The organism is Roseomonas indoligenes (genome assembly GCF_017813365.1).
Taxonomy (GTDB): Bacteria; Pseudomonadota; Alphaproteobacteria; order Acetobacterales; family Acetobacteraceae; genus Roseomonas; species Roseomonas indoligenes.
Genome location: NZ_JAGIZA010000001.1, coordinates 1 through 450233, shown reverse-complemented (window position 1 = coordinate 450233; position 450233 = coordinate 1). Strand labels below are relative to the sequence as shown.

At 72.1% G+C, this 450233-nt stretch carries 401 protein-coding genes, 1 tRNA gene, 2 pseudogenes and 2 riboswitches (1 of these 406 running past the window's edge); of the genes and pseudogenes, 187 read left to right on the top strand and 217 right to left on the bottom strand.

Features of this window, described 5'->3' with window-relative positions:
• Window positions 1–1117, bottom strand: partial view of a glycoside hydrolase family 17 protein gene (locus J5Y10_RS02015; protein WP_209370059.1) — the 5' portion only. 512 nt of this gene lie to the left of the window's left edge; the window shows 1117 of its 1629 coding nt (coding positions 1–1117); it begins with the start codon at window positions 1115–1117; the stop codon falls past the left edge of the window.
• Between the two features lie 111 nt (window positions 1118–1228).
• A complete protein-coding gene (locus J5Y10_RS02010) occupies window positions 1229–1876 on the bottom strand; it encodes a calcium-binding protein (RefSeq protein WP_209370057.1) in 648 nt (215 codons plus the stop codon).
• 189 nt (window positions 1877–2065) lie between these two features.
• Here J5Y10_RS02010 and J5Y10_RS02005 point away from each other — a divergent pair, with 189 nt between their 5' ends.
• From J5Y10_RS02005 to J5Y10_RS01985, 5 genes are all read left to right on the top strand, one after another.
• Complete coding sequence (locus tag J5Y10_RS02005) at window positions 2066–2512, top strand: CoA-binding protein (protein ID WP_209370055.1); 447 nt, start codon at window positions 2066–2068, stop codon at window positions 2510–2512.
• A gap of 94 nt (window positions 2513–2606) precedes the next feature.
• A complete protein-coding gene (locus J5Y10_RS02000) occupies window positions 2607–3428 on the top strand; it encodes a DUF2076 domain-containing protein (RefSeq protein WP_209370052.1) in 822 nt (273 codons plus the stop codon).
• Window positions 3429–3514: 86 nt separating this feature from the next.
• Complete coding sequence (locus J5Y10_RS01995; protein ID WP_209370050.1) at window positions 3515–4381, top strand: LysR family transcriptional regulator; 867 nt, start codon at window positions 3515–3517, stop codon at window positions 4379–4381.
• Window positions 4382–4440: 59 nt separating this feature from the next.
• Window positions 4441–5712, top strand: coding sequence for an MFS transporter (locus J5Y10_RS01990; RefSeq protein ID WP_209370048.1), 1272 nt, complete (start codon window positions 4441–4443; stop codon window positions 5710–5712).
• A 7-nt stretch (window positions 5713–5719) separates the two neighbouring features.
• On the top strand, window positions 5720–6421 hold the full coding sequence (locus tag J5Y10_RS01985; RefSeq protein ID WP_209370046.1) for a trimeric intracellular cation channel family protein: 702 nt from the start codon (window positions 5720–5722) through the stop codon (window positions 6419–6421).
• Here the strand turns inward: J5Y10_RS01985 and J5Y10_RS01980 are convergent.
• Window positions 6334–7425 (bottom strand): hypothetical protein, encoded by a 1092-nt coding sequence (locus tag J5Y10_RS01980; RefSeq protein ID WP_209370044.1) that lies wholly within the window; start codon window positions 7423–7425, stop codon window positions 6334–6336. The two genes, J5Y10_RS01985 and J5Y10_RS01980, sit on opposite strands and share 88 nt — an antisense overlap.
• A gap of 114 nt (window positions 7426–7539) precedes the next feature.
• Complete coding sequence (gene dctA / locus J5Y10_RS01975; protein ID WP_209370042.1) at window positions 7540–8865, bottom strand: C4-dicarboxylate transporter DctA; 1326 nt, start codon at window positions 8863–8865, stop codon at window positions 7540–7542.
• 449 nt (window positions 8866–9314) lie between these two features.
• Here dctA and J5Y10_RS01970 point away from each other — a divergent pair, with 449 nt between their 5' ends.
• A complete protein-coding gene (locus tag J5Y10_RS01970; RefSeq protein WP_209370040.1) occupies window positions 9315–10949 on the top strand; it encodes a glycerophosphodiester phosphodiesterase family protein in 1635 nt (544 codons plus the stop codon).
• A gap of 73 nt (window positions 10950–11022) precedes the next feature.
• Here the strand turns inward: J5Y10_RS01970 and J5Y10_RS01965 are convergent, their stop codons facing one another.
• Complete coding sequence (locus J5Y10_RS01965; protein ID WP_209370038.1) at window positions 11023–12156, bottom strand: threonine synthase; 1134 nt, start codon at window positions 12154–12156, stop codon at window positions 11023–11025.
• A 68-nt stretch (window positions 12157–12224) separates the two neighbouring features.
• On the opposite strand from J5Y10_RS01965, the gene J5Y10_RS01960 reads away from it, so the two are divergent.
• Together J5Y10_RS01960 and J5Y10_RS01955 are read left to right on the top strand one after the other, a co-directional pair.
• Window positions 12225–13340, top strand: a complete 1116-nt coding sequence (locus tag J5Y10_RS01960; RefSeq protein ID WP_209370036.1) for a M20/M25/M40 family metallo-hydrolase — start codon at window positions 12225–12227, stop codon at window positions 13338–13340.
• Window positions 13341–13669: 329 nt separating this feature from the next.
• A complete protein-coding gene (locus tag J5Y10_RS01955) occupies window positions 13670–14176 on the top strand; it encodes a DUF4142 domain-containing protein (RefSeq protein WP_209370034.1) in 507 nt (168 codons plus the stop codon).
• 19 nt (window positions 14177–14195) lie between these two features.
• Here the strand turns inward: J5Y10_RS01955 and J5Y10_RS28675 are convergent, their stop codons facing one another.
• The 5 genes from J5Y10_RS28675 to J5Y10_RS01935 form a co-directional block, all read right to left on the bottom strand.
• A complete protein-coding gene (locus J5Y10_RS28675; protein ID WP_342452808.1) occupies window positions 14196–14444 on the bottom strand; it encodes an ATP:cob(I)alamin adenosyltransferase in 249 nt (82 codons plus the stop codon).
• A 41-nt stretch (window positions 14445–14485) separates the two neighbouring features.
• Window positions 14486–14734: an ATP:cob(I)alamin adenosyltransferase gene (locus tag J5Y10_RS28670; RefSeq protein WP_342452807.1), complete on the bottom strand. Its 249-nt coding sequence runs from the start codon at window positions 14732–14734 to the stop codon at window positions 14486–14488.
• An 8-nt stretch (window positions 14735–14742) separates the two neighbouring features.
• On the bottom strand, window positions 14743–15012 hold the full coding sequence (locus J5Y10_RS01945; RefSeq protein ID WP_209370032.1) for an energy transducer TonB: 270 nt from the start codon (window positions 15010–15012) through the stop codon (window positions 14743–14745).
• A 733-nt stretch (window positions 15013–15745) separates the two neighbouring features.
• Window positions 15746–16633: a cation diffusion facilitator family transporter gene (locus J5Y10_RS01940; protein ID WP_209370030.1), complete on the bottom strand. Its 888-nt coding sequence runs from the start codon at window positions 16631–16633 to the stop codon at window positions 15746–15748.
• 159 nt (window positions 16634–16792) lie between these two features.
• Window positions 16793–17725 carry an ArsR/SmtB family transcription factor gene (locus tag J5Y10_RS01935; protein WP_209370028.1) on the bottom strand — a complete coding sequence of 311 codons (933 nt, stop codon included), beginning with the start codon at window positions 17723–17725 and terminating at the stop codon, window positions 16793–16795.
• Between the two features lie 56 nt (window positions 17726–17781).
• Between J5Y10_RS01935 and J5Y10_RS01930 the strand changes: the two genes are divergently transcribed.
• Window positions 17782–18150 (top strand): hypothetical protein, encoded by a 369-nt coding sequence (locus tag J5Y10_RS01930; protein ID WP_209370026.1) that lies wholly within the window; start codon window positions 17782–17784, stop codon window positions 18148–18150.
• Here J5Y10_RS01930 and J5Y10_RS01925 read toward each other — a convergent pair.
• The 5 genes from J5Y10_RS01925 to J5Y10_RS01905 form a co-directional block, all read right to left on the bottom strand.
• Window positions 18147–18665 (bottom strand): GNAT family N-acetyltransferase, encoded by a 519-nt coding sequence (locus J5Y10_RS01925; RefSeq protein ID WP_209370024.1) that lies wholly within the window; start codon window positions 18663–18665, stop codon window positions 18147–18149. The two genes, J5Y10_RS01930 and J5Y10_RS01925, sit on opposite strands and share 4 nt — an antisense overlap.
• A gap of 64 nt (window positions 18666–18729) precedes the next feature.
• Entirely contained in the window at window positions 18730–19920 is a 1191-nt protein-coding gene (locus J5Y10_RS01920; protein ID WP_209370022.1) for an amidase, read from the bottom strand.
• A 93-nt stretch (window positions 19921–20013) separates the two neighbouring features.
• Window positions 20014–21381, bottom strand: coding sequence for an esterase-like activity of phytase family protein (locus J5Y10_RS01915; protein WP_209370020.1), 1368 nt, complete (start codon window positions 21379–21381; stop codon window positions 20014–20016).
• A 102-nt stretch (window positions 21382–21483) separates the two neighbouring features.
• Window positions 21484–21924 carry a DUF3429 domain-containing protein gene (locus J5Y10_RS01910; protein WP_209370018.1) on the bottom strand — a complete coding sequence of 147 codons (441 nt, stop codon included), beginning with the start codon at window positions 21922–21924 and terminating at the stop codon, window positions 21484–21486.
• A 46-nt stretch (window positions 21925–21970) separates the two neighbouring features.
• A complete protein-coding gene (locus tag J5Y10_RS01905) occupies window positions 21971–22687 on the bottom strand; it encodes a GNAT family N-acetyltransferase (RefSeq protein WP_209370016.1) in 717 nt (238 codons plus the stop codon).
• Window positions 22688–22840: 153 nt separating this feature from the next.
• Here J5Y10_RS01905 and J5Y10_RS01900 point away from each other — a divergent pair, with 153 nt between their 5' ends.
• Complete coding sequence (locus tag J5Y10_RS01900) at window positions 22841–23614, top strand: ferredoxin--NADP reductase (protein ID WP_245214241.1); 774 nt, start codon at window positions 22841–22843, stop codon at window positions 23612–23614.
• A 6-nt stretch (window positions 23615–23620) separates the two neighbouring features.
• On the opposite strand, the gene J5Y10_RS01895 is transcribed toward J5Y10_RS01900, so the two are convergent.
• A complete protein-coding gene (locus J5Y10_RS01895) occupies window positions 23621–25576 on the bottom strand; it encodes an alpha/beta hydrolase domain-containing protein (RefSeq protein WP_209370014.1) in 1956 nt (651 codons plus the stop codon).
• A 264-nt stretch (window positions 25577–25840) separates the two neighbouring features.
• Between J5Y10_RS01895 and J5Y10_RS01890 the strand changes: the two genes are divergently transcribed.
• From J5Y10_RS01890 to J5Y10_RS01880, 3 genes are all read left to right on the top strand, one after another.
• Complete coding sequence (locus tag J5Y10_RS01890; RefSeq protein ID WP_245214190.1) at window positions 25841–27550, top strand: MFS transporter; 1710 nt, start codon at window positions 25841–25843, stop codon at window positions 27548–27550.
• Window positions 27551–27732: 182 nt separating this feature from the next.
• Window positions 27733–28488, top strand: coding sequence for an enoyl-CoA hydratase (locus tag J5Y10_RS01885; protein WP_408901568.1), 756 nt, complete (start codon window positions 27733–27735; stop codon window positions 28486–28488).
• Complete coding sequence (locus tag J5Y10_RS01880) at window positions 28488–30128, top strand: AMP-binding protein (protein WP_209370010.1); 1641 nt, start codon at window positions 28488–28490, stop codon at window positions 30126–30128. Before J5Y10_RS01885 ends, J5Y10_RS01880 begins: the two co-directional genes overlap by 1 nt.
• Before the next feature lie 9 nt (window positions 30129–30137).
• On the opposite strand, the gene J5Y10_RS01875 is transcribed toward J5Y10_RS01880, so the two are convergent.
• Window positions 30138–30401, bottom strand: a complete 264-nt coding sequence (locus J5Y10_RS01875) for a hypothetical protein (RefSeq protein WP_209370008.1) — start codon at window positions 30399–30401, stop codon at window positions 30138–30140.
• Between the two features lie 105 nt (window positions 30402–30506).
• On the opposite strand from J5Y10_RS01875, the gene J5Y10_RS01870 reads away from it, so the two are divergent.
• Both J5Y10_RS01870 and J5Y10_RS01865 read left to right on the top strand, forming a co-directional pair.
• The gene (locus J5Y10_RS01870) at window positions 30507–31037 is read left to right on the top strand and encodes a GNAT family N-acetyltransferase (protein ID WP_209370006.1); all 531 of its coding nucleotides are present in this window, start codon (window positions 30507–30509) and stop codon (window positions 31035–31037) included.
• Window positions 31038–31111: 74 nt separating this feature from the next.
• Complete coding sequence (locus tag J5Y10_RS01865; protein WP_209370005.1) at window positions 31112–32170, top strand: ROK family protein; 1059 nt, start codon at window positions 31112–31114, stop codon at window positions 32168–32170.
• A gap of 51 nt (window positions 32171–32221) precedes the next feature.
• On the opposite strand, the gene J5Y10_RS01860 is transcribed toward J5Y10_RS01865, so the two are convergent.
• The 5 genes from J5Y10_RS01860 to J5Y10_RS01840 all read right to left on the bottom strand — a co-directional run bounded on the left by J5Y10_RS01860 (window position 32222) and on the right by J5Y10_RS01840 (window position 39131).
• The gene (locus J5Y10_RS01860) at window positions 32222–33193 is read right to left on the bottom strand and encodes a Bug family tripartite tricarboxylate transporter substrate binding protein (RefSeq protein ID WP_209370003.1); all 972 of its coding nucleotides are present in this window, start codon (window positions 33191–33193) and stop codon (window positions 32222–32224) included.
• 87 nt (window positions 33194–33280) lie between these two features.
• On the bottom strand, window positions 33281–33859 hold the full coding sequence (locus J5Y10_RS01855) for a DUF1643 domain-containing protein (RefSeq protein WP_209370001.1): 579 nt from the start codon (window positions 33857–33859) through the stop codon (window positions 33281–33283).
• Between the two features lies 1 nt (window position 33860).
• On the bottom strand, window positions 33861–34991 hold the full coding sequence (gene prfB, locus J5Y10_RS01850; protein WP_209369999.1) for a peptide chain release factor 2: 1131 nt from the start codon (window positions 34989–34991) through the stop codon (window positions 33861–33863).
• A gap of 111 nt (window positions 34992–35102) precedes the next feature.
• Complete coding sequence (locus tag J5Y10_RS01845; protein ID WP_245214189.1) at window positions 35103–37748, bottom strand: penicillin-binding protein 1A; 2646 nt, start codon at window positions 37746–37748, stop codon at window positions 35103–35105.
• Between the two features lie 267 nt (window positions 37749–38015).
• A complete protein-coding gene (locus J5Y10_RS01840) occupies window positions 38016–39131 on the bottom strand; it encodes an N-acetylmuramoyl-L-alanine amidase family protein (protein WP_209369997.1) in 1116 nt (371 codons plus the stop codon).
• A gap of 651 nt (window positions 39132–39782) precedes the next feature.
• Here J5Y10_RS01840 and J5Y10_RS01835 point away from each other — a divergent pair.
• Genes J5Y10_RS01835 through J5Y10_RS01825 form a run of 3 tightly spaced genes read left to right on the top strand, consistent with a single transcriptional unit; the run spans window position 39783 to window position 44641 of the window.
• Window positions 39783–42782, top strand: coding sequence for an Rne/Rng family ribonuclease (locus J5Y10_RS01835; protein ID WP_209369995.1), 3000 nt, complete (start codon window positions 39783–39785; stop codon window positions 42780–42782).
• Window positions 42783–42815: 33 nt separating this feature from the next.
• Window positions 42816–43826 (top strand): bifunctional GNAT family N-acetyltransferase/(deoxy)nucleoside triphosphate pyrophosphohydrolase, encoded by a 1011-nt coding sequence (locus tag J5Y10_RS28280; protein WP_280854466.1) that lies wholly within the window; start codon window positions 42816–42818, stop codon window positions 43824–43826.
• 44 nt (window positions 43827–43870) lie between these two features.
• A complete protein-coding gene (locus tag J5Y10_RS01825; RefSeq protein ID WP_209369992.1) occupies window positions 43871–44641 on the top strand; it encodes a competence/damage-inducible protein A in 771 nt (256 codons plus the stop codon).
• 24 nt (window positions 44642–44665) lie between these two features.
• On the opposite strand, the gene J5Y10_RS01820 is transcribed toward J5Y10_RS01825, so the two are convergent.
• Window positions 44666–46252, bottom strand: coding sequence for a hypothetical protein (locus J5Y10_RS01820; RefSeq protein WP_209369990.1), 1587 nt, complete (start codon window positions 46250–46252; stop codon window positions 44666–44668).
• An 81-nt stretch (window positions 46253–46333) separates the two neighbouring features.
• Window positions 46334–47323, bottom strand: a complete 990-nt coding sequence (locus J5Y10_RS01815) for a M14 family metallopeptidase (RefSeq protein WP_209369988.1) — start codon at window positions 47321–47323, stop codon at window positions 46334–46336.
• Between the two features lie 133 nt (window positions 47324–47456).
• On the opposite strand from J5Y10_RS01815, the gene J5Y10_RS01810 reads away from it, so the two are divergent.
• Window positions 47457–48617 (top strand): aminotransferase class V-fold PLP-dependent enzyme, encoded by a 1161-nt coding sequence (locus J5Y10_RS01810; RefSeq protein WP_209369986.1) that lies wholly within the window; start codon window positions 47457–47459, stop codon window positions 48615–48617.
• Between the two features lie 151 nt (window positions 48618–48768).
• On the opposite strand, the gene kynA is transcribed toward J5Y10_RS01810, so the two are convergent.
• Complete coding sequence (gene kynA, locus J5Y10_RS01805) at window positions 48769–49650, bottom strand: tryptophan 2,3-dioxygenase (RefSeq protein ID WP_342452806.1); 882 nt, start codon at window positions 49648–49650, stop codon at window positions 48769–48771.
• Window positions 49643–50434, bottom strand: a complete 792-nt coding sequence (locus tag J5Y10_RS01800) for a DsbA family protein (protein WP_245214188.1) — start codon at window positions 50432–50434, stop codon at window positions 49643–49645. The genes kynA and J5Y10_RS01800 overlap by 8 nt, the downstream gene beginning before the upstream one ends.
• A 189-nt stretch (window positions 50435–50623) precedes the next feature.
• Here J5Y10_RS01800 and J5Y10_RS01795 point away from each other — a divergent pair, with 189 nt between their 5' ends.
• The 4 genes from J5Y10_RS01795 to J5Y10_RS01780 all read left to right on the top strand — a co-directional run bounded on the left by J5Y10_RS01795 (window position 50624) and on the right by J5Y10_RS01780 (window position 56327).
• On the top strand, window positions 50624–52027 hold the full coding sequence (locus J5Y10_RS01795; RefSeq protein WP_209369984.1) for a gamma-glutamyltransferase: 1404 nt from the start codon (window positions 50624–50626) through the stop codon (window positions 52025–52027).
• Between the two features lie 64 nt (window positions 52028–52091).
• The gene (locus tag J5Y10_RS01790; protein WP_245214239.1) at window positions 52092–53210 is read left to right on the top strand and encodes a pyridoxal phosphate-dependent aminotransferase; all 1119 of its coding nucleotides are present in this window, start codon (window positions 52092–52094) and stop codon (window positions 53208–53210) included.
• A 205-nt stretch (window positions 53211–53415) separates the two neighbouring features.
• The gene (locus J5Y10_RS01785; protein WP_209369980.1) at window positions 53416–55260 is read left to right on the top strand and encodes a hypothetical protein; all 1845 of its coding nucleotides are present in this window, start codon (window positions 53416–53418) and stop codon (window positions 55258–55260) included.
• A gap of 107 nt (window positions 55261–55367) precedes the next feature.
• Window positions 55368–56327 (top strand): Bug family tripartite tricarboxylate transporter substrate binding protein, encoded by a 960-nt coding sequence (locus J5Y10_RS01780; RefSeq protein WP_209369978.1) that lies wholly within the window; start codon window positions 55368–55370, stop codon window positions 56325–56327.
• Between the two features lie 63 nt (window positions 56328–56390).
• Here J5Y10_RS01780 and J5Y10_RS01775 read toward each other — a convergent pair whose 3' ends face one another.
• From J5Y10_RS01775 to J5Y10_RS01765, 3 genes are read right to left on the bottom strand one after another with little or no spacing between them, the layout of a single operon-like run.
• A complete protein-coding gene (locus J5Y10_RS01775; RefSeq protein ID WP_209369976.1) occupies window positions 56391–56927 on the bottom strand; it encodes a 3-hydroxyanthranilate 3,4-dioxygenase in 537 nt (178 codons plus the stop codon).
• Between the two features lie 4 nt (window positions 56928–56931).
• Complete coding sequence (locus J5Y10_RS01770) at window positions 56932–57933, bottom strand: dihydrodipicolinate synthase family protein (protein ID WP_209369974.1); 1002 nt, start codon at window positions 57931–57933, stop codon at window positions 56932–56934.
• A complete protein-coding gene (locus tag J5Y10_RS01765) occupies window positions 57930–60200 on the bottom strand; it encodes a xanthine dehydrogenase family protein molybdopterin-binding subunit (RefSeq protein ID WP_209369971.1) in 2271 nt (756 codons plus the stop codon). Before J5Y10_RS01765 ends, J5Y10_RS01770 begins: the two co-directional genes overlap by 4 nt.
• 88 nt (window positions 60201–60288) lie before the next feature.
• On the opposite strand from J5Y10_RS01765, the gene J5Y10_RS01760 reads away from it, so the two are divergent.
• Entirely contained in the window at window positions 60289–61239 is a 951-nt protein-coding gene (locus J5Y10_RS01760) for a LysR family transcriptional regulator (protein WP_209369969.1), read from the top strand.
• Here J5Y10_RS01760 and J5Y10_RS01755 read toward each other — a convergent pair.
• From J5Y10_RS01755 to J5Y10_RS01735, 5 genes are all read right to left on the bottom strand, one after another.
• On the bottom strand, window positions 61236–62828 hold the full coding sequence (locus J5Y10_RS01755; RefSeq protein ID WP_209369967.1) for an alpha-amylase family glycosyl hydrolase: 1593 nt from the start codon (window positions 62826–62828) through the stop codon (window positions 61236–61238). The genes J5Y10_RS01760 and J5Y10_RS01755 overlap by 4 nt on opposite strands.
• Window positions 62829–63000: 172 nt before the next feature.
• Window positions 63001–63528, bottom strand: a complete 528-nt coding sequence (locus J5Y10_RS01750) for a chromate transporter (RefSeq protein WP_209369965.1) — start codon at window positions 63526–63528, stop codon at window positions 63001–63003.
• Window positions 63529–64119, bottom strand: a complete 591-nt coding sequence (locus J5Y10_RS01745) for a chromate transporter (protein WP_209369963.1) — start codon at window positions 64117–64119, stop codon at window positions 63529–63531.
• Between the two features lie 70 nt (window positions 64120–64189).
• The gene (locus tag J5Y10_RS01740; RefSeq protein ID WP_209369961.1) at window positions 64190–65029 is read right to left on the bottom strand and encodes a creatininase family protein; all 840 of its coding nucleotides are present in this window, start codon (window positions 65027–65029) and stop codon (window positions 64190–64192) included.
• A 28-nt stretch (window positions 65030–65057) separates the two neighbouring features.
• The gene (locus J5Y10_RS01735) at window positions 65058–66647 is read right to left on the bottom strand and encodes an ABC transporter substrate-binding protein (RefSeq protein WP_209369959.1); all 1590 of its coding nucleotides are present in this window, start codon (window positions 66645–66647) and stop codon (window positions 65058–65060) included.
• A 229-nt stretch (window positions 66648–66876) separates the two neighbouring features.
• On the opposite strand from J5Y10_RS01735, the gene J5Y10_RS01730 reads away from it, so the two are divergent.
• The 4 genes from J5Y10_RS01730 (at window position 66877) to htpG (ending at window position 72839) form a co-directional block, all read left to right on the top strand.
• On the top strand, window positions 66877–67347 hold the full coding sequence (locus J5Y10_RS01730) for a (2Fe-2S)-binding protein (RefSeq protein ID WP_209369957.1): 471 nt from the start codon (window positions 66877–66879) through the stop codon (window positions 67345–67347).
• A 1-nt stretch (window position 67348) separates the two neighbouring features.
• Window positions 67349–68377, top strand: a complete 1029-nt coding sequence (locus J5Y10_RS01725; RefSeq protein ID WP_209369955.1) for an FAD binding domain-containing protein — start codon at window positions 67349–67351, stop codon at window positions 68375–68377.
• 4 nt (window positions 68378–68381) lie between these two features.
• A complete protein-coding gene (locus J5Y10_RS01720; protein ID WP_209369953.1) occupies window positions 68382–70643 on the top strand; it encodes a xanthine dehydrogenase family protein molybdopterin-binding subunit in 2262 nt (753 codons plus the stop codon).
• 360 nt (window positions 70644–71003) lie between these two features.
• Complete coding sequence (htpG, locus tag J5Y10_RS01715) at window positions 71004–72839, top strand: molecular chaperone HtpG (RefSeq protein ID WP_342452805.1); 1836 nt, start codon at window positions 71004–71006, stop codon at window positions 72837–72839.
• A 434-nt stretch (window positions 72840–73273) separates the two neighbouring features.
• Here htpG and argJ read toward each other — a convergent pair whose 3' ends face one another.
• Window positions 73274–74509, bottom strand: coding sequence for a bifunctional glutamate N-acetyltransferase/amino-acid acetyltransferase ArgJ (argJ, locus tag J5Y10_RS01710; protein WP_209369950.1), 1236 nt, complete (start codon window positions 74507–74509; stop codon window positions 73274–73276).
• A gap of 13 nt (window positions 74510–74522) precedes the next feature.
• A complete protein-coding gene (locus tag J5Y10_RS01705; RefSeq protein ID WP_209369948.1) occupies window positions 74523–75512 on the bottom strand; it encodes a peptidylprolyl isomerase in 990 nt (329 codons plus the stop codon).
• A 348-nt stretch (window positions 75513–75860) separates the two neighbouring features.
• On the opposite strand from J5Y10_RS01705, the gene secA reads away from it, so the two are divergent.
• Together secA and J5Y10_RS01695 are read left to right on the top strand one after the other, a co-directional pair.
• Complete coding sequence (secA, locus tag J5Y10_RS01700) at window positions 75861–78605, top strand: preprotein translocase subunit SecA (RefSeq protein ID WP_209369946.1); 2745 nt, start codon at window positions 75861–75863, stop codon at window positions 78603–78605.
• A 111-nt stretch (window positions 78606–78716) separates the two neighbouring features.
• A complete protein-coding gene (locus tag J5Y10_RS01695) occupies window positions 78717–79814 on the top strand; it encodes a hypothetical protein (RefSeq protein WP_209369945.1) in 1098 nt (365 codons plus the stop codon).
• A gap of 4 nt (window positions 79815–79818) precedes the next feature.
• Here J5Y10_RS01695 and J5Y10_RS01690 read toward each other — a convergent pair whose 3' ends face one another.
• Genes J5Y10_RS01690 through J5Y10_RS01675 form a run of 4 tightly spaced genes read right to left on the bottom strand, consistent with a single transcriptional unit; the run spans window position 79819 to window position 82849 of the window.
• Entirely contained in the window at window positions 79819–80568 is a 750-nt protein-coding gene (locus tag J5Y10_RS01690; RefSeq protein WP_209369943.1) for an ABC transporter permease, read from the bottom strand.
• The gene (locus J5Y10_RS01685) at window positions 80568–81356 is read right to left on the bottom strand and encodes an ABC transporter ATP-binding protein (RefSeq protein ID WP_209369941.1); all 789 of its coding nucleotides are present in this window, start codon (window positions 81354–81356) and stop codon (window positions 80568–80570) included. The genes J5Y10_RS01690 and J5Y10_RS01685 overlap by 1 nt, the downstream gene beginning before the upstream one ends.
• 9 nt (window positions 81357–81365) lie before the next feature.
• Entirely contained in the window at window positions 81366–82328 is a 963-nt protein-coding gene (locus tag J5Y10_RS01680; RefSeq protein ID WP_209369939.1) for an ABC transporter substrate-binding protein, read from the bottom strand.
• An 11-nt stretch (window positions 82329–82339) separates the two neighbouring features.
• Window positions 82340–82849: a VOC family protein gene (locus J5Y10_RS01675; protein WP_209369937.1), complete on the bottom strand. Its 510-nt coding sequence runs from the start codon at window positions 82847–82849 to the stop codon at window positions 82340–82342.
• Between the two features lie 209 nt (window positions 82850–83058).
• Between J5Y10_RS01675 and J5Y10_RS01670 the strand changes: the two genes are divergently transcribed.
• Entirely contained in the window at window positions 83059–84051 is a 993-nt protein-coding gene (locus J5Y10_RS01670) for a Bug family tripartite tricarboxylate transporter substrate binding protein (RefSeq protein ID WP_209369936.1), read from the top strand.
• A gap of 34 nt (window positions 84052–84085) precedes the next feature.
• Here the strand turns inward: J5Y10_RS01670 and J5Y10_RS01665 are convergent, their stop codons facing one another.
• The 6 genes from J5Y10_RS01665 to J5Y10_RS01640 form a co-directional block, all read right to left on the bottom strand.
• Complete coding sequence (locus tag J5Y10_RS01665; protein WP_209369934.1) at window positions 84086–85594, bottom strand: argininosuccinate lyase; 1509 nt, start codon at window positions 85592–85594, stop codon at window positions 84086–84088.
• Window positions 85595–85690: 96 nt separating this feature from the next.
• The gene (locus J5Y10_RS01660) at window positions 85691–86674 is read right to left on the bottom strand and encodes a Bug family tripartite tricarboxylate transporter substrate binding protein (RefSeq protein WP_209369932.1); all 984 of its coding nucleotides are present in this window, start codon (window positions 86672–86674) and stop codon (window positions 85691–85693) included.
• A 64-nt stretch (window positions 86675–86738) separates the two neighbouring features.
• Entirely contained in the window at window positions 86739–87869 is a 1131-nt protein-coding gene (locus tag J5Y10_RS01655; RefSeq protein ID WP_209369931.1) for an acyl-CoA dehydrogenase family protein, read from the bottom strand.
• A gap of 13 nt (window positions 87870–87882) precedes the next feature.
• Window positions 87883–89085 carry an acyl-CoA dehydrogenase family protein gene (locus J5Y10_RS01650; protein ID WP_209369930.1) on the bottom strand — a complete coding sequence of 401 codons (1203 nt, stop codon included), beginning with the start codon at window positions 89083–89085 and terminating at the stop codon, window positions 87883–87885.
• 11 nt (window positions 89086–89096) lie between these two features.
• On the bottom strand, window positions 89097–90275 hold the full coding sequence (locus J5Y10_RS01645) for an acetyl-CoA C-acyltransferase (protein ID WP_209369929.1): 1179 nt from the start codon (window positions 90273–90275) through the stop codon (window positions 89097–89099).
• Window positions 90272–91921 carry an AMP-binding protein gene (locus J5Y10_RS01640; RefSeq protein WP_342452804.1) on the bottom strand — a complete coding sequence of 550 codons (1650 nt, stop codon included), beginning with the start codon at window positions 91919–91921 and terminating at the stop codon, window positions 90272–90274. Before J5Y10_RS01640 ends, J5Y10_RS01645 begins: the two co-directional genes overlap by 4 nt.
• 177 nt (window positions 91922–92098) lie before the next feature.
• On the opposite strand from J5Y10_RS01640, the gene J5Y10_RS01635 reads away from it, so the two are divergent.
• The 3 genes from J5Y10_RS01635 to J5Y10_RS01625 all read left to right on the top strand — a co-directional run bounded on the left by J5Y10_RS01635 (window position 92099) and on the right by J5Y10_RS01625 (window position 94547).
• A complete protein-coding gene (locus J5Y10_RS01635; RefSeq protein ID WP_209369928.1) occupies window positions 92099–92914 on the top strand; it encodes an IclR family transcriptional regulator in 816 nt (271 codons plus the stop codon).
• Between the two features lie 180 nt (window positions 92915–93094).
• Window positions 93095–93286, top strand: a complete 192-nt coding sequence (locus J5Y10_RS01630) for a hypothetical protein (RefSeq protein ID WP_209369927.1) — start codon at window positions 93095–93097, stop codon at window positions 93284–93286.
• Between the two features lie 121 nt (window positions 93287–93407).
• The gene (locus J5Y10_RS01625) at window positions 93408–94547 is read left to right on the top strand and encodes an extracellular catalytic domain type 1 short-chain-length polyhydroxyalkanoate depolymerase (protein WP_209369926.1); all 1140 of its coding nucleotides are present in this window, start codon (window positions 93408–93410) and stop codon (window positions 94545–94547) included.
• Here J5Y10_RS01625 and J5Y10_RS01620 read toward each other — a convergent pair.
• The 8 genes from J5Y10_RS01620 to J5Y10_RS01585 form a co-directional block, all read right to left on the bottom strand.
• Window positions 94544–95530, bottom strand: coding sequence for a Gfo/Idh/MocA family protein (locus J5Y10_RS01620; RefSeq protein WP_209369925.1), 987 nt, complete (start codon window positions 95528–95530; stop codon window positions 94544–94546). The genes J5Y10_RS01625 and J5Y10_RS01620 overlap by 4 nt on opposite strands.
• Window positions 95527–96495, bottom strand: coding sequence for an MDR/zinc-dependent alcohol dehydrogenase-like family protein (locus J5Y10_RS01615; protein ID WP_209369924.1), 969 nt, complete (start codon window positions 96493–96495; stop codon window positions 95527–95529). The genes J5Y10_RS01620 and J5Y10_RS01615 overlap by 4 nt, the downstream gene beginning before the upstream one ends.
• A gap of 95 nt (window positions 96496–96590) precedes the next feature.
• Window positions 96591–97499 (bottom strand): glycoside hydrolase 5 family protein, encoded by a 909-nt coding sequence (locus J5Y10_RS01610; RefSeq protein ID WP_209369923.1) that lies wholly within the window; start codon window positions 97497–97499, stop codon window positions 96591–96593.
• The gene (locus J5Y10_RS01605; protein WP_342452803.1) at window positions 97496–98266 is read right to left on the bottom strand and encodes a TIGR04290 family methyltransferase; all 771 of its coding nucleotides are present in this window, start codon (window positions 98264–98266) and stop codon (window positions 97496–97498) included. The genes J5Y10_RS01610 and J5Y10_RS01605 overlap by 4 nt, the downstream gene beginning before the upstream one ends.
• A complete protein-coding gene (locus J5Y10_RS01600) occupies window positions 98263–99378 on the bottom strand; it encodes a CgeB family protein (protein WP_209369922.1) in 1116 nt (371 codons plus the stop codon). The genes J5Y10_RS01605 and J5Y10_RS01600 overlap by 4 nt, the downstream gene beginning before the upstream one ends.
• Window positions 99375–100484 (bottom strand): glycosyltransferase, encoded by a 1110-nt coding sequence (locus J5Y10_RS01595; RefSeq protein WP_245214233.1) that lies wholly within the window; start codon window positions 100482–100484, stop codon window positions 99375–99377. The genes J5Y10_RS01600 and J5Y10_RS01595 overlap by 4 nt, the downstream gene beginning before the upstream one ends.
• Complete coding sequence (locus J5Y10_RS01590) at window positions 100484–101566, bottom strand: SDR family NAD(P)-dependent oxidoreductase (protein ID WP_209369921.1); 1083 nt, start codon at window positions 101564–101566, stop codon at window positions 100484–100486. Before J5Y10_RS01590 ends, J5Y10_RS01595 begins: the two co-directional genes overlap by 1 nt.
• Entirely contained in the window at window positions 101563–102675 is a 1113-nt protein-coding gene (locus J5Y10_RS01585; protein WP_209369920.1) for an NAD-dependent epimerase/dehydratase family protein, read from the bottom strand. The genes J5Y10_RS01590 and J5Y10_RS01585 overlap by 4 nt, the downstream gene beginning before the upstream one ends.
• 335 nt (window positions 102676–103010) lie before the next feature.
• On the opposite strand from J5Y10_RS01585, the gene J5Y10_RS01580 reads away from it, so the two are divergent.
• The 6 genes from J5Y10_RS01580 (at window position 103011) to J5Y10_RS01555 (ending at window position 109248) form a co-directional block, all read left to right on the top strand.
• Window positions 103011–104090, top strand: a complete 1080-nt coding sequence (locus tag J5Y10_RS01580) for an inositol-3-phosphate synthase (RefSeq protein ID WP_209369919.1) — start codon at window positions 103011–103013, stop codon at window positions 104088–104090.
• Between the two features lie 8 nt (window positions 104091–104098).
• A complete protein-coding gene (locus J5Y10_RS01575) occupies window positions 104099–104698 on the top strand; it encodes a histidine phosphatase family protein (protein ID WP_209369918.1) in 600 nt (199 codons plus the stop codon).
• Window positions 104695–105783, top strand: a complete 1089-nt coding sequence (locus J5Y10_RS01570; RefSeq protein ID WP_209369917.1) for a CgeB family protein — start codon at window positions 104695–104697, stop codon at window positions 105781–105783. The genes J5Y10_RS01575 and J5Y10_RS01570 overlap by 4 nt, the downstream gene beginning before the upstream one ends.
• A complete protein-coding gene (locus J5Y10_RS01565) occupies window positions 105780–106877 on the top strand; it encodes a CgeB family protein (RefSeq protein ID WP_245214187.1) in 1098 nt (365 codons plus the stop codon). The genes J5Y10_RS01570 and J5Y10_RS01565 overlap by 4 nt, the downstream gene beginning before the upstream one ends.
• 10 nt (window positions 106878–106887) lie before the next feature.
• Entirely contained in the window at window positions 106888–108639 is a 1752-nt protein-coding gene (locus J5Y10_RS01560; protein ID WP_209369916.1) for a hypothetical protein, read from the top strand.
• Between the two features lie 228 nt (window positions 108640–108867).
• Window positions 108868–109248 (top strand): hypothetical protein, encoded by a 381-nt coding sequence (locus J5Y10_RS01555; protein ID WP_209369915.1) that lies wholly within the window; start codon window positions 108868–108870, stop codon window positions 109246–109248.
• A 9-nt stretch (window positions 109249–109257) separates the two neighbouring features.
• Here J5Y10_RS01555 and J5Y10_RS01550 read toward each other — a convergent pair whose 3' ends face one another.
• From J5Y10_RS01550 to J5Y10_RS01530, 5 genes are all read right to left on the bottom strand, one after another.
• The gene (locus J5Y10_RS01550) at window positions 109258–110214 is read right to left on the bottom strand and encodes an acetyl-CoA carboxylase carboxyltransferase subunit alpha (protein WP_209369914.1); all 957 of its coding nucleotides are present in this window, start codon (window positions 110212–110214) and stop codon (window positions 109258–109260) included.
• A gap of 86 nt (window positions 110215–110300) precedes the next feature.
• Window positions 110301–110711 carry a DUF2000 family protein gene (locus J5Y10_RS01545; protein ID WP_209369913.1) on the bottom strand — a complete coding sequence of 137 codons (411 nt, stop codon included), beginning with the start codon at window positions 110709–110711 and terminating at the stop codon, window positions 110301–110303.
• 29 nt (window positions 110712–110740) lie between these two features.
• Window positions 110741–111598, bottom strand: coding sequence for an AraC family transcriptional regulator (locus J5Y10_RS01540; RefSeq protein ID WP_209369912.1), 858 nt, complete (start codon window positions 111596–111598; stop codon window positions 110741–110743).
• A 35-nt stretch (window positions 111599–111633) separates the two neighbouring features.
• Window positions 111634–112521 (bottom strand): tyrosine recombinase, encoded by an 888-nt coding sequence (locus tag J5Y10_RS01535; RefSeq protein ID WP_209369911.1) that lies wholly within the window; start codon window positions 112519–112521, stop codon window positions 111634–111636.
• Between the two features lie 16 nt (window positions 112522–112537).
• A complete protein-coding gene (locus tag J5Y10_RS01530; protein WP_209369910.1) occupies window positions 112538–112684 on the bottom strand; it encodes a hypothetical protein in 147 nt (48 codons plus the stop codon).
• Window positions 112685–112831: 147 nt separating this feature from the next.
• Here J5Y10_RS01530 and aroB point away from each other — a divergent pair, with 147 nt between their 5' ends.
• Both aroB and J5Y10_RS01520 read left to right on the top strand, forming a co-directional pair.
• Window positions 112832–114502 carry a 3-dehydroquinate synthase gene (gene aroB, locus J5Y10_RS01525; RefSeq protein WP_245214186.1) on the top strand — a complete coding sequence of 557 codons (1671 nt, stop codon included), beginning with the start codon at window positions 112832–112834 and terminating at the stop codon, window positions 114500–114502.
• Window positions 114503–114534: 32 nt separating this feature from the next.
• Window positions 114535–115095 (top strand): DUF2889 domain-containing protein, encoded by a 561-nt coding sequence (locus J5Y10_RS01520; RefSeq protein ID WP_245214184.1) that lies wholly within the window; start codon window positions 114535–114537, stop codon window positions 115093–115095.
• A 1-nt stretch (window position 115096) separates the two neighbouring features.
• Here J5Y10_RS01520 and J5Y10_RS01515 read toward each other — a convergent pair whose 3' ends face one another.
• Together J5Y10_RS01515 and J5Y10_RS01510 are read right to left on the bottom strand one after the other, a co-directional pair.
• Window positions 115097–116083: an alpha/beta hydrolase gene (locus J5Y10_RS01515; RefSeq protein ID WP_209369909.1), complete on the bottom strand. Its 987-nt coding sequence runs from the start codon at window positions 116081–116083 to the stop codon at window positions 115097–115099.
• Window positions 116084–116239: 156 nt separating this feature from the next.
• Complete coding sequence (locus J5Y10_RS01510; protein WP_209369908.1) at window positions 116240–116512, bottom strand: BolA family protein; 273 nt, start codon at window positions 116510–116512, stop codon at window positions 116240–116242.
• Window positions 116513–116616: 104 nt separating this feature from the next.
• Here J5Y10_RS01510 and J5Y10_RS01505 point away from each other — a divergent pair, with 104 nt between their 5' ends.
• Genes J5Y10_RS01505 through J5Y10_RS01485 form a run of 5 tightly spaced genes read left to right on the top strand, consistent with a single transcriptional unit; the run spans window position 116617 to window position 121788 of the window.
• Complete coding sequence (locus tag J5Y10_RS01505; RefSeq protein ID WP_209369907.1) at window positions 116617–117207, top strand: J domain-containing protein; 591 nt, start codon at window positions 116617–116619, stop codon at window positions 117205–117207.
• 49 nt (window positions 117208–117256) lie between these two features.
• Window positions 117257–118261 (top strand): cobaltochelatase subunit CobS, encoded by a 1005-nt coding sequence (gene cobS, locus J5Y10_RS01500; protein WP_209369906.1) that lies wholly within the window; start codon window positions 117257–117259, stop codon window positions 118259–118261.
• Between the two features lie 7 nt (window positions 118262–118268).
• A complete protein-coding gene (locus tag J5Y10_RS01495; RefSeq protein WP_209369905.1) occupies window positions 118269–118916 on the top strand; it encodes a glutathione S-transferase family protein in 648 nt (215 codons plus the stop codon).
• Window positions 118913–120790 (top strand): cobaltochelatase subunit CobT, encoded by a 1878-nt coding sequence (gene cobT, locus J5Y10_RS01490; protein WP_209369904.1) that lies wholly within the window; start codon window positions 118913–118915, stop codon window positions 120788–120790. The genes J5Y10_RS01495 and cobT overlap by 4 nt, the downstream gene beginning before the upstream one ends.
• Window positions 120787–121788, top strand: coding sequence for an esterase-like activity of phytase family protein (locus tag J5Y10_RS01485; protein ID WP_209369903.1), 1002 nt, complete (start codon window positions 120787–120789; stop codon window positions 121786–121788). The genes cobT and J5Y10_RS01485 overlap by 4 nt, the downstream gene beginning before the upstream one ends.
• Here J5Y10_RS01485 and J5Y10_RS01480 read toward each other — a convergent pair.
• From J5Y10_RS01480 to J5Y10_RS01465, 4 genes are all read right to left on the bottom strand, one after another.
• A complete protein-coding gene (locus J5Y10_RS01480) occupies window positions 121773–122534 on the bottom strand; it encodes a sensor histidine kinase (RefSeq protein WP_209369902.1) in 762 nt (253 codons plus the stop codon). The two genes, J5Y10_RS01485 and J5Y10_RS01480, sit on opposite strands and share 16 nt — an antisense overlap.
• A 130-nt stretch (window positions 122535–122664) precedes the next feature.
• Window positions 122665–122961: a 50S ribosomal protein L28 gene (rpmB, locus tag J5Y10_RS01475; RefSeq protein WP_209369901.1), complete on the bottom strand. Its 297-nt coding sequence runs from the start codon at window positions 122959–122961 to the stop codon at window positions 122665–122667.
• A 113-nt stretch (window positions 122962–123074) separates the two neighbouring features.
• The gene (locus J5Y10_RS01470) at window positions 123075–123329 is read right to left on the bottom strand and encodes a hypothetical protein (RefSeq protein ID WP_209369900.1); all 255 of its coding nucleotides are present in this window, start codon (window positions 123327–123329) and stop codon (window positions 123075–123077) included.
• A gap of 121 nt (window positions 123330–123450) precedes the next feature.
• Window positions 123451–125340 (bottom strand): ABCB family ABC transporter ATP-binding protein/permease, encoded by a 1890-nt coding sequence (locus J5Y10_RS01465; protein WP_209370295.1) that lies wholly within the window; start codon window positions 125338–125340, stop codon window positions 123451–123453.
• A gap of 227 nt (window positions 125341–125567) precedes the next feature.
• On the opposite strand from J5Y10_RS01465, the gene J5Y10_RS01460 reads away from it, so the two are divergent.
• Window positions 125568–126413, top strand: a complete 846-nt coding sequence (locus tag J5Y10_RS01460) for an NUDIX hydrolase (protein WP_209369899.1) — start codon at window positions 125568–125570, stop codon at window positions 126411–126413.
• Window positions 126414–126416: 3 nt separating this feature from the next.
• Here J5Y10_RS01460 and J5Y10_RS01455 read toward each other — a convergent pair whose 3' ends face one another.
• Together J5Y10_RS01455 and J5Y10_RS01450 are read right to left on the bottom strand one after the other, a co-directional pair.
• Window positions 126417–127103 (bottom strand): haloacid dehalogenase type II, encoded by a 687-nt coding sequence (locus J5Y10_RS01455; RefSeq protein WP_209369898.1) that lies wholly within the window; start codon window positions 127101–127103, stop codon window positions 126417–126419.
• Window positions 127104–127159: 56 nt separating this feature from the next.
• Window positions 127160–127894 carry an SDR family NAD(P)-dependent oxidoreductase gene (locus tag J5Y10_RS01450; RefSeq protein WP_209369897.1) on the bottom strand — a complete coding sequence of 245 codons (735 nt, stop codon included), beginning with the start codon at window positions 127892–127894 and terminating at the stop codon, window positions 127160–127162.
• Window positions 127895–128013: 119 nt separating this feature from the next.
• Between J5Y10_RS01450 and J5Y10_RS01445 the strand changes: the two genes are divergently transcribed.
• Window positions 128014–129234: an MFS transporter gene (locus J5Y10_RS01445; protein WP_209369896.1), complete on the top strand. Its 1221-nt coding sequence runs from the start codon at window positions 128014–128016 to the stop codon at window positions 129232–129234.
• Here the strand turns inward: J5Y10_RS01445 and J5Y10_RS01440 are convergent.
• The 3 genes from J5Y10_RS01440 to J5Y10_RS01430 all read right to left on the bottom strand — a co-directional run bounded on the left by J5Y10_RS01440 (window position 129212) and on the right by J5Y10_RS01430 (window position 131578).
• On the bottom strand, window positions 129212–130018 hold the full coding sequence (locus tag J5Y10_RS01440) for a lipid-binding SYLF domain-containing protein (protein ID WP_209369895.1): 807 nt from the start codon (window positions 130016–130018) through the stop codon (window positions 129212–129214). The genes J5Y10_RS01445 and J5Y10_RS01440 overlap by 23 nt on opposite strands.
• 118 nt (window positions 130019–130136) lie before the next feature.
• Window positions 130137–130775 carry a histidine phosphatase family protein gene (locus J5Y10_RS01435; protein ID WP_209369894.1) on the bottom strand — a complete coding sequence of 213 codons (639 nt, stop codon included), beginning with the start codon at window positions 130773–130775 and terminating at the stop codon, window positions 130137–130139.
• A gap of 32 nt (window positions 130776–130807) precedes the next feature.
• Window positions 130808–131578 carry an ABC transporter permease gene (locus J5Y10_RS01430; protein WP_245214182.1) on the bottom strand — a complete coding sequence of 257 codons (771 nt, stop codon included), beginning with the start codon at window positions 131576–131578 and terminating at the stop codon, window positions 130808–130810.
• Between J5Y10_RS01430 and J5Y10_RS01425 the strand changes: the two genes are divergently transcribed.
• The 4 genes from J5Y10_RS01425 to radA all read left to right on the top strand — a co-directional run bounded on the left by J5Y10_RS01425 (window position 131577) and on the right by radA (window position 138070).
• Complete coding sequence (locus tag J5Y10_RS01425) at window positions 131577–132863, top strand: spore photoproduct lyase family protein (RefSeq protein ID WP_245214180.1); 1287 nt, start codon at window positions 131577–131579, stop codon at window positions 132861–132863. The genes J5Y10_RS01430 and J5Y10_RS01425 overlap by 2 nt on opposite strands.
• Complete coding sequence (locus J5Y10_RS01420; RefSeq protein ID WP_209369892.1) at window positions 132853–133929, top strand: SPL family radical SAM protein; 1077 nt, start codon at window positions 132853–132855, stop codon at window positions 133927–133929. The genes J5Y10_RS01425 and J5Y10_RS01420 overlap by 11 nt, the downstream gene beginning before the upstream one ends.
• Window positions 133930–134088: 159 nt before the next feature.
• Window positions 134089–136542 carry a bifunctional diguanylate cyclase/phosphodiesterase gene (locus J5Y10_RS01415; protein WP_209369891.1) on the top strand — a complete coding sequence of 818 codons (2454 nt, stop codon included), beginning with the start codon at window positions 134089–134091 and terminating at the stop codon, window positions 136540–136542.
• An 88-nt stretch (window positions 136543–136630) separates the two neighbouring features.
• Window positions 136631–138070, top strand: a complete 1440-nt coding sequence (radA, locus tag J5Y10_RS01410; RefSeq protein ID WP_209369890.1) for a DNA repair protein RadA — start codon at window positions 136631–136633, stop codon at window positions 138068–138070.
• Here radA and J5Y10_RS01405 read toward each other — a convergent pair.
• Window positions 138067–138612 carry a DUF2726 domain-containing protein gene (locus J5Y10_RS01405; RefSeq protein WP_209369889.1) on the bottom strand — a complete coding sequence of 182 codons (546 nt, stop codon included), beginning with the start codon at window positions 138610–138612 and terminating at the stop codon, window positions 138067–138069. The two genes, radA and J5Y10_RS01405, sit on opposite strands and share 4 nt — an antisense overlap.
• A 400-nt stretch (window positions 138613–139012) precedes the next feature.
• Between J5Y10_RS01405 and J5Y10_RS01400 the strand changes: the two genes are divergently transcribed.
• From J5Y10_RS01400 to J5Y10_RS01385, 4 genes are read left to right on the top strand one after another with little or no spacing between them, the layout of a single operon-like run.
• The gene (locus tag J5Y10_RS01400) at window positions 139013–139591 is read left to right on the top strand and encodes a CvpA family protein (protein ID WP_209369888.1); all 579 of its coding nucleotides are present in this window, start codon (window positions 139013–139015) and stop codon (window positions 139589–139591) included.
• Between the two features lie 5 nt (window positions 139592–139596).
• Complete coding sequence (gene purF, locus J5Y10_RS01395) at window positions 139597–141075, top strand: amidophosphoribosyltransferase (protein ID WP_209369887.1); 1479 nt, start codon at window positions 139597–139599, stop codon at window positions 141073–141075.
• Window positions 141072–141767, top strand: coding sequence for an SDR family NAD(P)-dependent oxidoreductase (locus J5Y10_RS01390; protein ID WP_209369886.1), 696 nt, complete (start codon window positions 141072–141074; stop codon window positions 141765–141767). Before purF ends, J5Y10_RS01390 begins: the two co-directional genes overlap by 4 nt.
• A 2-nt stretch (window positions 141768–141769) precedes the next feature.
• Window positions 141770–142741: an NAD-dependent epimerase/dehydratase family protein gene (locus J5Y10_RS01385; protein WP_209369885.1), complete on the top strand. Its 972-nt coding sequence runs from the start codon at window positions 141770–141772 to the stop codon at window positions 142739–142741.
• Here the strand turns inward: J5Y10_RS01385 and J5Y10_RS01380 are convergent.
• From J5Y10_RS01380 to J5Y10_RS01365, 4 genes are all read right to left on the bottom strand, one after another.
• Window positions 142738–143709, bottom strand: coding sequence for an FkbM family methyltransferase (locus J5Y10_RS01380; protein WP_209369884.1), 972 nt, complete (start codon window positions 143707–143709; stop codon window positions 142738–142740). The genes J5Y10_RS01385 and J5Y10_RS01380 overlap by 4 nt on opposite strands.
• Window positions 143710–143774: 65 nt before the next feature.
• A complete protein-coding gene (gene der, locus J5Y10_RS01375) occupies window positions 143775–145133 on the bottom strand; it encodes a ribosome biogenesis GTPase Der (RefSeq protein WP_209369883.1) in 1359 nt (452 codons plus the stop codon).
• A gap of 310 nt (window positions 145134–145443) precedes the next feature.
• On the bottom strand, window positions 145444–146790 hold the full coding sequence (locus tag J5Y10_RS01370) for an outer membrane protein assembly factor BamB family protein (RefSeq protein WP_209369882.1): 1347 nt from the start codon (window positions 146788–146790) through the stop codon (window positions 145444–145446).
• A gap of 16 nt (window positions 146791–146806) precedes the next feature.
• Window positions 146807–147460 (bottom strand): tetratricopeptide repeat protein, encoded by a 654-nt coding sequence (locus tag J5Y10_RS01365; protein ID WP_209369881.1) that lies wholly within the window; start codon window positions 147458–147460, stop codon window positions 146807–146809.
• 130 nt (window positions 147461–147590) lie between these two features.
• Between J5Y10_RS01365 and J5Y10_RS01360 the strand changes: the two genes are divergently transcribed.
• The 3 genes from J5Y10_RS01360 (at window position 147591) to J5Y10_RS01350 (ending at window position 149914) form a co-directional block, all read left to right on the top strand.
• The gene (locus J5Y10_RS01360; RefSeq protein WP_209369880.1) at window positions 147591–147956 is read left to right on the top strand and encodes a hypothetical protein; all 366 of its coding nucleotides are present in this window, start codon (window positions 147591–147593) and stop codon (window positions 147954–147956) included.
• A 118-nt stretch (window positions 147957–148074) separates the two neighbouring features.
• Entirely contained in the window at window positions 148075–148419 is a 345-nt protein-coding gene (locus tag J5Y10_RS01355; RefSeq protein WP_209369879.1) for a hypothetical protein, read from the top strand.
• Between the two features lie 49 nt (window positions 148420–148468).
• Entirely contained in the window at window positions 148469–149914 is a 1446-nt protein-coding gene (locus J5Y10_RS01350) for a glycoside hydrolase 5 family protein (RefSeq protein ID WP_209369878.1), read from the top strand.
• A gap of 3 nt (window positions 149915–149917) precedes the next feature.
• Here J5Y10_RS01350 and J5Y10_RS01345 read toward each other — a convergent pair whose 3' ends face one another.
• The 13 genes from J5Y10_RS01345 to J5Y10_RS01285 form a co-directional block, all read right to left on the bottom strand.
• Window positions 149918–150286 (bottom strand): cytochrome C oxidase subunit IV family protein, encoded by a 369-nt coding sequence (locus J5Y10_RS01345; protein ID WP_209369877.1) that lies wholly within the window; start codon window positions 150284–150286, stop codon window positions 149918–149920.
• Window positions 150283–150909: a cytochrome c oxidase subunit 3 gene (locus J5Y10_RS01340; protein ID WP_342452802.1), complete on the bottom strand. Its 627-nt coding sequence runs from the start codon at window positions 150907–150909 to the stop codon at window positions 150283–150285. Before J5Y10_RS01340 ends, J5Y10_RS01345 begins: the two co-directional genes overlap by 4 nt.
• Complete coding sequence (locus tag J5Y10_RS01335) at window positions 150906–152591, bottom strand: cytochrome c oxidase subunit I (protein WP_342452801.1); 1686 nt, start codon at window positions 152589–152591, stop codon at window positions 150906–150908. The genes J5Y10_RS01340 and J5Y10_RS01335 overlap by 4 nt, the downstream gene beginning before the upstream one ends.
• Window positions 152588–153529, bottom strand: a complete 942-nt coding sequence (coxB, locus tag J5Y10_RS01330; RefSeq protein ID WP_209369876.1) for a cytochrome c oxidase subunit II — start codon at window positions 153527–153529, stop codon at window positions 152588–152590. The genes J5Y10_RS01335 and coxB overlap by 4 nt, the downstream gene beginning before the upstream one ends.
• Entirely contained in the window at window positions 153526–154308 is a 783-nt protein-coding gene (locus J5Y10_RS01325) for an SCO family protein (RefSeq protein WP_209369875.1), read from the bottom strand. The genes coxB and J5Y10_RS01325 overlap by 4 nt, the downstream gene beginning before the upstream one ends.
• The gene (locus J5Y10_RS01320; protein ID WP_209369874.1) at window positions 154305–154769 is read right to left on the bottom strand and encodes a hypothetical protein; all 465 of its coding nucleotides are present in this window, start codon (window positions 154767–154769) and stop codon (window positions 154305–154307) included. The genes J5Y10_RS01325 and J5Y10_RS01320 overlap by 4 nt, the downstream gene beginning before the upstream one ends.
• Window positions 154756–155814 (bottom strand): hypothetical protein, encoded by a 1059-nt coding sequence (locus J5Y10_RS01315; RefSeq protein WP_209369873.1) that lies wholly within the window; start codon window positions 155812–155814, stop codon window positions 154756–154758. Before J5Y10_RS01315 ends, J5Y10_RS01320 begins: the two co-directional genes overlap by 14 nt.
• A complete protein-coding gene (locus J5Y10_RS01310; protein WP_342452800.1) occupies window positions 155811–156329 on the bottom strand; it encodes a c-type cytochrome in 519 nt (172 codons plus the stop codon). Before J5Y10_RS01310 ends, J5Y10_RS01315 begins: the two co-directional genes overlap by 4 nt.
• The gene (locus tag J5Y10_RS01305; protein WP_209369872.1) at window positions 156326–156847 is read right to left on the bottom strand and encodes a DUF3341 domain-containing protein; all 522 of its coding nucleotides are present in this window, start codon (window positions 156845–156847) and stop codon (window positions 156326–156328) included. Before J5Y10_RS01305 ends, J5Y10_RS01310 begins: the two co-directional genes overlap by 4 nt.
• The gene (gene nrfD / locus J5Y10_RS01300; protein WP_209369871.1) at window positions 156844–158193 is read right to left on the bottom strand and encodes an NrfD/PsrC family molybdoenzyme membrane anchor subunit; all 1350 of its coding nucleotides are present in this window, start codon (window positions 158191–158193) and stop codon (window positions 156844–156846) included. Before nrfD ends, J5Y10_RS01305 begins: the two co-directional genes overlap by 4 nt.
• Window positions 158190–160988, bottom strand: coding sequence for a 4Fe-4S dicluster domain-containing protein (locus tag J5Y10_RS01295; protein WP_209369870.1), 2799 nt, complete (start codon window positions 160986–160988; stop codon window positions 158190–158192). Before J5Y10_RS01295 ends, nrfD begins: the two co-directional genes overlap by 4 nt.
• 10 nt (window positions 160989–160998) lie before the next feature.
• Entirely contained in the window at window positions 160999–161652 is a 654-nt protein-coding gene (locus tag J5Y10_RS01290) for a cytochrome c3 family protein (RefSeq protein WP_209369869.1), read from the bottom strand.
• A gap of 193 nt (window positions 161653–161845) precedes the next feature.
• Window positions 161846–163180 carry a dihydroorotase gene (locus J5Y10_RS01285; protein ID WP_209369868.1) on the bottom strand — a complete coding sequence of 445 codons (1335 nt, stop codon included), beginning with the start codon at window positions 163178–163180 and terminating at the stop codon, window positions 161846–161848.
• A gap of 31 nt (window positions 163181–163211) precedes the next feature.
• Between J5Y10_RS01285 and J5Y10_RS01280 the strand changes: the two genes are divergently transcribed.
• Window positions 163212–164381 carry an AbrB family transcriptional regulator gene (locus tag J5Y10_RS01280; protein ID WP_342452799.1) on the top strand — a complete coding sequence of 390 codons (1170 nt, stop codon included), beginning with the start codon at window positions 163212–163214 and terminating at the stop codon, window positions 164379–164381.
• Entirely contained in the window at window positions 164378–164584 is a 207-nt protein-coding gene (locus J5Y10_RS01275) for a DUF1289 domain-containing protein (RefSeq protein ID WP_209370284.1), read from the top strand. The genes J5Y10_RS01280 and J5Y10_RS01275 overlap by 4 nt, the downstream gene beginning before the upstream one ends.
• Window positions 164585–164611: 27 nt before the next feature.
• On the opposite strand, the gene J5Y10_RS01270 is transcribed toward J5Y10_RS01275, so the two are convergent.
• On the bottom strand, window positions 164612–165967 hold the full coding sequence (locus J5Y10_RS01270; protein ID WP_245214176.1) for a hydrolase: 1356 nt from the start codon (window positions 165965–165967) through the stop codon (window positions 164612–164614).
• A 429-nt stretch (window positions 165968–166396) separates the two neighbouring features.
• Here J5Y10_RS01270 and J5Y10_RS01265 point away from each other — a divergent pair, with 429 nt between their 5' ends.
• Window positions 166397–167653 (top strand): O-antigen ligase family protein, encoded by a 1257-nt coding sequence (locus J5Y10_RS01265; RefSeq protein ID WP_209369867.1) that lies wholly within the window; start codon window positions 166397–166399, stop codon window positions 167651–167653.
• Here the strand turns inward: J5Y10_RS01265 and J5Y10_RS01260 are convergent.
• The 3 genes from J5Y10_RS01260 to J5Y10_RS01250 are packed head-to-tail and all read right to left on the bottom strand — an operon-like array spanning window position 167595 to window position 170418.
• Window positions 167595–168707, bottom strand: coding sequence for a glycosyltransferase family 4 protein (locus tag J5Y10_RS01260; protein WP_209369866.1), 1113 nt, complete (start codon window positions 168705–168707; stop codon window positions 167595–167597). The two genes, J5Y10_RS01265 and J5Y10_RS01260, sit on opposite strands and share 59 nt — an antisense overlap.
• Window positions 168704–169480: a glycosyltransferase gene (locus J5Y10_RS01255; RefSeq protein WP_209369865.1), complete on the bottom strand. Its 777-nt coding sequence runs from the start codon at window positions 169478–169480 to the stop codon at window positions 168704–168706. The genes J5Y10_RS01260 and J5Y10_RS01255 overlap by 4 nt, the downstream gene beginning before the upstream one ends.
• Before the next feature lie 32 nt (window positions 169481–169512).
• Entirely contained in the window at window positions 169513–170418 is a 906-nt protein-coding gene (locus tag J5Y10_RS01250; protein ID WP_209369864.1) for a glycosyltransferase family 9 protein, read from the bottom strand.
• Between the two features lie 95 nt (window positions 170419–170513).
• Here J5Y10_RS01250 and ygfZ point away from each other — a divergent pair, with 95 nt between their 5' ends.
• Together ygfZ and J5Y10_RS01240 are read left to right on the top strand one after the other, a co-directional pair.
• On the top strand, window positions 170514–171329 hold the full coding sequence (gene ygfZ / locus J5Y10_RS01245; RefSeq protein WP_209369863.1) for a CAF17-like 4Fe-4S cluster assembly/insertion protein YgfZ: 816 nt from the start codon (window positions 170514–170516) through the stop codon (window positions 171327–171329).
• Window positions 171330–171375: 46 nt separating this feature from the next.
• Window positions 171376–172170, top strand: coding sequence for a GntR family transcriptional regulator (locus J5Y10_RS01240; protein ID WP_209369862.1), 795 nt, complete (start codon window positions 171376–171378; stop codon window positions 172168–172170).
• A gap of 166 nt (window positions 172171–172336) precedes the next feature.
• On the opposite strand, the gene J5Y10_RS01235 is transcribed toward J5Y10_RS01240, so the two are convergent.
• From J5Y10_RS01235 to J5Y10_RS01195, 9 genes are all read right to left on the bottom strand, one after another.
• Window positions 172337–172588, bottom strand: a complete 252-nt coding sequence (locus J5Y10_RS01235; RefSeq protein ID WP_209369861.1) for a hypothetical protein — start codon at window positions 172586–172588, stop codon at window positions 172337–172339.
• Between the two features lie 49 nt (window positions 172589–172637).
• Window positions 172638–173408 (bottom strand): DUF1194 domain-containing protein, encoded by a 771-nt coding sequence (locus J5Y10_RS01230; RefSeq protein WP_209369860.1) that lies wholly within the window; start codon window positions 173406–173408, stop codon window positions 172638–172640.
• A gap of 263 nt (window positions 173409–173671) precedes the next feature.
• Window positions 173672–174397, bottom strand: a complete 726-nt coding sequence (locus tag J5Y10_RS01225; protein ID WP_209369859.1) for a maleate cis-trans isomerase family protein — start codon at window positions 174395–174397, stop codon at window positions 173672–173674.
• Complete coding sequence (locus J5Y10_RS01220; protein WP_209369858.1) at window positions 174394–175317, bottom strand: polysaccharide deacetylase family protein; 924 nt, start codon at window positions 175315–175317, stop codon at window positions 174394–174396. Before J5Y10_RS01220 ends, J5Y10_RS01225 begins: the two co-directional genes overlap by 4 nt.
• Window positions 175317–175781 carry an ureidoglycolate lyase gene (locus J5Y10_RS01215; protein WP_209369857.1) on the bottom strand — a complete coding sequence of 155 codons (465 nt, stop codon included), beginning with the start codon at window positions 175779–175781 and terminating at the stop codon, window positions 175317–175319. Before J5Y10_RS01215 ends, J5Y10_RS01220 begins: the two co-directional genes overlap by 1 nt.
• Window positions 175781–176602, bottom strand: coding sequence for an ABC transporter permease (locus J5Y10_RS01210; RefSeq protein ID WP_209369856.1), 822 nt, complete (start codon window positions 176600–176602; stop codon window positions 175781–175783). The genes J5Y10_RS01215 and J5Y10_RS01210 overlap by 1 nt, the downstream gene beginning before the upstream one ends.
• The gene (locus J5Y10_RS01205; protein ID WP_209369855.1) at window positions 176595–177425 is read right to left on the bottom strand and encodes an ABC transporter permease; all 831 of its coding nucleotides are present in this window, start codon (window positions 177423–177425) and stop codon (window positions 176595–176597) included. The genes J5Y10_RS01210 and J5Y10_RS01205 overlap by 8 nt, the downstream gene beginning before the upstream one ends.
• Window positions 177426–177429: 4 nt before the next feature.
• Window positions 177430–178455 (bottom strand): extracellular solute-binding protein, encoded by a 1026-nt coding sequence (locus tag J5Y10_RS01200; protein WP_209369854.1) that lies wholly within the window; start codon window positions 178453–178455, stop codon window positions 177430–177432.
• Window positions 178452–179585 carry an ABC transporter ATP-binding protein gene (locus tag J5Y10_RS01195; protein ID WP_209369853.1) on the bottom strand — a complete coding sequence of 378 codons (1134 nt, stop codon included), beginning with the start codon at window positions 179583–179585 and terminating at the stop codon, window positions 178452–178454. The genes J5Y10_RS01200 and J5Y10_RS01195 overlap by 4 nt, the downstream gene beginning before the upstream one ends.
• Window positions 179586–179663: 78 nt before the next feature.
• On the opposite strand from J5Y10_RS01195, the gene J5Y10_RS01190 reads away from it, so the two are divergent.
• Window positions 179664–180584, top strand: a complete 921-nt coding sequence (locus J5Y10_RS01190; RefSeq protein WP_245214175.1) for a polysaccharide deacetylase family protein — start codon at window positions 179664–179666, stop codon at window positions 180582–180584.
• Window positions 180585–180591: 7 nt separating this feature from the next.
• Here J5Y10_RS01190 and J5Y10_RS01185 read toward each other — a convergent pair whose 3' ends face one another.
• Window positions 180592–181629 carry an ABC transporter substrate-binding protein gene (locus J5Y10_RS01185; protein ID WP_209369852.1) on the bottom strand — a complete coding sequence of 346 codons (1038 nt, stop codon included), beginning with the start codon at window positions 181627–181629 and terminating at the stop codon, window positions 180592–180594.
• A gap of 62 nt (window positions 181630–181691) precedes the next feature.
• Here J5Y10_RS01185 and J5Y10_RS01180 point away from each other — a divergent pair, with 62 nt between their 5' ends.
• The 3 genes from J5Y10_RS01180 to J5Y10_RS01170 are packed head-to-tail and all read left to right on the top strand — an operon-like array spanning window position 181692 to window position 185386.
• Window positions 181692–183137: an amidase gene (locus J5Y10_RS01180; RefSeq protein WP_209369851.1), complete on the top strand. Its 1446-nt coding sequence runs from the start codon at window positions 181692–181694 to the stop codon at window positions 183135–183137.
• A 48-nt stretch (window positions 183138–183185) separates the two neighbouring features.
• Entirely contained in the window at window positions 183186–184226 is a 1041-nt protein-coding gene (locus J5Y10_RS01175) for a ring-opening amidohydrolase (protein WP_209369850.1), read from the top strand.
• Complete coding sequence (locus J5Y10_RS01170; RefSeq protein WP_209369849.1) at window positions 184226–185386, top strand: flavin-dependent monooxygenase; 1161 nt, start codon at window positions 184226–184228, stop codon at window positions 185384–185386. The genes J5Y10_RS01175 and J5Y10_RS01170 overlap by 1 nt, the downstream gene beginning before the upstream one ends.
• 268 nt (window positions 185387–185654) lie before the next feature.
• Here the strand turns inward: J5Y10_RS01170 and J5Y10_RS01165 are convergent, their stop codons facing one another.
• Entirely contained in the window at window positions 185655–187850 is a 2196-nt protein-coding gene (locus tag J5Y10_RS01165) for a glycosyltransferase (protein ID WP_209369848.1), read from the bottom strand.
• Between the two features lie 118 nt (window positions 187851–187968).
• On the opposite strand from J5Y10_RS01165, the gene J5Y10_RS01160 reads away from it, so the two are divergent.
• The gene (locus J5Y10_RS01160) at window positions 187969–189342 is read left to right on the top strand and encodes a glycosyltransferase family 4 protein (RefSeq protein WP_209369847.1); all 1374 of its coding nucleotides are present in this window, start codon (window positions 187969–187971) and stop codon (window positions 189340–189342) included.
• A gap of 87 nt (window positions 189343–189429) precedes the next feature.
• Window positions 189430–189702 (top strand): DUF3297 family protein, encoded by a 273-nt coding sequence (locus tag J5Y10_RS01155; RefSeq protein WP_209369846.1) that lies wholly within the window; start codon window positions 189430–189432, stop codon window positions 189700–189702.
• Here J5Y10_RS01155 and J5Y10_RS01150 read toward each other — a convergent pair whose 3' ends face one another.
• The gene (locus J5Y10_RS01150) at window positions 189703–191262 is read right to left on the bottom strand and encodes a cation:proton antiporter (protein WP_209369845.1); all 1560 of its coding nucleotides are present in this window, start codon (window positions 191260–191262) and stop codon (window positions 189703–189705) included.
• 127 nt (window positions 191263–191389) lie between these two features.
• On the opposite strand from J5Y10_RS01150, the gene J5Y10_RS01145 reads away from it, so the two are divergent.
• A complete protein-coding gene (locus tag J5Y10_RS01145; protein ID WP_209369844.1) occupies window positions 191390–192415 on the top strand; it encodes a tripartite tricarboxylate transporter substrate binding protein in 1026 nt (341 codons plus the stop codon).
• A gap of 6 nt (window positions 192416–192421) precedes the next feature.
• On the opposite strand, the gene J5Y10_RS01140 is transcribed toward J5Y10_RS01145, so the two are convergent.
• Window positions 192422–193567, bottom strand: a complete 1146-nt coding sequence (locus J5Y10_RS01140; protein WP_209369843.1) for a mandelate racemase/muconate lactonizing enzyme family protein — start codon at window positions 193565–193567, stop codon at window positions 192422–192424.
• A gap of 287 nt (window positions 193568–193854) precedes the next feature.
• Here J5Y10_RS01140 and ileS point away from each other — a divergent pair, with 287 nt between their 5' ends.
• From ileS to J5Y10_RS01115, 5 genes are all read left to right on the top strand, one after another.
• Window positions 193855–196698 (top strand): isoleucine--tRNA ligase, encoded by a 2844-nt coding sequence (gene ileS / locus J5Y10_RS01135; protein ID WP_209369842.1) that lies wholly within the window; start codon window positions 193855–193857, stop codon window positions 196696–196698.
• Window positions 196698–197201 (top strand): signal peptidase II, encoded by a 504-nt coding sequence (gene lspA, locus J5Y10_RS01130; RefSeq protein ID WP_209369841.1) that lies wholly within the window; start codon window positions 196698–196700, stop codon window positions 197199–197201. Before ileS ends, lspA begins: the two co-directional genes overlap by 1 nt.
• 66 nt (window positions 197202–197267) lie before the next feature.
• Window positions 197268–197846, top strand: a complete 579-nt coding sequence (locus tag J5Y10_RS28275; protein ID WP_209369840.1) for a DUF3035 domain-containing protein — start codon at window positions 197268–197270, stop codon at window positions 197844–197846.
• A gap of 81 nt (window positions 197847–197927) precedes the next feature.
• The gene (locus J5Y10_RS01120; protein ID WP_209369839.1) at window positions 197928–199358 is read left to right on the top strand and encodes a M16 family metallopeptidase; all 1431 of its coding nucleotides are present in this window, start codon (window positions 197928–197930) and stop codon (window positions 199356–199358) included.
• Window positions 199355–200617, top strand: coding sequence for a M16 family metallopeptidase (locus tag J5Y10_RS01115; protein ID WP_209369838.1), 1263 nt, complete (start codon window positions 199355–199357; stop codon window positions 200615–200617). Before J5Y10_RS01120 ends, J5Y10_RS01115 begins: the two co-directional genes overlap by 4 nt.
• Before the next feature lie 24 nt (window positions 200618–200641).
• Here the strand turns inward: J5Y10_RS01115 and J5Y10_RS01110 are convergent, their stop codons facing one another.
• The 5 genes from J5Y10_RS01110 to J5Y10_RS01090 all read right to left on the bottom strand — a co-directional run bounded on the left by J5Y10_RS01110 (window position 200642) and on the right by J5Y10_RS01090 (window position 205484).
• Window positions 200642–201361: a superoxide dismutase gene (locus tag J5Y10_RS01110; protein ID WP_209369837.1), complete on the bottom strand. Its 720-nt coding sequence runs from the start codon at window positions 201359–201361 to the stop codon at window positions 200642–200644.
• Window positions 201358–202059, bottom strand: coding sequence for an ABC transporter permease subunit (locus J5Y10_RS01105; RefSeq protein WP_209369836.1), 702 nt, complete (start codon window positions 202057–202059; stop codon window positions 201358–201360). The genes J5Y10_RS01110 and J5Y10_RS01105 overlap by 4 nt, the downstream gene beginning before the upstream one ends.
• Window positions 202056–203153, bottom strand: a complete 1098-nt coding sequence (locus J5Y10_RS01100; protein ID WP_209369835.1) for an ABC transporter permease — start codon at window positions 203151–203153, stop codon at window positions 202056–202058. Before J5Y10_RS01100 ends, J5Y10_RS01105 begins: the two co-directional genes overlap by 4 nt.
• 10 nt (window positions 203154–203163) lie before the next feature.
• The gene (locus J5Y10_RS01095) at window positions 203164–204240 is read right to left on the bottom strand and encodes an extracellular solute-binding protein (RefSeq protein ID WP_209369834.1); all 1077 of its coding nucleotides are present in this window, start codon (window positions 204238–204240) and stop codon (window positions 203164–203166) included.
• Window positions 204241–204347: 107 nt separating this feature from the next.
• Window positions 204348–205484 (bottom strand): ABC transporter ATP-binding protein, encoded by a 1137-nt coding sequence (locus tag J5Y10_RS01090; protein ID WP_209369833.1) that lies wholly within the window; start codon window positions 205482–205484, stop codon window positions 204348–204350.
• Window positions 205485–205589: 105 nt separating this feature from the next.
• On the opposite strand from J5Y10_RS01090, the gene J5Y10_RS01085 reads away from it, so the two are divergent.
• The gene (locus J5Y10_RS01085) at window positions 205590–206609 is read left to right on the top strand and encodes an enoyl-CoA hydratase/isomerase family protein (protein WP_209369832.1); all 1020 of its coding nucleotides are present in this window, start codon (window positions 205590–205592) and stop codon (window positions 206607–206609) included.
• Between the two features lie 3 nt (window positions 206610–206612).
• On the opposite strand, the gene J5Y10_RS01080 is transcribed toward J5Y10_RS01085, so the two are convergent.
• On the bottom strand, window positions 206613–207182 hold the full coding sequence (locus J5Y10_RS01080; RefSeq protein WP_209369831.1) for a chalcone isomerase family protein: 570 nt from the start codon (window positions 207180–207182) through the stop codon (window positions 206613–206615).
• Window positions 207183–207273: 91 nt separating this feature from the next.
• Window positions 207274–208161 (bottom strand): S-methyl-5'-thioadenosine phosphorylase, encoded by an 888-nt coding sequence (locus J5Y10_RS01075; RefSeq protein WP_209369830.1) that lies wholly within the window; start codon window positions 208159–208161, stop codon window positions 207274–207276.
• 184 nt (window positions 208162–208345) lie between these two features.
• On the opposite strand from J5Y10_RS01075, the gene J5Y10_RS01070 reads away from it, so the two are divergent.
• Window positions 208346–210172 carry a sensor domain-containing phosphodiesterase gene (locus J5Y10_RS01070; protein ID WP_209369829.1) on the top strand — a complete coding sequence of 609 codons (1827 nt, stop codon included), beginning with the start codon at window positions 208346–208348 and terminating at the stop codon, window positions 210170–210172.
• Window positions 210173–210257: 85 nt separating this feature from the next.
• Here the strand turns inward: J5Y10_RS01070 and J5Y10_RS01065 are convergent, their stop codons facing one another.
• Genes J5Y10_RS01065 through petA form a run of 3 tightly spaced genes read right to left on the bottom strand, consistent with a single transcriptional unit; the run spans window position 210258 to window position 212955 of the window.
• Window positions 210258–211055: a cytochrome c1 gene (locus tag J5Y10_RS01065; protein WP_209369828.1), complete on the bottom strand. Its 798-nt coding sequence runs from the start codon at window positions 211053–211055 to the stop codon at window positions 210258–210260.
• Window positions 211055–212332, bottom strand: coding sequence for a cytochrome b (locus tag J5Y10_RS01060; RefSeq protein WP_209369827.1), 1278 nt, complete (start codon window positions 212330–212332; stop codon window positions 211055–211057). Before J5Y10_RS01060 ends, J5Y10_RS01065 begins: the two co-directional genes overlap by 1 nt.
• An 11-nt stretch (window positions 212333–212343) precedes the next feature.
• Window positions 212344–212955 (bottom strand): ubiquinol-cytochrome c reductase iron-sulfur subunit, encoded by a 612-nt coding sequence (gene petA, locus J5Y10_RS01055; RefSeq protein ID WP_209369826.1) that lies wholly within the window; start codon window positions 212953–212955, stop codon window positions 212344–212346.
• A 207-nt stretch (window positions 212956–213162) separates the two neighbouring features.
• Here petA and hemF point away from each other — a divergent pair, with 207 nt between their 5' ends.
• Both hemF and J5Y10_RS01045 read left to right on the top strand, forming a co-directional pair.
• Window positions 213163–214083: an oxygen-dependent coproporphyrinogen oxidase gene (gene hemF / locus J5Y10_RS01050; protein WP_209369825.1), complete on the top strand. Its 921-nt coding sequence runs from the start codon at window positions 213163–213165 to the stop codon at window positions 214081–214083.
• A 68-nt stretch (window positions 214084–214151) separates the two neighbouring features.
• Window positions 214152–215129, top strand: a complete 978-nt coding sequence (locus J5Y10_RS01045; protein ID WP_209369824.1) for a Bug family tripartite tricarboxylate transporter substrate binding protein — start codon at window positions 214152–214154, stop codon at window positions 215127–215129.
• A 61-nt stretch (window positions 215130–215190) separates the two neighbouring features.
• Here the strand turns inward: J5Y10_RS01045 and J5Y10_RS01040 are convergent, their stop codons facing one another.
• On the bottom strand, window positions 215191–215406 hold the full coding sequence (locus J5Y10_RS01040) for a hypothetical protein (RefSeq protein ID WP_209369823.1): 216 nt from the start codon (window positions 215404–215406) through the stop codon (window positions 215191–215193).
• A gap of 3 nt (window positions 215407–215409) precedes the next feature.
• Window positions 215410–215616: a hypothetical protein gene (locus J5Y10_RS01035; protein WP_209369822.1), complete on the bottom strand. Its 207-nt coding sequence runs from the start codon at window positions 215614–215616 to the stop codon at window positions 215410–215412.
• A gap of 105 nt (window positions 215617–215721) precedes the next feature.
• Between J5Y10_RS01035 and J5Y10_RS01030 the strand changes: the two genes are divergently transcribed.
• The 3 genes from J5Y10_RS01030 (at window position 215722) to J5Y10_RS01020 (ending at window position 218881) form a co-directional block, all read left to right on the top strand.
• Window positions 215722–216396: a tyrosine-protein phosphatase gene (locus tag J5Y10_RS01030; protein ID WP_209369821.1), complete on the top strand. Its 675-nt coding sequence runs from the start codon at window positions 215722–215724 to the stop codon at window positions 216394–216396.
• Window positions 216397–216530: 134 nt separating this feature from the next.
• The gene (locus J5Y10_RS01025) at window positions 216531–217886 is read left to right on the top strand and encodes an LLM class flavin-dependent oxidoreductase (RefSeq protein ID WP_209369820.1); all 1356 of its coding nucleotides are present in this window, start codon (window positions 216531–216533) and stop codon (window positions 217884–217886) included.
• Between the two features lie 14 nt (window positions 217887–217900).
• Window positions 217901–218881, top strand: coding sequence for a Bug family tripartite tricarboxylate transporter substrate binding protein (locus tag J5Y10_RS01020; protein WP_209369819.1), 981 nt, complete (start codon window positions 217901–217903; stop codon window positions 218879–218881).
• A gap of 6 nt (window positions 218882–218887) precedes the next feature.
• Here the strand turns inward: J5Y10_RS01020 and J5Y10_RS01015 are convergent, their stop codons facing one another.
• The 8 genes from J5Y10_RS01015 to J5Y10_RS00980 form a co-directional block, all read right to left on the bottom strand.
• Window positions 218888–219415: a HutD/Ves family protein gene (locus tag J5Y10_RS01015; RefSeq protein ID WP_209369818.1), complete on the bottom strand. Its 528-nt coding sequence runs from the start codon at window positions 219413–219415 to the stop codon at window positions 218888–218890.
• Window positions 219416–219426: 11 nt separating this feature from the next.
• The gene (locus tag J5Y10_RS01010; RefSeq protein ID WP_209369817.1) at window positions 219427–221196 is read right to left on the bottom strand and encodes an ABC transporter ATP-binding protein; all 1770 of its coding nucleotides are present in this window, start codon (window positions 221194–221196) and stop codon (window positions 219427–219429) included.
• Between the two features lie 86 nt (window positions 221197–221282).
• Window positions 221283–221678, bottom strand: coding sequence for a DoxX family protein (locus tag J5Y10_RS01005; RefSeq protein ID WP_209369816.1), 396 nt, complete (start codon window positions 221676–221678; stop codon window positions 221283–221285).
• Window positions 221679–221723: 45 nt separating this feature from the next.
• On the bottom strand, window positions 221724–223019 hold the full coding sequence (locus tag J5Y10_RS01000; protein ID WP_209369815.1) for a CCA tRNA nucleotidyltransferase: 1296 nt from the start codon (window positions 223017–223019) through the stop codon (window positions 221724–221726).
• Window positions 223016–223267, bottom strand: coding sequence for a hypothetical protein (locus tag J5Y10_RS00995; protein ID WP_209369814.1), 252 nt, complete (start codon window positions 223265–223267; stop codon window positions 223016–223018). Before J5Y10_RS00995 ends, J5Y10_RS01000 begins: the two co-directional genes overlap by 4 nt.
• Window positions 223268–223313: 46 nt before the next feature.
• A complete protein-coding gene (locus tag J5Y10_RS00990; RefSeq protein WP_209369813.1) occupies window positions 223314–223841 on the bottom strand; it encodes a VOC family protein in 528 nt (175 codons plus the stop codon).
• 117 nt (window positions 223842–223958) lie between these two features.
• Entirely contained in the window at window positions 223959–224576 is a 618-nt protein-coding gene (locus J5Y10_RS00985; protein ID WP_209369812.1) for a CoA pyrophosphatase, read from the bottom strand.
• Entirely contained in the window at window positions 224573–225169 is a 597-nt protein-coding gene (locus tag J5Y10_RS00980) for a DUF1285 domain-containing protein (RefSeq protein WP_245214174.1), read from the bottom strand. Before J5Y10_RS00980 ends, J5Y10_RS00985 begins: the two co-directional genes overlap by 4 nt.
• A 161-nt stretch (window positions 225170–225330) precedes the next feature.
• On the opposite strand from J5Y10_RS00980, the gene J5Y10_RS00975 reads away from it, so the two are divergent.
• The 6 genes from J5Y10_RS00975 to J5Y10_RS00950 all read left to right on the top strand — a co-directional run bounded on the left by J5Y10_RS00975 (window position 225331) and on the right by J5Y10_RS00950 (window position 234718).
• Complete coding sequence (locus tag J5Y10_RS00975; protein ID WP_209369811.1) at window positions 225331–226347, top strand: AAA family ATPase; 1017 nt, start codon at window positions 225331–225333, stop codon at window positions 226345–226347.
• A complete protein-coding gene (locus J5Y10_RS00970; protein ID WP_245214173.1) occupies window positions 226340–227203 on the top strand; it encodes a DUF58 domain-containing protein in 864 nt (287 codons plus the stop codon). The genes J5Y10_RS00975 and J5Y10_RS00970 overlap by 8 nt, the downstream gene beginning before the upstream one ends.
• Before the next feature lie 40 nt (window positions 227204–227243).
• Window positions 227244–229970, top strand: coding sequence for a DUF4159 domain-containing protein (locus J5Y10_RS00965; RefSeq protein WP_209369810.1), 2727 nt, complete (start codon window positions 227244–227246; stop codon window positions 229968–229970).
• A complete protein-coding gene (locus J5Y10_RS00960; RefSeq protein WP_209369809.1) occupies window positions 229970–232051 on the top strand; it encodes a hypothetical protein in 2082 nt (693 codons plus the stop codon). Before J5Y10_RS00965 ends, J5Y10_RS00960 begins: the two co-directional genes overlap by 1 nt.
• Before the next feature lie 33 nt (window positions 232052–232084).
• Window positions 232085–233041, top strand: coding sequence for an NAD(P)H-dependent flavin oxidoreductase (locus J5Y10_RS00955; RefSeq protein WP_209369808.1), 957 nt, complete (start codon window positions 232085–232087; stop codon window positions 233039–233041).
• A 102-nt stretch (window positions 233042–233143) separates the two neighbouring features.
• Window positions 233144–234718, top strand: coding sequence for an ABC transporter substrate-binding protein (locus J5Y10_RS00950; protein WP_209369807.1), 1575 nt, complete (start codon window positions 233144–233146; stop codon window positions 234716–234718).
• 13 nt (window positions 234719–234731) lie between these two features.
• On the opposite strand, the gene J5Y10_RS00945 is transcribed toward J5Y10_RS00950, so the two are convergent.
• Together J5Y10_RS00945 and J5Y10_RS00940 are read right to left on the bottom strand one after the other, a co-directional pair.
• On the bottom strand, window positions 234732–235397 hold the full coding sequence (locus J5Y10_RS00945; protein ID WP_209369806.1) for an RraA family protein: 666 nt from the start codon (window positions 235395–235397) through the stop codon (window positions 234732–234734).
• Window positions 235398–235404: 7 nt separating this feature from the next.
• Window positions 235405–236682: an ArgE/DapE family deacylase gene (locus J5Y10_RS00940; RefSeq protein ID WP_209369805.1), complete on the bottom strand. Its 1278-nt coding sequence runs from the start codon at window positions 236680–236682 to the stop codon at window positions 235405–235407.
• Between the two features lie 163 nt (window positions 236683–236845).
• Here J5Y10_RS00940 and J5Y10_RS00935 point away from each other — a divergent pair, with 163 nt between their 5' ends.
• From J5Y10_RS00935 to J5Y10_RS00885, 11 genes are all read left to right on the top strand, one after another.
• Entirely contained in the window at window positions 236846–237856 is a 1011-nt protein-coding gene (locus tag J5Y10_RS00935; protein WP_209369804.1) for a Bug family tripartite tricarboxylate transporter substrate binding protein, read from the top strand.
• Between the two features lie 62 nt (window positions 237857–237918).
• Window positions 237919–238296, top strand: a complete 378-nt coding sequence (locus J5Y10_RS00930) for a hypothetical protein (protein WP_209369803.1) — start codon at window positions 237919–237921, stop codon at window positions 238294–238296.
• A gap of 59 nt (window positions 238297–238355) precedes the next feature.
• Window positions 238356–239123 carry an ankyrin repeat domain-containing protein gene (locus J5Y10_RS00925; RefSeq protein WP_209369802.1) on the top strand — a complete coding sequence of 256 codons (768 nt, stop codon included), beginning with the start codon at window positions 238356–238358 and terminating at the stop codon, window positions 239121–239123.
• A 67-nt stretch (window positions 239124–239190) separates the two neighbouring features.
• A complete protein-coding gene (locus J5Y10_RS00920) occupies window positions 239191–239748 on the top strand; it encodes a chemotaxis protein CheW (protein WP_209369801.1) in 558 nt (185 codons plus the stop codon).
• Window positions 239749–239755: 7 nt separating this feature from the next.
• Window positions 239756–241168: a CheR family methyltransferase gene (locus tag J5Y10_RS00915; RefSeq protein WP_209369800.1), complete on the top strand. Its 1413-nt coding sequence runs from the start codon at window positions 239756–239758 to the stop codon at window positions 241166–241168.
• On the top strand, window positions 241168–241764 hold the full coding sequence (locus tag J5Y10_RS00910; protein ID WP_209369799.1) for a chemotaxis protein CheW: 597 nt from the start codon (window positions 241168–241170) through the stop codon (window positions 241762–241764). The genes J5Y10_RS00915 and J5Y10_RS00910 overlap by 1 nt, the downstream gene beginning before the upstream one ends.
• A gap of 5 nt (window positions 241765–241769) precedes the next feature.
• A complete protein-coding gene (locus J5Y10_RS00905; RefSeq protein ID WP_209369798.1) occupies window positions 241770–243440 on the top strand; it encodes a methyl-accepting chemotaxis protein in 1671 nt (556 codons plus the stop codon).
• A gap of 16 nt (window positions 243441–243456) precedes the next feature.
• The gene (locus tag J5Y10_RS00900; protein WP_209369797.1) at window positions 243457–245691 is read left to right on the top strand and encodes an ATP-binding response regulator; all 2235 of its coding nucleotides are present in this window, start codon (window positions 243457–243459) and stop codon (window positions 245689–245691) included.
• A gap of 28 nt (window positions 245692–245719) precedes the next feature.
• Window positions 245720–246772 carry a chemotaxis-specific protein-glutamate methyltransferase CheB gene (cheB, locus tag J5Y10_RS00895; RefSeq protein ID WP_209370258.1) on the top strand — a complete coding sequence of 351 codons (1053 nt, stop codon included), beginning with the start codon at window positions 245720–245722 and terminating at the stop codon, window positions 246770–246772.
• Window positions 246769–248514 carry an ATP-binding protein gene (locus tag J5Y10_RS00890; protein ID WP_342452798.1) on the top strand — a complete coding sequence of 582 codons (1746 nt, stop codon included), beginning with the start codon at window positions 246769–246771 and terminating at the stop codon, window positions 248512–248514. The genes cheB and J5Y10_RS00890 overlap by 4 nt, the downstream gene beginning before the upstream one ends.
• Complete coding sequence (locus tag J5Y10_RS00885; RefSeq protein WP_209369796.1) at window positions 248511–250394, top strand: response regulator; 1884 nt, start codon at window positions 248511–248513, stop codon at window positions 250392–250394. The genes J5Y10_RS00890 and J5Y10_RS00885 overlap by 4 nt, the downstream gene beginning before the upstream one ends.
• Window positions 250395–250401: 7 nt before the next feature.
• Here the strand turns inward: J5Y10_RS00885 and J5Y10_RS00880 are convergent, their stop codons facing one another.
• Window positions 250402–250596, bottom strand: a complete 195-nt coding sequence (locus tag J5Y10_RS00880) for a hypothetical protein (protein ID WP_209369795.1) — start codon at window positions 250594–250596, stop codon at window positions 250402–250404.
• A 304-nt stretch (window positions 250597–250900) separates the two neighbouring features.
• On the opposite strand from J5Y10_RS00880, the gene J5Y10_RS00875 reads away from it, so the two are divergent.
• From J5Y10_RS00875 to J5Y10_RS27655, 5 genes are all read left to right on the top strand, one after another.
• On the top strand, window positions 250901–252019 hold the full coding sequence (locus tag J5Y10_RS00875; RefSeq protein WP_209369794.1) for a TRAP transporter substrate-binding protein: 1119 nt from the start codon (window positions 250901–250903) through the stop codon (window positions 252017–252019).
• Window positions 252020–252079: 60 nt separating this feature from the next.
• Complete coding sequence (locus tag J5Y10_RS00870; RefSeq protein WP_209369793.1) at window positions 252080–252628, top strand: TRAP transporter small permease subunit; 549 nt, start codon at window positions 252080–252082, stop codon at window positions 252626–252628.
• A gap of 43 nt (window positions 252629–252671) precedes the next feature.
• On the top strand, window positions 252672–254081 hold the full coding sequence (locus J5Y10_RS00865; RefSeq protein ID WP_209369792.1) for a TRAP transporter large permease: 1410 nt from the start codon (window positions 252672–252674) through the stop codon (window positions 254079–254081).
• Window positions 254082–254086: 5 nt separating this feature from the next.
• A complete protein-coding gene (locus J5Y10_RS00860; protein WP_209369791.1) occupies window positions 254087–254734 on the top strand; it encodes a GTPase in 648 nt (215 codons plus the stop codon).
• A 143-nt stretch (window positions 254735–254877) separates the two neighbouring features.
• Complete coding sequence (locus J5Y10_RS27655) at window positions 254878–255450, top strand: hypothetical protein (RefSeq protein ID WP_245214170.1); 573 nt, start codon at window positions 254878–254880, stop codon at window positions 255448–255450.
• A gap of 45 nt (window positions 255451–255495) precedes the next feature.
• Here the strand turns inward: J5Y10_RS27655 and J5Y10_RS00850 are convergent, their stop codons facing one another.
• Complete coding sequence (locus J5Y10_RS00850; protein ID WP_209369790.1) at window positions 255496–256212, bottom strand: hypothetical protein; 717 nt, start codon at window positions 256210–256212, stop codon at window positions 255496–255498.
• 19 nt (window positions 256213–256231) lie between these two features.
• On the opposite strand from J5Y10_RS00850, the gene J5Y10_RS00845 reads away from it, so the two are divergent.
• The 3 genes from J5Y10_RS00845 to J5Y10_RS00835 all read left to right on the top strand — a co-directional run bounded on the left by J5Y10_RS00845 (window position 256232) and on the right by J5Y10_RS00835 (window position 259673).
• Window positions 256232–257662, top strand: coding sequence for a GTPase (locus J5Y10_RS00845; RefSeq protein WP_209369789.1), 1431 nt, complete (start codon window positions 256232–256234; stop codon window positions 257660–257662).
• 56 nt (window positions 257663–257718) lie between these two features.
• On the top strand, window positions 257719–258654 hold the full coding sequence (locus J5Y10_RS00840; RefSeq protein ID WP_342452815.1) for a 2-hydroxyacid dehydrogenase: 936 nt from the start codon (window positions 257719–257721) through the stop codon (window positions 258652–258654).
• A 278-nt stretch (window positions 258655–258932) separates the two neighbouring features.
• Window positions 258933–259673 carry an alpha/beta hydrolase gene (locus tag J5Y10_RS00835; protein ID WP_209369787.1) on the top strand — a complete coding sequence of 247 codons (741 nt, stop codon included), beginning with the start codon at window positions 258933–258935 and terminating at the stop codon, window positions 259671–259673.
• Here the strand turns inward: J5Y10_RS00835 and J5Y10_RS00830 are convergent.
• Window positions 259670–260488, bottom strand: coding sequence for an aspartate dehydrogenase (locus J5Y10_RS00830; RefSeq protein ID WP_209369786.1), 819 nt, complete (start codon window positions 260486–260488; stop codon window positions 259670–259672). The genes J5Y10_RS00835 and J5Y10_RS00830 overlap by 4 nt on opposite strands.
• A gap of 112 nt (window positions 260489–260600) precedes the next feature.
• Here J5Y10_RS00830 and J5Y10_RS00825 point away from each other — a divergent pair, with 112 nt between their 5' ends.
• Window positions 260601–261398 carry an SDR family NAD(P)-dependent oxidoreductase gene (locus J5Y10_RS00825; protein ID WP_209369785.1) on the top strand — a complete coding sequence of 266 codons (798 nt, stop codon included), beginning with the start codon at window positions 260601–260603 and terminating at the stop codon, window positions 261396–261398.
• 80 nt (window positions 261399–261478) lie between these two features.
• Window positions 261479–261856: a response regulator gene (locus J5Y10_RS00820; protein WP_209369784.1), complete on the top strand. Its 378-nt coding sequence runs from the start codon at window positions 261479–261481 to the stop codon at window positions 261854–261856.
• Here J5Y10_RS00820 and J5Y10_RS00815 read toward each other — a convergent pair.
• Window positions 261853–262698, bottom strand: coding sequence for an aldo/keto reductase (locus tag J5Y10_RS00815; protein WP_209369783.1), 846 nt, complete (start codon window positions 262696–262698; stop codon window positions 261853–261855). The two genes, J5Y10_RS00820 and J5Y10_RS00815, sit on opposite strands and share 4 nt — an antisense overlap.
• Before the next feature lie 73 nt (window positions 262699–262771).
• Here J5Y10_RS00815 and J5Y10_RS00810 point away from each other — a divergent pair, with 73 nt between their 5' ends.
• From J5Y10_RS00810 to J5Y10_RS00800, 3 genes are read left to right on the top strand one after another with little or no spacing between them, the layout of a single operon-like run.
• On the top strand, window positions 262772–263428 hold the full coding sequence (locus tag J5Y10_RS00810) for a hypothetical protein (RefSeq protein WP_209369782.1): 657 nt from the start codon (window positions 262772–262774) through the stop codon (window positions 263426–263428).
• 29 nt (window positions 263429–263457) lie between these two features.
• Window positions 263458–264006 carry a hypothetical protein gene (locus J5Y10_RS00805; protein WP_209369781.1) on the top strand — a complete coding sequence of 183 codons (549 nt, stop codon included), beginning with the start codon at window positions 263458–263460 and terminating at the stop codon, window positions 264004–264006.
• Complete coding sequence (locus J5Y10_RS00800; protein ID WP_209369780.1) at window positions 264006–264506, top strand: hypothetical protein; 501 nt, start codon at window positions 264006–264008, stop codon at window positions 264504–264506. The genes J5Y10_RS00805 and J5Y10_RS00800 overlap by 1 nt, the downstream gene beginning before the upstream one ends.
• 32 nt (window positions 264507–264538) lie before the next feature.
• On the opposite strand, the gene J5Y10_RS00795 is transcribed toward J5Y10_RS00800, so the two are convergent.
• The 3 genes from J5Y10_RS00795 to J5Y10_RS00785 form a co-directional block, all read right to left on the bottom strand.
• Entirely contained in the window at window positions 264539–266191 is a 1653-nt protein-coding gene (locus J5Y10_RS00795; protein ID WP_209369779.1) for a caspase family protein, read from the bottom strand.
• A gap of 123 nt (window positions 266192–266314) precedes the next feature.
• Window positions 266315–267025 (bottom strand): TVP38/TMEM64 family protein, encoded by a 711-nt coding sequence (locus J5Y10_RS00790; protein ID WP_342452797.1) that lies wholly within the window; start codon window positions 267023–267025, stop codon window positions 266315–266317.
• Window positions 267026–267035: 10 nt separating this feature from the next.
• Window positions 267036–267791 carry a glycosyltransferase family 2 protein gene (locus J5Y10_RS00785; protein ID WP_209369778.1) on the bottom strand — a complete coding sequence of 252 codons (756 nt, stop codon included), beginning with the start codon at window positions 267789–267791 and terminating at the stop codon, window positions 267036–267038.
• Window positions 267792–267936: 145 nt separating this feature from the next.
• Between J5Y10_RS00785 and J5Y10_RS00780 the strand changes: the two genes are divergently transcribed.
• The 7 genes from J5Y10_RS00780 (at window position 267937) to J5Y10_RS28270 (ending at window position 275895) form a co-directional block, all read left to right on the top strand.
• Entirely contained in the window at window positions 267937–269028 is a 1092-nt protein-coding gene (locus J5Y10_RS00780) for a COX15/CtaA family protein (protein ID WP_209369777.1), read from the top strand.
• Window positions 269025–270518 (top strand): PAS domain-containing sensor histidine kinase, encoded by a 1494-nt coding sequence (locus J5Y10_RS00775; RefSeq protein WP_209369776.1) that lies wholly within the window; start codon window positions 269025–269027, stop codon window positions 270516–270518. The genes J5Y10_RS00780 and J5Y10_RS00775 overlap by 4 nt, the downstream gene beginning before the upstream one ends.
• A complete protein-coding gene (tldD, locus tag J5Y10_RS00770) occupies window positions 270515–271975 on the top strand; it encodes a metalloprotease TldD (protein WP_209369775.1) in 1461 nt (486 codons plus the stop codon). The genes J5Y10_RS00775 and tldD overlap by 4 nt, the downstream gene beginning before the upstream one ends.
• Before the next feature lies 1 nt (window position 271976).
• Entirely contained in the window at window positions 271977–272687 is a 711-nt protein-coding gene (locus J5Y10_RS00765; RefSeq protein WP_209369774.1) for a TSUP family transporter, read from the top strand.
• Window positions 272688–272691: 4 nt separating this feature from the next.
• Window positions 272692–273138, top strand: coding sequence for a GNAT family N-acetyltransferase (locus J5Y10_RS00760; protein ID WP_209369773.1), 447 nt, complete (start codon window positions 272692–272694; stop codon window positions 273136–273138).
• 104 nt (window positions 273139–273242) lie between these two features.
• Complete coding sequence (locus J5Y10_RS00755; RefSeq protein WP_245214169.1) at window positions 273243–274322, top strand: TRAP transporter substrate-binding protein; 1080 nt, start codon at window positions 273243–273245, stop codon at window positions 274320–274322.
• A complete protein-coding gene (locus J5Y10_RS28270; RefSeq protein ID WP_209369771.1) occupies window positions 274312–275895 on the top strand; it encodes a methyl-accepting chemotaxis protein in 1584 nt (527 codons plus the stop codon). The genes J5Y10_RS00755 and J5Y10_RS28270 overlap by 11 nt, the downstream gene beginning before the upstream one ends.
• 10 nt (window positions 275896–275905) lie before the next feature.
• Here J5Y10_RS28270 and J5Y10_RS00745 read toward each other — a convergent pair whose 3' ends face one another.
• Together J5Y10_RS00745 and J5Y10_RS00740 are read right to left on the bottom strand one after the other, a co-directional pair.
• A complete protein-coding gene (locus tag J5Y10_RS00745) occupies window positions 275906–277249 on the bottom strand; it encodes a glutamate--cysteine ligase (RefSeq protein ID WP_209369770.1) in 1344 nt (447 codons plus the stop codon).
• A gap of 8 nt (window positions 277250–277257) precedes the next feature.
• A complete protein-coding gene (locus J5Y10_RS00740) occupies window positions 277258–277986 on the bottom strand; it encodes a 16S rRNA (uracil(1498)-N(3))-methyltransferase (protein WP_209369769.1) in 729 nt (242 codons plus the stop codon).
• Here J5Y10_RS00740 and ubiA point away from each other — a divergent pair.
• The 3 genes from ubiA to J5Y10_RS00725 all read left to right on the top strand — a co-directional run bounded on the left by ubiA (window position 277979) and on the right by J5Y10_RS00725 (window position 280090).
• Complete coding sequence (gene ubiA / locus J5Y10_RS00735; RefSeq protein WP_209369768.1) at window positions 277979–278914, top strand: 4-hydroxybenzoate octaprenyltransferase; 936 nt, start codon at window positions 277979–277981, stop codon at window positions 278912–278914. The two genes, J5Y10_RS00740 and ubiA, sit on opposite strands and share 8 nt — an antisense overlap.
• Before the next feature lie 20 nt (window positions 278915–278934).
• Window positions 278935–279558 (top strand): class I SAM-dependent methyltransferase, encoded by a 624-nt coding sequence (locus tag J5Y10_RS00730; RefSeq protein WP_342452795.1) that lies wholly within the window; start codon window positions 278935–278937, stop codon window positions 279556–279558.
• Between the two features lie 97 nt (window positions 279559–279655).
• A complete protein-coding gene (locus J5Y10_RS00725) occupies window positions 279656–280090 on the top strand; it encodes a response regulator (RefSeq protein ID WP_209369766.1) in 435 nt (144 codons plus the stop codon).
• Here the strand turns inward: J5Y10_RS00725 and J5Y10_RS00720 are convergent.
• From J5Y10_RS00720 to J5Y10_RS27640, 14 genes are all read right to left on the bottom strand, one after another.
• On the bottom strand, window positions 280046–281488 hold the full coding sequence (locus tag J5Y10_RS00720) for a sensor histidine kinase (RefSeq protein WP_209369765.1): 1443 nt from the start codon (window positions 281486–281488) through the stop codon (window positions 280046–280048). The genes J5Y10_RS00725 and J5Y10_RS00720 overlap by 45 nt on opposite strands.
• Window positions 281489–281570: 82 nt before the next feature.
• A complete protein-coding gene (treY, locus tag J5Y10_RS00715) occupies window positions 281571–284375 on the bottom strand; it encodes a malto-oligosyltrehalose synthase (protein ID WP_209369764.1) in 2805 nt (934 codons plus the stop codon).
• Complete coding sequence (gene malQ, locus J5Y10_RS00710; protein WP_209369763.1) at window positions 284375–286408, bottom strand: 4-alpha-glucanotransferase; 2034 nt, start codon at window positions 286406–286408, stop codon at window positions 284375–284377. Before malQ ends, treY begins: the two co-directional genes overlap by 1 nt.
• Before the next feature lie 2 nt (window positions 286409–286410).
• A complete protein-coding gene (gene treZ / locus J5Y10_RS00705) occupies window positions 286411–288168 on the bottom strand; it encodes a malto-oligosyltrehalose trehalohydrolase (protein ID WP_209369762.1) in 1758 nt (585 codons plus the stop codon).
• Complete coding sequence (glgX, locus tag J5Y10_RS00700) at window positions 288165–290276, bottom strand: glycogen debranching protein GlgX (RefSeq protein WP_209369761.1); 2112 nt, start codon at window positions 290274–290276, stop codon at window positions 288165–288167. The genes treZ and glgX overlap by 4 nt, the downstream gene beginning before the upstream one ends.
• 19 nt (window positions 290277–290295) lie before the next feature.
• A complete protein-coding gene (glgB, locus tag J5Y10_RS00695) occupies window positions 290296–292434 on the bottom strand; it encodes a 1,4-alpha-glucan branching protein GlgB (RefSeq protein ID WP_209369760.1) in 2139 nt (712 codons plus the stop codon).
• A complete protein-coding gene (gene treS / locus J5Y10_RS00690; protein WP_209369759.1) occupies window positions 292431–295703 on the bottom strand; it encodes a maltose alpha-D-glucosyltransferase in 3273 nt (1090 codons plus the stop codon). The genes glgB and treS overlap by 4 nt, the downstream gene beginning before the upstream one ends.
• Window positions 295704–295717: 14 nt before the next feature.
• Complete coding sequence (locus tag J5Y10_RS00685) at window positions 295718–298978, bottom strand: alpha-1,4-glucan--maltose-1-phosphate maltosyltransferase (RefSeq protein WP_245214168.1); 3261 nt, start codon at window positions 298976–298978, stop codon at window positions 295718–295720.
• A 194-nt stretch (window positions 298979–299172) separates the two neighbouring features.
• Window positions 299173–300693: a Ppx/GppA family phosphatase gene (locus tag J5Y10_RS00680; protein ID WP_245214167.1), complete on the bottom strand. Its 1521-nt coding sequence runs from the start codon at window positions 300691–300693 to the stop codon at window positions 299173–299175.
• Between the two features lie 3 nt (window positions 300694–300696).
• Window positions 300697–303138, bottom strand: a complete 2442-nt coding sequence (locus tag J5Y10_RS00675; protein ID WP_245214166.1) for an RNA degradosome polyphosphate kinase — start codon at window positions 303136–303138, stop codon at window positions 300697–300699.
• A gap of 10 nt (window positions 303139–303148) precedes the next feature.
• Window positions 303149–303880 (bottom strand): P-loop NTPase family protein, encoded by a 732-nt coding sequence (locus J5Y10_RS00670; protein ID WP_209369758.1) that lies wholly within the window; start codon window positions 303878–303880, stop codon window positions 303149–303151.
• Window positions 303880–305049 (bottom strand): AI-2E family transporter, encoded by a 1170-nt coding sequence (locus J5Y10_RS00665; RefSeq protein ID WP_245214165.1) that lies wholly within the window; start codon window positions 305047–305049, stop codon window positions 303880–303882. Before J5Y10_RS00665 ends, J5Y10_RS00670 begins: the two co-directional genes overlap by 1 nt.
• Window positions 305046–305672: a CDP-alcohol phosphatidyltransferase family protein gene (locus J5Y10_RS00660; RefSeq protein WP_245214164.1), complete on the bottom strand. Its 627-nt coding sequence runs from the start codon at window positions 305670–305672 to the stop codon at window positions 305046–305048. The genes J5Y10_RS00665 and J5Y10_RS00660 overlap by 4 nt, the downstream gene beginning before the upstream one ends.
• Window positions 305656–306486 carry a hypothetical protein gene (locus J5Y10_RS27640; protein WP_245214163.1) on the bottom strand — a complete coding sequence of 277 codons (831 nt, stop codon included), beginning with the start codon at window positions 306484–306486 and terminating at the stop codon, window positions 305656–305658. Before J5Y10_RS27640 ends, J5Y10_RS00660 begins: the two co-directional genes overlap by 17 nt.
• A gap of 48 nt (window positions 306487–306534) precedes the next feature.
• Here J5Y10_RS27640 and purM point away from each other — a divergent pair, with 48 nt between their 5' ends.
• The 3 genes from purM to J5Y10_RS00645 are packed head-to-tail and all read left to right on the top strand — an operon-like array spanning window position 306535 to window position 308474.
• Window positions 306535–307599: a phosphoribosylformylglycinamidine cyclo-ligase gene (purM, locus tag J5Y10_RS00655; RefSeq protein ID WP_209369756.1), complete on the top strand. Its 1065-nt coding sequence runs from the start codon at window positions 306535–306537 to the stop codon at window positions 307597–307599.
• A complete protein-coding gene (purN, locus tag J5Y10_RS00650; protein WP_209369755.1) occupies window positions 307587–308303 on the top strand; it encodes a phosphoribosylglycinamide formyltransferase in 717 nt (238 codons plus the stop codon). Before purM ends, purN begins: the two co-directional genes overlap by 13 nt.
• Window positions 308304–308315: 12 nt before the next feature.
• The gene (locus J5Y10_RS00645; RefSeq protein WP_209369754.1) at window positions 308316–308474 is read left to right on the top strand and encodes an aa3-type cytochrome c oxidase subunit IV; all 159 of its coding nucleotides are present in this window, start codon (window positions 308316–308318) and stop codon (window positions 308472–308474) included.
• Window positions 308475–308478: 4 nt separating this feature from the next.
• Here J5Y10_RS00645 and J5Y10_RS00640 read toward each other — a convergent pair whose 3' ends face one another.
• The 4 genes from J5Y10_RS00640 to J5Y10_RS00625 form a co-directional block, all read right to left on the bottom strand.
• Entirely contained in the window at window positions 308479–309078 is a 600-nt protein-coding gene (locus J5Y10_RS00640; RefSeq protein WP_209369753.1) for a hypothetical protein, read from the bottom strand.
• Window positions 309079–309146: 68 nt separating this feature from the next.
• Window positions 309147–313295, bottom strand: coding sequence for an AAA family ATPase (locus J5Y10_RS00635; RefSeq protein WP_209369752.1), 4149 nt, complete (start codon window positions 313293–313295; stop codon window positions 309147–309149).
• Complete coding sequence (locus tag J5Y10_RS00630; protein WP_209369751.1) at window positions 313295–313927, bottom strand: DsbA family protein; 633 nt, start codon at window positions 313925–313927, stop codon at window positions 313295–313297. The genes J5Y10_RS00635 and J5Y10_RS00630 overlap by 1 nt, the downstream gene beginning before the upstream one ends.
• A gap of 38 nt (window positions 313928–313965) precedes the next feature.
• Window positions 313966–314445, bottom strand: a complete 480-nt coding sequence (locus J5Y10_RS00625; RefSeq protein WP_342452794.1) for a DUF721 domain-containing protein — start codon at window positions 314443–314445, stop codon at window positions 313966–313968.
• 115 nt (window positions 314446–314560) lie between these two features.
• On the opposite strand from J5Y10_RS00625, the gene J5Y10_RS00620 reads away from it, so the two are divergent.
• Window positions 314561–315679, top strand: a complete 1119-nt coding sequence (locus J5Y10_RS00620) for an A/G-specific adenine glycosylase (protein ID WP_245214162.1) — start codon at window positions 314561–314563, stop codon at window positions 315677–315679.
• A complete protein-coding gene (locus J5Y10_RS00615; RefSeq protein ID WP_209369749.1) occupies window positions 315676–316194 on the top strand; it encodes a biotin transporter BioY in 519 nt (172 codons plus the stop codon). The genes J5Y10_RS00620 and J5Y10_RS00615 overlap by 4 nt, the downstream gene beginning before the upstream one ends.
• A 79-nt stretch (window positions 316195–316273) precedes the next feature.
• Here J5Y10_RS00615 and J5Y10_RS00610 read toward each other — a convergent pair whose 3' ends face one another.
• Both J5Y10_RS00610 and J5Y10_RS00605 read right to left on the bottom strand, forming a co-directional pair.
• Window positions 316274–317329, bottom strand: coding sequence for an Ldh family oxidoreductase (locus tag J5Y10_RS00610; RefSeq protein ID WP_342452793.1), 1056 nt, complete (start codon window positions 317327–317329; stop codon window positions 316274–316276).
• Between the two features lie 5 nt (window positions 317330–317334).
• The gene (locus J5Y10_RS00605) at window positions 317335–318333 is read right to left on the bottom strand and encodes a Bug family tripartite tricarboxylate transporter substrate binding protein (RefSeq protein ID WP_209369748.1); all 999 of its coding nucleotides are present in this window, start codon (window positions 318331–318333) and stop codon (window positions 317335–317337) included.
• A gap of 121 nt (window positions 318334–318454) precedes the next feature.
• Here J5Y10_RS00605 and J5Y10_RS00600 point away from each other — a divergent pair, with 121 nt between their 5' ends.
• The gene (locus J5Y10_RS00600; protein WP_209369747.1) at window positions 318455–319390 is read left to right on the top strand and encodes a LysR family transcriptional regulator; all 936 of its coding nucleotides are present in this window, start codon (window positions 318455–318457) and stop codon (window positions 319388–319390) included.
• On the opposite strand, the gene J5Y10_RS00595 is transcribed toward J5Y10_RS00600, so the two are convergent.
• From J5Y10_RS00595 to J5Y10_RS00540, 12 genes are all read right to left on the bottom strand, one after another.
• Window positions 319387–320019, bottom strand: coding sequence for a hypothetical protein (locus tag J5Y10_RS00595; RefSeq protein ID WP_209369746.1), 633 nt, complete (start codon window positions 320017–320019; stop codon window positions 319387–319389). The genes J5Y10_RS00600 and J5Y10_RS00595 overlap by 4 nt on opposite strands.
• Window positions 320020–320069: 50 nt before the next feature.
• Window positions 320070–321164: a site-specific DNA-methyltransferase gene (locus tag J5Y10_RS00590; RefSeq protein WP_209369745.1), complete on the bottom strand. Its 1095-nt coding sequence runs from the start codon at window positions 321162–321164 to the stop codon at window positions 320070–320072.
• A 104-nt stretch (window positions 321165–321268) separates the two neighbouring features.
• On the bottom strand, window positions 321269–321919 hold the full coding sequence (rnhB, locus tag J5Y10_RS00585) for a ribonuclease HII (RefSeq protein ID WP_209369744.1): 651 nt from the start codon (window positions 321917–321919) through the stop codon (window positions 321269–321271).
• 9 nt (window positions 321920–321928) lie between these two features.
• A complete protein-coding gene (locus tag J5Y10_RS00580) occupies window positions 321929–322687 on the bottom strand; it encodes an SDR family NAD(P)-dependent oxidoreductase (RefSeq protein WP_209369743.1) in 759 nt (252 codons plus the stop codon).
• A gap of 59 nt (window positions 322688–322746) precedes the next feature.
• Window positions 322747–323940: a pyridoxal phosphate-dependent aminotransferase gene (locus tag J5Y10_RS00575; RefSeq protein WP_209369742.1), complete on the bottom strand. Its 1194-nt coding sequence runs from the start codon at window positions 323938–323940 to the stop codon at window positions 322747–322749.
• An 81-nt stretch (window positions 323941–324021) separates the two neighbouring features.
• Window positions 324022–324957: an alpha/beta hydrolase family protein gene (locus J5Y10_RS00570; protein ID WP_342452792.1), complete on the bottom strand. Its 936-nt coding sequence runs from the start codon at window positions 324955–324957 to the stop codon at window positions 324022–324024.
• The gene (locus J5Y10_RS00565) at window positions 324954–325403 is read right to left on the bottom strand and encodes a GNAT family N-acetyltransferase (RefSeq protein WP_209369741.1); all 450 of its coding nucleotides are present in this window, start codon (window positions 325401–325403) and stop codon (window positions 324954–324956) included. The genes J5Y10_RS00570 and J5Y10_RS00565 overlap by 4 nt, the downstream gene beginning before the upstream one ends.
• Complete coding sequence (locus J5Y10_RS00560; RefSeq protein WP_209369740.1) at window positions 325400–325975, bottom strand: NUDIX hydrolase; 576 nt, start codon at window positions 325973–325975, stop codon at window positions 325400–325402. The genes J5Y10_RS00565 and J5Y10_RS00560 overlap by 4 nt, the downstream gene beginning before the upstream one ends.
• Complete coding sequence (gene gcvP, locus J5Y10_RS00555) at window positions 325972–328866, bottom strand: aminomethyl-transferring glycine dehydrogenase (RefSeq protein WP_209369739.1); 2895 nt, start codon at window positions 328864–328866, stop codon at window positions 325972–325974. The genes J5Y10_RS00560 and gcvP overlap by 4 nt, the downstream gene beginning before the upstream one ends.
• Window positions 328863–329240 (bottom strand): glycine cleavage system protein GcvH, encoded by a 378-nt coding sequence (gene gcvH / locus J5Y10_RS00550; protein ID WP_209369738.1) that lies wholly within the window; start codon window positions 329238–329240, stop codon window positions 328863–328865. Before gcvH ends, gcvP begins: the two co-directional genes overlap by 4 nt.
• The gene (gene gcvT, locus J5Y10_RS00545) at window positions 329237–330367 is read right to left on the bottom strand and encodes a glycine cleavage system aminomethyltransferase GcvT (RefSeq protein WP_209369737.1); all 1131 of its coding nucleotides are present in this window, start codon (window positions 330365–330367) and stop codon (window positions 329237–329239) included. Before gcvT ends, gcvH begins: the two co-directional genes overlap by 4 nt.
• Before the next feature lie 48 nt (window positions 330368–330415).
• A riboswitch (glycine riboswitch) is annotated at window positions 330416–330513 on the bottom strand.
• 4 nt (window positions 330514–330517) lie between these two features.
• Window positions 330518–330609, bottom strand: a riboswitch (glycine riboswitch).
• Between the two features lie 45 nt (window positions 330610–330654).
• Window positions 330655–331206 (bottom strand): hypothetical protein, encoded by a 552-nt coding sequence (locus J5Y10_RS00540; protein WP_209369736.1) that lies wholly within the window; start codon window positions 331204–331206, stop codon window positions 330655–330657.
• Window positions 331207–331351: 145 nt separating this feature from the next.
• Between J5Y10_RS00540 and ispH the strand changes: the two genes are divergently transcribed.
• The 3 genes from ispH to rnhA are packed head-to-tail and all read left to right on the top strand — an operon-like array spanning window position 331352 to window position 333851.
• Window positions 331352–332371, top strand: a complete 1020-nt coding sequence (gene ispH / locus J5Y10_RS00535) for a 4-hydroxy-3-methylbut-2-enyl diphosphate reductase (protein ID WP_209369735.1) — start codon at window positions 331352–331354, stop codon at window positions 332369–332371.
• Window positions 332372–332419: 48 nt separating this feature from the next.
• The gene (locus J5Y10_RS00530) at window positions 332420–333394 is read left to right on the top strand and encodes a homoserine kinase (RefSeq protein ID WP_209369734.1); all 975 of its coding nucleotides are present in this window, start codon (window positions 332420–332422) and stop codon (window positions 333392–333394) included.
• Window positions 333384–333851: a ribonuclease HI gene (gene rnhA, locus J5Y10_RS00525; RefSeq protein ID WP_209369733.1), complete on the top strand. Its 468-nt coding sequence runs from the start codon at window positions 333384–333386 to the stop codon at window positions 333849–333851. The genes J5Y10_RS00530 and rnhA overlap by 11 nt, the downstream gene beginning before the upstream one ends.
• A 297-nt stretch (window positions 333852–334148) precedes the next feature.
• On the opposite strand, the pseudogene J5Y10_RS28855 reads toward rnhA, so the two are convergent.
• Both J5Y10_RS28855 and J5Y10_RS00515 read right to left on the bottom strand, forming a co-directional pair.
• A pseudogene (locus tag J5Y10_RS28855) lies at window positions 334149–334442 on the bottom strand (integrase core domain-containing protein); the annotation flags it as partial.
• Window positions 334443–335025: 583 nt separating this feature from the next.
• Entirely contained in the window at window positions 335026–336609 is a 1584-nt protein-coding gene (locus J5Y10_RS00515) for an ABC transporter substrate-binding protein (RefSeq protein WP_209369732.1), read from the bottom strand.
• A 189-nt stretch (window positions 336610–336798) separates the two neighbouring features.
• Between J5Y10_RS00515 and J5Y10_RS00510 the strand changes: the two genes are divergently transcribed.
• Window positions 336799–337842, top strand: a complete 1044-nt coding sequence (locus tag J5Y10_RS00510) for a LysR substrate-binding domain-containing protein (RefSeq protein WP_209369731.1) — start codon at window positions 336799–336801, stop codon at window positions 337840–337842.
• On the opposite strand, the gene J5Y10_RS00505 is transcribed toward J5Y10_RS00510, so the two are convergent.
• The 11 genes from J5Y10_RS00505 to cysG all read right to left on the bottom strand — a co-directional run bounded on the left by J5Y10_RS00505 (window position 337809) and on the right by cysG (window position 351776).
• A complete protein-coding gene (locus tag J5Y10_RS00505; RefSeq protein ID WP_209369730.1) occupies window positions 337809–339191 on the bottom strand; it encodes a M20/M25/M40 family metallo-hydrolase in 1383 nt (460 codons plus the stop codon). The genes J5Y10_RS00510 and J5Y10_RS00505 overlap by 34 nt on opposite strands.
• A complete protein-coding gene (locus J5Y10_RS00500; protein WP_209369729.1) occupies window positions 339188–340372 on the bottom strand; it encodes a trans-sulfuration enzyme family protein in 1185 nt (394 codons plus the stop codon). The genes J5Y10_RS00505 and J5Y10_RS00500 overlap by 4 nt, the downstream gene beginning before the upstream one ends.
• Before the next feature lie 52 nt (window positions 340373–340424).
• Window positions 340425–341441 (bottom strand): amino acid ABC transporter substrate-binding protein, encoded by a 1017-nt coding sequence (locus J5Y10_RS00495; RefSeq protein WP_209369728.1) that lies wholly within the window; start codon window positions 341439–341441, stop codon window positions 340425–340427.
• Window positions 341442–342068: 627 nt separating this feature from the next.
• Entirely contained in the window at window positions 342069–343652 is a 1584-nt protein-coding gene (locus J5Y10_RS00490) for a copper resistance CopC/CopD family protein (RefSeq protein ID WP_209369727.1), read from the bottom strand.
• Between the two features lie 70 nt (window positions 343653–343722).
• On the bottom strand, window positions 343723–344226 hold the full coding sequence (locus J5Y10_RS00485; RefSeq protein ID WP_209369726.1) for a YcnI family copper-binding membrane protein: 504 nt from the start codon (window positions 344224–344226) through the stop codon (window positions 343723–343725).
• Between the two features lie 111 nt (window positions 344227–344337).
• Window positions 344338–345192 (bottom strand): DJ-1/PfpI family protein, encoded by an 855-nt coding sequence (locus J5Y10_RS00480; protein WP_209369725.1) that lies wholly within the window; start codon window positions 345190–345192, stop codon window positions 344338–344340.
• A 10-nt stretch (window positions 345193–345202) separates the two neighbouring features.
• Window positions 345203–347368 (bottom strand): TonB-dependent siderophore receptor, encoded by a 2166-nt coding sequence (locus tag J5Y10_RS00475; protein WP_209369724.1) that lies wholly within the window; start codon window positions 347366–347368, stop codon window positions 345203–345205.
• 96 nt (window positions 347369–347464) lie between these two features.
• On the bottom strand, window positions 347465–347833 hold the full coding sequence (locus tag J5Y10_RS00470) for a DUF2946 family protein (RefSeq protein WP_342452791.1): 369 nt from the start codon (window positions 347831–347833) through the stop codon (window positions 347465–347467).
• Between the two features lie 977 nt (window positions 347834–348810).
• The gene (locus J5Y10_RS00460; RefSeq protein WP_209369721.1) at window positions 348811–349311 is read right to left on the bottom strand and encodes an NUDIX hydrolase; all 501 of its coding nucleotides are present in this window, start codon (window positions 349309–349311) and stop codon (window positions 348811–348813) included.
• 10 nt (window positions 349312–349321) lie between these two features.
• Window positions 349322–350326: a glycosyl transferase family protein gene (locus tag J5Y10_RS00455; RefSeq protein WP_209369720.1), complete on the bottom strand. Its 1005-nt coding sequence runs from the start codon at window positions 350324–350326 to the stop codon at window positions 349322–349324.
• Window positions 350316–351776: a siroheme synthase CysG gene (cysG, locus tag J5Y10_RS00450; protein ID WP_209369719.1), complete on the bottom strand. Its 1461-nt coding sequence runs from the start codon at window positions 351774–351776 to the stop codon at window positions 350316–350318. Before cysG ends, J5Y10_RS00455 begins: the two co-directional genes overlap by 11 nt.
• Window positions 351777–352351: 575 nt before the next feature.
• Here cysG and J5Y10_RS00445 point away from each other — a divergent pair.
• From J5Y10_RS00445 to J5Y10_RS00430, 4 genes are read left to right on the top strand one after another with little or no spacing between them, the layout of a single operon-like run.
• Window positions 352352–353056 carry a TetR/AcrR family transcriptional regulator gene (locus J5Y10_RS00445; protein ID WP_209369718.1) on the top strand — a complete coding sequence of 235 codons (705 nt, stop codon included), beginning with the start codon at window positions 352352–352354 and terminating at the stop codon, window positions 353054–353056.
• Window positions 353057–353072: 16 nt separating this feature from the next.
• Window positions 353073–353834 (top strand): phosphocholine cytidylyltransferase family protein, encoded by a 762-nt coding sequence (locus J5Y10_RS00440; protein ID WP_209369717.1) that lies wholly within the window; start codon window positions 353073–353075, stop codon window positions 353832–353834.
• Window position 353835: 1 nt separating this feature from the next.
• Window positions 353836–355611, top strand: coding sequence for a fatty acyl-AMP ligase (locus tag J5Y10_RS00435; RefSeq protein ID WP_209369716.1), 1776 nt, complete (start codon window positions 353836–353838; stop codon window positions 355609–355611).
• Window positions 355608–356564: an NAD-dependent epimerase/dehydratase family protein gene (locus J5Y10_RS00430; RefSeq protein ID WP_209369715.1), complete on the top strand. Its 957-nt coding sequence runs from the start codon at window positions 355608–355610 to the stop codon at window positions 356562–356564. The genes J5Y10_RS00435 and J5Y10_RS00430 overlap by 4 nt, the downstream gene beginning before the upstream one ends.
• A gap of 23 nt (window positions 356565–356587) precedes the next feature.
• Here the strand turns inward: J5Y10_RS00430 and J5Y10_RS00425 are convergent, their stop codons facing one another.
• Both J5Y10_RS00425 and J5Y10_RS00420 read right to left on the bottom strand, forming a co-directional pair.
• Window positions 356588–357019 (bottom strand): hypothetical protein, encoded by a 432-nt coding sequence (locus J5Y10_RS00425; RefSeq protein WP_209369714.1) that lies wholly within the window; start codon window positions 357017–357019, stop codon window positions 356588–356590.
• 874 nt (window positions 357020–357893) lie between these two features.
• Entirely contained in the window at window positions 357894–359105 is a 1212-nt protein-coding gene (locus J5Y10_RS00420) for an ELM1/GtrOC1 family putative glycosyltransferase (RefSeq protein ID WP_209369713.1), read from the bottom strand.
• A 47-nt stretch (window positions 359106–359152) separates the two neighbouring features.
• Between J5Y10_RS00420 and J5Y10_RS00415 the strand changes: the two genes are divergently transcribed.
• From J5Y10_RS00415 to J5Y10_RS00395, 5 genes are all read left to right on the top strand, one after another.
• Window positions 359153–360283, top strand: coding sequence for a glycosyltransferase family 4 protein (locus J5Y10_RS00415; protein ID WP_209369712.1), 1131 nt, complete (start codon window positions 359153–359155; stop codon window positions 360281–360283).
• Window positions 360280–361632, top strand: a complete 1353-nt coding sequence (locus tag J5Y10_RS00410) for a lipopolysaccharide biosynthesis protein (RefSeq protein ID WP_209369711.1) — start codon at window positions 360280–360282, stop codon at window positions 361630–361632. Before J5Y10_RS00415 ends, J5Y10_RS00410 begins: the two co-directional genes overlap by 4 nt.
• Before the next feature lie 81 nt (window positions 361633–361713).
• Window positions 361714–361965 carry an acyl carrier protein gene (locus tag J5Y10_RS00405; RefSeq protein ID WP_209369710.1) on the top strand — a complete coding sequence of 84 codons (252 nt, stop codon included), beginning with the start codon at window positions 361714–361716 and terminating at the stop codon, window positions 361963–361965.
• A complete protein-coding gene (gene spt, locus J5Y10_RS00400) occupies window positions 361962–363173 on the top strand; it encodes a serine palmitoyltransferase (RefSeq protein WP_209370237.1) in 1212 nt (403 codons plus the stop codon). Before J5Y10_RS00405 ends, spt begins: the two co-directional genes overlap by 4 nt.
• A gap of 13 nt (window positions 363174–363186) precedes the next feature.
• Window positions 363187–364698 (top strand): hypothetical protein, encoded by a 1512-nt coding sequence (locus J5Y10_RS00395; protein WP_209369709.1) that lies wholly within the window; start codon window positions 363187–363189, stop codon window positions 364696–364698.
• Between the two features lie 210 nt (window positions 364699–364908).
• Here the strand turns inward: J5Y10_RS00395 and J5Y10_RS00390 are convergent, their stop codons facing one another.
• The 3 genes from J5Y10_RS00390 to J5Y10_RS00380 are packed head-to-tail and all read right to left on the bottom strand — an operon-like array spanning window position 364909 to window position 367855.
• The gene (locus J5Y10_RS00390; protein WP_209369708.1) at window positions 364909–365811 is read right to left on the bottom strand and encodes a hypothetical protein; all 903 of its coding nucleotides are present in this window, start codon (window positions 365809–365811) and stop codon (window positions 364909–364911) included.
• Complete coding sequence (locus J5Y10_RS00385; RefSeq protein ID WP_209369707.1) at window positions 365808–366764, bottom strand: diacylglycerol/lipid kinase family protein; 957 nt, start codon at window positions 366762–366764, stop codon at window positions 365808–365810. Before J5Y10_RS00385 ends, J5Y10_RS00390 begins: the two co-directional genes overlap by 4 nt.
• Window positions 366761–367855: a CDP-alcohol phosphatidyltransferase family protein gene (locus J5Y10_RS00380; RefSeq protein ID WP_209369706.1), complete on the bottom strand. Its 1095-nt coding sequence runs from the start codon at window positions 367853–367855 to the stop codon at window positions 366761–366763. The genes J5Y10_RS00385 and J5Y10_RS00380 overlap by 4 nt, the downstream gene beginning before the upstream one ends.
• A gap of 66 nt (window positions 367856–367921) precedes the next feature.
• On the opposite strand from J5Y10_RS00380, the gene J5Y10_RS00375 reads away from it, so the two are divergent.
• Window positions 367922–368860, top strand: coding sequence for a metallophosphoesterase family protein (locus J5Y10_RS00375; RefSeq protein WP_209369705.1), 939 nt, complete (start codon window positions 367922–367924; stop codon window positions 368858–368860).
• Here J5Y10_RS00375 and J5Y10_RS00370 read toward each other — a convergent pair.
• A complete protein-coding gene (locus J5Y10_RS00370; RefSeq protein ID WP_209369704.1) occupies window positions 368811–369290 on the bottom strand; it encodes a DUF2141 domain-containing protein in 480 nt (159 codons plus the stop codon). The genes J5Y10_RS00375 and J5Y10_RS00370 overlap by 50 nt on opposite strands.
• Before the next feature lie 76 nt (window positions 369291–369366).
• On the opposite strand from J5Y10_RS00370, the gene J5Y10_RS00365 reads away from it, so the two are divergent.
• The 6 genes from J5Y10_RS00365 to J5Y10_RS00340 are packed head-to-tail and all read left to right on the top strand — an operon-like array spanning window position 369367 to window position 374903.
• On the top strand, window positions 369367–369822 hold the full coding sequence (locus J5Y10_RS00365) for an HIT family protein (protein WP_209369703.1): 456 nt from the start codon (window positions 369367–369369) through the stop codon (window positions 369820–369822).
• Between the two features lie 10 nt (window positions 369823–369832).
• Window positions 369833–371080 (top strand): LptF/LptG family permease, encoded by a 1248-nt coding sequence (locus J5Y10_RS00360; protein ID WP_209369702.1) that lies wholly within the window; start codon window positions 369833–369835, stop codon window positions 371078–371080.
• Between the two features lie 13 nt (window positions 371081–371093).
• Window positions 371094–372158, top strand: a complete 1065-nt coding sequence (locus tag J5Y10_RS00355) for an LptF/LptG family permease (protein WP_209369701.1) — start codon at window positions 371094–371096, stop codon at window positions 372156–372158.
• 38 nt (window positions 372159–372196) lie between these two features.
• Window positions 372197–372988: a sterol desaturase family protein gene (locus J5Y10_RS00350; RefSeq protein WP_209369700.1), complete on the top strand. Its 792-nt coding sequence runs from the start codon at window positions 372197–372199 to the stop codon at window positions 372986–372988.
• Window positions 372985–374136 carry a GNAT family N-acetyltransferase gene (locus tag J5Y10_RS00345; RefSeq protein ID WP_209369699.1) on the top strand — a complete coding sequence of 384 codons (1152 nt, stop codon included), beginning with the start codon at window positions 372985–372987 and terminating at the stop codon, window positions 374134–374136. Before J5Y10_RS00350 ends, J5Y10_RS00345 begins: the two co-directional genes overlap by 4 nt.
• Before the next feature lie 5 nt (window positions 374137–374141).
• Window positions 374142–374903, top strand: coding sequence for a nucleotidyltransferase family protein (locus J5Y10_RS00340; RefSeq protein WP_342452814.1), 762 nt, complete (start codon window positions 374142–374144; stop codon window positions 374901–374903).
• Between the two features lie 10 nt (window positions 374904–374913).
• On the opposite strand, the gene J5Y10_RS00335 is transcribed toward J5Y10_RS00340, so the two are convergent.
• Window positions 374914–375390, bottom strand: coding sequence for an NYN domain-containing protein (locus J5Y10_RS00335; protein WP_209369698.1), 477 nt, complete (start codon window positions 375388–375390; stop codon window positions 374914–374916).
• A gap of 84 nt (window positions 375391–375474) precedes the next feature.
• The gene (locus J5Y10_RS00330) at window positions 375475–376086 is read right to left on the bottom strand and encodes a chromosomal replication initiator protein DnaA (RefSeq protein ID WP_209369697.1); all 612 of its coding nucleotides are present in this window, start codon (window positions 376084–376086) and stop codon (window positions 375475–375477) included.
• 152 nt (window positions 376087–376238) lie between these two features.
• On the opposite strand from J5Y10_RS00330, the gene dctP reads away from it, so the two are divergent.
• From dctP to J5Y10_RS00280, 10 genes are all read left to right on the top strand, one after another.
• On the top strand, window positions 376239–377288 hold the full coding sequence (dctP, locus tag J5Y10_RS00325) for a TRAP transporter substrate-binding protein DctP (RefSeq protein WP_209369696.1): 1050 nt from the start codon (window positions 376239–376241) through the stop codon (window positions 377286–377288).
• A gap of 16 nt (window positions 377289–377304) precedes the next feature.
• Window positions 377305–377814 (top strand): TRAP transporter small permease, encoded by a 510-nt coding sequence (locus tag J5Y10_RS00320; RefSeq protein ID WP_209369695.1) that lies wholly within the window; start codon window positions 377305–377307, stop codon window positions 377812–377814.
• Complete coding sequence (locus tag J5Y10_RS00315) at window positions 377811–379118, top strand: TRAP transporter large permease (protein ID WP_342452790.1); 1308 nt, start codon at window positions 377811–377813, stop codon at window positions 379116–379118. Before J5Y10_RS00320 ends, J5Y10_RS00315 begins: the two co-directional genes overlap by 4 nt.
• Window positions 379119–379307: 189 nt before the next feature.
• Entirely contained in the window at window positions 379308–380543 is a 1236-nt protein-coding gene (gene urtA / locus J5Y10_RS00310) for an urea ABC transporter substrate-binding protein (protein WP_209369693.1), read from the top strand.
• Window positions 380543–382138, top strand: coding sequence for an urea ABC transporter permease subunit UrtB (urtB, locus tag J5Y10_RS00305; protein WP_245214159.1), 1596 nt, complete (start codon window positions 380543–380545; stop codon window positions 382136–382138). Before urtA ends, urtB begins: the two co-directional genes overlap by 1 nt.
• The gene (gene urtC, locus J5Y10_RS00300) at window positions 382135–383235 is read left to right on the top strand and encodes an urea ABC transporter permease subunit UrtC (RefSeq protein WP_209369692.1); all 1101 of its coding nucleotides are present in this window, start codon (window positions 382135–382137) and stop codon (window positions 383233–383235) included. Before urtB ends, urtC begins: the two co-directional genes overlap by 4 nt.
• Window positions 383236–383252: 17 nt before the next feature.
• Complete coding sequence (gene urtD / locus J5Y10_RS00295; RefSeq protein WP_209370232.1) at window positions 383253–383969, top strand: urea ABC transporter ATP-binding protein UrtD; 717 nt, start codon at window positions 383253–383255, stop codon at window positions 383967–383969.
• A gap of 3 nt (window positions 383970–383972) precedes the next feature.
• On the top strand, window positions 383973–384665 hold the full coding sequence (gene urtE / locus J5Y10_RS00290; protein WP_209369691.1) for an urea ABC transporter ATP-binding subunit UrtE: 693 nt from the start codon (window positions 383973–383975) through the stop codon (window positions 384663–384665).
• Between the two features lie 103 nt (window positions 384666–384768).
• Window positions 384769–386457: a methyl-accepting chemotaxis protein gene (locus J5Y10_RS00285; protein ID WP_209369690.1), complete on the top strand. Its 1689-nt coding sequence runs from the start codon at window positions 384769–384771 to the stop codon at window positions 386455–386457.
• A gap of 50 nt (window positions 386458–386507) precedes the next feature.
• Window positions 386508–387215 (top strand): SDR family oxidoreductase, encoded by a 708-nt coding sequence (locus tag J5Y10_RS00280; protein ID WP_209369689.1) that lies wholly within the window; start codon window positions 386508–386510, stop codon window positions 387213–387215.
• Here the strand turns inward: J5Y10_RS00280 and J5Y10_RS00275 are convergent.
• On the bottom strand, window positions 387203–388012 hold the full coding sequence (locus tag J5Y10_RS00275; protein ID WP_209369688.1) for an enoyl-CoA hydratase/isomerase family protein: 810 nt from the start codon (window positions 388010–388012) through the stop codon (window positions 387203–387205). The two genes, J5Y10_RS00280 and J5Y10_RS00275, sit on opposite strands and share 13 nt — an antisense overlap.
• A 135-nt stretch (window positions 388013–388147) precedes the next feature.
• On the opposite strand from J5Y10_RS00275, the gene J5Y10_RS00270 reads away from it, so the two are divergent.
• Window positions 388148–389341 (top strand): 4-hydroxybenzoate 3-monooxygenase, encoded by a 1194-nt coding sequence (locus J5Y10_RS00270; protein ID WP_209369687.1) that lies wholly within the window; start codon window positions 388148–388150, stop codon window positions 389339–389341.
• 240 nt (window positions 389342–389581) lie between these two features.
• Here J5Y10_RS00270 and J5Y10_RS00265 read toward each other — a convergent pair whose 3' ends face one another.
• Window positions 389582–390343, bottom strand: a complete 762-nt coding sequence (locus tag J5Y10_RS00265) for an SDR family NAD(P)-dependent oxidoreductase (RefSeq protein WP_209369686.1) — start codon at window positions 390341–390343, stop codon at window positions 389582–389584.
• 321 nt (window positions 390344–390664) lie between these two features.
• Here J5Y10_RS00265 and J5Y10_RS00260 point away from each other — a divergent pair, with 321 nt between their 5' ends.
• From J5Y10_RS00260 to J5Y10_RS00240, 5 genes are all read left to right on the top strand, one after another.
• Window positions 390665–392011 (top strand): glycosyltransferase family 4 protein, encoded by a 1347-nt coding sequence (locus J5Y10_RS00260; protein ID WP_245214158.1) that lies wholly within the window; start codon window positions 390665–390667, stop codon window positions 392009–392011.
• Window positions 392008–399459, top strand: coding sequence for a type I polyketide synthase (locus J5Y10_RS00255; RefSeq protein WP_209369684.1), 7452 nt, complete (start codon window positions 392008–392010; stop codon window positions 399457–399459). The genes J5Y10_RS00260 and J5Y10_RS00255 overlap by 4 nt, the downstream gene beginning before the upstream one ends.
• A 24-nt stretch (window positions 399460–399483) precedes the next feature.
• Window positions 399484–400800: an aminotransferase class I/II-fold pyridoxal phosphate-dependent enzyme gene (locus J5Y10_RS00250; protein ID WP_209369683.1), complete on the top strand. Its 1317-nt coding sequence runs from the start codon at window positions 399484–399486 to the stop codon at window positions 400798–400800.
• 56 nt (window positions 400801–400856) lie between these two features.
• Entirely contained in the window at window positions 400857–401612 is a 756-nt protein-coding gene (locus J5Y10_RS00245) for a formyltransferase family protein (protein WP_209369682.1), read from the top strand.
• Window positions 401613–401716: 104 nt separating this feature from the next.
• Window positions 401717–402979 (top strand): capsule polysaccharide biogenesis protein, encoded by a 1263-nt coding sequence (locus tag J5Y10_RS00240; protein ID WP_342452789.1) that lies wholly within the window; start codon window positions 401717–401719, stop codon window positions 402977–402979.
• A 251-nt stretch (window positions 402980–403230) separates the two neighbouring features.
• On the opposite strand, the gene J5Y10_RS00235 is transcribed toward J5Y10_RS00240, so the two are convergent.
• Window positions 403231–405081, bottom strand: a complete 1851-nt coding sequence (locus tag J5Y10_RS00235) for a capsular polysaccharide export protein, LipB/KpsS family (RefSeq protein WP_209369681.1) — start codon at window positions 405079–405081, stop codon at window positions 403231–403233.
• Window positions 405082–405127: 46 nt separating this feature from the next.
• Between J5Y10_RS00235 and J5Y10_RS00230 the strand changes: the two genes are divergently transcribed.
• The 5 genes from J5Y10_RS00230 to J5Y10_RS00210 are packed head-to-tail and all read left to right on the top strand — an operon-like array spanning window position 405128 to window position 410033.
• Window positions 405128–405622, top strand: a complete 495-nt coding sequence (locus tag J5Y10_RS00230; RefSeq protein ID WP_209369680.1) for a hypothetical protein — start codon at window positions 405128–405130, stop codon at window positions 405620–405622.
• On the top strand, window positions 405619–406446 hold the full coding sequence (locus tag J5Y10_RS00225; RefSeq protein WP_209369679.1) for an ABC transporter permease: 828 nt from the start codon (window positions 405619–405621) through the stop codon (window positions 406444–406446). The genes J5Y10_RS00230 and J5Y10_RS00225 overlap by 4 nt, the downstream gene beginning before the upstream one ends.
• 18 nt (window positions 406447–406464) lie before the next feature.
• Window positions 406465–407115: an ABC transporter ATP-binding protein gene (locus J5Y10_RS00220; protein WP_209369678.1), complete on the top strand. Its 651-nt coding sequence runs from the start codon at window positions 406465–406467 to the stop codon at window positions 407113–407115.
• A 25-nt stretch (window positions 407116–407140) separates the two neighbouring features.
• Entirely contained in the window at window positions 407141–408268 is a 1128-nt protein-coding gene (locus J5Y10_RS00215; protein ID WP_342452788.1) for a KpsE/RkpR family capsule polysaccharide export protein, read from the top strand.
• On the top strand, window positions 408258–410033 hold the full coding sequence (locus J5Y10_RS00210) for a polysaccharide biosynthesis/export family protein (RefSeq protein ID WP_245214157.1): 1776 nt from the start codon (window positions 408258–408260) through the stop codon (window positions 410031–410033). The genes J5Y10_RS00215 and J5Y10_RS00210 overlap by 11 nt, the downstream gene beginning before the upstream one ends.
• A 222-nt stretch (window positions 410034–410255) precedes the next feature.
• Here the strand turns inward: J5Y10_RS00210 and J5Y10_RS00205 are convergent, their stop codons facing one another.
• The 12 genes from J5Y10_RS00205 to andAc all read right to left on the bottom strand — a co-directional run bounded on the left by J5Y10_RS00205 (window position 410256) and on the right by andAc (window position 421542).
• Entirely contained in the window at window positions 410256–411605 is a 1350-nt protein-coding gene (locus J5Y10_RS00205; protein ID WP_209369676.1) for a DUF1800 domain-containing protein, read from the bottom strand.
• A gap of 101 nt (window positions 411606–411706) precedes the next feature.
• Window positions 411707–412534, bottom strand: a complete 828-nt coding sequence (locus J5Y10_RS00200; protein ID WP_342452787.1) for a CatB-related O-acetyltransferase — start codon at window positions 412532–412534, stop codon at window positions 411707–411709.
• Window positions 412531–413673 (bottom strand): UDP-galactopyranose mutase, encoded by a 1143-nt coding sequence (locus tag J5Y10_RS00195; RefSeq protein WP_209369675.1) that lies wholly within the window; start codon window positions 413671–413673, stop codon window positions 412531–412533. The genes J5Y10_RS00200 and J5Y10_RS00195 overlap by 4 nt, the downstream gene beginning before the upstream one ends.
• Before the next feature lie 40 nt (window positions 413674–413713).
• The gene (locus J5Y10_RS00190) at window positions 413714–414682 is read right to left on the bottom strand and encodes a hypothetical protein (protein ID WP_209369674.1); all 969 of its coding nucleotides are present in this window, start codon (window positions 414680–414682) and stop codon (window positions 413714–413716) included.
• Between the two features lie 61 nt (window positions 414683–414743).
• On the bottom strand, window positions 414744–415490 hold the full coding sequence (locus J5Y10_RS00185; protein WP_209369673.1) for a hypothetical protein: 747 nt from the start codon (window positions 415488–415490) through the stop codon (window positions 414744–414746).
• Window positions 415491–415495: 5 nt separating this feature from the next.
• Window positions 415496–416194 carry an acylneuraminate cytidylyltransferase family protein gene (locus tag J5Y10_RS00180; RefSeq protein WP_209369672.1) on the bottom strand — a complete coding sequence of 233 codons (699 nt, stop codon included), beginning with the start codon at window positions 416192–416194 and terminating at the stop codon, window positions 415496–415498.
• 11 nt (window positions 416195–416205) lie between these two features.
• Window positions 416206–416892: an HAD family hydrolase gene (locus J5Y10_RS00175; RefSeq protein ID WP_209369671.1), complete on the bottom strand. Its 687-nt coding sequence runs from the start codon at window positions 416890–416892 to the stop codon at window positions 416206–416208.
• A 19-nt stretch (window positions 416893–416911) separates the two neighbouring features.
• Window positions 416912–418471: an aldolase catalytic domain-containing protein gene (locus J5Y10_RS00170; protein ID WP_209369670.1), complete on the bottom strand. Its 1560-nt coding sequence runs from the start codon at window positions 418469–418471 to the stop codon at window positions 416912–416914.
• A gap of 179 nt (window positions 418472–418650) precedes the next feature.
• On the bottom strand, window positions 418651–419460 hold the full coding sequence (locus tag J5Y10_RS00165; protein ID WP_342452786.1) for an alpha/beta hydrolase: 810 nt from the start codon (window positions 419458–419460) through the stop codon (window positions 418651–418653).
• Entirely contained in the window at window positions 419457–419768 is a 312-nt protein-coding gene (gene andAb / locus J5Y10_RS00160; protein WP_209369669.1) for an anthranilate 1,2-dioxygenase ferredoxin subunit AndAb, read from the bottom strand. The genes J5Y10_RS00165 and andAb overlap by 4 nt, the downstream gene beginning before the upstream one ends.
• 8 nt (window positions 419769–419776) lie before the next feature.
• Entirely contained in the window at window positions 419777–420250 is a 474-nt protein-coding gene (gene andAd, locus J5Y10_RS00155) for an anthranilate 1,2-dioxygenase small subunit AndAd (protein WP_209369668.1), read from the bottom strand.
• A complete protein-coding gene (gene andAc / locus J5Y10_RS00150) occupies window positions 420247–421542 on the bottom strand; it encodes an anthranilate 1,2-dioxygenase large subunit AndAc (RefSeq protein ID WP_245214156.1) in 1296 nt (431 codons plus the stop codon). Before andAc ends, andAd begins: the two co-directional genes overlap by 4 nt.
• Before the next feature lie 122 nt (window positions 421543–421664).
• On the opposite strand from andAc, the gene J5Y10_RS00145 reads away from it, so the two are divergent.
• Entirely contained in the window at window positions 421665–422366 is a 702-nt protein-coding gene (locus tag J5Y10_RS00145; protein ID WP_209369667.1) for a PIG-L deacetylase family protein, read from the top strand.
• Here the strand turns inward: J5Y10_RS00145 and J5Y10_RS00140 are convergent, their stop codons facing one another.
• From J5Y10_RS00140 to J5Y10_RS00115, 6 genes are all read right to left on the bottom strand, one after another.
• On the bottom strand, window positions 422367–423323 hold the full coding sequence (locus J5Y10_RS00140) for an AraC family transcriptional regulator (protein ID WP_209369666.1): 957 nt from the start codon (window positions 423321–423323) through the stop codon (window positions 422367–422369).
• Window positions 423324–423363: 40 nt separating this feature from the next.
• The gene (locus J5Y10_RS00135) at window positions 423364–424035 is read right to left on the bottom strand and encodes a DUF6198 family protein (protein ID WP_245214155.1); all 672 of its coding nucleotides are present in this window, start codon (window positions 424033–424035) and stop codon (window positions 423364–423366) included.
• A gap of 70 nt (window positions 424036–424105) precedes the next feature.
• Window positions 424106–424864 (bottom strand): N-formylglutamate amidohydrolase, encoded by a 759-nt coding sequence (locus J5Y10_RS00130; RefSeq protein WP_209369665.1) that lies wholly within the window; start codon window positions 424862–424864, stop codon window positions 424106–424108.
• The gene (locus J5Y10_RS00125; RefSeq protein ID WP_209369664.1) at window positions 424861–425682 is read right to left on the bottom strand and encodes a transglutaminase-like domain-containing protein; all 822 of its coding nucleotides are present in this window, start codon (window positions 425680–425682) and stop codon (window positions 424861–424863) included. Before J5Y10_RS00125 ends, J5Y10_RS00130 begins: the two co-directional genes overlap by 4 nt.
• Window positions 425683–425739: 57 nt before the next feature.
• On the bottom strand, window positions 425740–426726 hold the full coding sequence (locus J5Y10_RS00120) for a transglutaminase family protein (protein ID WP_209369663.1): 987 nt from the start codon (window positions 426724–426726) through the stop codon (window positions 425740–425742).
• Between the two features lie 152 nt (window positions 426727–426878).
• Window positions 426879–428714: a glycoside hydrolase family 15 protein gene (locus J5Y10_RS00115; protein WP_209369662.1), complete on the bottom strand. Its 1836-nt coding sequence runs from the start codon at window positions 428712–428714 to the stop codon at window positions 426879–426881.
• 120 nt (window positions 428715–428834) lie between these two features.
• Between J5Y10_RS00115 and J5Y10_RS00110 the strand changes: the two genes are divergently transcribed.
• Entirely contained in the window at window positions 428835–429806 is a 972-nt protein-coding gene (locus J5Y10_RS00110) for a Bug family tripartite tricarboxylate transporter substrate binding protein (protein ID WP_209369661.1), read from the top strand.
• Here J5Y10_RS00110 and J5Y10_RS00105 read toward each other — a convergent pair.
• Window positions 429803–431473 (bottom strand): formate--tetrahydrofolate ligase, encoded by a 1671-nt coding sequence (locus J5Y10_RS00105; protein ID WP_209369660.1) that lies wholly within the window; start codon window positions 431471–431473, stop codon window positions 429803–429805. The genes J5Y10_RS00110 and J5Y10_RS00105 overlap by 4 nt on opposite strands.
• Window positions 431474–431635: 162 nt before the next feature.
• Here J5Y10_RS00105 and J5Y10_RS00100 point away from each other — a divergent pair, with 162 nt between their 5' ends.
• Together J5Y10_RS00100 and J5Y10_RS00095 are read left to right on the top strand one after the other, a co-directional pair.
• Window positions 431636–432625: a Bug family tripartite tricarboxylate transporter substrate binding protein gene (locus J5Y10_RS00100; protein ID WP_209369659.1), complete on the top strand. Its 990-nt coding sequence runs from the start codon at window positions 431636–431638 to the stop codon at window positions 432623–432625.
• Between the two features lie 175 nt (window positions 432626–432800).
• A complete protein-coding gene (locus J5Y10_RS00095) occupies window positions 432801–433817 on the top strand; it encodes a phytanoyl-CoA dioxygenase family protein (protein WP_209369658.1) in 1017 nt (338 codons plus the stop codon).
• 15 nt (window positions 433818–433832) lie between these two features.
• Here J5Y10_RS00095 and gtdA read toward each other — a convergent pair whose 3' ends face one another.
• Window positions 433833–434891, bottom strand: coding sequence for a gentisate 1,2-dioxygenase (gene gtdA / locus J5Y10_RS00090; protein ID WP_209369657.1), 1059 nt, complete (start codon window positions 434889–434891; stop codon window positions 433833–433835).
• A 155-nt stretch (window positions 434892–435046) separates the two neighbouring features.
• Between gtdA and J5Y10_RS00085 the strand changes: the two genes are divergently transcribed.
• A complete protein-coding gene (locus J5Y10_RS00085) occupies window positions 435047–436279 on the top strand; it encodes a 3-hydroxybenzoate 6-monooxygenase (RefSeq protein WP_209369656.1) in 1233 nt (410 codons plus the stop codon).
• A 14-nt stretch (window positions 436280–436293) separates the two neighbouring features.
• A complete protein-coding gene (locus J5Y10_RS00080) occupies window positions 436294–436632 on the top strand; it encodes a cupin domain-containing protein (RefSeq protein WP_342452785.1) in 339 nt (112 codons plus the stop codon).
• Between the two features lie 51 nt (window positions 436633–436683).
• On the opposite strand, the gene J5Y10_RS00075 is transcribed toward J5Y10_RS00080, so the two are convergent.
• On the bottom strand, window positions 436684–438108 hold the full coding sequence (locus J5Y10_RS00075; RefSeq protein WP_209369655.1) for a glycosyltransferase: 1425 nt from the start codon (window positions 438106–438108) through the stop codon (window positions 436684–436686).
• A gap of 468 nt (window positions 438109–438576) precedes the next feature.
• Window positions 438577–438652 (bottom strand) — tRNA-Ala (locus J5Y10_RS00070).
• Window positions 438653–438822: 170 nt separating this feature from the next.
• On the opposite strand from J5Y10_RS00070, the gene J5Y10_RS00065 reads away from it, so the two are divergent.
• The 6 genes and pseudogenes from J5Y10_RS00065 (at window position 438823) to J5Y10_RS00040 (ending at window position 443995) form a co-directional block, all read left to right on the top strand.
• Window positions 438823–439125: a YggT family protein gene (locus J5Y10_RS00065; RefSeq protein ID WP_209369654.1), complete on the top strand. Its 303-nt coding sequence runs from the start codon at window positions 438823–438825 to the stop codon at window positions 439123–439125.
• A 1-nt stretch (window position 439126) separates the two neighbouring features.
• Window positions 439127–439963, top strand: a pseudogene (gene folD / locus J5Y10_RS00060) (bifunctional methylenetetrahydrofolate dehydrogenase/methenyltetrahydrofolate cyclohydrolase FolD); the annotation flags it as partial.
• Window positions 439964–440108: 145 nt separating this feature from the next.
• Complete coding sequence (locus tag J5Y10_RS00055) at window positions 440109–441023, top strand: DMT family transporter (protein ID WP_209369652.1); 915 nt, start codon at window positions 440109–440111, stop codon at window positions 441021–441023.
• A gap of 114 nt (window positions 441024–441137) precedes the next feature.
• On the top strand, window positions 441138–442385 hold the full coding sequence (locus tag J5Y10_RS00050; RefSeq protein ID WP_245214154.1) for an RsmB/NOP family class I SAM-dependent RNA methyltransferase: 1248 nt from the start codon (window positions 441138–441140) through the stop codon (window positions 442383–442385).
• 155 nt (window positions 442386–442540) lie between these two features.
• Window positions 442541–442756 carry a hypothetical protein gene (locus J5Y10_RS00045; protein ID WP_209369650.1) on the top strand — a complete coding sequence of 72 codons (216 nt, stop codon included), beginning with the start codon at window positions 442541–442543 and terminating at the stop codon, window positions 442754–442756.
• A 129-nt stretch (window positions 442757–442885) separates the two neighbouring features.
• Window positions 442886–443995 carry a glycosyltransferase family 4 protein gene (locus tag J5Y10_RS00040; protein WP_209369649.1) on the top strand — a complete coding sequence of 370 codons (1110 nt, stop codon included), beginning with the start codon at window positions 442886–442888 and terminating at the stop codon, window positions 443993–443995.
• A 7-nt stretch (window positions 443996–444002) separates the two neighbouring features.
• Here the strand turns inward: J5Y10_RS00040 and J5Y10_RS00035 are convergent, their stop codons facing one another.
• Together J5Y10_RS00035 and J5Y10_RS00030 are read right to left on the bottom strand one after the other, a co-directional pair.
• Window positions 444003–444719 (bottom strand): GDSL-type esterase/lipase family protein, encoded by a 717-nt coding sequence (locus tag J5Y10_RS00035; RefSeq protein ID WP_209369648.1) that lies wholly within the window; start codon window positions 444717–444719, stop codon window positions 444003–444005.
• A gap of 50 nt (window positions 444720–444769) precedes the next feature.
• Entirely contained in the window at window positions 444770–444928 is a 159-nt protein-coding gene (locus J5Y10_RS00030; RefSeq protein ID WP_209369647.1) for a DUF1674 domain-containing protein, read from the bottom strand.
• 43 nt (window positions 444929–444971) lie between these two features.
• On the opposite strand from J5Y10_RS00030, the gene htpX reads away from it, so the two are divergent.
• Together htpX and J5Y10_RS00020 are read left to right on the top strand one after the other, a co-directional pair.
• A complete protein-coding gene (gene htpX, locus J5Y10_RS00025; RefSeq protein WP_209369646.1) occupies window positions 444972–445931 on the top strand; it encodes a zinc metalloprotease HtpX in 960 nt (319 codons plus the stop codon).
• A 46-nt stretch (window positions 445932–445977) separates the two neighbouring features.
• Complete coding sequence (locus J5Y10_RS00020) at window positions 445978–446697, top strand: haloacid dehalogenase type II (RefSeq protein WP_209369645.1); 720 nt, start codon at window positions 445978–445980, stop codon at window positions 446695–446697.
• Window positions 446698–446701: 4 nt separating this feature from the next.
• On the opposite strand, the gene J5Y10_RS00015 is transcribed toward J5Y10_RS00020, so the two are convergent.
• A complete protein-coding gene (locus J5Y10_RS00015; RefSeq protein WP_209369644.1) occupies window positions 446702–447217 on the bottom strand; it encodes a hypothetical protein in 516 nt (171 codons plus the stop codon).
• Between the two features lie 182 nt (window positions 447218–447399).
• On the opposite strand from J5Y10_RS00015, the gene J5Y10_RS00010 reads away from it, so the two are divergent.
• Window positions 447400–448491 carry an AI-2E family transporter gene (locus J5Y10_RS00010; protein WP_209369643.1) on the top strand — a complete coding sequence of 364 codons (1092 nt, stop codon included), beginning with the start codon at window positions 447400–447402 and terminating at the stop codon, window positions 448489–448491.
• Window positions 448492–448678: 187 nt separating this feature from the next.
• A complete protein-coding gene (locus tag J5Y10_RS00005; protein WP_209369642.1) occupies window positions 448679–449794 on the top strand; it encodes a Gfo/Idh/MocA family protein in 1116 nt (371 codons plus the stop codon).
• Window positions 449795–450233: the final 439 nt, after the last annotated feature.

Genomic DNA, 450233 nt, shown 5'->3' with positions numbered 1-450233 from the left:
GGTGCTCATCGAAGGCATAGGGCCAGCCGCCGCAAAAGGCATAGGCCAGCGCGTTGCCGAGGGCGGCGGAGAGCAGCGCCAGCTTCCATGCCGCGGCGTCCGGCCAGGCGCGCATCGCCAGCGCGAACATGACGCCCGCGGAGAGCAGCGCCGCGCCGGCGTACCAGTACCACCACGGATTCTCCCGCACCGGGCCGGAGAGCTCGAATTTCGGCTTCCGGTCGGCCGTCCACAGCCCCCATTCCGCGCCAACCGTTCCCTCGTTGCGGTACTTCCAGACCTGGTCGAAGGCCTCGATAAAGTTGTAGTCGAAGCCCTCCTCCCGGCTCAGCTGGATGAAGCGGCGCATGAACACCGCCTGCTCCACGCGGGAGGGGATGGCGCCTTCCCGCCAGCGGCCGGCGCTGGGCCAGCCGATCTCGCCGATCGCGATAGGCTTGCCGGGGAACATCGCCTTGATCTTCCGCACCACCTCCCGCGCGTGCTCCATGGAGCGGTCGACGCCGAGCGGCTCATCCTCCCAATACGGCAGGATGTGGATGGTGATGATGTCCACGTGATCCGCCAGTTCGGGGAACTGCGCCCAGAATTCCCACACGTCGGCATAGGTCACGGGCTGGCGCACGGCGGCCTTCACGCGGTCGATCTGGCGGGCCAGCTCCGCCACCGGCAGGTCGCGGCGCAGCAGCACCTCGTTGCCCACCACCACGCGCTCCACCGTGTCGGGGTAGGTGTTGGCGGCATGGATCAGCGCGGCGATCTCGCGGTCGTTCTGGCGGAGGTCGCGGCCGAGCCAGGCGCCCTTCCACATCTTCACGCCGTGCCGCTGCGCGATGGCGGCGGTCTCGTACTGGCCCTCGATGCTCGCGTAGCTGCGAATGGCGCGTACGCGCGGGGCGATCAGGGCGATGTCCTCCTCAACCTGTTCCGCGGTGGGGAAGATGTCGCGAAGCGGGCTCTGGCCCTCGCGGAAAGGCGCGAAGGAGACGGAGTTGAAGCGGTCCGCCAGCATCGGCACGTCGGCCGCCTGTTCCCGGTTCGGGAACCACCACACCAGGATCGTCACGAGCGCGGCGAGCAGCAGCGCAGGGGCGGTCAGGGAACGGGGCGTGGGCATGCGGAGGGTGTAGCGGCGCCTTACGGCTCACGAAAGGCGGCGCGGTCCCGGAACCGCCGCAATCGGTGCTCCATGGGAGCCCTGCGAAGGGGCCCCATGGAGCGGGCCGGGTCAGACCAGCGCGATCTTCTCGACCTCGGAGAAGCGCAGGCTCTCGCCGCCGATGTTGATCACGCCCTGGAAGGTGGCGGGCTGGCCGCTGGCGTTGGTGAAGGTCACCTCCTGCTGCCCCTGGGCGTTGTTGCCCACGTGCATCTGCAGGTTGGTGTTGCCCTCCAGGGTCAGCGAGGACTGCAGCTGGTGCAGGCTCACATTGTCCAGCTGCAGCGTGTCGTTGCCCGTGCCGCCCTGGAACTGGTCGCTGCCGTCGCCCGGCGCCCAGATGAAGCTGTCATTGCCCGCGCCGCCGAAGGCCAGGTCCGCGGCCCCGTCGCCCACGCCGCCGTCCAGCCGGTCATCCCCGTCTTCGCCGTAGAGCTGGTCCTGGCCGGCCCCACCGTTGATGACGTCGCTGCCAGTACCGCCGAAGGCCAGGTCGTTGCCGGCGCCGGTGGCGATGGTGTCGTTCCCGGCCTCACCATAGACCTGGTCATTGCCGGCCCCGGCACTGACCGTGTCGTTGCCGGCACCGGTGAAGATGACGTCGGCGTCACCAGTCCCGGTGACATAGTCGTTCCCGGCGCCGGTCTGCTGGAAAGCGCCCCCCACGACCTTGTCCAGCTCCTTGACATCCAGGAATTTCTTCTCGCTGCTCGACATGTCGCGCTCCTCTGTGCCTTCTCGACACGAAAAAGCTACCAACATTTTTGCATCGAGCGTGAGACGTTCATGCAACTTGCTGCAATAGAACCTGTCTATGGCCTCCAGGCCACTCGCCGGGATCAGGGACGTTGCCGCCGCCCCCTGGGCCTCCCCATGTGCGAGGGCGCGCCGAGCGAGGGATACGCCATGCCACTGGACGGCCTGACCGATGACGAGGTCCGCACGATTCTCCTCGGCACCCGACGAATCGCGGTCGTCGGAGCCTCCGACAAGCCGAATCGTCCCTCCTACGGCGTGTTCGGCTTCCTGCTGGACCGCGGCTATGGTGCCATTCCCGTGAATCCGGCGCTGGACGGGCGCTCGGTGCACGGCATGGCGGCCGTGGCCTCCCTGGAGGAGGCCGGGCCGCTGGACATGGTGGACGTGTTCCGCCGCAGTGAGGACACGGGGCCGGTGGTGGACGAAGCCATCCGCCTGGGCGCGAAGTCCATTTGGCTTCAGCTCGGCATCTGGAACGAGGACGCGGCGCGGCGGGCCCGGGCCGCCGGCATCCCGATCGTGATGGACCGCTGCCCCGTGATCGAGTGGAGCCGCCTGCGCCTGCCGCCACGGGTGCCCGCCGGGGTAGCCTGAGATAGCCGCACATTAAAATCTTGAAAGATTCCACCCGGCGGGCCATCTCGGGCCCGTCGCGGGCATTTGCCCGCAACATGGAGCTTTGAGGGACATGACCGAGGAAGAACGCCGCATCATCACGGGCTATGTGGAGCGCGTCGCAGGCGTCGCCCAGCAGCCCGTGGCGACGTCATCCGGCCCCTGGGGCGGCCGCAGCGTGCCCGCCACGCAGCCCGCCCCCAACCTGCCGCCGGTGGACCCGGAGGCCGACCGGCTGATCACCGACCTGTTCTCCCGCTACCCGGAGGCGCGCTACCGCATCACCCAGACCGCCTTCGTGCAGGAAGCGGCGCTGGTGCAGGCGCAGAACCGCATTCAGGAACTGGAGTGGCAGCTGGAGAACACCCAGCGCCAGGCGCAGGCCAACGCGCAGCCGCAGGGCGGTGGCGGCCTGTTCGGTGGCCTGTTCGGCGGTGGCAACCGCCAGCAGCGGCAGGTGCCGTTCACCCCGCGCCCGCAGCCGATCCAGCCGCCCATGGGCGCGATGAACCCGGCGATGATGCAGCAGCAGGGCGGCCGCGGCAGCGGCTTCCTCGGCACGGCGCTGACCACGGCGGCCGGCGTCGCCGGCGGCATGGTGCTGGGCAACGCACTGATGGGCATGTTCTCCGGTGGTGCGGCGCATGCGGCGACGGGCGCGGCCACCGCGGCGTCCGACGCGGCTTCCGGTGCCACCGGCGCCTTCGGCGAGCAGGCGGTGAACACCCCGGCCTCCTCGCCCTGGACCGACCCGGCTGGCACGGGGAACGATGCCACGCCGGTCTCCGACCAGGGTGGTTGGGGCGGCAACGACGCCGCGGGCTACAATGATGCCGGTGGCTACGACGACGCGGCCGGCTACGACGATGCCGGTGGCTTCGACGAGGACGTCTGAGGCATCAGCAAGGCTCATCGCTCCCGCGTTTGATCGTGGGAAACGTCATTGACCGTTCGGGGGTCCAGGGTCAGCCTGGGCCCCCGATGCGTATTCCGGACCTGGATCTCGATCTTCTCCGCTGCTTCGTGCAGGTGGCGGAGCGCGGCGGCTTCACCGCGGCGGGGCCGGCGCTCGGCCTCACGCAATCCGCCATCTCGCTCAAGATCCGGCGGCTCGAAGAACTCCTGGGACAGCGCGTGCTGGAGCGCACCAGCCGCGCCGTGGCGCTGACCCCGCAGGGAGAGACGTTGCTCGCCTATGCCCGCCGCATGCTGGCGCTGAACGAGGAGGCGGTGCTTCGCCTCGTCGCGCCGCCGGTGGCGGGGCGGCTGCGGCTGGGTGTGGCGGATCACTTCGTCCCGCGAAGTCTCGCCCCCCTCCTCGCCCGCTTCGCCCGCACCCATCCCGGCATCCGGCTGGAGGTGGAGGTCGGCCGTTCCCACGAGTTGCGCCGCGCCATGGAGGCGGGCTCGCTCGATCTCGTCCTCGGCAAGCGGCGGGACGGCGAGAGCGAGGGGACGCCCCTCTGGACGGAGCCGGTGATCTGGGCGGCCTGCCCGGGCTGGTCTCCGCCGGAAGGCCGCCCCTTGCCGCTGGCGATGCTGCCGGCCGGCTGCATGTTCCGGGACCGGGCCCTGGCCGCGCTGGCCCGCGCCGGCCTGGCCTTCGAGATCACCTACACCTCCGCCAGCCTTCTCGGCGTGGCGGCCGCGGCGCAGGCGGGGTTGGGGGCCACGGTGATCGGCGCCTCCGGCCTGCCGGAAGGGCTGGCCCCCCTGGCCGGCCTGCCTCCCCTGGAGGCGGCTGAGATGGCGGTGTTCGGCGACATGGCTGGGCTGGCGCCGCTTGCCGCGCCGCTGGTGCAGGCCATCCGGGACACGGTGGGCACGCCCGCGCCGCTGGCGGCCTGACCGCGCTGCAAGCCGTGTAAGATTGACCGGCGCGCGGCAGGGGGCGCAATTTCCGGCCCATGCAGAATGGAAACGTCCAGACGGCGGAAGCCGCGAACCCGCCCCTGGACCGGGCCCCGCTGAACAGAGATTGGCGGATCATTGGCCTGATCGGCACCGGCCACTTCCTCTCCCACTTCTACATGCTCTGCCTCGCTCCGCTTTTTCCGCTGTGGCGGGAGGAGTTCGGCGTCTCCTACGCCGTGCTCGGCCTCTCGGTCGCGCTGATGAGCGGTGTGACGGCCCTGCTGCAGACCCCCGTGGGCTTCCTGGTGGACCGGCACGGGGCGCGGCCCTTCCTGGTGGGCGGCACCCTCATCATGGCGCTCTCGATCTCCGCCATGGCGCTGGCGCCGAACTACTGGGTGATCCTCGGCCTCGCGATCCTCTCGGGGGTCGGCAATTCGGTGATCCACCCGGCGGACTACGCCATCCTCGGCAGCAGCATCGGGGAGAAGCGGATGGGCCGCGCCTTCGCCATGCACACCTTCACCGGCAATCTCGGCTTCGCCGCCGCGCCGCTGGTGCTGGGGATGATGACGCAGGGCCTCGGCCTGGGCTGGCGGCCCACCCTGCTGGCGCTCGGGCTGCTCGGCGTGCCGGTGGTGGCGGCCATCCTGCTGCAATCACGGATCCTGCAGGACCAGGCCCGCCCGAAGAAGGGCAAGACCCCGGTGGGGCGGGAGGTGCTGCTGTCCCGCACCATGCTGATGTTCTTCGCCTTTTTTCTCCTCTCCTCCATGGCGGGCGTCGGCATCCAGTCCTTCCTGATCGCCACGCTGGACCGGCTCTGGGGCACGCCGCTCGCCGTCGCCTCCCTCGCCCTCACGGGCTACGTGGCGGGGGCGACCAGCGGCGTGCTGCTGGGCGGCTGGTACGCGGACCGGCACAGCCGGCATTTCACCTTCGTCACGGGGCTGACGACGCTCTCCGTCATGCTGTTCCTGGCGATCGGGCTGGTGCCGCTGCCGGACGCAGTGCTGCCCTTCGTGGCCTTCGTCGCGGGCGGGGCGCTCGGCGCCTCCCGCACGCCGCGCGACGTCATGGTGAAGAACGCAGCCCCGCCGGGGCAGATGGGCAAGGTCTTCGGCTTCATCTCCTCGGGCCTGCCGCTGGGCGGCGCCATCACGCCCGTGCCCTTCGGGATGATGCTGGACCACGGCGTTCCCTGGCTGGTGCTGCCCACGGTGGCGGCGCTGCTCGTCGCCTCCCTCTTCTGCGCCGGCACCGCGCGGGGTGGGGCCCTGCGCGCGGCCGGGCGGGTCGCCCCCGCGCCGCTGCCCGCCGAATAGGCCGGACATGGCGGCCCCCTTCGACCTGGCGCTGGAGGCGCTGGGCTGGATCGGCACTGCCGCCTTCGCCACCGCCGGTGCGCTGACGGCCGCGCGCAAGCGCATGGACCCCGTGGGCTTCCTGCTGGTGGCGGGGGTCACCGCCTTCGGCGGCGGCGCGCTCCGCGACCTGCTGCTTGGCCTGCCCGTGGCCTGGCTGTCCCGCCCTGACCTCGCCCTGCTGGCCGCGATCTGCGCCCTGGCCGTGTTCTTCGCCGCCCCGCGGGTGGAGCGGCGGGTTGCGCTCCTGCTCTGGGCCGATGCGGCTGGCATGGCGGTCTTCGCCGTGCTGGGGGCCGAGGCCGCCTCCCGCGCGGGGGCCGCGACCTGGGTGGCCGTACTGATGGGCGTGATGACGGCGAGCTTCGGCGGGCTGATTCGCGACGTGATCTGCGGGGAAATCCCGCTGATTCTGCGGCGGGAGATCTACGCCACCGCCGCGGCGGCCGGGGCCGGGCTGTTCCTGGTGTTGCAGGCCCTGGGCGCCGAGCGCGCGGTCGCTATCGGGGCCGGGGCGCTGGCCGCCTTCGCCATTCGCGCGGCGGCACTGGGCGGGGGTTGGTCCCTGCCGGCCTATGGCGGTCAGGCCGCCAGCGGCGCGGCCGATCCGGTGCCGGAGACGGCGGCTTCGAGGACGGAGGCGACGCGCCGCATCTCCTCCCCGCCGTAGCGCTGGTCCAGCGGCAGGAGGAGCACGCGGTTCTTCAGCGCCCGGGACCGGGCGCAGGGTCCGGGATCGGCCGGGTCGGGCCACATCACCGGGCAGAACACCCCCTTCTCCGCCATGCGCGCGGAAAGGGCGGCGGCATCGGGCACGCGCAGCGGCAGGCCCTGCGGCACCCAGGCCGGGCGATCCGGGGCGGGTTCCAGCAGGAGGTCAGGCGGGATCAGCGGCCGTAGCACGGCGTGGTTGGCGCGACGGGCTGCGGCGATGGCGCGAAGGTCCTGCCGTGCAAGCAGGGCGTCCGTCAGCCGCGCGGGAGCACCGGGCGAGACGGCCATCCGTCCCTCCGCGGCGCGGTAGGCGGGGAACCAGGCGGCACTCCCCCCTTCGTGCTCGAAGCGGCGCAAGGCGGGGGGCGCTTCCGCAGGGCCAGGCCGGGCGGGCTGCTCCGGCAGGGGACGGGCGCGGGCCGAGCCGCGCGGCGTGAGCACGAGATAACCGCCATCCGACACGCCCAGCAGCTTGCGCGGGCTGTAGAGCAGCGCATCCCCCCAGGCCGGGCCGGGCCAGAGGGCACCCGCCCGGTCCTCGATCCAGGTGACATCCCGCCGCACCGCCGCCAGGCGCCGCAGGGAAGCCGAGGGGGGCCGGCCGAAATAGCTGATGACGAGCACGGCATCCCCGGGCTCCAGATGGGCGGCGAGGAAGCGGGGATCCGGGGAGAGGGCGCCTTCCAGCGCCAGGGGATAGGTGGCCAGGCGCCTTGCATGGCCCAGCCGCAGCGCCGCCTCCGCCGCATCCGCCAGGGCGCGGCAGGCATAGCCCGGCATCCAAAGCATACCGAACGGCCCGAGAGCGGCCCCGGCGCCCAAGGCCAGGGCGCTGCGGCCGTTGCGGAAGCCGTGGTGCCGCACCCCGCGGAACCAGCGCCGCGCCACGCTCTCCCGCCCGCCCTTCCCGAGGGGCGGCCCCGGATCGAGGGGCAGGAAACCACCGATCGCCCCTGTCATGGGCCCTTTCCTCTCCCGTCCCGCCCGCATCCTGCGCGGCCCGGACTAACGGGTGGTTGAGCGAGCAGAATGCAAAACGCCCCGGCCTCTCGACCGGGGCGCTTCAGCGGCGCTTCAGTTGCCCGCCCGCGGCTCAGGCAGCGGCACCACCGGCCCGGGCTGCGGCCCGGCCCCGGCGACCGGGGGCGTGCCGGCCAGGGCCATACGCAGCTGGGCCGGGTTCAGCTCGTTCTCCCAGCGAGAGATGGCGATGCAGGCCACGCCGTTGCCGACGAGGTTCGTCAGGGCGCGGCACTCACTCATGAACTTGTCGATGCCGATCAGCACGGCGAGCGAGGCGAGCGGGATGTCCGGGATCACGGAGAGGGTCGCGGCCAGCGTGATGAAGCCCGCGCCGGTGACGCCGGAAGCGCCCTTGGAGGTGAGCATCGCCACCAGCAGGATCGTCAGCTCCTGTCCCCAGGTAAGGTGGGTGTTCGTGGCATAGGCCAGGAACATGGTGGACAGCGTCATGTAGATGTTCGTGCCATCCAGGTTGAAGGAGTAGCCGAGCGGCACGGTGATGCCGACCACCTTCGGGGAGGCGCCGAGGGCCTCCATCTTGCGCATCAGCTGAGCCAGCACGGATTCGGAGGAGGAGGTGCCGAGGACGATCAGCAGCTCCTCGCGGATGTAGTTCACGAACCGGAAGATGGAGAAGCCGCAGAAGCGGGCGATGAGGCCGAGGACCACGACCACAAAGAAGATAGAGGTCAGATAGAAGGTCGCCACCAGCTCCGCCAGCCGCGCGAGCGAGCCGAAGCCGTAGGCGCCGATGGTGAAGGCCATGGCGCCGAAGGCACCCACGGGCGCGGCCTTCACCACGATGGAGACGATGCCGAAGAACACGGCGCCCGCCGCGTCGATGGCGTGGGAAATGGGCTCGCGCAGCTTGTCCGGCAGGGCGTTGATGGCGAAGCCCGTCAGTACGGCCAGCAGCAGCACCTGCAGCAGGTCGCCGCCGGCGAAGGCGCTCACGAAGGTGTCGGGGATGATGCCCAGCAGGTGGGCCGTCACGCTGTCATTCGCCGCCCGCTGCGCGAAGCCCTGGATGGCGCTCGCGTTCATCTGGCTGGCGTCGATGTTGAAGCCCTCGCCCGTGCGGAAAATCTTCGCGACGCCGAGGCCGATGATGAGGGCGAAGGTGGAGACCACCTCGAAGTAGAGCAGGGCCTTCACGCCCACGCGGCCAACGCTGCGGGCATCCCGCACGGAGGCGATGCCGTGGACGATGGTGAAGAACACCACTGGCGCGATCACCATGCGGATGAGCTTGACGAAGCCGTCGCCCAGCGGGCGCATCGCCGCCCCCGTCTCCGGCCAGATCACGCCCACAGCGATGCCGAGGACTATAGCGATGAGGACCTGCACGTAGAGCAGGGAGAGGGCGCGTCTGATCATAGGGAGTCCGTTCCGTGCCAGCAGGCGGCCGGAACGCCTTGGCCCAACCTGTCAGTCCCGCGGACATATGACAGACGACTTATACAGGACAATAGTCGAAGCATCGGGGCGCCACGCAGCCCAGTCATGGCTTGGACATTGCGGCACCAAGACCAGAGGCCGCAAAAAAATTACAAGTATTCCATATATTTCTGAGGTGACTCGGTCTGGATAGGTACTGGTTCAGGCATCCTCGGCAGGTAGGAAATGCTGCAACCATGGCGACCACCCGTCTCAAGACACGTCCTGCTCCGATCTAATTAACGAAGGAGTAATCTCGCGATCATCCGAACGTCATGTTGAAAAGTTAACCCCCCATAGGTCCGGCCGGAGAATTCGGGCTGCCCTCTGGCAATGGCGGGCGGACTCACCTGGCCGGTTCGGCAGAAGACCCGAGGGGAAGCACATTCGTGGCCAGCTATGACACTCTGGATGGGCAGGCGCCCATCGTCGTTTCGCACCGCGGCGCCAGCGCCGTGCGCCCCGAGCACACGATCGAATCCTACCGCAAAGCGATTGAGCTCGGCTCCAGGTTCATCGAGCCCGACCTCGTCACGACCAAGGACGGCGTGCTGGTGGCCCGCCACGAGCACACGCTGGCCGGCACCACGGACATCGCCGACCACCCCGAATTCGCCGACCGCGAGTGGGTGATCGAGAACTTCACCCTCGCCGAGCTGAAGACCCTGCGTGCCATCGAGCGCACGGGCGACCAGCGGCCGGAGAGCTCTTCCTACAACGGCCAGTTCGAGATCGCGACGCTCGACGAGATCATCGCGCTGGTGAAGGGGCATGAGGCCGCCACGGGCGAGAAGATCGCCATCGTGCCGGAGCTGAAGAGCCCGAGCCTGCTCCTCGCCAAGGGCTACGATACCGCGCAGATGCTGGTGGATGCGCTTGTCGCCCATGACTTCACGGACCGCGGCCGCGTCTTCGTCCAGTCCTTCGAATCCGGCAACCTGAAGGCGCTGCACGAGACGATCATGCCGGCCGCCGGCGTCGACTTCCAGCTCGTGCAGCTCGGCAACACCTCCTCGCCTGAAGGCTTGGCCGCGATCGCCGAGTACGCCGACATCGTCGGCCCCAGCCTCTCCGCCATCCTGCCGCGCACCCGCCTGGGGGCGCCTGTCGATGGCGATGGCGACGGCGTGGCCCAGATCACCACCCAGCTGACGGGGCAGGTCACGGCCCTGATCGCCAATGCCCATGCCGTCGGGCTGAAGGTCATCCCCTACACGGTCCGCGCCGAGGAGGCCTATCTGGCCCTGAACCCGGACGGGTCGGTGCAGACCGCCGCGCAGGAAATGCAGAAGCTGATCGATGCCGGCGTGGACGGCTTCTTCACCGACCACACCGATATCGGCCTGCGGGCCGTGAGGGACGACCGGACCGGCGATGTTACGCCCGAGGCCGACGACCTGCAGGGCACCGGCAGGACGGACTATCTGTACGGCGGCGCCGGTGAGGACACGATCAGCGGCGGCGCGGGCGACGACTTCCTCTACGGCGGCGCCGATGACGACGCGATCGACGGCGGCGCGGGCGATGACCGCCTGGTTGGCGATGCCGGCAGCGACCTGCTCTCGGGCGGCGAGGGGCATGACCGCCTGATCGGCGGTGCGGGCAACGACACGCTGGTCGGCGGCGCGGGCGACGACTCCCTGCTGGGCGACGCCGGCAGCGACGTTCTGATGGGCGGCGCGGGCTCCAACCGCCTGACCGGCGGCGAGGGCGCGGACACCTTCCGCTTCGACGCGCCTGGCGGAAAGGGCAACCTGACTCGCCTGATGGACTTCGTCTCCGGCGAGGACCGGATCGAGCTGGACGGCGCGGTGTTCACGGCGCTGGGCGATGATGGCCAGCTCTCGGCGGAGAGCTTCGGCCTGGGCCGCACGGCCACCACGGCCGAGCAGCACGTGCTCTACGACAAGGCCTCCGGCGATCTCTTCTACGACGCCGATGGCCAGGGCGGGACGGCCGCCATCCGCATCGGCACGCTCGTCGCCGGCACGGATCTCTCGGTCAGCGACGTCTGGGTGGCCTGACCGCAAGCCCGAAAATGGTGGGCCGCCACGCCGCCGGGCGTGGCGGCCCACCACCTTTTGCGGGAGACGGCCCCTAAACCGGGCCGAGCCCCAGGAACTCGGCGTAACGCGGGGTCGCCTTCAGCCCTGTCCCGGTCAGGACCACGACCACCTTTTCCCCTGCCCGGATACGGCCATCGGCCGCCAGCCGGCCCAGCGCGGCCACGGCCTGGGCGCAGGTCGGCTCGACGTAGAGACCCTGGCGAGCCAGCCCAAGCGCGGCCTCCCGGATCTCGGCCTCCTCCAGCAGCACCCCGCCCCCGCCGCTGCGCCGCAGGGCGCCGAGCACCTCCCGCGGGCGGATCGGTTGGGCGATGGCGGTGCCCTCCGCGATCGTCGGGCGGGGTTCCTCGGGCGGCAGGCCCTCGAACTCCCGGACCAAAGGGCCGCAATTCGCGGGCTGCGCGGCGTAGAGGCGCGGCAGGCGGGGAATGATCCCGGCGCGAAGCAACTCCCCGAAGCCGATATCGCAGCCCAGCACGTTCGATCCGGCACCGCAGGGGATCACCACCGCGTCCGGCACCTCAAAGCCCAGGTCCTCCCAAAGCTCATAGGCCAGGGTCTTGGTGCCCTGGAGGAAAAAAGGGTGCCAGTTGTGGCTGGCGTAGAAGAAGCCGGAGTCCGGGTCATTGCCCTGGCGCAGCGCCTCGTCCGCGCAGTCCTGGCGGGTGCCAGGGGTGAGCTGGATCTCCGCCCCAACCGCGCGGGACTGCACGGTCTTGGCGGGGGATGTGCTGTCGGGAACCAGGATGCGCGCCCGCATCCCGCCCGCGGCCGCGTAGGTGGCGATCGCCGCCCCGCCATTGCCGGAGGAGTCCTCCAGCACCGCCGCGATCCCCTGGTCCCGCAGCAGGGAGAGCATCACGGAGGCGCCGCGGTCCTTGAAGGAGCCGGTGGGCATCATCCACTCGCACTTGAACAGCGCCTCGAACCCCTCCCAGGCGCGGGGGACGAGCGGGGTGCGGCCCTCCCCCATCGTGATCGGCGCGCGGGGGCGGAAGGGCAGTGCGGCGGCGTAGCGCCAAAGGCCGGGGGCGGCGGGGTCGATCGCGTCACGCCCGATGCCCGGCAGCTCGGTCAGCAGAAGAGGCTGGCCGGCATCGCCGCGCCAGCGCGGGGCCTCGATCGGCCAGGTCTGTCCGGTGCGCGGGTCGAGATAGGCGGTCACGAAGGGTCCTCGTCCTGGGTTGCCGCACCCTGTCTTGCGGCGAAGGGGCCCGCAAGAGATACACCGGCATGACCGACCGCACCGATGCCGAGGCCGTCCGCGCCTTGGCCGCCGACCTCGTCCGCATCGACAGCCGTTCCTTCATCTCGAACCTGCCGGTGGCGGAGCGGGTGGAGGCGGAGCTGAAAGGCTTCGAAATCGAGCGCCTGGACTACAAGGACGCGAACGGTACGGCCAAGCGCGCCATCGTCGCGCATCGCGGCGGGCCGGGCGGGCTGGCGCTGTCCGGACACCTGGACACGGTGCCCGACACGGGCTGGCAGGAGGATCCCTTCTCCGCCCGCGTGGACGAGGCAGGGCTGATGCACGGGCTGGGCACGGCCGACATGAAGGGGCCTGTGGCCGCCTGCATCGTCGCGGCCCAGGGCCTGCCCGCCGACGTCCCAGTGACGCTGCTGATCACCACCGACGAGGAGACGACGAAGGCCGGCGCCCGGATCGTCGCGGAAACGTCGGAGCTGGCGCGCCGTGCGGCCCTGCGCGGCATCATCGTGGCCGAGCCGACGCGCCTAGCGCCCATCCGCGGCCATCGCGGCACGGTCAACTTCGAGGCGGTCGCGAGCGGCACGCAGGCGCACTCCTCCACCGGGATCGGGGTGAACGCCAATCTCGCTCTGATCCCCTTCCTCGCCGAGATGAAGGCCCTGCACGACCGGCTGCGGAGCGAACCGGCCTGGCGCGTGGCGGATTACGATCCCGCCTTTCCAGACTTCAACATCATCGTGGACAACCACGGCACGGCGATCAACGTGACGGTGGCGCGCGCCACGGCGCGGATGAAGTTCCGCTACTCCCGCGCGCTGGACCCGGCGCCCGTGATCGAGGCGGTGCGGGAAGCGGCGGCGCGCCACCACCTGGCGCTGAACTTCGTGGTGGACGGCTCCCCGCCCGAGTTGCCGCCGGAGCACCCGCTGGTGCGGCTGGCCGAGGCCGCGACGGGGCAGGCGGCGCGCACGGTTCCCTTCGGCACAGACGCTACGCGCCTGAACGCGCTGGCCCCCTGCGTGGTGCTCGGCCCGGGCGACATCGGCGTGGCGCATTCCCCCGGGGAGTACGTTCCGGTGGCGGAGCTGGCCGCGGCGGTGCCGCTGTTCCGCCGGCTGCTGCGCGAGCGCGTACAGTAACCACACCGGCAGATTAACCCATATTATAAAACATAGGTTAGTATAGATCCTCCTGCGTCGAGTATATTTCCCGACATGTTAGGTCAACTATTCGGAGCCGCCCTGCGTTCAGCCATCCGGTACTCAAGTGCCAGGGCCGGATGATCGGGGAGGCGCGTCGGAATGGCCGTAACGCCCTGTGGAAATGGCTCGGGCATGCGGTGGAGGGGCGACAGACCCGGCCCCTTCCCGGCGTGGAGCGACGCGATCCCGACCTATGGGGCGTGGCGACCCGGTCCCGAGTGCCTGGAAATAGAACCTTCCCCCCACTCCTCATGGAACCCAGTCCGATGATCGAACGTCGCGCCCTTGCCCTCGTCGTGGCCGGTGCCAGCCTCGCCGGATGCGCCGCCACCGCCCAGCCCGGCATGACCGGCGGTTCCCCCTCCGCCATGCGGATGCGTGCCGCCCAGGGCGGGGCGTTCCTGATGCAGACCGCCCAGCTCGGCGCCCAGAAGGCCGCGCGGCCGGAGCTGCGCCGCTTCGCGCCCTTCGAGGTGAGCGAGCAGCAGGGCCTGATGCAGGCGATGATGGAGGTGCACGGCGCCATGACCCCGCCGCCCCCGCCCGAGGACAAGGCGGCCATGGTCCGTGCGCTGCAATCCGCCAGCGGGACGGAATTCGATCGGATGTTCGTCACGGCCCAGGTCCAGGGCCACCAGGAGGCGCTGCAGCTCTATACCGCCATGTCCCAGGACACCTCCGCGCCCGCGCCCGACCGCGCCATCGCCCTGCTGGCGGCGGACCGCATCCGCGAGCACCTGGCCTTCCTGCAGGCCGTCTCGCCTCGCGCATGATCCGGCGCCCGGCCAGGACTTAGTCGTTGCCGCCGGGTTCCCACTGCGAGTCCTGGCCCATGTTCAGCGAACGGGCCAGGACGAACAGGTGGTCCGAGAGGCGATTGAGGTAGGGAACTGCCGCTGGGCCTATCGCTCCCGTCTCGGCGAGCGCCACCACGGCGCGCTCGGCGCGGCGGGCGAGCGTGCGCGCCAGATGGGCATGCGCCGCCGCCGGGGTGCCGCCCGGCAGAAGGGCGGCGCGAAGCGGGACGAGGTCCGCGTTCATCCCCGCCAGTTCGTGTTCCAGACGCAGGCACCTCGCGGCAGTCAGGCGAGATTCGAGGCCGGGTCCGAGAGGTCGGCGCCGAGGTCGAAGAGATCGTGCTGGATGCGGAGGAGCATCGCATCCTCCTCCTGCGCCGTGTGCAGGCGCAACAGGCCGATCGCGGCATTGACCTCCTCCACCGCACCCAGCGCCTCCACGCGCGGCGTGCTCTTCGACAATCCCGTGCCGTCGCGGAGCAGGGTCCTGCCGCCGTCGCCGTCGCGCAGGGTGATGACATCGGGCTCTGCCATGGGTCGCCTCAGTCCAGCTGGAAGACCACACGGTAGTCGCGGCTGCCCCAGACAGGCACCCCGTCCCGCAGGGCGGGGACGAAGCGACAGCGGCGGATGCCGCGCTGCGCCGCCTCGTCCAGCGCCGCATCGCCGCTGGTCTGGGCGATCCGCGCCTCCACCACCCGCCCGTCATCGGAGACGCGCAGGCGCAGCCCGACCGCGCCGGTGACGCCGCGCTGCCGCTCGGCGGCCGGGTAGCCGATCACGTCCGGGCAGCCGGGCCGGGGGGGCGCCAACCTCGTGGCTCTCGCCGGGGGCACCTGCCGCGCCGGCGCCGAGCCGCACCGCACCAGGGCCCACCGCCACCTCCACCGTCCGCATCGGCGCGCCGGTGGGCCGGGGGTTGGGCAAGGCCGCCGCAGCTGCAGGCGCCGGGGGCACGGGCGCCGGGCGGGCGGGGGCGGGCGGGGCCGCCGGCGGCGGCATGGGCATCGGGGCGGCTCCGGCCGCGCGGGGCGGGCTGGGCCGGGGCGTCGGGGTTGGCGGTGCGGCGAGCGGCGGCGCGGCCGGCGCCGGGGACGGGGTGACCACCGACGGCGCGGGTGCCTGGGACACGGCCGGCCCTGCCTCGGGCGCGGCGGCCGCCTCGGATGGCGGCAGGTCCGGTGCGGGCGGACGGGGCTCGGGCGGCACCTCGGCCTGCACGGGCGGAGCGGGCGGCGAGGCGGCGGGAGACACCGGGGCCTCCGGCGCGGGAAGTGCCGGCGACAGGTCCGGCGCGCCCCCCGATGCCCCCACCGGGCCTTCCCAGACCAGCGGGGTGCCCTCCACGATCTTCGGCTCCGGCAGCTGGCGAGGGCCTGGATCCAGCAGGACGGACGTCAGCACCGCCGCGTGCAGGGCGGCCGCGGCCCAGAGGGCCCATCGGACCGGCCGGTTCCGGCGCCCGCGCAGGCGCCAGGCCGGCGCGGCAGCGGGGGCGAAGGCCAGGGTGCCGCTCAGGGAACGTCCCTCAGGGACACCGGGGCGTCACAGCACCACCACCCCGCTGTGCTTCGCCTTCCCCTCCGGCTCGACATGGATGGTGATGACGGCGTTGCCGAGCCTTTCCTTCAGCGCGGTCTCGATCCGGTCGCAGATGTCATGCGCCTCGGAGACCGGCATGGCGCCGGGGACAACGAGGTGGAACTCAACAAAGGTGATCCGCCCGGCGTGGCGGGTCCGCAGGTCATGCGCCTCGATCGCCCCCTCGGCATGGGCGGAGACGGTGCCCCGGATGGCGGCCAGGTCCTCGGGCCCCACCGCCTCGTCCATCAGTCCGCCCACGCTCTCCCGCAGCAGCCGGGCGCCGGAGACGAGGATCATCACGGCCGTGACGCCCGCCATCAGGGGATCGAGCCAGAGCAGGCCCGTGGCTGCGACGAGGCCGACGCCGACGATCACCCCGGCGGAGGTGACCACGTCCGACATCAGGTACTTGGAATCCGCGACCAGCGCGGGGGAGCCCAGGCGGCGTCCCCGCCGCCGCAGGATCGTCGCCCAGCTGCCGTTGATAACCGTGGCCACCGTCGAGAGGGCGATGCCGACCACCGGCTGGTCCGGAACACGGGGGTTGAAGATCGCCCCGTAGACCTCCTGCAGGATCATGGAGGCGGCGACGAGGATCAGCGTCCCCTCCAGCACCGCGGAGAAATACTCCACCTTGGTGTGGCCATAGGGATGGTTCTCGTCGGCCGGCATGGCGGAGTAGCGCACGGCGGCCAGCGCGGCGGAGGCGGCGGCGACGTTCACCACCGTCTCCAGCATGTCCGCGAAAAGGGCTGTGCTGCCCGTCAGCCACCACGCCGCCCCCTTGAGGGAGAGCACGAGGAGGCCGACGCCGAGGCTGGTCCAGGCCGTGGATTCGGTCGGGGTCATCGACCCCGAATACCCCGCCCCGGGCCGGGCGGAGAAGGGCCACGCGCCGCTAGCACAGCAGGATCGGGTAGGTGAGTTGCCCGGGACGCAGTTGCCATCCGCCGGGGATCATGATCCCCGGCGCCCTGCCCGGAGGCAGGGGCGGACAGCCCGGTCAGCTCAGGCGGGCTGCGCCACGGCCGCGCGGTGCGCGGTCCAGAGCCGCACCCCGAGCGGACCGGGAATCTCCACCGGGGGAGACAGGGCGCAGCCGGCATCGCCGAGCCAGCCGGCCATCCCCGCGTCGTCGAAGCCGGGCCAGCGATGGGCATGGCGCTCCATCAGATCGGCGCGGTCATGGGCGGCAAGGTCCACCACCAGCAGCACGCCCTCCGGCGCCAACACGCGCGCGGCCTCGGCCAGGGCGGCCGCGGGGTCCTCGGCGTAGTGCAGCACCATCTGCAGCGTCACGGCGTCGAAGGATTCGTCGGGAAAGGGCAGGCGGTACATGTCGGCCTGGCGCACGGCACAGCGCGGGGCGAGACCCCGCTCGGCCAGGCGGCCGCGGGCCAGGGCCAGCATGTCGCGGCTGGCATCCACCCCCAGCGCCGCGTCGCAGCGCTCCGCCACCAGCTCCAGCAACTGCCCGGTGCCGGCGCCGATGTCCAGCAGCCGGCCGACATGCCCCGGCAGGGCGGCCAGGACCGCGCGCTCGATCCCGGCGGCGGGCAGGCCCAGGGCGCGCATCTCGTCCCAGTCGGCGCCGGCGCTGCGGAAGGCCTCGCTCGCGGCACGCACCCGCTCCGCCCCGAGGCGGGCGGCGAGGCGGCGGTCCGCGGCGAGGAGGGGCTCATCCTCCGGCAGCCGTGCCAGGATGGCGCGGGCCAGGTCGGCGCGCGGCGCGAGGGAGAAGTAGACGTTGGACCCCTCCGGCATCCGCTCCAGCAACCCGGCCTCCACCAGAAGCTTCAGGTGGCGGGAGAGGCGGGGCTGGGACTGGCCGAGGGCGGCGCAGAGGTCGGTGACGCAGAGCGCCCCGCGGGCGCAGAGCGCGAGCAGCCGCAGCCGCGTGGGCTCGGCGGCGGCACGAAGCTGGGCCAGGGTCTCTTCCATGTCTTGAAGATGACATAACGATATCTTTATGTCTATCGAAAAGGAGCAACCACCCCATGCCCGTCTTCGCCGATGGCCGCATCCCCGTCCTGATCGTGACGGATGAGGCCGCGCTGGCCGCCAGCCTTTCCGGCGGCGGGAAGGCCGCCCTGCTGGCGGAGGAACGGCCCGCCGCCCTGCCCACCGGCATCGTGGCCAGCGCCGGCTTCGAGCCGGGCGGGACCCATCCCGTCGCCTGCACCTGCTGCGCCGGGCGGGTGCCCATGGCGCAGGCGCTGGACGCGCTTTTCCTGGACCGGGTGAAGGGCCGCGCACCCTGGTTCGACCGCGTCGTCGCCCTGCTCCCCTCCCCCGACCGGCGAGCGGAACTGGACGTGATCCTTCACCTCGATGGCGTGGTTTCCGCGCGCTACCGGCCGGGCTAGGCCGGGACGCTGCGGTCTCCTTCGCCCAGTGCCTTCTGCATGTAGACCACGTCCACCCAGCGGCCGAACTTCAGCCCCACCGCCTTCAGCAGCCCCGCCTGCCGGAAGCCCAGCGAGAGGTGCAGGCCGACAGAGCCCACATTCTCCGAATCCCCGATCACCGCGACCATCTGGCGGAATCCCTCCGCCTCCGCCCGCGTGAGCAGCTCCGCGACAAGCGCCTTTCCAACGCCCTGGCCACGCACGTCGTCCCGCACGTAGATCGAATCCTCGGCGGTGTGGCGATAGGCGGAGCGGGCGTGGAAGTTGGCGTAGTAGCCATAACCCAGCACCCGGCCCTCCTCCTCCACCACAAGCCAGGCGTGGCCGGCACCCTGGACCTTGGCGATTCGCGCCGCCAGCTCGGCATCGGAGGGGGGAAATTCCTCGAAGGTGCCCGTGCCGTGCAGCACATGATGGGCGTAGATCGCCGCGATGGCGGAGGCGTCGTCGGGGGTCGCGTCGCGGATCGGCATGAACGATGCCTAGATCAGAAGGCGGGCCGGGGGGAACACCCTCTTACGTTAAAATCACACACGATCACACGGGCAGGCCGAGCCGTTCCGCCAAGCGCTCCGCCAATGCCAGCAGCGCCCGGTCCTGTCCCGGCGCCGCGACGAGGGAGAGGCCGACCGGCGCCCCCTCCGCCCGCCCTGCGGGGATCGAGACCTCGGGCAGGCCGCCCAGGCCGGCGATGGCAGTGACGCCGATTGTCACCTCCCGCGCCCAGAGCTGCTCCTCGGGCGAGGCGTCGAGCTTCGGGGCCGGAAGGGGGGAGGTCGGATAGACCAGCACCGCCCCGCCCCCCAGCAGTCCCAGCAGGCGCTGGCGGAAGCCCTGGCGGAAGGCGCGGCCTGCGGCGCCCTTCCCCGGTGCCAGGTCACGCGCCATGGCGAAGCGTTCCCCCACGCCCGGGCCGAAGGCCGGCTCCGTCGCCGCCACCCAGTCGCCGAGTGTCGCCCAGGCCTCTTCCGCCTGCGCGGAGCGAAAGTGTTCGTAGACCTCCGCGAGGGTTTCCGGGACGAGCGAGATTTGCAGGCAGCCGCCCAGCATGAAGGCCGCCATGTCCATCGCGGGCTTCAGCGCGTTGGCCACGGCGGGATGGGCGTTCATCCAGGCCTCCTGCACGCGCAGGCAGGGCCCGAGCGGCCCCTCCCCGCCCAGGGGCAGCAGAACTTCCCCCGCCCGGCGCAGGACGGAGGCGCGGGCCGCGAACCAGCCGGCCGTATCGAAGGAGGGCGCGAGACCCCGCGCCCCGGTGAGCGGCACCGCGCCCCAGCTCGGCCGGATGCCGAAGATGCCGCAATAGGAGGCGGGAATGCGAACCGACCCGCCCGTGTCGGAGCCAAGGGCGATATCCGCCCCCCCCGAGGCGACGACGGAGGCGCTGCCGCTGGAGGAGCCGCCGGGGAAGCGGTCCGGCGCGGCGGGGTTGACCGGCGTGCCGTACCAGATGTTCTCGCCGGTCAGCCCGTAGGCCAGCTCCACCGTTTTCGTCTTGCCGAGGAAGCGCGCACCCGCCTCGGCCAGCATCTTCACGATTGGCGCGGTGGAGGGCGGCACGGGATGGGTGCGCGCCCAGTCGGGGTTGCCGTAGGTGGTGGGGGAACCGGCGACGTCGTAGAGATCCTTGGCCGCGAAGGTCAGCCCGGCGAGCAGGCCGTGCGGCGCGTGCGCCAGCACCGCCCGCTCCCCTGGCATGAATCCGCTGCTGTTGGTCCCGTCCGCCATGTCGCCCCGAATCCCCTGGGATGCGGGGCCGGATGCTGCGGCAGCGTCACTGTCCTGTCCATCCACGACGTGCCGCAGCGATGCCCCGCCGCGTCAGCGCGCGCGAAGCAGTTCCGCCACGCGGAGCAGGATCAGCTCGTTGTCATCCGCGCGCGTCAGGTGGCGGCCGGCGCTGAAGGGCAGGTTGTTGTCGTTGCCGACGATGATGTGGTCGTCATCGACCCGCGCCACGTTCTCGATCGTGAAGAAGGGGAAGGAGAAGCGGTCGCGCGGCACGTCCGCGCCGAGGTCGCCGCGCTGCCGCGCCGCGCCCTCGGGATCGCGGATCGACAGCAGATCGATGTAGCCGATCTTCCTCACATAGCCCTGCGCGTCCAGCTCACCGAGGTCGATCAGGGACACGCGCTTCACCCGCGCCGGCGAGTGGAAGCAGGCGGGCGGCATCTGGCCGGCGGCGCAGACACGGGACGAATCGCCCTCGCCGTCGTCGCGCTCGATCACCAGGGCGCGGCGGTCGTCGATCATGTTGAAGTCGCCGATGGAGGTCGCGCCCTCCGCGAAGCGGAAGCGCATCGCGCGGCCCGTCCAGTTCCCGTTCGCCGTGTCCAGCTCCAGGATGCGGAGGGTGTTCTCCTCCGGCTTGCCGTCCGCACCGTAGAGGGGCTTCTCCAGCAGGGCGTAGAGGCGGGAGCCGTCCGGGCTCAGCGCCATGCCCTCATAGCCGCCGCTGCGCTGGGACTGCACGGAAACCGTCGCCGCCGGCGTGGCGGGGGAGACGAGGTCCGGATGGTCCGGGCTGCGGATGGCGCGGCCTTCCAGCGCCGTCTCCACCACGCGCCGCACGCGGCCCTCGGCATCGAGCTGGATCAGGAACGGGCCGAACTCCTCGCCGATCCAGAAGCCGTCGGCCACGGGCTGCAGGCTCTCCGGGTCGAAGTCGGCGCCGGTGAGGTAGCGGCGGTCGGTGCCCTCGTTCGTGATGCGGAAGGGCACCCGGCGCTCGGGGTCGGAGAGGAAGATCGTCTGCAGGACCTGCACCTGCCCCGTCCGGAAGTCCGGGCGGACCTTGTGGACCATCAGCAGCGCGTCCGCCGAGTTGCGCTTGTTGCCGAAGCCGTTGTCCGTCAGCACCCAGTAGGCGCCGGGCTCGCCCGCCACGGGCTTGATGCCGGAGAAGCCCTGAACGGCCTGGCCGTTGAACGGCAGGGAAAGCCCGGTAGGGCGGCCACTCGGGGCCGGCCCCGTGGTGCCGGGCAGGGTACCGTCCATCCGGCGGTTGTTGGGGCCGGTGTACTTGCCGGCCTGGCGCGCATCCGCCGGGGCGTCCGTCGGCGCGGGGATGATGGTGTTCGCGGGCAGGACCGCATGGCCCTCCAGCACCGCCTCGAAGCGCTGCTCCTGCGCGTGGGCGGTGGGGGAAAGGGCAAGAAGGGCGGCACTGGCCAGGAGGATGGCGCGCATGGAATCGGTCGGTCCCGTAGAGGTCGGGGCCGGGGATTAGGCGAGCGGAATGTCGCCCGCTTTGCAGACCGATGACGAAGCCGTGTCAGCCCCGCCGGGCGGTCAGGCGAGGGCGCCGAGCAGAAGGCAGGCGGCCGCGCCGAGGCTCAGCCCCCAGCGCAGCCAGAGATAGGGGGCGGGGATGAGGCCGCGCCGGGCGGCCAGGGTCTCGACGAGGGCGGTGACGACCAGGATGACGGCGATGGAGATCAGGCCCGGCCGGAAGCCCGGCATCATCAGCGCGACCCAGGCGGCCAGGGCGGGCAGGACACCCAGACCGATCCGGCCCCAGGCGGCCCTCTCCTCCCCCGGTGCCGGGTGCAGCGCCAGGCCCCAGTGAACGGCGCCGAGGAGGGAGGCGATGGTCGCCCCATAGGTCAGCAGTCCGCGCAGCGCGTCCGGGCGCCACTCCCGGGAGACGAGCGCCAGCACGGCAAGACCGGCGAAGGGGATCAGCCCGGCCGGGCCGAGGATGCGGGCGGGGGTGGGGAGGGTTCCGGCCATGCCACGCAGATCGGTGCGCCCGGTCATCCGGCAAGGCCCAGCCGGATCAGGCCGCCGTGTTCACCCAGGGCAGCGGCGGCGCATCGGAGCGGCCGAGCGGGGCACGGGGCCGGCCCTCCTCGTCCCAGTTGGAATCGTCGAGCCAGGCGGCGATGGCGTCCCGCCGCGCCGGCCACTCATCCGCGAGGATGGAGAACTGCGCCGTGTCCCGCAGGCGCCCCTTCACCACCTTGATGGCCCGCAGCGTGCCCTCGTACCGGAAGCCCAGCCGGGCGGCGGCGTTGCGGGAAGGTCCGTTCAGCGCATGGCACTTCCAGACCAGGCGCCGGTAGCCGAGATCGTCCATGGCGTGGCGCATCAGAAGGAACATGGCCTCCGTCGCCGCCCGGGTTCGCTGCAGGCGGGGGGAGAACCAGATGTGGCCGATCTCGATCGCAGAATCGGCGGGGAAGATCTCCATCAGGGTCAGCCAGCCATCGGCCGTGCCGGTGCGGTGCGGGCGCACGGCCCAGGCGATGGGATCGTGCTGGGCCGCGAAGGCGGCCACGTGGCGGCGCATCGCCCCCTCATCCGAGAAGGGGCCGTAGCCGAGATAGGCCCAGCCGGGCTCCGCCCCAGGCGCCTGGGATGCCGCCCAGAGTTCCGCGGCATGCCGGGTGTGCAGCGGCTCCAGGACCAGGCTGGCCCCCTGGTGAGGGACGCGGGCGGGCAGCGGGCGCGGGGTGGGATCGACCTCGGGGCCGAGTGGGGGTGAATCGGGCATGGCGGAATGCTGCGCCGGGCGGGCGCCGCCCTCAACCCGCCTTCCCCTTCCATCATCCCGCATTGCGAAAGCGGCGGGCCCATCCCATACCTGCCCGCCATGCCGAACGACGCCTCCCCCTCCAAGACCGGTCCGGACCCCAAGCGGCCCGCCATGTCCGCCTTCCATGAGGCGGAAGTGCTGGAGGTCCGCCACTGGACCGACCGGCTCTTCTCCTTCCGCTGCACGCGCGAGCCGGGCTTCCGCTTCCTGGCCGGCCAGTTCGCGATGATCGGGCTGATCGTGGAGGGCAAGCCGCTGCTGCGGGCCTATTCCGTCGCCTCCCCGCCCTGGGAGGAGACGCTGGAGTTCCTCTCCATCAAGGTGCAGGACGGTCCTCTCACCTCCCGCCTGCAGAACATCCAGGTGGGCGACACGGTGCTGGTGAACCGCAAGCCCGTGGGCACGCTGCTGCTGGACAACCTGCTGCCCGGCAAGAACCTGTGGTTCCTCTCCACCGGCACCGGCCTCGCTCCCTTCATGTCCTTGATCCGCGAGCCCGAGGCCTATGACCGCTTCGAGAAGGTGATCGTCACGCACACCGTGCGCGACGTGGAGGAGCTGGCCTATCGCGAGTACATCACCCAGGACCTGATGCAGCACGAGTTCCTGGGCGAGATGGTCCGGGAGAAGCTGATCTACTACCCCAGCGTGACGCGGCAGGAGTTCCAGACGCGCGGCCGCATCACGGAGCTGATGGACAGCGGCCGGATCTATGCCGATCTCGGCCTGCCGCCCCTCTCTCCGGAGAATGACCGCGTCATGCTCTGCGGCTCGCCGGAGATGCTGGCCGACACGAAGGCGCGGCTGGAGGCGCTGGGCATGAAGGAGGGCAGCGCGCACGAGCCCGGGCACTTCGTGGTCGAGCGCGCCTTCGTCGACAAGTAGCGCCCGCTACTGGCCGAGCCTCGCCAGCCGGCCTTCCCGCGCCGCCGAGATCGCAGCCTCGGCGTCGGCGGGGAGCAACACGCGCTCCGTGACCATCCGCGCGGTCGCGGCGCGCACGGCGGCCTCGTAGGCGCCCGGAGTCGGGTAGAGCGCCTCCAGAGATGGCCGGGAGTCGCGCGCCGCCTCGCGCTCCGCCTCCGTCGCGGCGAAGGGCAGAACGCTGCCGACCTGCGTGCAGATCTCCTGCGGCCCGTCCACGCCCTTCTGGGCGTTCCAGCCGACATAGGTGGCGCGCGGCGCCTCCAGCAGCGGCAGGCGCAGGCCGGCGACCGCGTTGCCGTCCAGACCCGCACGGGGAAGAAAGATCGGGTAGCTGCCGCGCACCGTCGGCAGCGGCGCGGTCCCCTCGATCAGCTCCGCCCGCACGTACTGCCCGCGATAGGCCAGACCGGGAATGGCGGGATAGACCTGGGAGGCCGGGACGAGCGTGCCCTGGCCGCGCATGGGGTAGCGGCTGGCCGGGGGCTCGGTGCCGTCCCGCAGCCAGGCTTCCATCGCGACCATCAGCGCGCGCAGCGCCGGGCCGCCGTTGATCGGGTTCAACGGCAGGGCGCAGGCCGGGCTGGGGCGCGCCACCGCATCGGCCGGATTGCCGTGCGGCGCGCCGGAGAGAAGAAACAGCCGCACGTCCGGCGGCATGTCGATGTGGTTCCCGCGCGTGTCCGTCACGAGAAGGCTGGCCTGGGATCCCCAGAACTCGAATTCGGAGTCCATATGGATGATCTTCGGGCAGGTGTTGTCCAGGCGGCAGCGTAGCAGGATGCCGTCGCGCCGCCCGCTCAGGCTGTCCTCCGTCACCGGGTAGGTGAAGGGGAACTGCAGCACGGGGAAGAGCCGGTCGTATTGCGGACCGGGGTTGCGGCCGGGCTGGGCGAAGCGGGCATTGGTGAAGCTGCGGCGGGCGCCGGGGATGATCGGCATCATTCCCTCGAAGACGATCCGCCCGGCCTCGTCCTCGTTCATGCCGAAGTAGAGCAGGTCGCGCAGCGCGCGGCCGGATTGCGAGATGCCGAGGCCGATGGCGCGATCGATGCCGCTGCGGCCCTCGCTCGCCAGCGGGTTTGCCGGGCCTGTCTCACGGCGCAGGAAGCTCGCCACGTCGCGCAGGGCGGCGAGGCCGATGCCGGAGAGCTTCGGATCGCGCGCCTCGTAGGTGATCTCGTAGAGCGCGCCGGGGGCGACGCCGGCGGGTCGGTCGATCTCGACCGTTGTATCGTCGATGAAGCGGAGCGCGAGGCCCTCCGGCCGGGCGCGCTCCTGATCCGTGCGGTCGCGGACGGTGATGCGGGCGGAGGCGCGGTCGGCAGCCGGGTAGGACAGGGCGACCCGTTTCGGCGTGGCCGTGTCCGTGAAAGTGAACTCCTCGCGCGAAGGCCCGGTGATGCCGGGCGCGACGGGCACGTCGATCCGCAGCAGGTTGTCGCCGGCCGGCGTGTCAAGCTGCCAGCCCGCCCAGACGATGGTGTAGCCCTGTTCGAGAAGGAAGCCGTTGCCGGCATCCTCCGGGCGCTGCAGGCGGATCGCGCCGTTCGCGTCGGCGTCCTGCGCCCAGCCGGTGAGGAGCTTGCGGCCGCGGTTCGGCACCTCCAGCACCATCGTGCCGCTCGGGCGCGCGGGGCGGAGGATCACCACGTCGGTCACGGCCTCCACACGTCCCCGCGCGTTGCGCGGTGCGCGGTCGATATCGGCGATCACCGCGTTGCGAGGGTCCGCTGGATCGAGCGCGATCGTGGCGCGCGCGGTGATCTTCTCCGCCGTGCCGCGCGCGCCGAAGCCGCGGCCGCCCAGCGCCCCGGCCTCGCGCGCCGTGACGTCGAAGCGCGTCACCTCGGCCCCGGCAGGAACCGCCACCATCGCGAGGGCGAGGCACGCGAGCGAGCGCGCCGCCATTCTCATTGCCATGCGCCGTTTCCCCGTTGGACTTCCTCCGGGGAAGCATGGGCGCCGCGGCCGCATCTAGCAAAACCATTTGGCCCCAAGTCCATGCTGCATCGCAATATTTCAAATGATTAAGAAAAGCGGCTGGCGACCTCCCGTTTTCTTGTTCTAGCGTCGGCGGGATGGGCCAGCGCGGCGGCCCGTTCCCGCGCGCCCACCACGGCGTGCGAGGGGGAATAAAAGGCCGGGCATGTCGCGCCCCGGGGGGACAGCAGGACCAAGCAGCGCATGAGCGCCTATTCATCGACCGCCGTGGTGGCCGACCGGAACCGCCCGATGACACGGGAGGAGAGAAAGGTGATTCTCGGCTCCTCCCTCGGCACCGTCTTCGAGTGGTACGACTTCTATCTGTACGGCAGCCTGGCCGGGCTGATCGGCACGCACTTCTTCAGCCAGTACCCGGAGGGCACGCGCAACATCTTCGCGCTGCTGACCTTCGCGGCGGGCTTCCTGGTGCGGCCTTTCGGCGCGCTGGTCTTCGGGCGCATCGGCGATCTGGTGGGGCGGAAATACACCTTCCTCGTCACCATCCTGATCATGGGCGCGTCCACCTTCATCGTCGGCCTGCTCCCCGGTTCCGACACCATCGGCATCCTCGCGCCAATCCTGCTGATCGTGCTGCGCTGCCTCCAGGGCCTTGCGCTGGGCGGCGAGTATGGCGGCGCCGCGACCTACGTGGCCGAGCACGCGCCGAACGGCCGGCGCGGCTTCTACACGTCCTTCATCCAGATCACCGCGACGGCGGGGCTGTTCCTGTCGCTGCTGGTCATCCTCGGCGTCCGCACCTGGATCGGCGAGGCGGCCTTCGCGGAATGGGGCTGGCGCGTTCCCTTCCTGCTCTCCGTCGTCCTGCTCGGCATCTCCGTCTGGATCCGCTCCACCCTGCATGAGAGCCCGGCGTTCAAGAAGATGAAGGAGGAGGGTACCGGCTCCAAGGCCCCGCTGTCCGAGGCCTTCGGCCAGTGGAAGAATGCCAAGTGGGCCATCCTCGCGTTGCTCGGCCTCACAATGGGCCAGGCGGTGGTCTGGTACACCGGCCAGTTCTACGCGCTGTTCTTCCTCGGCTCGATTCTGAAGGTGGACGGCCCGACGACGAACCTCCTCATTGCCTGGGCGCTGCTTCTGGGCTCTGGCGGCTTCGTCCTCTTCGGCTGGCTCTCCGACAAGATTGGCCGCAAGCCGATCATTCTCGGTGGCTGCCTCTTGGCCGCGCTGACCTACTTCCCGCTGTTCAAGCTGCTGACGGCGGAGGCCAACCCGGCGCTGCACCGGGCGCAGCAGAGCATCCCCGTGCAAGTGTTGACCAACCCCGCCACCTGCTCCTTCCAGTTCAACCCTGTCGGCACGGCGCGCTTCACGCAGCCTTGCGACATCGCCAAGGCCGCCCTCTCCCGCGCCTCGGTGCAGTACTCGGTCGAGGCGCTGCCGGCGAACACGGCCGACACGGACACGGCGATCCGCATCAACAACGGGGCGCCCATCCGCGCCACGGACCCCACCTTCGCCCAGCAGCTCTCCGCGGGGCTGACGGCGGCGGGCTATCCGGCGGCGTCCAACCCCTCCGTCGTGAAGATGGCGGGCCCCTTCGACGTCCTCCGCGAGCAGACGGCCGTCATCATCGGCGTCCTGACCCTGCTCGTGATCTACGTCACCATGGTCTACGGCCCGATCGCGGCGGCGCTGGTGGAGCTCTTTCCCACGCGCATCCGCTACACCTCCATGTCGCTGCCCTACCACATCGGCAACGGCTGGTTCGGCGGACTGCTTCCTGCCACTTCGCTCGCCATGGTCGCGCAGACCGGCGATATCTACTACGGCCTCTGGTACCCTATCGTCATCGCGCTCGCGACTGTCGTGATCGGTGCCATCTTCATCCCGGAAACCAAGGATCGCGACATCTTCGCGGCCGAGGAATCGGGAAACAACGCGCGGGCCTGAACGCCCTCGCGCAACTTGGGGCGCCGGGAGAGATCCCGGCGCCCTTTCCTTTTCCCGGCCCCTTGCACGCGCCCGCCGCCCCACCCCAAGCTGATGGGAACAACAGGCGGGGGGGAGGCGACATGCCGGACGGCGGTTCGGGGACTTCAGCCCCCGTTCTCCTGCGCGCGGATGAGAGGGCGGTGGCCACCCTGACCCTGAACCGGCCGGGGGCGCGCAACGGTCTTTCCCTCGCGCTGCTGGCCGCGCTGCGCTCTGCCCTGGAGGAGATTGCGGCGGATGACACGATCCGCTGCGTGGTGATCCGGGCGGAAGGGCCCGTCTTCTGCGCGGGGCACGATCTGAAGGAGATCACTGGCCACTTCGGCGACCGCGATGGCGGCCAAGCCTTCTTCGCGGATTCCATGGCGCGCTGCGCGCAGGTGATGCAGGCCATCCCCGCCCTGCCACAGCCGGTAATCGCGTCCGTGCAGGGCATGGCCACCGCCGCCGGCTGCCAGCTGGCGACGGCCTGTGACCTGGTGGTGGCTGCGGATGCCGCGCGCTTCTGCACGCCGGGCGTGGAGATCGGCCTGTTCTGCTCCACCCCCGCCGTCCCCCTCTCCCGCGCCGTGCCGCGCAAGGCGGCGATGGAAATGCTGCTGACGGCAGAGCCGATCGGGGCGGAGGAGGCGCGGCGCATCGGGCTGGTGAACCGGATCGTGCCGCGCGATGCGCTGGACGAGGAGACGGCGGCATTGGCCGCACGGATCGCCGGCCGCTCCGCTCTCGCGGTTCAGCTGGGCAAGCGCACTTTCTACCATCAGGCCGGATTGCCGCTGGCAGATGCCTACGCGGCGGCCGCGGCCGCGATGGTGGAGAACCTGCTGGCCGAGGACGCGGCCGAGGGAATTGGCGCCTTCCTCGCGAAGCGCGCACCGGAGTGGAGGCACCGCTGATGGACACGAACCCGCCACTTTCCACGAAGCAGGCCTATGACGCCCTGCCCCGCACCGAGGCCAACCACCGCGCGCTCACCCCGCTTCTTTTCGTGGAGCGTGCGGCGGCGACCTTCCCGGACCGCGTGGCCGTGATCCATGGCGACCTGCGGCTGACCTGGCGGCAGCACCGGGACCGCTGCGTGCGGCTGGCCTCCGCGCTCGCCGCCCGCGGCATCGGGCGCGGGGACACGGTGGCGGCGCTGCTGCCGAACACCCCCGCCATGATCGAGTGCCACAACGGCGTGCCGATGACGGGCGCGGTGCTGAACACGATCAACACGCGGCTGGACGCCGACACCATCGCCTACATCCTGGACCACGGCGAGGCGCGGGCGATCGTGGTGGACAGCGAGCTGCTGCCCCTACTCGGCCGCGCGCTGGAGGCCGCTTCCGTCAGGCCCCTGGTGCTCGAGGTGAAGGATCCCGTTGCGCCCTTCGACCACACGCTGGGCGGGGAGGACTACGACGCTTTTCTCGCCTCCGGCGATCCCGCCTTCGACTGGCAGCCGCCGGCGGATGAATGGGATGCGATCGCGCTGAACTACACCTCCGGCACCACCGGGCGGCCGAAGGGCGTGGTGTACCACCATCGCGGCGCCTATCTCGGTGCCATCGGCGACATCCTGGCCTGCGGCATCCCGCCCGCGCCCGTCTATCTCTGGACGCTGCCGATGTTCCACTGCAACGGCTGGTGTTTCCCCTGGGCGGTGGCCTCCGTCGCCGGCACGCATGTCTGCCTGCGCGCCGTGCGCGGCCCGGCGATGTGGGACCTCATCACGGCGCATGGCGTGACGCATATGTGCGGCGCCCCCATCGTGCTGCAGACCTTGGTGAACGACCCGAACCGCGTTCCCGGCACGGGGCTGGTCTTCGGCACGGCAGGAGCCTCGCCGCCCGAGGCGGTGCTGGCCGCCGCCGACGAGGCGGGGGTTACCGTGCGCCACATCTACGGGCTGACGGAGTGCTACGGCCCCTCCGTGGTGAACGAGTGGCACCCCGAGCACGACGCCCTGCCCGCGCCGGAGCGCGCGGCGCTGATGGCGCGCCAGGGCGTGCGCTACGTGACGCTGGAGGCCTTCGACGTACTGGACGCCAACGACAACCCCGTGCCTGCGGACGCGAAGACGATGGGCGAGGTGGTGATGCGCGGCAACACGGTGATGAAGGGCTATCTGAAGGACAGCGCTGCGACGGAGAAAGCCTTTGCCCGCGGCTGGTTCCGCACCGGCGATCTCGGCGTGAAGCACCCGGACGGCTACGTGCAGCTCAAGGACCGCGCGAAGGACATCATCATCTCCGGCGGGGAGAACATCTCCTCCATCGAGGTGGAGGACGCGCTTTACAAGCACCCCGCCGTCGCGGTCGCGGCGGTGGTGGCGGCGCCGGACGAGAAGTGGGGCGAGGTGCCCTGGGCCTTCGTGGAGCTGAAGCCCGGGGCCGACGCGACGGAGGCCGAGCTGATCGCCCATGCGCGGGAGAGGCTGGCGGGCTTCAAGGTGCCCAAGCGCGTGATCTTCCAGGAGGTGCCGAAGACCTCCACCGGCAAGCTGCAAAAGGTGCCCCTCCGCCAGGCGGTGCGGGAGGGAAGCGCCGGCTGAGGACGGCCCTCAGAACAGGTCGTTGAAGGGGCTGGTGTGGTTCTTAAGGGGCATGACGCCGCCGGCAACCTTATCCAGATCCGCCTTGCCAAGGGCGCGCGGGCCCGGCGCGGCCAAGGGCAACTGCTCCGCCGGGATGGCGTAGCCTGCGGCCCTCAGGAGGGCAGAGGCCGCGCCCGGATCGGCGGAAGCGCCGAGCGCCGGGGCCAGCCTCTCGCGCAACGCGGCATCGGCCGCCAGATCCTGCCGCAGGCGCTGAATCTCGGTGGGCATGGCGGTGCCTCCTCCTCTCGCCGCGCCAGAGGCGCGCGGTGGCCACGAAACGCTGCTCCGGCCGGTCGCCTTGCGGTGTTCCCGGCCCTGCCGCATGACTCCCACATGAGAGAGATCCGCGACAGTCGGCCGGAGGATATCACGGCCATCGCCCGCATCTATCGCCACTGGGTGGAGACCGGCCGCGCCTCCTTCGAGCTGACCGCACCGGACGAGGCCGAGATGGCGGCGCGGCGGGAGGCCATCCTGGCCGGCGGCTATCCGCACCTCGTCGCGGCGGATGAGGACGGCACGGTGCTGGGCTATGCCTATGCATCCGCCTATCGCCCTCGCCCGGCCTATCGCCACAGCGTGGAGAACTCCGTCTACGTCGCGCCCGGCGGCACGCAGGCGGGCACCGGCCGCGCCCTGCTCTCCGCCCTGATCGCACGCTGCGAAGCGGCGGATTTCCGCCTGATGGTCGCGGTGATCGGGGATTCCGCCAACCTCCCCTCCATCCGCCTGCATGAGGCGCTGGGCTTCCGCCACGTGGGCGTCCTGCCCTCCATCGGGCACAAGCACGGGGTCTGGCTGGACACGGTGCTGATGACCCGTGCGCTGGGCCCCGGCGACACGGCGCCGCCCACCCGCCCCTGAGCCCGGTTTAACATCGGTTGAACCGCGGCGGTGCGGGCGCGTTCTCCCCGGGCATTCCGGGAACAAAGAGGACCATGCCCGATACCTCCCCGCCGCCCGTCGCCGGCCACGGCGCCGCGCGCCTCACCAGCGTGGTGCTGGACGCCTACAACGCCGAGCTGCGGGACAAGGAGGGCTTCCTCGGCGACCGCGCCAGCAAGCGCGCCTTCCGCGCCATCCTCGACGAGTGGCGGGACCGCCTCCGCAAGCTGGGAGACGAGGACCCGCTGGGCGACGAGCCGAGCGAGACGGTCTCCAAGCGGCGGCTGGAGAAGCTGCTGGCGGATGAGCGGCCCGAGGTCGCGGCCCTGGTCCTCAGCGTGGTCGAGGAGTTCGCGCAGGAGCTTGCCGGTGTCACCCGCCGCTTCCTGAAGCTGAAGGGCTGGAAGGACACGCAGCGCATCGCCGTGGGCGGGGGGATGAGCGGAAGCCGGATCGGGCAGCTCGCCATCGGCCGCGCCTCCCTTCTCCTCAAGGCGGACAACCAGGGCGTGGAGCTGCGCCCCATCACGCACGAGCCGGATGAGGCGGCCCTGATCGGCGCCGCGCATCTAGCGCCCAGCTGGATCTTCGCGGGCCATGACAGCCTGCTGGCCGTGGACATCGGGGGCACCAACATCCGCGCCGGGCTGGTGGAGCTGAACCTGAAGCGGGCGCCGGACTTGTCCGAGGCGCGCGTCGTCGGGATCGAGGTCTGGCGCCATCGCGACGACAAGCCGACGCGTGAGGAGGCGGTGGAGCGCATCGCCCTGATGCTGCGCGGCATGACGGCGCTGGCGGAGGCGAAGAAGCGCGCCCTGGCCCCCTTCATCGGCGTCGGCTGCCCCGGCATCATCGAGGAGGACGGCTCCATCGACCGCGGCGGCCAGAACTTGCCGGGCAACTGGGAGAGCAGCCGCTTCAACCTGCCGCGCGAGATCGCGGCGGCCGTGCCGGAGATCGGCGGCCACGCCACCACCGTGCTGATGCACAACGACGCGGTGTGCCAGGGGCTCAGCGAGATCCCGAACATGCAGGACGTGGAGCGCTGGGGCGTCCTGACCATCGGAACCGGGCTGGGAAACGCCCGCTTCACCAACCGCCGCGCGGATTGATCGGTAACCCTCGCGCCGCCCGCAACGTCGCGCGGGCGGCGGCGATGATGCCTATTCCAGCCGGATCGCGGCCTCCTGCACCAGCCGCCCCAGGCGCTCGGCGTCGCGCCGGACGAGACCCGCCGCGTCCGCCGCCGTGCCGCCGCCGGGGATATAGCCCGCCTCCACCAGGCGGCGGTTGATGGTCGGGTCCGCGAGGCTGCGGGCATAGGCCGCTTCCAGCTTCCGCACCATCTCCGGCGGCAGGCCGGCCGGGCCGAGCACCATGTACCAGACGCTCATGTCGTAGCCGGCAAAGCCCTGCTCCTGCACCGTCGGCGTCTCCGGCAGGGCTGTGGCGCGCTGCGGCAGGGTGGTGGCCAGGGCGCGCATCTTCCCGTCCCGGATATAGGGCAGGTAGGTGGCGAGCGTGTCGATGTTCACGTCCACGTCCCCCGCCAGCAGGGCGTTCACGGACTGGCCGGTGCCGCGGAAGGGGATGTGGGTCATCCGCATGCCCGTGCGCCGGGCCATAAGCTCGCTCGCCAGGTGTTGCTGGCTGGCGACGCCGGAGGTGCCGTAGTTCAGCCCGTCCGGCCGGGTCTCCGCGTAGCGGATCAGGCCGGCAATGTCCCGCGCCGGGTTCTCGGCGCGCACCACCATCACCAGCGGCAGCGTGCCGACCAGCATCACCGGCGTGAAGTCGCGCAGCTGGTCATAGGGCGGCGGCCGCATGAGCGGCGCGACGGTGCACTGCGTGCTGACCGTGCCGGTGAGAAGGGTGTAGCCGTCCGGCCGCGCCCGGGCGACAACGCCCGCGGCCACGGTCCCGCTGGCCCCGGGGCGGTTCTCCACCGTGATGGGCTGGCCCAGCTCCTCCTGCAGGCGCGGACCGAGCATGCGGGAGACGATGTCCGTGCCCCCACCCGGGGCGAAGCCGACCATCATGGTAATGGGGCGGCTGGGATAGGTGTCCTGCGCCCCCGCAACGGCCGGCAGCGCCGCCGCGCCGAGCCCCGCGAAGAGATCACGCCTGCGGATCATGACTTCCTCCCTCGTTTTTATGGAGGAAGCCTGGACCACGGCCCGGCACCGCGTCCAGTCACGGCTTGTCGGCGCGCCCCCCGCGCGTCAGGGCCAGGGAAGCGGCTCCGTCGTGCCGGCGATGTAGAGCGGGTGGCCGGGCTGGCCGTCCGCCGTCACCCTCAGCGCCATGGGCCGCGCGCCGGCCCCGGCCAGCAGCGCCGCCAGCTGCGCCGCGCGCCAGCGCAGCGGTTTCGGCGGCAGGCCCCAGGCGACGATCAGGCGCTCCACCCGCCCTGCCCAGTCCGTGATGGCCGCGTCGTTCCCCGGCCCCACCGGGTCCTCCGCCTCCAGCAGCATGGCCGGCTTCGTCGCGCGCAGGGCGAAGGCGTTCAGCACCACCATGGCCCCGAACCCCCAACGCCGCGTGAAGTCCCGCGCGCGGCGCACGGTGGGGTCGTCCACGGTCTCGTCCGCCGTGCTCGGGTTCATCATGATCCAGGCACAGACGCCGGGGCTGCCGAAAGGCAGCCCGTCCCAGCGCCGCTCCAGCACGGTGCGGTAGCGGCCATCGGCGGAGAACTCGGCGCGGCTAACCACCTCCGCCCCGATCTTCAGGCGCACCTTGCCGCCGGGGTCGTGCAGGTCCTGCGGGCGGGGGGACTCGGGGAAGAGGTCGCCGCTCATCCTAGCGCGCGCTGGCGCTCGCCTCGGACCGCGTGGCGCCCACGCGCGTGGCCAGCGCAGCCGCCATGAACTCGTCCAGGTCGCCGTCCAGCACGGCGGCAGGATTGCCCTTCTCCACCCCCGTCCGCAGGTCCTTCACCATCTGGTAGGGCTGCAGGACATAGGACCGGATCTGGTGGCCCCAGCCAATATCGGTCTTCCCCGCCTCGGTGGCGGCGGAGAGGGCCTCGCGCTTCTGCAGCTCCAGCTCGTAGAGCCGGGCGCGCAGCATCGCCATGGCGATCGCGCGGTTCTTGTGCTGGCTCCGGTCCTGGGTGGAGGCCGCCACGATTCCCGTGGGAATGTGGGTGAAGCGCACGCCCGATTCCGTCTTGTTCACGTGCTGCCCGCCAGCGCCGGAGGCGCGGAAGGTGTCGGTGCGCAGGTCGGCCGGGTTGATGTCCACCTCGATCTTGTCGTCGATCACCGGGTAGACGTAGACGGAAGCGAAGCTCGTCTGCCGCTTATCGTTGCCGCCGAAGGGCGAGATGCGGACCAGCCGGTGCACGCCCATCTCGGTCTTGAGCCAGCCATAGGCATTGGGGCCGCTCACCTGGATGGTGGCGGACTTGATCCCGGCCTCGTCGCCCTCGCTCTGCTCGGTGATGGTCACCTTGTAGCCGTGCGCCTCGGCCCAGCGCGTGTACATGCGGAGCATCATTTCCGCCCAGTCCTGGGCGTCCGTGCCGCCGGCGCCGGAATTCACCTCGACATAGGCGTCGTTGGCATCGGCCTCGCCGGAGAGGAGGCTCTCGATCTCCCGGCGCTTCGCCTCGGCGGCCAGGCGGTGCAGGTCGGTCACGGCAGCGTCGGCGGTGGCCGCATCGCTCTCAGCCTCGGCCAGCTCGATCAGGTCCAGGGCGTCCTGCACGTCCTGCTCGAGCTTTCTCACGCCGTCGATCTGGTCCGACAGCCGGGTGCGCTCGCGCATCAGCTTCTGCGCCTCGGCGGCGTCGTTCCAGAGGGCGGGGTCCTCGGCGCGCGCGTTCAGCTCGTGCAGCCGCACCACGGCCGCATCCCAGTTCAGGTGGCGGCGCAGCAGGGCGACGCTGTCGGCGATCTGGACCTTCAGGCCCTCGGCATCGGCACGCATGTTCGGCAGGTCCAGTCGGATCGCGTGAACCGCCGATCCGATCCTCTCGAAAATGAAAGGGGCGCCCCACCAGAGATGGGACGCCCCCGAGATAGGCTATCCTGGCCCGACCTAGTAGAGCCCGCCCAGGCTGCTGTCCACGGCGGAGGCCGTGGGACCGCCGGAACCGCCGCCGCCATAGGCGCCGTCGCCCCCGCCACCACCGCCGGAGCCGACATTCCCGCCCATGGGCGGACGGGCTGCGTTCTCCGTGCCGGGCTTGAAGGGCTCCAGGATGGTCTGGCCGTTGCTCGTCTGCACGCGCACCAGGGCGACGCCCGGGGGGGCGCGGAAGGGCACGGGCGGGCTGTCCTGCAGGGCGGCCGAGACCACCTCGTTGAAGATCGGGGCCGCGTTGCCGCCGCCCGTCTCGCCGTCGCCGAGGCTGTGCGGGTCGTCGAAGCCCACCCACACCGCCACCACGATGTCCGGGGTAAAGCCGACGAACCAGTTGTCGAAGTAGTCGTTCGTCGTGCCGGTCTTGCCGGCCACGGGGCGGTTCAGCCCCTTGGCGGCCGCCACGCCCGTGCCGCGCGTGGTCACGCCCTGGAGGATGGAGACCATCTGGTAGGCCGCGATCGGGTCCACGACCTGCGGGCGGTTGTCCGCCAGCTGGGGCGGGCCGGCGGAGACGTCGCGGTCGCAGCCCTCGCAGCGCCGGGCGTCGTTCCGCCACACCACGTGGCCGAAGCGATCCTGCACGCTGTCGATGAGGCTCGGCTCCACCCGCTTGCCGCCATTGGCGAAGGAGGCATAGCCGGCGGCCATCCGCATGACGGTCGTCTCGCCGGCGCCGAGCGCCATGGAGAGGACGCGCGGCATGTTCGGGATCACCCCGAAGCGCCGGGCGGTCTCGGCCACCTTGTCGATGCCGATCTCCTGCGCCAGCCGGATGGTGACGAGGTTGAGCGACTTCTCAACGGCGGTCCGCATCGTCACCCAGCCATTGGAGGTGCGGTCCCCGTAATTGCCGGGGCGCCAGACGCCCTGGGCCGTCTGCAGCTCGAAGGGGGCGTCCAGCAACTGCTGGTTGGGTGGGATACCCTGCTCCAGCGCCGTCACGTAGACGAAGGGCTTGAAGGAGGAGCCGGGCTGCCGCATCGCCTGGGTGGCGCGGTTGAACCAGGACTTGTCGAAGTTGAAGCCGCCGGACATCGCTAGTACGCGCCCCGTGGCGGGATCGAGCGCGACCACCGCGCCTTCCACTTGCGGGATCTGGCGCAGCGCCAGCCGCTCCCGCGCCGGGGCGCGGGCGTCGCGGCCCTGAGAGCCGCCCACCGTTTCCACCATCACCACATCGCCGGGGGTGACGATGTCGGCCATGCGGCGGGCGCCCACCGCGCGGGTGCCCTCGCGCTGAACGCGGCTCCAGGCCACGTCCTCCATCGCCAGTCGGCCCTCGCGCGGCTGGGCGGGGGCGCGGGGGCCGCCGGGGCGCTCGGCCCAGCCCAGCCGGGCCTCCCGCGCGCCAACTTCCAGCACCACGGCCAGGCGCCATTCCGGCAGCATGCCCGAGACGTGCTGCACGCCCTCCAGCGCCGGCATCCAGTCGGCAGGGGCGGCGGAGACCTTCGTCACCGCGCCGCGCCAGGCGCCGCGGCGGCGGTCATAGGCCATCAGGTGGTCGCGCAGCGCCTTCTCCGTCGCGGCCTGGAGCTTGGGGTCCATGGAGGTGCGGACCACGAGGCCGCCCATGGTCGTCTGCTCCGGCCCGAAGCGGGCGTTCAGGTCGCGCCGCACCTCCTCCGTGAAGTACTGGCCCACCGCCACCAGATCCGGCCGGGCGCGGCCGCGGTACTGGATGGGCTCCTGCTTCGCGGCATCGGCCTCGGCCCGGGTGGCGGCGCCGTCCTCCACCATGCGGTCCAGCACCCAGTCGCGCCGGGCCTTCGCGGCCTCGGGGAAGCGGGCGGGGTTGTAGTTGTTCGGGGCCTTGGGGAGGATGGCGAGGAAGGCGGTCTCGCCGAGGCTCAGCTCGTCCAGGCCCTTGTTGAAGTAATTCTGCGCGGCGGCGGCCACGCCATAGGCCTGGGCGCCGAGAAAGATCTCGTTCAGGTAGATCTCAAGGATGCGCTCCTTGCTCATCGCCTGCTCCAGGCGGTGCGCCAGGATCGCCTCCCGGACCTTGCGCATCAGGGTGCGGTCCGCGCCCACCAGCATGTTCTTCGCGACCTGCTGGGTGATGGTGGAGGCGCCGCCGGCCCGCCGCCCCGTGCCCATCTGCTCCAGGTTCGTCATCACGGCGCGCGCGATGCCGATGGGATCGACGCCGTGATGCTCCCAGAACCGCTGGTCCTCGGCGGAGACGAAGGCCTGCTGCACGCGCTTCGGAATGGCCGCGATCGGCACGAAGACGCGCCGCTCCAGCGCCATCTCCGCCATCAGGCGGCTGTCGGCGGCGTAGATCCGCGACATCTGCGGCGGCTGGTAGTCCGCCAGCCAGGCATGATCCGGCAGGTCTGCCGTGGCCGTGCGCCACACGCCATAGGCGGCGATGGAGCCGAAGATCGCGCCGGTCATGCCCACGGCGACGACGAAGCCGATCGTCCGCCGCAGCCAGATTGCCCGGCGGGGCCGCTCACCCTTGCGCGGCGGGCGCGCGGGCGGCACCGGCGGGATGTCCATGGATTCCCCGTTGTGATCCACGGGGGCGGAGCCGTCCCGGGGGCGGCGCTCGCCCACCAGGGGGCGTTCGGCGCGGAGATCTCTGGAAGCCATTCCGTTCCTCATGGCCGCCCCAAGCCGGGGCGGCCTCAGCACTCATTTAGCAATTGGCGGGGCGTGGGGGCGAATGACAGGCCCGTGCCCCTTTTGCCAGGCTTTTCCTTAGCACCGGGCGATGGGCCGACGCCCTTGCCGGTGCGTCGCCCCACCCCCGCGTGGGGATCAGGGCGGTAAACCCGCACCCGGCGCACCGGTTTTCAGTGCCCCGCGGTTCCTCAACCCCTGTGGCCGCGGAGCCATGGTGGCCGCCCCGGCTCCCGACTAGCCCACCGAGGCCACGCCGAGGCCCGGGCGCTCCAGGTAATCCTCCACCGCCCCGGCCAGGGCGGTGGCCACCACCGCCCGGTGCTCCGGCCGATTGAGCTGGGCCTCGTCCCGGCGGTCCGACAGGAAGCCGATCTCGACCAGCATGGACGGGACGTCCGGGGACTTCAGCACGGCAAAGGCCGCCTGCCGGTGGGTGTTCGGCAGCAGCGGCACGCGCGGGCGCAGGGCGCTGACCGCCATGCTCGCCAGCCGGGTGGAGCCCTGCCGCGTCTCCTGCCGCACGAGACTGAGAAGGATGCGCTGCACGTCCGCCGGCACCGGGGGCAGGTTCAACCCACCCGCCGCGTCCGCCGCGTTCTCCCGGCGGGCAAGCGCGGCGGAGAGGGCGTCGGAGGCCGTCTCGGACAGGGTATAGACGCTAGCGCCCCGCGCCCCGGGGGCGGAATCCGCGTGGATGGAGACAAAGAGGACCGCCCGGTTGCGGCGGGCGAACTCCACCCGCCCGGCGAGCGGCACGAAGACGTCCCGGCTGCGGGTGAGGAGCACGCGGCACCGCCCGCCCGCCTCCAGCCGGCGCTTCATCTCCTGCGCGGCTGCAAGGACGATCCGCTTCTCATAGGTGCCGGTGGCGCCGATGGTGCCGGGGTCCTTGCCACCATGGCCGGGGTCCAGCACCACCACCGGGCGCGGCGCGGCCTGTCCCTGGGCGATCGGGCGGTTGGGCCCGGCCATGCGGGCGAAGGCGGCGGCGGGGCCGGGACGGATGGAGAGGACGAGCGCGCCCCCCTCCTTCGAGATGTCGGGCATCGCCACGGGGCCGGAGAGGTCGATCATCAGCCGCCGCGCGCGGGGGTCCCAGTTGGCGGCGCGCACGGGCCCGGCGCCCGGCAGGCCCCGCGGCCCCTCCCAGTCGTGGCGCGGCAGGCTGAGGATCAGCCGCGCCGGGCGGGAATCGGCGGTCAGGCGCCAGGCCTGCCCGGCGGCGCCCGGCAGGACGAGCCGCGCCGCCCCGCCTTCCCCGCCGAGGCTCGCCGATTCGGCCATGGCCGGGGCCGCCAGCGCGGCGAGCGCGGCGGCCAGCAGGCCGCGGCGCGGAAGAGTCGGTCCCATCCCCCTCAAGCCCCCATCTCGATACCCCGGCACATCCCCCGACGCGCCTTGTCCAGCCACATCGTAGCGCGGAGATTGCGGTTGAAGCGTGACGGAGGGAAACGGGGCGCTTCGGCGGCGGGTGTGTCCCGCCGCACACAGCGCCTTGCCCCCTGCTCCCCCCCTGCGTATGGTGCATTGCCCCGGCGGCACGCCGCCGGTGGAGGGTTTCGGGCACGGCCGTAGCAGGGCCGCCGGTCCTTTACGATAGGACGCCCGCCCCCGCATCGCCCCGGAAGGGGCCGTCGCCAGAGCCGGATCCCGGCATCGCGCCGGCCCGCAGGGGCGCGGGAGGACAGGCCTTCCCCGGCGCGCGCCATGCGGCGCGGCAGGGCCGAACGCCTTCGATGGAGATCCCGGGAGCGGGAGATCCCGGGGGCCATGGACCGCAACGCGCCAGTCGCCGGCCCGCCCGCGCGCCGTCATGGCCGCGCCTGAGGGGTCTGCGCACGGCACGCCGAAACCATTGGGGCATCCCCGGATGCCCGACACGGGAGAAAGGACGGATGACGGCGATGCTTCGCTCAGCCCCGCGCCCCGCCTCTCCCGCTCCGCCAACCCTCACCGCCGCCGGCTGCCCAGGGCCCCGCGCGGCGCGGAGTGACGCCTTCCATGACCAAGCGCATGCTGATCGATGCATCCCACCCCGAAGAGACGCGGGTGGTGGTGCTGGACGGCAACCGTCTTGAGGACTTCGACCTCGAGACCCAGAACCGCCGCCCGCTGAAGGGCAATATCTACCTCGCCAAGATTGTCCGCGTGGAGCCGAGCCTCCAGGCCGCCTTCGTCGAGTACGGCGGCAACCGCCACGGCTTCCTCGCCTTCGGCGAGATCCACCCGGACTACTACCAGATTCCCGTCGCCGACCGTCAGCGCCTGCTGGAGGCCCAGGCCCAGGAGGATGAGGACGAGGACCCCGAGGACGAGATCGAGACGGCCGCCGAGCGGCTGGCGCCGAACGACGACGCCGACCTGATCCGCCGCGGGAAGCGTGGCGGGAGGGCGGCCGCGCCCGAGGCCTCCTCCGAGCCCGCCAACTCCGAACCCGTCGATTCCGAGCCCCCCGCCGCGGGCGAGACCCTGGACGAGAGCGGCGCGACCGCCAGCACGCTGGAGCAGGCCCCCTCCCCCGAGCCGGAGCCCTCCGCCGAGCCGGCCACCGAAACCGCGCCTGCCGCCGATGCCACGCAGGGCGAGACCTCCGGCGAGGACGGCGCCCCGCTCTTCCCCGCCCCCCGCGCGCAGCCCATGACGATGCATGTGGACCGGGTGAGCGAGGGTGATCCCGTCGCCCAGGCCTCCTCCGACCACAATGGCGACGTCGAGACGGTGACCGAGGACACCACCCCGCCGGAGACGGTGGGCGGTGATTCCCGCGATTCCGACGAAGGCTCCGAGTCGGACGGCGATGACGAGCGCCGCGAGCGGCGCATCCCCTCCCGCTTCCTGCGCCACTACAAGATCCAGGAGGTGATCCGCCGCCGGCAGATCATCCTCGTCCAGGTCGTGAAGGAGGAGCGCGGCAATAAGGGCGCGGCGCTCACCACCTATATCTCCCTGCCCGGCCGCTTCTCGGTCCTGATGCCGAACTCGCCCAAGGGCGGCGGCGTCTCCCGCAAGATCTCCTCCGCCTCCGACCGCAAGCGCCTGCGCGAGGTGATCGACGAGGTGGGCCTGCCCAAGGGCATGGGCATCATCGTCCGCACCGCCGGCGCCCAGCGGCCGAAGCCGGAGATCCGGCGCGACTGCGAGTACCTGCTGAGCCTCTGGGACAGCATCCGCGAGCGCACGCTGAAGTCCATGGCGCCCGCCCTGGTCTATGAGGAGGCGGACCTCCTCAAGCGCTCGCTGCGCGACAACTTCTCGAAGGACATCGAGGAGATCCAGATCGAGGGCGAGGATGCCTTCCGCCAGGCGCGGGACTTCACCCGCGCCCTGATGCCGCAGAACGAGCGCAAGATTAAGCTGCACCGCGACCCCGGCATGCCGCTGTTCGCCCGCATGGGCGTGGAGCAGCAGCTGGACGCGATGATGTCGCCGACGGTGCAGCTCCGCTCCGGCGGCTACATCGTGATCAACCAGACCGAGGCGCTGGTCTCCATCGACGTGAACTCCGGCCGCGCTACGCGCGACCGCCACATCGAGGACACGGCGCTGCGCACGAACCTGGAGGCCGCGGACGAGATCGCGCGTCAGCTTCGCCTGCGCGACCTGGCAGGCCTCATCGTCATCGACTTCATCGATATGGAGAGCAGCCGCAACGACGCGATGGTCGAGCGGCGCATCAAGGAAGCGCTGCAGCAGGACCGCGCGCGCATCCAGGTCGGCCGCATCTCGCACTTCGGCCTCCTGGAAATGTCCCGCCAGCGGCTGCGGCCGAGCCTGACGGAGCACTCCTTCGTCACCTGCCCGCATTGCCAGGGCCTTGGCATCGTCCGCTCCGAGGAGAGCTCCGCCCTGCACGTGCTGCGCGCGATCGAGGAGGAGGGCGCCAAGCGCCGGGCCGCCGAGATCGTGGTGCACTGCTCCCCGGCGGTGGCCATGCACATCCTCAACCGCAAGCGGGAGCGCCTGGGCGCCACCGAGGCGCGCTACGACATGTGCGTGCTCTTCGAGCCCGACGCGACGCTGACGGCCGCCGGCCACCGGATCGACCGCACGCGCCCGCAGACCCAGCAGGCGCCGGCCACCGCCGCCGTGCCCGCGCTGCGGATGGACTACGCGCCGGAGCCGGTCTTCCTGCCCAGCGTCGAGGACGAGGAGGACGAGGTCGGCGCCGCCGAGGTGGCCGTCAACGGGATCGCCACCGGCAACTCGGGCGAATCCACGGAGGAAACGGCCGAGACCTCGGGCGAGGGCAACGGGGAGCGTGGGCGCCGCCGCCGCCGTCGCCGCCGGGGTGGTCGCCGCGAGGACGGCGCGCCCGGCGAGGCCGCCGGGACCGAGGAAGGTGAATCCGAATCCGCCCCCGTCACCGAGGAGGGCGCGGAGGACGCCGTCGGCGAGGCTGCTGCCGAAGGGACCGATGCCGGAACCGCCCCGCGCGCCGCGGAGGATCGGCCGGAAGGCGATGCCCGCCGCGGTCGCCGCGGCCGCCGTGGCGGCAACCGCTTCCGCCGCGAGGACGAGGCGCCGCGCTATGCCGGCCCCACCCCCGCCGACCCCTTTGCCGGGCTCGACGAGGCGCTGCTGGATGCGATGGACGCGGTGGAGACCTCCGCCGCCGAAGCGCCGCCGCGCAGCGTGCGCGAGATCCCGATCGGCGAGGCGCCCCTGCCCGCGGAGGCCCCGGCGGATGTCGGGGCTGAGGAATCGGCCCTCGGCGCGCCCTCCCCTGTCGATCTGCCGGTCGAGGCGCCGAGCCTCCCCGAGCCCGAGGTGATGGCCGAGGCCGCGCCGCAGGCCGTCATTGCCGCGCCGCCGGTGCCGGAGCCTGCACCGGTGCAGGACGCGGTGCCGCCCCCCGCGCCGGCCGAGGCCGCTTCGGGCGAGGCCACCGCGGCCGAGGCCACTCCGGCGGAGCCCGTCGCGGGGACCGTCGTGCAGCCCGTGCTGCTCGGTACCGAGGACACCCCGGCGGCCCCGGCGAAGAAGGGGTGGTGGCGCCGCTGACCCCGGCGCCACTCCCCGGTGGGAGGGGCTGACTTGCCCGACGCGATCTTCGCGCCGCTCAAGGCCGGGTCGCTCACGCTGCGCGCCCTGCGCGCGGCGGACGCGCCCCAGCTCCACCGGCTCGTGAATGACTGGGAGGTGGCGCGCATGTTGGCGCGCGTCCCCTTCCCCTACTCGCTCGAGCTGGCAGAGGACTGGATCGCCTCCACCCGCGCCCAGATCGAGGCGGGCACGGCCTGGCACCTGGCTGTTGAGCGGGACGGCGCCTTGCTCGGCTGCGTCGGCCTGACCACCGCGCGCGACGCCCCGCGCCACGCGGAGCTGGGATACTGGGTGGGCCGCCGCCACTGGGGCCAGGGCATCGGGCCGGAGGCCGCGGGGCGCCTGGCCCGCTGGGCGCTCGCCAACCTCGACATCGACGTGATCCACGCCTCGGTCTTGGAGGAGAACAAGCGCTCCGCCGCCGTGCTGGCGCGGATCGGCTTCCTTGAGGACGGAATGGCGGAGCAGGACTTCACCGCCCGCAACGCCCGCCTGCCCGTGCGCCGCTTCCGCGCCGGGCGTGCCGAGCTTTCCGCCGCCCGGGAGCCGGTGCCTGTGCCCGAGGCGCCCGCCGACGCTGCCCCTCCGCCCCTCGCGCCAGGGGCCAATCTGCTGCTTGTGGCGGCTTGCGCGCTGATCGATTCCGATGGGCGCGTGCTGCTGGCCCGCCGTCCGGAGGGCAAGCCGATGGCCGGGCTCTGGGAATTCCCGGGCGGGAAGCTGGCCCCCGGCGAGACGCCGGAGGACGCGCTCATCCGCGAGCTGCACGAGGAACTGGGGATCGACGTCTCCGCGGCCTGCCTCGCGCCCTTCGCCTTCGCCTCCCACCCGCTTGAGGGGAAGCACCTGCTGATGCCGCTCTATCTCTGCCGCCGCTGGAACGGCACGCCGGAGGGGCGGGAAGGCCAGGCCCTGGCCTGGGTGCGGCCGAACAAGCTGGCCGACTACGCCATGCCGCCGGCGGACAAGCCGCTCGTCGCGCTGCTGCGGGACTTCCTCTAGGGCCGGGCTTGCGCGACCCTGGCGGGAACGCCAGAGGCCACAGCATGACCCAGCCCACCGCCGCCCTCATCATCATTGGCAACGAGGTGCTCTCCGGGCGCACCCAGGACGCGAACCTGAAGTTCATCGCGACAAGGCTGGGGGAGCTGGGCATCCCTTTGCGCGAGGTGCGGGTGATCCCGGACGTGCCGGAGACGATCATCGCCACGGTGAACGAGATCCGCGCCGCCTTCACCTATGTCTTCACCACCGGCGGCATCGGCCCGACGCATGACGACATCACCAGCGAGTGCGTGGCCCGCGCCTTCGGCGTGCCCTGGGAGGTGCACGAGCCCTCCCGCGCGATCATGGAGGCCGACTACGCCCGCCGTGACCCGCCCGTGAGCATGAACGCGGCCCGGCTGCGTATGGCGACCCTGCCACGCGGCGCGGAGCCCATCCTGTGCTCCGAGACCTCGGCGCCCGGCTTCCGGATGGAGAACGTCCATGTCATGGCCGGCGTGCCGCGCATCATGCGCAGCATGTTCGAGGTGATCGCCCCCACCCTCCAGGGCGGCACGCCCGTGAAGTCCCGCGCCCTGCATGCCAACGGCCTGCTGGAGGGGCAGATCGCGGAGGCGCTGACGGCTGTCCAGAACCGCTTCCCCGCCCTCGATATCGGCTCCTACCCCTATTACCGCGCGGGCGGGAATGGCGTGGCGCTGGTGGCCAAGGGCACGGACGAGTCGGCGCTTGAGGCCGCGGCGGCCGAGATCGCCGCGCTGATCCGGGCGGATGGCAAGGAGCCGGTGGAGGGCGAGCCGCCCGCGGCCTGAATTCCGCGGCCCGACCGCGGCGGATCAGGGGCCCCCGCCCGTCCAGCAGGGCGGGGCCTGAGCCGTGCGGTCCGCCGGGCGCCGGGGCGGCTCCCGCATCCAGGGCGAGACGAGGGGCTCGGGCCAGGGCGCGAGGTAGTGCGCCCACTCCGTCGAGTCGGCGTAGACGGACTGCCGCGCGGCCTCCAGGAAGTCGCAGTGTCCGCTGGCCTTCCAGGCGGGCTTGAGAAGCAGGCTGGCCTCCGTCGCCGCGCCGGCCAGGGCCAGGACGCAGCAGGCCAGCAGCGCGCGACGCGCGATCCGGCCGGCTCTCCCGGCCGCCGGCGCCAGCAGGGCGGCGGCCACCACCACGGCCAGCACGGCCAGCGGCGCCATGCCCCCGCGCGCGGTCATCTCGTTGCCCGGCCCGAAGACGTAGAGGGGAAGCAGGCAGAGCAGGGCGACGGAGACGGCGAAGGTCCAGCCGCGGACCAGCAGCGCCGCCAGGGCCGCCCAGCACAAAACCTCCACAACCAGGAAGACCAGCCAGACGAGAAAGCTCTTCAGCGGCGGATGCATCAGGAATAGCACCCCGTGCGGCACCGCCGCCGAGCCGGCGACGAGGTAAGCGCAGACCGGCAGGGCGAAGACCACGGCCAGGATATTAGCGGGTGTCACCGCGCGGCGGATCGCGGCCGCCCCGCCTTCCCGCAGCAGCACCGCGCCGGCCAGCAAGGCGGCGCCGGCGCTGGCCAGGGGGCTCCAGAAAGCGCCGGCGGCGAAGGGCATGGCGAGGCCCCGCACGAATTCGGGATGCCGACCGTGGCGCAGCACCAGAAGTGCCAGCAGCCAGGCCGGCATGGCGTGGTTCGGTGCCCAGAGGATCGCCGTGACATGGCCGGAATACTGGAAGAGGCGCGGCCACCACTCCCCGCCCCGCCCCCAGCTCGCGAGCGGGCCCGTGCCGAAGTTCCAGTCCAGCCAGATGTTGGGCAGGATGTCGAGGCCGTGGAACAGGATGAAGACGCCCGCCATGACGGCGAAGCCGGATCCCGGCCGGTCGCGCGCCACCGCGCGCGCCAGAAGCGCGAGCACCATCAGCACCAGCGCGAAGCCCAGCCCCGTCCAGGCCCAGAGCGCGGCCTGCGCGGCCGGGAAACCCAGGACGCGGCCCAGCAGCCCCGGCACCATGTAGAAGCCCAGCGGGGCGCGGAGCAGCCAGTCCACCCCCCGATCCGCATCGAGATAGGCAACCGGCCAGGCCTCGGCGGTCAGGTCGCGCAGCACCGCGTCCCGGATCTGCCAGTCGGCGGAACTGTAGACGAGATGGTGGGAACCCGTGGCGCCCGCCCAGACCAGGCCCAGCACCAGGCAGGCCAGCGTCATTCCCGGCGAGAGGGGCCAGGCCCGCCGCCAGCCCGGCGCGAGCAGGACGGCGCCCAGGCCCGACAGCCCGGCCACCGCCGCGGCCCAGGGCTGTGCCCAGCCGCCGAGGAAAACCAGCCCGGGAAGGGTGAGATAGGCGAGCACCAGCACCGCCAGCCGGTCCGGCGCCGCATCCCCCAGGAGGCGGTCAAGGTCGAGCGGCGGGTGCCGGCGCTCTGGGGCAGCGGGGGTCGGAGAGGCGATCATCGGGGGATCGTTCGGGGCACCGTCATGCGGCCCCCTATCACGGCTCGCCCTTCGGCACAGCCAACGCGTGTTACCCTAGGTTTACCCCGGAGTGACCTGGACGCCTCTCCCCGGGGGCGCCCGCCGCGCCAGCCGCACCGCCACGTGGCCGCGCATCACACGGGGGCTGGGCATCACCAGCATGCAGTCGTCATGCGGGGTGCGGATCTCCGCCTCCCCGTCGCGCGCGATCAGCGTGCCCGCGCGCGGGATCACGGCTCCGCCGCGGAAGGGCCGGGTAAAGCAGAACCCGCGGGAGGCGGCGACGACGCAGCCGGACACTGTCCAAACCTCTGGCCAAACCTCTGTCCAAACCTCACCACGCGCCTCCGACCCAACTGGGGCGGCCGGAGGCAGCATCCCCAGGGCGCGCAGCAGGCCGGAGGCGCAGGCCTCGGCCACCATCTCGGTTTCCGGTTCCCAGTGCTGCCCCGCCTCGACCAGGAGGGCCAGGCGGCCCGTGCCCGGCACGGCGAAGGGGGCGTGGTCGATGAGGCGCGGCCCCTCCGGCCGCATCCCGTCCACCACGATCGGCGGGGGCGCACCGGCCGCGCGGGCCAGGGCGAGCGCGGCCGGGTCACGCCCCACGATCATCACCGGGTCTGACGGCCAGAGCATGGAGTGCAGGTCCAGCAGCACCTCCGCCGCCTCCACCACCGGCCGCAGCGCCCGGGCACGGCGCATCTCCAGGCTGTCCCGCCCGCCATCCAGCAGCGCGGGGCTCCAGACCCGGTTCAGGTCCTCGTCCACATAGCGGGACAGGGTCGGGTCCGCCGGGTCGAAGCGCGAGAAGGCATCGAGATTGGCGAAGACGAGGGTGAGCGCCCCGCGCGCCGGGCGCAGCCCCGCGCGCAGCCAGCGCGCCAGCACCGATGCCCCCTGGAACTCGTTGCCGTGCATGAGGGAGACGATCACGACCCGTGGCCCCGGCCGGCCGGAGTCCAGGTGCCACACGCCGGGGATGCCGGCGTTGCCCGCCGCCACGTCCCGCAGGTCCGGCACGGGCACGCGGACGGGGAAGACCTCATCCATGCGGGGGCACCACCCTTCCGGCGCCGGCCGTGGCGGTTCGCTGCGCGCCCATCGGCAGAAGGCCCTTCGCCATTCCCGGTCTCCCGCCACCACTCTATACGCCTCCCCCACGGCGACAATCCGGAGCCCCGCCTTGGACCTGCGCGCGCACTTCTCCCGTTTCCTCTCGGCCGATCCGGGGCGGCTGCACTTCGCCGCGCATAGCCACCACCCCTGGCCCGACGTGACGCGGGAGGCGCAGATCCGCGCCTGGGACGATGCGGCCCGGATGCAGGACGACAAGTGGGAAGCGGTGCTGGGCCCGGTGACGGAGGCCTGCCGCGCCCATGTGGCAGGGCACCTGAACCTGCCCGATCCCTCCACGCTGGTCTTTGCGCCCAACACGCACGACTTCGTCCGCCGCATCCTCTCCTGCATGCCTCTCAGCGGGCCCTCCGGCCGGGCGACGCGGGTGCTGACGACGGATGGCGAGTTCCACTCCTTCGCCCGCCAGGTCGCGCGGCTGGAGGAGGAGGGGCTGGTCGCCGTCACCCGCCTCCCCTCCGAGCCCGGCGGCGACTGCGTGGCGCGGCTGGCCGAGGCCGCCCGGGAGGGCTTCGACCTGATCTGGGTGAGCGAGGTCTTCTTCCACTCCGGCTACGCGCTGACCGGGCTGGAGGCGCTGGCGGAGGCGGCGGGCGATGCCGTGCTGGTGATCGACGGCTACCACGCCTTCATGGCGCGGCCCGTGGACCTATCCGGCATCGCGCACCGGGCCTTTTTCACGGCAGGCGGGTACAAATACGCCATGGCCGGCGAGGGCTGCTGCTTCCTGCACTGTCCGCCGGGCCTGCTGCCGCGCCCGCGCGACACGGGCTGGTACGCCGCCTTCGGCGCCCTGGCCGCCAGCGACGGTGGCGTGGGCTATGCACCGGGCGGGAACCGCTTCCTCGGCGCCACCTTTGACCCCTCCGGCCTCTATCGCCTGGACGCGGCGATGCGCTGGGTGGCTGAACAGGGGCTGACGGCGGCCGCGATTCACGACCACGCGGTGACGCTGCAAGAGCGTTTCTGCGCCGGCCTCCAGGGAACGGGGCTGGATCCGGCGCGGCTGGCCGTGCCGCTCTCAGAGCCGAGCCGCGGCAACTTCCTGGCCTTCGACCTCGACGACGCGGAGGCCTGGCAGGCACGGCTGCACGCGGCGGGGATCGTGACCGACCGGCGCGGGCGGCGACTGCGCTTCGGGTTCGGCCTCTATCAGACGGCGGAGGAGGTGGATGCCGCCCTGGCGCGGATCCGCCGCCTTCCCGGCTGAGGAGCCGGGGAGCGAGGACCGGCGATCCCCTGTCGGCCGTTCCTGACGGCGACGAACCTGACATGAACTGCCGGGCGTTCACGCGGATCGTCGGCAGAGCCGTGGCGCAGACGCCGGATGCCAGGGTTCCGGACCTGGGCGCCTCCTCGGTTTAGAGCCGGCCGCGCACCGTCCACAGCTCCGGGAAGAAGCGCCGCTCCAGCGCGCGACGCAGATAGGCCACGCCGGCAGAGCCGCCGGTGCCCGTCCGCATCCCGATCACCCGCTCCACCGTGGTGACGTGCCGGAAGCGCCACTGCTGGAAGGCGTCCTCCAGGTCCACCAGTTCCTCGGCCAGCTCGTAGAGATCGAAATGCTGCGCGCTGTTCCGGTAGATGACCTCCCAGGCCCGCACCACGCCCTCATCCTCGGCATGCGGCGTGGCGGGATCGCGGTTCAGCACGCCGTCCGGCACGGCAATGCCGCGCCGGGCCAGCAGGCGAAGGGATTCCTGGTAGAGGGAGGGGGAGTCGAAGGCCTGGCGCAGCCTGGCCGTCAGCGCTGCGTCGTGCGCGTGCGGCTTCAGCATGAACTCGTCCCGCGCCCCCAGCAGGATCTCCATCATCCGGTACTGCCAGGACTGGAAGCCGGAGGACTGGCCGAGCACGTCCCGGAAGGAGAGGTAATCCGCCGGCGTCATGGTGGAGAGCACGTCCCAGGCCTCCACCAGCTGCCGCTGGATGCGGGAGACCCGGGCCATGCCCTTGAAGGCCGGGCGCAGGTCGTCCGCCCGCACGCAGGCCGTCGCCACCTCCAGCTCCCGGATGATGAGCTTCATCCAGAGTTCCTGGACGTGGTGGATGACGATGAAGAGAAGCTCGTCGTGCTTGTCGGAGAGCGGGTTCTGCGCGGAGAGCAGCGTGTCCAGCTGCAGGTAGCCGCCATAGGACATGGTGCGGGAGAAGTCGGTCGCGAGGCCGCGCCCCTCCTCCTTTGCATGGTCGGGCGCGTCCACCGACGCGCCCGCTGGCGCCTGGTCCGGCGCGTCAGCCACGGCGCCGCGCCTCGGCCACCAGCCGCTCCAGCTCGGAGAGTTCCACGGCGCCGGGAATGAGGGTGTCGCCGATCACCAGGGCGGGCGTGCCCTCCAGCTGCAGGCGCTGCGCCAGCGCCACGTTGGCCTGGATGCGCTGCATGATCGCGGGGTCGTCCATGTCGCGCCGCAGGCGGGCCCAGTCGAGTCCCGCGCGCTGCGCCTCCGCCTGGATGACCTGTTCCGTGGGCTCCGTCCGCAGCTTCAGCAGCGCGTCGTAGAGCGCCTCGTACTTGCCCTGCTTCTGGGCGGCCAGCAGGGCGCGGCTGGCGACGACGCTGTTCGGCCCGAGGATGGGCAGGTCCTTCATCACCACGCGGATATTGCGGTCCCGCTGCAGCAGGGTCTGCATGTTCGGGTAGAGCGCCTTGCAGTAGCCGCAGCGCGCATCGAAGAACTCCACGATCGTCACGTCGCCCCGGGCATTGCCCTTGATGGGGTCGCGCGCGTCGTTGAACAGCGCGTCGTGGCTGGCGGCGAGGGCGGCGCGCTGGCTATTGGCCTGCTCCGTCCGCTGCGCCTCCTGCATCGCGCCGACTGCGTCCCGCAGGATGGAGGGGTCGGACTTCAGCGCCTCCCGCAGGATGGAGACGATCTCCTCCCGCTGCTGGGCGGAGAAGGCCGGGGCCGTGGCGGCAGGCGGCGTCGAGGCGGGGGCCGGTGCCCCGGCCTGGCCACTGGTTTGGGCAAGGGCCATGCCGCCGGCCAGCACCAGGGCCGCGCCCGCCATCAGGATCTGCTTCATCGGTTTCCGTATCCTCTGCCGGGGAATCCTCTGCCTGGGACTGGCCGAGGTCTGCCCCTGGCGCGGGCCTCAAGGGGGAAGCCTATCATGGGCCGCGCCGCTCCGCATTCCAGTCCAGGGCCGGTGAAGGTGGCCTTCGCGCCCTGCCCCCCTTGCGTCCCGGCGCCACCGGGTGCGAGGAACGCGGCGATGACGACCACCGCGGGAATGGCCCAGGACAGAATGGCGAACCCTGAGAATTCCATCGCGCGGCGACACGGGGCAGCCGGGCGGGCAAGGGTCCTGGCCCTTTCCCTGGCCATGGGGGCGCTGGCGGGCTGCTCCACCATCGACCGTGTGAGCAACGCGATCACCGGCGGCCCCTCCCTCCAGCCCGGACAGGCCGGCTACGTGCAGGGCTTCCTCGGCAACGTCGCGGCGGAGGAGCCGCGCGCGGCCCTGGTCGCGCGGGACGTCCTCTCGGCCGGTGGGTCGGCCGCGGATGCGGCAGTGGCAGCGGGCTTTGCCCTCACCGTCACCCTCCCCTCCCGCGCCGGGCTTGGCGGCGGCGGTGCCTGCCTCGGCTATGACCCCCGGCGCAACGAGATCGAGGCCTTCCTCTTCCAGCCCGGTGCGCGCGAGGGCGTGCCGCGCGGGGCGGACCGGCCCGCCGCCATCCCGATGATGGCCCGAGGCCTCTTCGCCCTCCATGCCCGCCAGGGGCGCCTGCCCTTCGAGCGCACGATTGCCCCCGCGGAGGGAATGGCCCGCTTCGGCACCCCCGTCTCCCGCGCCCTCTCGGCGGACCTGGCGGCCGTGGCGGGACCCCTGATGGCCGATCCCGTCTCCCGCGCCGTCTTCGCGCCCGGCGGAAATCCGATCGCCGAGGGCGCGGCCCTGACCCAGCAGGAACTGGCCTCCACCCTCTCGAGCATCCGCACCGCAGGGGTGGGCGACCTGCACCAGGGCGGGCTGGCGCGGCGCGTGGAGGAGGGCAGCAGGGCGGCCGGTGGCTTCCTGACCGTCGCCGAAATGCGGAACGCCGTGCCCCAGGCCGTGGCGGCGGCGCAGGAGCGGGTGGGATCGGACGTGCTGGCCACACTGCCCGCCTCCGTGGACGGCGGCGCGACCCTGGCGGCCTTCCGCGCCACGGCCGCGGGCAGCGCGCCCCCCGTCGTCGCCGGGAACTTCGGCGCCAGCACCTCCTTGGTGGTGCAGGACCGGGATGGCGGGGCGGTGGCCTGCGCCTTCACCATGAACAACCTGTTCGGCACGGGGCGGATGGTGCCGGGCATGGGCTTCCTGCTGGCCCCCGCGCCGGGGATGGGTGGGGTGCAGCCGGTGCCGCTGGGCGCGGTGCTGCTGGCCAACCTGAACGTGAAGACCATGCGCTATGCCGGGGCTGGATCGGGCCAGGGCGCGGCGCCGGCCGCCGCCGGGGGCCCTGCCGGGCTGCATCTCGGCCGGCGCGTGCCGCTGGCCCAGGCCATCGCCTCCGGCGCGCCGGAGCCGGGGCGCGGCGTCGCCGTCTCCTGCCAGGGCAGCGTCCGCGCCGCCAACTGCTCGGCGGTGGCCGATGCGCGCGGCTTCGGCGTCTCCACCGGGAACGACTGAGGTGCCGGAAGTCCAGGGGGGCTTCAAGGTCGGGCGGGGCGCCAGCGCGCCGCCCTTCCTCGTCATGGACGTGATCGCGGCCGCCAATGCGCGCGCCGCCGCCATCCCGCCGGGGCAGCCGGGCATCCTGCGGATGGAGGTGGGGCAGCCCGGCACCGGCGCCCCTCGCGGCGCCGCGGAGGCCGCCGCCCGCGCCCTGCGGGACGGCCACCCTATGGGCTATACGGAAGCCTTCGGCCTGCCCTCGCTCCGCGCGCGCATCGCAGCCCGCTATGCCGGGCACTATGGCGCCGCGGTGCCGATGGAGCGGATCGCGGTGACGGTGGGCGCCTCCGGCGCCTTCCCCCTCGCCTTCCTCGCGGCCTTCGACGCGGGGGACCGGGTGGCGATGGCCGCGCCCTACTACCCGCCCTATGCCAATATCCTCACCGCGCTCGGCATGGTGCCGCTGCTCCTGCCCTGCGACGCCTCCACCCGCTTCCAGCCGACCGTCGCGATGCTGGAGGCGCTGGACCCGCGCCCGGCCGGGCTGATCGTCGCCAGCCCCTGCAATCCCGCCGGCACGATGCTGGCGCCTGAAGAACTGCGGAACATCGCCTGCTGGTGCCACGCCAACGGGGTGCGGCTGATCTCGGACGAGATCTATCACGGCCTGTCCTACGGCACGGAGGAAGCCACGGCCGCCGCCCTCTCGCCCAGCGCAATCGTGGTGAACAGCTTCTCCAAGTATTTCAGCATGACCGGCTGGCGCGTGGGCTGGACCGTGCTGCCCGAGGACCTGGTGCGGCCGGTGGAGCGGCTGGCGCAGAACATGTTCATCTCCGCCCCCCACGTGGCCCAGGTGGCGGCGGAGGCGGCCTTCGACTGCATCGAGGAGTTGGAGGCGAACCGCGCCACCTACCGCCGCTCCCGCGACCTGCTGCTGGCCGGGCTGCCGGAGGCAGGGTTCGACCGGATCGCGGCGGCGGACGGGGCCTTCTACATCTGGGCGGATGTCGGGCACCTCACCAACGACAGCCCCGATTTCTGCCGCCGGATGCTGGATGAGGCGGGGATCGCTGCCACCCCGGGGGTGGATTTCGACCCGGAGCGCGGGACCCGCTTCCTCCGCTTCAGCTATTGTGGGCCGGAGGCAGACATGGCCGAGGCGCCGGCGCGGCTGCGGCGCTGGCTTCGGGGCTGAGAGGCGCCTGCCGGAACGGTCCGGCGCCCGGGCGCACCGCGAAAATGCGAGGGCGGGCGGTTCGCAGGTCTCAAGTTGCGGAAATTGGTTCTAGAAGCAGGGCAGCATAGGGGCGCTTCGAAAGGGCTGGCCGCTGTTCGCGTACAAAACTGACGAGCGGCCGACGCTCCTCCTGAACGTCGCCCCCAGTGCCGCACCGAGGCGGGTGTTTCGGGAGCGGCTGCGGGCGGCCCTGCCCGATGTCGCGCTCCTCCTCCTGGTGCTGGTGCAGCTATGGCCCTTCCTTTCGGCCTTTCACGGGTCCGCGGACGACAACTTCTGGCAGTTCGCGTTCCTGACCACGCTCGACCGCCCGGCCGCCCTGTTCGATGAGGTGCGGAAGCTGGCGGAGATGCAGGGGCGCCTGGGCATCTTCCCGGCCATGCCGCTGGTCATGGCCGGTTCCCTGATGGCGGAATACGCCTGGGGGCGGGTTCTTGCCGTCGGCATCTTCGGCGCACTCATCCTGGCCTTCTGCCACCTTGCCGCCCGGCGCTTCCGCCTGCCGCTGACCCGTCCGGCGCTGCTGCTGACGCTCTGCCTCACCCCGATGGCGGAGCACCACCTGCCGCCCAACGCCTTCCCGCTGCTCATCACCCTGCCGCTGCTCGGGCTTTTCGCGCTGCACCTTCCCCTGGCAGGACCGGCAGGTCTGCGGCGCGCGGGGTGGGTGGCCGCCGTGCTCGCCCTCGCGGCGGCGATGCTGGTGCTGGAATACGCTCTGGTCGCCGGCTTCGCCCTGGCGGCCCTGGCCGTGGTCACCGCGGCGCCGGGGAAACGGGGCCGGGCGATGCGGCTGCACGGCACCGCCCTCGCGCTCTCGGCCGGTCTCTACCTCGCCTACCGCCTCTCCTTCCCGAGCCACTATACCGGCAATGAACTCGGCGGTGCCTCGCCCGCCGAGGTGCTGGGCCTGCAGGCGCGGCATGTCGCCAACGGCACGATCCTTCCCTACCTGCCGCACCTGGCCCTGGGCCGCCTGGACTTGGCGGTTGCGGCCCTGGCCGGGCTTCTCGGCGCCGCGCTGGCGCTGCGGCTGCTGCCCGGCCTCGCCCGCGCCCTCCGGCCGCGCCTGGCGCCGGGGATCCTCCTCTGCTGCGTCGGCTGGGCCTTCGTGAACACGCTGCCGCACGCGCTGACGCCGAAGTACCAGGCCTGGTGCCGGGCTGGGGACTGCACCTACGTCGATTCCCGCGTGGCGGGGCTGGCCGCTGGGCTGGCGGCGGCTGTGGCGCTGGCGGCGCTGATCCGGTTCGCGGGGCGATGGGCGGGTGCGGCCCGGGCGCTCACCCTGGTGCTCGCGGGGGTGGTCGGGCTGTCGGGCGCCCTCGCCTTCCTGCACAATCGCGCCGCCGCCCGGGAAATGGGGGAGCGGGAGCGCGCCTTCGCCGTGCTGCGCGAGGCCGCCTGCGAGCGCGACACCGCCTGGATCACGGGCCCGGCCGCACTGCAGAGCCTCGGGCGAACGGTGCGCTGGCACCTGCCGCCGGCCGAGGTGCCGCCGGCCCAGGTCTATCTGAAGGCCTATGCCGAGGGGCTGGGAAGGCTGGGCCTGGCCTGCCGGCCCCTTCCCTTCGCGCCGCGCCCCTGGCCCCTGGAATTCCTGGGCTGGGCCCCGCCGGAGGCGATAGGCCGCTGGTCCCTCGGCGGGGCCGCCATCCTGCGGCTGGCCGGCGGGGCGGATGCGGCGGGCACCGTCCTGTCGCTTGCCGCCTATGTATCGCCGGGGCGGGAGGCCCAGAGGGTGGTGGCGCGGATGGGCCCTGGCCCGGGCTGCGCCTTCGAGCTGGGCAAGCATCCGCGGGAGATCCTGGTGCCACATGGCCAGAAAGGCTTGCAGGGCGCCGAGGCAACGACCCTGGTACTGGAAACGCCCGAAGCGGTGAGCCCCAGCACCGTCGGCGACAGCGAGGACCCGCGGATCCTCGGCGTGTTCCTCGCCGCCGCGCGCCCGCTGCGCCGAGGGGAGGACCCCCGTGGCGTCCTCGATCTCCGGCGCTGTGGAGAGTAGGGCATCTGGGCCCGCATCTTGCAGTCTCGCCCTGCGGGCCCTGGACCGAGGCGCCGTGCCGCCCGCACTAACCTGACCTTCTTTCCCTGACTTCCCTGGACATGCCGATGAACCGCCGTTCCTTCCTTACCCTGCCGGTCCTGTCCGCGCTGCCGCATCCCGCCGCCGCCCAGGGGCGCCCCACGCGGCTGATCGTGCCCTTCCCCGCCGGTGGGGCCACGGACGCCGTCTCCCGCCTCTTCGCGCCGCTCCTCGCACAGCGGATGGGCACGACCGTGGTCATCGAGAACCGCCCCGGCGCGGGCGGCGTGCCGGCGGCTGAGCTGGTGGTGCGGGCGCCGGCCGATGGGCTGACGCTGCTCCTCGCCACCTCCTCCATCCACTCCACCGCGCCCGCCACCGGCGCGAACCTGCCCTATGACGTGGAGAAGGACTTCACGCCGCTGGCGCTGATCGGGGCGGCGCCCTCGCTCGTGCTGGTGTCTCGGACCGTGCCGGTGGACGACCTGCGCGGCTTCATCGCCTGGGCGAAGGCGCGGCGGGGGCAGGTGAACTACGGTTCCTCTGGCGTCGCGACCACGCCGCACCTGAACGGGGCGCTGCTGGACAGCCTGGCCGACCTCGGCATGGTGCACGTGCCCTATCGCGGCACGGGCGCAGTCTATGCGGAGCTGCTGCGGGGCGACGTGCACGTGCTGCTGGACGTTCCGGCGACCGCCGCATCCCACATCGCGGCTGGCACGGTGAAGGCGCTGGCCGTCACCTCCGCGCGGGAGACGCCGCTGGCGCCGGGCATCCCGACGGGCGAGGCGGCGGGGCTGCCCGGCCTCGTCTCCGAGACCTGGTTCGGCATCTTCGGGCCGGCGAACATGCCGCCCGCCCTGGCGGCGCGCATCACGGAGGCATCGCGGGCCGCGGCATCCGATCCGGATCTGCGCGCGCGGCTGCTGGGCCTGGGCGTCGATCCCCGCGCGGGCGACGGGGCGGCGCTGGCCGAGGCCGCGCGGGTAGAGCGGGAGCGCTGGACCGGGCTGGTGCGGCGGCTGAACATCCGCGCGACGGAGTAGGCGCGGCGCTTCGTCGGAACGGGGCGGCGCCGGAGCCTCTCAGAAAAGGCCCGGCGCCGGGTGCTACAGGCTGACCCAGCCCTCCGGTGGCTGCTTGCCCGGATGCAGCGTGCCGCAATGCGGGCAGGTGCGCTTCTCCTCGCTGGCGTAGAACTCGGCATAGAGCGGGGGAAGGTCCTTCACGATGTCCTTCACCACCAGCTCGATCCGATAGACCTTGCCGTTGCAGTTGAAGCAGTACCACTCGAAGGCGTCCTTCACGCCCTCGGCCCGCTTGCCCTCCACCACCAGGCCGACGGATCCGGGCATGGGGCGCTGCGGGGAATGCGGGACGTGCTTCGGCAGTAGGAAGACCTGGCCTTCCCGGATCGGGATGTCCTGGATGCGGCCGTCCATATGGACCTTCAGCACCATGTCGCCGCGCAGCTGGTAGAAGAACTCCTCCACCGGGTCGTCATGGAAGTCCACGCGCCCGTTCGGGCCGCCGACGATCTGCACCACCGTCTCCGCACCCTCGAAGAGCAGCTTGTTGCCGACGGGCGGCTTCAGCAGGTGCTCGTTCTCCGCGATCCAGGCCTTGAAGTCGAAGGGCTTCCTCATCGTCTCACTCCGCCGCATGGGCCGTGGTGGGGGCTTGCGCGGGCCGCTTCAGCCCGCAATCCGCGAAGGCCGCGCGCATGGCCGCCTTCTCCTCCTCCGTCAGTTCCAGCATGGGATAGCGCACGGCGCCGCCGGTCTGCCCCAGCAGGTCCTGCCAGTACTTGCCATGGGCCTGCGGCTTGTCGCCCGGGCGCACCGCCTTCAGCGCGCGGCGCACGGGCTGCAGGCTCCCCCACACCGCCCGCGCCTCCGCGTGGCGCCCCGCGAAGGCCAGGTCCGTGTACTGCCGCATCCGCTTATCGGCCGCCGTCTGCAGCAGGTAGGGCGGGGAGGAGCAGAGATAGACCTGCCAGTTCAGCTCGATGATGTTGTCGAGCCACTCCTCCTCGCTGGCGGTGGAGACGATAAGGTCGTCGCCCGCCAGCCGCGTCAGCTCCGCGTACATCTCGCGCGGCACGCTGTACTTGATCGCCACGATGTTCGGCAGCTTCGCGATGCGCGCGCAGAGCTGCGGGGACATGAGGTAGCCGCTGTCGGGATGCGACCACATGGCGATGCCGATGTTCACGCGCTCGCTGATGTGGCGGTAGTAGTTCCAGAGGATCTCGTCCTGCCCGTGCACGAAGTGCAGCACGGGGGCGTGGACCACGATGTAGTCGGCGCCGATCGCCTCCGCATGCGCGGCCAGCTCCAGCACCGTGTCGAGGTTCTGGTCGGAGCAGGACATGATCGTGCGCTTGCCGCATTCCCGCGCCACCTCCTGCGCGATGTCGAAGCTGCGCTTGCGCTCCTCCACCGACATGGAGAAGAACTCGCCCTGCTTGCCGGAGACGAAGACGCCGTCGATCTCCAGGTCGCGGAACCAGTGGCGGAGGTTGGCGCGGAAGCCCGCCTCGTCCATGGCCCCGTCCCCAGGCCGGAAGGGCATCAGCGCCGCGCACCAGATGCCGCGCAAATGCTGCCTCGCATGGGCCTTGGCGTCCTCGCGCCGATACGCTGCGCTCATCGTCCGCTCCCTTCGTCGTCGCGCGGCGCGTGCAGCGCCCGCCAGATGGATTCCTGCGTCAGGGGCAGGGACAGCGCCTCCGCCCCGATCCCCCGCGCGGCCAGGGCATCGGCCACGGCATTCACCACCGCGGCCGGCACGCCGATGCAGCCGGCTTCCCCGACACCCTTCGCACCGAGTGGCGAGTTCAGCGCGGGCGACGGCTGCTCGGGATGGGCGAGCCGGAGATCCCCCGGCGCATCATCGGCGCGCGGCAGCGCGTAGTCCATGAAGGAGCCGCTGAGGTTCTGCCCGGCCGCGTCATAGGCCACGCGCTCCAGGAGGGCCTCGCCGACGCCCTGCATCATGCCGCCGATCATCTGTCCGCGGGCGAGGACGGGATTTACCACCGTGCCGATGTCGTCCACCCAGTGCAGGCGCTCGATCCGCGGCACGCCGGTTTCGGCGTCGATCCCCACCAGGGCCAGCACGGCGCCGGCGGCCCAGGATTCGCCCGGTGCCTCGAAGCGCGCCTCGGCGGTGAGCGGGCCGGCGGCGGCGATGGCGGCCCAGGAGACGTGGCGGCCGGGATCGCCGGCCACGGCGAAGCCCCCGGGCGCCGGGTGCAGCAGCGCCTCATCCTCCTGCAGCAGCCCCGCCGCGACCGGGCGGGCCAGTGCCTCCAGAGCCTCCGCCGCCTTCACCAGGGCGCCGCCGCCGATCCCCGTGGAACGGCTGGCCAGGGCGCCGATGCCGGGCGGGGTGGTGGCGGTGTCGCCGTGCAGCACCGCAACGTCCTCCGGCGCCAGGCGCAGCGCATCCGCCACGATCTGCGCGAAGGCGGTTTCCCGCCCCTGGCCCTGGGCGGTGCTGCCGGTCGCCGCCGCGATCCGGCCATCGGGGCGGAGGGCGATGCGCGCGCTCTCCCATCCCGCGCCGCAGGGCTCGACATAGACGGCCAGCCCCAGGCCGAGCACCTCGCCCGCGGCACGGCGGCGCGCGACCTCGCTCTCGATCCCGTCGCTCATCGCGAGCACCTGCCGCAGCAGGGCGGGGTAGTCACCGGAATCCAGCATCTCGCCCATGGGAGTGCGGTGCGGCAGGGCGGAGGCCGGCAGCAGGTTGCGGCGGCGGATCTCGGCGGAGCCGAGGCCGGTGGCGCGGCCAGCCTCCTCCATCAGCCGCTCCATCAGCATCGCGGCCTCCGGGCGGCCGGCGCCGCGATAGATGCCCATGGGCGCGCGGCGGTCGAAGCGGCCTTCCAGCGCGATGGAGACGGCGGGCACGTCGTAGGGTCCGGGCAGGCAGCGCGCGGCATTGCGGCCGGGCACGGCGGCCGAGTACGGCAGGCGATGGCCGAGCGGGGCGGCGATGGTGGCGCGCAAGGCCACCGCCCGGCCTTCCGCATCCAGGCCCAGCTCGCCGCGGAGGGTCAGGCCACGGCCCTGCGTCGCGGTCAGCATCTCCTCTCCGCGCATGGCCTGCCAGAAGACAGGACGGCGGAGGAGACGGGCGGCCAGGGCGATCGCCGCCTCCTCCGGGTGGATGGAGGCCTTGGCGCCGAAGGAGCCGCCGACATCCCCCGCCACGACGCGGATGCCCTCCGCGGGGATGCCGAGGATGGCGGCAAGGTCCGCCCGCGCGCGGTGCGGTGTCTGAGTGGAGAGGTGCAGGACCAACCCGTCGCCCTCCGGCACGGCAAGGGCGGCGCGCGGCTCCATGGCGGCGGGGGCCAGGCGGCTGTGGCGAATTTCCACCTGCACCCGGTGCGCCGCCCCGACCAGGGCGGCGGCCGCGTCGCCCTGCGTCCAGTTTGCGGCGAAACAGGGCTCGGTGTCGTCGGGGTCGCCCGGCCCGGTCTTCACCAGCACGGCCTCCGCCCCGTCCCGCGCCGCCGCCTCGCTCTCCGCGAGCACGAGGGCCAAGGCTTCGCCCACCGCCGCCGTGATCCCATGCCCCAGGGGGCGGAAGCGGGCCTCCGGCAATTCCGGGAAGAAGCGGTTCACCGCGGGCTGGCCCAGCGGGCCGAACTCCCCGGCCGTCAGGACGGCAACCACCCCTGGGGTGGCCCGTGCCGCGGCGGCGTCGATGCCCTCGATCCGGCAGCCCGGCTCCAGGGCCCGCACGAAACCGGCGTGGAGGCAGCCGGGCGGGCGCGGGACATCCGCCGTGAAACGGCCGCGGCCCGTCAGAAGCGCCGCGTCCTCGCGCCGGCGCTGCGGGCGGCCGATCCAGCCCTCTGCCCCGCCCCGCACAGTGCGTCCGTCCCCGGCGAAGCCTTCCGGCATGATGCCCCTTTCCCTGACCCACCCATTCCAGGCCGGGTGCGATCCATCTAACAAGGGCGATGTTCAGATGGACCGATCGGGAACGGCGATGGATCTGACCACGCGGCAACTCCGCGCCTTCCTGGCCGTCGCGGAATGCGGCGGCTTCACCGCGGCGGCGCGGCGGATGGGCTGGGTACAATCCGCCGTCTCGGCGGGCGTGGCGGAGTTGGAGACCGCGATCGGTGCTCGGCTCTTCGAGCGGTCCTCCCGCCGCGTGGCGCTGACCGTGGCCGGGGAGCGATTCCGCCCCCGCGCCGCCGCGCTGCTGGCGGATCTGGCCGGAGCGGTGGAAGCGGCGAAGGGCGCGCAGGAGGCACCGCGCCTGGTGATTGCGACCGTGCCCCTCCTCGCGGCCACGCTCCTGCCCGGCGGGATCGGGGCGCTGCGGCGGGCGGTGCCAGCCGTCCGGCCCGCGCTGCTGGAGGTTTCCGCCACCGAGGCGCAGGCCATGGTGGCGGAGGGCGCGGCCGACCTCGCCGTGGGCACCTTCCCGCCGACGGGGGATGCTGGGCTGATCGCGAGCGGCCTGGGCCGCGACGCGCTGATGCTGTTCCTGCCCGCCGGGCACGCCCTGGCCACCGGCACGCGCCCCTTGCCCTGGCGCGCGGTGGAGGGCGAGGCGGAGATCGCGCTCACCGCCCGCTCCGCCTTGCGCGAACTGGTGGATGCGGCGCGGCTGGCGGCCGGAATCCCGCCCTGCCCACCGGCCTTCGAGGTGGCGCAGATGAGCACGGCCATTGCCCTCGTCGCCGCCGGCCTCGGCATCGCCGCCCTGCCGGAGGCGGCGGTGCCGCTGGCGCCGCGCGGCGGGGTGCGGGTCCGGCCCCTGGACCGGCCGGCGGTGCAGCGGGAGATCACCCTGATCCATCGCGCCGGCGCGGCCGGGCACGTCCTTTCCGCCGTGGAGCACCTCGGCGCGGTGCTGGAGGAGGCGCTGCGGCGGCGGATGGTGGATGGCCCGGGCCGGCGACGCGGCGGGTCCGTCCCACCGAACTAGCGGAGGGCCAGCACCACGCCTTCCTCGGGACCGAGCTGCCATTCAGCGGTGACGGGCGCGGTGTCCCGCCCGGGCTGGGTGGAGAGAAGCAGGTCGGCTCCCGCGACATCGCCCGGCAAGGCGAGCCGTGCCGGGGATTGCGCGAAGTTCAGCGCAACGAGGAGCCGCACACCGCCCCGCCGTCGCTCGAAGGCCAACACCTCGCCCTCCGTCGCCACCGAGACGTAGTCACCCGTGCTCAGCGCGGCGTGCCCCCGACGGAGGGCGATGAGGTGGCGATAGAGGTGCGGAAGGGAGTCCGGATCGGCGGAAAGGGAGGCAACGTTTCGTTCGGCCCTGTCCTCGTTCAGCGGTAGCCAGGGACGGCCAGTGGTGAAACCGGCATTCTCCCCCGCGTCCCAGGGCATGGGCGTGCGCGCCGGGTCTCGCCCGAGGCCAAGGCCGGGCTCGTTCCTCTCCCACGGGTCCTGCGCGCGGTCGGGCGGGATGGCCACGTTCTCCAGGCCCAGCTCGTCGCCGTAATAGAGGGTGGGCGTGCCCCGCAGGGTCAGCAGCAGCATCGCGGCCAGCCGCGCCCCGCCCCGCCCGACGCGGGAGGCGATACGCTTCTGGTCGTGGTTGCCCAGCACCCAGTTCGGCCATCCGCCGGGGGGCAGCGCCGCCTCGTACTCCGCCACGATGCGGGCGATTGCCGCGGCATTCCAGGCAGTGAAGATGAGCTGGAAGTTGAAGGGCAGCTGCGCGCCCTTCATGTCCCGGCCGTAATAGGCCATCAGCCGTTCCAGCGGCAGGTAGATCTCGCCGATCAGCACGCGCTCCTCGTACTCGTCGAGGACGGCGCGCATCTCCTCCACCACCTCCAGCGTCTCCGGCCGATCGGCGGAATAGACCTGCAGGAGCCTGTTGATGCTGGCCTCGTGCGGCTGCCAGGCGGGGTTGGGCGGGTTGTCCCGGAACCGATCATCCTTCACCAGCAGCCAGATCACGTCCACGCGGAAGCCGTCCACGCCGCGGTCCAGCCAGAAGCGCAGCGCGTCGTACATGGCCCGGCATACCGCGGGGTTGCGCCAGTTCAGGTCGGGCTGCACTTTCAGGAAGCTGTGGAAGTAGTACTGGCCGGTCGGCGCGTCGAACTCCCAGCCGCTGCCGCCGAAATTGGCGAGCCAGTTGTTGGGCGGTCCGCCGCCCGGCGCGGGGTCGTGCCAGATGTACCAGTCCCGGTAAGGGCTCTCGCGCGAGGTGCGGCTTTCCAGGAACCAGGGGTGCCGGTCCGAGGTATGGTTCGGCACGAAGTCGAGGATCACCTTCAGCCCGCGCGCATGCGCCTCCGCCAGCAGGCGGTCGAAGTCCTCGATCGTGCCGAAGATCGGGTCGATGCCGCGGTAATCGGCGATGTCGTAGCCGAAATCGGCCATGGGGGACGGGAAGACGGGCGAGATCCACACGGCGTCCACGCCGAGCCAGCACAGGTGGTCCAGCCGCCGCCGGATGCCCTCCAGGTCGCCGATGCCGTCCCCGTTGCTGTCCTGAAAGGAGCGCGGATAGATCTGGTAGACGACGCCGTGCTGCCACCAGAGGGTGTCGGACATGAGGGACCTCCGATGGGAGGCGCGGGCTTCCCCGGTGCCATCCGCGTGACGAGGTGCCGGGGATGCCCCGGCCCGCGAGTGAACCCTCCGGGGCGAAGGGGGTTGCGGGCCGTGGCCCGGCGCGAGCGGCAGCCCCCGACCGGAACGCGGGTTCAGCGCGCCGGCACGCCCGTCAGGACCAGAACAGCAGGAACACCGCCGCGCCGATCCCAAGGGGAAGGAAGGGGCTGACGCGGGTGAGGAGCAGCAGCGCGGTGGAACCGGCCGCGACGGCCCAGGCCAGCCAGCCGCCCTCCGCCGCGCGCAGAACGGTGGCGGAGGCCGCGAGGATCATCCCGGCCGCGACCGGCGCCAGCCCCGTCTCCACGACGCGCTGCCACGCGGCGCCCCGGTGCCGCGCCCAGACCCGCGCGAGGCTGTAGACCAGCAGGGAGGAGGGCAGGAAGATGCCGGCCGAGGCGAGCAGCGCCCCCGCCCAGCCGGCCGCCTGCCAGCCGACGAGGGTGGCGAGCAGCGAGCCCGGCCCGGGCGTGAGGCGCGACAGGGCATAGAGGTCCAGGAACTGCGCGTCCGTCATCCAGCCCTGCACCGCCACGGCCTGGCGGTGCACGTCGGCGATGATGCTCTGCCCGCCACCGATGGTGAGGAAGGAGAGCGGGACGAAGACCTTCAGGATCTGCCAGAGGCGATAAAGCAGCACCTAGCGCCCTTCCCCGCCCGCGCCGCGCAGCCGGTACCAGGCGGCTGCGAGGCTGACCGGCGCCATCACCAGCACCACCGCGAGCAACGGCAGGCGCAGGAAGAACAGGGCGAAGAAGGTGGCCAGCAGGATCAGCGCCGGCACGGGCGAGACGGCGGCGCGCCGCGCCGCGCGGATGCCCATCTGGAGCGAGAGCCCCACCGCTGCCGCCGCGATGCCGCTGAGGATGACATGGGTCAGGTGGTAGTGCGCGACCTCCGCGAAGAGGGCGGCCGCCGCGATGGCGGCGAACATGGCCGGCACCACCATGCCGAGCGCGCTCACCAACGCCCCCGCGCTGCCGGCCAGGTGGTAGCCAATCCAGATGGAGAGGTTGACGACGTTCACACCGGGAAAGGCCTGGGCCAGGGCGAGGCCGCTGAGGAACTCGCCCTCATCCAGCCACCGGCGGCGCTGGACGAATTCCCGCATCATCCAGCCGCTGAGGCCGCCGCCGAAGCTCGTCAAGCCGATCTTGGTGAAGGCCAGGAAGAGCTGCATCAGACCCGGGGAGGCCGGGGCGCCGGTCATGCCGGCGGGTGCTGGGGCCATGTCCGCTCTGCCGCAGATGCCATGGCCCAAGCTCTAGGCCCTTGCCGGGCATCCCACAATGCGCGCCAGGTCAAGCGGGCGCCCGGAGGGTCCGCTCGATCGCATCGGCCACGGAGGCGGCGTTCTGGCGCAGGAACTCGCGCCCCTTCTCGGCCGTGGCGGCGGCCGGATCGCCGAAATACCCCATCGGCGTGACCTTCAGCGCCTGCTTGCCGCCCTGCCGCCAGACCTTCAGGTCCTCCATCCCCAGGTTGGTGGGCCTGAGGCCGGGGATCAGCTCGCAGCGGCAGGCCTCCATGCACTCGTGCAGCAGGACGGAGGTCTCGGATTCCCCGGCATGGATGTCGAGGTTGCCCGGTGTGCCGCTGGATGCCTTGCCGTAGGTGACGAGGCGGGGATCGGCCGGGTCCAGCTCCAGCCGGTCCCGCATCACGGGGGCGAGGACGAAGTGGCCCTCGATCGTCTCCGGGCCGCAGCCCGCCACGATGCCGTCGTAGATCGTGCGGTTGTGCTGCGCGTCGCCGTGGCCGGAGAGGCAGAAGATGCGGCGGAAGCCGTCGCCGCCCAGGGACGCGAAGACATCCTTTATCAGCTCGATCATCACGGGCGCGCGCACCTTGATGCTGCCGGGGAAGCTGCTGCTGACGGCGTTGATGCCCCAGTAGAAGGGCGGGGCGATGATGCTCTCGATCCCCCGCTCCGCCAGCAGCGCCTTCGCCTGCCGCAGCACGGCCATCGGCACGTAGACATCGGTGGCGAGCGGCAGGTGCGGGCCGTGCTGCTCGATGACGCCCAGCGCCCAGAGCACGACGGCGCCGCGCTCCGCCGCCTCGGCCACCTCGGGGTAGGTCATATCGGCCATGGTGTCGGTGAAGACGGAGTAGCCCGTGCCGTTCCGATCCGCGCTCATGCGTTCCTGAATCCTTCCATCGCGGGGATCACGCCCGCTTCATGTTCCAGAAGAGCGGCATGCCCGGCACGCGCCCTTCCAGGTTCCGCCTCATCACGGTGTTGGAGCGGAAGGCGCCGAGGGGCACGAAAAGCACCTCCTCCAGCGCCACGGTCTGCATCCGCCCGGCCACCGCCTTGCGTGCCTCCGCATCCGGCGCACGGAACCACTCGTCGCGCAGCGCCTCCAGCTTCGGGGAGGTCGGCCAGCCATTGGCGCCGGCGGTGCCGTTGCCGCGCAGCACGGCATTGGCGCCGGGGTCGAACAGGTCCAGGCCGGGGAAGAAGGTGGCGTAGCTGGACCATCCGCCCTTCTCCAGCGGCTCCCGGTTCGTGGTGCGCTGGAGGATGCTGCCCCAGTCCGTGGAGACGAAATCCAGGTTCAGGCCAATGCTGCGGAACAGCTCCCCCGCCACCTGGCCCAGCGCCGCCTGCGCGCCGACATCCATGGCCACCAGCAGCCGCGCGGGCTCGTTGCTGTAGCCGCCCTCCTTCAGCAGGGCCTTCGCGCGCTCCACGCTGCGCGGCGCGAGGATCGGCTCCAGTCCGACGCGCGTGGCATATGGCGATCCCGGCGTCACGATGCCGGCGTCGCTGACATAGCGCTTCGGGTCCGGCCCGATCACCGCCGACATGAAGGCGGCCTGGTCCACGGCGGCCAGCAGCGCCTGCCGGACCTTCACGTTGTTGAAGGGCGCCTGCAAGTGGTTCAGCCGCAGATAGGCCGGGCGGAGGATCAGCTCCAGCGGCTCGATCCGCAGGCCGGCGCTGCGCGCCAGCATCGGCTCCAGGTCCGGCTCCGGTGCCTCCACCCAGTCCTGCTCGCCGGACTGGATGGCGGCGGCGGCGGTGGAGGCGTCGGGGATCACCGTCCACTCCACCCGGTCGAACCACACCTGCTTCGGGCCCGCCACGAGGCTCGGCGTACCGTTCGGGGCGGGCCGATAGCCGGCGAAGCGCTCATAGGCGAAGAAGCTGCCGGGGTTCATCTCGTCCGCCCTGAAGCGGAAGGGGCCGGAGCCCACGACCTCGCGCACCTGCTGGAAGGGATCCGTCCTCGCCAGCCGCTCCGGCATGATGAAGGGGATGGGCGCGCCGACATGCCCCAGCGCGTGCGGCAGCAGCGGGAAGGGCTCCTTCAGGCGGAAGCGGATGCGGCGATCGTCGAGGGCGGAGAGCTCGTCCGTGAAGTCCATCAGCTTGCCGCCAATGGAGGCGCGGCGCGCCCAGCGCCGGATGCTCGCCACCGCATCGGCCGCCCGCACGGGCTCGCCGTCGTGGAAGGTCAGGCCAGGGCGAAGGGTGATGGTGACGATACGGCCGCCATCCTCCAGCACATGCCTTTCGGCCATCTGCGGCTGCGGCTCGTAGTTCGCGTCCATGCCGTAGAGGGTGTCGAACACCATGTAGCCGTGGTTCCGCACCACGGCCGCCGGGGTCCAGATCGGGTCCACGCTGAACAGGTTGCTGTGCGGCACGAACTTCAGCGTGCGGGCAGAGGCCTGGGCGTGGAGGGCGGGCGCGTAGGTCGCGGCGGCCCCTGCCAGGGCCAGCTTCAGGGCATTGCGTCGTCCGACCATGGTGGAACATCTCTCCGCGCCAGCGCGGCGTCATTGTTCGTTCACGGAACCGCCGCCGGTAGCCGAGAAGCGGAGAACTGGCATCGAAAACGCTTATCGAGCGGCGCTGCCAGCCCTCGCGGAAGGGTGACAGGGCGGGCGGCGCCGCTTCGCGGGACGAAACGCGTTAGGCGGGATGCGAGCGAGGCTCGGGGCCGCCCCTGCCCCGGCACGAGAGATCGGAGCGGCCATGGAGATCACCTTGAAGGTGAACGGGACGGAGCGGCACCTGGCCGTTGACGTCCGCACCACCCTGCTGGACGCGCTGCGCGAGCACCTGGACCTGACCGGTACGAAGAAGGGCTGCGACCTCGGCCAGTGCGGCGCCTGCACGGTGCTGATGGATGGACGGCGCGTCCTGTCCTGCTTCACCCTCGCCGTCGCGGCGCAGGGGGCGGAGGTGACGACGATCGAAGGCCTGGCGACGGAGGACGGGCCGCTGCACCCCATGCAGCAGGCCTTCCTGGAGCAGGACGCCTACCAGTGCGGCTACTGCACCCCCGGCCAGATCCTTTCCGCCATCGCCTGCGTGGAGGAGGGCCATGCGAGGACGGATGACGAGATCCGGGAGTACATGAGCGGCAATCTCTGCCGCTGCGCCGCCTACCCCAAGATCGTCGCCGCCATCCAGCAGGCGAAGCCGCAGATGGAGCGCGCCTGAGATGCGCCCCTTCACCTACGAGAGGCCCGACGCCACGCGGGAGGCGCTGAAGGCGGCGGCCGCGCACGCCGCACCGCCCGGAGAGGGCCGGATCCGCGCCCCGGCCCACTATCTGGCCGGCGGGACCAACCTGCTGGACCTGATGAAGATCGGCGTGGCCCACCCATCCGCCCTCATCAACATCGGCCCGCTGCACACCGAGCACGGGCGCATCGAGGCCAGTGTGGAGGGGCTGGCGCTCGGCGCCCTCGTCCGCATGGCGGAGGCGCAGGAGCACCCCGCCATCCTGCGCGACTACCCGGTGATCGCGCAGACGCTGCAATTGGCCGCGAACCAGCAGCTGCGGAACATGGCCAGCCTGGCCGGCAACGTCCTGCAGCGCACGCGCTGCAACTACTTCCGCGACCCGAGCTGGCGCGCCTGCAACAAGCGGGAGCCCGGCACGGGCTGCGCGGCGCTGGAAGGCAACAACCGGCATCTCGCCGTGCTCGGCGTCAGCGATCATTGCATCGCGCACTATCCCGGTGACTTCGCCAATGCCCTGGCGGCACTGGGCGCCGATGTGTCGATCCTGGCCTTGGACGGCACCGCCCGCCGTATCCCCTTCGAGGAGCTGCACCGCCTGCCCGGCGACACGCCGCATGTCGAGACGGCCTTGCAGCCCGGAGAGCTGATCACGGGTTTCCATGTCCCCGCCGGTCCATGGACCCGCCGCTCGCTCTACGTGAAGGTGCGGGACCGAGAGTCTTTCGCCTTCGCGACCGCCTCCGCCGCCGTGGCGCTGCACATCGAGGCTGGTGAGGTGCGGGAGGCGCGGATCGGCCTAGGCGGGCTGGCGGCCAAGCCCTGGCGCGCGCGCGAGGCGGAAGCCGCGCTGCGCGGGCGCCGGCTGGACGAGCACACGGCGCAGGAAGCGGCCGAAGTGGCCTTCTGCGGCGCCGTTACCCACAGCGAGAACGGCTTCAAGCCGGAGCTGGGCCGCCGCACCCTGGTGCGCGCCCTTCTGCAAGCTGCCGAGATGGAGGCCTGATCCCATGCCCGACGGCACCACCCCGCATTTCGGCCCCGCCACCATCCGCATCGATGGCCGCGCCAAGGTCACGGGCGCCGCGCGCTACGCCTCCGACGAGACGGTGGAGAACCCTGCCTGGGCCTTCCTCGTCACCAGCAGCATCGCCCGTGGCCGCATCCTCGGCTTCCGGCTGGACGAGGCCCGGGCCGTGCAGGGCGTGCTGGACATCCTGACGCATGAGAACGTGGGCGGCGAGGCGGAGAAGCCCAAGCCCATGGCGGGCGGCGACACCACGGAGACGATGGAGTCCGACCGCATCTGGCACGACGGCCAGATTATCGCCGTTGTCGTCGCCGAGAGCTTCGAGGCGGCGCGCGAGGCCGCGCACAAGGTCCGCCCCGACTACGAGGAGGAGGCGCCCTCCGCCAGCTTCGGCAGCGCCGGTGTCGTCGAGGAGGTCCGAAAGGCCGGGGAGCACAAGGACTACCGCGTCGGCCACGCCGAGCGCGCCTTCCGGGACGCGGAGTTCCGAGTGGACCAGCGCTACGGTACGCCCACCCAGCACCACAACCCGATCGAGCTCTTCACCACCACCTGCGAGTGGCGGGACGGGAAGCTGACGGTCTACGAGCCCAGCCAGTTCGTCTACGGGCTGCGCGGCAATCTGGCGAAGCAGCTCCGCATCGCGCCGGAGAGCATCCGCGTCGTCTCGCGCTATGTCGGCGGCGCCTTCGGCAGCAAGGGCGGCATCACCGCGCGCACGGCCTGGATCGCAGTCGCCGCGCGTCGCGTGAGGCGGCCGGTAAAGCTGGTTTCCACGCGGGACCAGGGCTTCACCATCGTCACCTACCGTGCGGAAACGCGGCACCACATCCAGCTCGGGGCCGATCGCAACGGAAAGCTGACCGCCTTCCGGCACGAGGGATGGGAGGTCACCTCCCGCCCCTCGCAGTACAATGTCTCCGGCACGGAAACGACGGCACGGATTTATGCTTGCCCGAACATCCTGACGAAGGTGAACATCGTCCACGCGGACCGCAACACGCCGGGTTTCATGCGCGCCCCGCCCGAGGGGCCCTATATGTACCCGCTGGAATGCGCGATGGACGAGCTGGCCTTCGCGCTCCGGATGGACCCGATCGAGCTGCGGCGGATCAACGACACGCAGACGGATCCCGCGACCGGCCTGCCCTTCAGCTCCCGCTCGCTGATGGAGTGCTTCGACAAGGGCGCGGCGCGCTTCAACTGGTCGGCGCGCAACCCCGTGCCCGGCGCGACGCGGCAGGGCGACTGGCTGGTCGGCTACGGCTGCGCCACCGCTGCCTATGCCGCCAATATCGGCGCCTCCAGCGCGCGGGTGACGCTCACCCCCGACGGGCGCGCCCGGGTTCAGATCGCGGCGCACGAGATCGGCAATGGCGCCTACACCGTCCTTGCCATCACCGCCGCCGAGCAACTCGGCCTGGACGTGGCCGACGTGGCGGTGGAGCTGGGCGACACGAACCTGCCGGCCGCCGGGCTCGCTGCTGGGTCGAACCACACCGCCGCGATCAGCCACGCCGTCGCCAAGGCCTGCGACGGGATCCGCGAGCGCCTCGCCCGCGCCGCGATTCTCGCCAATGACAGCCCCTTCGCCGGCGGGGACCCAGCCGCCATCACCCTCTCCGGCCGCGCCCTGAACGGGCCGGGCGGCGCGCAGGAGTCGCTGGCCCGCGCCCTGGCCCGCACCGGGGAGGGCCCGCTGGAGGTGACGGCGGAGAACATCCCCAAGGGCCTGCCGCCGGATGCCATGGAGAAGGTGCGGCAGGGCCAGATGGCCATGTCCCGCGGCCACAGCCGCGACGACGTGACCGCCTACGCGTTCGGTGCGCAGTTCGTGGAGGTGCGCGTCCACGCCCGCACGCGGGAGGTGCGAGTGCCCCGGGCCCTGGGCGCCTTTGCCTCGCCCCGGATCGTCAATCCCATGGCCGCGCACAGCCAGTACATGGGCGGGATGATCTGGGGCATCGGCGCCGCACTGCACGAGAAGACCGAGATCGACCCGGTCGCTGCCCGCTACACCAACGACAACATCGCGGAGTACCTCATCCCCGTGAACGCCGACGTGCGGAGCGTGGAGGTGCTGATGGTGCCGGAGAAGGACGAGACGGTGAACCCGCTGGGGATCAAGGGGATCGGCGAGATCGGCATCGTCGGCATGAACGCGGCCGTCGCCAATGCCGTCTTCAACGCCACCGGCCGGCGCGTGCGGGACCTGCCCATCCGGATCGAGGATCTGCTCTGACGCCGCACATCAGCCCCGGTCCGAGGTATCAACGGTGAGGGACGGCCGGGCGCCGGTGGGTCTAGCGAGGTGCATGTCCTTCCCCGCCTCGCCGGGCCGGCCGCTGCTGCCCGCCCCCACACCCCGCATCGATTGGATGGTCGAACAGGCGATCCGGACGATCAATGAGAGCTGGCGCATCCTCGCGGCCAGCTATGCCGCGGATATCTGGCCTCGCTTCCGCACCGCTGAGCAGGCCGGCACGGCCGAGGCACCGTTCAAGGGGTCAGATGGCAGGCGGGCTGCCCGCCCCCTTGAAGCCCGCCGGGCCGCCTTTCATATCGCTCCTCCGATTGTTACCCCCCTTTCCGGAGGATGCGCGTGAGCGAGACGGTAGAGCGCCATGAATTCGGCGCCGAGGTCGGACGGCTCTTGGACCTGGTGGTCCATGCCCTCTACTCGGACCGCGAGATCTTCCTGCGTGAACTGGTGGCCAACGCGGCGGATGCCGTCGACCGTCGCCGCTTCGAGGCCCTGACCGGCGCGGCGCCTGGCGTGCCGGAAGGCGCCGCCGTGCGGGTGGTGCCGGACAAGGAAGCCCGGACCCTGACAATTTCCGATCCCGGCATCGGCATGAGCAAGGCCGAGATGGCGGAGAACCTCGGCACCATCGCCCGCTCCGGCACGCGGGCCTTCACCCAGTCCCTGGCGGATGCGAAGCCGGGCGACCGGCCGAGCCTCATCGGCCAGTTCGGCGTCGGCTTCTACTCCGCCTTCATGGTGGCGGAGCGGGTGGAGGTCACCTCCCGCAAGGCCGGCGCCGAAGAGGCCTGGACCTGGACCTCCGAGGGCAAGGGCGACTTCACGCTGGCCCCCGCGGAGCGCGCCGAGCCGGGCACGGAGATCGTGCTGCACGTCAAGGCGGATGCGGAGGAGTACCTGGAGCCGATCCGGCTGCGGACGGTGATCCGCAAATGGGCGGACCACATCACCGTGCCCATCACCGTCGCCGAGGACGGGAAGGACGAGCCGGCGAACGAGGGCACGGCCCTCTGGCGCAAGCCGAAGTCCGAGATCACCGCGGAGGGCTACACGGAGTTCTACCGCCACCTCGGCCACAACTTCGACGAGCCCTGGGCGACGCTGCACTGGCACGCCGAGGGAACGGTGGAATTCACCGCCCTTCTCTTCATCCCGGGGATGAAGCCCTTCCAGGTGGTGGAGGGCGAGCGGGAGAGCCGCGTGCGCCTGCATGTCCGGCGCATGTTCATCACGGACGAGGCGGCGTTGCTGCCGCCCTGGCTGCGCTTCGTGCAGGGCGTGGTGGATACGGAGGACCTGCCGCTGAACGTCTCGCGCGAGATGCTGCAGGCCACGCCCGTGCTGGCGCGGATCCGCAAGTCCGTGACGAACCGCGTGCTGTCCGAGCTGAAGACCCGCGCGAAGGAGGGCGAAGGCTACGCGACCTTCTGGGAGAATTTCGGCCCGGTCCTGAAGGAGGGGATCTACGAGGACACGGAGCACCGGAAGGACCTCGCCGGGTTGCTGCGCTTCCGCTCTTCCGCCGTCGAGGGCTGGACTTCCCTGGCGGACTACGTGGCCCGCATGAAGGAGGGGCAGGAGGCGATCTACGTCCTTTCCGGCGATTCGACCGAGGCGCTGGCGAAGTCGCCGCAGCTTGAGGGCTTCCGCGCCCGCGGCGTCGAGGTGTTGCTGCTCTCGGACGGAATCGACGCCTTCTGGCCGGAGCGGCTGGGCAGTTTCGAGGAGAAGCCGATCCGCAGCATCACCCAGGGCTCGGTCGATCTCTCGAAGATCGGCGGCGAGGACGTGGCCCAGGGCGAGGCAGCCGATGTCTCGAAGCTGGTCCCGCTGCTGAAGGACGCGCTGAAGGAGGATGTTTCCGAGGTGCGGGCCACGGACCGGCTGGTGGACAGCGCCGTGGTCCTCGCCGCGCCGGAGTTCGGCCCGGACCTGCATATGCAGCGCCTGCTGCAGCGCGCGGGCCGGGACTTCGGCGCGATGAAGCCCGTGCTGGAGATCAACCCCCGCCACCCGCTGGTGCGCGGCCTGGCCGCGAAGGCCGAGGCGGGCGATGTGGCGGACGCGGCCGGCCTGCTGCTCGATCTGGCCCGGGTGCAGGACGGCGACACGCCGCGTGATCCCGCTGCCTTTACCCGCCGTGTGGCGGAGGCGCTGGCGGCCAGCCTGGGCTGAAGGCTTCCTCCTTCAGGGCTATCCGCTGAGTGATAGCCCTGGAGGACAGTCTGGTCGGGATGCGGGCCCTTCGCCCGGCCCGGCTTCCGCCCGCGCCCAGGGCAGAACAGGGAGGGGGCAGGTCATGCTCAGAGCAGCAATCTCCGCCATCCTGTGCGGCCTGTCCTTCCTCGCCGTGGCGGCCTGCTCGGCGCCGCCTGCGGACCCAGGCCTCAAGAGGAGTGGCCGCGAGAGGTTCGACCGCTACTACGTCGGCCGAGGCTCACCCTTTGCCCCTCGGGGCGACCTCTATGACCGCCCCTGAGAAGGGTTCCCCGGCGCTCGGTGCGGGGTTCGCAGGCCTCCCCTGAGCCCGGGTCACATCCGGGCTCTCAGAGAGGCCCGCGGGGGCCGGATCGAAGGATGGAGCTGTGGTTCGCGCCGGTCAGGCGCGGTCAGCTCCGGTACGAGCCATTGATGTCGATGTAGCCGTGGGTCAGGTCGCAGGTCCAAACCGTGGCCTCGCCCTTGCCCAGGCCGATATCAACCTCGATGTCGATCTCCCGCCCCTTCATGTGGGCAACGACGGGGGCCTCGTCATAGCCCTCCACCACGCCGCCATCCCTGGCCATCCAGACCCCGCCCACGGCGACGGAGAGCTTGTCCCGGTCCGCCGGCTCGCCGGCCTTGCCGACGGCCATGACGATGCGGCCCCAGTTCGCGTCCTCGCCGGCGATCGCGGTCTTCACCAGGGGCGAGTTGGCGATCGCCATGGCGATCCGCTTGGCCGAGCTGTCGGAAAGGGCGCCCTTCACGGTCACCTTCACCAGCTTCTGCGCCCCCTCCCCGTCCCGCACCACCTGCAGGGCGAGGTCGAGCAGGAGGGCGTTCAGCTGCTCCTGGAAGTCGTCCAGCGCCGTGCCCGGCAGGGCGGAGACGCGGTCGTGCCCGGCCTGCCCGGTGGCGAAGAGCAGCACCGTATCGGAGGTGGAGGTGTCGCTGTCCACAGTGGTGCGGTTGAAGCTCGCCTCCACGCCCTTGCGCAGCAGGGACTGCAGCGCGGCGGCGGGGATGCCTGCGTCGGTCGCCACGAAGGACAGCATCGTCGCCATGTCCGGCGCCACCATGCCGCTGCCCTTGGCGATGCCGATGATCGTCACCTTCGTCCCGTGGATCGTGGCGGTGCGGGCGCAGGCTTTGGGGAAGGTATCCGTGGTCATGATGCCGCGCGCGGCATCGGCCCAGCCCGTCTCCTTCAGCTCCGCATGCAGCGCCGGCAGGGCGGCGGCCAGCTTCTCATGCGGCATCACCTGGCCGATCACGCCGGTGCTGGCCAGGAAGACCTCGGAGGGCTTGCAGCCCGCCAGCGCGGCCGCCGCGGCCGCGGTCGCCTCGCAGGCCACCACGCCGGCGCGGCCGGTGAAGACATTGGCATTGCCCGCATTCACGACCAGGGCGCGGGCGGCCTCCCCCTTCAGCGCCGTGCGGCACCAGTCCACCGGGGCGCCCGGGCACTTGTTGCTGGTGAAGACGCCCGCGACGGTGGTGCCGGGGGCGAACTCCATCATCATCACGTCCGGGCGGCCCTGGTAGCGCAGCCCGGCCGCGGCCACGCCCAGCCGCACGCCCTTCAGCGGCGGCAAGGGCGGAAGATCGACCTTGAGGGGAGAGACGGGAATTGCCTGGGCCATCTTCGTCTCCCTCTTAGCGCCGCTGGGCAGGAGCAGCCGCTCCGCCCGGGGCAGGAGCAGCCGCTCCGCCCGGGGCAGGAGCCGCGGCCCCGCCCGGGGCCGGCGGGGTCGCACCATCCATCAGGCTCGGCGCGCGCTGGGGCGAGCCGTCGAGGTTGAAGCGCTCCACCTGCGCCGCGCTGCGGACGCGCTCCACAGCGGCGTTCACCGCCTCCTCGAAGGCCGCTTGGCGCAGGGCCTCCTGGCTGTCCTCGAAGCTCGCGGCAGGGGCGGTGCGGCGCTCCTCCACCTTGATGACGTGCCAGCCGAAGGAGGTCTGGACCGGCTTGTCCGTGATCTGGCCGGGCTGGAGGGCGAAGGCGGCCTCAGCGAATTCCGGAATCATGTCGGACTTCTTGAAGAAGCCGAGATCGCCGCCCTGCTGGGAGCCGGGGCCGGTGGAGAGGCGTCGGGCCACCTCCGCGAAGTCGGCACCGGGCTTGCGGACCTCGGCCAGGGCCGCGTTCGCCGCTGCCTCGGTGGGGACGAGGATATGGCGGGCATGCACCTCCTCAACACCCTGGCGGTTAGCGGATTCGCGGTTGTAGCGGGCGCGCAGCGCCTCCTCGGTCAGGGCCGGGGCCACCTCACGCCGCAGCAGAGCCTGCTGCAGCTCCTGGTCGGTGGCGCGGGCGACGCGCCGCTGCACCTCCGGGTCGTTCTGCAGGCCCTCGGCCCGGGCCTTCGCCACCAGGGCCTTCTGGGCCACCAGCTGGTCCAGGATCAGCGGGAAGAGCATCGCCGGCGGAGCGTTCTTCAGCTCGTCCGGCAGTTCCTGCGCGGCCTCCCGCACGTCGGAAAGGCGGATTTCCTGCCCGTCCACGCGGGCGACCACGGGATTGCCGGGCGGCGTGGCCGCGGCCGCGGCGGTGGGTGCAGGGCTGGCAGCAGGGGCCTGAGCCAGGGCCAACCCTGCCGAGAGAAGGGTGGGCAGGGCAACGGAAAGGAGGAGGAGGCGGCGCATCGAGGGGAGCCCTACGGGAAGGTGGCGCAAGATGGCGGAGCCCTCGCCCGGTCACAAGGCGGGGTCGCCGGAACCGCCCGCTCCCGCCAAGCGGATGTGATCCGGCCCGCCCTCCGGCCCCGGGCCTGCCGCGCCGTGTCCTCTGGCCCGGCCCATCCGGCCCGTCTCATCTGCCCCGTCCGGAGCGGTGCCCTCCCAGCCCTGGCTTTCGTTGACCGGCCGCCCCCCCTTCCCTATCTCTGCCCCCTGCACGCTGGGCCCTGTCCGGCCCCCGCCCGACCGGCCGCCCTGCGGTCCGCCCGGTGGCGGCCCCGGCCATGCCCCGGCGCCCCGGAGAAGCTCTGCCCGATGTTCGCCCGCCTTGCCCGCGCCATTCTCGGCACCTCGAACGACCGCGCGCTGAAGGCGTACCGGGCGCGGGTGCCGGCCATCAACGCGCTTGAGCCCCAGATGGCCGCCCTCTCGGATGAGGCGCTGCAGGCCAAGACCCCCGAGTTCCGGGAGCGGCTGGCCAAGGGTGAGACCCCCGACAGCCTGCTGCCCGAAGCCTTCGCGGTCTGCCGCGAGGCCTCCAAGCGCGTGCTGGGGATGCGGCACTTCGACGTGCAGCTGATCGGCGGCATGGTGCTGCACGAGGGCCGGATCGCCGAGATGAAGACCGGCGAGGGCAAGACGCTCGTCGCCACCCTGCCCGCCTACCTCAACGGCCTGACGGGGAAGGGCGTCCACCTGGTGACGGTGAACGACTACCTCGCCACCCGCGATGCCGGGGAGATGGGACGGCTCTACAACTGGCTCGGCCTGACGGTGGACACCATCGTCTACGGCAAGACGGACCAGCAGCGCCGCGATGCCTATGCCGCCGACATCACCTACGGCACGAACAACGAGTTCGGCTTCGACTACCTGCGCGACAACATGAAGTACTCGCTGGGCGAGATGGTCCAGCGCCCCTTCGCCTACGCCATCGTGGACGAGGTGGACAGCATCCTGATCGACGAGGCGCGGACGCCCCTCATCATCTCCGGCCCCACGGACGACACCTCGGACCTCTACAACCGCGTGAACGCGGTGGTGCAGGGGATCGCGCAGGTGCCGGAGAATTTCGAGAAGGACGAGAAGAACAAGACCGTCTCCCTCACCGATGCCGGCAACGAGGCGGTGTCCGCGGCCCTGACCGAGGTCGGGCTGCTGGAGGAGGGCGACCTCTACGACTTCCACAACGTCACCCTGGTCCACCACGTCAACCAGTCGCTCCGCGCCCACACCCTGTTCTCGCGGGACGTGGACTACATCGTTTCCCGCGACGGGAAGATCGTCATCATCGACGAGTTCACGGGCCGGATGATGGAGGGCCGTCGCTACTCGGACGGCTTGCACCAGGCGCTGGAGGCGAAGGAAGGCGTGGAGGTCCAGCCGGAGAACCAGACGCTCGCCTCCATCACCTTCCAGAACTACTTCCGCCTTTATCCCAAGCTGTCCGGCATGACCGGCACCGCCGCCACCGAGGCCGACGAGTTCGCCGAGATCTACAAGCTGGAGGTGGTGGAGATCCCCACCAACCTGCCCGTATCCCGCGCGGATTCGGACGACGAGGTCTACCGCACCGCCCGCGAGAAGTATGAGGCCGTGGCGAACCTCGTGCAGGAGGCCCGCGAGCGCGGCCAGCCCTGCCTGGTTGGCACCACCAGCATCGAGAAGTCGGAGCTGATCTCCGCCCTGCTGAAGAACAAGGGCGTGCCGCACCAGGTGCTGAACGCCCGCTACCACGAATCCGAGGCGGGCATCATCTCCCAGGCCGGGCGCCCGGGGGCGGTGACGATCGCCACCAACATGGCGGGCCGCGGCACCGACATCAAACTCGGCGGCAACGCGGAGATGCTGGCCCGCGCCACCTTCCCCGGCGAGCCGGACGGGCCGGAGTTCGAGGCCCGTCTGGCCGAGATCCGGCGCGAGGTGGAGGAGAGCGCAGCGAAGGTGAAGGCCTCCGGCGGCCTCTTCGTCATCGGCACGGAACGGCATGAGAGCCGCCGCATCGACAACCAGCTGCGCGGCCGTTCCGGCCGGCAGGGCGACCCGGGCGCGAGCCGCTTCTTCCTCTCCCTGGAAGACGACCTGATGCGCATCTTCGGCAGCGACCGCATGGGCGGGATGCTGGAGAAGCTGGGGCTGAAGGAGGGGGAGGCGATCATCCACCCCTGGATCAACCGGGCCCTGGAGAAGGCGCAGAAGAAGGTCGAGGCGCGGAACTTCGACACGCGCAAGAACCTGCTCAAATACGACGACGTGATGAACGACCAGCGCAAGGAGGTCTATGCCCAGCGCAAGTCCTTCATGCACGCGGCCGACGTGGCGGAGACGGTGGCCGAGATGCGCCGCGAGGTGATCGAGGACATGGTGGCCGCCGCCATCCCCGAGAACGCCTATGCCGAGCAATGGGACACGGAGGGGCTGCAGTCCCGCGTGCTGGAGATCCTGGGCCTGGGCCTGCCGATCGTGGAGTGGGGCCGCGAGGAAGGCATGGACGAGAGCGGCATCCGCGAGCGCCTGCTGGAGGCCGCCGACACCTCCTACGCCGCCCGCGCCGCGAATATCGGCCCGGACCGGATGCGGGAGGTGGAGAAGTCCCTTCTGCTGATGGTCTTCGACAAGGTCTGGAAGGACCACCTCCTTTCCCTGGACCACCTGCGGCAGGGCATCGGCCTGCGGGCCTATGGCCAGCGCGATCCGCTGAACGAGTACAAGTCCGAGGCCTTCAACCTGTTCAACGCCATGCTCGGCGAGATGCGCGAGGAGACGACGCGCTGGCTGATGCAGGTGAACCTCACGCCCGACGCCCCCCTGCCCTCCCCCGAGCCGGTGAGCTTCACCGACCTGCGCCACCCCGCGCCGGAGAGCGGAGACCCGCTGATGGGCTATGACGAGGCGGCGAGCGAGTACGGCGCGGCGGCCCCGGTGGCGGCCCGGGCCTCGACGCTGGGCGCGGAAGCGGTGGACCCGGAAGATCCCTCCACCTGGGACCGCACGCCCCGCAACGCCCCCTGCCCCTGCGGATCCGGCCGCAAGTACAAGCACTGCCACGGCCGCGGTTGAGCGGCAGCGTCCCCGTTCGCGCGGTGGTCTTCCTCGGCCCGTGGGACTACTGCCGACATTTGACGCCCGGATGCTCTCCGGGCATGACGGTTCGAGACATCCCGGGCAGCCATGACGCTCAGCAGAATCGAGGTTCACGCCGCCCCTGAAGACAGGGGCGGCCCGCTCTCGCTCCTCATCTCCGTGCGTTCATCGGCGGAATGGTCCGGGCGCCGGCTTTCCCTGACCCTCGGCGGGCGTGAACTGACCTTCGTACCGCTGGACGACGGAAGCCAGGCGCGCGCGACGCTCGACGTCACCGTGCTCTGGGGACGCGAGGACTACGACATCGGCCTCTGGGACGAGGAGGGCCACGATCTCTCCGGCGCGGCCGAATGGGTACTGAGCGGTCCCTTCTTCGAGGCGGTGCGGGTCGCCCCCGAGGATTTCCTGGACAAGGTCCAGCTCCACCACTCCCGCTTCCGCTCCGGGCACCTGCTGGAACTGGCGGCGCATGGCTTCTACCTGCGCCACCCGGAGACGGAGTTCGTGCTGCGCGGGGCCGCCCTGACGATCCTGAGCCACCGCTACCTGGAGAGGCCGCCCGACTCCCTGCTCCCGCAGGAGACCGCGCGGGTGGCCTGGCTCCTCGGCGAGGCCGGGCCGGCGGTGGCGGAGGGCGCGGCCCTCGTCCACGCCGCGGAGGCGGAGGACCGGCGCGTGGACTGGCGCCATGTGCGCTGGACCGTCTCCCTCGCCACGGTGGCCGCGCACCTCTCGCTCTACGACGAATCCTACCCCCAGGCGCTCCTCTTCTTTGAGATGGCCACGCGGCACACGCATCTCGTGCATTACGCGAAGGTCTCCGCGCTGAACCTGGTAATCTGCGCCTTTGCCGAGGGGGTGATCGCCCATCTTCTCGGCCAGCCCGACCAGGCGCGGGCGGCCCTGGTCCGCGGGGTGGAGGCGGTGAAGCCGATCGTGCAGGCCCAGAACCTCATGGAGAACGTCTGGGTCCTGGGCGATCTGCAGAACGTGCTGCGCGCCTCCCGCCAGTGCTACATCGCGCTGCTGCGGCTCGAGCTCATCCCGCTCCGGGCCTCCCCGCCGATGATCGACCCGTCCATGCAGATCGAGGTGGGCGAGGTGCGGAGCCCGCTGCAGCGGATCATGATGGCGGAGCGCGTGCCGGCCCTGGCCGCGCACCTGGCCCGCCACGGCGGGATCTGAGGCCTTACTTCCCGGACCAGTGGACGAAGCGCTTCTCCGCCAGCAGGAAAAGCAGGTTCAGCGCATAGCCCAGCGCACCGGCGACGAAGATGGCGCCGTACATCAGCCCGCTCTCGAACAGCATCTGCGCGTTGATCACGCGCTGGCCGATCCCGTCCGTCGATCCGATGAACATCTCCGCCACCACCACGATCACCAGCGCCAGCGAGACGCCCTGGCGCATCCCCACCAGGATCTGCGGCAGGGCTTCCCAGACCAGCACGTCCCACAGGATGCGGGCGGGGCCGGCGCCCATGACCTTCGCGGCCAGCACGCGGGTGCGGCGGGCGTTCATCACGCCGTAGGCGGCGTTGAACAGGATCACCAGCGCGGCGCCAAAGGCGGCCACCGCGATCTTCGTCGCCTCCCCCGTGCCGAAGAGCACGAGGAAAAGCGGGAACAGGGCCGAGGCCGGGGTGGAGCGGAAGAAGTCCACCACGAACTCCACGGCGCGGTAGAGCCGCTCCCGCGCCCCCAGCGCCACGCCCAGCGGCACGCCGATGGCGGAGGCGATGACGAAGGAGAGCAGGGTGCGCCAAACCGTCCGGCCGACGTCATGCGCCAGCGGGCCGTTCACGAGGGAAGCCCAGGTATCGCGGGCCGTCTCCGCCGGGGATGGCAGCAGGACCGGGTCCGCGACGCGCAGGATCACCGCCAGCTGCCAGACGAGGATGAAGCCGATGGCACCGAGGACGGGCGGGAGGAGGCCGCGCATCACGCCGCCTCCGGCCGGGCGCGAACGGAGGCGGTGAAGACGTCCAGGCAGCGCTTCTTGATCGCCACGAACTCCGGGGAGGACAGGGTCGCGGCATCGCGCGGCCAGGGCAGCGGCACGGGCACGTCGTCCACGATCCTGGCCGGGCGGCGGGTGAGCATCAGCACGCGATCCGAGAGAGCGATGGATTCCTCCAGGTCGTGGGACACGAGCATGGCGGTGATGCGGTTCTCCTTCAGCACTCGTCCCAGCAGCTCGCGCAAGGAGAGCGTCGTCTCGTAGTCCAGCGCGGAGAAGGGCTCGTCCAGGAACAGCACCTCCGGCTCCACCGCGAGCGCCCGCATGACGGAGACGAGCTGCTGCTGCCCGCCGGAGAGTTCGTAGGGGTACCGCTGCAGGTCGAAGCGCACCTGGAAGGCGGCGACCAGCTGCTCAAGCCGTTGCTCAACCTTCGCCCGGGGCTGTCCCAGCAGGCGGAGCGGGTAGCGAATGTTGTCCGCGGCGCGCTTCCAGGGCAGCAGCGCCTCCCGGTAGTTCTGGAAGACGTAGCCGATCCGCGCCTCCCGCACCGTGCGGCCGTCGAACAGCACGCTGCCGGAATCGGCCTCCAGCAGCCCCGCCATCATGTTGATGAGGGTGGACTTGCCGCAGCCATTCGGCCCGAAGACCGAGAGGATGTCGCCGCGGCGCAGGTCGAGGTCCAGCCCGGCATGGACGGGCTGGCCACGATAGGCCTTGGAAAGGCCGCGGACGGAGACCGCGGCCTCACGTGGGGAGATCGCGTTCACCCGATCCACTCACAGGGCGCGCAGGAAGGTCTTCACGTCGATGGCGCTGCGCACCACGCCCTGCCGCACGGCGATGTCCACGAAGGTCTGGAAATCCGCCACCTCCTGCGGGGTCAGGTCCTTCACCATGGCGAAGTTCACCAGCGGCACGGTGGGTGCCAGTTCGGCGGAGGTGTTCATGAAGGGCACCAGCAGATCGCGCACGGAAGCGTCCGACCTGATCGTGGCGCAGGCCTTGGTCCAGGCGGCGGCGAAGCGCCCCGCTACCTCAGGCTTTTCCTGCAGGAACTTGCCGGTCAGCGCGCCGCCCGCGGCGAAGGCCTGCGCGTCCGGCCGGCCGATGAGGTATTTCGCGATCACCCCGGCCTCCAGCCGCCGCGCGGCTCCCTGGCGCTCCGCGATGGTGGCCTGCGGCTCCAGCGTATAGGCGGCATCGAAGGTGCCGGCGGCCAGGGCGCCGACATGGACGCCCATCTGCTGCTCCGTCAGCGTGTAGTCCCGCCCCTCCTGCAGCCCGTTCGCCGCCAGCACGGCACGGGCCGCGGACATGTTGGCCGGGCCGGGGGCGGAGACGATCCGCGCGCCCTTCAGCTCCTTGATGCTGGTGGCGCTGAAGCCGGGGCGGACGATGAACTGATCCATCCTGAACCGATCATTCTGGCCGCCGAGCTGGATGTAGATCGCCGTGTTGGCGCGGCGCGAATTGATGTTCGCACCCTCCAGCGTGACGAGGTTGGAGGCGGCCTCCACATCCCCCGCCACCATGGCCTGGACGATCAGCGGCGCGGCCTGAAGGGGCACGGCTTCCGCCGCGATCCCTGCCTCCGCGAAGAAGCCGCGTTCCCGCGCCACGTAGAAGGGCAGCGCCGAGGAGACGTTGAAGACGGCGACGCGGACCGTATCCGCCGCCATCGCGCCGCGCGCGAGGAAGGGGGTGGCGAGCGCGGCGCCGAGGAGGGAGCGGCGGTTCATGCGGGCGGTCCTCAGCTCAGCTTCGGGTAGGTGGCGGGATCGAAGAAGGAGGTGCCGGCGACGTAGCGGCGGCTCTCGGACATGTCGGGCGGGGAACCGGCCTCGGTGCCGCCGTCGAAGGTCAGTTCGAGCTGCACGCCGGAGGGGTCGTAGACGAAGAGCTGCCAAAGGGTGGTGCCGGGCACCAGGAACTCCCGCCAGTCCAGCCCCGCCTCCCGGAAGCGGGCCACGAAGCCGTGGTAACCGCGGCAGGCCAGGGAGACGTGGTCAATCGCCGCCGTGCCGACCGGCGCGGTGCCGGAGGGGCCGAGCGCCGGGCCGCCGGCATAGATGTGCATGAGAGCCTGCCCGCCAGGCAGGGGCACGGCCAGCCAGGCGCCGGGATAGCCGAAGTCCGGCCGCTTCGCCTCCGCAAGCCCCATCACGCCCTTGTAGAAGGCCAGGGTGGCGGAGAGGTCGCTCGTTTTCACGGCGATGTGGAACAGGCCGGCGACGAGGGGCGTATCCTGAGCTTCGGTCATTCCGTGGACGGCATCCGTTGTGCGGGCGGATCAGGGCAATCCACGTGCCAGGCCGCAGACCGCCTCCGGGCGGGGCAAGACGCCCTTTTCCTGGTCAGGGGGCGTACCCCTGGCGCAATCCTGGGCAGGACAGGCCGCAGGGCCTGCTACCGACGCCCCTTGCGATCGCCTATGACGGATTTGCAATCCACTGCGCCGAGAGGTCCCGCATGCTCCGCAGAACTGCCCTCCGATTGTCTGCCCTGGCGGCCCTGACCTTTGCGCCGGCTGCCATGGCGCAGGAGGCGCCCTGGCCCAACCGCCCCATCACCATCATGGGCGGCTTCCCCAACGGCTCCGGCGTGGACATCTACGCCCGCAAGCTTGCCGAACCCCTCTCCCAGGTGCTGGGCGTACCCGTGGTGGTGGACAACCGAACGGGCGCGGGCGGCAACATCGCCAGCGAGTACGTCGCGCGCGCGCGGCCCGATGGCTACACCTTCCTGCTCGCCACGGCGGGCACGCACGCGATCAATGCCAGCCTCTACAGCCACCTGCCCTTCGATCCGCTGAAGGACGTGACGCATATCGCGCTGCTGGGCGACGTGCCGAACGTGCTGCTCGTCAGCCCGCAGCACTCCCCGAACATCAACACCTGCCCGGACCTGATCGCGGCGGCGAAGGCGAAGCCGGGCGCGCTGGCCTATGCCTCCACCGGCAACGGCGCCTCCACGCATCTGGGCGGCGTGCAGTTCTCGCTCGCAGCGGGGATCGATACGCTGCACGTGCCCTATCGCGGCCAGGGACCGGCCATGGTCTCCCTCCTCTCCGGGGAGACGGCCTTCTTCTTCAACCAGAGCGGGCCAAGCATCGGGGCGATCAGCCAGGGCCAGGTGCGCGGGCTGGCCGTCAGCACCCGCAGGCGCCTGCCGGCCTTGCCGAACGTCCCGACCGTGGAGGAGGCCTGCGGACTGCCGGGCTTCGAGAGCACCACCTGGTACGGGCTGCTGGCCCCGCCGAACCTGCCGGCGCCGATCCAGGCCCGGATGGCGCAGGAGGTGGCGAAGATCATCTCCCAGCCGGATTTCGTGACCTGGCTGACGGACAACCAGGGCATTACCCCGCCGGCCGATCCCAGCCCCGCCGCCTTCCGCCGCGTGCACGAGCAGGATATCGGGCGCTGGGCGGAGATCGTGCGCCGTTCCGGCGCAAAGGTGGACTGAGGCGCCGCGGGAGGGGGCGGCGCCCTCTCCGGTCCTACCGCGCGCGGGCGAGCAGGCGGCCGAAATCGCCGTCGAGCGAGGCCAGCGCGCCGTCGATCCGGCCGCGCTGCGCCTTGATCCACTCGTCCTGTTGCGCCAGCACGCGGTTCGCCTCCCCCACCATTCGCGTCATCTCCGCGGGCTGCGGGCCGCCGGCGGTGGCGCGGTTGCGGATGATCGCCACGGGATCGAGCGTGGCGCGGAACTCCTCCTCGCTCATCGGCAGCTCGCCGCCCTCCACTTTCATCTCGCGCAGGGTGTCCGCGTAGATCCGCCGCGCCTCCGCATAGGGGAAGTCGGTCGGCCGGATGTCGTGCTCCTTCGCGTAGTCCACAATCTCGGACGCGAAGTGGTGGCCGACGCGGAAGGGCAGCCGGTACTTCCGCATCAGCACATCCGCCACCTCCTGGGATGCCGTCCAGTCGCTGTTCAACTCCTCCAGCGCGCGCTCGGGGCTGATGACCATGGCGTTGAGGATCCTGTCCCAGTTCTCCAGCACGCGGATGGCGCCGGCGACGACGGCGGTGTTGTCGCGCACGCTCTTCGGGTCGCTCATGCCAGGCGGGATGTTGTGGGCCTGGATGGCGCGGCCGATGCCGAGGGTCACGACGCGGGACGCCTCGGCCCGCGTGTCGTTCAGCAGGCCGGGGTTGCGTTTCTGCGGCATGGCGGAGGAGACGTAGGTGTTGCCCCCGCCTTCCTGCAGCAGGATCCAGGGACGGGACTGCGCGTACTGCGTCATCACGTCCTCGACGAAGGCGCCGGCGTGGATGGCGATGCTTGTCGCCAATGCGCCCACTTCCACCGGGATCTCGGCGGCGCTGATCTGGGCGGCGTCGTAGGCGTTGTCGACCGTGGCGGGGAAGCCGAGGTAGCGCGCCATGCGGTCGCGGTTCAGCGGCCAGCTCGTGCCGTTCAGCACGGTGGTGCCCATGGGGGAGCGGTCCACCCGCGCGAAGGCCTCGCGCAGGCGCTGCGCGTCGCGCTCCAGCCCCGCGACATGGCCGAGCAGGTAGTGGCCGTAGCTGTTGGGCTGGGCGGCAACGCCGTTGGTGTAGTTGGGGACGATGGTTCCGGCATGGCGCTCGGCCAGCCGTGTCATGGTGGCCGTGGTCTTCCGCAGCTGCTCGGCCAGGCGCAGCAGGTCATCCCGGATGATGGCGGCGCGGACGGTGGAGAGCATGTCCTGGCTGGACCGCCCGGCATGCAGCAGCGTCGCCTCAACACCCGCCGCGTCGATCAGCAGCGGCTCGAAGGTGATGACGAGGTTGGGGCGCTTGCCGCCGGGCGCATCCCCCGCGCGCAGCACCTGGTCCAGCCCCGCGGCGATGCGCGGCGCGAGGGCGGGGTCGAGCAGCCCCTCCTCCGAGTTGATGACGGCGCTGGCCTTGTTGATCTCGCCCAGCCAATAGAAGTCGTCTCGCCGAGGTCCCTGCTGGGCCATGGCGGGAAGGGCAAGGGCACACATCAGCAGCGCTCCGGCACAGAATTTCGCGACGGGCATGATCCCCTCCCGGGTCGGTTTGGCCGGAGGCTGCTCCCGAAAATCCTGGCTGCAAACCCCCTTCGCGAGCACCGGCCCGCGAAGGGGTGGGCGCCGTCAGCTCGCCTTGAGACCGAGGCGGCGGATCATCGCTCCGTCCTCCTCGTACTGCTTGCGCGCCGCCGCGGTGTAGTCGGCGCTGCCGAGGAAGGCGGGTGCCATGTCGTACTTCTCCAGCAGCGTCGTGTGCACAGGGTCCTGCGCCGCCTCGCGCAGCGCGCTCTCCAGCGCCTGCACCACCGCCGGCTCCATCCCCGCCGGGCCAGCGACGCCGTAGGGAGAGGTGGAGACGATGTCGATGCCCAGCTCCTTCAGCGTCGGCACGTCCGGGAAGCGCTTGGCCCGCTCGCCGCTCCAAACGCAGAGAAGACGGAACTGGCCGGACTGAACCAGCTCTCCCCAGGCGCTCGTCTCCGCGCAGACCTGGGTATTGCCGGCCAGCAGCGACTGCATGTTCTCGGAGGCGCCGCGGAAGGGCACTTGCGTCCACTCGATCCCCTGCTGCGCCGCGATCTGCTCCATGGTGATGTGCAGCGAGGTGCCGGAGCCGGGGGTGCCGTAGTTGATCTTGCCGGGATTGGCCTTGGCGTAGGCCAGCAGCTCCTTGAAGTCCTTCCAGGGCGCGTCCGCCTTCACCGCCACGCCGAAAAGGTAGCCAGTGATCTGCGCGATGTAGGTCAGGTCCTTCATCGGATCGAAAGGCGGGCGCGCGACCATCTGCGGGTAGCGGAAGATGGAGATCGGCGTCTGGGTGAGGATGTAGCCGTCCGGCCGCGAGGTGGAGACGAGCTGCGCGCCGAGGATGCCGCCCGCGCCGGAGCGGTTCTCGGGGATCACGGGCTGGCCGAGGCGCTTGGAGGCCTGCTCGGACAGCGCGCGCATGAGGATGTCGCTGGCACCGCCGGGCGACCAGGGCACGATCATGCGGACGGGCTTGTCGGGGAAGCGCGCCTGCGCGAGGGCGGGCCGCGCCAGCGCCGCCACGCCCGCGCCGAGGCCGAGCATGAGGGCGCCGCGGCGCGGGATGGTGGTGATGGTCATGGATCCGTTCTCTCCGTCTGTCCGGCCGTTCGGCCTGTCGTTGTGATGGGGCGTGGAGGGGTCCTCAGACCTCCTCCACCAGCCCGCCTTCCTGCATCACGGCGCGGAGGTGGTGGTCCGTATCGCCGAAGATGACGTCGTTGGTGGTCAGGCGCTTGAAGTAGTGCCCGGCCTTGTACTCCCAGGTCATGGCGATGCCGCCGTGCAGCTGCACCGCCTCCTGCCCGACCTGCCGGCCGGAGCGGTTCACCTGCGCCTTGGCCGCCGCGATAGCCGGACGGCGCGTGAGGAGGTCCGTCTCCTCCGCCATCATCGCCGCATACACAGCCATGGAACGCGCCTGCTCCACCGCCACCAGCATATCCGCCGCGCGGTGCTGCAGGGCCTGGAAGGAGGAGATGGCCACGCCGAACTGCTGGCGCGTCTTCAGGTAGTCCACCGTCAGGCGCTGGAGCTCCTCCATCGCGCCAAGGCTGTCGGCGCAGAGAGCGGCGAGGGCCACGTCCACCACATGGCCGGCCAGCGGAAGCCCGCCATCCACCTCGCCCAGCACGCGGTCGGCAGGCAAGCGCACGCCGTCGAAAGCGATCTCCGCCACGCGCGTGCCGTCCTGCGCGGGCGAGCCGCGGCGGGTGACGCCGGGCGCTTCCGCATCGACGAGGAAAAGGGTGATGCCGTCATGGTCGCGCCGCCCGCCGGCGGTGCGGGCGGTGACCACCAGCAGGCCCGCCTCGTCGCCGCCGAGAACCACGCCCTTGCGGCCATCCAGCACGAAATCGCCGCTATCCCGCTTCGCGGTGGTGGAGACGTCGTAGAGGTCGTAGCGCGACCCCTTCTCCAGCTGCGCGAAGGCCATCTTGAGCGAGCCCTCCGCGACCTGCGGGATGAACTCCGCCTTCTGCGCGGCATTGCCGCCCAGCCGCAGGAAGCCACCGCCCAGCACCACGCTCGAGAGGTACGGCGCGGTGATCAGGCCGCGGCCCAGCGCCTCCATCACGATCATGGTCTCGACGGGGCCGCCGCCAATGCCGCCATCCTCCTCGGAGAAGGGCAACGCCAGCACGCCCAGTTCCGCCAGCTGCGGCCAGAGGTCGGTCGCCCCGCCGTGCGCGGCCGGATCGCGCGCATTGTCCGCCGCGAAGCGGTCGATGCTTTCCTTGAGGAGGCGCTGTTCCTCGGTCAGGTCGAAGTCCACGTTCCGCTACCCCTCAGAGACCCAGGAAGGCCTTGGCGATGATGTTGCGCTGGATCTCGTTGGAGCCGCCGTAGATCGAGACCTTGCGGTAGTTGAAGTAGAGCGGCGCCGCCGCGTCCGCCCATTCCGGCGAGACGGCGGGCTCGTTCCAGCCCTCCGGCTGCTCATGGTCCGGCGCCGGGATGGCGTAGGGGCCGGCGACCTCCAGCAGCAGCTCGGTGGTCAGCTGCTGCAGCTCCGATCCCTTGATCTTCAGGATGGAGGAGGCAGGGTCCGGCTTGTCGGCGTCGCGCTTGCTCTGGTTGGCGACCACCCGCATCTGGGTAATCTCCAGCGCCTTCAGCCCGACCTCGATCTCCGCCACGCGGCGGCGGAAATCCGTGTCGTCCCACAGGGTGCCGCCGCCGGCCTCCGTCTCGCGCGCCAGGCGCTTGGCGCGGGCCAGGCGCTGCTTGGACAGGCCGATGCGGGCGATGCCCGTGCGCTCATTCGCCAGCAGGAACTTGGCGTAGTCCCAGCCCTTGTTCTCCTCGCCGACCAGGTTCTCCTCGGGAACCTCCACCTCGTCGAAGAAGACCTCGTTCACCTCGTGCGCGCCGTCGATGGTGATCACGGGGCGCACGGTGATGCCGGGGGACTTCATGTCGATCAGCAGGAAGGAGATGCCCTTCTGCTTCTTCGCGCTCTTGTCCGTGCGTACCAGGCAGAAGATCCAGTCGGCGTGCTGCCCCAGCGTGGTCCAGGCCTTCTGGCCGGAGACGACGTACTTCCCGTCCCGCTTCTCCGCCGTGGTGCGGAGCGAGGCGAGGTCGGATCCCGCACCCGGCTCAGAGAAGCCCTGGCACCACCAGATATCGACGTTGGCCGTGGCCGGCAGGAACTTTCGCTTCTGCTCTTCGGACCCGAAGGTGGCGATGACGGGGCCGACCATGAAGACGTTGAACTGCAGCGGCAGCGGCACGGCGGCGCGCTGCAGCTCCTCGGTGAAGATGTAGCGCTGGACGGGCGTCCAGTCCTTGCCGCCCCAGGCCACCGGCCAGTTCGGCGTGGCCAGCCCGGCAGCGTTCAGGATGCGCTGGGAGGTGATGATGTCCTCCTTGTCCAGGTGCCGCCCTTCCGCGACCTTCCTGCGGATCTCGGCGGGCACCTTCTCGCGGAAAAAGCGGCGGAGGTCGTCGCGGAACGCGATCTCCTCGGGCGTGAAGCGAAGGTCCATCTCCGGTCTCCCTACGCGATCTCGATCAGGCCGGCGGCACCCTGGCCGCCGGCGACGCACATCGTCACCACCGCATACTTGGCCCCGCGCCGGCGCCCTTCCAGCACCGCATGGCCCACCAGCCGCGCGCCGCTCATGCCGAAGGGATGGCCGACGGAGATGGCGCCGCCATTCACGTTCACCTTCTCCAAGTCGATGCCCAGCTTGTCCCGGCAATAGATGGACTGGGAGGCGAAGGCCTCGTTCAGCTCCCACAGGTCGATGTCATCCACCGTCAGGCCGTGGCGCTGCAGCAGGCGCGGTACGGCGAAGACGGGGCCAATACCCATCTCCTCCGGCTCGCAGCCCGCGGTGGCGTAGCCGCGGAAGATGGCCAGCGGGGCCAGGCCGCGGCGCGCCGCCTCCTCGGCGGACATCAACACGGAAGCGCTGGCGCCGTCCGAGAGCTGGCTGGCATTGCCGGCGGTAACGAACTTGCCTTCCTTCACCGGCTTCAGCTTCAGCAGCCCCTCCAGGGAGGTGTCGGGCCGGTTCCCCTCATCCTTGGAGAGAGTAATCGTCTCCTCCCGCGTCTCGCCCGTGGCCTTGTCCGTCACCTTCATGGTGGCGGTCATCGGCACGATCTCGTCGTCGAAGCGGCGGGCCTGCTGGGCGGCGGCGGTGCGGCGCTGGCTCTCCAGCGAGAACTCGTCCTGCGCCTGGCGGGAGATGCCGTAGCGCTCCGCGACCAGGTCGGCCGTGTCGATCATCGCGTCGTAAATGCTGGGCTTGTTCACCTCCAGCCAGGCGTTCCGGTAGTGGTTCCGGTTCACCGTGGGCTGGACCAGGGAGATGGATTCCACCCCGCCCGCCAGCGCCACCGGCACCTTGTCCACGATGATGCGCTTGGCCGCCGCGGCGATGGCCTCCAGGCCCGAGGCGCAGAAGCGGCTGACCGTCTGCCCGGAGGAGGAGACGGGAATGCCGGAGCGGATGGCGGAGTGGCGGGCGATGTTGCCGCCCGTCGCACCCTCCGGATAGCCGCAGCCGAGGATCACCTCCTCCACCGCGTCGCGCTCCAGCCCGATGCGGTCCATGGCGGCGGTCATGGCGTGGGATGCCATCTCCGCGCCGTGGGTGTTGTTGAACGCACCGCGATGCGCCTTGCCGATCGGCGTGCGGGCGGTGGAGACGATGACGGCATCGGTCATGCGTGGGATTCCTGATCCTGTCGGGCCTGCTCCTCAGCGACGAGGGCGCTGGCCATCAGCTTGCCGGCGGGTGTGCGGGGAAGGCTCTCGCGAAGTTCCAGCGCCACGGGCATCTCGTGCCGCCCCACCCGGTCGCGCAGGAAGGCCTTCAGCATGTCCAGGGAGAGCTCCGGGGCGCCGGGGCGCAGGGTGACAAAGGCCTTGGCGGACTGGCCGCGATAGGCGTCGGGGATGCCGATCACGATGCACTCCGTCACGTCCGGGTGCTCGTAGATCGCGCCTTCCACCGCGGCGGGGTACACGTTGAAGCCGCCGGAGATGATCATGTTCTTACGCCGGTCCATGAGGAAGAACATGCCGTTCTCCTCCATTCGACCGATATCACCTGTGAGGAACCAGCCATCCACGAAGGCGGCCTCCGTCTCCTCCGGCTTGTTCCAGTAGCCGATGAAGACGTTGGGGCCGCGGATCGCCATCTCCCCCGCCTCGCCGGGTTGCAGCTCGCGCGAGGGGTCCTCCAGCGCCACGATCCGCATGTCCACGCCCGGCAGCGGCACGCCGATGATCCCCGGGCGCGGCGTGGCGGAGGCGGGCACGCGCGTGCCGGCCGGGGCGGTTTCCGTCATCCCCCAGCCGATCCGCAACGGGCGCCCCAGCAGCGCTTCCACCCGCGCCGCCACGTCAAAGGGCAGCGGCGCGCCGCCGGAGACGCAGGCGCGGAGGGAGGAAAGATCGAAGGTGGAGGCGCCGGGATGGTTCAGCAGCGCGATCCAGATCGTCGGCACGCCGGACAGGCAGGTGACCCGCAGCATCTCGATCTCGCGCAGCACCGTCTCCGCGTCGAAGCGCGGACGCAGCAGCACCTCGTTCCCATCCGCCAGGTGGCGCAGCAGCACGGAGGTCAGCGCATAGATGTGGAACAGCGGCAGCACGGCCAGCACCCGCTGCTCGCCGGGCGCCAGCACGTCCGCGTCGTGCCAGTTGCGATAGATGGAGACGGCCGCGGTCAGGTTGCCATGGGTCAGCATGGCGCCCTTGGGCATGCCTGTGGTGCCGCCCGTGTACTGCAGAAGCGCCACATCGTCGGGCGAGATGGCGGGCCAGGCCGTGGGCGGCTCGGCGCTGATGGAGGAGAGCGGGACGGCGCGCGCATCGCCGGGTGCAGCCTCCCCGCCCCATGCGGCGTCCTCGCCCAGCAGCAGCCGGTCCGCCACGCCGGATTCCAGCAGCTCCAGCGCCGGCGGCAGCAGGTTCGGCAGGTCCGTGCCGATCACCACGCGCGCGCCGCTATCCGTCAGCTTGTGGTGCAGCACGCGGCGGGCATCGAGCGGGCTGAGATGCACCACCCGCGCCCCGATGCGCGTCAGCGCCAGGAAACAGATGGGGTGCCAGGGCGTGTTCGGCAGCAGCAGGCCCACGGCCTGCCCGGGCTCGATCCCGAAGCGCAGCAGCCCCGCCGCCAGCCGGTCCACAGCGGCCTTCATCGCGGCGTAGGTGATCCGCTGCCCGCGATACTCAAGCGCCGGCCGGTCCGCCCAGCGCTCGGCCATCCCGTCCAGCAGCGCCCCGAGCGTGCCGATCTCCAGCGGCGCGTCCCAGCGCGTGCCCGGCGGATAGGCGGCTTCCCAGGGGCGGACAGCACTCACGCTTCGGCCCTGCCGAACATTGCCCTTCCTGCCACGGAGAACGGCTGCATCCCGCGCTTTCCTCTCTGGCTTTTGCTCTATCTATTTCCGCAATGCGGAAATATCTTCTGCCGCCTTGGTGATTAGGTATCGGAAGCCCGGCTGCCCGGTCAAGCGGCGGGGAATGAGGAAACGGTGATGCGCAAGCGCCGCACGGCGGAAGCGACGGAGGACCCGGCGGGGGACCGGCAGTTCGTGGCCGCGATCGCGCGCGGCTTCGACATCCTCCATGCCTTCCGGGCGGAGGACCCGATCCTTGGCAACCAGGAGTTGGCGGAGCGCACGGGGCTGCCCCGTGCCACCGTCTCCCGCCTCTCCCATACCCTCACCCGGCTGGGCTACCTCACCTACCTGCCGCGCTACGGAAAGTACCAGCTCGGCCTCGGCGCGGTGCCCCTGGGGCAGCTCGCCCTGGCCAACATGGCCATCCGCCGCCTGGCCGCGCCGCTCATGCGGCGGCTGGCGGAGGAGACCGACGCCTCCGTCTCCCTCGGCCAGCGGCACGGGCTCTCCATGCTCTATGTGGAGCACGTCTCGCCGCGCACGGCGGTGGCGCTGCAGCTGGAACTGGGCTCGCGGATCCCCCTGGCCGTCACCGCCATGGGCCGCGCCTACTACGCGGCGGCGGGCGAGGCGGAGCGCGCGGAGATCGAGGCGGCGCTGGAACCGCGGCTGGGCGCCGACTGGCCGCGCATCCGCGAAGGGCTGCACGAGGCCGCGGCGATGCACGCCGCCCAGGGCTTCGCGCTCTCGCCCGGCGACTGGAACGCGCGCGTGCACGCGGCCGGCGCCGCCATCCCCCTGCCGGACGGCACCATCCTCGCCATGAACTGCGGCGCCCCGGCCTTCATGCTGCCGCCGGAGCGGCTGCTGGCGGAAATCGGCCCGCGCGTGGCAGCCGTGGCGCGGCGGGTGGAGTCCCTGGCGGGCGGGGGCAGCAGCCGGGCGGATTGACGCGGGGGGCCCGAAGCACCATCTGGAGCACGTCAACCTCGTCAGCCTCCGCCTGCTTTTCCGCGCCCCCGAGCGTGGAGGCTTTCGCCCGGCTTCCCTCGATGCTTGATCCGCCTGCGCCTCCGTGCGGGCGGCGTCCGCACGGCCCTGTCGGGCCGCGCCCGATCGCGGAACATCGCCATGTCGCAGAGCAAGCCCAAGACAGTCGCTCCCACCCAGGCAGAGACCGAGGAACTCGAGGAGACCATCGCCTACCTGGCGAAGCGGCACCGGGTTTCGCAGGCCATCGTCCGGGAGATCGCCCGCAATCTGCCCTCCCCCGAGCGGAGCGCGATCGAGCGCGAGATCGCCCGCGGCAAGTCCCGCCGCTGAACCTTTGGCCGCCCGCACGGGCGGCCTTTTATTAGGGCCTCCTCGATCCAATCTCTGATGCTGCACCGCAGCATCGCAGCCACCTCTGCCAGGGCTGGACGGTTCGGAGAGGTAGGCCCCCATGAATAATCGCCTGGATCTTGCGGCACTGGTCCGCTGGCAGAACGGGCGTCGGCGGGCGGCCGGCGCGGGCGCATCGGGCGGTGACGGCACCCTGCAGGAGGTGTCGGGCTTCGGATCCAACCCTGGCGCCCTGCGGATGCTGGCGCACCTGCCGGAGGGTCTGCCCGCCGGAGCGCCCTTGGTGGTGGCCCTTCACGGCTGCACCCAGAACGCCGGCGGCTACGACCGCGGATGCGGCTGGTCGGCGATGGCGGACCGGCTGGGTTTCGCGCTGCTGATGCCGGAGCAGCAGCGGGCCAACAACGCCAGTCTCTGCTTCAACTGGTTCGAAGCGGGCGATACGGCGCGGGATGCGGGCGAGGTGCTCTCCATCCGCCAGGCCATCGACCATCTCGTGCGCACGGAGAACCTGGACCCCCGCCGCATCTTCATCACCGGGCTCTCCGCCGGGGGTGCCATGACCGCCTCGATGCTCGCGGCCTATCCCGAGGTTTTCGCGGGCGGTGCGATCATCGCCGGCCTGCCCGCCGGCAGTGCCGTGGGCGTGTCGGAGGCGCTGCAGGCCATGGCACGCCCGCAATCCCTCTCCGCCGCTTCCCGCGGTGGGTCGGTGCGGATGGCCAGCGGCGGGCACAAGGGGCCCTGGCCGCGCATCTCCATCTGGCATGGCGATGCGGACCACACCGTGAACCCCGACAATGCCGAGGAAAGCGCGAAGCAGTGGCTGTTCCTGCACGGCCTGGCGGATGCGCCGGCGGTCGAGCAGCGGAATGGCGGGCACCTGCGACGCCGCTGGACCGGGCCGGACGGGATGGCCCGCGTGGAGCTGCACCGGATCGCCGGCATGGCGCACGGCGTTCCGCTGAGCCCGGGCGAGGGCGACGGGATGTGCGGCGAGGCCGGCGCCTACCTGCTGGATGTCGGCGTCTCCTCCACCCACGGCGCCCTGGCCTTCTGGGGGCTGGAGGAGGAGCGCGCCGTTCCCGCCGCGTCACGGCCTACCCCGCAGCCTTCCCCCCAGCCGGCACCGGAACGCGCCCGCGCCATCCCCTCCATGGCCGGTGCCATGGGCGCAATGGGTGCCATGGACCCGGGCGCGACGATCAACCGGGCGCTGAAGGCAGCGGGGCTGCTCTAGCGTCCGTAGATGCCGTCCAGCACCTCGGCCACGGTGACCAGACCCGCCGTGGCCGGGTCGAAGCCTTCGCCGGCCGCTAGGCGACGGGCCCAATCGGCCGCGGCCCGCCCGCCCCACTCGTCCGGCGGGCCGGCCAGCGTTTCCCGCGCGGTGCCGCGGAAGCGTTCCGCAGTGAAGTCGTAGAAGGAGCCGCCGAGGTTGCGCAGCGCGGCCCCGCCGCCGCTGCCGTGGAACTCGGCGGCGATCACCGCATCCTGGCCGGCATGCAGGTTCCAGGAGCAGGCCAGCCGCAGCACGGCGCCCGTTTCCAGCCCAATGGTGGCAACCGCATAGTCTTCAACCCGGTCCGTGCGCCCTGCCAGCGGCTCGCCGCCGGAGAAGAGGGCGCCGGAGACGGACGTCACCTTCGGGAAATCCAGCAGCCAGAGCGCCAGGTCCACGAGATGGACGCCGAGATCCATCACGCAGCCGCCGCCCGAGAGCTTCGGATCACGGAACCACGGCTTGTCCGGGCCGTAGGCGTTGTGAAAGACAAGATCGGCGGCATAGATGCGGCCGAGTTCCCCGCCCGCGGCCAGATCACGGATCCGGCGCATTCCCTCCGTGTAGCGATAGGACAGATCGACGCCGAGAAGCCTGTTCGCGGCCCGCGACGCATCCACCGCCGCGCGAACTTCCTCCGCCGTGCGTCCCAGGGGCTTCTGGCAGAACACCGCCACGCCGGCCTGAAGGGCCTGGATCGTCTGCGCCGCATGCAGGGCACTGGGGCTGGCGATCACGATGCCGTCCAGCCCGAGCGCCAGCATCTCCTCCAGTCCGGAGACGAGCTTCGCGTCCGGGGCCAGCTTCGCGGCCTCCGCCGCCATCTCCGGCGAGGGATCGGCGATGGCGACCGCTTCGACGGCACCGGTCGCGAGGATGGCGCCCATCCGGTGCCGGCCGATCCAGCCGACGCCGAGGAAGCCGAGACGCGGCTTGTTCATGCGAAGCGCACCACGGCCTTGAGGAAGCCGTCCGGCCGGTCGCGCGTGTCGTTCAGCGCGGCGTCCAGGCGCTCCAACGGGTAATCGTGGGTGAAGAGCGGCGCGGGATTGAAGGCCCCGGCCCCGATCGCGGCCACCGCATCCCGGATGCCCTGCACATAGACCTTCGGATCGCGCTCATGCGCGTTGATCACGTCCAGCCCGCGCCAGTTCCACAGCCACATGTTCACCTGCCGCGGCCCGTCCTGATGGTAGCCCGCCACAATCAGCCGCCCACGCTCCTTGCAGAGCTCCGCCGCCAGATCGAGCGGCCACTGCTTGCCCACGGCCTCGATCACCACGTCGCAGAAGCTGCCGCCCGTCAGCTCCTTCACGCGGGCGATGATTCCGTTGTGGTCCTCCATGGGGATAGTCTCGGCCGCGCCCATGTCGCGCGCGAGGTCCAGCGAGAAGGGGCGGCGGGAGATGGCGATGACGCGGGCGCCGGCATTTGTCGCCAGCCGCGTGAGGATGGCGCCGAGGAAGCCAATGCCGATGATGGCGACCGTCTGCCCCGCCTCGATCCCGCTGCGGCGAAAGATGTTCATCGCGCAGCCCAGCGGCTCGCCCGGGAAAGGCTGCCCGGACAGTCCCTCCGGCAACGGCACGATATTCGCCGCATCGGCGATGTCGTACTCCGCATAGCCGCGATAGGTCAGCGCCGCGACCCGCTGCCCAATGGAGAGGCCCTGAACCCCCTCCCCCACCGCATCCACCGTGCCCCAGGCCTCATGGCCGAGGTCGCCGGGCTCGGTCGGGAACTTCATCCAGTCCGGGCCGGACCAGGGGGTGAGGTTGGAGGCGCAGACGCCGCAGCCCTCCAGCCTCAGCCGCACCTGCCCGGGGCCGGGCTGCGGCCGGGCGACCTGCTGCACCTCAACCTGACCGGGGCCGGTAAGGACCGCCGCGCGCATCGTCTCGCTCATCGGGATAATCCTGGCGCACCCGGGCAGCCCGCCCGCGGCAGCCTTGAAGAAAGAGATGAGGGGTCCGGGGAGAATTCCTTCTCCCCGGCCTTGTCTCAGGCCGCGACGCTGGCCTTCGCCGGGGCATAGCGCCGGATCATGGAGGCGCAGAACTCCGCGAACTCCTCCGGCACCTGCGGCGGGCTGGTGTGGTGCGGGGCGATGCCGCGGTGCTCCGGCGTGAAGCAGAAGGTGACGGTGACGTCGAAATCCGCCAGCGCCTCCATCTGCCGGTCGAACCAGTCCAGCGCGTTCGGCCGGAAGCTGTCCGCCCAGGACAGGCCGGTGCGGAGATAGGTGACGCCGAGGCGCTTCATCCACGCCACCGCGTCGTACAGCCGGTGGTCCTCGTAGTGGAACCACTGGCACAGGCCCATGGCCGGCGCGTGCTTGGCGAAGTGCTCGATGGAGGGCTTGGGCGAGCCGTCCTCGCGCAGCAGCCCCATGTAGAAGTGGCGGTAGTAGGAGGATCCCTCCGCCTCCCGGTGGCGCGTGGTGGCGCCCCAGGCCTGCGGCAGGTCGTAGAGGCTGTACCAGTGGATGCGCGGCGCCTTGCCGATCAGCAGCTCCGCCGTGCGGTTCAGCCCGAAGACCTGCACCTCCTCCGCCCCGAAGGTGGAGATGCCGACCTCACTCACCCAGATCGGCTTGTCCGTGACGGTGCGGATCTCGTCGATCTTCGCCGGCCACTCGTCGATCTTCCAGAGGTTCCAGTCCAGCGGGAAGCCGTGCACGGCCACCACGTCGATCTCATCCATCGCCCCGCGCTGGGCCATGTTCTGGATGAAAGTGGGATCGATGGGCGAGATGCCGCCGAGCACGCGCGGGATGGCGGGGTTCGCCTCCTTGATGGCGCGGCCGGCCAGCTTCACCATGTGCCCGAACTTCTCCCAGCCCGGATCGATCTCCGGGTCCCAGTGGGACTTGTTGTTCGGCTCGTTCCAGATCATCGCGGCTTCGATCATGCGCGCGGTCCCTTCACCGGATAGGCCGCCCCGGCACCCCAGGGGGCCTCGACGCGACGACAGAGATAGACCTCCTGCTCCGGGTGCTCGAGGATCGCGAAGCCGGCGGAGCGCAGCATCGCCTCCGCCGCCGCCGCGTTCGGCGCCCACCAGTTGGTCGGATCGTTGGAGTAGCGGTGCTCGATGAAGTGCAGCTTCGGATAGGCCGGCTCGTCGAAATGGGCCGTCTCGGTGAACGGGTAGTCGCCCTCCGGCGTCATCGCTTCCGTCGCCCCGCGCTGCATGGACTGGAACAGGAGCAGGTCCTTCGCCACGTGCTCGTGGATCAGGTCCAGCGCCAGCAGCGGATGCCGCAGGTGATAGAGCACGCCCATGAAGATCACGAGGTCGAAGCGCTCGCCCAGCGCGCCGACCTCATAGACGGAAAGGTTGCGGAACTCCGCCTCCAGCCCCGTCACCTCGGAAGCCAGCCGCGCCTGCGCTAGGTAGCGGTCGTCGCTGTCGATCCCCAGCACGCGCGCCGCGCCGCGCCGCTTCATCTCCAGACTGTAGAAGCCGGCGTTGCAGCCGATATCCAGCACCGACTTCCCCGTCAGGTCCGCCGGGACGACATGGGAGAAGTGCTTGAACTTGGCCTCGGGATATCCCCAGAGGAAATGGTTCGGCGCGGTCCGCACGCCGCCCAGGTCCATGTCGTGGAACCACTCGCCCAGCGCTTCCACGCGGCGCCGGATCTCATCCTGCGTCATCGTCACCGCAGCGCTCACGCCGCATCTCCCATCTGCCGCGGCGCGGCCCCGAGCTGAGCGAGAATGCCCAGCAGCTCGTCAACGCGATGCGCGCAGCTGTGGCGGGCACGGATCGTCTCCAGCCCGCTCTTCACCAGGGATTCGCGCAGCGCGGGATCGTCGCGCAACGCGGCGAGATGCCGCACCATCTCCTCCTCGTCCTTCGCCGTCAGGTAGTCCTGCCCCGGGCGGAACAGGCCCTCGGAGTCCTGCCAGGGCGCGGACACCAGCGGGATGCCGCAGGCCAGCGCCTCGAAGACGCGGATCGTGGGGATGCCCGGCAGCATCTGTACGTAGAAGCGGCGGGGCACATGCACGGTGGCGAGGTGCCGCGCGAAGATCTCCGGCGCGCGGGCATTCGGCAGCCAGCCCCGGTAATCCACGCCGTAGCGGGCCAGCGTCGCCATCGCCTCCTCCGGGTAGCGCACGCCGTAGATCTCCAGCGGCAGCCCCACGCGCTGCGCGGGACGGAAGAGGAAGCTCTCCAGCTCCGCGCTGCGCTCGCCGTCGCCCCAGTTGCCGATCCAGACCAGCCCCTCGCGATCGCCTTCCTGCGCCGGTGGGTGGAACAGGCGCGTATCCGCGGCCTCGTGCCAGGTGAAGACACGGCCGCTCCAGCCCCAGCCCCAATAGACCTCGGACAGCGTCTCCCCGAAGGCCAGCACGCCGTCATAGCCGTCCAGGTCGAAGGTGCGGATCGCCTCGGGGTCGGAAACGGCGCGGTGGTGGGTGTCGTGGAACAGCAGCGTGAAGCGCGCCCCGTTGCGGCGCAGCCGCCCGATGGCGGCAACGAGGGCGGGCTCGTTCCACTCATGCACGATCACGACATCGGCGTCGGCCACGGCCTCCTCGGCCTCGGCGTCGGACGCAAAGATCCGGGCGGACAGTTCCGGGTAGTTGGCGCGATAGGCCTGAAGCCCTGCCTCGCCATGATCGCGCAGCAGGTTCTCCAGGCTCCAGGCGCCCTGCGGCTCCAGCGCCAGCACCTCATGCCCCCGCAGCGTCAATTCCCGCAGCACGCCACGGAGGAAGTGCGCGTTGCCGTGGTTCCAGCAGGAGGCGAGCGAGTGGGTGAGATAGACGAACTTCAAGCGGCGACCCCCTGCATCAGCACGCCCCGATACACCCCGAGCATGCCCCGCACCATCGCTTCGGCCGTGTAGCCCGCCGCACGATCGCGCGCGGCGGCGCCCAGCCGGGCACGTTCCGCCGGATCCGCCGCCAGCCGCGCGATGGCATCCGCCGCGGCAGCCTCGTCCCGCGCAGGCACGAAGACGGCCGCGCCCTCCCACAACTCCCGGAAACTCGGGATGTCCGAGAGGACAAGGGCGCAGCCCGCCTGCGCCGCCTCCGTCACGGCAAGGCCGAACGGCTCGTAAAGGGCCAGGGAGACGTAGATGGGCCGGCAGGCCAGCAGTCCGGCCAGCGCCGCCCCGCCCAGCTGCCCGAGCGCGCGAAGGTGCCGCGCCTCCACCCGCGCGCCGTTCGGGCCGGCCAGATCGCCGGCAGCCAGCACGGGCAGGTCGAGCCGGGCAGCGGCGCGGTCCAGCGCGGCAAGGTTCTTCCCCTCGTCCCAGAGGCGCCCGGCGGTGATGGCGAAGAGCGGCGGCGCGTCCGCCGCCGGCGGCACGGAAGGCGCGGCGCGCCGGCCGTTGTGGACGGCGGACGGCGGCCGCGGCAATCCGTACTGGCGTGCGGTCGCATCGGCAAAGGCGCCGCTGGGCACCACCAGCGCGCGGGCGTTCAGCATCCCCCGCCGCACCAGATCGGTCCGCCAGGCAAAGTCCTCCGGCAGATCCCCGCCGCGCACCGCGTCCCACCAGGTGGCGACGCAGGAATGCGAAACGGCCACCACCGGCACGGGAAAGGCCGCCCCGGCCGCATGGGCGGGACTGTTGAGATGGACGAGGTCCGCCCCCTCCGCACGCGCCAGGGCGGCGATCGCCACACCGGCGTCCAGCACCTCTCGCGCGGAGGCCGCCAGCCAGTCCAGCGGAAGGCCGGTGATCCGAAGCTCCAGGCCCGGCACGGCCTCGGCGCGGGCCACCTGTGCCGGCCTGGGATCCGGCCCGAGGACCGCCAGCACCACCGCCACACCCTCCGCCGCCAGTCCCTCCGCCAGATCGAGCGCATAGGTCCAGACGCCGCCCGCGGCATCCGCCGTCATCAGCAGCCGCATGCCCTTCGGCAGCGCCATCACGCGCTGGCGGGCTCCGGCGCCACGCGCTCCTGCCGGAGCCATTGCGCCAGGGCCGCCACGCCGTCCCGCCAGGGCCGCGCCGGGCGCAGCCCCAGCTCGCGCGCCGCGCGGGCGGTGTCGGAGACGTAGTAGCGCTGGTCCCCCGCGCGCCAGTCGGAGTAGTGCGTCTCCACCTTGCGGTTCGTCAGGTCCCCGATATGCGCGAGGAGCTGGCGCAGGCTGACCGCATTGGATGGCCCGCCACCGAGGTTGAAGGCGCGGCCGGAGACGGCGCCGATGTTCCGCCATGCCGCGAGATAGGCGTCCACCGCGTCGCCCACATCCATCACGTCGCGCACCTGGTAGCCGTCGCCGTAGATGCTGATCGGCTCGCCCCGAAGCGCGCGGAGTAGGAAGTGCGCGACCCAGCCCTGGTCCTCCGTGCCCATCTGCCGCTGCCCGTAGATGCAGCTCATGCGAAGGACAGCGGTGGGCACGCCGAAGGAACGTCCGAAATCCAATACATACTGGTCCGCGGCACCCTTGGAACAGCCATAGGGCGTGTGAAAATCCAGCGGGCGGGCCTCGCCGATGCCGTTGGCGCGCACGCCGGGATCGGCGGGAACGTAGGCCTCGTCCTCCAGCACGAACTCCAGGTCGGCAAGGTCACCATAAACCTTGTTCGTGCTGGCGAAGACCAGCGGAACCCCTCCGCCGCGCCGCCGAAGCGCATCCAGCAGCGAGAAGGTGCCGCCGAGATTGATGTCGAAGTCCTCGCGCGGATCGACAAGGCTGGTGGTGACCGCCACCTGCGCCGCCATGTGGAACACGGCCGAGGCCTGCCCCGCCGCCGCCGCCAGCGCCGCCGAATCCCGGACATCCGCCACCACGGAGGAGACACGGCGGGGATGGCGCTCCTTCAACCAGGCGAGGTTCGTCTCCACTCCGGGGCGGGAGAGCGCGTCATAGACCAGGACGTCATGGCCTTCGGAGGCAAGCCGGTCCGCGAGGTTGGAACCGATGAAGCCCGCGCCACCGGTGACGAGGACCGGCCGCGCGGCGTTGATAGCCGGAGAGGACGGAGCCGCCGCCCCGCTCACGCCACCAGCCCCCGCAACTCCAGCTCGTTCCGCGCCTGGCTCACGCGGTCCTGCGCCTGCTGGCGGGCCACCCACTCGGCCAGCTCGACGAGGTCGGAGGTGAAGTCCAGGTGCTGCGTCTCGTAGCCCAGCTCCTGCCGGGCCTTGGTGATGTCGGGGATATTGTGCCGGATGTCGCCGGCGCGGGTCTTGCCGGCGATCTCCGGGGCGATGTTCTTGCCCATGGCGCGCGCCAGGTCCGCCGCCACGTCCTGCACCGTGCGGTCCACGCCGCTGCCGATGTTGTAGACCTCGCCCGCCGCCTCCGGCCGGTCGAGCGCGAGGAGGAAGGCCCGCGCCACGTCCTGCACGTGAACGAAGTCGCGGCGCTGCAACCCGTCCTCGAAGATCATCGGCGGCTGGTCGTTCTGCAGCCGCGCCGCGAAAATCGCGAGCACGCCGGTATAAGGGTTCGAAAGCGCCTGCCCGGCCCCGTACACGTTCCACAGCCGCAGCGCGACGCCCTCCATCCCATAAGTGGGGGCCACGGTCAGCGTCAGCCGCTCCTGCACGTACTTGCTGATGGCGTAGACGGAAGCGAGGTTCGTGCGCTTCCACTCCGGCGTCGGAACCGGCGACATGGGCCGGCCCTTCTCGTCCGTCGGATCCCAGGGCGCGTCCGGGCCGCTGCGGGGGCGGCGCACCGCGTCCTCCACCAGCTTGCCGTCGGCGTCGCGATAGAGCCCCTCGCCATAGACGGACATGGAGGAAGCGACGACGAACCGCTTCACCGGATTGTCGATGAGCTGCTGAAACAGCACCGCCGTGCCGTGGTCGTTGACGGAGACGTAGCGGTCGATCGCGTACATGCTCTGCCCGACGCCGACCTCGGCCGCCAGGTGGACAACCTTGTCCACGCCCTTCAGCGCGCGGGTCACGGCCTCGGGGTCGCGCACGTCGCCGCGCACCACCTCAACCTCGGAATCCAGCCCGTCCGCGCCGCGATCCGCATGGACCTGCTCAATGAAGCTGTCGAGGATGCGGACATGGTCGCCGCGGTCCAGCAGTGCGCGCGACACGTAACGGCCGATAAAGCCCGCACCGCCGGTGATCAGGATCGATTCCGCCAAGCCCTCATCCTCCGGCTGGATGCCGCGCGGCGGCGCGGAACGGGCAAGGGGTGCTACCGTATCCGCGATCCGGACTCCGTCGCGGCGCTCTGGATTCTTTAGACCCTTCATCATGTAAGTAGAAGGCCAGGAAAGCGATCACATTTTCTTGTAACGCGCCCGTGATCCCCAGGCCACGGAGGGCACCATTGATCGCTGATCCGGCCCGAAGCTAAGTTGATCCTGTGCGCGGTCCTCTCGGGAAGGCCGCCGGAGGCGGGGGTGCTTAGGATTTTGATCTGTTTGCCTGGATGCCCGTACCGCCCTAGCACGCCCCCTGAGGAGTACAGCACACCATGAACAGGGCACCGGTTCGCGTGGCCGTCGTCGGGGTGGGCAATTGCGCTTCCTCCTTCGTGCAGGGCCTCGCCTATTATCGCGACGCAGCCTCGAACGAGCCCGTCCCCGGGCTGATGAACGTCGAGCTCGGCGGCTACCACGTCCGCGACATCCAGATCGCGGCCGCCTTCGACGTGAACGCGAAGAAGGTCGGGCGCGACGTGGCGGAGGCCATCCTGGCCGAGCCGAACAACACCCAGATTTTCGCCGAGGTCCCGCACACCGGCGTGACGGTGCGGCGCGGCCCGACGCTGGACGGCATCGGCCGCTATCTCAGCGCCGAGATCACCGAATCGGACGAGCCCGTGGCGGATGTGGCCGCGGTGCTGGAGGAGGCCGGGGCGGAGGTGCTCGTCTCCTACCTGCCCGTCGGCTCGCAGAAGGCCACCGAGTTCTACGCGGAGCAGGCGCTGAAGGCCGGCTGCGCCTTCGTGAACTGCATCCCCGTTTTCGTCGCCTCCAACCCGGACTGGCAGCGCCGCTTCGAGGCGCGCGGCCTGCCCATCATCGGGGACGACATCAAGAGCCAGGTGGGCGCCACCATCGTCCACCGCGTGCTGGCCAACCTGTTCAAGGACCGCGGCGTGCGGCTGGACCGCACCTATCAGCTGAACTTCGGCGGCAACTCCGACTTCCTGAACATGCTTGAGCGCGAGCGGCTGGAATCGAAGAAGATCTCCAAGACCCAGGCCGTGACGAGCCAGTTCGACGTGCCCCTGCCGGCGGAGAACGTGCATGTCGGCCCGAGCGACCACGTGCCCTGGCTCACGGACCGCAAGTGGGCGCAGATCCGGCTGGAAGGAACGGGCTTCGGCGGCATGCCGCTGAACCTGGAGCTGAAGCTGGAGGTGTGGGATTCCCCGAACTCCGCCGGCGTGGTGATCGATGCCGTGCGCTGCGCCCGGATCGGGCTGGACCGCGGGATGGGCGGCGCGCTGATCGGCCCCTCCTCCTACTTCATGAAGTCCCCGCCTCAGCAGTTCGACGACGGCGAGGCCCGAGCCCGCGTGATGCGCTTCGTGGCCGGCGAGGGCTAGGCGGGGGCGTGGCGGCCACGCTCTTCCTGCTGCGCCACGCGGCGCATGACCGCGTGGGCAGCACCCTCTGCGGCCGGATGCCCGGCGTGATCCTCGGCGAGACGGGCCGCGCCCAGGCGGCGGCCCTGGCCGGCCATCTGGCACGCGCGGGGATCGGGGCGGTCCACTCCAGCCCGATGGAGCGCGCGCAGGAGACGGCCGCGCCGGTCGCGGCGCGGCTTGGGCTGGAGACGCGCACGGACGAGGCCTTCACGGAGATCGACTTCGGCGCCTGGACCGGCCGCAGCTTCGAATCCCTGCAGGGCGACCCGGACTGGACCCGCTGGAACGCGCATCGCGCCACCGCGGGCACGCCGGGCGGCGAGACCATGGCCGCGGCGCAGCGGCGCGCCGTGGCCGGCGCGGAACGGCTGCGCGCCGAAAACCCGGAAGGCCGCTTTGCCGTGGTCAGCCATGCCGACGTCATCAAGGCCGTGCTCGCGCATTTCCTTCGCATGAGCCTGGACGACATCCATCGATTCGAGATCGCCCCCGCCTCCGTCAGCGCGCTGGCGCTGTGGGAGGGGGACGGAAAGGTATTGAGCATGAACGAGGTGGTGCCCGCATGAGGATCGCCTTCTACGGATCGAGCCTCCTCTCCTCCTACTGGAACGGGGCGGCCACCTATTACCGGGGCATGCTGCGTGACCTCGCAGCGCGCGGCCACCACGTGACGTTCTACGAGCCGGACGCCTTCGACCGGCAGAAGAACCGCGACATCGAGCCGCCGGAATGGGCCGACGTGCGCGTCTACGACGCCACCGAGAACGCGCTGCGCGAGGTGATGGCGGAGGCCGCGCGCGCCGATGTGGTGGTGAAGGCCAGCGGCGTCGGCGTCTTCGACGACGAGCTGATCGCGGGCGTGATGAAGGCCGCCCGCCCGGACGCGATCCGCATCTTCTGGGACGTGGACGCGCCCGCGACCCTGGCGGAGATTACGCCGGCCCCGGACCATGCCCTGCGCCGCGCCCTTCCGGGGCTGGACTACGTCCTGACCTATGGCGGCGGCCCGCCCGTTATCGCGGCCTATGAAGCCCTCGGCGCCCGTCGCTGCATTCCAATTTACAACGCGCTGGACCCGGAGACGCACCACCCCGTCCCCGCCGAGCCGCGCTTCGCGGGCGACCTGAACTTCCTCGCCAACCGCCTACCGGATCGCGAGGCGCGGGTGGAGCAGTTCTTCCTGGATGCCGCCGCGCGCCTGCCGGACCGCAAGTTCCTGCTGGGCGGCAACGGCTGGCACGACAAGCCCATGCCGTCGAACGTGCGGCAGATCGGCCATGTCGGCACCCGCGACCACAACGCCTTCAACACCTCCTCCATCTCCGTGCTGAACGTAGCGCGGGACAGCATGGCGCAGGTCGGCTACTCCCCGGCCACCCGTGTCTTCGAGGCGGCCGGTGCCGGCGCCTGCCTCATCACCGATGCCTGGGTCGGCCTCGATCTCTTCCTGAAGGAGGGTGAGGAGGTGCTGGTGGCGCGGGACGGCGCCGACGTGGCCGAGCACGTCCGCACTCTCACGCCCGAGCGCGCGAAGGCGATCGGCGAGGCGGCGCGGGCCCGCATCCTGGCCGGACACACCTATGCCCGCCGTGGCGCCGAGGTGGACGCGCTGCTGCGCCGCACCGCCGCCGAGAAGCGGAGCGCGGCATGAGCGCCCCGCTGCGGCTGGTGGTTCTCGGCCTCAGCCTTTCCTCCTCCTGGGGCAACGGCCACGCCACCACCTTCCGCGCCCTGCTCCGCGCCTTCGCCGCGCGCGGGCACGACATCCTGTTCCTGGAGCGCGACGTGCCCTGGTACGCGCAGCACCGCGACATGCCGGCTCCGGATTTCTGCCGCCTCGCCCTCTACCCCGACCTCGCCGCGCTGGAATCCTGGCGCCCCGCCATCGCCGGGGCGGATGCGGTGATCGTCGGCTCCTACGTGCCGGAAGGCGTGGCGGTCGGGCGCATGGTGCAGGCCACGGCCCGCGGGGCCACCGCCTTCTACGACATCGACACGCCCGTGACCCTTGCGAAGCTCGAGCGCGGGGACGAAGAGTATCTCTCCCCCGCCCTCATCCCCGGCTACGATGTCTATCTCTCCTTCACCGGCGGCCCCACGCTGCAGCGGCTGGAGCGGCAGTACGGCTCCCCTGCCGCGCGGCAGCTCTACTGCTCCGTGGACGAGGCGGCCTATCAGCCGCTGAACCTGCCGCCGCGCTGGGACCTGAGCTATCTCGGCACCTACAGCCCGGACCGCCAGCCCACGCTGGAGCGGCTGCTGATCGAGCCCGCCCGCCGCGCGCCGGAGCTGCGCTTCGCCGTCGCCGGCCCGCAATACCCCGCCGGGATCGACTGGCCCGCCAATGTCGAGCGCATCGAGCATGTCCCGCCCGCCGATCACCCCGAATTCTACGCGAGCAGCCGCTTCACCCTGAACGTCACCCGCGCCGACATGATCCGCGCGGGCTACAGCCCCAGCGTGCGCCTGTTTGAGACCGGCGCCTGCGGCGTTCCCATCATCTCCGACACCTGGGACGGCATCGACACGCTGCTCCAGCCCGGCACCGAGATCCTGCTGGCCGAAGGTGCGGAGGAGGTGCTGCACGCCCTCCGCGACATGCCCGAGGACCGCCGCCGGGCCATGGGCCAGGCCCTGCGCGCCCGGGTGCTGGACGAGCACACCGCATCCCACCGCGCGGCGGAGCTGGAAGGGCACCTGCGGGAAGCGATCGCCCGGCGGGTGGAGGAGCGCGTCGCCTCCTGAGGCGGGCGCGATGATCGTCTACGGCGACGGGCCCCGGCACGAGGACCCGCGCGCCAAGCTGGCGGCCCTTGCGGCTGCCCTGCGGGACCTGCCGGCGCAGCCCCCCAGGCTGGCGCGCCACGCCGCCCTGATCGGCGCCCTGATCGAGGCAGGGGAGCTCGCCCAGGCCCTGGCCGACGCCGGTTTCGCCGAACGCGGCCTCGACGCCCCCTCTCCCGCCGAAGCCGCCGCCATGGCCCTGCTGATGGCGGTGGCGAAAAGTGCCTGGCTGTCCTGGCAATCCGGCTTCACGCGGATCGATTCCGTGCCGGAGGCAGAGGTCGCTACCCTGGCAGCCCACCCCTTGCCGGAGTCCGTCGAGCCCCGGCGCGCCGAGGGCTTTGCCTACTACGCGCTCTATCCCGAGGCTTACGGCCTGGCCGCGGCCGCCCTGCCCCCCTCGCCGCGGGTGATCGGCCTGCGGTCCATCGGCACGCCACTGGCCGCGATGGTGGCCGCCGCGCGCGGCACCGCAGCGCCGGTGACGGTGCGCCCCGTGGGCCACCCTTTCCGGCGCGAACTGGCCCTGGATCCGGGCCTGGTCGCCGCCCTTCTGGCCGGTGATGACATCTCCTACGCCGTTGTCGACGAGGGACCAGGCCTTTCCGGCAGCAGCTTCGGCGCGGCGATGAACTTCCTCCAGGAGGGCGGCGTGGACCTCACCCGCATCCACCTCCTTCCCGGCCATGGCGGCGCACCGGGCCCCGAGGCGGGGGAGGCCGCGCGGGCGCGCTGGGACCGCGTGGCGCGCCACCCCGCCTCCTTCGAGAACCTCCTGCTGGACGGCGCGCGCGCGGAGCATCGGCTGGAGGAATGGGCCGCCGCTCTTCTCGGTCCCGCCGAGGCGCCGATGGAGGAGATCTCCGGCGGCGCCTGGCGCGCCCGCCGCTTTCCGTCGGAAGCCGACTGGCCGCCCATCCACCCCTTCATGGAACGGCGCAAGTTCCTGTTCCCCGCGCAGGGCAGCACCTGGCTGCTCAAATTCGCTGGGCTCGGCCGCCACGGGGAAGCCGCGGCGGCCCGCGCCCGCCACCTGCACGCGGCCGGCTTCACGCCGCAACCCGCCGGCCTGCTCCACGGCTTCCTGGTGGAGCGCTGGATGGAGGAGGCCCGCCCCCTCGACCCCGGCCGGGCGGATCGCCCCGCGCTGCTGGCCCATCTCGGCCGCTACCTCGGCTTCCGCGCCCGCAGCATGCCGGCGGAGGCGGGCGCGGGTGCGGAGATGCTCCTCGCCATGGCCCGGCAGAACGCGGGCGAAGCCCTGGGCGAAGCCGCCGCGGCCCGGCTGGACCGGTGGAAGCCGCACCTCCCCGCCCTGGATTCCGCCACGCGGCGGGTCTGGACGGACAACCGCCTGCATGCCTGGGAATGGCTCGTCCTGCCGAACGGCCGGTTGCTGAAGGCCGATGCCGTCGACCATGCTGCGGCGCATGACCTGATCGGGGCGCAGGACATCGCCTGGGACTTGGCCGGCGCCGCATCGGAACTGGGCCTGACCGCCCCCGAGAGGGAGGCACTGGCCGCATCAGTGGGCCGGGAGGCAGGCCGGGCGGTGGACCCTTCCCTGCTGACCTTCCTGACGCCCTGCTATCTCGCCTTCCAACTCGGCTATCACGCCATGGCCGCCGATGCGCTGGGCTGGAACCCAACGGAGGCAGGCCGTGCCCGCACCGCCGCAGCGCACTACGCGGAGGCTTTGGATCACGCCCTGAGGCACGGGTAGGGCGCCATCGCGGGAACCGCGCGACCCATCGCAAAACCGATGGCCCCCGGCCAAGCCACGCCTTCGCGATCCGCTCGATCGGCATCTCCGACGCGATCGGTTCCGCCACCACCACCGCAGCGCGGCAAGGACGTGCCGCACCGGGCCTACTTCCAGAACCCTCGAGTCCCGTGAGGGAACCCTTTCGATTTGGTGGCGTTGCCGCCCTGACCACTCCAGGAGGAACGGATGAACGATCCACACCGGGCGGGCTTCCGCACCACCGCCCTGCTCTCCATCGGAACCGTCATCCTGGCCGGGCTTTCAGCCTGTGCGCCGGCGGGACCGGGCCCTTACCAGCAGCAGGCGAACTACGCAGGCTACGCCTGCCAGCAGGGCAACCCGCAGGCCTGCCAGGACTACCAGGCCCTTGCCCCCGCCGCGAATGCGGAGGCCGCCCAGGCGCAGCAGAACGCCGTGGTGGGAACCGCCGTGGCGGCCGGCGTGGTGGGCGCGGTCGCCGGCGCGGCCATCGCGAGCAGTTCGCGGCGCGGCTACCGGAACCGCGGCTACTACCGGGGTGGCGGTGGCTACTACCGCGGCGGCCCGCGGTACCACCACCGCTACTAGCGCGGCGGGCTACACCAGCCCGGTGCGGCCCATTTCCAGGAACTTCTCCCGGCGCCGCGCCCGCAGCGTGGCGCCGTCGAGGGCAAGCAGAGGCTCCAGGCACGCCTCGATCCGGTCGCCCACCGTGGCAACCATGCCCGCGGGCTCGCGCTGGGCCCCGCCCATCGGCTCCGGCACCACGCTGTCCACGAGGTTCAGGCGCTTCAGGTCCTCGGCCGTAAGCCGCAGCGCCTCGGCCGCCGTCGCGGCCTGGGCCGCGTCGCGCCACAGGATGCTCGCGCAGCCTTCGGGGCTGATCACGCTGTAGATGGAGTGCTCCAGCATCAGCACCCGGTCGGCGGAGGCGATGGCGATGGCGCCGCCCGAGCCGCCCTCCCCGATGATGGTGGCGATGAAGGGCACCGGCGCCTCCAGCCCCGCCTCGATGGAGCGCGCGATGGCCTCCGCCTGCCCGCGCGCCTCCGCCTCCACGCCCGGGAAGGCGCCGGCCGTGTCCACGAAGGTGAGGATGGGCAGGTTGAAGCGCCCGGCCAGCTCGATCAGGCGGCGGGCCTTGCGGTAGCCCTCCGGGCGTGGGCTGCCGAAGTTGTGCTGGATCCGGCTCTCGGTATCCGTGCCCTTCTCGATCCCCAGCACCATCACGTTGCGGCCGCGGAAACGGCCGAGGCCGCCGACCATGGCCTGGTCGTCCGCGAAGGCGCGGTCCCCCGCCAGCGGCGTGAAGTCCTCGATCAGCCCGGCGATATAGGCCAGGCATTTCGGCCGGTCCGGGTGCCGCGCCACCTGGGCCTTCTGCCAGGGGGTGAGCTTGGCGTAGGTGGCCGCCAGCAGCTTCTCGGCCTTGTCGCGCAGCTTGCCGATCTCGTCGGCCACGTCGATGCCGCCGGCATCCGTGGTGCGACGCAGCTCCTCGATCTGGCCTTCCAGCTCGGCAAGGGGTTTCTCGAAGTCGAGGAAGTGGCGCATCCAGGGGTCCCGTCCGAGGGCGCGGCGGGATTAGCGCAGGGTGGCACGGGGGGGAAGGCCCGGTGCCCTTTCCCATCCCCCGGCTGTCACGGATGCAGCTTCAAACCCTTGGTCGCCTTGTCCACATCCTTCCGCGGCCCGCGCAGCGCCAGGCCCACCAGGTCCGGCGCCTCCGCCGGCTCCGCCCGGAAGACCTCGCGGTTTGCCGCGTCATGGCCGGTGGCGAACATGGGGCGGACATAGGCGGCGCGGGTCAGGTTCCGCTCGATCCCCTGCCGCCAGGCCCGCAACAGCCCCGCCGTATCGGCGGCGAAGACCAGCATCGGCTGGCCCAGCAGCCGCGCGTGCTGCCGCCCGGCCGCGTCCTCATAGGGCTCCCCCATCGCCTCCGGTGCCGCCGCCGCGATGCCGGTGGCCAGGAAGGCCGTCACGTTCAGCTTCTGCCACACCGCCAAATCCTCCAGCACGAGGATCGCCACCTTCGTCTCGAACTGCACGCCGCTGTCCTCCATCCCGGGCGGGCATGTCAGCCAGGGCCGGCGCCCCTGTCTGGAACGCCCGTGCGCAGGACGCGGAAGGCCGCAGGCGTCAGGCCATAGGCCCGGCGGAAGCGGCGGCCGAGATGGCTCTGGTCCGCGAAGCCGCACTCCGCCGCCACCGCCGCCGGCCGCTCCCCCGCTGCCAGCAGCCGCCGCGCCCGCAGCAGGCGGGTCTGCAGCAGATAGGCGTGGGGCGAGGTGCCGTAGGCTGCCCGGAAGGCGCGGGCGAGCTGGAAGCGGTCCGCCGCCCCCGCGGCCCGGGCCAGGGCGTCAGCGCCGGGGTCGCGGGCGGGATCGTCCTGCAGCCGCTCCCGCGCTCGGCGGGCCACGGCGTCGTCCCGCCGGGCGGGTCCTAGGCGGGCAGGCCGGGCGAGATGCGGGCGCAGCCCGTGCAGCACCGCGTCCAGCGCCGCGTCGCGCGCCAGGCGCTCGGCCGGTTCCTCCATGGCCAAGCAGGCGGCCCGGATGGCCTCGCCCAACGGGGCATCGTCCGTCAGGCTCGCGGCGAAGCCGGGATCGCCCGCCGCGTCGGCCAGGGCGCCGCGCAGCCAGGGCCGCGGCAGGTAGAGCATCCGATAGGCGAAGCCGCCCTCGGCACCGGCCTGCCCGTCATGGGCCTCCTCAGGCTCGATCAGGATCACCCGGCCCGGCGTGCTGCGCCTTCTCACCCCGCGGCAGAGGAAATCCTGCACGCCCCGGTCGGTCACGCCCACCAGCCACTCGTCGTGCCGGTGCAGGTCGTAGGCATGGGCGGCGAAGCGGGCCCGGATGGCCTCGATGCCCGTCTCCGGGTCACGGGTCAGCTGGACCTGGTCGGGCGGCGCCGGAGAAGCGGAGGTGGTCACGGCCCGGCAGGATAACCGCGATCGGGCCTGCGGCGTCAGCCCCCGCGCGCCAGCGGATGATGCTCCTCCACCAGCGCGCGCAGCCGCTCCTCCAGCACCTGGGTGTAGATCTGGGTGGTGGCGATGTCCGCATGGCCCAGCAGCACCTGCAGGCTCCGCAGGTCCGCCCCCCGCCCCAGCAGGTGGGAGGCAAAGGAGTGCCGCAGCACGTGGGGGGAGACGCGCTCCGGGTCGATCCCAGCCGCCAGGGCCGCCTCCCGCAGCAGGTTGTTCAGCGTCTGCCGGGTCAGGTGCCCGGACGCCCCGCGGGAGGGGAACAACCAGCGCGATCCCTCCGGCGCACCCGCCCGGGCGGCCAGCGCCGCCTCCCGCGCGCGGGCGCTGATCGGCACCAGCCGCTCCTTCCCGCCCTTGCCCCGCACCGTCACCAGCGGGCTGTCCGCCCGCATCGCGGCCAGCGGCAGCTCCACCAGCTCGCTCGCGCGCAGGCCGGAGCAGTAGAGAAGCTCGCAGACCGCGACCGCCAGCGGCGCCCGCCGCTCCGGCAGCGCTCCGGCGGCGGCGATCAGCGCCTCCACCTCCGCCTCTCGCAGTGGGCGGGGCAGGAGGGCGGGCTTGCGCGGGCTGTCCAGCGCCTCGGTCGGATCGTCCGCCCGCACGCCCTCCCGCGCCAGGAAGCGGTGGAACTGGCGCAGGGCGGAAAGGCGGCGCGCGGCGGTGCGGGGGGAAAGCCCGGCATCCGTCAGCCCGGTGACGTAGCGGCGCAGCGTCTCCGCGCTCATCGCCCCCGGCGTCTCACCGGCCTTGCGGGCGGCGAAGCCGGCGGCGTCCTCCAGATCGGCCTGATAAGCGGCCAGCGTGTTGCGCGCGGCCCCGCGCTCGGCCGCGAGCATCTCCAGGAAGGCCTCGACGTGCCGGTCCATGCCGCCGGCCGGGTCGCTAGCGCGTGCCGAAGCGCTCGTTCGGCAGCACGCGCTCGACCGGCTGCTGCGACACGCCGGGCGGGAAGGCGCCGACGGCCAGCAGCGCCGCGATCAGCGCGCCGATCAGCAACAGCACGAGGAGCAGAAGGGGGCGTCGGAACATCAGTTGATCGGCTTCCCCAAGGTGCGGCGATCCGGTGGTGCGCCACCCGGAGGACGCGGCGGCGGGGGTGTGCTAGCGTTGCGCGCCGTGTCACGCAACCTCGCCGATCCCCTCGTTTCCCACCCGGCCCGCCCAGAGGCTCCGGGCTTGGCCGCCGAAGCGCCCCCCATCCCTGCCCCGCCCGCCCCGCCCGGCCGGAGCATCGTGCTCGTCGGCATGCCCGGCGCCGGGAAATCCGCCGTGGGCCGCCGCCTGGCCGCGCGCCTGGGCCTGCCCTTCCTGGACGCGGACACGGAGATCGAGAACGCCGCCGGCCTGACCGTGGCCGAGATCTTCGCTCGCTACGGGGAGGCGCATTTCCGCGACGGCGAGCGCCGGGTCATCGCCCGCATCGCGGCCGGCCCGCCCGTGGTGCTCGCCACCGGTGGCGGTGCCTATGTCGATCCCCGCACCCGCCGGGTGCTGCGGGAAGCAGGGGCCGTCACCCTCTGGCTGCGGGCCGACATTCCCGTGCTGAAGCGGCGCATCGCCGGGCGCAGCAACCGCCCCCTCTTCATCGGGCGGGACCCGGAGGAGGTTCTGCAGGGCCTGATCAACGCCCGGTATCCCTTCTACGCGGAAGCCGACCTGGCCATCGACTGCGGCGAGGACACGCCGGAGGTGACGACGATCCGGGCGGAGCGCGCGATCGGCGGCTGGCAGCGCCCGGCGCGCCTGCCCGTCGCCCTCTCCGCGAACCCCTATGAGGTGGTGGTCGGCACCGGCCTCCTCGCCCGGGCCGGCGGGCTGCTGTCCCCCCACCTCCCCTCCCGCCGCGTCGCAGTCGTCTCGGACGCCTCGGTCGCCGCCCTGCACCTGCCCACCCTGCGCGCTGGGCTGGAGGAGGGCGGCTTCGACATCCGTGCGGAGGTCACGGTGCCGCCCGGCGAGGGCTCCAAGCGGATGGGGATGCTGGAGGAGGTGCTGGAGCAGGTCCTCGCCGCCGGCGCGGACCGCAGCACCACCGTCATCGCCCTCGGCGGCGGCGTGGTGGGCGACCTGGCGGGTTTCGCCGCCGCCGTCGCCCTGCGCGGCCTGCCCTTCGTGCAGATCCCCACCACACTGCTCGCCCAGGTGGACAGCTCCGTCGGCGGCAAGACCGGGGTGAACCTGCGCACCGGCAAGAACCTGGCCGGCGCCTTCCACCAGCCCCGCATCGTGCTGGCCGATACCGGCACCCTCGCCACCCTGCCCGCGCGGGAGCTGCGTGCGGGATGGGGCGAGGTGGCGAAGCACGGGTTGCTGCAAGGCCCGCTTTGGGAGTGGTGCGAGGCCTGCGGCCCCGCCGCCATGGCCGGCGACCCGGAGGCGCTGCGCCACGCCGTGCTGGAATCCTGCCGCCTGAAGGCCGGCGTGGTGGCGGCGGACGAGTTCGAGACGGCGAAGGACGGCGGCCGCGCCCTGCTGAACCTCGGCCACACCTTCGCCCATGCCCTGGAAGCGGAGTGCGGCTACGACGGCACCCTGCTGCACGGGGAGGCGGTAGCGGTGGGCCTCGGCCTCGCCGCCGCCCTCTCCGCGCGCCTCGGCCACTGCGCCCAGGAATGGCCGGGCCGGGTGATGGAGCACCTGGCCGCCGTGGGCCTTCCTGCCCGCATCGGCGACCTGCCCCGGAGCTTCTCCGCCGAGGCCCTGATCGGGCGCATGCGGAAGGACAAGAAGGTGCGGGACGGCACCATGCGCTTCGTGCTGCTGCGCGGCGCGGGGGAAGCCTTCACCACCGCCGAAGTCCCGCCCGAGGCGGTGGAGGCGCTGCTGCGGGACGAGGGCGCGGCCTGACGCGGCCCTGGTCCCCCGCGGGGTGGAGGCCTATGTTGCGACGCATCATGCCGCTCTCAGCCCCTGCCGACCGGGAACCCCTGCACCGGCGCGCCATCACCATGCACGGATACCGGCGTGCCGACGGGCTCTTCGACATCGAGGGGCACCTGGAGGACACGAAGAGCTACACTTTCTCCGGCCTGGACCGCGGCACGATCGAGCCCGGCGAGCCGCTGCACGGGATGTGGCTGCGCCTGACGGTGGACGAGGACCTGACGATCACCGCCTGCGAGGCGTCGACCGACTTCTCCCCCTACGCCATCTGCCCGAATGCCGCGCCGAACTTCGCGGCGCTGGCGGGGATCCGCATCGGCCCCGGCTTCACCCGCGCGGTGAAGGAGCGCGTGGGCGGCTCCGCCGGCTGCACCCACCTCCGGGAGATGCTCGCCCAGATGGCGACCGTGGCCTTCCAGACCATCTACCCGGTTCGCCGCCGCAAGGAAGCGGAGAGCCCGGAGGCGGCGGAGGCCGCCCGGAACCGGATGATCGGCACCTGCCTGGCCTATGCGCCGGACAGCCCGATCCTCGCGCGGCGTTTCGGACCGGGCTGACCTAGCCGCCGGGCTTCCGGCGCAGGTCCGAAAGCGCCCGGCCCGGCGCCATCGCCCGGAGCACAGGCAGGAACGGCCAGCCGAGGCCCCCGATCCGCCGAAGCCAGAGGGCCCGCCCCGCCCGGTGCTGGCCGCGCCGGGCCATCTGCCCCAGCCCCTCCGCCTCCGCGCGGCGAAAGCTTTCCATTGCCTCCTCCGGCGCGCCGAGGGCGAGCAGGGCGTTGCCGCGGATCTGGTAGGGCCGCCCGGCCGGCAGGTCCCGCAGGAGGAGAAGCCGCGCCCGCAGCGCCTCGGCCGCCCCGGGCGGGCCACCTCGCGCCCGGAACTCGGCGGCGGCCTGACCCAGCGCGTCCACCTCCTCCGTCGCGCTCATGCCCGCCCGCCGCGCCGCGTCCAGCAGCGCCTCGCCCGCGGCCACGCGGCCCTGGCCCAGCCGCACGGCCCCGAGCACGCCACGGGAGGCGGGAAGATCCTGGCGCCGGGCGCGCAGCAGGCGTCGGAAGCCCGGCAGGTCCTCCGCCATCAAGGCCCGCAGCGCCGCCTCCAGCACCTCCTGCCCGGCCAGGAGGCGGATGGTGCCGTGCCAGGTCCCGCGGATCGGGATGGGCCGCAGCCCCGGCTGCGCCATCAGGGCCATGTTGGCCGCGTCATCCCCGTGCATCGGGTCGTAGACCGCCCAGCTCACCGGCGGCGCGTCGCCCGGCCGCACCCGCATGTCCCGGTGCAGGGCGCGGCGGAAGAACTCCCGGTGTCGGTGGTCTCCCGGCAGGTCCGCCGGCGCGATGGAGGCTTGCGGCGACAGGGCGAGGGCGTGGCTGAGACCGAGCCGCCGCCCGTATCGGAGCGCGGCGTAACCGCCCATGCTGAAGCCGTAGCCGATCACGACCGGCCCCAGGCGGCCGCGCAGGGCATGGGACGCTGCCTCCACGGAGGCGGCGGGATACCAGTTCGGCCGCCGGGCGACGAAGCCGAAACCCGGCCAGCCCATCCGCCCCAACACCTCGGAGCCCCAGAAGCCATCCGGCCCCGGCCGCTCCTGCGCGTCGCCGAAGGTGACTACGGTGGGCTGCGCCGGATCGCCGGGCAGGGCGCGCAGGACCAGCTCTGCGTCCTCGAACAGCGTCTCGGACAGGGCGGCGCTCCGTCAGGCCTCGCCCGGCGCCCGCAGCTCGAGCGCGAGCGCGTGCATCCCTCCGCCGAACTCGTCCGCCAGCGCGGCATGCACGGCGCGGGACCGGGCGAGCCGCGTCATCCCCGCGAAGCCCGGCGCGACGACCCGCACGGAGTAGTGCGTCTCCCCCTCCGGTCGCGCCCCGGCATGGCCGGCATGGCGGTGACTGTCGTCCTGTACGGCCACCTCCGCCCCAGGGAAGGCATGGAGGAGGGTGGCGCGGAGGCGCTCGGCGCGGTTGCTCATTGAATAGTGCTCATTCAAGGGGATTTTCCATGCCTTAAGGGCGTATGGGAAGGGACGTTTCGTGCCTTGCCGGGGCGGGCATCCGCGCTCATAAGGTCCACATCATGGCCCGACGCGGCAGCGCACCACTCCGATCCACCGTCCCCCCCGGCAGCTCCGCCCGGAGCTGCGAGGCTCCCGGTTGCGAAGCCCCCGGCGAGTTCCGGGCGCCGCGCGACCGCTCACGCCTGCGGGACTACTACCACTTCTGCCTTGAGCACGTGCGGGCCTACAACCAGGCCTGGGATTTCTACCGCGGCATGAGCGCGGACGAGATCGAACAGAACCTGCGTGAGGATTCCGGCTGGCAGCGCCCGACCTGGCCCCTGGGCAGGTTGGGTGGCCAGGCCCATATCGGTCCGGAAGGGCTGCGCGACCCGCTCGGCCTCTTCGCCGATACCAAGCCGACGCCGAAGAAGACCGCGAGGGAAGCGCCGCCGGAGCTGCGCGCCGCCCTCGACGTTCTCGGCCTCGGTTGGCCGATCGACGAGGACGGGCTCCGCGCCCGCTACAAGGACCTCGCCAAGCGCTACCACCCGGACGCGAATGGCGGCGACAAATCCTCCGAGGAGCGGTTGAAGGACATCAACCGCGCCTACAGCCTCATCCGCAAGCGTCTCGCCACGCTTGCACCGCAGCCGAGCCAGGCGGCCTGAGACCGAAAGGCCTGCCGCCCATCACCCTTCCACGGAACCGGATCCGCCCATGAGCAACGTCGCCAGCATCTCCGAGAGCCGTTCGACGGCCACGATCGACATGCCCGATACGAAGCTGTCCGTGCGCGAGGTCTTCGGGATCGAGAGCGACCTGACAGTGCCGGGCTACTCCGCCCGCACCGAGCACGTGCCGGAGATCGACCCCACCTACAAGTTCGACCGCGACACCACCCTCGCTATCCTCGCGGGCTTCGCCTTCAACCGCCGCGTGATGGTCCAGGGCTATCACGGCACCGGCAAGTCCACCCATATCGAGCAGGTGGCGGCCCGCCTGAACTGGCCCTGCCTGCGCGTGAACCTGGACAGCCACATCAGCCGCATCGACCTGATCGGCAAGGACGCCATCGTCCTGAAGGATGGCAAGCAGGTCACCGAGTTCCGCGAGGGCATCCTTCCCTGGGCCCTGCAGCACCCCTGCGCCATGGTCTTCGACGAGTACGACGCCGGCCGCCCGGACGTGATGTTCGTCATCCAGCGCGTGCTGGAGGTCGAGGGCAAGCTGACCCTGCTGGACCAGAACCGCGTCATCCGCCCCCACCCGGGCTTCCGCCTCTTCGCCACCGCCAACACGGTGGGCCTGGGCGACACGACCGGCCTGTACCACGGCACTCAGCAGATCAATCAGGGCCAGATGGACCGCTGGAACATCGTGGCCACCCTGAACTACCTGCCGCACGCGCAGGAGACGTCGATTGTCGCCGCCAAGATGGGCGTGGCCGACAACGACGCGAAGGGCCGCAAGCAGATCGAGGCGATGGTGGCCCTGGCCGACCTGACCCGCGCGGGCTTCATCGCCGGCGACATCTCCACCGTCATGTCGCCGCGCACCGTCATCACCTGGGCGGAGAACGCGAAGATCTTCGGCGACGTGGGCTTCGCCTTCCGCCTCTCCTTCCTCAATAAGTGCGACGAGGCGGAGCGGTCCACGGTGGCCGAGTACTACCAGCGCTGCTTCAACGAGGAGATCCCCACGGGTCTCTACGTGAAGCGGTAATCCCGCCGTGGCGGCGCGTTTCCTGCTCCACCACGCGCCCAATTCCCGCTCCGCCGGCAGCCTCTGGCTGCTGGAGGAGGCGGGGGCGGGTTATGAGCTGTCCTGGCACAGCATCGACGGCGCGACCCACAAGGCTCCCGACTACCTGGCCCTGAACCCGGCCGGAAAGCTGCCCGCCCTGGTGGACCATGGCCCGCAGGGCGACTGGGAGGGCGTGGTGGTGACGGAAGCCGCCGCCATCGCCGCCTATGTCGCGGATGCCCTGCCGGCTTCCTCCCTCGCGCCGGCCATCGGCACGCCGGATCGCGCGGCCTATGCCTTCTGGATGGCCTATGGCCCCGGCGTGCTGGAGCCAGCCATGGCCGATGCCGCCTTTCCCCGCGCCAAGGAAGCGCCTGCCCGGGCGCTCGGCTGGCCGCCCTTCCCCGAGGCCGTCGCCCGGGTGGAAGCCGCGCTGGAGACCGGCCCCTGGCTCTGCGGGGCCGGGTTCACGGCCGCCGACGTGCAGATCGGCGGCCTGCTCGCCTGGGTGGTACAGTGGGGCCTGCTGAAACCTGGCCCGGCGATCGCCCGCTATCTTTCCGCTATCGAGGCCCGCCCCGCGCGGCAGGCCGCCACTCGCAAGGGAGCCGCGCCCGAGCGGCAAGCATCATGAGCGGCAGCAACAAGGACACCACCCGGCAGGAAGAGTTCAAGCGGGCCACCGCCGGCGCCATCCGTGCCATGGCCCGTTCCTCCGAGGTGCAGGTCGCCTTCCAGCCTGGCCCCTCCGGCCTGGCCGGCAAGCGCGCCCGCCTGCCCCTGCCCACCCGCGCCCTGCCGCCCACCGAGATGGCGAAGCTGCGCGGCGCCGCCGATTCCGTGGCCCTGAAGCTGCGCCATCACGACGAGGCCACCCACGCCGCCCGCACCCCCGGCCGCCGCGAGGCGAAGGAGGTTTTCGACGCGCTGGAGCAGGCCCGCGTGGAGGCGATCGGCGGCCGCCAGATGGCCGGCGTCGCCGCCAACCTCCGCGCCCGCCACGCCGAGCAGGCGGAGGCGGAAGGCTACGACCGCATGACCCGCAAGGACCAGCTGCCGCTGACCGCCGCGCTGTCCCTGCTGGCGCGGGAGAAGCTGACCGGCGAGGCCGTGCCGGAGGCCGCCCGCCGCGTGGCCGACCTGTGGCGCGATACCCTCGGCCCGCGGGCCGACGAGGCCCTGTCGGAGATGGCGGGGAATGCCGAGGACCAGGAGGCCTTCGCCCGCGCCGCCCGCCGGCTGCTGGCCGCCCTGGACCTCGCCGAGGCCGAGGCGGAGGCCGAGAGCGAGGAATCCCAGGACCAGGAGGACGAGGGCAGCGAGACCTCCGGCGCCCAGGACCAGTCGGGCGAGGGCGAGAGCAAGCCCCAGGAATCCGAGAGCCTGATGGGCGCCCAGCCCGAGCAGACCGAGGGCCAGGCCGGCGAGGAGGAGGCCGGCGAGGACGAGGAGGATGACGGCGCCGCCGCCGAGGGTGAGGACCGCCCGGGTGGCCCGCAGCAGCGCAAGGAAGTGCCCGTCACCGACGACGCCTCCCTCTACCGCGCCTATACCCGCCAGTTCGACGAGGAGGTCTCGGCCGACGACCTCTGCGACCCGGAGGAGCTGGCGCGGCTGCGGCAGCAGCTGGACCAGCAGCTCTCCCATCTGCAGGGCGTCGTCTCCAAGCTCGCCAACCGCCTCCAGCGGCGCCTCCTCGCGCAGCAGCAGCGCGCCTGGGAGTTCGACCTGGAGGAGGGGATGCTGGACGTGGCCCGCCTCGCCCGCATCGTCGCCTCCCCCACCCACTCGCTCACCTACAAGCGGGAGCGGGAAGCGGATTTCCGCGACACCGTGGTGACGCTGCTGATCGACAATTCCGGTTCCATGCGCGGCCGGCCGATCACCGTGGCGGCCATGTGCTGCGACATCCTCGCCCGCACGCTGGAGCGCTGCGCGGTGAAGGTGGAGATCCTGGGCTTCACCACCCGCGCCTGGAAGGGTGGCCAGTCGCGCGAGCGCTGGGTGCAGGACGGCAAGCCCCGCAACCCCGGCCGCCTGAACGACCTGCGCCACGTGGTCTACAAGGCCGCCGACGCGCCCTGGCGCCGGGCGCGCAAGAACCTCGGCCTGATGCTGCGCGAGGGGCTGCTGAAGGAGAACATCGACGGCGAGGCGCTGGACTGGGCCTACAAGCGCATCCTGGCCCGCCCGGAGAAGCGCCGTATCCTGATGGTGATCTCGGACGGCGCGCCGGTGGATGACAGCACCCTCTCCGTGAACCCCGGCAACTACCTGGAACGGCACCTGCGCAAGGTGATCCACGACATCGAGGGCCGGGACATCGTGGAGCTGATCGCCATCGGCATCGGCCACGACGTGACCCGCTACTACCGCCGCGCCGTCACCATCGTGGACGCCGAGGAGCTGGGCGGCACCATGATGAAGAAGCTGGCGGAGCTGTTCGACGAGGACGCCGCCACCGCCTGGCAGCGCGCCGCGGCCGAACGGGCCCCGGTGATGGTGTGACCTCCAGCCCCCTCCGGGGGCTGAGGCAGAGGCGGCTCGGGCGGCGCGCAGCTCTGGCCGCGCTGACCGGCGCCGCGGCCTGCGCGGGGCGTCCCGGGCTGGTGGGCTACCCCGTCCCCATGCCGGACGAGCCCCTGCCCGCGGAGCGCGCCGACCTGCCGCTGCGCCCGCTGGGCGTGCTGTCGATCGACACCGACCAGTTGGGCGCCTACGGGCTCTCCGCCCTGCATGTCGGTCCGGACCTGACCCTCACCACCATCTCCGACCGCGGCCGCTGGGCCCAGGCCCAACTCGTGCTGGCTGCGGACGGCGTGCCGCTGGGACTGGAGGCGCCGCGCTCGGGCCCGCTGCGCGACGTGGCGGGACGCCCCCTGCCGCGCGACCTGGCCAGCGATGCGGAGAGCCTCGCCCGCCTGCCGGACGGCAGCTGGCTGATCGGCTTCGAGCGGGAGCACCGGATCTGGCGCTACCACAGCCTGGATTCGGCAGCCGTGCCCGTGGGCGTCCCACCCGGCATCGAGGACGCGCCCGCCAACGGCTCGCTGGAATCGATCGGCGTGCTGGCGGATGGGCGCTGGCTCGTCATTGCGGAGGCCCTGGCATCGCGGGATGACCCCTTTACCCGCCAGGCCTGGATCGGCGGGCCGGGTCGCTGGCACTCCTTCGCCTATCGCCCGCGGGACTGGCACAACCCAAGCGACCTCTGCCCCCTGCCCGACGGCGGCGCGCTGGTGCTGGAACGCCATTTCGGCTGGACCGAGGGCTTCAGCGGCAGCATCGCCCGCATCGCATCCATCCCGGCCGTCCCTACCATCCTGCGGGGCGAGGTGGTGGCCCGGCTGGAGCCTCCCCTGCCCAGCGACAACTGGGAGGGGATCAGCGCCTTCCGCCATAACGGGCGGGGCCTCGTCGCCGTCATCTCGGACGACAACCAGATGTTCCCCCTGCAGCGCACGCTGCTGATGGTGCTGGGCTGGGCCGATCAGCCGGCCAGCTGATCCTCCAGCACCCGCGCCCGGGGCAGGGTCAGCCAGGTGCGGGCACCGATCCCCGGCGTCGCCTCCAGCGTCAGTTCCCCGCCATGGGCGCGCATCAGCTCTCGCGCGGCGGAAAGGCCGAGGGAGAGGCCCCGCGTTCCCTCACCGCCCGACAGGTCTTCCCGCGGCAGGCCAGCGCCCTCGTCCTCGATCACCAGGGCCACCGTCTCCGCCGCGCGGACGAGACGCAGCGCGATCCGGTCCCCCGTCCGGGTCTCCCGCGCCGCCCGGGCCAGGGACTGGCCGAGCACGCGCCGCAGGGCACGGCGATCCGCCAGCACGGTCAGCGCCTCGGCCTCCGGCGCCACCTGCCAATGGCGCGCGCCCTCACCGAGGGAGAGGGTGATGCTCCCCACCGCCTCCCGCAGCAGGGGCCCAAGGGGCAGGCGCCCCTCCTTCAGGCTGCGCGGTCCAGGGTTGGCGGCGAGGTGGTCCGCCACATCGTCCGCCAGGGTCAGCAACCGGCGCCCCTCCCCCTCGACCGCGGCGGCGATGTCCGCCGGGATTCGGCCCGCGAGGCCGAGCACAGCCAGCCCGGAGGCCTCCAGTTCCCGCGCTACAAGGCCGAGGGTGCGTCCCCCGGCATCCAGCCGCAGCATCGCCTGCGCCTCCCGCGCCTCGGCACCCCGGGCGCGCTCCAGGAAGCGCCAGGCCAGGGCGAGAGGGAGGGCGGCGCCGGCCGCCAGGATCAGGGGAAAGGTCTCCATGCCGGCAGGCTGGCATGGCGGGCCTGCACGCCGGTTAACGCGCCCGGTGCTGGCAGGCGTCAGACATGACAACGGCGCGAGGGAGGTCCCCCGCGCCGCAGAACGTCATGCCATCAGAGGCCGGTTCGCCTCAGGCAGCGGCCTTCTTCGCCTGCGCCTTCTCGATGCGGCGCTTCAGCACCTTCGCCTCGACCGTCAGCGCGCGATCCGGCGTGCCGAGCAGGAAGGAGTCCAGGCCGCCATTGTGCTCCACCGTGCGGATGCCGCGGGTGGAGAGGCGGATCTGGATGGAGGTGCCCAGCACGTCCGAGAAGAAGGAGGTGTGCTGGAGATTCGGCAGGAAGCGCCGGCGGGTCTTGTTGTTGGCGTGGCTGACGTTGTTGCCCGTCAGGACGCCCTTGCCGGTGATGCCGCAGCGGCGGGACATGGTGGAAACCCCTGGGTCTTCAGGCCGCGCGGCCATGCGCGAGGGCACGGGGCACGGGTTGATGGTTCTGATACGAGGGGCGCCGTATGACGGCCGGGCGCCCAGGAGTCAAGTCAGGAGACCGGCTTCTCCGCCCGCATGGCCTGCAGTTCCCCGCTTTCGACGGAGTTGAGGGCGCTGCGGAGAACGTTGGCGATGGCCTTGTCGTCCATCTCCCGCGCCATCAGCCCCAGCGCGCCACCCAGCAGGGCGGAGGCAACGGAGATCGGGGCGATGCCCTGCTCGATCATGTATTCGATGGCCTTGTCGGTCACCGAGCCGGCGTGGCTCAGGTCTTCCGGGGCCATTCCCGTCGGGTCCAGGGACATCCCGGGCACTCCTGTCAAATGTTGCCCCCAGATGGTCAGCGCGGGGCGGAAGAGAAAGACCCGGGCGGTATAACCGCCCCGGCCCGTGGGAAAAGAGGCCGCTGCGGGGCCGCGCTTCGCCTCAGCCCGGGGCGGGCACCGGCGCGGCGTCCTCCCGCGTGGCTGCCGCCGCCTCGGCGAGCGCCACGGCCTGGGCCTGGCGGCGCCACATGCCGGCATAGATGCCCTCGGCCGCCACCAGCTCGGCATGGGTCCCGCGCTCGGCGATCCGGCCATCGGCCAGCACGATGATCTCGTCCGCCTCCACCACGGTGGAGAGGCGGTGGGCGATCACCAGCGTCGTCCGGCCCCGCGCCACGCCGCGCAGGGCGGACTGGATCTCCTGCTCCGTCCGGGTGTCCAGCGCGCTCGTCGCCTCGTCCAGGATGAGGATGCGCGGGTCCTTCAGGATGGTGCGGGCGATGGCCACGCGCTGCTTCTCGCCGCCCGAAAGCTTCAGCCCGCGCTCGCCGACCCGGGTGGCATAGCCCTCCGGCAGGCGCAGGACGAAGTCGTGGACCTGGGCGAGCTTTGCGGCAGCCTCGATCTCCTCCTGGCTGGCGCCGGGGCGGCCATAAGCGATGTTGTAGCCGATGCTGTCGTTGAACAGCACGGTGTCCTGCGGCACCACGCCGATCGCCCCCCGCACGCTCTCCTGCGTCACGTCGCGGATGTCGGCGCCGTCGATGGTGATGCGGCCGCCCCACACGTCGTAGAATCGGAACATCAAGCGGGAGATGGTGGACTTGCCCGCGCCCGTCGGCCCGACGATGGCCAGCATCTTGCCCGGCGGCACGGCGAAGCTCACCCCGTGCAGGATCTCGCGGTTCCGGCCATAGCCGAAGCGCACATCCTCGAATCGCACCTCGCCGCGGCCGGGCGGCAGGGCGGGGGCATCCGGGCGGTCGGACACCTCGCGCGCCTCCCGCATCAGGGTGAACATGGCCTCCATGTCCACCAGCCCCTGCTTCATCTCCCGATAGACGAAGCCCAGGAAGTTCAGCGGCAGGTAAAGCTGGATGAGGTAGGTGTTCACCAGCACGAAGTCGCCCACCGTCATGGTGCCGCCCGCGACACCCTGCGCCGCCATCAGCATCACGGCCGTGAGGCCCGCGGCGATGATCGCCGCCTGGCCGATGTTCAGCCAGTTCAGCGAGACCTCGGACTGGATGTAGGACCGCTCGTAGCGCGAGAGGGAGGCGTCGTAGCGCCGCTCCTCGTGCCGCTCGTTCCCGAAATACTTCACCGTCTCGTAGTTCAGCAGGCTGTCGATGGCCCGCGTGTTCGCCTCCTGGTCCGTCTCGTTCATCTTCCGGCGGAACTGCAGGCGCCAGTTGGTGAAGACAAGGGTGAACGCGACGTAGAGCGCGATGGTGCCGAGCGTGACGGCGGCGAAAGAGAAGCTGAACATCCGCCACAGGATCGCCGCGACCAGCAGGATCTCCACGATCGTGGGGATGATGTTGAACAGCATGAAGTCGAGGACGAAGTTGATCCCCCGCGTCCCCCGCTCGATCACGCGGGAGAGGCCGCCGGTCTGCCGGTCCAGGTGGAAGCGCAGGGACAGCGCGTGCATGTGAGTGAAGACCTGCAGCGCGATCCGCCGCCCGGCGCGGGCCTGCACCTTGGTGAAGACCGCGTCCCGCAGCTCCCCGAAGGCCGAGGAGGCGATTCGCAGGAGGCCGTAGCCGATCACCAGCGCCACCGGCACAGCCAGCACCGCCCCGGCCGTCACCGCGCCGGTGGCCGTCCCCTGTCCCAGATGCGGCGTCAGCGCATCGACCGCCCGGGCATAGGCCATGGGCACGAAGATATTGGCGACCTTCGCCGCCAGCAGCAGCACGAGGGCGACAACGACGCGGGCGCGCAGCCCCGTCTCTCCCTTCGGCCAGAGATAGGGCGCAAGGCTCTTCAGCGTCTGCCAGGTGCCGCGCGGCGCGATCGGCGTCGGCTGAGGGGTGGGCGGGGCCATGGTATCGGGCACGCGGGAACTCCGGGGCGCGGGCCGCGGGGCGGGGTCGGGCGGCCCCCAGGCTTGCACCTGAAAGGGCCGGCGGCGCGCCGAGGCGGTCCGGTATGGGGGTGCCAGCCGGTCAGGGCGGCGTTCGGAAGGGGAGATGGGGCCTTCCAGCGCCGGGCGCCAGCCGCGATGGCGCATGCGGGGGTGCCGGAAGGCGCGGGGCAGGGCAGGATGGCGCCATGAACCCCTTCACCCGGCACATCGCGGCCTGCAACAACATCCCCTCCCCTGCCGGCTACCTGCCCTTCCGGATCGGGGAGGAGCAGGTGGGCTGGCTGGAGCCGGACGCCGCCCGCGCCCTCACCTTCCTGCCGAAGCTCGTCCATTTCGGGCCGGAGGGCGTCTCCCTCGCCACCGGGCTGCGGGGCGTGGCGGCCCGCAGCGGCGCGATGGCAGAGATCGCCCGCACCCTGGCCAAGTCCGGGTTCGGGCGAATCCGCGGGGAGGAGTTCGACGTGCGGGCCCATCCCGCAGGCCCGGTGCTGGCGACCGTGGACCGCGGCGTGCTGCCGGCCATGGGCATCACGAGCCAGGGGGTTCATGTGAACGGGCTGGTCCGCCGGCCGGACGGGCTGCACCTCTGGGTGGGATGGCGGTCCAGGGACAAGGCGGTGGCGCCGGGGCAGATGGACAACGTGGTCGCGGGCGGCATCCCAGCCGGGCTGGATCCGGCGCGCTGCCTGGCGAAGGAGGCGGAGGAGGAGGCCTCCCTTCCCGCGAAGCTGGCGGTGCAGGCCCGCTCCGTCGGCCGCGTCTCCTACGTGATGCGGACCGACGAGGGAATGCGGCGCGACCTGCTGCACATCTTCGACCTCGACATGCCGGAGGACGTGATCCCGAAGCCGAATGACGACGAGGTGGAACGCTTCGAGCTCTGGCCCATCGGACGCGTGCTGGAGGCGGTGCGGGACACGGACGACGTGAAGTTCAACGTGAACCTCGTCCTGATCGACCTCTTCATCCGGGAAGGGCTGCTGGAAGACCCGGACGGGGCGATGCGGGCGGGGCTGGACCAGCTCGCCTGAGGATTACAGGGCGATCAGGGCACGCGCCGCTTCGGCCAGCGAGGGCGCCTGGATGTCCGGGGCCTGCATCACCGGCGGGAAGGGCACCTCGGCCGTGACATAGGCTGTGGTCAGCCCGGCCGCCTTGGCGCCGTTCACGTCCCAGGGGTGGACGGCGACGAGCGCCACGGCACCCGCCTGTACCCCGGCGACCTCGACAGCGCGCTCGTAGACCTCGCGCCGGGGCTTGAAGAGCTTCACCTCCTCCACCGAGACGACATGGGCGACAAGGTCCTGCAAACCCGCGCCCTCCAGCAGGCCGCGGGTGGAAGCGGCGGCGCCGTTGCTCAGTGCCATGACCCGCATCCCCGCCCGCGCGATCTCGCCGAAAGCCGCCCGCGCATCCGGCCTCGGGGGCAGGGCCTTCATGCGCGCCATCAGAAGCGCCCTGGTCTCGGGCGGGGCGGAGAGGCCCTGCTGGGCCAGCACCCCGTCCAGCGCCGCGGCCAGGATCTCGGGGAAGGGCCGGAACTGCCCGACGGCGGAGATGGCGAAAGCGTCGCGCAATGCGGCGGCGAACCAGCCCTCCAGCCCGGCGGGCGGCAGGCCCATCTCGACGATGGTCGGGCGCAGCGGATCGAGCGGGAAGACGGTCCCGATCATGTCGAAGGCCACCACCTCCGGCCGCTTCGGCCCGCCCAGTCCCAGCATGCCCCGTCTCCATCAGGCGATGACAGGGGAACGCGCCGCATGGGCCTTGGTCGCCCTCAGACGTGCTGCCCGCCGTTGATGTGGATCTCCGCCCCGTTCACGTAGGAGGAGGCGGGCGAGCAGAGGAACAGGATCGTCTCCGCCACTTCCTCCGCCGTGCCCAGCCGCCGCATGGGGATCTGCCGTTCCACGATCTCCTCCGTCCCGGCGGACAGGATGGCGGTGTCGATCTCCCCGGGCGCAATGGCGTTCACGCGGATGCCGTGGGCACCGAACTCGTAGGCCAGCTCCCGCGTCAGCGCCGCCAGCGCGGCCTTGGAGCAGGCATAGGCGGCGCCGGCGAAGGGGTGCACGCGCGACCCCACGATCGAGGTGACGTTCACGATGCTGCCGCCCCCCGCCTTCAGCTCGGGGAAGAGCCCCTGTGCCAGGGCGGCGGTGGAGAAGAGGTTCACGTTGAACACGCTGGTCCAGACCTCGTGATCCGTGTCCAGCGCACCCAACCGCGCCCCGCCCTCCCCCTTCGGCGAGATGCCGGCATTGTTCACCAGCGCGTGCAGCTTCCCCTCGGGCAGGCGGGACCGGACATCCTCGATCATCGCCCGCACCTGGGCGGGGTCGGACAGGTCGGCCTGGATATGCCCCCAGCGCGCGCCGGGCCAGCGGCACTCCTCGGAGAAGGGCTGGCGGGAGACGGTGAGGATCCGCCACCCCTCTCCCTGGAAGCGCTTCACCGTGGCGTGGCCGATGCCGCGGCTGGCACCGGTCAGCAGCATGATCCTGGCGCTCATCACGGGTTCTCCGGCGGGGTCGGCCCGTCATGCGACGGCCCGGCGCCCCCGCGCAAGCGGCGGCATTGCGGCGCAACGGACGGGGGGCGGGGCCCGCGCGGATCGGGCAGGCATGGTCCATGCAGAACCCGGTCCGGCGCCTCGCCCTCTCCAACCTTTCCGCCCAGGCCTCCGAGCAGGTCGCCCTCTCGGCCGCGCCGCTCCTCGCCGTCCTGTCCTTCGGCGCCGGGGCAGAGGCAACGGGCTGGCTGCAGGCCGCGCAGACCCTGCCCTTCCTGCTGCTGGCCCTGCCCGCGGACCTGCTGGCCGACCGCACCTCCCGGCTGCACTTGATGATCGGGGCGGAGGCGATTCGGGCCGCGGCGCTGCTCGCGATCCTTGTCCTGGCAGGCACGGGGCACCTCGGCATCGCAGGGCTCGCAGCGCTCGGCGCCCTCGGCGCGGGCGGCACCGTCGCGCAGGGCGTGGCGGCGCCTGCCATCGTGCCGGCCCTGGTGCCGCGCGCGGCGCTGGCCTCGGCAAACCGCGCCCTCGAACTCGGCCGCAGCCTCGCTTTCATGGCGGGGCCCGCGCTGGGCGGGGCGCTGATCGGCTGGCTGGGGGCCGGGCCGGCCTATGGGCTGGCGATCGGCCTCTCCCTGCTGGCGGTGGCGCCCCTGGCCGGGCTGACGGAACCGCCCCGCCCCGCCCCCGCCCGCCGCAATCTCGCGGGGGAGCTGCGGGAAGGGGTCGGCTTCGTCCTCTCCCACCCGCTGCTGCGGCCCATCCTCGTCACGGCCGTGCTGTTCAACGCCGCCTGGTTCCTGCTGCAGGCCGCGCTGGTGGTCCATGCCGTGCGGAACCTCGGCCTTTCCGCGACGGGCGTGGGAACGGTCCTCGCGCTCTTCGGGGCGGGAATGGTCGCGGGGGCGCTGGCCTCGCCGCTGCTCGCGGCGCGGGCACGCCTCGGCGCGCTGATCGCCGCCGGTCCCCTCGTGGCGCTGCTGGCATCGCTGCTGATGCTTGCCACCGCCGCCCTGCCCTCCCCGGCGCTGGCGGGGGCGGCCCTTTTCCTCTTCGGGGCGGGGCCGGTGCTCTGGACCATCCACACCACCGCCCTGCGGCAGGCGGTGACGCCCGGGGCGATGCTCGGCCGGGTCTCGGCGACCGTCATGACGGCCACCTACGGCGCGCGGCCCCTCGGCGCGGCGCTGGGGGCCTTGCTGGCGGCACGCTGGGGCGTGGAGGCCTGCCTCCTCGCCTCCAGCCTCGGCTTCGCGGCACAGGCGGCGGTGATCCTCGTCTCCCCCGCGCCGGGGCTGCGGGAGATGCCCGCGGCTAGCGCAGCGTCTCCCGCGTGACGGTCCCGCTCGGCGCCGCCTGCATCGGCGGCATTCCGCCCTGGCGCGGCGGCGGGGCCATCATCGGCGGCGGCGCCATGCCCCCGCCGGGCGCGCTGAAGCGCATCAGCGCCGCGCGCAGCGGGTCGGCCGCCGGGTTATGGGCCTGCATGTCGATCACGATGTTCCGGGACGCGACGGAGCGGCCGTAGTACCCGGTGTTGAAGTCGTTGCGGCTGGAGAGGAGCGATCCCTCCAGCGAGATGCCGGCATAAAGACCTCGCGCGCGGGCATAGCTCACGATATCTGCCCCCACCGCGGCGGTGGTGGCGCCCCCGATTCCTGCCCCGACGGTGGCCACAGCGATGGCCGCGTCCGCGCCGATTTTGAACTGGCTGTCCAGCACCGCGTTCAGGCCGCGCTCCGTCAGGATGATCATCATCACCTGCATGTCCTGCACGCCGATCTGCAGGCCGAAGCTGGCCGAGCCGATGGTGTAGAAGGCGGGCGAGGACCAGGAGCCCGCCCCGTCCCGCGCCGTCAGCACGCAATCCCCGCCCTGCCCGCCGAAGAGGAAGCCGGCGCGGAAGATGCGGGGGCAGACCATCACGGCCCGCGCCCGGGCAAGGGACCGGGTGGCGTCGTCCAGCGCGTTCGGGTCGCCCTGGGTCAGCATCTCCGTCACCGTCAACGTGGCCCGGTCCACGAGAGCCTGCTGCTCCACCGGCTGCGCCAGGGCGGCGCGCGGCAGGGTTCCCAGGGCCAGGGCCGCCAGGGCACCCAGCGCATAGATCGTGCGGCGCATGAAGTTCTTCCCCCAACCCCTTGTCGCAGCGGGCAGACTATACTGCCGACCGTGGCGAGACCAGGGCGGTGCCGTGGCGGCTTCGCGGGCCTTCAGGCCCGAGCTTCAACCCGGCGGCTCAGCCGGGCGGCTGGGGCATCGGCGGCTCTTCGTTCACCCCGCCCACGCGCCAGTGGCCGTTCTCCTTCTCCAGCCGGGTGAGGGAGAGGTTCTTCACGCTGAACTGCAGCGCCTGATAGGGGCTTAGGCCGCAGGCATGGGCCAGCGCCGCGCGGATGGAACCGCCATGGGCGATGATCACCGCGTCGCCACCCCGGTTCTCGGCCGCCACCGCCTCCAGCGTGGGGCCGACGCGCGCCACCACGTCGGACAGGCTCTCCCCGCCCGGCGGCCGCTCGTCCGCGCCGTGGTTCCAGAAGGGGTGGGGCGGGTCGCGCAGCGCGGCGGTGAACCCCTCATGCGTCATCCCCTGCCACTCGCCGAGGAACTGCTCCACGAAATGCGGCAGCTCCGTCAGCTCCGCCTCCGGATAGCCCGCGGCGAAGACCGCCATGGCGGTGGCACGGGTGCGGGCCAGCGGGGTGCAGTACCAGCGCGCGGCGGCGGGCAGGCGCGCGGCCAGCCAGGCATGGGCGGGCCGTTCCCGCGCCAGCGTCTCCTGGCACAGTGCCACGTCCATGGAACCATAGACGGTGAGGCGCGCGGCGGGCTCCACCAGGGCGTGGCGGATGAGGAAGATCCTGGTCGTGTCCGGCATGGGGCCGCCTTAGCCTCCCCGCGCCGGCGCGGCTACTCCCCGATGCTCAGCAGCGCCCCCCGCTCCCGCGCCCGCCGGAACTGCGCCATGAACAGCCAGGCGCCGAGCCCCAGCCAGACCAGGTCCAGCGCGAAGGCCAGGCCGAGATGCCCCCAGGCGATCCGGCTCTCCAGCAGGGCGGCGCGCATCCCCTCGAAGACATGGGCGGCGGGGATGGCGTAGGCGACAGGCTGCAGCCAGCCCGGCAGGACGGAGACGGGGTAGAACACCGCCGAGAAAGGGGCGAGGCCGAAGAGCACGGACCAGGCTAGCGTCTCCGCCCCCGCCCCGTGGCGCAGGATCATGCTGGTGACCCCCAGCGCCACCGCCCATCCCATGATCATCAGCGCAGCGAAGAACAGAACCACCACGGGCCCGAGGGAGAACAGGCCGAAGCCGTAGAGCAGCCAGGCCAGCAGCACGGCCGGCAGCACGCCCGCGAGCATGCGGATCGCGCTCATCCCCACCAGGGCGGCCACCAGCTCCCAGGGGCGGAGCGGCGAGACGAAGATATGGCCCAGGTTGCGGGACCAGATCTCCTCCAGGAAGGTGATGGCGAAGCCCATCTGGCTGCGCAGCGCCACCTCCCACAGCAGCACGCCGCCGAGCAGCGCGCCGGCGGCGATGCTCGCGGTGCTCTGCTGCACGCCGGCCACGTAGGCGGTGACGAAGCCCCAGACGACCATCTGCAGCACCGGCCAGTACATCAGCTCCACCACCCGCGGCCAGGAGCGGCGGAACAGTGCGAGGTGCCGGTAGACCATGCCCCAGATCCGGCGGGCCGATGCGCGGATCGGCGAGGCGGCCGGCGCCCCGGCCGGCGCCCCGGTCGGCGCCCCGGTCGGCGGTGGAGCGAGCGGAGCGGCGCGGGTGGCGGACATGCCCTGCCAGATGCCGCGCGGTCTCGCCGGGCGCCAGGGCTTTCGGCGAGACGATCTCGTGATCCGCCCGGCGGGGTGGGAAGGCCCGGCGGCATCCCCACATCGGCTCCGGATGGCCGAACTCCCCCTCGACATCGCCCGCATCTATCTCGAGCCCGCCGTGGAGGACCACGCCCGCGGCCGGGAGATCCTCGCCCGCTTCCCGGAGGCCGAGCGCATCCCCGTTGCCTCCCACTGGCGCATCCCGGAGCTGCGGGAGGGCGATCCCGGCGACTATCTTGCGGCCAAGAAGAGCGCCCTGGTGCTCGGCGTGAAGAAGGGCCTGACCTTCCGCCCGAACGGCCGCAGCGCGGACTTCATCGCGCCCTCCTCCTCCAACGGCTGCGCCATGGCCTGCGCCTACTGCTACGTCGCCCGGCGCAAGGGGCACGCGAACCCCATCTCCGTCTTCGTCAATATCGAGGCCATCCTGGCCGCCACCGCGCGCCACGCCGCGCGACAGGGGCCGAAGACCGAGCCGAACCAGGTGGACCCGCATGCCTGGGTCTACGACCTCGGCGAGAACGGCGACCTCTCCGTGGACGCCGCCATCTCCGGGAACGTGCGCGACCTCGTCGGCCTGTTCCGCACCCTGCCGAACGCGAAGGGCAGCTTCGCGACGAAATGGGTGAACCCGGACCTGCTGGGCTACGAGCCGCAGGGGCGCACGCGCATCCGCATGTCCCTCATGCCCCCCGCCCTCGGGAAGCTGTTGGACGTCCGCACCTCCCCGATGGCCGAGCGCATTGCTGCCATCCCCGAACTGCACCGCGCCGGCTACGAAATGCACCTGAACTTCTCCCCCGTGGTGCTGCGCGAGGGATGGGAGGCGGAGTGGGGCGCCCTGTTCGAGGAGTTGGACGACATCCTGCCCTCCGCCGTGAAGGAGCAACTGGCGGCCGAGATCATCATGCTCACCCACAACAGCGACCTGCACGAGGTCAACCTCGCCTGGCACCCGAAGGCGGAAGAGCTTCTCTGGCGCCCGGACATCCAGGAGGAGAAGGTTTCCGAGAGCGGCGGGGTGAACCTGCGCTACCGCACGGGCTGGAAGGGCCGCTGGCTCCAGCGCTTCAAGGACCTCCTCGCCGCCCGCATGCCCTATTGCCGGGTGCGCTATGCCTTCTGACGTGCTGGAGGCCCCGGCCCGCGCCCACCCGCTGTGGAAGCCCCGGCGCCTCCTCATCACCCCCTCCGCCTTCGGCTGGCCGCAGGGCGAAGCGATGGCGGAGCGCGCCGCCGCGCTGGGGGCAGAGGTGGTGCGGCTGAAGGCCGACCGCCTGACCGGCCTGCCCGATACCTACCGCGACGCCAAGACCACCATGGCCGTCGTCGTCGCCTCCCCCAGCCGCCGCAAGCCGCAGCCCATCCCGCCCAGCGCCGATTGGCGCTTCGACCTCGCGGAGGGCTGCCCGGCCCATTGCAGCTACTGCTACCTCGCCGGCTCCCTCGCCGGCCCGCCGATCATCCGGGCCTATGCGAACCTGCCGGAGATCCTGGCCGCCCTGCCGCCGCTGCTCGGCCAGGGCCAGGTCACATCCCGCAACGCCGCCCGCGCGGCGGAGGGAACGACCTACGAGGGCTCCTGCTACACCGACCCGCTGGGCATCGAGCACATCACCGGCAGCCTCGCCGAGACGATCCGCTTCTTCGGCGCCTGGGAGGCCGAGGCCCAGTTCCGCTTCACGACCAAGTACGACAGCATCGGCCCGCTGCTGGACCTACCGCATCACCGCCGCACGCGCATCCGCTTCTCGATCAACGCGCGCGGGGCGGAGCGATTCGAGGGCGGCGCGCCGCGCGTGCGGAACCGCCTGCGCGCCATGCGGCAAGCCGCCCTGGCCGGCTACCGCATCGGCCTCACCGTCGCGCCCATCCTCAACCTGCCGGACTGGCGGGAAGCCTATGATGCCCTGCTGGCCGAGTGCGCCATTGCGCTCGACAGCGCCGGGGACCCGGACCTGACGGTGGAGCTGATCACCCACCGCTTCACGGAGGGATCGCGCGGGGTCCTCCAGGGCTGGTACCCCGGCAGCGAGTTGGAAATGGACCCGGAGCAGCGCAGCCGGAAGCTCACGAAGTTCGGCTCGGCCAAGTACGTCTTCCCGAAGGCGCTGATGGCCGACCTGCGCCGGGAACTTGAGGCGAGCGTCGCCCGCCACCTGCCGCAGGCGCGCGTCCTCTACTTCACCTGAGCCGACGAGTTCGACTGGGCACGCCAATCGTAGTCCCCGATCCGCGAACTCCTGCCCCAAGACAGCCCAAACGACGTTGTCGCGAATTTTACTTACACAATCTCCGGTTGTATGCGGGGATGCGTCGTTGCGAATCCAGGAGAGCGGGCCAAGGAGCTGATGCTGCAAGTCCTGGGTTGTCTCCAGCACGAACACAGCCCGGCGCTGCTCATCCTGGCGGCTGGCGTCTGTTTCATGGCCTGCTTCGTCTGTACCAACATCGTCCGGCGCGCCGGGCTGGTGGAGCCGGCGCACCGGAAGCTCTGGAATCTCGGTGCCGGGATGGTCTACGGCTCCGGCGTCTGGGCCACGCATTTCATCGCGATGCTCGCCCTTCGTTCCGGCCTTCCCATCACTTACAATCCGGACATCACCGCGCTTTCCGCCCTCATGGCCGTGGCCGGCGCGGCTCTCGCCTTTCAGATCGGACAGATCCCCGGCCTCGGTGGGTCCGGCACGAGTTCCGGTAGGATGCGTGCCGTTCTGGCAGGCGCCGTGCTCGGCCTGACCGTGGGCGCCATGCACTATACGGGCATGAGCGCCATGCGCCTGCCCGGACACCTCGAGTTCTCCCCGGTGCATGCCGTCCTCGCCGTCCTCATCGGCGCGGGCCTGGCAGCGACGGCCCTCTCGCGCCGGCTGGACAACCGGCCGAGGCGACTGCTGGCCAGTGGCCTTCTGGCGGGCTCGATCCTCGCCCTGCACTTCATCGGCATGGCCGGCGCCACCATCGTTCCGGATGGCGGCGTCTGGGCAGCCGATAGCGGCCTGGACGAGCGGCTGATCGCCATCACCGTCGCCGCGGTGGTCGGCACGGTGGCGGTCGTGAGCCATATCAGCGTCGCCTTCGAGGAAAAGCTGTGGGGCAAGGGCGCGCGGGACGCGAACCGGCTGCGCCGCCTGGTCAACAACACCTCCGAAGGCCTCTTCATCCATCGCGGCGGCAAGATCCTGGACGTGAACGAACCTCTGGCCCGGCTGCTCGGAAGGCCGGCGGAGGCGCTGGTCGGCCAGGACATCTCGGCGATTCTTCCAGCGGAGGCCGTCGCGCGGCTGCAGGACGACGCCTCCCTCCGGCCGGACACCACCTCGCCACTGGAGGTGGAGCTGACCGCGGAGAGCGGCCGCCGCACCCCTGTCGAGATCATGTCCCGCGTGATCGAGGACGCGGACGAGGAGGGCTGGAGGAGGGCGCCGCTCGCCCATGCCGTGGCTGTGCGCGACCCGACCGAGCGGAAGCGGGCGGAGGAGAGGATCCGCTACCTGGCGCTGCATGACGGGCTGACCGGGCTCCCCAACCGCACTCTGCTGGCCGATCGGGCAAACCAGGCGCTGGAGACGGCGACGCGGGAGGGGCGCAGCATCGCCGTGCTCTGCCTCGACCTCGACCGTTTCAAGACGGTGAACGACCTACTCGGCCATGACGGCGGGGACCAGTTGCTGCTGCAGGTGGCGGAGCGGCTGCGCGTGCTGGTGCGCGGTGGCGACACCATTGCCCGGCTGGGCGGCGATGAGTTCGCCATTCTCCAGGCCGATCTGGGCGCGCCGGAGGACGCGGCCGCCCTCGCTGGCCGCGTGATCGAGGCCCTGTCGGCGCCCTTCGAGATCGAGGGGCAGACCTTCCAGCTCGGCACCAGCGTCGGCGTGGCGATTTCCCCGGCCGATGGCAGGACCGTGCCCCGGCTCCTCCGCAACGCCGACACGGCGCTCGACCGCGCCAAGCGAGACGGGCGCGGCATCCACTGCTTCTTCGAGGCCGCCCTGGACCAGCGCCTGATGCAGCGCCGGACCCTGGAGCGGGACCTGCGGATGGCGATCGAGCGGGGCGAGTTGCACCTCGCCTACCAGCCGCAATGCGACACGCGCACGCGGGAGATGGTGAGCGCCGAGGCTCTGCTGCGCTGGAACCACCCGCAGCGGGGCGCCGTCTCGCCGGCGGAGTTCGTGCCGCTGGCCGAGGAATCCGGCTTCATCCGCCCGCTCGGCCGCTGGGTTCTGGAGACGGCCTGCGCGGAAGCGGCGAAATGGCCCATTCCCTGTCGCGTGGCGGTGAACATCTCCCCCGCGCAATTCCGTCAGCCCGATCTGCTCGCCGTCATCGCCCAGGTGCTGGAACGGTCCGGCCTGCCGCCGCAGCGGTTGAAGATGGAGGTGACCGAAGGTCTGCTGATCGGCGAGACCGAGCGCGCCCTCACCCTGCTACGCGCCCTGAAGGACATGGGGATCGCCCTTTCCCTGGACGATTTCGGCACGGGCTACTCCTCCCTCAGCTATCTCCGGCGCTTCCCCTTCGACGAGATCAAGATCGACCAGTCCTTCGTGCGGGGCCTGGGTCAGGACGTGGAATCCGCGGCGATCGTGGAAGCCGTGCTCGCCCTCAGCCGCAGCCTCGGCATGATCGTCGTCGCGGAGGGGGTGGAGACCGAGCAGCAGCTCGAGATACTCCGCAGCCGCAACTGCCCGCGGGTGCAGGGCTACCTGCTCGGCCGCCCCGTCCCTTCGGCGGACCTGTTCCGCTCCCGCAGCGCGGAGCTGGTGCCCGAGGCAGTGAGCCAGCCGGCCGCGCCGGCCTGATCCGGCGCCGGGGGCTGGCCCCTTCTAACCCGCCCCTCCCCGCGCTACATCCGGGAATGTCCACGTTTCGTTCCTGATCGGGCATCCCTTGGCAAAATCCACCCACCGCTTCGTCTGCCAGTCCTGCGGCACCGTCCACCCGAAGTGGCAGGGCAAGTGCGAGGGCTGCGGGGAGTGGAACACTCTGACCGAGGAGGTGGTGGAGGCCCGCGCGCCGGGCCCGGCGAAGACCGCCGCGCTCGGCGGGCGCAAGGTGGAGTTCGTGGCGCTCAAGGGCCAAGCAGCCCCTCCGCCCCGCACCCGCACGGGGATCCAGGAACTGGACCGCGTGCTCGGCGGCGGCTTCGTGCCCGGCTCCGTGGTGCTGGTGGGCGGCGATCCCGGAATCGGCAAGTCCACCATCCTGCTCCAGGCCGCCGCCCGCGTCGCCGAAACGGGCAAGCGCACCCTCTACATCTCGGGTGAGGAGGCGATCGAGCAGGTGCGCCTCCGCGCCCTCCGCCTCGGCGTCTCCGGCGCCCCGCTGGGCCTCGCCGCCGCCACCTCGCTGCGCGACATCCTCGCCAGCCTGGAGGAGGAGCGGGATGCCGGGCTGGTCATCATGGACTCCATCCAGACCGTCTGGCTGGACAGCCTGGATTCCGCCCCCGGCACCGTCTCCCAGGTCCGCGCCTGCGCCGCAGAGCTCGGGCGGCTGGCCAAGGCCAAGGGCTTCGCCCTGGTGCTGGTGGGTCATGTCACGAAGGAGGGCACGCTCGCCGGCCCTCGCGTGCTGGAGCACATGGTGGACGCCACCCTCTATTTTGAAGGCGATCGCGGCCACCAGTTCCGCATCATGCGCGCCACCAAGAACCGCTTCGGCGCGACCGACGAGATCGGCGTCTTCGAGATGACGGAGCAGGGGCTGGCCGAGGTGACCAACCCCTCCGCCCTGTTCCTTGCGGAGCGGCGCGGCAACATCGCCGGCTCCGCCGTCTTCGCCGGGCTGGAGGGCACGCGCCCCGTGCTGGTGGAGGTGCAGGCCCTTCTATCCCCCTCCACCGGCGGCAGCCCCCGCCGGCAGGTGGTCGGGTGGGATTCCGGGCGCTTGGCCATGCTGCTGGCCGTGCTGGAGAGCCGCTGCCGCATGACGCTCGGCATGAACGACGTTTACCTGAACATCGCGGGCGGTCTGCGCGTGCAGGAGCCCGCAGCCGACCTGGCCGTGGCCGCCGCCCTGCTCAGCGCCGCAACCGACCGCCCCTGCCCGCCCGACATGGTGTTCTTCGGGGAGGTCGGGCTCTCCGGCGAGATCCGGCAGGTGGCCCAGACCGAACTGCGCCTGCGGGAAGCCGCGAAGCTCGGCTTCGCCGCCGCCACCCTGCCCCGCCGCGTGGCGCGCGGCGGCCGGGCGCTCTCGGCGCCGGACGGGCTGGGGATGACGGAGATCGGCCACCTGGCCGACCTCGTGGCCCCCTTCGCGGCCAGCAGCACGCGCAAGCCGGCAGCGAAGAAGGCGAAGGAGGCGGAGCCGGCCGAAGCCGACTAGGCCCCGGCCGCCCGCCGCAGCGCTTCGTCCAGCAGGGCGTCGAGCCGGCGGGGCTTGCGGGCCAGCGGGGCGGGCACCTCGATATAGTGGATGCCGACCCGCGACAGCACCGTCCGCTTCACCGCGTCCCGCTCCGCCGCATTGCCGAGGTCGTGGCCCGAGCCCTGGTACTCGATGACCGCGAGCGGCCAGCCCTCCCCGTCCACCACGAGGAAGTCGGCACGCTTGCTGTTGATCCAGCGGAAGGCCTCCCGGTCCGCCTCCGAACGTCCCTCGGTGCGGACCACCTCGCCGAGGCTGACCTGCGGCCAGATCCGGAGCGAGGGGTCGATCGCCGCCGCCACGGCGCAGGCGCTCTCATAGACCGCGGTCTCGCCGACGTTGAGAACCCGGCGGCTCTGCCACACCACGTCTCGGTGCATCACCGCCCCCAGCTGGTCGACCCGGCGCCCCCGACGGCGCCGCACGAGAGCCACCAGCAGGATGACTGCGGCGACGAGCGCCAGGGCGCCGAGGAGGAGGGCGCGATGTGTCAGGGGCATTTCGGGAAAGGGCCGTTCGCCACGGTGCCAGTGGGGATCCACCAGTCCTTACTGGGTTATCGTCCGGAGAGGCGAGGTGCGGGATAGGGATGGCGCACCTTTCACCGGGGCTGGCCGCCCTGGCCATGGCCGGCGCGGCCGAGCATGGGAATCGGCCTCCGGTGACACTCGAGGGCTTGCCCCGCCACTTCGGCAAACTTTGGACATACCCAGGGGACGCGGCCCAGGCACCGGCAATAGCCGGACAGCCGGCCAAAAAGAACAATCCACTCAGTGCCCTATCCGGCAGAGCGGGCCAGCCCGGCCATCCCCGTCATGGCGCTGCAACATGCCTCCCCCGCGAGGCCCGGGGTGCCTTCCGCGTGACGCCGCGCCGCAGCACCGTTATATCCCGCCCCCGATGACCTGGGTCGACGCCGTCTTCCTCGCCGTTGTCGCCATCTCCGGCGTCATCGGCTACATGCGCGGCCTGATCCGCGAAGTGCTGGGGGTGGGCGCCTGGATCGGCGCCATCCTCTTCTCCTTCTACATGCTGGAAGGCACGCGCCACGCCTTCAACGGCGTATTCCCTGAGAAGTGGACGGCCGCCGCTCCCTGGCTGGTCGATGTCGCGGCCCTGGCCGCCGTCTTCATCGTCACCCTCATTATCCTGAAGATTCTGATCGCGCTGATCGCCGGGCTGGTGCGGAACTCCATCATCGGTGGCGTGGACAAGGCACTGGGCATCGTCTTTGGGATCGGCCGGGGTGTGATCGTGATCCTGGTTGCCTATATCGCGGCGGGAGCCTTCGTTCCGGACACGTCCATCTGGCCGGAGCCGGTCCGCCAGTCCCGCTTCCTGCCCTCCATCGCTGACGGTGCGGCCTGGCTCAACGAGCAGCTGCCCGCCCAGTACCGACCCCGCCTGCCCGATCCGCCCAGCGGCCGGGCACCCACCGCCGAGGAACTGTTGCGGCCCCCTGCGCGCAACCGGATCTGACCGCCATGACCGAGACCACGACCAACCCGTTCGACACCGATGACGACGCCTTCCACGAGGAATGCGGCGTCTTCGGCGTCTGGAACGCTCCGGACGCCTCGGCGCTCACGGCCCTCGGGCTCCACGCGCTCCAGCACCGCGGCCAGGAGGCGTCCGGCATCGTCTCCCTCGGGGAGAAGGGGTTCCGCTCCCACAAGGGCCTCGGGCTGGTGGGCGACATCTTCGGGGATGCCCGCGTCATCGCCTCCCTGCCCGGCCGCGCCGCGGTGGGCCACAACCGCTACGCTACGGCGGGCGAGACGGCGCTGCGCAACGTCCAGCCCCTCTACGCGGACTTCGCCTTCGGCGGGTTCGCAGTGGCCCATAATGGCAATCTGACCAACGCCCTCGCGCTGCGCCGCCAGCTCGTCCGCCGCGGCTGCCTGTTCCAGTCCTCTACGGATTCCGAGGTCTTCGTCCACCTTATCGCCATCTCCCTCTACGCCACGGTGCTCGATCGCCTGATCGACGCGCTGAAGCAGGTGGACGGCGCCTATTCCCTGGTGGCCCTGCATGACGGCGCCCTGATGGGCGTACGGGACCCGCTGGGCGTGCGCCCCCTGGTGCTCGGCCGACTGGGCGCGGACCAGAACAATGCCTGGGTCCTGGCCAGCGAGACCTGCGCGCTCGACATCGTCGGCGCCGAGTTCGTGCGGGACATCGAGCCCGGCGAGATCGTGGTGATCGACGACACGGGCGTGCGCAGCGTGAAGCCCTTCGCGAACACCGCGAACCGCTTCTGCATCTTCGAGTACATCTACTTCGCCCGACCCGATTCCGTGGTGGAGGGCACGCCCGTCTACGACACCCGCAAGCGCATCGGCGCCGAGCTGGCGCGGGAGAGCGGCGTGGAGGCGGACGTGATCGTCCCCGTGCCCGATTCCGGCGTACCGGCCGCCATGGGCTACGCGCAGGAGGCCGGGATCCCCTTCGAGCTGGGGATCATCCGCAACCACTATGTCGGCCGCACCTTCATCGAACCCACGGACAACATCCGCCACCTCGGCGTGAAGCTGAAGCACTCCGCCAACCGCGCGGCGATCGAGGGCAAGCGGATTATTCTGGTGGACGACTCCATCGTGCGCGGCACCACGAGCAAGAAGATCGTGGAGATGATGCGCCAGGCCGGCGCCGCGGAGGTGCACATGCGCATCTCCTCCCCGCCGACCACCCATTCCTGCTTCTACGGCATCGACACGCCGGAGCGGGAGGCGCTGATGGCCGCCAATCACAGCGTGGAGGAGATGGCGCGCATCATCGGCGTGGACAGCCTCGCCTTCATCTCGCTGGACGGCCTCTACCGCGCCCTCGGCCGCCCCGGCCGGGACGCGAAGGACCCCGGCTACTGCGACGCCTGCTTTACCGGCGACTACGCCATCCCCCTCACCGACCTCGTCGGCCACAAGGAGCGGGAGCCGGCCCTGCTGGCGCTGAACGGCGTATGAGCCTTCCGCTGCAAGGGCGCGTCGCCCTCGTCACCGGCGCCTCTCACGGGATCGGCGCCGCGACGGCGGTGGAGCTGGGGCGCCTCGGCGCCCATCTCGTCCTGACCGGCCGCAGCCAGGGTGGGCTGGAGGAGACGGACGATGCCGTCCGTGCCCTGGGCGGCACCGCCACCCTGCTTCCTTTCGACCTGGCGAAGGACGTGGACAAGCTGGACCCGCTCGGTCCCTCCATTGTGGAGCGTTTCGGGCGGCTGGACATCCTCGTCCATGCGGCGGGCGTGCTGGGCACCCTCACCCCCGTCGCCCACATCACCCCGAAGGACTGGGCGGATGTGGTGGCGGTGAACATGACCGCCGCCTGGCGCCTCATCCGCACCCTGGACCCGCCGCTCCGCGCCTCCGATGCCGGGCGGGCCGTGATCCTCACCACCGACCGGGCGCGGCATCCCCGGCCCTACTGGGGCGCCTATGGCGCGACCAAGGCGGGGCTGGAGCACCTCGTGCAGACCTGGGCCGAGGAGGTCGCAACCACCCCGTTGCGCGTGATGCTGCACGACCCCGGCCCGGTGAACACTCGCCTGCGCACCACGGCCATGCCAGGCGAGGATCCCGCCAGCCTCGCCCAGCCCGCGGATGTGGCCCCCGCCATCGCCGCGCTCTGCCTGCCCGGCGAAGCGGCGCGGGCGGCCTGAGGATGGCCCTCCTCGTCACCGGCGCCAGCGGCTTCGTGGCGCTGAACGTGGTGGAGGCCCTGCTGACCCGTGGCGAGGAGGTGGTGGCGCTCGACGCCCGGCCCCTGCCCCCGATGGCGGCTACCCTTTTCGCCGCCCTCCCCGGCCGGCTGCACGCCGTGGTCGGGGATGCGACCCGGGCGGAGGATCTCGACGCCGCCTTCGCCCGCGCGCCCGTCCGGGCCGTGCTGCACGCCGCCGCCGTCACCGCGGGCACGGCGCGGGAGCGGGCGGACCCCGGCACGGTCGCTGCGGTGAACCTCGGCGGCTCCATCGCCTGCTTCGCAGCGGCCCTGCGCGCCGGGGCGGAGAGGCTGGTGGCCCCTTCTTCCGGCGCCGTCTACGGCGTGCCCGACACGGTCCCCGACCTGTTCCGGGAAGACGATCCGGCTCGCCCCACCGCCCTCTACGGCATTACAAAGCTGGCGGCGGAGCAGGCCCTGCTGCGCCTCGCCTCGCTGGAGGGCCTCTCCGTCGCTGCGCCCCGCCTCGGCGGCATCTATGGCCGCTGGGAGCACCCGACGGGGCTGCGCGACACCCTCTCCCCGCCCTTCGAGATTACGGCCCAGGCCCTGTCCGGCACGCCCGTGCGCCTGGCGGGGGCCCGGCGCGGCGACCAGGTGCATGCCGCCGATATCGCCGCGGGGCTGATCGCCCTGCTGGACACCCCCGTGGCCCGTGGCGTCTTCAACATCGGCAGCGGCGAGGCCACCGGCCCGGAGGAGTACTGCGCTGCCCTCGCCCGCGCCCTGCCGGGGCTGGACTGGCGCGTGGCGGAACCGGGCGAGGCGGCGACGGTAACCGGCCGCTTCCCCGCCGACCGCCCCGCCCTCTCGCTGGATCGCATGGCGCAGGCCACGGGCTGGCGGCCCCGCATCGGGCTGGAGGAGGGCGCGGCCCTGACCCTGGCCTGGATGCGGGACGCGCGGCTCTAGGGCGCTTTCCGCGCGACGAGGATGTTGCGCACGCCGGCCCCGCTCTCCGCGGCCAGCACATCCGCCTCGACAGGCGTGAGGCCGGAATCCAGGCCGATGTTCCAGAACCGGAAGCCGAGCCCGGAGAGCAACGCCACCGTCTCCGCCGGCCCCATGCCCTGGGACGCCATCATGCCCGGGGCGAATTCCATCATGATCCGCACCTCCGGCGAGCGGGCGAGAAGATCGCGCATCCCGCGCAGCGCGTGCCCCTCGAAGCCCTCCACGTCCATCTTCACGAGGTCCAGGCGGAACCCGGGATCGGGAAAAAGCCGGTCCGGCACCGCAACCCGGCAGGGCCGGCCCGCGACCGTCGAGTTGGGCGGCACCACATGCCCGCCGCCCGGCCAGTCCGTGTCGAAGGCAAGCTGCACCTCCCCCTCCACATCGCCGACGGCGGCCTCGTGCAGCGTCACGCGCTCGGTGAAGCCGTTCACCGCGATGGAGCGGCGCAGCAGCTCGCAGAGCCTGGGATTCGGCTCGAAGGCGTGCACACGGGCCCCCTTCGCGCCGCCGAGGATGGCATAGACGCCAAGGTTGGCCCCGACATCGAGAACCGTGGCGCCCGGCCGCACCAGCCGCTCGAAGAGCGCGGTGTATCCCGTCTCCCATATCCCGTGGACCATCAGGTGGGGCGCGATGTCGATGCCGCGCGTGTCGACGTAGAGCATGTGCCGCCCCTGCAGCAGCGTCAGCGCCGTGTGGTCTCCCAGGTAGTTGGACTGGGTGTGGTGCAGGGGATGGGCGCGCTGCGCGAAGTAGGCGGTGATCTCCTCCATCCGGCGGGAGAGGCGCTCCAGCTTCTCCTCCGCCGCCAGGGCGCGCCGCGTCAGCGCGTTGTCCATCTCCGCCAGCCGGCGCATCACCGCCTGCTCCCCGGCCGAAGGTCCCCGACGCAGGGACGGGAACAGGGAGCGCAGGCGCGGCATGATCGATCCTAACGGTGGCCGCCCCAGGCTAGCCCACCGCCGGAACGGAGGGCCACCCGGCCGTGTCAGCCGTCCGATTCATCGGCGTAGGGGTTCTCCGTCCCGCGCGTGTTCACCCGGATCGGCACGCCCGGCATATCGAAGGCCTCGCGGAAGGAATTGGTAAGGTAGCGGCGGTAATCCTCGGGCATCTGCTCCGCCCGCGTGCCGAAGACCAGCAGCGTCGGAGGCCGCGCCTTCGGCATGGTGACATACCGCAGCTTCAGGCGCTTCCCGTCCACCAGCGGCGGCGTGTGGCGCTCCAGCGCGCGCTCGAACCAGCGGTTCAGCGCACCTGTGGGCACGCGGCGGTTCCAGAGGGCATAGGCCTCCCGCACGGAGGGCATCAGGTTCTCCACCCCCCGGCCGGTGGCCGCGGAGAGGGGCACGACGAAGACGCCCTTCAGCTGCGCGAGGGAGGCCATCAGCACATCCTCCAGCTTCCGACGGGCGGCGTTGCGGTCCTCCACGGCGTCCCACTTGTTGAAGGCGATCACCACGCCGCGCCCCTCGCGCTCCGCCAGCCGGGCGATGCGCAGATCCTGCTCGTCCATGCCCTGCACGGCATCGACCACCAGCACCGCCACCTCGCACTCCTTCAGGGCGGCGATGGTGGCGGCGGTGGACATCTGCTCCAGGGCTTGGGTGATTCGCGCCCGGCGGCGCAGGCCGGCGGTGTCCACCAGTCGCACCGGCTTGCCCGTCTCGTCCGTCCACTGCACCGCCACGGCATCGCGGGTCAGCCCCGGCTCCGGCCCGGTGATCATCCGCTCCTCGCCCAGCAGGGCGTTCAGCAGGGTGGACTTGCCGGCATTCGGGCGGCCGACGATCGCGAGGCGGAGCGGGCGGTTGTCGTCCGCCTCGTCCTCGTCATTCTCCTCTGGCGGCTCGGGCGGCAGGGCCTCCCGGATCTCGTCGTGCAGCTCGCCCATGCCGTCCCCGTGCTCGGCCGAGACCAGCAGGGGGGAACCGAGGCCCAGCTCATAGGCCTCCAGCGCGCGGGCGGCACCCTCCCGCCCCTCCGCCTTGTTGGCCAGCAACAGCACGGGCTTGCTGTGGCGGCGCAGCCACTGGGCGAAGGACCGGTCCGCGGAGGTCAGCCCGGCCCGCACGTCCACCACGAAGAGAACGAGGTCCGCCGCCTTCAGCGCCGCCTCGGAGGAGGCGCGCATGCGGCCGGGAATGGTATCCGGCGCCGCCTCCTCCAGCCCGGCCGTGTCGATCAGCAGCACGTCCCTGCCGGCGATGCGGGCCACCGTCTCCTTGCGGTCACGGGTGACGCCGGGCGTGTCGTCCACGATGGCGATGCGCCGCCCGGCGAGGCGGTTGAACAGGGTGGACTTGCCCACATTGGGGCGGCCCATCACGGCGATACGAGGAAGCATGAGGCGCAAGAGCACCGCCGGGGCGCGGGGGTCAAGCGCGGCGTGAGAGGGGGCCGTGTTCTGGCCTGTCCGGCACCAGGGGGCGCCGCCCCTTCGAACCCCCGCCGGGGCGGCAGCGGCCACCCCGGCCCCCGCGGTGGGACTACCGCGGAACTGACCTGATATGTCAGCCTTCTACGGTCGGTCGCCGTCCTGCGCTCGCCGTCGCCTCGGCACCAGGAGCCGAGGCCCACCGCCCATCAAGCAGGACCAATTCCGGGGAGAGGAACAATTCTTTCTTCACTCCCCCGAACAGGCCATCGGCCGGCGATCAGGCCCCGCGCAGGGCGACCAGCACCCCGTCATCCGTGACGAGGTAGATCGTCCCGCCCACCGCGATCATCGGCAGGGAGGCACCGCCCGGCAGGCGGATGCGGCCGGCGACCTTGCCATCGGCCGGGTCCACCAGCAGCAGCTCGCCCAAGGTCGATGGGACGAGGATGCGCCCGCCCGCCACGAGAGGGCTGCCGAAGCTGGCGGGGGTGCGGCGGCGGTCGCGGGCGGAACGCTCATCCAGCACGGCCAGCCAGCGCACGCGGCCATCGGCCCGGCCCATGGCCACCAGCTGGTTCTCCGGCGTGACGAGGAAGATCCAGTCCCCGGCCACGGCGGGGGAGCGTGCGCTGCCCACGTCGCGCTCCCACAGGCGGCGGCCCGCGCGGAGATCGACCATCAGCGTGTTGCCGGCCTGGCCCGTGGCGATCACGCGGCCATCATGGATCACGGGCAGCCCGGAGATGCCGGAGAGTTCGCCGAACGTCCCGGCGCGCCCGTCCGGGCCGCTGGCGGCGAGGCTCTCCGTCCAGACCGCCCGGCCATCGCTGACCCGCAGCCCGGCGAGCTCGCCGGAGGGGAAGCCGGCCACAACCGTCTCGCCCTCGACCGCAGGGGCGGGAAGGCCTAGCGGCACCGCGCCCACCTGGGATCCGCGATAGGTCCAGAGGGTGCGCCCATCCTCGGTGGAGAGGGCGAGGAGCTGGTTCTCCACCGTCGGCACGAAGATGCGGCCGGCCGAGACGGCGATCCCGCCCCGCGTGGGGGCGGGGACGGAGGCGCGCCAGCGGATCTCGCCGGTACCGGGATCCATCGCCAGCACCTCGGCCATGCCGGTGGCGGCGTAGAGGGTGCCGTCACTGAAGGCGAGGCCGGCGCCCACCGCGCCCGTGTCGTCCTTCTCCGGCGTCGTCTCCCGCGTCCAGCGCCGGCCGCCCGAGGTGGCATCGGTGGCCGAGACGGTGCCGTAGGCGTCCGCCGTGAAGACAGTGCCATTGGCCAGGATCGGCCCGCTGGTGATGCGGCGGCGGTAGGAGGAGCCGGTGCCGATGCTCGCGCGCCATGCCTCGCGCAGGCCCTCGCCGGCCAGGGCATGGCCGGGGTCGTGCGCCAGGTTGCCGCCGGCCGTCGGCCATTCCGTCAGGGCCGCTGGAACTGGCAGGGCCACGGGCTGCCCGGCAAGGGCGGGATCCACCTCGATGTCGCGATCGGCCTGGATCAGGGGCAGGCGCTCCCCCGGCAGGGGCGTCTTCGACTCGCCGAAGATGCTGTCGATCGTCTCGCAGCCCGAGAGGGCGAGGGCGGCACCACCCAGGAGAAAGGCGCGGCGGGAGGGAGAGGTCATCGCGTCGCAGGTCCTATCACGCACTCGGAAGCTGCGCCATCACGCGGCCGGCACGGTCGCGCAGCGCCTGAGGCGCCGTGGCATCGGCCACCAGGGCCTGGAGGATGCGCCGCGCCTCCGCCGTGTTGCCCTGGCGGATTGCCACCATAGCCTGCAGTTCCCGCGCGGAGGCCTTCCATGGGCTGGAATCCACGGCCAGCGGCGCGATGCGGGAGGCCAGCGTGGCGGGATCCTGGGTGTCCAACCCGTGCAGAACCCAGTTCATGCTCGCCAGGTCACGGTAGAGTGGGTCGGCCGCGGTATCGCCCGCCACCGCGTCCCACTCGGCCAGCGCCCCGGGCAGGTCGCCCGTCTCGGACTTCAGCGCGGCCGCGCGCAGCCGGGCCAGGGTGCGGTAGCCTTCCGGCGCCTGGGCGGCGATGGAATCGAACTTGCCGGCGGCCGCCTTGAGGTCGGCGCCCTGCGCCTCCGTCTCGCGGTGGACGACGAGGAAGGCATTGGCCGCGGCCTCGGATTCGCGCGTCTGGTACCAGCGCCAGCCCTGCCAGCCGCCGACCGCGATCACCGCCAGGAGCGCCACCGCCGCGAAGGCGCCGCCGTAGCGCATGCCGAGCTGCTGGGCGCGCTCGGCGCGCAGATCCTCCTGCACCTCGTCGAAAATATCGGGCACGCGGGTTCCTTTTCCCCTGGTGGACCCCCTTACGGGCCCTGGCGATCCGGCCTCGGCCAACGGGCAATCGGGGCCGGGGTATAGCGGGCGCGTCACGGGGCGTTAAGCCCGGCGCGTGTTTCATGGGGCCATGCCGCGCCACGTCCCCATTCTCCTTCTTCTCGTCCCCCTCCTCGGCACCCTTCCGGGCTGCGAGGCCGTGGTGCCCCTCGCCGCCGCGAACGGCGTCTCCCTCATGCTCACCGGGCGGGCGGTGCCGGACCTTGTCGTCTCCGGCATCTCCGGGCGGGACTGTTCCATCGCCTATCTCGACGCGGGGGAGCGTTACTGCCGGCCGGAGGCGGTGACGGCGGAGCAGCCGCGCTGCACCCGCAGCCTCGGCGCGGTGGATTGCTGGTCCGGGCCGGTCCCGGGCGATCCCCCGCCCCGCAGCGTGGGGGATGCCAGGCCGGGGCCGGGGTCGGTCCCGCAGCCCTGGCCGGAACGGCTGATCTAGGACGAAAAAGATCACCTTTTCAGGTGCTTGCGCCTTGGTTTTCACCTCTTCCATCCCCACTTTTCATGTCTGCGCGGCGAGCCGCCATCCCTTCCCCGAACCGAAGAGACCCCGATTCATGGCCCGATCGCCCGCCGCGGCGCCCCGGCGCGCCCCCTCGCCCACGCGCGCCGCCTTCACCCGCCTCTCCACCGTGCTCCAGCGCGGTGCCAGTCCGGACCGCATGACGCGGGAAGTGGACGGGGTGGTGGACGACCTGCGCGCCTCCGGCGAGCCCGAGGACGTGCGGAACTGGCTGGAGGAGCTGCGCGACGGCTTCGCCGAGGCGGCGGAGGCCGCGGCCGAGGCGGTGGACGAGGTGGATTCGAGCGAGAAGGCCGCCCGCCGCCACGCGGAGAACGCCGCCCAGGCGATGGTCGCTATCCGCGACGCCTTCGCCCGCCACCTGGAAGCGCCTGCCTGAGGGCTTCACCCCCTGGACGGCAAAGGGCCTCTGCGGCCTATTGCCGGCCATGTCTGCCAGCGCACCGCCCCGCTCCAACACCTTGATCGCGGGGGGGCTACCCTGGATCGAGCGCGCGCCGGGCGCGCCCTACTTCATCACCGCCGCCGGCGAGCCCTGGACGCCGATCGGGCAGAACGACGCCCTTCCCTGGCCGGAGCTGTCCGGCCTCCTCGGCCGCCGCGACCTGCCGGAGGTGGAACGCCACCTGCGCGCCCTGAAGGAGAGCGGCGTCACCTGCCTGCGCCTGATGCTGGAATACGCGGAGGGCGAGGAGCACTACTTCGAGCGTCCGGCCGGCAACTTCGTCCCGGCGGTGGTCGAGCTGTGGGACGATCTTTTCGCGCTCTGCGAGCGGGTCGGGCTCTACATCCTGCTCACGCCGATGGACACCTTCTTCACCTGGATCCGCTTCGACAGGCACCCCTACAACCGCGCCCATGGCGGCCCCTGCGCGGACCGTTCCCAGCTCATGGTCTGTCCGGAGACGCGCGCGCTGGTGAAGGCGCGCCTGGCCTTCGCGACGGAGCGCTGGGGCGGCAGCGGCGCCCTCTTCGCCTGGGACCTCTGGAACGAGATGCATCCGGCCCAGGGCGACAACCGGCCAGACGCCTTCCCGAACTACATCGACGATGTCAGCCCCTTCCTGCGCGAGCTGGAGATCCGGCTGCACGGGCGGGCGCACCTCCAATGCGTCTCCGTCTTCGGGCCGGAGCTGATCTGGAAGCCCTGGATCGTGGAGCCGATCTTCCGCCACCCGCTGCTGGATTTCGCGAACAGCCACTTCTACGAGGAAGGCACGATCGACGACCCGATGGACACGGTGGCCCCCGCCGTGAGCGCGGGGCGGCTGACGCGGGAGGCGCTGTCGGAGATCAACGACATGAGGCCCTTCTTCGATTCGGAGCACGGGCCGATCCACACCTTCAAGGACCACGGCATCACCCTCCCCGCGGCCTATGACGACGAGTATTTCCGCCACATCCAGTGGGCGCACCTCGCCTCCGGCGGCGCCGGAGGCGGGATGCGCTGGCCCAACCGGGACCCGCACGTGCTGACGCCGGGGATGCGCGCGGCACAGGGCGCCCTCTCGCGCTTCCTGCCGCTGATCGACTGGCCGCGCTTCCTGCGCCGCAACCTGAACGACGAGATCGCGGTGGAGAGTGGCGCCGTCCACGCCTTCGGCTGCGGCGACGCGTCGCAGGCCGTGGTGTGGCTGCTGCGGCAGGAACTGGGCGAGGCTGTGGAAGGCCGGCGCCCGGTGAAGGCCAGCGGCACGGTCCAGGCCAGCATCCGCGTGCCCGGGCTGGCGCCGGGGCGCTACCGAGTCACGCTGTTCGACACCCTTGCGGGCCGGGAGGCCGGGCAGATGGAGGCGACGGCGGATGATGCGGGGCTGCGTCTCACCCCCACCATCGCAGCGGGCGACCTGGCCCTGGCGATCGTCCCGGCCTGAGGTTCAGAAGGGCTGCCGCATCGGCGGCTCGGAATCCCTCCCCTGGCCCGCCTGCGGCTGGGTCTGCGGCGCGCGGGCCGTGAGGTCCGCGAAGGTGAGGGCGAAGAGGAAGCTCATCCAGATGAGCGAGGCCGCGCCGGCCAGCCGGAGAAGCGGGTCCGGCCGGCGCAGGTTCATGAAGAACACTGCCACGAGGATCGCCTTCACCGCCGCGATGCCGAGGCTGACCGCGCCGTTCAGCCCGTGCAGCGGCGCATAGGCCAGGGCGAGCGAGGCGCCGAGCAGGACGAGCAGCGCCAGCCAGACAGGCAGGACGTGCCGGAGGATGGCGGGCAGGGTCCGCGGCACCTCCTCCCCGATCCCCCGCCTCATGGCGCGCGCCCGCCGAGGTAGAGGAGCGGGTAGAGGACAATCCAGACGATATCGACGAGGTGCCAGTAGAGCGCCGCCGCCTCGAATGCCGGGCTGCGCAGCGGCCGCGCCCTGCGCCAGGCCTGCCAGCCCAGCCATGCCACCACCGTCATGCCGCCGAGCATGTGCATCGCGTGCAGCGAGGTCATGATCCAGTAGAGCGCGAAGAAGATCTGCGCCGACGGTTCCGCGAGCGCGAAGCCGTCGCCGGGGAAAAGGTGCTTCTCCAGGTCGGAGGACCACTCGAAGCCCTTCACCGCCAGGAAGGCGGCCCCGAGCGCGAGCGTGAGCCCCATCCCCCACAGCGTCGCCCGCCGGAGCTCCGCCCGCGCCGCCTCCGCCGCCACGGCCATGGTCAGGCTGCTGGTGAGCAGGATGGCGGTATTGGCGGTGCCGAGCGCCACCTCCGTCTCCCGCCCCGCCAGGATGAAGCCCGCCGGGTGCAGCGCGCGCATCACCGCGAAGGCGAGGATGAGGCCGGCGAAGAGCATCGCCTCGCCCCCCAGGAAGATCCAGGTGCCGAAGGCGGCGGCCTCCCTCTGGCGGCGCAGGCTGCGCCAGGGCTCGCGCAGCGCGCCGCTCACGGCGTGCGGACCTGGTCGCGATGCGGGTCGCCGTGGTCGTGGCCAGGCCCCTCGCCCTCCGGATGGTAGAAATAGGGGCCCTCATCCACCTCCGGCGGCGTGCGGAAGTTGTCGCGCGGCGGGGGGGAGGAGGTGCTCCACTCCAGCCCCGTCGCGTTCCACGGATCGTCCTCCGCCTTCTCCCCCCAGAAGACCGACCAGGCGAGGTAGCCCATCGGCAGCAGGTAGGCCCCGGCCAGCAGCACCGCGCCGGCGGAGGACATGACGTGCCAGACCTGGAACTCCTCCGGATACACCTGGTACCGGCGGGGCATGCCGAGATAGCCCATGATGAACATTGGAAAGAAGGTGAAGCCGAAGCCGAAAAACATGAGGATCGCGGCGAAGCGCGCCCAGGTCATCGGGTATTTCCGCCCCGTGATCTTCGGCCACCAGAAGGAAAGCCCGCCGTAGAAGGCGCTGACCGCCCCGCCCACCATGATGAAGTGGAAGTGTCCGACGACGTAGTAGGTGTCGGAGACGTGCACGTCGATCGGGATGGAGGCGAGGAACAGCCCGGTCAGCCCGCCGATGGTGAAAAGCCCGATGAAGCCGACGGCGTAGAGCATCGGCGCCTCGAAGGTGATCTGCCCGCGGTAGAGGGTGAAGGTCCAGTTGAACACCTTGATCGCGGAGGGCACGGCGATGACGAAGGAGAGAAAGGAGAAGGCGAGGCTGGCGTAGATCGACTGTCCCGAGACGAACATGTGGTGCCCCCAGACCAGGAACCCCGCGATCGCGATCCAGAGGATCGCGTAGACCATGAAATCGTAGCCGAACACGTTGCGGCGGGAGAAGCAGGTGACGATCTCGCTGATCACCCCGAAGGAGGGGAGGATCATGATGTAGACGGCGGGGTGGCTGTAGAACCAGAACAGGTGCTGGAACAGCAGCGGATCCCCGCCGCGGGAGGGGTCGAAGACCGGCAGGCCGAAGCCGCGCTCCGCGATGACCAGGAGCAGCACGGCGGTCAGCACCGGCGTCGCCAGCACCATCACCAGGCTGGTGCCGTAGATCGCCCAGGCGAAGAGCGGCAGGCGGAACCAGCCCATCCCCGGCGCGCGCAGCAGGTGGATGGTGGCGAGGAAGTTGACCCCCGTGGCAATGGAGGAGAAGCCCGCCAGGATGATCGCCAGCCCCGCCAGCAGCACGTAGCCGTTGGAGAAGGTGGTGGAGAAGGGCGTGTAGAAGGTCCAGCCCGTATCCACCCCGCCGGCGACCAGCGCGTAGATCAGCACCGCGCCAGCGAAGATGAACAGGTACCAGCTCAGCAGGTTCAGCCGGGGAAAGGCGAGGTCCCGCGCCCCGACCATCAGCGGGATGAGGAAGTTGCCGAGGGTGGTGGGGATGGAGGGCACGAGGAAGAACCAGATCATCACCGTGCCGTGCAGGGTGAACATCCGGTTGTAGCCATCGGCCGTCAGCACGTCCGCCTTCGGCGTGAACAGCTCCAGCCGTATCGCGACGGCGCCGGCCCCGCCGATGAAGAAGAAGGCCGTGAGCGCGGCCATGTAGAGCAGCGCGATGCGCTTGTGGTCCGTGGTGAGCAGCCAGGATCCGATCCCGCGCTCCGCCGTCAGGTAGCTCGGCTCCTCGTGCGGGATGGCGTCGGGCGCCGGGATTGCGGGGGTGATGTGGTTCACGGCGCGTCCTTCAGGGATCGCAGATAGGCCAGCAGGCGCTGCATTTCCTCCTCATGCACCAGCCCGGCGAAGGAGGGCATGACGTTCGGGAAGCCCGCCACCACGTCCCGCCGGGGCTGCAGGATGGAATCGCGCAGATAGGCCTCGTCCGCCGTCACCACGCGACCGTCCTGCAGCGGGACGGGGCTGTTGTAGACGCCCTCCAGCTTCGGCGCGCGCACCGTGGCGCTGCCGCCGCGCCGGTCCCCGTGGCAGCCCGCGCAGCCCAGCGAGACGAACAGCGCCGCACCCTCCCGGGCCAGGTCGTCGCCGCGGGGCTGCACGGCCAGCCAGCGGGCGAAGTCCTCCGGCTCCATCACCGTCACGGTGCCGCCCATGCGGGCGTGCAGCGTGCCGCAATACTCGGCGCAGAACAGGTTGTAGGTGCCGGTTTCCGTCGCGGTGAAGCGAAGCTCCGTCAGGCGGCCGGGCAGCACGTCCTGCTTCGCACGGAAGGCCGGGACAAAGAAGGAATGGATCACGTCCTGCGAGGTCATCAGCAGCCGCACCTGCTCCCCGCGCGGGACGTGCAGGGCGTCGATCTCCTGCGCGCCGTTGGCGTGGCGGGTCTTCCACATCCATTGCCGGGCGAGGACATGGACCTCGATCGCATCGGGCTGCGGCGGGTTGGCGCGCAACTCCATCCCCGTCGCCCAGGCGAAGAGGAAAAGGGCGAGGAAGAGGGTCGCGGCCGTCCAGCCCACCTCCACCTCCCGGCTGACGATCTCCGGCAGGGCGCCGCGCTTGGCGGAGGAGCCGCGGCGGTAGCGGATGGAGAAGCCCAGCAGCAGGCAGCCGACGAGGAGGAGGATCGCGCCACAGATGGCCAGCAGCACGCCCGTGAGCTGATCCACCTGCGCCGCGACATCGGATGCGGTGGCGGGCCAGAAACGGATCATGCGCGCCGGCCCCGCCGCGCGAGCAGCAGCGCCGCGATGCCGAGCAGGATCGCGGTTGCGGCCGTGCCCATCGCAAGCCCGCGCTTCACCACGGCGTTGTAGATCCCGCGCGCCGGGTCCAGCCCGTAGCAGAGCAGCCGGACGCCAATCTCCACCAACCCGCCCCCGCCGGCGGACGCGGCATCCCGCATGGCACCGGCCAGCGCCACCGGTTCCAGCGCCAGCCCCGGCAGCACGCGGGAGAGGGTGCCGGCCGGCGTCAGGACGATCGCGGCGAGCGGGTGCGCGTAGCGGTCGGAGGCCAGGTCGGGTTCCGCCCGGTAGCCGATGGCGGCCTGCGCCCGGTCCAGCACCGCCTTCGGACCGGTGAGGAAGCGTGCCGCGCGCATGACCTCCGGGAAGCTGCCGAGATAGGTGGCCTTCATCGCCGCCGCCTGCTCCGGCCCGTCCCGCGCGTCGATGCCGAGGACGAGGAAACTGTAATCCACCCCCGGCCGCAGTCCCGTTTCCACCAGAGCGGAGGCGGCGAGGCCGAGCGCGGTGCCGCAGAGCGTCTCGCAGGTGTAGTCGGCCAGGACCAGCACGGCGGGGCGCCCCCCCAGCACGTCGGCGGGCGTGGCGGGGCGCCCGGTCTCGTCCCGCAGCGGAAGGTCGAGCGGCAGGGCGGCGCCAGCGGGCGGGTTCAGCCCGGCCTCCGCCAGCTCGGCTTCCGTCAGCGCGGCGCGGGCGGGCATGGCGAGGCCCAGGGCCAGCATCAGGGCGAGGAGGAGGCGCCTCATCGCCCTGCCCTCTCCGGTGGCGCGGCCAGGGGCTGCACGGCAGGGGGCTGCACCGCCCTGGACCGCACGGCGTCCGGCCGCACCGGCAGTGGCTCCGGCGGCGGCGCCTCCAGCGGATCCAGCCCGGCGGCGCCGCGCGCGGCGAGGATCTCCATAGCCCGGGCGACGGGGATGCGGACCAGCCCGCGATTCCGGTCGATCCAGGCGTAACCCTCCATCTGCCGCGACTGCTCACCCCGCAGCGCGTTCATGTCGGCGGTGGAATCGGCCTGCAAGCGCGGCTCGGGGAAGGGCACGGGGCGCGGCGGGTCGTTCGGCGGCGCGCCGATCCAGCGGACGTAGAAGCTGATCCCGAACAGGGCGAGCCCAAGGAAGGCGAGCGTGCCGAAGCCGACGCCGAGCACGACGCCGGTGCGAACCGATTCCCTTTGCCGACGCTCCGTCATCTCACGCGCGGCCATGCTTCGCCTCCAGCCGCGCCGCCAGTGGACCATAGGCCAGCCCCACCCAGAGACCGCCCACGGCCACCAGCCCCAGCGCCGCCGCCGGCAGCGCCCAGGGGCCGACCGCCGGCGCCACGATCCAGGCCTGGTGCGCCGCCACGCCCACCAGCACGGGCGGCCCCAGCCGCGCCAGCGCCGCCGGGCTGCGCCGCACGCGCCCCAACAGGATCGCCCCCAATGGCAGGGCCGCCGCGAGGGCGAGGGCGAGGGCCTGGAGCCAGATCCAGATCCCTTCCTCCCGCTTGAGGAACCAAGCCGCCTTTTCCGGCAGGTTGCCGTACCAGGACACCAGGAACTGCGCGAACCCGAGGTAGAGCGAACCCAGCGCGGTTGCGAAGAGCAGCCCGGCAAGGTCCCCCGCGCGCCCGGGATCGTCCCCTTCCTGCTCCGGCCGCAGCGTGGCGGCCCAGGCGAGCGCGGCGAGGAGTTGCAGCAGGAAGGTCGCCAGCCCGAAGGCGGTGGAGAAGAAGCGCGGCTCCAGCGAGAGCATCCAGTCGACCGAGATCAGCGTGAGGGCGCCGAGGTGGAAGGCCAGTCCCAGCCCGCCCGCCACCGCCCCGGGCCGCCGCAGCAGCCACCAGCCCAGCGCCGACCAGCCCACGAGCGCGAGGAGCGTGCGCGCGGCGAAGCTGTCGGCGTTCAGGTAGAGGCGCGGAATGTCCTCCACCGGCAGCAGCCCCGGATCGGAGGCCCAGGGATAGAGGGTGCGCAGCCCGAAAAGCAGCGGCAGGCAGGCCAGGAGGAAGAAGGGCAGACTCGCTGCCGCCGGGCCGAGCGCCGGGCGCAGCGACCCCGCCCATTTCCCGCCCGTCAGCGCCCGCATCGCGAGAAGGCCGAGCGCGCCGAGGGCGATGCCGATCCAGAAGACCAGTCCCACCAGCCACCCCGCAAGCGGCGCCCGCGCCGGCGCCAGCAGCGCCCAGGCCGCCAGCAGCAGCGCCGCGGCCCCCCCCGCCAGCGCGGCACGCCCGGCATGGGCGCGGAGCCAGGGCAGCGGCCTCATGGCAAGCGCCCCGCCGCGTCCGGCGCCTCCGCCAGGGTGGCGTGGCGGGAGAGCTGGAGGGCGCGGATATAGGCCGCGATGGCCCAGCGGTCCGCCGGCTGCACCCGCGCGGCGTAGGAGTACATCACCCCGTAGCCATCCGTGATCACGTCGTAGATGTAGCGCGCCGGCACCGCCCGCAGGCGCTGCGTGTGGTAGGAGGGCGGCGGCGGGAAGCCGCGCCGCACGATCATCCCGTCCCCATCCCCCGCCGCGCCGTGGCAGGGCACGCAGTTGATCGCATAGCGCTCCCGCCCCCGCTCCAGCAGTTCCGCGGTGACGGGCGGTGGGTTCGCCGCGATCTCATCCCGCGCCAGGTCGCCCCGCGCCACCGCGCCCTCCGGCAGCATCCGGGCGGTGCTGCCGTTCTTGGAAAGGGCGCTGGCGGCGTAGGTGTTCTCCTTGCGCTGCTGGTTCATCTCCTGCTTGCAGGCCGCCAGCAGCAGGAACGGCAGAAGGATCGCGGCCCGGATCACGGCTGCAACGCCCGGACGGAGACCGGCCCCAGCCCGTCCAGCAGCGCGGCCAGCCTCTCCGCATCCGCGGCCTCGTCGGAGACGGTGAGGAAGAAGCGGTCCTGGCTGGCCCGGTCGAAGTCCCGCCCGGCGAAGACGGGGTGGTTCAGCCGGGGCAGCCCCGTGCCGATGAAAAAGCCCGCGATGCCCGTGAAGGTCGCGGCCAGGATGCCGGCCTCGAAGGCGAGGACGAGGAAGACCGGCCAGGCGTGCAGCGGCCGCGCGCCGAGGTTCAGCGGATAGTCGATCACCCCGCTGTACCAGCACATCAGGTAGACGAACCCCGCTCCCAGCGCCGCTGCGCACACCATGGCCGGGCGCAGCCTCGGTGCCTCCAGCGCCAGCGCGTCGGAAAGCCCTTCCACCGCGAAGGGCGTGTGCGCGTCCAGCCCCTTGAAGCCCGCCGCCCGCGCGCGCCGCGCCGCCTCGACCAGCGTGTCGGGGTCGCGGAACTCGGCGAGGACGATCGGCGCGCTCACCCCTCAGTCCTCCGCTCATGCAGCAGCTTGCCCAGGTCGTGCATCGCCACCGCCGGCAGCAGGCGCGCAAAGCACAGGAACAGCAGCACGAAAAAGGCGATGGTGCCGCCCAGCAGCATCCAGTCCCAGATCGTGGGGACATAGAGCGCCCAGGTCGTGGGGAGCTGCCCGTGGGTGAGCGTGTTCACGATAATGAGGATGCGCTCCAGCCACATGCCGAGCTGCAGCACGAGCGTGACGGTCACCACAACCCAGATCCGCCGGCGCATGGACGGGAACCACAGCAGCTGCGGCGCGACCAGGTTGCAGAAGAGCTGGAGCAGGTAGGCCGGGGCGTAGGGGCCGGTGAAGAGATGCGCCACATGCGCCCGCTCCAGCGGATCGCCGCTGTACCAGGCGTTGAACCATTCCGTGCCGTAGGCGAGCCAGAGGGCAACGGAACCGGCGAGGACGATCTTCGCCATCGCGTCGAAGTGACGGGGCGTGACCACGTCCTCCAGCCCCAGGCCGCGCCGCATGATGGCGGCGACCACCACCACCATGCCGAAGCCGGAGAAGAGGGCGCCGGCGACGAAGTAGGGCGGGAAGATCGTCTCCTGCCATCCCGGCATGAGGCTGGCGGCGAAGTCCATGCCGACCACGCTGTGGACGGAGACCACCAGCGGCAGGGCCATGGCGGCCATGGTGCGGTAGAGGACATCGTGCAGATGCCAGTGCCGCGCCGAACCGCGCCACCCCAGGGCCAGCGCACCGTAGATCATTTGCCGCGCCCGCGTCTGCGCCCGGTCCCGGATGGTGGCGAGGTCCGGGATCAGCCCGATCCACCAGAACAACAGCGAGAAGATGAGGTAGGTGGAGATGGCCGCGCAGTCCCAGACCAGCGCGGAGCGCCACTGCGGCCAGAGGTCCATGGTGTTGGGATAGGGCAGCAGCCAATAGGCCCGGTAGGGTCGCCCGAGATGAAGGATGGGAAACAGCCCGGCGATGCTGCCGGCGAAGAGCGTCATCACCTCCGCGAAGCGGTTGATCGCGGCCCGCCAGGGCTGCCGCGTCAGCAGCAGCGCCGCCGAGATGAAGGTGCCGGCATGGCCGATGCCCAGCCACCACACGAAGTTGGCGATGGCGAAGCCCCAGACGACGTTGGTGTTCACGCCCCAGATGCCGATGCCTTCGATGAAGAGCCAGGCGATCGAGACCACCATCACCAGCGTGCCGAGCCCGGCCGCCGCGAAGAACCCCCAGTAGAGCCGCCCCGCCTTCCGCCGGAGCAACGGGTCCGCCACCGTGCCGACGAGGGAGCCGTAGCTGGCGTCCTCCGGCAGCAGCCCTTCGGTGGCGCCGCTCATGTCCCCCCCTCCGGGCGGGGGTTGCGCACATCGGCGAGGTAGGTGGTGCGCGGGCGGGTGTTCAGGTGGCCCAACAGTTCATGGTGCTGCGGCTCATCCCGCAGCGCCGCCACGGCGGATGCCGGGTTACGCTTGTCGCCGAAGCTGATGGCGCGGGATGGGCAGGCGGATTGGCAGGCAGTGGTCACCTCGCCTTCCCGGATCGCGCGCCCTTCCTTCTCCGCCGCGCGGCGGGCGGCGGAGATGCGCTGGGTGCAGTAGGTGCACTTCTCCATAACGCCACGGGCGCGCACCGTCACTTCCGGATTGCGCTGGGCCGCGATGCCCGGGGCGCCGAGATTCGCGTATTCCTGCCCGTCCGCGTAGCCGCGATAGTTGAAATGCCGCACCTTGTAGGGGCAGTTCGCCTGACAGAAGCGCGTGCCGACGCAGCGGTTGTAGACCTGCACGTTCAGCCCTTCGGAATCGTGCACGGAAGCCGCCACGGGGCAGACCGGCTCGCAGGGCGCCGTCTCGCAGTGCATGCAGGGCACGGGCTGGAAGCCAGGCCGCGGGTTCTCCTCCGGGCCCAGTTCATAGGTGTCGATCCGCAGCCAGTGCATGTCGCGCCCGCGCGCGATCTCCTCCGGGCCGACGATCGGCACGTTGTTCTCGCTCTGGCAGGCGATGACGCAGGCGTTGCAGCCGATGCAGAGCGTGCTGTCGATCACCATGGCCCATGCATAGGTGTCGCCGTTCTTCGGCTCGTAGAAGGTCGGGAGTTTCTCCTCCTCGTGCGGCGGCCCGGCGGCCTTCCGCTGGAACTCCGCCAGTTCGAGGCTCGGAAAAAGATCGGCCTCCTCCGCCTCGATCCGGTGCGCGTCCGACGGCCGCAGGATCTCCGCCGTCCGCCCGGTCGCCTCCAGCACCAGCCCCGCCGCCGACCAGGACCCATCGGCCGGGCGCAGCGCGTAGGCATCCGTCCCCAGGCCGTCGCCGATCGCACCGGCGCGACGCCGCCCGTAGCCGAGGGTAAGCGCCGCCACCCCGCGCGCCATCCCGCCCTGAAGCAGCACCGTCGCCTCCACCACGCGCCCATCCAGGCGCAGGCGGGACACGTCGCCCGCGCTCAGCCCCAGGGCGCGCGCCTCCTCCGGCGCGATCTGCACGGCGTTGCCCCAAACCTGCCGGATGATCGGCTTCGGGCACTCCTGCAGCCAGGCATTGTTGGCGTAGCGTCCGTCCCAGACGGAAGGATCGGGCCGGAACAGCAGCGTGAAGCCCGGTGTAGACGCGGCCGGCGGCGCCAAGCGCGGTTCGGGGGGCGTGACGACCGGCGCGGCGCTCGCCTCCACCACGCCGTCGTGCAGCACGCGCCGCCACCACGCCTCGAATTCCCCGGCGGGCCGCCCGGCCGACCAGGTGGCGCGCACGGCGTCCCGGTCCCCCGTGTCGCGGTCCCCCAGCAGCAGGTTCAACAGCCAGATGGCGGAGCGCGTGTCGTAGATCGGCCGGATCAGCGGTTGGATGACGGAAGCGGTGCCGTCCGTTGCCCGCGCGTCGCCCCAGCCCTCCAGCGGGTGCGTTTCCGGCACATGCCAGCGGCAGAGTGCCGCCGTCTCGTCGAAATAGGGGCCGAGATGCAGGGTGAAGGCCTGGGAACGTCCCAGCGCCTCCGCGAAGCCGAGCGCGGCCGGGCTGTCATGCGCGGGGTTGGCGCCGATGACGACCAGCGTGTCCGCACGCCTGAAGCGCAGGTCTTCCACCAGAGCCGAGAGCGGTTCCGGTGTCTCAACCGGTGGTTCCCGATAGTCCACGGGCGCACGGAGCCGCGCGTTCACAGCGTGAACCAGCGCCTGCACATCCGGCGGCAGCCAGGGCCCGGCCAGCACCAGCGCCTCGCCGGGATGCGCCGCCAGGTCGGCCGCCGCCATCTCCACGAAGCCGCGCGCGGGCCCCGGCAACTCGGGCGCCGGCACGTCCAGCCCCAGCCGCGCCGCCAGCGCGGCGGCAACCGCCGCGATCTCCTCCGGCCGTGCGGGCAGGCGATGGTCGGCCTTGGCGCCCGTCAGGCTCAACACGGGCTCCGCGGCATAGAGGCGGGAGAAGCCTTCCCCGCCGGCCTTCCGCGCCTGCCGCCGCGCCGCGAAGCCTCGCGCATGGCGCGGCTGGTCCGGCCCCGGCCCCAGCGGATCGGCGTCCAGCGCCACCACCACCGCGGCGCGGTCCAGCCGGGGCATGGCGGAGAGAGGCCGTCCGAAAGCCAGCGCCGCGCCCGCGCGCGCGTTCTCCTCGCCCAAGGCCTCGTGCGCGTGCCAGCGCATCGCCGGGAAGCGCGCCTTCACCGCCCCGATCAGCCGCAGCAGCGTGGGCGAGGTGACGTTCCCCGTGAGGATCCGCAGCCCCTCCCCGCCCCGCGCCTCCAGCCCGCGCAGTCGCGGCTCCAGCGCCGAGACGAGGTTGTCCAGCGCACCGATCCGCAGCCCCTGCCGCACGGCGCGGGAGCGGTCGGGATCGTAGAGGGAGAGGATCGCCGCTTCCAGGAACACATCCGTGCCGCCGAGGCTCGCGGGATGCGCCGCGTTGCCCTCCAGCTTCACCGGCCGTCCCTCGAAGCAGGTGGCGATCACGCCGCGCCCGTAGCCGTTCAGCGTCAGCGTTGTCGCGAAGCGCATCGGCACGCCCGGCACCACGCGGTCGGGCTGCTCGACATAGGGGACGATCTCCTCCTCCGGCTTGTCGCAGGAAGTGAGGGCGGCAGCGGAGGCCAGGAGCGCCAGGGCGGCTTGCCGGCGGGTGAGGGGCGGCGCGCTCATCGATGGCCCCTCATCGGTGACACCGGGAGCAGTCGGTGAGGCCTTCCGTGCGGATCAGGTAGTCATGGATGAGCTTCTGCCCCTGCTGCCGCTGGTTCGCGGGGGCGCTCCAATCCATGTCGTAGATCTCTTCCTTCGGCCGCAGGTTAGGCGCGGGGTCACGGTGACAATCCAGGCACCAGCCCATGGTCAGCGGCGCCACCTGCCGGATCTGCTGCATGCGCTGCACGGCGCCATGGCAGGTGGAGCAGCCCACGCCTTTCGCCACGTGCACGCTGTGGTCGAAATAGACGTAGTCCGGCAGCCGGTGCACGCGCTGCCAGCGGATCGGATCGCCTTCGGCCAGGGAACGCCGCACGGGCGCCAGCATCGCGGCATTGGTCCAGATCTGGGAATGGCAGGTCATGCAGGTCTCGGTCGGCGGGATGCCGGCGAAGCGCGATTGCTCGACCGAGGTGTGGCAGTAGCGGCAATCGATGCCGAGGCCACCCGCGTGGTGCTCGTGGCTGAACTGGATGGGCTGCTCCACCGTGATGTCCTGCCGCGTGACATGCGCGGTGAAGGGCAGCACGATCAGCAGGCCCAGCCCGCCCAGCAGCGCGCCAGCGGTGGCCAGCAGCGCCGCGCGGGCGATGGTATCGGCATAGGGCGGGAAGATCTGCACGCGCGGCGCGTCAGCGGCTCAAGGGGCCGCTGACCACGGACTCAATCCGGACTCGCCCATCCCCGCCATCGACTCCCCCTATCTGCCAGGGGAGACGACACCGGGGCCCGCCAGCGCGTCAACGCTCCCACCCTGCCCTGCCATGCACAGTTGCGCGACATGACAGGGATGACATGGAGCGGCTTAACCTACCCTATTCCACCCGCGTCCCGTCGAAGCGCACCGGCTCGCCGGAGGGCTCACCGATTACCTCGTCCTCCCGCATCACGGCGCGGCCGCGGATCACGGTCATCACGGGCCAGCCCTGGCACCGGGTGCCCGCGAAGGGGCTCCAACCGCAGGGGGCGACGAGCCAGTCGAGCTCGATCGTGCGGGACTTGCCCATGTCCACCACGGTAAAGTCCGCGTCGTAGCCGGCGGCAAGACGGCCCTTGCCGATCGCGCCATAGACCCGCGCCGGCCCCGCCGCCATCACGTCCACGAGACGGGAAAGGGAAAGCCGCCCCTCCGAGACGTGGTTCAGCATCAGCGGCACGATCGTCTGCACGCCCGTCAGCCCCGCCGCGGTGGCGGGCCAGGGCCGCTCCTTCGCCTCCTTGGAGTGCGGCGCGTGGTCGCTGCCCACCGTGTCCACCGTGCCGTCCGCGATCGCCGCCCAGGCCGCGTCGTAGTGGCGCTTGTCGCGGATAGGCGGGTTCATCACGGCGTAGCCGCCCAGCGCGTCATAGGCGTCCGGCGCCCACTGCGTCAGGTGGTTCAGCAGCACCTCCACCGTGCCGACGTCGCGGAAGTCCTTCATGTACTCCAGTTCTTCGGCGGTGGAGACGTGCAGGATGTGCGCTGGGCGGTTCGTCTTGCGCGCCAGTGCCATTAAGCGGCGCGTGCCGAGGAAGGCGCACTCCACGTCGCGCCACTCCATGTGCAGCCTGTGCGGCCCGCCGGCCGCGAACATCGGCTTGCGCTCCTGCAGCCGGTACTCGTCCTCGGAGTGATAGGCGATGCGGCGGCCGCCGTTGCGCATCACGCGCTCCAGCGTCTCGTCGTCCTCGATCATCAGGTCGCCGGTGGACGAGCCCGCGAAGACCTTGATGGCGCAGACATTCGGCTCGCGCTCCAGCGCGCCGAGCTCGCCCACGTTGCTCCGCGCCCCGCCGATATACATGCCGACATCGCAATACGCCGTCTCGCGGATGTGGCCGCGCTTCCAGTCCAGCTTCTCCTGGCTGGTGATCGATGGCTGGGTGTTCGGCATGTCGAACACCGCGGTCAGGCCGCCCAGCACGGCGCCCTTGGTGCCGGTGCCCATGGTCTCCACGGCCGGGTCGCCGGGATCGCGCAGGTGGACATGCGGGTCGATCAGCCCGGGCAGCACGTGCAGCCCGGCGCAGTCGATCACTTCCGCCGCCTCGTCCGTCCGCAGGTCGCCGATCGTCACGATCTTGCCCGCGCGCACGGCCACGTCCGCACGCGCCTCGCCCCAGGGCAGGACCAGCGTGCCGCCGCGCAGGATCAGGTCATAGCTTGCCATCGTACCGCGGGCCTCCATTCAGCAAGGGGCGGTGATAGCGCAGCGCGGCACGGCGCGGGAGGCCGCCATGACGGCCGCCGCCCTTCCTGATAGGGTGGCTGCCGCAACGCAGCATACGGGCACCGGCATGGAACTTGGCATCGCGCGGCTGCCCCGCTGGTCCCGGTGGACCCTGCTCGTCGCCCTGGCCGCCCTTTTCTCCCTTGGGTTCCGGGCCGCGGGCATCCCCGGCGCCTCCCTCATGGGCCCCATGCTCGCGGGCATCCTCGTCAGCGTCGCGGGCGCGACGCTCCGCCTGCCCCGGCCGCTCTATGTCGGGGCGCAGGGCATGGTGGGCACCCTCATCGCCACGATCGTCACGCCGGCCATCCTGCACTCCTTCATGGATGACTGGCCGCTGATCCTGCTGGCCGTCTTCGCCACCCTGGCCGCCAGCAGCGTGCTGGGCTGGCTGATGAGCTTCTGGCGCGTGCTGCCCGGCACGACCGCCATCTGGGGCAGCGCCCCCGGCGGCGCCTCCGCCATGGTGGTGATGGCGGAGGCCTTCGGGGCGGATGTCCGGATGGTCGCGTTGATGCAGTACACGCGCGTGGCCTGCGTGGTCGCCAGCGCCGCCCTGATCGCCCACTGGCTGGCCGTGGCGCCCCCGCCCCCCGCCCCCTGGTTCCCCGCAATCGAGCCGCTGGGCCTCGCCAATGCCCTGGTCCTGACCCTCGGCGGGGCCTGGCTCGGCCGGATCGTTCGGATCCCCGCCGGGCCAATCCTCCTGCCGCTCCTCGTCGGCTCGGTGCTGCACTCGGCGGGGCTGCTGGAGCTGCAGCTGCCGCAATGGCTCACGGCGGTCGGGTTCGGGGCCATCGGCTGCCAGATCGGGCTCGGCTTCACCCGGCCCGCCCTGGCCCAGGCGGCGCGCGTGATGCCGAAGATCCTGCTCTCGGTCGTGGTCCTGATCGCGCTCTGCGCCGCCATGTCCCTCGGCCTGGCGAAGGTGCTCGGGCTGGACCCGCTGACGGCCTATCTCGCCATGAGCCCGGGCGGGATCGATTCGGTCGCGGTGATCGGCGCGGCCAGCGGCGCCGACATGTCCTTCGTCATGGCGCTGCAGACCATGCGGATGCTGGTGGTGGTCCTGGTTGGCCCGCCCCTGTCGCGCGCCCTGGCCCGGGGCCTGGACCGCCGGGACAGGGCCGCCGCGCCCTGAGCGGGCCGGAGACCCGGGAAGGGAACCCCGCCCCTCCCTCCCCCTGCATCGGACTGTGCCGGTTGGATGAGGGGGAGATCTGCCAGGGCTGCGGGCGGAGCATCGGCGAGATCGCCGCATGGCCTTCCGCCGGCGAGGCCGAGCGCCGTGCCATCCTCGCCCGCGCCGCCGGGCGCCGGTCCCGGATGCAGGAGGCGGGCTAGCCGGCCCGGCCGCTCACCCCAAGGCCCTCACCAGGTCAGCTCGGCCACCGTGATCCGGTTCTCCGCCAGCGGCCAGGCGCGGGCTACCACCCGCTCCTCGTTGAACAGCCCCACCACCGGCGTGCCGATCCGCTCCGCCGGCAGCCGCGCCGTGGCGGTGGCCCCGGCCGCCACGCCGCGCAGAACCTCGGCGGGCTCCTTCCCGTCCAGCAGCACCGCATCGCGCGGGATGCCGAAATAGCCGCGCGGACGGTTGAAGCGCACCAGCGCCGCCGCCCCGCGATCCGCCGCCGCGGGCGGCGCGGCAGGGCGCAGGTGGACCACGTCCGAGGAGCGGAGGAAGGGGTTGCGGTAGGAATGGGTGATCGGGTGGTCCGGCGCAGCCACCACGAACTCCAACAGCCAGTGCGGCCCCACCGTCAGCGGGCCCCAGAGACCGTCCGCGCCCGTGAGCTTGGCGTGGATCGGCCCGGCCATGCGCGCGCCGGTGCCGGGGTGCAGCCGGTAGACTTCCACCATGGCCCCCGCGACCGGCCGGTTGGTCTGCACCCCGCCCGGCGTGCCGGTGACGCGGCCGTTCAGCACCACCCGCTCCTCCGGCACCAGGTCCAGCCGATCCGGCTCCCGGCCGGCGATGAAACGGAAGATCTCGCGGAAGGCGCGGGCGGAATAGGCGGTCTCCCGGTGGTCCACCCCGGGCAGCACGATGTTGGTGGCGCCCCGGAGCTCCGGGCTGGCGTATCCAACCCCGGTCGGCACCCCCGGCCGGCCGAGATAGCGGCCATCGGGCTGGGCGTAGAGGTCGTTGGAGTCGGATCGGATGGCCAGGAAATCCGTTCCCGGCACCACCTGCGACTCCCCCGCGTTCAGCCGCCGCAGCAGGGCGGACCGGGCGCTGAACTCGCGGTTGGCGTTGGCGTCCCAGTCCCAGATGCCGTTGTTCGGCGTGCCGCAGGTGACGACGTGCGACACCTCCCCCCCGCCCCCGTGCAGCTGGACGTGGTTGCGGATGGGGTAGCCGCCGCGGGAATTGCCAACCAGCGCCACCCGGGCCGCGCCGGTCCGCCCGCGCAGGGCCGACACCTCCTCCGCCAGCTCGCTCCAGGCCTGGTCCGAGGAGGAACGGAGGGGCTGGGGCACGGCGTCGTCGTCCCGTGCCAGGGGATCGGTGAAATCCAGTGCGCGCAACCGGTCCCGGGGCCAGCCATTGCTCTCGAAGCGCCAGAGGGTGGTCATCCACAGCGCCGCGTGGTCGCCGTTGCCGTGCACGAACAGGATCGGGGTCAGGGCGGCCTCCTCGGCGGCGGTCTGCGCGAGAGCGGGGCGGGGCAGCAGCGGGGCGAGGGCGAGGCCGCCCAGGAGGACACGTCGGGCCAAGCGCATCGGCAGCGTTTCCTTGTTCTTCGCGGGTTCCCCCCAATGTAGAGGGAGGCCGCGCGACGAGACAGAGATGGCCTCTTGCCTTTTGTGCTATTGATAGTCATTCTCATCTGACATTCGAGACCCGGGAGCGGGGCCCCGGATGGATGGGCCGGGTCAATCCCCGCGATGACGCCGCCTGCCCATCCCGGTAGGGGCGCCCCGGCCCATTCCCGCCAACCCAGGGCCAAATCCCCGGGAGTGGTTCAGTTCCGATCCGCCAGCGGGGCGCATCTCCCCGCTGGCGCGGCAGGCGCCGCCCCCCGGCACCCGCCGATGCCGGGCCGGCCCCGCCTTCGCGCGGGCCGGCCCGGAAGGTTCCCCCGCCGCTTGCGCGCCTGCCAGGACTGGTCCATCCCGCCGGCCCCAACCCCGCCGGAAGCCGCCACGAGAATGCCCATCCCTCGACCCAGCATCCCGCCGGGGGCGGCCCTGCCCGCGGGGATCCTGCTGCTGGCGGTGCCGCTGGTTGCCGTGGGGCAGTTCCGCGGCATCGCCCTGGCCGCCACCATCGGCTTCGCCGCGGTGCTGGCCGGGCATCTGCGCGCGGGCGGGCGGCTCGCCAGGCCGGGGCGCACCGCGCTTCTCGCCCTGCTCCCCCTTCTCTGGTGCCTCGTCTCCGCGGCCTGGGCGCCCGCGCCGGCTCTCGCGGCCACCACGGCGCTCGTCATGGGCGGCTTCATCCTTCTCGGCTCCCTCGCCTGCGGCGCCGTCTCAACCCCAGCGCCCGGGGAGGCCGATACGATCCTGCGCCGCCTGGCCTGGGGGCTGGGCATCGCCATCCTCCTCGCCCTCCTCGACCATCTCGTCGGCGGCGCGCTGCGCGCGGGCATCCGGGGGATGCGGGACGTGCCGGGCACGCTGTCCTTCAGCCTGAAGCCCGCCGTCTCCACCCTCGCGGTGCTGCTGCCGGTGGTTCCCTTCCTGCGCGGCATCCCCCGCGCCGCGCAGGCGGCGCTGGTGCTGGGCGGGCTGCTCACCGCTTTCCTGCTGCCGGCGGAATCCGCGAAGATCGCCATCGTCGCCGGGCTGCTCGCGGCCGGGGCCGCGGCCTGGATCGGCCCCCGGATTGCCCGCGCGATCGGCGCGGTTCTGGCCGTCGGCTTCCTGGCGGCCCCGGTTCTCGTGGGCGCCATGCTGCCCCGGCTTCCCTCGCTGGAGACGATGCAGCCATCCGCCGCGCACCGCATCCTCATCTGGGACTTCGCCCTGTCCCGCATCGCGGAGCGCCCCGTCCTCGGCTGGGGCGGAGAGGCCGCCCGGACGATCCCAGGCGGCCAGGACCGGTTCGATGCCGCGACGCTGGACCGCTACGGCCTGACCTCCGACTTCTCCCGGGCCTGGTTCGGGCGGAAGGAGGCGCAGCGGCTGCCGCTGCACACCCACAACGCCCCGATCCAGGTCTGGCTGGAGCTGGGCGGGGTGGGCGCGGCGCTCGTGGCGCTGCTGATGCTCGGGTTGGGCGCCGCGGCGGCGGCGGTGGGCCCGGCCGGCGCGGGCGTGCTGGCCGCCGCCGCCACAGTAGGGATGCTGAGCTACGGCATCTGGCAGGAATGGTGGATCGGCCTGCTGCTCGTGGCCGCGCTCGCGCTCACCGCGCTCCGCCGTTCAGCAGCGCCAGATAGCGGGGCAGCACCGCGTCCCAGGTGAACTCCGCCCGCGCGCGCTGCGCCGCCGCCTCGCCCATCCGGCGGCGCAGGGCGGAATCCTCCAGCAGCCCGGCGAGGGCCGCCTCCACCGCAGCGGGGTCGGCGCCATCGCAGACCCGCCCGGTGTCCCCGTCCGCCACGGCCTCCGCCGCGCCGCCGTCCCGCCCGGCCAGGGCGGGCAGGCCGTGCCAGGCGGCTTCCAGGTAGACGAGGCCGAAGCCCTCCACCGAGTTCCCCTCCCGCCGCACGGGCATGGCGAAGAGGTCGGCCCCGCCGAGGAGTGCCGACTTCATCCCGGCCTCCACGCGGCCGAGAAAATGCACCCGCTCCGACACGCCCAGTTCCGCCGCCAGGGCGCGCAGCCGCGGCAGGTCCTCTCCCCCGCCCGCCACCGCGTGGCGCAGGTAGGGATGTCGCGCTGCCAGGGCGGGGATGGCGCGGATCACCATGTCCACGCCCTTGCGCGGCTCCAGCCGGGCCAGGGAGAGTATCAGCGGCCCCGCCCCGCGCAGTTCCGCCACCGCCACCCGGTCGGCCTCCCCGGCCCCTGGCTGCGCCTCGATCGGCGGGAGCACCACCGAGAGGGGCGGCGCCCCGCCCGGCAGGAAGGCCCGCACCAGCCCGGCGGTGAAGGCCGAGTTCGCGGCCACGGCATCCGCCTTCGCCAGCGCCCGCTCGATCCGCCCCCGCTTGCGGGCCGAGGGATCGCGCGGGAACTCCATGCCGTGCGCCAGCACCAGGGTCGGTACGCGGGGGTGCGGCAGGGCCTCAAGGCTCTTCCAGCTGTCGGCGATCACCGCCTCCACGGGATGCCGGGCCAGGGCACGGCGCGCGGCGAAGGCCTTCACCAGCCGGCGCAACGGGCGCGGCCCGCCGTAGCGGCGCAGTTCCAGGCCGGACGGATACACAGGTTCCCCCAGCCCCCGGCCCCGGATGTGGTCGGCCAGGACCAGCACCTCCCGCCCACTCTCCGCCAGAGCCCGGGCCATCCCGCCCATCAGCGTCTCGATCCCTCCGGGATCGGGCGGGAAGTTCTGGGTGAGGAGGAGGATCAAGCGTCCGGGTTCCCGTACCGTTCCGGCTCCAGCCGCGCCTTCAGGTGGGACAGCACGGGAACCATCCCCGCGCAGACGGCCAGCAGCACGCCCCATCCCCCTTCCCGCCAGCCGCCATGCCGGAAGTAGGAGCCGAAGGAGCCGCGCAGGGAGCCCGCCAGCGCGCCGGGCAGCGTGCCCGTGCGCCCCGCCGCCAGACGGTCGGCCGCTTCCGCATCCGTCTCCCGGTCCAGCCGCCGCAGCAGGCCGGAGACGTCCTGATCCACCACCCGGTGCAGGCCCGCCACCAGGATCGGCGGCCCCTCGGCACCCCCCCACTCCGCCCCGGCACTCCTCCCGCCGGCGCGCCAGCGCTTGGCGCCCTGGCGGGAGAGGACGGGCTTCTCCGCCGCGCCCATCCGGCCCACCCAGCCCCGCCGGATCAGCCGGTCGCCCACATGGTTGTCGATCCGCAGCCGGTGCCAGGCATGGGTGGAGGTTTCGGCGACCCGCCGGATCTCCGGCCACAGCTCGGCGGGCACGCGCTCATCCGGCTCCACCTCCAGCACCCAGTCGCCGGAGCAGGCCTCCAGCCCGGCGTTGCGGCGCTCGCCCTCCGTCGCCCAGGCGCCCTCGATCACGCGGTGGGCGCGCTTCCAGGCGATGGCGAGGCTGGAATCGGTGCTGCGGTCCAGCACCACCACGATCTCGTCGGCAGGCTCCAGGCTGGCGAGGAGGTCAGGTAGCCGCTCCGCCTCGTTGCGCGCGACGATGAGGGCGGAAATTCGGCTCATGCTGCGCTCCGTTCCTTGGCGGCCCGCGAAGTCTAGACCGCGACGGGCGAGGGAAGCAGGGCCGTTGCTGCCTCAAGGGCCATCTCCACGGAAAGCCCCTCCATTTGCCCGTCCGGCGCCAACACCGCCCGCGCGGCGCGGCCCACCGGCCCGTATTCGGAGGCGGGGGTGGGGCCGAAGAGCCCGAGCGTCGGCGCCCCCGCCGCGGCGGAGAGGTGCATCAGGCCGGAATCATTCCCCACGAAGAGACGGGACCGCTCCAGCAGCGCCGCGGCCTCCGGCAGGGCAAGCTTCCCGATCAGGTCCAGCGCGCCGGGCAGGGCGCGGACCACCGGCTCCGCCATGGCGCGCTCCGCCTCGCCCGGCCCGCCCAGCAGGACCGGGCGCGCGCCCTCCAAGGGGCCGCCGGACGCGGTCAGGGCTTCGGCCAGGGCCACGAAGCGCTCCGCCGGCCAGACCTTGCCCGACCAGTTGGCGGTGGGGCCGAGGGCGAGGATCGGCCGGTCATCCCCCAGCAGGGCCGCGACGCGGGCGGAATCCTCCGGCGCGAACCAGGCCACCGGGCGGGGCGGCGGGTCCAGCCGCAGCACCCCGGCGATATGGCCGATCCGGTGCCCGGGCCGCCGCCCGCCCCGCATCACCACCCGCCGCCGCGCGGGCACGAGATAGCCGAGCGCGGAGCCGCGCAGATCCACCACCAGATCCCAGAAGGTGCCGGCCACCTGCGCCCAGAGGTCGAACCAGTGCAGGGAGAGCGGCCGCTTCGTCACCACGATCGTCCGCTCCCGCCCGGGCATCCGGGCGAAGACGCCTTCCGCCACCGGGCCGCAGGCCACCGTAATCCGCGCGCCGGGATGGGTGCGGATCAGGTGGTCCAGCAGGCCGGTGGAGAGCACGGCATCGCCGATCCGGGTGGAGGTGACGAAGAGGATCCGCATGACCGGGGGTTTGTAGCACGCCCCAGGGAGAATGGGGCCAGTGGATAGGGCCAGCACGGCTTGCAGCCGGGCCGCGCGCGCCCGATCTGCCCCCCATGCCAGCCACACCCCTTCCCGACCGCGGCCTCGTCGCCGTCTCCGGCCCCGACCGGGAGACCTTTCTCCAGGGCCTCGTCTCCAACGACGTGACGGGGCTGGGCACGGGCATGCGCTGGGCCGCCCTGCTCTCCCCCCAGGGCAAGTGGACCACCGACTTCCTGATGTTCGAGGCGCCGGGGATCGCGGGGGACGCCATCCTGCTGGACCTGCCGCGCGCCGATGCGGCGATGGTGGTGGAGCGCCTCTCGCGATTCCGGCTGCGGTCGAAGGTCACCCTCTCCGACCGCACCGGGGATATGCCGGTCGGTGCGGTCTGGGCGGAGGAGCCGCCCATGGCCGCCCTGGCCCGCCGCGACCCGCGGCTGGAGGCGGCGGGCTGGCGCACTTACGGCACGGCGCTGGAGGGTGACCCGGCGGCCTACGACCGCCACCGCCTGGCGCTCGGCCTGCCCGACGGCACGCGGGACCTGGACCGCGACAAGACCGTGCTGCTGGAGGCCGGATTCGACGAGCTGGGCGGCATCGCCTGGGACAAGGGCTGCTACATGGGCCAGGAGCTGACGGCCCGCACCCGCTACCGCGGCCTGCTGAAGCGGCGCCTGGTGCCGGTGGCCGTGGAAGGCCCCCTGCCCCCACGCGACGCGCCGGTGACGCTGGACGGCGGGGTTGTCGGCGACATGCGGTCCGGCGCGGAAGGGCTCGGCCTTGCCCTGCTCCGGCTGGAGGCGGCGCGTGCCCCCGCCCTGGCCTGCGGGGAGGCGGTGCTGCGGCCCATGGTTCCGGAGTGGATGCGCCTGCCGGCTCCGGCGTGACCCCCGCGCCCTTGCGGCGCTCTGCTGAACTGCCATAGCGTCGGGCGTGCCCCATCCCCTGCAACCGCTCGTCACGGACGACGCCCCATCCCTGGCCGAGCGCGCCTATGAGCGGCTCTGCGAGGCGATCGTGGACGGCACGCTGCCGCCAGGCCGGAAGCTGTCGGAGCGCAGCCTTGCCGCCGCGCTCGCCATCTCCGCCCAGCCCATCCGCGAGGCGCTGCGACGGCTGGAGGGCGAGGGGCTGGTGGAGAGCCGCCCGCGCAGCGGAACCTTCGTTGCCGCCCCGGACGAGGGCCGGCTGCTGGAGATGGGCCTGATCCGCGCCTCCATGGAAGGCGTGGCCGCCGGCCTCGTCGCCCGCGGCGCCACGCCGGAGGGGCTGGCCGCCCTGCGGGACCGGCTGGAGGCGATCAGCGCCGCCACCGCGGCCGACGACCCGGACCGGCTGCTGGAAGCGAACGAGGCCTTCCACAGCACCCTGCACGCGATCACCGGCAATGCCCTGCTGATCCGCACGCTGCGCGCCCTCCGCGCCTATCACGTGATGAGCCGCGGCCGCGTGCTGGCCAGCCGGGCGGAGCGGGGGCTGGCAGAGGCGGAGCACGCCGCGATCCTCGGCTGCATCGAGGCCGGCGCGGCGGAACAGGCCGAGGCGCTGATGCGCGCCCATACCATGCGCTCGCTCGCCGTGGCCTTCCCGGGCGCCCTTCCCGGTGCCGGGCTGGACGGCGCGCGCCCAGCGGATGCGGCGCGTGACGAACGCGCCGAGCCTGATCCCGGGCGGCGTGCCGGTGGCACGGTGCGCGCGGCCAGCCCTGGTCGCACCTGCGCGGCGTGAACCCGGCGCCCTCGTCGCCGGCCACGACATGTTGGCGGCGCTCGGCGTCGTGACCGGAAAGGGCTTCTCCGCGCGGGTGAACGGCGGACCGTCCAAGATCGACGCAACACAGCCCGCTCCTTTGCCGCGGGGCCTTAAGCGGGCCCAGCAGCGGCGAGGCGGGGCCTCAGCCGAAGCGGCGGCGCATCGGCGGGCGGCGCGGCGGGGGCTTCGGCCCCATCACCACGTCGATCTCCGCCTTGGCCTGGTTCAGGAGGTCGATCAGCAGCGTCGAGTCACCCGCGGGCTCCACCACGCGCGGCTTTCCCAGGCGCGCGGGCGGGTGCACCACCACGGAATGCGTGCCGTTGCCGCGCTCCTCGATCTCCAGCACGTGCTGGCGGTAGTCGCGGGTGGAGACGATCGTCAGGCGGGGCATGAGACTGCGTAACGCAGGACGAGACTCAGGAACAGGCTTGACTCGCCGGTCATGCAGAAACCCTGTCCACCACAGGCATCCCGGCGAAGCGCGGCCCGCACTCGATCCCCGCAATCTCGCGCGCGATCTTCCGACGCACGGCACGATCAAAGGCGTCGAACCCTTCCGCCACAACGAGGAAAGCGCCGGGGCCGCCGATCACCTCCTCGCGGTAGTAGTCCTCCAGCGCGGCGGCTCCGTTGCCCGGGCCGGGCGCGCGGTCCAGCACGGCAAGGCCGTTGGTCACGATGCCCTCCTCCAGCATGCGGCTGCGCACCGTTTCCAGCCGGCGGCCGGAGTTGTTCATGCCGTCGCCGGAGATGTCCAGCACGCGCCGCGTGCCCTCGAAGCGTCCCTGGGCATAGAGCTGGAGCGAGTGTTCCATGGCGCCGGAAATGGATGTGTAGCTCCAGGTGCGGCGCGGCGCGGCGTCGATGGCGGCGGCGAAGCGCTCGGCCGATTCCTCGTCGCCGATCCGCATCCACGGCACCAGGTCCTCCTGGCTGTCGCTGTCGGACCAGGTGAAAAGCGTGCAGGAGATCGCGCCGATCCCGCCACCCTTGATGGAGCGGATCACCTCCGGGTCGCGGAAGGCGGCGGCATAGCCGCGCATCTGCGTCTCGTGCTCCTCCGCGTCGATGGAGCGGCTGACATCCACCGCGAGGATCAGTTCGACATCCACGGGCTCCGGCGCGGCGCTCGCGGCGCGGGCACTGCGGAGGATGGTTGGGGTGCAGAGCACCCCGGCGCCGGAAAGGCGCAGAAGTTGGCGTCGCTGCATCGGCTCCGTCCTTCAGGATGGGCCATGGCCGGCTGTTGTCTCCCGCTTCGGGAACGGGTTATTGTGCAATGCAGCATAAAGCGATCCGGGTGCAAGCGCCAGCCCTGCTGACGTTTTTTCAGGGCCGTTCACTTGCCCCCGGGAGCGCCACCGGTTCTGGCTGTCAGGTCCGTTTCGTCCTACGCAACGCTCCAACGGGTACTGCCCCGCCCAGTTGCAACGCCAGCTGACATACCGAGAAAGAGTGCCCAGCCAGCGCTTGCTCACACCATACGGAACAGCCCGCCCCAGTCCTGCACGCGCCGCGTGTCCACGCCCGCCAGGCGCAGACTGCCCCAGACGGCGGTCGCGATGGTGTCGTAGACCGGGACGCCCAGTTCCGCCTCCCAGGCGGCCGCGAGCGGTGCTGCGCGCAGGTTGGTGCAGATTACCGCCAGCGCCTCCGCCCCCTGCCCCGCCACGTCGCGGGCCATGCCCGTGAGCGTCTCCGCCTCCACCTCGGCGAATGAAAAGTTGTCCCGCAGTCCCAGGTGCCTCTCCCCGGCGCATCCATGGCCCAGGGCCGCGTAGTTCGCGACGATCCGCGCCTGCACATCGTCCGTGTACGGCGTGACGAGGCCCAGCCGCGCGACGCCCGTGGCCGCCAGCACCTCGTTCAGCGCCAGCATGGAGGTGGTGGCGGGAATGCCCGTGGCCGCCGTGATCCGCGCGCAGAGCCGGCGGTCCGCATCGAAGCCCAGCCAGCCGGAGGAGGTGCCGTTCCAGGCGATCACGTCCACCCTGGCTTGGGAGAGCAGTTCGGCGGCGGCCAGGATCGGCGCATCGTCGAACTGCGCCAGCGCGGTGTCGGAGAGCGCGATCTCCGTCACCCGGAAGCGTCCGAAATGGGCGGAAACCTCCTCCAGCCCCGCCAGCATGGCCGTCGTCACCGGCTCCAGCACGGTGTTGGAGGAGGGGGTGAGCATTCCCAGCCGGACGCGGCGCCTCACTCGTTTAGGCCGCGGCCGGGATAGGGGTGCGTGGCGGTCCAGTGGCGGGCGATGTCGATGCGCCGCGTCACCCAAACGTCCTGGTGCTTCCCGATATGGTCCAGCAGGCGCGCCAGCCCGGCGGCCCGGGCGGGGTGGCCGATCAGGCGCATGTGCAGCCCCACCGACATCATCTTCGGCGTCTTCGCGCCCTCGGCGTAGAGCGTGTCGAAGGCGTCGCGGATGAAGGAGAACCACTGGTCCCCCGTGCCCATCCAGCCCGCATACTTCCCGTCGTTGTTGGTCAGGGAATAGGGCACGACGAGGTGGCCCTTGCCCTCCACCGTCACCCACCAGGGCAGTTCGTCCGCGTAGGAATCGCTGTCATAGAGGAAGCCGCCCTCCTCCGCGACGAGGCGGCGCGTGTTCACGCTGGGTCCGTAGCGGCAGTACCAGCCATCCGGCCGGTGCCCGACCGTCTTTTCCAGGGAGGCGACGGCGCGGCGGATATGCTCGCGCTCCTCCTCCTCGCTCAGCTCGAAATGCTTCACCCAGCGCCAGCCGTGGCAGCACACGTCGTAGCCGGCCTCGCGGATCGCGGCCGCCGCCTCAGGGTTGCGCTCCAGCGCCAGGGCGCAGCCGAAGACCGTCATCGGCATGCCGCGTTCCTGGAACAGCCGCAGCAGGCGCCAGAAGCCGACGCGGGAGCCATACTCGAACATCCCCTCGGCCGCGAGGTCCCGACCCTTGGGGATCTGCCCCAGGCCCAGCGCCTCCGTCAGGCCGGATTCCGTGTAGCCCTCGCCGTCCTGGATCGAGGGCTCCGAGCCCTCCTCGTAGTTCATGACGAAGTTCACCGCGACGCGCGCGCCGCCCGGCCATTTCGGGTCTGGCGGGTTGGCGCCGTAGCCGCGGAAGTCGCGGCGCACCTCGTAAGCCATCAGGGCAACTCCAGGGTGAAGGGCGTCACGTCCACGAACTCCTCGTCGTCGGTCGTGCCGTCGAGCCACATGAACACGGCGAAGCGCGCGGCCCCGCCGACCACGGTGAAAGGGTGGTGCCAGACATCGGCGCCATAGGTCACGCCCTGCCCGGGTTCCGCCAGGAAGGCCCGCGCGCGCGCCATGTCCGGCCCGCCCGCCACCGCATGCGGCGCGACGAGCACGACGAAGCGCGCGGGATCCAGCGGCACGAAGCTCTGCGAGGAGAAGCGGTGCCGCTCCATCTGCCGCACCGTCAGCGGCGTGGCGGAGGGTTCCTTGTAGCTCAGGGATAGGCTCGGCCCGGCGCCGGGGCGATCTGTCCGCAGAGCCCCGTTGAAGAAGTGGCGCCCCGGCGCGTCGGGCAACTGCAGCACTTCGCCGAACGGCGCGAAGCCCTCCGGGGTCAGGGGTTCCAGGCGCATCAGCCGGCCATCCTCCGCACAAGCCCCACCGTCCGGTCCATCACCACCAGCAGCAGAAAAGCCACCGCCACCAGCACGCCGGAGGCGGCGGCCACGCGCACGTCCAGCGAGGATTCCATCATCCCCCACATGCGGATCGGCAGCATGTCGTTCTCGGCGGAGCCGAGAAAAAGCGAGACCGGCACGTTGTCCAGCGAGGAGATGAAAGCCAGGAAGGCCCCCGCCGCCACGCCGGGCATGATCAGCGGCAGCACCACGCGCCGGAAGGTCCGCCAGGGCGAGGCGCCGAGCGAGGCGGAGGCGTCCAGCAGCGTCGTGTCCAGCCCCGCCGCGCTGGCACCAACGGTGCGGAGCGCAAAGGGCGTCGCGATCATCGCGTGCCCCGCCACCAGCAGCCAGAAGGAGGGCGGCAGCCGCAGCCAGGAGAAGAACATGAGCGTCGCCAGCCCATAGGCGATGCCCGGCAGCACCAGCGGGGCCATGAACACCCCCTCCGCCGCGCGGGCCCAGCGCGCCCGGGCGCGCACGATGCCGAGCGAGGCAGCGGTGGCGAGCCCGGTGGAGAAGGCGGCCACGGTGACCGCCACCAGCAGGCTGTTCCCCGCCGCCTTGTGGATCTGGGCGGAACGCGCGGGATCGAACAGCGCCTCGTACCAGCGCAGCGTCAGCCCCGGCGGCGGGAAGCGCAGCGCCTGCGAGGTGGTGAAGGAGGTGACGAGCACCACGATCACCGGCCCGATCAGGATCAGCAGCGCCAGGAGGGCCAGCGCCAGGATGAGCAGCGCCAGGGGGCGGTCCGAGGGGGCGAGCAGCCTAGGCATCCGCAATCTTCCTTCCCAATGCGGACAGGGCGAGGACGACGATGATGACGGAGACCATCAGCGTCAGGGCCAGGGCCGCCGCCAGCGGCCAGTTGAAGACCACCATCGCCTGCTGCCAGACGAGATAGGGCAGATAGGCCAGCCGCCCGCCCCCGATCACGGATTGCGAGATGAAGGCTGTGGCCGCCGAGGCGAAGACCAGCGTGGCCCCCGCCAGCAGCCCCGGAAGCGCCATCGGCAGCACCACCTTACGCAAGGTGCGGAACAGCGAGGCGCCCAGTGCCGCGGAGGCGTCCAGCAGCGCCGGGTCGATCCGCCCCATGGAGGCGATCAGCGGCAGAAGCATCAGCGGCATCTCGATCTGCGTCAGCGCCAGGATCAGCCCATGCTCCGTCTGCAGCAGCGGCACGGGCCCGGCGGTGATGCCGGTGCCGACGAGGACGTTGTTGATCACCCCTTCCCGCCCGAGGATGGCGATCCAGGAAAATGTGCGCACCACCACGGAGGTGAGCAGCGGCAGCACCGCCGCCAGCAGGATCACCTTCTTCAGCCCCGGCCCTGCCGCAAGGTGCAGCAGCGCCAGCGGCACGGCCAGCACCACCGTCGCGATCACCGTCAGCCCGCCCAGCCGCAGCGTGTTCCAGGTGGCGCGCAGGTTGAACCCGTCCGCCACCACATCGGCCCAGGCCTGGTGGCTGAAGGCCACCAGGTTCTCGTCCGTCGCGAAGGAGGTCGCGGCCAGGATCAGCAGCGGCGCCAGGAAGAACAGGATCTGCGCGACGGCGAGCGGCAGGGCCAGCCGCCATGCCCCCCGCTCGTCCATCGGCCTACTTCGCCATCTCGCGGTTGAACCGGTCGATCCAGCGCGCGCGCAGCGGGTTGATCTTCGCCCAGTCGTGGGTGACGAACTTGGACAAGTCGGCGATGGAGCGCATCGGCACGTCGGGACCCGGCGTCACCTCCGTGTTGACTGGCACGAAGAAGAACGGCGCCTGGGCAAGCCCGGACTGCACCCCGGTGGAGATCATGGTGTCGATGTATTGGTAGGCCTGCTCCATGTTCTTCGCGCCCTTGGCGATGTGCATGGTGGTGCCGAAGGCCACGCCGCCCGTTTCCGGCAGGGCGAACTCGATATCCACGCCGCGGGACTTGAGCAGGCTCACCGTGTAGGTATTGGTGTACATCACGTCGATCTGCCCCTGCTGGAACAGGCCGGGCATAGCCGCGGGCTGCGCCACCGCCGCCACCTGCGGCAGGATCTTCCGCAGTTCCGTGAACAGCGGCTCCACATCGGTCTCCGATCCGCCGAAGACCTTCGCCATCTCGATCAGGGAGACGGTGCCGAAGGTGGTGCCGAAGCCTGTCAGCCCGAGGCGGGAGGCGTATTCCGGCTTGAACAGGTCGCGCCAGCCTGCGGGCTTGGGCAGCTTCTTCGGGTTGTAGGCGATGCCCACCACCTGCGCCGCCACGCCCGCGCCGTACTGGTCGGCATAGCCCGACGGCAGCTTCGCACGGTTGCTCAGCTTAGAGGCATCGAAGGGCTCGTAGAGGTTCAGGTCGATCCCCTGCACGCGCGGCCCGGGATCCAGCACGAAGACGTCGAAGGGCGCCACCCCGCGGGAGGCGCGGGCCTTCGCGATCTGGTCCACGGCGAAGAGCGGCTCGTAGGAGGCGTCCACATTGTGCGCCTGCTTCAGAGCGGGGGTGAGGACGGCGCGCAGCGCCTCGTCCCAGCCGCCAGGATAGACGGCGCCGGTCACGCTGCCCGCCGCGTAGGCGGCACGGGGCAGGAAGGGCAGCGCGGCGGCACCGAGGCCCGCGCCCAGCAGGGCACGGCGGTTGAGCGTGGTCATGCGAGGTCTCCGGCTGGGAAAAGGGTGGGGCGGGCCGCGGGCGAGAGCGCCACGCGCACGGGGCCGGGCGCGGGCGGCGCGCCGCGGCGGGATTCGTGCAGCTTCATCTCCGTGCTGCCCGCCTCCACGTCGTGCACGAGGGAGGGGCCGAGCGGCAGGGAAAGCCGCAGCCGCGCGGGCCAGGCGGCGGGATCGGGATCGCCGGCCTCGCGCAGCGCCAGATGCTCCGGCCGCGCGCAGAGGACCACGCGATCCCCCACCGCGAAGCCGCGCGGGCTCTCCACCGGCACCGTCGCGCCCACATCCAGCCGCACGCGGTATCCGGCGCCCTCCCGCGCCTCCACCCGGCCGTGCAGCGCGTTGGTGGTGCCGACGAAACCCGCGACGAAGGGCGTGCCGGGACGGTCGTACACCTCCGCCGGCGCCGCCACCTGCTCCACCCGGCCGCCGCGCATCACGGCCATGCGGTCGGCCATGCTCATCGCCTCGTCCTGGTCGTGCGTCACCAGCACCGCCGTCACGCCGAAGCGGCGCTGGATGCGCTTGATCTCCAGCTGCAGGTCCAGGCGCAGCGCGCGGTCCAGCGCGGCGAAGGGCTCGTCCAGCAGCAGGATGGCGGGCTCGATCGCCAGCGCGCGCGCCAGTGCCACGCGCTGCTGCTGCCCGCCGGAAAGGGCGCGCGGCCGGCGCTCCGCGAAGGCCTCCATCCGCACGGCGGCCAGCGCGGCCTCCACGCGGCGGACGACCTCGGCCTTCGGCATCCGCCGCGCCTCCAGCCCGTAGGCAACATTCTCTGCCACGGTCATATGCGGGAACAGGGCGTAGGACTGGAACACGATGCCCACGCCGCGCTTGCCGGGCGGCAGGTGGTCGATCGGGCTGCCATCCACCGTCACCCGCCCTGCATCCGGGCGGATGAAGCCCGCCACCGTCCGCAGCAGCGTCGTCTTGCCGCAGCCGGAGGGGCCAAGAAGCGCCAGGATCTCCCCTGGCTCCACGGTCAGGGAAACGCCGTCCACCGCGACCGACTGGCCGTAGCGCACGCGCACGCCGTCGATGTCCAGCCGGTGGCCGCGCGGCGTTGCGGGGCCGGCCGTGGTCTCGGCAGGGGAGGCGATCCGTTCGAGCATCGGAGCGGCCTTTGCAAGAGGCAGGCCATTCCGCGCGCCCACCTTGCCAGCGCCCCGCCCCCGCGCCAGGGATTCCGCATGACCCAGCCCATGCCCCCCGACCATCGCGACCTGCGCGGCTATGCCGGGCGCTGGCCGGACTTCCGCTGGCCCAATGGCGCCCGCCTCGCCGTTTCCGTGGTGGTCAACTTCGAGGAAGGCTCCGAGCAGCAGGTCGGCGACGGCGACCCGCGCAGCGAGGCGATGGGCGAGGTGATGAGCGTCGTCCCGCCAGGGGTGAGGGACCAGGGGCAGGAAGGCATCTTCGGCTACGGCCCGCGCGCAGGTCTCTGGCGCATGCTGCGCGCCCTGGACGATGCCGCCCTGCCCGCCACGATCTTCTTCTGCGGCCGCGCGGTGGAGCGGATCCCCGACCTGGCCCGCGAGGCCACGGCGCGCGGGCACGAGGCGGCGGTGCATGGCTGGCGCTGGCGCCCGCACGCGGATTACGCGACGCCGGAGGCCGAGGCCGCCGACCTGGACCGCTGCGTCGCGGCCATCCGCGCCGCCACGGGCGAAACGCCCAGCGGCTTCTTCTGCCGCGGAGGCGAGAGTCCCTGGACGCGCGACCTGCTGCGGCAGCGCGGCTTCCTCTATGCCTCCAACGCCTTCGACGACGACCTGCCGTATTACGATCGCGCCGGGGAAAAGCCGCTGCTGGTGGTGCCCTACGCGCTCGACACCAACGACATGAAGTTCTTCCACCCCAACGGCTTCGTCCGCGCGCGGGAGATGGTGGACTACGTGGCGGATGCCCTGGCGGTGCTGGAGGAGGAGGCGGAGGCCGGACACCCCCGCCTGCTCAACATCGGCTTCCACCTGCGCATCTGTGGCCGCCCCGCGCGCTTCCCCGCCTTCCGCGACACCCTGCGGATGCTCGCCGCGCGCGGCGACCGGATCTGGGTGGCGCGGCGGGACGCGATCGCGCGCGCCTTCGCCGCCGCCGTGCCTCCGGGTTGACCCGCGGCTAGAGCCGCCGCTCCGCGATCGGCGGCAGGAAGGCGTCCGTGTAGATGTCCGCCACCTTCAGCCGGTTCGGCAGGCCGTAGGCACCCTCCACCGCCTCGATCGCCTTCTGGAAGCGCGGCATGTCGGGGTTGGAGAGCCCGTTCTTCATCACGTGGTCCGAGATGACCTGCTGCTCCATGCTGATCGCCTGCCGCTCGGTCTCGATCGCCACATCCGTCAGCGGCTCCGCCTTCTTCAGCGCGGCGATGCTCTCCGCCCGGTTCCTGTTGGCGTAGATCAGCCCACGGAACAGGGCGCGCTGCGCGTTGCGGACCACCTCCGGGTTCTTCTCCGCGAAGGCCTTCGTCGTGATGTAGGCGGTGCCCAGCAGGTCCAGCCCGTGGTCGCGGTAGTACAGGATGTTCTGCTGCGGGAAGTCCAGCCCCAGCGCCTTCAGCGACATGCCGACGGAGGTGATGGCGCCCGTCACGCCGTCCGCCCGCTTCTGCACCAGCATCGGCTCGCGCAGCTCCGGGCTCACGCTCATCCAGTTCACTTTGCCCGCATCAACCCCGGCCATTTTCGCGAAGGCGGGGAAGAGCTGGCGGCCCGCATCGGATTCCGGCGCGGCGAGCGTCCGGCCCTCCAGGTCCTTCGGCGCCCTCACCCCGCCATCCGCGCGCGTCACGGCGCAGAGCAGGGAGCGGTCGCCCCAGATGCCGGTGACGACGAGGCCGGAATTCGGGTTCTCCGCCATGAACTTGATGACGGGATTGATGTCCGCCTGGCCCATGTCATAGGCGCCACCCGCAATATCCACGGGCACGCGGCCGGAGCCGAAGCCGCGATCCACCGTGGCGTCCAGCCCCACCTCGCGGAAATACCCCTTCTCCAGCGCCATGGTGGCGTAGGCGTTGGGCCCCTGCTTCGCCCAGTCCAGCGCGAAGCGCAGCTTCGGCATGGCCTGTGCTCGCGCAACATGGGGCCGGGCTAGGCCGCCGGCCGAGAGCGCCGCGGCCGCGGCCAGAAGGTGGCGGCGGGACGGATTCTGTTGCATGGAGGCCTCTCTTCCCGCCCCTGGGACATCCCGGCGGCGCCAGGCACCCGGCAGCAAGAACGGTGCCGGAAGGATCGGGTCCGCCACAGGCACCGGAGCGCGCAGCCATCGACCCCTGCCTCATCACGGCCGAAGCCCTGGTCCGGTACTACCGCCGCCGCATCCTCTCCCCGACGGAGGTGGCGCGGGCCGTGCTGGCGCGGATCGAACGGCTGAATCCGGCCCTCAACGCCATCATCACCCTCGACCCCGCGCGCGCGCTGGAGGCGGCGCGGGCCAGCGAGGCGCGCTGGGCCGCCGGGTGCCCGCTCTCCCCGCTGGACGGCGTGCCGCTGACGGTGAAGGACAACATCCCCGTCGCCGGGCTGCGCTGCACATGGGGCAGCACCACGCATCGCGATTTCGTCTCCGTGCGGGACGAGCTGCCCGTGGCGCGGCTCCGAGCGGCCGGTGCCGTGATCCTCGGGAAGACGAACGTCCCGGAGTTCACGCTGGAGGGCTACACGAGCAATGCCCTATTCGGCCCCACCGGCAATCCCTGGAACCCGGCGCTGACCCCCGGTGGGTCCAGCGGCGGGGCCGTCGCGGCGGTGGCCGCGGGGCTGGGCCCGATCGCCATCGGCACGGATGGCGGCGGCTCCATCCGCCGCCCGGCCTCGCACACCGGCCTCGTCGGCATGAAGCCCACCCCCGGCCGCGTGCCCCGCGCCGACGGGCTGCCGCCGATCCTGCTGGACCTGGAGGTGATCGGCCCCATCGCCCGCAGCGTCGGCGATGCCGCCATCCTCCTCTCCGTCATGGCCCCGCCGGACCCGGTGCGGGACCCCGCCTCCCGCGGCCTGCCCCCCTTCATGCCGCCCGAGGGGATGCCGCGTCTCCGCATCCGCTACGTCCCGCGCTTCGGGGACCACCCGGTTGATCCGGGCATCGCCGCATCCGTCGCCACCGCCGCGCAGCGCCTCTCCGCGCTGGGCCACGCGGTGGAGGAAGGCCCGCCGCCCTTCGACTTGGACGAGATCCTGCCCCTCTTCGGCGCCATCGGCGGGGCGGGTCTGGCCTGGCTGCTCTCCACCCTGCCGGGGAACCCCGATCCCCGCTCCCCCAACCTCCGCGCCATGGCGGAGGCCGGGCGCGCCATGCCGGCCGGGGCGCTGATGGCGGCGCTGGACACGATGGCCGCCTTCCGCCGGAGCATGGCCGCCTTCCTGACGACGGAGTGCGACGCCATCCTCACCCCTTCCGCCGCCGCCCTGCCCTGGCCGGCCGGGGAGGCCCATCCGCCAATGATCGACGGCCAGCCGGTCGGCCCGCGCGGCCACGCCGTCTTCACCAACTTCGCCAATCTCGGCGGCCTGCCCGCCCTCGCCCTGCCCTGCGATCCCGTGGATGGCCTGCCCTGCGGCTTCCAGCTCGTTGGCCCGCCAGGGTCCGACGCGGTGCTGATGTCGGTGGGGGCGGAGTACGAGCAGGCCCACCCCTGGGCGGAGCGCTGGCCTTCCCTGGCGTAACGTGGCCCGCCTCTTGCCCGGCACGGCGGGCCACCACCGGAGCCGCCCGTGCCGCGCCTCACCCTCCACCGCCTGTCCATGGCGCATCCCGGCGACGTCTCCGCCCTCGCCACCCTGATCGCGGATGGGATCGTCCCCGCCGCCTCCATCCGCGCCGTGATCGGCAAGACCGAGGGCAATGGCGGGCTGAACGACTTCACCCGCGGCTTTTTCAGCCAGTCCCTGATGCATCTGCTCGCGCGGGAGACGGGTGAAGCGGCGGAGGAGCTGGCCGGACGCATCCCCTGCGTGCTCTCCGGCGGCACGGAAGGGGTCCTGTCCCCCCACTACATCGTCTTCACGGAGGAGGAGGGCGCCGGCGAGGCGGGCCTGGCCATCGGCACCGCCTTCGGCCCGCCCGTCGCGCCCGGGGACGTGGGCAACGACGCCCAGATCGCCCGCGTGGCCGATGCGGTGCGCGCGGCGGTGGCGGATGCGGGCATCGCCGACCTCGCCGATGTCGCCCTGGTGCAGGTGAAGTCCCCCGCGGGCGGCCCCGGCCTGCTGCTGCACTCCGTCGCGGGCGGCACCATGGGCGCGGCCCTCGCCCTGGGCGACGTGCCGGCGGAGGAGGCACGCGGCCCCGCCCTGCTGGAACGCACGGACCTTTTCTCCCCGCGCGTCAGCGCCTCCGCCGGGGTGGAGGTGACGCGGGACGAGGTGGTGGTGCTCGGCACCGCCCGGGGTTGGGCGCCGGGGCTGCGCATGGCCGTGCGCCCCATGGCCGACGCGCTGGACCTGCGCGCCGTGCAGGCCGCCTTCCGCGCCGCGGGGCTGGAGGCGGATCCGGACGTGCCGGAAGCGCAGCGCCCGCGCATCCGCGCGATCCTGGCGAAGGCCGAGCCGGACCGGAGCCTGTCCATCCGCGGCCAGCGTCACACCATGCTCGGCGACACGGATATCGACGCGCAGCGCCACCTGCGCGGGGCGGTCGGCGCCATCATCGCCGCCGTGGCCGGGGATGGGCGCGTCTTCGTCTCCGGCGGCGCGGCCCATCAGGGCCCGCCCGGCGGCGGTCTGGTGGCCGTGATCGCGGCGGAGGAGGCGTGATGCGGATCGGGATCATCGGAAGCGGCGTGGCCGGCTCCCTCCTCGCGGAAGGCCTTCTCGGCACCCCCGGCCTGGACGTCTCGGTCTTCGAGCGCGCGGCGGCGGGCGAGCACGCGGAGGCCGGCACCGGCCTCAACCTCGGCCCCAACGCGCTGAAGGCGCTGCGCCTGCACAACCCCGCCCGCCACGCGGCGCTGCGGGAAGCCTCCCTGCCCTGGCGCCGCTGGATCGTGGAGCTCTGCGACGGCACGCCCCTGCTGGACCTCGACATGCTGGAGGTGGCGGATGAGCCGGGCGTCCGCATCCGCTGGTCCGAGCTCTACCGGCTGCTCCGCGCCCCCATCGCCCCCGCCATCCGCCAGGGACACGCGCTGGAGGCGTTGGAGGAGGACGCCGCCGGCCGCCTCGTCCCCGTCTTCCGCACCCCGGACGGCGCCCTGGCCCGGCACGGCGGCTTCGACCTGCTGGTGGGCGGCGACGGACGCTACTCCCGCCTGCGCGCGCTGACGGCAGGGGAACCACCCTCCGTTCAACTCGGCGTCTGCATCTGGCGCATGCTGGTGGAGAGGGCCGACACCTGTCCATTCGACGATTACGGCCAGTGGTTCGAGGGGCCGAACCGCCTCCTCGCCTTCCAGGTGCCGGGGAACGCCACCTACGTCGCCGGCGCCTTCCCGCTGGACGGAAGCGGGAGCATCCCGGCGGAGGCCCGGACCGCCGCCTTCCAGCGCGCCCTCTTCACCCCCGCCCATGGCGCGCCCAGCCCCGCCGTGGCCTGGATGCTGGACCGGATCGAGGCCGGCATCGACAGCATCCACTGGGCCCGGATGCAGGAAGCCCCGGTGCTGCGCCACGGCGCCGCTGGCCGGGCGCTGTTCCTCGGCGATGCCGCGCAGGCCATGGTGCCCACCCTCGGACAGGGCGCGACCCAGGCGGTGGAGGACGGGGTGCTGGCCGCCGCCGTGCTGCGCACGGGCGGCGGCGCCGCGGAGGTGGCGGCGCTGCGCGATCCGCGGCTGGATTACGTGCGCGGCCTCTCGCAGGAGGCGAGCGACACCGTCCTCGGCACCGATCCCGTCTCCGGCACGCGGAAGAAAGGGGAGGCGCCCTTTCTGGAGAAGCTGCGCCGCCTCTACAGGGACGTGCCAGCGGCGGTGTGATCGTGGGTGGCCCCAAGGGGCTCCGCCCCTTGGATCCCCGCCAAGAGCCTGAGGCCCTTGGAACCCCTTATGGCTGCCGCGGGACTGACCTGAGCTGTTTGCGCCCTCTCCGATCGAGCAGATCCTGCCCCCGCAGTCGCCTCGGCTCGTAGAGCCGAGGCGCAACTCAGCGGGGCAAGAACAAAACCCAGAAAAAGATGATGGTGAGGGGTCCGGGGAGAGGAAGAATTCCTTCTTTCTCTCCCCGGGACAGACCGTCGCCAGAGGATCAGAGCAATAGCGCGGGAACCAGCAAGCGGTTCTCCAGATAGGCCACCCGATCCCCCGGTTCCCCGGCCCGCATCAGCGCCACGGAAACGACGCCCGTTCCCACGCGGGTTCCATCCTCCAGCTCACCGCCGGGGATGCTCTCCAGCACGACCTGAAGGGCTGGGTCGCCGGGGCCGATCTCCAGCGCCACCTCGCCCTCCCTTTCCGCCCGACGCTCCACCATCACGGCAGCGGCGCCCTTGCGGCCAAGCGTCACGCGGACCACCCCCTCCGCCCCTGGCGGCGAGCGGAGCGAGACGACCACGCGGGCCGGTCCCTCGAACGGTGCGGGAACGGCCAGCGCGGCGCGGCCGGGACGGGTCCAGGCGCCCCATTCCTCCGGCGGGAGCCAGCCTCCGCCCTCCGGCACGGCGGCGGCCCGCGCCAACCCGGCATGCGGCCCGGGCGAGCCGGCATGGCCGAGGCGAATGGCGTAGGCGAGCGGCAGGGGTGGCGCCGGGTCCTGCGGCTCCCGCGACAGGCGGCGGGCGCCCGCCAGCATCTCCTCGGCGATCTCCGCCCAGGGGCGCAGCCCGCCATGGCTGGGGATCCGGGCGGCGGCCGCGGCCAGGCGCGCCGGATCGGCGAGCAGGCCTTCCACCACGGTGGCCAGATCATCCGCGCTGCCTGGGGTGAAGAACACGGCGCCGTTGCGGCCGCTCTCCATCAGGGAGGGGATTTCCGACACCACGGGCACGCGCCGGTGAAGGAGCGATTCCGAGACGGGTAGCCCCCATCCCTCGTGCCGGCTGGGATAGAGGGTGAAGAGGCAGCCCCGGTAGAGGCGGCCCAGCGCCGCGTCGTCCAGATCGTGCAGCGGCGTCACCCGCTCCGCCAGGGCGGGGTCGGCGGCCAGGGCGGCGAAGACCGGTTCGTCCCCCTCTGCCCGTCGCCCGGCGAAGACGAGGCGCGGCGTGCCCGCGGGCCCGCGCCGGTCCAGCAGCATCCGCCAGGCAGCGAGCGCCAGGAGATGACCCTTCCGCGGCTCCAGGCTGGAGACGAGGAGGACGAAGGGCTCGTCCGGAAGGTCCGGATGGGCGGCGCCGCGCGGGGCGGCGACGGGGCGCGGTGCCTCCCGCAGGATCGGCAGGCGGCCGAGGCGGCGCGCCGGTGCCTGGGTCGTGGCGGGGGCCTCCTCGGGCTCCTCCAGCGCGGGATCGTAGCCGTCCGGCGTGACGACGAGGACGGGCGGCGCCGGCCAGTCCGGCAGATGGCGCGCCATCAGCCGGCGGTATTCCGCCGCGGTCGCGTGGGACACGGCGAGGACGCCGTCCGCCAGCACCGGCAGGGTGGAGAACCAGCGCCCGAACTCCGCCCGCACCGCCGGCCCGGCGAGGTCCGGGAGCACGAGCGGCCCGCAATCGTGCAGCAGCGGCACGTGGCGGGCCCCGGCGGCACGGGCGGCGCGCAGCGCGGTGGCGTAGCGCGGCAGCCACCAGGCCGTGCCGGGCATCAGGATCAGCGTGCCCGGCCCGGGCTTCAGGGCCGGGCCGGTGCGGCGCCATTCCGCCAGCACCGCCAGTGTGTCGCGCCAGGCTGGCTCCTCGGCATCGGCGCCGCTGCGGGAAAGGTCGTGCAGGCGCCGGAACAGGGGCGTCGGCAGCACCCGCCAGCCGTCCTCCTCCGGGTGCATGGCACAGAGCGTCGCCTGCCCCGCCAACGCCGACGCCACCTCCGCCTGCACGCGCTGGATGCCGCTGGGCGCCCGGCGATGGAAGAACCAGGAGACGAGGTCGGAGAGGTCCAGCACCGGCCCGCCCGCGCGCGGGGCCGGCAGGTGGGAGAGGGCCGTGCGCCATTCCGTCCAGGCGGCCGTCTGATGGGGGTCCAGCAGCAGGGCGCGGCCATAGGCCTCGGCCGCCGCCTCCCGCCGGCCCAGCAGCTTCAGCGCGTGGCCGATCTGCAGGTGGATGTCCGGGTCACCTGGCTCCATTGCCTCCGCGCGGCGGTAGAGGTCCAGGGCGCCGCCGGGATCGCCATCCTCCTTCAGGCAGTGGCCGCGCTGGACGAGGATGCCGCGATCTTCCGGGCGCAGGCGAAGATAGGCGCCATAGGCCTCAGCGGCCTCTGCCCAGCGGCGGGAGTCCCGCGCCGCATCGCCCCGGGCCAGCAGCGCGCCCGCATCCCCGGCCCCTTCGCCCCGCTTCTCCGGCAATCCTTCGTTCCCCTTCCGGCACGCCGGGGAACATGCCGCGCCGGGTGCGGCAAGGCCAGGGTGGCACCACGGGCCGTGCGTTTGGCTGGCGGGGATCATCGTCTATAGGGTCGCTCCGATGCGCCCCAGAATCCTGATCGACGGCTTCAACCTCGCCCTGGAGCACGGCACCGGCGTCTCGACCTATGCCCGGAATCTCTCGTACCGGCTGGGCGCCGCGGGGGCGGAGGTGGAGGTTCTCTACGGACGCCACGTGAACCCGAAGTGGAGCGACCTGATCCGCGAGATCGCCTTCTTCGACGATCCGGGGATCGAGCGGATGACCCTCGGGCGCCGCGTGCGACGCTTCCGGCGGACGCTCGCGGCCGGTTTCGGCGAGACCGCCTCGCACATTCCCGTGACCGGCCAGGTGGTGGCCGACACCTATGCCGGGCGCATGCCGCATTTCGACCGGCTGTGGAACATCGAGGACGTGTTCAACCGCGCCCACAACCGCTTCAAGATGTTCCCGGGCACCGTGCCCATCAGCACCGGCGGCAAGACGCCGGCCGTGGCGCACTGGACCTATCCGCTGCCCATGCGCATGCCAGGGGCGAAGAACATCTACACCTTCCACGACCTGGTGCCGCTGCGCCTGCCCTTCACGACGCTGGACCACAAGCGCCGCTACTTCCGCCTGTGCCGGATGCTGATGCAGCAGGCCGATCACATCGTGACGGTGAGCGAGACCTCCCGCCGGGACGTCATCAACCTGCTCGGCGCGCCCGAGGACAAGGTGACGAACACCTACCAGTCCGTGGAACTGCCCGCATCGCTCGCCAACAAGCCGGAGGACCAGGCGCGGGACGAGATCCGCGGTGCCTTCGGGCTGGAGTGGAAGGGCTACCACCTGTTCTTCGGCGCCATCGAGCCGAAGAAGAACCTGGGCCGGCTGATCGAGGCGCACCTCGTCTCCGGCATCAAGACGCCGCTGGTGATCCTGGGCAAGCAGGCCTGGAAGAGCGACCAGGAGATGCGGCTGCTCTTCGAGGACCACCAGCGCTGGATGACCCAGCAGGGCGAGCAGAAGCTGACCCAGCGAAAGCTGCGGGAGCAGATCATCCTGCTGGACTACGCGCCCTTCCGGCTGCTCGTCTCCGTCATCCGCGGCGCGAAATCCGTGTTCTTCCCCTCCCTCTACGAGGGGTTCGGCCTGCCGGCGCTGGAGGCGATGAGCCTCGGAACGCCCGTGCTGACCTCCAACACCTCCTCCCTGCCGGAGGTGGTGGGGGACGCGGCGGTGAAGGTGAATCCCTACGACATCCGCGCCATGGTGGAGGGGATCCGCGCCCTGGATTCCGACGAGGAGCTGCGCGAGCACCTCTCCTGGGCCGGGCAGCGCCGGGCCGCGACCTTCAGCGCCGCCGCCTATGAGGCGCGGCTGGCCGAGCTCTACGCCCGGCTGGGGGTGAAGCTGGAGCCCGGCGTGAACGAGGTGCGGATGGGGGCGTGAACCGGCCGGGGCTTGGACTCCGCCACGCCCCCCGCTAACACGCCCCACCTTTCCGCCCGCCCCCTTCTGCCGCCAACGAGGCCCGCCATGACCGACACCCTGCCCGACCGCCTCTCCGCCGATCCCGCCAGCCCCTTCTTCGACCAGTCGCTCCTGGAGCGCGGCGTGGGCGTGCGCTTCAAGGGCGTGGAGAAGAACAATGTGGAGGAGTACTGCGTCAGCGAGGGCTGGGTGCGGCTCTCCGTCGGCAAGGCCGTGGACCGCAAGGGCAAACCGATGACGATGAAGCTCCAGGGCAAGGTGGAGCCTTACCTCCGCGAGCCGGCCGCCACGGAGGAGGAGGCGGCGCCGGAAGCCTGATCAGACCGGCCGCACCCGCGGGTCCGCCGCCAGTTCCATCAGGTCCAGCTCCTCCTCCAGCACGTGGAAGGCATCGTCGCCGATGGTGCCGTCCTGCCGCAGGGCTTCCAGCACGTCCCGCGCCGCCTCCACCGCGCGGCCCTGAAGCGCCGCCGTGCCGTCCGGCGCCGGCGCCTCGATCCCCTCCTCGTCCAGCTTCGCGCGGGCCTTCATCTCCCGCAGGAGGGAGTCCCGTGCCGACGAGGCGGGCGTCTCCTCCAGGGCGCGCATGGCGGCCTTGGAGGTCTTCAGCCGGGCCAGCCGCACCTCCGCCTCCACCGTGTCGTCCTCCGACAGGCCGAGGCGCCGCAGCAACGGGCCGATGGTGCTGCCCTGGACCACGAGCGTGACGAGCACCACGCAGACGGCGGCGAAAACGATCGGGTCCCGGAAGGGGAAATCCTCCGGCAGCGCCAGGGCCGTGGCGAGGGTGACGATGCCCCGCATCCCCGACCAGGAGATGAGGAGCCCGCCCCCCACCGTCGGCGCCGGCAGGGGCCGGCCGCGGGGCGCGTAGGGGCCGAAGCGCCGCATCGCGAGGCGGGCGACGGCGTTGTAGGCCATCACCCAGCCCAGCCGGGCCAGGATCACCGCCAGGCAGGTGCCGGCGGCCAGCAGCGCCACCCCCTCCCACGCCCCGTCCAGGCGCCCGAGGATGACGCGCATCTCCAGCCCGATGAGCAGGAAGGCCAGGGCGTTCAGCACGAAGACCGCTACCTCCCACACCGCGTAGGATGCGATGCGGCGCCGGGCCCCGGTGCTGCGCGGGGCGTGGCGGGCCAGGGTCATGCCGTAGGCCACCACCGTGATGATGGCCGAGACGTGCAGCGCCTCCGCCAGGATCCAGACGCCGAAGGTGCCGAGGAACTGCAGGATCACGCTGATCGGCATCTCCAGCGAGACCCGGCGGGTGAAGGCGAAGTAGAGCCGCGCGGCCGCCCATCCCAGCGCCGCGCCGCCCACCGCCGTCACCAGCAGCATCGGTACCGCGCTGGCCAGCGAGAAGCTCCCCGTGGCCGCGGCTGCCAGCGCCAGGCGGAAGACCAGCAGGGCGCTGGCGTCGTTGAACAGGCTCTCCCCCTCCAGGATCACCATGATCCGGTGGGGCGGGTTGAGCCGCCGCAGCACCGCGGTGGCGGCCGCGGCATCGGGCGGTGCGACGATGGCCCCGAGCGCGATGGCGGCCGCCCAGGGGATTTCCGGCAGAACCCAGCGGGCGACCACGGCCACGGCGGCAATGGTGATGCCCACCGCCACCAGGGCAAGGGTGGCGACGGGAACCAGGTTGTCCCGCAGGTCCCGGGGGGACGCATCGAAGGCCGCGTCCAGCAGAACGGGGGCGACGAAGAGGGCCAGCGCCAGCTGCGGGTCGATCGTGACCAGCGGCACGCCGGGGATGAAGGCGGCCGCCAGCCCGCCGAGGGCCAGCAGGGCGGGAGCGGGCACCTTCAGGCGATGGGCCAAGGCCGTGAGCAGGGCCGCCGCCAGGAGAAGGCCGATGATGGTTTCGAAAAGCGCCATTCACGCAGGGTAAGGGGCCGGACGGCCCGGACGAAAGCGGGGCGGGCGGGACGTCCTTGACTTCCAGCGATGCGGAAGCCGAGCCTTGCCCCAAGGCGCCCGCTCAAGGGACCGGAGAGGACGTTCCATGAGGGATTGCACCGCGCACGGCTCCCTGCGCGCCTCCTTGGCTGCCTCGCAGCCCGGCTTCGGCCGCCGCGCCCTGCTCGCCGCCGCCCCATCGGCCGCCCTGGCCGGCGCTCCGGCCGCCGCGCAGGACTATCCCACCCGCCCGATCCGCATCCTCGTCGGCTTCACCGCCGGCGGCAGCGCGGACATCATGGCGCGCGACATCGGCCAGCAGCTTTCCACGGCCTGGGGGCAGCCGGTTGTGGTGGAGAACCGCAGCGGCGCCAACGGCACCATCGCCACCCAGGCCATGATCGGGGCGCCGCCCGATGGCTACACGCTGCTGATGACGGTCTCCTCCCATGTCACGAACCCCCGCCTCTATCCCGGGGTGGACTACGACCCCGTGCGGGATGTCTCGCCCGTCACCCTCGTCGCCTCCTCGCCGCTGGTCATCCTGGCGCATCCGCGCTTCGCCGCCGGTGACATGAAGGCCGCGATCGAGGCGGCGCGCGCGAAGCCCGGCACCGTCACCTACTCATCGCCCGGCACCGGATCGGTCCAGCACCTGTCCATGGAGCTGATGAACGGGCTCGCGGGGATCGGGATGGTCCATGTCCCCTATCGCGGCGGCGCCAATGCGCTGACGGACCTGCTGAGCGGCCAGGTGCAGCTCAGCATCCTCTCCATCGTCCAGGCGCTGCCGCTGATCCGGCAGGGGCAGGTCAAGGCGCTGGCCGTCACCACGCCCGCCCGCGCCGCCTCCCTGCCCGAGGTGCCGACCCTCGAGGAGGCCGGGGTGCAAGGCTACGATTCCTCCCTCTGGTTCGCCCTGCTGGCGCCGCCGCGCACCCCCGCGCCGATCGTCCACCGGCTGAACGGAGAGGTGACGCGCATGCTCCACACCCCGGAGATGCGCACTCGGCTCACAGCCCAGGGCGCCGACCCGATCGGCGGCACGGAGGAGGAGCTGGCGGCCTTCCTGCGGGCCGAGGACGCGAAATGGGCGGAGGTGATCCGGCGGGCCAATGTCCGCCCGGAGTAGCGGGGCTCAGACCGCCTCCTCCCAGTATTCCTGCAGGTAGGGCTCCAGTTCGGCCGGATCGAGATCGACCCCGATCCCCGGCGCATCGGGGATGGCCACCGTCCCGTCCGGGGCCACCGGATGGTCCCCGCGCAGCCGGCGCAGCGCGTTCGGCGTGCGGTCGTACTCGAAGAAGGGATAGGTCCAGGGATCCCCGGCCCGGTGGCTCGGCAGCACGGCGGTCATCTGCAGCGAGGCGTGGAAGTTCACGACCGTGCCGAAGACATGCGCCATGACGGGGATGCCGAAGGCCTCCCCCAGCGCGGCGATGCCCATGGCGCTGGTGAAGCCGCCGCAGACCGAGAGGTCGGGCTGCAGGATGTCGAAGGTCCGCTCGATCAGCGCGTCCCGGAAGGCGGGCAGCCCCGCCAGCGCCTCCCCGCCCGCGATGGCCGTGCGCATCAGGCCGGAGAGCATGCGGTAGCCCGGCAGGTCGTCGGGGGCGAGCGGCTCCTCGATCCAGAGCAGCCCGGCCTCCTGCATCCGGTCGGCGGCCTCCAGCGCGGCGCGGGGGGTGTAGCCGCGGTTCACGTCGATCATCAGCGCCACCTCGTCCCCGAGCTGCCGGCGCAGCGTGGCGACGATCGCCGCATCGGCGCGCGGGGAGAGGCCGCTGCGGAGCTTCAGGGCCCGGAACCCCTCCTTCCGATGGGCCTCGGCCTCCTCGGGGACGCGGGCATAAGGGTCCTCGCCGGGCCGCATGAAGGGGCCGCTGACATAGGCGGTGGCCCGTTCCCGCACCGCGCCGCCCAGCATGGCGTGGAGCGGCACCCCCTCGATCTTCGCCCTTGCGTCCCAGAGGGCCATGTCCAGCGCGCTCGTCGCCATGAGGGAGACGCCGCGCCGGTCGTAGTTCAGCGTGCCCAGCATGGCCCGGTGCAGCGGCAGGGTGGCGCGCGGGTCCCGGCCGAGGAGCAGCGGGGCCAGCACCTTCCGGATATAGGCGCCGGCCGCAACCGGAGAGGAGGCGTTCTCCCCCCAGCCGGAGACGCCCTGGTCGGTCACCACCTGCACCAGCACCGCGGCGCGGCGGCGCAGCACCTGCAGGGCATTTCCCAGCGGCTCCGGCATGTCGCAGGCGACCTGGTAGGCGCGGATCGCGGTGACCTTCATGGACGGCCCTTCCTTTCTGGCTCTGGCGGCAGCCTGTGGCCGGGCGGCCCGCTTGCCCAGCCCCGCCCGGCGCGGGGAGCCGATCCGCCCGCCGGCGGGAGCCCGGTCGCTTGACCCCTGCCCCGCCCCCTCCGCATATGGCGCCCATGCTCTTCCGGCCGCGATCAAACCCGATGGGGGCGCGAATTCCCGGCCCGGTCCTCCCCTGAGGGCCGGGAGACACCGCCGCAGCCACCTCTCGCCGCCCCGGCCCAGCCCCGGGCCCGGCCCCGAACACCGGACCGACCATGACCGACGCCCCCGCCGATACCCAGAAGCCCGAGGGAGCCCGCGACTACAAGGGCACCGTCTTCCTGCCGAAGACCCCCTTCCCCATGCGCGGCGACCTGCCGAAGAAGGAGCCGGCCACGCTCGCGCGCTGGGCGGCGCAGGACCTGCGCGGGCAGCTCCGCGAACGGTCCCGGGGCTTGCAGAAGTTCGTTCTGCATGATGGCCCGCCCTACGCGAACGGTCCGCTGCACATCGGCCACGCGCTGAACAAAATCCTGAAGGACGTGATCAACCGCGCCGCCCAGATGTCGGGCAAGGACGCGGACTACGTCCCGGGCTGGGACTGCCACGGCCTGCCGATCGAGTGGAAGGTCGAGGAGGAGTACCGCGCGAAGAAGATGGACAAGGACAGCGTGCCCATCCTGGAGTTCCGGGAGGAGTGCCGCGCCTATGCCCGCAAGTGGCTGGACATCCAGCGCGAGGAGTTCAAGCGCCTGGGCGTGCTGGGCGACTGGGAAGACCGCTATGCCACGATGGACTTCACCTCGGAGGCGACGATCGCCGAGGAGATCGGCCGCTTCCTGATGAACGGCTCCCTCTACCGCGGCCTGCGCCCGGTGATGTGGAGCCCGGTGGAGAAGACCGCCCTCGCCGACGCCGAGGTGGAGTACCACGACGTCACCTCCCCCACCCTGCACGCCGCCTTTCCCGTGGTGAGCACGCGGGCGCAGGGTTTGGATGACGCCCGGGTGGTGATCTGGACCACCACCCCCTGGACCATCCCCGCCAACCGCGCCGTGGCTTACGGGGAGGAGATCGACTACGCGCTGGTCCATGTGGACGGCATCGAGGAGGGCTCCCGCCTCGCCACCGGCGACAATCTGATCGTCGCCCTCTCCCTGCTCCCCGCCTTCGCGAAGGAGGCGGGGCTGGCCGCGCATTCCGTGCGGCGGGTCATCAAGGGCACGGAGTTCGCCGGCACGATCCTGGCGCACCCGCTGCGCGGCTGGGCCGCCGGCCAGGGTGCCTATGACCACGATACGCCGATGCTGGCGGGCGACTTCGTCACCGCCGATGCCGGCACGGGCTTCGTCCACATCGCGCCCAGCCACGGCGAGGACGACTTCGCGCTCGGCCGCGCCAACGGGCTGCCGGTGCCGGAGATGGTGGGCGACGACGGCACCTACACCGTGCAGGCCGTGGGCTTCACCGGCCTGCACGTCTTCAAGGCGCACGAGGCCGTCTGGGCCGCGCTGGAAACTATGGGCACGCTGGCCGCCAAGGGTTCGCTGAAGCACAGCTACCCGCATTCCTGGCGCAGCAAGAAGCCCGTGATCTTCCGCGCGACGCCGCAGTGGTTCATCGCGATGGACGACGCGAATCAGATCCGGGCGAAGGCGCTGCAGGCGATCGCCGACACGCATTTCGTGCCGGACCAGGGCCGCAACCGCATCGGCTCTATGGTGGCCGCGCGGCCGGACTGGTGCATCTCCCGCCAGCGCGCCTGGGGCGTGCCCATCGCCGTCTTCGTCGAGAAGAAGTCCGGCGAGGTGCTGCGCGACCCCGCGGTGATGGACCGCATCATCTGCGCCTTTCGCGAGGAAGGGGCGGATGCCTGGTACAAGCCGGACGCCGCCGCCCGCTTCCTCGGCAACGCGCGCAATCCCGACGACTACGAGCAGGTGATGGACATCGTGGACGTGTGGTTCGAGTCCGGCTCGACCCACGCCTTCGTCCTGCCGGACCACGGCCTGCCCTTCCCGGCCGATCTCTACCTGGAGGGCTCGGACCAGCATCGCGGCTGGTTCCACTCCTCCCTGCTGGAATCGGTGGGCACGCGCGGCATCGCGCCCTTCAAGGCCATCCTGACCCACGGCTTCGTGCTGGATGAGTCCGGGCGGAAGATGTCCAAGTCCCTCGGGAACGTCACCGCCCCGCAGGAGGTGATGAAGGACTACGGCGCGGACATCCTGCGCCTCTGGGTGATGAACTCGGACTTCGCGGACGACCTGCGCATCGGCAAGACCATCCTCGGCCAGCAGGCGGAGCTGTACCGGCGCATCCGCAACACCCTGCGCTGGCTGCTGGGCAGCCTGGAGGGCTTCACCGAGGCGGAGAAGGTGCCCTACGCCGACTTGCCGGAGCTGGAGCGCTTCATCCTGCACCGCGTGGCCGGGATTGATGCCCGCATTCGCAAGGCGGCAGCGGATTACGACTGGTCCGGCGTGATGCCGGAGATCCACAACTTCTGCGCCTCCGACCTCTCCGCCTTCCTCTTCGACATCCGCAAGGACAGCCTCTACTGCGACCGGCCGGATGAGCCCCGCCGCCGCGCCGCGCGCACGGTGCTGGACATCCTGCACCGCTGCCTCTGCACCTGGCTCGCCCCCGTCCTCGTCTTCACCGCGGAGGAAGCCTGGCTCGCCCGCTTCGGCGAAGGGACGGACAGCGTCCACCTCCAGACCTTCCCGGAGATCCCGGCGGAGTGGCGGGACGATGCCCTGGCGGATCGCTGGGCGCGGGTTCGCGCCGTTCGCGGGCTGGTGACGGGCGCGCTGGAGAAGGCACGGGCCGGTGGCGTCATCGGCTCCTCCCTCCAGGCCGCGCCGGAGCTGGCGCTGGCCTCGGCCAATGCCGACCTGTCGGACCTTCCCTGGGCGGAGCTCTGCATCACCTCCGACCTCTTCCTGCTGGACAGCGTTCCGACCGGCGAGGGCGTGGAGATGGCGCCCGAGGCCGCGGTGCGCTTCGCCCCGGCCCCCGGCAACAAGTGCGAGCGGTGCTGGCGCGTGCTGCCGGAGGTGGGGCGTTCCGCCGCCCACCCTGGCCTCTGCCTGCGCTGTGAGGCGGCGGTCGGCTGATGGCTGCCCTCAACCTCCGCCGGGGCCTGATCCTCGCCCTGCTGGTCCTGGTCGCGGACCAGGCCAGCAAGTGGTGGGTCCTGGAGGTCCTCCAGCTTCCCACCCTCCGCAACGTGAACCTGATCGGCGGCGGCGGCTTCGGGCTGGACCTGACCATGGTCTGGAACCGCGGCGTCACCTTCGGCCTGCTCTCGGGCAGCGCGCCCTGGCACGCCTGGGCCCTGGCGGCCCTGGCGGCCGCCATCGCCGTCTTCCTCGTCCGCTGGATGGCGAAGGCCGAGAACCGGCGCACGGCCCTCGCCCTCGGCGCCATCGTCGGCGGCGCGGTGGGCAACGTGATCGACCGCGCCCGGTTCGGCGCGGTGGTCGATTTCGTGGACGCCTATGCCTGGGGCTGGCACTGGTACGTCTTCAACGTGGCGGACGCCGCCATCGTCCTCGGCGTGGTCGTGCTGCTGATCGAGGCCGTGACCTCCCGCCCGCCGGAGCGAGAGACGGCGTGACGAAACGTTCACCTCCGAGCCCCCTGTTTCCGCCCCATGCGCATCTTTGCTAGAGAAGCGGCCGTCATGACCCTTCGCCCCCTCCTCCTGGCCCCGCTGCTGGCCTCCTCGCTGCTGGCCCTCGCGGGCTGCGGCGGCGACACCTCGCGCATGCTCGGCCTGACCCGCGACGCTCCGGACGAGTTCCAGGTCGTCACCCGCGCCCCCCTCTCCATCCCGCCGAGCCTGGGCAACCTGCCCCCGCCCCGCCCCGGCGCCGTGCGCCCGCAGGAGCTTTCCGCGCGCGAGCGTGGCGAGAGCACCCTGGTCCCCGGCACGCTGCTGGGCGAGGGCCGGACGGACCGCCCCTCCTCCGCCGAATCGGCGTTGCTGTCCCAGGCCAGCCGGGCCTCCGGCGCCGGGAATGTGGATGACAGCATCCGCCGCCGGGTGGACGAGGAGAGCCTCCGGCTCGACCGCCCCCGCCAGAACGTGGTGGAGCGCATGATGTTCTGGCAGGACCCGCCCCGCCCGGGCACGGTGCTGGACGCCCAGAAGGAGTCGCAGCGCCTGCGCGAGAACTCGGCCCTCGGCCGCTCCCCGGAGGATGGGGAGACGCCGATCATCCAGCGCCGCCAGCGCGGCCTCCTGGACGGCCTGTTCTAGGATGCCCGCCGGGCCGGGTTTTCACGAGAGCGAGCCCGCCCGGCCATTCTCCGAGGCCTGTCGAGGTCCCACATGCCGGGAATGCCCCCACTGACCCGTCGCGCCGCCCTGGCCGCCGCCGCGGCAAGCCCTGTCCTGGCCCGGCGCGCCCCGGCCGAGACGGTGCCCGCCGGTACCTCCCCCCTGCCCGCCGCGCTTCCGGCCGTGCAGCCCATTCCGGCCGAGAGGCCGCTCTTCGGCGCGACCCTCTGGCAGATGCCGAACGGGCTGCGCGTGGCCCATGTCGGCACGCGCGGGGCGCCCGTTGTGGCGCATTACCTGTTCTACGGCGTCGGCGCCGGGGATGATCCGGAAGGCCGGTCCGGCCTGGCCCACTTCCTCGAGCACATGATGTTCAAGGGCAGCGAGCACGTGCCGGACGGCGAGTTCTCCCGCCGCGTGGCGCGGGAAGGCGGGCAGGACAACGCCTTCACCTCCCGCGACGTGACCGCCTACCACCAGACCGTGGAGGCCACCCGGCTCAAGCTGGTCGCGATGATGGAGGCGGATCGCCTCCGCGCCCCCCTCTACCCCGCCGAGGGCGTGGAGACCGAGCGCGCGGTGATCCTGGAGGAGCGGCGGCAGCGCACCGACAGCAGCCCGCGCGCCCGCTTCCGCGAGTTGTATGACGCCACCATGTGGGGCCGCCAGCACTGGCGCGGCCGCCCCATCATCGGCTGGCAGGACGAGATCCGCGCCATCACGCGGGACGACATCGTCGCCTTCCACCGCCGCTGGTACAACCCGGCCAATGCCGTGCTCGTCGTCAACGGCGCGGTGGACGAGGCGGCGCTGCGCCGCGTGGTGGAGGACGAGTATGGCGGCGCCGAGGGCGGCGAGCCGATCCCCCGCCGCCGCGCCGAGCCACCGGTCGCCCCGCTGGAGGCTCGCATCGTCCGCAACGACCCCGGCCTGCGCGAGGCGCAGATGCTTCGCTCCTGGATCGCGCCCACCCTCACCTGGGGACGGACGGAAGGCGACAAGGCCCATGCCCACCCGCTGGAGGTGCTGGCGCATCTCCTCGGCGGGGGGCCGGGCTCGCGCCTGCACAAGGCGCTGGTCCAGGGCGGCCTCGCGATCGCGGCCGGCGCCGGCTACGACAGCGACGAGCTTGGAGCGGATTCCTTCGCCCTCTACGCCACCCCGCGCGGCGACACGACGCCCGCGAGGCTGGAGGCCGCCATCGAGGAGGAGGTCTCCCGCCTGCTGGACGAGGGCGTGACGGCGGAGGAGGTGGCGCGCAGCCAGCGCCAGCTCACCGCCGGCGTCATGCTTTCACTCGACGGCATCGGCGCCGCCCCGCGCCTGCTCGGTGGGGCGCTCGCCATCGGCCTTCCCGTCGATGCCGTGGAGCACTGGCCCGCCCGCATCCGCGCCGTGACGCCGGAAGCGGTGATGGCCGCCGCCCGCGCCGTCTTTACCCATCCTTCCCTCACGGGCTGGCTGCTGCCGGAGGGCGTGCGCGCACCATGAGCGACACGATCCCCAGCGGCTTCACCCTGCCCGTGCAGGTGGTGGAGGCGGCCGGCGTGAGCGCCTGGCTGGCCGAGGACCACTCGGTCCCCGTCATCTCCATCGCATTCTCCATTCCCGGCGGCGCCGCGCTGGACCCGGCGGGACAGGAGGGCGCAGTGGCGCTGGCCTCCGCCCTGCTGACCGAGGGCGCCGGCGGCATGGACGCCAACGCCTTCCAGGAGGCGATGCGCGACAACGCCATCTCCTTCAACTTCTCCGCCGACCGGGACGAGTTCTCCGGCAGCTTCCGCTGCATCGGCGACGCCCTGCCGGAAGCCACGCGCCTCGCCCGCCTCGCCCTCACCGCGCCCCGCATGGAGGCGCCGGACATCGAGCGGGTGCGTGCCCGGGCCATCGCCGGCGCGCGGCAGGCGCTGGAGAACCCGCGCGGCCAGGCCGGGCGCGCCTTCTGGTCCGCCGCCCTGCCCGGCGCCTACGGTCACCCGCCCGGCGGCACGGCCGAGAGCATCGCCACCCTGACGGCCGACACGCTTCGCGGCGTGCCGGCACGGCAGCTCCGCAAGGGCGGCCTCCTCGTCGCGGCTTCCGGCGCCATCACGGCGGATCAGCTGAAGGACGTGATGGCCGCGCTCTTCGGGGACTGGCCCTCCGAGGAGCCGGCCGGTCTGCCGCGCCTCCCGCCCTTCTCCGCCACGGGCGTGACCGTGCTGCCGATGGAGAGCCCGCAATCCGCCGCCGTCTTCGGCCACCAGGGGCTGGCGGTGGACGACCAGGACTGGGAGGCGGCGGGCGTGGTCCTGCGCATCCTCTCGGGCGGGGGCTTCTCCTCCCGCCTCATGCTGGCCGTTCGGGTGGAGCGGGGCCTGGCCTATGGCATCGGCGCGGGGCCGGAGCCGGTGGCGGGGCGCAGCCTCATCATCGGCTCGGTGGCCACCGAGAACGCCCGCATGGCAGAGACCCTTTCGGTCCTCCGCGGCGAATGGGCGCGCATGGCCGCCTCAGGCCCGACGGCGGCGGAGCGGGAGGAGGCGATCGCCTACCTCACGGGCAGCCAGCCGCTCTCCTTCACCTCCACGCGGCAGGTGGCGAATATCCTGCTGGCGCTGCGGCGGAACAATCGCCCGCTGGACTGGCTGTCCAACCGCCCCGCCCGCCTCGCGGCGCTGACGCGGGAAAGGCTGACGGCGGTGGCGGCGCGGGTCCTGCTGCCGGATTCCCTGGCGGTGGTGGTGGCCGGGAAGCCGGTCGGCCTCTAGGCCGACCAGCCGCGCACCGGCGCCTCAGACCCCCAGGGTGCCGGCCTTCGCCGCCGCGTAGCGCTCCGCCACCCGGTCCCAGTTCACCACGTTCCACCAGGCCGCCAGGTAGTCCGGCCGGCGGTTCTGGTACTTCAGGTAGTAGGCGTGCTCCCACACGTCGTTGCCGAACAGCACGCGCTGGCCGTCCATCAGCGGCGTGTCCTGGTTCGGGCGGGTGGTGAGCGCCAGCTTCCCGTCCCGCGCCGCCGTCACGAAGACCCAGCCGCTGCCGAAGCGCCCGACGCCGGCGGCATTGAAGTCGGCCTTGAGCTTGTCGAAGCCGCCGAGGTCACGGGTGATGGCCTGCGCCAGGTCGCCCGTGGGCGCGCCGCCGCGCCCGCCCATAACGGGCCAGAACATGCTGTGGTTGGCGTGCCCGCCCGCATTGTTGCGGACCGTGGTGCGGATGGCCTCCGGCACCTGGTCCAGCTTCGCCAGAAGCTCCGGCAATGGCAGGGCGGCGAGCTGGCCGTGGTCCTTCAGCGCGTTGTTGAGCGCGGTGACATAGGCCTGGTGATGGCGACCGTGATGGATCTCCATCGTCTGCGCGTCGATATGCGGCTCGTTGGCATTCGCCGCGTAGGGCAGCGGCGGCAGGCTGAACGGGCCGGCGGGCGCCTGCGCGCTGGCGGGGCGGGCAAGGGCGGTGGCCGCCAGGGCGGGGATGCCGGCCAGGATGGTGCGGCGATGGAGGGTAATCACGGCGTCTCTTCCTCGGTGATGGGCGCGTTTCGCCAAGGGGGAACGTCGCCGGCCGGGCTTGGCGCCCTGCGGCGGAGCAATAAAGTGGCGCCGAGCACGATCGCAACGATCGCGGGCGCCAGCGGCACGGCGCCGGCCAGCACCGACACCGGCAGGGTCTCCGCGCCGAGGAGGACGGCAGGGCCGCTCTCCCCCAGGGAAAGGGCGAAGACGAGGGCCGCGCCGAGTGCCATCGCGCGAGCGAATTGCGGGTGCAGCAGCCGCCGCGCCGCCACCTCCGGCTCCGCCCCGAGGGCCTGCGCCACCCGGGACAGGCGCGGATCCACCCGGTCCAGCGCCAGGAAGGTGATCGCCACGACCAGGGGCGCGCCGAGCACTGCGTGCCACAGCGCCAGGCCGGGAAGCCGGGCCACCCCGCCGAAGCGCTCCGCCATGAGCAGCAGGGCGGCGGCGGGCAGCACCGGCGGCAGCAGCACGGGCAGCGCGACCAGCGCCAGGACGGGGCCGAGGAAGCGGCCACGCAGCCCCGCGCCGGCCATGGCGCCGAGCGGCGCGGCGAAGGCCGCGGCGGCGGCTGCGACGAGAAGGCTGTTCGCCAGGGAGGCCCCGACGCCCTCCTCCGTCCGGCCCGCCAGCAGCAGCCCTGCCAGGGGCGCCAGCAGTAACAGGAGCAGCAGGAGGGGAAGGAACCGCCTCATCCCCGCAGGCCCCGGCGCAGCAGGAAGGCGGCCGGCAGCACCGGCAGGAGAAGCCAGACGGCGAGCGCCCCCGCCTGCCCCCAGTCCCCGCCCCTGGCGGCGACGGCCAGCGCCCCGGCGGCCAGTGGCGCCTCCGGGTCCAGCAGCCCCGGCGCGATGAAGACCCCGAGCGCCTGCGCGAAGACGACCGCGCAGCCCACCGCGATTCCGCGTCGGGCGAGGGGCAGGCTGATCCGCCAGAACACCTTCCGCGGCGAAAGCCCGAGGGCGGCCGCCGCCCGCGGCAGGCGCGGCCCCGCCCGGTGGAGGACGAGAGCGATCGGCAAGACCATCAGCGGCAGGAGCCCCAGCGTGGTCACGACGAGGCCGGCCTCCGGCCCCGGCCCCAGCAGTGGGGCCCAGCCGACCGCCCGCGCGGCCTCGCCGGAGAAGAGAGGCAGGACGGTCAGGGCGGCCAGGATGGCGGCCCGGCGCGGCGGCGCTTCCGCGATCCAGCGGGCCAGCGGCCAGGCGAGGACGAGGCAGCCCAGCACCGCCAGCACGGCCGCGCAGAGGCCGCGCGCGAGGAGCGCCCGGGCGTGCGGGCCGCGCGGCCCGTCCTCAAGCCCGCCCTCCGCCGTGATCCGCAGCCCAATGGCGGAGAGAAGGTGGAAGCCCGACATCGCCTGCCCGGCCCGGCGCAGCGCCACCCAGCTCTCCCGCTCTCCCCAGGCGGGGTCCGCGACGAGAATGGCGGCGGCGCGGGTGGTGCGCGTCCTCTCCGCGCGCTCGGCCGTGCCGGGCAGCACCTCGCGCAGAGCGGGCACGTCCGCGGCCAGGCGCTCCGCCGCGCGGGCCATGGCCTCCGCCCCCGCCGGCCCGGCAGCCCGCAGGGCGGCGAGGTCCGCCGCCAGCGCCTCGAAGGCCATATCGTCCGGCAGGCTGTTCCCGTCCCATTGGCGCAGCACCCGAAGGGTGCGCGGCAGGGCAGGCGCCACCTCCGTCTCCCCCGTGCCGCGCCGGAGAAGCGCGCCGAGCGGAGCCACGGCCCCGAGCAGGACCAGCAGCGCCAGGGGCGCCGCCAGCAGCGCGGCGCGGAAGGAATCGGGCTTCAACGCCGCACCTTCAACGCCCTGGGCCGCTGTTCGCCCAAGCGGCGAAGCGGCGCTCCAGCCGGTCCAGGTTGGCGTGCCAGAACGCATCGTCGACCCGCAGGGCGCCGCGGGCGTTGTCCGGGGCGGTGGGCAGGTTCGCCAGCACGTCGTCCGGCAAGCCGTCCTCCGCCCCCTTCGCCGTCACGCCATAGGGAATGCGGGGCGGCAGCCCGGCCTGCACGGCGGGGTCGCCGACGAAGCGCAGGAAGGCCAGGGCGCGCTGCCGGTTCGGGCTGCCCTTCAGGATCGCCCAGCTGTCCTGGGCCAGCAGCTGGCCGGACCAGACGATGCCGAGATCGGCCGAATCCTCGCGGTTCGCGGCATCGATCCGGCCGTTATAGGCCACGGCCATCGTCACCTCCCCGGCGGAGAGCGCGCGGGGGGGCTCGCTGCCCTGGTCCCACCAGCGGATGTCCGGGCGGATGGCGTCCAGGCGGCGGAAGGCGCGCGCCACGCCCTCCTCGGTCGCCAGGGCAGGATAGACGGCCTCCGGCGCCATGCCGTCCCCGAGCAGGGCGATCTCCAGCGTCGTCTTGGCGCCACGGCGCATGCCGCGCGGCCCGTGGAAGCGGGCCGTGTCGAAGAAATCCCCCCATCCACCCGGCGCGACCCCGCCGCGCCGATAGGAAAGGACGAAGCCGTAGAGGATGTTGCCCACGCCGCAGCGCGCGAGGGCGCCCGGCACGTAATGGTCGGCGCCACCCACCTCATCGGCGGGAATGGGCTCCAGCAGCCCTTCCTGGCAGCCGAGCAGCAGCTCGTCGCCCTCCACCTGCACGAGGTCCCAGCGCGCGGTGCGGGAGGCGTCGCGCAGCGACTCCATGCCGCCGTCCCAGGTTTCCTCCAGCAGGCGGCCGCCGGTGGCGCGCTGGAAGGGGCGGAAGAAGGCCTCGCGCTGGGCGTCCTGGTAGGCGCCGCCCCAGGAGACGACGGTCAGGTCCCGCGCCTGGGCCCGGGCGCTCCGAGCGGTCGCGGCCAGGGCCAGCGCAACCGGAGCGAGCCGCCTGCGCCCGATTCGCCACGCCGATGGAGTCCCTTGCTGGGGCATCGCCGCCTCTCGCCCGTGCTGTCGGGATTGCATCTAGCTTAACCCATGCGTGCCGCCAGGCGAACCGCCCCTGGGCGCCCACCGTGATGCCGAGCGCGTGATGTGCCTCAGGCCGGGTCCCGGTGCACCCGCGCCGCCGAGAGATTCCAGGCGATGGAGGCCTCCTCCCCGGGTTGCGGCAGGGGCAGGCCGGTGGGGCGATGGGCTACCAGCTCACCCCCTTCCCCGATGGCCAGGCGCAGGCGCACCTCGCCGCCGGCGAAGCGGGCCTCGATCAGCCTCGCCGCCACGGCGTCCTCCCCCATGGCGGCGGGCGGCAACGGGGCGACGGCCACGTGCTCCGGCCGGATCACCAGGGTGCAGTTCGCGCCCGGCACGGGCGATCCCTCGGGGCCCGTGACCGGCAGGCCGGTCGCCTCCAGCCCGCAGTCCAGCCGCACAAGGCAGACCCCGTCCTCCACCGAGAGGACGCGGCCGGGCAGGCGGTTGCAGGGGCCGGTGAGCGCGGCCACGACCGGATCGGCCGGGTTCTCGTACAGGGCCTGGGGCGTGCCGGTCTGGTGTGCGCGGCCGCCCTGCAGCACCACCATCCGGTCCGAGAGGACGGAGGCGAGCACCGGGTCGCGCGCGGCGTGCAGCACGGTCCACCCCAGCGCCTGCCGCAACCGGGCAAGATCGGCGGCGAGCGATTCGCGCTCCGCCCCGTCCAGCGCGCGGAAGGGATCGTCCAGCAGCAGCAGCGCCGGGGCGTGCACCGTGGCGCGGGCCATGGCGACCCGCATCTGCCGCGCGGGGGAGAGGGCGGCGGGGCGGAGCCGGGCCAGGGCGGGCGGGATGCCCCAGCGCTCCAGCATCGCGGCCGCGCGCTCCTCCCGCTCCGCACGGCCCATCCCCCGCGCTTCCAGCGGGAAGGCGGCGTTGGACAGCACGTCCATCTCCGGGAAGAGGTCCGGCTGCTCGAGGACAAGGCCGATGTCGCGCCGCCAGGGCGGAAGCCGCGCCTGCCTTTCGCCTTTGATCAGGATTCGCCCGGCCTCGGGCTGAAGGAAGCCGGCCACGAGCTCGATCGCCACGCTCTTTCCTGCCCCCGAGGGGCCGAGCAGCGTGAGGAACTCGCCCCTCTCGACCTGCAGCTCCAGCCAGGCCAGGGCCTGGGTTCCCTCGGCGTGCCCGGCCTTGCCGATCCCTTCCATCACCAGGGGTGCCGGGCCTGCCGTGCCGGCGGTGACGGGTTGCTGCGCCATGCGGCATGGGATCGCGGGGCGGGGCGGCGGTGTCAACCACGGCGACCTTGCCCGCGCGGGCGCCGGCGGCTAGCCGGGAGAGAAGCAAGGGGGAGCGGAACGGCGATGGACAAGGCCGAATCGGGCGTGGTCGCCCGGACCGAGGGGCGGGCGGGCACGATCCTGCTGGACCGCCCGCGCGCGCTGAACGCGCTGGACCAGCCCATGATCGACGCGCTCGCGGAGGCTGCGGCCCGCTTCCGGGACGATCCCGCCGTGGACCTCGTGCTGCTGGAGGGTGCGGGGGGCCGCGCCTTCTGCGCCGGCGGCGACGTGCGCGCCGTCCGCAACGCCGCCCTGGCCGGCGACACCGCGACAATCGAGCGCTTCTTCAGCACGGAATACGCGCTCAACCGCGCTATTGCGGAGTTCCCCAAGCCCTGGATCAGCCTCATCGACGGCGTCTGCATGGGCGGCGGGATCGGCGTCTCCGTCCATGGCAGCCACCGGGTCGTGACGGAGCACGCGCTGCTGGCCATGCCGGAGACGGCCATCGCGCTCTTCCCGGATGTCGGCACCTCCTTCGTGCTGCCGCGGCTGCCCGGGCGGCGCGGGGCGATGGGGAAGTGGCTCGCCCTGACCGGCGCCCGGCTGCAAGGGGCAGAGGCGGTGGAGGCGGGGCTGGCCACGCATCACGTCCCCCGGGCGAGGCTGCCGGCGCTGCGCCAGGCGCTGCTGGCGGGGGATGCGGGGGTGGTGACGCACCACGCCGCCGCCGTGCCGCCCGGCCGGATCGAATCGGAGCGCGCGGCCATCGAGCGCTGCTTCGCGCCAGACGACCTCGTCTCCATCACCGCGGTCCTGGTGGCGGAGGGAACCCCCTGGGCCGAGGCCCAGCTGGCGGTGCTGCGCCGGATGTCGCCCACCTCCATGACGGTGACGCTGGAGCTGCTGCGGCGCGGGGCTGGAATGGACCTGCCGGCCTGCCTGGCCATGGAGCTGGCGCTGACCCGCGGCGTGACGGCGCATCCGGACTTCGCGGAAGGCGTGCGCGCCCTGCTGGTGGACAAGGACAACGCGCCGCGCTGGACGCCCGATTCGATCGGTGCGGTGGAGCGCGAGGCGGTGCTGCGGCTCTTCGGCTGAGGCTCAGCTCAGGCCGAGAAGGCCGCGCCGCAGCCCCTCACTGCTCGAATCCGGGCCGATGAAGCTGGCGAGCATCATCCGGCCCTGGTGGGCGGTGACGCGCACGGGCGCCTCCCCGGCATAGGCGATCTCCCCGTGGTCCGGCAGGAAGAGCCACTCCTCCACCTGCCCGGACGGCAGGTCGCGCAACCGGGCGCGGAAATCGGCCGGCATCTCGCAGCCGCAGCCCTCGCGGAACCCGTCCTCCCAGCCGCTCACCAACCGGCTGCGGGGCACGGAGACCTCGTAGCGCAGCCGCAGCACCTTCACCCCAGGAGAGGCAAGGATGGCGCCGTCATCGGAGCTCCGGCGCTCCAGGTAGAGCGCGCCGCGGATGACGGGGATGGCCAGGAAGCGGCGCACCCCCGTGCCGTTCAGCACCAGCCGGCGACCGGCCACGTCCAGGAAGGCCGGCATCTCCTGCGCCAGGGCCGGGCGGGCCACCACCGCGGCAAGGGCGAGAGGCGCGAGGGTGCGGCGGGAGGGGTGGGGCCGCATGGTGAAGGGACCGCCCGCCACGCCGTCTTCCATCATGCCCGCCTCTCCTGCGCTGCCTTCAACGCCTGAGATGGCATCGCGAAGGCGCACTGCCAGGGTATCGATCGATACTCGGCCGGGCGGCCCGTCAGGCCGCGTTCAGCACCCGGCCGGCCACCGCGTCCAGCTTCGCGATCACCGCGGGATCCCGGTTCGCGGGCGGGGTGACGATGGCGTTATCCAGCGCACGATCGCAGCCGGAGGGGCAGGGCCCACGCGGGGCGCCAAGCATCGGCACCACCCGGCGCACCAGCGCCTTCGCACGGCTGGCATTCTCCGTCATCACCTTCACCACCGCGTCCACCGTCACGGCGTCGTGGTCGGGGTGCCAGCAGTCGAAATCCGTGACCATGGCGACGGTGGCGTAGCAGAGCTCGGCCTCCCGGGCGAGCTTGGCCTCCGGCATGTTCGTCATGCCGATCACGTCGCAGCCCCAGGCGCGGTACAGCTCGCTCTCCGCCTTGGTGGAGAACTGCGGGCCCTCCATCACCAGATAGGTGCCGCCCCGCTTGTGCTGGAGGTCGATCTCCCGCGCCGCCGCTTCCAGCACGTCGCCCAGCCGCGGGCAGAGCGGGTGCGCCATGGAGACATGGGCCACGCAGCCCGTTTCGAAGAAGCTCTTCTTGCGGGCGAAGGTGCGATCAATGAACTGGTCCGCGATCACGAAGGTGCCGGGCGGCAGGTCGCCGTTGAGGCTGCCGACCGCGGAGAGGGAGAGCACCTCGGTGCAGCCCGCGCGCTTCAGGATGTCGATGTTGGCGCGGTAGTTCAGCTCGCTCGGCGGGATCCGGTGGCCGCGGCCGTGGCGCGGCAGGAACACGCAGCGCACCCCGTCCAGTGTGCCGAAAAGCAGCTCGTCCGAGGGCTCCCCCCAGGGGCTCTCCACCCGCTCCCAGCGCCGGTCCTGCAGCCCGTCGATGTCGTAGAGGCCGGAGCCGCCGATGAGGCCGATGACGGGGGTGATCTGGTCGGGCATCGCGGGCTCCGTTCCCTGCCGGGGCGTGCGGGAGGGAGGGAATTGCCCCCCCGGCGGCCCCGCTCTAGCGGAGAGGCCGGGGTGGCACCAGAGGCCGGGAGAAGCGGCAACTCCGGGTTGCTAACGGCAACCATAGGTTGTTCAATGACGTTCGGATCACGTGGTTATGGGATTGGGGGGCAAGATGCCGGAAACCTGGTCCGGGAACGAGGCCGAGCGCCTGCTGGACGTGGCGGACATCGCCTCCTTCGACAAGGTGACGGAGGAGCTGATGGGCGCCTTCGTCCGGGTGGCGAGCGACCTAGTGGGGGTGCCGATCTCCGGCGTCTCCCTCGTCGGCGAGCACGAGCAGTTCTTTAAGGCGATCCAGGGGCTGCACGCCGGCACCACCCCGCGGGACGACGCCTTCTGCGCCTATGCCATCAGTGACCCCGAGCAGGTGATGGTGGTGCCCGACCTGAAGGCGGATCCCCGGTTCGGCACCAATCCCCTGGTCCTGAACGACCCCAACCTGCGCTTTTACGCCGGCGCCCCCCTGCGAGGTGGGCGCGGGACGCCGGTGGGCACGCTCTGCGTGATGGATCGCCAGCCGCGCGAGCTGACCCCGGCCATAGTGGACCGGCTGCAGGATCTGGCGCGCGGGGTGTCGGCGGCGCTGACGCTGCGGCACGCCATCCGGGAGGTCCACCGCGCCGCCCGCACGGACGCGCTGACGGGCGTGTGCAACCGCAAGGGCATGGAGGAGATGCTCGCCGAGATCGAGCCGCGGGATTTCGGCATCCTCATGATCGACCTGGATGGCTTCAAGCCGATCAACGACACCTACGGCCACGCGGGCGGCGACCGCGCGCTGGTCGAGGTGGCGCGGCGGCTGACCGCCACGGTGCGCTCGATGGACACGGTGGTCCGGCTGGGCGGCGACGAGTTCGTCGTGCTGGTGCGCGGGGTGGATAAGCCTGAGGCCGGGCTGGGACTGGCGGGCCGGATCCACGCGGCGCTGGCCGATACCTTCATGCTCAACGGCTCCCCCGTGCCGCTGCGCGCCTCCATCGGCTTCGCCGCCATCCCCTGGCACGCGGGCGACGTGCAGGCGCTGCTGGAGCGGGCGGACGCCGCGCTCTATGCCGCCAAGCGGGCCGGGCGCGGCGTGACTCGCTCCGCCGGCACCAGCACGAGCGGGGAGGTGGTGGGCCGCGCGGCGCTGGAGACGCGCCTGCGGGAGGCCTTCGCGCCCGGCGGAGTCGTGCCCTTCCACCTCGTCTTCCAGCCCATCGTGGAGTTGAAGACGGGCGAGGTAAGCTCCGTGGAGGCGCTGCTGCGCTGGCGGACCGACACCGGCCTTTCCCTCCGCCCGTCCGACGTGCTGCCGGTGATCGAGGGGATGGGATACTCCGGCTCACTGGATCGCTGGGTGGTGGATGAGGCGTGCCGCCTGATCGCCCAGGGCCGCCCACCCTTCACCATCGCCGTCAACGCCTCCGCCAGCACCTTCGGCATGCCGGGCTTCGATGCGCAGGTAGCGGGCGCCCTGCGCAAGCACGGCATCGGCGGCGAACGGCTGGTGATCGAGATGACCGAAGGGTCCCTGGCCGGGGATACGGGGGCGGCGATGGCCAATATGAAGGGCCTGGCCGAGCTCGGCGTGCGCGTCGTGCTGGACGATTTCGGCGGCGGGCACGGCACCCTGGCCCGGCTGCGCGACTATCCCTTCGACGCCATCAAGATCGACCGCGCCCTGGTGACGGACTGCGCGCGGGACGCGCAGGGTATGGCGCTGATCGAGGTGGTGGCGGGCATGGCGCACGCCCTCTCGGTCCCGGCCGTGGCGGAGGGGGTGGAGGACACCGCCCAGCTGCAGGTGCTGGCGCGCTTCGGGGTGGAGCGGGCCCAGGGCTTCCTGCTCTCCCGCCCTGTGGCCTGGGAGCGGCTGGAGGATCTGGCGGCCACGATCCCCGACCGCGTGCGCGCCGCTCTGGAAACGCCGGCCGACCCCGCCCCAGCCTCGGCCTGACGAGCGGTTCCCCGAACTAAGAAAGGCCCTGCCCCGTTACCGGGGCAGGGCCTTTGGCTTTCAGGGCCCGGCTCTCAGGCCGACCTTAGGGGGCCGGCTCGGTCTGGTGCAGCCGCGCCCAGATCTTCTTCTTCACCGCGAAGACCAGCCCACCCAGGATCGCCAGGTAGATGATCATCCGCACGCCCATGGAGCGGCGCTGCTCCAGCTCCGGCTCCGCGGCCCAGGCGAGGAAGGTGGAGACGTCCTGCGACATCTGGTCCACCGTCGCCTTCGTGCCGTCCGCATAGGTCACCTGGCCCTCGCTGTTCAGCGGCGGCGGCATGGCGATCTGATGGCCCGGGAAGTACTTGTTGTAGTGCATCCCGTTGGCGACGGTGACGCCCGGCGGCGGCTCCTCGTAGCCGATCAGAAGGGCGTGCAGGTAGTCCGCCCCGCCCTCGCGCGCCTTCACCATCACGGTCAGGTCCGGTGGCAGGGCACCGTTGTTGGCGGCACGGGCCGCGGCATCGTTCGGGAAGGGCCGGCGGAAATGGTCCGAGGCGCGCGCCGGCCGCTCGAACATCTCGCCGTTGTCATTCGGTCCGTCCTGCACCTGGAACTGGGATGCGAGGGCCGCAACCTGCGCCTCGTTGAAGCCGATCCCCCTCAGGTGGCGGTAGGAGAGGTGCCGCATGGCATGGCAGGCGGAGCACACCTCCTTGTAGACCTGGAAGCCCCGCTGGGCGGAGGCGCGGTCGAAGGTGCCGAAAACCCCCTCGAAGGAGAACTTCGTATCCGGCAGGTGGATTTCGTCATGCCCCTGCGCCCAAGCCCCGGCGGGCGCGAGGGCCAGGGCGGCCGCCAGCGCCGCCGCCTTCAGGGTCGTCGCGTAGCGGCGCATCACGCCTTCTCCATCGGCTTGGCGGTTGCGCCGGCGGGCAATGGTCCCCCGCCGCGGTGCTTGAGGACGGAGGCCGAGATGCTCTCGGGCAGGGGCAGCGGCCGCTCGAACTTCGCCAGCAGCGGTAGGATCACCAGGAAGTAGGCGAAGTAGTAGGCCGCGCAGATCTGGGCGATGAGGATGTAGGGCTGTTCGGCCGGCTTGCCGCCCACCCAACCCAGCACCAGGAAGTTCACCGAAAAGAGCAGGAAGGCCCACTTCGCGATCGGACGGAAGCGCATGGAGCGCACCGGCGAGGAGTCCAGCCAGGGCAGGAAGAAGAGGATGACCAGCGCGCCGCCCATCATCGCCACGCCGCCCAGCTTGTTCGGGACGGCGCGCAGGATCGCGTAGAAGGGCAGGAAGTACCATTCCGGCACGATATGCGCGGGCGTTACCAGCGGGTTGGCCGGGATGTAGTTGTCGGGGTGGCCGAGGTAGTTCGGCATGAAGAACACGATGACGGCGAAGACCAGCAGGTAGACGATGATCCCGACGCTGTCCTTGCTCGTGTAGTAGGGGTGGAAGGGGATGGTGTCCTTCGGCCCCTTCGGCTCGATCCCCAGCGGATTGTTGGAGCCCACGATGTGCAGCGCGGCGATGTGCAGGAACACGACGCCCGTGATCACGAAGGGCAGCAGGTAGTGCAGGGAGAAGAAGCGGTTCAGGGTGGGGTTGTCCACCGAGAAGCCGCCCCAGAGCCAGGTCACGATGTGCTGGCCGACCACGGGGATGGCCGAGAAGAGATTGGTGATGACGGTGGCGCCCCAGAAGGACATCTGGCCCCAGGGCAGCACGTAGCCCATGAAGGCCGTGGCCATCATCAGGATGAAGATCACCACGCCGATCATGAAAAGCAGCTCGCGCGGCGTCTTGTAGGAACCGTAGTACAGGTTCCGCCAGATGTGCATGTACACGACGATGAAGAACATCGAGGCGCCGTTGGCGTGGGCGTAGCGCAGCAGCCAGCCGTAGTTCACGTCGCGCATGATGCGCTCGACCGAATCGAAGGCCAGCCCGGTATTGGCGGCGTACTGCATGGAGAGGATGACGCCCGTGGCGATCATGATCACCAGGTTGATCATCGCTAGCGCGCCGAAGTTCCAGAAGTAGTTGAAGTTCCGGGGCGTGGGGAAGGTGCCGTACTCCCGCTGCACCATCGAGAGGATGGGCAGGCGCTGGTCGACCCAGCGCAGGACGGGGTTCGGGATATCGGAGTCGTGAAGGCCCTCGGCCATGGTCTCTCTCCTCAGCCGATCCGGACGCGGGTGTCGGAGGTGAAGGCGTAGGTGGGCAGGGCCAGGTTCAGCGGCGCCGGCCCGCGGCGCACGCGCCCGGCCGTGTCGTAGTGGCTGCCGTGGCAGGGGCAGAACCAGCCGTCGTAGTCGCCGCGCGGGTCGGTGGACTTCTGCCCCAGCGGCACGCAGCCGAGATGGGTGCAGACGCCGATCACGATCAGCCACTGGTCCTTGCCGGGCTTCACCCGTTCCGAATCGGGCGCCGGGTCGCGCAGCTCGGAGACGTTCACGGCCTTCGCCTCGTCGATCTCCTTCCTGGTGCGGTGGCGAACGAAGACCGGCTTGCCCCGCCAGACCACGGTGATCGCCTGCCCCTCGGCGATCGGCCCCAGCTCCACATCGGTGGAGGAGAGGGCGAGCACGTCGGCGCTGGGGTTCATGGAGTGGATGAAGGGCCAGGCGAGCACGGCCACGCCCACCGCCGCGAAGGACCCGGTGGCGAGCTTCAGGAAGTCACGGCGAACCGGCCCCTCCCCCTCGTGCACCACGCCGGCGGGATCGGCGTGGCGCGGGCCGGGTTCGGAGGGACTCGTCTTGGGCGGGGAAGCCAGCACATCGGCCATTCGATCGCTCGTCCTGTTCTCCGTTCCCGTCCCGAGCGCCGGGCGGGCGGTTGCTTCCTCCCCCGCCGAACCTTTGGGACCGGGTGCGGGGCGCAGGCCGGGCAGGCGCGGGCCGCGCCATGCCAAGCCGTCGATGACGCCATATAACGGTGTGAAACGCGGGGTGGCAACGGCACGTCCCCCCGCCGCAACGTCGCGATGGCCAGAATGACACAACCCTCCCCCTCAACCGCTCCGGCCGGTCGCTCCGATCCGGCGGAGCACCCCCTGGCGGCACCGGCCCGCGCCCTGTTCGAGGGGCTGCGGGACCGGCTCTGCGCCGCCTTCGAGGCGATCGAGGACGAGGGCACGACCGGACCCCATGCCGCGATGCCGCCCGGCCGATTCGCCCGCACGCCCTGGGAGCGCGAGGGCGGCGGGGGCGGCGTGATGTCCGTGATGAAGGGGCGGGTCTTCGAGAAGGTGGGGGTGAACGTCTCCACCGTCCACGGCGAGTTCAGCCCGGAGTTCCGGCGCCAGATCCCGGGGGCGGAGGAGGATCCGCGCTTCCTGGCGACCGGCGTCTCGCTCGTCGCCCACATGCGGTCCCCGAAGGTGCCGGCGGCGCATATGAACACGCGCTTCATCACCACCAGCCGCGCCTGGTTCGGCGGCGGGGGCGACCTGACGCCGATGTTCCCGGATTCGGCCGAGGCGCAGGAGGACGCGGCAGGCTTCCACGCCGCCTTCCGCGCGGCCTGCGAGAGGCATGACCCCGGCTACTACCCGCGCTTCAAGCAATGGTGCGACGAGTACTTCTTCCTCCCCCACCGGGGGGAGCCGCGCGGCCTGGGCGGCATCTTCTACGACTGGCTGGGCCGGGAGGACCCGGACGAGAGCCGCCTGCCCGACCATTTCGCCTTCACGAGGGACGTGGGCGAGGCCTTCCTCTCCGCCTATCCCGCCATCATCCGCCGCCGGATGCACGAGCCCTGGACCGAGGCGGACCGGGACCACCAGCTGATCCGCCGCGGCCGCTACGTGGAGTTCAACCTGCTGCACGACCGCGGCACGCTGTTCGGCCTGCGGACGGGCGGGAACGTGGAGGCCATCCTCATGTCCATGCCGCCGGAGGTGCGCTGGCCATAACGGCTGGCGCGCGGCAGGGCGGCTTCGCTAGGCTCGCTCCCAACGAGAAACGTCCGAGGGAAGCTCTCATGATCGCGCGCCGCACCCTTCTCGGGGCCGGGCTGGCCCTGCCTGCCCTGCACCCTGCTCTCTCCCAATCCGGCGAATGGCCCAACCGCCCCATCCGCTTCATCGTCCCCTTCCCGCCCTCCGGCTCCACGGATGTGATGAGCCGCATCTATGGCGAGCAACTCCAGGGCCGGCTGGGCCAGAACATCCTGATCGAGAACCGGCCGGGCGCGGGCGGCAACATTGGGATGGACGCGGTCGCGAAGGCTCCGGCGGACGGCTACACCTTCGGCATGGCCACGATCGGGCAGTTCTCGATCAACCAGTTCCTCTATTCCCGCATGCCCTGGGACATCGACCGGGACTTCATCCCGGTGGCCCTGACCTACGAGCTGCCGAACGTGGTGATCGTCAGCAGCCAGCACTGCCCGGCGAGGACGCTGCAGGAGTTCATCGCCTGGGCGCGGGCGCGGCCGCAGGGCATCAGCTATGGCAGTCCGGGGGTGGGCACCACGGCGCATCTCTGCGGTGGCCTCCTCACCAGCCGGCTGAAGCTGAATGCGGAGCACGTTCCCTTCCGCGGCGCGGCCCAGATCACCCCGGCCATGCTCTCGGGCGACCTGACCTGCGCCATCGACAACCTCGCCTCCTACGTTCCGATCATCCAGGAGGGGCGGATGCGCGCCTTCGCCGTCACGAGCGCGGAGCGCTGGCCGAGCCTGCCGGAGCTGCCGACCATGGCGGAGGCGGGGATGCCGGACTTCGTCGTGACGTCCTGGGCCGCCCTCGTCGCCCCGGCCGCGACACCGCGGGTGGCGGTGGACCGGATGAACGCGGCCCTGAAGTCCGTGGCGGAGGACCCGGTGGTGCAGCGCCGCGCCCTGCAGACCGGCACGAAGCTGCTCTGGTCCACGCCCGAGGGCGCCGTGGACCGGGGAAAGAGCGAACGACCCATGTGGCAGGAGGCGGTTCGCATCACCGGCGCCCGGGCGGATTGAGAAAAGGGCCGGAGCGGCTCTCCCGCTCCGGCCCTTCCCCCGGGATCGTCATCAACGGGTCTCAATAGCCCGTGCGGTCGCCCTTCTTCTCCGGATCATGGGTATGGTGGCTGTCGCGCTCACCACCACCGCCCGAGACCTGGCTCTTGTCGCTATTGGTCGCCGGCCCGGGCAGGGTCTTGCCCTTCTCCCGGTGCGCATGGCCGTGGTTGCCGCCCTGGTGGCTGCTGCCCGGCCCGCCGCCGGAATTGTCCTTGTCCTCGGTTCCCTTGACCATGGTTCAACGATCCTGCTGGTAGCCCTGGTGGTGGGTGTTGATCCCCGTACTGCCGGTCTGGCCCTGCTGGCCGGGATCGTACTTCGCCCGGTTGGCCGCGGTGTTCTTGGCCTCCTTCGGGTTGACCTCACCCTGGCCCGGGGTGCTGCCGCCGTGATGGGGCGCCTGGTTTTCGGGCGGAACCGGCGGCATGTGGGCTTTGGACGACATGGCGGGCCTCCTCTTGAAATGTCAGCGCCCGTCTAACGCCCCGCCGGCGAGGGATGTTTCCCCGGGCGTTGCCCTTTCCGCCCTCCCCACCCTATTTCCCGCCCCATGCCCCCCCGCGCCAACTACGACCTGACGACCCCCGCCGGACGCCGGGCCGCGGTGATGAACAGCCTCTTCGTGGACCACGCGATCTTGCGGCAGGGCTGGCGTAACTGGGGCGTGGTGGCACCGGGGCGGCTCTACCGGTCCAACCATCCGTCCCCCTGGCAGCTGCAGGACGCGGCGCGACGCTTCGGGCTGCGGACGGTCGTCAACCTGCGCGGCGAGAGGGTGAATTGCGGTTCCGACGCCCTTTCCCGCGCCGAGGCCGCCCGGCTGGGGCTGACCCATGTCGACGCGCCATTCGAGAGCCGCGGCGCCCCCCATCGGGATCGCATCCTGCGCCTTGCCGGGATCTACGCGGCGATGGAGGAGCCCGCCCTCCTCCACTGCAAGTCCGGCGCGGACCGGACGGGGCTGGCGGCCGGGATCTTCCTGCTGCTGGAAGGCGGGACGAGTGCGGAGGCGCTGGGGCAGCTGCACTGGCGCCACGGCCATGTCTCCGCCTCCCGCACGGGAATCCTGGACGCCTTCTTCCGCCTCTATGCGCGCCAGGCGGAGGGGCGGCTGCCCTTCCTGGACTGGGTGCGGGACGAGTACGACGAGGCCGGGCTGCGCACCGACTTCCGCAGCCGTCCCTGGGCGGACCGGCTGGTGGACGGGGTGTTGCGGCGGGAATAGGCGGCCTAATCCCCGCAGGAATTTGCAAAATTTTGCTGACGCACTAGCTTACCCCGTGAATTAGCCGGCACGAGACCGGCTGTAGGGGATGGGCGTTCATCGCGGGCTCTCCAGCCCCTCGATCGGAACGCGCCATGTCCCTCCCGCCACGCCGCCAGATCAGCCTCGGCCTGTTCCTCCTCTCCACCGGCCATCACATCGCGGGCTGGCGGCATCCCGATGCCTGGGCGGGGATGCCGATGGACATCCGCGCCTATGCCGAGGTGGCGCGCCGGGCCGAGGCGGCGTGCTTCGACATGCTGTTCCTGGCGGACAACAACTGCGTGCCCCAGACCGACTGGCCCGCGGTGCGCCGCACGACCCGCGAGCACATCCTGGAGCCGATCGCGCTCCTCTCCGCGCTCGCGATGGTGACGGAGCGGATCGGCCTCGTCGCTACCGGCTCCACCACCTACTCCGAGCCCTACCACACCGCACGCAGCTTCGGGACGCTGGACCATCTCTCCGGCGGCCGGGCCGGCTGGAACATCGTCACGACCTCCAACGCCAACGAGGCCTGGAACTTCGGGCGGGAAAGCCATCTGGCCCATGGCGACCGCTACAAGCGCGCCGCCGAGTTCGTGGAGGTGGCGAAGGGGCTGTGGGACAGCTTCGAGGATGATGCCTTTCTCAAGGACAAGAGCAGCGGCATATACTTCGACGCCGCGAAGCTGCGCGTGCTGGAGCACAAGGGCGAGCACTTCTCGGTCAAGGGTCCGCTGAACCTCTCCCGCCCGCCACAGGGCTACCCGGTGCTCGTGCAGGCCGGTGGTTCCGATGCAGGGCGGGATCTCGCGGCGCGCACGGCGGAGGTGATCTTCTCCGTCAACCAGACGCTGCCGGAGGCGCAGGATTTCTACGCCGACATCAAGGCGCGCCTGACCGCCCATGGGCGCGACGCGGATTCGGTGAAGGTGATGCCCGGCCTCTTTCCCGTCGTCGGCCGCACGCGGGCGGAGGCGGAGGACCGGATGGCGGAACTCCAGAAGCTGCTGCACCCGGATGTCGGCCTCTCCATCCTCTCCTTCCTCACGGGCGGTTTCGACTTCTCACCCTATGACGTGGACGGGCCGCTGCCGGAGTTGCCGGACACGGATGTGGGCAAGGCGCGGCTGAAGGTGATCGCCGACCTGGCGCGGCGCGAGAGCCTGACCATCCGCCAGCTCTACGAGCGCATCGCCGTGTCCCGCGGGCACCACATCGTCGTGGGCAGCGCCGAGGAGGTGGCGGACGACATGCAGCAATGGTTCGAGGAGCGCGGCGCGGACGGATTCAACGTGATGCCGCCGACCTTCCCCGAGGGCTTCGCCGCCTTCTGCGAACTGGTGGTCCCGGAATTGCAGCGGCGAGGCCTGTTCCGCACCGCCTATGCGGGAACCACGCTGCGCGACCATCTCGGCCTGCCCCGCCCGCCCCACGCGCCGCGCGGCAGCGTCGCCCTTCCCGCCTGATCCCGGAGACGATCATGACCCAGGCCCTTTCCAGGCGGGCGGCCCTCGGCCTGCTCGCCGCCCCCGCGCTGCTGCGCGCGGCCCAGGCCCAGACCCAGGCGTCATGGGCGCCGGATCGCCCTGTGCGGATCATCGTGCCCTTCCCCGCAGGCGGTGGACTGGACCTTGTGGGCCGCGTGCTGGCGGAAACCATCGCCCCCGCCCTCGGGCAGCCCGTGGTGGTGGACAACCGCGCGGGCGCCGCCGGCGCGCTGGGGATCGAGCAGGTATTCCGCGCGGCGCCGGACGGCCACACGCTCGGCATCACCAGCTCCGGCAACATCACCATCGGCCCGCTGCTGCGGAAGACACCCTACACGCCGCTGACGATGACGCATGTCTCCCGCCTCACCACCAGCCCGCTGATGCTGGTGGCGCGGAAGGACCTGCCGGCGGCGGATATCGACGCCTTCATCGCCTGGGCGAAGGCGAAGCCGGCGGAGGTGCGCTTCGGCTCCGGCGGCATCGGCTCCTCCACGCATCTCTCGCTGGAGCTGATGAACATCCGCATGGGCGTGAAGACCCTGCACGTCCCGTATCGCGGCACAACGCCGCTGCTGACGGACCTCGCCTCCGGCAATGTCGATGTCGGCTTCAGCGACGCGGCGGGCTGGCCGATGGTGGAGCAGGGCACGCTGCGCCTGCTGGCCGTCTCCACCGCCGAGGCCTGGCCGCGCAGCCCATCCACCCCCGTGCTGGACGGCCGTCTCGGCGAGTTCCGCGTGAACAACTGGTATGGGCTGGTCGCCCCGCCGCACCTGCCCGCCCCCATCCTCGCGCGGCTGGAGGCTGAGACGGCGAAGGCCCTCGCCACCGCGAGGGTGCGGGATGCCTATGAGGCATCCGGCTTCACCGCCGCGCCCATGCCGCAGGCAGAGTTCCAGCGCTACCTGGAAGGCGAGGTGGCCCTGTGGAAGGGCGTGATCGAGACCGCGGGGATTGAGCGCGAGAGCTGAGGCGCCTCAGCCCAGTTCCACGAGGATGACGATCGCTGGCCCGTCCGCCGCCACCGCAGAACCCGGTTCCAGCATCGTGTCGCCCACCTCCAGCCGCGCATCGCCGATCCGCACCGCGCCGCCAGCGCAGAACAGCGCCAGGGCACCGGCGGGCGGCACCAATCCCTGCCCCGCGGCCAGGCCGCGCACTGCCACGCGCGGCTCGAACCGTCCGCGCCCGACGATAAGGTTGAAGGCGCGGGCTGCGCCCTCGCGCGGTTCGTAGTGGCAGGGCACGTCGCCGGGGAAGCCGGCCGGCACGAAGGGCAGGCAGGGCAGCGGCGGCCGATCCATGAAAGAAAGGGTGGCGCCCGGCCCGTCGATCAGCGTGAAGACCCGGTCCTGCGCGGGAAAATGCGAGAAGGCGGCCGCCGCGCCGAGATCGGCCACGGCGATCGTCCAGCCCTCGCCCGAGGCGATCTCGCGCGAGATGCCCAGGCCGTTCACCCAGGGGCGCGCCTCCAGGGTGGCGAAGCGGATGACGGGTGGGGCCATAGGGCGTCCTCTCAGGCGGTGGCGAAGGCCTGGGCACGGACCAGCCCGGCATAAAGGCCACCCGCCGCCAGCAACTCCGCGTGGGTACCGGATTCGGCCACGCGGCCCGCGTCCATCACCACGATCAGGTCCGCATCCCGCACGGTGGAGAGGCGGTGCGCAACCACCAGCGTGGTCCGGCCCGCGCGCAACCTCGCCAGCGCAACCTGGACCGCCGCCTCGCTGGTGGTGTCCAGCGCGCTCGTCGCCTCGTCCAGCAGCAGCACGCGCGGATTCCGCAGCAGCGCGCGGGCGAGGGAGATGCGCTGCCTCTGCCCGCCTGAGAGACGTGCACCGCCGGGGCCGAGCACCGTGCCGTATCCCTCCGGCAGCGCCGTGATGAAGTCGTGCGCGGCGGCCGCGCGGGCGGCCTCCTCCACCTCCGCCACCGTGGCGCCGGGGCGGCCGCAGGCGATGTTGGCCAGCGCCGTATCGTCGAACACCACCGCGTCCTGCCCGACATAGGCGATGGCGTCGCGCAGGCTCTCCAGCGACACCGCGCGCAGGTCGGCGCCGTCCATCGTCACGCGGCCGGCGGTGGGATCGTAGAGGCGCGGCACCAGGGCCAGCGCCGTGGACTTGCCCGCGCCGGAGGGGCCGACGAGCGCGATCGTCTGGCCCGGCTCGGCGACGAAGGTCACGCCATCCAGCGCCACCCGGCCGTCCTCATAGGCGAAGGCGACATCCTCGAAGCCCACGCGGCCATGGCCGGGCGGCAGAGCGGGTGCACCGGGGCGATCCTCGATCCGGCGCGGCGCGTCGATCACGGCGTTCACGCGGGAAAGCCCGGCCAGGCCCTCCTGCAGCGCCGCGTTCAGGCTGCCCAGCGCGCGCACGGGGCGGGATGCGATGAGAAGCGCGGCGACGAAGCCGGTGAACTCGCCCACCGTCCCCTCCCCCTGGGACACCCGCCAGCCGACGAGGGCGAGGATGGCGGCCACGGCCACGCCGCCGATCGCCTCCAGCATCGGGTCCAGGCTCGCGCGGGTGCGGGCGATGGAGAGAAGGCTGGCGCGCAGGTTGGCGAAGAGCCGCGCGGCCCGCGCCTCCTCCGCCGCTTCCAACCGGTAGGTGCGGACCACGCGGGCGGCGGCGAAGCTTTCGGTCAGGACCGCCGCGGCCTCCCCCAACCGCTCCTGCATGCCGCCGGAGGCGCGGCGGATGCGCTTGCCGAGTTTCAGGATCGGAACCACCGCCACGGGGTAGAGCAGCGCCGCGATCAGCGACATCTTCCAGTCCAGCCAGACCATGGAGGCGACGAGGCCCACCACCGTCAGCACGTCCGCTACCGCGTTGATCGCCTTCGTCAGCGCCTCCCGGATGGCGGCGGCATCGGCGGTGAAGCGGGCAGCGTGGCGGGCGGGGGCCTCGCGCGAGACGGCGGCGAAGTCGGCGCGGGTGAGCGCGCGGAAGAGGCGGTTCTGCAGCCCCTCGATCACCCGCAGCACGGTGGACTGGATGGAGACGGCCTGTCCGTACTGCGCCAGCGCCTTGGCGACGGTGAGGGCGACGATGGCGGGGGGAATGGCCCAGACGATCCGCTGGTCACCCACGGCGAAGAGGTCGAAGGCCTGCTGGATCACCACGGGGTAGAGGGCAGTGAGGCCGGCGACGAGGCCGGTGCAGAGCAGGGCGAGGAGGATCCGGCGGGGATGGTGCCGCACCTCCTCCCGCCAGAGGCGGAGGATCAGGGCGCGGCTCGCCTCGGGGTCGAGGCGCCGGGCTTTGGAAGTGGGGGCCATGGGCGGGCGGTTAGCGCAGGGGACCCGCCCATGGCCAGTGGACGCAGGGAAGCCGGGACGGGTGGAGGCCCCGCCCGGCCGCCCGGTCAGGCCTTGTTGCGGGCCGCGTCCACGCTCCAGGGGCCGGGGCCCGCGAAGACGAGGTAGAGGAAGACGAAGCAGTAGAGGATCGCCGCGTCGCCGCCGTTCAGCGTGGGGTAGAGGTTCCGGGGCGCGTGGAACATCCAGTAGGCATAGGCCATCTCGCCGGAGAGGATGAAGGCGACCGGCCGGGTGAAGGCGCCGAGCAGCAGCAGGATGCCGCCGCCGAGTTCCAGGATCGCGCCGACCCAGAAGAGGGACATGGCCGGCGGCAGGCCGTTGGCCGGCGGGGCGGGGAAGCCGAAAAGCTTCTGCGTGCCGTGCAGCAGGAAGATCAGCGCCGCGACGATCCGCAGCACGGAGAGTACGCGGGGCGCCCAGACGACGAGGGCAGGTGACATGGCGGGCCTCAGATTCGGGTTATGAACCATGGGTAACCCGGCCGATCACGTTTTCGGAAGCGTCTCCGTGTGAATGGCCTTCATCATTCCCGCCAATCGGTGCCGGCAGGCCGCGGAATCGGCCGTGCACCCGCCTTCCAGCCACCAGCGGCGCGTCTCGGCCAGCAACCGGCCCATCTCCGGGCCCGGCTTCATGCCCAGCGCCAGCGCGTCCCGCCCCTGGAGGGGGAAGACCGGCAGGGGCGATTCGGCCAGCCGGGCGCGGAAGCGGTCCCAGGCGGAATCCTCGGGCCCCTGCCAGCCCCAGGCCCGGTTCACGGCCTGCCGCAGCCAGGCGGCATCGGTCAGCCGGTCCCGCGGCTGCTCCGCCAGCAGGCGGCGCAGGGCGTCGTCGTCCGGCCCGCCCGTCGCGATGGCGGGCTGGATCGGCAGGATGTCGTGCCCGGCGCGGTAGCGGGCCACCAGTCGCGCCACCTCCTCCCCGCTGGCCTTCAGGCGCCGCGCGGCTTCGGCGGCGCCATGCGTCAGCAGGGCATCGAAGCGCAGCATCGGGTCCGGCGGGGCGCCGATGGCGGCCAGGGCCCGCAGCACCCCGGCGGCGCCGAGCGTGGCGGGGCCGAGCACGGCGGGCAGCACCCCCGTCTCCTCCATCAGCGCCACCGCCTCCGCCGGGTCGGGCGCGGCCAGCAGGCGCTTCAATTCCATCCAGATCCGCTCGACCGAGAGGCGGGAGAGGGAGGGCACGGCGCCCCGGATGGCCGCCACCGCCGCCGGGTCGGGCTCGCCGCGGCCGTAGCGGGCCTGGAAGCGGAAGTAGCGGAGGGCGCGGAGATGGTCCTCCGCCAGCCGCGTCGCGGGGTCGCCCACGAAGCGCACGCGCCCGGCCTCCAGGTCCGCGCGCCCGCCGAAATAATCCCAGAGCTCGCCCGCGGCGGAGAGCGACAGGGCGTTCATGGTGAAGTCCCGCCGCGCCGCGTCCTCCCGCCAGTCCGTGGTCCATTCCACCACGGCGTGCCGGCCATCCGTCACCACGTCCCGGCGCAGGCTCGTCACCTCCACGGGCTGGCTCTTCGGCTCCCTGGCCAGAACGGCCGTAACAGTGCCATGGGCAAGCCCCGTCTCATGAACCCGCAGCCCGGCGGCGGTCAGGCGGGCGGCGATCTCCTCCGGCGGGAAGGGCGCGGCCACGTCCACGTCCGCCACGGGGCGCCCGGCCAGGGCATCGCGCACGGCACCGCCCACGGCGCGGCTGCCGGGCAGGGCCGCCAGCACGGCGGCGGGGGCAGGTTCGGCCAGGATAGATGGCGGCGCGATCCGGGCGACGGGGGGATCGTCGGTCATGGCGCGCGCGCGGGCGGCACCGGGCGGGCGGGGCCGTCCGCCTCGATGCGCGGGGGAACGTAGAGGGTGGTGGGGCTTCTCCCCCGTGACAGCCCGTAGAAGATCGCGCCCCCAATCGCGACCACCAGCCCCGCCACGGCCAGGGCGATGACATGCGTCGCCACGGCCCGGCCGGGGTTAAAGCGGAGCCAGAGCGCGTAGAGGGCGAAGGGGGCGAGGAAGAGGATCGCCTCGGCAAGATAGGGCATCGCCGACCTATATGACGCCCGGTAGCGCCCGGTGGTAGGGCGGCGGCTAATTCGCCCGGGCGGCGCGATGGGCCTGCCACGCCGCCTCGTAGCGGGCGGGCAGTTCCTCGTAATCCACCTCCTCCCGGCAGGTCTGGATGCGCCAGACATGGCCGAAGGGATCGTGGAACCCCACCACACGGTCGCCCCAGTAGGTGTCCTCCGGCGCGCCATCCCGGGTTTGCGGCGTGGCCCCGGCGGCGAGGGCGCGGGCGAAGGTGGCGTCCACATCCTCCACGTAGAGCGTCAGCCCGACGGCGGAAGCGCCGGCCGAGAGGGGCGAGCGGGGCCAGTCCGGGCGCGGCGCCTCCCGCCAGCGCGGATTCTCCCGCGCCACGACGAGATGGACGTCACCCAGCCGCAGCTCCGCCCAGTGGGCGTGAGGCCCGGGCGGGTCGACCGGCAGTGGCGAGGCGTTGCGCCGGATCTCCTCGGCGCCGAGGACGTCGCGGTAGAAATCCGCCGCCGCGTCCACGTCCTTCACGATGAGCGTCACGCCCATCTGCCCGACGCGCAGCCCGTCCCGGATCGCCATGTCCATCCCCCTGCCCGCGACTCCGGGCGTCCTCGTGGCAGGGTCGCCGCAGTTGATGTTGCAGCGAAGGTCCAATTCATGCGCTCGCGCAGAAGCGAGGACTTGGGCCGGAGCGGCTCAGCCCCGCAGCGCCAGGGCCAGGCTGTGCAGCATGCTCGCGGTCGCGCCCCAGATGGTTTGGGTCTCGTGCGGCCACTGCCAGTAGTGGCGGGTGCGGCCGCCGAAGACGCCGCTGCGCCGCTCCGGCGAGGCCGGATCCAGCAGGCGGTCCAGCGGGTACTCGAAAATCTCCGCCACCTCGTCCGGGGACGGGGTCAGGGCCACGGGCGGGTCCAGGAGGGCCACGACAGGGATCACGTGGAAGCCGGTGCCCGTCACCAGGGCCGGCAGGCGGCCGACCAGGCGCGGCAGGCGGGGGTCCAGCCCCACCTCCTCCGCCGCCTCGCGCAGGGCCGCGGCCTCGGGCGTCTCGCCCGGCTCGATCCGGCCGCCGGGGAAGGCCACCTGCCCGGCATGGGAGGAGAGGGTCGCGGCGCGCTGGGTCAGCAGGATCGTCGGCGCCGCGTGCAGCAGGATCGGCACCAGCACGGCGGAGCGGCGGTGGCCCGCCGGCGGCTGCACGTCGCCCTCGGCCCGGGCCAGGCGGGCGGGATCAGCCAGCCGCGCCTCGATATCGGCCGGGGCGAGGCCGGGCGTAACAGGGCCGGGCCGAAGCGCCGGAAGGGCGTCCGTCACGCCACCTCGTCGTCCAGCTCTTCCAGGTCCTCGGGCAGATCCTCGGGGGTGGGGCTGTCGTCGATGATGAAGAAGACGCCCTGGCTCCACACGCCCATCACCTCGCGGCCATCCACCGTCTCCGGCTGGGCCAGCGCCACCAGCTCATAGAAGACGGGGCGGCTGATCCGGGCCTCCAGGCCCGGGCGGACGGTGATGTAGGGGCGGGGCTCCCGGGTGACGGGGTCGATCTCCACACGGATCGGGTGGTTCTCGTCGGCCGAGACCATCTCGTCCAGGTTGGTGCGGAAGGTCAGGCACTGGCGCGCAGGGGGCTTTCTCGCACCCGTTTCGCAGGCACCCTCGCCGCAGCAATGGCCCCAGGTCAGCTCCACGGCCACGAAGGGGGCGTCCTCCACCTCGATCCGGCCGCGCTCGGCGGGGGTCTCCAGCCAGTAGCTGCCATCCGCCTCCCGCTTCAGCACGGTGGCGAAGAGGCAGACCAGCTCCTTCCGGCCGATCGGACTGCCCTGGTAGTACCAGGTGCCGTCCCTGGCGATCCGCATGCGGAAGTCGCCGCAGATCGTCCTGGGCGATCGGGCTATCGGGGGCATCTCTGCTTTCCGGCCTTGCGTAACGTCATGCATCCCCAGCGCCATGTGACTTCCTCCGCGCCATCGAAGGGCCCTACCCTCCCTATCCACCGTCCCGCCTCCATCTTCAGGAGGGGCGGGGGTCGGGCGTTACCGTCCAGCCATATGAGAAGGGGCCATGCATGGTTGAAGTGCCCGGCGTCACGGAAGTGACAGGTGATGCCGAAAGGCTGCTACGGGAGGCCGAGGCCCTCTCCGCCCGCCTCGCCCGGGTGCGGGCCGCGGTGGGCCAGGTGATCCTGGGGCAGGAGGAGGTGGTGGAGCAGGCGCTCGTCACCCTCCTGGCCGGCGGGCACATGCTGCTGGTGGGCGTGCCGGGCCTGGGCAAGACGAAGCTGGTGGAGACGCTGGGCACGGTGATGGGGCTCGACGCCCGCCGGGTGCAGTTCACGCCGGACCTCATGCCCTCCGATATCCTGGGTTCGGAAGTGCTGGAGGAGGCCGAGGGCGGGCGTCGGGCCTTCCGCTTCCTGCGCGGCCCCGTCTTCTGCCAGTTGCTGATGGCGGACGAGATCAACCGCGCCTCCCCCCGCACCCAGTCCGCGCTGCTGCAGGCGATGCAGGAGCGCCGGGTGGCCGTGGGCGGCGAGGTGCTGGACCTGCCCGCCCCCTTCCATGTCCTGGCCACCCAGAACCCGATCGAGCAGGAGGGCACCTACCCCCTGCCCGAGGCCCAGTTGGACCGGTTCCTGCTGGAGATCGAGATCGGCTACCCGGACGAGGCGGCGGAGCGCGCCATGCTGCTGGCCACCACCGGCGCCACCGAGGCCCGGCCGGAGGCGGCGCTGACGGCGGCGGAGCTGATGGCCGCGCAATCCCTGATCCGCCGCCTGCCGGTGGGGGAAGCGGTGCTGAACGCCATCCTCCGCCTGGTCCGCGGCGCCCGGCCCGATACCGCCACGCTTCCTGCCGTGCGGGAGCACCTGTCCTGGGGCCCCGGCCCCCGCGCCGCGCAGGCGCTGATGCTGGCCACCCGCGCCCGCGCCGTGCTGGACGGGCGCCTTTCCCCGAGCGTGGAGGACGTGCTCGCCCTGGCCGAGCCGATCCTGCGGCACCGCATGGCGCTCGGCTTCGCGGCGCGTGCGGATGGCGTCCGTCTCTCCGAGGTGATCGGTGCGCTGAAGGCCGATCTTGGCTGAAGGTGGCCCGCTCTCCCTTCGCGCAGAGGCCGCCGCCGCCCGGCTGCCGCCCCTGGTCGTGGCCGCGGAGCGCGTGGCCGCCACGGTGATGCAGGGCGTCCATGGCCGGCGCCGCTCCGGCCAGGGCGACAGCTTTTGGCAGTTCCGCCCCTATCTGCCCGGCGACGACGCCGCGCGGGTTGACTGGCGGCAGAGCGCCAAGTCGGACCGCCTCTACCTGCGGGAAACGGAATGGGAATCCGCCCAGACCGTGGCGCTCTGGCGGGATGCCGGGCCGGGGATGGACTGGTCCGGCCATCCCTCGCGCGCCACCAAGCGGGCGCGGGCCGACCTTCTACTGCTGGCCCTCTCCTCCCTGCTGCTGCGGGGCGGGGAGCGGGTGCGGCTGTTGGGCGGCGGGCGCGGTCTTTCAGGCCGGGGCGCCCTGCCGGCGCTGGCAATGCGGCTGGAGGGACAATCCGGCCCGCCCGCCGACACCGCCCTGCCCCGGCACGCCCGCGGGGTGCTGTTCGGCGACTTCCTCACCCCCCTGCCGGAGATCCGCGCCGCCCTGGCGCCGCTCGCCTCCGCCGGGCTGCGCGCCACGCTGGTGGTGCTGACCGATCCCGCGGAGGAGACCCTGCCCTATGGCGGCCGGGTGCGGTTCGAGCCGTTGGACGGCACGGATGCCGCCCTGGTGCCACGGGTGGAGGGCATTCGCGGACTGTATGAGGAGCGGCTGGCGGCGCACCGGGCCGGGCTTTCCGCGCTGGCCGGGTCGCTGGGCTTTCGCATGTTGTCGCACCGCACCGACCATCCGCCGGAAGCTGCGCTGATGGCGCTCTGGCAGGCCCTGGCCCCGCAGGGGGCGCGATGACCCGGCTGCGGACTGCGGACACGATGCACGAAAGGCGTTCATGACCGGCGCCCTCTCCTTCGCCGCGCCCTGGCTGCTGGTGGCGCTGGCCGTTCTGCCCGCCCTCTGGTGGCTGCTCCGCGTCACGCCGCCCACGCCGCGCACCCAGTCCTTCCCGCCCGCCCGCCTGCTGCGCGACCTGCCGGCGGTGGAGGAGACGCCCGCGCGGACGCCCTGGTGGCTGCTGCTGCTGCGGCTGCTGGCGGCGGCGCTGATCATCCTCGGGCTCGCGCGCCCCGTCTGGAACGCGGCGCAGGGCGATGCGGTGGAACAGCCGCTGCTGATCGTGGTGGATGACGGCTGGGCTTCCGCCGCCGACTGGCCTGACCGCATGGCCGCAGCGGGCGCGGCGCTGGACGCCGCCGCCCGCGCCACCCGGCGCGTGGCGATCCTTCCCACCAGCCCCACCGTCACAGGCGAGCCGCCCCGCCCCACGGGGTGGATGCCGGCGGAGGAGGCGCGCGCCCGGCTGGCGGCGCTGCGGCCCCATCCCTGGGCCCCGGACCGCCCGGCGGCGCTGGAGGCGCTGCGGAACTGGCGTGATGGGGGGCGCAACGGGGGATCCCCCAGCCTCTATGTCAGCGATGGCCTGGCCCATGGCGGGGATGACGGCGCGGCGCTGATGGCGGCGCTGGCCGATGCCGGCCCGTTGCAGGTGGCGCGCGGGGCGCCCGGCACGGCGCGCGTGCTGCTGCCGCCGCGGGCGGAGGCGGATCGGCTCGTGCTCGGCCTGCGCCGCGCGCCGGGTGGCCCGGCGGGGGAGGCGGCGGTGCTGGCGATGACGCCGGATGGCCGCACCCTCGGCCGCGCCACCCTGCCGCTCGCCGCCGGCGCCACGGAGGCGGAAGGATCGCTGGAACTGCCGGTGGAGATCCGCAACAGCGTGACGCAGCTGGCCTTGGAAGGTACCTCCGAGGGCGCGCCGCCCGGCGCTGCCGGCGTGGTGCTGCTGGACGAGCGCTTCCGCCGCCGCCCCGTGGGCCTGCTGGCCGCGCAGGAGGAGTCGGCCGACACGCCCCTGACCGGCTCGCTCTACTACCTGGACCGCGCCCTTTCCCCCTTCGCGGAAGTGCGGCGCGGCACGCTGGACGTGCTGCTCTCCCGCCGCCTGGCGGTGCTCGTCCTGGCGGACCGGCCACTGGCCGAGGGCGCGGAGACGGAGGCGGTGACGCGCTTCGTGGAAGGCGGCGGGCTGCTGCTGCGCTTCGCCGGGCCGCGGCTTGCCGAGAAGGGCGACGCCCTGCTGCCGGTGCCGCTGCGCGCGGGAGAGCGGGCGCTGGGAAGCGCGCTCTCCTGGGAGCGGCCGCAGACGCTGGCGCCTTTCGCGGAGGGCAGTCCCTTCGCCGGGCTCACGCCGCCCGCCGAGGTGACGGTCAGCACCCAGGTCCTGGCCGAGCCCGTTCCCCGTCTGGCGGAGCGCAGCTGGGCGCGGCTGTCCGACGGCACGCCGCTGGTGACCTTCGAGAACCGGGGACAGGGGCGGATCGTGCTCTTCCATGTCACCGCCAATGCGGACTGGTCCAACCTGCCCCTCTCGGGGCTCTACATCGACATGCTCCGTCGGATCGTCGCCCTCTCCTCCGGCGTCGCGGGCAGCGAAGGCGAGGCGCCGCTGGCGCCAGTGGAGACGCTGGACGGCTTCGGCCGCCTCGGCGCCCCGCCGCCCGTCGCGGGACCGATCGGCGCGGCGCGGCTGGACTCCACCACGCCCGGCCCGCGCCACCCGCCGGGCTGGTACGGCACATCAGGCGAGGGCGGGGAGCGGCGGGCGCTGAACCTCTCCGCCCGCCTTCCCGCCCCTGCCCCGGCCGCCGCCCCGCCCTCCGGCGCGCGGGAGACGCGGATCGGCGGCGTGCCGGCGGAGCGCGACCTCGGCCCTTGGCTGCTGGCGGCGGCGCTGGTGCTGCTGGCGGCGGACCTGCTGCTGTCGCTACAGAGCCGTGGGCTGGGTCTGCGCGCCCGCGCGGCCCTGCTGGCGCTGGCGATCCTGGTGCCAGGTTTGGCGCAGGCGCAGGGGGCACCGGAAGGGTCGGCGGCGCTGGCCACGCGGCTGGCCTATGTCGTCACGGGCGACACCGCGACGGACGAGGTATCCCGCCAGGGCCTTGCCGGGCTGTCCGAGTACGTGAACCGGCGCACCGCCGCGAACCTTGCCGAGCCCGTCGCGCTGCGTCCGGGGGTGGACGACCTCTCGCTCTATCCTCTCCTGCTCTGGGTGGTGCTGCCGGATGCGGCGGCGCCGGACGCGCGGGCGGTGGACGCGCTGAACGCCTTCATGCGGAACGGCGGCATCATTCTCTTCGACACGCGCAACGAGGGTTCGGGCGAGGGCGTCTCGCTCGGCGCGGACGCGGCGCTGCGGCGGCTGACCTCGCGCCTGCAGGTGCCGCCCCTGGCGCCCCTGCCGGACGATCACGTGCTGAAGCGCGCCTTCTATCTGCTGCCGGAGCTGCCCGGGCGCTACGCCGGCGGGCCGGTCTGGATCGCGCGGGACACGGACCGCGCGAATGACAGCGTCTCCCCCGTCATCATCGGGGGTCATGACTGGGCCTCGGCCTGGGCCGTGGATGCGCGGGGGAGCAATCCCTACGCCGTCATCCCCGGCGGGGCGCGGCAGCGCACGCTGGCCTACCGCTTCGGCGTCAACCTCGTGATCTACGCGCTGACCGGCAACTACAAGGGCGACCAAGTGCACGTGCCCGCCATCCTGGAGAGGCTGGGGAACTGATGGTCCGCTCCCTCTCCTCCATCGATTTCGCGCCGGTCCTTCCGGCCTGGCTCGTCGTCGCGCTCGCCGTGCTGGCAGTGCTGGCGCTGGCACCCGCGCTGTGGCGGCGGGCGCGCGGGGCCGGGTGGCGGGCGCTGGCCTTCCTACTGATCCTCGGCGCCATCGCCAATCCGCGGCTGGTGCAGCAGACGCGGGAGGTACGGCCCGACATCGCGCTGCTGGCCGTGGACAACAGCGCCTCCACCACCGTTGCCGGGCGGGACGCCGCGATCGCCGCCGCGCGCGCGGGGATCGAGGCCCGTGCCGGGCGCCTGCCCGACCTGGAGATCCGCACCGTCGTCGCGGAGGAGGGCGGCAACCAGGGCACGCGCCTTTTCGCCGCGATCGAGCGTGGGCTGGCCGATATCCCCCGCGCGCGGCTGGCGGGGATCATCGCCCTCAGCGACGGGCAGGTGCACGACGTGCCGCCGAACTTCCCCGCCGACGCGCCGCTGCACCTGCTGCTTCCGGGACGCGCGGGCGAGGTGGATCGCCGCCTGCGCGTGATCGAGGCGCCGGGCTTCGGCATCGTCGGCCGCGGCGTGGAGATGCGCGTGGTGGTGGAGGACCTGGGCGTGCCCGCCTCCGACACGCCCGTGCGCCTGTCCATCCGGCGCGACGGCGGTGCGCCGCGGACGGAGAGCGTGGTGCCCGGCCGCGAGCACCGCATCGCCCTTCCGATCGAGCGCGGCGGGCCGAGCGTGATCGAGATCACGGCCGAGGAGCGGCCGGGCGAGGTCTCCACGCTGAACAACAGCGCGATCGTCACGGTCAACGGCGTGCGGGACCGGCTGCGCGTGCTGCTGGTCTCCGGCGAACCGCACGCGGGCGAACGCACCTGGCGGCGGCTGTTGAAGGCCGATCCGAACGTCGATCTCGTCCACTTCACCATCCTGCGCCCGCCGGAGAAGGACGACCTGACGCCGCTGAACGAGCTGGCGCTGATCGCCTTTCCCGTGCGCGAGCTGTTCCAGCAGAAGCTGCGCGAGTTCGACCTCATCGTCTTCGACCGCTTCTCCAACCGCGGCATCCTGCCGCCGCAATACCTGCGGAACATCGCCGACCATGTGCGCCTGGGAGGCGCGCTGTTGATGTCCGTGGGGCCGGAGTTCACCGGGCCGGCCTCGCTGGCCAACACGCCGCTGGGGCAGGTGCTCCCCGCACGCCCCCTGCCCGGTGGCGCGGCGCTGCTGGAGACCCCCTTCCGCGCGCAGGTGAGCGAGACGGGGCTGCGCCACCCGGTGACGGAGGGGCTGACGGGCGCCAACGCCAACGCCGCCGCACAGGCGAGCTGGGGCCGCTGGTACCGGATGCTGCGCGCGGAGCCGCGCAGCGGCGCCAACATCATGAACGGGCCGGACGGCAATCCCCTGCTGCTGATGGACCGCGTGGGCGAGGGCCGCGTGGCGCTGCTGCTCTCGGACCAGATCTGGCTCTGGTCGCGCGGGCATGATGGCGGCGGGCCGCAGGCGGAGCTGCTGCGCCGCATCGCCCACTGGCTGATGCGCGAGCCGGAGCTGGAGGAGGAGGACCTGACGGCCGCCATCGTCCAGGGGCGGATGACCGTCACGCGCCGCAGCCTCTCCGACGCGCCGCCGCCGGAGATCACGGTCACCGCACCGGACGGCACCACCAGCCGCCACGCGCCGGACCGGCGCGAGGGCGGGCGCGCGGTGGTGGAAGTGCCGGCGACCTCGCCCGGCGTCTGGTCCGCGACCGACGGCACACGCACCGCCTTCGCCGCCGCCGAGGCCGCCAACCCGCCGGAGGTGGCGGACCTGCGCGCCGATCCCGGGCGGATGGGGAACGTGGTGAACGCCAGCGGCGGCGCGGCACGCTGGATCGGCGACGGATCGACCCTGCCGGATATCCGCCGCGTCGCCATGGGGCGCGATGCGAGCGGCCCCGGCTGGATCGGGCTGGTGCGGCGGGAGGATCACACGGTGACGGGCATCTCCGCCCTGCCGCTGCTGCCGCCCCCGCTGGCGCTGCTGCTGGTGCTGGGGGTGGCCGTGGTGGCGTGGAGGCGGGAGGGGCGGTAGGCTTCCGGCCGAGGAACGGCCGGGGAAGATCGAATGGGATTGCGTGACCTGCTGAGGCAGCGCCTCTCGCTGCCGGTGATCGGTTCCCCGCTCTTCATCATCTCTGTGCCGGATCTCGTCGTCGCGCAATGCACCAGCGGCGTCGTGGGCAGCATGCCCTCGCTGAACGCGCGGCCCGCCGAGCAACTGGACGATTGGCTGGCGGAGATCCGGGAGCGGCTGGACGCGCATGACGCCGCCCATCCGGATCGCCCATCAGCGCCCTTCGCGATCAACCTGATCGTCCACCGCTCCAACGACCGGCTGGACCACGACCTCGCCCTCCTCGCTAAGCACCGTGTGCCGATCGTCATCACCTCCCTCGGCGCGCGACCGGACGTGAACGAGGCGGTGCACGCCTATGGCGGCTACGTGCTGCACGATGTCATCAACCAGACCTTCGCGCGCAAGGCGGTGGAGAAGGGCGCGGACGGGTTGGTGCTGGTGGCGGCCGGTGCCGGCGGCCATGCCGGTAGCATCTCTCCCTTCGCGCTGGTGCAAGAAACCCGGGCCTGGTTCGACGGCGCCATCGCCCTCTCCGGCGCCATCGCCACCGGCCGCGCCATCCTGGCGGCGCAGGTGATGGGGGCGGACGTCGCCTATATCGGCAGCGCCTTCATCGCGACGGAGGAGGCGCGCGCGGCCGAGGCCTACAAGGCGATGATCGTGGAGGGGGCTGCGGGCGACATCGTCTACAGTGACCTCTTCACGGGCGTGCACGGCAACTACCTGCGCCCTTCCATCAGCAAGGCCGGGCTGGACCCGGACAACCTGCCGCGGCCGGACCCATCCTCGGTGAACTTCTCCACCAGCCGCAACAAGCCGTGGAAGGACATCTGGGGATCGGGCCAGGGGATCGGTGCCGTGAGGGCGGTGCAGCCGACGGCGGAGTTGGTCGCCCGGCTGCGCGCCGAGTACGAGGCGGCGAAGGAAGCGGTGCGGGCGTTCTGACCGCTCGGCGGCGGGCATGGCGCGCTTGCTCATGGCAGGCACGGATCGTGCTAAATGTTGCGTGAATGGCCGGCTCTCCCCGGCCGCCGAAGGAGCTTCCCCATGGTGCTGCGCCGCCTTTTCCTCCACCTCGGGGCCTGCGCCGCGCTCGCCTGGACGGGGCCCGCCGCCGCTGAGACCACGCTGCGGATCGCCCTGAGCCTGCCGGCCTCCAGCCTCGATCCCGTGCAGTCCACGGCGGCCACCGTCCGCAACCACGGCTTCTTCGTCTACGACCAGCTTTTCGGCCTCGGCAGCAAGGGCGTTCCCCGGCCGCAGATGGTGCGGGACTGGACCGTCTCGGACGACCGGATGAACTGGCGGTTCACCCTGCGCGACGGCCTGGCCTTCCATGACGGGCAGCCCGTACGCGCGGTGGACGCCGTGGCCTCCATCAAGCGCTGGGCGCAGCGCGACGTGGTGGGCCGGGCGCTGGCGGCGGCGGCGAGCGCGATCGAGGTCGTGGACGACAAGACTTTCGAGATCCGCCTCGCCCGCCCATTCGGACTGGTGCTGGAGGCCCTGGCGCGCCCGACGGGCAGCGCGCTGTTCATCATGCCCGAGCGCATCGCCCAGACCCCGCCCAGCACGGCGATCACGGAGGCCATCGGCTCCGGCCCCTTCATCTTCCAGGCGAATGAGTGGCGGGCGGGCGACCGTGCCGTCTATCGCCGCAACCCGAACTACCGCGCGCGGGAGGAGGCGCCGGACGGGCTGGCCGGCAGCAAGGCCGTCTTCGTGGACCGCGTGGAATGGGTAACGATGCCCGACGCCACGGTGGCGGTGAACGCGCTCGGCAACGGCGAGCTGGACTTCGTGGAGCAGCCCCCGCCCGACCTGATCCCGACGCTGGAGCGCAACCGGGCCGTGAAGGTGGCGCCGGTGAACCCGGTGGGCAGCATGGCCTGGCTGCGGCTGAACCACGCGCAACCACCCTTCAACGATCCCCGCGCGCGACAGGCGCTGCTTTATGCGCTGAACCAGCGCGACGTGCTGGAGGGAATGGGCATCCGCCCTGCCGAGCAGGTGCCCTACTGTCCCTCCTACTTCATGTGCGGCACGCCGCTGGAGACCGCTGCCGGCGCGCGCGGGTTGCAGCAGCCCGACTTGCAGCGCGCCCGCGCCCTGCTGAAGGAGGCGGGCTATGACGGCCGGCCCGTGGTCTTCCTGAACGCCACCGACAACGGCCTGAACAACGCCTCCACCCTGGTGATGGCCGACGCCTTCAAGAGCATCGGGCTGAACATAGACGTGCAGGCGATGGACTGGGGCACGCTCACCGCCCGCCGCAACCGGCGGGAGCCGCCGGCGCAGGGCGGCTGGAACATGTTCATCACCATCGCCAACGCGCTGGATTCGGCGGACCCGCTCTCCAACCTCTACCTCGCCAGCACCTGCGACGCGGCGCCGGCCGGCTGGCCGTGTGACGAGGAGCTGGAGCGCCTGCGCGCCGCCTGGGCGGCGGAGGGCGACCCGGAGAAGCGCCGCGCGCTGCTGGATGGCGTCCATGCCCGCGCCTACGAGGTGCTGCCCTACATCAACGGCGGCCAGTTCCGCGCCAACGCCGCCTGGCGCAGCAACGTCACGGGCATCCGGCCGACGACGGTGCCAGTCTTCTGGGGCGTGCGGAAGGAGTAGGGGGCGCCCCCCCCTACCCTCCCGTCACGCGCGCGGTCGCGCCGGACACGACGCCCATCCGGAGTTCCCCGGCGGCAACCCGCCGGGCGGTCTCCGCGCCGCGGGCCTGGGTCTCGATCGCGCGTCGGGCCTCGGCTTCCGCCTCGCCCGGCGGCAGGACGAGGACGCCGCTGTTGTCGCAGATCACGGCATCGCCCGGCATCACCACCGCGCCGCCGATGCTGACCGGCACGTTCATCGCCCCGCCCATGTCGAAGATCTGCGTGGTGACCGGGGCGAGGCCGCGGCACCACACCGGGAAGCCGGCCTCCTCGATCTCCTCCAGGTCGGTGCAGGGTCCGTCCACCACGGCGGCCACGGCACCCGCCGCCTGGGCCGCCACGGCGAGTCCACCGCCGATGCAGGCGTGGCGCCTGTCGCCCAGCCGGTCCACCACCAGCACGTCGCCGGGGCGCAGATGGTCCAGCGCGTGGGCGAGCATGGTGCCGTCATTGGCGGGCAGCATCACCGTAAAGGCGGTACCCGCCACGCGCCTGCGCGGCAGCAACGGCGCAACGCGGCGGTCCACGAAGCCCCAGTGGCGCCAGTGCCCGATGGTCGCCGTCTCCGCCTTTTCCAGCAGCGCGACCACGGCCGGGTCGAGGGAGGGCGGAGGGGCGCCGGTGACGTAGCGGGCCATGGCGGGGCTACTCCACCCCGCACCAGTCGGCGATGAAGGCGGCCATGGAGAGCGTGGTCTTCTTCAGCAGCTCCAGGTTGGTCCGCTCGTCGAAGCCGTGGTTCCCCTCGCCGCCCGGGCCGTAGCAGAGGGCGGGGGTGGCGTAGTAGCGGCCGTAGTAGCGCGTGTCGTTCACGGCGGTGGAGAGGCGCTCCTCCATGTCGGCGCCGAAGACCTGCCCGTGGGCGGCGGCCAGCACGCGCTCCGCTTCGCTGCCCTCCTCCAGCACGTAGCCGTCGGCGACGAAGCCGTGCCAGGTGATCTCCGGCGGGTTGTTCGCCAGGAAGGTGTCGCCCTCCCGCGCCGCCTCCACCGCGCGCTCGATCCCCTTCTGCACATCCGCCACCTCCATGGAGGGCGTGAGGCCGATGCGGCAGTCCACCTCGCACCAGGAGGGGGTGGAGGAGGCCCAGTCGCCGCCGCGGATGATGCCGGGGTTGAACTTGATGGGGTTCTTCACCCCGCCGAAGGAGGGATCGGCCTTCGCCTTCTCGTTCAGCTCCACCGTGAACTTCTGCAGCGCCTGGATCAGGTGCATGGCGGAGAGGATGGCGTTGGTGCCGCTGTCGGCCACCGCCACATGTACGGGCACGCCGCGCACGCGCAGGCGGAACCAGATGGTGCCGGTATGCGCGCGGGTGATGGTGCCCGAGGTCGGTTCCGGGATGAGGCAGGCATCGGCGCGGTAGCCGCGCAGCAGGGTGGAGAGGGCGCCGTTCCCCGTGCTCTCCTCTTCCGTCACGGTCTGCACGTGGATGTCGCCTTTCGGCGTCAGCCCCGCTTCCTTCAGCGCGTCCATGGCGAAGACCATGGCGGCGACGCCTGCCTTCATGTCGTTCGCGCCGCGGCCATAGAGCCAGCCGTCCCGCACCACGCCGCCATAGGGCGGGTGCGTCCACATGGAGGTCGGACCTTCCGGCACCACGTCGATATGGCCCTGCAGGATCAGGCTGCGCCCGCCCGCCTCCTTCGCGCGCTTCGTCGCCACCACCTGCACGGAACCTGCGGGGTCCACATCCACCATCGGCGCGGCCTTCTCGTGGCTCTCCAGCGGCACGTCGGCGAGGGTGTAGCGGTCCACGGAATAGCCCCGGCCCGCCATCTGCCGCGCGAACCAGTCCTGCAACGGCGCCTCCCGCCCGCGCAGGCTGGGGAAGCGGACCAGCTCGGAGAGGAAGGCCGTCTCGGCCTCGAAGTTCTTCTCCACGGCGGCGCGCAGGCGGTCGAGGATGGCGGGATCGGGCAAGGCGGGCGTCCTTTTCGCGGTGCGGCGCGAATGGTTGCGCCGGGACCGGGCGGGACGGAAGGGGGCGCGGCGCCGGAAAGCCGGTCCAGCATCCGGATCGCCGCAATTGCGAATGAGTTGCGGATTGGCTATTCCCGCCCCGCCCATCCGGACGGAGCCCGCCATGGACCTCGCCTGCCCCCCGACGCGCCTGGCCCGGCGCCGGCTGCTCCTCGCCTCGGCGGGGGCCGCCACGCTGTCCCTGCCGGCCTTCGCCCAGCCCGGCACGGGCCGGCAGCCCATCACCGTCGTCGTGCCCTTCACCCCCGGCGCGCCGCCGGACATCGTGGCGCGGGTCGTGTCGGAAGGCCTTCAGAAGCGGCTCGGCCAGCCCGTGGTGGTGGACAACCGGCCGGGCGCCAGCGGCAACATCGGCGCCGGCCTCGTCGCCCGCGCCGCGCCGGACGGGCACACGTTGATGGTCCATACCACCACGCTGGTGATGAATGCCGGGCTCTACGCGAGCCTTCCCTACGACCCGCTCGCCTCCTTCGCCCCCGTCGCCATGCTGACGGAGGTGGACTACGCCCTGGTCCTGCACCCCTCCGGCGGGGCGGACCTCGCGGAGTTCGTCGCCCGCGCGAAAGCCCGGCCGGAGGCGCTGAACTACGCCTCCCCCGGCATCGGCACGCCGCACCACCTGCTGATGGAGCTGTTCCAACGCCAGGCCGGGCTGCGGCTGCTGCACGTGCCCTATCGCGGCACGGCGGGCGCCGTGACGGGGGTGACGGCAGGCGAGGTGCAGGCGATGTTCATGCCCGTCAGCGGCGCGGCGGAGCTGACCCGCGGCAGCGTGCTCCGTGCCGTGGCCGTCACGGCCCCGGCCCGCCTCGCCCTTCTGCCCGATTCCCCCACCCTGGCCGAGGGCGGGGTGGAAGGCGTGACGGTGCGGGACTGGTTCGGCCTTCTTGCCCCCGCGCGGGTGGCCCCCACGGTGCTGGCGGGCCTCAACGAGGCGGCGAATGCCGTGCTCGCCTCCCCGGAGGCGGCGCAGGCGCTGGCATCGCAGGGCTACAATGTCGCGGGTGGCACGGCGGAGGCCTTCGGGCGGCGCATGGCGGCCGACATGGAGCGCTGGGGCAGCCTCGTGCGGGAGGCCGGGATCACCGCGGAAGGGCCGGCCCCGGCGCGCTGAGCGGGGGCCGAACCGTGAACACCGCCCTTCCAGAACCGCACCGGACATCCCAGATGCAGGGCATGAGACGCGCCCTTGCCCTTCTTCCGATGCTGGCCCTCACCGCCTGCGCAACCAGGCCCACCCTGGATGAGCGGCTTGCTACCTTCGTCGGCCGCTCCGAGCTGGAACTGGTCTCGGCACTCGGCGTGCCGACGCGGCACTACGAGACGGGCGGAGAGAAGTTCCTGCAATACGACGAGCAGCGCACCGTCGCCCTGCCCGGCGGCTTCGCGGGCGGACCCTTCATCGGGTCCGTCGGGCGCGGCTTCTACGGCGGGGGTTTCTACGGGGGCGGCTTCGTCGGCACGACCTACGCCCCCGTGCAGTGCGACGTGACCTTTGCGCTGCGGGAAGGTCGCGTCTCCGGCTACAGCTTCCGCGGCCAGGGCTGCGCCTGACGGCCGTTCCACCGCCGCGGGATTGGCCCCGCCGGGCGCGGGGGACTATAGGAGAGACCATGCGCCGCCTCCCCCTCCTCCTCGTTCTGGCCGGCCCAATGCTGGCCTCGCCCGCCTTCGCCCAGATGGGCGGACCGGGCGGCGGCATGATCGGCCGCAATGCGCCGATGCCGTCGGGCCAGGGCAGCGCCGCCCGCCCGCCGCCGCCCGCCCTGCCGGGCCTGGCCAACCGCCGGGCCGTGGACCCCATTCCCGCGGAGACGCCGAGCGCCAGCCTCTCCCCCAACGACGCGCTGTTCGACTCGGTGAACCGCGGCGACCTGGGGGCGGCGAAGGAGGCCATGGCGCGCGGCGCCGACCTCAACGCCCGGAACCAGCTCGGCCTGACGCCGGTGGACGCGGCGGTGGACCAGGGGCGGACCGAGATCGCCTTCTATCTCCTCTCCGCCCGCGGCAGCGCCGGCAGCGGCCCGACCTTCGCGCCCGGCGAGCCGGCGCCGGCGCCGGCCCCCGCCGCAAATGCGCGCCGCGGCCGGGCCGGGCGGGAGGCACAGGCCGCCGCCCGCGCCCCCAGCCCCGCCGCGGATGAGCCCGAGCCCGATGCCCCCGCGCGCCCATCCGGCCTTCTGAGCGACCCGCCGCGCGGCGGCCGGACGGCCCCGGCCGTGGCGACCGCGCCGCTGCGCGCGCGGCTCTTCGCCGGGGACGGCGGCAGCCCGCGGCCGGAGATCGGCTTCCTTGGCTTCGATGCCGGCCGACCCGCCGGGGCCGAGCCGCTGCAGCAGCCCGCTGAGCGTCCGGCCGCCCGACGCGGCCGCCGGGCCTGAGGAAGGCCCCGGGCCGGCCGCGCCCGCCGGCCGGGATTGCCCTCGCGCTTCTCCGGTGAGCTCCTCCATGGCAGCGCTACCCGAACCTCCGCTGCCCGGCTCCCCTGCGGGGAAGGGCGCGCTCGTGCTTTTCTCCGCCGGCGGGGCCCTCCTTGCGCTGCCGCGGGAGGCGGTGCGGGCCCTACTTCCCCTGCCGAACCTGGATTCGCCTCCGGGGCTGCCGGCGCCGCTTGCAGGCTTCCTGAACCTCGGCGGGTCGGCGGTGCCCGTGGTCGCCCTCACCGTCCTGCTCGGCCTGCCGGCCGGGCCGTTGCATCCCTATCGCCACCTTATCCTGCTGGAGACCGCGGTCACCGGCCCGGCGGGGCCCGTGGCCCTGCTGGTGGACCGGGCGGCGGACGTGCTGCCGGCCGGGCTGCCGCTGCGCCCTACGGAGGAGGACACCTCCCTCGGCGGGGTCGTGGCGGGCGCGGTGGAGCTTCCCGCGGCCTCCGGGGGCGGCACGGCCCATCTCCTCGCCCCGGATAGGCTGCTGATGGCGGAGGAGGCGGCGATCCTGGGCGCGCTGACCGGGCAGGCGCAGGCCCGTCTGGCGCGGTGGACCGCGACGGCCGAGGAGTCCTGATCGCCGCATGAGCGACGCGCCCCGGCCGGACGAGGCCTTCGCGCCCCTCAAGCGCCTGATCATCGCCCGCACTGGCCACGCCTATTACGAGGACAAGGACGCCGCCCTCTGGGAACGGGTGCGGGCCCGGATCCGCGCCACCGGCGCCGGCGACTCCGCGGGCTACGCCGCCCTGCTGCGCGACCCGGCGGAGGGCGAGGCGGAGTGGGCCGCCCTGGAATCTGCCATCACCATCGGCGAGACCTTTTTCTTCCGAGACGCCCGCCAGTTCGCGGCGCTGCGGGACAGCATCCTGCCCGGTCTCATCGCGCGGCGGACGGAGGCGCGGCGCCTGCGGATCTGGTCCGCCGGCTGCTCCACGGGGGCGGAGCCCTATTCCCTTGCGATCCTCCTCCGCCGGCTGCTGGGGGCGGAGCACAGGGCCTGGAGCATCTCCATCCTTGGGACGGATATCAGCGAGGCGGCGCTGGTCGCCGCCCGCGCCGCCCGCTTCTCCCCCTGGGCGCTGCGCGGGATGCAGGCGGCGGAGCGGCAGCGCGATTTCCTTCCCGTGGATGGCGGCCGGGCCTGGCAGCTCCGCCCGGAAAACCGCGGCACGGTGCGCTTCGAGCGGCAGAACCTGCTAGGGCTGCTGGACGGCACGCTGCCCCTGGGCATGACGGATTTCGACCTGATCCTCTGCCGCAACGTGCTGATCTATTTCGATCGCGCCGGGGTGCCGGAGATGGTGCGGGCCCTGGCCGGTCGCCTGGTGCCGGATGGCTGGCTGCTGCTGGGCCATGCAGAGCCCGACCCGGCCTACGGCGCCTTCCTGGAGGCAGCGACCCTCTCCGGCGCCACGGCCTGGCGCCCCCTCCGGGGCACACCGCCGGACCGTCCCTCCCCCATCCCCGAGGCAATGGAGCCGGCGGTGCCGGACCCGCAGCCCTGGCAGCCCCTCCTGCCGCCGCCGCATCCCCTGCCGGTCCTGCCGGCCGCGCCCGCCGGCCCCAGCGCCCCTGCGGCCAGCGACCTCCCCGCGGTCATCGGGCGGGCCAGGGCGGAGGCGGATTCGGGCGCGCTGGACGATGCCCGGACCACGCTGCGCGCGGGACTGGAGGCCCACCCCACCGCGGCGCCGCTGCATTACCTGGATGCCCTCGTTGCCCGCGGCCTGGGAGAGCCGGGAGAAGCGGAGGCGGCGCTTCGGCGCGCCCTCTACCTCGACAAGGGCTTCGTGGCGGCGCACTACCAACTGGGCCTGCTGCTGCTGGACCGGGGGGCCGAAGCGGCGGGGCGTCGCAGCGTGGCGAATGCGGCGCGGCTGGCCCGCGCCCTGCCCGGCGACACCGTGCTGGAGGAAGGGGACGGGATGACGGCGGAAACCCTGCTCGCCCTCGCGCGGCACCACCTGGAACCGAGGCCAGGGGGGGTGGGCTGATGGTGCTGCGCTTCCTGCCCGACCCGACGATCCTCGGCGCCATCGGCGAGGCGCGCACGGCGCGGCTGCTGGAGGAGCGCGCCGAGGCCCTGGCCCGGCGCGGCGCCCCGGAGCCGCCCCGGGGCGCGCCCGTGCTGCTGATCGCCGTTGGGGCGGAGAACTTCGGACTTCCCCTTTCCCGGGTGGCGGAGGTGCTGCCGGCGGAGCCGCCCTGCCCGCTGCCCGGCGCCCCGGCCGCCATGCTGGGGCTGCGCGCCCGTGCCGGGCGCCTCTACGCCGTGCTCGACCTTGCCGCGCTGACGGGCGCCGTGCCGGACGCCCCTTCCCCCGGCGATGCACCGGAAGGCGGCGGGCACGACGTGCTGCTGCGGCCCGGCCCCGGGGGACGGCGCCTGGCGCTGCGCGTCGCCCGCGCCCTCTCCGCCGCCGAGCCCCAGCCCCTGCCGCCGGAGCGCGCCCCCGCCAGCCCGGGCGGCGCGGTGGCCTTCCACGCGCTGCTGCCGGAAACCGGCGCCGTCCTCGCGGTGCTCGACCTCGACCGTCTCCTGCGGTCCTATGCCGCGCCTTCCACACCTCCAGACGCACACGGAGCCTGACCCGCGTGTCCATCACGAACCGCGCCCTGCTGGGCTTCGTCGCGCTGACGCTGCTGACCATCCTGCTGGGCTTCTGGAGCCTGGACCAGTTCGAGACGGTGCGGGATTCCACCCGCCTGGTCGCGATGCGCGACGGCAGCGTCGCGCGCCAGGTGGACGACGTGCGGAACGCGCAGATCAACCTGCGCAACACGCGGTCGCGCATCATGATCGCCTATCTCGGCCGGCGCGCGGCGCCGGAGGCCGCCCCGGCCACCGTGCCCACGGCGGACTGGCAGCAGGGCAGCGCCCGCATGGCGACGCTGCTGAACAACGCGATCACGACGGCACAGGGCTTCGCCGCCACCGCCGTCGCGCAGGATCGGCTGGAGGCCTGGCAGCGCGTGGTCGCCGCGCTGAACGAGGTGAACGCCGCCCTTCAGCGCCACCGGGACCGGGTGGAGGCGAAGCTCCGCTCCCTTACCGCCGATGACGTGAACGCCGTGCTGGCCGCCGAGCCCGGCGTGGCCGAGAGCGCGACGGAGCTGGACCAGTCGCTGGACCGGGTGGACGCGGCGATGGAGCGCCTGGGGGCGATCGGGCAGCAGCGGCTGGACGAGATCTCGGAGCGTTCCCGCGTGCTGATCCTCGGCGGCATGGGGCTGGCGGTCCTGCTCGCGGTGGCCGTCACCCTCCTCGTGCGCCGCGCCATCGCGAGGCCGCTGGAGACCCTGGTCGAGTTCGTGCAGCGCATCGGCCGCGGCGACCTTTCCGGCACGCCGGCGCGGGAGGGGCGCGACGAGTTCGGCCGCCTGGGCGAGACGCTGAACGCCATGGTGGCGGGGCTGCGCGACCTGGCCCGCCAGAGCCGCGACGCCACCCACCAGCTGGACGCCGCGACCGCCGAGATCCGCGCCAGCACGCAGGAGCAGGCCGCATCCGTGGAGGAGCAGCTGGCCGCGGTGCAGGAGACGGCCGCGACCGTGGACGAGATCACCCATTCCGGCAGCCAGATCGGCAAGCGCGCGCAGGAGGTGATCGCCGCCGCCCAGGCCACCGTCCGAACCAGCGACGGCGGGCTGCGCGCGGTGGAGGAGACGGTGCGCGCCATGGACAACATCCGCGAGCAGGCGGAGCGCGTGGCCGAGAACATCGTGGCGCTGAGCGAGAAGACCCAGGCCATCGGCGAGATCACCGCGACGGTGAACGACATCTCCGAGCGCAGCCACCTCCTCGCGCTGAACGCCGCGATCGAGGCGGCGGCGGCCGGCGAGCAGGGCCGCAGCTTCGCCGTGGTGGCGGCCGAGCTGAAATCGCTCGCCGACCAGGCGAAGGAGGCGACGGCGCAGGTGCGCGCCAACCTCGGCGATATCCAGCGCGGCATCAATTCCTCCGTCATGCTGACGGAGGAGGCGGTGAAGCGCGCCGCCGCCGGGCGCGAGCGCACGGCGCAGAGCCACAAGACCATCCGCGAGATCACCGCCAGCGTGCAGGAGGCGGTGCAGACCTTCCAGCAGATCGTCGCCAGCACGAACCAGCAGCAACTCGGAATCGAGCAGGTGATGGGGGCGCTGTCCAACATCCGCCAGGCCAGCCAGCAGACGGCGGCCGGCACGCGGCAGCTGGACCAGGCGGCGGCGAACATGGGCGAGCTGAGCCAGGGGTTGGTCCGGCTGGCCGATCGCTACCGCATCTGAGAGCGGGGCGCCGGGCGTGTCCGACTTCCGGGCGGAGTTGCTGGCGGCCTTCGCGGCCGAGCACCGCGAGCACCTGGGCGCCATCCGCGAGGCCCTGGCCGCGGAGGATGCGGACGGTGCCGTGGCGCTGGAGCCCGCGGCGCTGCGCGAGGTGTTCCGCCGCGCGCATTCCCTGAAGGGCGCCGCCCGCGCCGTTGACCTGCCCGGGCTCGAGGCCGTGGCGCATCGCGTGGAATCGCTGCTGGCGCGGGAGATGGACGCGGCCGCCGGCGGCCCGGCGCATCTCGCCCCGGCCATCCTGGCCCTGCTGCACCGCGGGCTGGACGCGATCGAATCGGCCGCGTCCGCGATGGCGGCCGGGGTGGAGGCACCGTCGGTGGAGACCGTGCTGGCAGCGCTGGACGGCGCCCCCGCCCCACCCCTGGCCGCGCCGCCGTTGCCCCAGCCACCGGCCGCGGCCGATGCGGCGGAGACGCCCGCCCCCGCGCCGGCCGCCGCAGCCCCCGCAGCACCTGGCGAGGGTCACCTGCGGGTGGAGGCGGCGCGGGTGGAGCGCCTCTCCGCCGCCATGCACGGGCTGAAGGCCCTGATCGGGCGCCAGGATTCCACCATCGCCGGGCTGCGCGGGCTGGAAGCGGAGTTTCGCGCCCTGCGCCGGGGCTGGGACGGGCTGCGCGCCGCCCTTCCGGCCGATCCCGCCCTTGCCCCCCGGCTGCGCGGCTTCGACGCGGCGCTTGGCGAGGCGGTGCGCCATCTCGCCGGTCTCTCCCGCCAGGGGCGGGCGATGGAGGACGCGCTGGACCGCGCCGCCGCCGCCCTGCAGGAGGAGGTGGAGGCCATCGCCCTGGTCCCCGCCGCGACCGTGCTCGGCCCCCTCGCTGCCGCCGCGCGGGAGATGGCGCGGGAGGCAGGGCGCGAGGTGACGGTCCGCACCGAGGGGCTGGAGATCCAGGCGGAACGTCGCGTGCTGCAGGCGCTGAAGGACCCGGTGCTGCACCTGCTGCGAAACGCCCTCGGCCACGGCGCGCCGCGGGACGGGCGGCGGGCGGAAATCGGGCTGCGCGTGGCCGCCACGGGCGGCGGGCTTGCCGTGACGGTGTGGGACAACGGCCCTGGGCCGGACCTGTCCGCCATCGAGGCGACGGCGGTCCTCCGCGGCCTGCTGGCGCCCCGCGCGCCGGGCGCGCCCCCGCCCTCGGCCGATTCCCTCCTCGCCCTTGTCTTCGAGCCGGGCTTTTCCACGGCCACTGAGGTGGACCGGCTCTCCGGCCGCGGCATGGGGCTTTCCGTGGTGGCGGAGGCGGCGGTGGCCCTGCATGGCGGCGCGGCGCTGCGCCCCAGGCCGGGCGGGGGTGCGGAGGTGGTCATCGCCCTCCCCCCCTCCACCGGCCGGCGCTCCCTGCTTCTGGTGGAGGCGGGCGGGCAGGTGCTCGGCCTGCCCGGCGGCAACGGGCTGGTGACGGTGGGGCCACTGCTGCGGATCAATCCCGACGCCATCTTCGCCGCCGAGGGGCGGCCCGTCGCTCGGCTAGCGCTGGAGGGCGGGGAGGCGCTGGTTCCACTCGCCTCCCTGGCTTCCCTGATCGGCCGGGCAGAGGAGCCGGCGGCGGGCCCCGTTCCCGCCGTGCTGCTGGCCCGCGGCGGGGCGCGGCTGGCGCTGACGGTCGCCGCCCTGCGGGACGCGCGCAGCCTGGTGGTGACGGAGGTGGACGCGCCCGGCCTGGACACGGCCCTCGTCTCCGGCGCCGCCCTGCTGGAGGACGAGGCGGTGGCCCTGGTGCTGCGCCCGGACGGGCTGCTTGACCGCGGGCTGCGGGAGGCGGCGCGTCCCTACACCGCCCGCCCCGGCGCCGCCCGGCCCGCGCCGGCCGCGCCGCAGCGGCGGCGCCACATCCTGGTGGTGGACGATTCCATCACCACCCGCACGCTGGAGCGCAGCATCCTGGAGGCCGGCGGCTATCGCGTGACCCTGGCGGTGGATGGGGTGGACGCGCTCAACTCTCTGCGCGAACCCGGCGCATCGGTTGACCTCGTGCTCGCCGACGTCGAAATGCCGCGGATGGACGGGTTCGGGCTTATCGAAGCCATCAGGGCGGATCCGCATCTGGCGGAGCTTCCGGTGATCCTCATGACCTCCCGCGACAGCCCCGGCGACGTGCAGCGGGGCATGGAGCTGGGCGCCAGCGCCTACCTGACGAAGCAGGGCTTCGACGGCCAGGCTCTCCTGGCCACCATCGGCCAGCTGATCTGAGGTGCCCTTGGCGTCACCCGTGCGCGTGATGATCGTGGAGGACAGCCTCGTGGTGCGGCAGTTGCTGTCGCACATCGTCTCGCGCGATCCCCGTCTGCAGCTGGCCGCCGCCGTGCCCTCGGCCGAGGAGGCGCTGGCGGAGATCGCGCGAGTGCGGCCGGACGTGATCTCCATGGATATCCGCCTGCCCGGGATCGATGGGCTGGAGGCCACCCGCCGCATCATGGCGGAACACCCCACCCCGATCGTCGTGATCGCCGATGCAGTGGAGGAACGGGGGCTCCGCATCTCCATGAACGCGCTGCGGGCGGGGGCGCTGACCGTGGTGGAGAAGCCGCTCGGCCCCGGGCGCGAGGGGTGGGAGCGGGCGGCGGAGGGGATCTGCACGCAGCTCTACATCATGAGCCAGGTGCCGGTGATCCGGCGCCGGGCGGGAAGCCTTTCCGCGCCCCTCCCTACGCCGCGCCACTTCGCCCCCCTTCCCGCACCGGCCCAGCCCGCGCTGGTGGGGATCGGCGCCTCCACCGGCGGGCCGCCGGCCCTGGCACGGGTGCTGGGGGCGCTGCCGGCGGACTTTCCCGTGCCGGTGCTGGTGGTGCAGCACATGGGTGCCCCCTTCATGGAGGGCTTCGCCGCCTGGCTGGACGGGCTGGTGGCGCCGCGCGTGACCCTCGCGCAGGACCGCATCCTGCCCCGTGCCGGCCATGTCTACGTGGCGCCGGGGGACCGGCATCTCGGCATCACCGCCGGCGGGCTGATGCAGGTCAGCGAGGCCCCGCCCGTGGGCGGGCAGCGCCCGGCGGCGGACGTGCTGTTCCAGACCATGGCCCGCAACCTCGGGCCGCGCGGCATGGGCATCCTGCTGACGGGAATGGGCGAGGACGGGGCGCGCGGACTGACCGCCTTGCGGAATGCCGGCGGCCTGACGCTGGCGGAGGATGAGACGACCGCCGTGGTCTATGGCATGCCGGCGGCGGCGGTGCGGCTGGGTGGGGTCTCGTCCCTGCTGCCGCTGGACCTCATCGGTCCGCGCCTGGCGAAAGCGGCGGGTGGGACCGAGACGGGCGTGCGACCGAAGTGAGCGCCGGGGCCGCATGGCAGGCCGGGAACCGGGATGAGGTCCCGCGCATCCTCCTGGTCGAGGATTCCGAGACCCAGGCCCTCCAGCTCCGCCGGATGCTGGAGGCGGATGGCTTCGCCGTGACGCGCGCCGCGACGGCGGAGGCGGCGCTGGACGGGCTGAACGGCCCCCTGCCCGCCCTGGTGATCGCCGACTACCACCTGCCCGGCATGAACGGCGACGAGCTGGTGCGCCGCATCCGGCTGAACGTGCGTGCCCGCGCCCTTCCCGTGCTGATGCTGACCGATGCCGGGGATGGCGGCGGCGGCGCGGACCTGGAGCGCCAGGGACTGGAGAGCGGCGCCGACGCCTATGCCCCGAAATCGGCAGGGCGGGAGCTGATCCTGGCCCGGCTCCGCGCCCTGCTCCGCCGCAGCGATGCCGAGGACATGCCGGATTCCCCCGGCACCGGTTTCCGCCGGGCTCGGCTGCTGCTGGTGGATGACGGCCCGACGCACCGCCTTTGGCTTTCCTCCCTCCTCGCCGCGGACGGGGACAGCGTGGAAGCGGTGGACAGCGCCGGGGCGGAGGCCGCAGCGGGCCGCGAGGGGTGGGACGGGGTGCTGATCAACCTCGCCGGGCTCGGGCCGGAGGGCCTGGCGCTGTGCCGGCGCCTGGACGCGATCCGGTCCGCCGATGCGGCGCGGGCCGGCGACGCGGACGCTGCCTTCCGGATCGTGGCGCTGGAGGGCGCGCGGGCCAGCCCCGTGGCTGCCTTCGAGGCCGGGGCCGACGACGTCCTGCCCGCCGAGGCGGTGGGTGAGGCGATCCGGCTGCGCGTGCGCGCCCTGGTCCGCCGCAAGCTGCTGCGCGAGGAAAACCGCCGGATCGAGGCCGCGCTGCGCGAGCGGTTGCGTGAGGTGGAACGCGCGCGGGCCGAGGCCGCCTCCGCCGAGGCGCGCGCGGCGCTAGCCGATGCGCTGGAGCGGGCGAACGCAGAATTGGGGGCCGCCAACCACGCCCTTCGCGACACCCAGGGCAAGCTGGTGCAGGCAGCGAAGATGGCCTCCCTCGGCGAGTTGGTGGCGGGCATCGCGCACGAGATCAACAACCCCCTCGCTTTCATCCTGGCGCATCAGGGCACGGTGACGCGTCTGCTGGACGGGCTGGCCCCGCGCGTGGCCGGGGACCCGGAAGCCGCGAAGGCCGTGGGCAAGGCCGTGCAGCGCGCCGAATCGATGGCGGTCGGGCTGCGGCGGATCCAGGAGCTGGTCTCCAACCTCCGCCGCTTCTCCCGCATGGAGGAGGGCGGCGCGCAGGAAGTGGACGTTCCGGAAGCGATCTCCACCGTGCTGGCCTTGCTGACCCACAAGCTCTCTGACCGGATCGTGGTCGTGCAGGACTTCCAGGCGCCGCGAATCCTGCGATGCTCCCCGGCCCTTCTCAACCAAGTGGTGATGAACATCGTCGGCAACGCGGCGGATGCGATCCAGGGACCGGGCCATATCCGCGTGGCGACGCGGCTGGACGGCGACGACTACGTGATCGAGGTGAGCGACTCCGGCACCGGCGTGCCGGAGGCGATCCGCGCGCGCATCTTCGAGCCCTTCTTCACGACCAAGCCCGTTGGTGCGGGCACGGGGCTGGGCCTCTCCATCGCCTATACCGTGGTGCAGGCCCATCACGGCAGCATCGCCGTGGACGACGCGCCCGGCGGCGGGGCGCGCTTCACGGTCCGCGTGCCGGCGGAGGGCGCGGCGTGACGGAAGAGGCCGTTCCGGGCGGGCGCGCCACGATCCTCCTCGTCGATGACGAGGCCGAGATCCTGACCGCCCTCACCGACCTGCTGGAGGACGAATTCGACGTCGTCTCTACCACCCGGCCGGAGGAGGCGCTGGGGATGCTGGCGGGCGGGTTGCGCCCGGCCGTCATCCTCTCGGACCAGCGCATGCCCGGGCTGACGGGCGACGCCTTCCTGGAACGGGCGCGGTCCTATTCCGATGCCGAGGCGCTGCTGCTGACGGGATATGCCGAGTTGGAGGCGGTGGTGGGCGCGGTGAATCGCGGCCGCATCGCCGGCTATGCCGCCAAGCCCTGGGAGCCGGCGGCGCTGCTCTCCATGGTTACGGCCGCGCGGGACCGCTACGCGCTGCGCCACGCGCTGGAGACGGAGCGCGCCCTGATGCGCGGGCTGCTGGAGAATCTGCCGGAGCAGCTCTCCTTCAAGGATGCGGCGGGGCGTTTCATCCGCCTGAACGGCGCTAGGGCGGCGGCGCTGGGCGGCACGGTCGAGTCCCTTCTCGGCCGGCGCGAATCCGAGCTCCTCTCCGATGAGGCGGCGGCGCGGCTGGCGCGGGCCGAGGCGGGCGCGCTGGCGGAGGGCGCCGTTTCCGAACTTGTGGAGGAACCGGGCGAGGCGGAGGGCGCGGTCCGCTGGATGCAGGTAAGCCGCGTGGCGCTGGGCGACGGCGTGCTGGTGACGATCGGGCGCGACGTGACGGAGGCGCGCCAGATGGAGGGGCGCCTGCGCCAGGCGGACAAGATGCAGGCCCTCGGCACCATGGCCGGCGGCGTCGCGCACGACTTCAACAATCTCCTCACCGCTATCCTTGGCAGCCTGCAGCTTGCCGGACGGCGGGTGGGGGAGGATCCCGGGCTGCAACGGCTGCTGCGGAACGCCACCATGGCGGCGGAACGGGGCTCGGCGCTGACGCGGCGCCTTCTCGCTTTCTCCCGCCGGAACGAGCTGGCGCTGCGGACCGTCTCCGTGAACCAGCTTGTCCTCGGCATGGGGGACCTGCTGGCGCGCAGCCTGGCCGGGCCGAACGGAACCACGGTGGAGGTGCGCCGGCGGCTGGCGCCGGAACCGGTAACGGCGACGGTGGACCCGGAGCAGCTGGAACTGGCGCTGCTGAACCTCTGCATCAATGCGCGGGACGCCATGCCGAACGGCGGCGCCATCACCATCGCGACCGAGGAGGTGACGGTGGCGGCGGAGCAGGTGCCCGACCTGCCGGCGGGCTCCTACGTGCGCGTCACGGTCTCCGACACGGGCACGGGCATGACGCCGGAGGTGCTGGCGCGCGTCTTCGAGCCTTTCTTCACCACGAAGGACGTGGGCAAGGGCACGGGGCTGGGCCTGCCCATGGTCTACGGCCTGGTCCAGCAATCCGGCGGCGGGCTGACCATCGACAGCCGGCCCGGGCAGGGCACGCGCGTCGCCCTCTACCTGCCCGCGGCGGACGGAGCGGCAGCGCAGGCCAATGGCGAAGCGCAGGAGGTGGCGCCGGCGCGGGAGCCGGTGCGCGTGCTGGTGGTGGACGACGATGCCACCGTGCGCGAGGTGACGGCCGGCTTCCTGGCCGATCTCGGCCACGAGACCGTGGAGGCGGATGACGGAATCTCCGCCCTGCGCGTGCTGGAGAGCGATCCCTCCGTCCGGCTGATGGTGGCGGACTTCGCCATGCCGCGCATGACGGGGGCCGAACTCTCCGAGCGGGCGCGCGCGATGCGGCCCGACCTGCCGATCCTGCTGGTGACGGGCTATGCGGAGTTGGCGGCGCTCGCGGCCGGCATCCCCGTGCTGCACAAGCCCTATCGCCAGGCGGAACTGGCCGAGCACGTGGCGGTGCTGCTGGGCTGAGGCCCGTTCAGTCCCGGGAAGCGGGCCGGGCGGTGGCGGCGCCGGCCAGGGCCGCGATCTCGCGCAGCGCGGCGAAGGTCAGGGGCACCTGGGTCAGCACGCCGTCGATGCCGTGCAGGTGCAGCGCCACGCCGGCCGGCCCTTCGAGCAGGGCGGCGGAGTGGATGGGGTGCAGGATGCGGGGGGAGGCGGAGGGGGACATAGGCGTTCCGGTCTCGTCCTGAGGGATCGCCGGCTCTTCCGGCCCGCACAGCATTCCCGGCCTCGCATGAACGAAGAATGAACAGTCCATCGCTTCAACGCGCTTCCCCAAAGCCCGGGCGATTTCTGCCGGGGCCGGGCACGCGCGGGCGGCAGGGAACCCGCCGCGGCGGTCCGCATGACCACAGCGTAACGCCCCGCCTCCTCGCGCGCGCGCGATCAGTGCTAGGCAGAGGGCCCAGGGAAGGTTAAGGGGCGAAAGGAACGCCCGCGTCCGACGGGCCATACCGGGAGCCAAACATCCGATGAACCGCCGCCGTTTCGTCGCGGGCGCGCCCCTGGCCGCTGCTGCGGCCACGACGCTTGCTGCCCCCGCCATCGCCCAGACCGCGCCGGAGCTGCGCTGGCGGATGGCCTCCTCCTTCCCCAAGAGCCTGGACACGATCTATGGCGCGGGCGAGGTCGTGGCGCGGCGCGTGGCGGCACTGACGGACAACAAGTTCCAGATCCGCACCTTTGCGGCCGGCGAGATCGTGCCGGCCTTCGGCACCGTGGACGCGGTGCAGCAGGGCAACATCGAGTGCGCCCACACCGCCTCCTACTACTTCACCGGCAAGGACCCGACCTTCGCCTTCGACGGCACCGTCCCCTTCGGCATGAACTTCCGCCAACAGAACGCCTGGCTGAATGCCGGCGGCGGGCACGAGGTGATGAAGGAGTTCTTCGAGAGCTACAACATGGTCTCCTTCCAGGCCGGCAACACGGGCGCCCAGATGGGCGGCTGGTTCCGCAAGGAGATCCGCACGGTCCAGGACCTGTCCGGCCTGAAGTTCCGCATCGGCGGCTTCGCGGGCAACGTGATCCAGAAGCTCGGCGCCGTGCCGCAGCAGATCGCGGGCGGCGACATCTACGCGGCGCTGGAGCGCGGCACGATCGACGCCGCCGAGTGGATCGGGCCCTATGACGACGAGAAGCTCGGCTTCAACCGGGTGGCGCCCTACTACTACTACCCGGGCTGGTGGGAGGGCGGACTGAACCTCTCGCTTCACATCAACAAGGCGAAGTACGACGAGCTTCCGGCGCTCTACAAGGAGGCGCTGACCAGCGCCTGCCGCGACGCCACGATTGAGACCATTGCCAAGTACGACAACCAGAACCCGCTGGCGCTGCGCCGCCTGATCGCGGGCGGCGCCCAGCTGCGCGCCTTCCCGCGCGAGGTGATGCAGGCCTGCTACCGCGCTACCTTCGAGCTCTACGACGAGACGGCGGCGGCGAACCCGCGCTTCAAGAAGGTGTACGACCACTTCAAGGCGTATCGCGACACCCAGCTCCAGTGGTTCCGGGTGGCGGAGAACTCCTATGACAGCTTCGTCTACCTGATGCAGGCGCAGGAGCAGCAGCAGGCGGCCCAGCCGCGCCGCTAGGCGCGGCGGCAGGGCCGCCCGCCGGGCACACCCCCGGGCACCCCAAGGAATACGGATACGATGAAGCCACTGCTCGCCTTCAGCCGCTTTGTGGACGACCTGAACACGAAGATCGGCTGGATCGCCGATTGGCTGACGCTGCTGGCCTGTGCCGTCAGTGCCGGGAACGCCTTCGTGCGCTACGGCGTCTCCTACTCGTCCAATGCCTGGCTTGAGGTGCAGTGGTACTTCTTCGCGGGCATGGTGATGCTGGGCGCCCCCTACACGCTGTTCCGGAACGAGCACGTGCGGGTGGACATCCTCTACGGCAACATGTCCGAACGGCGGCGGCTGTGGGTGGACGTGTTCGGCATCATCGTCTTCCTGCTGCCGGCCATGATCCTGCTGGCCTGGATGACCTGGCCCTTCTTCCTGGACAGCTGGCAGCGCGGGGAGGGAAGCCAGAACGCCGGCGGCCTGATGCGCTGGCCGGTGAAGATCCTGATGCCGATCGGCTTCGCGCTGCTGACGCTGCAGGGCGTCTCGGAGCTCATCAAGCGCATCGCGCTGCTGCGCGGGCTGAGGCCGGCGAGCGAGGCGGTCGTCAACTACGAGCGGCCTCTCCAGTGATTTCCTGGCCAGTGAACCAGACGACGACCGGACGGATCTTTCCATGAACGCGGACTACATGCCGCCGCTGATGTTCGGCGGCCTGGTGATCTTCCTCCTGCTCGGCTTCCCCGTGGCCTTTTCCCTGGCCGCGGTGGGGCTGTTCTTCGGCTTCATCTCCATCGAGCTGGGCTTCTTCACCACCGCCTATCTCGGCAACCTGCCGCTGCGCGTCTTCGGCACGCTGTCGAACGACCTGCTGCTATCCATCCCCTTCTTCACCCTGATGGGCGCCATCCTTGAGCGTTGCGGGCTGGCGGAGGACCTGCTGGAGGGCACGGGGCAGCTCTTTGGCAAGATCCCGGGCGGGCTTGCCTATGCCGTCATCCTCGTCGGGGCGGTGCTCGGCGCCATCACCGGCACGGTGGCCGCCTCCGTCATCGCGATGGGCATGATCTCCCTGCCCATCATGATGAAGTACGGCTACGACATGCGGATCGCGACCGGCGTGATCGCGGCGTCGGGCACCATCACGCAGGTGATCCCGCCCAGCCTCGTGCTGATCGTGCTGGGCGACCAGCTCGGCCGCTCGGTCGGCGACATGTACGCGGGCGCGATCGGGCCCTCGATCCTGCAGATCCTGCTCTTCATGGCCTTTATCGCGGGCGTCTCCATCTTCGCGCCCCACAAGGTGCCGGCCCTGCCGGCGGAGGCGCTGGGCGAGCGCGGCTGGCCGCTCTACTGGCGCGTGATGAAGGGAATGGTGCCCTCCATCGTCCTCATCTTCCTCGTTCTCGGGACCATCTTCCTGGGGCTGGCGACGCCGACGGAGGCGGGTGCCATGGGCGCGGTCGGCGCGGTGGCGCTGGCCTGGATCAACGGGCGCTACTCCTGGGTCCTGATCCGGGAAGCGATGTCCAACACCATGCGGATCACCGCCATGGTGATCTTCATCCTCATCGGCTCCACCGTCTTCTCCCTCGTGTTCCAGGGCGTCGATGGCGGGCTCTGGCTGGAGCACATGCTCTCCGGCCTGCCCGGCGGTCAGGTGGGCTTCCTCCTCGCCGTCAACATCTTCGTCTTCTTCCTGGCCTTCTTCCTCGACTTCTTCGAGATCGCCTTCATCATCGTGCCGCTGCTGGCGCCGGTGGCCGCCAAGCTCGGCATCGACCTCGTGTGGTTCGGCGTGCTGCTCTGCATCAACCTGCAGACGAGCTTCATGCACCCGCCCTTCGGCTTCGCCCTGTTCTACCTGCGGGGCATCGCGCCGAAGTCGGTCCTCTCCCGCGACATCTACTGGGGTGCCATTCCCTGGCTGCTGCTCCAGCTCGCGCTCGTGGCCATCGTCATCATCTGGCCGGAGAGCGTGACCTACTGGATCGACAAGGGAACGGGCGTGGACCCCAATAGCGTCCGGATCGAGGTGCCGATGCCCGACACCGGCGAGGACGCGCCGCCCATCACCTTCAACTGACCCCGATGGGTATCCTGGACCGGGCCTGGGGGGCGCTTCGCGGCGCCATCCCGGGCCTTTTCCGTTCGCGGGTCCTGGCGCCGCCGGATTGGGCGGCGGGGCGCGGGCGGATCCTGCTCGTCGGGCCGACCGGGGCGGGGAAGAGCGCGCTGGTGAACGCGGTGCTGGGCGAGGAGGCCGCGCCCTCCGGCGCCGGGGCGCCAGTGACGGCGGGCACGCGCTGGCACGGGCGGGACTCCGTCCTTGGCCTTGCCCTGGGCGACACGCGCGGGCTGGAGACGGCCGAGAGCGCGGCCCAGGTGGCGCGGCTGGATGAGGCTATTGCGGAGGCAGGACCGGCGCGACGGCCGCACCTGGTCTGGCTGGTGGTGAACGCGGAGGGCGGGCGCGCCTTCGCGGGGGAGGGCACGCTGGCGGAATTCGCGGAGGCGCTGCGGCGGGCAGGCATCCCCTTCCTCGTCGTCCTCACCCATGCCGAGCCCGGCGCGGAGGCCCATGCCGGGCTGCGCGCGCGGATCGCGGCGGCGATGGGAGATCCCACCGTGCTGGCGGTGAACACGCGGGCGCTACTGGGCGAGGACGGGGCGGTTCTGCTGCCGGCCCATGGGCTGGAAATGCTGCTGGGGGCGTCCCGCCCCTTTCTGCCGGGCTGAGGGACGCCCGCGCGGCTGCCCCGAAAGCGCCACGCCTGCCGCGAAGTGACCTTCTCCCCGTCATGGTGGTGGCGCAACCCGGCGCGAGGCTTCCGGTTGTGGGAGGCCAGCCAACGGCCTCCCCGATAGAAGGAACGCCTTCGATGATCGCTCGCCTCGCCCTTCTCGGCACCGCCGCCGCCGCGATGCTCTCCTTGGCGGCCCAGGCCCAGACGACGGCCCCGGCGGATGGCACGCCCGGCAACCCGCCCGGCACGGCCGCCACCCGCGCCCTGGATCGCGCGGCCGGCACCAACACCTCCGGCGCCTATCCCTCGCAGTCCGACGGCACCCGCGCCAACCCGCCGGGCACCGCCGCCAGCCGGGCCGTGGACCGCGCCGCGGGCACCAACACCTCCGGCGCCCATCCCGCGCAGTCGGACGGCACGCGCGCCAACCCGCCCGGCACGGCGGTCGGCCGTGCGGCCGATCGCGCCACCACGCCGCCCGCGCAGCACCGCCCCGCGCAGCACAGCACGACGCAGCACCGCCCGGCACAACACAGCGCGGCCACGACGCATGGCGCCAGCAACCCGCCCGGCACCGCGGCGGAGCGGGCCGTGGACCGCGCGGCGGGCACCAATACCTCGGGTGCCTATCCGTCCCAATCCGACGGCACGCCGTCCAACCCGCCCGGCACCGCCGTCGGGCGCGCAGTGGACCGCGCCACGCGCTGAGGAAGGGAGGGGCCCGGTTCGCCGGGCCCTTCTCCGCTCCGCGGTCTAGCCGCCCAGCCCGCCGCGGAAGGGCAGCAGCAGCAGCTCGTACCAGGCCATGTGTGCCACCCCGTAGAGCCCGGCCTTCCACATTAGGGCGGAGCGGAACCCGAACATCACCACCAGCATCGGCAACAGCCCCAGCGCGGCGGTCCAGAGCAGCTCCCGCCGCACCGGGCGGGCCAGCGCATCCGCCAGGGCCAGAGCCACGCGGTCCCGGTCATCCTGGTACACCACGCGTGCCAGGCGGATGCCGAACCGGGGGATGAGGGAGGCGGCGCGGCCAATCTCCTCCATCTTCGCCTCCAGCATGGTGATGGCGTAGCGGGCCAGGACGAAGAGGGCGAAGCGGAACACCGGCGCTCCCCGCAGCAGGAACAGCGCCCGCGCCAGCGGCCAGGCCGAGACCAGCCCCTGCGCGAAGTGGACGAGGTACCACATCAGCACCAGCCCGGCCGCGGCCAGGGCCCAAGTGATGCTCGGCAGGTATGGGGCGACCGCGGCCAGGACGAAGAAGATCGCCGTGACGCTGATGGCCACCAGCGCCTCGGAGGAAACGTAGCGGAACACGGCGTTGCCGATGAAGGCCTCCACCGCCGGTTCCAGCTCCGCCGCCAGCTCCCCCTCGCTCCCCGCCAGCAGGGCGGCGATGAGGGAGGCGCTGTCACCCTCCGGCGAGGGTTCCGCGAAACGTCTCGGCTCGGGTTGGACGGGGGCGGCCATGCCGGGCAGACTCCTCCCGATGTTCAGCAGGACCGTCAAGCCGGACCCGATCGCCATCGCGCTGGACCATGCCCGCCGGGCCGTGGCGGGCGGCGATCCCCTGCCTCTCCTCCTGCTCTGCACGGGGCGGGAGCGAGCGGAGATCGCGGCCGCCGCCGGGCTGGCGGAGACGGAGCCCCTGCCGCTGGCCCGCGCCCTGCGCCCCCTTCTGGTGGAGGGCGCGGACGCCCCCCCTGCCCTGCATGCCCGGCTGACGGCGCTGCGGGTCCGCAAGCTCTCCGCCCTCGGCGACACCTCCCCCGTGGCCCGGGGCTTCACCCGCCCGGCGCCTGCGCGCGGGAGCTGGGTCGGCCGCCTCCTCGGGCGCGGGGCGACGCTGCTGGACGAGGCGGTTTCCGCCGTGCCGGGGGTGGAGGACCGGATGGCGGGGATGCAGCGCTGCAACGTGCTGCTGGCCGGGCGGTCCGGGGCGGGGAAGAGCACGCTGGTGAACGCCGTCTTCGGCCGCGTGGCCGCGGAGACGGGGGAAGGCGCGCCGGTCTCCACCGTGGCCACCTGGTACCGCCACCCCTGCGCGCCCCTGCACTTGGCCGATACGCGCGGGCTGGAGCCTGGCGCCTACAAGGAAACGCGGGCGGCGGTGGAGGCGGAGCTGTCCCGGCTGGCGACCCTGCCGGAGGAGGAGCGGCTTCACCTCGCCTGGCTCTGCGTCGATGCGGCGGGGGAGCGGGTTGAGCCGGCGGACCGGGACCTCGCGCGGCTGCTGGCGGCCCAGGGCGTGCCCGTGATCCTGGTGCTGACCAAGGCTTGGGGCGAGGACCGCCTCACCGACGCCGTGCGCGAACTCATCCCGGAGGCGCGGGCCGCGCTACGCGTGGTGGCCGCGCCCCGCCTCTTTCCCGGCGGCGCCCGAGTGGAGGCGCGGGGGCTGGAGGCGCTAGTGTCGGCCACGGTGGAGGCGCTGCCGGAGGGCCGGCGCGCGGCCGCGGCGGCCGCCAATCTCGTCGCCCTCGCCCCGAAGATCGCGGAGGCGGAGGCCGCCATCGCCGCCCACGCCAAGGTCGCCGCGGCGCTGGCCGCCACGCCCATCCCCTTCGCCGACGCCGCGCTGCTCTTCGGCGTGCAGGCGAAGATGATCGTGGACGTGACGGTCCGGATGGGCACGCCGGCGGAGGAGATGCCGCTGAAGGCCGTGGCCGCCGCGCTGCTCGGGCCGGCCGCCGCGGGGGTGGGCGGGCGCGTGGCGGCGCGGAGCTTCGGCACGCTGCTGAAGTTCATCCCGGGCATCGGGACCGTGGCGGGCGGGGCCGTGAACGCGGCCCTGGCCTATGGAATCACCACGGCGCTGGGCCAGGCCTACCTCGCCTTCCTCAAGGACCGCTGGGCGGTGCTGCAGCACCCGCCGAGCCTGCAGGAGGTGGTTTCCTTCCTCGGGCGCTTCCGGGGCTAGCCACCGGGATGCATGCTGCGCCGCGTCATGCCCTGGGAGATGCCTGCTTGAAGCCCGTGATCCTGATGGCACCGCGCCTGCCCCAGCCGCTCGTGGCGCGGCTGGAGGAGCGGTACACGCTGCTCGGCCCCATGGAGCGCTCCGAGGCCGGTTTCGTGCCGGCGGGGGCTGAGGAGGCGCGGGCGCTGATCACGCTGGGCGGGATCAGGACCGATGCGGCGCTGATCGGGGCGCTGCCGGGGCTCCGCCTCGTCCTCTGCTACGGCACGGGCTTCGAGGGCGTGGACCTGCAGGCCGCCGCCGCACGCGGCATCGCCGTGACCAATGCGGGGGAGGCCAATGCGGAGGCCGTGGCGGAGTTCGCCATGGGCCTCGTGCTCGCGAGCGGCCGCAAGATCGCGGAGGGGGACCGCTACGTCCGGGAGGGACGCTGGACTGGCAACGCGGTGGAGCGCCTGCCGCTGGTGCCGGGCCTTTATGGGCGGCGGCTGGGTGTCTACGGGCTGGGCGCCATCGGCAGGCGAATCGCCACCCGGGCGGCCGCCTTCGGAATGGAGATCGCCTACCACAACCGCCGCGTGGCGGAGGGGGTGCCCTACGCCTATCACGACAGCCTGGCCTCCCTCGCCCGCTGGTCGGACGTGCTGATGGTGGCCGTGCGCGCGGCGCCGAAGAACCGGCACGCGGTGAACGCCGCCGTGCTGGAGGCGCTGGGGCCTGAGGGCGAGGTGGTGAACATCTCCCGTGGCAGCGTGGTGGACACTGAAGCGCTGTGCGACGCCCTGGAGCGCCGCGCGATTGCCGGCGCCGCGCTGGACGTGTTCGAGGATGAGCCGAAGGTGCCGGAACGGCTGCGCGCCATCCCCAGCGTCGTGCTCACGCCGCATGTCGCTGCCTATGCCGCCTCCGCGCAGAACGCGCAGCGGCAGCTGGTGCTGGACAATCTGGAAGCCTTCTTCGCGGGGCGTCCGCTCTCGAGCGTGGTGGCTTAAGGGCGAAACGCGGGCGGGGCCGGGCCGTTCCCACCGCTCTTGGCAATACTTTCGGGACCTGCGCCATTCCAGCACTCGACATCGACGAAGGCGACCTCGAGGAGGCGCGGCGGCTCAACCGGAAGCTGGCCTGGGCGCCGCGCTTCAAGATCCGCAACCGCTTCGACCAGATCCTCATCCAGTCGCTCCTGCGGCTATCGCAGATCGGCAGCGACCGGGCGGTCCGGCGGGCCGGACTGCATCTGGAGGAGCGGATCGCGGAGGCGGGCGGGCTTCGCGTGCCCGTGCGGATCCTGCGCCCCCTCGGCCCGGTGAAGGGCGTGGTGCTCGACATCCACGGCGGCGGCTGGGCCATCGGCAATGCCCGCGTGGATGACGGGCTGAACGCCGGGATCATCCGCGCCTGCGGCGTCGCTGTGGTGTCGGTCGAGTACCGGCTTGCCGGCCGCACGCCCGTCCAGGACGTGATCGAGGACTGCGTCGCGGCCGCGCGCTGGTTGCTGGGCGGCGGGCTGCCGGAATTTGCGGCGCTGCCGGTGGTGACGAGCGGCGAATCTGCGGGCGGCCACCTGGCCGTCGCCACGCTGCTGCGGCTGAAAGCGTGGCCTGAATTGCTGGGGCGCGTGCGCGGTGTCGTGCTGCACTACGGCGTCTACGACCTTGCGGGCACGAAGAGCCTGCGCGAGGCCGGGCGCGACACCCTCGTCCTGCCAGGCCGCGACCTCAGGAAGGCCTTGTGCCGCCTCACCCCGGAACTGGACGACGGGGAGCGCCGCGCACCGGACCTCTCGCCGCTCTACGCCGACCTGCAGGACCTGCCGCCGGCGCTGATGTTCGTGGGCGCGCTCGATCCGCTGCGGGACGACACGCTGGAACTGGCGGAACGATGGCGTGCGGCCGGCGAGGCGGAGATGCACCTGATCCCCGAATCCCCGCACGGCTTTATCCACTTCTCCACGCGCATCGCCACGAAGGTTCGCGCCCGCGGCTACGCGTGGATCCGGGAGAGGCTGCGCTAGGTCCCCACCCGCAGCGGCGCGCCCATCTTGCGCAGGCAGGCGACGACGGAGAGCGCGGTGATGCGCCCGGTCTTCGGGTTCTCGCTCGGGATGTTCTCGATCTGCACGGAGAAGGCGGCGGAATCCGCGTCCACCTCGATCCGGTGCGTGTTGCGCGTCAGCGCCGGGTCCGCCCAGATCTCCAGCTCCGTCCGGTCCGGCCCGATGCCGGCGAGCGATAGGGCGACGGCGACGTTGAGGTTCGCAGGGAAGCCGATTGCCGCCTCGCGCGGCGTGCCCTTGAAGATCCGCAGCGGTTCCTTGATGTCGTCGATGGCGATGTTGTTCTCCACGAGATAGGGCGCGCCGACGAGGCCGCGCACGGGCTTGCGCGTGACCATCCGCACGGAGTGGATGGTGCCTTCCGCCGCGGCCGCCACCGCGTCCAGCCCGATCAGCGCGCCGGTGGGCACGGTGATCTGGCCGCCATGCTCCTTCGCCAGCTCCAGCAGGTGCTCCGCCCGCAGCAGCGCGCCCGCGCTCAGCACCACCACGCCCTTGCCGGCGCGCAGGAAGGGCTCGGCGATGGCAGGCAGCAGGGCGGCGGGGGCGGCCTCAACCACGATGTCGGCCAGCGGCTCCAGCGCTTCCACCGGCACCACGAGAACGTCGCGCGACGTGGCGGCGGAGAGGCGGGCCTTCGCGGCCCCGATATCGCGTGCGGAGACGGCGGCCAGCGCGCAGCCCGGCAGCCCCTTCTCCAGCGCGGCGACCACGGCCATGCCGACCGCGCCCAGGCCGGCGACGGCGATGCGAAGGGGGGGTCTGTTGCTCATGGCCTGTCCTCGTGTCACGCGATTCGTGAGAATGCCCGACCGCCGCGCTCGGAAACCATGCGTCCGCGGCCGCGTCCAGCACCCGACATAACGCGGGAAGGAGTCGGCGCACATGGACCTCGGCATCAAGGACCGCGTGGCGGTCGTCACGGGCGGCGATTCCGGGATCGGGCTGGAGACGGCGCGGTTCCTCCTCGCCGAGGGCGCGAAGGTCGTGCTGTCCGACAAGGATGCCGGTGCGCTGGAGAAGGCCGCCGCCGGGCTGGACGGCGCGGTGAAGGCCGTGGCCGCCGACCTGACGAAGCCCGCCGAGGTGGAGGCCCTGGCGCTCGCGGCGCGTGAGGCCTTCGGGCCCGTGGGCATCCTGGTGAACGCCGCCGGGATCACCGGACCGACGGGCGTCTTCCACACGTTGACAGATGAGGACTGGAGGACGGCGCTGGAGGTGGATTTCCTCTCCGCCGTTCGCGTCTGCCGCGCCCTGATCCCTGGCATGGTGGAGCAGGGCTGGGGGCGCGTGGTGCTGATCGGCTCCGAGGATGCGGTGCAGCCCTATCCGGACGAGCTGCCCTACTGCGCGGCAAAGGCCGCGATCCTCAACCTCACCAAGGGCCTGTCCAAGACCTATGCGCGCCAGGGCGTACTCGTGAACAGCGTTTCCCCCGCCTATATCGAGACGCCGATGACAGACGCCATGATGGAGAAGCGCGCGAAGGAGCGCGGCACGTCCTTCGAGGAGGCCGTGCAGTCCTTCCTGAAGGAGGAGCGTCCGACGCTGGAGCTGCACCGCCGCGGGCGCGTGGAGGAGGTGGCGTCGGTGATCGCGTTGCTCTGCTCGGAACGGGCGAGCTTCGTCAACGGTGCGAACTACCGCGTGGACGGTGGCTCGGTTGCCACTATGGCCGTCTGAGCGTTCTATCGGGCCCAACACTTTCACCCCCGCGACGTTAGGTGCGTTGAAGAGGGCGGGTGATGGCCAGGACTGGACCGATGTTCGACGTGGTTGTGCTGGAAGACGACGACCTCGTCCGGGATGTCCTGACCGACATCATCGAGGCGGAGGGCTTCGCCGTGCGCCCTGCCGCCACTGCCGATATCGCGCTGGCGCATCTCGACTCCAGCGCGGGGTGCAGCCTTCTGCTGACGGATATCGACCTCGGACCCGGCCCAAACGGGTTCGATACGGCGAAGGTCGCTCAGGAGAAGCACCCCGAGTTGCCGGTGATCTACCTCACCGGCCGCCCGGCCCACGGCAACGCCCGCAACTTCGGCCCCAATGAGCGCTTCCTCCGCAAGCCCTTCCGCACGCGGGAGTTGGTGGATGCAATGCGGAGCCTCGGCGTGAACCCGCCTTCCGACGAAGCCTAGAGCATCGCCAGAGCCTGCTTGCGCCGGGGTGGCGGGAAGGCGGCGTCCAGGGCGCGCAGGTCCTCCTCCGTCAGCACAATGTCCCGCGCCGCCGCGTTCTGGCGGACATGGTCGGAAGCGGCGGCTTTCGGAATGGCGATGATCCCCTCCTGCCGCAGGGTGAAGGCGAGCGCGATCGCCGCCGGACCGGTGCCGTGGCGCGCGGCCACATCCCGCAGGGCCGCATTCCGCAGCAGCCGCCCGCCCTGCCCCACGGGAGAATAGGCCATCACCGGCATCCCGTGGTCCCGGCAGAAGGGCAGCAGGTCGTATTCCGGCCCTCGGGCCTCCAGGTTGTAGAGAACCTGGTCCGTGGCGCAGTCCGGCAGGGCGGCGCCCAACTCCTCCAGATCGTCCAGGTCGAGGTTGGAGACGCCCCAGCGGCGAATCTTCCCCGCCTCCACGAGGCGCCCGAAGGCCTCCACCGTCTCCGCCAACGGCACGCCGCCGCGCCAGTGCAGCAGATAGAGGTCGATCGTCTCCACCCCCATCCGGCGAAGGCTGGCATCGCAGCTGCGGGCCATGCGGGCGCGGGAGGCGTTCTGGGGATAGACCTTGCTGACGATGAAGGCCTCCTCCCGCCGCCCGGCCACCGCGTCCCGCACGACCTCCTCCGCGCCGCCGTCCGCGTACATCTCCGCGGTGTCGATGAGGGTCATGCCAAGGTCCAGGCCGAGTCGCAGCGCATCCGCCTCCGCCCGCCGGTCGCTCCCGCGCTCGCCCATGTGCCAGGTGCCCTGGCCGAGCACCGGTACCTCCGTCCCGTCCGGCAGGCGAGCGGTTCGCTGTGGCTTCGCGGTCATGCTGCGGCTTCCCTGTCACCTGTCACGCGATCGCGCGCCGCGCGGCGGGCGCGCCCGTGCGAATGTGGTGGGGATGACGCGGCTTGTCGCCCTCCTGCTCCTGCTCGTGCTGCCACCCCTTGGCCCGGCCCTCTCCCAGGGGAGTGGTTCCGGCGGCGGCACCGAATCGGTCGGCTCCTGGCTCCTCTCCTGCTCCGTGGACCGCATGACGGATCGGTCGGAGTGCCGGATGCTCAACCGCCAGCCCGTCTCGCCCGCTTCGGCCGGTCTCGCGGCCCTGGCGCTGGAGGTGGCGGACCGGGGCGGGAAGCTGGTGCCGGTGGTCACCGCCCGGGACCTCTCGCTGGAAGGCGCCGGGCGCGGGCTGCTGGCGCTGACGGGCACCGCCCAGCTTCGATTCCCGCCCAATCGCCTCTTCGACATGCCCTGCGGGCTGGAGGGACGCTCCCTCGTCTGCGCCCCGCGGGAGGGCGACCTGGCCCGTGCCGCCGCAGAGCTTCCGGGGGCCACCCGCGTCCTCGTCCGGATCGACGGGCTGCTGGTGCCGGAACCGCAGGCGATGAAGGAGCCGGTCGAGTTCCCCCTGTCCGGCACGGCCGAGGCGCTGGCCCGGTTCCGGGCACGCCAGCCGGAAGGGGCCGCCCCGCCCCCACCGCCCTCCGGCCTGCCGGATCTGCGGGAGATGCTCTCCCGCTTCATGGCCGTCATCGGCCCCCTCATCACACCGTGACCCACCCGGGAAGGACGCACCAGAAAAGCATGTCGCAGCACAGCCGAAGGCCACCCCGCGCCCGGGGCGCCCCTTACCTCCTCCTCGCCCTTCTCGGCCTCACCCTGCCCGCCTGCTCCGAGTTGCTGGGCGAGACCTCGGCCGCCGGTGCCGGCCTGGGCGCTGCCGCCATCTCGGACGCCATCGGCGCCAGTGCCACCGTCACGACCGGCATCGGCCTGGGCGTGCAGGCGGGGGTGCGGGCCGGGCTGCACTACGCCCAGCGGCGCGCCCATGGGGAGGCGCAGACCCGCGTGGCGCAGGCGGCGGGCCCGCTGCCGGTGGGCGGCGTTGCCCCCTGGTCCATCGAGCACGGCGTGCCGATCGAGCCGGACGAGCGCGGCGAGGTGACGGTGGTCCGCCTGATCGAGGCCGGGACGATCCGCTGCAAGGAGATCGTCTTCTCCGTGGATGCCACCACCCGGCCGGAGGAACAGCCGCAGCGCGGCTTCTACACCGCCTATGTCTGCCAGGACGGCGCCAACTGGCGCTGGGCCTCCGCGGAACCGGCCACCGAGCGCTGGGGCAGCCTGCAGTGATGCGGCGCCTTGCCCTGCCCTTCCTGGTGCTGGTGCCGCTCTCCGGCTGCGGCCTCGCCACGGACCTGACGAGCGCGGCGGCGGGTGTCGCGGCCGGCACGGCCACGGCGAACCCGGCCCTGGGCTTCGGCATCGCGGTGGGCACGCGCGCGGCGGTCCAGGCCGGGCTGAACTGGGCCGTGCGCGTCCGGGCGCGAGGGGAGCAGGACGCGGTGGCGGAGGCCATCGGCCGCCTCGCCCCCGGCGAGACCCTGGCCTGGCGAAGCGAGCACACTATTCCCTTCGGCGACGAGGAGGGCGAGGCCCGGCTGGTGCGGGAGATGGTCACGCCGCTGGCCACCTGCCGGGAGGCGCTGTTCTCCATCGCCGAGGGCGAGGGGGCGGAGCGCACGCAGGAGTGGTTCCTCACCACCGCCTGCCGCCAGAAGGGCGGGGATGGGGAACGCTGGAAATGGGCCGCGGCGGAGCCGGCCACGGCGCGCTGGGGCAGCCTGCAGTAGCGGCCCCGGGAGTCAGGCCGGGATCGCCCAGCCTACCAGCGCGATCCCCGGTAGCCGCTGCCCCCGCCGCCGGAGAAACCGCCTCCCGGCATCCCGCCGAAGCCGGGGATGCGGGGCGGGCGGTCGCCATTGCCCTGCGGCCCGATGGCCGGGCCGGTGCCGCCCATGCCCGGCTGCCCGTAGGTCACCCGCCCTCCGGAATAGTTCGGGACTGGGTATCGGGATACCTCCGTTTCCTGCACCGGCTCGGGCGCGGTCCGGGATCCGGTCCGGGCCGCGGCCCGGCGGGCCGGCTGGGGCTGCGGATCGGCGGGCAGCGCGGCCAGGCGGCGGCCGGCGGTGCGGCCGGCCTCGCCACCCGGGTCCAGCGTCCGGGCGCGGTCGTAGGAGCGCCGCGCGAAGGCGTTCTGCCCGGCCGCCTGCTGCCGCGTCCCCAACTCCAGCAGGGCGGCGGCGCGCTGGTCCGCCGGGGGCGGATCCCGCATCGCGGCCAGGGTCACGGAATCCATCGGTTCCCCGGTGTCGCGTCCGGCGGCGGAGAGCCAGGCGCGGTAGGCCTCCTGCGTGCGCCCCCCGGCCACGCCGTCCGTACCCCCGGTCTCGAAGCCCATGCCGGTCAGCAGGCGCTGTGCCTCCGCCACGCCGGCGCGGTCCAGCGGCTCGCGCTGCAGGGCGGGCTCGGCCACCGGGGGCTTGCCGACGATGCGGGAGGTGGCGGCGGCGGTGCTGCCCAGCCGCTCCAGCCGCGCGCGGGCCAGGGCGGCGAAGCGGCCCTGCGGGAAGGCGGCGAGATAGGCCTCAAGCTCCTGCCGATCACTGGTGCCCTGGATGGAGTTCCAGAAGGCCAGTTCCATCGCCGTGCCCGGGTCCGGGGCGGATGGAGCATTGGCAGCCTCGGCGGGGCGGACGACGCCGGCCAGGAAGACGTCGTTGAACAGGCCGTCATTGCTCCAGGGCGTCTGCTTTCCACCGGTGGCCTGGAACACCCTCTGCCGGACGCGGGTGAGCATCTGCCGCACCTCGATCCCCTCGGTCGGCAGATAGTCGATCAGCGCCGCGGCGAAGGGGCTCGCGCCGTCGGCCCCGTCCAGCGCGACGTTGCCCGGCTCCGTCGAGAAGACCAGCAGCGTGCCGCGCTGGGAGGTCTCGACCCTCGCGAGGCCGCGCGAGACGCCGCGCGAGGCGGTCTGGCCCGCCATCTGGGCGGCGAAAGGGTTGTCGCGGCAGGCATCAAGGATAACGATCCGCGTCCTGGCCCCGTCCAGCCGCTCCAGCAGGCGCTCCAGCCCGATCGCCTCGTCCTCCACGTCCCGCACATCGGCCAGGCGCGCATCGACGGGCAGCAGGTAGTTCTCGGCGCTTGCCCCGCGGCTGACCTGCACCCCGTGGCCGGCATAGAAGACGAGCGCCACCTCGGCGCCCTGGGCCCGGTCCCCGAACTCCCGCAGGGCGCGCATCATCGTCGGCCGGTCCGTGTCCAGATAGGCGGAGGTCTGGAAGCCCAGCTTCTGCAGGGCGGCGGCGACGCCGCTCGCATCGCTCGCGGCGTTCGCCAGTGCGCCGTGCCGCTGATAGGCGCTGTTGCCGATGACGAGGGCGATCCGCTGGGCCAGCGCGCCGCTGCAGGGCAGCAGCAGCGCCAGGACGAGCAGGAGAAGGGCCGGGATCTTTTGGCCGGTCTTCATGGCCGGTCTCCGTCAGTGGGGACGCGGCATGCTTTCCCGAGCCGCGAGGGTCGTGGTTACTTTTAGTCCCTTCCGAGGATCATACCCAGGGCAAAACAACCCGTGGCGGCGGGGGCGCGGCCCTCAGCCCCCGGCCGGCTCCCGCCGCAGCAGCCAGATGCCGAGCACGACGGAGACGACGAAGAGCGCCGCCCCGAGGAGGAGCTGCGCCGTGCGGTCCACCGCCACCCCATCGCCCAGCAGCACGAAGACGAGGGTCTGCGGCAGGTATCCCAGGGCGGAGGCCGCCAGGAAGGGCGCGAGCCGCAGCCCGGACAGCCCGGCCAGCAGGTTGAGGGCGAGATTGTTGCCCACGGGCAGCAGCCGCAGCGCCAGGGTGGCGCCGAAGGGGCTGCCGGCCAGCCTGTCGTGCAGCGGGCGCAGGCGGCGGCCGAAACGGCCCTGCAGCCGCCGTTCCGCCCAGCCGCGGCCGATCATGCGGGCCCAGAGGAAGGCGATGGCGCAGCCCAGCACCTGCGCCAGCAGCGAGAGCGCCGTGCCGATCGTGGCGCCGAAGGCATAGCCGCCGAGGAAGGCCACGGCCTGGCGGGGCAGGCCGGCGGCGGCGGCGGCGGTGCCGGCGGCGATGAACACAGCCTCGCCGAACAGCCCCTGGCCGCGAATCCAGTGGTCCACCCAGGCCATCCCGCTCTCGCCGCCAGGGGCGAGGCCGAGGGTGCGGATGATCCAGCCCGCGACGCCCAGCCCGGCGGCCAGCAGCGCCATCCGCCCGGCCGCCACCACCGCGCGGCGGGTGCGGGTGGCGGGGGTGCCGGCCCCAGTCGTGGCGCTCACGGGGTGGCGTTCATGGGGAAGCCGGGTCGTCGGGCAGCAGGCGCGGGCGTTTCCAGCGGCGCTGCAGCCACATCATCCCCAGCAGGTCCACCACCCCCACCGCCAGCCGATCCAGCGTGCCGTAGTTGGAGACGCCGCGCGTGCGCGGGCGGTGCCCCACCGGCTCGCTCACCACCCGCCCCCCGGCGCGCAGCACCAGGGCGGGGAGGAAGCGATGCATGTGGTCGAAGGGCGGCAGGGTGAGGAAGAGCTCCCGCGGGAAGACCTTCAGCCCGCAGCCCGTGTCCGGGGTGGCGTCGCCGAGCAGCTTGGCGCGGATGCGGTTGGCGATGCGGCTGGTCACGCGCTTCGTGGCCGTGTCCTTGCGGGTGGTGCGCCAGCCCGCGACGAGCGTGTCCATTCCCTCCGCCCTCGCCCGGGCCCAGGCGCGCGGGATGTCCGCCGGGTCGTTCTGCCCGTCCCCGTCCAGCGTGGCGATCCAGGGGGCGCGGGCGGCACGGATGCCCGTGACGATGGCGGCAGACTGCCCGCAGGAGGAGGCGTGGCGCAGCAGCCGCACCGTGCCCAGCGCCCGCACCGACTCCGCCGTGGCATCCGTGGAGCCGTCATCCACGTAGATGATCTCGTGCGGCGTGCCGGCCAGGGCGGCGGCGATCTCCGCGACGAGCGGCGCGACATTGGGCGCCTCGTTCCGGACCGGCACCACGACGCTGATCGCCGGGGCGCTGGAATCCGGGGTTTCCGAGGGGTTGGAGGTGGGGAGCATGCGGCGGCGGGGGGTAGCAGGGGGCGGCGGGTGCGTCCAGCGCGGCGGTTGCGGCCCTCTTGGGACAGTCGGATAATACCCCCCTGCCGTACCTACGGTCCGCGCGCTTGCCCTGCCCTGCCCTCTCTCCCACCTTCGGGACATCATGCCCTTCGACGCCCAGGCCCCTTTTCTGAGCACCGCGGCCGCCCCGACCGGGCGGGCCCGCGCGGTGGCGTGGTGGCTGCTGGCCGTGGCGGCCATGGTCTGGGTGATGGTTGCCCTCGGCGGCGCCACCCGGCTGACGGGGTCCGGCCTGTCGATCATGGAATGGGCCCCGCTCCGCGGCACGCTGCCGCCGATGAGCGAGGCGGAGTGGAACCGCCTCTACGACCTCTACCGCACCATCCCGCAATACGAGCTGGTGAACCGCGGCTTCGGGCTGGAGGGCTTCAAGGGCATCTTCTGGCTGGAATGGACCCACCGCCTCTGGGGGCGGCTGATCGGGCTGGTCTACGGCCTGGGGCTGCTCTGGTTCTGGATGCGCGGGGCGATCCCGAAAGGCTACGGCAGGCGCCTCGTGCTGCTGCTGGCCTTGGGCGGGCTGCAGGGGGCGGTGGGCTGGTTCATGGTCGCCTCGGGCTTCGAGGCGGACCGCACGGCCGTCTCCCCCTGGCGGCTGGTGATCCATCTCAGCCTCGCGCTCCTGCTGTTCGCCGTGCTGCTCTGGACCGCGCTCTCCCTGCTTCGGCCGGGGCGGGACGCGCCGGCCGAGGCCCGTTTCCTGCGGCCCCTGGCCCATGCCACGGCGGGGCTGGTGGTGCTGACGATGCTGGCGGGCGGCTTCGTGGCCGGGATCAAGGCGGGGCTGGACTACAACACCTTCCCGCTCATGGCCGGCCAGATCGTGCCGGAGGGCTATGGCGGCACCGGCGCCACCACCTTCCTCCATGCCCTGGTGGGGGATGTGGCGACGGTGCAGTTCAACCACCGGCTGCTCGCCACCCTCACCGGCCTCTCCGCGCTTGCACTGGGCGCGCTGGGGCTGGCCCGCCTGCCGCGGGGGCCGGCACGTCGGGCGGCGGGCGGCTGCACGGCGGTGGTGCTCCTCCAGTACGGCCTCGGCGTCTCGACCCTGGTGCATGCGGTGCCGGCCTGGCTCGGCACCCTGCACCAGACGGTGGCGGTGGCGGTGCTGGCCGGCGCGCTGGTGCTGCTGCACGCGCTGCGGGGGCCCCGCGCGGGCCGGCCCGCTTGAGCGATCCCCCGCCGTCCGAGGATCTCTACCGGACCGTTCTCGAAGCGCTGCCGCACGGCGTCTGCGTCTATGGGCCGGACCGGCGGGTGCGGCTGGTGAACGCGGCCTATCAGCGGATCATGGAAGGGTCCGAGGTGGCGGTAGGCGAGCACCACGCGGACATCATCGCCCGCCGCGTGGCCTCCGGCGAGTACGGGCCCCAGGTGGAGGCGGCCCTGCTGCTGATGCAGGACGACTTCGTCAATCCCACCGCCTACGAGCAGATCCGCACCCGGCCGAACGGCACGGTGGTGGTGGCGCGGATCGTGCCGCTGCCGGATGGTGGGCTGGCGGCCGTCTTCACGGACGTGACCCGCCGCGCCAAGGCGGAGGCCGCCACCCGGCAGCGCACCGAGACCTTGCAGGCCATGCTGGACAACCAGCCGGACGGCCTGGCCCTGTTCGACGGTGAGGGCTTCCTCATCGCGGCCAATGCCTTGGCCGCGCGGCTGACGGGGCTGGGCGAGGAGACGATGCGCCCGGGGCGCCACGTGGACGAGCTACGGCTGCTGCAGCTCGCCTCCCTCGAGTTCGGGGACCTGACCAGCCCGGCGGCGCGGGACGCGATCGCGCGCAGCCGGGGCAGCATCTCGGAGACGGGCCGCTTCGTCCGCACGCGCCCGGACGGCACGGTGCTGGAGGTGCGGACCGACCCCATGCCCGGCGGCGGCTTCATCCGCGCCTATCGCGACGTGACGGAGGAGCGGCGGGCGCGGGCGGAGCTGGAGGCGGCGCGCGACGCGGCCGAGGCGGCGTCCCGCGCCAAGTCCGGCTTCCTGGCGACGATGACGCACGAGCTGCGCACGCCGCTGCACGCCGTGATCGGCTTCTCCGAGGCCATCCTGGAGGAGACGCGGCCGGAAGCCGTGCGCGACCACGCGAAGGAGGTCCTGGCGGCCGGGCGGCAGCTGCTGGGGCTGGTGGACGGCCTGTTGGAGGCGACGCGGATCGAGGCCGGCGCCCTCTCCCTCCGCGGGGCGGTGCTGGATCCGCTGCCGATCCTGCGGGCCGCCGCCGTCGCCGGCCGCCGCCTCGCCGAGGGGGCGGGGATCGCCTTCGAGGAGGCGCTGCCGGCAGGGCTGCCATCGATGCGCGGCGATGGCGGGCGGTTGCGCCAGGTGATGGACGCCCTCATCTCCAATGCCGTGAAGTTCACCCCCGCCGGTGGGCGGGTGACGCTCTCCGCCGCGACCCGGGAAGGGGGCGGGATGGAGATCGTCGTCTCCGACACGGGCATTGGCATGGCGCAGGAGGACATCCCGCGCGCCTTCGAGGCCTTCACCCAGCTCGAGGGCGGGCTGAGCCGCCGGTATCCCGGCTCCGGCCTCGGCCTCTATCTCTCCCGCGCCCTGACGGGGGCGATGGGGATCGGGCTGGATCTGCACAGCACGCCCGGCAAGGGCACCACCGTCCGGTTGGCCGTGCCGCCGGTCGAGGAGAGTTCGGCATGATCCATTCGACCACGGGTTCAAACACGGGCGACACGCCGCTCGACGCCACCGCGCGCCTGTTCTTCCGCGAGCTGGACGGGGGCGAGGCGGCCCGCATCACCGCCGATGCCCTCTCCGGCGCCGAGGATGGGGAGCTGTTCCTGGAGTACCGGGAGAGCGAGATGACGAGCCTGGAGGATGGGCGCATCCGCTCCGCCACCTTCGACACGCAGCGCGGCTTCGGCCTGCGCGCCGTGCGCGGGGCGGCCGCCGCCTATGCCCATGCCGGGGAGGTGACGGCCCCTGCCCTGCGCCGCGCCGCCGCCGCCGTGCGCGGCCTGCCGGGCGAAGGAACGATCCGCGTCGCGGAGCCGCCGCGCGCGACGAACGCCCGGCTCTACGATTCCGCCAACCCGCTGCCGCTGCTGCCGTTCGAGGCGAAGACGGCGCTGCTGGCGGGAATCGACGCCTATGCCCGCGGCCGCGATTCCCGCGTGGTGCAGGTGATGGCCTCGCTGTACGGCGAGTGGCAGGCCGTGCGGATCATCCGCGCGGACGGGCGCGAAGTGGCGGACCTTCGCCCGCTGGTGCGGCTGAACGTGAACGTGGTGGTGGAGCGCGACGGGCGGCGCGAAACCGGCAGCTACGGCACCGGCGGCCGCTTCTCCTACGACCGCGTGCTGGGCGAGGCGACCTGGAAGGCCGCGGTGGACGAGGCGCTGCGCCAGGCCGTGCTGAACCTGGACAGCGTGCCGGCGCCGGCCGGCGAGATGGAGGTGGTGCTGGGGCCGGGCTGGCCGGGCATCCTGCTGCACGAGGCGATCGGCCACGGGCTGGAGGGCGACTTCAATCGCAAGGGCACGAGCGCCTTCGCCGGGCTGATGGGCCAGCGGGTGGCCAGCAAGGGCGTGACGGTGGTGGATGACGGCACCATCCCCGACCGGCGGGGATCGCTGACCATCGACGACGAGGGCACGCCGACCGGCCGCACGGTGATGATCGAGGACGGCATCCTGACGGGCTTCATCCAGGACCGCCAGAACGCGCGGCTGATGGGCGTCTCCCCCACCGGCAACGGGCGGCGCCAGAGCTACGCCCACGCGCCGATGCCGCGCATGACGAACACGGTGATGCTCGGCGGCGAGCACCACCCGGAGGAGATCCTGCGCAGCGTGAAGCGCGGCATCTATGCCGTGAACTTCGGCGGCGGGCAGGTGGACATCACGTCCGGCAAGTTCGTGTTCTCCGCGAGCGAGGCCTACATGATCGAGGACGGCAGGCTCGGCGCGCCGGTGAAGGGCGCGACCCTGATCGGCGACGGGCCGAGCGCGTTGACCCAGGTCTCGATGATCGGCAACGACATGGCGCTGGATGCGGGCATCGGCACCTGCGGCAAGCAGGGCCAGGGCGTGCCCGTGGGCGTGGGCCAGCCGACGCTGAAGATGACGGGGCTGACGATCGGCGGCACGGCCGTCTGACTTGGGCGGCTGGGACTTCGTCCTCGCGGCGCTTGCGGTCGCCATCGCCTCCGTCGTCCAGCTCTCGGCGGGGCTGGGGCTGACCCTGGTGGGGGTGCCGATGCTCGTCGCCATCGACCCGCGGCTGGTGCCGGTGCCGTTCATCCTCTCCGCCCTGCCGATGATGTTCGGGCAGTGGCGGGTGGACTCGGCCCATGTGCCCAAGGGAATGCTGCTGCCCTCGGTGCTCGGCGTGGCGCTGGGGACGGCGGCGGGGATGGCGCTGTCCGTGGTCCAGCCGGGCATCGCCACGCCGCGCGGCTACGGCATCGTCACCCTCGTCGCCGTGGCGCTCGCCGTCGTGGTGCCACGGCTGCGGCCGACGGTGCCGATGCTGGCCGGCGCGGGCCTCGTCTCCGGCGTCATGGGCGGGATTTCCGGCGTGCACGGGCCGCTGATGGGGCTGGTGGTCTCCCACTTGCCGGCGCAGGCGGTGCGGGGCTTCCTCGGGCTGTTCTGGCTCCTGGCGCACCTCACCCTGTTGGCCATGGCGATCCCCGCCGGCCGGCTGGGCTGGGGGGAGGTGTGGCTGGCCCTCGGGTTGCTGCCGGGCGTAGCCTTGGGTGCGGCGCTTTCCGGCCCCGCGCGGCGCTGGCTTCACGGGCCGCGGCTGCGCTGGGCCATCCTCGCCATCTCGGCGGCGGGCGGGATCGCGCTGGTGATGAGGGGATGATCCGTTGCGCCTTGCAAGGCCGGAGGAGGCGGAGGCGATCCGCGCGTTGGTGGAGCGGGCCTATGCCCCCTACATCCCGGTGATCGGCCGCCGCCCCGCACCAATGGACGACGACCACGCCGCGCGGATCGCCCGGGGGCAGGCGCATGTGATGGAGCGGGGCGGCGCCATCATCGCCCTGGCCGTGATCGAAGCGCGCGCGGACTACCTCTGGATCGAGAACCTGGCGGTGGAGCCCGGGCTGCATGGCGGCGGGATCGGTCGCGCCCTCCTCGCCTTCGCGGAGGCGGAGGCCCGGCGGTGGGGCCTGCCGGAGTTGCGGCTGCTGACGAATGCGCGGATGGAGCGCAACCGCGCCCTCTATGCCCGGGCCGGCTTCCGGGAGACGGAGGAGCGGGAGGAGAACGGCCTCCGCCGCGTCTACATGGCCCGGCTCCTGAACCCGGCCTGATCCGGCCCGACCCTGTTGGCCCCGGCCCTGGCGGCACGCCTCGGGCCGAGGCTATCGTCCTCGCGATTGGGTTCGGGCCGCGGCCTGCCCGCCAAGGGATGCCGATGCGCGAAACGCCCCCCCGCCTCCCTGCACTCCATCTTGTTGCCAGGGGGCTGCTCGGCGCGGCGCTGCTGGCCCTGGCCGGCGCGGGCAGCGCGGCGGCGCAGGAGCCGTTGCGGCTGCGCGTGGTCGGCGGCCTCGGCGGCGTGTCCCAGTACACCCGCTACGAGGAGCCCTTCTGGCGGGAGCGCGTGTCGGAGCTGACGCGGGGCCGGGTGGTGGCGGAGATCACCCCCTCCGACCGCTCGGGCATTCCGCCGGACGCGATGCTGTCGCGGATCCAGCGCGGCGAGGTGCCCTTCGGGACCATCCTGCTCGCCGGGGCGGCGGCGGAGGAGCCGGAGTTCCAGGCGCTGGACCTGCCCCTGCAGAACCCGGACATCGCGGCGCTGCGCCGGACCGTGCAGCTCTACCGCCCCCACCTCCAGCGACTGCTGGCCGAGCGCTACGGGATCGAGCTGCTCTCGGTTCTCACCTACCCCGCGCAGGTTGTCTGGTGCCGGCGCCCCTTCGCCGGGCTGTCGGAACTGGCGGGCCGACGGATCCGCATCTCCTCCCTCGGGCAGGGGGAGGTGTTCGAGGCGCTCGGCGCCACCCCGGTCTCCGTGCCCTTCGGCGGCATGGTGCAGGCAATGCGAGACGGGGCCGTGGAATGCGCCGTCACCGGCGCCCTGTCCGGCGGCGCCATCGGGCTGCAGACGGTCGCCACGCACATCCAGGACATGGCGCTGAGCTGGGGCGTCTCCATCTTCGTCGCCAACCGTACGGCCTGGAATGCTCTGCCCGAGGATGTCCGCACGCCGTTGCGGGAAGGGCTGAACGGCCTGGAGACAGCGATCTGGGCGGGCGTCGAGGGCGAGACGACGGAGGGGATGCGCTGCGCCGCGGGCGCACCGGGCTGCAACGGCGCGGCCGGCCGCCTGACCGCCGTGCCGATGACGCCCGATGACGCGAAGCTGCGGCGCGGGCTCCTCAACTGGACCGTGCTGCCGCGCTGGATCGACCGATGCGGCCCGGACTGCGCCGAGGTGTGGAACGGCTCGCTCGCGGCCGGGTCGGGGATCCAGGCCCATGCCCGCTGAGGCTGCGGCGCGCGGCCGCCTTGCTGCCTGGACCGGGCGGATCAGCGTCCGCGCGGCGGGGATCGTGCTGCTGATGCTGGTGGTCCTCGGCACCCTCTCCGGCGGCGCAGCGCTCCTCGGGGCGCGGCAGGCCGTCATCATCGAGGAGCTGGGCATCCGGCAGCGCGGCCAGACCGAGGCGGTGGACGGCTTCGCCAGCGCCCTTTTCGCCTTCAGCGGCTTCCTGTCCAACGTCGCGCTGGGCGAGGTGCGGCCGCCGGTGGCCGCCCGCCGCGTGACCCGGCAGGTGGAGCTGCTGACGGCCGAGTACGAGGGGCTGATCGCGCGCATCGGCGATCGCCTGGACCCGCTTCTCGTCACGCTCACGCGGGACATGATCCGGCGCACGGGCCCGCTGGGCGAGGAGATGCGCCAGGCCTTCGCCGAGGAGCGGCGGGAGCGCTACGCCGCGCTGAACGATGCCTGGCGCGTGCGCGCCGTGACGTTCGACAGCCTTGTGGGCGAGGCCCGCCGCGTTGTGCGGGACGAGGCGGCGGGGAACCTGGACCGGGCGGCGCAGGTGGCGCGGACGGCACGGCTGGTGAACGGCGTCGGTTTGGCGGTGGGGCTGGTGGGGCTGCTGCTCACTTGGCTCGTCCTCGTCCGCCTCACCGCCCGCCCGCTGGCGCGGGTGGCGGGCGCCATGGAGAGCCTGGCCCATGGGCAGGCGGAGGCCGAGGTGCCGGAGACCGCCCGCCGCGACCAGGTGGGCGAGATGGCCCGCGCCCTTCTGGTGTTCCGCGACAACCTCCTCACCACTCGCCGTCTGGGCGAGCAGGCGCTGGACGGGGCACGGCGGACGGCGGTGGCGACCACCCAGGCCTCCGACGCCATCGGCCAGATCTCGGATGGCGCGATGACGCAGCTCGCGGAGCTGAACCACCTGGCGGAGGCGCTGAGCCACAGCCGCGACGCCATCCGCTCCGTCGGAGGCATCACCCAGGGCTCCCACGAGACGACGCAGGCCGCCCGCCACCTGCTGGCCGAGAGCCTCACGAAAATCGCGGGGCTGGTGGAGGTGGTGGATTCCGTGGGCGAGGACACGGAGCGCGTGACGCGCATCGCCGCCAATATCGGCCGCATCGCCACGCAGACGAACATCCTGGCCATCAATGCCGCGATCGAGGCGGCGCGGGCCGGGGAGCACGGGCGCGGCCTCTCCGTTGTGGCAGAGGAGGTGCGGGCGCTGGCCGTCAACACGGAGGCCCTGGCGCAGGAAATCGCCGATGCGGTGGTGCGCGCCGGCACCCGCGCGCGGGAGGGCCGGCAGAACGCCGCCGCCGTGGGCGAGGCGATGGACGAGCTGGAGCGGCTGGTGGGCGAGAGCGCCCGCCTGTCCGGTGCCACCGCCATCGCCATGGAGCAGCAGGAGGCGACGGTGGGCAGCATCGCCGAGCGCGTGGAAGTCCTGACGCGCATCGGCCAGAGCAACGCCACCTCGGCGGAGGAGATCACGGTGACGATGATTGACCTCTCGCGGCTCGCGGACGAGACGCGATCGGCGGTGGAGACGGTGACGGCGGAGGGGCGGTAGCCCCTCCCGATTACAGCGCCGCTTCGCCGAACACCTTGGAGACGTCCCCGCCCCACTCCCCGGCATTGCGGCGCAGCCAGTGGTCGGCCTGGGTCTCGCCGGAGGAGACGATGCGCTCCAGCGGTGCGAGGAAGCGTTCCTCCCCATGGCCGCGGGCGCGCAACCCGTCCCGCGAGATCGCCAGCACCGCCTGAGCCACGTCGCGCAGCGGCACGTCGCCGATCACGGAATCCAGCGCACGCCGCGGCACGTCGGTTCGCAGCGCGTGCATCTGCGCGACCGACCAGTCCCGCACCAGCGCGGCCGCCGCCTTCTGCGCGGCATCGTCGTAGAGCAGCCCCACCCAGAAGGCCGGCAGGGCGCAGACCATGGTGGCGGAGCCCATGTCGGAACCGCGCATCTCCAGGAAGCGCTTCAGGCGGACATCGGTGAACACCGTGGTCACGTGGTCCGCCCAATCGCCCATCGTGGCGCGGATGGAGGGGTCGGAGGGGAGGCCCTTCGCCATGAACTGGCGGAAGGTGCAGCCCGTGGCGTCCACGAAGCGGCCATCGCGCATGATGAAGTACATGGGCACGTCCAGCACCCAGTCCGCGAAGCGCTCGAAGCCGAAGCCGTCCTCGAAGACGATCGGGGGGATGCCCGTGCGGTCCGGGTCCGTGCGGGTCCAGACCAGGCCGCGCAAGCTGCGGTACTCCGTCGCCTCGCCCTCCCGGAAAGGGGAATTGGCAAAAAGGGCGGTGGCGAGCGGCTGGAGCGCGAGGGAGATGCGGAGCTTCTCCACCATGTCCGCCTCGTCGCCGAAGTCGAGGTTGGCCTGCACGGTGGCGGTGCGGAGCATCATGTCCAGCCCCATGTCACCCACCCGCGGCATGTAGTTCCGCATGATGGCGTAGCGGGTCTTGGGCATCCAGGGCATCGCCTCCCGCGTCGCCAGCGGGTGGAAGCCGAGGCCGGCGAAGCCGATGCCCAGGGGCTCTGCCACCTCCCGCAGGTCGCGCAGGTGGTCCTCCAGCTCCGCCTCGGTCTCGCCGATTGTGGCGACGGGCGCGCCGGAAAGCTCGAACTGCCCGCCCGGCTCCAGGCTCACGCTCGCCTCACCGCGCTTGAGGCCGATGAGCTTGCCGTTGTCCTCGATCCGCTCCCAGCCCTTGCCCACCAAGCCTTCCAGCAGGGCACCAATGCCGTTGGGCTCATAGACCGGGGGCAGGAAGCCCTCCGTCCGGAAGCCGATCTTCTCGTGCTCGGTGCCGACGCGCCAGGCGTCCCGCGGCTTGCTGCCGGCGGCGAACCAGCCGGCAAGGTCGCGCGTGGACTCGATGGGCGTGAGGTCGGCCTCCCCAGGATTCGACATGCGTTCTTCTACTCGTTCCCGTGGTGGGCCCAATCGCCGCGGATCGCCTGCACCACAGCGAGCGCCGAGACCGCCGCCGTCTCCGCCCGGAGGATTCGGGGGCCGAGGCTGGCCAGTGCAACAAAGGGACGACCTGCCAAGGCGTCAAGTTCCGGTCCCGTGAAGCCCCCCTCCGGCCCGATGAGGATCGCGGGGTCCGGCGCCGTCACGCAGGCCGCCAGGGGGGTGGCGCCGCGGCGCTCGGCGGCGGCGATCAGGGGGGATCCGTCCCAGGAATCCAGCACCGCGTGCAGGGGCGCGGCCTCCGCCAACGCCGGCACGTCCAGCCGCTCGCACTGCTCCGCCGCCTCCCGCGCGATGAGGAGGAGGCGGGCGCGGTTCACCCGGTCCGGCACGGAGCGGGCAGTGAGGACGGGGCGGATCGCCCGGGCGCCGAGTTCCGTGGCCTTCTCCACCACCCATTCCATCGCCTCCCGTTTCAGGGCGGCCACTAGAAGGATGGGGCCGGCGGCGGGGGGCTGGGGACGCAGGAGGACGTCTGGCACCAGGGTGGCGTCATCCTTGCGGATGGCGGCGATGCGGGCGCGCCACTCCCCGTCCCGCCCGTTGAAGAGGATCACCTGATCCCCCACCGCCTTCCGCATCACCGCGCCGAGATAGCGCCCCTGGCCGGGCGCGGCGGGGATGCCATGCCCTTCCCGCAACTCATGCTCGGTGTGGAGGCGCGGGATGGACAAGGGCGGTGATCCGTCGGAAGGGGCTGGGGTGGCTCCTTACACCGATATCCGTCGCGAAGGCCTCCCCGCCTGGCTGCCCGCAGCATGGGTGCCCTACGCGCTGCTCATGCGGCTGGACCGGCCGATCGGGTCCTGGCTCCTCTACCTGCCCGGCCCCTGGGCCTTCGCGGTCGCCGCCCCCTCCTGGGGCCGGGGCCTCTGGCTGGCCCTCCTGTTCGGGGTGGGCGCAGTGGTGATGCGCGGCGCGGGCTGCGTGGTGAACGACCTCTGGGACCGCGACCTGGACCGGCAGGTGGAGCGCACGCGCGGGCGGCCGCTGGCCTCCGGCGCCGTGACGCCGCGGCAGGCCCTGGCCTTCCTCGCGGGCCTGATGCTGGTCGGGCTGGCGATCCTGGTGCAGCTGCCCCTGCCCGCGATCCTCTTCGGCGCCGCCTCCCTCGTCCCGATCGTGCTCTATCCCCTGGCCAAGCGCGTCACGAACTGGCCGCAGGCGATGCTCGGCTTCGTCTTCACCTGGGCAGCGCCGACGGGCTGGCTGGCCGCCACCGGCCACTTCGCCGCGCCCGCCTTCCTTCTCTGGGGCGCCGCCTTCTTCTGGACCCTGGCCTACGACACGATCTACGCCCACCAGGACCGCGAGGACGACGCGCTGGTCGGCATCCGCTCCTCCGCGCTCACCCTCGGGGACCGGACGGCGGGGTTCCTGGGCGTGACCTTCACGGCCTGTATCCTGCTGCTGGCGGCGGCGGGGTGGACGGCGGGGCTGCACCCGCTCTTTCTCGCCGGGCTGCTGCTGCCGGCCGCGCATTTCTCCTGGCAGGTGCGGCGGCTGGACATCCACGACCCGGCCCTTTGCCTCCGCCTGTTCAAGTCGAACCGGGACGCTGGGCTGCTGGTGGTGCTGGCCTTTCTGCTGGGCCGGCCGTGAGGGGTGACCCGGAGGCTTTCGTGACCGCCAATACCGCGATCGCCCGCCCGCCGCTGGTGCCGGAGGTACCGCTCTACCTCGCCACCGAGATCACCTCGATCTGGCAGGCCACCGAGGCTTGGCTCGGGGAGCAGGGGATCGAGCCGCCCTTCTGGGCCTTCGCCTGGCCCGGCAGCCAGGCCCTGGCCCGCTGGATATTGGACGACCCCTCCCCCGTGGCGGGGAAGCGCGTGCTGGACTTCGCGGCGGGCGGTGGGCTGGCCGCCATCGCCGCCGCGAAAGCCGGGGCGGCAATGGTGGAGGCCGCCGAGATCGACCCGCTGGCCCATGCCGCCACGCGCCTCAACGCAGGTTTGAACGGCGTGGTGGTGGCCGAAGCCCCCGGGGACGTTGTCGGCAGCCCCTGCCGTTGGGATACGATCATGGCAGGGGATGTCTGCTACGAGGCGCCGATGACCAACCACATCCTGCCCTGGTTGCGCCGGCTGGCGGCGGAGGGGGCAACGGTGATCCTGGCCGATCCCGGCCGGGCCTATCTGCCCCATGCCGGTCTCTCCCCCATCGCGCGCTACGCCGTGCCGGTGACACGGGAGCTGGAGGACCGGGAGGAGCGGACGGTGACCTTGTTCCGCCTGGTACCGTGACATGCATCACGCGCCGGGCAGCAAAACGGTCCGCTGCCCGAAACTCAGCCACTTCCACCCGGTTGTTCTTATCGCGTTTAACCTGGATTGAGTTTTCATGTCCCTGCGCGCGCTGATCGTGGAGGACGAGGCCTTGATCGCCCTCGACCTCGCCTACTCCCTCGAGGCGCTTGGGCATGAGGTCATCGCCATGACCGCTGACTCTGGCGAGGCCATTGCCGCGGCCCGGGACGGCGTGGACCTGGCCCTGGTGGACCTGAACCTGCGGGATGGCCCGACCGGCCCGGCACTCGGGGAGACCCTGGCGCGCGTCCATGGCGCGACGGTGGTCTACCTGACCGCCAATCCCCGCCAGATCGGCCCGGGCGTGCACGGCCCCGTCGGGATCCTGCCCAAGCCCTACACGGAATCCACCCTGAACCAGGCCGTGCGCTTCGCCGTATCGCTGCGGCAGGGCCAAGCCGCCCTGCCGCCCGTGGAGATGCGGCTACTGGCGGGCGCCGCGCCGGCGGTCCAGGGCGCTGGCGGGTAGGCGAGCCTCCAGCTCCAGCCCCTCAGGGTGCCAGCGGCGTGTGATGCGGCCGCCGAGCTGGCCCTGCACGCTGACCATCGCGAGACGGGTTCCGAAACCCTCATGCCCCGGCGGGCCGTCCACCGGGGGCCCGCCCCTCTCGCTCCAGCGGAGCAGGAGGTGCTCTCCCTCCGCTTCCACCACGATCGCCACCCGGCCATCAGGGACGGAAAGGGCGCCGTATTTCGCGGCATTCGTGGCCAGTTCGTGGAACAGCAGCGCCAGGGGGGTGGCGGCGCTGTCGTCGAAGCGCCGGTCCTCCCCCGCGATCAGGATCCGCGGCTCCTCGTCGGCGACAGGGTCGTAAGGGGCGAGGACCTCCCGCAGGAAGGCCAGCAGCGTGTGGTCATGGGCTTCGGGCCGGCTGACCTGACTGTGCGGGCGGGCGAATTCATGCGCGCGGGCCAGGGCGTTGATGCGCCCGCGCAGATCGGCCGCGAAGCCCGCCACCTCCGGGAAGCCCCGGGCAGAAAGCGAGATGAGGGAGGTGATCACGGAGAAGATGTTCTTGATCCGATGGCTGAGCTCATGGCTCAGCACCTCCCGTTCCTCGGCGGCGCTGCGGATTTCGTGGATGTCCGTGCAGGTGCCGAACCAGCGGGTGATCCGGCCGCGCGCGTTGCGCACGGGCAGGCCGCGGACGAGGAACCAGCGCCAGCTTTCATCGGCCATCCGCAGGCGGTACTCCACCTCGTAGGGCTCGCCCGTCTCCACGGCACGGCGCCACCGCTCCTGCGCCAGGGGCTGGTCGTCGGGATGCACGACGTCGAGCCAGCCCGCGCCGTCGGACTGGCCGGGATGGGTCCCCGTCATCTCGTACCAGCGGCTGTTGAAGTAGTCGGTCCTGCCGTCGGGCGGGGTGGACCAGACGGCCTGGGGCATGGTGTCGGCGATGGCACGAAAGCGGGCCTCGCTCTCGCGCAAAGCCGCTTCCGTGTCCTTCTGGTCGGAGATGTCCAGCGCGACCCCGGCCAGGCGGGTGGCCGTGCCGCGATCGTCCCGCAACACGCGGCCGCGCAGCTGCACCCAGGTGACGTCCCCGCCCGGCAGCCAGGTGCGGTAGGCGATGTTCAGCGGCGTGCGTCCGGCGAGGGCTGAGGCGAGCGCCCGGTCCAGCGCCGCGCGGTCCTCCGGCACCACGTGCACAAGCAGCTCGGGCCCGGGCGCGCCCTTCCGGCCCAGCGCGGGGTCCATGCCGTGCAGGGCGCAGGCCCTGGCATCGCCGTGGATCAGGTTCGTCTCCGCGTCCCAGTCCCAAGCACCGGCAATGCCGGATGCCTCCAGCGCCAGAGCAAGGCGCTCCTCCGCCCAGCTACGGGGGGATCCGGTGCCGGGCCCGATGGCGGGGTCAGCGGTCAAGGCGATGTCGCGAACATTGGGGCCGTATCTTAGGGCTGGTTTCGCCTTTTAGAACCCCGCCCTCAGTACCCCTCCCCTCCCCTCAGCCCGCCTCGGCTTCCAACAGGGCGACGGGCAGGGCGGAGAGGAGGCCGCCCAGGGGCATGCTTTCCCCGGAAGGCACCGTCCCCTCCCCCAGCGCATCCCGCCAGCGGAGTGCGGCCAGGGCCGGGGGCAGGCGCAGGGCGGTGTCGCCCCAGGCCTCGGCCGGAAGCCGGGGAAGGCCATCCTCTCCCAGCAGCCGCAGCGGCAGGCGGGTGACGACGGTGAGGCTAGCGGCATCCCCGTGGCGGCGGGCGAAGGCAAGGGCATGCGCCGCCCGCTCCCCCTCCGCTTCCAGCGGAATGTACTCGCCCTCCGCAAAAAGGTCCGGTAGGCGGGCGCGCAGGGACAGGGCACGGGCGATGAGGGCCGCCTTCACCCGGCCGTCCCTCCAGGGCGCCAGCAGGGCGGCGGGAGGCTCACCGGCCTCCAGGGCCGCTGCGCGCGCCGGGAAGTCCACGGGGCGGCGGTTGTCCGGGTCCACCAGGGAGAAATCCCAGAACTCAGTGCCCTGGTAGAGGTCCGGGATGCCCGGGGAGGTGCAGCGGAGCAGGGTCTGGGCGAGGCCGTTGGAGGCACCCGCCGGGGCGATGCGGCCCACCAGCGCCGCAACTTCCTCCCGCAGGCGGGAGGGGCGGTCCTTGGCCAGCATGGCCGTCAGGAAGTCGCGGCAGGCAGCCTCGTAGGGCTCGTTCGGCACGGCCCATTCGGAACGGCGCTTGCCCTCGCGCAGCGCCTTTTCCTGCCAGGCGGCGAGGCGCTTCACCAGGGCCTCCACACCCTCCTCATCCGAAGGGTCGAGGTCCAGCGGCCAGGCGCCGATGAGCGACTGGTAAAGCATGATCTCGTCGGTGGCGTCGGGCGCGGGCTCGCCGTCCACCTCCTTCTTCAGCACGCTGTTCAGCCGCGTCCAGCGCGTGAGGGTCGCGGCCCACTCCTCCGGCATCTCGGAGATGACCGCGAGGCGGGCTCGCGTGTCCTCGCCGCGCTTGTGGTCGTGCGTCGCGGTGGTCAGCATCTCCCGCGGGAAATAGCGGGCGCGGTCCCGGCAATCCGAGTGGAAGGCCGCCGGGCTCTCGGCGAAGTGGGAGGGTTCGGAGCCCACGTCGTTGCGGGAGATGAGGCGGCCGTAGCGATAGAAGGCCGTGTCCTCCACCGACTTCGCGGCCACAGGAGCGGAGAGCTGCTGGAAGCGGATGGCCGCGCGCTGGCGTTCCCGCCGCTGCCCGTGCGGCAGGCTCCGCGGCGGATCGCCACCGAGCCAGGAATCCAGCAGGTCCAGCAGCGGGCGGTCCGTCTCGCGGATCGTGCGGCGGGCCCCGGCGATGGCCCAGTCCAGCAGGCGCCGATCCGCCTCGCTGCGCCCGGCGATGCCGAGATAGGAGCGATAGGCCGGGAAGTGGACCAGCACCTCCGTCAGCGCGCGGCGGATGCCGGTCAGGGTGAAGTCGCGCGTGGCGAGGTCGCGCATGGCGATCCGGCGCAGCGCGAAGGAGGTGGCGTTCAGCTCGGAGGCGAGATTGTAGCGCAGGATCTGGCGCCGGGCCTCGCGCGCCTCCTCGCCGAAATCGGCGGGGCGGCCGGTCATGACGTGCCAGGTGGCGGCCAGCGGCTCGGCGCCGGCCGGGTCGTGCAGCACGCCCGAGACCTCGTCCATGAAGTTGTAGCCGGTGGTGCCGTCCACCATCCAGTCCAGGCGCAGCTTCTCGTGCGGAGCGAGGATCTTCTCGATCAGCAGCAGCGGGTGGCCCTTCGGCGCCTCCGCCGGGCGGCGCGGCGTCAGCGCCTCCAGCCGGCGGCGCAGCTTGCGGCAGTAGCCGCGCGGATCGGCCATGCCGTCCACGTGGTCCACGCGCACGCCGTCGATCATGCCGTCGGCGTAGAGCTTCAGGATCAGGCGATGCGTCGCCTCGAAGACCTGCGGCCGCTCCTGCTGCAGGCCACCGAGGGAGGTGACGTCGAAGAAGCGCCGCCAGTTGATCTCGTCCGTCGCTGCGCGCCACCAGGCCAGGCGGTAGTTCTGCACCTCCAAAAGGGCGTGCAGGCGCGCGCGGCCCGCCGCGTCCTTCGGATCGTGGGCGGCGATCACGGCGTCAATCTGCGCGCGCCCCTCGGGGGCCCCGGCGTGATGGCGCAGCATGTCGAGCGCGAGGCCCGCGGCGGCGCGGATGGCCTCCGGCTCGCCCTCCACTGCCAGCGCGCGAAAGACCTGGGCGAGGCCGGCGAGCTGCGACTCATCGGTCGCGGTGAGCAGCATCGCGTAGCTGCGCGGGGCGAGCGGGAAGCGGTGCTCGAAATACTCCGCGTAGATCTTGCCGCTCTCGGGCTCGAAATGCAGCGCGAGGTCACCGGATTCCAGCACCGTGCCGTAGGGCGCGCCGAGGAAGGGCGCGAGCATGCGGTCGTTCAGCGCCGGGTCGGGCGGGTTCCAGTCGATGTCGAAGAACCGGGCGAAGGGGGATTTCGGCCCCCATTCCAGCACGTCCAGCCACCAGCCATTATCCGCGCCGCCGACGCCCATGTGGTTGGGCACGATGTCCAGGATCAGGCCCATGTCATGGGCGCGCAGCGCGGCCACGAGCCGCTCCAGCGCCTCCTCCCCGCCCAACTCGGGGTTGATGCGGTCGGGGTCCACGATGTCGTAGCCATGGGTGGAGCCGGGCCGCGCCTTCAGCAGGGGCGAGGCGTAGAGGTGGCTGATCCCGAGCTTCGCGAAATACGGCACCAGCGGCACCGCCGCGTCGATCGGGAAGTCCTTGTGGAACTGCAGGCGCGCGGTGGCGCGCGGCGTCGTCGGGGCGGTCATCAGCGGGCTTTCGCGAAAGCGTTCAGTCGGGCGGCGGTATCAGGCTCGTCCAGCAACGTCGCGGCCTCGCCGGGCAGGCGGCGGCGCCAGTTGGGGTGGGCGCCGGTGGTGCCGGGCAGGTTCGGCGCCTCCTCCAACGCCAGCGCGTCCTCCAGCGGCAACAGGGCCAGGGCGCAGGCGGCGGAGGCGACCTGTCGGGCAGCGACGGTCGCGACCTTCCCGCCCTCGTCGGCGTCGGGCATGTCGCCCTCGGCCATGCCGTTCTCCCGCATGGCCTGCCAGAGGCGGGCGCGGTCCAGCAGGCGCTCCTGGCGCTGCTCGCTCCCGTCCTTCCCCTCGCCGAACAGCCCGAGCTGCGCGCGCCAGGCGATGTCCCGGCCCTTCCACCAGCCGGCGACCGTGGGCAGGTCATGCGTGGTGGTGACGGCCACCGCGCCGGGGGACCACTGGGAGGGCGGGACGAAGGTCTTGTCCTCGCGCTGCTCGAAGTAGAGGACGCGCAGGCCCATCAGCCCGGTGGAATCCAGCCGCTCGCGGAAGCCTTCCGGCAGGGTGCCGAGGTCCTCGCCCACCACGATGGCGCCGTGGCGCTGCGATTCCAGCGCGACGAGGCGGAGCATGTCGTCCACGGGGAAGTGCAGATAGGCGCCCTCCGTCGCGGGCTGCCCATTCGGCACGAGCCAGAGGCGGGCGAGACCCATCACGTGGTCGATCCGCACGCCGCCCGCGTGGCGCATGGCCGCGCGGAGCATCTCCAGGAAAGCACCGAAGCCGTTGTCGCGAAGCCCCTTGGGCGAAAAGGCGGCGATGCCCCAGGACTGGCCGAGGGGCGAGAAGATGTCGGGCGGCGCGCCGACGTTCACGCCCTGCAGGATCTGATCCTGCCGCGACCATCCATGGCTGCCGCCGCCATCGGTCCCCACAGCGAGGTCAGCGATCAGGCCGATCTTCGCGCCGGCCCCCTTGAAGGCCGCCTGCGCCGCGCCGAGGCCGCGATCAGCGATCCATTGAAGGAAGGCGTGGAACTCCACCTCCCGCTGGTATTCCTGGGCGAAGCGCGCGACGCCCGGAGCATCGGGGGTGGCGTATTCCGATGGCCAGTCCTTCCAGTGCCACAGCGCGGGGTCGCGGCCGTAGAGATGGGCGTGCAGGGCCTCAAATCGCGCGTGGCTTTCCAGCGCCTCGCCGCCTTCGGCACGGAAGCGGTCGAACGACGCGTCGCCGGGAAAACGGTCGAACATCTCGCGGAACAGCGCGAGGCGCAGGCGGGTGGCGGCGGGCCAGTCCACGAGATCGAGGGACTCCAGCCGCGCGAACTCGTCCCCCAGCCGCGTCTCCGCCAGCGCCGCGCGCAGGGCGGCATCGCCGAGCACGGCCGGATCGGCGTGCAGCACGTTCAGGAACAGGCGCGAGGACGGCGCGTAGGGCGAGAAGCGCTCGGGATCGGCGGAGAACTGCGCGTGGACGGGCGAGATGGCGATGGCATCCGCCCCGTGCCGCGCGGCGGAGGTGGCGAGCTGCGCGAGTCCGGTGAAGTCGCCGATCCCGCCATCACCGTGGCGACGTGGCGAGTAGAGCTGCGCCGCCAGCCCCCAGGGACGCGTGCCCGGCGCGATGCCGTGACAGCGCTGCGGGCAGACGGCAAGGGTCGTCTCGTGCTCGCCGATCCGCAGGCGGTGGTATCCCGCCTCATGCACGGCCGGCAAGGTGAGGAGTCCCTCCTGCTGCCAGGCGCGGCCCTCCCGCACCTCGCCGCTCTCCAGCGTCAGGCGGAAATCCGGCTCCCCGGGCAAGCCCAGCAGGATGGGGCGGTCCTGGATCGCGGTGCAGAGGGGCGGGAGGCCTCGCCGCTCCGCCGCCAGCTTCTCCCGACTCTCGCGAATGGCGGCGGCACTGTCGGCCGGCATGTCCAGCGCGGCCAGGATAGCGCGCATAGCCTTCGGCCCGACCTCGTGGTCCTTCCCGTGAACGTCGCGCCACTGCGCGGCGATGCCGGCTTCCCGGGCGAGGTCGCGGAGGTCGTCGTCGCTCATGGTCAGGAAGGGTCCAGCAGGGCGATGGTGGTGCGTGGCGGCAGCGTGCCGCCGGAAAGCGCGGCCGCGTCGCCAGGGTTGCCCTCGAAGATCGTGCGCGCGCCGGATGCCCTGGCGGCCACCGGTTCGGCGCCGAAATTCACGGCGATCGTCAGCCGCGCGCCATCGCCCATGCGCCAGCGGGCCAGCACGGCAGCGGGGCCGATCGCCTCCGCACCCTCCGCCATCGCGCCCTTCAAGCGGGGGACGATCTCGGCGTGGCGCAGCGTCAGCAGGGCCTTGTGGTGCGCCAGCACGGCGTCGTGCGGCGGGCGGGCGGCCTCGTCGAAATCGGGGCGGGAGGCCTCGAAGGTCCTGGGGTCGTTCGGGTCGGGTATGCGGGCGCGGGCTGCCTCGTCCTGAAAAGCCTTGAAGTGGGCGAACTCCTTGCGCCGCCCCTCCTTCACCGCCTCGGCGAGCTCCTTGTTCTCAAAGCCCGTGAAGAAGAGGAAAGGCGACTTCGAGCCCCACTCCTCGCCCATGAACAGCATGGGGATCTGCGGGCTGAGGAGCAGCAGGGCCGCGGCGGCGCGCAGCGTGGCGGGGTCCGCCAGCACCGAGAGCCGCTCGCCCATCGCACGGTTGCCCACCTGGTCGTGGTTCTGCAGGAACAGCACGAAAGCGGTGGGCGGCAGGTGCGCGGAGGGCTCGCCGCGCGGGCGGCCGAGATGCGGCATCTCCTCGCCCTGGAAGAGGAACCCCTCCCCCATCACGCGGGCCAGCTTCTTCGCGCCGTCATCCGCGAAGTCCTCGTAGTAGCCCTCGCGCTCACCCGTCAGCAACGGGTGCAGCACGTTGTGGCCGTCATCGTTCCACTGGGCCTCGTAGAGGCCAGGGGTGAGCTTGGAGGCGGTGTTGCCCTCGTTCTCGAGCACGAGGTGGATTTCGCGCCCCGTCACCTCCTGCCGGATGCGGCGGGCCAGCACGTCCAGCCAGGGCTGGTCGGCGATGGCGTGCACCGCGTCCAGCCGCAGCCCGTCCATGTGGTAGTCGCGCAGCCACATGATCGCGCATTCCTCGAAGAAGGCGCGCACCTCCGGCTTCTTGAAGTCGATCGCGGCGCCCCAGGGCGTGTGGATGCCCTCGTCGAAGAAGGCCTTGGCATAAGCGTGGATATAGGCGCCGTCCGGCCCAAAATGATTGAAGACGCAATCGACGAAGACGGAAAGGCCGAGCGCGTGCGCCTCCTCCACCAGCGCCTTCAACTCGTCGGGCGTGCCGTAGGAGGAGTCGGGAGCGAAGGGCTGCACGCCGTCATAGCCCCAGTTGCGGCCGCCGGGGAAAGCGGCCAGCGGCATCAGCTCCACCGCCGTCACGCCGAGTTCGCGCAGGCGGGGCAGCAGGGCGCGCACGCCGTTGTAGCCGCCGCAGGCACCTGCATGAAGCTCGTAGAGCACCGTCTCGTGCCATGGGCGGCCGCGCCAGGCGCCGTCCTTCCAGGGATAGGCAGCGTGGTCCACGAGCACGGAGGGACCGTGCACGCCGCCCGGCCCCGTTGCGCGCGCGGCGGGATCGGGCACCACCAGGTCGGGCGCGGTGCGGAAGGCGTAGGTGGCGCCGGGCCGGGCTGGCGCGTCCGCGGTGAACCAGCCCTTGTCGCCCGCCGTCATCGGGACGGGTGCCATGCCCTCTACCTCCAGCGAGACGGTCTCGCTGGAAGGCGCCCAGATGCGGAATGTCGCGCCGGTCTCGTGGATCACCGGCCCCCAAAGAGTGGTCATGCCGGGTCCAGCCGGCTCCAGAGAAGCACCACCGAGCGCGCACCGACCGTCACCACTGTCTCCTCCTTGTCCAGCATGCGCTCGTCCGCGTCGGGATCGGCGCTATCCAGCACCATCGTCCAGTTCTGCACCGAGGGCGGCAGGGTGAAGGGCTGGTCGGCGCTGTCCGCGTTCATCATCAGTAGGACCGTCTCAACCCCCCCTGCCGGCTCGATATCGGCGCGGAGCATGGCGAAGGTCTTGGCGATGGGATCCCGCCAGGCCTCCGGCGTCATGGGCTGAGCGTCCTGTCCGAACCACTCCGTATCGGCCAGGCCGGGCATGGGTTGCGACTGGCCATGCGGAAAACGCGGCGGCCGCAGCGGCAGCAGGCGCCGGCGCAGGCGGACCAGCCGCGCGGTGTAGCGGACGAGGGATTGCGCGGAGCCCTCCGCCGCGCGCTTCCAGTCCACCCAGGATGTCTCGTTGTCCTGGCAATAGGCGTTGTTGTTGCCACCCTGGGTGCGGCCCATCTCGTCGCCCGCCAGGATCATCGGCGTGCCGGCGGAGAAGAGGACCGTGGCCAGCAGGGCGCGCTTCAGCCGGGCGCGGGTCTCGTTGATCTCCGGGTCGTCCGTCTCGCCTTCCAAGCCCCAGTTGCGGCTGTGGTTGTCGCCATGGCCGTCGCGGTTCCCCTCGCCATTGGCCTTGTTGTGCTTCTGCTCGTAGGAGACGACGTCGTGCAGCGTGAAGCCGTCATGGGAAGCGGCGTAGTTCACGCTGGCCCAGGGGCGGCGCTTGCGGCGGTCGAACAGCTCGGCCGATCCTGTCAGCCGCGCCGCGAGGTCCGGGCGCACGCCCTCGTCCCCTTTCCAGAAGCGGCGCACGCCGTCGCGGAACTTGTCGTTCCACTCGGCGAAGCCCGGCGGGTGGTTGCCCAGCTGGTAGCCGCCCGGCCCGATGTCCCAGGGTTCCGATATCAGCTTCACGCGGGAGAGGACGGGGTCCTGCCGCAGCGCGTCGAAGAAGCCCGCGCCAGGATCGAAGCCTCCGTCCTCGCGCCCGAGGACGCTGCCGAGGTCGAAGCGGAAGCCGTCCACGTGAAAACCCTCAACCCAGTATCGCAGGCTGTCCATCACCATCTGGACGACGCGCGGATGCGACATGTTCACCGTATTGCCGGTGCCGGTGTCGTTGATGCAATGACGTGGGTTATCGGGTAGCAGGCGGTAGTAGGATGCGTTGTCCAGCCCGCGCCAGGAGAGGGTCGGGCCCATCTCCGATCCCTCGCAGGTGTGGTTATAGACCACGTCCAGGATCACCTCGATCCCCGCCTCGTGCAGGCGGCGTACCGCGGCGCGCAGTTCGTTCAGGTGCCCGGTCGCGAGATAGGCCGGCTCCGGCGCGAAGAAGGAGAGGGTGGAGTAGCCCCAGTAGTTCGTCAGCCCCTTCTCCACCAGGAAGCGGTCCTGCAGGAAGGCGTGCACCGGCAGCAGCTCCACCGCCGTGACGCCGAGCTTCGCTAGGTGCTCGATGACGGTGGGGTGGCCCAGCGCCTGGAAGGTGCCGCGCACCGGGCCGGGCACCTCCTCCTTCAGCATCGTCAGCCCCTTGAGATGGGCCTCGTAGATCACCGTGGTGGACCAGGGATTCTCAAGCAGCCGGTCATGGCCCCACTCAAAGCCGCGGTCATCCACCACAACGCCCTTGGGCATGGCCGCCGCGCTGTCGCGCCGGTCGATCGTCAGGTCCGCGCGCGGGCCGCCGACGCGGTAGCCGAACAGCGCGTCGGACCAGGTGATGCCCCCCGTGATCTGCTTCGCGTAAGGATCGAGAAGCAGCTTCGTCGGGTTGAAGCGGTGCCCCCGGTTGGGGTCGTAGGGACCATGGGCGCGGTAGCCGTAGACGGTGCCCGGCCCCGCCTCCGGCAGGTAGCCGTGCCACACCTCGTCCGTGCATTCCGGCAGGTCGTGGCGCGACACCTCCCGCCTTCCATTGGCGTTAAAGACGCAGAGCTCCACCCTCTCCGCATGGGCGGAGAAGACGGCGAAGTTCACCCCCAACCCATCCCAGCTGGCCCCCAGTGGATAGGGCTTTCCGGGTTCCAGGCGGTCGGGGGGGCTGGGCATCGGCTCTCCGTTCTATCCCCTATGGTGAGAGGATGAGGGTGGAGAGCGGCGGCAGGGTCAAGACCAGGGACGCCGGATGGCCATGGGCCGGCTCCGCATCCGCGTCCACGCCGCCCCCGTTTCCGAGATTCGATCCGCCATACTCCCCGGCATCGGAGTTCAGCACCTCCCGCCACCAGCCGCCCTGCGGCACGCCGATCCGGTAGCCGTCGCGCGGCACCGGGGTGAGATTGCAGACCACCAGCACCGGGGGCGCCCCCTCCTCGTATCGCAGGTAGGCGTAGACGCTGTTGGCCACGTCATCCCCGATCACCCAGGCGAAGCCGGCGGGGTCGCAGTCCCGGCGGTGCAGCGCGGGCAGGTCGCGATAGGCGCGGTTCAGGTCCCGCACCAGCGCCTGCACGCCGCGGTGGCGCGGGTCGTCCAGCAGGTGCCAGGGCAGCTGGGAATCGTGGTTCCACTCCGTCGGCTGCGCCAGCTCGCAACCCATGAAGAGAAGCTTCTTGCCGGGGTGGGTCCACATGAAGCCGAAATAGGCGCGCAGGTTGGCGCGCTTCTGCCAGTCGTCGCCGGGCATCTTGCCCAGCAGCGATCCCTTCCCGTGCACCACCTCGTCGTGGGAGAGCGGCAGCATGAACTTCTCGGAGAAGGCGTAGACGAGACCGAAGGTCATCTCGCCATGGTGCCAGCGGCGGTTGACCGGATCCTCCTGCATGTAGTGCAGCGTGTCGTGCATCCAGCCCATGTTCCACTTGTAGTGGAAGCCCAGCCCGCCCTCGCTGACGGGGGCGGAGACGCCCGGCCAGGCGGTGCTCTCCTCCGCCACCATGATCGCGCCGGGGCAGCGGAGGCGCACCGTCTCGTTCAGTTCCTTCAGGAACTCCACCGCCTCCAGGTTCTCTCGCCCGCCATAGCGATTGGGGACCCACTCCCCCGCATTGCGGGAGTAGTCGCGGTACAGCATGGAGGCCACGGCATCCACGCGCAGTCCATCGACGTGGAAGCGCTCCAGCCAGTGCATCGCGGACGCGATGAGGAAGCCGCGGACCTCGTTCCGGCCGAAATTGTAGATCAGGGTGTTCCAGTCCTTGTGGAACCCCTCCCGCGGGTCGGCGTGCTCGTAGAGCGCCGTGCCGTCGAACTGCGCCAGCCCGTGCGGGTCGGATGGGAAATGCGCGGGCACCCAGTCCAGGATCACGCCGATCCCGGCCGCATGGCATGCATCCACGAAGCGCGAGAAGCCCTCCGGCGAACCGAAGCGCGCGGTCGGCGCGAAGAGGCCGAGCGGCTGATAGCCCCAGGAGCCGCCGAACGGGTGCTCCATGATCGGCAGCAGTTCGACGTGGGTGAAGCCCATGCCCTTCACATAGGGGATCAGCCGCCCGGCCAGCCCGTCCCAGTCCGGCGCCTGTCCATCCTCGGCGCGCCACCAGGAGGTGGGGTGAACCTCGTAGATGGAGACCGGCGCGTCGGGCGCCTGCCGCCCGCCGCGCGCCTCCATCCAGGCCTCGTCGCTCCAGGGGAAGGGCGTGGGATCGGCCACCACGGATCCCGTGGCCGGCGCGAGTTCCGACTGCGATGCGATCGGATCGGCCTTCAGCGGCAGCACGCCGCCATGGACGCCGCGGATCTCGTACTTGTAGCGCTCCCCCGGGCCCAGGCGCGGGAGGAAGATCTCCCACACGCCCGTGCCGCCGCGCAGCCGCATCGGATGGCGCCGGCCATCCCAGGAGTTGAAGTTGCCCACTACGGAGACGCGCTGCGCGTTGGGCGCCCAGACGGCGAAGCGCACGCCCGGCACGCCATCCACCGTGATTGCATGCGCGCCGAAGACCTGCCCCATCTCGCGATGGCGTCCCTCGGCGAAGAGGTAGAGGTCCGTCTCCCCCAGCATCACGCCGAAGGAGTAGGGGTCCTCGGTCTCCTGCACGCCGCCAGGCCAGGCGATGCGAAGGGTGTACCGGTCGCCCGGCACCTCGCCCTCGAACAGACCGTTCTCGTGCACCTGATTCAGCGCGACGGGCGCCCCGCCCTCCGGCACCGCCTCCACCGAGAGGGCTCCCGGCTGGAAGCTGCGGACGGTGCCGCCGTGGCGGCCCAGCACGGCGAAGGGGTCGCCGTGGCGGCCCTCCGCGATCGCGTTGAAGGCGTCGTTCATGCGCTCACCAGTCGGTCGGCCAGCGCGGCAAGGCCGCGCAGCGGGATGGGTAGCCAGGCCGGGCGGTTGGACACCTCGTAGCGCAGCTCGTAGGCGGCCTTCTCCAGCAGGAAGAGGTCGAGCAGCGCGTCGCGCGTGCCCTCCGGCGCCCATTGCCGGGGCGACTCCTCCTCCGCCGCGCGGTAGGCGGCCATGAAGGAAGCGCCCGCTTCCTCGCGGAACCGCGCCAGCAGCGCGTCGCGCCGATCGGCGGGCGCGGTGCTGAGCGCGCCGGCGGCTGCGGCCGCGGCATAGTCCAGGCTGCGGAGAAGCCCGGCCACGTCGCGCAGCGGGCTGCCCTTGGCGCGGCGCTCCTCCAGCGTGCGCGCCGGCTCGCCCTCGAAGTCCACGATCACGGCATCGCCCTGCGCGACCAGCACCTGGCCCAGGTGGAAGTCGCCGTGCACGCGCGTCATCAGCGCGCCGTCGGCGGACTGCGCCAGCCGCCGCGCCGCGTCGCGCAAGGCGTCGCGCCGGGAGAGCAGGGAATCGGCCAGGGCCCTGTCCTCGCCCTCCAGGGCCGCCTTCTCCAGCAGGTCCAGCGCGGGATCGAGCTGTGCGATCGCGCCCTCCGCCCAGGCAGTGCGGGACGCCTCGCCCGCCACCTCCGGGGAGAAGGCGGGGTCGTCACTCGGCCGGGCCAGCACGGCGTGCAGTTCGCCCAGGCGCCGGCCGAGGGCGGCGATGAAGGACAGGTAGCCCGCCAGCACGTCCTCTTCGCCATGCGTCTGGTCGGCGGCGCGGGCCAGCCAATCCAGCGTCCAGCCCCAGCCGTCGCCCTGGTTGCGGACGAAGCCCTGGAGCAGCATCAGCGTCACGGGCTCGCCATCCGTCCCGTTGCGGACCACTTCGCCGCGCAGGGGCGCGATGTTGGCGTAGCCGGCATCGGTCAGGTGGCGCGTCATCTCCGCCTCCGGATGGATGCCGGAGAAGACCTTGCGGAGGAGCTTCAGGACCACCTCCTCCCCCACGATGATGGAGGAGTTGGACTGCTCGCCCGGCAGGCGCCGCACGGTCGGCGTCTCGCCCAGTTCCAGCGCGGCCATGCGCTCGCCGCCCATGAACAGCACGGGCCCGTCATCCGTCTCCGCCACCGCGCCGTCGCGCAGCGCGGCCAGGACACGGTGGACGAAGGTGTCGGAGGCGAAGGCGTCGGTCAGGTAGCCCACGCGGCGGCCCTGCCGCACGCGGGAAAGGGCGAGCTGCTGCACCAGCGGCCCCGTCGCCTCATCCTCGCCCATGCCGGCCAGCGGCACGAAGTAGCGCTCCGCACGCCCGGGCAGCCGCACCTCCACCTCAGCCAGCAGGTTGTGCTGGCTGCCGGGCACGGGGGCGAGGGCGCGGAGGGAGACGCCCTCCATCTTCTCGTCCTTGGCCGCGAACCACCGGCGCTTGGGCAGCCAGGCCGGCAGCACCTCGCGTTCCATCTCCACGCGCTGGGCAGGACCCATGGCGGTGGCCGTGGTGGGGAAGACGATGGTGCGGAGGTCGGGCAAGGGTTCGGGTGCCTTCACATGCCAGGGCGGGAGCGCCTGTTCGGTTGCGAGGACGAACCAGTAGAACCCGTAGGGCGGGAGCGTGAGCAGATAGGTTAACTGCCCGATGGCCGGGAAGGCCGTGCCGCCCAGCATCTCCACCGGCACGCGGCCGGCCATGTCGGAGAGGTCCAGCTCAACTGCCTGGGCGGAGCGGGAGAGGTTGAAGACGCAGAGGATCGCCTCCTCGCCCATCTCCCGCACATAGGCGAGCACCTTGCGGTTGCCGGGGTAGAGCAGCCGCATCGTGCCGCGCCCGAAGGCCTGGCTGCGCTTGCGCGTGGCCAGCATCCGCCGCGTCCAGTTCAGCAGGGAATGCGCGTCGCGCGCCTGCGCCTCAACGTTCACGGCCTGGAAGCCGTAGAGCGGGTCCTGGATGGCCGGCAGCACCAGCCCCGCCGGATCGGCCTTGCTGAAGCCGCCGTTGCGGTCGGGCGACCACTGCATCGGCGTGCGAACGCCGTCGCGGTCGCCGAGATAGATGTTGTCGCCCATGCCGATCTCGTCGCCGTAGTAGATCACGGGCGTGCCGGGCATGGACATCAGCAGCCCGTTCATCAGCTCGATCCGCCGGCGGTCGCGCTCCAGCAGCGGGGCGAGGCGGCGGCGAATGCCGAGATTGATGCGCGCGCGGCGGTCGGCGGCGTAGGTGTTCCAGAGATAGTCCCGCTCCTTGTCGGTCACCATCTCCAGCGTCAGCTCGTCATGGTTCCGCAGGAAGATCGCCCACTGGCACCCTTCGGGGATATCGGGCGTCTGGCGCAGGATATCCGTGATCGGGAAGCGGTCCTCCTGCGCGATGGACATGTACATGCGCGGCATCAGCGGGAAGTGGAATGCCATGTGGCACTCGTCGCCCCCCCCGAAATACTGCTGCGTGTCTTCCGGCCACATATTGGCCTCGGCCAGCAGCATCTTGCCGGCACCGGCATAGCCGCGCTCCAGCTCGCCCCGGATCAGCTTCAGGACGTCGTGCGTCTCGGAAAGGTTCTCGTTGTTGGTGCCGTCGCGCTCGATCAGGTAGGGCACCGCGTCCAGCCGCAGCCCGTCCACGCCGGCATCCAGCCAGAAGCGCATCACCCCCAGCACGCGGTCGATCACCTCGGGGTTGTCGAAGTTCAGGTCGGGCTGGTGGGAGAAGAAGCGGTGCCAGAAATACTGGCCGGCCACTGGATCCCAGGTCCAGTTGGACTTCTCCGTGTCCAGGAAGATGATCCGCGTGCCCTGGTAGATCTGGTCCGTGTCCGACCAGACGTAGATGTTGCGCTCCGGCGAGCCGGCGGGCGCGTTGCGGGCGGCCTGGAACCAGGGGTGCTGGTCGCTGGTGTGGTTGATGACGAGTTCCGTGATCACGCGCAGACCGCGGCGATGCGCTTCCTCGATGAAGCGCTTCGCGTCCTCGGTGGAACCATAATCCGGGTGCACGCCGGTGTACTCGGAGATGTCGTATCCGTCGTCGCGGCGCGGGCTGGGATAGAAGGGCAGCAGCCAGAGCGTGTCCACGCCCAGTTCCGCAATGTAGTCCAGCTTCGCGATCAGCCCGGGAAAGTCGCCCACGCCGTCATCGTTGGAATCGAAGAAGGACTTGATGTGCAGCTGGTAGATCACCGCGTCCCGGTACCATTGCGGGTCGCGCGGATCGGGCTGGTGGTTCGGCAGGGCGTCGTTGGTGGGAAGGGCGGCGTCGTCGGGCATGTCTATGTCTCGTCTCAGGCGCCGAAGGGGCGAACGCGCCAGATGGCGAAGGGAAGGCCGGCGGGATCGAGGCGCATGTGCTGCGCCTTGCCGTACCAGGCGAAGCGGTTGCCGTTCATCAGGTCCTCGACCTCCAGCCCGGCATTGTCGGGAAGGCCGAAGCGCCAGAGCGGAAGCTCGAAGCCCGCCTCCTGGACCTGGGAGGGATCCATGCTCACGGCAACCAGTACCACGTTGGAGCGGTCCGCATTCGCCTTTTCGTAGTACAGGATGTTGTCGTTGAAGGCGGGCAGGAAGGTCACGCCGAGATGCGACTGCAGGGCGGGGTTGGCGCGGCGGATGAAGTTCAGCCGCGTTACTTCGTCCATGATGTCCCCGGGGCGGCGGTCCGGCCAGACGCGGATCTGGTACTTCTCGCTGTCCAGGTACTCCTCCTTGCCCGGAAGAGGGGTCGCCTCACAGAGCTCGAAGCCCTGGTACACGCCCCAGAGGCCCGACAGCGTCGCCGCCAGGGCGGCGCGGCTGAGGTGCATCGGCCGTCCGCCGGTCTGCAGGTGGACGGGGTTGATATCCGGCGTGTTGACGAAGAAGTGCGGGCGGAAGAAGTCGCGCGGCGCCGTCGTCGACAGCTCCGTCAGGTACTCCGCCATCTCCGCCTTCGTCTCGCGCCAGGTGAAATAGGTGTAGGACTGGCTGTAGCCGGCCTTCGCCAGGCGATACATCACCTTCGGCCGCGTAAAGGCCTCCGACAGGAAGATCACCTCCGGGTTCTCCGCCCGGATCTCGCCGATCATCCATTCCCAGAATGCGAAGGGCTTGGTGTGCGGGTTGTCCACCCGGAAGGTCTTCACCCCCTGCCGCACCCAGAACTTCACCATGTCATAGATGGCGACCCAGAGGGAGGGCATCGCCCCCTCCGCGTACCAGTCCACGTTCACGATGTCCTGGTACTTCTTGGGCGGATTCTCGGCGTATTTAATCGTGCCGTCAGGGCGCCAGTCGAACCACTCCGGATGCTCCTTCAGCCAGGGATGATCCGGGGAGCACTGCACCGCGATATCCAGCGCCAGCTCCAGCCCGTGCTCCATCGCCGCGTCGCGCAGGCGGTGGAAGTCCTCCAGCGTGCCGAGCTGCGGGTGGATGGCGTCGTGCCCGCCCTCCTCCGCCCCGGTGGCATAGGGGCTGCCCACGTCGTCCGGGCCGGGCGTGAGGGTGTTGTTGCGCCCCTTGCGGTTCTTCCGGCCGATTGGGTGGATCGGCGTGAAGTACAGCACGTCGAAGCCCATCGCTTTCACGCGCGGCAGCTGCCGGATCACGTCCAGGAAGGTGCCGTGCCGGCTCTCGTCACCGGACTGGCTGCGCGGGAACAGTTCGTACCAGCTGGCGTAGCGCGCCTGGATGCGCTCCGCCTCGACCGTGCCCACGGGCTCCTGGCGCTCGCGATGCGGGCGGTCATCCGCCACGTCCATCAGCTGCGCCGTCTCGGGCGAGAGCAGCGCGGTCAGCCGCTCCGCCTCCCCGGCGGCCTCCAGCGACTTCGCCAGCGCCGCCAGAGCCTTCTGCGCGGCGCCGGCACGCCCCGCGGCGCGGGCGACATGCCGCCGCCCCTCCTCCAGCTCCAGCGTCACGTTCACGCCGGCCGCGTGCTTCTTGGAAAGCTCGTCGCGGTAGCCGGCAAACACATCCAGCCAGGCTTCAACGGCAAAGCTGTAGCGGCCCATGCGCTCCAGCGGGAAGCTCGCGGTCCAGCGGTCATTGCCCAGCGGCACCATCCGCGTCTCGCGCCACTCCGCCTCGTCGGCGGCGCGCCACAGCAGGGCCACGCCGAAGGTGGCATGGGTGTCGGCCACGATGTCGGCCTCCACGGTCACCACCTCGCCCACCGTGCGCTTCACGGGGAAGCGGCCGCCATCCACCAGCGGCGTCACGGCCTCGATCCCGATGCGCGGCAGCGCCACGCCCTGCTCCGGCGTCAGGCGGGCCGCGGCGGGGCGGATCACGGGCTTCGACCGTCGCGCCTCCAGCACGCGCACCTCGCCGGGTGAGAGCAGCACGGGAATGCCGGGAACAAGGCTCTCCACCCCGTCCGCGCCGGTGAAGGGCGCGGGCCCGCCGCCGATCGCCGGCAGCACCGATTCCGGCGCCAGGGTGGCGGAGGCGTGCCGGTCGGGGTTGGCGATCACCAGCGCCGCGGAGTCGGAAGCGCGCGGATCAGCCGCGGAGCGCAGAACGGCCAGCACCGGCGCACCCGGCCCGCTCAGCGGACGCAGCGGCGCCCCGGCCTGCGCCGCCAGCCGTTCCAGTGTCGCGTTCGCCTCCCGGATCTCGGCGGAAAGGTCGTAGGGCGCGTTCTCGCGCGCCCAGGCCAGGTCGCCCGGACGGTCCTGCGCGGGATTGGCCGTGCGGCGCGCGCCGCTCTCGAAGCCCTGCGGCACCAGAATCGCTTCGCAGAGCGTGGCGGCGAGGCGGAGCGACAGGGCGGCGGCACGGGCGCGCGCGGCCTCGTCGCCCTCATCCATCGCGGCGCGCGGGCCGAAGGGCACCTCGGGGAAGCCGATCAGCGGGGCGCCCAGCGCCTCGTGCTCGGCCAGCAGCCAGGGATCGCGCCCGTTCCACCAGGCCAGGGAGGAGGCCAGCCAGCCGAAGCCGGCCCCACGCAGGGCCGCAGCCTCGTGCCAGGGCATGCCGGTGGTCCAGCCGATGAAGCCGGCGCCGGGCGCGGCGGCCGTCAGGCGTTTCCAGGATTGGCCCGGCACCTCGCCCGGCCGCAGAACGCGGAAGCCTGCAACCCCCGCCGAGGCCCAGTCCCGCAGCCGGGCCTCCCAGAAGCCGAGCGGCCCCTCGGCGGCAAGGTCCATCCGCGCCAGGCCCAGCGGCGTGCGCGGGGCCCGCGGGTCCGGCAGGGAGGCGCCTGCACTCTCGAACCAATCGGGATGGGCGGCTACCATCGCGCCCTCGGCGGCGACGTGGTGGGGCAGCAGGTCGAGCCAGAGGTCCAGCCCGGCGGCGCGGCAGGCACGGGCCAGGGCAAGGATCGCGGCGGCGGCGTCCGTGCCCGCCTCCAGCGCCGGGTGCGGCCGGTCATGGTCGGCCACCTCCAGCGGATTGCCGGAGCGGCCGGGCGCGAGGGGTGGCGGCAGGCAAACCCCGGTGAAGCCGAGGGCCGCGACCCGCTCCAATTCGCCGCCCCAGTCGGAGAGGGGGCCCAGAAGGAGCGGATTGAGATGGTAGAGGCTTAGGGGGCGCATCGGCGAGGAACGGTGGTCGGCGGTCATGGTTCCCGTCTCCGGCTCCGTCGGTCGGAAGTTCAGGGGATCGCAGTCCCTGGCCCCGCGGCCAAGCTTGCCGCGGCGCAACAAGGCGTGAGGACGCGATCCTTCACCGCCCTGAACACCGGGTCTTCACGCGGGTTTAACCGTGCTGCCGTCTTTCGCCGTCCCGGGGCCGAACCCGCCCCGGCGGCACGCCTTCAGCCCGGGCCTGGGGTCATTTCCACGGCGGCGGTCAGACCCATGACGGCGGCCAGGGCGTCCACGCGGCGCTTCACGCTCTCTCCGGCAAAGACGCCGCTGCCTTCCACCAGCCGCAGGGCCAGCCGCCCATTGCCCGGGCGAAGGCTGGTGCCGGCCAGCAGCGCCGGCGTGCCGCCGGACAGGGTATAGGCAAGCCGCAGCGCCGCCCCCAGCCGCTCCGCCCGAAGCTGCAGCCCCATGGGCAGCAGGCTGCGGGCCGGGGCGAGAAGGGCGGCGTCCTCCGCGTCGTAGCGAAGCGCGGTGGTCAGGGCGAGAAAGGCGCGCGCCTGATGCTCCAGCCCCACGCCGGGCTGGCGCAGCACGCGCAGGAAGGCCTGCTCCGCCCGGTAGTCCGGATGGTCGTGGCTGCCAGTGTCGGAGACCTGACATGCCGCCTGGCGCAGCGCCGCCTCCGCCGCCGTCTCACCGGGGAACAGGGATGCGGTCCAGGCCAGAAGGGCGGGCGGCATGTCCGGCTCACGCCCGAAACGCGCTGCGAGGTCCTCGCCGGCCGCCAGCAGCGGGTCCTGGTCGCGCACGGCGCGGGTCAGGAGCCTGGCATACCATCCCTCCCGCAGCCCATTGGCGGAGAAGACCACGCGCCGCGCCGCCGTCTCCCGCAGCAGGCGCCGCAGTGCCGTGGCGGCATAGGGCAGGTCCGCCACCCGCTTAGAGGGGGCGCCGGGCAGCCGATTCGGGCGCTCGCCGGCGGCGATCACGGCGGCGCAGAGATCGCGTGCCTCCTCCCGCCGCAGCACGTAGTGATGGACGATGGAGAGCGGGTAGCCGACCTGCGTCATGTGGACCTTCGCCAGCGCCCGCCAGGCACCGCCGACGAGGTAGAGGTCCCGCCCCTGCCCCCGTTCCAGCCAGGGCACGGCGGAGAGGGCCTCGTCCGCGATGCTGCGGGCGCGGCCGGGATCCCCGCCCGATCGCTCGGCCAGGCGGATCACGCCCAGCGGCAGGCTGACGGAGCGGGTGGGCCGCCCGGCCGAAAGGTCCACCAGTTCCAGGCTGCCGCCGCCGATGTCGCCGAGGATACCGTCCGCCCCGGGCACGCCCAGCAGCAGCCCCTCGGCCGACATCGCCGCCTCCTCCTCGCCGGAGAGGATGCGCAGCGGAACGCCGGGCATGCGGGCACGCAGGGCCTCGGCGAAGGCCGGGCCGTTGGCGGCGTCGCGCATCGCGGCCGTCGCCAGCACCTCCACCGGGTCCGCATGCATCGCGCGGGCAATGGCGATGTAGCGGCCCATGATCGTCAGGGCTCCCTCCACCGCCTGCGCGTTCAGCTTGCCCGTGGCGTGCAGGCCGCGGCCGAGGCCGAGCACCGCCTTCTCGTTGAAGATCGTCACGGGGTTGCGCCCGCGCCCCTCGAAGATGACGAGGCGGACGGAGTTGGAGCCGAGATCGACGACCCCGGCGCGTTGCGGAGCAACGTCGCCCACGCGCGGCGGGGCGGGTTCTGCGGAGAAGTTCAAGTCTCAGTCCTGTGCAACGCGGTCCGGCCGGCGCCGGGCCGGCGCGCGGCTGCGGGGCGCGTGGTGCAGCGCGCTGCCCCGGCCGGAGAGGGAGGGGTTGGTCATGAAGTACTCGTGGGCCGAGAGGGGCTGCGCCCCCGGCTCCACGCGGCGATAGGCACCGTCCGGGTGCAGCTCCCAGGACTGGTCGCGATCCTTCAGGTTCACGACCATGATCTGGTCCAGCACCTGCGCGTGGACGGTGGGGTTCTCCACCGGCACCATCGTCTCCACGCGCCAGTCCATGTTGCGCGCCATCAGGTCGGCGCTGCTGATGAAGACGCGGGCGCGGCGGCTGGGCAGGCGGTGGCCATTGCCGAAGACGAGGATGCGGGAGTGCTCGAGGAAGCGCCCGACGATGGATTTCACCCGGATGTTCTCGGAGAAGCCCTTCACCCCCGGCCGCAGGCAGCAGATGCCGCGCACCACGCAATCCACCTTCACCCCGGCATTGCTCGCGCGGTAGAGCGCGTCGATCAGTCGCTCATCCACCAGGGAGTTCATCTTCAGCCAGATGCCGGAGGGCCTCCCCTCCCGCGCATTGGCGATCTCGCCCTCGATCAGCCCCATCAGGGTCGGGCGCAGGGTCAGCGGCGCGAAGGCGAGGCTCTCCATCGTCTCCGGCCGCGCATAGCCCGTCATGTAGTTGAACAGCCGCGCCGCGTCGCGCGTCAGCCCGGGATCGGCGGTGAAGAAGGACAGGTCCGTGTAGATGCGCGCGGTGACCGGGTGGTAGTTGCCCGTGCCGAAATGCGCGTAGGAGCGCAGCCCACCGGTTTCCCGGCGCACGACGAGCGAGACCTTCGCGTGGGTCTTCAGCTCGACGAAGCCGTAGACCACCTGCACGCCAGCGGCCTCCAGCTCGCGGGCCAGGGCGATGTTGCGCTCCTCGTCGAAGCGCGCCTTCAGCTCCACCATCGCCGTCACGGACTTGCCGGCATCCGCCGCCTCGATCAGCGCGCGCGCGATCGGGCTGTCGCGGCTGGTGCGGTACAGGGTCTGCTTGATCGCCACCACCGCGGGGTCGCGCGCGGCCTGCCGGAGGAACTGCACCACCACGTCGAAGGATTCGTAGGGATGGTGGACCACGATGTCCTTCGCGCGGATTGCCGCGAAGCAGTCCCCGCCGAAATCGAGAATCCGCTCCGGGAAGCGCGGCGTATAGGGCTTGAAGAGAAGGTCCGGCCGGTCGTCCAGGATGAGCTGCGTCAGGTCGGAGAGGCCGAGCAGCCCGTCCGAGTGGAAGATCTCCGCCCGCGGCGCGTCCAGCTCCTCCGCCACCAGGTCCACCATGTCCGGCGGCGTATCGACGGTGACGGAGAGGCGGATCGCCCGGCCGCGGCGGCGCCGCTTCAGCGCGCTCTCATAGGAGCGGACCAGGTCCTCCGCCTCCTCCTCGAACTCCACATCCGTGTCGCGGATCAGACGGAACAGCCCGCGCTCCGCCAGGATGAAGCCGGGGAAGAGGTGCCGCAGGTTCAGCAGCACCACTTCCTCCAGCAGCAGGAAGCGCACGGGATCCCGCGTGCCGTCCGCCCGCAGCGCGCCGCTGCCGGGCAGGCGGATGAAGCGGTCCAGCTGCGGCGGCAGGGGCAGCAGGGCGCGCATCGTGCCGCCATCCTCCTCCCGCACCAGCTTCATGATGAGACAGAGGGAGAGGTTGGCGATGAAGGGAAAGGGATGCGCCGGGTCCACCGCCAGCGGCGTCAGCACGGGGAAGGCACGGTCCATGAACCAGGCCGCCAGCCAATCCCGGTCAGCCTCGGACAGCTCCGCCGGATCGGCCACGCGGATGCCGGCCTCGGCCAGCTGGCCGCGCAGGCTCAGCCACGCCTTCTGCTGCCCGGCCAGCAGGCGCCCCGCCCGCTCGTTGATGGCAGTCAGCTGCTGGGTGGGGGTCAGCCCGTCCGGGGAGACGGCGACCACCCCTTCCCGCTCCTGCCCCAAGAGCCCGGCGACGCGGACGGAATAGAACTCATCGAGATTGGCGGAGGAGATGGCGACGAAGCGCAGCCGCTCCAGCAGCGGGTGCGCGGGATTGGCCGCCTCCTCCAGCACGCGCTCGTTGAAGGCCAGCCAGGAGAGCTCGCGGTTGATGAAACGCCCCGAGCCGTGCGTCGCCGGGTCCGCCGGCTCGGCGGGGCGTGGGGCGGCCTCTGGTACATCCGCCGCGGCGGGGGGAAGCGGGGTCAAGGCCGGCCTGGCGCGAAGCGCGGCCTGCCGGTCCGCGCGGATGACGCGGGCGGCCGGCGGCTCCACGGCGGCGAGCTCCTTCGGCGCATCCGGGGCCGTCGCGCCGCGGACGGAGGCCGGGCGGCCCGTCCGGGCGGCGCGCGGAGCCGCTGACCTCTCGGGCCGGCCGGGTTCGGGCTTCGTCGCCTCGGGCTTGTCCGTGTTCGCGTCCATCCCGGCAGCTTTACAGCAGGGTGCCCATGGAAACAGAGGCCGGCGCAGGGCCTGCCACGTAATCGTCATCTTCCTCCGGCGCGCCCTCCCCGCTGCCGTCGATCAGCCCGGCGAGGCAGGCGCGGGCCAGGGTTCGGGTGACGCCGCCACCATCGGCCAGGGCCGCCCGGTCCAGCCGCGCCGCCGCCTCGGCCAGCACGGCCGCCTCCCGCGGCAGACGGGCCAGCAGCCAGTCCTGCACCGCCGGCTCCACCCGCAGCTGGCGGCGGGCGAAGTGCCGGGCCAGCAGGGCGCGCAGCAGGGCATCCGTGGGCTGGGCCAGCGGTGCGGCGGCGGTGGCGCGCAGCCGGCTGGCCAGGTCCGGCAGCCGCGCCTCCCAGCGGGAAGGCGCCTCCCGCCCGGCCATCAGCAGCAGGTGGCCGCCCGCGGCGCAGGCGTTGATGAGATGGAACAGCGCCGGCTCCTCCGCCGCGCAGTCGGCGTCGTCCAGCGCGGTGGGCGCGCCGTCCGGTACGCCGCGCAGGGCGGGGCCGGAGAGGCGGCGCAGCCCCAGCCGGCGCGCGGCCTGGGCGAGGAAGGCGGATTTCCCGCTGCCCTCCGGCCCGTGCAGCGCCAGCCGGCCTGCGGGCCAGCTCGTCGGGTCCCCCAGCCAGGTGCGGGCCACCGCGTTGGACGAATCGGGGATCGGCTCGATCTCCACCGCCTCCCGCGGGAGGAGGGGCAAGGGAAGCTGGCGCCCCATCACGCCCCCGTCCGCGGCGGGTCGAGGTAGAGCGGGCTCTCCAGGTAGCGGCGCAGCCAGTAGCGGGCCAGCACGCCGATGGCGGCCGCGATCGGCACGGCCAGCAGCACGCCGAGGAAGCCGAAGGCCACGCCGCCGGCAAACAGGGCGAAGATCACCCAGACGGCGTGCAGCTCCACCCGGTCCCCCAGCAGGCGGGGATAGATGATGTAGCCCTCCACAATCTGGCCGATGAGGAAGACCCCCGCCACCATCGCCACCCCGCGCAGTGACCCGAACTGGCCGATGGCGAGCAGGATGGCGGTGGCCATGCCGGTCAGGGAGCCGACATAGGGGATGAAGGTGAAGATCCCCGCCAGCAGCCCCACCAGCAGCCCGAGTTCCAGCCCCACCGCCGAGAGCACCAGGGCGTAGTACACCGCCAGCAGCCCGCAGCAGATGAGCTGCCCCCGCAGCCAGGCCGAGAGGACGCGGTCCGTGTCATGCGCCAGCTGGCGCAGCACGGCGGCGTTGCGGCGGGGCAGCCAGGTCTCCAGCCGCCCCATCAGCCGCGGCCAGTCGCGCAGCAGGTAGAAGGCCACCACGGGGGTGACGACGGCGAAGGTGAAGACGTTGAACAGCGCGTAGCCGCCGCCGATCAGCCGGGTCGCGGAGGTGCCGAGCCAGACGAGGATCGACCCGACCTGGGAGACGGCGAGGTCCGTCAGCCGGGGGTCTAGCACCATCGGCTCCATCGCCTTCTCCAGCGTCGCCAGCAGTTCCTGCACCCGGGCGCCGATGGTCGCGACATAGGTCGGCAGCCGCGCCAGCAGCACGCCGATCTGGGAGATCAGCAGCGGGTAGAGCAGCAGCAGGGCGATGAGGGAGAAGGCCATCAGCCCCGCCACCAGCAGCCCCGCGCCGAGCCAGCGCGGCACGCCGATGCGCGCCAGGCGCGCGGCCACGGGATCGAGGAAATAGGCCACGCAGACCGCCAGCACGAAGGGGGTGAGAATCCCCGAGAAGAACCACAGCGCGAAGATCAGCGCCGCCAGCACCCCGAAGATCAGCCCCAGCCGCTGCGCCCGCGTGGCGCTGCGCGGCCCCGGCGATCGCGGCAGGGCCGGGGCCGGGGCCGGCCGAGGCGCGGCCTGGGCCGGAACCTGCGCGGGCGGCAGGGGCGCGCTCATGCCGGGAGGGACCGCGCGGCGCCCCGCACATAGGCGGCGCCGGAGGCGATGGTGGTGCCGGTGACGCAGCCGATCAGGGACGGGAGGAGCGGGCCGCCATCCAGCCCGAACCCCGCCAGGAACAGGGCGGCGCCGGCCAGGGCGATCTGCAGCGCCGTGTTCAGCTTGGAGACCAGCAACGGCTTGATGGCCGGGCGCAACCCCATGAGCGCGAGCAGGAGGAGCCCGCCCACGATCAGGACGTCCCGGAACACCACCAGGATGGCCAGCCAGTCCGGCAAGACCCCGACGATGGCGAGGGTGACGTAGACGGAGACGAGCAGCGCCTTGTCCGCCACCGGGTCCAGCACGGCGCCGATGAAGGAGCGGGCGTTGCGGATCCGCGCCAGCCACCCGTCCAGCGCATCCGAGATCCCGGCGCCCACGAAGACGAGGAAGGCGATGTCCAGCCGGTGCTGGATCACCAGCCACACCACCGCCGGCACGGCGAAGAGCCGCGCGAGGGTGATGATGTTGGGCAGGGTGAACAGCGCGCTCTCCCCCGCCGGGGCCGGTTGGGAATCCGGCTCGGGGCGGACCGTCCCCGCGCGGGTGGAAGGGGCGGGATCAGGCCCCTCCGGCAAGGCCGACCCGCCACTCGGAACCGGGGGCCGGGCCAGGCATCCCCGGCACGGTCGGCTGGGCGGGCGCCAGGGCGATCCCGCCCGCCGCCAGTTCCTGCGCCGCCGTGGCCGGAGGGCTACGAAGCCCGATCCGCAGCTTCGCGCCCTCCGTGGAGATGGCCAGGATCTCCACGCTGCCGACGGAGGGCTGGGCGAGCAGGCGGCGCCGCAGCGCCAGCCATTCGTCGAGGGACCGGAAATTCGTCCGGGCATCCAGCAGGGCCGTCATCGGGTTCAGGGGCGGACCCGGCGGCGGGACATAGGCCGCGCTGTCCCCGGACGGGCGCGGCGCCGCGGGGGCGCCGGAACCGCCCGAGGAGGAGCCGGCCGCGGCGGTGCTGGCGCCGGAGGACGAGGAGCCGGCGCCGCGGAAGCGGATGGTGTAGCGGCCGGAATAGCCGTTTAAGGTGGAGCGCTCCTGCTCCACCACCATGCTCGTCACCAGCGATTCGATCGTGCCCGCCGAGGCATTGGGGTCGCGCCCCACCGCGGCGGCGTAGCGCTGGTAGGCGATGCGCTGGGCATTGGCGATCGCCCGCTCCTTCGCCAGCACGGCATTGGCCGCCGTCGCCTCCGCCGGCACGCCCCGCTGCACGGCCGGATCGTCCTGCGCCATCGCCGCCGTGGGGAGGGCGATCGAGGCGGCCGTCCCGGCACCGGCCAGGGCCAGCAGGAGGGCCGCGCCGCGAATCGCGCGCAGCCCCGCCCCGCGCGGGAGCCGGATTGCGCCGGCCGCGCGAACATGATGGGTTCCGCGACCGTCCGTATCCTGCATAAGCCGCTCCCCAGAGAACTCCCCTGGGATAGCCGATCAAGGACCGCCATGACCAGACTGACCTACCGCGACGCCGGCGTGGACATTGAGGCCGGCGACGCGCTGGTGGACCGGATCAAGCCGCTGGCGCGCTCCACGGACCGCAGCGGCACGATGGGCGGACTCGGCGGCTTCGGCGCGCTGTTCGACCTGCGCGCCGCGGGATTCCAGGACCCCGTCCTCGTCTCCTCCACCGATGGCGTGGGCACGAAGCTGCGGCTGGCGATCGACGCGAGGCACCATTCGACGGTGGGCATCGACCTCGTTGCCATGTGCGTGAACGACCTGGTGGTGCAGGGCGCGGAGCCGCTCTTCTTCCTCGACTACTTCGCCACCGGCGCGCTGGACGTGGCCCAGGCGGCCGATGTGGTGTCGGGAATCGCCGAGGGCTGCCGCCAGGCCGGCTGCGCCCTGGTGGGCGGCGAGACGGCGGAGATGCCGGGCATGTACCACAAGGGCGACTACGACCTGGCCGGCTTCTCCGTGGGCGCGGCGGAGCGAGGGGCGCTGCTGCCCACCGGCGATGTCGGGCCGGGCGACGTGGTGCTGGGGCTGGGCGCCTCCGGCGTCCACTCCAACGGCTACTCCCTGGTGCGCCGGATCATCGAGACCGGGAATGCCGGCCTGACCGACCCTGCCCCCTTCGCCGCCGGACGCACCCTCGGGGAGGCGCTGCTGGAGCCCACCCGCATCTACGTGAAGCCGGTGCTGGCGCTGCACCGCGCGGGGCTGGTGAAGGCCGCCGCCCACATCACCGGCGGCGGGCTGCCGGGCAACCTGCCGCGCGTGCTGCCGGAGGGGACGATGGCCGTGATCCAGGCCGGGTCCTGGCCCGTGCCGCCGGTCTTCGCCTGGCTGGCCCGCACGGGCGGGGTGGAGCCGGAGGAGATGCTGCGCGTGTTCAACTGCGGCATCGGCATGTGCGTGGTGGTGGAGCCCGAGAACGTGGAGGCCGCGGTCGCCCTGCTGAAGGAGCACGGCGACACCGCGCACCGCATCGGCGTGATCGAGGTGGGCGAAGGGCCGGAGCCGGAAGTGCGCATGGAAGGCCTCTCCGCCGCATGGCCGAACTGAAGACCCGCGCCGCGGTCCTCATCTCCGGCCGCGGCAGCAACCTCGGCGCGCTGATCGAGGCGGCGCGCCACCCGGACTACCCGGCCGAGCTGGCGCTCGTGCTCTCCAACCGCGCCGATGCGGCCGGGCTGGAGCGCGCGCGGGCGGCGGGCATCGCCACCGCCGTGGTGGAGAGCCGCCCGTACGGCCGCGACCGCGCCGGCTTCGAGGCGGCGATGCAGGCGGTGCTGGAGGAGGCGGGGATCGGGCTGATCGCGCTGGCGGGCTTCATGCGCGTGCTGACGGAAGGCTTCGTCTCCGCCTGGTCCGGGCGGATGCTGAACATCCACCCCAGCCTCCTGCCCGCCTTCCCAGGCCTGGACACCCATGCCCGCGCCATCGCCGCCGGAGTGCGGCTGCACGGCTGCACCGTGCATTTCGTGACCCCCGGCGTGGATGAGGGACCGATCATCGCCCAGGCCGCCGTGCCCGTGCTGCCGGGGGAGGACGAATCCACCCTGGCCGCGCGCGTGCTGGAGCAGGAGCACCGGATCTACCCCGCCGCCCTGGCCTGGGCCGCCTCAGGCGCCGCACGGCTGGAGGAGGGTCGGGTGGTATTGGCAGTGCCGATGGCAGGGGGTGCCTTCGCGAACCCCTTGTCCGGCCATTTCGCCACCCCTACAGAAATGGTCTCATCGCCGCCCCGGACCGGGGCTGGCCCATAAGGAGGCGGATCCATGGCCGAGGCCCAGCAGCACGTCGATTACGTCCCGGTGGACGCGAAGGACATCCTGCCGGAGCGTCAGGCGGGATGGGCCATGTTCACCCGCGCCACCGCATGGGGGATTGTCGCCATCATCGCGGTGCTGGTCTTCCTGAAGCTGATCACCGGCTGATCCTTCAGCGCCGCGGCAGGCTCAGGCCCAGGCTGCGGGCCATGTCGCCGAGATCGACGCGCCGGTAGCCCTCCGGAACCCGGAAGCGCGCGGGGTCCTGGCGGCCATAGGCCACGCTCGTCGCCTCCACCCCCTCGCCGCGCTCGTTCACGCCGCGCAGCAGCACGCCGTCGGCCGTGATGCAGGCGGTGCCGCGCTGCCCCCCCTCCTCCCAGCGGTAGTTCGTGCAGCTCTGCCCGGCCTGGCTGGCCGTGCCGGCGCGGGTCAGCCGGGCGGTCTCGGCCATGCGGAGGTAGCGCGTGGAATCCTCCGGCTTCAGCGGGCTCGGCGTGACCATCCGCATGGAATCCATCACCACCTCCATGCGCCCGGTTCGCCGGTCCGCCAGCCCCCAGCCGGGAAGGGCGGAGGTCTCCACCCGCAGCAGCCCCTCGGAGGCCAGCACCGCGACCGCGAAGTCCCGCGGCGCCTGGGGGGAACGGGCCCCGAGCACGTTGTAGGTCACGGCCACGTCCCGCGTGGGGAAGGTGGCGGGGCGGCTCTGGGCCATCGCGCCGGCGGTGGCGGCCAGCGACAGGGCGAGGGCGGGCAACAGGGAGCGCATCGGCCCCTCCAATTCGGATCGGGGCGCAGAGAAGGGAGCGGCGGGCGGGCGGCGCAAGGCCGCGCCGCTCAGGCCATGCCCGATTCCGCCAGTTCCACCGCCCGCCCGAGATCGACGGAGAGGAGGCGGGACACCCCCCGTTCCTGCATCGTCACGCCGTAGAGGCGGTGCATCCGCGCCATGGTCAGCGGATGGTGGGTCACGACGAGGAAGCGCGTTCCGCCCTCCGTCATCGCCTCCAGCAGGGTGCAGAGGCGCTCCACATTGGCGTCGTCCAGCGGCGCGTCCACCTCGTCCAGCACGCAGACCGGGGCGGGCTGGCACTTGAACACGGCAAAGATGAGGGACAGCGCCGTCAGCGCCTGCTCCCCGCCTGAAAGCAGCGAGAGGGAGGAGAGCTTCTTCCCCGGCGGCTCGGCGTAGATCTCCAGCCCGGCCTCGAGGATGTCGTCCGACCCCACCAGCGCCAGATGCGCCCGCCCGCCGCCGAACAGGCGGGAGAACAGCGCGCGGAACTCCGCGTCCACCCGCTCGAACACGGCGCGCAGGCGGTCTCGCCCCTCCCGGTTCAGATGGCCGATGGAGCCGCGCAGCTTCGCGATGGCATGGCCGATCTCCTCCCGGTCCTTCTCCAGGTTGATCAGCCGCTCCTCCACCTCCGCCATCTCCACCTCGGCGCGGAGATTGACGGGGCCCATCTCCTCGCGCTCCCGCGCCAGCCGCTCCGCCTTGCGACGGGAACGTTCCTCGGCGGCGTCGGAAAGGTCCTCCGGCGGCTCGGGCAGCTCCGCCTCGGGGCCGAGTTTTTCCAAGATGCGGGTGGCCACCGCCCTGCCCTCGTCCTCGGCCCGGGCAGCGGCGCCGTCGGCGCGGGCCTGGGCCTCGCGGGCGGCGGCGAAGGCGGCATCGGCCAGGCGGCGGGCCTCGGCCGATTCGCGCGCCTCCGTCTCGGCGGCGTGCAGGGCGGCGGCCGCTTCCGCATGGGCGGCCTCCACCTCGGCCAGCATGCGGGAGGCATTGGCGAGAAGGGCGGCTGCCTCCTCCGGCGCCTCGGCGGCGGCGGCAGCCTCGATGGCGGCGGCTTCCTGGCGGGCCGTCAGCTCGATCAGGCGCGCGGCCGAATCGGCGCGGCGGGCGGCCCAGGAGGCGACCTCCTCCTCCAGCGCGGCGCGGCGGGTGGCCAGTCGCTCCGCTTCCACCTCCAGCGCGTGCCGGGCGGCGCGCGCCTCGGCCTCGTCACGGCGCGCCTCGGCCAGGGCGTTGCGGGCGGCCAGGGCGGCGTTGCGGGCGAGTTCGGGGTCGGGATTGCCGGCGCCCTCCCGCTCCACCGCCTCCCGCGCCGCCTCGGCCTCGGCCTTTCCCTCGGCCAGGCGGGCGATCTGCGGCTCCAGCGCGGCCAGGCGGCCCTCGGCCGCCGCGGCACGGGCCGCCAGGGCGGATCCCGCGCTGCGGGCCGTATCCAGCCGGCCTTCGGCGGCACGGCGGGCGTTGCGGGCCGCTTCCTCGGCGCCCGTGGCCTGACGCAGCGCGGCGACGGCGGCATCCCGCGCGGCACGGGCGGCGGCGGCGTCCGGCGCGGCCTGCTGGGCGGCACGGGCGGTCTCGAGGAGCTTCTCCGCCTCGGCCCGCTCGACCTCGGCCCGTTCCAGGGCCGGGGTCAGCGCGGATAGGCGGCTCTCGGCCATCGCGGCGCTGGCGGAGAGGCGGGAGGCCTCCTGCCGGGCGCGGGAAAGGCGCGATTCGGCCTCGCGCCGCGCGTTGCGGGTGGCATTGTCGGCGGCGCTGGCGGCGGATTCGGCGGCGCGGGCGGCCTCGGCCTCCGCGCGCGCCTTGGCGAGGGCGGCCTCCGCCTCGTCGCGCGCCTTCTCCTGCGCGCGCAAGCGGTTGCGCTGGCGCAGGCGCTCGGCGCCGGGGCTCGGCGCGCCGGGATTGGCCCCCTGCCCGTCCCAGCGCCAGAAGCCGCCGTCGCGCGCGACCAGGGCCTGGCCGGGGGCCAGGGCGGGCTGCATGGCAAGGCCGCGCGCCTGGTCCTCCACCAGCCCGATCTGCGACAAGGCGCGGGCCAGCTCCGGCGGAGCCTGCACGAGGTCGGAGAGCGGCGTCGCACCTTCCGGCAGGCGGGGCGCGGGATCCAGCGGCGGCAGGGCGCGCCAGTGGCGAGGCGCCTTCGGGTCGGCCGGAAGGTCCAACCCCTCCCCCAGCGCGGCGCCGAGAGCCGCTTCCAGCCCCGGCGGCACGGCGACGGAGTCGAGGACCGGCGCGGCGCTCCCGCGCTCCCCGGCCCGCAGCAGGGCGGCGAGGCCCTGGGCCTCGGCGGCAGCGCGGGCGCGGGTGGCGCCGGCTTCCGATTCGGCGGTGCGCGCGCGGCCCAGTGCGGCGGATGCGGCGGCGCGGTCCGATTCGGCCTTCGCCAGCGCCTCGGCCGCGGCCTCGGCTGCGCGGGCGGCCTCCGCCTCCTCGGCGCGGGCGGCCTTCAGCCGGTCGGCGGGGATGCAGGCGGCCCTGGCCCCCTCGTGCTCCCGCTTCAGGCGATCATGCCCTTCGGCGGCACGGCGGGCCCGTTCACCGGCAACCCGGGCGGCATCCCGGGCGCGGGCCTCCTCGGCCTCGGCCTCGGCGGCGGCGCGCTTCGCCTCGGCCTCCCGGGCGGCGGCGGCGGCGCGGGCGGCCTCGGCATTCTCGAAGCCCGCGCGGGCCTCGGCCAGGGCCGCCTCGGCATTGGACGCCTCGGCGGCGGCGCTGGAGAGGGCCTCGGGCGAGACATTGGCGGCCTGGGCCTTGGCGCGCTCCTCCTCCAATCGCGCGGCCTCGGCGGCCACGCGGCGCAGGTTCGCCTCGGCGGCGCGGCGGGCATCCTGGAAACGCTCGAAGGCCAGCGCGGCCTCCGAGGCGGCCTCGGCGGCGCGCTCGGCCTCGGCCTCGCGCTCGCGGGCGGCATCCTCGGCGGCGGCCAGCCGCTCGGCGGCGGCCTCGATCCGCGCGGGCAGGGCGGCCAGGGCGCCGGCCAGCTCCCCGGCCTCGGCGTTCAGGCGGGACTCGGCCGTCTCGGCGTCGTGCACCACCGTGGCCGCATGCGCGTGGTCCGCCTGGATCTGAGCGAGGCGGCCGATGGCGGCATCCAGCGTGGCGCGGGCACGGGCCTCGGCGGCGGCCAGCCCCTCGCCCTCCACCCGGCGGCGCTCCAGCGCGGTGCGGGCGGCGGCCTCGGCGGCGCGGGGGCCGGGCAGGGCCATGTCGGCGGCATGGGCGCGGCGGGTGGCGGCCTCGGCGGCGGCCTCGGTCGCCTTCGTCGTGGCGCGGGCGGCGTCCAGCGCCTGCCGGGCGGAGAGGAGCTGCCCCTCGGCGCGGGCGGCCAGAAGGGCCATCCACTCCGCCTCCGCGGCGCGGGTCAGGCCGGAGAGGTTGCGGTAGCGGGCGGCCTGCCGGGCCTGCTTCTTCAGGCTCTCCCGCTGGCCCTCCAGCTGGGTCCGCAGGTCGTCGGCGCGGGTGAGGTTCGTCTCGGCCTGGCGCAGCTTCAGCTCCGCCTCGTGGCGCCGGGCGCGGAGGCCGGCGGTGCCCGCGGCCTCCTCCAGCACCGATCGCCGTTCCTCCGGCTTGGCGCCGATCAGGGCGGAGACGCGCCCCTGGCTGACCATGCCGGATGCGCGCGCGCCCGATCCGATATCGGCGAAAAGGGTGGCGACGTCGCGCCCGCGCGTCTCGCGCCCGTTGATGCGATAGCCCGTGCCCGCCCCGCGCTCGATGCGGCGGGTGATTTCCAGCTCCGCCACCTCGGAGTTCGGCGGCGGGGCGAGTCCGGCGGCCTCCTCCAGGCTCAGCGTCACCTCGGCCTGGTTGCGGCCCGCGCGGCTGGAGGTGCCGGCGAAGATGACGTCGTCCATCTCTCCGCCGCGCATGTGGCGGGCGTTGGATTCGCCCATGGCCCAGCGAAGGGCCTCCACCACGTTGGACTTGCCGCAGCCATTCGGCCCGACGATGCCCGTCAGCCCCGGCAGCACCTCCACCGTGGTCGCCTCGGCGAAGGACTTGAAGCCGGCGATGCGCAGGCGGGAGAGAACGGCCGTGCGCGGCTCCCGAGGGCCGTCATCCCCGGAGTCCTCGGCCTCCGGCGCGGTGCCCTCCGCCGCGGGCACGTCCTGCACCGCGGCGGGGTCCACATCCCCCGCCTGGCTTTCCAGGGCGCCCGCCCCGGCCAGATCGGCGGGGTTGGTGTCCATCAGCTGCCGGAGACGCCGGCTAGCTGGGCGAAGCGCTCATAGGTCACTTCGCCGGGCTGGGGCTTGTTGTTGAAGATGAAGGTGGGGGTGGAGCTCACGTTGAACTCCTGCTGCGCCTTCTGGCGCATCTCCAGAACACCGCGCTGCAGGGCCGTGTCCTTCAGGACGTTGTCCACCTCCGCGCGGTTCATCCCGGCCAGGGCGGCGATCTTCGCGATCTCGCCGATATTGTCCGCGCCGCGCGCGAAGGCCCAGCGGTCCTGGGAGGAGAAGAGGGCACCGACGAAGCCCTCATACCGCTCCGCCGGCAGGGCGCGGGCGACCATGGCGGCGGCGAGCGCCAGCTGGTCCAGCGGGAAGTCCCGCCACACCATCCGCACCTTGCCCGTATCCACCAGCCGCGACTTCACCTGCGGCCAGACGGTGTTGTGGAAGTTCGCGCAGTGGGAACAGGTGAGGGAGAAGTACTCGACCACCGTCGCCCCCGCATCCGCGCGGCCGGCGGAGCGATCGCCGAGCCGCGGGTCGTTCGCCGGTGCGGTCCCGGGTGCCGTCCCTTGAGCATGGGCGAGGGAGGGAAGCAGCCCGATGGCCGGGGCGGCGAGGAGAAGGCTGCGGCGGGTCGGGCTCATCAAGTCCAAGGCTCCCATTCGTCAGGCGGGGGGTCGCGTCAGCGGGTTCGATAAACCCCGCGGCCCAATCTTGCCAGGGCATCGCGCAGTTCGGGGCTACCGACCGTGTCCAGCCTGCCACGAACCGTATCGGGAAGCGGCACGGCCGGGCGTGGGCGCGAGACGGGCGGGCCGGAGGGGGCCTGCTGCACGAATTTCAGGGTCTGGACCGTCACCGAGCCCAGGGCGGCGTTCACCCGGCCGATGAGCTGCGGGGCGAGGTGTTGCAGCTCCATCGCCACCGGGCCGGAGCAGCCGATGGTCAGGGTGCCGCCGGTCAGGCGCTTCGGCACGGTCACCGCCGCGATGGCCGGGCCGACGATCCCGTTCCAGTCCGCCATCAGCAGGGCGCCGGCGGGGCTGCGGCGCTTGAAGGCCGGGCGGGTCAGGCGGGGGATGAAGCCGCCCAGGGGCCGAAGGCCGAGATCGGGGCGGCGCGGATCGACCATGGCGGGAGGCATGGCCGGGGGCACCGCCACGGGCTTGGCCGGCAGCTGCGCCCCGGCCGGAGCGGCCCGGCCTGGGCGCGGTGTCGCGGGGGGGCTGGACTTCGGCCCCGACCCGCCCTCCCCTGCCCGCGTTTTGCCTGACGCCATGAACACACCCCCGCCCGCCGAGCCCCTGCTCGCCTGGTATGACCGCCACCGCCGGACCCTGCCCTGGCGCGGCGAAGGCGATCCATACCGCATCTGGCTCTCGGAGGTGATGCTTCAGCAGACCACCGTGGTGGCCGTAGGGCCGCGCTACGCCCGCTTCCTGGCGCGCTTCCCTGACGTGGCGGCCCTGGCGGCGGCGGCGTGGGAGGATGTGGCGGCGGAATGGGCGGGGCTGGGCTACTACGCCCGCGCCCGCAACCTGCACGCGGCGGCGAAGGCCGTGGCGGCGCGGGGCGGCTTCCCCGACACGGAGGCCGGGCTGCGCGAGCTGCCGGGGATCGGCGCCTACACGGCCGCCGCCGTGGCCGCCATCGCCTTCGACCGCCCCACCGTGCCGGTGGACGGGAACGTGGAGCGGGTGGTGGCCCGGCTGATGGCGATCACCGATCCCCTGCCCGGCGCCCGCCGCCTGATCGCCCCCGTCGCCGCGCGCTTCATGGAGCAGGCGGCACCACGGGCGCGGCCCGGCGATTTCGTGCAGGCGCTGTTCGACCTGGGCGCCACGATCTGCACGCCGCGCCGCCCGGCCTGCGCGCTGTGCCCCTGGCGGGAGGAGTGCCGGGCGCGCCAGCAGGGCATCCAGGAGAGCCTTCCGGCCAAGACACCGAAGGCGGCCCGCAAGCTGCGCCACGGGCTACACTTCCTGGCCCGCGATCCGGCCGGCCGCCTGTTGCTGCGACACCGCCCGCCGGAAGGCCTCCTGGGCGGCATGCTGGAAATCCCCGGCGCCCCTTGGCGGGAGGAGCCCTGGACGCTGGAGGAAGCCCTGCCTCACGCCCCCCTGCCCGGGCTGGACTGGATCTTGCGCCCCGGCCTGGCGCGGCACGGCTTTACCCATATGGACCTGGACATGCGGCTGGCCGAGGCGCCCCCCGCCGCCCTGCCCGCCCCGGAAGGGATGGCGTGGATGACGCCGGAGGCTGCCCGGGCCGCCTTGCCTACAGCGATCCGCCGGCTCCTGCCCCTGGCGGTCCCCCCGCTTGCGGAGGGTGAGGGGGCCGTGGCAAGCGATGCCCCCCGGGCGCGTGGCGCCCGGAGAAGGGGAACTTCGCCATGACCGCCATCCCATTCCTTGCCGCGCGGCCGGCGCTGCGCTTCCTGTCCATGGCCCTGCTCGGCAGCGCCGTGCTGGCGGCCTCCGCGCAGGTCACCCTGCCGATGTGGCCGGTGCCGGCCACGCTGCAGACCCTGGCCGTGCTGCTGATCGGCGCGCTCGGCGGTTCCCGCCTCGGGGCCGCGACGGTGGCGCTCTACCTCGCCGAGGGTGCGGTGGGCCTGCCGGTCTTCGCGGGCGGCGCCGGCCCGGCCGCGCTGATGGGCCCGACCGCGGGCTTCCTGCTGGGCTTCATCCCCGCGGCCGTCATCGCCGGGCAGGCTGGGCGCGGCGCGCTGCGGCAGGCGGCGGTGCTCGCGGCGGCGCACCTGGCGGTCTTCGTGCCGGGCGTGCTGTGGCTGGCTGCCCATGTCGGGCTCGAGAAGGCCTGGATGGCCGGCTTCCTGCTCTTCGTGCCGGGCACGGTCGTGAAGACGGCGCTGGCTTTCGCCACGATGCGGGCGCTGCGCCGGGGCTGATCCCGCCGCGCCACCGCTGGCTTCGGACCGCCCGCCCCGGGATACCGGGGCGGGCGGTTCCCGTTTCAGGCCCCCTGTTTCAAACTATCGCCTCCACCCCCAGCCGTGCCGCATGGCCGCGCAGGGCCTCGGCCAGCGCCGCGGGCAGGCGGACGCCATCCCTTTCCGCCCCGGCGATCAGGCGCGCCGCCTTCTCGCCGGGCAGGCGCACGGGCGCGTCGGGGTCGATCGCCGGATTCGCGTGGATGCGGTCTGCCAGGAAATCCATCTGGGCGACGAAGGCATCCCGCCCCGCGAAGGCCGCCGGGTCCAGCAACTGGAGGAAGACGCTGGCGCCCCAGCGCGTCGGCGCGTCCTTGCGGCCGTAGCCCGCCAGCCCGCCCGTCAGCGCCTCCACCAGCAGCGCGAGGCCGAAGCCCTTGTGGCCGGCATCCGTCCCGCCCAGCAGCATGAGGCTGCCGCGCGCCTCACCTCCCTCCACCACGGATGGATCGCGGCTCGGCCGCCCCTCGTGGTCGAGCACCCAGGGATTGTCGAACTGCGCGCCGGCCGCCGCCTTCTCCCGCGTCATGGAGAGGGAGGTGATGGAGGAGGAGATGTCCACCAGGACCGGGAATTCCGTTGCGGGAAAGCCGATGGCGAAGGGGTTGGGGCTGAACAGCCCCTCCTTCCCGCCGAAGGGCGCGACGATCTTCGTATGCGGGCCGGAGGAAGCGATGATCGCCAGGTAGCCGCGATCCGTCGCCTGCTTCGCCAGGGCGGCGAGGCAGCCAATATGGTGGCTCTTCCGCATCGCCAGGGTGAAGGTGCCGTGCTGCGGCAGGCGCTCGAAGCCGAGCTTCAGCGCGCGCTCCATGAGCCAGAGGCCGGGGCGGTAGCCGCCGTCCCAGACCACCGTGCCGCCGGTGTCGCGCAGCACCTCCGGCTCGCCGCTTCGCTCCATCAGCCCGCGCTCGACCTGATCCAGGTAGGCCGGCACCTGGGCAAGGCCGTGGGTGCGGCGGCCCATCATGTCCGTCAGCACGAGAAGGCGGGCGGTGCTCTCCGCCTTCTCCCGATCCAGCCCCGCCGCCGTGAAGAGGGCGGCGGCGTGGCGCGTCAGTTCCGCGGGCGGGCGGAGGAGATCCCCGGTCACCCCCCTCACTCGGCCTTGATGTTGTTGGCCTGCACGATGCGCCCGAAGGTGGTGGTGCTGCGGCCCAGCCACTCCCGGAAGGCCTCCGGCCCGTCCGTGCGCGGCTCGGCGCCGAGTTCCTTGAAGCGGGCGGCGATGGTCGGCACGGTCACCACCTCGCGCAGCGCGGCGTGCAGGCGCTCCACCAGCGGCTTCGGCGTGTTGCCCTGGACCATGATGCCCTGCCAGGTGCCGGAATCGGCCATGGGCCAGCCCAGCTCCTTGAAGGTCGGCACCTCCGGCAGCCCCTCCAGCCGGTGCTCGCCGGAGACGGCGATGCCGCGCATCTGGTTGTTCTTCACGAAGGGGATGGTGGCGGTGGCGCCGTTGACGATCAGGTCCGCCTCCCCCGTCGTCACCGCCACCAGGGCCGGGGCGCCGCCGCGATAGGGAACCTGGGTGAAGTGCCCGCCCAGGAAGGTGCCGAGCTCCGCGGAGGTGAGGTGCGTCAGGCTACCCACGCCGGCATTGGCGACGTTCAGGCCCGGATTGGCCTTGGCATAGGCCGCGAAGCTCGCGGCGTCGCGCACCGGCAGCGCCGACTTCGTCGCCAGCAGGTAGGGCGCGTAGATCAGCATGGAAACCGGCGCGAGGTCCTTCTGCACGTCGAAGGGCATGCGCGGGAAGAGCGTGGGGTTGATGGCGAGGGTGGAGACATCCATCAGCAGCAGCGTGTGGCCGTCCGGCGTGCTCTTCGCCACGGCGTCCGCGCCGATGTTGCCGGCGGCGCCGGCCCGGTTCTCGATCACCACGGTCTGGCCGAGGATCCGCGTCAGATCCGGCGCGATCAGCCGGGCCAGGATGTCGCTGGTGCCGCCCGGCGCGTTCGGCACGATGATGCGGATCGTGTGGTCGAAGCCCTGGTTCGCTCCCTGGTTCGTCCCCTGGGCGCGCAGGGCGGGCGCGGCAAGGCCGGAAAGCGCCGTGCCCGCCAGGCTGGCACGGAGAAGGTCGCGGCGGTTCATCCTGGTTGTCCCTGTTCCCGTTGCAGGCGGCTGAGGCGCCCTTGTCAGGCGGCAGACTGGCGGGGCCGGGCGATGCTTGTCCAAGCTTGAATGCGGATCGTTCGATCCACAAACTGGATCAATGTTCGAACTGAGCCAGCTTCGCTGCTTCGTTGCCGTGGCCGAGGAGCTGCATTTCCGCCGCGCCGCGGCCCGCCTCCACATGACCCAGCCGCCCCTCTCCCGGCAGATCCAGCTTCTGGAGCACGAGATCGGCTTCGCCCTGTTCCTGCGGACCAGCCGGGCGGTGCGGCTGACCCCGGCGGGGCAGGTGTTCCTGCACCAGGCCCGGCGGATGCTGCGCATGGCGGAGGGCGCGGCGCGGGAGGCGCTGCGCGTGGCGCGCGGGGAGACGGGCAGCCTCACCCTCGGTTTCACCGCCGCCTCCAGCTACGCCGTGCTGCCGCGGCTGGTGGCGCTGATCCGCCGAAGCGCGCCGGGGATCGAGCTGAACCTGCGGGAGATGGTGACGGTGGAGCAGTGGACGGCCCTGCGCGCGGGCGGCATCGATGCCGGGCTGCTGCGGCCGCCGGCGGGCGGCGTCCCCTTCCTGCGGCTGGAGCGGGAGGAGATGCTCCTCGCCCTGCCGCGCGACCACCCGATGGCGGCGGAGGAGGCGGTGGACCCGGCCGTGCTGGATGGGCAGCCGCTGATCACCTACCCGCCGGTGGAAGGGCGATACCTGCACGATCTCGTGCTGTCCGTGCTGCGGCTCTCCGGCGTGGCGCCCGGGCGGGTGCAGCATGTCAGCCAGACCCATTCCATCCTGGCCCTGGTGGGTGCCGGGATCGGCCTTGCGCTGGTGCCGCGGGCGGCGGACCGGCTGCGTCCGGTGGACGTGGTGCTGCGCCCGCTGCGCGGCACGCCGCCGCTCTCGGCGGAGCTGATCCTGGCCTGGACCGGCGCGGACAACCCGGCGCTGGAAGCCGTGCTGGCTGTGCTGCGGCGGGAGTGGCCCGAGCCGGACCAGGGCGGCGCCGCCGGGAAGCCGGAGCCCGCCGCTCAACCGGTACCCTAGGTGCGCAGGCCCGAGGCCGGGGTTCCGTTCTGCATCCCAAGGCCACGGAACCTCTGCAGGATGGCGATGGCCAGCACCCCGGCCATGACGGGCTCCGGCGGGGTGGAGACGGTGAGCCGCACCTTCATGAAGCGCCCGTTCACGACGGTGACGCAGACGCTGTCGCCCGTGGGAGTGCCGTCGCGCTGGACCATGCTGAAATTCAGGCAGCGCAGCTCGGTCGGTACATTCCCCTGCCCCAGATTCATCCCAGTATTGAACTTCACCGACCGGTAGATCCCCGCCCGCACGGCGGCGTTCAGTTCGGCCGTGGTCGTCCGCAATTCGTCCAGCACGTCCGGACTCGCGCCGCCCTCCGGCGCGCGGGGCCGGCCGCGGTCGTAGATATAGACCGTGAGCGCGATGCGCTCGCCATTTGCGGGGGCGTAGCGCACGCCGGCACCGAGGCCCGCGCCGCCGGGCTGTCCCTCAAAGTTGAGAGGGTTGCCGACCCGGCGGAAGCCATCGAATTCCACCGGCAGCGCCCCGCCTTCCTCCTGCGGCGTCGAGCGGGATGCCGGGGCGCTGTCGCCCGTTCCCGCGCAGCCCGTCAGCAGCAGGAGGGCGAGGACAACCGGGAGGAAGCGCATCAGCCCATCCGTCGAAGGAGGTGTCTGCCAGCCCCTGGCAGGGCGCCGGATCAGGAGCCCGGTGCCAGTTCCTGGCGCAGCTCGTCAATCACACGCAACGAGCCATCACGGCGCTCGATGTGCCAGAAGGTCCAGCCGTTGCAGGAGGGTGCCTCCTGCACGGCCGCGCCGACCTGGTGGATGCTGCCGGCCACCCGGCCGCAGCGCAGCGTGGCGTCCGCGCCCACCTCGGCCATCCAGCGGCGGTGCCGGTCCCACAGCTTCGTGCCGGGGGGAACCAGGCCGCGCTCCACCAGCGCGCCGAAGGGAATACGGGGCTGGTCGCGCTTCGCCGGCAGGGCCAGGGCGATGCTCTCGGAGAGCGGCTCCACCGCCGCGATCCGCGCCTCGGCGGCGTCGGCATAGCCCTCGTCGCGCTCCAGTCCGATGAAGCGGCGACCCAGGCGCTTCGCCACCGCCGCCGTGGTGCCGGTCCCCAGGAAGGGATCGAGGATCACCTCGCCGGGTGCGGTGCAGGAGAGGATCACGCGGTGCAGCAGCGCCTCCGGCTTCTGCGTGGGGTGCAGCTTCCGGCCGTCCTCCCCGCGCAGCCGCTCACCCCCGGTGCAGAGCGGGATGAGCCAGTCGCTCCGCATCTGCTTGTCGTCGTTCATCGACTTCATGGCGGCGTAGTTGAAGCGGTAGCGGCTCTCCTCCCCCCGCGCGGCCCAGATCAGGGTCTCGTGCGCGTTGGTGAAGCGGCGGCCGCGGAAGTTCGGCATGGGGTTGGACTTGCGCCACACCACGTCGTTCAGGATCCAGAAGCCGAGGTCCTGCAGCGCGACGCCGAGGCGGAAGACGTTGTGGTAGGCGCCCATCACCCAGATGGTGCCGTCCTTGCGCAGGATGCGGCGGCACTCCGCCAGCCATTCCCGCGTGAAGGCGTCATAGGCCGCGAGGTCGTCGAAGCGGTCCCACTCCTCGTCCACGGCATCGACGAGGCTGTCATCCGGGCGGCGCAGCGCGCCCTTGAGCTGAAGATTGTAGGGTGGGTCCGCGAAGATGGCGTGGACGGAGGCCGGTGGCAGGCGCTTCAGGCTCTCGATGCAATCGCCGCGCAGGACAGAGTCCAACGGCAGGTCCAGCCCGGTTCCCAAACGCGCCATCAGCTCCGAATCCCTGTCGGCGGCGGCGTCGCGTCCCCGCGTCGCGCCGCGCCGAGCCCCCTTCCCACCATGCCCATGGCCGAGTCGCCCGGTCAAGGCGCGACTCAGGACAAGGCCAGAACGGCTTGATCCACCGGGCTGAATCCGCGTCGGTGGTGCGGTGTCGGGCCCAGGCGTGCCAGCGCGGCGCGGTGCGCCGGCGTCGGGTAGCCGGCATGGCGGGCGAAGCCGTAATCGGGCCAGCGCGCGCCCAGCCGCGCCATGGCCCGATCCCGCACCACCTTCGCCATGATGGAGGCGGCGGCGATGGACAGGGACAGCCCATCCCCGCCCACCACGCAGCGCACCGGGCAGGACAGGCGCGGCGGCGCATTGCCGTCCACCAGCGCCAGCGCGGGCGGCAGCGGCAGGCGGGAAACGGCGCGCAGCATGGCCAGATGCGTCGCGCGCAGGATGTTCAGCGCCCCGATCTCCGCCGCGCTGGCCGCGCCGACGCCGATCAGCACGGTGCCCTCCGCCCGCGCCGCCAGCAGCGCGTCATGGGCGATCTCGCGGCGGTTGGCGTCCAGGCGCTTGCTGTCGTCCAGCAGCGCGGCGAGCTCCGCCGGCGGATGGCCGGGGAAGATCACGGCCGCGGCCAGCACGGGGCCGGCCAGCGGGCCGCGCCCGGCCTCGTCCACCCCGGCCACCGGACCGTCATGGGCGGCTTCCAGCGCGAAGTCGGGCCGGGTCGTCGGGCGGGGCTTGGCGGCCATTTCCGCTATCTAGAGGGTCAGCCCCCCGTCCACCAGAAGGGTCTGGCCGTTCACCATGGCGCCGGCGCAGCCGAGGAAGAGCACCACCTCCGCGATGTCTTCCGGCACGCAGCGGCGGCCGAGCGGGCAGTTCTCGATGGACTGGCGCCGCTGGGCATCCGTCCACTCGATCTGCCAGGTGCTGTCCACGGCGCCCGGCGCCACGGCATTCACCCGGATCTCCGGCCCCAGCCCGCGCGCGAGGTGGCGGGTGAGCGCGATCACCCCGGCCTTGCTGGCGGCATAGGCCATGGAGGAGCCGCGCCCCGTCATGCCCGCGACGGAGGCGATGCTCACCACCGCGCCGCGCGCCTCCCGCAGGGCCGGCACGGCCGCACGAGTGGTGCGGAACAGGCCCTTGAGATTGGTGTCCAGCACCGAATCCCACAGCTCGTCCGTGATCGCGTCCAGTTCCCGGCCGGGGATGGTGCGGACGGTTCCGGGGGTGCCGGCGTTGTTCACCAGCAGGTCCAGCCGGCCGAGCGCGGCGACGGCCGCCTCCACCATGGCGGCCTCGGTGCCGTCTCCGATGGCGCCGGGCGCCTCCAGGATGCGGGCGCCGGTGGCGCGCAGCTCGGCCGCGGCCTCCGGCCCGCGCGGGTCGCCGGGCAGGAAGTTCACGGCCACGGCGCACCCGTTCTCTGCCAGGGCGCGCGCGGTGGCGAGGCCGATGCCGGAGGCGGCGCCTGTCACCAGGGCCGCGCGGCCCTCCAGGTCATAGCGGGGCATGGTGTTTCCTCCTCCCCGGAAGGGTCGCCCCGGCCGGGGGATCGGGCAAGCCGCGCCGGCTACTTCTCGCCGAGCACCCGCGCCAGCCGTGCCACCGCCTCCCGCGCCAGGCCGGGGCTGACGGCGAAGCAGATGCGCACGAAGCCTTCCCCTTCCGGTCCGAAGGCGGTGCCGGGGGCCACGCCCACCTTCGCATCCCGCAGCAGGCGGAAGGCGAGGTCCAGGCTCGTCTCGGCCGTGTCGATCTTCGCCATGAGATAGAAGGCGCCCTCGGGCTGGAAGACCGTCACGCCCTTCAGGCGGGAAAGCCCCTCCACCATGATCGCGCGGCTGTCCGCGCAGCGGCCGACCATGGTGCGGATGAAGGCGTCGCCCTCCTCCAGCGCCGTGACGCAGGCGTGCTGGATGAAGGTGGGGATGGAGGTGGTGTTGTACTGGGCCAGCTTGGAGAAGGCGCCCGTCAGCCCGTCGGGGAAGATGATCCAGCCGGCGCGCCAGCCCGTCATCGCCCAGTTCTTGGAGAAGGTGTTGGTGACGATCAGCCGGTCCCGCGGCGTGGTGATCTGCAGGAAGGAGGGCGCGATCGCGTTGCCGTAGGTGAAGTGGGAGTAGACCTCGTCCGAGAGGATCCAGAGGTCCCGCGCACGGGCCAGCTTGAGCAGCGCCTCCATCTCCGCCAGCGGCATCACCCAGCCAGTGGGATTGGAGGGGGAGTTCACCACCACCATGCGGGTGCGGGGCGTGATCGCGGCCTCGATGTCCTCGATCGGCAGAGAGAAGCGGCCATCGGCGCTGCGGCGATAGGGCACGGTGACGGGGACGGCGCCGTTCACCCGGGCGGCCTCGGCCAAGTTGGGCCAGTTCGGGGTGGGGATGATGATCTCGTCGCCCGGCTCCAGCAGGGCCTGGCAGGCCTGCATGATGGCGTTCATGCCGCCGGCGGTGATGGCGAAGCGCTCCGGCGTCACCTCCACGCCCCAATGGCGGCGGTGGTAGTCGGACAAGGCCTGGTGAAGCTGGGGAATGCCGCGGGAATAGGTGTAGCGGGTCTCGCCGGCCAGCATGGCCTTGTGGGCGGCCTCCACCACGAAGTCCGGGGTGGGCAGATCGCCCTCGCCGATCCAGAGCTTCACCACGTCCGGGTCGTCCCGGCCCCGGTCCGCGACGAGGCCGATCTGGCTGGTGCCCACGCTCTTGATGTGCGCGGGAAGGGTTTCGGCCAGGTCGGCTTCGAGGCTAGGGGCGACGCTCATGCGGGACAATCCTCTTGGGCCGCCCTGGGAGCGGCCGATAAGGCCCCTTCTGCCGCCATGTGGCCCGGTGCGGAAGGGGCCTCAGAGACCCCGCTCTATGAACTCGTCCCCCGGCCCGAGCAGTTCCGCCGCGCCCCCACGCAGAAGCTGCCGGGCTGCCCCGTCTGCCCGCAGCACGGCGTCCAGAAAGGTGACCGAGAGCGCGGCAGCCCTGGCGTGGTAGGTGCTGTCGGCCCAGCGACCCCCGGCCTCCGCCTCGTCGGCAAAGGAGGCGTGGGCGGCGCCGTTCAGCACGGCCAGGGCGCCGGGATTGCGGGATTCCTCGAAGGGCGCGCGGCGGGCGGGGGCGCGGATGCCCTCGATGAAGCCGTGATCCTCGGTCCCGGTAATGTGCAGCATCGGCACGGCGAAGCCGCCATAGGCCAGGCGCGGCGGCAGGCCGATGGCGGGAATGGGCGATAGGGCGACGCCGGCCTTCAGCCGCGGATCGGGCAGGCCCAGGCCGCGGTCCCCACCGGGCAGGCGCTCGCCCAGCATGTGCTGCACCGTCCAGGCACCGAAGGAGTGGCCGGCCATGGCCAGGCGCCCGGGATCGGCGCGGTCGGGCAGGTTGTTCAGCGCGAACTGGCTGTCCAGCAGCCGGTCCAGCGCCGCCTGTACGTTCAGCGCCCCGGCCGCGAGACCAATCATACGATCCCCGCCGCCGCGCCAGAGGCTGTCGTCAGAGCCGATATGCTGGAGATGGACCGCGAGGTAGCCCCTCTCCGCCAGCGCGCGGCCGAGATAGGCCAGCCCCTCGCGGGAGCCGCCGAGGCCGTGGGAGATGAGGATCGTAGGCGCCGGGCCGGTGCCGGCGGGCTCACGGATGAGGACGGGGATGTCGCGCGCGCGTGCGGCATCCCGCCAGATGGTGCGGGATTCGGTGATGCGGGCCTCCGTCGGGCGCGGTTCGGCCGAGCAGCCCGCCGGGGCGAGCATCAGCGCGGGCGCCGCGAGCAGCGCCCGGCGGCGTGTCACAGCGGGATGTCGTAGGTCCGCCAGGGCGTCAGCTTCGCCACGCGGTCGTAGACCGCGCGGGCGCGGCTGTTGTCCTCGGCTGTGATCCAACGGATGACGCTCCAACCGCGGCGGCGGCCTTCCTCGGCAAGGGCTTCGATGAGCGCATCGGCAACGCGCTTGCCCCTCATCTGGGGATCGACGAAGAGATCGTCCAGGTAGCCGCCGGTTGTTGCCGAAAGCGGGCGGGCGAAGCCGCGGAAATGCGCCAGGCCCACGGCGCGGCCCTCCGCATCCTCGGCGACAAGGCCGTTCGTCTCATGCGCGGGGTCGTGGATCCAGGACCAGACGCGGTCGCGCATCTCGGGCGTCTGCGTCACGCGGTAGAACTCGGCATAGCCGGCGTAGAGCTTGTCCCAGTCGGCACGGTGCCGCTGCTCGACGGGGAGGATGCGGATCTCGCTCATGTCGGGTCCTTCAGGCGGAGGTCGAGCCGGCCGGCGGCCTGCAGCGCCAGCAACAGGGCCGAAACATGCATGGCCTGCGGCAGCAGTCCATCCCGCAGCCCCGCCAGCACGCGCGGGATTGGCCACAGCTCCACCGTGATGTCCTCCCCCGCCTCATGCGCCGTGGGATGGGTGTGCGTGGCGTCCAGCGCCAGCACGGTGCGGGAAAGGTTGCGGTGCGTGGCCGTGTTCGGGCTCAGCGCGCCCACGGAGCGGTATTCGGCGGCGCTGTAGCCGGTTTCTTCGCGCAGCTCGCGCGCGGCGGCCGCGCATTCATCGGCATCCGCCGGGTCGATGGCGCCGGCCGGCAGTTCCAGCACCCAGGCCCGGGCGCCGTGGCGGTACTGGCGGACCAGCACCAGCTCGTCCGCCGGCGTGATCGCCACCACCTGCACCCAGTCCGGGTAGGACAGGCTGTAGAAGGGGTCCAGCACGTTCCCCTTCGAATCCCGCACCGCATCCGCGCGCAGCTCGATCCAGCGATCGCGGACCACGGTGCGGGAGGAGAGCACCTCCCAGAGGGGCGGTGTCACTCCGCCGCCACCTTCGGGTGCTCCTGGTACGCCTCCAGCGGCGCGCAGGTGCAGGCCAGGTTGCGGTCTCCATAGACATTGTCCACGCGCTTCACCGGCGGCCAGTACTTCGCGGCCGCCACCCAGGGCAGCGGGAAGGCGGCCTGCGCGCGGGTGTAGGGGTGGGCCCAGGCCTCCGCCGTCACCTCCTCCGCCGTGTGCGGGGCGTTCTTCAGCGGGTTGTCGGCCTTGTCGGCCACGCCCTGCTCCACGGCGCGGATCTCCGCGCGGATGGCGATCATCGCCTCCACGAAGCGGTCCAACTCCTCCTGCGGCTCGCTCTCGGTCGGCTCCACCATCAGCGTGCCGGCAACGGGCCAGGACATGGTGGGGGCGTGGAAGCCGAAATCCTGCAGGCGCTTGGCGATGTCCTCCACCAGCACGCCGCCGCCCTGCTGGAAGCCGCGGCAGTCCAGGATGCACTCATGCGCCACCATCCCCGCCACCCCGCGGTAGAGGACGGGGTAGTGCCCTTCCAGGCGCTTTGCGACGTAGTTGGCATTGAGGATGGCCACCTGCGTCGCGCGCGTCAGCCCGGCCGCGCCCATCATGCGGATATAGGCGTAGGAGATGGGCAGGATGCCCGCGCTGCCGAAGGGCGCGGCGGAGACGGGGCCGAAGCCCGTCTCCGGCCCGGCCTCGGCCAGCATCGGATGGTTCGGCAGGTGCGGCGCCAGATGCGCCGCAACGCCGATCGGCCCCACGCCCGGCCCGCCGCCGCCATGCGGGATGCAGAAGGTCTTGTGCAGGTTCAGGTGGCAGACATCGGCGCCGATCGCGGCCGGGCTGGTGAGGCCGAGCTGCGCGTTCATGTTGGCGCCGTCCATATAGACCTGCCCGCCGGCCGCGTGCACGGCATCGCAGATCGTGCGGATGCCCTCCTCGAACACGCCGTGGGTGCTGGGATAGGTGACCATCAGGGCGGAGAGGTTGGCGGCGTGCGCCTCGATCTTCGCGCGCAGGTCGTCCAGGTCCACGTTCCCGTCGCGGTCGCAGCCCACCACCACCACGCGCATCCCCGCCATCACGGCGGAGGCGGGGTTGGTGCCATGCGCGGAGGACGGGATGAGGCAGATGTCGCGATGCCCCTCCCCGCGCGCCCTGTGATGGGCGCGGATGGCGAGGAGCCCGGCATACTCGCCCTGGCTGCCCGCATTCGGCTGTAGGGAAACCGCCGCGAAGCCCGTGCAGGCACAGAGCCAGGATTCCAGGCGCCGGATCATCTCGATGTAGCCCTGCGCCTGATCCGCCGGGGCGAAAGGATGGATCTCCGCGAAGCCGGGGAAGGTCACGGGGATCATCTCCGCCGTGGCGTTCAGCTTCATCGTACAGGATCCCAGCGGGATCATGCTGCGGTTCAGCGCGACATCCTTGTCCTCCAGCCGCTTCAGGTAGCGCAGCATCGCGTGCTCGGACCGGTGCGCGTGGAAGACGGAAGCGGTGAGGAAGGGCGTGCGGCGGGCCAGGGCGGCGGGCAGGCGCTCGGTTGCGGTCAGCGCATCCAGCCCCGCACGCTCGTATCCCGCCACCTCGCAGAGCGCGGAGATCAGCGCGATCAGGTCTTGCCGCGTCACCGTCTCGTCCAGCGCGACCGCGACGCAGCCCGCATCCACGCGGCGCAGGTTGAAGCCGGCGCGCAGCGCGGCCTGCATCAGCGCCTCGGCCTTGTCGCCGGCCTCGATCGCCACCGTGTCGAAGAAGCTCTCATGGCGCAGCGTGAAGCCGGCGCGGATGGCCGCATCGGCCAGCAGGCCGGCCAGCAGATGCGCGCGGCGGGCGATGCGCGTCAGCCCCTCCGGCCCGTGCCACACGGTGTACATGCCGGCCATCACGGCCAGCAGAACCTGCGCCGTGCAGATATTGCTCGTCGCCTTCTCGCGGCGGATGTGCTGCTCGCGGGTCTGCAGGGCCAGGCGCATGGCCGGGCGGCCGGCGGCATCGACGGAAACGCCGACGAGGCGGCCAGGCATCAGGCGCTTCAGCCCGTCCTTCACCGCCATATAGGCGGCGTGCGGCCCGCCATAGCCCATGGGCACGCCGAAGCGCTGCGTGCTGCCCACGACCACGTCCGCGCCCATTTCGCCGGGCGGGCTGAGGAGTGTCAGCGCCAGGATATCGGCCGTGACGATGGCGAGAGCGCCCGCCTTCTGGGCGGCGGCGATCTGCGGCGCGATGTCGCGCACCTCGCCCGTGGTGCCGGGGTAGGAGAGGACAACGGCGAAGGGCTTCAGGGCCGCGTAGTCGTCCGTGACCTCCACCGTGATGCCCAGCGGCTCCGCGCGGGTTCGGAGAACGGCCAGCACCTGCGGGTGCAGGTCCGGCGCCACGGCCAGCACGGTGGACTTGCCCTTATGGGCGGCGAGCGCGAGCGCCATGGCCTCGGCCGCCGCCGTCGCCTCGTCCAGCAGGGAGGCGTTGGCGACGGGCAGGCCCGTCAGGTCGCACACCATCGTCTGATAGTTGATCAGGGCTTCCAGGCGGCCCTGGGCGATCTCCGCCTGATAGGGCGTGTAGGCCGTGTACCAGCCCGGGTTCTCCAGCACATTCCGCAGGATCACCGGCGGAGTATGCGTGCCGCTGTAGCCGCAGCCGATCAGCGACTTCACCCGCGCGTTCCGCTCGGACAGCGCGCGCAGCTCCGCGATCGCCTCCCACTCGCCCACGGGCGGCGGCAGCGCGTCCAGGTGGCTGTCCCGGATGCCGGCGGGCACGGTGCGGGCGGCCAGCTCGTCCAGGCTTCCTGCCCCCACCACCTTCAGCATGGCGGCGATCTGCTCCTCGCCCGGCCCGATATGGCGGGTGGCGAAGGCGGCGTGATCCTCCAGCGCCGCCAGCTTCTCCAGCGCGCTCAATGCGCCTCCTCCGCGTGCTTCGCGTAGGCCTCCGCGTCCATGAGCTTGCCGATCTCGGACGTGTCCTTCGGCGTGATGGTGAAGAACCAGCCCTCGCCCATCGCCCCGCTGTTCACCAGGGCGGGGTTGTCCACCAGCGCCTCGTTCACGGCGGCGACGGTGCCGGAGATCGGGGCGTAGATGTCGGAGGCGGCCTTCACGCTCTCCACCACCGCCACGGCCTCCCCGGCCGTCACCTCGCGCCCCACCTCCGGCAGGTCCACGAAGACCACGTCGCCCAGGGCGCTCTGCGCGTGGTCGGAAATGCCGACAACGGCCACGTCGCCGTCCAGGCGCACCCACTCATGGCTCTCGGCGAAACGGGTCTCGCTCATGCGATGGCTCCTGTGCTGATTGACGGGGTGCGCTTGTAGCGATGCGGGATGAAGGGCGTCGGCGCGGTCCGGGCGGGCAGCGCCCGGCCGCGGACCATCAGTTCAAGCGCCGTGCCATCCCCTGCATGGGCGCGGGCGACGTAGCCCATGGCAACGGGGGCGTTCAGGCTGGGGCCGAAGCTGCCGCTGGTCACCTCCCCCACCGGCAGGCCGTTCAGGGCGATTTCCGTGTGCGCCCGGGCGGGCTGGCGGCCCTCGGGCAGGATGCCGACGCGCAACCGCTTGGGGCCGTTGTCCAGCTCCTCCCGCACCCGCTCCGCGCCGGCAAAGTCCCAGGCCATGCGGCGGCGCTTGCCCAGGCTGAAGGTCAGCGCCGCCTCTACCGGGGAGGTGGTCTCGTCGATGTCCTGGCCGTAGAGGGGCAACCCGGCCTCCAGCCGGAGACTGTCCCGCGCGCCGAGGCCGGCGGGGGCCGCGCCGGCGGCCAGAAGGGCCCGGGCCACGGCCTCGGCACCCTCGGCGGGGACGCCGATCTCGAACCCGTCCTCCCCCGTGTAGCCGGAGCGGGTGACCAGGGCGGGGATGCCCGCCACAGGGGTTTCCAGCACGCCCATGAAGGGCAGCGCGGCCACGCCCTCGGCCAGCCCGGCCAGGATCGCCTCCGCACCCGGCCCCTGCAGGGCCAGCAAGGCACGGTCCGGCCGCGGCACGATCGAGACGCCGGGCGGCAGCGCGGCGCCGATAGCTTCCACGTCCACCGCCTTGCGGGAGGCGTTGAGGACGAGGAACAGCCGGTCGCCGAGATTGGCGACCATGAAGTCGTCGATGATGCCGCCCGCCCCGTTCAGCAGCAGGGCGTAGCGCTGGCGGCCTGGCTTCAGGGCCTGGACCTCGGCTGGCGTCACCCGTTCCAGCGCGGCCGCGGCGCCTTCCCCGCGCAACTCCGCCTGGCCCATGTGGGAGACGTCGAACAGGGCCGCGCCGGACCGGCAGGCCAGGTGTTCGGCGATGATGCCCGCCGGATATTGAACGGGCATGGCATAGCCCGCGAAGCCCACCATGCGCCCGCCGAGTTCGCGGTGCAGGCCGGCCAGCGGCGTTTCGAGCAGTGTTTCGTTTTCGGCCACGCATCCCCCAGGGCCACGCGGACGCGGCCGGTTCAGATCGTGGCCCCCCTCTGTCCCGAGACCTGAGAGATTCGGCGTCCCCCTGTGAGGCGGGTCGCCTTACTCCGTCGGTGCCGGTGCCCTCTCAGGCACCGGGCTTTCCAGAGAACCCTTCCCCGCGCGGTCCTTCTGCCTGAGCGTTTCCGGGGGCCGGTTGCGCCTTCGGCGGGGGTGTCGCCACCCCTCTCTCCCGCGCGGAATCAGCGGGTCCCCTCCCTGGTGCCCGAATGCCCTCCCGGGCGCAACCTCTACCGCGCGCCGCGCCGGCGATTGGCGGCCAGCTCCTCGGGCGTCAGCTGGAAGCCCACCAGGACCACCCTTTCCGCCGCCCGGCGCACGTCGCCGGGGATGCGGATCATCATCTGCTCGCCCTGGGCGGCGGTGCGGCGCTCGTTCCCGGCGAAGGTCACGGTTACGGTATCCGTCCCGCGGTTCAGGATGCGGCCCTCGGCCTCGTCGGTCACGGCCACGACATAGGGCAGGTCGGCCGCGCGGATGGCGGCCGGGCCGCGCTCGGCTGTCACCTGCACCACCAGGGTCACGTCCAGCCCGGCCTCCCGCGGGGCGTAGTCGCAGCGGGCCTGCAGCCCCACCATCCGGGCATCCACCTCCACCGTCCCGACATCCGGCACGGCGCCGGCCCGGTAGCGGGTGAGGTCCACCGCATCCGCCAGCAGGGCCACCCGGGGGCAGGGCGCCCGGGGGCGCTGGCTGAGGACGTCACCGCCCCGCCCGCAGGCCGCCAGAAGGGGAAGCAGCGAGAGGGCCAGGAGGGCGGCCGGGCGGAAGCTTCGGGTCACGCGAAAGGCACTCCTTGCGCCATCATCTTCTCGGGGAAGGCCGGCAGGAAACCCTGGGCGGCGGGGCCACAGGCGGCTAGAAAGGCGCGCCCACGGTCCGGCCGGGGGCTGTTCGCGCCGGCTCCGAGGAACCAAGTCGCACGCCATGGACCAGACCGCAAACGTCCCCCTCCCCCTCGCCACCGGGATTGCCAAGCCGACCCTGAAGGTCCTGCTGGCCGGTCCGCGCGGCTTCTGCGCCGGGGTGGACCGGGCCATCAAGATCGTGGAGCTGGCGCTGGAGCGCTTCGGCGCCCCGGTCTATGTCCGCCACGAGATCGTCCACAACCGCTTCGTCGTGGAAACCCTTCAGACAAAGGGCGCCGTCTTCGTCGAGGAGCTGGACGAGATCCCCGACGACGGGCAGCCCGTGATCTTCTCCGCCCATGGCGTGCCGAAATCCGTCCCGGCCGCCGCCGAGGCGCGGCAGATGATGTACCTGGACGCCACCTGCCCCCTGGTGAGCAAGGTCCACCGGGAGGCGGAGCGGCACTTCAAGGACGGCGCCCATATCCTGCTGATCGGCCACGCCGGCCATCCCGAGGTCATCGGCACCATGGGCCAGCTGCCCGCCGGCAGCGTGACCCTGGTGGAGGACGCCGAGCAGGCCGCCGCCGTGCAGCCGCCGCCGGGTCCGCTGGCCTATGCCACCCAGACCACCCTTTCCGTCGATGACACGACCGAGGTGCTGGACGTGCTGCGCGCGCGCTTCCCCGACCTGTCCGCCCCGATCAAGGAGGACATCTGCTACGCCACCACGAACCGCCAGGCGGCCGTGAAGGCGATCGCGGAGCGCTGCGACTTCATGGTGGTGGTGGGCGCGCCCAACTCCTCCAACTCCGTGCGCTTGCGGGAAGTGGCGGAGCGCGCCGGCTGCCCCCGCGCCGTGCTCGTCCAGCGCGGCCGGGATTTCGACCCCTCCCTGGTGGACGGCCTCTCCACCATCGGCATCACCGCCGGCGCCAGCGCGCCGGAGCTGCTGGTGGGCGAGGTCGTGACCCGCTTGCGGGAGCGTTTCACGCTGGAGATCGAGGACGTGACGGTGGCGGAGGAGAAGATCATCTTCAACCTGCCCCGCCCCCTGCGGGACCGCCCCGCCCGGGTGCCCGCACCCGCCGCCGAGTAGCTTGCCGATCCGCCCGGGCTGGGGCATGGACCCCGGCCAGGGGGTTCCATGGCTGTCTATACCGAGGTGTCCGACGAGGCGTTGCGCGCCTTCCTGTCGGGCTATGACCTGGGCGAGCTGATCGCCTTCCGCGGCATCGCGGAGGGGGTGGAGAACAGCAACTACGCCCTGAAGGTCACGGGCGGGGACTTCATCCTCACCCTCTACGAGAAGCGCGTGGACCCGGCGGAGCTGCCCTGGTTCCTCGGCCTGATGCGCCACCTGGCGGCCGGCGGCCTAGCCTGCCCGGAGCCCGTCGCGGGACATGATGGCGAGGCATTGCGGGAGCTGGCCGGGCGGCCCGCCGCGATCTGCACCTTCCTGCCGGGCGTCTGGCCCCGCCGTCCTTCCGTGGCCCATTGCGGCCCGCTCGGCGGCGCCCTGGCCGCCCTGCACGCCGCCGGGCAGGGCTTCACGGCCGAGCGGCCGAACTCCCTCGGCCCCGAGGGCTGGGAACCGCTGCTGGAGCGCTGCCGCCCGAATGGCGACACGGTGCAGCCCGGCCTCTGCGCCGAGCTGGACGGGCATCTGGCGGGGATCCTGCGGGATTGGCCGGCTGACCTGCCGCGCGGGCAGATCCATGCCGACCTCTTTCCCGACAACGTCTTCTTCCTGGAGGAGACGCGCGGGAAGCCCCGCGTCTCCGGCCTCATCGACTTCTACTTCGCCTGCACGGACATCCTGGCCTACGACATCGCCATCTGCCTCAACGCCTGGTGCTTCGAGCCGGACCTCGCCTTCAACGTGACGAAGGCGCGCGCCCTGCTGGCCGGCTACAACGCCGCCCGGCCTCTCTCCCAGGCGGAGTTGGATGCGCTGCCCGTTCTGTGCCGCGGCGCCGCGCTGCGCTTCCTGCTCACCCGCCTCTACGACTGGACCAACACGCCGCCGGGCGCGCTGGTGACGCGCAAGGACCCGCTGGAGTACCTGCGCCGCCTGCGCTTCCACGCTCAGGCCACCGGAGTTTCCGCCTATGGCGTCTGATGGAGTGGCCGCCCCCGCCGAGGCGGTGGTGGAGATCTGGACGGATGGCGGCTGCAAGCCCAATCCCGGCCCGGGCGGCTGGGGTGCCATCCTGCGCTTCGGCGCGCATGAGAAGGAGATGACGGGCGCGGAGCCCGCCACCACCAACAACCGCATGGAGCTGACCGCCGCCGCCGCCGCGCTGGAAGCCCTGAACAAGCCCTGCCGCGTGGTGATCCACACGGACAGCGAGTACGTGCGCAACGGCGTGACGCGCTGGGTGCACGGCTGGGTGCGCAACAACTGGCGCAACGCCGCGAAGGAGCCGGTGGCGAATTACGAGCTGTGGCAACGCCTGCTGGCCGCCGCCAAGCCGCATCAGATCGAGTGGAAATGGGTGCGCGGCCATGCCGGGAACACGATGAACGAACGGGCTGACAAGCTGGCCACCGCCGCTCGGATGGGCCTCGGGCGCTAGCCGCTGTGGGGAACGGCAGTCCAGGGTCCCGGTCCAGCGCCGACACACAGGGGTAAGCCGTCGTGGAAAAGTCTACACGGCCCTTGCTTCGGAAGATCGAATACCCTGTCGGAGAGGTTGGATGCCAGCGCCACGTCATGCGTGACGAGGAGCACCCCGATACCGCGTTCGGGCGACAATTCGCGCAGGAGCAGTGACAAGCCCCCACGAGGTGCTCCGCGCAGGATGTTGATGGCGCATCGGCAGGACCTGGACTGAGCCGGAGGAGTTTTGGCCGGTTGGCGGCGGCAGGCAGTACGTGAGGAAGGTCTCCGGCGCAGGCGGGCGGTGGTTGAGCGAGGAGTGTGGACGAACGGTGTTGTAGTGGCGGCGCCATTCCTCAATGAGGACCTCTGCCGCAGCGAGCGTGTTGAACACCTCCATATTGAGCAGCTCGTCGCGCAGCTTGCCGTTGAAGCTCTCGCCATAGCCGTTCTCCCAGGGACTGCCGGGCTCGATAAATGCGGTCTTCGCGTTTACGCCGCTGATCCAGCCCTTCACGGTCTTGGCTGTGAACCCGGGTCCGTTGTCCGAACGAACATGGCCAGGCACTCGCGAGTGAACTCATCCACGTCCGGCGAACCTCTTGGCTTCCGAAGCCGCACGTTCTCCCGCTCAAGCTCCTTCAGCCGCTTCACCTGATCCAGCTTCAGGCCACCAAACTCGGCGCGCCAGCGGTACTAGGTCTGGTCTGTGACCCCGGTCGTCCGTACCGCCTCCGACACCGTCTCACCCTGAGTTGTCAGCACCTCGACCTGCCGCAGCTTGGCCACCGTCTCCTCGGGCGTGTGCGTCCTTTTCCGGCCCATCCTCAGCCTCCCTAAAACAGCCGCCAGGTCACATTACCGGCGGACCGCTTCTACAGGGGCAGGTCACCAGGCGATCACTGCCGCGAGGGCAACGACGAGGAGACCTACGCGGCACATGGACCGGCCCTCAAGCAGAATTCGTGCCCTCAGGCGAAGGGCAAAGTCGCGCGATATTATAACACTCAATCGATCATGAACGACCGGGTCCCGGTGCGCCCGCTCCTCGGGACGGCTGCGCTGGTCAGGGCGTGAATCACGGAAGCGGATCCCGGGTGACCGGAAGATGCTCTGCGTAGGAAATTGAGTGCACTCCGCCTCGGGAGCGCTTAGGCCTTCCGCACACCCCAGGGCACAGGTGTCGGCGACGGCCTGATGCCGGTCAGGCTGCGTCGATAGGCGGTCTGGATATAGAACTGCCCGATCGGGATCGTGGGCGCATCCTCGAAGGCGAGCGCCTGGACCTCGGCCGCCAGGCGGGTGCGCTCGGCAAGGTCACCGGCGTCCAGCCAGGACTGCACCAGGGCCTCCATGCGCGGGCTGGAGTACCAGCCCGCCATCCCGCGCTCTCCCTGGCCACGGAGCGTGTTGTTGCGCACCGGATCTACCACGCTGCCGCCGCTGTTCCAGGTGTGGTAGATGCTCCAGCCGCCCTGCTCGACCGGGCCGCGGTTGTTGCGCCGCTGCAGGACGCTGCCCCAGTCGGTCTCCACCAGCTCCACATTCAGGCCGAGGCGTTGCAGCAGGTCGTAGGTCACCTGCCCCATGGGGGCGATGCTCGGGAAATCCGTGGGGTTGATGATGACGACCCTCTCGCCCGCATAACCTGCCTGGCGGATGAGGGCCTTGGCCAGGTCCAGGTTCCCGTCCTCGCGCATCGGGTCCGCCGATGGGGAGGTGCCGTAGGGCGTCCCGCAGGGGAAGAGGGAGTGGCAGACCTGGTAGGCGTTGCTGTCTCCTCCGGTCACCAGACCCATGTAGTCGTTCTGGTTCACCGCCATCATCACGGCACGACGCATCATTGGCTTGTCGAAGGGCGGGTGCAGGCTGTTGAAGCGAAGGATGGCCACGTAGCCGGTCGGGTCGGCCCGATCGATGACAATGTCCCGGTTGCGTCGAAGCTGCGGCAGCAGGTCGGCCATGGCCTGCTCCCACCAGTCCACTTCACCGGCCCGAAGCGCACCCGCGGCCGTCCCGGCGTCCGAGATGCCCAGCCACTCCAGGCGATCGAAGTGGACCTGCTTGCCGCCGCTGTTCCAGTCCGGCGCTTCCTGGCGCGGGACGTAGCCATCGAACCGCTGGTAGACGGCGCGGCTGCCCGAGTTGAACTCGTCGGCGGCGAAGCGGAAAGGGCCGGAGCCGACGAGTTCGGCCGTCTGGCGCCCCGGGGCGATGGCCGCCAGGCGCGTGGGCATGATCACCGGCAGCATGCCCGTGGGGGACGCCATCGCCTCGAGCAGGAACGGGAACGGTCGCTTGAGCCGGACCAGGAGGGTCCGGTCGTCGGCCGGCTCCCAAGCCTCGATAGCGGTCGCCGCGACCTGTCCCAGCGTATCGACGGACGCCCAACGCCGCATGCTCGCCGCGCAGTCGCTCGCCCGCACGGGCGAGCCGTCGTGGAAGCGCAGGCCCTCCCGGAGGCGGATGGTCCAGAGGCGGCTGTCCTCCGAGACGGTGTGTCCCTCCGCCATCTGCGGACAGGGCCGGAAGGTGCTGTCGACGGCGAAGAGCGTGTCGTAGACCAGCACGGCATGGGCGCGCGTGACGTTGGCCGTGGTGTAGCCCGGGTCCAGCACCGTCAGCGGTGCCTGCGGGACGAACCGAAGAACGCGGGCCGCAGCGGGCTGGGCGAGTGCGGCGCGCGCCAGTGTGATGGCCGCGGCGGATCCCAGAAGCGTGCGGCGGCCGATCATGCGGGCGACTCCCGTTCGATGTCCGAACATGGGACGGGCGGCCGGGGCAGTGTCAAAGGCTATCGCCGGCCTGCCGGACCGCAGAGGCGTGGGCAAAAAGGGTAGAAACGCCCCTACTTTCATGAACTTGTCCGGATGGGGGTTATCCCGCCTCATAACCCTTGCGCATGGAGTTCAACGGGCTGGTTAATGTCCTCCCTGCACTTGCGGACTGTATCGTCCCTTGGTCGGGTCCATGAAACGGAGGAGGACAGGGCTTTGCATCATCGCCAGCTCGAGGTCTTCAACGCGGTCATGGTCAGCGGCTCCGCCTCCCGGGCCGCAGAGCTCCTGCAAGTCACCCAGCCTGCCGTGAGCCGTGCGATCGCCGACCTCGAGGAGGCCCTGAGCTTCCCGCTGTTCAACCGGATCCGTGGGCGCCTCGTGCCGACACCCGAGGGCCAGCTCTTCTACGCGGACGTCCGCACGAGCTTCGTTGGTCTCGACCGCCTCAGGATGTCTGCCGCGCGGATCCGGGACTTCGGTGCCGGGAGCATCCGCATCGCGAGCCTCGCCGCCTACGGCAACACGCTCGTCCCCAGGGCGATCAGGACCTTCCGCGACAAGCACCCGGAGATCGCCATCACCTTTCAGATCGCCTCCTCGGCGCAGGTCCGCGAACTCGTCGTGAACGGGAACTTCAGCCTCGGCCTGGCAGCTGACGAAGTGGATCTGTCCGGGGTCGAGCACAGGGTCTTCTCCACCGGTCGCGCCAGCTGCGTCATGCCCCCTGGTCATCCGCTGGCCACGAAGGCGGTGATCCGCCCGGCCGATCTGGACGGAGTGCCCTTCGTCGCACTGGCCCCCGAGGACCGGGCCAGGGCGCGCATGAACGCGGTGCTCGACGCCGCCGGTGCCCGGCCGAACGTGGTCGTGGAGACACCTTTCGCGGCCACCGTCTGCGCCCTGGCGCTGGCGGGTGTGGGCGTCGGCCTCACCCAGGCGGTCACCGCCGAGGGCTTCCTTGAGCGCGGCCTGGAAATCCGGCCCTTCGAACCGGAGGTCTACTTCAAGACCTACCTGCTATTCCCCCCGGACACCCAGCGATCGATCCTGGTCAAGGACCTCGTGGCCGCCCTGCTGGCCGCGCGTGACCGGGGCACCGCCGACAACCCGGCACGGCACCGCAGCCGCGCCGCTTCGGGGGACAAGGGAGGCAGTCAGCGCCCGGCAACCTCCACGAGGACGCGGTAGACCCATTCGGTTCCCTGATCGAGGGAGTCGATCCCGATGCGCTCGTCGTTGCCGTGCATTCGGACCATGGTCTCGTTGTCCACGGGATACGGGTAGATGCCGTAGACCGGGACGCCCCGCATCCGCCAGGCCAGGGCATCGGTCCCTGCCTCGAACAGCGCGGGCGTCACCTCTGCCTGAGGCCAGATCCGTTCCGCATGGGACTTCAGCGCCCGGTAGAGATCGGTATCGGTGGACGAGGCGGGCCGGTTCGTGCGCGCATGGACGTTCTCCCGGGCCTCATCCAGCGACGAGAACGCGGGCGCGTCGATCTCGATTGTGTCGTCCTGGATCACTGCGCGCACATAGGCCGTGGCATCGTCCAATCCCTGCCCGGGAAGCAGCCGGATGTTCAGCTTTGCTTCGGCGCTGCCGGGAATGACATTCTCCTTGATCCCGCCCTGCAGCATCGTGATGGAGCACGTGTTCCGCATGAGCGCGTGCCACAGGTTGGGATAGGCCCCCATCTCGAAAATCCGCTGCCCGGCCGCACCGCCGGCCTCCTCGTCCTCGCTCGTCGCCAGTGTGTGGAAGTCCTCCGCGATCGGCCCCTCGGTGGTGCGGGACAAGGCCGCGAAGTACCCGCGTGTGAGGTCCGTCATCATCGGTGCCGGTTCGGTCGCGACCAGCTTCGCCAGGGCCGTGACCAGTCGGCCGATGGCTGTCCGGGAGGCGACGCCCGGCCAGGCGGAATGGGTCGGCGCCCCGCGCGCCCGCAGCCGCAGGACGATGGTGTTCTTGTCCCGCGTGGTGATGTTCACCTGCCGCGGCGTCCCGGCCCCGTCCACGAAGATCCAGCCCCCCTCGTTCAGGGCGAACTCGCAGTCGATCCTGTCCCAGGCCTGCTCGGCCAGCCATCGCGTGTTGTGCGGCCCGCTCTCCTCGTCTCCCTCGGAGAGGAAGATCACGTCCCGGGCCAGCGGCACGCGGTTCTCGGCCAGCATCATCACGGCACGGGCGAAGACGGCCAGGCCGCCCTTGTAGTCCATCGCCCCACGCCCGAGCACATAGCCGTCCCGGATCACGCCGCCGAAGGGATCCACGCTCCAGCGGTCCCGCTCCACCGGCACGACGTCGGAGTGGGCGGCCAGGAGGACGGGGCGCTTGCTTCCGTCCCCTCGAAGGCGCGCGATGAAGTGGGTCGGCCCATTCTCCCTCGGGGCCTTGATGAGGTCGATCTCGGCTCCGAGGGGAGCGAACTGCCCCCTCAGGAACTCCGCCAGCGCCGCCGTCTCGCCCGGCGGGTTGACCGTCGGGAAGCGCAGGAGCTCCTGTAGCAGGCGCGCGGTGGCGCTGGCGGTCTTGCTCATGCCGCGGCCTGGATCGTACCCGCGCCGAGGGCGACGAGAAGGTTCTCCAGATCACCCCAGAGGTCGCCCTCCTGCTCCAGCCCGATGCTGATGCGCAGGATCGCGCCCTCATTCGTCCAGGGATTCACCGCACGGTCGCCCTTTACGGCCATGGGCGCGATCAGGCTGCGCGTACCGCCCCAGGAGGCCCCGATCGCAAAGACCTTCATCGCCGTCAGGGCCGGGTTGAGCGCCGCCTCTGCCCCGGGCTTGAGGACGATGCTGAACACGCCGCCCGAGCCCTTGATGTCCCGTGCCCAGAACTCATGGCCCGGGCAGGAGGGCAGGCAGGGGTGCAGCACCCGCTCCACAAGCGGATGGTCCCGGAGGCGCCGGGCGAAGGTCTCGGAGACGCGGCCGACATGGGCGAGGCGGACGCCCATGGTCTCGATGCCGCGGAGCGCGAGCGAGACCTCGTCCGGGGACACACCCACGCCGAAGGCCCGCAGCACCACCTTCATGCGCTGGCGCAACTCGATGTCCTTCACGGTGATGGAGCCGAGCAGTAGGTCGGAATGCCCGCCCACGTATTTGGTCAGCGCCTCCGACGCGAAATCGCAGCCATGCTCCAGCGGCTTGAACAGCAGCGGTGTGCACCAGGTGTTGTCGCACCCGACCAGGACACCGCGGGCCTTGGCCGCGTGCGCGATGGCCGGGATATCCTGCACCTCCATCGTCCCGGAACCCGGCGATTCCACCCAGACGAGCTTCGTGCGATCGTCGATCAGATCGGCAATCCCGGCGCCGATTAGCGGGTCGTAGAACGTGCACTCGATCCCGCGCGAGGCGAGGTAGTCGCGGCAGGCGCCGCGGACGCCGCTGTAGACATTGTCCGGCACCAGCACCCTGTCCCCCGGCGCCAGAAAGGTCAGGAAGACCAGCATGACGGCCATCTGGCCGGAGGGGACGAGCACGGTTCGGACGCCGCCGTGAAGTGCGGTCATCTGCGCCTCCAGCACCCGCATCGTCGGCGTGCCGTGCAGCCCGTAGGTGTAGCCGTCGAAGCCGCGCGTACCACGGGCGGCGAAGCTCTCCGCATCCGGGTAGGTGATGGTGGAGGCGCGGTAGGTCGGGACGGTGAGGCTGCGGAAGCCCTCGTGCGAGACCTCGGGGTGCTGAACGCAGCGGGTCAGGTCGTGCATGGATGCCTCGATGCGGGACTGGATGGCAGGTTAGGCGGGGCGCGGCAGGGTATCAGCGGATCGGCGGCGCGTATTGCAGGCCGCCCTGGGTCCAGAGCCGGTTCTGCCCGCGCGGGATGCCGAGCGGCGCGATGGTGCGGTCCCAGACCTCGGCGAAGTTGCCGACCTGCCGGATGACGTTGAAAGCCCAGCGGTTGTCCAGGCCCATGGAGCGACCGAGGTCGCCGTCCACCCCCAGCAGGCGGCGGATGTCCGGGTTTGCGCTGGCGAGTCCCTCCTGGACGTTGCTGCTGGTCACCTCGAGTTCTTCGGCGGCCAGCATGGCATGGTGGGTCCAGCGGACCACGTCGAACCACTTGTCGTCGCCTTTGCGGACGAAGGGGCCGAGCGGCTCCTTGCTGATGACCTCGGGCAGAAGGACATAGTCGCCGGCGCGCGGTCCCTCTCCGAACCGGAAGCTGGCCAGAGCGGAGGCATCGGTCGAGTAGCTGTCGCATCGTCCGGCGCGGAACGCGGCGCGGAGTTCCGAGACGTTGTCGATGAGCACGGGGGTGAAGCGCATGCTGGTGCGCCGGAAGTAGTCGGCCACTGCGAGCTCGGTCGTGGTCCCCGGCAGGATGCAGATGGTGGCCCCGTCCAGTTCCCGCGCCGATTTCACCCCTGCTGATGAGTGCACCATGAAGGCCGTGCCGTCGTAGAAGGTGGTCCCGGCGAAGAGCAGACCGAGGCTCGTCTCCCGCGCCAACGACCAGGTGGCCGTCCGGACGAGCAGGTCCACCTCGCCCGACTGCAGGGCGGTAAAGCGGTTCGTGGAGGTCAGCACCACGAACCGCACCTTGCCCGCGTCGCCGAGGGCGGCGGCGGCGACGGCGCGGCAGAATTCGGCCTCGCTGCCCCTCATCTCGCTCCTGTTGTCCGGGAAGGCGAAGCCTGGGTTCGTGCCGGAGACGCCGCAGGTGACGAAGCCCCGGGCGCGCACGGCATCCAGGGTCGGGGAGCCGGAGGCCTGGGCCATGGCAGCCGAGGTCAGCAACGTGGCCGCCAGACAGAAGAGGATGGACCGGAGCATGGGGATGTCCTGCGGCGGTTGCGACCTGCCGAAGGTGACGCGGAAGACCCGTGCCCGGGAACTGACCAGGCGAACTGAGTCCATGCCCGGATGTTATAGGCGCAGTTCTCCAGCTTGATCGCCGGCACCCGGTCTGGACGTCACGCGCTCACGTCGGACCGGGCCAAGGCCATCATGTCCGGGGCGTCCGGGGTGGAGAGCCCTCCACGACATCAGGAGCGGAATGGCCGCTTTCGGTAGATCCTAGTGGAAGAGCTGACACTCGGGCACCTCCGGCACCCTATCGTTGCTGATCCGATCAAGCCTGCTGCGCTCTGGGCGTCCGTGAAGCCTGCCTGCCGGAGGAGCCCTGCCGGGGGCGAGGCTGGCGGCCCAGGTTCCGGAACGCTCAGCGGCCCGGATCGATCCCCCCTCGACCAACCGGGTTGAATTGCGTGACGATGACGCGCCGCGCTGATCGCCTTCTGAAGCGCCGGTAGCAGGCCAAATCTGGCCGCTCAGCACAGTCTAGTCTTCCAGACAGCGTCTACTTACGGAAGGCTGATCGCCGTCCAGCAAGGACTGGAATGGGCGCTGGCATATCAGGAAGGACGGGCGGCGCAGGTTCAGCCGGCGAGGCCGAGCGGTTCACCTCCCTGCAGCGACGTCGAATTCCAGGAAGGCCGAGATCTGCTCGAAGTCACTCACCAGCAGTTCCACTCTCGCCTTCCACGGTCCCGGGATGGCCAGTTCCGGCCCTTCGTGGACGAAGGTGCCGGGCTGTGTCGGCGACATCCTGCGGCGGAGCCCGACAACTCCCGCTCCTTCTTGGGAGAGTTCGAGCCAGACTTCTGCCGGGCCCTCAGGGTGACCATCCCGCTCGAGACGTAGGGTTATCCGGTTCGAGCCAGTGAGACCGGGGCTCACCAGGAGATGGACGGTCCACCCGCTCACACGGGCGGTAGCATTCCGCTCGGTGCCCTCCTTGTGACGGTGCACGGCATGCACGTGACCGGCATCACCCGTTTGGGCGGCGTGGGGCGATGTCGCGCTCAGCACGGCGGTGATGCCGAGGACGGCAAGGCCGATCAGTCCCTCGGCCTTAATGCTGCGTGACAGGGCGGCAGGTCCCTGCGTCGGCAAGGCAGGGGTCAGCCGGAGATGGTTCACGGCGGCCAGGATCAGGAGCAGCGACGCCCCGAGGATCTTGGCGAGGACCAGTTGGCCATAGGTGGTGGTCACCAGGGCGTCCCAGGCCGGCATGTGGCGGAGCGCCTGGATCGCGCCGCTGACGAGGAGGACGGCGACGGCCGGGATGGCCAGGGCGGCGAAGCGCCGCACCGCGGGTGACGCTCTGCTGCCTTCCCGGGCCAGCAGCACGAGGAGAGGCCAGAATGCGCCGAGCCAGTAGGCCGCGACGAGCGCGTGCGCCGCCAGAAGCGCCTGCATTGCCGCTCCCCCGGCCGCTGCATGACCTGAGAGGCTCAGGCCGACAGCGGCGATGACCGTGCCGAGGACGCCTGCCGCCCTGGCGACCTTCCCGGCGACGATCAGGGAAGTCGCCACGAGCGCCATCCCTGCGGCGGCGACCAGGCAACGGAGGAACACCGTCGACGTCGAGGCCGCCACGATCATGCCAGGGTCGGACAGGCCTGATGGGAACGGGGCGGCCAGCATCGCCCCACCCTGGACCGGAAGGGTCAGCAGGGCGAGAACGACCCCCCCCAGCGCCGCCGCCGCCATCCCGCGCCGCTCGCCTCTGCCGACCTCCTGCACCAGCGCCCGGAACAGGGCACCGCCTGCGCCAAGCGCGAAAGCGACGTAGAACAGGAACCGCAGCACCTCGCCCGCGGTGCTCCAGGCGGTTCCGGCGTCGTCGGACGGTGCCGAGCGTGTCACCGGAGCCGCGCGCACTCCGAAGGCCAGACTTCCGCCGACAGGGTGCCCGTCGGCTGAGACGATCCGCCAGCTGGCGAGATAGGTGCCGTTCGGCAGGTCGGGTGGCAGCCGTGCCGAGAGCAGGTCACCCACGCCGTGCGCCACCCCGGCCAGGGTGACCGGGCCGTTCGGCCCCACGAGATGGAGGTCCAGGAGCCTGACCTCCTCGTCGAAGCGGAGAGCAAGGCTTGGGGGACTCCCCTGCAGGGTGGCGCCGTCAGGCGGGTTCGCTTCCACGAGCGAAGCGTGGGCCCAGGCGCCCGTGACGGTCGCGAAGCACAGCAGCAGCGCCACCCCTGCGGCGCGTAGGCAGCCTGGCAGGCTCATCGGTCCCCTTCTCCGTCCGGCCGCCCGCGTCACCGCATCAGCCCTTGGGCGTGATGCGGACGCTGTAGGCCGGGTAGCGCAGGCGCTCCCCGGGGGCCGACGGGCGCTCGATCCAGCGCGACACCTTCCCGCCCTCGCAGTCCTGGACGACAGGGAAGTAGAGGGTCGCGCCCGGCTCGGCCGGGGTGCGGACGAGGAGCACGAACTCCTGGTACTGGTCATCCGGCAGATTGCCGCCCTGCCAGGACACCTCGCGCGGGACATGCGCCGTGCCGTGCTCTCCCTGGACAGTTACGCCGCCCTCCATGCGCGTGGTCAGCGCCCAGCCCGCGACGGGCATGGCTTTCGCGCCGCGCAGTTCCGGCGGCACCTGGAGGCGGATGCCCGTGGTAGCCGCACCCTCGCAGCCGTGCGGGACACGGATGGCAATGCGGACGTAGCTGTCTGCCGGAAGGGTCGGCTGGTCCACTGTCACATGCGCCAGGGCAGCGCCAGAGATCAGCGCGCCAAGGACGCTGAGGCCGATGAGAAGGCGGGTCATAGGGTTTTCTCCTGAACGAGGTGTGTCGCGAAATCCTGGAGCAGCACGGGAGTGCGGGCACCGGAGGTCCGACCCCTTAGGATCCGTCCGGCCGTCCCGAGGTCGTTCCATTCAGAGGCCGAGACGCTGAGCCGCGGCGAGTGCCGCTTCCCGGGCCTGGCCGTCCATCCAAACGCGGCCAGCACGCACCTGCACCATGCGCTCCGGGCCGATCAGGTCCGGGGTGCCCTTGTGGAACGGCGGCACCGGCTCGTACTCGAGGAGGAGCTGAACCCGCTCGGCCGCCTCCTGGCCTCGCAGCAGGACGGCGAGGGTCAGGCCGAAATCGAGGCCTGCCGTTGCACCGGCGCCGGTCAGCCGATTCCGGTCCTGCACCACGCGGGCGTTAACCTTCGTCGCGCCCAGGAGCGGCAGGAGGTCGGCCACACCCCAATGGGCTGTCGCCTGGTATCCGCGCAGGAGACCAGCGGCGCCGAGCACGAGGCCACCCGTGCAGACGCTCGTGACGTAGCGCGCACTGCTCCCCCGGTCGACGAGGAAGTCCAGCACCGCCCCGCTCTTCATGCAGGCGACAGACCCCATAAGCCCGCCCGGCACAAACAACACGTCGAGGTCGCGGGGGCACTCGGCCAGGGTGCAGGTCGGCGCGACGGGAAGGCTGATATCCGTCAGGACCGGATCCCTGGTCTCCCCGACGAGGTGAATGTCGGACCCGAGCATGTTCAGGATCGTCTGCGGACCGACCAGGTCGAGCATGATCATCCCCGGGTAAACAAGCATCGCGACCTTGAGCGGCGCTGGCGCTCCCGGCCGCTGCAGCATGCGGGGCCTGGGAAGCGGCTGGGGCGCTGACTGCGCCATGGCAACAGGGGCGCCCAGCCCCACGAGGCCACCGGCGAGCGTGGAGGTGGCAAGACGGCGCCGGGAGAGGCCGGTCTCCGCCGGAGGGTGATCGTTCTCTGACAAGGCGTCCTCCTCAGAACTGGGCGGTCAGCGACGCGAGCACGGTGAAGGGCACGTTCACCCGGAGGGTGTTCGCGCCGTCCGTGTCGTAGATGCGCTGGTGGTTGATGTTCTGGACGTTGACCTGGGCGCGCAGGGGCGTGCGCGAGACCTCGAAGCGGTACCAGGCGGCCGCATCGAGCCTGGCATAGGCCGGAAGCGAGAAGGTATTGGGCAGGGTCGCCTCGCGACGGCTCTCGGCCCGCACGCCACCGCCGATGCCGACGCCCCGAAGGGGCGATCCGCCACCGAACTCGTAGGTGGTCCAGACCTGGCCCGCGTGCCGGGCCACCCCCGCGAGGTTGTTGCCGATGGGCAGGCGGTTGTCGCGGGTCACCTCGGCCTCGGTGAAGGCGTAGCTCGCCACCGCGTTCCACCCCGGCAGGATCTCGCCGGCCAGATCGACCTCCACGCCCCGGCTGCGCTGCTCGCCAGAGGCAATCGAGAAGACGGGGTTGGCCGGGTCCGTGGTCGGGACATTCGTGCGGGTGATGTGGAAGAGCGCGACCGTCGCCTGGGCCCGGCCACTGAGGAAAACCTGCTTGACCCCGACCTCGAACTGCTCGGATGTGCTCGGCGAAAGGGCGGCACCACTCGCCGTCGTTGCCGTCGTCGGCACGAAGCTGTTGGCCCAGTTCGCGAACAGGGTCGTGTCCGATATCGGCTCGTAGGCGATGCCGATGCGCGGCGAGAAGCGGCCTGCCGAGTTCTCGCCTTCCACGCCGGTGATCCGGTTCCGGCTCGACGTCTCGGTCGAATCGTAGCGGCCGCCGAGCAGGACGCGCAGCTCGGGGGTGAGCGTCACGAAGTCCTGCACGTAGCCCGCGTGATTGGCGAAGCTGCTGCGGGTATTGGAGGCAAGGCGCGCGGCACCTGGCACGACGCCGTACACGGGGTTGAGGAGGTCCAGGTTGGGCAGGGTGGTCTGGAAGCCGACGGAGGTGTTCGCGCTCCAGTAGGATTCGGCGCCGACGAGCCAGTCGTGCCGGACAGGCCCGGTCATGAAGGTGCCGGAAAGCTCGTTCTGGAGGTCGTAGTCCCGGATGTGCTGCGGCCCGAAGATCGTGGTGCGCTGGACTGTCCGGTTGTCGGCCAGGATTCGGAGTGTCGAGAAGCGGTCGGTGCCAAGATCGTAGTCCACTCCGGAGGCGTTGAGGCCGGACCGGAATCGCAGGCCCTCGCCAAAGGAGTGGACCCAGTTGTAGCTGACCCGCCCGGCATCACGGCGCGACGCCCCCTGGTTCGGGTCGTCGAAGTTGCGGGAAAGCGGCAGCGACAGGGTCTGCCTTGAGAGAGGCGACTGGTAGAGGCCGTAGCTGAAGTCGCTCCGGAGGTACTGCGCCCGGATGACCACCTCGTCCTGGGCCGTTGGGCGCCAGCGGAGCGAGGGATTGATGAACTGGCTGCTGGACCCGCCGAAGTCCCGGTACGAGTTGCTGCGGTCCAGTGCGGCGTCGAGCCGGAAACCGAGGGTTCCGTCCCCGGTCACGTCGCCCTCGTTGATGTCGAAGGTTGAGCGGAAGAGGCCGTAGTTGCCGACCGTGCCGCTCACCGTCCCGAAGCGGCCGTCCACCGGAGCGCGGGTGACGATATTGGCGACACCGCCCGAGGAGAGGTTGCCGCCGTAGAGGACGGAGGCGGGCCCCTTGAGGATGTCGATCCGCTCGATGCCCTGGACGTCCTGCTGGTTGCTGGTCTCGCGGAAGCCGTCGCGGAGGTTGGCAGACCCGTCGTTGAACCCGCGGATCCGCAAGGCGACCGAGCCGGGGATGGCGTTGCTGCTCGTCACCCCGCTGACAGTCTCGACGGCCTGACGCACGGTCAGGGCCGCCCGGTCCTGGATCAGGGTGTCCGGTACCACCTGGACAGCCACAGGCACGTCCTGGATCGGTGCCGGAAGGCGGAGGGCCGTCGAGGACTCCGGGGCGAGATAGCCGCGGAGGCCGGGGGCCGCCCCGGTCACCGAGACCTCCGGCACCCGGACCGGATCGCCGATGAACGGGTCTGGCGCTGGTGCCTGCTGGGCCAGGGCCGGGCCGGTCAGGCCCGTCGAGGCGAGAAGGGCGAAGCTCAGGCCGATGGCTGGAGCGGCACGGGATGGGGCGCAGGTCGGGCGCGAGGGAAGACTCGTCGGGCGCATGCTGCGCTTTCCTGGATAACGGTGAGGCACGCGAGCGGAGCACGCGCGACAAGGCCGGGCGCGACACAAGAGGTCGCACCCGGCTACGGACCGGTATCAGGAAAGGGGCGGTGCTCTGGGCTGTTGTGGCGGAGCGCGCGGCGGGGTGGTCGGAAGTCCTTCCGCGCCGAAAAGGCCAATGACCAGCACGTAGCCGACGGGCTGAGCCAGCCTGGGCGGCTCCGACGGCGTGGTTGCCATCGGCCCCTGGCAGAGGGTGCAGCAGTCGTCCGCCTGCACCGGCTTTACGGGCTTGCCGTCCTCGTCGAGGAGGATCTGGCGCTTGCCCTCGTGGGTGCAGAGCTCGATGGCCTGTGCAGAAGCAAGCTGCGCCATGGCCCTGGCATGCGGCAGCACGGCCCCCGCCCACTGCAGAAGCAGCAGGATAGCGAGAAAACGAGCAAGGCCTGTCCGCGGGCGGCGCATAAGGAATGACTTACCCGACCGTTAGCCCGTTCGTCACGCCCTCCCTTCGGATCCGGCATGGGACAGATTGTCCCGGTCATCCGAGATGGCCAGGGGCCTGGATCGAGCCGGGGAAGTCTGGCGCTCGGATGATCCTGTCCGGGAGGCGTGACACGAGAGTCTACCGGTCCCTGACAACGCAAGCCATGCGTCGCCACCCGAGAGGCCTTGTTCGCCTTCTCGCCTGACTGCTGCTCCTGCAGTGGGAGCTTCCTCTTCGACGGGGATGCTCGCGACGGGAACAACCAACTCCCCGGCGTGCCGCGACACGACCGGCGAGCGGAGCTGCTCTACTCGCACCCGAGCGGCATTCAGCCCGGTCCGAACGTCGGGTGGGCGCCCGGGTCCTACTACGCCGACAACGCCAACCAGCTCAGGGTCGATCCCTATGCGTTGCTGAACCTCAGGGTCAGCTTCGATCGCGGAACGAGGCTGTCCGGGTGTCTCGAGGCCTGGAACCTCACAGACGAGCGCTCCATCGCCAATGTCGCGATAGCTGGTTCCAGCCAATGGTGCGTCGGAGACCTTCAACCCAGGGACAGGGCGCCGTCTACCGTGGGCTGAGTTACCGCTGGTAAGACTGGAGCCAGAAAGCGGGCCCGCGTATCTCCTGCCGTCCGTGCCACCCGCCGGAGGACAGTAATCACGATAGTCGGGAAGCTGGCCGGTCAACTTCGCCTTTCCAATGCTCCGCTGCATACGCCCGAGATCTACGTCATCAGCCCCACGCAGGGATGACGGGCGGCGTTCCAGGTACTGGAAGCCTCCTGGAGGTGCCGCAAAGGGCCATCAGAGCAATCTCTGCAACTCGCAGAAGAAAAGAGGTCAGGCCTAGTCGGGGCCTCGCTCCAGGGTCCCCAACTTCGGGTTTCATGGGTCCAAGGCGCGGTCTTGGCAGGTGCATGACAACCAGCCCCCGTACCGGATTATCAGCAACATCAACGATCCGGTTGACCGCCTGGGACACTGCCATGCCGTTGCCCATGGCCACCGAAGGGCCATCCCGGCGCGGCGCGAAGCGTACCCAGCACCCGCGCCATGTTCTTGCCCACGCGCCCCAGCGCCTCGTCCCAGGGCAGGACTGCGAAACGGTCGAATTCCAGAACCCACCCTCCGCCGGAGACGGGGATGCGGGAGGTGCAGCGCAGGGATTCCACGGCCGGCATCGCCTCGACCCGCCAGGCGAAGACGGCCAGGTCCTTGCCGGGCAGGTAGCCGTGCACGCCGAGATCGGTCAGGTCCTCGGCCGAAACCTGCAAGCCTGTCTCCTCCCGCAGCTCGCGCACCGCCGCCTCGGCAAAACCCTCCCCCGCCTCCGCCACGCCCTTCGGAATATCCCAGAGCACGGAGCGCGCGGCGTGGCCGAGCAGGAGACGCGCCCCGTCGCTGACGAGGACGCCGCAGCTGGTCCGGCGCGGCTTGGCGGGACGGCGGGGCATGCCGGCGCCCTCAGCCGAACCGGCCGTGCCAGATCTCCGCCGCCCGCGCATCGGCCGCCCCGGGCGTCGCCGCACGCCCCATGGCCAGAAGGCCGAGCGAGATGGTTCCGATCACCGTGCCCTCCGCATGCGCGTCCCGGACGCGGCCCTGCCACACCCCCAGGAAATCGCTGGCGGCGGCGCGGGTTTCGCGCAGCGCCGGCAGGCTGAGCACCTCTACCTCCGGCCCGGCCATCAGGTGCGCGGCCACGGGCTTCGCAGGCCCCCGCTCCGCCTCCCCTCCCCCGCCCTTGACGACGAGCAGGCGCGGCCGGGCCATGCGCTGCGCCACGGCGAGATGCGCGGCGATGTAGGGCGGGTGGAACACGCCATCCACGCCGGCCGGCGCGTTCGCCGGATTGATCAGCCGGGCCACGGTGTTGATAGGGGAGCGCAGGCCGAGAAAGGAGCGCAGATGCAGCAGCTCATCCAGCCGCGGGCTCATCGCGCGCAGCGGCAGGTAGGCGAAGTTCGAGACCCCGACTGCCTCCAGCGCCTCCGCCCGGCAGCGGACGGCGCGCAGGCCGAGCAGCGGCAGGGCCTCCAGCACGGGCATCCCGGAGGTGAAGGCGTTGGAGCCGTGCATCAGCACGCGGTGCCCGGCGCGCGCCAGCGCCAGTGCGGCCAGCAGAAACCAGGGCGCCCCCCGCGTGCGGCCGGAGCCGTAGGAGGGCCAGTCCAGTTCCACTCCGCCGCCATCCATCGCCGGGCCGGCTCCCACGGCCTCCCGCGCGGCCTCGACAAGGCCTGTGAGTTCCTCCGGGTCCTCGCCGCGGTAGCGCAGCAGCATGAGGAAGGCGCCAACCTGGATCGGCTCCGCCGCGCCGGCCAGCACCATGCGAAGCGCCTCCCGCGCCTCCTCCCGCGTCAGCGCGCGGGAGCGGCCGGGGCCGCGGCCGAGGGTGCGGATGAAGGGCGCGAAGGGGTGCTCCGGCTCCGCCTCGTCCGAAGCGGGACCGGCACCGTCAGGCTGCATCCAGCACCCTCTCCGCCACGGTCCCGCCCTGGGCCAGGGTCACGGCCTCCCCGATCAGCAGGAGAGTCGGCCCTTCCGGCGCTGCTTCCGCCACCCGTGCCGCGATTGTGCCGAGCGTGCCCCGGATTGCCCGCTGGCCCGGCAGCGTCGCGTTCTCCACCGCCACGACGGGGGTCGAGGCGGGCAGGCCCGCCCCCATCAGGCGCTCCACCAGCCCTTGCAAGGTCCGCATTCCCATATAGGCCGCCAGCGTGCCTCCGAGTGCCGCCAGGGCCTTCCAGTCGTGCTCCGGCAGGGCGCCGTCGACCCCGTGCGCGGTGATGAGGTGCAGGCCGCGAGAGACGCCGCGATGCGTCACGGGAATGCCCAGCGCCGCGGCGGCCGCGACGGCCGCGGTGACGCCGGGCACCACGCCCACGCTCAGCCCCGCCTCGCGCATTGCCTCCATCTCCTCGCCGCCGCGCCCGAAGACAAAGGGGTCGCCGCCCTTCAGCCGCACGACGCGAAGCCCTTCGCGGGCATAACGGACGAGAAGCGCGTTGATCGCCGCCTGGTTCATCGAGTGCCGCCCGCAGCGCTTGCCCACGTCGATCCGCCGCGCGTCCCGGCGCGCCAGGGCGAGCACCTCCGGGCTGACAAGCCGGTCGTAGAGCACGACATCGGCCCGTTGCAGGGCGCGCAGCCCCGTGAGGGTGAGAAGCCCGGGATCACCCGGCCCCGCCCCGACGAGCAGCGCCTGCCCGGGCGGCCGGGGCAGCCCGGTGCGGGCGGCGTTCTCCAGCAGCGCCTCCATGCTCCGGTCCGCCTCTGCCTCGTTCCCGGCGAGCACGGCCTCGGCGACGGGTCCGTCCAGCACGGCGTCCCAGAAGCGCCGGCGCAGGTCGCGCCCGGCCAGCCGGGCCGTGGCCGCCGGGCGCCAGGCCCGGCAGAAGCCGGCCAGCCGGCCATAGGCCGGCGGCACCGCGGTCTCCACCCGCCCGCGCAGGTCGCGCGCCAGGGCCGGGGCAGCGCCCGCCGTGCCGATCGCGATCGTCATCTCGCCGCGCTGGACAATGGCGGGGGTGGTGAAGTCGCAGAGCGGGCGGCGGTCCACGGCGTTGACGAGCACGCCGCGGGCCCGGGCCTGCGCCACCACGGCCGCCGCGGCATCCCCATCCTCCAGCGCGACGTAGCAGAGGCGGACGCCGTCGAGGTCCCCTGCCTCGAAGCCGCGGCATTCCAGGCGAAGGCCTCCCTCCTCCGCCATGGCCAGGATTTCGTCCTCCGGCGCCGGGTCCACCGCCCGGATCTCCGCCCCGGTGCCAGCGAGGAGGCGGGCCTTCGCGGCCGCCATTTCCCCGCCGCCGACGATGAGCACGTGCTGGCCGCCGAGGTCGAAGAAAACGGGAAAGAGGCTGTGTCCACCCGGCGCGTCACCGGCCCGTCCAGCGGGGGGAAGGAGATCCGTCATGCGCGCTCCGGGGTTCCCAGGGGGAACCGGGAGGCGGGCCGCCTTTGGACCGCCGGATGGTTTCGGGGAGATCGCCCTGGCCTGCACCGTTGCAGGCCACTCCCTCAGGTCGGATAGATCACGGCGCGGCTCGGGAAGGCAAGCCGGATATGCCGCCCAACTGTGCAGATCTGAGCACATCTGGTCGGGGCCGGGTCTCTGATGACGATCTTGGGTGCAATCGTCTATATAGCAGGCAAATCTTTGAACCCAGGGTCCATGATGTCTGGCGAGCGCTGGTCCCAGGGCCGGCGGCATTCACGGTAGCGCAGCAAGGAGGTCAGTGTCGGACAGCCGGGCTGCTGACCCTGGTCAGAGAGGGGGGGGGTACTACCAGGGCTTTCCACTGCGGCAGGTCCTGCGGGCGAGGACCCCCGGCAAGGACCCCGGGCGATGCCGCCCCAGAGGCATCGGCGACCGGCAGCCCCGTGCCACCCGGCGGCACGCTGCCTCCTTTCCGCCGTATTGCTTTTTGAAGGGCCCCGCTTAAAACGCCCATACGTACGTATTTCTTCGTTCCGATCGGGGAGGGACGCATGGGACGTCGCCCCACGATCGACCGCGACAAGGTTCTGGACCTGGCCGAGGGCATCCTGTTCGCCGAGGGAACAAGGGGCCTGACGATCGACGCCGTCGCCAAGGCGGCGGGGTGCTCCAAGGGCGGGTTGCAGTCCAGCTTCGGGACCAAGAACGACCTGATCGCCGCCCTGATGGAGCGCTGGGAGCGGGAGCACGACACCCGGCTGGCGGCCTGCATCGGCGCCTCCTCCTGCCCGGTCGATGCCCTGCGCGGGCACATCGAGATCAGCCTGGCGATGACCGAGGCAAGCAAGGCGCGCGCGGCCGGGCTGATGGCCGCCCTCATCGAGGCGCGCGACCACGTCGCCAAGACCAAGACCTGGTACAGCGAGCGCTTCAGCGTCCTCGGCCTCAGGACGGAAGAAGGCCGGCGCGCGCGCGTCGCCCTCTTCGCCGCCGAGGGCGCCTACATGCTGCGCGCCTTCGGCCTCGTCCAACTCGGCGAGGAGGAGTGGCGAATCCTCCGCCAGGACATCCTCGCCCTGCTCGACGGCACGCCCTCGGGCGAGGCCCAAGATGCGGATGCCCGCGGCTGGTGCCCGCAGGCCCCGCCCGTCGGGGCGCCGGCCCGTGCCAGCAGCGAACACCGTGTCAGTCCCGAACACCGGGCCAACACCGAACACCGTGCCAGCACCGGGCACGAGGAAAAATCCCTTGTCTGAACCTGGATCAGCAGCCTTGAAAGCCATCGTCCTCTGCGCCGGTCAGGGAAAGCGCCTGCTTCCCCTGACCGAGCGAGCGCCCAAGTGCCTGCTGCGCGTGGGCGACCGGTCCATCCTGGAATGGCAGCTCCGCGGGTTGTCGGCGGCCGGCATCACCGAGGCCACCCTCGTCACCGGCTTCGAGGCCGCGGCGATCGAGGCAGCTCTGCCCGGCATCACCCCGCCGGGCCTGCGCGTCCGCACCCGGTTCAACCCCTTCTTCGCCGTCGCGGAGAACATCGGAAGCTGCTTCCTGGTGCGCGACCTGCTGCAGGCCGGCGAGATGGTGCTGCTGAACGGCGACACCCTCTTCGAGCCCGCCGTGCTGCGCCACCTGCTCGCCGCGCCCGACGCCCCGATCACCGTGACCATCGACCGCAAGCCCGGCTACGACGCGGACGACATGAAGGTCTCGGTCGAGGGCACGCGCCTGCGCGCCATCGGCAAGACCCTGTCCCCGGAGGAGACGAACGGCGAGTCCATCGGGATGCTGCGCTTCCAGGACGGCGGCGGTGCCCTTTTCGCCGCGGGGCTGGAGGCGGCGCTGCGCCAGCCTGAGGGCCTGCGGCGCTGGTACCTATCGGTCATCCACGCCCTCGCCGGCACGGGCGACATTCGCGTCACCTCGATCGAGGGCCTCAGCTGGGGCGAGGTGGACTACCCGAACGACCTGGAGCAGGCCGAGGCGCTCGTTCGCTCCTGGGCGGCCCCCGCGCCCGCCATGACAGGGGCGGGCTGAGGTGGAGCGGCTCCCGACACGGAACACCATCCCCCAGCGCCTCGGCACCTTCGGCACCCTGACGGAGGCGCTGGACTACGCTGCCCAGGGGGAGACGGGTTTCGGCTTCCATGACGGCCGGGGCGCGGTGACCCGCGCCCTGCCCTATGCCGCCCTGCGCGCGGAGGCGCGGGCCCTGGCCCGGCGGCTGCTCGGCGCCGGCCTAGCGCGGGGGGAGCGCGTGGCGATCGTCGCGGAGACGCATCCGGACGTGGTCGCCGCCTTCCTGGCTTGCCAGTATGCCGGGCTGGTGCCGGCGCTCCTGCCCCTGCCCACCGCCTTCGGCGGGCGCGAGACCTATATCGAGCACATCGCCCGGCTGGCCCAGGCGTCGCAGGCCTCGGCCCTCTTCGTGCCGGCCGCGCTGCAATCCTGGCTGGAGCCCTTTGCCGAAGGGGCGGGGCTGGCGATCTTCGGCACGGTGGCGGGGATGCCCGTGGACGAGGCCCGGGAGGCGGCGCTGCCCGAGCCGCGCCCGCTAGGCGAGGACGAGATCGCCTACCTGCAGTTTTCCTCGGGCAGCACGCGCTTCCCGGTCGGCGTCGCCGTCACCGGGCGCGCGCTGATGGAGAACATCCGCTCCATCCTGCAGCACGGCCTCCGGCTGGGGCAGGATGACCGGGCGGTGTCCTGGCTGCCGCTCTACCACGACATGGGTCTGGTGGGCTTCATGCTGGCGCCGCTCGCGGGGCAGGTGACGGTGGACTACCTCTCGCCGCAGGAATTCGCCCGGCGCCCGCAGCTCTGGCTGCGCCTGATCTCCGCGCACCGCGCCACCCTCTCCTACAGCCCGAGCTTCGGCTACGAGCTCTGCACCCGCCGCGGCCGGCCCGACCCGTCGCGGGAGGCGCCGCTCGATCTCTCCTCCTGGCGGGCAGCGGGGATCGGGGGCGACATGATCCGCCCGCAGGTGCTGGCGCGCTTCGCCGAGACCTTCGCGCCGGACGGCTTCCGCGGGGAAGCCTTCGTGCCGAGCTACGGCATGGCCGAGGCGACGCTCGCCATCAGCTTCGCGCCGCTGGACAAGGGCTTCGTGACGGACACGGTGGACCTGGACCGGCTGGAGCGCGAGGGCGTGGCCGCCCCGGCCTCGGACGGCACCATGCGCCTGCGGGAATTCGCCCTCTGCGGCCCGCCGGTGCCCGGTACGGAACTGGAGATTCGCGACGCCGCGGGCGCTTCGCTGCCGGAGCGGCGCGTCGGCCATGTGGTGGTGCGCGGCCCCGGGCTGATGCAGGGCTACGACAACCGGCTGGAGGAGAGCGCGGCCGCCCTCTCGCCCGAGGGTTGGCTGAGCACGGGCGATCTCGGTTACCGGCTGGATGGGCAGGTGGTCATCACCGGCCGGGCCAAGGACCTGATCATCGTGAACGGCCGCAACGTCTGGCCGCAGGACCTGGAATGGGCGGTGGAGCAGTCGCTGCCCACCGCCCGCAGCGGGGATGCCGCCGCCTTCTCCGTGGAGGAGGACGGGGTGGAGCAGGTGGTGATGCTCGTCGAGGCCCGCGGCGCGCCGGACAGCGCGACGCGGGAACGGCTGACGACGGAGGTCGCCGGCCTGCTGCGATCCCGCCACGGCGTGGAGGCGCGGGTGGTGCTGGTCTCGCCGGGCACCCTGCCGCGCACCTCCTCTGGCAAGCTCAGCCGCTCCCTGGCGCGCAGCCGCTACCTGGCCCAGCAGCCGGCCGACGGCACGGGTCCGCTCGCCCCCAGCTTCGAAGCGACGCCACCGGGATGAGCGAGGGCCCGCTGGTCGCCGTCACCGGCGGGACCGGCTTCCTCGGGCAGCACACCGTCGCGGCCCTCGCGGCCGCGGGCTGGCGGGTGCGGATGCTCGTCCGTGACGGACGGCGGGCCGCCGCGACTGGCGCCGAGCCTGTCCCCGGCGACCTGTCCGACCCGGCCGCCCTTCGCCGGCTGGTCGATGGGGCGCAGGCGGTTGTCCACCTTGCCGGCCTGACCAAGGCGCGGGGACAGGCCGAGTTCATGGCCGTGAACCGGGACGGCAGCGTGCGGCTGGCGGAAGCGGTCGCCGCCTCGGCGCCGGAGGCGCGCTGCGTCATCCTCTCCTCCCTCGCGGCCCGCGAACCCGGCCTCTCCCCCTACGCGGCCAGCAAGCGGGCGGGCGAGGAGGCGGCGACGGCCGTCCTCGGCCCGGCAGGGCGCTGGGTGGTGCTGCGGCCCACCGTCATCTACGGGCCGGGCGACCGGGAAGGGCTGACGCTGCGGCGCCTGGCCAGCTCCGCCATCGTTCCGGCCCCCCGCGCGCCCGAGCCGCGGATCACCATGGTCCACGCGCGGGACGTGGCCTCCGCGGTGGCCACCCTCTGCCTCTCCGGCCCGCTGGGCGGGACCTTCGAGGTCACGGACGGCCAGCACCAGGGCCATGGCTGGCGCGAGCTTCTGGGCCGCATCGCCGCCGCCCTCGGGAATCGGCCCCGCTTCGTCGGGGTGCCGGACGGCGCGATGCTGGCGGCCGGCGCGGCGGCGGACGCCCTGGCGCGGATCACCGGGCGGGGCGGCATCTTCGGGCTCGGCAAGGCGAGGGAAATCCTGCACCGGGACTGGTCCTCCAGCCCCGTGCGGCAGCTTCCCGGCCTCGTCTGGGCCCCGCGCATCGGGTTCGACGAAGGGCTGCGGGACACGCTGGAGTGGTGGGCCAGCCTCGACCGGGGCACCGCCCGTGGCTGAGCGGGTCCTGGCCGGACCAGGGCCTACTCGGCCTCGTCATCTCCCTGCTGCCGCTCGGCCTCGTAGCGGTAGAGGCACGTGGTGCCGCTGGCCAGGGCGCCGACGGCCGGGGGAACCTCCGTCACGGTCAGGCGATTGCCCACGATCTGGCCGGCCGCGAAGCGGTCCGAGCCGTCCCGGTTCAGCGCGATCTCGCCATCCGGCCGCACCCGGCCGGCCATGATCGGGCGCTGCACGGCGGAGTGGCGCCGGCGGGAGCTCCGCAGCTCCACGTCGCCGTCCCGCACGCGGAACCAGACGGTGCGCGACTGGGTCCGGCAGTTCCCCCCGACCACGGACGGGATCTGCTGGCCCTGGTATAGCCCGTCGAACCGTGCCAACGCCTGCCGCGCGGCCGGGTCCGGCGGGGTCGCCCCCCCGCCCGCGCAGCCCGCCAGCAGGCACGAGACCAGCACCAGCGCCGCCAGAGCGCGGCCGCGGAGAACCGGATGAGCCAGTCCGCCACGCCCACCGACCGGACGGAGCGCCCCGCCGATCGTCCCGTCGTCTTCATCCATACCAACGCGAAGCAGCGGCTCGGCGCCCTGGTTTCCGCCCACTCCTTCCGCCGCAACGCGCGGGACCCGGACGCCTTCGAGGTCCGCCTGCTGGAGGCGGAACACTCCGCGCCGCTGCGCGCGGCCGAGGGACGGAGCTTCCTGCGCGCGGGCCATGCCCGCACCTGGACGATGGACGACCTTCAATCCTTTACCCCTCTCCGCTTCGCCGTGCCCGACGCCATGGGGCACCGGGGCCTGGCCCTGGTTGTGGACCCCGACGTCTTCGCGGCCGGCGACGTGGGCGAGCTTTTCGCCCGCGACCGCGAGGGCAAGGCCATATGTTGCCGCGCCCGCCCCGGGCACAACGGCGCGGCGGATTACCTCGCGTCCAGCGTCATGCTGCTGGACTGCGCGAAGCTGCCGCACTGGCGCTTCGAGACGATGCTGGAGGCGCTCTTCGCGCACCGGCTGGACTACGTGGACCTGATCGAGCTGCGGCAGGAGCCGCGCGAGACGGTCGGGCTGCTCGAATCCGTCTGGAACGACTTCGACCGGCTCGCCCCCGACACGCGCCTGCTGCACACCACCAAGCGCCGCACCCAGCCCTGGAAGACCGGCCTGCCCGTGGACTTCACCCTGCGGGACCGCGGCTTCGGCCCGATCCCGGCGGCGGTGGTGCGCCCCTTCCTGCGGTTCTGGACCGCCCGGGCCCGCTACAAGCCCCACCCCGACCCCCGGCAGGAGACCTTCTTCTTCGCCCTGCTGGCGGAGTGCCTGGACGAGGGCTCGGTCACCCGGGCGGAGGTGGAGCATGGGATCCGGGGGAGGCACATCCGCCCGGATGCCCTGGCGCTGGCGGATCGCAGCCGGGGCAAGCTTCCCCGGCCCCATCACCCCGCAGCAGCGGCCTGATGCGCGCCAGCGCCGCCGCCGTGGCGTCCGGCGGGGCGGAACGGCCCTCCGTGAGCCGTTGATGCTCCAGCCCCCGCCAGAAGAACCACAGGTCGCGCGGCCAGCCCACCAAGCCGCGCCGCACCAGGCTCCCCCAGGCACGACCCAGGGCGCCCACCACGGGCGAGGCGGCCTCGTCGGCATCCGCCAGTCGCAGCGCGCGCATCCCGCGCAGCAGGGCCTCGCCGACGCGATTTGCCCGGACGGGAACCAGGCTGACCGGACGCCCGCTCGCCAGCGCGTCGGAGACCATCGAGACGCTGTCGGCAGTGACGGCGATGCTGTCGGCCAGGGCGAGCAGGCCGGGATAGGGGTTCCGCTCCCCCTTGCCCTCCAGCAGGGCCGCCGGCACCCGTGCCGCGGCCAGAAGGCCGCGCACGCGCCCGGCCAGGGCCGCCGGGGTGCGCCGGCTGGCAATGGCGAGGACGCTGCCGCCCTCCTCCTCCGCCCGGACGACCAGGGCCCGGCAGGCCCCCTCCACCGCCTCCTCGTCGGGGCGCCAGGGCCAGGACGAGCCGCCGAGGAGAAGGGCCCGGCGCGGCGCGGGAAAGCGCGCGAAGTCCTCCCCCCAGTCCGCCGCCGCCTCGGCCAGCCGGGCGGGCGTCTGGCGCGTGGGGGTGACCGGCAGCTCCAGCACGTTGGGCCCGGGCGGCACGCCGTATTGCGGCGTGGTCACCACCAGGTCGAGAAGGGCGGGATCGCAGCGGGGGCGGCCGGTCTGGACGATGCGGGCGCGCCCCGCCGACCGCTCGCGCACCCAGCGCGCGGCCGGCACGCTGCGGCGGCCGACGCCGATCACGAGATCCGGCCAGGGCGGCACCAGCCGCTTGCGGGAGTCCCGGTCCAGGCTCGCCAGGCCGGCCCCGAGCAGGGCCGGGGGCAGCAGCCGCAGGACGTTGTGGCGCAGCCGGATCTCCGCCACCACACCGCCCGTCTCCGCCGCCGCGGCCTCGGCCAGGGCCAGCACGGTGTTGTTGTCGCCGGTGCGCGGGCCGAGCAGCGCCCAGATGCGGGCCGGCGTCGGTCGCCCGGTGCTCTCCGTCCCGTCCATGCGGCCTTCCAGCGGTCCCGAAGGGTGGCCCCCGGCGGGGGCGCGCCATGCGCATAGCCTATATCGCCGGCACCGCCCTCCCCTCCCGGGTGGCGAGCGCGGTGAACGTCATGGGCATGTGCCGTGCCTTCGCCGCCGCGGGGCATGAGGTGACGCTCTACGCCCGGGGCCGGCAGGCGGATGCGCCGGCGGTCTTCGAGGCCTTCGGCATGCCGCCCCTCTTCGATCTGGTGCTGCGGGCGCCGCCGGCCCTGCCGCTGGGCAAGAACCTGCTCTACCCCCTGCTGGCGGCGCGGGAGATGGCGGCGAGGCCGGCGCCGGACCTCCTCTATGGCCGCCACGCCTATGCGCTGGCGGCCGCGGCGGCGCGCATTCCCGCCTCTTTCGTCTACGAGGCCCACGCGCTGCCGCGGCGGCGGGCACGGCGCCTGGCGGAATCCTGGCTGTTCCGACACCCCCGCATGGCGCTCATGGTCGCCATCTCCCGCAGTCTGGCGGATGACTACGCCGCCGCCGTGCCGGCCCTGGCGGGGCGGCCGGTGATGGTGGCGCATGACGGGGCGGATCCCCTAACGGATCCCGGCCCGCCGCCCGAGCCCTGGCCCGGGCGCCCGGGCGCCCCCCAGCTCGGCTATGTCGGCCACCTCTATCCCGGCAAGGGCATGGAGACGGTGGCCGCCCTGGCGGAGGCCCTGCCGGAATGCGACCTGCACGCGGTGGGCGGGATGGAGGCGGATATCGCGGCCTGGCGGTCGCGCCTCGCCGGGGGGGCCAACCTGCACTTCCACGGGCATGTGGCGCACGCGCGCGTGCCCGCCTACCTCGCCCGCTTCGATCTGCTGCTGGCGCCGCCCGCGCCGAACGTGGCCTCGTCCGCCGGGCGGGAGATCGGGCGCTGGATGTCGCCGCTGAAGCTGTTCGAATACATGGCGGCGGGACGGCCGATCCTCGCCTCCGACATTCCCGCCCTGCGGGAGATCTTGGCCGGGACGGGGGCGGCGCTGCTGCTGCCGCCCGGGGATGCGGCGGCCTGGGCCTCGGCCGCGCGGGCCCTTCTCGCGGATCCCGCACGGGCCGCGGCGCTGGGCGCGCGGGCGCGGGCGGTGCTGCTGGAAACCTATACCTGGGACGCCCGGGCCGCCCGCATCCTGGCGCGGCTGCGGGAGGGCGGGGCATGAGCGATGCCGTCGGCAAGGCAGGAACGGACAAGGCGGGGGCGGATGCGCTGTTCCGGCGAATCCTGCGGAACGCTGGCCTGCTGCTGGGAGGCAAGGCCGTCACGGCGCTGCTGAACCTGGGTGCCTTCGGCCTGGGCATGCACAGCCTCGGCGCCACGGGGATGGGCGTGCTGGTGCTGATCCACGGCTTCGCCCAGACGGCCGCCTCCTTCGTGAAGTTCCAGTCCTGGCAGGCGGTGCTGCGCTACGGCGCCGGCAGCCTGGAACCGGAGCGCCGGCCCGCCTTCCAGGCCCTGCTCCGCTTCACCCTGGCCCTGGATATCGGCTCCGGGCTGGTGGGAAGCCTCGGCTGCGCCGTGGCGGCGTGGTTCCTGGGTCCCGTCTTCGGCTGGCCGCCGGAGGTGGTGCCGCTGGGTGCCCTCTACGCCACCTGCACGGCCTTCTTGGTGCTGGCGACCCCGGTCGGGCTGCTCCGCCTCTTCGACCGTTTCGACCTGCTGGCGCGGCGGGACGCGATGGGGGCGGTGATCCGGCTCGCCGGGGCGGGGCTGGCCGCGGCGACCGGGGCGGGGCTGCCGGGCTTCCTGGCGGCCTGGTACGCGGGAACCATCCTCGGCGGCCTCGTCCTGATCGCGGCGGCCTGGGGGGAGGTCTCGCGCCGCGGACTGCTGCGGCGGGAGGCGGGGGCGCCGCGCCTGCGGGCAACGGAGGCTCATCCCGGCATCTGGGGCTTCGCCTGGTCCACCAACCTGATGACCACCCTCTCCCTCGGCTCCACCCACCTCGCGACCCTATGCGTCGGCGGGATGCTCGGCCCGGCGGAGGCCGCGCTCTTCGCCCTGGCCCGCCAGATCGGGGAGGCGGCCCTGAAGCCCAGCCGCTTCCTCACCCCCGCCCTCTACCCGGAACTGGCCCGCCTGGCGGCGGAGGGGGACCGGGCAGGGCTGCGCCGGCTGATGCGCCGCGGCCTTGCCCTATCGGCCCTCCTGGCCCTCGGCTTCATGATGATCCTGGCCGCGCTGGGGGAATGGCTGCTTCGTCTCGTGGGCGGGGCGGAAGGGGGGGCGGCCTATCCCGTCATGCTGCTGCTGGGCCTCGCCTCCTCCTTCGGGTTCGCCGGCTTCGCCCTGGAACCGCTGCTGGTATCCATGGGCCGGCACGGCCTCGCACTGCGGCTTAGGGCTGTAACGACAGCGGTTTACATCCCGTTGGCCCTGGCCGGGCTGGCCCTGTTCGGACTCCCCGGTGCGGGGGCGGCCTCCATCCTCTCGGCACTTCTCTTGCTCGCCGGCCAAGCTGTGCCTTCCGCGCAATGGCTCTTGGCAGATGACAGTTCCGCAACAGGATGAACCTTGCATCCAGCTTACGGGAAGCCTTAGTCCGGAGGGGCCCGGGGGGGCTTTGGGGTTTTCTTCGTAGGGGAAGACAAGATGCTGGATGAGCAGGCCGCCCTGCGGGAGATCGCCGCGGCCCTGGAGGAGTCGGGGAAGCTGACCGGCCCCCTGACGATGGAGACACATATCCTCCGGGACCTGAACTTCGATTCGGTGGGCGCGATCGACTTCATCATGCTGCTGGAGACTCGCCTGGACACCATCATCTCGATGGACCGGATGGCGGAGATCGAGACCGTCGGGGACCTTGTCCGCGTTCTCGTCAGCGACCCGAGCCTGGCGGCCTGACGGTGCTCTCCAAGTTCCGCGCCCTGCGCGATGAGCACGCGGCCGTCAGCGCGGCCGGGCGCGACCCCTTCGGCGTCTCCTTCGACGCCGTCCTCTCGGCCACCGAGGCCCTGCTGGGCGGGCGGCGGATCCTGCTGCTCGGCACCAACAACTATCTCGGCCTGACCTTCGACCCGGATTGCATCGATGCCGCGGTGACCGCGACGCAGGAGCGGGGCACGGGCACCACCGGATCCCGCATCGCCAACGGCACCTATGACGGGCACGCGGCGCTGGAGCGCCGGCTGGCCGCCTTCCTGAAGCGCCGCTCGGCCATGGTCTTCACCACCGGCTACCAGGCAAATCTCGGCGCCCTCTCGACCCTCGCCGGAAAGGGCGACCACCTTCTGCTGGATGGCGACAGCCATGCCAGCATCTACGACGGCGCCCGGCTGGGCCACGCCCAGGTCACGCGCTTCCGCCACAACGACCCCGACGACCTCCGGCGCCGCCTGCGCATCCTCTCCTCCCAGCCCGGCGAGAAGCTCATCGTGGCCGAGGGCATCTACAGCATGCTTGGCGACACCGCCCCGCTGCGGGAGATGGCGGAGGTGAAGCGCGAGGCCGGCGCCTGGCTGCTGGTGGACGAGGCCCACTCCCTCGGCGTGCTGGGGGAGAAGGGCCGCGGCCTGGCCGAGGCGGAAGGGGTGGAGGACGACGTGGACTTCGTCGTTGGCACCTTCAGCAAGAGCCTCGGCGCGATCGGCGGCTTCCTCGCCTCCGACCTGGACGGGTTCGACGCGCTGCGGCTCTCCGCGCGCCCCTACATGTTCACCGCCTCCCTACCCCCGTCCGTCGCCGCCTCCGTCCTGCGGGCGATCGACGTGATGGAGGCGCGGCCGGAGCTGCGCGACGCGCTGCGCCGGAACGGGCAGAAGCTCCATGAGGGGCTGGTGGCGGCGGGCTTCCTGCTCAGCGCCATGCCGAGCCCCATCGTCTCCCTCTCCATGCCCAGCCGGGAGACGGCGGTGATGTTCTGGAACCGGCTGCTGGCGGAAGGGGTCTACACCAACCTCGCCCTCGGCCCGGCCACGCCGGGCGGCAAGCCGCTGCTGCGGATGAGCGTGAGCGCCGCGCTGACGCCCGCGCAGATCGATACCGCGGTGGACGCCATCACCCGCACCGGCCACGCGCTGGGCCTTCTCAGCGTCCCGCTGGCGGCGGAGTAGGCGCCTGGCGCCCATGGGGGCACGGCGCGGCGGCGCCCTGCGCGACCTTCCGGCCGCGCTGGGCCTTCTGGCCCTGGCCCTCCTGGCGCGCGGCTTCTTCTTCGGCAATCCGGTGATCGAGGGCGACGAGCAGTTCTACCTGCTCGTCGGCGACCGGCTGCTCGGGGGCGCCCTGCCCTATCGCGACATCTGGGACCGCAAGCCGGTCGGCCTCTTCCTGATCTACGCCGCGATCCGTGCCCTCGGCGGAGAGGGGATCGTGCAGTACCAGCTGGTCGCCACCCTCTTCGCGGCGGCCACGGCCTTCCTGGTATTCCGGATCGGCGCGGAGCTGGCCTCCCGCCGCGGCGGCCTCCTCGCCGGCGCGGCCTACCTGCTCTGGCTCGGCGCCTTCGGCGGAGAGGGCGGGCAGGCACCGGTCTTCTACAACCTCCCCGTCGCCGCGGCCGCCTGGATCGCGCTGCGCGCGGGGGCGCGTCCCGGCACCCCGGCGCGCCTTCTGGGCCTGGGCGCGGCCTCGATGCTTGCCACGGGCCTAGCCCTGCAGGTGAAGTACACCGCCGTGTTCGAGGGTGCGTTCCTCGGCCTCGCCCTCCTCTGGGCCGGCTGGCGGGCGCGGGCGGGATGGACCTTCCTGCTCCTCGCCACCCTCGCCTGGGTGGCCTGCGCGCTCCTCCCGACCGCCACCGCCCTCGCCGCCTACGCGGCCATGGGCGAGGCGCATGCCTTCGTCTTCGCGAACTTCCTCTCGATCTTCCAGCGCAACACGGCGGTGCTCGGCTCCTCCTTGCCCCGGCTGGCGGCGATGGCCGGGCTGCTGCTGCCCCTCGGCCTCCTGGCGGTGCTGGGCCTGCGCCAGGGCTGGGCGGAGGCAAGCGAGCCGTCGCAGCGGCGCGCCCTCGGCTTCGTCGCCGGCTGGTGCGTGGCGGCGGTGCTCGGAGTCCTCCTCTTCGGCACCTACTACAACCACTACGCCCTCCCGCTGCTCCTGCCTCTCTCGATTGCCGCATCCCCGCTGCTGGGCCGGAAGAGCGCCCGGATCTGGAAGGTGCCGGCTGCCCCCGCCCTTCTCGCCCTCGGCGCCATCGCAACAGCCGTCCCGGCGGTCCTCCATCTCCGCTCCCGCGGCAACGGCACGGAGGTGCGGGCCCTCGCCTCCGCGGTGCGGCCCGGTGCCACGCTCTATGTCTTCGACGGGGAATCGATCCTCTACCTCCTCACCCGCAGCCCCCTGCCCTCACCCTTCGTCTTCCCGACCCACTTGAACGACCAGCGCGAGGCGAGCGGGATCGGCGTGGATCCCGTCGCGGAACTGCGGCGCATCCTCGCCGCCCGCCCGGACTACATCGTGACGACGGATAGCACCCGCGCACGCATCAACCCGGTTTCCGAGAACCTGCTGGCGCAGGACCTGGCGGCCACCTACCGTCCGGTGCGGAGCGTGCGCATCGGGAACCGGAACCGGGTGCTCTACGAGCGGCTGCCCCAAGGGGCTTCGCCCCCTGGACTCCCACCCGGAGGCTGAGCCTCCTGGACCTGCATCGGGCTGCCGCGAAACTGGCCCGATAGGTCAACCCTTTTCGGCCAGCACCCCGTCCTGCCGTCGCAGTCGCCTCGGTTCAGCGAAACCAGAGCCCAGGAAAAGATGATGGGTCCGGAGCACTGCTTGGACCGAGTCCGGGGAGAGAGAATCCCTTCCTCCCCTCCCCGGGACGGACCGACAGGCCAGGGCCAGTCAGCGCACTGCGCCCCGCCGCCGCAGGCGCCAGAGGAGGATGGGCGCCGCCAGGATCGGGTGCCGGCGCTGCCAGGGCGTCAGTTCCACGGCCACGCCCGAGTGGCGGGCAACCTTGTCGGCCAGGTAGTCCGGCCCGCCATCGAAGGTGAAGGCGGCCTTGACCAAGCGGGCGACATTCAGCGCCTTCCCGGCGACGCGCCGCCGGGACCAGGCCCTGCGCCCATCCGCTGGAAGGCGCGAGGCGAGGCGGGACAGGGCCGCGGGCAGGACGGCGTCGAACCAGGCGGGGGCGGTGGCGACGATGCTCTCGGGCCGGTTGCCGCGTTCGGCGCGCAGCTCGGCCCCGTAGGTGCTGGCGAAGAGGTGGCGCCAGAGGGCGGCGGGCGGCTGCGCGGGGGCGCCCAGCCGCAGGGCCCAGATGATGGCGGTCTCCACGGCCTGGGCGACGGCCGCCTCGACGCGCCGGCGGGTCGCCTCGTCACGCGCGTGGATGAGGGTGGTGGGCTGGCAGAACCGCGCCCAGAGGGTGGTGTCGATGGAGCCCGGCCGCATCCGTCGCTCGAAGGCGCGGAGCGTCATCACGGCGACCTTGGCGCGCAGGGGTCCGCCCGGGCCATCGAGGCGCCAGTGCAGGACGTTGGGCGGCAGCGCGGCATTGAGGAAGGCCAGGGTGCCCGGGCCGTTGAAGGCGCGGTCGGAGGTGGTGAGGACGTAGAGGTCCAGCAGCCCCGCACCATCCCCGCTGCGCCGGTTGGAGCCGTAGAAGAGCACTGCCTCCACGGCCGCCCCATGCCGGGCGAGGATGTCCTCCGCCAGCCGCTGCGCGGCGCGCATGGCGGGGTTGGGGTCGCCGGGGAAGGCCAGCTCCGCCGCGACGAGGGCGAGGAGCGCGTCGCTCACGGCGCGGCGAAGGTGACGGTGGCGGGGGCGGAGAGGAGCAGCCCCTCGGGGCCGGGCTCGAAGACCTCCCCATCCAGGACGAAGGGAGTGTCGAGGCGAAGGGAGATCCGTCCGGCGCGGCCGCTGGCATAGCCGGCGGCGGACATCCAGGGGGGGATCGCGCCCCCGTCGCCGTTCCGGCGCGCGGCCCAGATCGCCGCCGCGAGCCGCCGCGGCGGGGCCTTCACGTCCAGCCAGCGCAGCGCGCCATCCTCCCCGCCCCAGAAAGGCCAAAGGCCGAGCATCAGCCGGTCCAGCGGCGTCGCGAGGAGGAGGAAGCGGCGCCCCGGCGGGGCGGGTTGGCCATCCACCGAGAGCGCCATGTCGAAGCCGGCGCGCAGGGGGTGGGCGCGCCGGGCGACGGCGCGGATCGCGGTGCCGGCCAATGCCAGCCCGACCGCGAGACCGTCGTGGATGCCGCGGCGGTGCAGGCGACGGTCTGCCATCCCCTTCGCGACGGTGAAGGCGCCGGCACCGAAGAGAAAACCCCGCATCGGTGCCTCATCCCGGCCGGGGCGGGCGACCTCCAGCACGGGCACGGCGCGGCGGCGGAGGGTGCCGGCCTCCGCGGCGCGGCGCAGGGCGACGAGGCCCTCCTCCCCCGGACCGGCGGTGCCGAGGACGCGGGCGGCGAGGTTCGTCTTGCCCGTGGCGAGGAGCGCCACGGCCGGAGGGCGCTCGAAACAGGCCGGCAGGGCGGTCAGCACCTCCCGCAGCGTGCCATCGCCGCCCTGCACGACGAGCAGGTCCACACCCCTCGCCGCGAAATCCCCCAGCACGAACCGGAGCGCCTCCGGCGTGGCCGGGGCGGAGCGGAGCATCCCGGCGGTGGTGGCCCCATCGAGCCCGTGCCGCCCTTCCCGCAAGGCACGGCTGAGCGGGTTGGTGATGAGGCCGATGCGCGGCGCGCTCATCCCTCCAGCCAGGATCGCAGCGGCGCGCGGCGGCGGGCCAGCCCGGCCTGCACCGTCACCACCACCTGCTCCAGGCAGCCGAACACCGTCCAGGCGGCCAGGGCGAGCATGCCCCAGTCCGGGCGGCCGAACAGGGTGAAGACGCTGAGGATCAGCAGGTTCGGGTTCCGGCGCGCGATCCACAGGCGGAAGAAGCTGTCGAAGCGCCGCCAGACATGAATCTCCATCTTGTAGAGGCCGAGGAACAGCCCCTCCTGCAGGCGCTGGGCCACGTAGCCGCCGAAAACGATGGCCCCGATCGTGACGGGGTAGGCCAGCGGCATGCCGATGGCGGAGAGGCCGTAGATCCAGGCCAGCCACCAGAAGGGCGGGTGGATCAGGTCGATCGCGTGGTCGAAGACATTGCCCAGCGGGGTCGAGGTCAGCGTCACCCGCGCCAGCTTGCCGTCCACCGTGTCCAGGAAGGTCATCACCCAGGCCGCGAGCAGCCCGGGCCACCAGGACCCGATCGCGAAAAGCCAGAGCGCGACGAAGACGAGGATCAGGCTGGCGAAGGTCACCATGTTCGGCGTGATGCCGAGGGCGGCGCAGGCCCGCACCACCTGGAAGGCCGGGCGGGGCCAGACGTGCTTCGTGATCGCGTCCGTGACGCCCTTGTAGGAGCCCCCGAACATCTCCCACTCCACCGCGCCGCGCGTGCCGGCATCCAGGCGGAGGAGATAGGGGTTGCCGCGCTTCCGCAGGGCCTTGTTGTAGAGGTCCACGAGGTCCGTCGGCCGTGCGGCGACGAGGCCGGCGAAGGCGGGATCCCCGGCCGGGCTGCCGGCCAGCAGCGCGGCGGCGACGGGGGCGGCCTCAGCCGCCGCCGGCAGGTGGGCGGCGACGGGCACCCCGTCCTCGGGCCGGAGGAGGAGCGTGCCGGGGCGGCCGGCAAGGCCCTTCACGAGCGAGGCGTCGTAGACCTGGTCGGCGCGAAGAAGCAGCAGCGGGCCGGTGGGGACATTTCCCGCCCAGGGCGCGGCATCCGTGACCCCGGCCCGCGTCAGGGCGCGGCGGAGCAGCTCGGAGCCCAGCATGCTCCAGACCGGCACGGGGGACTCCCCAATCCATCGGGCTGGAGGGGGGGCGGCTGGTGCTGGCGCCGGGGACGGGCGAGATTGCGTGCCCCCATGCTCTTCACCCTCGCGCACCTGTCCGACCTGCACTTGCCTGTACCCTCCGGGGCGATCCGCCCGCTCGGGCAACTCGCGGGGAAGCGCTTGCTCGCCTATCTCGCCTGGCGGCGCAAGCGGCGGCGCGCGGTGCCGGCCGGGGCGTTGCTGGAGGACGTGGCGGCGGCGGCGCCGGACCATGTGGCCGTCACGGGCGACCTGACGAACCTCGCCCTGCCCGGGGAGTTCGCGGCGGCGCGGGAGCTGCTGGCCGCGCTCGGCCCGCCGGAGGGGGTGACGGTGGTGCCGGGCAACCACGACGCCACGGCGGCCGTGCCCTGGGTGAGCGGGATCGGGCAATGGGCGCCCTGGATGACGGGGGAGGCGGGCGAGGCCCCCTTCCCCTTCCTGCGGCGGCGGGGGCCGGTGGCGCTCATCGGCCTTTCCTCGGCCGTGCCCACGCTTCCCGGCTCGGCCGCCGGGCGTCTGGGTCCGGCGCAGCTGGCCGCCCTGCCGGCGCTGCTCGACGCGGCCGGGGGGATGGAGCTGTTCCGGATCGTGCTGATCCACCACCCGCCCCTGCCCGGCCCTGGCGGGCGGCGGAAGGCGCTGGCGGACGGGCCGGCGCTGCGCGGTGTGCTGGCGCGGCACGGGGCGGAGCTGGTGCTGCACGGCCACCACCACCGGCCGATGCAGGGAGCGATCCCCGGCCCCGTTGGTCCCATCCCCGTCCTCGGGCCGCCCCAGGCGCTCGCGGCCGGGAATGGCGGGCCGCCGGGCTGGCAGATCCTGCGGATCGGGCGGGACGGCGATGGCTGGCGGGTGGAGGTGGAACTGCGCGTGCAGGACGTGGCGAACGGCCCCTTCCGCACGGCGCCGCCCGCGGTCCTGCGGGTCAGTAGCGCAGGCGGATCGTCATCCTCGATTCCCCTGGCGGTACGGTGAAGCGGACATCGGCGAAGGCAGGCAGGCCGGTGACGGTCGGGGCGTCGTTGGAGAAGCCATAGCCCTCGGCGGGCATGCCGATCAGGGTCCGGTTGAAGTCGTGGTCGTCGTTCTCGTCGTGATAGACGGCGATGGCGTAGGTGCCGGGCGCGGCGAGGGCGAAGCAGGCCTCGGCGGAGGTCGCCCGCAGCGGAATGCGCTGGCGGGCCAAGTAGGCCCGGCTGGCCAGGAAATGCTCCGGCCGGGGGCCGTAGAGCGTGATCGTGGCGTTGCCGGCCACACGGCGGGCGCCGGTGACGGTGACCTGCAGCCGGGGCCCCTGCGGCGCGTCCGCCGCCGCGCAGGCGGTCACGCGCGGGCCGTCTTCCGGCGCCGCGAAGGCGGGCGGTGCCGCCGTGAGAAACGGGACGAGCAGCACCAGGGCGGCCAATTGGCACCGCCGGGGCGGCGAACCTATAGTCCGCCCGGCCAAGAGACGCCCCCTTCCCGGCCGCGCGAGTTTCCCCATGCCCAACGCGTTACCGAATGCCACGATGACCAAGTTCGGCTACCCCGCCACGCTGATCGGTGAGACCGGCCACTGGAGCGTGCTGCTGCGCCAGCAGCAGGTCACGCTCGGCGCCCTCGTCCTGGTTTGCCGGGATGAGGCGGGCGCCTTCGGCGCGCTGAGCCCCGCCGCCTTCACAGACCTGCACGCCGCCGTATCCCGCATCGAGCCGATCCTGCGGGACTTCGTGAGCTATGAGAAGATCAACTACCTGATGTTGATGATGGTGGACCCGGACGTCCACTTCCACGTCATCCCCCGCTACCAGGGCAAGCGGACGCATCTCGACCAGGTCTTCCCGGATGCCGGCTGGCCGGGCCCGCCAGCGCTGGGGCAGGCGGTGGAGCCGGAGGAGGCGGTGCGGGAGAGCCTGCTGCGACGCCTGCGGGGAGCCTGGGACGCCGCGTCGGCCTGAGCGGCAGGCGATGAGCCCTCGGGCAAGGGCCGCGGCCGAAGGAAGGCCGCCGGCGGGGAGCGGGCTGGTCAGCCGCTACATGCTCCGCCTGCTGGCACGGCCGCTGGCGGGCACGCTGCTGCTCGTCCTGCCGGCCCTGCTGCTGGAACGGCTGCTGCGCCTCTTCGACCTGCTCGCGGGCGCCGGCAGCCCGGCCAGCTCCATCGCGCAGCTCCTGCTCTACCTCATCCCCCACTATCTCGGCCTCGCCGTGCCGGCGGCGCTGTTCCTCGCGGTCTACAGCGTCATCTCCCGCCTCAGCCAGGATCACGAGCTGGACGCGCTGCAGGCCTCCGGCCTCTCTCTCGCGCGGATGGCACGCCCCTTCATGGCGGTGGGGCTCGTCTGCGCGCTGCTCGGCGGGGCGCTCTACGGATACGTGCAGCCCCTCAGCCGCTACGCCTACCGCGCGGCGCTGCACACCCTCACGGAGGCGGGGTGGAACGCCACGCTGGTTCCGGGCGAGTTCGCCCAGGTCGGCCGGCGCCTCACCGTCTTCGTGGAAAGACGGGACCCGGAGACGGGCCTGCTGCACGGCATCTTCCTGCACCAGCGCCGCGACGACGGGACGGAGGTGCTGACCACGGCGGCGGAGGGGGAGATGGTGCTCGACACCGCGCAGAGCGAGCTGCTGCTGGAATTGCGGGACGGGCGGCAGGTGACCCTGGATCAGGAGGGCCACGCCTCCACGCTGAACTTCGCCTCCTCCGGCCAGTCGCGGCCCTTCGTGCGGCGGCTGCCGATCTTCCGCCTGCGCGGCGCGGATGAGCGGGAGATGACGCTGGACGAGCTCTGGACGGGGCTGGGCCGGCCGGATTCCCCCGTGCCGGCGCGCCGCATGGTGGGGGAGCTGCACGGGCGGCTGGTGCGCGCGGCCTCGTTGCTGCTGCTGCCGTTGCTGGCGGTGCCGATGGGGCTGGCAGCGAAGCGGTCGCGCCGCTCCGTCGCGATCCTGCTGGGGGCGGTGATCCTGGTGGTCTACCAGCAGGCCCTCCAGCTCGTGGAATCCCTGGGCGACCTCGGGCGGATCGACCCCCGGCCGGTGCTGTGGCTGCTGTTCCTCCTCTTCACGGCCTTCAGCCTCGTCGTCTTCTGGCACAGCAACCGCCACCCGGAGGAGGGCGCCTTCGACGGGGTGCTGGAGTGGCTGGACCGGGCGGCGGGGTGGATCGGCCGGCTGGCGCGGCTGCTGCCCCGCCGGACCCGTGAGGCCCGGTGAGGGCCCGCCGCTGATGCCGCTGGTGCTCGCGCGCTATCTGACGGGGATTTTCCTCGCCCGGGCAGCGGCCGTGCTGCTCGGCCTCGCCGCGCTGCTCCAGCTGCTGGACCTGCTGGACAAGGCGGGGGACGTGCTCTCCCGCGGCGGGGTGCTGGATATCGGGCGCTACGCGCTGCTGCGCCTACCCTCCACCCTCGGGCAGCTCGTGCCGCTGGCGGTGCTGGTGGGGGCGATCCTGACCTTCCGGCGGCTGGCGGCCGGGCTGGAGATCACGGCCATGCGTGCCTCCGGCATCGGGATGTGGCGGATCATGGCGGCGCTGGCCCCGGCCTGCCTGCTCGCCGCCGCGTTGCAGGTCGGCCTGCAGGCCGGGCTGGCCCCGCGGACGGAGCGCGCGCTGTCCGACTGGTGGAACCACCGGGAGGCGCAGGACCGGCCGCTCGCGCTCTCGCGCCGGATCTGGCTGCGGAGCGGGGCGGACATCCTGGCGGCGGACGCGGTCTCGCCGGATGGCACGGCGCTAGGCGGCGTGCTGCTGGTGCGGCGGGACGCGGTGGGGCGGGTCGCGCAGCGGATCGCGGCGGAGGAGGCTCGGTACGGGGCGGAGGGATGGCGGCTGACAGGCGCGCGGGTGCTGCGCCTGGGCGCGGCGCGGGAGGTAGCGACCCCGGACGTCACCTGGCCGGAGGGCCCCTCGCCCGCGGAGATGCGGGACCTGGCGCGGCCGACCGAGGCGCAGGGCCTGACGGAGCTGCTGCGCGGCAGGAGGGGGTTCGGGCCGGTCACCCGCGGCCCCGCCTATTTCGCCACGCGTCTCCAGGCGGTGGCGGCAGCGGCGCTGGCGCCCTTCCTCATGCTCCTCCTCGCGGTGCCCTCGGCCTTCGGCCTGCCGCGCCAGCAGGGCGGCGGCCGGCGCGCGGCGGTTGGCTTGGCGCTGGGGCTCGGCTATCTCGTGGCCCAGGGCCTTTTCATCGCGATCGGCGAGGCAGGGGGGCTCGGCCCGCTGCCAGCGGCCTGGTCCATGCTGCCCTGCTTCGCCATTGCCGGCCTGATGCGCCTCTGGCGCGAGGAAGCCTGAGCGGCCTGACCGGCTGATACGGGCGAGGAGTTGATCGGATGTATGGTCCCTGGCGGCAAGGGCGAAGCTTCGACCTCGGGCGGATGACGCTGCGGGAGCTGGTGGTGGCCTATGTGGCCCACCCGGCGATCCACCTCTACGCGGTGCTCGGCATCGTCTCCGCGGCGCTGGCCGTGCATTGGGCCGAGGGCGCGGCGCGGCCGCTGCTGGCGGTGGCGGCCACGGTGCTGGCCTATCCGCTGGCCTGGTACCTGATCCACCGCTTCGTCCTGCACGCGCGCTTCCTCTACCGGTCTCCGCTCACGGCGGCCCTCTGGAAGCGCGTGCATTTCGACCACCACCAGGACCCTCACCGGCTGGACGTGCTGTTCGGCGCGCCGGTGACGACGGTGCCGACGATCATCGGCATCCTCATCCCGCTCGGCTGGCTCATCGGTGGCGCGGCCGGCGCGGCGGCGGCCTGCGCGACGGGCTTCGCCATCACCTGCCTCTACGAGTTCTGCCACTGCGTGCAGCACCTGAACTTCAAGCCGCGCAACCGCCTGCTGCGGCGGATGAAGGAGCTGCACCTGGCCCACCACTTCCACCACGAGGGCGGGAACTACGGCATCACCAGCTACGTGATCGACCGCGCCTTCGGCACCTACTACGCCGAGGCACGCCAGCGCCCGCGCAGCCCGCACGCCTTCAACCTGGGCTACGACCAGGAGGAGGCGCGGCGCTACCCCTGGGTGGAGCGCCTGACCGGGGCGCCGCCGCGCGACCGCCCGGCCCGGTCCGCCACCCGCGCCGCCCCTGCCGGACGGTCATCCTCCGGCGAGGCGGCGTGAGCGCGCCCGGCACGCGCCCCCCCGTCGAGATCATCCCCGTCGCGGACCGTGCGGGGATGGAGCGGTTCATCCGCCTGCCGCACGCGCTGATGCGCGACGATCCCGCCTGGGTGCCGCCCCTGCTGCTGGAGCGGCGGGAAGCGCTCTCCCCGGCGAAGAATCCCTGGTTCCGCCACGCCGAGGCGGCGTTCTGGATCGCGCGGCGCGATGGCCGCGACGTCGGCCGCATCAGCGCGCAGGACGACCGGCTTGTGCCGGAGATGGAGGGCGGCCGCCCCGCGCATTTCGGCCTGCTGGCGGCGGAGGACGACGGGGAGGTCTTCGCGGCCCTGCTGGCCACCGCCGAGGACTGGGCGCGCAATCGCGGGCGGCGGCAGATCCTCGGCCCCTTCAGCCTCTCCATCAACGAGCAGACGGGGCTGCTCGTCTCCGGCTTCGACACGCCGCCCATGCTGATGATGCCGCATGACCCGCCCTATGCCGGCGGGCGGCTGGAAGCACTGGGCTATGCCAAGGCGCGCGACATGCTGGCCTATGTGAGCGACGGGCTGGACCCGCTGCCCCAGGCGGCGGCGCGCGCGATCGCCCGCGGCCTGCCCTCCGGCGTCACGCTGCGCCCGATGCGCAAGGCGGCGCTGCGCGAGGAGGTCGCGGCGCTGATCGACATCTTCAACGAGGCCTGGTCGGGGAACTGGGGCTTCGTGCCCTTCACCGCGGAGGAGGTGGCGCACCTCGCCTCCGAGCTGCGCCCGCTGCTGAACGAGCGGCTGGTCTGGTTCGCCGAGATCGAGGGGCGGCCGGTGGGCTTCGCGGTGTGCCTGCCCAACCTCAACGAGGCCATCCGCGACCTGGGCGGGCGGCTGCTGCCCTTCGGCTGGGCCAGGCTGCTGTGGCGGCTGAAGGTGGCCGGCGTCTCCTCCGCCCGCGTGCCGCTGATGGGCGTGCGGCGGGAGATCGGGCTGGGCATGTTCGGGCGCGTGCTGCCGCTGTTCCTCGTGGAGGCCTTGCGGAAGGAGGCGCTGGCGCTCGGGATCCGGCGCATCGAGATGTCCTGGGTGCTGGAGGACAACCTGCCGATGCGCCACATGGCGGAATCCTTCGGGGCCAAGGCCTACAAGACCTACCGCGTCTACGGGAAGGCGCTTTGAGCGGCGTGACCGCGCTGGTGCTGGCGGGGCAGCGGCGCGGGACGGACCCGATGGCCGCGGCGGCCGGCGTCTCGCACAAGGCGCTGCTGCCGGTGGCGGGCAGGCCGATGCTGTTGCGGGTGCTGGCCGCGCTGCGGGCGGCGCCAGGGGTCGGGCGCGTGGTCGTGTCCATCGAGGAGCCAGGGCGCGTGCTGGCAGGGCTGGAGACGGCGCTGGACGGCGTGGTCCTGCGCCCCTCGGCGACGAGCCCGGCGCGCAGCGCGGCGGCGGTGCTCGAGGAGTTCGGGGCGCCGCTGCTGGTGACCACGGCCGACCACGCGCTGCTGACGCCGGACATGGTGGAGCACCTGCTGCGGACGGCGCCGCCAGGCGCCTCCGCGGTCGCGGCGCTGGCGCGGCGGGAGACGATCCTGGCGGAGTTCCCGGATACGCGGCGCACCTGGCTGCGCTTCCGCGACGGCAGCTTCAGCGGCTGCAATCTCTTCCTGCTCGCGCGGCCGGAGGCGTCGCAGGTGCTGGCGTTCTGGCAGCGGCTGGAGGCGCAGCGGAAGCGCCCCCTGACCATGGCCCGGATGCTCGGCATCCGGCCGCTGATCCGCTACGCGCTGGGCCGGCTGACGTTGCGGCAGGGGCTGGACGCGCTCGGCGCGCGCTGCCGCACGCCCGTTGCCGTGACGGAGATGCCCTTCGGCGCGGCGGCCGTGGACGTGGACAAGCCGGACGACCTCGCCCTGGTGGAGGCGAGGCTGCGCGCCGAAGCGGCCTGAGAGCGCCGCCTTACCCCAGCGCGAGATCGGCGATGTAGGGATCCAGCGCGTGGAAGGCCGTCGCGGCCTCGCGCAGTTCCCGGCTGGCATGGGACCAGTACAGCACGGTGACCGCGAAGCCGTCCGCCACCAGCTGCGTCACCGCCGGCTCGTAGTCGCCATCGCCGGCGACGAGGGTGATCCGGTCACGGCGCGGGTCGCCGAAGCGGTAGGCGTCGCGGCAGAGCCGGGTGACCAGGCTCGTATCCACCCGCTTCTCCCGGCCGGAGAAGCCCCGCTCCACCGTCACCACCTCGAAGCCGGCCCCGGCGGCGTGGCGCCACACGCCGGCATTGGTGTCCGTGGTGCTGCCGAAGAGCACGGCCCGCACCGGTCCCTCGGCCCGGGCGAGCAGGGCCATCAGGCGGTAGAGGTCCAGCCGGTAGTGGAAATCGGGCACGCCCCTCTGCCCCGCATCTTGGGGGCTGCTGGCGAGGCCACGCGCCACCGCGCTGACCTTCTGGGCCTCGATGAAGAGGTTGCTGCTGTCGATATAGGCGAGGTGCGTCAGCTGCCCCTCCCCTGCCCGCGCCTATCGCCAGGTCGGTTGGCCGAGCCCCGGTGAGCTGTCATAGGACTGCGGCGGGGCGTCACGCCGCCCGTCGAACGAGGTGCCGGGCTCCGGGTCGTCCAGGCGGTTCCGCAGCGGCCGGCCGTAGGACGTCTCGTCCTGCGGCTGGTACCGGGCCGGGTCCTGGGGTTGGTACTGCTGCTGGTACTGGGGCTGGTACGGCTGCTGATACTGGAATTGGTCCCGCGGCTGGTCCTGTTGCTGGTACGGGGGCTGATACGGCTGCTGGTACTGGGGAGCCCTGTCCCGGCCGTACCCGTCGCCCCACCCTGCCGGCCCGCCCTGGGGCGGCCCGGCATAGCCCGGGCCACCATCCGGCCTGGCACCGTACGGCTCCTCGCCGGGTCGGTAGGCCGGGGCGGCGCCGTAGCCGCGGTACTGCGGCGGGCTGTCATAGGAGGACGGCCCCGTCGCGCCGGGCGGAACCGGCGGCGGCAGCGCGTAGCCGCCGGCCGGTGCCTGCGGCGGGTAGGGCTGCGAGTAGACGGGCGCGTAGTAGCCCGGGGGCGGCACGCAGGCCGAGAGCAGCAGCCCGGCCGCCCCGACGGCGAGAATGGTCCTGACCGGCATCATCGATGCTTTCCTCGTGGAGCTTGGGGCAAGAGAACGTCCCAACGATGGCAGCATTCCGGCCGACCGGTGTCGCCGCCAGGACATCGGCGCCACCCCTTGCCGCCGTCGCCCGCCCCTCGCAGAGTGCGCGCAACGATACGGGGAGGGAAACAATGACCGAGACGATGCACCGCCGAACCCTGCTCTCGGCCGCCGCCGCCCTGCCGGTCCTGGCCGCCCCGCGCCTTGCCGCCGCGCAGCCCCGCTACAAGCCGGAATACAAGATCACCGTGGTGGGCAACCGCCCCATCGCCCTCTCGGAATCCGCCTTCGTCTGGGCGGACCTGGTGAACCAGCGCAGCGAGGGGCGGCTGAACTTCAAGGTCTATCCCGGCTCCTCCCTCGTCGGCGGCGACCAAACGCGGGAGTTGGTGGCGATCCGCCAGGGCGTGATCGACGGCGCCGTCTTCTCCACCATCAACATCTCCCCGCAGGTGCGGGAGATGAACCTCTTCTCCCTCCCCTTCCTCATGCCCGGCCATGCCGCCTTCGACGCGCTGGTGGCGAGCGAGGTGGGCGCCGCCCTGTTCCGCACCCTCGCCCAGCGCGACATCGAGCCCCTGGCCTGGGGCGAGAACGGCTTCCGCGAGATCAGCAACAGCAAGCGCGCGATCCGCGCCCCCGCCGACCTGCGCGGGCTGAAGATCCGCTTCGCCGCCGGCGCGATCTTCTCCGAGATCTACACGGCGCTGGGCGCCAACCCCGTGCAGATGTCCTTCGCCGACCTGCAGCCGGCGCTCTCCACCGGCGCGGTGGACGGGCAGGAGAACCCGGTGAACCTTTTCCTCGGTTTCCGCATGGACACGCTGGCGCAGAAGCACCTGACGATGTGGAACTACTGCGCCGATGCCGGCATCGTCTCCATCAGCAAGCCCGTGCTCGCCAGCCTGGAGCCGAGGGACCGCGAGATCGTGGTGGAGGCGGCGCGGGAGGCCGGGCAGGCCGGCAACACCGCTGCCCGCAAGGGCCTCGGCGTCATGCCCGGCGGGGACCGCTCCTCGCTGGAGGAATGCGCGCGGCGCGGCGTGGAGGTGATCGACCTCTCCCCCGCCGACAAGCGCGCCTTCGCCCAGGCCACCCGCCCCGTCTATGACAAATGGGCCGCCACGGTCGGCACCGACCTCGTCCGCAAGGCCGAGGCCGCCATCGCCCGCGTGAGCTGACGCACCCAAGGCCACCATGACCGATCACGCCGATATCCAGGCCCCGGGCCTTCAGCTCGGGGAAGCCCCGCCGCGCATCCCCATCACCGTGGAAGGCGCGCTGGCCGCGGCCGCCATGGCGGTGCTGGCCGTGATCACCATGGCCAACGTCGCCATGCGTTACCTCACCGACATCTCCATCGCCTTCACCGAGGAGTACTCGGTGGCGATCATGGTGGTGATGACCTTCCTCGGCAGCGCCGCGGCCTTCGGGGCCGACCGGCATATCCGCGTCACCTACTTCACCGAGAAGCTGCCCCTTCGCACCGCCCGCATGGTGGAGATCTTCGTCCTCCTCTGCGGACTCTTCGTCTTCGGCGCACTCGCCTGGTTTGGCGCCTTCTACACCTGGGACGAGTACCGCTTCGAGGTCCTCTCCCCCGGCCTCGGCGTGCCGCAATGGCTCTACACGGGCTGGATGCCGCTCATGTCCCTCGTCATCTGCGCGCGCCTTCTCGGCCGCATGATTCGGGTGGCCCGCGCGTGACTCTCGCGATCCTGCTGCTCGTCGGCCTCTTCATCCTGCTCATGATCGCGGGCGTGCCCATCGGCGTCGCCATGGGGCTCACCGGCTTCCTGGTGATCGCGATGGAGGGCATGGGCGTCATGGCCCTGCCCACCAACATCTGGACGGGCATCGCGAAGTACCCGCTCCTCGCCCTACCCATGTTCGTCCTCGCGGGAATGGTGTTCGAGCGTGCGGGCGTGGCCGCGCGCATGGTCGGCTTCGCGCAGCTTCTCGTCGGCAACCGCACGGGGGCGCTGGCCATCGTCGCCGTCCTGCTCTGCATGATCCTCGGCGGCGTCAGCGGCTCCGGCGCGGCGGATGCGGCGGCGGTCGCCGCCGTGATGGTGCCGCCCATGCTCCGCCAAGGCTACCCGCCTTCCTACGTCGCCTCCCTCACCGCGGCGGGCGGATCGACGGACGTGCTGATCCCGCCCTCCATCCCCTTCATCGTCTACGCCGTGCTGGTGCCGGGCGTCTCCGTCCCCGCGCTCTTCCTGGCGGGCGTCGTGCCCGGCATCCTCTCGGGCCTGGCGCTCATCATCCCCGCCGTCTGGCTTGCCCGGCGCGGCGGCTTCGGCCTGCCGGAGCCCCGCTCCGCCCGCCCGCCCCTCACCGCCGCCCGCCTCTGGCGCTCCTTCCTCGAAGCCCTCTGGGGCCTCGCCGCGCCGGTCGTGATTCTCGGCGGCCTCCGCTCCGGCGCCTTCACCCCAACAGAGGCGGCGGTGGTCGCCGTCTTCTACGGCCTCTTCGTTGGCGTGGTGGTCTATCGAAGTCTCACCTGGCGCGACATCTACGAGGTGCTGCGCGACAGCGCGGAGATCTCCGCCGTCGTCCTCCTCATCATCGCGCTGGCCGCCATCTACGCCCATGCCGGCAGCGCCGCCGGCATCTTCGACGCGCTGGCGACCCTGCTGATCGGCCTGACCACGAACGAGACGGTCATGCTGCTCGCCATCACCGTGCTGCTGATGATCGCCGGCACGGCGCTGGACGCGATCTCCACCTACCTCATCTTCCTCCCCATCCTCCTGCCCATCGCCGCCCTGTTCCACTGGGATCTGACCTGGTTCGGCGTGATCATCACCATGAACGTCGCCATCGGCGCCTTCACCCCGCCGACGGCCGTGAATCTCATGGTCACCTGCCGCATCGCCGGCTGCACCATGGAGAGCACCATGGTCTGGGTCTGGTGGTTCCTGCTGGCCATGACGGCCGTGCTGCTCGCCGTCACCTTCGTGCCGGAGATCGCGCTGGCCCTGCCGCGCTGGATGGGCGACCTGTAAGGGGTTACAGCCCCTTCATTCCGTCCTGCCAAGGATTGGCGCAGGGGCGGGCCGGAATGCACAAACCGGCGCCAGCAGGCCGGGGAGGAAGCGTCCTCGCCCGCTGGCACGCTTCTCGCAAACCGGCTGGCAGACCGGCCCGCCGCGGAAGCCCCGCGGGCGCACCGGCCCTTGTGGGACGCGAGAAGAATGAACAGCAACATCACCCGCCGCGCCGCCCTGGCCGGCCTGGGCGGCGCCCTGGCCCTGCCCGCCATCCGCCCCGCCTTCGCCCAGGGAGCCCCGATCAAGGTCGGCGTCCTCCACTCCCTCTCCGGCACCATGGCCATCAGCGAGACCGCGCTACGCGACACCGTGCTGATGATGGTGGAGGACCAAAACAAGAAGGGCGGCGTGATGGGCCGCCGGCTCGAGGCCGTGGTGGTGGACCCCGCCTCCAACTGGCCCCTCTTCGCCGAGAAGGCGCGGGAGCTGCTGGCCGTCTCCAAGTGCGACGTGGTCTTCGGCTGCTGGACCTCCGTCTCCCGCAAGTCCGTCCTGCCGGTCTTCGAGGAGCTGAACGGCCTTCTCTTCTACCCCGTGCAGTACGAGGGCGAGGAGCAGTCCAAGAACGTGTTCTACACCGGCGCCGCCCCGAACCAGCAGGCGATCCCGGCCGTGGAATACCTGATGGGCAAGGACGGCGGCGAGGCCAAGCGCATCGCGCTGCTCGGCACGGACTACGTCTATCCCCGCACCACCAACCGGATCCTCCGCGCCTACCTGAACAGCAAGGGCATCGCGGACGCCGACATCATGGAGGAGTACACTCCCTTCGGTCACTCCGACTGGCAGGGCATCGTCTCCCGCGTGAAGCGCTTCGCGGGCGAGGGCAAGAAGACCGCCATCGTCTCCACCATCAACGGCGACGCCAACGTCCCCTTCTACCGCGAGCTCGGCAACCAGGGCATCAAGGCCGAGGACATCCCCTGCGTCGCCTTCTCCGTCGGTGAGGAGGAGCTGGCGGGCATCGACACCAAGCCGCTGGTCGGCCACCTGGCTGCCTGGAACTACTTCATGTCCGTGGAGGGCGCGCCGAACACCGCCTTCAAGAAGATGTGGGCCGACTACATCAAGTCCGACAAGCGCGTGACCAACGACCCGATGGAGGCCACCTACACCGGCTTCCGCATGTGGGTGCAGGCGGTGGAGAAGGCCAAGTCCACGGGCGTGGATGCGGTGCGCGAGGCGATGTACGGCCAGAAGATCATGGCGCCCTGCGGCTATGAGGAGGTGATGGGCACCAACCACCACCTCTCCAAGCCCGTGATGATCGGCGAGGTCATGGAGAACGGCCAGTTCAACATCGTCTACAAGACGCCGAACGCCATCCCCGCCGAGAACTGGTCCCCCTTCATCCCCGAGAACAAGAACCGCCGGGGCTGATGGAGAAGAGGGCGGCGGGGCAACCCGCCGCCCGCACGATCATGACGCGCATCCTCCCCCTTCTCCTGGTCCTGCTGTTCGCACTTCCTGCCGCCGCGCAGGACGCCTTCCTCGACGCGCTGCCCGGCCTCGCCGGCGGCTTCGGGACCCAGGCGGAGGCGGTGGAGCGCCTGGGCGCCGGGGGCGACGCCCGCGCCCTGCCCGTGCTGCGCGCCCTGTCGGACAGCACCCTCCGCAAGAACGGCAGCACCGTCATCCTGCCGGACGGCACCGATGCCGCGACCGGCCGCCCCGCCGACACGGCGGGCGCGGAGACGGTCCGCATCAACAACCGCGTCCGCTCCGCCCTGCGCGGCGCCCTGGGCCGCCTGCAGCTCGTCTCCGCCCACGCGGATGAACGCTACGCCGCCGCGGACTCCGTCTTCCGCAGCCGCAGCGCCGACAATGTCGCCCCGCTGGAAGCCGCCATCGCCAGGGAATCCGTCCCGCGCGTGAAGGAGCGGCAGCAACTCGCCCTCGCCGCCTCCCGCCTCGTCGCCGCCGATGCCGCGGTGAAGCGCCAGGGCATCGCCACCCTCGGCGAAGCCTCCTCCGAGGACGCCCGCGCCCTCCTGCTTGAAGCCCGCGCCGCCAACCCCGACATGACGGCCGAGATCGACCGCGCCGTCGCCTCCATCGACAGCCGCCTGACCTTCAAGCGCGCCGCGGAAACCCTGTTCCAGGGCCTCTCCCTCGGCTCCGTCCTGCTCCTCGCCGCGCTGGGCCTCGCCATCACCTTCGGCGTCATGGGCGTGATCAACATGGCGCATGGCGAGTTCGTCATGCTCGGCGCCTACACCACCTTCGTGGTGCAGGAGGCCTGCCGCGGCATCCCCTGGCTGCTGCCCTGGTCCCTCCCCCTCTCAGTCCCCGCCGCCTTTCTCGTCGCCGGCCTCGCGGGCACTGCGTTGGAGCGCGGGCTGATCCGTCACCTCTACGGCCGCCCGCTGGAAACCCTGCTGATGACCTTCGGCGTCGGCATGATCCTGCAACAGGCCGTGCGCCTGGCCTTCGGCGCCCAGAACCGGGAGGTCCTCTCCCCCGCCTGGATGCAGGGCATCCTCTCCCTGCCCGGCGGCATCAACATCACGCAGAACCGCCTCTGGGTTATCGTCTTCTCCCTCCTCGTCCTCGGCCTGACCCTCGCCGCCATTCGCCTGACCCGCTTCGGGCTGGAGATGCGCGCGGTGGTGCAGAACCGCCGCACCGCCGCCACCATGGGCATCCGCACGGGCCGGGTGGACGCGCTGACCTTCGCCTTCGGCTCCGGCCTCGCCGGGATGGCGGGCGTGGCGCTCTCCCAGATCGACAACGTCTCCCCCAATCTCGGCACGGGCTACATCATCGACAGCTTCATGGTCGTGGTCTTCGGGGGCGTCGGCAGCCTCATCGGCACCCTCGTCGGCGCCATGGGGCTGGGCGTGCTGAACAAGGTCATCGAGCCCTGGGCCGGCGCCGTGCTCGCCAAGGTCGCAGTCCTGGTGATCATCATGCTCTTCATCCAGCGCCGCCCGCGCGGCCTCTTCGCCCTCAAGGGCCGGGCGGCCGAGGCATGAGCGCCACCACCGCCCCCGCCGGGACCACCCGCGGCATCCCCGCCCGGCAGATCCTGCGCGGCGCGATCCTGATCGCGATCCTGCTCCTCGCCCTGCTGCCCCTGCTGAACCACCTGCCCGCCGACAGCGCCTTCCGCGTCTCGGACTTCACAGTGGCCGTCACGGGCAAGTGGATCTGCTACGCCGTGCTGGCGCTCGCCATCGACCTGGCCTGGGGCTATGCCGGCATCCTCTCCCTCGGCCACGGCGCCTTCTTCGCCCTCGGCGGCTACGCCATGGGCATGCACCTCATGCGCCTGATCGGTCCGCGCGGCGTCTACGGCCATCCCGTGCTGCCGGACTTCATGGTCTTTCTCGGCTACCGGGAACTGCCCTGGTACTGGCTGGGCTTCGACCACTTTCCCTACGCGATCCTGATGGCGATGGTGGTGCCGGGACTGCTGGCCTTCGTCGTCGGCTACCTCTCCTTCCGCAGCCGCATCACCGGCGTCTACTTCTCCATCATCACCCAGGCGATGACCTACGCCCTGATGCTCGCCTTCTTCCGCAACGACATGGGCTTCGGCGGCAACAACGGCTTCACCGACTTCAAGCAGCTGCTGGGCGTGCCGCTGAACACCCAGGGCGCGCGCGCCGGCCTCTTCTACGCCGCCCTCGCGCTGCTCGCCGGTTCGCTGGTGCTCTGCCGCCACATCGTCGGCACGAAGCTCGGCCGCGTCCTCGTCGCGGTGCGGGATGCGGAGAGCCGGGTGCGCTTCCTCGGCTACTCCGTCACCGCCTTCAAGCTCACGGTCTTCGTCCTCTCTGCCGTGCTGGCGGGGCTGGCCGGCGCCCTCTACGTGCCGCTGGTCGGCATCATCAACCCCGGCGAGTTCGCCCCGGGCAATTCGATCGAGGCGGTGATCTGGGTCGCCGTCGGCGGCCGCGGCACCCTCATCGGCGCCCTCCTCGGCGCCTTCTCCGTAAACGCGCTGAAGACCTGGCTCACCTCCGTCGCGCCGGACCTCTGGCTCTTCGTGCTCGGCGGCCTCTTCGTCGCCGTTACGGTCTTCCTCCCCCGCGGCCTCATCGGCCTCTTCCGGAGTGCCGCGAAGTGAGCAAGCCCGGCCTCTACATGGACGGCGTCTCCGTCGTCTTCGACGGCTTCCGTGCCCTCAACAACCTCTCCCTCATCGTCGATCCCGGGGAGCTGCGCGCCATCATCGGCCCCAACGGCGCAGGCAAGACGACGATGATGGACGTCATCACCGGCAAGACCCGCCCTACCGCCGGCACGGTCAGGTTCGGGGATGCCGACCTGACCAGGATGGACGAGGCCCGCATCGCCAATCTCGGCATCGGCCGCAAGTTCCAGAAGCCCACCGTTTTCGACGCGCTGACGGTGTTCGAGAACCTGGAACTGGCGCTGAAGGCGCCGCGCGATCCCTGGTCCTGCCTGCGCTGGGCCCTGGGCGGGGAAGCCCGCAAGCGGATCGAGACGGTCATGGAGGAGATCGGCCTCTCCGCCCGCGCTGGGGACCCCGCCGCCATTCTCTCCCACGGCCAGCGCCAATGGCTGGAGATCGGCATGCTCCTGATGCAGGACCCCGACCTGCTGCTGGTGGACGAGCCCGTGGCGGGCATGACCGACCAGGAGACCGAGCACACCGCCGCCCTGCTCCGCCGCATCGCCGGCACCCGCAGCGTGGTGGTGGTGGAGCACGACCTGGAATTCGTCCGCGCGCTGAACAGCAGGGTCACGGTGCTGCACGAGGGCACGCTGCTCTCCGAGGGGAGCATCGACACTGTGCAGAACGACCCGCGCGTCATCGAAGTCTATCTGGGGCGCTGAGGGATGCTGCGAGCCACCGACATCCGCCTCTCCTACGGCGCCAGCCTCTGCCTGCGCGGCGTGAACCTCTCCGCCGATCCCGGCAGGATCACCTGCGTCCTCGGCCGCAACGGCGTCGGCAAGTCCTCCCTCATGCGCTCCGTCATGGGGGTGGAGCGCATCAGCGGCGGCCGAATCGAGTGGGAGGGTAAGGACATCGCCGGCATGTCCCCCGCCGATCGCGCCCGCGCCGGCATCGGTTATGTCCCCCAGGGCCGCGAAATCTTCCCCTTCCTCACCGTGCAGGAGAACCTGGAGACGGCGCTCGCCGCCGCTCCGCGCGGCAGCAAGATCTCGTCCGAGGTCTTCGACCTCTTCCCCATCCTCCGCCAGTTCCTGCGCCGCCGCGGCGGCGACCTCTCCGGCGGCCAGCAGCAGCAGCTCGCCATCGCCCGCGCCCTGACCGCCCGCCCGCGCCTGCTGATCCTCGACGAGCCGACGGAGGGTATCCAGCCCAGCGTCATCAAGGACATCGCCCGTGTCATCCGCCACCTGGCGAAGGACCGCGGCATGGCCGTGGTGCTGGTGGAGCAGTATTTCGAGTTCGCCCGCGACCTGGCCGACCGCATCACCGTCATGGTCCGCGGCGAGGTGGCGCTGGACGGCGAGGCCGGGGCGCTGGAGGAGGACTCCGTCCGCCGCCTTCTCACGGTGTGACCCGCCGCGTCCGGAAGGGGCGATTCAGGAAGGCTTGAGGATTGCGGCGCAGCATGGGGGCGGCCGCGGCAATCCTGCCGTCGGCGCGGCCTGGACACCCCTCATGCCCCTCCCGCTCAACCGGCTGCGCATCCGCGGCCGCATCCTGCTCTCGATCGGCCTTCTCCTCACCGTGCTGGCCGGGCTGGGCGGCTTCGCCCTGCACCGGATCGACGGGATGAACCGCGTCTCCGCCGATCTCGCGGACAACTGGCTGCCCAGCGCCCAGGCCCTCGGCGACGTGGCGCTGGAGTTCGAGAAGCTGCGCGCGCGGGAGACGCAGATGATCCTGCGCGCCGATGAGCGCCGCGGCCACTCCATCGGCCTGACGGTCGAGAGCCACAAATTGGTGGACGACGCGCTGGCCCGCTACCGCGCCCTGGTGAGCGGCGCGGAGGAAGGGGCCCTGCTGCGCGCCATGGACTCCGCCTGGGCCGGCTACCGCCCGCACAGCGAGGGCATGGTCGCCGCCGCGCGCGCCAACGACAATACCCGCGCCTCCGAGATCCTTTTCCGAGCCACCACCCAGCCCCTCGCGGCGGTCCGGCAGGCGACCGACGCCGCCCGCCGCTTCCAGACGGAGGGCGGCAACGCCGCCGCCGCCGCCGGGAAGGCGCTGGGCGCCTCGGCCCTTGCCTGGATCATCGGCATCCTCGCCGCGGCGATCCTGGTCAGCCTCATGGTCGGCCTCGGGCTGGTGCGCGGCATTTCCGGCCCGATCATGGGCATCACCGCGGCCATGCGCCGCCTCGCCGCCCGAGACACCGGTGTTGCCATCCCCGGCGCCGGGCGCCGGGACGAGCTGGGCGAGATGGCCTCCGCCGTCGCCGTCTTCCGCGACAGCATGGTCGAGGCCGACCGCCTCTCCGCCGAGGCCGAATCCGCCCGTGCATCGCGGGAGGCGCGCGCGGCGGGGCTCGAGGCGCTGGTGCGCGGCTTCGAGGGGCGCGCAGGGGAGATGGTGCGGACCCTCTCGGCCGCGAGCACGGAGCTGGAGGCGACCGCGCGCGGGATGACCGGCACGGCCGAGGGCACGAGCGAGCGGGCGGACCGGGTGGTGGCGGCCGCCGGGGCGGCGAGCGGGGGCGTGCAGACGGTGGCGGCCGCCGCCGAGCAGCTGACCGCCTCCATCGGCGAGATCAGCCGGCAGGTGGCTCAGGCAACGGCCGCGGCCGGGCGGGCCGTGGAGGATGCGCGGCGGACGGACGGGACGGTGCAGGCCCTGGCCGAAGGCGCGGCGCGGATCGGGGACGTGGTGCGGCTCATCACGGACATCGCGGGCCAGACGAACCTGCTCGCGCTGAACGCGACGATCGAGGCGGCGCGTGCGGGCGAAGCGGGACGGGGCTTCGCGGTGGTCGCCTCCGAGGTGAAGACACTCGCTTCTCAGACAGCCAAGGCCACCGAGGAGATCGGGGCGCAGATCGCGGGAATCCAGGCCGCGACGGACCAGGCGGTGGTGGCGATCGGGGGCATCGGGCGCACGATCGAGGAGGTGAGCGGCATTGCCGTCGCGATCGCCGCGGCGGTGGAGGAGCAGAGCGCGGCGACCGGCGAGATCGCGCGCACGGTGCAGGAAACGGCCCGGGCGACGGAAGCGGTGACGGTGAACATCGCCGATGTCAGCCGCGGCTCGACCGAGACGGGGGCGGCCGCCGGCCAGGTCCTCTCGGCCGCCTCCGACCTCGCCCAGCAGGCCGAGCGCCTCAACGGAACCGTCGCCGGATTCGTGGCGGAGGTCAGGGCGGCCTGAACCACGCCCCGCCCTCCGCGTTGCCCCAGGGCAGATGCGGAGGGCGGCTGATGGTGGAAGCCAGGCGGGTGGCGCTGGTCACGGGGGGCGCGAAAGGCATCGGCGAGGGGATCGCACGCCGCTTGGCCGGTGATGGCTGGCACGTCGTCACCGCCGACACGGATCCGGGCGGCCCCGGCACCGCCGCTCGTCACGTTCAGGCCGACATATCGGACGAAGCGGCCGTGCGCGGCCTCGTGGATGGGATCGCTGCCAGGGAAGGCCGCCTGGATGGCCTCGTCTGCAACGCCGGCATCATGGTGCGGAAGCCTATCCGCGAGCTGACGCTGGAGGAGTGGTCCCGCGTGATCGGAACCAACCTCACCAGCACCTTCCTGCTGGCCCGCGCGGCGGAATCGCTGCTGCGGCAGGCGAAGGGCGCCATCGTCACGATCGCCTCCACCCGCGCCCACCAGTCGGAGCCGGATACGGAGAGCTACGCCGCCTCCAAGGGCGGTCTCCTCGCCCTCACTCACGCGCTCGCCATCAGCCTCGGCCCCGACGTGCGCGCGAACGTTATCTCCCCCGGCTGGATCAACGTGCGGGACGAGCGGCTGAGCGAGAGCGACCACGCCCAGCACCCCGCCGGCCGCGTCGGCACCGCCGCCGACATCGCCGCCCTTGCCGCCTGGCTGCTGGGCCCGGAGAGCGGCTTCGTCACCGGCGCCGAGTTCGTCAGCGATGGCGGGATGACCCGGAAGATGATCTACGAGGACTGAGTGGCCAGCCAGGCCGGCGCGCGGCGCGCCTTGAAGGCCGCGATGCCCTCATCCGCTTCACCGCTGGCCGCGCAGCGGGCGAAGGACTGCGCCCCGGCCTCGGCGTAGCCCTCGGGAACGGCGCCACCCAGCGCGGCAAGCATGCCCTTCGTCTCGGCCAGTGCCCCGGGCGCGCCCTGCAGCACGTCGGCCACGGTCGCCTCCACCAGCGCGTCCAGCGCCGCCGCGTCGGCCGCCGTCTGGTGCACCAGCCCGATCCGCCCGGCGTCCGCCGCGTCCAGCACGTTCCCCTGCAGGACCATCCGCGCGGCATGGCTGCGCCCGGTCCGCCGCACGATCCAGGGCAGGATTTGCGCCGCCACCAGGCCGCGCCGTGCCTCGGGCGCCGCGAAGCGGGCATCCGCGCTGGCGAAGGCGATGTCCGCCGCGCAGACGAAGCCCAGCCCCCCCGCGAAGGCGGATCCCTGCACCGCCGCGATCACCACCTGCGGCAGCGCCGCGATCGCCGCGAAGCGCGCGCCGATGGACCGGTTGCGCTCAAGCTGCGCCGCCATGCGCTGCTCCGGCGTACCGGTCTCGCCGCCCACCTCGCCGAGGTCCAGCCCTGCGCAGAAATGCCCGCCGGCGCCGGAGAGGATCAGCACCCGCGCCGCACGGTCCTCGCGCAGTTCCGCCAGCAGCCCGTCCAGCGCCGCGGAGAGCGCCCCGTTCAGTGCGTTGCGCCGCGCCGGCCGGTTCAGCACCGCCCGCACCACGCCGCCCTGCCGCGTTACCAGAAGCGGGCTCTCGTCGCTCATCGGGCGCTCCTCCATGTCCTTGCCCCTGTCTTGCCGCGCCGCCCCGGCCCCCGCAAGCTGGCGCCGCCCACCCTTGCCGCGGCGGGGAATGGTTCGATATCCAACGGTCGTCCAAGCCAGAACAACAGGTCCGGAATGTCCCAGCGGAACTTCACGCGCACCCAGGTCGGGATTGTCGGCTGCGGCCCTGCCGGACTTTTCCTCGCCCATCTCCTCCACCGCGCGGGCATCGAGAGCGTGATCGTGGAGAGCCGCACGCGCGAGGCGGTGGAGGGCACCATCCGCGCCGGCCTGCTGGAGCACTGGGTCACGGAGCTGATGCGCGACATGGGCCTCGGCGACCGCATGGCGCGGGAGGGCCACGCGCATGACGGCATCACCCTGCAGTACGGCGCCACGCGCTTCCACCTGCCGCTGGACGAACTCACGGGCGGCAAGCGCGTCACCCTCTACCCGCAGCACGAGGTGCTGATCGACCTCATCGCCGCTCGCCTGGCCGATGGCGGCAGGATCCATTTCGGCGTCTCCGACACGGCCTTCCACGACATCGAGACGGACCGGCCCCGCATCGCCTTCCGCCACCCGGACGGCACGCCGGACGAGTTGTCCTGCGACTACGTGGTGGGCGCGGACGGCTTCCATGGCCCCGGCCGCCGCGCCATCCCCGCCGCCGAGCGCCGGGAATACGACCGCACCTACCCCTTCGGCTGGCTCGGCATCCTCGCCCATGCCCCCCTTTCCTGGCACGAGCTGATCTACGCCCGGCATGAGGAGGGCTTCGCGCTCCTCACCACCCGCACGCCGGAGATCCAGCGCCTCTACATCCAGTGCGATCCGCGCGACGACATCGCGAACTGGCCGGACGAGCGCATCTGGGCCGCCCTGCACCGCCGCCTGGAGACCGCCGGCGACTGGAAGCTGGCGGATGGCCGGATCTTCCAGAAGGGCATCATCCCCCTCCGCAGCTTCGTCTGCGAGACGATGCGCCGCGGCCGCCTCTTCCTCGCCGGGGATGCCGCCCACATCGTGCCGCCCACCGGCGCCAAGGGACTGAACCTGGCGGTGGCCGACGTCCTCGTCCTGTCCCGCGCATTGGAGGCCGCCCTGCGGCGCGGCGATGAATCGGGGCTGGATGCCTATCCCGCAACCGCCCTGCGCCGCATCTGGAAGGCCGAGCGCTTCAGTTGGATGATGACCACCATGCTGCACGTGGACGCGGCCGAGACCCCCTTCGAGCACCGTATCCGCATGGCCGACCTGGACTTCCTCGCGGGCTCGCGCAACGCCCAGGCGGCGGTGGCGGAAAACTATGTCGGGCTGCCTTTCTGAGGGCGGTCTGTCCCGGGGAGAGGAAGAAGGAATTCTTCCTCTCCCCGGGCCCCTCACCATCATCTTTTTCTGGGCTTTGGGCTTGCCCGACTGACGGTGCGCCTCGGCTCGTGGAGTCGAGGCGATTGCAAAGGTTGGGATCAACCCCGATCACCGCGGCTAGCGTATCCAGTCAGTCCCGCGGCAGCCTGATGCAGGTTCAGGGGGCAGCGCCCCCCTGCCCCCGGACAGATCAGACCTTCAGATCACCACCCCACCACTGACATGCAGCGCCTGCCCGGTGATGTAGGCCCCGCCCACCCCGGCCAGGAAGGCCACGGCGGCCGCGACATCGGCCGGCTGTCCCAGCCGCCGCAGCGGGATGCGGGCCAGGATCGCCTCCCAGGCCGGCGCCTCCAGGGCGACATGGGCGCCCGGGTCCTTCTGGGTGAAGCCGGGCACCACCGCGTTGACCGTGACGTGCGGCGCCCACTCGATAGCCAGGGAACGCACCAGCGCCTCCACCCCTGCCTTGGCCGCCGCGCTGGCGGGGAAGGTCGCGGCATCCGTGCGGAACAGGTGCGCCACGAAGGAGGAGACGGCGATCATCCGGGCAGCGCTTCCTGCCTCCCCGGCCCGCAGCAGGTGGGGCCCCGCCGCCCGCGCCAGGCGCATGAAGCCCCAGAGGATCGTGTCGGCGCTGCGGGCGAAATTCTCGTCCGTCATCGCCCCGATCTGCGTCCGGTCGGCGAAGCCGGCATTGGCGACCACGACCTCCAGCCCGCCGAAGGCCGCCACGGCTTCATCCACCAGCCGTGCGGGGGTTGCCGGCTCCGTCAGGTCGCCCGTCAGCACCACCGCCTCGGCGCCGGCGGCGCGCAGATCGGTCGCCACGGCCTCCGCCCCAGCCCGGTTGCCCCGGCAATGCACCGCGATGGCGACACCCGGCCCGGCCATGGCCCGTGCCGCCGCCGCTCCGATCCCGCTGGACGCCCCGGTGATCAGGATCCGCCGCTCCGCCATTCACGCCTCTCCTCCTGGTAAGCGGCCAGAATGGGACGGGAAGCGCTTGGCGGCGAGGGAAGGGCAACGGACAGGGGCGCGGCACAGTAAAATGCCAGATCGCGAAGACGTGATCGGGTCTGTCAGAGTGCCGGCAGGGGGTCTCCTGATATCCGCCCGCAGTTCTGCCAAGAACCGGGCCGGGATTTCCACCCGTGCTGCTTCGGCCTTCACCGCTTTACCACTGGCTTACAAAGGTGATGGCCTTACACCCCTGAGTTGCAGTAAAAGATAAATTCCCTGGGACAGGACATGTGGGTGCCTCACGGCCAGGAAAACTTGATGCCCGAAGCCCGGCCGGCGGATCGGCCGCCGCACATCGTGCTCGACATCTCCCGCTTGCTGGCATGCAGCGCCAAGGTCGCGCCCTCGGGCATCGACCGCGTGGAGATGGCCTATGCCCGCCGCTGGGCGGCCATGCCGGAAGGCAGCTGCACCTTCGTCGCCCAGGCGCTCGCGGGTGACTACGTGGCGCTGCCCTGGCGCGCCGTGGTGGGCTACGTGGCCATCCTCGCCCGCGCCTGGGGGCAGACCGATCCGGGCGCCCGCGACGCCGCCCGCGCCCGCCGCCTCTCCGCCAGCCTTCGCTGGCGCGTCATGGGCGGCCTCGGCCAGCGGCAACTGGCCCGGCGCCTGAAGGAGCCGGACCCGAAGGCCTTCCTCCTCGTCTCCCACCGCGCGCTGGAACGGGACCGGCCGATCCGGATGATGCGGGAGGCGGGTTGCGCCTTCGTCCCCCTTATCCACGACCTCATCCCCGCCACCCACCCCGAATACGCCCGCCCCGGCCAGGCGGAGCGGCACCTCCGGCGCATCGCCACCACCGCGGCCCTGGCGGACGCCATCATCGTGAACTCGGCCGATACGGAGGCGGCGCTGCGCCCGCACCTGCGCGTGCGGGACATCCCGCCGCCGGTGATGGTCGCCCCGCTCGGGATCGAGCCGCCGCCGGCTCCTAACCCGGCCCTGCCGGCCGAGCCCTACTTCGTCGTGCTCGGCACGATCGAGCCGCGCAAGAACCACCTCCTCCTGCTCCATCTCTGGCGCGACCTGGCCCGGCGCATGGGCCAGCGCACGCCCCACCTCCTCGTGGTCGGGCGTCGCGGCTGGGAGAACGAGAACGTGGTGGACATCCTGGAGCGCTGCGACGCGCTCCGCGGCACCGTGCGCGAGGTTGGCCAAGTGGCGGACCGCGAGGTGTGGGAGATCCTGCGCGGCGCCCGCGCCTTGCTCTTCCCCTCCTTCGCGGAGGGCTACGGCCTGCCGCTGGCCGAGGCGCTGGCCCTTGGCGTGCCCGCCATCTGCTCCGACCTGCCCGCCCTGCGCGAGGTCGGCGGCGAGGTGCCGGACTACCTGGACCCGCTGGACGGCATCGCCTGGCGCTCCGCCATCCTCGACTACATGCAAACCGACAGCCAGGCCCGGGAAGCTCAGCTCGCGCGCCTCGCCGGCTGGCGCGCGCCGCGCTGGGACGAGCACTTCGCCCGGGTGGACGAGGTGCTGTGCCGGCTGGCTCGCACCTCCGGGCGCGCGCGTCTCCTGCGCGCCACCCTGCCTTCCTGGCTGCGCCCGCGCGCGCTGCGCGACCGGGCCGCCCTGAGCCACAGCCGCAGCACGGGCCCGACATGAACCGCCGCCCCACCCGCCCGAAGGCGGAGAACGGCGCGCGCCCGCGGCCGCTCCGCGCCGAGCCCATCGCCGTGGTTGGCGCCGCCTGCCGCTTCCCCGGCGCGCCCGACCTGGATTCCTTCTGGTCCCTCCTTGCCGAGGGGCGGGACGCCGTCTCCACCCTGCCGGCGGACCGCTTCAGCCAGGACTGGTTCTACCACCCCAACCGCAGCGAGCCAGGCCGCTCCTACACCTTCGCCGCCGGCCATCTCGGCGACATAGCGGGCTTCGACGCCCCGCATTTCGGCCTCTCCCCCCGCGAGGTGTCGGAGGCCGACCCGCAGCAGCGCGTCCTGCTGGAGGTCGTCTCCGAGGCGCTCGAGGATGCGGGCTGGCCCGCATCCTCCGTCGCGGGGCGGGAGATCGGCGTCTTCGTCGGCGGGTCCTCCACGGACTATGCCGAGCTGCGGCTGTCGGATCCGGCGAGCCTCGACCGCTATTTCATGACCGGCAACACCCTCTCCATCCTGGGGAACCGGATCACCAACGTCTTCGACCTGCGCGGCGGGGCGCAGACGATCGACACCGCCTGCTCCTCCTCCCTCGTCGCCCTCTCCCATGCCGTGGACGCGCTGCGCGCCGGCCGGATCGAGGCGGCCCTGGTGGGTGGCGTGCAGCTCCTCCTCTCGCCCTACCCGTTCACCGGCTTCTCCCGCGCCTCCATGCTCTCCCCCACCGGGCGCTGCCACGTCTTCTCGGCGGGCGCCGACGGCTACGTGCGCGGCGAGGGCGCGGGGGCGGTGGTGCTCAAGCCCCTCGGCGCCGCGCTGGCGGACGGGGACTTCATCCGCGGCGTGATCCTGGCCGCGGGAGTGAACTCGGTGGGCCGCTCCATCGGCCTCTCCCTTCCCGATCCCCAGGCCCAGGCCGCCCTGATCCGCCAGGTGCTGGACGAGGCCGGGGTGGCCCCGTCCCGCGTGACCTATTTTGAGGCCCATGGCACCGGCACCCAGGCCGGCGACCCGGTTGAGGCCACCGCGATCGGCAGCGTCCTCTCGGCGCGGGCAGCCGGCATCCGCCCGGTGCCGCTGCCCGTCGGCTCGGTGAAGTCGAATATCGGCCACCTGGAGACCGCCTCCGGCATGGCCGGCCTCATCAAGGCTCTGCTGATGCTGGAGAAGCGGGAGATCCCGCCGAACCTGCATTTCGACACCCCGAACCCGCGGATCGACTTCGAGGCACTCAACATCCGCGTCCCCACGGCGCGGGAGCCGCTGCCCGGCCGCGCGCCCGTGATCGGGGTGAATTCCTTCGGCTTCGGCGGCACCAACGCGTCCCTTTTCCTCGCCCCGCCGCCGGTCACCGCCGCCCGTCCCGCCGAGGCCGGGCCGGCCGCGGCGCTGCCGCCCCTGGTCCTCTCCGCCCGCTCCTCCGAGGCGCTGCCGGCTGCCGCGCGGTCCTGGTCGGCCGCCCTGCGCGCCCGGCCGGAGGACGCCCCGGCGATGCTGCGGGGCTTGGCCCGCCACCGCGACCTGCACCCTCACCGTCTGGTCATGCGCGGGGACGCCGCCTCCCTCGCGGACCAGCTGGCCTCCTACGCGGAGGGCGAGCCCGCCGGAATCCAGGGCGTTGCCCCCACGGCGGCGGGCGCGGCCGGCCCCGCCTTCGCCTTCTCCGGCAACGGCTCCCAGTTTCCGGGCATGGCGCGCGAGGCGATGGCGCATTCCCGCCCCTTCCGGGAGGCGGTGGAGGCCGCGGACGCCGAGCTGACCCCGCGCCTCGGCTGGTCCGTCGCCGCCGCCCTGGCGGACGGCATCACCGCCGAGGCCCTGGCCGCGACGGAAGTCGCCCAGCCCGCTCTGTTCGCCGTGCAGCACGGCCTCGTCGCCGCCCTGGCAGGGGAAGGGATCACCCCCGCCCTCGTGCTCGGCCACTCCGTCGGCGAGGTCGCCGCGGCGCTGGCCGCCGGCATCCTGGACCTGGGCGGTGCCGCCCGCCTCATCGTCGCCCGCTCCACCGCGCAGGCGCGCACGCGGGGCCGGGGCCGCATGGCGGCCTTCAACACCTCCGAGGAGGAGGCGCTGCCCCTCCTCGCCGAGTGCGGCCCGGGGCTGGAGATCGCCGCCCGCAACGCGCCGCGCGCCCTGACCGTGGCGGGACCGGCGGAGGCCATCGCCCGCCTCGTGGCCGCCGCCCGGCGGGACCGGCACACGATCATCCCGCTGGACCTGGACTACGCCTTCCACTCCGCCGCCATGGACGAGGTGGAGGGAAGCCTGCGCGAATCCCTGGCCGGGCTGCAGCCCGCCGCACCGCGCCTGCCCTTCCTCTCCACCGTCACCGGCGGGCTCCTGGAAGGGATGGCGGACGCCACGTACTGGTGGCGCAACCTGCGCGCGCCCGTGCGCTTCGCCGATGCGGCGGCGGAGGCCGGGCGGCTCGGTGCGCGGCCGGTGATCGAGGTCGGCCCTCACCCCATCCTGCAATCCTACCTGCGAGAGGCCCTGCGCGCCGCCAAGGCCGAGGCGCCGATCCTCGCCACCCTCTCCAAGCGCGACCTGCCGGGCGATCCCATTCCCGGCATCGCGGACCGCGCGACGGCGGCGGGCGCCGATCCGCGGGGGGCCCCCGCCTTCGCCGGCCCCGCCCTGCGGCGCGGCCTGCCCCCCACCCCCTATGTCCGGCGGCGGCACTGGTATCCCGATACGGCGGAGTCCTACCGGCTGCACGACCCGGTGCTGGACCACCCCCTGCTGGGCTTCCGCCGCGAATCCGATCCGGCGGAGGGCTTCGCCCACTGGACGCGCAACGTGGATTCCGCCCTGCTGCCCTGGCTGGCCGACCACCGGCTGGGCGAGGAGGCGGTGATGCCCGCCGCGGGGATGGCGGAGATGGCGCTGGCCGCCGCCGCGCGCCGCTTCCCGGAAGCGGAGGCGCTGGAGCTCTCCGCCTTCCAGATCCTGCGCCCCCTGCCCGTGCCGCCCGGCGACCGGGAGGGCGGCAGCCAGGAGGTCCGCTTCCGCCTGGCCGATGACGGCACCTTCCGCCTGGAATCCCGCCGCCGCATGAGCGGCGAGGCCTGGTCCCTGCACGCGCGCGGCCTGCTGCGCCCTGCGACACTGGGGTCCCTGCCGGAACTGCCCCCGGCGCCGGAGGGCGGCCGGGGCGTGGCCGAGCCCGCGCTGCACGCCGTGGCCGCCCGCTGCGGCCTGGATTACGGCCCGGCTTTCCGCCCGGTCCAGCACGTCGCCATCAATGCCGGCGGCCGCTCGGCGGAGGTGTCGCTGGACCTTCCTGCCTCGGCGCCGGCGGACGAGGGCTTTCTCCTCCACCCCGTGCGGCTGGACGGCGCGATGCAGGGCCTGATCGGCCTGCTGACAGACCGCGGCGGCGCCGGGGACCGCCCGATGATGGACCGCCTGGGCGAGACCCCGGGCGAAGCGCTGGTGCCCGTGCGATTCGAGCGGCTGGTGCTGCGGCGCGGCGCCGCCCCGGCCACCCGCGCCGCCCTGGCCCTCACCCATGCCGGCAGCCGCGCGGCGGAGGCCAGGCTGGTGCTCGGCGATGCCGCGGGCCGCGCCGTGGCGCTGGCCGAGGGTGTCTGGTTCCAGCGCGCCCGCCTGGGCCGGGCCGAGGCGGCGGAGGTTTCCGCTTTCCGGCTGGAGGACCAACCCGCCCTGGATCCCTTCCTGCCCGCCCCCGATCCCGGGCGCGCGCTGGACCTTGCGCTCGGCGCCGCCGGGGCGCGCGACGAATCCCTCGATCTCTCCGAGTACGCGCTGCTGCTGGAAGGCTATGTCGCTGCCGCCACGGCGCGCGGCTTCGCGGCCGCCGGCGACGGCCTCATCCAGCCCTCCACCCCTTATGCGGTCGCCATGCTGCGCGCGCTGGTGGAGGACGGGCTGGCCGCTGCCGAGGGCCCGGGCTGGCGCCTGCTGCCCGCCGAGGATCTTCCGGCACCGGAGGATATCTGGCGCTCCGTCCTCATCGAGCGGCCCGCCCTGGCCCAGGACCTCGCGATCATCGCCCAGGCGACGGAGCGGCTGCCGGAGGCCCTGGCGGGCCACCTGCCGCCGGAATCCGCCCGCCTCCGCGTTCCCGAGGAATCGGGCGCCTTCGACCGCATGGGCCAGGTGCTGGCCGATGCCGCCGCGGCCGTGGCGGCCGCCTGGCCGGCCGACCGCCCGCTCCGCGTGCTCGACCTCGGCCCCGCCGCCCTCACCCGTCACCTTTCGGCCGGCCTCGCCCGTTCCGGCCGCCGCATCCTCCACATCCTGGCCGGCGACACGCGCCCCGAGCCCCCCGCCCAGCCGATGGCGGAGGTGGTGGCGGTGGACTGGGACCCCGCCAGCGGTGCCCCGCCGCCCGTCGTCGCGGACCTCGTCGTCGGGCTGCATCCCGGCGCGCGCGGGGGTACCGCCACCGGAATCCTGCACGGCCTCGCCGCCGCCCTGGCGGAAGGCGGGACCCTGCTCGCGGTGGAGCCGGTTCCCGGCCGCCTGATGGACTTCGTGCGCGGCCAGGACCCGCAGAGCTGGTCCCTGCCCGCCCTGCCCGGCGCCGATGCCTGGCGCGACGCCCTTGCGGCGGAGGGCTGGGCGGCGCCGCGGGCCGAGCCGCTGCTCTGCTCGCCCTGGGCCGCCCTTCTCGTCGCCGCCCAGCGCCCGGCCCCTGCCCCCGCCATCCCCGCCGCCACGTCCGGGCAGCGCTTCGTCCTCCTCGCCGATTCCGGCGCCGCGCCGCTGGGGGAGGCTCTGGGCGCCGCCCTGTCCAAGGCCGGTGCCGTGGTGGAGTCCCACCGGCTGGAGGACGCCTCCGCCCTGCCGCCCCGCGCGCTGCGGGGCGCGGCGGTGGTCGCGGTCGCCAACCCGGCCGGGCCGGCCGAGGTGGCACCGCTCGCCACCAGCCTCGCCGGGATCACGAAGATCGCCGCCGCCGCGTCCGGCTCCTGCGCGGGCTTCACGCTTCTCGCCCAGGGCGGCGGGATGACCGCGGCAGCGGAGGCCGTGCGCGCCCTTGGCCGGGTGCTGGCGAATGAGATGCCGGAACTGGCGCCGCGGCGGATCCTGGTGGACGCCGCCCTCGCCCCCGCCGCCGCCGCCCGTCGCCTCGTGCCGGAGCTGCTCGCCCATGGCTCGGAGCCGGAGGTCATCCTCGGCCTCTCCAGCCGCCGCGTGCCCCGCGTGGCCCAGGAAGGCCTGTTCTACGGCCCGGTGCAGGGCCCGCTCTGCCGCCCGCCCCAGCCCGGCCCTGCCGCGCGGCTGGCCGTGCGCCAGCCCGGTGCCCTCGCCTCCCTCGCCTGGGAGCCGATGGAGCCCCTGCCCACCCCCGGCCACGGCGAGGTCCGGCTGCGCGTGGAGGCCGCCGGGCTGAACTTCCGCGACCTGATGTGGGCCCAGGGCCTGCTGCCGGAGGAGACGCTGAAGGACGGCTTCGCCGGCGCCGGCCTCGGCATGGAATGTGCGGGCGTGGTGATGGAGGCCGGGCCGGGCGTGCCCTTCCACCCAGGCACCCGCGTGTTCGGCTTCGCGCCCCGGGCCCTGGCGGGGGCCGTCCTCACCCGCGCAGAGGCCCTGGCGCCGATCCCGGAGGGGCTGACCTCAACCGCCGCCGCCACCATCCCCGTCGCCTTCCTCACTGCCGTCTACGCGCTGGAGACCTGCGCGGGGATCGCCCCGGGGGAGCGCGTGCTGGTCCATGGCGGTGCGGGCGCCGTGGGGCTGGCCGCCCTGCAGGTGGCCCAGGCCGCGGGCGCGCAGGTGGCGATGACCGCGGGCACGGAGGCCAAGCGCGCCTTCCTGCGCGCGGCCGGCGCCGACCTCGTGCTGGACAGCCGCGCGGCGGGCTTCGACGACGCGCTCCGCCGCCACTGGCCGGACGGGGTGGACGTGGTGCTGAACTCCTTGGCGGGGGAGGCGATGGAGCGCTCCATCGCCTTGGTGAAGCCCTTCGGCCGCTTCATCGAGCTCGGCAAGCGCGACTATGCGGAGGACCGGCGCATCGCGGTGCGCCCCTTCCGCCGCAACGTCACCTATTTCGGCGTGGACGTGGACCAGCTGCCGAAGGCCCGGCCCGCCGAGGCGGCGCGGCTGCTGGAATCCATCCGCGGCCGCCTCGCCTCCGGCGACTTCCGCCCCCTGCCCTATGCCCGCCGCGCGGCGGAGGAGGCGGAGGGCGCCTTCCGGCTGCTGCAGGCCAGCGGCCATATCGGCAAGATCGTCGTGCTGCCCCCGCGCGAGGAGGAGCCGCGCCCCGCCGCCTGGTCGCCCCGCAGCGGCGGCACGATCCTCGTCACCGGCGGCACCTCCGGCTTCGGGCTGGAATGCGCCAAGTGGCTCGCCGCCCACGGCGCGGAACGCATCGCCCTCGTCTCCCGCCGCGGCCCGGCCACGCCGGGCGCGCCGGAGGCGGTGACGGCCCTGGCATCCCTCGGCGCCCGGGCCAGCCTGCACGCGGCGGATGTCGCCCACCGCCCGTCCCTCTCCGCGCTGCTGGCGGAGTTGCGGGCGGAAGGGCCGATCACCGGCGTGGTGCATGCCGCCACGGTCCTGGACGACGGCGCGGCAGGCGCCATGGACGCCGCCCGCTTCGCCGCCCTGCTCGGCCCGAAGCTGGTGGGGGCGGAGAACCTGGACAGGCTGACGGCCGAGGACCCTCTCGACCTCTTCCTCCTCTTCTCCTCGGCCACCACGGCCTTCGGCAATCCGGGCCAGGCGAACTACGTGGCCGCCAATGCGGGGCTGGAAGCCCTGGCCCGCCGCCGCCGCGCCCGGGGCCGCCCGGCGCTGGCCGTCGGCTGGGGCCCGATCGCCGATGCCGGCATCCTGGCGCGGGAGGAGGAGACGGCCCGCACCCTCGCCCGCCGCCTGGGCGTGGAGCCCATGGCGGCCCGGGACGCGCTGGAGGCCCTGCCCGGCCTCATCGCCGCCGGCCATCCCGTCGTCTGCCTCGCCCGCGTGGCCTGGAAGCGCGCGGGCACTGCCCTGCCGGTGCTGCGGGAGCCCGCCTTCGCCGCCCTGCGCGGCCGGGCGGAGGAGACGGATGCCGACATCGCGGACATGCGCGCCCACCTGATGGCCCTGCCCACCGCCGAGGCCCAGGCCCTGCTGGCCCGGATCGGCGCGGAGGAACTGGGCCGCATCCTGCGCCTGCCGCCGGAGAGCATCGGGGCCGACGTGCCGGTCGCGCGGCTGGGGCTGGACAGCCTCGGCGGGCTGGAGCTGCGCGGAGCGCTGGAAGCCCGCCTCGGCATGGCCGTGCCGCTCTCCGCGGTGACGGAGGACCTGACCGTGGCGGGCCTGGCCGCGCGCATGGTGGACGGCCTGTCCGGCGGGGCGCGGGAGGCGCAGCTCAACTCCCTGCTCGGCCAGTTCGAGCCGGGTTCCAGCGCGCCCGGCCCGGACACGCTGACGCCGGAGCCGACGCCGGCCGACGCGGCGACCCTACCGGACAGGGCCGGCGCCACCTAGATTGGCCGGCATGGAGACACGCGCTTGAACCAGGGCCTCGGCCTTTCGGCCACCGCGCGACTGGCGCTGCTGCAGCGCCTGTCCAAGCGCCGCGCGCGCCAGGAGGAGAGCGGCGCCGGCGACGGCCGCTCCTTCAGCGACGTGCCGGGGCTGCGCGACTTCGAGCTGCTGAAGACGGCGATGGAGGCGCTCGACCTCCCCAATCCCTTCTTCCGCCCGCATCAGGGCGTGGCCGGCGCCACCACGACGATCGGGAACGAGGAGTATCTGAACTTCTCCTCCTACAACTACCTCGGGCTGAACGACGACCCGCGCGTGAAGGCCGCTGCCCATGCCGCGATCGAACGCCACGGCGTCTCCGCCTCTGCCTCCCGCGTCGTCTCCGGGGAGCGGCCGCTACACGCGGAGCTGGAGGGCGCGCTGGCCGCGCATTATGGGGCGGAGGACGCGATCACCCTCGTCTCCGGCCATGCCACCAACGTCACGGTGATCGGCCACCTCATGGGCCCGCGCGACGTGATCCTGCACGACGCGATGATCCACAATTCCTGCGTGGAGGGCGCGCGCCTCTCGGGGGCGCGCCGCATCCCCTTCGCGCATAACGACGCGGCCGCTGCGGAGCGGGAACTGGCCGCCGCCCGCCGCGGCGCCGGCCGGGCTCTGGTCCTTATCGAGGGCCATTACTCCATGGACGGGGACGTTCCCGACCTCGCCCGCTTCATCGAGATCGCGCGTCGCCACGACGCCTGGCTGATGGTGGACGAGGCGCATTCCATGGGCGTGCTCGGCGCCACAGGCCACGGCATCGCGGAGCTGCAGGGCGTGGACCCGGCGGGCGTGGACATCTGGATGGGCACGCTCTCCAAGACGCTCTGCTCCTGCGGCGGCTACGTCGCGGCGCGGCGGCAGCTCATCAACTGGCTGCGCCACACCGCGCCGGGCTTCGTCTACTCCGTCGGCCTCGCCCCGGTCCTCGCGGCCTCGGCCCTGCAGTCGCTCAACATCCTGCACGAGGAGCCCTGGCGGGTCGCGCGGCTGAACGCCAACGCCACCCGCTTCCGGGACGGGCTGCGGGCGCGCGGGCTGGATGCCGGCGCCTCGGCCGGCCATGCCATCGTGCCGCTGATGACCGGCTCCTCCGTCCGCGCCGGCCGCCTCTCCGCCGAGCTCTTCGAGCGCGGGGTGAACGTGCAGCCCATCACCTTCCCCGCGGTGCCGGAGCGCGCCTCGCGGCTGCGCTTCTTCCTCACCGCCGCCCACACCGAGGCGCAGATCGACCGCACGCTGGACATCGTGGCGGAGACGGCGGCGGGGGTCGCGCCGGCCGAGGTAGCGGGCTGACGCCCCCTCTCCGCGTCGCGCTCCTCACCCTCGGCAGCGCGGCGAGCAGCGAGGCCGTGGCCGAGTTCCTGGACCTCTATGGGGACGGCGTCGTCCTGCTCGGCCTGTCCAATCCCTACCGCCGGGCGGCCGGCGGCGTGCTGGGCCAAGCGTGGCGGCATCTCCGGCGCTCCGGGCCGCGGCTGCTCGCCTATCTCGTGGTGAACATGGCCCTGCCGCGCCTTTCCGCCGCGCTGGCGCGGGGCGCGGGCTCGCTCGCGGCCCTGGCGCGCGCGCGGGGCATCCCCGTCACCGTGGTGGAGGACGTGAACGGCCCCGCCTTCCACGCCGCGCTGCGCGTTGCCCGTCCGGACCTGATCCTGACCTTCCACTTCGACGGCATCCTCTCCGCCGCCACCATCGCCCTGGCGCCGGGGGGCGGGATCAACGTCCACCCTTCCCTGCTGCCCCGGCATCGCGGCCCGATCCCGACCTTCTGGGCGGGGATGGAGGCCGAACCCGCCCACGGTGTCACCGTCCACCGCCTCGTGCCGCGGATCGATGCCGGGGTGGTCCTTGCCCAGCGCGAGGTCGCCCTGCCCTTGGGCATCACTGCCTCCTCCGCCGCGCGCCGGCTGCACCGGGCGGCGGTGCCCCTGGTCGGCGAAGTGCTCGCCGCCCTCTCGGCCGGCACGGCGGCGGAGGCGCCGGCCGGGGCGCTCCTGCCCTATCGCCCCTTCCCGGACCGCGCGGCCCTGCGCGCCGCGCGCCGGCGCGGGCTGCGCCTGCTGGACCTGTCCGACATCCGCGCGGCCTTTCGGATCAGGGCCTGAGCAACCGCCCGGCAGACCGGGAGGAGCCCCCGGCCCGTGCGCGGGACCCTGCCTCCCATCCCCATGCCATTGCGCCACCCGGCAGGCCTGCATATGGAACGGGCGTGCCCGAGGCGATGACGAACACCCGGAATGGGCGGCAGTTCCTGTTCCTGCAGGGCCCGATCAGTCCTTTCTTCCCCCTGCTCGGTGCGCGACTCCGCGCGCTCGGCCACGGCGTGCACCGGATCAACCTCTGCCTCGGCGACAAGCTCTTCTGGTGGGGCAGCGAGGCCGTGGATTACCGGGCGCGGCCGGAGGAATGGCCGGCCTTCATCGCGCGTTTCCTGGAGGAGCGCGGCATCACCGACATCCTCCTCCTCGGCGAGCAGCGCTTCTACCATCAGGCGGCCATCGCGGCGGCCCGGGCCCGCGGCATCGCCGTGGTCGCCACGGATTTCGGCTATCTCCGCCCGGACTGGATCACCTTCGAGGCGGAGGGGATGAACCGCGAGAGCCAATTCCCCCGCGACCCCGCCAGCATCATCGCCCTCGCCGAGACCCTGCCCCCGCCCGACATCGGGGAGCGCTACCGCGACAGCTTCCGCAACCAGGCGGCGCTGGACGTGGTCTACAACCTCGTCTCGCTGCTGCCGGGCTTCTTCCGCCACTACCGCAGCCACCAGATCTACCACCCCATCCAGGTCTATCTCGGCACCCTGTCCCGGATCCTCACGCGGCGACGCGCCAACCGGCACGCGAACGGCATCATGACGCGGCTGCAGGGTCGCGGGCCGCTCTTCCTCATGGCCATGCAGATGGAGACGGACTTCTCTGTCCGCGCCTACTCCGCCTACCCCGACCTCGATACCGCGATCGAGGAGGTGACGCAGTCCTTCGCCGCCCACGCGCCGCCCGAGGCGCAGCTCCTCGTCAAGGTCCACCCGCTGGACCCGGCGATGAAGAACTGGCGCCGGCGGGTGCGCCGCATCGCGGAGCGCGCGAAGGTGTCGGACCGCGTCCACTACCTCGGCGGCGGCAACCTCGGCGCGATCACGGAGAGCGTGCAGGGCGTGGTGACGATCAACAGCACCGTCGGCCTGCGCGCCATCCTGGACCACCTGCCGACCCACGCGCTGGGAGACGCGATCTACAAGATCCCCGGCCTGGTGCATGGCGGCCCGCTGGACACCTTCTGGACGGAGGGACGCCCGCCGGAACCGGAGCTGCGGGAAGCCTTCCTGCGCGGCATCGCGCACTGCCTGCACCTACGGGGCGTGTACTACGCGCGCCCTGGCCTGGACGCGGCGGTCGAGGCGGCAGCGCAGCGGCTGCACCTCAACATGATCAACCAGCCTGTCGTGGAGCCGCCGCCCGCGCTGGTGTGACGGCGGAGTTCTACTCCGTCGGTCTGTCGCGGGAGGGGAAGCAGGAATTCTTCCTCTCTCCGCCCCCCTCTTCATCATCTTTTCTTAGTCGCTGGTCTTGCTGCGCTGACGGTGCCCCTCGGCTCGCGGAGCCGAGGCGATTGCAAGGGCAGGGTTGGACCCGACCTTAAAGAACCGCCTCTTCCGGTGCGTCCACGAAAGCCCGAAGCAGGTCCAGCGGGCGCCGCCCCGGGGCAATCCGCTCAGCCTCCTCACCGTCGCCCTCCGATCCGCGCCAATAGGCCCCGGACGAAGCCCTCGACGCCGCGGTGGATCGTCAGGGGGGAGACGCGCCAGGCTTCCGGTTCGTCCAGCCGGTCCAGCATCACCTCCGGCGGGCAGGGAAGCAGGGTCACCGGGTCCAGGTAGCGCGGGTAGAGGATGAGGGCGGCAGCCACCAGCTCGTCCAGGGTGCGGGCCACGCCGCGGCGTCCCGGCGGCAGGGGCGCGCGGTCCTCCGTCAGTCCCCAGCCCGCGTAGAAGGGCTGGCCCCAGCAGGTCACGGGCACGCCGCGCAGCAGCGCCTCGAAGCCGGAGAGGGAGGTGAGGGTGTGCAGCGCGTCCACGCCCGGCAGCAGCGCGGGCAGCGGCACGCCGCCCACGACGGCATCGGCCAGTCCGGCCAGGTCGGAGGCACGCAGGCGGCCGCGGCGGAAACCCGCCTCCAGGTCGGGGTGGGGCTTGTAGAGGATGAAGGCCTCGGGCTCGGCGGCCCGCACGGCCCGCAGCAGGTCGAGGTTGGAGCGGATCGTGCCGCCGCCAAGGCGCACGGAGGCGTCGTCCTCCACCTGCCCGGGGATCAGCACCGCGCGCCGGCCGCCGGGGATCGCGGGCAGCGCCGCTTCCGTCCGCAAGTTGTACTTGGAAATGCCGCGCGCCACGACGGCCTCCCGCAGCGCCGCGGCGCGGGCCAGGAGGTCCGGCGGGAAGTTCCCCTCCGTCAGGATCGTCTCCAGGGAGGAGGGTTGGCGCGGGTCGTAATAGGCCCCGCGGGCATCGAGGCTGTAGGAAGCGCCGGGCAGGAAGCGCGCGCCGAGCCCGCGTGAGCGGATGAAGCCATCCTCCAGCAGGCGCAGCTCCACGCCGCTGTTCCGGATGGCAGCCGCCTCCGTCTCGGAGAGGGAGGCCGCCCAGGCGACCACCGCCCCGCCTTCCGCGACGGCGCGCTGGGTGGCACCGGCTGCCCCGCGCTCGAAAGCGGTGGAGCCGCCCTCGTGCGCCAGCAGTGCGGCGACTTGGCGCCGCTTCCAGCGCGCGATGCCGATGCAGGCGGAGACGCCCCGGTTGGACCGCTCGGCCGCCCCCCAATCCGCCAGGAGGGCCAGGCCTTCCGCCCTGCTCCAGGGACGGTGGCGGAAGGGATCGGCGGCGCGCAGGCGGGCCAGCAGCGGTGTGAGATGCACTCCGCCCAGGTCGTGCGGCACCCCGGCGGCCTCGGCCAGCGCGGCAATGGAGGGATCCGCGCCGTGCAGCCGGGCCGTTGCGTCCAACAGCGTCCAGGGCGAGAGGGGCTGCGGCAGGGTCCGGGCCTCAACGCCTTCGGTCAGGGCGCTTCCGGACAGGACAGGGGCGGCGGCACGGTCGGCGAAGGGGTGGCGCGCGACCAGCACGGGAAGGCCGGAAGCGCGGGCCGCTGCCAGGGCCTTGCGCGCTGCCGCCGCGCGGGTGGGGTCGCAGGGGTCCAGCACCAGCGCCGCCGCCCGCGCGGCGAGGCCGAAGGCTGCGGCCCCGGGATCCGGCAGGCCGGGCGGGCCGCCGATCCGCCCGCGCGCAATCAGCGCGGCCAGGGCATCCGCCTCGCCTTCGGCCAGGAGCGGGGCGTCCTCGGCCAACAGGAGGGGTGGTGCGCTGCGGCCGGCGAAGCGCGGCGGCGCGAAAGGGCCGAGCGAGAAGCGCAGCGCGGGGCCACCGGCCGGGGCGGCACCTTCCGTCACGACAAGGGCGCCGGGGGTGCCGGGCGGCACCACCGCGCGCCCTGGCCAGAAGGCGGGCAGGTGGGGCCAACGGGCGAGAAGTTCGGGCGGAAAAGCGAGCGGCGGCTCGGCGAATCGGGCCTCAACCATATGCGGATGTTTTGCCTGCTGCGCCGCGATAGGATAGACTGACGTCATGAAGCACGCCATGCCCAGCGGGGCGGCCATGGAGCCGTCCGGGGTTCCCGCACTCCCAGCTTCGGCCGCATCGTCGCGGGCCGGCGCGCGCCGCGCCCTTCTCCTCCTCGTCGCCCTTTCGCCCCTCGCCGCCTGCACGGCGGATCCGGGCCAGGGGAACTGGTGGAATCCCATGGGCCTCGCCAATGCCCCTACCTCTCCCCCGCCGGCCACGGGCGTGGTGCTGCCGGTGCGCGCCGCCGATCCTCTGGCCGCCTTCGCCGCCCGCGCCGAGCCCGGCCAGACCGAGACCGTCTCCGGAAGCGCGGGCGTCACGACCGCCCGCCTCACGCGCGTGTACAACGCGGCTTCCGGCCGCGAGTGCCGCGAGCTGCAGTTCGGCTCGGCCGGCGTGCCCGGCGGCGCACCGGGCGCGACCTACTGCAACGACCCCACCCAGGGATGGGTCGCGGCGCGTCCCCTCCTGCGCGGCGGAGCGGTCTACCGGCCGTGAGTGATATCGGCTTTGTTCCAATACCGCCGGCCCGGCGGGAGCGGGGCCACTGGATCGTCGAGGGCTTCGCCACCCAGTGCCGGGTGATCGGCGCCCTCATCATGCGCGAGATGCAGACGCGCTTCGGCCGCCACAATGTCGGCTTCCTCTGGCTGTTCTTCGAGCCGCTCTTCCTCGGCATGATGGTCGGGCTGATGCACTCGGCGCACGGGCGCTCCATGCCGGGCGGCGTGGACCCTTTCCTCTTCAGCCTCGTCGGCTACGTGCCCTTCTTCATGTTCCGCGCCATCGTCAACCGGGCGGGCAGCGCGCTACATTCCAACCTCACCCTCCTCTTTCACCGGCAGGTGACGCCGGTCGACGTGCTGGTGTCCCGGAACCTGCTGGAGGCCGCCTCCGTCGTCGGCGTGATCGTCATCATCCTGGCAGGCGGCGCTTGGCTGACGGGGATCTGGCCGGCGAACCCCGCCCTCATCTTCTTCTGCCTCCTCCTCATGTTCCTGCTGTGCAACGGGATCGCGATGAACGTCGCCGCGCTGGTGGCGCGCTGGGAGGTGACGGAGCGGCTGATCCACCCCATCACCTACCTGTCCATGCCGCTCTCCGGCGCCTTCTTCGCCCTTCACTGGCTGCCCACGGAGATCCGCGAGATCCTGCTGTGGAACCCGTTGGTGAGCCTGCATGAGGGCATCCGGGCGGGCGTGTTCGGGGATGCTTTCCCCTCCTACTACGACCTCCGCTACGTCGGCTGGTGCATCCTCATCGTCAACCTGCTCGGCCTGCTCTCGCTCCGGACCGCCCGGCGCAAGCTTGAGATCTTCTGAGCCGGGGATGCGTCGCCCATGGCTCTGATCCTCGAAGATGTCTGGAAGTCCTACCCCGTCCGTGGCGGGCGCCGGGAGATCCTGAAAGGCATCAACGCCGTCGTCGAGCGCGGCGATGCGGTGGGCATCCTCGGCCGCAACGGCGCGGGCAAGTCCACGCTCATGCGCGTCATCTCCGGCGTGGAAGGCCCGACGAGCGGCCGTGTCCGGCGGGAGATGTCCGTCTCCTGGCCCCTCGGCTCCGGCTTCGGCCTGCAGGCCAGCCTCTCCGGCGCGGACAATGCCCGCTTCATCGCCCGCATCTACGGCCAGGACGTGCGGGAGACGCTGGACTTCGTCCAATCCTTCTCCGAGATCGGACAGTACTTCCACGAGCCGGTGAAGACCTACTCCGCCGGCATGATGGGCCGCCTGCTGATGGGCCTGTCCTTCGCGGTGAAGTTCGACTGCTACCTAGTGGACGAGATCATTTCCGCCGGCGACCAGCGCTTCGTCCAACGATGCCAGACGATGCTGGAGGATAGATTGGGGAACGCCTCCCTCCTGATGGTCTCGCATTTCGCGGACCACATCAGGCAGTATTGCCGCACCGCCGTCGTGCTCCGGAACGGCCTACTCGAGCTGTATGAGGACATCGATGAAGGTATCGCCGTCTATCAAGGCCTTTGAGGCGGGGCCACAGGCTACGTCCGGCGTGTCGGTTCCCGCGCGGCGGCCCTCGGCCCTCGCCAAGACGCTGCGGAAATGGCGCGGCTTCCTACTGGCCGTGATCCTGCCCACCCTTCTCGCCGCCGTGTATTTCTACGGCATCGCGGCCGGGCAGTACGTCAGCGAGGCCCGCTTCCTTGTCCGCGGCTCCTCCAGCGGCGGCAGCTCCATGGGCGCGCTCGGCGCGGCCCTCGGCGGCGCCGGCTTCAAGCCGGTGTCGGAGGAGGCGATGGCGGTGCGCGACTACGTCAACTCCGAGGACGCGGTGCGGGAGGTGCGGAAGTCCGTGAACCTCGTCGAGATCTGGCGCCGGCCGGAGGCCGACCATCTCGCGCGGCTCTGGGTTCCCAATCCCAGCATCGAGATGCTGACCCGCTACTACAGGATGATGGTCACATCGGAGTTCGACACGGAATCCAGCACCGTCACCCTGCACATCCGGAGCTTTCGCCCGGAGGATTCACAGGCTGTGGCCGAGGCCCTTCTCCGCGCCTCGGAGAACCTGGTGAACGGGTTGAGCGAGCGGCAGCGCGGCAACACGATGCAGGACGCCCAGCGCGAGGTTGAGATTGCGGAGCGCCGCGTGGCCAGCGCCATGGAGGCCCTGACCACCTTCCGCCAGGAAGGGCGCGCCCTGGACCCCACCAGCGAGGCGACGGCCAACATGACGACGGTGACCCAGATGGAGGCCGCCCTCGCCCAGGCCCGCGCCGAGCTGCGCGAGAAGAGCGGCTTCATGCGGACGGACAACCCGCAGGTCGCGGTGGTGCGCAACCGCATCTCCGCGCTGGAAGGGCAGATCGCCAATGAGCGGCAGCGCCTGACCCACGGCACCCAGGCCGCCCCCACCCAGCTGGCCGGGTACGAGCGGCTGATGCTTGAGCGGGAATTCGCTGACAAGCAGCTCGCCTCAGCTGTCGGCAGCCTGGAATCGGCCCGCATCGACGTGGCGCGGCAGCAGCTCTACCTCGCGCGCATCACGCAGCCGCAGTTGGCGGAAACCGCGCTCTATCCCAAGGCCGCTTACGCCGTCGGCAGCATTTTCGCTGTGCTCTGCGTGGTCTATGGAATTGCCTCCCTGATCTTCGCCGGATTCCGTGAACATGCAGCCTGAACGCCGCGCCATGCGCGGACGCGTCCTCGCCCTGGTCCTGTCCGGCCTGTTCTCCGGAAGTGCCCTGGCCCAGTCCCCGGACGGGCTCCTCCAGCAGCCCGTCCCCGGCCGCCTTGGTCCCATGCTGGCCCAGGCCACCCCGGTTCCCTCCGCCAGCACGCCGGTGCAGGCGAACACGCTTCTGCCGGATACCAGCCCCACCGCCCGCCAGGGCACGACGACGGCGGCCGAGGGCGGCGCAGTGGTGAGCGGGCCGCTGGGTGAGCCGATGCGTGCTCCCGGTCCCGCAACGGCGGTCTTCGGTGCGGCCCTGTTTGCCCGCGGCGCCCCCTCATCGGCCGATACGCCCAACCCGAACTACGTCATCGGCATCGGGGACCGCGTTTCCGTCCGCGTCTGGGGCGCGATCGAGTCCGAGGCGATCGGCCAGGTGGACGCGGACGGCAACCTGTTCCTGCCATCCATCGGCCCGATCAAGATCGCTGGCACCCGCGCGGGCGACCTGCAGCGGGTGGTCGAGACCGAGGTGCGGCGCATCTACACGCAGCAGGTGCAGGTCTACGCCGTGCTGCTCGGGGTCAACCGGATCGGCGTCTTCGTCACGGGTTTCGTCAAGAGCCCCGGCCGGCAGGTCGGCACGGGGATGGAGAGCGTGCTGGACTACCTCCTGCGCGCCGGTGGCGTGGACCCCGCCCGCGGGTCGTTCCGCAACATCGAGATTCAGCGCGGCGGCCGCACGGTGCAGACCGTGGACCTCTACCCCTTCCTGCTCGCCGGCCGCCTCACCCGCTTTCTGTTCCAGGAAGGCGACACCATCGTCGTCAACAAGCAGGGCGCGCTCGTCAGCGTGGATGGCGCGGTGCGCAACAACTACCTCTTCGAGGTGCCCGGCCGCGCCATGCAGGGCGAGGAGCTGATCCAGCTGGCCTCCCCGCTTCCCGCCGCCACCAACGTAGTGGTGCGCGGCACGCGCAACGGCGCGCCCTGGTCCCGCTACACCACCGTGACGGAACTTCGCCGCATCCCGCTGCTGGACCAGGACGTGGTGAGCTTCATCACCGACGCCCCGCCCCAGACCATCCGCGTCAGCATCGAGGGCAGCCGCATCGGCCCCTCCGTCCTCATCGCGGATCGCGACATCGGCCTGTGCCAGTTGCTGGACCACGTGGCCGTAAACCCGACCATGGCGGACACCGCCTCCGTCTTCCTGCTGCGTCCGAGCGTGGCGGCCCAGCAGAAGCGCACCATCGACGAGACGCTGGACCGGCTGGAGCGGCAGCTCTTCACGGCCACCTCCGTCACCACCGGCGTGGCGGAGATCCGCACCGCGGAGGCCGGGCTGGTCACCCAGTACATCTCGCGCGCGCGGCGCATCCAGCCCGAGGGACGGCTAGTCGTTTCCGACGGCTCCGGCCGCTGCTCCGACACCCGGCTCATGGACGGCGACACGGTCGTCATCCCCGAGCGGAGCGAGGTGGTGCTGGTGGCCGGCGAGGTGACGGCACCGCAGGCCATCCTGTGGCGCCCCAACCTGAAGGTCGAAGACTACGTGAGCCAGGCCGGCGGCTTCACCCAGCGCGGCAACCTCTCCAACATCATGATCCGCCGTGCGAGCGGTGAGCTGGTGCTGGACCCGCAGGTGGGCCCGCGACCGGGCGACGAGCTGATCGCCCTGCCACGGCTGGATCCCAAGGCCTTCCAGATCGCCCGCGACGTGCTGCAGCTGATCTACCAGACGGCACTCTCGGCGCGGATCTTCCAGTAGGGTCTTCGGCCCGGATGGCCACTGGGGGAGAGGAAGAGTTCTCTCCCCCAGGCCCCCCCTCTCATCTTTTCCTAACTGGGCTGCCGCTTAACGCCTGTCTTTCGGCTCGCCTGAGGCCGGTGACCTCAGGCGATGAACACGGCAGCCCAGGCCGACACGGCTTCGGAAATCTCCCCGGCGCCTCCCGGCGGCCACAAGCGGCAAAACGTCAGAAAGCGGCGCTCACCGCCGCTGGAATTCCGGCGAGAGCAGGAGAAGCGTGATGGCCTGCCGGCCATCCGCCGCCCGCTCCACGGCGCGCCGGGTTTCGGCACTGGCCGCGGGTCCGAAGGCCGCGTCCAGGAGGGCGCGGGCATCGGTGCCCGGTGGCAGCCGGGTGGCGAGTTCCGAGGCCCAGTCCAGCCGGGTCTTGATCGCGTCCGGCGCTGCCCAGGCATCGTTCTCCACCGGCCAGCCTTTCGGGGCAGGCGCGTCCCAGAAGGGCTGGCCCATCGCCTTCAGGGCCCGGCCGGGATTGGGTTGGGGTGGCAGGCCGCCGAGGAGGCGGGAGGCAGCGAGGAGCAGCTCGATCGGCGGCCGCACCTTGCGCGGTGGCCCCCAGGCCTCCCCATCCGAGACGAGAGCGCGTGTGACGGCGCCGAGGTCGCCATCCGTGCGGCGGTAGACCTCGGCCATGCGGGCTTCCAGCGCCGGCACCCCTTCCCCGACGAAGTGCCGGACCAGGCGGCGCGTGACGTGCCGGGCCGTGGAAGGGTGGCGGGCCAGGTCCGTCAGGGCGGCGATCGCCTGGTCCGGCCCCTCCTGCGCGTAGGTCTTACCGAGAAGGATCTGCGGCCCGGGTTCGTGACGCTCAGGGAAAAAGCCCACGCGCTCCGGCCGCTTCGGCGGCTCGTCCAGGTCGATGGTCCAGCCCGTCAGGATCTTGGCCAGGGCGATCACGTCGTCCTGCGTGTAGCCGCCGTCCACGCCGAGCGTGTGCAGTTCCAGCACCTCGCGCCCGAGATTCTCGTTCAGGCCGCGCCGGCGTGAGCCCCGGCCGAAGGGCGAGTTCGGCCCCACGGAACTCCGGTTGTCGAGGTAGAACAGCATCGCCGGGTGCAGGGTGGCCGCGACCAGCATGTCCCGGAAGGACCCGAGCATGTGCGGGCGGATCGCCTGGCGCTCCATGCTTCCGGCGAGGAAGCCGGTGAAGCCGCCCGCGGTGGTGAAATGGTCCGACCAGTGGATGGCCAGCCGCTCGACCAGCGGCACGCGCGTGTCCACGGCGGTGGAGAGGAGGAGTGCCATCTCCTGCGCGGCGACGTCGCCGGGCCGAATGAAAGGGGTGCCGGGATCGGCCTCCCCGCGCTTCACCAGGGCGTTGCGCTCGTTCAGGATCCGCCGGCGCTCGGTCAGCAGGAAGAGGCCGGCGGCGGTGTCGGCAGGGACCGTTTCCGTCACCACCGGCGGCGGGGGGGCGGCAATCTGCGCGGCGACATAGCCGCGAGGATCGGGCCGCGCGCGGGCGAGCTCGCCGGGCGCGGCGCCGAGGCCGAAGCGGTTGACGGCAGGAAGGACATTCGGATCCGGCAAGCGCATGCTCCGCGCGATCACGGGCGGGCCGGTCCTTACGGGAGGAGCCGCCCATTCCCCCTATCTCTGGGCGGTGGCCGCGACCGGCACAAGGGCGGGATTCACCCTGTTACGAACCGCGCCAACGCCTCCTCGGCCGTCACGGGTGCCAGCACGAGCCGCTCCGGCAGGTCGGTGCCGGCCTCAATGGCTTCCACGAAGGCGAGCGGGTCGCGGTAGGTCCCGCCGCGCAGGACATTCGGCCCGTACTCCCACCAGCGGGTTGCCAGCAGGCGCTCGGACAGGGCTTCGTCGAACCGCCGCCTGATAACGCGGGCCGGCGAGCCCCCGACGATGGTGTAGGGCGCCACGTCCTTCGTCACGATGGAACCGGAGGCCACGACGGCCCCCGTGCCGATCCGGACGCCGCGCGCAAGCCGCGCATCCTCCCCGATCCAGACGTCGCGCCCGAGAGAGGGTCCGGGCTGCCGCAGCCCGGCCGGCCGCTGCGCCTGGAAATCGCCGCCACCGAGGTCCCGGTGCGCCGCAGCGAAGGAGGCATAGCCCCTTTCGGGATGAGTGTCGTAGGTGATGGAGGAGGTGGTCACCCACTCGATGGGGTGCCTCACCCCCATCACCTTCACGCCGCGCGCGATGGAGCAGTAACGGCCGAGGCTGATCTCCGCCCCGAAGGCTGCCTCCGAGTAGGAGAAGGCGCCCATCCCAAAGAGGGTGTCCCCGGCGGGATAGCAGGCATAGGGCTCCACGCGTGCGCCGGCCGGAATGTGCACGGCGCGGAGGTTGCGGAACCCGACCCTGGCGCGGCCGAAGAAGACCCGCCGCTCCGTCAGCCAATCGCGCACCGCCTCGTCGAGCCGGAGCGTGATGCCCCCGGGGCCGCTGCGCAGGACCGGGCCGGTCCCCGGTGCCTCGGGGGCCGGTGGGGTCACCCCCCGCGCTCCGCCAGGAAGCGCCGCGCCCCCATCAGGGACTGGTTGATGACCTGATCCATGTCCAGATACTGGTAGGTGCCGCAGCGGCCGATGAAGCTCATGCGCTCCAGCCCCGCGGCCAGGGCGGCGTACTCCTTGTACTTCTCCTGGTAGCGCCCGTCGGAGGTCTTCACGGGGTAGTACCGCTCCTCGTTGTTGTCGCGGTAGTCGCAGGGCTCCTCCACCGTCACAGTGCGGCGGCCGGTCGCCTCCACGCGGTGGTGGGGCAGCAGATCCCAGTGCGTCTCGCGCGTGAGGGGGCCGGTATCCGTGTAGTTCGTCACGGTCCAGTTCATGTCGGCAGGCAGCTCACCCTCCACCGTGCGCGCGTGGAAGCGGATGGAGCGGTAGGGCAGCTCGCCGAGGGAGCGGTCGAAATACTCGTCGATAGCCATGCTGTTGAAGCAGTGCGTGTAGCTGTCCTCCATCCCCTTCTCGTAGGAGACCCCCGTCTCCACCCGGATGTTCGGGTGGTCGAAGATGGAGCGGAAGATTGCGGTGTAGCCGTCCCGCGGCATGATCTGGTGGCGGTCGCCGGGGAAGTAGCGGTCCTCCCGGTCCGTCCGTAGCGGGATGCGCTTGACGACGGAGGCGTCCATCTCCTCCAGGTCCAGGCCCCACATCTTCTTCGTGTAGGGACGGAAGAAGAGGTCGGTCAGTTCCTTGCCGATCTTGGAGTTCAGGTGCTCCGCCGCGTTCTGCGGGTTCGCGATGGGCAGCGCGACCTCGGCCAGCGCCGCCTGCATGGCCGCCTCGTCCGGCAAGGGGCGATGCAACACCGCCTCAACCGTGTCGGCGTTCACGGGCAGCGGCACGAGGCGCCCGTCCGGCAGCAGCGCGCGCACGCGGTGCTGGTAGGGCACGAACTCCCCGAATTGCTGGATCCACTCCACCACGGCGTCGTTGTTCGTGTGGAACAGGTGGGGGCCGTAGCGGTGCACCCGCACCCCGTTCCCATCCACCTCGTCATAGGCATTGCCCGCGATATGCGTCCGGCGGTCGATGACACGAACCGTCCAGCCCGCTTCCGCGAGCGTGCGCGCGTAAACAGCGCCAGCGAAGCCGGCACCCACAATCAGCGCGGTCTCTGCCGCCATAGCAGTCTCCTCCTAGGTCATCGCGCCGGCGCGGGTCGCCTCAGGCGACCTTGGCACGCCGCGTCTCGGCCAAGTCGAGCTTGGCCTCAGTTTCTGCGAGCACGGCCGGGTCGTAGCCGTGCCGCCGGAAGTAATCGAGATCCTCGCGGAAGGCGGGGATGCGCCCGAACTTGATCGCGATGGCCGCCGTCTTCCGCGCGTACTGCGCAAAATCCAGAACGGGATGCAGCAGCGCGGAGGCCACGGGCAGGCGCATTTCGTGATGGAGCACGCGGCTCTCCCGCGTGTTGAAGGAGACCTTGTCCACGCTGCCCGGCATCACATCGTTCAGCGGCAGGCAGCGGAAGCGGCCCGCCGCCTCCATGGCGGAGGGGACGAAGAACTCGCAGTAGACGTTCTGCGTGCCGTCGCTCAGCGGCGGCTGCGTCGCCTCCCGCAGGCGCTCCGCGTAGAGGTGTTTGATCGCCCGGCGCGAGAGGCCGATAATCGGGAAGATGCTCTTCCAGGCCTGGGCGAAGCGATGCGGCCGCTTGTCGCGCCCAAGGCCCAGAGGCCGGTGGTTCGTCCCGAGCAGGTCCAGCTCCGCATAGGTCTCGGAGCGAAGGGCCTCCGCCAGCCGGTGGAAGTAGTCGCCGCCCTTGTCCGCCAGCCCCACGTCGTACTCGATCATCAGATAAAAGTCGTAGTCGGGGATGGCGGGGAAGGTGACGTAGAACGGATAGTCGCCGAGGAAGGCCATGGCCTTCGGCCGGTCCGTGAACAGGCCGATGGCCCGGCAGGCCTCGATGGAATGCGGCACCTTGCGATAGGGCGAGACGTCGAGTTCCCCGTTCGTCTCGTCGGCGGCGAAGTACACGTCCCAGTCCGGCACGGCGGAGAGCTGGGCCGCCAGTTCCATCGCCTTGGCCGAACCCTTGAGATGGGAGCGCAGCAGGACGGCGATCCGCCGCGGCTCGCCCGCCGCCCGTCCGGGCCGCTCGTCCGGCAGTTCGTCGGGTCGCTGAGCCATCATCCCTCCCGGCCCCGGGGGCCAGCCTCCTGTTTCCTGCTGATCTGCGGCGCCGCGCGGATCAGAGATAGTGGTGCCCCATGAAGGGGGCATCGCGCCGCGCGCAGAAGGCCAGCTCAGGGGCCAGCTTCGCCGTCAATGCCTGCGCCGTCTCCGGCTTCAGGTCGCGGCGGAAGCGGCCGGGCATCACGTCGGCGCCCTGCCAGGTGCCGCCCACCTTCACCCAGTCCGGGTTGTTGAACAGGTTCTCCGGCCGCTCCATGCGCAGCGCCTCCGCCACCTCCGACGGCGCGCGGCCGAAGGTGCGGCAGAGATTGTCGGTCATGTAGTCGAAGGCGCAGCAGAGCTGGTTGTAGGAGGTCCAGGTGACCTGATCGCCCAGCGGTCCGTCCGACAGCCCGCGCAGCATGTTGTAGCTGGCGACGTTGTTGCGGCCCATTACGTAGCGATCAATCCCGTCTTCCTCCACCTTGCGCCGCTTGGCCTCCGCCACCTCCGGCGTGTCGTGCGTGTTCGGGTGCTGCAGGGCCCACCAGAACTGGTTGCACGCCAGGTCCCGCGGGTCCCGGTAATGCGCGATCACCTTGAAGGCCGAGACATCCAGCGAGGTGTCCCAGTGCCGCGGTCCTCGGAACCAGTAGAGGAGATTCGGCTCCGCCGCATTCAGATAGGTTGCACCCTCGCGCGGCTCCAGCGAGGCCGGGCCGTTGGCGGCCCGCAGCTTCACCGCCTTACCGCCGATGGTCTGGAGAATCCGCAGCATGGAGGCGGTGCCCGAGGTGGGCGTGCACACGAAAACATAGGCCACTGGCGTTATCCCCCCCCGCCCCGCAGCCGCCACAACTCGGCGGCGATCGCGAAGTCCTCCTCCCAGTCCACGTCCACGGTCCTGTCCTTCGGGATGGCGTATAACAGCGGCGTGGCGCCGATGCGGTCGCCGCGCGCACGGTAGGTATCGGCATCCGCGACGAAGATCGCGCTGTTCACCTCATAGAGGGGCGTCAGCGTCTGCGTGCGCGGCCACTTCTCCGCCGCGCGGTCGTAGTTCAGCGGGCCCTTGGCGTCCCACATGAAGGTCCGCATCTCCGTCACGCCCATCAGGCTGTCATGCGTGCCCGCCGCCCGCGCGTCGCGATAGGCGCGCACTGCCGTCGCGTAATCCGCCGCGCCGAAGAAGGGGCTCGTCACATGGGTCCAGAGCACGTCCCCCTCCGGGATGACGGAGGGCAGGTAGGCGATGACCTCGTCCGTGCTGGTGGCGGAGGAGCAGAGGTGATCCGGCCGCCGGTCCATCCGCAGCCTACCACCCGAGCGCGCCACCACGGGGGCCGCGATCGCCTCCACCTCCGGGTCGTTGGTCGAGAGCACGACGGCATCGATGGCCTCGCAGGCCAGCAATTGCTCCAGCTTGATGCCCAGCAGCCCGTCCTTCCGGTCGGCGAAGGGGCGCGTGTTCTTGTGGGGCACGCGCTGGCTGCCGGCGCGGCAGGGGAGGAAGGCGGTGACGGGCATCGGGCTCCTTGTCAGGCGTCGAGCAGTGCGGGCAGGCCGCGCAGGTCCCGGATCACGGGAAACCCGCGCTCCGCGGCCAGGGCGCGCATGCGCGGCTTGGCGGTGGAGAAGTGGTCGGCATAGACAAAGCGGGCACCAACGGAATCGGCTGCCTTCAGATCCGCCTCCGCGTCGCCGATGAACCACACGTCATCCAGCGGCGGCCCCCGCCCCATCTCCTTCGCGACGAGATGCAGGTTCTCCGTCTTGCTGGCCGGAGAGCCGTGGATGGACCGGAACAGCCCGGCCAGCCCCCGCTCCGCGAAGACTTCCCGCAGTTCCGCCCCGTCCGAGCCGGAGACGACGAAGAGCGGGATGCCCCGCGCCGCCAGCCCGTCCAGCACGCCGCGCATGCCGGGGGTGGAGGCGCAGCGCGCGTAGCGCCCGCGCAGCAGCCGGGCATAGGACCCGACCAGCGCATCCCGGTCCGCCGAGGCCGGCCTGACCTTCAGGTCCTCCCACCCCAGGAAGTTCTCGAAGAGGCGGTAGCGGGAGGTGCCGAAATTCGCGACCTGGTAGCGGGAGAAGCGGGCGATGTCCCCGGGGTGGAAGCCGTGCTCGGCGAGCGCCTCCCGGAACACCGCCGCCTTCAGCGTGTTGGAGACGAGGAGGACGCCGTCGCAGTCGAAGACGACGGCGGCGACCCTTGTCGCGGTCATGCCGAGATCCCTGAGGCGATCAGGCGACTTCGGCGATGAGGCCGTGGATGGAGCCCTGCTTCACGCGATACCGGGTGGGGGTGAGGCTGGAGAGGGCGACGCCGCTGGGATGCGCGGCGAAGCTGTCCAGCACGGCCTGCACCTCGCGGGAGAGCTCCTGCTCGGCGGAGGAGGCCATGTCGTAGCCATCGAAGCCGACGAGGAAGCAGCGCCGGGCGCCGAGGCCGATGGCGGTGCCGAGCGCGAGCGCGAGCGGCGAGTTGTCGGAGACCGGGCCGAAGCTGCCCTCATCGGTCTCATAGGACTGGGCCTGGGCCACCTGGAGGGAGAGGCCCTCGGGCAGGCATCCCGGCACGCGGGGCGGGGCGGGGACGACCACGGCGGCCATGCGCGCCAGGGCCTCCGGCGGGGCGCGGAAGGCGTCGTGCCCGGGCAGGCAGAGGAGCTGCCGCCCGCCGATCTGACCGGCGCGGTCCAGGTGACGGGCCGAGGAGAAGACCACCACCGGATCGTGCTGGGCGACGAGACGGGCGATCGCCTCCGCATGGCGCCGGACGGAGGGGCCGCCGCCGACCAGCAGCACGTCGCCGGCCCTCAGGCCGAGGGTGGAGATGTCCGGGAAGACGGTCCGGTCCACCTCCTGACCGCCCTGGCGCTGCAGGGCCTGGACGATGGACATGACGGAGTAGCGGTTCTTCGCCAGCCAATCCATCACGTCCTTCTGGGGAAGGTTGTTCGCGCCGGAGATCATGTAGGGCAGGTTCGTGCCCCAGCCCTGCTCGCGCTGCATCACCTCGAAGGGCGCGACGACGGCCGAGAGGGCCTGGTGGTCGAGCGGGGCGTTCAGCCCTTCGCGGGCCAGCTGGATCAGCACCGTCTCCGTCCGGGCATTGCCCGCACCGCGGCCCATGCCGGTGAAGGTGCCGTCCACCACGTCCGCCCCCGCCTCGATCGCGGCGAGGGTGTTGGCGAAGGCGAGACACATGTTGTCGTGCCCGTGAAAGCCGATGGTGAAGTCCGGCATCCGCGCCCGCAGCTCCTTGAAGAGCCGCGTCACCTCGTTCGGCGTCACGCCGCCATAAGAGTCCACAAGGGAGAGCGCGTCGTAGGCGTCCGGGCTCTCGATCGCCAGGCGGATGTGGTCGAGGTTGTCCTTGAAGGTGGACAGGTACATCACGTTGAAGCCGACCTGCAGGCCGAGCTTCTTCAGTTCCCGCGCCAGCGACAGGCCGTGCGGCAGGTGCGCGGGCGCGCAGGCGATGCGCACCATGTCGAGGATGCCTGCCAAGGGCCCGAACAGGGCGGGCACCCGCTCCGGCTCCACCGCCTTGGCGTCGATCATCACCAGCAGCTTCTGGTCGGGCCGCAGCCGCGCCTTCAGCGCCGTCAGCTTCTCCGCCGTCAGGAAGAAATATTCGCCGTAGTAGCCGGTCAGGCGATCGTTCACGTAGCCCACCTCGACATGGTCGATCGGCAGGCGCGAAATGCTGTTCAGATAGGTGTCCACCAGGGCGGGATCGAAGTCCCACGAGGTGTAATATCCGCCGTCACGGAACGTGCAATCCAGAACCTGAACCATCGAACCGACCCTTCCCGACCAAGTGCGGTGCACCCAGGATTCCTCATGCGGAGCCTACCGGCGGGCACCCCGTTCAGCAAGCAAGGCGGGTGCCCGGCCACGCCGTGAATACCTTTGCGAAAGCGTCGTTCCTCTAAACAACCGTTCACGGATTGGTGAGTGGCGAAGGCCTCCCGTGATCACGGCGATGCGGCTGGCGAGAGGGCCGCGATCCCGTCCATCACCACGGGGTCGCGCAGCAGGCTGAAGTGGTCCGTGCCGGGGGAGACGTACTCGCCCGACAGGTTCCCCGCATTCGCCCAGGCCCGCGCCATCCGCGCGTTCTGGGCCAGGAAGGCCGGCGTCTCCTTCCCGCCCACGGCGAAAAAGGCGGGCGGCATCCCGCCCCGAACCCGCCGCACGGGCGAAAGGGCGCGGGCCGTTTCCACGTCCAGCCGCAATCGGTCGTTCAGCGGCGTCCCGACCAGCGGCTCCAGGTCATAGACCCCGCTCAGCCCGGCGACCGCCGCGATCGGCGAGGCCCCGCCCCAGTTATGCAGCGCCAGCCCCGCCACAATCTGCCCGCCTGCCGAGTGCCCGGCCGCCACCAGCGCCGCCCCGCCGCGCCCGAGGGACGCCGCCCGCGCCAGCACCGCCGGCACGGCCCGCCGCGTGGACTCCAACAGCGCGGGCAGGGTCACGTCGGGACAGAGCGGGTAGTTCACCATCGCCACATCCAGCCCGCGCGCGACAAGGAGCGGCGCGAGGAAGCGAAACTGCACCTTGTCGCGGGATTGCCAGTAGCCCGCGTGGAAGTAGGCCAGCGTGCCCCGCCAGGCGCCCGGTGCCGCGTAGAAATCGAAGCGCTCCCGCGGGTGCGGGCCGTAGGGAATGTCGAGTGCCGGGCGCAGTGCGGCCACGCCCGCCTCGCCCTCGCGCTCGAACGCCTCGATCAGCGCGGCGTGGGTGGGATGCGCCTGGCCCGTCATGTACTCCCAGGTCGCGTTCACTCGATCTCCACCTCCACGCGCCCGTTCACCTCCCGCGCGGGGAAGCTGCGGACGCCCTCGGTGATCGGGGCGGAACGGGGCTCGCCCGTGAGGATGTCGACAAGGCCCTGGTGCAGCGGGCACTCCACGCAGCCGTCCTCGACGAAGCCGTCCGACAGCTTCGCGTAACCGTGGGAACACTGGTCGTAGAGGGCATGGACCTGCCCCTCCACCCGGAACAGCGCCACGGGCTTTCCGGCCACCACGCAGCCCACCACCTCGTCCTCCACCACCGCATCCGCCGCGGCGGCGTCGTGCCATTCACCCATGGTCGTCCTCAGATCGGAAAGGCGAGCAGCGTCTGCACCCGCAGCGTGTCGTAGATGCAGCGCTTCTCGCGGAAGCGCAGGCCGCCCTCCGTCCGCACCACGCGGTCCAGGTAGCGCCCGGCCTGGTAGATCGTGCTCGCCCCCTCGATGGAGGTGTTCACCACGACATAGCTCGTGGAGACGGCGTATTCCCCGCCCTCCTCCCGCCACTCCATGCCGGAGAGCATGTGGCGGTAGGCCGGCCTCTCGTAGATGTTGGCGTGGCGGAGGGAGAGGACGCGGTCGCGCAGCATGCCCCCGCTGTCGCAATGGATCAGCGGCGCAGGCAGCCCCGCCTCCTCGTTCTCGCGGGAGACGATCTCGTAGAGGCACTCCTCCGTGAAGAAGCCCGGCCACTCCTCGATGCGGTCGTTGTCGATCGCCGCCACGTAGCGGTCCTGGAGCGAGAGCAGCTCCAGCCGCAGCATCAGATCCTCGCTCATTCCGCGATCGTCGCCGCCACGTCGAAGCCCATCAGCTTGCGGTATCCCTTCCAGAACTCGCGGATCAGCTGCTCGGAGATCAGCGTGTCCCGCCGCTCCGGCGCGTCGCGCGACATGTCGATGACGGATGTCAGCTCCGGGTCACGGGCGGTGCCGCGCTGCACCAGCTCCGTCGCCTCCGTGTCCTCCATAGAGATGTAGCCGGCCGGCCCCACCAGGTTCGCCTGCTTGATCCGCAGCTTGCGCATCTCGGGCGTGTCGTCCTCGTAGCCGAAGAAGTGGAAGACCAGTTCGAAATGGTCGGGTCCCTTGGGCAGGATCTGGCGCGCCACCAGCGTGTTGTGGATCTGCTGGATCACGAGCTGCGGGAAGATGGGCTGGATCTGGTTCGTCGCCACCTCCTCGTACTCCTTCTCCAGCGCCAGGATGCTGTCATCCTCCAGCCGGAACCCCTCGTCGTAGGATCGGATGCCCTGCGACTTGTAGTCGGCGCCGTTATCCTCCTCGTTCTTCATCACGAAGATCACGCTGTGCATCCCCGCCTTGGCGTCCGGGATGCAGCGCGCCTTCATGCCCACGCGGAAGATGTTGAAGGTGGTGTGGAACAGGTGCAGCAGGCTGGCGTGATAGGGGTCCTTCACGTTCTCGATGTAGAGCTTCCAGTTGCTGTCCGAGAACTGCCGCGTGCAGCCCAGATAGACCACGGGCTTGTGGAACACCCGGTCCACATAGGGCCGCATCTCCGGCCCGATATACTCCGCCAGCGGCTCCACCGTGTCGGAGAAGGTGGCGAAGACGAGGCCGCGATAGCTCTCCACCCGCAGCTGGCGCAGGTTGTGCTGCTTCGGGTCGAAGTCCTTCGGCATGCCTGTCGCGTCCTTCTGGCCGCGCCGGAAGGGAACGCCCTGCAGGTTGCCCTTCGTGCCAAAGCTCCACTGGTGGTACACGCAGGAATGCGACAGCGCGTTGCCGCGCGGCAGGCGGCACACCACCGCGCCGCGATGCGCGCAGCGGTTCACCCAGGCAGCCAGCGTCCCGTCCTCCGCCCGCGTCATCACCACGGGCGTGTCGCCGACATAGGTGCTCTTGTAGTCGCCGGGCTTCGGGATCTCGGCTTCCAGGCCCAGGAAGTTCCAGGTCGGGCCGCGATAGATCCGCTCCTGCTCCAGCGCGTAGATCTCGGCGCTGCTGAACAGCTTGAAGGGCACGCGGGAGCCGTCCGCGCGCGGGAAGCTGGCGAGGGGCGCGGCCTCGGGCGGCGCCATCGCGGCATCATGGGGATGCTGGTCCATCTCGGCTCCTCCGGGTGCAGGGAAAGGCCCGGCCAGCCTGCCAGAAGCACGTCCCAGGCCACTATCCGCCCGCCGCCGCGCCTATCCGGCCACCGCAGCGCCCCTTCCGCCCGGCACGGGGCTTGCCCTTCAATCCCGGCATGACGGACCCCGCCCCGCCCCCTGCCGGCCTGCTGGAGATCACGGGCGGGGAGAACGCGCTCGTCCTCGCGCTGCAGCCGGGCGACGAGAGCCTGGACTGCGGCGGCTTCATCGCGGAATCCTGCCGCCGGGGCCGACCGCCCTTCGTCATGGTGCTGCAGGACGGCAGCGCCTCCCACCCCGGCTCCAACCTCTTCCCGCCGGACCGCATCGCCGCGATCCGGGAGGGGGAAACGCGGGAGGCGGTGCGCCGCCTGGGCCTGCGCGCCGACCGGCTTCTGATGGCCGGGCTGATCGACGGCCCGCTGCCCGACGAGGGCCCGGTCTTCGAGGCTGCGGTGCGCGGCATCACCCTCGTCATGTGGGCGCGGGACTGCAACCTCCTCCTCGCGCCCTGGCCGGTGGATGCCGCCCGCGCTGCCGCCCACCGTATCGCGGCGACCGTCGCCGCGGGCAGCGGCGTCGCCCACCTCTCCTACGCGCCGCCGCCGGAGGCACCGGCCGATGGCTGGACCCTGGCCATCCCGCTGGACACCAAGCGGCAGGCCATCGCCGCCCATGCCAGCCAGCTCGATAGTCTCGTCACCGATGATCCCGCACCGCGCATCGTCCCCGCCCGCCGGGCCGCTGCCGAGCAGCCCTTCGAGACGATCCTCAGGCCGCCGCCAGCATCCCCGGCCTGATCACCCCCGCCGAAGCGTCTCCGAGGGCCGTTCCCCGAAACGCGCCACGTAATCCCCGGCAAAGCGGCTGAGATGGGTGAAGCCCACGGCCAGCGCCGCCTCCGTCACCCCTTCCCCGCCCGCCCGCAGCCGCGCCCGCGCCCGGTCCAGCCGCAGGTCGCGCAGGTGCCGCAGCGGCGTGGTGCCGAGGTGCCGGCGAAAGGCCTCGTGCAGCGTCCGCTCCGGCACGCCGGCGGCCGTGGCGATATCGGCCAGGGTCAGCGGCTCCGTCGCGCGCGCCTGCAGAAAACCAAGGGCGCGGCGCAGCGCGGCCGGCCGCACCGTATCCCGCGCCGGCGCCGCCTCCTCCTGCCCCGCCAGCAGCAGGCGCAGCAGCAGTTGCTCGTAATCCGCCGCCACGGACTGGTCTTCCCCGATCAGCCGCACCGCGTCCGCATCCCCGGCCAGCCCGCGCAGCACGGAGAGCCAGGGCCGCAACCGCGCACTCCGCAGGTCCAGGGGCGCGGCCAGCCGCCCCATCCGCCCACCGGTGAAGGTGAGGAGCCTGTCCCGGTCGATCCGCAGGATCAGCTGCTCGCAATCCGCGGAGAAGCGCCCGCTCAGCGGCTGCCCGGCGGGGCAGAGCGCCCCGCGCTCACGGTCCACCACCAGCTCCGCCCCGCCGGCCCGCAGCACCGCACCGCCGGAAAGGCAGAGGACGAGCAGGTGATAGCCGTCCAGCGGCGGCACCTCGATCGAGGCCGGGCCGAAGGCGATGGTGCCCAGCCCCACCCCGCGCAGCCGCAGGAAATCCATGTGGAAGCGCGGCGCGGGTCCCTCCAGCCGCCCCTCCAGCCGTAGGCCATGCGGCTGCATGACGCGGGAGATGCGCTCCCGCGCCTCCTCAGCGTCGGATGTCTCGAAGAGCCGGCACGCGCGCAGCGCCAGCCGGTCCGGCGGGGCGGCAAGTTCCAGCATGGAACGACAAACTGACGGGACGTTCCGCCCGGCGCAAGGACTAGCTGACGCCGAGATACCGCCCGGGCTTGTGGTTCATGGCCACGATCAGGTTCACCACCACCGCCCCGAACAGCGAAATCCCGACCTGCCGCGGCTCCAGCACCGTGCAGGCCACCAGCATCACCAGCAGGTCGAAGCCCAGCTGGATGTAGCCGGCCCGCCAGCCCCGTCTCTCCTGCAGGTACATGGCGACTAGGTTGGTGCCGCCCAGCCCCGTGCGATGGCGCACCAGGGCCAGCGCCCCCATCCCGATCAGGATCCCGCCCATCAGCGCCCCATAGAGGGGCGAGACATGCGCGACATCGACCCAGAGCGGTGCGAAGCGCGTGAGCAGCGACACCGCTGCGATGGCGACCAGCGTCCGCAGCAGCACGCGCCAGCCCATCCGCCAGAACCCGAAGACGAGGAAGGGGAGATTGAGAAGGAAGAACAGCGTGCCGGCATTGAAGGGAGTGGCGTAGCCCAGCAGCAGCGCCAGCCCCGCCAGACCGCTCGTCGCCAGCCGGGCCTCGCCGTAGAGCACCAACCCCAGCGAGACCATGAAGGTGCCGAGGACCAGCGCCGCCAGATCCTCGTGGAGGCGGTGCGGGGAGGCCGGCAGGTGCGTCATCCGCTCGGACTGGCGCGGCGGAAGGGGAAAGGGTCGGGCGATCCGGGTCAGGGCGACCATCCTCTCGCAGGCCGAGCCCATCCTAGCGACTTGCTGCGGCGCAGCAAAGAAGAATGACAGTCCTCCTCACCTAAACCCCGGCAGCCCGCTCCAGTGCCGGGGCCAGCCGTTCCGCCCAGTCCCTGATCCCCGCCTCGTCACCCAGCAGGTCCTGCCGGACCTCGATCAGCACGGCATCCAGGCCCCGCGCGTCGCCATGGACCGGCACGGTGTAGTCGTAGATGCCAGGCTCGATCCGATAGGGCTCGTTCTCTCCCACCACCAGCGCCGGATCGGCCGCGATGGCCGCCGCCAGGGCCCGCCCGAAGCGCTCCGCCCCGGCGAAGAGCACCCCCGCGTGCCAGGGCCGGTCCACGCCCTGGTAGCGCGGCGTGAAGCTGTGCACGCCCACGACGAGTGTCCTCCGCCCCTCGGCCTGGCGCCGGTCCAGCAGGGCGGTGACGGCCCCGTGGAAGGGGTGGAACCAAGCGGTCTGGCGCAGCGTGCGCTCCGCCGCGGAGAGGCCGGTATTGCCGGGGATGGGCGTGCTCTCGCTCATCTCCGGGATGCTGCTGGGCATCCCCGGCGGCCGATTCAGGTCGATCACCAGCCGCGAGGCGCCGGCCAGCAGAAGCGGTGCGTCCAGCCGTGCCGAGAGAAGCCGGGCCAGCTCCGCCGCCCCGATATCCCAGGCGATGTGCCGCCCCAGCTCCGAAGCGGGCAGGCCGAGATCCGCGTAGCGCGCAGGAATGTGCTTGGAGGCGTGCTCGCAGAGCAGCACGAAGGGCGAGGCGCCCCCCGCGTTCACCACCTCGACCGGCGCAGGATCCTTCACATCCAGATCGCTCACGCCCACACGTCCGGCTTCACCTCGTCCGTCACCACGTGGAAGCCGGCCAGGGTGTTGGATCCGAAGGTGGTGGTGATCGCCACGTCCGCCGCGTCCCGCCCGCGCGCCATCAGGATGCGCCCGATGCGCGGCGTGTTGTGCCGCGCGTCGAAGGTGTACCAGTGGCCGCCGAGATAGACTTCGAACCAGGCGGAGAAGTCCATCGCGGCGTCGATCGGCGGCACGCCGATATCGCCGAGATAGCCCGTGCAGTAGCGCGCGGGAATGTTCATGCAGCGGCAGAGCGTGACGGCCAGGTGCGCGTAGTCCCGGCACACGCCCACGCGGTCCCCATGGCCGCTATGGGCGGTGCGGAAGACGTTGGCGTGCTCGTAGCCGAAGGTCAGGCGGTTGTGCGCGTAGTCCACGATGGCCTGCACCCGCGCCCAGCCCTCCGGCGTGTGCCCGAACAGCGACCAGGCGAGGTCCGACATCCGGTCCGTCTCGCAGTAGCGGCTGGGCAGCAGGAACATCAGCGCTTCGTCCGGCAGCTCCTCCACCGGCAGTTGCCGCGCCTCCGGCGCGTAGACATCCGGCACGCCGGGGTCCAGCACGTCGAAGCGGGTGGAGATGGTGGTGCGCCCGCGCGGCGCGACGATCCGGTGACAGATGTTGCCGAACCCGTCCCGGTACTCGGTGGCGCCGATGGGCGGGTCGAAGCGGAGCTCGTGCGGCCCGATCACGTCCGGCATGCGGGAGGGATGGACGCTCAGCATCAGGACCATGGGCGTCGGCTGGTAGCACTCGTAGGTGATGTCGAAGCCGGCGTGGATCTTCATGGGGCACTGTCCTCCGGTGTGTCGGGGCGGGGGGAAAGGGGGGGAGGGGAAGGCGGATCAGCCCGCAGGCAGGGCGGGCTCTGGCGTCGCCCCGGGCTTTGGCTGGGCTGGGGGCACGGACGAGGAGACAGGAGCGGCCACGGGCGCTGCCACCTGGGGCGAGGGCTCGGCCGTGACCTGGACGGAAACATCCATACCGAGGCTGTCCTCCGGGAAGCCCTTCCAGCTGCCGTAGAGCGGCACCGCCTGGGAGGGGTCGCGCCCCACTGCCACGCGGATCAGGTCCCGGTTGCCGACGATGCCGTTGGTCGGGTCGAACTCCACCCAGCCCGCGCCGGGCAGGTACACGCGCACCCAGGCATGGGTGGCGCCACCGCCGACATGCCCCCCGGCCCCCGCGCCATCCGCGCCGGGCGAGTAGAGGTAGCCGGAGACAAAGCGCGCCGCGAGACCGAGGGAGCGCACTCCTTCCATCATCAGCAGCGCGAAGTCCCGGCAAGTGCCGCTCCCCAGTTCCAGCGTGCGCCCCGGCTCCTGGATGCCGCGCATGGTGCGGGGGACGTAGGTGAAGTCCCGCTTCACCGCCTTCGTCATCGCCGTCAGCAGCTCCAGCGTCTCCGTCGGCCTGTCCTTGCGCAGGAAGCCGCGCGCCCAGAGATCCACGGCATGATCGGGATCCGCGTGGTGCCGCTCGATGGAGCGCGCGAGGTCCGGCATCTCCTCGATCGTGTAGGAGAAGGGCAGGCTGCGCGCGTGCCGCTCCAGGCGGAAGTCCAGCGCCTCCACCGGGCGGTGGTCCAGGCGCATCGTGCTCTCGAAGCGCAGCTCCCGCGCACGGGCCTTGAAGCAGGCCACGCCCACGCTGTTCCCGAACACGTCGTGCATCCACCACAGGTCGGCGGGCTCCGGCGTGATCTCGATCCGGGCCTCGAGCAGCCGCTGGTCGTATCCCTCCCGCGGCCGCAGCATCATCCGGTGCTCCCCGAAGGAGACAGGCTGGCGGTACCGGTAGGTCGTGACATGTCGGACGGTGAGGATCGGCATGGGCCACCCTTCGACCCCAGGACGAGGCTCAGACAGACAAGGCAAAAGACGGGCCAGGGCCGGCAGGGAGAGCATCCCGCCGGCCCTGGCCCGTCATCATAGGTTAGTCCCAAACAGCCTTCACGGCCCCTGGTTGCACAGGCCGCATGTTTTCACGCCGCTCGGCGCCGCTGCTCCCGCTCCAGCCGCAGCGCGTGGTTGATCAGGGCCATGTGGGTGAAGCCCTGGGGGAAGTTGCCGCGCTGCTCCCCCGTCGCCGCGTCGATCTCCTCGGCGAAGAGGCCGAGGTCGTTGCCCCGCCCCAGCAGGCGCTCGAAGACCAGCCGGGCCGGCTCCGTCCGTCCCGCCAGTGCCAGGCAGCCCACGCGCCAGAAGGCGCAGGCGGAGAAGGTGCCCTCTTCCCCCTCCATCCCGTCCGGGGCGCGGTAGCGGTAGACCAGGTCATCCACCACCAGTTCCCGCGTGATGGCGTCGTAGGTGGAGGCGAGGCGCGGGTCGTTCGCATCGATCGCGCCGAACAGCACGGTCCGCAGCACGGCCGCGTCCAGCAGGTCCGATCCGTAGAACTGGGTGAAGGCACCGCGGGCGGGGTTCCAGCCGCGCTCGTGGTACTCGGCACGCACCTCCTCCGCCACGCGCTCCCAGTCCCGGATCAGCCCCTCCTCGATCCGGCCGACGCGCCGGGCCATGCGGGCCGCCCGGTCCAGCGCCACCCAGATCAGCGCCTTGGTGTGGAACATCTGCTTGCCCGGCGTCCGCGGTTCCCAGATGCCCTGGTCCTCGGCGTGCCGCACCGCCAGGGCGCGGGTGGCCAGGTTCACCAGTCCCTCCGGCAGGTGGTCGTTCGTCTTCTGCGGCGGGTCGTAGTCCACCGCCTCCAGGAAGGTCTCCAGCGCCATCAGGTGCTCGCCGTAGATGTCGTGCTGCTGCTGGTCGGCGGCGCCGTTGCCGATCCGAATGGGCCCGACGCCCCGCCAGCCCGAGAGGTGATCCAGCACCTCCTCCGCCGCCGGCGGGCCGCCGTCGATGGCGTACATCAGCTTCAGCGCCCTGCCGCGGCTGGGATCGGCCAGACGCAGGAAGCGCAGGTACTCCGCCGCCTCCCGCACATAACCGAGCATGACGAAGGACGTGACGGTGAAGCTGGCGTCGCGCAGCCAGGCGTAGCGGTAGTCGAAGTTCCGGTTCCCCGGCACGGCCTCCGGCAGGCCCAGGGTCGGGGCCGCGATGATCGCGCCCGTGGGCGAGTAGGTCAGCAGCTTCAGCAGCAGCACGGAGCGCAGCACCGCCTCCCGGTAGCCGCCCCGGTAGGTGCAGCGCGCGCTCCAATCGTCCCAATAGTGCCGCGTGGCCGCCAGCCTCTCCTCCACCTCCTCCAGCCGCACCGGCGGCACCGTCTGCCCGTCCTCTCCGCCCGAGAGCACGAGGGCCATCCGCTCCCCCATCCCGAGGTCGAACGCCGCCGAAACCGCCTCCCCTTCCACGGCCGGCCCGCCCGGCAGGGCGACAACGAGCATCCTCTGCTCCCCCGCCTCGAACAGCGCAGTGCCGTCCGGCTGCATGGATGGGGCGCAGAGCCGCCGCGCGTAGTCGAAGGTCGGCCGCACGAGGAAACGGCCGGAAACCCCCCCCTCCTCGCAGCGCAGGAGCCGGATCACCCGCCCCTCCGCGATCCCGTCCGGTCCTTCCGGCGCGACCCTGTCGGGGCGGGAGAGCGGCATGAAGTCCGTCAGCACCGCGCGGCCCGTGGCGGTTGTGAAGACCGTTTCCAGCATGTTCGTACCGGGCAGGTAGCGGCGGACGGTACCGATCAGCCGCTCGAATGCGACCGTGCAGGCCCCGCCCTTCTCATCGTCCAGCAGGCGCAGGAACAAAGCGGGGCTGTCGTGCCGCGGCCAGCACAGCCAGTCGATGGACCCGTCGCGGGCGATGAGGGCGTTGGAGTGCGTGTCGCCGATGAGGGCATAATCGGCGAGGGGACGGGACATCAGTGTGGCGGGCCTCCTGCGGCGCTAACGCAAGATGAGGGCGATCGGCCGGACCGCACCGGCCACCGCGCGCTCGTGATGCCGCGTTCCCATCCGGCGCGGCCCTGGCATGATCGGCGGATGCGCCGCCGCCCCCTCCTCGCCGCCCTGCTCTCCACCCCCGCGCCCGCCATCCCCGCCCGGGCGCAGGAGCCCTGGCCCGCGCGCGGCCTCACCCTTCTCGTCGGCGTCGCGCCCGGCGGCACGGCGGACCTCGCCGCGCGGCTCCTGGCCCAGGAATTCGCGAAGGGCCTCTCGGGTGGCCGTCCCGTGGTGGTGGAGAACAAGCCCGGTGCCGCCACACAGATCGCCACCGCCGAGTTGGCCCGCAGCGCGCCGGACGGGACAACCCTGCTGGTGGCGGGTGCCCCCTTCGCCATCAACCCCGGCCTGTTCCGGGGGCTGCCCTATGACAGCCGGGCCGATTTCGCGCCGGTCGCCATGCTCGTGCGGAACGGGCTGATGCTGATGGTTCCCGCCGCCTCGCCGGCAAAGGACGCGGCGGGACTGCTGGCGCTGGCGAGGGCGCGCGGCGGCCTCAACCTCGCCTCCGCCGGCAACGGCTCCATGTCCCACCTGGCGATCGAGATCCTGGCGGGGCGCAGCGGCGTGCCCCTCACCCATGTTCCCTACCGCGGCACCGGCCCCGCCCTGCCGGACCTCGTGGCGGGCCATGTGGAGGCGATGTTCGACAATCCCTCCGCCGCCCTGCCCCTGGCGCGGGAGGGCAAGCTGCGCCTGCTGGCCTATACCGGCGCGGCCCGCAGCCCCGCGGCGCCGGAGGTGCCGACGCTGGAGGAGGCCACCGGCCTGCCGATCACCGCCGAGAACTGGTTCGGCCTCTTCGCCCGCGCCGGCACGCCCGCCCCGGTGCTGGACCGGCTGCATGACGCGGCCGGGGCGGTGCTGTCCGATCCCGCGATCGCTGAGCGCCTGCGCCGCGACGGCAGCGAGCCCGCCCCCATGCCGCGGCAGGCCTTCGCGGACTTCGTGGGCCGCGAAATGGAGGTCTGGGCGGCGGTGATCCGGGAGCGCGGGATCCAGCCCGGCTAGAACAGCCCGTCGATCCGCCCTTCCGCGTCCAGCCCGATCCCCTCCGCCGCCGGCACGCGCGGCAGGCCGGGCATGGTCATCACGTCGCCGCAGACCGCCACCACGAAGCCGGCGCCGGCGGAGAGCCGCACCTCCCGCACCGGCAGCACGTGCCCGCTCGGCGCCCCCATCAGCGCGGGATTGGCGGAGAAGGAGTACTGCGTCTTCGCGATGCAGACGGGCGCGCGACCGAACCCCGCCTCCTCGAAGCGCTTCAGCCGGGTCACCAGCGCGGGCGGGATCGAAACCTCCGCCGCATGGTATATCTCGCGCGCGATGGTCCCGATCTTGTCGGCCAGCGGCATGTCGTCCGGGTAGAGCGGCCTGAACTGCGCCGTGCCGCCGGCGATCAGGCCCTGCACGGCCCGCGCCAGCTCCTCGGCCCCGGCCGCGCCATCCCCCCAATGCGTGCAGAGGATGGCGCGCGTGCCGAGCGCGACCATCGCCTCCTGTACCGCCGCGATCTCGGCCTCCGTGTCGCCGGTGAAGCGGTTCAGCGCCACCACAACGGGCAGGCCGAACTTGCGGGTGTTCTCGACATGGCGTTCCAGGTTGGAGAGGCCGCGCCGCACCGCCGCCACATCCTCCGCCCCCAGCGCCGACTTCGCCACGCCGCCATGCATCTTCAGGGCGCGCACGGTGGCGACGATCACGCAGGCGGAGGGCGCGAGGCCGGCGGAGCGGCACTTGATGTCCAGGAACTTCTCCGCGCCCAGATCGGCGCCGAACCCGGCCTCCGTCACCACTACGTCGGCCAGCTGCAGGCCCAGCCTCGTGGCGATCACGCTGTTGCAGCCATGCGCGATATTGGCGAAGGGGCCGCCATGCACCAGCGCCGGGCTCCCCTCCAGTGTCTGGACGAGGTTGGGCATCAGCGCGTCCCGCAGCAGCGCCGCCATGGCGCCGTCCGCCTTCACCTCATGCGCGGTCACCGCACGCCCGTCCCGCGACTGGCCGATGATGATGCGTCCGAGGCGCGCGCGCAGGTCGTCCAGGTCGCGCGCCAGGCAGAAGATCGCCATCACCTCGGAAGCCACGGTGATGTCGAACCCGTCCTCCCGCGGGAAGCCGTTGGCGACGCCGCCCAGGCCGAAGGTGCCGAGCCGCAGCGCCCGGTCGTTCATGTCGATCGCACGCTTCCAGGCGATGCGCCGGATGTCCAGGTCCAGCGCGTTGCCCCAGTAGACGTGGTTGTCGATCATCGCCGAGAGCAGGTTGTTGGCGCTCGTGATCGCGTGGAAGTCGCCGGTGAAGTGGAGGTTGATCTCCTCCATCGGCGCCACCTGCGCCCGCCCCCCGCCCGTCGCCCCGCCCTTCACCCCGAAGCAGGGGCCGAGGGAGGGCTCGCGCAGCGCGATCATCGTGCGGGTGCCGAGCGCGTTCAGCGCGTCGCCCAGCCCAATGGTGGTGGTGGTCTTCCCCTCGCCGGCGGGGGTGGGGCTGATGCCCGTCACCAGCACCAGCGCGCCCTCCGGCCGCCCGGCCTGGGCCCGAATGAAATCGGTGCCGATTTTGGCCTTGAACCGCCCATACGGCTCCAGGGCATCCAGGGGAATCCCGGCCCGTTCGGCGATCTCGGCGATGGGGCGAAGCGTGGCCGCCCGCGCGATCTCCAGGTCCGTCGTCATGCAACTCTCCCTGCGGCGCGTCCGGGTTAGCCGGGCGGGTCGCCCGGCGCAACGCGGGGAGGCCGGGAAAGTCTCGCCTTAAACCCTCGCCTTCCCGGCAGCCCTTGCGGCACCATTCCGGCAACGCGCCGGAAAGGCGCGACCCCAAGGAGGAACACGCCCATGACCACCCGCCGCACCCTGCTGGCACTCGCCGGCGCCGCGCCCCTGGCCCCCGCCCTGGCCCCCTTCCCCGCCCGGGCGCAGGCGGAGGCCTGGCCCGCCCGACCGGTGACGGTGCTGGTGCCCTTCGTCGCCGGCGGCCCCTCCGACATCGTGGCCCGCGCCGCCGCCAACCGCATGGGGCAGGCCATCGGGCAGCCGGTGGTGGTGGAGAACCGCCCCGGCGCGAACGGGGAGGTGGCGGCCCGCGTCGCCATGCGCGCGGCGCCGGACGGGCACACCCTGATGGTCGGCTCTATCGGCGTCTGGGCCATCAACGCCGCCCTGCGCCCGAACCTCGGCTACGACCCGCTGAAGGACTTCACCCCGTTGGTCCTGGCCGTCACCACGCCGAACGTGCTGGTGGTGAACCGAGACCACCCCGCGCGGGACGTCGCCGGACTCATCCAATGGCTCAAGGAGGCGGGCGGTCGCGCCGCCTACTCCACCTCCGGCGTCGGCTCCTCCGACCAGCTCACCACGGAGCTGTTCAAGTTGCGGACGGGCACGGAGATCACCCATATCCCCTATACTGGCGGCGCCGCGGCGGCGACCGACCTGATCGCCGGCAATGTCAGCCTCTCCTTCCAGAACCTCGGCACCGTCGCCGGCCATATCGAGGGCGGCCGGCTGCGCGCCCTGATGGTGACGAGCGACCGCCCGCATCCCGTGCTGCCGGGCGTGCCCACGGCGGAGCAGGCGGGGCTGCGCGACTTCGTCGTCACCTCCTGGCAGTCCTTCATGGCGCCGGCCGGCATGTCCGGCCCGCTGCGCGACCGGGTGGCCGCCGCGCTGCGCGATTCGCTCCTGCACGCGGAGACTCGCTCCGCGCTGGAGCGCATCGGCTTCGACGTGGTGCCGGGAACGCCGGAGCAGTACCGGCGCTTCCAGGAGGCGGAGATCGCGCGCTGGCGCGAGGTGATCCGGGCCGCGCGCATCGTCGCCTCCTGAGCGGCGGCGACCGGCCCCGGCCAGGCAGCGCCCGCGGCGGAGGGGATCACCTTTCCGCGCGGCCCTCATGGGAGGGGGGTTCACGCCCTCCCGGGGGTGCGAAGCTGGGGCCATGCACGGCTCCCCAGGCAAACCCACGCCCCGCGGCCCGCGGCGCTCCATCCGACAGTTCCTGATGGCGCCACTGCATCTCGCCGCCGTGGCCACCTCCGCCCGCTCCTTCGCCGGCAATCCCGTGCTCGGCAGCGACCGCCTCAACCGCTGGGGCCTGCATGCCCGCCGCGTGGCGGTCGCCCAGGCCATGGCCAGTGCGCGCCGCGCCCGGCTTGCCGGGGCCGTGGACAAGGCGGACCGCGAGACCTTTGAGCGGGACGGCATCGTCGTGAAACGCGACTTCCTGCCGCCCGAGACCTTCGCGCGCCTGCGTGCCGAGATCGAGGCCCTGCGCGCGCCCGCGCGGGAGATCCTGCAGGGCGACGCCGTCAGCCGCCTCACACCCCTCTCCCCCGCCACGCTGAAGGCGCTGCCGGAAACCCGCACGCTCGTCGATTCGCCTGCCTGGAGCGGCCTGCTGAACTATGCCGCCAGCACCCGCGCCGGCGCCGTCCTCTTCATCCAGACCATCCACAGCCACGCCGCCACGGGCGGGGACGACCCGCAGACGGAACTGCACAGCGACACCTTCTACCCGAGCATGAAGGCCTGGCTGTACCTGCACGACGTGCCGGCGGAGGACGGCCCCTTCGTCTATGTCCCCGGCTCCCACCGCGCGACGCCCCGCCGCCTTTGGTGGGAACGCGCTTCCAGCCTCGCCTGGCGCGAGGGCAACGGCCATCACCGCCGCGGATCCCTCCGCATCTCCGAGGACATGCTCCGCCGCCTCGGCTACGGCCCGCCGGTGACCTACGCGGTGCCCGCCAATACCCTCGTCGTGGCCGACACCTATGGCTTCCACGCCCGCGGGCCGAGCAGCCGCCCCTCCACGCGCGTCGCCCTCTGGGCCCAGCAGCGCCGCAACCCCTTCCTGCCCTGGACCGGCCTCTCCCCCACCAGCCTGCGCGCGGTGCGGGACCGGCAGGCGGTGGCCGCCTGGGGCCTGGCCGACGGGCTCGCCCGCCTCGGCCTGGCGCGCCAGCCCTGGCACGATGCGGGCGCGATCAGCCCGATGGATCCGCCCGTTCTGCGGCGGTGACCGGGGGGCGGTGGCTCACGCGTTCCCGCGGTCCTCGCGCCACAGGTGCAACGCCTCCTGCACCGGCCGGTCGGAGAAGGAGAAGAGCACGCTGTCCTCCGCCGCTTCGTGCCGCACGCTCTTCCAAGAGGGCACGACGAAGACGTCGCGCGGCCCCCACTCCACAACGAAGTCGTCGCCGACGAAGCTGCGCCCGCGTCCCTCGATCGGCGCGAAGACGGTGGCGTCGGTGGACCGGTAGGCAGCGGTCGAGAAACCCTTCGGCAGGAGTTGTACGAAGGTGCCGATGGTGTTCATCGCGTGCCCGCCCGTCACGGGGTTGCTGTAGCGCATCTTCAGCCCGTGGCAGGGGTCCCACTCCGCGGCCTTCCGCATCCGCTCCAGCGCCTCCCGCGTGCGCCCGTAAGGGTAGTTGAACACGGGCGAGGTGCCGCCGCGCCGCTTGTGGTCCAGCGGCAGGAGGTTGGCGCCGAAGCGCGCGTCGCTATCGCCCAGGGGGCGGGTCACCGGCTGCTCGTCCTCCCCCAGATGCTCCGCGAAGGAGGCGTCGAGGAACTGCACGAGTGGGATGTCCAGCCCGTCCAGCCAGAAGATCGGCGCCTCGCTCTCGTTGCCGTGGTCATGCCAGGTCATGGGCGGGGTGATGATGAAGTCGCCCTCGCTCATTAACGTGCGCTCGCCGTCCACGGCGGTGTAAGCGCCCTTCCCTTCCAGCACGAAGCGCAGCGCCGTCTGCGTGTGCCGGTGTGCCGGCGCCACCTCGCCGGGCAGGACCAGCTGCACGCCGGCATAGAGGTCCGTCGTGATCCTCGATTGCCCGCGCAGGCCGGGATTCTCCAGCACCAGCACGCGCCGCTCCGCCTCCTTTGCCGTGATGAGGCCGCCGGCCTCCATCATGGCCGCGCGGATCTCGGCGAAGCGCCAGCTGGCGGGGCGGCAGTTGCTGCGCGGCTCCGGCGTCACCAGTTCGGCCAGGGAAAGCCAGAGCGGGGTCAGGTTCTGCCCGCCGATGCGGTTGTAGAATTCCTGGCGCTTCGCGGCGATGCCGGCGTCCTGCCCTTGGATGTCGGCCATGCCGCCGTCCTCCCTTTTCTCTAATTAGACAGTGTGCGTATTATCCGTGTAGGGTCAATCGTGATCTTGCCCGACCTTTCTTGCCGGGCCTTTTCGGCGCGCAAGGCTAGATCATCAGGGAACCAGACCGGCAAAGAACCGGCGGAGGAGGATGGATGCGCCAGGAAGGACCGATCCTCGTGGCGGGAGGTGGCATTGGCGGGCTCTCGGCCGCCCTCGGCCTCGCCCGCGCGGGCTTCCAGGTGACCGTGCTGGAGCGATCCGCCCAACTCGGGGAGATCGGCGCGGGGATCCAGCTCGGCCCCAACGCCTTCCAGGCTTTCGACGCCCTCGGCGTGGGCGATGAGGCGCGCGCCATGGCCGTCTATGTCGATCGCCTGCGCCTGATGGACGCGCTGACGGCCGAGGACATCGCCAGCATCGACCTGACGGAACCCTTCCGCCGCCGCTTCGGCAATCCCTACGCCGTGGTCCATCGCGGCGACCTGCACGGCGTCCTCCTCCGGGCCTGCCAGGCCAGCGAGCAGATCACCCTGCGCACCGGCGCCGGCGTCACGGGCTATGAGCAGGACGGCAGCACCGTCGTCGCCCGCCTGTCATCCGGCGAGGCCGTTCGGGGCGCGGTGCTGATCGGGGCGGACGGGTTGTGGTCCCGCATTCGCGCACGGGTGGTGGGGGACGGCGCGCCGCGCGTGACCGGGCACACCACCTACCGCTCCGTCATCCCGACGGAGGCGATGCCGGAGGACCTGCGCTGGAACGCGGCCACCCTCTGGGCCGGGCCGAAGTGCCACATCGTCCACTACCCCCTCTCCGGCTGGAAGCAGTTCAACCTCGTCGTCACCTACCACAACGACGCGCCGGAGCCCGTGGCCGGCCAGCCCGTGGCGGTGGAGGAGGTGATGGCCGGCTTCACCCACGTCCATCCCCGGGCGCAGAGCATCATCCGCCACGGGCGCGACTGGAAGCTCTGGGTGCTGTGCGACCGCGACCCGGTGGAGCGCTGGGTGGATGGCCGCGTGGCGCTGCTGGGCGACGCCGCCCACCCCACGCTGCAATACCTGGCCCAGGGTGCCTGCATGGCGATGGAGGACGCCGTCGTCCTCTCCCAGGAAATGGCGGCGCATCCCGGCGCGCTGGAGACGGCGCTGGAGGCCTACCGCCGCCGCCGCGTGCTCCGCACCGCCCGCGTGCAGCTGCAGTCGCGGGAGGTGGGGGACCATATCTACCACCCCTCCGGACCGCATGCGGCGCTGCGCAACGCCATCATGTCCGCCAAGTCCCGAGACCAGTGGTACGACGCCATCGCCTGGCTCTACGGCGACACCGGGCTGGAGACGGGGCCGAACGGGGCACGGGTGGCCAGCCCCAGCAGCGTGGCGGCCTGACCTCGGAGGCGCGGGTGGTCCCGCACGGCAACCTGCACGAGCGCCTCGCCGCCGACCCGGCCCGGGAGGTGGAGGAAACCCTTCTCTCCCGCCCCGGCCTTCGCATTGGCCGCATCGTCTCCTCTGGCCAGGCCAGCCCGCCGGGCCATTGGTACGACCAGACGGAGGACGAGTTCGTGCTGCTGGTAGCAGGCGAGGCCGGACTGGAGATCGCCGGGGAGGCGGTGCCGCGCCGGCTGCGTCCCGGCGACTGGGTCCACCTGCCCGCACATTGCCGCCACCGCGTCGCCTGGACCCAGGCGGAGCCGCCGACACTGTGGTTCGTGATCCACCACGCGCCGGCGGCGCCCTAGCCGCCGCACCGGCGGCGCGGCCGCGTCACGACGGAGATCCGGGTCAGGTCCTCAGGCCCGGCCGGCCTCCAGCGCCCCCTCGGGCACCGGCTGCTTCCTGAAAGGGTTCCTCAACCGGGCCAGGTTCCGCGCCGCCGCGGGAGGCAGGAGCAGCCCACCGGTTCCGTGACCCAGCCGGCCGGCCCGGACCTGAAGCCCCGGCGCGAGATGGATGCTCTCCTGCGCCGCCGCTTCCGTTAGCCGCGTCTCGATCAGGTCCACGGCCCGTTCGAGCCCCGGTTCGGCGGCGAGCCGGGTGGCGAGGCCCGCCGCGGCCTTTTCGTAAGCGGGGGTGGCGGAAACCCGGTGCAGCGTGTCCGCGAGGATGGCGGGGGTGACGCGGCGCAGGGGAACTGGCGGCGGGCCGGCCCCGAGGCGGGCGACCTGGGCGCCCCAGAAGCCCTGATCCCCGATGACGGGAAACACCGCCGTGGGGAGGCCGTGCCGCAGCCCCTCGGCCGTGGTCCCGGCACCGCCGTGGTGGATCGCGGCGGCCATGTGCGGAAACAGGGCGGCATGGTCGTGGAAGCCCAGGCGCAGCACGTTGGGCGGAAGATCATCCTCCGTCCGGGCGATGGCTGGGCCGAGGACGACGCGCCCCTCGAACAAGCGCAGGGCCTCAATGACGAGCCGGGCGTTCTTACGGCTGCGCCAGACCATGGAACCGAAGCCGACATAGACCGGCGGCGGGCCGGCGCCGAGGAACTGGCGCACCTCCGCGGAGAGGGGCGCTGGAGGGGCCTTGTCGAACCAGAATCCGGTCTGGGTCTTGCGGCCGGGCCAATCACCGGGATCGGCCACGAGGGATTCGCTGAAGGCGAGGACCTGGTCCGCGTAGTGCAGGCCTGTCGTCAGCGGGTTGGTCCAGGGGCGGAGGCGGGCGCCGGCACCGGTTCGCCGGCGCCCTTCGCGGATGCCGGAGCGGAGAAGGAGCGGCAGGGCGCGCATCGCCTGGTGGGAGAGGCGGGTGGAGAGCGACCCGCAGCCCGCGCCGCTGAGGAGCGAGAGCGGCGCGCGGCACGAGGGGAGAAGGGGCTGGAGCGCGACGTGGATCGCCGGCTTCCCCTGTTCCCTGGCCAGTTCGGCGCAGAAGAAGGCGGAGGCGTTGTAGACGACGAGATCCGCGCCCCGGATGAGGCCGTGGCACTGCCGGAATGCATCGGTGACGAAGGCATTCGCGTCCCGCAGGAAGCCCGAGAGGCTCGGGCGGGGCGAGCCCGCGGGCCGGGCGCCAAGATGCCGGCCGAACGGGGTGGAGATGAGGACCGGCTCCACGCCGAGGTTCCGGCAGTAGTTCTGGAATTCCTCATTCGTCAGAAGGGTCACCTCATGCCCGCGGGCCATGAGGGTCCGGGCGAGGAGGACGTGGGGGCGTATGTCGCCGCGCGAGCCGAAGGTGGCGATCAGGACACGGGGCGCGGTGCCGGTCCTCAACATCCCGGGCCCGACCGCCGGCTAGAGGTCCGCTTGTTGGCCCGTGCGGGTGCCGCTGCATGAACCATTCTGGTCGCCCTTGTCTGGGTCCTTCGCTCGGACCAGCAAGACCACCTCCGAAGGTGGTAACCAGATGTTAATTACAACCTGTGCAGCTCATGTAAACATAAAAACAACCTATGGTTGTTTTTCGGTAGAGAGCATTCGCCCGAGGCGTAGCCAGCCTTCTCCCATTGTCCCGCTTCTCCCGTTTTCGGAACCACGGCCTCTGCGGTAGCCATGCCGCCCCGCTGGAGGAAGCGGTACCATGAGAACCTGCACGCGTTGCGCCGCCGCATGTCTTCTGGCCGCATAGCGTGGACACTCGTCCCGGCGCAGCCGGCGACGCCAGCACCGGCCGATCGAGGCAGGCCCCCCCGGGCGCGGAGACCCGCGACGGGCAGACATATTCAACATGGCAAGAGGAGGGGATGGTGGAGCTGAGGGGAATCGAACCCCTGGCCTCGTCATTGCGAACGACGCGCTCTCCCAACTGAGCTACAGCCCCTTAACCATCGCGGCCGCAGGCTTGGGGACCGGCGGGCGTGGGGCGGCTTATTCCCCGCCCGCGCCCGCTCGTCAAGCGTCACGCTGGACGGGCGGGAATGCGGGCCATACACGGGGGCCTTCACGGCCCGGCGACGGTGGATCGGACGGCGGGCGGAAGGGGAGTGCGGGATGACGGCTCTGTTCTGGCTGATCGACCAGGTGATCGGCCTCTACGTCTGGGTTCTCATCATCGCGGCGGTGTTCAGCCTGCTCACCGCCTTCAACGTGCTGGACACGCGGAACCGCCTGGTCTGGACCATCGGCGACTTCCTCTGGCGCGTGACGGAACCCGCGCTGCGGCCCATCCGCCGCATCCTGCCGGACCTGGGCGGGGTAGACCTCTCACCGCTGGTGCTGATCCTCGTGCTCCAGGCGCTGCGGATCTTCCTCAACGTCACGGTGTTCCCCGCCCTCTGGCGGCTGACGGCCTGAGATGACGGCGCAGATCCTCGACGGAAAGGCCGTCGGCGCCCGCATCCGCGCCGGGCTGGCCGACCGCATCATGGCCCTGCCCTTCCGGCCCGGCCTGCGCGTGGTGCGGGTGGGGGAAGACCCCGCCAGCGTCGTCTACGTCCGGTCCAAGGATCGCGCGGCGAAGGAGGCGGGCTACGACAGCGAGACGATCCTGCTGCCGGAGGACGTAGCCGAATCCACACTGCTGGAGACCATTGCCGGGCTGAATGCCGACCCGGCTGTGGACGGCATCCTCGTCCAGTTGCCGCTGCCGAAGCACATCGACGCCCAGAAGGTGCTGGAGGCAGTGGACCCCGCGAAGGACGTGGACGGCTTCCACCCCGTCAATGCCGGCCGGCTTGCCGCCGGCCTGCCCGGGCTCGTGCCCTGCACGCCAAAAGGTGTGATGCACCTGCTGGCGGAGGCCGGGGTGAAGCTCTCCGGCGCCCGCGCCGTGGTGCTGGGGCGCAGCGCCATCGTCGGGCGGCCGATGGCGGCGCTGCTGCTGGCGGCCGACGCCACCGTCACGATGCTCCACTCCCGCTCCCGCGACATCGCGGCGGAATGCCGGCGGGCGGAGGTTCTGGTGGCCGCGGTAGGCCGCGCGAACATGGTCCAGGGCGACTGGGTCGCCCCCGGCGCCGTGGTGATCGACGTGGGCATCAACCGCAAACCCGACGGCAAGCTCACCGGCGACGTGGATTTCGAGGCGGCGAGCCAGCACGCCGGCTGGATCACCCCCGTGCCCGGCGGCGTCGGCCCCATGACCATCGCCTGCCTGCTGGAGAACACGCTGGAGGCCGCGCTCGCCCGCCGCGCCCGCGTGCCGCTGGAGCCGAACGGCGGCGTGGCGGAGGCGCATGCCACGCCCGAGCAATCCTACGGTCACGGACCCGGCCTGGCCTGATAAGAGGCCAAGCCCGTCCCTCGCGGGGCGGCGCCGCACTTCCGGAAGCCCCACCATGAAGCCCGCCGACCTCGTGCTGGCCGCCGCTTTCGTCGTCATCTGGGGCGCGGCCTTCAACGCGGCGCGCTTCGTGGTGCTGGAATGGCCCCCCTTCTGGGCCTTGGCCATCCGGTTTCTCCTCACTGCGCCACTGCTGCTGGCCATCGCCGTCGCCACCCGTTCCCGCATGCCGGCCCGGGCGGACCGGGGCCGGGTGGCGCTGCTGGGGCTGCTCGGGACAGGCGGCTACCTCTCCCTGTCCTGGTGGGCCACGGCCCTGATTCCCTCCGGCCTTGTCGCCCTGATCAGCGCGGCGACGCCGCTGGTGGTGGCGTTGGGCGAGGCAATCTTCCTGCGCCGCCGCCCCTCGGGCCTGGCCTGGATCGGGCTGGCGCTCGGCTGGGCCGGGGTCGCGCTCCTCGGCGGGGTGCGCCTCGCCGGGCAGTTGCAGGACCATGCCGGCGGCCATGGCGCGACGGAGGCGCTGGGCGTCCTCCTCGCCCTTCTCGGCGCCGTCTCACAGGCCGCGGGGCTGCTCGTCTTCGCGCCCGCGCGCGGGCGCGTGGACCTCTGGACGGCCAGCACGGGCCAGAGCCTCGTCAGCGCCGCCCTCCTTCTCGTCCTCGCCGTGCTTTTCGGCGGTCCCCCGCCCACCTCCGCCAGCACCCAGGCCTGGCTGGCCCTTGCCTTCAGCGTCACCGTGGTGGGCGTGGGCGGCTACGCGCTGCTCTTCATCATGCTCCGCCGCTTCAACCCCTCCACCGCCGCCGCCCTGCAGCTCCTCGCCCCGCCCGTGGCCGCCGTGATCGGCTGGGCGGTGCTGGACGAGGTGCTGGGCTGGGCGGATCTGGGCGGCGGCATCCTCACCCTTGCGGGCCTCTCCCTGCTCTTCCGGGCTCAGTCGAAGGCGCGCGCGGCAGGCAAGGCGTGAACAGGATCGCGTGAGGTTTCGTCCACTCCGCGACCGGGGGCACGCAAAAGCGAGTCCGGGCATGCGGCAAAAGGGCTGCACATCCCGCGCGAAATGCGCCAAGCCGCGGGCAGCATGCCATCCAACCCCACCCGCTCCGCCGCCTTCGCCCTCGTCACCGCCGTGCTGGAGCGCCGCCGCGCGCTGGACGAGGCGCTGGACGCCCTGCCCGGCAGCCTCCAGCCGCGCGACCGCGCCGCCGCCCACCGCATCGCCGCCGCGGTGCTGCGCCGATTGGGCAGCCTGGACGCGGTGCTGGAACCCTATCTGCGCCGGGAACCCTCCCCGCCCGCCACGCAGGCGCTGCGGATCGGGGCGGCCGAACTCCTGCTCCTCGGCACCCCCGCCCATGCGGCAGTGGCGGAGGCGGTGGCCCTGGCGCCGCGCCCCTTCGCCGGGCTGGTGAACGCCGTCCTCCGGAAGGTGGCCGCGGAGGGACCCGCCGCGCTGGAGGGGCTGGACGCCGCCCGGCTGGACACCCCCATCTGGCTCTGGTCCGCCTGGCACGCCGCCTATGGCCCGAAGGTGCGCGCCATCGCGGAGGCGCATACCCGCCCTGCCCCGCTCGACCTCTCGCTCCTTCCCGGCGTCGCCGCGCCGGAAGGGGCGGAGATCCTGCCCAACGGCACCGCCCGCATGGCGCCGGGCACCCGCATCACGGACATCCCCGGCTTCGCCGAGGGCGGCTTCTGGGCACAGGATGCCGCCGCCAGCCTGCCCGCCCGCTTGCTGGCGCCCTCCGTCGGGCAGCGCGTGGCCGATCTCTGCGCCGCGCCCGGCGGCAAGACGGCCCAGCTCGTTGCCGCCGGCGCGAAGGTGACGGCGGTGGAGAAGGATCCCCACCGGGCCTCTCGCCTGCGGGAGAACCTGGCCCGTCTGAAGCTGGACGCGGAGCTTGTCGTGGCGGACGCAATCCCCTGGGCCGCCGAGCACCGTGGCGCCTTCGACGCGGTGCTGCTGGACGCCCCCTGCACCGCCACGGGCACCATTCGCCGGCACCCGGAAGTGCCGCTTCTCCGCCGTCCGAAGGACGTGCCGAAGCTGGCCGCTACCCAGGCCGCGCTGATCGAGGCCGCCGCGGGGCTGCTGGCGCCGGGCGGGCGGCTGGTGGTCGCCACCTGCTCCCTCCAGCCGGAGGAGGGCGAGGCGCATCTCGCCCGCACCGCCGCCCTCGGCCTCGTGCCCGATCCGGTGCGGCCGGAGGAGGTTCCAGGGCTGGAGGAGGCCATCACGGCGCAGGGCGCACTGCGGACCCGGCCCGACCTCTGGGCGGACAAGGGCGGGATGGACGGCTTCTTCATCTCCCGCTTTCGGCGGGACTGAGCCATGACGAGATCGAATGGCTGAGACGATGAGCCATTCGCCCACGGAATGGGTGGCATCCATCTCCTTCGGTGGAAGAGGGGCCCCCGGGGGTTCATATGAACGCCGACAGACGACGACATAATGCCGCCGCCTATGACTGAAGGCATGTTCTGATGTTTAACTTCTGTAACTTCACCCTAGCCGCCGCCCTTATTGGTGGCGCCCTCGTCTCCGTTCCCGCCCTGGCCGACCAGGATCGCGTCCCGCAGGGCGCCACCGCCTCCGGCCCCTGGGTCGCGTCGGAGAGCCGCACGCCGCTCGCCTCCTACTCCGGCCAGACCTTCCTGGAGCAGAGCGGCGCGACCGGCGGTGGCGGCCAGCACAGCTGAGCCTCAGCCACGCCTGAGCAAGGGCCTCGCGTCGCGGGGCCCGCAAGAAGGGCCGCCGGATGATCCGGCGGCCCTTTTTCGTGCCGGCCGGACTGCACAAGCCCGGCGAAATGCGCGAAGTCGCAGCCCATGCGCGTGCTCTTCGTCGCCAATGTCGACTTTGCCCTCTGGCACTTCATCGTGCCGCTGATGCGGGCCGCCCGCGCGCGCGGGCACGAGGTGATGGCCGCCTGCGCCGAAGGCCCCCTACTGGACCTGCCGCGGGCCGAGGGATTCACCGTCGTCCCCGTGCCCATGGCGCGCAGCCTCTCCCCCGCTGCGAACCTGCGCGCCTTCCGCGCGCTGCGGCGCCTCATCCGGGAGACGCGGCCGGACCTCGTGCACGGCCATTTCCCCATCTCCGGCCTTCTCGCCCGCGTGGCGGCGCGGATGGAGGGGGTTCCACGCACGGCCTATACGGTGCACGGCTTCCTCTTCAACCAGCCCGGCCGCCCCTGGCGCCGCGCCCTCTCCCTCGCGATGGAATGGCTGGGCGGGCGCCTGACCGATACCTTCCTGACCGTCAGCGAGGAGGAGGCGGGCGACGCACGCCGCCTGTGCATCCATCCCCACCCTATCGCCGCCCGCAACGGCCGCGACCCCACCCGCTTCCACCCGGACGCGGAGGCCCGCGCCGCCCTGCGAGCGGAACTGGGCGAGGCGCCCGGCGCGGTGGTGATCACCGCCCTCTCCCGTCTCGTCCGCCACAAAGGCTATCCGGAGCTGCTGCGGGCCATGGAGTCGGTCCCCGGCGCCACGCTCTGGGTGGTGGGCAACCGGCTGGAAAGCGACCATGGCGCCGACCTGGAGCCGGAATTCGCCCGCGCCGCCACCGTCCTCGGCCCGCGCCTGCGCCGCCTGGGCTACCGGCACGACACGGAGCGGGTGCTGGCAGCCTCCGACATCTTCTGCCTGCCGAGCCATTTCGAAGGCCTGCCCATGTCGGTGATCGAGGCGATGCTGACGGGCCTGCCCGTCGTCGCCACGGATGTCAGCGGCCCCCGGGAGCAGGTGGTGGAGGGTGAGACCGGCTTTCTCGTCCCGCCCGCCATGGTGCAGCCCCTGGCCGCCGCGCTGAACCGATTGGCGGGGGATGCCGCCCTGCGCGCGCGCATGAGCGAGGCCGGGCGGGCCCGGGCGTTGGAACTCTACGACGAGCGCGTCGTGGTGGCGCGCACCCTCGACCTGCTGGGCCTCTGAAGGCTCCTCACCGCCCGTCGAGCGCCGCCGCGATGCTCGCCCCGAGCAGCCTGTAGCCATCCGGCCCGGGATGCAGCCGGTCTGGCAGCAGCCCGCATTTCTCCTGCCCCGCGCAGGCCTGGACGAAGGGGGTGAAGGCGTCCACGAAGCGGATGCGCATGGCGGCCTGATCCCTAACGAGGGTCTGGTTCACCGCCTCGATATCCTCCAGACGCCGGCGCAGCCCGGGGCCGCGCGGCAGGATGGAGACGACGACGACCTCCGCTCGGGGCAGGCGCCTGTGCAGCCGCTCGACGATCGCGGCGATGCCGCCGAGGATGGCGCAGGCGTCGTCGCGGCCCAGGTTGTTCGTGCCGATCAGCAGCACCACGCGCCGGAAGGCATCCCGCGGGAAGTCCGCGCGGTCGATCCGGTCCAGCACGTTCTCCGTCCGGTCGCCGCCCACCCCGAAATTCGTCACGGGCTGGCCGAGATCCGCGGCGGCGGAGCGCCAGAAGTCGAAGATCGAGTCCCCGACCAGCAGAGTCTCGGCGGGGTTCACCGGCAGGGCGGCCATCCTGCTCTCCGTCACCCGCTGCCCGCGCTCGTCGGCGCGCGGGGCCGGGCTGGAAGCGAGAGTGCCGGTGGGCGCGGCCCCGCAAGGCGCGGCGGCCGCGCCCGAGGCGATCGCGCTGAGGGCCAGCGGCCCTTGCAGGGCGAGGAGCAGGAGGGCCCGGAGCATCATGGCGCGAGGCTAGACCGGGCCCTCCCCGGCGGGAAAGGCGGGCCCGCGCGTCAGAAGTCGCTCACGCGTCCCTTACGCTCCCAGTCGCCGTAGCGGGTCGGCTCCGGCCCCTTCGGACCACCGATCTCGGGGGGCATGGGCGGCACTTCCGGCTTGGGCGGCGCAACCGGGGGGGCGGGCACGGTCTTGGTGGTGTCGGTATCGGGCATGCGCTTCAAATAGGAGCGGCAAGGCGGAGGAGGAACAGGTCCCATGTCCGGTTATTCGCGCACCGCCGTGCTGATGGCGGGGATGGCCGCCCTTTTCGCCGTCGTCGGCTTCCTGCTGGGTGGGCGGCAGGGGATGGTCCTCGCCTTCCTCTTCGGCGTGGGCACGAACCTCTTCGCCTGGTGGAACTCGGACGCGATGGTGCTGCGGATGCACAACGCCCAGCCCATCGGCCCCGCCGAGGAGCCGCGGCTGCACGTCATGGTCGGGCAGTTGGCCGCCCGGGCCGGGCTGCCGATGCCGGCGCTCTATGTCATCCACGAGGACCAGCCGAACGCCTTCGCCACCGGCCGTTCCCCCGGGCATTCGGCCGTGGCCGTTACCACCGGCCTGCTGGCGATGATGCCGGAGGAGGAGGTGGCGGGGGTGGTGGCGCATGAGCTGGCGCATATCCGCAACCGTGACACGCTGATCATGACGGTGGCCGCCAGCCTGGCCGGCGCCATCGGCGTGCTGGCGCAGTTCGGCGGGCTCTTCGGCCACCGGAACCGGAACAGCCCGCTGGGCGGGATCGGCGTGCTGCTGGCCGTCATCGTCGCGCCGCTGGCCGCCATGGTGGTGCAGATGGCCGTCAGCCGATCGCGCGAGTACGAGGCGGACCGGGTGGGTGCCGCGATCGCCGGCTCCCCGCTCGGCCTGGCCCGCGCGCTGCAGCGGCTGGAGGCGGGGCGCCACGCCATCCCCAACGGAGCGGCGGAGGCAAATCCCGGCACCGCGCACCTCTTCATCGTCAACCCGCTCTCCGGCACGGGGATGGACAACCTCTTCTCCACCCATCCCAGCACGGAGAACCGGGTCCGCGCTCTGATGGAGATGGGGAGCGGCGCGCCGATGGGTGGAATTACGGGAGGCCCCATCGGCGGACTCACCAGGGAAGGCATGGGCGGCCACGCGCCCGGCCCGTGGAGCGGCGCCCCCCACCGCCCCCGGAGCCCCTGGGGCTAGACCGGCCCCCGTGGCAGGCTGACCGGACAAGACGGAGGGAAGGCCGATGGCCCTGGACGGCGTGCGCGCCCTGGTGTTCGACGTGTTCGGCACGGTGGTGGACTGGCGCAGCGGCGTGGCGCGGGAGGCAGCGCCCTTCCTGGCCCGCCACGCGCCGGGCACCGATCCCGCCGCCTTCGCCGATGCCTGGCGACGGCGCTACCAGCCCGCCATGGAGGCTGTGCGCAGCGGTCAGCGCCCCTTCACCCGGCTGGACGTGCTGCACCGGGAGAACCTGGAGGCGGTGCTACCGGATTTCGGCATCGACCCCGTCCGCGTGGAGGCGGCGGAGCTGGACGAGCTGAACCTCGCCTGGCATCGGCTCGACCCCTGGCCGGATTCGGTGGCGGGCCTGACCCGGCTGAAGGCGCGCTACATCATCGCGCCGCTCTCCAACGGCAACATCATCCTGATGACCGACATGGCCAAGCGCGCCGGCCTGCCCTGGGACTGCATTCTCGGCGCGGAAGTGGCGCGGGCCTACAAGCCCTCCCCCGAGGCCTATCTCCGCACCGCGGAGGTGCTGGCGATGCGGCCGGAGGAGGTCTGCCTTGTCGCCGCCCATAACGGCGACCTGGCGGCGGCACGGCGCTGCGGGCTGCGGACCGCCTTCGTGCCCCGCCCGACGGAGCATGGGCCGGGGCAGGCGAAGGACCTGTCCCCGGCGGAGGAGTGGGACGCCGTGGCGCCGGACTTCGGCGCGCTGGCGGCAGGGCTGGGGCTCTAGCCTCTCAGGACCCGGCGGCCTGCCGGATCCGCTCCAGGGCGGCCAGAGTGCTGCGCGCCGCATCCAGCGCGCGAGGCTGCTCCTCCTGGCGGGAGGTGATGTCCGTGAACCGCTCCCGCATCTCCCGCACGCCGTCCTTGAAGACGGGATTGTCGGTGAAGCTCTCCGGGGCTCGCTCGGCCGCGCTCCGGGCCTCCCGCATGGCCTGCATCAGTTGGATTAGCGCAGGGGACATGGCGCCGGCCTGGGTCGTCCGCCCGCTGGACTCCGCCTGTGGGATCTCCCGCCGCAGGTCGTCCGCCGCCTTCTGCAGCATGCCGACATAGGTTTGCATGTCCGGCGCCCGCGGGCTCGGCGTCATCGGGTTCGGGTTGGCGGCGGTGGGCCGATTGGCGGGCGCGTCCGACGCCGGCGGCATGTTGGGCATGGGCGGCCCCTGGTTGGGCTGCGCCACGGCGCCCGGCGGCAGTGCCAGCCAAAGGGTCGGCAGGGCAGCGAGAAGGACGGTCCTGGCGCGCATCGCGTTTCTCCCGGGCGCCGGCGTGACCGCGCCGGGCGCGGTCCACGAGGCTGTTGCTCCGGCCAGAACGCGACAGGGTCGAAAGCCGCGCGCTCCTCCGCGCCCCGGGGCGATCACGTGGGCGCGAGCATCGGGCCGGCGCGCCCTGTCCGGCCTTCCCTGCCGGCCTCTCAGGAAAGTCCATGGCCCGGCCAGGGCGGCTACGGCATCGTGGCGGGATGGATCACCCCGCCCCGCTGCTGCCCGGCCGAGTGCAGCCCCTGGCACGGCTGCTCGTCGGGCTGGCGCTCTTTCTCCTCGGTGCCTGGATCATCCGGGGCTTCCTGCCGGCGCTGGGCTGGGCCGTGATCCTCGCGGTGGCGGCCTGGCCGCTCTATCGCCGCGCCCTGGCTGCCCGGCCGGGGGCGGCGCGCCTGGGCCTGCCGCTCCTGGCCACCGCGGCGATGGCGCTGCTCTTTCTCCTTCCGCTCGGCGCCGCGGCGCTGGAACTCGGCGAGGAGGCACGGCAGGCCCTGCACTGGGCGCGGGAGGCACAGGAGCACGGCGCGCCGGTGCCGGGCTGGGTGGCGGGCCTGCCGCTGGTCGGGCCCCAGGCCTCTTCCTGGTGGGCGCAGACCCTGGCCGCGCCGCAGGCCGGGGCGAGCTTCCTGCACCGGATGAGCGAGGGGGAGCTGATCGGGCTGGGCCGCAGCTTCGGCGGTGCCCTGGCGCACCGGGCCGTGCTGTTCGGATTTACCCTGCTCACCCTGTTCTTCCTGTTCCGGGATGGCGAGGCGCTGGCGGCGCAGGGGCTGCGCGTGGCGGAGCGCCTTCTGGGGCCGGGCGTGGAGCGTGTCGGGCGCCAGGCGGCCGCATCGGTGCGCGGTACCGTCAGCGGGCTGGTGCTGGTCGGGCTCGGCGAGGGCGTGCTGCTCGGCATCGCCTATGCCGTCGCGGGAGTGCCGCATCCCCTGATGTTCGGCGCGCTGACGGCGGTGGCGGCCATGGTGCCTTTCGCGGCGCCGCTGGTCTTCGGCGTCGCGGCCCTGCTGCTGGTGGTGGCCGGCAAGACGGGTGCGGCCATCGCGGTCTTCGCCTTCGGCATGGTCGTGCTCTTCGTGGCGGACCATGCCGTGCGGCCCGCGCTGATCGGGGGCGCGACGCGGCTGCCCTTTCTCTGGGTGCTGCTCGGCATCCTCGGCGGGGTGGAGGGTTTCGGCCTGCTCGGCCTCTTCGTGGGGCCGGCCGTCATGGCGGTGCTGGTGCTTCTCTGGCGGGATGCGGCGGGGGATTGAATGGGGCGGCCGGTCCGGGCCCGCAATGCCAGCCCTGGCAGCCGCCGTTCCGCAACGCAGCATGGGAACGGGGGTTATACCTCCGCCGCCGCTCGGCCGGCTGCTCGACCCCAGCTGGGTCGGTCGCCCCCGGTAATGCCGACCGAAAGCGTGGCGGGGCCGTACCGGCCTTCGAAAGGAAGACCCTATGTTCGGACGCAAGAAGAAGATCCGCTACGCCGTCGTCGCGGGCGGGCAGATCTCCCAGCAGGCCTTCATGCCGGGCATCGGCCGCACCGACAATTCCGAGCTGGCCGCGCTGGTCACCGGCGATCCGGTGAAGGCGGACAAGCTGGGGAAGCTCTACGGCATCAAGTCATGGTCCTACGATGAGTATGACGCGCTGCTGAAGTCTGGCGAGATCGACGCCGCCTACATCGCCACGCCGAACTTCCTGCACATGCAGTACGCCGTGCCGGCGCTGGAGGCAGGCATCCACGTACTCCTGGAGAAGCCGATGGCCTCCAGCGTGGCGGAGGCCGAGGCCATCCTGGCGGCACAGCAGAAGAGCGGCGCCAAGCTGATGATCGCCTACCGCCTCCACCACGAGCCCGGCACGGTGGAGATGATCACCCGCGCGCGCGGCAACGAGTTCGGGGAGTTGCGGGGCTTCGTGTCCACCTTCACCCAGGACGTCGCAGAGGCCAATTCGCGCGGCCACAACGGCTACTGGGGCGGCCCGGTGCCGGACATGGGCACCTATCCGCTCAATGCCGTCCGCAACCTCTTCGGCCAGGAGCCGATCTCGGTGCACGCGGTGGGCACCAAGACGCCGGACCGCGGGTTCAATTTCCACGACACGGTGGCGGTGACCCTGCGCTTCCCCGGTGAGCGCGTGGCGCAGTTCACGGTGAGCTACGCGACCGCCCCATCCGAGTCCTTCACCCTGATGGGCACCAAGGCGAGCATCCTTGCCTCACCCTGCTTCATGTTCGGCGCGACGACCGGCATCTCCTATGTCGAGAAGACGAGCGAGGGCAGCAAGGAGCACAGCTTCGACCCGGTCGAACAGTTCGGCAACGAGACGCAGTACTTTTCCGACTGCATCCTCGAGGACCGCCATCCCGAGGCGGATGGCGAGGAAGGGCTGCTCGACATGCGCGTGCTGGCGGCGGTCGAGCGCTCGCTCGAGACGGGCGAGACGGTGGCGCTGGAACCCGCGCAGCGCCGCCGCCACGTGCAGCCCGATCAGGCCCTGAAGCTCAAGCCGGCGAAGGAGCCGACCGAGGACCAGCTCATCAGCGTCATCCCGCAATCAGCCTGAGTGATTCACCGGCGGCGGCGTAACCAAGCGCCGCTGCCGCCCCCTTCACGCCCGCGGACCCGCGCTTGATGGGAGGGCCCGGCGTTCCGGCCCCCATCTCAGCCTGCCAGGAAGCGGCGCGCGGCCTCCGCCAGCACCTGCATCCCCTGTTAGTTCACGCAGTCGTTGTCCGGCTCAAATTGGCTATCTTATTGAAATTGCTCATAACATCTAAATCCGACTTGCAGGTCGATTTGCCATGATGTCGTGTCCAAGCATGGAATTCATGTCGGGACCCCGTGTCCAAGCTTGAAACCCTACTCTAGCGGGGTTCAGCGTATGCGGCCGGTGATGGCCGCCTTGTGAGGTGGTGGAGAGGTGTGGACTTCTGCGGGAGTGATGCCGGCCAGTTGGTGAACGACTGGTCGTGCGACGATCGCAGGACGGATCGCAACGGGAT

Excerpts from the sequence above, each read along its gene's own strand:
- J5Y10_RS02010 (WP_209370057.1), bottom strand. The coding sequence starts at position 1,876 with ATGTCGAGCAGCGAGAAGAAATTCCTGGATGTCAAGGAGCTGGACAAG.
- J5Y10_RS02005 (WP_209370055.1), top strand. The coding sequence starts at position 2,066 with ATGCCACTGGACGGCCTGACCGATGACGAGGTCCGCACGATTCTCCTC.
- J5Y10_RS02000 (WP_209370052.1), top strand. The coding sequence starts at position 2,607 with ATGACCGAGGAAGAACGCCGCATCATCACGGGCTATGTGGAGCGCGTC.
- J5Y10_RS01995 (WP_209370050.1), top strand. The coding sequence starts at position 3,515 with ATGCGTATTCCGGACCTGGATCTCGATCTTCTCCGCTGCTTCGTGCAG.
- J5Y10_RS01990 (WP_209370048.1), top strand. The coding sequence starts at position 4,441 with ATGCAGAATGGAAACGTCCAGACGGCGGAAGCCGCGAACCCGCCCCTG.
- J5Y10_RS01985 (WP_209370046.1), top strand. The coding sequence starts at position 5,720 with ATGGCGGCCCCCTTCGACCTGGCGCTGGAGGCGCTGGGCTGGATCGGC.
- J5Y10_RS01980 (WP_209370044.1), bottom strand. The coding sequence starts at position 7,425 with ATGACAGGGGCGATCGGTGGTTTCCTGCCCCTCGATCCGGGGCCGCCC.
- dctA (WP_209370042.1), bottom strand. The coding sequence starts at position 8,865 with ATGATCAGACGCGCCCTCTCCCTGCTCTACGTGCAGGTCCTCATCGCT.
- J5Y10_RS01960 (WP_209370036.1), top strand. The coding sequence starts at position 12,225 with ATGACCGACCGCACCGATGCCGAGGCCGTCCGCGCCTTGGCCGCCGAC.
- J5Y10_RS01955 (WP_209370034.1), top strand. The coding sequence starts at position 13,670 with ATGATCGAACGTCGCGCCCTTGCCCTCGTCGTGGCCGGTGCCAGCCTC.
- J5Y10_RS28675 (WP_342452808.1), bottom strand. The coding sequence starts at position 14,444 with ATGAACGCGGACCTCGTCCCGCTTCGCGCCGCCCTTCTGCCGGGCGGC.
- J5Y10_RS28670 (WP_342452807.1), bottom strand. The coding sequence starts at position 14,734 with ATGGCAGAGCCCGATGTCATCACCCTGCGCGACGGCGACGGCGGCAGG.
- J5Y10_RS01940 (WP_209370030.1), bottom strand. The coding sequence starts at position 16,633 with ATGACCCCGACCGAATCCACGGCCTGGACCAGCCTCGGCGTCGGCCTC.
- J5Y10_RS01935 (WP_209370028.1), bottom strand. The coding sequence starts at position 17,725 with ATGGAAGAGACCCTGGCCCAGCTTCGTGCCGCCGCCGAGCCCACGCGG.
- J5Y10_RS01930 (WP_209370026.1), top strand. The coding sequence starts at position 17,782 with ATGCCCGTCTTCGCCGATGGCCGCATCCCCGTCCTGATCGTGACGGAT.
- J5Y10_RS01925 (WP_209370024.1), bottom strand. The coding sequence starts at position 18,665 with ATGCCGATCCGCGACGCGACCCCCGACGACGCCTCCGCCATCGCGGCG.
- J5Y10_RS01920 (WP_209370022.1), bottom strand. The coding sequence starts at position 19,920 with ATGGCGGACGGGACCAACAGCAGCGGATTCATGCCAGGGGAGCGGGCG.
- J5Y10_RS01915 (WP_209370020.1), bottom strand. The coding sequence starts at position 21,381 with ATGCGCGCCATCCTCCTGGCCAGTGCCGCCCTTCTTGCCCTTTCCCCC.
- J5Y10_RS01910 (WP_209370018.1), bottom strand. The coding sequence starts at position 21,924 with ATGGCCGGAACCCTCCCCACCCCCGCCCGCATCCTCGGCCCGGCCGGG.
- J5Y10_RS01905 (WP_209370016.1), bottom strand. The coding sequence starts at position 22,687 with ATGCCCGATTCACCCCCACTCGGCCCCGAGGTCGATCCCACCCCGCGC.
- J5Y10_RS01900 (WP_245214241.1), top strand. The coding sequence starts at position 22,841 with ATGTCCGCCTTCCATGAGGCGGAAGTGCTGGAGGTCCGCCACTGGACC.
- J5Y10_RS01895 (WP_209370014.1), bottom strand. The coding sequence starts at position 25,576 with ATGGCAATGAGAATGGCGGCGCGCTCGCTCGCGTGCCTCGCCCTCGCG.
- J5Y10_RS01890 (WP_245214190.1), top strand. The coding sequence starts at position 25,841 with ATGAGCGCCTATTCATCGACCGCCGTGGTGGCCGACCGGAACCGCCCG.
- J5Y10_RS01880 (WP_209370010.1), top strand. The coding sequence starts at position 28,488 with ATGGACACGAACCCGCCACTTTCCACGAAGCAGGCCTATGACGCCCTG.
- J5Y10_RS01875 (WP_209370008.1), bottom strand. The coding sequence starts at position 30,401 with ATGCCCACCGAGATTCAGCGCCTGCGGCAGGATCTGGCGGCCGATGCC.
- J5Y10_RS01870 (WP_209370006.1), top strand. The coding sequence starts at position 30,507 with ATGAGAGAGATCCGCGACAGTCGGCCGGAGGATATCACGGCCATCGCC.
- J5Y10_RS01865 (WP_209370005.1), top strand. The coding sequence starts at position 31,112 with ATGCCCGATACCTCCCCGCCGCCCGTCGCCGGCCACGGCGCCGCGCGC.
- J5Y10_RS01860 (WP_209370003.1), bottom strand. The coding sequence starts at position 33,193 with ATGATCCGCAGGCGTGATCTCTTCGCGGGGCTCGGCGCGGCGGCGCTG.
- J5Y10_RS01855 (WP_209370001.1), bottom strand. The coding sequence starts at position 33,859 with ATGAGCGGCGACCTCTTCCCCGAGTCCCCCCGCCCGCAGGACCTGCAC.
- prfB (WP_209369999.1), bottom strand. The coding sequence starts at position 34,991 with ATGCGTGCCGATGCCGAGGGCCTGAAGGTCCAGATCGCCGACAGCGTC.
- J5Y10_RS01845 (WP_245214189.1), bottom strand. The coding sequence starts at position 37,748 with ATGGCTTCCAGAGATCTCCGCGCCGAACGCCCCCTGGTGGGCGAGCGC.
- J5Y10_RS01840 (WP_209369997.1), bottom strand. The coding sequence starts at position 39,131 with ATGGGACCGACTCTTCCGCGCCGCGGCCTGCTGGCCGCCGCGCTCGCC.
- J5Y10_RS01835 (WP_209369995.1), top strand. The coding sequence starts at position 39,783 with ATGACCAAGCGCATGCTGATCGATGCATCCCACCCCGAAGAGACGCGG.
- J5Y10_RS01825 (WP_209369992.1), top strand. The coding sequence starts at position 43,871 with ATGACCCAGCCCACCGCCGCCCTCATCATCATTGGCAACGAGGTGCTC.
- J5Y10_RS01820 (WP_209369990.1), bottom strand. The coding sequence starts at position 46,252 with ATGATCGCCTCTCCGACCCCCGCTGCCCCAGAGCGCCGGCACCCGCCG.
- J5Y10_RS01815 (WP_209369988.1), bottom strand. The coding sequence starts at position 47,323 with ATGGATGAGGTCTTCCCCGTCCGCGTGCCCGTGCCGGACCTGCGGGAC.
- J5Y10_RS01800 (WP_245214188.1), bottom strand. The coding sequence starts at position 50,434 with ATGAAGCAGATCCTGATGGCGGGCGCGGCCCTGGTGCTGGCCGGCGGC.
- J5Y10_RS01795 (WP_209369984.1), top strand. The coding sequence starts at position 50,624 with ATGACGACCACCGCGGGAATGGCCCAGGACAGAATGGCGAACCCTGAG.
- J5Y10_RS01790 (WP_245214239.1), top strand. The coding sequence starts at position 52,092 with ATGGACGTGATCGCGGCCGCCAATGCGCGCGCCGCCGCCATCCCGCCG.
- J5Y10_RS01780 (WP_209369978.1), top strand. The coding sequence starts at position 55,368 with ATGAACCGCCGTTCCTTCCTTACCCTGCCGGTCCTGTCCGCGCTGCCG.
- J5Y10_RS01775 (WP_209369976.1), bottom strand. The coding sequence starts at position 56,927 with ATGAGGAAGCCCTTCGACTTCAAGGCCTGGATCGCGGAGAACGAGCAC.
- J5Y10_RS01770 (WP_209369974.1), bottom strand. The coding sequence starts at position 57,933 with ATGAGCGCAGCGTATCGGCGCGAGGACGCCAAGGCCCATGCGAGGCAG.
- J5Y10_RS01765 (WP_209369971.1), bottom strand. The coding sequence starts at position 60,200 with ATGCCGGAAGGCTTCGCCGGGGACGGACGCACTGTGCGGGGCGGGGCA.
- J5Y10_RS01760 (WP_209369969.1), top strand. The coding sequence starts at position 60,289 with ATGGATCTGACCACGCGGCAACTCCGCGCCTTCCTGGCCGTCGCGGAA.
- J5Y10_RS01755 (WP_209369967.1), bottom strand. The coding sequence starts at position 62,828 with ATGTCCGACACCCTCTGGTGGCAGCACGGCGTCGTCTACCAGATCTAT.
- J5Y10_RS01745 (WP_209369963.1), bottom strand. The coding sequence starts at position 64,119 with ATGGCCCCAGCACCCGCCGGCATGACCGGCGCCCCGGCCTCCCCGGGT.
- J5Y10_RS01740 (WP_209369961.1), bottom strand. The coding sequence starts at position 65,029 with ATGAGCGCGGATCGGAACGGCACGGGCTACTCCGTCTTCACCGACACC.
- J5Y10_RS01735 (WP_209369959.1), bottom strand. The coding sequence starts at position 66,647 with ATGGTCGGACGACGCAATGCCCTGAAGCTGGCCCTGGCAGGGGCCGCC.
- J5Y10_RS01730 (WP_209369957.1), top strand. The coding sequence starts at position 66,877 with ATGGAGATCACCTTGAAGGTGAACGGGACGGAGCGGCACCTGGCCGTT.
- J5Y10_RS01725 (WP_209369955.1), top strand. The coding sequence starts at position 67,349 with ATGCGCCCCTTCACCTACGAGAGGCCCGACGCCACGCGGGAGGCGCTG.
- J5Y10_RS01720 (WP_209369953.1), top strand. The coding sequence starts at position 68,382 with ATGCCCGACGGCACCACCCCGCATTTCGGCCCCGCCACCATCCGCATC.
- argJ (WP_209369950.1), bottom strand. The coding sequence starts at position 74,509 with ATGGCCCAGGCAATTCCCGTCTCTCCCCTCAAGGTCGATCTTCCGCCC.
- J5Y10_RS01705 (WP_209369948.1), bottom strand. The coding sequence starts at position 75,512 with ATGCGCCGCCTCCTCCTCCTTTCCGTTGCCCTGCCCACCCTTCTCTCG.
- secA (WP_209369946.1), top strand. The coding sequence starts at position 75,861 with ATGTTCGCCCGCCTTGCCCGCGCCATTCTCGGCACCTCGAACGACCGC.
- J5Y10_RS01695 (WP_209369945.1), top strand. The coding sequence starts at position 78,717 with ATGACGCTCAGCAGAATCGAGGTTCACGCCGCCCCTGAAGACAGGGGC.
- J5Y10_RS01690 (WP_209369943.1), bottom strand. The coding sequence starts at position 80,568 with ATGCGCGGCCTCCTCCCGCCCGTCCTCGGTGCCATCGGCTTCATCCTC.
- J5Y10_RS01680 (WP_209369939.1), bottom strand. The coding sequence starts at position 82,328 with ATGAACCGCCGCTCCCTCCTCGGCGCCGCGCTCGCCACCCCCTTCCTC.
- J5Y10_RS01675 (WP_209369937.1), bottom strand. The coding sequence starts at position 82,849 with ATGACCGAAGCTCAGGATACGCCCCTCGTCGCCGGCCTGTTCCACATC.
- J5Y10_RS01670 (WP_209369936.1), top strand. The coding sequence starts at position 83,059 with ATGCTCCGCAGAACTGCCCTCCGATTGTCTGCCCTGGCGGCCCTGACC.
- J5Y10_RS01665 (WP_209369934.1), bottom strand. The coding sequence starts at position 85,594 with ATGCCCGTCGCGAAATTCTGTGCCGGAGCGCTGCTGATGTGTGCCCTT.
- J5Y10_RS01660 (WP_209369932.1), bottom strand. The coding sequence starts at position 86,674 with ATGACCATCACCACCATCCCGCGCCGCGGCGCCCTCATGCTCGGCCTC.
- J5Y10_RS01650 (WP_209369930.1), bottom strand. The coding sequence starts at position 89,085 with ATGGACCTTCGCTTCACGCCCGAGGAGATCGCGTTCCGCGACGACCTC.
- J5Y10_RS01645 (WP_209369929.1), bottom strand. The coding sequence starts at position 90,275 with ATGACCGATGCCGTCATCGTCTCCACCGCCCGCACGCCGATCGGCAAG.
- J5Y10_RS01635 (WP_209369928.1), top strand. The coding sequence starts at position 92,099 with ATGCGCAAGCGCCGCACGGCGGAAGCGACGGAGGACCCGGCGGGGGAC.
- J5Y10_RS01630 (WP_209369927.1), top strand. The coding sequence starts at position 93,095 with ATGTCGCAGAGCAAGCCCAAGACAGTCGCTCCCACCCAGGCAGAGACC.
- J5Y10_RS01625 (WP_209369926.1), top strand. The coding sequence starts at position 93,408 with ATGAATAATCGCCTGGATCTTGCGGCACTGGTCCGCTGGCAGAACGGG.
- J5Y10_RS01620 (WP_209369925.1), bottom strand. The coding sequence starts at position 95,530 with ATGAACAAGCCGCGTCTCGGCTTCCTCGGCGTCGGCTGGATCGGCCGG.
- J5Y10_RS01615 (WP_209369924.1), bottom strand. The coding sequence starts at position 96,495 with ATGAGCGAGACGATGCGCGCGGCGGTCCTTACCGGCCCCGGTCAGGTT.
- J5Y10_RS01610 (WP_209369923.1), bottom strand. The coding sequence starts at position 97,499 with ATGATCGAAGCCGCGATGATCTGGAACGAGCCGAACAACAAGTCCCAC.
- J5Y10_RS01595 (WP_245214233.1), bottom strand. The coding sequence starts at position 100,484 with ATGGCGCTGCCGAAGGGCATGCGGCTGCTGATGACGGCGGATGCCGCG.
- J5Y10_RS01580 (WP_209369919.1), top strand. The coding sequence starts at position 103,011 with ATGAACAGGGCACCGGTTCGCGTGGCCGTCGTCGGGGTGGGCAATTGC.
- J5Y10_RS01570 (WP_209369917.1), top strand. The coding sequence starts at position 104,695 with ATGAGGATCGCCTTCTACGGATCGAGCCTCCTCTCCTCCTACTGGAAC.
- J5Y10_RS01565 (WP_245214187.1), top strand. The coding sequence starts at position 105,780 with ATGAGCGCCCCGCTGCGGCTGGTGGTTCTCGGCCTCAGCCTTTCCTCC.
- J5Y10_RS01560 (WP_209369916.1), top strand. The coding sequence starts at position 106,888 with ATGATCGTCTACGGCGACGGGCCCCGGCACGAGGACCCGCGCGCCAAG.
- J5Y10_RS01555 (WP_209369915.1), top strand. The coding sequence starts at position 108,868 with ATGAACGATCCACACCGGGCGGGCTTCCGCACCACCGCCCTGCTCTCC.
- J5Y10_RS01550 (WP_209369914.1), bottom strand. The coding sequence starts at position 110,214 with ATGCGCCACTTCCTCGACTTCGAGAAACCCCTTGCCGAGCTGGAAGGC.
- J5Y10_RS01535 (WP_209369911.1), bottom strand. The coding sequence starts at position 112,521 with ATGGACCGGCACGTCGAGGCCTTCCTGGAGATGCTCGCGGCCGAGCGC.
- J5Y10_RS01530 (WP_209369910.1), bottom strand. The coding sequence starts at position 112,684 with ATGTTCCGACGCCCCCTTCTGCTCCTCGTGCTGTTGCTGATCGGCGCG.
- J5Y10_RS01520 (WP_245214184.1), top strand. The coding sequence starts at position 114,535 with ATGTTGCGACGCATCATGCCGCTCTCAGCCCCTGCCGACCGGGAACCC.
- J5Y10_RS01515 (WP_209369909.1), bottom strand. The coding sequence starts at position 116,083 with ATGGGCTGGCCGGGTTTCGGCTTCGTCGCCCGGCGGCCGAACTGGTAT.
- J5Y10_RS01510 (WP_209369908.1), bottom strand. The coding sequence starts at position 116,512 with ATGAGCAACCGCGCCGAGCGCCTCCGCGCCACCCTCCTCCATGCCTTC.
- J5Y10_RS01505 (WP_209369907.1), top strand. The coding sequence starts at position 116,617 with ATGGCCCGACGCGGCAGCGCACCACTCCGATCCACCGTCCCCCCCGGC.
- cobS (WP_209369906.1), top strand. The coding sequence starts at position 117,257 with ATGAGCAACGTCGCCAGCATCTCCGAGAGCCGTTCGACGGCCACGATC.
- cobT (WP_209369904.1), top strand. The coding sequence starts at position 118,913 with ATGAGCGGCAGCAACAAGGACACCACCCGGCAGGAAGAGTTCAAGCGG.
- J5Y10_RS01480 (WP_209369902.1), bottom strand. The coding sequence starts at position 122,534 with ATGGAGACCTTTCCCCTGATCCTGGCGGCCGGCGCCGCCCTCCCTCTC.
- rpmB (WP_209369901.1), bottom strand. The coding sequence starts at position 122,961 with ATGTCCCGCCGCTGCGGCATCACCGGCAAGGGCGTCCTGACGGGCAAC.
- J5Y10_RS01470 (WP_209369900.1), bottom strand. The coding sequence starts at position 123,329 with ATGTCCCTGGACCCGACGGGAATGGCCCCGGAAGACCTGAGCCACGCC.
- J5Y10_RS01465 (WP_209370295.1), bottom strand. The coding sequence starts at position 125,340 with ATGGCCCCGCCCACCCCTCAGCCGACGCCGATCGCGCCGCGCGGCACC.
- J5Y10_RS01460 (WP_209369899.1), top strand. The coding sequence starts at position 125,568 with ATGAACCCCTTCACCCGGCACATCGCGGCCTGCAACAACATCCCCTCC.
- J5Y10_RS01455 (WP_209369898.1), bottom strand. The coding sequence starts at position 127,103 with ATGCTGGGACTGGGCGGGCCGAAGCGGCCGGAGGTGGTGGCCTTCGAC.
- J5Y10_RS01450 (WP_209369897.1), bottom strand. The coding sequence starts at position 127,894 with ATGAGCGCCAGGATCATGCTGCTGACCGGTGCCAGCCGCGGCATCGGC.
- J5Y10_RS01445 (WP_209369896.1), top strand. The coding sequence starts at position 128,014 with ATGCAGAACCCGGTCCGGCGCCTCGCCCTCTCCAACCTTTCCGCCCAG.
- J5Y10_RS01440 (WP_209369895.1), bottom strand. The coding sequence starts at position 130,018 with ATGCGCCGCACGATCTATGCGCTGGGTGCCCTGGCGGCCCTGGCCCTG.
- J5Y10_RS01435 (WP_209369894.1), bottom strand. The coding sequence starts at position 130,775 with ATGCCGGACACGACCAGGATCTTCCTCATCCGCCACGCCCTGGTGGAG.
- J5Y10_RS01425 (WP_245214180.1), top strand. The coding sequence starts at position 131,577 with ATGCCCCAGATCCGGCGGGCCGATGCGCGGATCGGCGAGGCGGCCGGC.
- J5Y10_RS01430 (WP_245214182.1), bottom strand. The coding sequence starts at position 131,578 with ATGGTCTACCGGCACCTCGCACTGTTCCGCCGCTCCTGGCCGCGGGTG.
- J5Y10_RS01420 (WP_209369892.1), top strand. The coding sequence starts at position 132,853 with ATGCCTTCTGACGTGCTGGAGGCCCCGGCCCGCGCCCACCCGCTGTGG.
- J5Y10_RS01415 (WP_209369891.1), top strand. The coding sequence starts at position 134,089 with ATGCTGCAAGTCCTGGGTTGTCTCCAGCACGAACACAGCCCGGCGCTG.
- J5Y10_RS01405 (WP_209369889.1), bottom strand. The coding sequence starts at position 138,612 with ATGCCCCTGACACATCGCGCCCTCCTCCTCGGCGCCCTGGCGCTCGTC.
- J5Y10_RS01400 (WP_209369888.1), top strand. The coding sequence starts at position 139,013 with ATGACCTGGGTCGACGCCGTCTTCCTCGCCGTTGTCGCCATCTCCGGC.
- purF (WP_209369887.1), top strand. The coding sequence starts at position 139,597 with ATGACCGAGACCACGACCAACCCGTTCGACACCGATGACGACGCCTTC.
- J5Y10_RS01390 (WP_209369886.1), top strand. The coding sequence starts at position 141,072 with ATGAGCCTTCCGCTGCAAGGGCGCGTCGCCCTCGTCACCGGCGCCTCT.
- J5Y10_RS01385 (WP_209369885.1), top strand. The coding sequence starts at position 141,770 with ATGGCCCTCCTCGTCACCGGCGCCAGCGGCTTCGTGGCGCTGAACGTG.
- J5Y10_RS01380 (WP_209369884.1), bottom strand. The coding sequence starts at position 143,709 with ATGCCGCGCCTGCGCTCCCTGTTCCCGTCCCTGCGTCGGGGACCTTCG.
- der (WP_209369883.1), bottom strand. The coding sequence starts at position 145,133 with ATGCTTCCTCGTATCGCCGTGATGGGCCGCCCCAATGTGGGCAAGTCC.
- J5Y10_RS01370 (WP_209369882.1), bottom strand. The coding sequence starts at position 146,790 with ATGACCTCTCCCTCCCGCCGCGCCTTTCTCCTGGGTGGTGCCGCCCTC.
- J5Y10_RS01360 (WP_209369880.1), top strand. The coding sequence starts at position 147,591 with ATGCCGCGCCACGTCCCCATTCTCCTTCTTCTCGTCCCCCTCCTCGGC.
- J5Y10_RS01355 (WP_209369879.1), top strand. The coding sequence starts at position 148,075 with ATGGCCCGATCGCCCGCCGCGGCGCCCCGGCGCGCCCCCTCGCCCACG.
- J5Y10_RS01350 (WP_209369878.1), top strand. The coding sequence starts at position 148,469 with ATGTCTGCCAGCGCACCGCCCCGCTCCAACACCTTGATCGCGGGGGGG.
- J5Y10_RS01345 (WP_209369877.1), bottom strand. The coding sequence starts at position 150,286 with ATGAGGCGGGGGATCGGGGAGGAGGTGCCGCGGACCCTGCCCGCCATC.
- coxB (WP_209369876.1), bottom strand. The coding sequence starts at position 153,529 with ATGATCCGTTTCTGGCCCGCCACCGCATCCGATGTCGCGGCGCAGGTG.
- J5Y10_RS01325 (WP_209369875.1), bottom strand. The coding sequence starts at position 154,308 with ATGAGGCGCCTCCTCCTCGCCCTGATGCTGGCCCTGGGCCTCGCCATG.
- J5Y10_RS01320 (WP_209369874.1), bottom strand. The coding sequence starts at position 154,769 with ATGGCCGCGCGTGAGATGACGGAGCGTCGGCAAAGGGAATCGGTTCGC.
- J5Y10_RS01315 (WP_209369873.1), bottom strand. The coding sequence starts at position 155,814 with ATGAGGCCGCTGCCCTGGCTCCGCGCCCATGCCGGGCGTGCCGCGCTG.
- nrfD (WP_209369871.1), bottom strand. The coding sequence starts at position 158,193 with ATGAGCGGCGCCACCGAAGGGCTGCTGCCGGAGGACGCCAGCTACGGC.
- J5Y10_RS01295 (WP_209369870.1), bottom strand. The coding sequence starts at position 160,988 with ATGAGCGCGCCGCCCCTCACCCGCCGGCAAGCCGCCCTGGCGCTCCTG.
- J5Y10_RS01285 (WP_209369868.1), bottom strand. The coding sequence starts at position 163,180 with ATGGCAAGCTATGACCTGATCCTGCGCGGCGGCACGCTGGTCCTGCCC.
- J5Y10_RS01270 (WP_245214176.1), bottom strand. The coding sequence starts at position 165,967 with ATGCGCTTGGCCCGACGTGTCCTCCTGGGCGGCCTCGCCCTCGCCCCG.
- J5Y10_RS01265 (WP_209369867.1), top strand. The coding sequence starts at position 166,397 with ATGCCCATCCCTCGACCCAGCATCCCGCCGGGGGCGGCCCTGCCCGCG.
- J5Y10_RS01255 (WP_209369865.1), bottom strand. The coding sequence starts at position 169,480 with ATGAGCCGAATTTCCGCCCTCATCGTCGCGCGCAACGAGGCGGAGCGG.
- J5Y10_RS01250 (WP_209369864.1), bottom strand. The coding sequence starts at position 170,418 with ATGCGGATCCTCTTCGTCACCTCCACCCGGATCGGCGATGCCGTGCTC.
- ygfZ (WP_209369863.1), top strand. The coding sequence starts at position 170,514 with ATGCCAGCCACACCCCTTCCCGACCGCGGCCTCGTCGCCGTCTCCGGC.
- J5Y10_RS01235 (WP_209369861.1), bottom strand. The coding sequence starts at position 172,588 with ATGCCCCGCCTGACGATCGTCTCCACCCGCGACTACCGCCAGCACGTG.
- J5Y10_RS01230 (WP_209369860.1), bottom strand. The coding sequence starts at position 173,408 with ATGCAGCGACGCCAACTTCTGCGCCTTTCCGGCGCCGGGGTGCTCTGC.
- J5Y10_RS01220 (WP_209369858.1), bottom strand. The coding sequence starts at position 175,317 with ATGGCTTACGAGGTGCGCCGCGACTTCCGCGGCTACGGCGCCAACCCG.
- J5Y10_RS01215 (WP_209369857.1), bottom strand. The coding sequence starts at position 175,781 with ATGCGCCTGGAACCCCTGACCCCGGAGGGCTTCGCGCCGTTCGGCGAA.
- J5Y10_RS01210 (WP_209369856.1), bottom strand. The coding sequence starts at position 176,602 with ATGCCTAGGCTGCTCGCCCCCTCGGACCGCCCCCTGGCGCTGCTCATC.
- J5Y10_RS01205 (WP_209369855.1), bottom strand. The coding sequence starts at position 177,425 with ATGGACGAGCGGGGGGCATGGCGGCTGGCCCTGCCGCTCGCCGTCGCG.
- J5Y10_RS01200 (WP_209369854.1), bottom strand. The coding sequence starts at position 178,455 with ATGACCACGCTCAACCGCCGTGCCCTGCTGGGCGCGGGCCTCGGTGCC.
- J5Y10_RS01195 (WP_209369853.1), bottom strand. The coding sequence starts at position 179,585 with ATGCTCGAACGGATCGCCTCCCCTGCCGAGACCACGGCCGGCCCCGCA.
- J5Y10_RS01190 (WP_245214175.1), top strand. The coding sequence starts at position 179,664 with ATGACCCAGCCCATGCCCCCCGACCATCGCGACCTGCGCGGCTATGCC.
- J5Y10_RS01185 (WP_209369852.1), bottom strand. The coding sequence starts at position 181,629 with ATGCAACAGAATCCGTCCCGCCGCCACCTTCTGGCCGCGGCCGCGGCG.
- J5Y10_RS01170 (WP_209369849.1), top strand. The coding sequence starts at position 184,226 with ATGCGGATCGGGATCATCGGAAGCGGCGTGGCCGGCTCCCTCCTCGCG.
- J5Y10_RS01160 (WP_209369847.1), top strand. The coding sequence starts at position 187,969 with ATGCGCCCCAGAATCCTGATCGACGGCTTCAACCTCGCCCTGGAGCAC.
- J5Y10_RS01155 (WP_209369846.1), top strand. The coding sequence starts at position 189,430 with ATGACCGACACCCTGCCCGACCGCCTCTCCGCCGATCCCGCCAGCCCC.
- J5Y10_RS01150 (WP_209369845.1), bottom strand. The coding sequence starts at position 191,262 with ATGGCGCTTTTCGAAACCATCATCGGCCTTCTCCTGGCGGCGGCCCTG.
- J5Y10_RS01145 (WP_209369844.1), top strand. The coding sequence starts at position 191,390 with ATGAGGGATTGCACCGCGCACGGCTCCCTGCGCGCCTCCTTGGCTGCC.
- J5Y10_RS01140 (WP_209369843.1), bottom strand. The coding sequence starts at position 193,567 with ATGAAGGTCACCGCGATCCGCGCCTACCAGGTCGCCTGCGACATGCCG.
- ileS (WP_209369842.1), top strand. The coding sequence starts at position 193,855 with ATGACCGACGCCCCCGCCGATACCCAGAAGCCCGAGGGAGCCCGCGAC.
- lspA (WP_209369841.1), top strand. The coding sequence starts at position 196,698 with ATGGCTGCCCTCAACCTCCGCCGGGGCCTGATCCTCGCCCTGCTGGTC.
- J5Y10_RS28275 (WP_209369840.1), top strand. The coding sequence starts at position 197,268 with ATGACCCTTCGCCCCCTCCTCCTGGCCCCGCTGCTGGCCTCCTCGCTG.
- J5Y10_RS01120 (WP_209369839.1), top strand. The coding sequence starts at position 197,928 with ATGCCCCCACTGACCCGTCGCGCCGCCCTGGCCGCCGCCGCGGCAAGC.
- J5Y10_RS01115 (WP_209369838.1), top strand. The coding sequence starts at position 199,355 with ATGAGCGACACGATCCCCAGCGGCTTCACCCTGCCCGTGCAGGTGGTG.
- J5Y10_RS01105 (WP_209369836.1), bottom strand. The coding sequence starts at position 202,059 with ATGAGGCGGTTCCTTCCCCTCCTGCTGCTCCTGTTACTGCTGGCGCCC.
- J5Y10_RS01095 (WP_209369834.1), bottom strand. The coding sequence starts at position 204,240 with ATGCCCCAGCAAGGGACTCCATCGGCGTGGCGAATCGGGCGCAGGCGG.
- J5Y10_RS01090 (WP_209369833.1), bottom strand. The coding sequence starts at position 205,484 with ATGGCGCAGCAACCCGTCACCGCCGGCACGGCAGGCCCGGCACCCCTG.
- J5Y10_RS01085 (WP_209369832.1), top strand. The coding sequence starts at position 205,590 with ATGGACAAGGCCGAATCGGGCGTGGTCGCCCGGACCGAGGGGCGGGCG.
- J5Y10_RS01080 (WP_209369831.1), bottom strand. The coding sequence starts at position 207,182 with ATGATGGAAGACGGCGTGGCGGGCGGTCCCTTCACCATGCGGCCCCAC.
- J5Y10_RS01075 (WP_209369830.1), bottom strand. The coding sequence starts at position 208,161 with ATGCCCGACCAGATCACCCCCGTCATCGGCCTCATCGGCGGCTCCGGC.
- J5Y10_RS01070 (WP_209369829.1), top strand. The coding sequence starts at position 208,346 with ATGCCGGAAACCTGGTCCGGGAACGAGGCCGAGCGCCTGCTGGACGTG.
- J5Y10_RS01065 (WP_209369828.1), bottom strand. The coding sequence starts at position 211,055 with ATGCGCCGCTACGCGACGACCCTGAAGGCGGCGGCGCTGGCGGCCGCC.
- J5Y10_RS01060 (WP_209369827.1), bottom strand. The coding sequence starts at position 212,332 with ATGGCCGAGGGCCTTCACGACTCCGATATCCCGAACCCCGTCCTGCGC.
- petA (WP_209369826.1), bottom strand. The coding sequence starts at position 212,955 with ATGGCCGATGTGCTGGCTTCCCCGCCCAAGACGAGTCCCTCCGAACCC.
- hemF (WP_209369825.1), top strand. The coding sequence starts at position 213,163 with ATGACACAACCCTCCCCCTCAACCGCTCCGGCCGGTCGCTCCGATCCG.
- J5Y10_RS01045 (WP_209369824.1), top strand. The coding sequence starts at position 214,152 with ATGATCGCGCGCCGCACCCTTCTCGGGGCCGGGCTGGCCCTGCCTGCC.
- J5Y10_RS01040 (WP_209369823.1), bottom strand. The coding sequence starts at position 215,406 with ATGGTCAAGGGAACCGAGGACAAGGACAATTCCGGCGGCGGGCCGGGC.
- J5Y10_RS01035 (WP_209369822.1), bottom strand. The coding sequence starts at position 215,616 with ATGTCGTCCAAAGCCCACATGCCGCCGGTTCCGCCCGAAAACCAGGCG.
- J5Y10_RS01030 (WP_209369821.1), top strand. The coding sequence starts at position 215,722 with ATGCCCCCCCGCGCCAACTACGACCTGACGACCCCCGCCGGACGCCGG.
- J5Y10_RS01025 (WP_209369820.1), top strand. The coding sequence starts at position 216,531 with ATGTCCCTCCCGCCACGCCGCCAGATCAGCCTCGGCCTGTTCCTCCTC.
- J5Y10_RS01020 (WP_209369819.1), top strand. The coding sequence starts at position 217,901 with ATGACCCAGGCCCTTTCCAGGCGGGCGGCCCTCGGCCTGCTCGCCGCC.
- J5Y10_RS01015 (WP_209369818.1), bottom strand. The coding sequence starts at position 219,415 with ATGGCCCCACCCGTCATCCGCTTCGCCACCCTGGAGGCGCGCCCCTGG.
- J5Y10_RS01010 (WP_209369817.1), bottom strand. The coding sequence starts at position 221,196 with ATGGCCCCCACTTCCAAAGCCCGGCGCCTCGACCCCGAGGCGAGCCGC.
- J5Y10_RS01005 (WP_209369816.1), bottom strand. The coding sequence starts at position 221,678 with ATGTCACCTGCCCTCGTCGTCTGGGCGCCCCGCGTACTCTCCGTGCTG.
- J5Y10_RS01000 (WP_209369815.1), bottom strand. The coding sequence starts at position 223,019 with ATGACCGACGATCCCCCCGTCGCCCGGATCGCGCCGCCATCTATCCTG.
- J5Y10_RS00995 (WP_209369814.1), bottom strand. The coding sequence starts at position 223,267 with ATGCCCTATCTTGCCGAGGCGATCCTCTTCCTCGCCCCCTTCGCCCTC.
- J5Y10_RS00990 (WP_209369813.1), bottom strand. The coding sequence starts at position 223,841 with ATGGCGATCCGGGACGGGCTGCGCGTCGGGCAGATGGGCGTGACGCTC.
- J5Y10_RS00980 (WP_245214174.1), bottom strand. The coding sequence starts at position 225,169 with ATGCCCCCGATAGCCCGATCGCCCAGGACGATCTGCGGCGACTTCCGC.
- J5Y10_RS00975 (WP_209369811.1), top strand. The coding sequence starts at position 225,331 with ATGGTTGAAGTGCCCGGCGTCACGGAAGTGACAGGTGATGCCGAAAGG.
- J5Y10_RS00965 (WP_209369810.1), top strand. The coding sequence starts at position 227,244 with ATGACCGGCGCCCTCTCCTTCGCCGCGCCCTGGCTGCTGGTGGCGCTG.
- J5Y10_RS00960 (WP_209369809.1), top strand. The coding sequence starts at position 229,970 with ATGGTCCGCTCCCTCTCCTCCATCGATTTCGCGCCGGTCCTTCCGGCC.
- J5Y10_RS00955 (WP_209369808.1), top strand. The coding sequence starts at position 232,085 with ATGGGATTGCGTGACCTGCTGAGGCAGCGCCTCTCGCTGCCGGTGATC.
- J5Y10_RS00950 (WP_209369807.1), top strand. The coding sequence starts at position 233,144 with ATGGTGCTGCGCCGCCTTTTCCTCCACCTCGGGGCCTGCGCCGCGCTC.
- J5Y10_RS00945 (WP_209369806.1), bottom strand. The coding sequence starts at position 235,397 with ATGGCCCGCTACGTCACCGGCGCCCCTCCGCCCTCCCTCGACCCGGCC.
- J5Y10_RS00935 (WP_209369804.1), top strand. The coding sequence starts at position 236,846 with ATGGACCTCGCCTGCCCCCCGACGCGCCTGGCCCGGCGCCGGCTGCTC.
- J5Y10_RS00930 (WP_209369803.1), top strand. The coding sequence starts at position 237,919 with ATGAGACGCGCCCTTGCCCTTCTTCCGATGCTGGCCCTCACCGCCTGC.
- J5Y10_RS00925 (WP_209369802.1), top strand. The coding sequence starts at position 238,356 with ATGCGCCGCCTCCCCCTCCTCCTCGTTCTGGCCGGCCCAATGCTGGCC.
- J5Y10_RS00920 (WP_209369801.1), top strand. The coding sequence starts at position 239,191 with ATGGCAGCGCTACCCGAACCTCCGCTGCCCGGCTCCCCTGCGGGGAAG.
- J5Y10_RS00915 (WP_209369800.1), top strand. The coding sequence starts at position 239,756 with ATGAGCGACGCGCCCCGGCCGGACGAGGCCTTCGCGCCCCTCAAGCGC.
- J5Y10_RS00910 (WP_209369799.1), top strand. The coding sequence starts at position 241,168 with ATGGTGCTGCGCTTCCTGCCCGACCCGACGATCCTCGGCGCCATCGGC.
- cheB (WP_209370258.1), top strand. The coding sequence starts at position 245,720 with ATGATCGTGGAGGACAGCCTCGTGGTGCGGCAGTTGCTGTCGCACATC.
- J5Y10_RS00880 (WP_209369795.1), bottom strand. The coding sequence starts at position 250,596 with ATGTCCCCCTCCGCCTCCCCCCGCATCCTGCACCCCATCCACTCCGCC.
- J5Y10_RS00875 (WP_209369794.1), top strand. The coding sequence starts at position 250,901 with ATGAACCGCCGCCGTTTCGTCGCGGGCGCGCCCCTGGCCGCTGCTGCG.
- J5Y10_RS00870 (WP_209369793.1), top strand. The coding sequence starts at position 252,080 with ATGAAGCCACTGCTCGCCTTCAGCCGCTTTGTGGACGACCTGAACACG.
- J5Y10_RS00865 (WP_209369792.1), top strand. The coding sequence starts at position 252,672 with ATGAACGCGGACTACATGCCGCCGCTGATGTTCGGCGGCCTGGTGATC.
- J5Y10_RS00860 (WP_209369791.1), top strand. The coding sequence starts at position 254,087 with ATGGGTATCCTGGACCGGGCCTGGGGGGCGCTTCGCGGCGCCATCCCG.
- J5Y10_RS27655 (WP_245214170.1), top strand. The coding sequence starts at position 254,878 with ATGATCGCTCGCCTCGCCCTTCTCGGCACCGCCGCCGCCGCGATGCTC.
- J5Y10_RS00850 (WP_209369790.1), bottom strand. The coding sequence starts at position 256,212 with ATGGCCGCCCCCGTCCAACCCGAGCCGAGACGTTTCGCGGAACCCTCG.
- J5Y10_RS00845 (WP_209369789.1), top strand. The coding sequence starts at position 256,232 with ATGTTCAGCAGGACCGTCAAGCCGGACCCGATCGCCATCGCGCTGGAC.
- J5Y10_RS00830 (WP_209369786.1), bottom strand. The coding sequence starts at position 260,488 with ATGAGCAACAGACCCCCCCTTCGCATCGCCGTCGCCGGCCTGGGCGCG.
- J5Y10_RS00825 (WP_209369785.1), top strand. The coding sequence starts at position 260,601 with ATGGACCTCGGCATCAAGGACCGCGTGGCGGTCGTCACGGGCGGCGAT.
- J5Y10_RS00820 (WP_209369784.1), top strand. The coding sequence starts at position 261,479 with ATGTTCGACGTGGTTGTGCTGGAAGACGACGACCTCGTCCGGGATGTC.
- J5Y10_RS00815 (WP_209369783.1), bottom strand. The coding sequence starts at position 262,698 with ATGACCGCGAAGCCACAGCGAACCGCTCGCCTGCCGGACGGGACGGAG.
- J5Y10_RS00810 (WP_209369782.1), top strand. The coding sequence starts at position 262,772 with ATGACGCGGCTTGTCGCCCTCCTGCTCCTGCTCGTGCTGCCACCCCTT.
- J5Y10_RS00805 (WP_209369781.1), top strand. The coding sequence starts at position 263,458 with ATGTCGCAGCACAGCCGAAGGCCACCCCGCGCCCGGGGCGCCCCTTAC.
- J5Y10_RS00800 (WP_209369780.1), top strand. The coding sequence starts at position 264,006 with ATGCGGCGCCTTGCCCTGCCCTTCCTGGTGCTGGTGCCGCTCTCCGGC.
- J5Y10_RS00795 (WP_209369779.1), bottom strand. The coding sequence starts at position 266,191 with ATGAAGACCGGCCAAAAGATCCCGGCCCTTCTCCTGCTCGTCCTGGCG.
- J5Y10_RS00785 (WP_209369778.1), bottom strand. The coding sequence starts at position 267,791 with ATGCTCCCCACCTCCAACCCCTCGGAAACCCCGGATTCCAGCGCCCCG.
- J5Y10_RS00780 (WP_209369777.1), top strand. The coding sequence starts at position 267,937 with ATGCCCTTCGACGCCCAGGCCCCTTTTCTGAGCACCGCGGCCGCCCCG.
- tldD (WP_209369775.1), top strand. The coding sequence starts at position 270,515 with ATGATCCATTCGACCACGGGTTCAAACACGGGCGACACGCCGCTCGAC.
- J5Y10_RS00755 (WP_245214169.1), top strand. The coding sequence starts at position 273,243 with ATGCGCGAAACGCCCCCCCGCCTCCCTGCACTCCATCTTGTTGCCAGG.
- J5Y10_RS28270 (WP_209369771.1), top strand. The coding sequence starts at position 274,312 with ATGCCCGCTGAGGCTGCGGCGCGCGGCCGCCTTGCTGCCTGGACCGGG.
- J5Y10_RS00745 (WP_209369770.1), bottom strand. The coding sequence starts at position 277,249 with ATGTCGAATCCTGGGGAGGCCGACCTCACGCCCATCGAGTCCACGCGC.
- ubiA (WP_209369768.1), top strand. The coding sequence starts at position 277,979 with ATGGACAAGGGCGGTGATCCGTCGGAAGGGGCTGGGGTGGCTCCTTAC.
- J5Y10_RS00725 (WP_209369766.1), top strand. The coding sequence starts at position 279,656 with ATGTCCCTGCGCGCGCTGATCGTGGAGGACGAGGCCTTGATCGCCCTC.
- treY (WP_209369764.1), bottom strand. The coding sequence starts at position 284,375 with ATGACCGCCCCGACGACGCCGCGCGCCACCGCGCGCCTGCAGTTCCAC.
- malQ (WP_209369763.1), bottom strand. The coding sequence starts at position 286,408 with ATGAGCGACGACGACCTCCGCGACCTCGCCCGGGAAGCCGGCATCGCC.
- treZ (WP_209369762.1), bottom strand. The coding sequence starts at position 288,168 with ATGACCACTCTTTGGGGGCCGGTGATCCACGAGACCGGCGCGACATTC.
- glgX (WP_209369761.1), bottom strand. The coding sequence starts at position 290,276 with ATGCCCAGCCCCCCCGACCGCCTGGAACCCGGAAAGCCCTATCCACTG.
- glgB (WP_209369760.1), bottom strand. The coding sequence starts at position 292,434 with ATGAACGACGCCTTCAACGCGATCGCGGAGGGCCGCCACGGCGACCCC.
- treS (WP_209369759.1), bottom strand. The coding sequence starts at position 295,703 with ATGCCCGACGACGCCGCCCTTCCCACCAACGACGCCCTGCCGAACCAC.
- J5Y10_RS00685 (WP_245214168.1), bottom strand. The coding sequence starts at position 298,978 with ATGACCGCCGACCACCGTTCCTCGCCGATGCGCCCCCTAAGCCTCTAC.
- J5Y10_RS00675 (WP_245214166.1), bottom strand. The coding sequence starts at position 303,138 with ATGGACGCGAACACGGACAAGCCCGAGGCGACGAAGCCCGAACCCGGC.
- J5Y10_RS00670 (WP_209369758.1), bottom strand. The coding sequence starts at position 303,880 with ATGGGGCGCCAGCTTCCCTTGCCCCTCCTCCCGCGGGAGGCGGTGGAG.
- J5Y10_RS00665 (WP_245214165.1), bottom strand. The coding sequence starts at position 305,049 with ATGAGCGCGCCCCTGCCGCCCGCGCAGGTTCCGGCCCAGGCCGCGCCT.
- J5Y10_RS27640 (WP_245214163.1), bottom strand. The coding sequence starts at position 306,486 with ATGCAGGATACGGACGGTCGCGGAACCCATCATGTTCGCGCGGCCGGC.
- purM (WP_209369756.1), top strand. The coding sequence starts at position 306,535 with ATGACCAGACTGACCTACCGCGACGCCGGCGTGGACATTGAGGCCGGC.
- purN (WP_209369755.1), top strand. The coding sequence starts at position 307,587 with ATGGCCGAACTGAAGACCCGCGCCGCGGTCCTCATCTCCGGCCGCGGC.
- J5Y10_RS00645 (WP_209369754.1), top strand. The coding sequence starts at position 308,316 with ATGGCCGAGGCCCAGCAGCACGTCGATTACGTCCCGGTGGACGCGAAG.
- J5Y10_RS00640 (WP_209369753.1), bottom strand. The coding sequence starts at position 309,078 with ATGCGCTCCCTGTTGCCCGCCCTCGCCCTGTCGCTGGCCGCCACCGCC.
- J5Y10_RS00635 (WP_209369752.1), bottom strand. The coding sequence starts at position 313,295 with ATGGACACCAACCCCGCCGATCTGGCCGGGGCGGGCGCCCTGGAAAGC.
- J5Y10_RS00630 (WP_209369751.1), bottom strand. The coding sequence starts at position 313,927 with ATGAGCCCGACCCGCCGCAGCCTTCTCCTCGCCGCCCCGGCCATCGGG.
- J5Y10_RS00620 (WP_245214162.1), top strand. The coding sequence starts at position 314,561 with ATGAACACACCCCCGCCCGCCGAGCCCCTGCTCGCCTGGTATGACCGC.
- J5Y10_RS00615 (WP_209369749.1), top strand. The coding sequence starts at position 315,676 with ATGACCGCCATCCCATTCCTTGCCGCGCGGCCGGCGCTGCGCTTCCTG.
- J5Y10_RS00605 (WP_209369748.1), bottom strand. The coding sequence starts at position 318,333 with ATGAACCGCCGCGACCTTCTCCGTGCCAGCCTGGCGGGCACGGCGCTT.
- J5Y10_RS00600 (WP_209369747.1), top strand. The coding sequence starts at position 318,455 with ATGTTCGAACTGAGCCAGCTTCGCTGCTTCGTTGCCGTGGCCGAGGAG.
- J5Y10_RS00595 (WP_209369746.1), bottom strand. The coding sequence starts at position 320,019 with ATGCGCTTCCTCCCGGTTGTCCTCGCCCTCCTGCTGCTGACGGGCTGC.
- J5Y10_RS00590 (WP_209369745.1), bottom strand. The coding sequence starts at position 321,164 with ATGGCGCGTTTGGGAACCGGGCTGGACCTGCCGTTGGACTCTGTCCTG.
- rnhB (WP_209369744.1), bottom strand. The coding sequence starts at position 321,919 with ATGGCCGCCAAGCCCCGCCCGACGACCCGGCCCGACTTCGCGCTGGAA.
- J5Y10_RS00580 (WP_209369743.1), bottom strand. The coding sequence starts at position 322,687 with ATGCCCCGCTATGACCTGGAGGGCCGCGCGGCCCTGGTGACAGGCGCC.
- J5Y10_RS00575 (WP_209369742.1), bottom strand. The coding sequence starts at position 323,940 with ATGAGCGTCGCCCCTAGCCTCGAAGCCGACCTGGCCGAAACCCTTCCC.
- J5Y10_RS00565 (WP_209369741.1), bottom strand. The coding sequence starts at position 325,403 with ATGAGCGAGATCCGCATCCTCCCCGTCGAGCAGCGGCACCGTGCCGAC.
- gcvH (WP_209369738.1), bottom strand. The coding sequence starts at position 329,240 with ATGAGCGAGACCCGTTTCGCCGAGAGCCATGAGTGGGTGCGCCTGGAC.
- ispH (WP_209369735.1), top strand. The coding sequence starts at position 331,352 with ATGGACCAGACCGCAAACGTCCCCCTCCCCCTCGCCACCGGGATTGCC.
- J5Y10_RS00530 (WP_209369734.1), top strand. The coding sequence starts at position 332,420 with ATGGCTGTCTATACCGAGGTGTCCGACGAGGCGTTGCGCGCCTTCCTG.
- rnhA (WP_209369733.1), top strand. The coding sequence starts at position 333,384 with ATGGCGTCTGATGGAGTGGCCGCCCCCGCCGAGGCGGTGGTGGAGATC.
- J5Y10_RS00515 (WP_209369732.1), bottom strand. The coding sequence starts at position 336,609 with ATGATCGGCCGCCGCACGCTTCTGGGATCCGCCGCGGCCATCACACTG.
- J5Y10_RS00510 (WP_209369731.1), top strand. The coding sequence starts at position 336,799 with ATGTCCTCCCTGCACTTGCGGACTGTATCGTCCCTTGGTCGGGTCCAT.
- J5Y10_RS00505 (WP_209369730.1), bottom strand. The coding sequence starts at position 339,191 with ATGAGCAAGACCGCCAGCGCCACCGCGCGCCTGCTACAGGAGCTCCTG.
- J5Y10_RS00500 (WP_209369729.1), bottom strand. The coding sequence starts at position 340,372 with ATGCACGACCTGACCCGCTGCGTTCAGCACCCCGAGGTCTCGCACGAG.
- J5Y10_RS00495 (WP_209369728.1), bottom strand. The coding sequence starts at position 341,441 with ATGCTCCGGTCCATCCTCTTCTGTCTGGCGGCCACGTTGCTGACCTCG.
- J5Y10_RS00485 (WP_209369726.1), bottom strand. The coding sequence starts at position 344,226 with ATGACCCGCCTTCTCATCGGCCTCAGCGTCCTTGGCGCGCTGATCTCT.
- J5Y10_RS00475 (WP_209369724.1), bottom strand. The coding sequence starts at position 347,368 with ATGCGCCCGACGAGTCTTCCCTCGCGCCCGACCTGCGCCCCATCCCGT.
- J5Y10_RS00470 (WP_342452791.1), bottom strand. The coding sequence starts at position 347,833 with ATGCGCCGCCCGCGGACAGGCCTTGCTCGTTTTCTCGCTATCCTGCTG.
- J5Y10_RS00460 (WP_209369721.1), bottom strand. The coding sequence starts at position 349,311 with ATGCCCCGCCGTCCCGCCAAGCCGCGCCGGACCAGCTGCGGCGTCCTC.
- J5Y10_RS00455 (WP_209369720.1), bottom strand. The coding sequence starts at position 350,326 with ATGCAGCCTGACGGTGCCGGTCCCGCTTCGGACGAGGCGGAGCCGGAG.
- cysG (WP_209369719.1), bottom strand. The coding sequence starts at position 351,776 with ATGACGGATCTCCTTCCCCCCGCTGGACGGGCCGGTGACGCGCCGGGT.
- J5Y10_RS00445 (WP_209369718.1), top strand. The coding sequence starts at position 352,352 with ATGGGACGTCGCCCCACGATCGACCGCGACAAGGTTCTGGACCTGGCC.
- J5Y10_RS00430 (WP_209369715.1), top strand. The coding sequence starts at position 355,608 with ATGAGCGAGGGCCCGCTGGTCGCCGTCACCGGCGGGACCGGCTTCCTC.
- J5Y10_RS00420 (WP_209369713.1), bottom strand. The coding sequence starts at position 359,105 with ATGGACGGGACGGAGAGCACCGGGCGACCGACGCCGGCCCGCATCTGG.
- J5Y10_RS00415 (WP_209369712.1), top strand. The coding sequence starts at position 359,153 with ATGCGCATAGCCTATATCGCCGGCACCGCCCTCCCCTCCCGGGTGGCG.
- J5Y10_RS00410 (WP_209369711.1), top strand. The coding sequence starts at position 360,280 with ATGAGCGATGCCGTCGGCAAGGCAGGAACGGACAAGGCGGGGGCGGAT.
- J5Y10_RS00405 (WP_209369710.1), top strand. The coding sequence starts at position 361,714 with ATGCTGGATGAGCAGGCCGCCCTGCGGGAGATCGCCGCGGCCCTGGAG.
- J5Y10_RS00395 (WP_209369709.1), top strand. The coding sequence starts at position 363,187 with ATGGGGGCACGGCGCGGCGGCGCCCTGCGCGACCTTCCGGCCGCGCTG.
- J5Y10_RS00385 (WP_209369707.1), bottom strand. The coding sequence starts at position 366,764 with ATGAGCGCGCCGCGCATCGGCCTCATCACCAACCCGCTCAGCCGTGCC.
- J5Y10_RS00365 (WP_209369703.1), top strand. The coding sequence starts at position 369,367 with ATGCCCAACGCGTTACCGAATGCCACGATGACCAAGTTCGGCTACCCC.
- J5Y10_RS00360 (WP_209369702.1), top strand. The coding sequence starts at position 369,833 with ATGAGCCCTCGGGCAAGGGCCGCGGCCGAAGGAAGGCCGCCGGCGGGG.
- J5Y10_RS00355 (WP_209369701.1), top strand. The coding sequence starts at position 371,094 with ATGCCGCTGGTGCTCGCGCGCTATCTGACGGGGATTTTCCTCGCCCGG.
- J5Y10_RS00350 (WP_209369700.1), top strand. The coding sequence starts at position 372,197 with ATGTATGGTCCCTGGCGGCAAGGGCGAAGCTTCGACCTCGGGCGGATG.
- J5Y10_RS00330 (WP_209369697.1), bottom strand. The coding sequence starts at position 376,086 with ATGATGCCGGTCAGGACCATTCTCGCCGTCGGGGCGGCCGGGCTGCTG.
- dctP (WP_209369696.1), top strand. The coding sequence starts at position 376,239 with ATGACCGAGACGATGCACCGCCGAACCCTGCTCTCGGCCGCCGCCGCC.
- J5Y10_RS00320 (WP_209369695.1), top strand. The coding sequence starts at position 377,305 with ATGACCGATCACGCCGATATCCAGGCCCCGGGCCTTCAGCTCGGGGAA.
- urtA (WP_209369693.1), top strand. The coding sequence starts at position 379,308 with ATGAACAGCAACATCACCCGCCGCGCCGCCCTGGCCGGCCTGGGCGGC.
- urtB (WP_245214159.1), top strand. The coding sequence starts at position 380,543 with ATGGAGAAGAGGGCGGCGGGGCAACCCGCCGCCCGCACGATCATGACG.
- urtC (WP_209369692.1), top strand. The coding sequence starts at position 382,135 with ATGAGCGCCACCACCGCCCCCGCCGGGACCACCCGCGGCATCCCCGCC.
- urtD (WP_209370232.1), top strand. The coding sequence starts at position 383,253 with ATGGACGGCGTCTCCGTCGTCTTCGACGGCTTCCGTGCCCTCAACAAC.
- urtE (WP_209369691.1), top strand. The coding sequence starts at position 383,973 with ATGCTGCGAGCCACCGACATCCGCCTCTCCTACGGCGCCAGCCTCTGC.
- J5Y10_RS00285 (WP_209369690.1), top strand. The coding sequence starts at position 384,769 with ATGCCCCTCCCGCTCAACCGGCTGCGCATCCGCGGCCGCATCCTGCTC.
- J5Y10_RS00280 (WP_209369689.1), top strand. The coding sequence starts at position 386,508 with ATGGTGGAAGCCAGGCGGGTGGCGCTGGTCACGGGGGGCGCGAAAGGC.
- J5Y10_RS00275 (WP_209369688.1), bottom strand. The coding sequence starts at position 388,012 with ATGAGCGACGAGAGCCCGCTTCTGGTAACGCGGCAGGGCGGCGTGGTG.
- J5Y10_RS00270 (WP_209369687.1), top strand. The coding sequence starts at position 388,148 with ATGTCCCAGCGGAACTTCACGCGCACCCAGGTCGGGATTGTCGGCTGC.
- J5Y10_RS00265 (WP_209369686.1), bottom strand. The coding sequence starts at position 390,343 with ATGGCGGAGCGGCGGATCCTGATCACCGGGGCGTCCAGCGGGATCGGA.
- J5Y10_RS00260 (WP_245214158.1), top strand. The coding sequence starts at position 390,665 with ATGCCCGAAGCCCGGCCGGCGGATCGGCCGCCGCACATCGTGCTCGAC.
- J5Y10_RS00255 (WP_209369684.1), top strand. The coding sequence starts at position 392,008 with ATGAACCGCCGCCCCACCCGCCCGAAGGCGGAGAACGGCGCGCGCCCG.
- J5Y10_RS00235 (WP_209369681.1), bottom strand. The coding sequence starts at position 405,081 with ATGGTTGAGGCCCGATTCGCCGAGCCGCCGCTCGCTTTTCCGCCCGAA.
- J5Y10_RS00230 (WP_209369680.1), top strand. The coding sequence starts at position 405,128 with ATGAAGCACGCCATGCCCAGCGGGGCGGCCATGGAGCCGTCCGGGGTT.
- J5Y10_RS00220 (WP_209369678.1), top strand. The coding sequence starts at position 406,465 with ATGGCTCTGATCCTCGAAGATGTCTGGAAGTCCTACCCCGTCCGTGGC.
- J5Y10_RS00210 (WP_245214157.1), top strand. The coding sequence starts at position 408,258 with ATGCAGCCTGAACGCCGCGCCATGCGCGGACGCGTCCTCGCCCTGGTC.
- J5Y10_RS00195 (WP_209369675.1), bottom strand. The coding sequence starts at position 413,673 with ATGGCGGCAGAGACCGCGCTGATTGTGGGTGCCGGCTTCGCTGGCGCT.
- J5Y10_RS00190 (WP_209369674.1), bottom strand. The coding sequence starts at position 414,682 with ATGGCTCAGCGACCCGACGAACTGCCGGACGAGCGGCCCGGACGGGCG.
- J5Y10_RS00180 (WP_209369672.1), bottom strand. The coding sequence starts at position 416,194 with ATGCCCGTCACCGCCTTCCTCCCCTGCCGCGCCGGCAGCCAGCGCGTG.
- J5Y10_RS00175 (WP_209369671.1), bottom strand. The coding sequence starts at position 416,892 with ATGACCGCGACAAGGGTCGCCGCCGTCGTCTTCGACTGCGACGGCGTC.
- J5Y10_RS00170 (WP_209369670.1), bottom strand. The coding sequence starts at position 418,471 with ATGGTTCAGGTTCTGGATTGCACGTTCCGTGACGGCGGATATTACACC.
- andAb (WP_209369669.1), bottom strand. The coding sequence starts at position 419,768 with ATGGGTGAATGGCACGACGCCGCCGCGGCGGATGCGGTGGTGGAGGAC.
- andAd (WP_209369668.1), bottom strand. The coding sequence starts at position 420,250 with ATGAGCGAGGATCTGATGCTGCGGCTGGAGCTGCTCTCGCTCCAGGAC.
- andAc (WP_245214156.1), bottom strand. The coding sequence starts at position 421,542 with ATGGACCAGCATCCCCATGATGCCGCGATGGCGCCGCCCGAGGCCGCG.
- J5Y10_RS00140 (WP_209369666.1), bottom strand. The coding sequence starts at position 423,323 with ATGCTGGAACTTGCCGCCCCGCCGGACCGGCTGGCGCTGCGCGCGTGC.
- J5Y10_RS00135 (WP_245214155.1), bottom strand. The coding sequence starts at position 424,035 with ATGGTCGCCCTGACCCGGATCGCCCGACCCTTTCCCCTTCCGCCGCGC.
- J5Y10_RS00125 (WP_209369664.1), bottom strand. The coding sequence starts at position 425,682 with ATGAAGATCCACGCCGGCTTCGACATCACCTACGAGTGCTACCAGCCG.
- J5Y10_RS00120 (WP_209369663.1), bottom strand. The coding sequence starts at position 426,726 with ATGCCGATCCTCACCGTCCGACATGTCACGACCTACCGGTACCGCCAG.
- J5Y10_RS00115 (WP_209369662.1), bottom strand. The coding sequence starts at position 428,714 with ATGTCCCGTCCCCTCGCCGATTATGCCCTCATCGGCGACACGCACTCC.
- J5Y10_RS00110 (WP_209369661.1), top strand. The coding sequence starts at position 428,835 with ATGCGCCGCCGCCCCCTCCTCGCCGCCCTGCTCTCCACCCCCGCGCCC.
- J5Y10_RS00105 (WP_209369660.1), bottom strand. The coding sequence starts at position 431,473 with ATGACGACGGACCTGGAGATCGCGCGGGCGGCCACGCTTCGCCCCATC.
- J5Y10_RS00100 (WP_209369659.1), top strand. The coding sequence starts at position 431,636 with ATGACCACCCGCCGCACCCTGCTGGCACTCGCCGGCGCCGCGCCCCTG.
- J5Y10_RS00095 (WP_209369658.1), top strand. The coding sequence starts at position 432,801 with ATGGCGCCACTGCATCTCGCCGCCGTGGCCACCTCCGCCCGCTCCTTC.
- gtdA (WP_209369657.1), bottom strand. The coding sequence starts at position 434,891 with ATGGCCGACATCCAAGGGCAGGACGCCGGCATCGCCGCGAAGCGCCAG.
- J5Y10_RS00085 (WP_209369656.1), top strand. The coding sequence starts at position 435,047 with ATGCGCCAGGAAGGACCGATCCTCGTGGCGGGAGGTGGCATTGGCGGG.
- J5Y10_RS00075 (WP_209369655.1), bottom strand. The coding sequence starts at position 438,108 with ATGTTGAGGACCGGCACCGCGCCCCGTGTCCTGATCGCCACCTTCGGC.
- J5Y10_RS00065 (WP_209369654.1), top strand. The coding sequence starts at position 438,823 with ATGACGGCTCTGTTCTGGCTGATCGACCAGGTGATCGGCCTCTACGTC.
- J5Y10_RS00055 (WP_209369652.1), top strand. The coding sequence starts at position 440,109 with ATGAAGCCCGCCGACCTCGTGCTGGCCGCCGCTTTCGTCGTCATCTGG.
- J5Y10_RS00050 (WP_245214154.1), top strand. The coding sequence starts at position 441,138 with ATGCCATCCAACCCCACCCGCTCCGCCGCCTTCGCCCTCGTCACCGCC.
- J5Y10_RS00045 (WP_209369650.1), top strand. The coding sequence starts at position 442,541 with ATGTTTAACTTCTGTAACTTCACCCTAGCCGCCGCCCTTATTGGTGGC.
- J5Y10_RS00040 (WP_209369649.1), top strand. The coding sequence starts at position 442,886 with ATGCGCGTGCTCTTCGTCGCCAATGTCGACTTTGCCCTCTGGCACTTC.
- J5Y10_RS00035 (WP_209369648.1), bottom strand. The coding sequence starts at position 444,719 with ATGATGCTCCGGGCCCTCCTGCTCCTCGCCCTGCAAGGGCCGCTGGCC.
- J5Y10_RS00030 (WP_209369647.1), bottom strand. The coding sequence starts at position 444,928 with ATGCCCGATACCGACACCACCAAGACCGTGCCCGCCCCCCCGGTTGCG.
- htpX (WP_209369646.1), top strand. The coding sequence starts at position 444,972 with ATGTCCGGTTATTCGCGCACCGCCGTGCTGATGGCGGGGATGGCCGCC.
- J5Y10_RS00020 (WP_209369645.1), top strand. The coding sequence starts at position 445,978 with ATGGCCCTGGACGGCGTGCGCGCCCTGGTGTTCGACGTGTTCGGCACG.
- J5Y10_RS00015 (WP_209369644.1), bottom strand. The coding sequence starts at position 447,217 with ATGCGCGCCAGGACCGTCCTTCTCGCTGCCCTGCCGACCCTTTGGCTG.
- J5Y10_RS00010 (WP_209369643.1), top strand. The coding sequence starts at position 447,400 with ATGGCCCGGCCAGGGCGGCTACGGCATCGTGGCGGGATGGATCACCCC.
- J5Y10_RS00005 (WP_209369642.1), top strand. The coding sequence starts at position 448,679 with ATGTTCGGACGCAAGAAGAAGATCCGCTACGCCGTCGTCGCGGGCGGG.